The following is a 461,373-nucleotide window of genomic DNA, read 5'->3' as shown; positions in this document are numbered from 1 at the left end:
CGCGGCGGCTGCCGCCTGGGCGCTGGACGTGCCGCACGACCTGATCTGCGCCGGCTTGCGCACCTTCGGCGCGCCGGTGGGCGCCAAGGCCCACGCCCACGCTTAACCCATCATCAGTACGGGCCCGCCGGGAGCGGGCCGACATGGCGCACGGCGCGTCCGCGGACGCGGCGCCGGACCACACTAAGGATCGAAGGTTTATGGAAGTATCTCGCGTACGGGCCCTGCGCGGCCCCAACCTCTGGAGCCACCACACCTCGGTGGAGGCGATCGTCGCCTGCACCCCGGAAGAAGAATCGATCGGCGCGCTGCCCGGCTTCGAGGCGCGCCTGGGCGCGCTATTCCCGGAAATCTGGCCGCTGCAGCCGACCGGCCACGACGACACCATCCCGCTGGCGCAGGTGCTGGCGGTGGCGGCCCTCGCCCTGCAGGCGCAGGCCGGCTGCCCGGTCACCTTCAGCCGCAGCACCGCCACGCTGGAGCGCGGCATCTACCAGGTGGTGGTCGAGTACAGCGAGGAAGACGTGGGCCGGCTGGCGCTGGAACTGGCCGAGCAGCTGTGCAGCGCCGCCCGCAACGACCAGCCGTTCGACCTGGAAGGCGCGCTGGCGCGCCTGCGCGACCTGGACGAGGACGTGCGCCTGGGCCCGTCCACCGGCTCGATCGTGCACGCCGCGGTGGCGCGCAACATCCCGTTCCGCCGCCTGACCGAGGGCAGCCTGGTGCAGTTCGGCTGGGGTAGCCGCCAGCGCCGCATCCAGGCCGCCGAGATCGACGCCACCGGCGCCATCGCCGAATCGATCGCCCAGGACAAGGAATTGACCAAGAAGCTGCTGGACGCCGCCGGCGTGCCGGTGCCGCTGGGCCGCGTGGTGACCGACCCCGACGATGCCTGGGCCGCGGCACAGGAGATCGGCCTGCCGGTGGTGATCAAGCCGAAGGACGGCAACCAGGGCAAGGGCGTGACCGTCAACGTCACCACCTACGAGCAGCTGGCGGGCGGCTTCCATGCCGCCTCCGAATTCCGCGACGACATCATGGTCGAAAAATACCTGCCCGGCCACGACTACCGCCTGCTGGTGATCGGCAACAAGCTGGTGGCCGCCGCCCGCCGCGATCCGCCGCACGTGGTCGGCGACGGCGTGCACAGCGTGCGCCAGCTGGTCGACACCGTCAACCTCGACCCGCGCCGGGGCAGCGGCCACGCGACCTCGCTGACCAAGATCCGCTTCGACGACATCGCCCTGGCCAGCCTGGCCAAGCAGGGCTACGACGCCGAATCGGTGCCGCCGAAAGGCCAGCGCGTCACGCTGCGCAACAACGCCAACCTGTCCACCGGCGGCTCGGCCACCGACGTCACCGACGACGTGCACCCGGAAGTGGCGGCGCGCGCGGTGGCGGCGGCGCACATGGTCGGCCTGGACATCTGCGGCGTCGACCTGGTGTGCGACAGCGTGCTGAAACCGATCGAGGAACAGCATGGCGGCATCGTCGAGGTGAACGCCGCGCCCGGCCTGCGCATGCACATCTCGCCCTCGTTCGGCAAGGGCCGTGCGGTCGGCGAAGCCATCATGGACACGCTGTACGCGCCCGGCGACGACGGCCGCATCCCGGTGGTGGCCGTCACCGGCACCAACGGCAAGACCACCACGGTGCGCCTGATCGCGCACCTGCTGGCCGCCTCCGGCCTGCGCACCGGCATGACCAACACCGACGGCGTGTACATCGGCCACCGGCGCATCGACAGCGGCGACTGCAGCGGCCCGCGCAGCGCGCGCAGCGTGCTGATGCACCCGGACGTCGACGCCGCCGTGTTCGAGACCGCGCGCGGCGGCCTGCTGCGCGAAGGCCTGGCCTTCGACCGCTGCCAGGTGGCGGTGGTGACCAACATCGGCGCCGGCGACCACCTCGGCCTGAACTACATCACCACGCTGGAAGACCTGGCGGTACTGAAACGCGTGATCGTGCAGAACGTCGCCGACGGCGGCATGGCGGTGCTGAACGCGGCCGATCCGGTGGTGGCGGCGATGGCCGACAACACCCGCGGCGACGTCACCTACTTTGCCCAGGATGCCTCGCTGCCGCTGATGCAGCAGCACCGCGCCCAGGGCCGCCGCATCGTCTACGCCGAAAAAGGGCAGCTGGTGGCGGCGCAGGGCAAGTTCGAGGAACGCATCGATTTCGCGGACGTGCCGATCACGCGCGGCGGTGTGGTCGGCTTCCAGGTCGAGAACGTGCTGGCCTCGGTGGCCGCCGCCTGGGCGGTCGGCATCGCCTGGGACACGGTCCGCGCCGGCCTGCGCACTTTTGTGGGCGAGAGCGACAACGCGCCCGGCCGCTTCAACGTGTTCGACTATCGTGGCGCGACCGTGATCGCCGACTACGGCCACAACCCGGACGCCATCAGCGCCCTGGTCGACGCCGTGCAGGGCATGCCGGCGCGGCGCCGCTCGGTGGTGATCAGCGGCGCCGGCGACCGCCGCGACCAGGACATCCGCGAACAGACCGTCATCCTGGGCAAGGCCTTCGACGACGTGCTGCTGTACGAAGACCAGTGCCAGCGCGGCCGCGCCGAAGGCGAAGTCGTGGCACTGCTGCGCCAGGGCCTGGACGGCGCCCCGCGCACGACCCACGTCGAGGAAATCAAGGGCGAATTCGTCGCCATCGACCGCGCCCTGGCGCGCCTGCAGCCCGGGGACCTGTCGCTGATCCTGATCGACCAGGTCGACGAAGCGCTGGCGCACATCGCCGGGCGGGTGGCCGAGGCCTGAGCCCGCCCGTAGGGTGGATGGCATTCGCGTTCCGTTGACGCATGTCATCGGGTGGAGCCGTCCACCCTACGCCATCGCGCGCGCCGATCCCTTGCGATCCCCTACCATGGACGTCCACGACCACGCGGTGCGACCATGACCATCGACCAGGACCAACCATCCCGCCCCACCGGCGACCCGGCGCCCGAGATGCCGCTGCGCCGCCTGCTCTACCGCTTCCTGTTCTTCGACTGGCTGTTCCACGACGTCGGCGCCGCGCGCAACCTGTTCGAGCGCCACGCCGCGCATCAGCACAACCGCCGCATGAGCCGTTATCTGCCGGTCTACCTGCGGCGCTGGTCCTTCCTCACCGCCTTCGACTTCGGCCTCGGCCTGCTGTGCGAAAAGGTGCTGCAGGCGGGATTGCTGTCGGCCTGGTGGTTCACCTGGTCGTGCGTCACCTTCACCGGCATGGTGGTGATCACGGTGGCGTGGCTGATCCTGAACCACGCGCGCTTGTCTTGATACTCATCCTGACGCGCAGGCGCAGCTCCGGCCGTTCGACCGCCAGGTACAGCAGCGCGGCGGCCGCCAGCGACACCAGCGCATACACCGGCAAGGCGGCCAGCGGCGCCGCGCGCAACGCCTGCGGCAGCCATTCGTCCAGCCAGGCATATACCTGCTTGTGCGTCAGGTACAGGCTGAAGGCCAGCAGCGCCAGCGTGCGCACGCCCGGCAGCTGGCGCCGCCCGATCCGGGTCGCCGGGCTGAGCGCGCCGGCCAGCAGGCAGGCGCAGCCGAGCGCCACCAGCGGAAACAGGACCAGGGCGCCGATCGGGCCGAGCGCGTCGATGCGCATGCAACAGAACAGGACAAGGAAGCCGGCCGCCAGCAGACGGCGCGGATGGCGCAGCAGGCGCGTCCACCACGCCGGCCGGAAAGCGCGTACGCTCGCCAGCATCACGCCCAGCAGCAAACCGTCCAGGCGCGCATAGGTCGGATCGTAGAGCGACACGACATACGCGCCGATGGCGGCGGCGGTATCGCCGCCGGCGAGGTGCGGCGCCACCCGCCATTGCCACAGCGCCCCCCGCAGCAGCATGCCGCCCGCCACGATGGCGAGCGCCAGGGCGCCGACCAGGCGTCCGCTCGCCCGCTTGCGCGCCCGCCCCGCCAGCAACCACACCGCCAGCGGAAACAGCCAGTAGAAATGCTCCTCGACGCACAGCGACCACGCGTGCGAATAGGCGGTGCCGTGCTCCCAGTCGGGCGCCAGGTTGAGCATGAAGGTGACGAATTTCCACAGCGGCTGCAGGTTTCCGCCTTCGCGCCCCTGGCCCAGCAGCACGTACAGGATCAGCACCGCGTAGTAGGCCGGCAGGATGCGCAGCGCACGGTCGAGCAGGAAGCGGCCCCAGCGCGGCGCGCCGCCCTGCGCCACCGTGCGCAGCACCTGCCAGCCGATCAGGTAGCCGCTGAGCACGAAGAACAGGTCCACGCCCATCCAGCCGTGCTCGACCCAGGCCGGCAAGGCGACGCCGTGGCTGCCGAGGTGGTACAGCATCACCGTGACGATGGCCAGCGCGCGCAGCAGGTCGATGCCCGGCGCGCGCGGTTCGTGGTGGGCGACGTCCGGCGCGGCGGCGATCGGCGTGGTTTGGTACGACATCATGGTGAACGGGGAAGGAAAGCGCGCATTGTAGCGGCCCCATTGCGGGCGTCGCTGGCCAGGCGCCGACCGCCTGTGGACGGCAGTTACGTGTGTTCGGATGTTCTCCAGCATTGCCGCGTGTCGCCCGTTTTCTTGACATTCAGTAAATGCCAAAAACATAAGTACGCGACCATTTCCTGACACGACAAGGAGGTGGTATGACGTACTTGCACATCGACGATCAGGGTCCATCCAGGCATGCGCTGGGCGCGCGCCGCATCGAGCGCCGCATCGACTGCGTTACGGAAGAAAACATTCACGACGCTTTGCGGGCGCGGGGCATGGCGGCGGCGGCGCAGGCGCTGGACTTCCAATGCGGTCGACCTGGCCACGGCCATGCGGGTGCTGACGGCGCCCTGCAGGCGCCGCATGCCGGCGCCGGATGGTTCGCATGCGGCTACCCCGTCCCGCCCCGGCGACACCGACGAGACGCGAGTCGACATCTTGCCGGCGCATGCATGACGTTGTTTTTTTGTCCTTGTTGCCATGCACTTTGCGCCAGGGACGAAAAATCTTGGCATCGAACGACGAGCCATCCACCTTGCAGATGCATAAATCACGCAGTTTTCGATCGCTGCCTACGCATCCGATTTTATCGGTTTACTTTGTTTTGCCAAATTTTTAATCACTACAATTCACTATGGCCATTGCCTACTAACCCATGGATCAGGTGGATGGATGGTGAGCACGTACTAATGTTGCCGGTTTGAATTGACCGGCAACATCATGCAAACGACTCCACGGCATATTCCTTACTTGGACGGCTGGCGCGGCCTGGCGATCGCGGCCGTCCTGTTCGCGCACTTCCATCACACCCGCCAGAACTGGTGGATCGGCATCTTCGGCGTCCAGCTGTTCTTCGCCCTGTCCGGCTATCTGATGTGCCGGATCCTGTTCGTCCGCCAGGCCGCCCTGCCCACCTTTTTCGCGCGCCGTTTCATCCGCATCGCACCGACCTTCGTCCTGTTCGTGCTGTCGGCAACCGTGTACACGGCCTGCTTCCAGAGGCCTCGCTACGTACCGTCGATCTACGAACTGATATCGACGCTGACGTTTCTACGGACCTATTACCCACCCTGGAAAAGCATCTTCGACGCCGATTATCCGGTCGGCCACCTGTGGTCGCTGAATGTCGAGGAACACAGCTACGTGTTCCTGGCCATGATCGCCTGCGCCAGCCGCCGGCTCGGCAAGGCCTGGCTGACGGCCGCGCTACTGGGCGCATCGACCCTCGTCGCGCTATTGGTCAGCCATGACTACTTCTTCCATCGCCATGCCTGGGCGACACCGAGCGACGTCCGCACCGAGGCGGCGGCGCTGGGCATCCTCGCCTCGGCGACGGTCTGTTTCCTGCGCCATTGGCAGCCACGGCTGTTCGACCGGATGCCGGCCTGGATTCCGCTGGCGCTGGCGCCGCTGGCCTGGCTGTGCTTCTCGACGTACAGGGACATCGGCCTGCACCTGACGCTGGCGCCGCTCTGCCTCGCCTTTACGGTCAATTACCTGGACCGCGCGCCCGCCCTGCTGCACGCGCTCCTGTCCACGCGCGCGCTGCGCTGGCTGGGTACCTGCTCGTTCTCGCTGTACCTGTGGCAGCAACCGTTCCACCTGGCCTGGCTGAACTACGGGGTCGATCCCTCGACCGCGTTCTGCCTGGCTGTCGGCTTGGGAGTGGCATCGTTCTATTGTTTCGAACAGCCGACGCGCCGGCTGCTGGCGGCGGCATGGCGCCGGCACAGCCAGCGCATCGGCCGCAACGACGCCGCGTCTGCGGCCTTGAACCAGCCCGGCTGAGCGGCCGGCCTCACCGCCCGCCCGGCAGGCGTCGCATTTCGATGGCGGCGCGGCGCAAGCCGCTGCCGCGCTCTCCCCGCCGTGGTCGAACGCGGTAAAATGGCACCCCCGGACCGGCGCCTGCCCGGCCCCTTCACGACCTTGCCATGAACGTCCCACGCGAAATCAATGCCGCCGCGGCCAAAAGCCTCGCGACCGAAAAGCACACCCCGATGATGCAGCAATACCTGCGCATCAAGGCCGACTACCCGAGCATGCTGGTGTTCTACCGCATGGGCGACTTCTACGAGCTGTTCTTCGAGGACGCCGAAAAGGCGGCGCGCATCCTCGGCATCACGCTCACGGCGCGCGGCACGGCGGGCGGCCATCCGATCAAGATGGCGGGCGTGCCCTTCCACTCGCTCGACCCGTACCTTGCCAAGCTGGTCAAATTGGGCGAATCGTGCGCCATCTGCGAGCAGATCGGCGACCCGGCGCTGGCCAAGGGACCGGTCGAGCGCAAGGTGGTGCGCGTGGTCACGCCGGGCACGCTGACCGATGCCGACCTGCTGCCGGAAAAGGCCGAGCGCCCGCTGCTGGCGCTGTGCACGGTCGTGCAGCGCAAGACGGTCACCACCGGCCTGGCCTGGCTGTCGCTGGCCAGCGGCAAGCTGAAGCTGATGGAGTTCGCCGGCGATGCTCGCCTGGCCGCCGTGCGCCTGGTGCAGGAGCTGGAACGCATCGCGCCGGCCGAGGTGCTGCGCGCGGACAGCCTGGACATGGCGGACGAGCCGTCGTTCGGCCATACCCAGCGCGTGCCGGAATGGCATTTCGACGTGGTCGCCGGCCACAAGTCGCTGCTCGACCAGCTCGGCGTGGCGACGCTGTCCGGCTTCGGCGTGGATGGCCTGGGCGCCGCCTTCGGCGCGGCCGGCGCGCTGCTGCGCTATGCCCAGTCGACCCAGGGCAAGGGCCTGCAGCACGTCAAGAACGTGGCGCTGGAGTCGGAGAGCGAATTCATCGGCCTGGACGCCGCCACGCGCCGCAACCTGGAATTGACCGAAACCATCCGCGGGCACGAATCGCCGACGCTGTTTTCCCTGCTGGACGGCTGCCGCACCGCGATGGGGTCGCGCCTGCTGCGCCACTGGATCCACCATGCGCGCCGCGACCAGTCGGTGGCGCGCGCGCGCCATGAGGCGATTGCGGCGCTGATCCAGCGCGAAGCCACGGGCGACCTGTCCGCCACGCTGGCGCGGGTACCGGACATCGAGCGCATCACCACCCGCATCGCGCTGCTGTCGGCGCGCCCGCGCGACCTCTCGTGCCTGCGCGACGGCCTGACGCAATTGCCGGCGCTGCGCGAGGGGCTGGCGCGCTGCTTCATCCCAGGCGACTCGACCCTGCTGCGCGAGCTTCACGAAGCCATCGCCGAGCCGCAGGAATGCGTCGCCCTGCTGGTGCGCGCCATCGCCGAGGAGCCGGCCGCCATGGTGCGCGACGGCGGCGTGTTCGCGCGCGGCTTCGACGCCGAGCTGGACGAGCTGCGCGCGCTGTCCGAGAACGCCGGCCAGTTCCTGGTCGAGCTGGAGGCGCGCGAGCGCGCGCGTACCGGCATCGCCAATTTGCGCGTCGAGTACAACCGCGTGCACGGCTTCTATATCGAGGTCACCAACGGCCAGGCCGACAAGGTGCCGGACGATTACCGCCGCCGCCAGACGCTCAAGAACTGCGAGCGCTACATCACGCCGGAACTGAAGGCCTTCGAGGACAAGGCGCTGTCGGCGCAGGACCGCGCGCTGGCGCGCGAAAAGCTGCTGTACGACCTGCTGCTGGCCGAGCTGGCGCCGCACATCGTCTGCCTGCAGCGCATCGCCTCCGGCATCGCGCAGGCCGATGCGCTGGTGGCGCTGGCCGCGCATGCCCTGCGCAACAACTGGTGCGCACCGCAGCTGGTCGACGCACCCTGCCTGAGCATCGTCGAGGGCCGTCATCCGGTGGTGGAAAACCAGATCGAACGCTTCATCGCCAACGATTGCCGCCTGTCCGACGAGCGCCGCCTGCTCTTGATCACCGGGCCGAACATGGGCGGCAAGTCGACCTTCATGCGCCAGGTGGCCCTGATCACGCTGCTGGCCTACGTCGGCAGCTACGTGCCGGCCGCCAGCGCCAGCATCGGGCCGATCGACCGCATCTTCACCCGCATCGGCGCCTCGGACGACCTGGCCAACGGCCGCTCCACCTTCATGGTCGAGATGACCGAATCGGCCGCCATCCTCAACGGCGCCACCGCGCAGTCGCTGGTGCTGATGGACGAGGTCGGGCGCGGCACCTCGACCTTCGACGGCCTGGCGCTGGCCTGGGCGATCGCGCGCCACCTGATCGACACCAGCCGCAGCTTTACCTTGTTCGCGACCCACTACTTCGAGCTGACCCAGCTGCCCGAGACCCACGCCAGCGCGGTCAACGTGCACCTGTCGGCGGTCGAGCACAAGGACAACATCGTGTTCCTGCACGCGGTGCAGGAAGGCCCGGCCTCGCAGAGCTACGGCTTGCAGGTGGCGCAGCTGGCCGGCGTGCCGCCGGGCGTGATCCGCGCCGCGCGGCGCCACCTGGCGCGGCTGGAATCGCAGGCGCTGGGCGCCACGCCGCAGCTCGACTTGTTCGCGGCGCCAGCGCCCGCCGAGCCGGAAACCGATGCGCGCGCCGAGTCCAGCGCCGCCGGAGACGACGGCGCTGCGGACGAGACAGCGCCCGCACCCACGGCGGCGACGGTGGTTCCGGCCACCGCGCCCGTGCCTGCCGCCGCGCCCTCGCCTGCACTGCAGCTGCTTGACGGCATCGATCCCGACGCGCTGACCCCGCGCGAGGCGCTGGAACGGCTGTACGAGTTGAAGCGCCTGGCGGCGTCCGCCGCCTGATGCCGATGCCGCGGGTCCGTTCCGGCGCCATCCTGCAATCCCGGCGGCGCACGCTGCTGGGCGCCGTCCTGCTGGGCAGCGCCCTGCTGGCCGCCTGCGGCATTGCCGCCGGCGCACCCGCCAAGCGCAACGCCAGGGAAGCGGCAAAGGAAAAGGAAGTCCGCGAAAAGGAGGCACGCGAGAAGGAAGCGCGCGACGGTGGCTACCGCTTCGCCGTCATCGGCCACAGCTTCGTCGACGGCGACGAGGCGCGCCTGAAGCAATCGATCGCCGCCAGCGACGACAAGCCGACCGCGTTCGTGGTGGTGGCCGGCATCAAGGGCGCCGGCGAAGCCTGCAGCGACAAGCTGTACCAGCGCCGCCGCAACCTGATCGAGGAAGCGCCCAAGCCGATGGTGGTGCTGCCGGCCGGCAGCGACTGGACCGAGTGCCGCAACACGGCCGGCCGCACGAATGCGATCGAGCGCCTGAACCGGGTGCGCGAACTGTTCTTCCCGGAAGCGTCGACGCTGGGCACGCACAAGCTGGCGCTGACGCGCCAGTCGATGAGCCCGCGCTTTCGCAGCTATGCGGAAAATGCCCACTGGTCGGTGGGCAAGGTGCTGTACGCCACCGTTAACCTGCCGGCCAACAACAACCACTATCTCACCGATGCCGGGCGCAACAGCGAATACGAAGACCGGCTGGTAGCCAACCGCTTCTGGCTCAACCGCCTGTTCGCCATCGCGCGGCGCGACAAGCTGGAAGCGGTGGTGCTGTTCTCGGAAGGCGACCTGAAGGCGCTGTCGCAGCCGACCGGCCTGCGCGCGCTGCTGCGGCGCGCGGTGCCGCCCGGCCACGACGGCTTTGCCGAGACGCGGCGCCTGGTGCTGTCGCTGGCGCAGAAATTCCCGGGCAAGGTGCTGATGGTGGATGCCAACCGCCTGGAAAAAGGCGCGCATCCGGCGATCGAATGGCGCGACAACGTCGGGCACTTGTCGACCGGGCCGGGGGAACTGGAGGTGGATGTGGATCCGGCGGGGAAGACCCTGTTTGCGCTGGCGGTGCCGGAGAAGTGAGCGCCGTCGCCCCCGCGAAGGCGGGGGCCCATGCCGAGCATCAGAATTTGCTTTGCTGGCTGTACCGCGATGCTTCCGAGCAGGCGCTGTTGCTGGCGATGTATGGGTCCCCGCCTGCGCGGGGACGACGCTGCCGGCGCTTCACGGTGCCGGCACTTACGGTACGGGCGCTTCGGCTAGAACAGCGCCCCTTCGCACATCACTGCAACGGCTGGCTACGGAAATGGTCGCCCGGCTCGTTGTCCTCGATTTCCGGATGGCCGTGATCGTCGCCATGGTGGTGGCCATGCGCGCCGTGCACGTGGCCGTGGGCGATTTCTTCCTCGGTGGCCGCGCGCACGTCGAGCACTTCCAGCTCGAAGCGCAGCGCCATGCCGGCCAGCGGGTGGTTGCCGTCCAGCACGACCTTGTCGTCGGCGACTTCGGTGACGGTGAAGATGGTCGGCTCGTCGTCGCCGCCGTCGGCCACGCCTTCGAACTGCATGCCGACTTCGAGCGGCTCCGGCAGGCGGTTGCGCTCTTCGACTTTCAGCAGGGCCGGATCGTAGTCGCCGAACGCGTCTTCCGGCTCGATCTGGATGGTCGAGCTGTAGCCGACGTCCTTGCCGTCCAGTTCCTCTTCGATCTTCGGCAGCGTGTTCTCGTAGCCGCCGTGCAGGTACACCATCGGCTGGGCGCCGTCTTCGATCAGGTTGTTCTGGGCATCGGACAGTTTGTACTTGACCGAAACGACCGTGTTCTGGGCAATCTTCATTGCGTTTCCTTTCCTGGATAAGGTCTCGATTATAACCTTACTACCATTTTTCCCCGGCGCGGGCGTAGGTATAATGGCGCATGCAAAAATTACCGCTCCTCGGGAACCTCACTCCCGCCCAGTTCCTTCGCGATTACTGGCACAAGAAACCCCTCCTGATCCGTCAGGCGATCCCCGATTTCAAGCCGCTGCTGAAGTTCGAGAAGCTGGCCGAACTGGCGCGCCAGAACCACGTCGAGTCGCGCCTGATCACGCTGGCCGACGGCCAATGGGACATGCAGCACGGCCCGCTGGCCGAACTGCCGCCGCGCAACCAGCGCGAATGGACCATGCTGGTACAAGGCGTCAACCTGGTCGAGCCGAAGGCCGACGCGCTGCTGCGCCAGTTCCGCTTCGCGCCGGATGCGCGCCTGGACGATTTGATGGTCAGCTACGCCACCGACGGCGGCGGCGTCGGCCCGCACTTCGATTCCTACGACGTGTTCCTGCTGCAGGCGCACGGCAAGCGCCGCTGGCGCATCGGCGCGCAGCAGGACCTGAGCCTGGTCGAGGGCTTGCCGCTGAAGATCCTGGCCAATTTCGAGCCGGAACAGGAATTCGTGCTGGAGCCGGGCGACATGCTGTACCTGCCGCCGCACTACGCGCACGACGGCGTGGCCGAGGGCGAATGCATGACCTACTCGATCGGCTTCCGCTCGCCCTCGTTCCAGGAACTGGGCGAAGCCTTCCTGCAGTTCATGGCCGATTCGATCGACCTGCCCGGCCGCTATGCCGACCCCGGCCTGCAGCCGGCGAAAAACCCGGCCGAGATCCCGCGCGAGATGCTGACCACCGTCACCGAAGAGCTGAACAAGGTGCGCTGGGACGAGGAAGACGTCACCATCTTCCTGGGGGAACACCTGTCCGAGCCGAAGCACAACGTGTTCTTCACGCCGGTGGCGAAACCGCTGCCGGTCGGGCGCTTCATGGAACAGGCGGCCAGGCGCGGCCTGGCGCTGTCGCCCAAGACGCTGATGCTGTACCGCGGCAAGCACGTGTTCATCAACGGCGAATCGTTCGCCGTCGGGCGCGCCGACAAGCCGGTGCTGGACGCGCTGGCCAACGGGCGCGGCCTGGAAGGCGCCCTGCTCGACAAGGCGTCGGACGACGTGCTGGAAGCGCTGTATACCTGGTACCAGGACGGCTGGCTGGAACTGGCGTAAGCCGCATACGAAAAGCAAAAGGCAGGGAGGCGCGATGACGGACCCGGGCGAACCAGCCGGCACGGCGAAGATGGCGGGCATGGAAGGCATCGTCCACTTCGACAGCCGCGCCCGGTTCCAGCAGGCGCTGCGCGCGTTGCTGGAGCGCGCCCATGCCACGCTCGACCTGTTCGACCCGGACTTCGCCCTGTTCGAGCTGGGAAGCAGCGCAACCGATGCCTTGCTGCGCCGCTTCCTGCACGGCGGCAGCGTGCTGCGCCTGGCGCTGCATTCGACGGCGCACCTGGAGCGCCACGCGCCGCGCTTCCTGCGCCTGCTGCGCGACTACGACCACCTGTCCGCCTGCCGCCAGACCCCGCGCGACCTGCGCCAGCTGGCCGATTCCTTCGCCATCGCCGACAACCTGCATGTGGTGCGGCGCTTCCATGCTGCTCACCCGCGCGGCGTGCTGGCTTTCGATGCGCCTGGCGAGAGCGACTTGCCGCGTACACGTTTTGCCGCCATCTGGGAAGCATCGCGCTCCGCCTTGCCGCCGACCGTTACCGGCCTTTAGGCGCAGGGTGGGCGGCTATGCCGTCCACGCATCCAGCCCCTAGTCGCATCCAGGCGTCGCAAATTTGCTACGGAAGCGTGGACGGGAAACCTATCCACCCACTGGGTTTTTCAAATCGGGGTCAGAGCACAATTTTTGGCAATTTCTTGCGCGAAATCAAGAAAAACGTGAGAAAAGTTGTCGCCAGGATGGTTTTGATACGAGTCTAATAAGTGTTTTCACTTATGTCACATCTTGTAACAAATCGCCGGCTGGTCTTCTGATTAATCGTTACACCTTGACACGAGTTTTCTGTTGCGATTCAGTAAATTTGGCTATAATATCGGGTTAGGAAGGTTCCCGTTGTCCGTAGGCACTTTTTCCAAAGTTATGAAAGCTACGAGAATTCCTGACGAGCGATAATTACCGGTAATTATTCATCGCAACAGATGCACTTCTTTTGAATTAATTAAGGAAAAACCATGAAAAAATCTCTGCTGATCGTCTCCCTGCTGGCTGTTGCCCTGACCGCCTGCAGCAAAAAAGAAGAAACCACCACCGTGACCCCGGCCGCTGAAACCGCACCGGCAACCACCACGACCACCACCACCACCCCGGCTGACGCAACCGCGACCCCGGCTGTTCCGGCTGCCGACGCAACCGCAACCCCGGCAAACCCGGCTGCTGCTGACGCTGCCGCTTCAGCTGCTTCGGCTGCCGCTTCGGCTGCTTCGTCGGCTGCCGACGCTGCTGCTGCTGCCGCTGCTCCGGCCGCTTCGAAGTAATCAGCATTGCTTCATTAAAACCGGCCTTCGGGCCGGTTTTTTTTTCGCCTGCGTTTTCGCCAGCGCGCCTTCCGCCTCCCGGCAAGCGCCAAGTCGGCAGGCAATAAAAAACCGGCCTCGAAGGCCGGTTTCGTGTTGGCGACGGACGCCGCTTACTTCAGTTCGTCCGCCAGCAGTTGCAGGATCTTGGCGCCGGTCGGCGTGCCGTCCGGCTTGCCGTCATTGTTCTGCACGGTGACGTCGCTGCTGGTCGCGCCCTGCACGGTCGAGACCAGCACGCGGTAGCGCTGCGCTTCCTTGTTCTTGTCGTCCGAGCCGAACAGCTTGCTGAAGAAGCCGGCCTTGTTGACCGCATCCGGATCGACGTAGCGCACGAAATAGATGCCCTGCACGCGGTCGCGGTCTTCCACGGTGAAGCCGACGCGGTCCAGCGCCAGGCCGACGCGGCGCCAGGCGCGGTCGAAGCCTTCGTCGACGGTGACCTTGCCGCCGTCCAGCTTGGCGTGCTGCGGTTCCAGCGGCGCGTTGGCCACGATCGAGGCGGCTTGCTTGACCGGCGTGCCGTTCAGCTTGGCCACCAGGCGGCCCAGGAACTCGGCTTCCAGTTCCGGATCGTTCGGACGCGCGGTCCAGGTCGTCGTCTCGCGCTGGGCGCCGGTCACCACTTCCTCGGCGCCGCGGTGGCTGATGTAGATCTCGGTGGCGCCGTCCGGACGGCGTTCCAGGCGGGTGCGGAACTTGTCGCGCTCGCCGGTCGAGTAGGCCGAGTCGAACACGCGGCCGATGGTGCGGCGGATGAAATCCTGCGGGATCTTGGAACGGTTTTCGTTCCAGTTGGTTTCCATGACGCCGGTCTGGGCCGATTCGGTCTCCAGCGTGAAGCCGGCGTCGGTCCAGAACGATTCCAGTTGCGGCCACAGCTGTTCCGGCGTCTGCTTGACGACCAGCCAGCGCTGCTTGCCGGCACGCTCGATATGCACCGAATCGGTCGCGACCGGACCGATGGTGTCGCCGGACGCCGCGGCAGGCGCGCCGGCGGCGACGGGTGCAGCGCCGCCGTTGCGCTGCTGCTGGAAGCCGGACGCGGTGGCGACGCCGCGGCCGTCCGGCACGGCATAGCGGTTGTCCTTCTGCAGTTGGGTCAGGTCCGGCGGGACGTCCAGCGGGGCGGCCTTCTTGGTCGCCTTGTAGTCCACCTTGTCCGATTCGAATATCGTCGTGCACGCGGCCAGGCTGAATGCCATGGCGGTCAGCGCGATGGCGCGGGTCGCGCGTTGAGTCTTGAACTTGCGATTTGTCATATCGTTAAAGCAGTAGGTCAGGAGACCGTTCATCAAAGGACGCCGGATTCGCGCAGGGCAGCGCGGACGGTGTCGTGGTATTGCGCGGACAGCGGCGCCAGCGGCAGGCGCAGGCCTGCCGGCATCTTGCCCATTTCGGTCAGCGCCCACTTGACCGGAACCGGATTCGGTTCAATGAACAGCTTGGCATGCAGCGCCAGCACGCGGTTGTTGATCTCGATGGCACGGGCGGTGTCGCCGGCCATGGCCGCTTCGCACAGCTCGTGCATGGCGCGCGGCGCGACGTTGGCGGTCACCGAGATGTTGCCGGCGGCGCCACAGAACATCAGCGCCATCGCGGTCGGGTCGTCGCCCGAATACACGCCGAACGATTTGTCCACGCCGCGCAGCAGTTCGATGCCGCGGCCGACGTTGCCGGTCGCATCCTTGATGCCGACGATGTTGTCGACGGCGGCCAAGCGCACCACGGTCTCGTTGGCCATGTCGGCCACGGTCCGGCCCGGCACATTGTAGAGGATCACGGGGATGTCCACCGCTTCGGCGATCGCCTTGAAGTGGCGGTACATGCCTTCCTGGGTCGGACGGTTGTAGTACGGCACCACCTGCAGCGTAGCGTCGGCGCCGACGTCCTTGGCATGGCGGGTCAGCGCGATCGCTTCCGCGGTCGAGTTGCCGCCCGAACCGGCGATCACCGGAATGCGGCCGGCAACGTGCTCGACCGTCAGGCGGATCAGTTCGCAGTGTTCGTCCGGGCTGACGGTGGCCGATTCGCCGGTGGTGCCGACGATGACCAGGCCATCCGTCCCCTCGGCCACGTGCCAGTCGATCAGCTTGCGCAGGCTGTCCTTGTCCAGGCTGCCGTCCTCGAACATCGGCGTGACGATTGCTACTATGCTGCCCTTAATCATAATCAGTGGACCGTGCCGTTAATAAATAAAACTTGGATTGTAGCGGATACCCCGCCCTTATGGGTCATTCGCGCCCAGATAAATGGTCGAGCCGGGCACCGCCCAGGTCGAAGGCCGGACCCACCGCGCACAGGCGCTGCACGCGCGCCGGCTTCGGCGATTCCAGCGCGCCATCCTCGAACGCGACCACGCGCAGGCCCGAGCGGCCGGCCACGCCGATCAGCTCGCCGGGCATCAACAAAAAGTCCGGATTCGACGGCTTGCCGAAGGCCTCATTGCCGCGCGCAAAGGTTTCGTAGATCAAGACGCCGTTTGGCGCCAGCGACGCCGTGATCGGCGGCAGCAGCGGCCGGTACAGGTAATTCGTGACCACGATGCCGGACAGGCTGCGCGGCGCGAACGGCCAGGCGCTGCCGGGCGCTTCCAGGTCGTATTCGACGGTGGCGATGTCGTCGCCGTGTGCGCCGGCAGCGATCGCCGCCAGCGCGGCGGCATCGCGGTCGAGGGCGATGACGGTATGGCCCATCGCCGCCAGCAGGCGCGCATGTCGCCCTGCCCCGCAAGCCAGGTCGAGCACTTCGCCGGTGCGGATCAGCGGCGCCCAGCGCCGCACCCAGGCGGAAGGATTGTCGGCAACGGCATGATTCATGTGATGTTCCATCCCTGTGGTCGGCGCACGCGGCGCAGGTCGGCCGAGCGGCCGCTCAGCTCAGCTCAGCTCAGCTCAGCTCAGCAGAATGATCAGCGGCGTGACGATCCATTCCAGCAGTTGCTGGCCGACGCCCCACACGATCCCCAGCCAGACCTGCACGATCTTCAGCAGGATCAGCACCAGCAAGATGATGAAACCGTAGGGTTCCAGGCGCGCATACTGGTACGCCAGCTTGTGCGGCAAGACCGCGAACAATACGCGGCCGCCGTCCATCGACGGGATTGGCAGCAGGTTGAACGCCATCAGCCATAGGTTGGTCTTCACGCCGGCGCTGGCCACCAGGTTCGGGAACGACTCGTCCACGTGGAAATACTGCAGCAGGACCGCCAGCACCATCCACATCAGCGCCATCACGAAGTTGGCGGCCGGACCGGACAAGGCGACCCAGGCCATGTCGCGCTTCGGATTGCGCATCTGCCCATAGTTCATCGGCAAAGGCTTGGCATAGCCGAACACGAAGCCGACCGTCACGTACATGATCGCCGGGATCACCACCGTGCCGAGCGGATCGATATGGGCCAGCGGATTGAGCGTGGTGCGGCCAGCTGCGTGGGCGGTATTGTCGCCGAAATGCCGTGCGACGAAAGCCTGCGCGGCATCGTGCATCGTCAGCGCAAAGAGGACAGGCAGTGCGTAGACCGCCAGGTTGCGTATAAGTTCATCCATAACGCGGGATTCTAACAGAGCCCACGCACCGGGCATTATTCGGCCAATGGCCGCTAAGCAATTCGAGCGCCGTTTAAGCTGCGGTTAAGCCGGCGCATGGTCCTGCACTTTGCACGGCCGCCGCCGCAGCGGCGCCCGGTGCAGCGGCGCCCGCGGCTACAGGCCGAACACCGACGGATCGCCGCGGCCTTCGCGCAGCAGCACCGCTTCCGGACCGGTCAGGTCGACGACGGTGGTCGCCTCCAGCGTGCCGGCGCCGCCGTCGATGACCAGGTCGATCTGCTTGTCGAGGCGCTCGCGCACTTCTTCCGGATCGGACAGCATGTGGTCGTCGTCCGGCAATTGCAGCGTGGTGCCGATCAGCGGCTCGCCCAGTTCTTCCAGCAGGCCGAGCAGGATGGGGTTTTCCGGCACGCGGATGCCGATGGTCTTGCGCGACGGGTGCGACAGCCGGCGCGGCAATTCGCGCGTGGCTTCCAGGATCACGGTGTACGGGCCGGGCAAGACCGACTTCAGTTGGCGGTACTGCTGGTTGTCGACGCGCGCGTACTGGGCGATCTCGGACAGGTCGCGTACCAGCAACGTCAGGTGGTGCTTGTCGTCGACGCCGCGGATACGGCGCAGCTTCTCGACCGCGGCCTTGTCGTCGAGGCGGCATACCAGCGCATAGGCGGAATCGGTCGGCGCCGCCACGATGCCGCCCGACTGGATGATCTGGGCCGCCTGTCGCAGCAGGCGGACTTGCGGGTTGAGCGGATGGATTTCGAAATATTGGGTCATTGCCTCCCCTATGGGGATGAATGGAAAACCGTCAAGATAGGGGCGAGATGCCGAAAATTCAAGTGTCGTCGTCCCCGCGCAGGCGGGGGCCCATGCAACGGCTCCGACGATCGCTACGGTGAATCGTCAGTTGACGTTTTCAGAAAGGTAAGCTTGGGTCCCCGCCTGCGCGGGGACGACGCTCGGCTACAGACGAGCATGGTGTCGACCAGTACACGGAACGCTCAAAACCAGTCATGCCACACCGGCGTCACTCCCGCCGGCAGCGGCGCCAGCTTGTCGAATTCGACCCGCGCCTCGCCCGGCGCGTGGAAGTCGGTGCCGCGCGAGGCCAGGAAGCCGTAGCGGCGCGCCACTTCCGCGTAGGTGGCGTACTGGTCCGGCGTGTGGCTGCCGGTGACCACCTCGATGGCGTTGCCGCCGAGTTGCTTGAATTCGTCGAACAGCGCGCCCTCGGCGGTCTTCGAGAAGCGGTAGCGCCCCGGGTGGGCGATCACCGGGATGCCGCCGGCGCCGCGGATCCAGCCCATGGTATCGGCCAGCGTGGCCCAGCGGTGCGGCACGTAGCCGGGCCGGCCTTCGGTCAGGTAGCGCCGGAACACTTCGGAGGTGGTGCTGCAGGCGCCGATCTCGCACAGGTAGCGTGCGAAGTGGGTGCGCGACAGCAGGTCCGGGTTGGCGACGTACTTCAGCGCGCCCTCGTAGGCGCCGGGGATGCCGGCCTTTTCCAGCTGGGCCGCCATTTCGCGCCCGCGCTGGTCGCGCCCGTGCCGGGTCGCGGCCAGGCCGGCCACCAGGCGCGCCTCGTCCTCGTCCACCTGCAGGCCGACCACGTGGATGGTCTCATTGGCCCAGGTCACGGAGATCTCGACGCCGGCCACGAAGCGCATGCCCTGCTCCTGCGCGGCGCGGCGCGCGGCCTTGATGCCGCCGACCTCGTCGTGGTCGGTCAGCGCCCACACATCGACGCCGCCCTTGCGCGCGTAGGCGGCCACGGCAGGGGGCGCCAGCACGCCGTCGGAGATGTTGGAATGGCAGTGGAGATCGACTTTCAGCATGATGAAGACCGGCGGGAACAGGGGTGAACGGATGGGCGCGACGCCTTCATTGTACGCCCATCGGCGGGATCGCGAACGGCTTGGCGGATGGTCGAGCCGCCCTCCGCACGGGCGCCGCTCCCTCCAACCCTCAGGCCGCCTCCGCCGCCGAACGTCGTGGCTGCGCCAGGAATTCCTCGATCATGCGCGCCAGCAGTTGCGGCTGGTCGTGGTGCAGCATGTGGCCGGCATCCGGCATCATGCGCGGGGTGACGTCGGGCACCTGCGCCAGGCGGCGGTCGACCTCGGCGCGCGCGTGTTCCTTCGGCCCCATCCAGCGCCACATGTCGGTGTGCTCAGCCTCGACCCACAGTACCGGCGCGGTGATGCGGCGCCAGCACGCCATCACCTCTTCCGCCTGGTACAGCAGCGGACTGGTCATCTTGTGCGCGGGGTCGCCCAGGATTTCCCACGACCCTTGTGCATTCCGGGCCGCCCAGTGCTGCGCCAGGAAGGCGGCGCGCGCGGCCGGCAGGCGCGGATTGGTCTTCTGCAGGCGCGCCGCCACCTCTTCCAGGCTGGCATAGGCGCGCATCGGCGCCGGCGCCTTGACCTCCTCCAGCCACCTGGCGTAGCGCCCGGGCGCCTGCTCCGGCCTGGTGGCCGGCAAACCGAAACCTTCCAGGTTGACCAGGCGCGCCACGCGCTCCGGACGGATGCCGGCGTACACGCTGACGATGTTGCCGCCCATGCTGTGCCCGAGCAGGTTCACCGCTTCGCCGGGCGCACAATGGTCGAGGATGGCCTCCAGGTCGGCGAAGTAATCCGGAAACCAGTAGGTGTCGGCGCCGGCGCGCTCGCTCAGCCCGAAGCCGCGCCAGTCGGGCGCGATCACGTGCCACTCGCCCTGCAGCGCATCGACCACGAACTGGAACGAAGCCGACATGTCCATCCAGCCATGCGCCATGAACAGCTTGGGCGCGCCTTGCGGCCCCCAGTGGCGCAGGTGGATGCGCAGGCCGCGGATGGCCAGGAATTCGGAACGGGATGGCATCATGAGATTGCTCACAAAAAAGTACGGTCGTTCGGTTCGAAGCTTCATCTTACACAAAGCGGCGATACCGGTCCAGCATCCGGGCGGCTGCCCCCCTGCCCGCGCCGCGGCGCTTGCAATCCGCGTACGCGTCCCCATCTGCGGCGCTTGCCGGACGATGGCGGACGCAAGGGCGTAAAATAGCGGCTGCCTTTTCACCCCTGTCTTCAACCCTATTGCGAGCACATCCATGGCGATTTACCAGCTGGGCGAGCATGCGCCCGAGATCGATGCGTCGGCCTACGTCGCCGATTCCGCCACCCTGATCGGCAAGGTGACCGTCGAGGCCAACGCCTCGGTCTGGTCCGGGGTGACGATCCGCGGCGACAACGAGCGCATCACGATCGGCGCGGACAGCAACGTGCAGGAAGGCACGGTAATGCATACCGACATGGGCTACCCGCTGGTCATCGGCAAGGGCGTGACCATCGGTCACCAGGCCATGCTGCACGGCTGCACGGTGGGCGACGGCGCGCTGATCGGCATCCAGGCGGTGCTGCTGAACGGCGCCGTGATCGGCAAGGGTTGCCTGGTCGGCGCCGGCGCCCTGGTCACGGAAGGCAAGACGTTCCCGGACAACACGCTGATCCTGGGATCGCCGGCCAAAGCGGTACGTACATTGACGCAAGACGACCTGCTGCGGCTGCAGGCCAACGCCGCCGGCTATGTCGAGCGCGGCCGGCGCTTCAAGGCGGAACTCAAGAAAATCGGATAAAGAATGACGACTGATACCAGCAAGGACATCCTGCAAAAATTCATCTTCGACAACGGCGCCGTACGCGGCGAGCTGATCGAAATCTCCAATGCATGGCGCGAGATCCAGGCGCGCCACGACTACCCTGCCGCAGTCAAGGGCTTGCTGGGCGAGATGGTCGCCGCGGCCGCGCTGCTGTCGGCCAACCTGAAGTTCAACGGTTCCATCGTGATGCAGATCCACGGCGACGGTCCGGTGCGCCTGCTGGTGGTCGAGTGCGATGCCGAACTGCGCCTGCGCGCCACCGCCAAGCTGGCGCCGGATGCGAACGTGGCCGACGACGCCAGCCTGACCGACCTGCTCAACGTGGGCGGCCATGGCCGCTTCGTGATCACGCTCGATCCGCAGGACAAGGTGCCGGGCCAGCAGCCATACCAGGGCGTGGTGCCGCTGGATGGCGACGACATCGCGACCGTCATCGAGAACTACATGCTGCGCTCGGAACAGATGGAAACCAAGCTGTGGCTGGCGGCGGACGACAACGTGGCGCGCGGCCTGCTGCTGCAAAAGCTGCCGCGCAACAGCGCGATCGAGGGCCAGGTGGCCCAGGCCAGCGAGGAAGAAGACCTTGAGACCTGGACCCGCGCCGGCATGCTGGGCGCAACCCTCAAGCGCGAGGAGCTGTTGAACACCGACGTGCCGACCCTGCTGAACCGCCTGTTCTGGGAAGAGACGATCCGCGTGTTCGAGCCGCTGCACCCGGTGTTCCACTGCACCTGCTCGCGCGAAAAGGTCGGCAACATGCTCAAGATGCTGGGCCGCGACGAAGTCGAATCGGCGCTGGCCGACCTGGGCCAGCTGGGCATCAATTGCGACTTCTGCGGCAAGCACTACGCCTTCGACGCGGTCGACTGCGCGCAGCTGTTCGCCACCGATACCACCGCCGATGCGGTGGCGCCGGTGTCCGCCGTAAAACATTGATTAGAAGTAGCGTGGACGGGAGACCCGTCCACCCTACGATTCCAGCGACGATTCCACCGCCCAGCCATCGATTTCCCCTATCCGCATCATTGGAAATATGCGCAACGGGATGTCACAATTGGTGATAAGCTTATACCAATCGAGCAACACCAATTGATTGTCAACGTCTATCGAAAAAGGAAAACCAACATGAATATCGATATCGGCATCACCACCGAAGACCGCGCAAAAATCGCCGACGCCCTGTCGCACGTGCTGGCCGACAGCTACATGCTGTACCTGAAGACCCACAACTTCCACTGGAACGTGACCGGTCCGATGTTCCAGACCCTGCATACCATGTTCCAGGAGCAGTACACCGAACTGTGGACCGCGCTGGACGACATCGCCGAGCGCATCCGCGCACTGGGCCATTTCGCGCCGGGCACGTACAAGCGCTACGCCGAACTGTCGTCGATCAGGGAAGAAGCCGGCGTGCCGAATGCCCAGGAAATGATCCGCCAACTGGTCGACGGCCAGGAAGCCGTGATCCGCACGGTGCGCAGCGCCTTCCGCATCGCCGACGAAGCGAGCGACCAGCCGAGCGCCGGCATGCTGAGCGACCGCATGGAAATCCACGAAAAGAATGCGTGGATGCTGCGCTCCTTCTTGGAGAACGGCGCCGGCGGCGTCCAGGGCTGATACGGCGTTTCCGCGTAACACCCGTCGGCGGGCAATCGTCCGCCAACGCGTTGCCGGCGTCCCTGTTGTCGCACACGACGGCAGGACGCCGGCGCCGCTTCCGCCCTGCCGGCCCGCGCCGGCAGCCGCGCTCACGATGATGCGGCAAGCGCCTGCGCATCTTCGCCGGCCGGTATCCGCATCGGCGCGGCCGGGTCCATCACCGCGCGCCAGACGGCCTCGGCCACGTCGCGCGCATGCGTCACCGGCCCGCCGCCGCGCACGCCGGCAATCACCGCGTCCAGCAGCGGCGCATAGTCTTCTGGCATGTTCCCCTGCATGCGCCCGCGCGCATTCTCGCCGAAGCGTGTTCCGGGCGATCGTCCCGGCAGCACCAGGCGCGCGCGGATACCGAGCGGTGCCAGTTCCAGTGCCAGCGACTCCGTGAAGGCGTTCACGGCAGCCTTGCTGGCGGTGTACACCGACAGCAGCGGCAAGGGTTTCAAGGTCACGCTCGAGGTCACGTTGACGATCACGCCGGCGCGGCGCGCGCGCATGCCCGGCAGCACGGCCTGCGTCATGGCAATGGTGCCCAGCGTGTTGGCTTCCAGCACGGCACGCGCGGTGTCCATGGCGATGCCTTCCAGCGGATACAGCACGCCGATGCCGGCATTGTTCACCAGCGCGTCGAGCGGGCCGGCGGCTTCGATGGCGGCGCGGATGCCGGCGGCATCGGTCACGTCCAGCGCCAGCACGCGCAGGCGCTCGGATGGCGGCAGCACGGCGGGGTCCGGGTCGCGCATGGTGGCGACGACGCGCCAGCCGCGTTCCAGGAACAGGCGCGCGGTCTCCAGGCCGAAACCGGACGAGCATCCGGTAATCAAAACGGTTTGCATGAGGGACTCCCTGGTTTGGTAAAGGTGCCGCAACTATAGGCGAGCCGGCCTGGACGGACTACAATCGCCAGTCCGGAATTCATTTGCGAGCGTCCAGGAATGATCGATCCATTGGCCGAAGTGGTCGGCCTGCTGCAGCCGGGTGTGCGCTACACCAAGATCGTCGGCGGCGCCGGCCGCTGGGGCGTGCGCCGCGCCGAGACCGGGCAGCCATCGTATTGCGTGATACTCGACGGCGCCTGCCGCCTGGCGGTGGAAGGCGCCCCGCCCCTGGTGCTGCAAGCAGGCGACTTCGTTCTGGTTCCGGCGACCTACGACTTCGCCATGTCGAGCATGGAGCAGCCGGGCGTCGAGGCCTTCGGTATGGATCCGGTGATGCTGGGTCCCGGCGAATTCCGCCTGGGCGCTGCGGATGGCCTACCCGACGTGCGCTACATCATCGGCCATTGCGTGTTCGGCTCGCCGGACGCGGCGCTGCTGGTGTCATTGTTGCCACGCCTGGTGCACGTGCGCGACGCACCGAGACTGGCCACGCTGGTGCAGCTGGTCGATGACGAAGCGCGCGCCAGGCGGCCGGCGCGCGAGGTGGTGATGGCGCGCCTGCTGGAAGTGCTGCTGATCGAGGCACTGCGCTCGACGGCCGGCACGGCGGCCTCGTCCGGGCTGGTGCGCGGCCTGGCCGATGCCCGCCTGGCGGGCGCGCTGCGACGCCTGCACGAGGCGCCGGCGCGGGCCTGGACCGTGGCCGAGCTGGCGCAGGAAGCCGCGCTGTCGCGCTCGGCGTTCTTCGAGCGCTTCAGCCTCGCCGTCGGCATGGCGCCGATGCAATACCTGCTGACCTGGCGCATGGCGCTGGCCAAGGACCTGCTGCGACGCGGCGCCTGCGGCATCGCCGAGGTGGCCGAGCGGGTCGGCTACAGCTCCGCCAGCACCTTCAGCGTGGCCTTCGCGCGCCACGTGGGCGCGCCGCCGGCGCGCTATACGCGGCGCCAGGAGGCGCCCGGCGCCTAGCCGGCCGGACAAGCCTGGTGCGCCAGCGCCGCGCCGGCCTGCACGCCGGCGGCGAAATCGGCCGGCGCCACCTCGTCGCCGAAGCGTTCGCGCAATTGCTGTTCGGTGAGCGGCCGGTGGCGCGCGTCGGCGGCGGCGATCGCGTAGGCCATCGAGCGCGCCGGATCGCGCGCCACGACCTGGCCGGCATCGTAGGCGTTGGACAGCAGGCCGAGCGCGAAATGGTCGCACTGGTTGCCGGCCTGCTGCAAGTAGGTCAAGGCCTGCTGCTTCCATTGCTGGACTTGCGGGTCGTCGGCGCTGGCCGTCGGGTCGGCCGGCTTGCCGCCCGGCCCCTCCATGAAGAAATCGATCTGGGCGTCGCGGTTGCCGGCATCGGCGGCGCGCGCCAGGAAGCGCATGCGCTCCTGCAGCTGGACCGGCGACACCTTGGCGCACAGCGCGGCCACGCGCGCGCGTTCGCGCCTGAACGTCTCGCCCTGGGCCGGATCGGCGAATTCCGGCAGCGGCTCGGCCGCCGCCGCGCAGGCCGAGGCGGCCTGGTAAAGCTGGTAGGCGGCGCGCATGTCGCCGGTACGCGCGGCGGCGGCACGCTCGTCGATGTAGCGCGCCGCATCCTTGCCGCCGAAATCGACCGGGCGGCCGTTGCGGCCGTAGATCGGCATGGCGTCCGCCGTCACGAAGTCGGCGCGCGCCGGCGCCGGCGCGACGGCCGGCAGCATGGCGGGATCGAGCCAGCGCGCGCCGCCCTGCGCCGGCGCAGCCGCAGCCGCTGGCGCATCCGGTCGTACCGCGGCCGGCGCGCGCAGCCACGCCAGCGCCGCCGCCAGCACCAACGCGCCGGCGGCACTGCCGAAGACGATCGTGCGGGTCGCGGTCAACTCAATTCCACAGGTAGCAATAAGCCTGGCTGCGCTCCAGGTTGGCGCCCACCGAGCCGCTGCTGGCGATCGTCTTCACCCAGCCGTTCGGCGCCGAGGCGGTCGGCGTTTCGCCGCAATTATTGTGCACCCAGTGGATGCCGCTGCCGTCCGAGTACTTCTGGCCGCACACTTCGACGCGCGTGCCGGCCTTGAGCGCCGCCAGCGAGGCCGGCACCGAGGTCGCGTTCTTGACGTAGTCGGACGCATACACGTTGTCCATCGCCACCTGGTAGGACTTGCCGTCCTGGTCGGCCTTGATATACATCACGGTGTGCGAGACCTGGATGCCCTGGATGGTCTGGGTGGCGGCCTGGAACTTCGGCGCGGTGGTCACGCTGCCGGTGAGAAAAGCGCCCTTGTTGGTGGTGCAGGTGCTCTGCTCCGAAGCGAAAACAACCAGCGGGGACAGCAGGAACAGCGCGATCAATGCTTTTTTCATTTTCCGGTTACCTATCGTTGTCGTTGTGGTGGATGGGACGCCGGGTAAATCCCCCGCGGTCCGCCCGGCAGTATTCCAGCCGTGCGTGACCGGGCGATGACGCAGGGCATGTCGGCCGATGCAGCATCGCGTTTATGCAGAACAATTTACCCGAAACAACTTTACGACGTAACTGGTGCGCTGCGCAGGGAATCGATCATTGCGATCGAAACAATGTCGTATTTTTACCAACAAGGGATCGGCGCCGTGCAAACGGTCCGCCCCGGATGGGCAGGGTGGCAAACGGATCAGTGGCGGGTGGCGCCGTGCGCCGGCTGCGCCGGCAGGTACAGGTCGATGACCTTCATGATGGCCAGCGTGGTGTCCAGGCTCATCGCGCCCGCGCCCAGGGCCGCGGCCAGTTCGGCGCGCGGCAGGCCGGCGGCGGCGGCCAGGTGCGGCAGGCCGTCGGCGTGCGCGATGTCGGCCAGGGCCTGCGCCAGCGATTCGGCGTCGCCGCACTCGAAGGCGGCGGCCAGGTAGGCGGCGATGGCTTCCAGCGTGTCGAGCGCGCCTGGAGTCCCGGGGTTGTCGGTATGAGAGTGATGGTCGGCCATGGTCGGCGTCGGCGTGCAGGGAGGCGGCGGCTCAATCCTCGGGGATGAGCGCGGCTTTCTTGACGGGCTTGCCGCCCTTGGTCGTTTTCGGCGGCGGGGCCGGCGGCGGCACGGTCATCATCGTGGCCGGGTGTTCGTCCTTCCTCAGCACCTGCACGAAGATCTCGTTCTGCTTGATCATGCCGAGTTCGTAGCGCGCGCGCTCTTCCACCGCGCCCAGGCCCTCGCGCAGGTCGCGCACTTCCGAGTCGAGCTTGGCATTACGCGCGTGCAGCTGGTCGGTCTTGGCGCGGCTGGCGGCGAGCTGGCCTTCCAGGTCGGCGACGGCGAGCCAGCCGCCCTTGCCCAGCCACAGCGGGTACTGGATCAGCAACAGCAGGGCGAACAGGACAAGGGTGATGATGCGCATGGAGTGGAAACGAAATCGAGGGACGCGGCGCAGCACGCCACATGGCGGACACACCGCGTCCCAGTCGTACTGCGGGCTGCTTACTTCAGGTTGTAGAACGCTTCGCGGCCCGGGTAGCTGGCGATGTCGCCCAGGTCTTCCTCGATGCGCAGCAGCTGGTTGTACTTGGCCATGCGGTCCGAGCGCGACATCGAGCCGGTCTTGATCTGCAGGGCGTTCAGGCCCACGGCGATGTCGGCGATGGTCGAATCCTCGGTCTCGCCCGAACGGTGCGAGATCACGGCGGTGTAGCCGGCGCGCTTGGCCATCTCGATGGCGGCGAAGGTCTCGGTCAGGGTGCCGATCTGGTTGATCTTGATGAGGATCGAGTTGGCGATGCCCTTCTGGATGCCCTCTTTCAGGATCTTGGTGTTGGTGACGTACAAGTCGTCGCCGACCAGCTGCACCTGCTTGCCCAGGCGGTCGGTCAGGATCTTCCAGCCGTCCCAGTCGCCTTCGGCCATGGCGTCCTCGATCGAGATGATCGGGTACTTGTCGCACCAGGTCGCCAGGATGTTGGTGAAGTCCTCGGCCGACAGCTGCAGGCCGCCTTCGCCTTCCAGCACGTACTTGCCATCCTTGAAGAACTCGCTGGCGGCGCAGTCCAGGCCCAGGGCGATGTCCTGGCCCGGCACGTAGCCGGCCTGCTCGATCGCCTGCATGATCAGCTTGATCGCCTCTTCATGGTTGGCCACGCTCGGCGCGAAGCCGCCCTCGTCGCCGACCGCGGTGTTCAGGTTCTTGCTGTGCAGGATTTTTTTCAGGGTATGGAACACCTCGGCGCCGTAGCGGATCGCTTCCTTGAACGACGGTGCGCCGACCGGGATGATCATGAATTCCTGGATGTCCAGGTTGTTGTCGGCGTGGGCACCGCCGTTGATGACGTTCATCATCGGCACCGGCATCTGCATCGCGCCGGAACCGCCGAAGTAGCGGTACAGCGGCAGGCCGGCTTCCTCGGCGGCGGCCTTGGCCACGGCCATCGACACGGCCAGCATGGCGTTGGCGCCCAGGCGGCTCTTGTTCTCGGTGCCGTCCAGGTCGATCAGGGTGCGGTCCAGGAAGGCCTGCTCGTTGGCGTCCAGGCCCATGATGGCTTCGCTGATCTCGGTATTGATGTTTTCGCAGGCTTGCAGCACACCCTTGCCGAAATAGCGCTTGGGGTCGCCGTCGCGCAGTTCGATCGCTTCGCGCGAACCGGTGGATGCGCCCGACGGCACGGCGGCGCGGCCCATCACGCCCGACTCCAGCAGCACATCGCACTCGACGGTCGGATTGCCGCGCGAGTCGATGATTTCGCGGCCGATGATATCAACGATAGCACTCATGGTGTTTCAGTCTCCAGAAAGAGTAAGGAATCGATTCAGGCGCACCAAGCCGCACGGTACGCTCCCGTCGCCCCCGCGGAGGCGGGGGCCCATGCTGAGTTGCCGAAGTCGTTCCGTTGACAGTTGTTCGACGTGATCGACAGTGGAAACTCGGTATGGGTCCCCGCCTGCGCGGGGACGACGTGCATAGGTTCGTGGTTCTACGTTTCGTTATGCGAAGCCGGCTTCCATGAAGCCCGCCTTCTTGACGATACGGTCGATGTCGACCAGCGTCGTCAGCAGTTCCTTCATGCGTCCCAGCGGCACCGCATTCGGGCCGTCCGACAGCGCGCACGCCGGGTCGGGATGGGTTTCCATGAACAGGCCCGCCACGCCGGCCGCCACCGCGGCGCGCGCCAGTACCGGCACGTGCTCGCGCTGGCCGCCCGACGAGGTGCCCTGCCCGCCCGGCAGCTGCACCGAGTGGGTGGCGTCGAACACCACCGGGCAGTTCGATTCGCGCATGATGGCGAGCGAGCGCATGTCGGACACCAGGTTGTTGTAGCCGAACGAGGCGCCGCGTTCGCACGCCATGAAGCTGTCTTCCGGCAGGCCGGCGGCTTTTGCGGCCGCGCGTGCCTTGTCGATCACGTTCTTCATGTCGCCCGGCGCCAGGAACTGGCCCTTCTTGATGTTGACCGGCTTGCCCGAACGCGCGCAGGCGTTGATGAAGTCGGTCTGGCGGCACAGGAACGCGGGCGTCTGCAGCACGTCCACCACGCTCGCCACCTGCGGGATCATGGCCTCGTCGTGGACGTCGGTCAGCACCGGCACGCCGAGTTCGCGGCGCACGTCGGCCAGGATCTCCAGTCCCTTGTCCATGCCCGGACCGCGGAACGAGGTGCCGGACGAGCGGTTGGCCTTGTCGAACGAGGATTTGTAGATGAACGGGATGCCCAGCGCGCCGGTGATTTCCTTGAGCGTGCCGGCGGTGTCCATCGCCATCTGGCGCGATTCGATCACGCAGGTGCCGGCGATCAGGAAGATCGGGTGCTCGAGGCCGACGTCGAATCCGCAGAGCTTCATGCCGCGTCTCCTTGCAATGCAGGGGCATTGGCCGCCTGCGGGTTGGCGTTGGCGGCCTGGTGCGCCAGGGCCGCACGGATGAACGAACTGAACAGCGGATGACCGTTGCGCGGGGTCGACTTGAATTCCGGGTGGAATTGCACGCCGACGTACCACGGGTGCGCGTTGGCGCCGCTGCGCGGCAGTTCCATGATCTCGCACAGGTCTTCGTTCGGGGTGCGCGCCGACACGATCAAGCCGGCCGCTTCCACCTTCGGCAGGTAGTGATTGTTGGCTTCGTAGCGGTGGCGGTGGCGCTCGGTCACGACGTTGCCGTAGATGTCGGCGGCCAGCGTGCCCGGGTTCACCGCGCAGGTCTGGGCGCCCAGGCGCATGGTGCCGCCCAGGTCGGAGTTCACGTCGCGCTTCTCGACCTTGCCGTCGTGGTTCTGCCATTCGTTGATCAGGGCCACCACCGGCTGCTCGGTGTCCGGATCGAACTCGGTGGAATTGGCGTTCGGCAGGCCGGCCATGTGGCGCGCGTACTCGATCAGCGCGACCTGCATGCCCAGGCAGATGCCCAGGTACGGGATCCGGTTTTCGCGGGCATAGCGCGCCGCCATGATCTTGCCTTCCACGCCGCGCTTGCCGAAGCCGCCCGGCACCAGGATGGCATCGTACTTGGCCAGGTGGCCGCAGCCGGTCGATTCGATCTCTTCCGAGTCGATGTACTCGATGTTGACGCGGCTCTCGGTGTGGATGCCGGCGTGGCGCAGCGCCTCGGTCAGCGATTTGTAGGATTCGATCAGGTCGACGTACTTGCCGACCATGCCGATGGTGACTTCGTGCTGCGGGTGTTCCAGCGTGTGGATGAGTTTGGTCCACATCGACAGGTCGGCCGGCGGCGCTTCCAGGCCGAGCGCTTCCAAAATGATGTCGTCCAGGCCCTGGTCGCACAGCACCTGCGGCACCTTGTAGATGGTGTCCACGTCCCACACGGAGATCACGGCCTGCTCTTCGATGTTGGCGAACAGCGAGATCTTGGCGCGCTCGTCGTCCGGGATGCGGCGGTCGGCGCGGCACAGCAGCGCGTTCGGCGAAATGCCGATCTCGCGCAGTTTCTGCACCGAGTGCTGGGTCGGCTTGGTCTTGAGTTCGCCGGCCGACGAGATGTACGGCACCAGGGTCAGGTGGACGAAGGCGGCGCCCTTGCGGCCCGAACGCAGCGACAGCTGGCGCGCGGCTTCCAGGAACGGCAGCGATTCGATGTCGCCCACGGTGCCGCCGATCTCGACCAGCGCCACGTCCACGCCTTCGGCGCCGCGGCGGATGTAGTCCTGGATCTCGTTGGTGATGTGCGGGATCACCTGCACGGTCTTGCCGAGGTATTCGCCGCGGCGTTCCTTGCGGATCACCGATTCGTAGATCTGGCCGGTGGTGAAGTTGTTCACCTTCTTCATGCGGGTGCTGATGAAGCGCTCGTAGTGGCCGAGGTCGAGGTCGGTCTCGGCGCCGTCGTCGGTGACGAACACTTCGCCGTGCTGCGTGGGGCTCATGGTGCCCGGATCGACGTTGATGTACGGATCGAGCTTGAGCATGGTGACTTTGAGGCCGCGCGATTCGAGGATCGCGGCGAGGGAAGCGGCCGCGATCCCTTTACCCAGGGATGACACGACGCCGCCAGTGACGAATACGAATTTGGTCATTGTGCAGATAGTGCCGGACGGCACACGCGGGAAATGGCGATTATACCTTAATCCGTCAAATACTTCTTCAATACAACTTGGCAACAAGCGGCTGGAATAAGGGGCTGCGGCGAGCCCGTGGCGTAGAAGATGCAAACGGCATGGGCGGTTATTGCAAGAATTGCCAAACCGGTAAAGTCATGCATAAACTGTAACGATCACCAGCCGTCGTTCCCGCGGAGGCGGGAACCCATACCGAGCATCCGGAGTTGGCGTCTTCAAGGATTGGGGCTACTTCCAACGACTCGAATCATGTTGCGCGGTATGGGCCCCCGCCTGCGCGGGGACGACGAGTAACCAGCCTGTTACCCATATGACCGAACCTATCGACAGTGCTCTACCGGACCTCGCTTTTCCAGCCGAGGAAGAAGCCCATGCGCCCGAGCCGGCGGAACTCCTCGCGCTGCAGTTCTCCGGCAGCGGCGCCGAATACTTCCGCATCTGGATCGTCAACCTGATGCTCAGCGTCGCCACGCTCGGCATCTACTCGGCCTGGGCCAAGACGCGCCGGCTGCAGTATTTTTACCGGAACACCAGCCTGGCCGGCGCCAGCTTCGACTTCCGCGGCGATCCCAGGGCGATCCTGCGCGGCCGCATCCTGGCGCTGGTGCTGGTCGCGGCCTACCAGTACGCGTTCGGCTTTTCGGTCGCGGCCGGCGCGGTCACGGTCGGCCTGCTGCTGCTCGCCCTGCCCTTCCTGATGCGCTCGGCGCTGCGCTTCCGCCTGGCCAACACCTGGTACCGCGGCCTGCCGTTCGGCTTCGACGGCGGCATCGCCAAGGCCTACCTGGCCTACCTGGTGCCGGTGGCCATCTTCGTGCTGCCCGGCGCCCTGTTCGCGCTGACCAGGGATGCGCGCATCCTCGGCGCCTTTTCCCTGCTCTACCTGTTCTGGCCGCTGATGCACGGCGCCATGAAGCGCTACCAGCACGGCCGCCTGCTGTACGGCGACCTGCACGCCGGCTTCGCGCCGTCGGCGGCGAGCCTGGCCAAGCCCTACCTGTTCGCCTTCCTGTTCAACCTCGGCGCCCTCGTCGTCTTCGTGGCGGTGGTCGGCGTCACGGCGGTCGCCGGGCGCGGCGCCGCATCCGGCACCGCACCGGGCGCCAACCTGGCCAGCGGCATCGCGCTCATCCTCGGCACCCTGCTGCTGTACCTGTGCTTCCTGTTCAGCGGCCTCTACATCCTGGTGCGCATGAACAACCGGGCCTGGTCGGGCACGGCCTTTCCCGGCATCGCCATCGATTGCCGCATGCGCGTGCGCGGCTACCTGCGCCTGCAGGTGGTCAACGTGCTGCTGACCGTGTTTACGTTGGGGTTGTTCCGGCCGTTCGCCGCGGTGCGCACCTGGCGCTACCGGGTCGACCACGTGCGCATCGACGCGCCCGGCGGCTTCGAGCAGGCCAGCGTGCATGCCGGCCGCCGTCCGGCCTCCGCCGCCGGCGACGGCGCCGCCGACTTCCTGGGAGTGGACCTGTCATGGTGACGGCGAACGACATGGATCAGCAGTCGATCGAGGCCAGCTATTTCGACGGGCGCAGCGCGCGCCTGCAGCCGGCGCGGCTGCGCGTGCGCGGCGATGCCCTGGCCGTCGCCACGGCGGATGGCGAACGCAGCTATCCGCTGGCGCAATTGAAGCTGGCCGAACCGTTCGCCGCCGCCGCGGCCGTGCTGCGCTTCGGCGACGGCGCCGGCTGCGAAGTGCCGGCCGGCGCCGGCCGCGAGCGCCTGCTGGCCGCGCTCGGCTACCGCAAGAGCTGGGTGGTGCGCTGGCAGGAACGCTGGCCGGCGGCGCTGCTGTCGCTGGTGCTGCTGGGCGCGCTGCTGGCGGCCGCCTGGCTGCGCGGCATCCCGTTCGTGGCCGGGCGCATCGCCGCGCGCCTGCCGGTCTCGGTCGACGTTTCGCTCGGCAAGGCGGCGCTGGCCGGCCTGGAAGCGCAGCGCATCGTGGCGCCGTCGCGCCTGAGCGACGAGCGCATCGCCGAAGTGCAGGCGCTGCTGGCGCCGCTGGCGCCGGCGCAGCCGCGCATGCCGCTGCGCCTGCTGGTGCGTGCGTCGGACCGGCTGGGCGCCAACGCACTGGCCCTGCCGGACGGCACCATCATCGTCACCGACCGCCTGGTACGCCTGGTGCAGACCAGGGACAACCAATTCGACGCTACCTCGCGCGAACAGCTGAGCGCGGTGCTGGCGCACGAGATCGGCCACGTCGAGCGGCGCCACGCGGCGCGCGCCATGAGCGGCTCCTCGCTCACCGCCGCCCTGTCGGCCACGCTGTTCGGCGACTTCAGCGCGGTGGCCGCCGGCCTGCCGACGATCCTGTCGCACATGGAGTACTCGCGCGGCATGGAAAGCGAGGCCGACGATTACGCGGTCGCCGTCCTGCACCGCAACGGCATTCCGGTCCAGTCCTTCATCGACGTGCTGGCCGAACTCGGCGCGCAGCAGGCCGACGACGACAAGCTGCCGCGCTGGATGCATGTGTCGATGGGCTACCTGTCGACCCACCCCAAGACCTCGGAACGGATCGCGCGCCTGCGCGAAGCGTCCGGGCGCCTGGACGACGAGGGACAGGAAAGCCGGAACGGCGGCGACGGACGTTGAACGGCGCGCCGCCGTTGTTCGCGTTGCCGCGCATGCATCGACGCTTGTCGCGGCGTCATCGCCGGGGAGCGTGCGTGTTGGAATTTCACACCAACGGCGCATGAAAATCCGCAAAAGATCCTGAACAGTTACACGGATCGCATAACTGAACGTAGAATTTCCTGATATTTCCACAGGTAAACTATTTTCAAGGACAGCGATGGCACTCCCCGTTACTTCCCTTCCCCGGCGGCGGCTCGCCGCCATGAACATCGGCGCCCGCCTCGGCACCGGCTTCGCCCTGGTGCTGGCGATGACGATGGCGATCGCCGGCCTCGGCGTCTGGTACCTGCACACGATCGCCGCCGAAACCCAGGCGATGCTCGACGCGCCGCTGGCCAAGGAGCGCATGATCGTCGAATGGCGCATGCAGACCTTCGGCGCGGTGCGCCGCACCGCCGCCATCGTCAAGAGCACCGACCCGAGCCTGGCCGGCTTCTTCAAGGACGATGCCGCCGCCACGGTAGCGCGCACGACCGAACTGATGCAGAAGATCGAGCCGATGCTGGTCGACGAGCAGGAAAAGGCACAGTTCCGCACCATCGGCGACCTGCGCAAGGCCTATACGGCGGCCAAGGACAATGCGGTCAAGGCCAAGGTGAGCGGCGACAGCGCCGCCGCCGAGCGCCTGCTGCGCGAGGAATTCACGCCCGCCGCCAGGGCCTACGAGGACGGCGTCGGCAAGCTGGTCGAGATGCAGCACCAGCGCATGGGCCAGATCGCCGCCGGCATCGCCGCCGACACCATCGGCAGCGCGCGCAGCATCGCCGTGCTCAGCGCGGTGGCGCTGCTGGCCGGCGTGTTCTGCTCCTGGCGCCTGACGCGCGGCATCGTACGGCCGATCCGCGCGGCGGTGGAGCTGGCGCAGGCGGTGGCCGCCGGCGACCTCACGCGCCGCATCGATGCCGGCGCCGGCGGCGGCGAAACCGCCAACGGCGGCGACGAGACCGCCGCCCTGTTGCGCGCCCTGCGCTAGATGAACGACAGCCTGGTGCGCATCGTCGGCGACGTGCGCGGCGGCACCGGCGCCATCCACGGCGCCGCCAGCGAGATCGCCGCCGGCAACCTCGACCTGTCGGCGCGCACCGAGCAGCAGGCCGCCGCCATCGAACAGACCGCGGCCTCGATGGCACACCTGGCCGACACCGTGCGCCGCAACGCCGACAATGCGCGCCAGGCCAACGGCTTGTCGATCCAGGCATCCGAAGTGGCCGCGCAGGGCGGCGCCGTGGTCGACCGCGTGGTCGCCACCATGGGCGAGATCAATGCGTCCTCGCGCAAGATCGTCGACATCATCACGGTCATCGACGGCATCGCCTTCCAGACCAACATCCTGGCGCTGAACGCGGCGGTGGAAGCCGCGCGCGCCGGCGAACAGGGACGCGGCTTCGCCGTGGTGGCGGGCGAGGTGCGCACCCTGGCCCAGCGCTCGGCGGCGGCGGCGCGCGAAATCAAGGCGCTGATCGGCGACTCGGTCGACAAGGTCGGCAGCGGCACGCGCCTGGTGGACCAGGCCGGCGCCACCATGGGCCAGGTGGTGGAATCGATCCGGCGCGTCACCGCCATCATGGGCGACATCGCCAGCGCCAGCCAGGAACAGACCGGCGGCATCGAGCAGGTGCACGGGGCGATCGGCCAGATGGACGAGACCACGCAGCAGAATGCCGCGCTGGTCGAGCAGGCGGCCGCGGCGGCGGGCTCGCTGCAGGAACAGGCGGCGCGGCTGGCGGCGGCGGTCGATGTGTTCAAGCTGGATGCGACTGCAGCGCACGCCGCCGGCGCTGGCGCCGCACGTGCACCGCGCGCGCCGGCCGCAGCGCCGGTCCTAGCGGCACCGACGCCCAGGCCGGCGACGACCAGGCCGGTGCAGCCGACGCGCCAGCCTTCCGCGGCGCCCCCTGCCGCTAGCCGTCCCGCCGTGAAGGAAGCGATCGCGGCCGGCGAATGGGAAGAGTTCTGACGCGCTTTGCAGCACCTCTTTGCAGCACATCAAGCGGCCCGGGCGCGTCCCGGGCTTTTTTTCGCTTCCGTGTGCGCGCGAACGGAATCCGGGCATGCTCGGGTTATGCTGGCGCTTCCCTGAACAGGAGGCACACATGTCTTACGAGGAACGCGACGATTACGGTATGTACAAGAACAAGCACGGCAAGGGGCCGGGCCCGGAACTGATGGGCAGCACCACCCTGGTCGGCGACCACGTCCACAACCTGCAGGACGAGCACCTTGGCGTGATCAAGGAATTCATGATCGACATGCGCACCGGCACCATCGCCTACGCCGTGATGTCGTCCAGCCGCTTCCTCGGCCTGGGAGAAAAGCTGTTCGCGGTGCCGTGGCAGGCGCTGACGCTCGACCCCGAGCACAAGCGCTTCACCATGGACATCCCGAAGGAACGCATCGCCGCCGCGCCGGGCTTCGATACCGACCACTGGCCGGACATGGCCGACCAGCAGTGGTCGGGCGAGGTGCACGATTATTTCGGGACCAGGGCGGCGTGAGGGAGTGAAAAAGATGCCGCCGGCGATATTCGCCGGCACCGTCGTCCCCGCGCAGGCGGGGACCCATGCTGAGCTGTCGAAGTTACGAACGTCGGAGCATCTCCGTACTTTCGATATAACGAATTTTGATGCTATATATGGGTCCCCGCCTGCGCGGGGACGACGCATTTGGCTGCTCCGCATCCTTGAGCCTACTTCTTCGGCATCAAATCCAGCAGGATCGCCGTCTCCGCCTTGATCGCATTGGTCACGGTCGGCTTGAAGTCCGGCGCCCATTGGGGCGAGTGCGTGCCCGGCAGCGGCTGGCCCGCCTTCCTGGCCGCGTCCAGGCGCCCCGCGTCGACCGCGCCCACGTGCAGCAGGATCGCCTTCACGCCCGGCTGCTGGCCGTACTGCGAAAAGTCTTCCGAGGTCATCTTGGCCGGCATCTCCTTCACCCACTCCGGACCGACCGCGCCCTGCGCCGCCTTGGCCATGCGCTCGATCAGCGCCGGGTCGTTGTAGACCGAATCGGTGCCCGGCTCGACCTGCACCAGCGGCTCCTTCGGCGCGCCGGCGGCCAGCGCTTCGCCCCTGGCTTCGCGCGCGATGCTGGCCAGCACGCGCTTGCGCACTTCCGGCTTGAAGGTGCGCACCGACAGCGACAATTTCACCTGGTCGGGGATGATATTGGCTTGCGTGCCGCCGTGGATGCTGCCGATGGTGATCACGACCGGATCGAGCGGGTTGTTTTCGCGCGAAACCAGGGTCTGGATCGCCATCACCAGGCGCGCGGCGATCACGATCGGGTCGCGCGCCTCGTGCGGCACGGCGCCGTGGCCGCCCTGGCCGAACACGGTGATGTTGACCACGTCCGACGACGCGCGGAACGGGCCGGCGTGGTACAGGATCGTCCCGGACGGCATGGTCGCGTCGTCATGGAAGGACAGCGCGTAGTCCGGCTTCGGAAAGCGCGTGAACAGGCCATCCTTGAGCATCGCCTCGGCGCCGTGCACGGTTTCCTCGGACGGCTGGCCGATCAGCATCAGGGTGCCGCTCCAGGCCTTGCGGTTGTCGGCCATCAGCTTGGCGGTGCCGTACCAGGCCGACATGTGCAGGTCGTGGCCGCAGGCGTGCGCCACCGGCACGGTCTCGCCGGCGGCATTTTTGGTGGTGACCTTGCTGGCGAATGGCAGGCCGGTCTTTTCCTGGACCGGCAGCGCATCGAGCTCGGTACGCAGCATCACGGTCGGGCCGGGGCCGTTGCGCAGGATGGCGACGAAGCCGGTGCCGCCGATGCCGGTCGTCACGTCGTAGCCCAGCGCCCTGGCGCGCTCGACCAGCTTGGCCGCGGTCTGGTGCTCGTCGAAGCCGAGTTCGGGATGGCTGTGCAGGTCCTGGTACAAGGTCTCGATGGCCGGATAGTTGGCGTTCAGCTGCGCGGCGAACGGCGCCGGCAGCGGCGCAGCGTGGGCGGCGGCAGCGGCCAGGCCGGCCAGTAGCAGGGAGTTGCGGAAGATGCGGGATGGCTTCATCGGTAGGGTCATGGAAGATGGGAAGAGATACGCGTGCAGGGATGCTTTTTTCAGCCTAACAGATCGACTTGCGTGCAACAACGTCGACCGTGAGTCCCGACACGTCGTCCCCGCGCAGGCGCACTGCTGTCCAGGATAGTATTGCTGGCCTAAAGACCGTCGTCCCCGCCCTAGCCGGGCGCCTTGGCGGGGACCCATACATCGTTTCTATAATCGATCACTTGGAAACGCTACAGGATTTCACAAATAGCGATTTTTGATACTCAGCATGGGTCCCCGCCTGCGCGGGGACGACGTGTGGACTGTACCGAAGGGGGTAGCGTCTCAACAAAAATCCCTGCTGCGCGTATCCAGCGCCCCCAGCAGGTGCGACATGTCCACCAGCCGCTTGGCCACCAGGTGCCGCACTTGCCCTTCCCGCTGCCACACCCCGTACACCCCCAGCAGCGCCGCGTTCAGCACCTCGCGCCGCTGCCGCTCGACCAGCGACGCCCACACGATCACGTTGACGTTGCCGGTCTCGTCCTCGATGGTGAGGAACAGCACGCCCTTGGCGGTGCCGGGCCGCTGGCGCACGGTGACGATGCCGCAGGCGCGCGCCAGCTGGCCGTTCTGGAAATCCATCAGCACCCCGGCCGGCAGGAAGCGCTTTTCCAGCAGCTGGCGGCGCAGCAGCGCCAGCGGATGGCGGCCCAGCGTCAAGCCCTGGGCGCGGTAGTCGCCGACGATGTCCTGCCCTTCGCTCGGCGCCGCCAGCACCGGTGTTTCCTCGACCGGCTCGGTGGGACGCAGCAGGTCGCTGTCCGGCGCCGCGCCCGATGCCTGCCACAGCGCCTGGCGGCGGTGCCCGGCCAGTGCGCCGAGCGCGTTGGCAGCGGCCAGCACCTGCAGGTCGGCGCGCTCCAGGTGGCCGCGCCGCGCCAGGTCGGCCACGCTGGCGAACGGGCGGATCGCGCGCGCCAGCTCGATGCGCTCTGCCGCCTCGCGGTTCATCCCGCGCAGCAGGTGCAGGCCGAGGCGTACCGCCGGCTGCGGCCGGACGCGACCGGCGCCGCCGCCCTCCCCATGGCCGGCATCGTCATGCTCTTCCAGCGCCGACTCCCACCCGCTCACCATCACGTCTGCCGGGCGCACCTCGATGCCGTGGCGACGCGCATCCTGCACCAGCTGCGACGGGCTGTAAAATCCCATCGGCTGGCTGTTCAGCAGCGCGCACAGGAAGGCAGCCGGTTCGTGGCACTTGAGCCAGGAACTGGCATAGGCCAGCAGCGCGAAGCTGGCCGCATGCGACTCGGGAAAACCGTATTCGCCGAAGCCCTGGATCTGGCTGAAGATCTGCTCGGCGAAGGCGATGTCGTAGCCGCGCGCCAGCATGCCGCCGACGATGCGCTCGTGGTATTGCTGCAGCCCGCCCTTGCGCTTCCAGGCCGCCATCGCGCGCCGCAGCTGGTCGGCCTCGCCCGGCGTGAAGCCGGCCGCCAGGATCGCCACCTGCATCACCTGTTCCTGGAAGATCGGCACGCCCAGCGTGCGCGCCAGCGCCTTTTCCATGTCCGGGCTCGGGTAGACCACGCGCTCCTTGCCCTCGCGCCGCTTCAGGTACGGGTGCACCATGCCGCCCTGGATCGGCCCCGGGCGCACCACCGCCACCTCGATCACCAGGTCGTAGAAGCGGCGCGGCTTCATCCGCGGCAGCATGCTCATCTGCGCGCGCGACTCGATCTGGAACACGCCCACCGTGTCGGCCGCGCAGATCATGTCGTAGGTCGGCTTGTCGTCGTGCGGGATGTCCTGCATCTCGAACACGGCGCCGTGGCGCCGGCCGACCAGGTCGAAGCCGCGGCGCAGCATCGACAGCATGCCCAGCGCCAGCACGTCGACCTTCATCAGGCCGAGTTCTTCGAGGTCGTCCTTGTCCCACTGGATCACGCTGCGCTCCAGCATGGTGGCGTTCTCGATCGGTACCAGGCGCGACAACTGCCCGCGCGCCATCACGAAGCCGCCCGGATGCTGCGACAGGTGGCGCGGAAAACCGAGCAGGCGCTGCGCCAGCGACGCCCATTGCTGCGACAGCGGCGCGGCGGGATCGAGGCCGCTGTCGGCCAGCCGGTTCAGCAAGTCGGCCTTGCCGTCGAACCAGTGGTGCTGCTTGCACACCTTGTCGACGATGGCCAGGTCGACGCCCAGCGCGCGCCCGCTGTCGCGCAGCGCGCTTTTCGGACGGTAGCTGATCACCACCGCCGCCAGCGCCGCGCGCGTGCGCCCGTACTTGCGGTAGATGTACTGGATGATCTCTTCGCGGCGCTGGTGCTCGAAGTCGACGTCGATGTCGGGCGGCTCGTTGCGCTCCTTCGAGATGAAGCGCTCGAACAGCAGGCTGGCGCGCGCCGGATCGACCTCGGTGATGCCGAGGCAGTAGCACACCGCCGAATTGGCGGCCGAGCCGCGCCCCTGGCACAGGATGCCGAGCGAGCGCGCATGGCGCACGATGTCGTACACGGTGAGGAAGTAGTGCTCGTAGCGCATCTCGGCGATCAGGGACAATTCGTGCTCGATCTGCCCCTGCACCTGCGCCGGAATGCCGTCGCGGAAGCGCCGGTGCGCGCCGATATACGTTTCGCTGCGCAGGTAGCTGGCCGCCGAATGGCCGGGCGGGACCACCTCGTCCGGATACTCGTAGCGCAGTTCGTCCAGCGAAAAGCTGCACAGGGCGGCGATGCGCAGCGTCTCGCGCAAGGCGGCGCGCGGATAGATGTTGGCCAGGCGCACGCGCGAGCGCAGGTGCTGCTCGGCGTTCGGCGCCAATTGGTAACCGCATTCGGCCACCGGCTTGCCGATGCGGATCGCGCTCATCGTGTCCTGCAGCGGCTTGCGCGAGCGCACGTGCATCACGACGTGGCCGAGTGCGACGATCGGCAGGCCGTGCTGCCAGCCGACCTCCTCCACCGCCGCCCGGTGCGCGTCGTCGAAGGCGCGGTGCAGCAGGGTCAACCCGAGCCAGGCGCGCCCGGCGAACACGCGCGCCAGCCAGGCCGCCTGGGCGTGCAGGCGGTCGATGGCGGCGGCTTCGTGGCCGGGATACGCCGGCAGCAGGATCGCCAGGCAATCCGGCATGCCCGTCAAATGCGCCAGCGCCGGCGGCGGCGCTTCTAGGTCGGCCGGGTGCAGCAGGTAGCTGCCCTTTTCGCTGCGCGTGCGGCCCAGCGTGATCAGTTCGGATAGGTTGCCGTAGCCGTTGCGGTTTTGCGCCAGCAGAATCAGCGACAGCGCATGGTGGCCGGTCTCGTCGGCGAGGTGGAAATGGGCGCCGACGATCAGCGGCAGGCCGGCGCGCTTGGCCTCGCCGTGCGCGCGCACCACGCCGGCCAGCGAACACTCGTCGGTCAGCGCCAGCGCCTGGTAGCCCAGCTGCAGCGCGCGCGCCACCAGTTCTTCCGCATGCGAGACGCCCTGCAGGAACGAGAAGTTCGACAGGCAGAACAGCTCCGCATAGTCGGGCAGGCCCATGTGCAGGCCGGTGGACGAATCCAGCGAGGATGGCGGCGGTGAATGCATCGATCGGGGGCGCTGGGCGCTACAATAGGGTCGAACAGGAAATACTGTATAAAAACACAGTATAGCCGATGAACCCGATGGAACGTTGCGAAATACACATTACGAAACATGCCTATCCATGCCATGACCTGCTTCGGCGCCGGTGCCGGCGCCGGCAACCCGGTGCTGGTGATCGAGGACGGGCCGCTCGACCCGGCCGAACGCCAGGCGCTGGCGCGCGAACGCAATACCACCTGCGTGTTCATCGGCGGCGCTGCTGCGCGCGCCGGCATCGGTCGTCACGTCGACGCCGCGGGTGGCGTCGGTCGGCAGTCCCAAGCTGCTGGTCGAAGTGGCGGACGTGGACACGCTGTACGGCCTCGCGCCGGACCTGGACGCGATCGCGGCCTGGTGCTCCATCAAGGGCGTGCCGGCGGACGCGATTGCCTGATCCGTACCCGCCTGGAGGAAGGCGCGGTGCTGGTGGGTGGAACGGTGATGGAGAAACCGTAAAGTCGGACAAATTTGCCGTGGTGAGACGTACGGCAGTCTCTACCGATTGCAGCCGTATCGTGGATCGGCGCCGCATCCTTCCGGATGCGGCGCCGTTTTTCACCAGGCCGGCATTCCCGAAGAATGCCGCTTGCCGGCCCAGTTTACACGCTGAAGTCCCAGTCGGTCGCCGCGCGCTGGTGCCCCACCATCTCCACCGATTGCACCATGGCGGTGGCCACCGTTTCCAGGCTGGCGCCATGGGCCATCTGGCCGGTCCAGTAGGCCAGGCCGCCGCTGTCCGGCGCACGGTTGAACAGCGCCTGGTACAACAGGGCCACGTCGTGCCCGGCGTTGCCGTTGAAACTGTCGTTGGTGGCGGCCACGCGCTCGCTCGACCCGATCATGTCCAGCGCCATCGCGCCCCAGCTGGCGCCGCCCTGGTGCACGTCGGCCCAGTACGCGAAGCCGCCCAGGTCGGCCTGGCGGCCGAACATGGTCTGGTACATGCCCGCCAGCGTGGTCAGGTCGGGGGCGTTCTGCACCGTGACGCTGGCGTCGCTGAACTGCAGCTGCTCGACGTTGACCACGAGCGCCTTGGCGTCCGGCGCGGCCTTGCTGCTGACCACCAGGTAGCCGTTGTGCGATTCGACGTTGAAGTCGGCGCGGGCGCCGTCGAAGGTGGCGGCATCGGTGCCCTGGCCGCCGTGCAGCAGCGTGACGCCGGTGGCCGGCACCGCCGCCGCATGGGCCTGGCCCGCGGACGGGTCGGCAGCCGGGTTGGCAGATGAGGTGGCCGTGGCCTTCGGCAGGCCGAAGCTCAAGGTATCGTTGCCTGCGCCGGCGAACACCATGCCCGACCCGGTCGCCTCCACCGTGAAGTGCTGGGCCGCGGCGTCGCCGCTGAGCACCGGCGCGCCGCTCTGCGCCACCACGCTGGCGCTGCCGATGACGGCCGCGAAGTTCACCCCCTGCAGCGCCAGCGTGGTGCCGGCGGCGACGCCGCCGGCATCGATCACCAGCGCCACGTGCTGGCCGGCCGGCGCGCCGGCGCCGCTCAGCGTCAGCGTGCCGCTCGCCCCGGCCGTGCTGACCGGAGTCACGGTCTCGACCAGCAGCGAGCCTTCCGACGCCAGCGTGGCCAGGTAGGTCTTGCCGTTGCCGGTCAGGTGGCCCTGGTCGGCGGCGTCGTGGCCGGGGGTGGCGGCCATGATCGCGCTGATCAGGTGCTCCAGCCCGTTGGCGACCGCCACGTTGGCCCCGCTCGCATTCAAGCCGTAGCCCGGCGCCAGCTGCGCCACCAGCAGGCTGGCGCCGTTGCTGGTGGCCAGCGGGATGTCGGCCACGCCGGCCTGGCCGCTGCTCTCGGCGCGGTCGGCGGTGACGATCGGGACCTGCACCGCGGTGCCGCTGGCGCCGCCCGGCAGGGTGACGGCCTGCGTCGTCACCTGCACGCCGTCGACCAGCGTGCTTGGCGGCGTCGTGACCGCCGGCGCGTCGATGCGCAGCGTGAACACCGCGCTCGCCGCCGAGGCGTTGCCGGCTTCGTCCACCTGGGTGGCGCTGATCGCGTGCGTGCCGAGTGCCAGGCCGGTGGCGGCGATGCTCCACTTGCCGTCGGGGTCCGCGGTCGCGCTACCGAGCAGCTTGCCGCTGCCGGTATCGACCAGCTTCACCAGCGCGAACGGCTCGGCGCTGCCCTCGAACACCGGATTGGCGTTTTCGGTGATGCCGTCGCCCAGGGTGCCGGTGTCGCTGGACGCCTTGAGCGTGGGTGCGGCCGGCGCGCCCGGCGCCTTGCTGTCGATGGTCACTTCGAAGCCGGCGCCGGCGCCCGACACGTTGCCGGCGCCGTCGACCTGGCGCGCGCTGACGACGTGCTTGCCTTCGGCCAGCGTGGTGGAAGCGATGCTCCACTTGCCGTCGGCGCCGGCCTGCGCCGTGCCGAGCACGGTGAGGCCGTCGCTGTCGTACAGCGTCACCTGCGCCAGCGCCTCGGCGGTGCCGGTGAAGACCGGCTTGGTCACGCTGGTGATGCCGTCGCCGACGGTGCCGCTGTCGCTGGCGGCGTCCAGGCGCGGCGCCGCCACGCCTGCCGGGATCGTGCTGTCGATCGTCAATGACAGCGGTGCGCCGGCGGCGGAGACGTTGCCGGCGGCATCGGCCTGGCGCGCGCTGAGCGTATGGACGCCGTCGCCCAGCGTGCTGCTGGCGATGCGCCAGGTGCCGTGGGAATCGGCGATGGCGTTGCCCAGCACGGTGACGCCGTCGCTGTCGTATAGCGTGACGCTGTTGTACGGATCGGCCTTGCCGGTGATGAGCGGCGCATTGTTGGCGGTGATGCCGTCGCCGGCGGTGCCGCTGTCGCTGCCGGGATCGAGCACCGGCGCCGAGGGTGCGCCCGGCGCCCGGGTATCGACATGCAGCGGCGGCATGCTGGCTGCCGCACCGCCGTTGCCGGCGGCGTCGGCATAGGCGCCGGCGGCCACCGTGATGCCGGCCAAGCCGTCGTCGACGCCGGCGGCCGGGGTGAAGGTGGCCACGCGCACCAGGCCGCTGCCCGACAGCGCCGACAGGGTGCCGCCGCTGACGGCGAGGCTGCCGGCCTGGCCGTCCCAGGCGAACGACGCGCCCGGATCCTCGCTGAAGGTGAAGGTGATGGTCGCCGTCTCGCCCACCTTCAGCTGCGCCCGGTCGCTGGTGATGGCCACGCTCGGGGCGACGGTGTCGAGGATGTAGGCCTGGGTATGCACCGGGCCGCTGTTGCCGACGGCGTCGCTGACGCGCACCTTGATCTGGTTGGCGCCCTGCGCGAGCAAGACCGGCAGCGACCAGGCCTGGCCGTCGGCCGATGCCGTGATCCAGTGCTGGCCGCCGTCGACCGAGACCTCGACGAACTCGCCTTTTACCAATGGCGCGCCCAGGGTGCCGGACAGGTTCTGCGGCGCCACGCTGGTGACGAAGTCGGTGCTGGAGGCGCCGCCGTCGGCGGAAAACACCACGGTCGAGACGGCGGTGGTCGGGCCGTCGGTGACCACGGTGATGGTCAGCGCCTCCGATGCGGGGCCGACGTTGCCGGCCGCATCGGTCGCGATAGCGACGATGTCGTGGCTGCCGGCCGCCAGCGTGGTGCTGGTGATCGACCACAGGCCATAGGTAGCGACGGCGGAACCGATCTTGGTCTTGCCGTCGTACAGGTCGACGGTGGCGCCGATCTCGGCGCTGCCGTTGAAGGTCGGCGTGGTGTTGCCGGTGATGTTGTCGGTGTCCGACGTGCCGGTGTCGGAGGCGTCGTCCAGGTCGGGCACGGACGGCGCCGCCGGGGCCTGGGTGTCGTAGACCAGCGCGACCGAGCCGGCGCCGCCGGCATTGCCCGCGGCATCGGTATAGGCGCCGGCCTCGACCCGGATGCTGGCCACGCCGCCGTCGACGCCGTCCTGCGGCGTGAACACGGCGGTGCGCACCGCGCCGATGCTGCTCAGCTCACTCAGCGTGCCGCCCTCGACGCTGATGTCGTGCGCATTGAAGGTCTTGCCCGGGTCTTCGCTGAAGGTGAAGGTGATCAAGGGGGTGTCGCCCGCCTTCGGGTAGGCGATGCTGCTCTTGATCGTCAGCGTGGGTGCGACGCTGTCGATGACGAGGTTCAGCGCGCCGCTGGCGGCGCTGGCGTTGCCGGCGCTATCGACCGCGCTGGCGCTGATCGCGTGCGCGCCCTGCGCCAGGCGCGCGCTCGGGACGATCGACCATGCGCCGTCGACCGCGATGCCGCTGCCGATCACGCTGCCGTCGGCGTCGCGCAGGATCACGGTGGCGCCGGACTCGGCGCTGCCGCTGAAGGTCGGGCGCTCGTTGGCGGTGAGGTTGTCGCTGGCGGAGATGCCGGTATCGCTGCCGGCGGCCAGCAGCGGCGCGCTCGGCGCGGCCGGCGCCAGCGTGTCGAAGCTCAGCGCGGGCGAGACGCCGGCGCTGCCCGCATTGCCGGCCAGGTCTTGGTAGCTGCCGGCCGGCACCGTGATGCTGGCGCTGCCGCCGTTGGTGTCGGCGTCCGGCGTGAACACGGCGGTGCGCACCGGGCCGTCGCCCGCGAGGGCCGACAGCGTGCCGCCGCTGACGACCACGCTGCCGCCGTTGCCGTCCCAGTGGAAGGACATGCCCGGGTCTTCGCTGAAGGTGAAGGTGATGGTGGCGCTCTGGCCCGCCTTCAGGCGCGCGACGTCGCTGGCGATCGACAGGGTGGGCGCGACGGTGTCGAGCGTGACGTCCTGCAGGTAGACCGGGCCGGCATTGTCGACCGCGTTGGCCACGCGCACCGCGATGGTGCTGCTGCCGGCCGCCAGGGTGATGCCACCCAGCGACCAGGCGTCGCCGTCGGCGCTGGCGGTGGTCCAATGCACGCCGCCGTCGAGCGACACCTCGACGCGCTCGCCGTCGGCCAGGCCGGCGTCCAGCCGTCCGGCGATGGTTTGCGCCGCCGTGTTGGTAATGAAATCGGTGGCGGAGCCGCCGCTGTCGGCCGACAACGCCAGCGACTTGATGCCGGTGGTGGGCGCGTCGGTGACGACCTGGATCTTGAGGATGTCCGACGCCGCGCTGACGTTGCCGGCCAGGTCGGTCGCGCGCGCGACGATGCCGTGGCTGCCCGCCGCCAGTGCGCTGCTGGTGATGTGCCAGACGCCGTCCGCCACGACGCCGGACCCGACTGCACGGGCGCCGTCGTACAGGGTCACGGTGGCGCCGTTTTCCGCCAGCCCGCTGAAGCTCGGGGTGGTATTGCCGGTGATGTCGTCGCTGTGCGAGGTGCCGGTGTCGGAGGCGTCGTCCATGTCGGGCATGGACGGCGCCTCCGGCGCGACCGTGTCCAGCACGTAGGCATGCTTGTAGACGGCGCCGGCGTTGCCGGCGGCATCGATGACGCGCACCTGCAGCGTGTCGGCGCCGGCCAGGGTGACGTCCAGCGACCAGGCGCTGGCGCCGGCGGCGGTGGCGGTGGTCCAGGTGGTGCCGTTGTCGAGCGAGACCTCGACCCGTTCGTCGGCGCCCAGGCTGGCGCTCAGGGTGCCGCCGATGGTCTGGACGGCTTGCGCGGTCACCATGTCGGTGGCGGAGGCGCCGGTGTCTTGCGACAGCGCGGCCGCGTTCACCTTGGCCGCCGGGGCGGTCAGGTCGATGTTCACGGCGGCGCCGGCGGACGCCGCGCTGATGTTGCCGGCCAGGTCGGCCGCCTTGGCGGTGATGGTGTGCGCGCCCTCGGCCAGCGCCGTGGTCGCCACCGACCACTTGCCGTCGCCGGCGGCGACCGTCCTGCCGACCACGGTGGCGCCGTCGCTGTCGACCAGGACCACGGTGGCGCCGGCTTCGGCGCTGCCCTTGAATACCGGCGTGGCGACGTTGGTGATGCCGTCGCTGCTGGAAATGCCGCTGTCGCTGGCGGGGGCGAGGGCGAGCGACGGTGCCGCCGGGGCGGAGGTGTCCAGCGAATAAGCGTGCGTGAAGGCCGTGCTGCTGCCGCCGCTGTTGGTCACGCGGGCCTGGAAGGTATCGCTGCCGAACAGTGTCGTGCTCGCGCTCCAGTCGTTCCTGCCGACGGTGAAGTTGGCGTCGCTCCAGTGCAGGCCATTGTCATACGACACCTCGACTTTTTCGCCGCTGGCCAGGTTGGCGCTCAGGTAGCCGGCGACCGTCTGTGCCGCGCTGTTGGTGATGAAGTCGGTACTGTCGGGACCGGTGTCGGCGGACAATGCGGCGCTCGTTACCGTCGTGGTGGGAACGGCGCCGGGGACCACGATGTTTTCGACGATCACGTTGTCGAAGAACGGTGCGTCATTTGCCGTCGAGAACGTCAGCTTGAAGCCATAGATCTGATCGAAGTCGGCGTTGCCGCCAACGTTGAACTGCGAAAACGCGCCGCCGTTGAGCGAGGTCCCGGTGAGCGAAAACGAGACCGCGCTTCCCTTGGCGTTGCCGTCGATATCCAGCGCCTGGAGCTGGAAATCGGCGTTGACGTTATTCCGCAGCGAGAATTGGGTAAGGTCGAAATAGAAGCCCTTGGCGTTGGACCGGAAGACGACGTAGTCGATGTCGGTGGCAATGAAGCGAAGCGACGTGCCGTCGTCGGCGCCGTACCCCGTGCCGTTGTAGCCGCGTATGCCGAACGACGATGCGGAACTGGTCGATTTGGTTTCCACGTCCCAGCCGGTCGATGCGACGTCCGCTTGCGTCAGGATGACCGTCGACGGATCATAACCGCCTGCCTGTTGCTGGTAGTACGTGGCGGCGATCGTCGAGAAAGTCGTGGTGTTCGATGCGATCGTGAGCGTGTGCGCATAGCCCGGCCATGCCAGCGTTCCCGCCGCCGCCGCGCCGCTCGCATGCTGGAGGCGCCATGCGCCGCCGAGCGCCGCCGCACCGACCGCGCCGGCCGATGCCGCCACCGGCACGCCCAGCGCCCCTGCCAGTTCGGCCACGAAGGCCTCGCCTTCGGCGCCTTGCGCCACATGGCAGCCGTACAGCAGCACGCTGCCGTCCGCACGCAGCGACAGGCCGATCGCCGCCAGGGCGTCGCGCACGTCCTGGTCGGCCAGCGCGGCACGGTCCAGCGTGCGTGCGCCGAGCTGCAAGCGGCCCGGGCCGCCGTGGCACAGCAGGTGCAGCGCGCCATAGCCTTCGCCCGTCGCGGCCCAGCCCACCAGCTGGGCCAGACCGTCGTGCGTGCCGCCGAATTCGACGACTTCGTTGCCGGCCGGCGCACCGGCGAACAGCATCTGGCGGTCGTCCAGCGCGGCGTCGACCAGTACGGCAGCCTTGTTACCGCCATTGACGGCAGGGTCGGCCGCGCGCAGGCGAACCGCGGCGGTTCCTCCTTGCTGCAATGGAAACTGGAAGTTTGGCTGGGAGAAGGACATGGCGCGGTTCATCATCGTCGTTTCTTTGCGTTTTTTTTTCGTTGAATGGATGGCGGGTGTTCAGGGACGGTTGGGATAGATACCGGTGATGGCGATGCATGCGTTCATGCCCAGTCCCGGCGATTGGGTGGAGACCGGCTGCGTCGCCACCACCGGAGCGTTCGCGCCGACGCCGACCGTGCCGCCGGTAATGCCGACGTTGGGAATCTTGATTTCAGGCGATGGCGGGGTGCCGTTGACCGTGACCGTGGCCTTCAGCGTACCGGCATTCGTACCGGGCGCCGTCGTCGTGTACGGGCCGGTCACGGTGGCCGCATCCGGACCCACCGAGCTTGATACGCCGGCCAGATAGCCTTGCTGGTTCGGGCCGAGGGCCGCGACCGTGCCGCTCACGGTGCCCACCGCCGGGCTGACCGGGAGCGCTGCGCTGATCACCTGGCTGCCCGGCGTGGCCGGCACTGTGACGCTGCCACCGCCGGTGCCCGTGAACGTTGCGGGGTGGGCATGCGACGGCACCGGCGTTTGTTGCATTGTCAGCGTGAGGCTCTGCTGGCCGACCTGCTGGCCCAGGGTAACCGGGGTCATGTTCGGGCCTGTGCCGAGACCGACCGGAACGCGTCCGCGCAGGTCGGGGAGATTGAACTGCGAGCTGCCGTTGCCGCCGTAGCTGAAGGCGATCAGGGAAAATATCGCCTGATACTGCGTCACGGCCAAGCTGCGGCCATCGGCCGGGAGGTAGCCCTGCGGGCACCAGCTGAATGCCACCACGCACACTTCGCCAATCGTCGGGTCGGTGCCGCAGGCCTTGGCCATCAGGGGTGAGGCGGCCAGTGCCGCGACGAGGATGGCCGCGCGCTTTGCTCGCTGATGCTGTTTGTACATTGTTATCTCCAAGGGATGATGTGAAGGCGGATACGATCGCGTTAGAAACCAAGCCCGGCACTGCACCGTATGGAGAGTCCGCCTACATCTGCTTGCCGCAGAGACAGCTCAAGTTCTCCATAGTTCGTGATGCCAACGACTGCAGGTAACCTAAAGTATGACACCTTATATCCCTACGGAATCATTTTTGTTGCCACAAGCCAACACCATTCTGCACTCTGTTCATGCGCAGCACACCGAGGCCTGACCCGGCCGTTGGCCGACTGCAGCAGAGGCTAGTTGGGGGCCTCACAGCGGCAAGCCTCCACCGAAATCCGTTTGCGCGTCTGATTGCCGATATGACAATCAACCGGATCGATCTGGCATCCAGGCTCGAACGCAAATGGTGGTTCATCGGTATCACGGCCCTGCTGGCGTCATTGGTGACCCGCTATGCGATGGAACAGGCCGGGTTGAAGCCGGGCTGACGCATCCGACCGCCAAGGCGCGGCGCGATCGCATCAACGCATGTCAGGCGCCGGCCGCCTCCAACCCACGCGCGCGGCGCTGCGCACCTCGCCATCGGATTACCGCAAACGCTTGCGCGCGCATCCCGCGCCTGCCAACGACGCCGCCGTCGCTTTGCCGCCGCACCCTTTGTAAAGCGGCGTAAAACCCTGCAAAAGCGCGCCAAGGCCGCGTAACGAGGTACATACATTGACTAGACTCCGGCCCATCGACCACCACGGAGTCCGAATCATGAAGATGTCCAACCGTCCCCTGGCCGCCTACGCCGCCTCGCTGACCCTGCTGCTCGCGGGTTGCAGCAGCCACGACAGCAATACCGGCACCAGCACCGGCAGTACCGCCGCCAGCGCGCCGTCGATCACCGGCCAGCCGGCATCGACCGTCATCGCCAGCGGCAGCAACGCCGTGCTGTCGGTGGTCGCCAGCGGCACCGGCGCGACCTACCAGTGGTACAAGGACGGCGCCGCCATCGCCGACGCTACCGCCGCCAGCTACACCGCCATCGCGGCCGGCACCTATTACGTGGTGGTGACCGATGCCACCGGCTCGGTCAGCAGCGCCAACGCCACCGTCACCGTCACCGATGCACCGACGATCACCACCCAGCCGGCGTCGGCGACGATCCTGACCGGCACCAGCCAAACCCTGGGCGTGGAAGCCGGCGGCGCCGGCCTCGGCTACCAGTGGTACAAGGACGGCGCCGCGATTGCCGGCGCCACCCGCCCGAGCTACGATGCGGCCGCCGCCGGCGCCTACACGGTGGCCGTCACCAACAGCGCCGGCAGCGTCACCAGCAGCGCCGCCACGATCACGGTGAGCAGCACGCTGGCGGCGCCGGCCATCACTACCCAACCGGCCGCGCTGACGGTGAATGCCGGCTCCAGCGCCACGCTGAAGGTCGCCGCCAACGGTACTAGCATCGCCTACCAGTGGTACCGCAACGGCACCGCCATTGCCGGCGCCACCGGCCCCGCCTACACCATCCCCAGCGCCAGCAGCGCCAGCGCCGGCACCTATACCGTCACGGTCAAGAATACCGCCGGCAGCGTGACCAGTTCGGGCGCCGCGCTCGCCGTCAACGTGCTGGCCTCGGGCATCAACACGGCGGCGGTGGTGGCCGCCGCCAACGCCTTTCTCGCCACGCTCTCGAGCGACCAGAAGACGGTGGCGACTTCCAGCACGGCGTCCACCACCGTGCAGTTCGCCTACACGCTCGACAACGCCATCCAGTGGACCAACCTGCCGGGCGACCGCCATGGCCTGCGCCTGAACACCACCGCCCTCACCAGCGCCCAGCTGGCGGCCGCCAACGCCGTGATCGCCCAGGCGCTGAGCGCCACCGGCATCGAACTGGCGAACGAACTGCGCGCCGCCGACGAGGTGCTGGCGAATGCCCAGGCCAGCGGCGGCGGCACTGCACCCGGCGGCGGCGGCGGGACCCCGCCCACCGGCACCGACCCAGGCACCGGCGGTACGCCGCCCACCGGCACCGACCCGGGCACCGGCGGCACCCCGCCCAGCGGCACCGATCCGGGCGCGGGCGGCACGCCGCCCACCGGCGGCACCGGCGGCGCCGGCGGCTACGGCAGCGGCCAGTACTCGATCGCCTTCGTCGGCACGCCGTCGAAGACGACGCCCTGGATCCTGCAGCTGATCGGCCACCACCTGGCCTACAACATCACCTACAACACCGGCAAGGTCAGCGCCACGCCGACCTTCATCGGCGTCGAGCCGCCCAACTGGACGGTCGACGCCAGCGGCGCGGTCAGCGTCACCGCCAGCGCCGCCAGCGCCGGCGTGCAGCACGCGCCGATGGAAAAGCAGCGCAAGGCGGTGTACGACCTGGCCGAAGCGATCCAGTCGGACGGCACGGCATCCGCGGCGGCCAAGCTCTCGACCACCTTCACCGACGTGATCATGGGCGCCTCCGGCAACAGCGACGGCAACTTCAAGTCGCTGGCGTATCCGACCAGCGGCCGCGGGCTGCAGTACGGCGCCATGAACGCCGCCCAGCAATCCTATGTGCGCGCGGCCATCGCGGCCTGGGTGAATACGCAGGCGGCGGACGTGTCCAGCACCCTGCTGGGCGCCTACCTGGCCGACGACGCGCTGGCCGCGACGTATGTCGCCTACGGCGTCGGCCAGGGCGGCAAGGCCGACTTCGGCGCCTACCCGAACGCGGCCGCCGCGCCGCTGGATGCGCAGCACTCGTACATCCGCATCGACGGCCCGCGCGTGTGGATCGAGTTCGTGGTGCAGCAGGGCGTGGTGTACGGCACCGACATCCACTACCACACGCTGTGGCGCGACAAGACCGCGGACTACGGCGGCAGCTTCTGAGCGGCGCCGCATGATGTCCACAGCCTTTAGCAAAGCCAGCCGCGCGCTGCTGTTTCCGCTGTTCCTGCCGCTCGCCTTGTCCTTGCTGCTGGCCTGCGGCCTGTTCGCGGCGATGGCGGCGCAGGCGCACCCGTCGCCCTCGTCCGAAGTGCTGCTCGATGCGAACGCCGACGCCATCGATGCGCGGGTGACGCTGCCGCTGGACGAACTGAAGCTGGCCTTCCCGGCGCCGCTGGTGGATACCGCCGGCAGGCGCGCGCTGGCCGGCGACGCGCAAGTCGCAAGCTACCTGGCGGCCCACATCCGGCCGGTGGCGCCGGACGGACGCGCCTGGAGCGTGAAGGTGACGTCGCTGCGCTGGGAACTGCAGCGCGCGCCGGCCGACCTGGTGGCCACCGTACTGCTGCGTCCGCCTGCCGGCGCGCCGGCCGGCACGCTGGAGTTGGGCTTCGACGCCATCGCCCACCAGGTGCCGAACCACCTGACGCTGGTGGCGCTGCGGCGGCCCGGCGCGGAACCGGACGCCAGGCCGCACATGCTGGCTTCGCTGCACTACGGCCAGCGCAGCGTGGCGATCCATGACGTGGCGCCGCGCTGGTGGACCGGCTTCGGCGACCTGTTCAGGCTCGGCATGGCGCACATCGCCGAAGGCGCCGACCACCTGCTGTTCCTGCTGACGCTGCTGCTGCCGGCCGCGCTGCGCGCCCAGGGCAGCCGCTGGGGCGGCTTCGCCGGCACGCGCGCGATGGTGGGCCAGCTGCTCACCGTGGTCACCGCCTTCACCGCCGGCCATTCGCTGACGCTGATGCTGGGCGCCACCGGCCGGGTGGTGCTGCCGGCGCAGCCGGTGGAGGTGGCGATCGCGCTGTCGATCGTGGTGTCGGCGGCGCACGCCTGGCGGCCGATCTTCCCGCGCCGCGAAGGCTGGGTCGCCGGCGCCTTCGGCCTGGTGCACGGCCTCGCCTTTGCCGCCACCGTCCGCGAGCTGGGCCTGGACGGCGCGCGCCTGGCTGCAGGGATGTTGGCCTTCAACCTCGGCATCGAGACGGTGCAGGCGCTGCTGGTGCTGCTGGTGGCGCCACTGCTGGTGCTGCTGGCGCGCAGCGGGCGCTACCAGCAGGTACGCCAGGGCGCGGCGCTGGCGTCCGCCGCGCTGGCGCTGGTGTGGGTGGCCGAGCGTGCCGGCGCGATGGCGCTGCCCGGCTGAAGGCTTTACGGGAATTTACGCGTATTTACGCTTTCCGGCGTAGCCACCCTGTGCCCGTTCCATAGACTCCAGTGCTGTCCGCATCGACTTTCACGAGGCTTCCATGATCAAGCGTCTTCCTTCCCTGCTGCTCTGGAGCGCGCTGGCGCTCACCGCAGGCTGCGGCGGCAGCGGTTCGTCCGACAGCAGCTCCACCACCTCGACCACCAGCTCCGGCTCGGTGACCGCGCCCTCGATCGCCACCCAGCCGGTATCGGTCAGCGTCAGCGCCGGACAAGCGGCCAGCTTCAGCGTCAGCGCGTCCGGCGGCGGCACGCTGGCCTACCAGTGGCGCAAGGGCGGCACCGCGATCAGCGGCGCCACGGCCAGCACCTACACCATCTCGTCCACGGCCAGCGGCGATGCCGGCAGCTACGACGTCGTCGTCAGCAACAGCGCCGGCAGCGTCACCAGCAGCGCCGCCACCCTGACCGTGGCATCCGCGGCGAGCGCGCCGGCCATCGTCACCCAGCCGGTGTCGCAATTGGCCGCGGTCGGTGCCAGCGTCACCCTGAGCGTCGTCGCCAGCGGCAGCGGCACCCTCTCCTACCAGTGGCGCAAGGGCGGCACGGCGATTGCCGGCGCCACGTCCAGCAGCTACACCATCGCCAGCGTCGCCAGCACCGATGCCGGCAGCTACGACGTGGTGGTCACCAACGCCAACGGGTCGACCGCCAGCAGCGCGGTGACGCTGTCGGTGAGCACGACCACCGCTTCCTCGGCGCTGAGCACCGACGCCTACAACGCGGCCATGGCCTTCTACACCACACTGAGCTCGTCGCAGCAGTCGACCGTGCAGGTGGCCTGGAGCCTGGATGCGGCGCGCAAGTGGTCGAACCTGCCGGCGTCATTCGTGTCGCGCAACGGCATCAAATGGGGCAACCTGAGCACCGCCCAGCAGAGCGCCGCCAGCGCCCTGATCAAGACCTCGCTGGGCGACACCGGCAGCTCGCTGCAGTCCGGCCTGCAGGCGGCCGACGACTACCTGAACTCGATCGGCGGCGGCAGCAGCTACGGCGCCGGCAACTACTACCTCGCCTTCCTCGGTACCCCGACCTCGACCGGCTTCTGGATCCTGCAGATCACCGGCCACCACCTGACCTGGAACATCGCCTTCAACGGCAGCTACAAGTCGCCGACCCCGCTGTTCCTGGGCATCGAGCCGAAGGCATCGTTCACCATCAACGGCACGTCCTACGACCCGATGGCGGCGCAGCGCGTGGCGATGGCCAACCTGGGCGCGGCCCTGACCTCGTACTCGGCGGCCAAGCTGAGCGGCACCTACAGCGATCTGCTGTTCGGCGCCAACGGTTCCGGCGGCATCGACGGCACCTGCCCGCGCGCCTATGCCAGCGTGACCACGCACGGCATCGCCTACTCGGCACTGTCGTCGAGCCATCAGGCGCTGGTGCAGGCGGTGATCCGCGCCTACGTGGCCACCCAGGCCACCGAGTACGCCAACGACCTGCTCGGCGCCTACCTGGGCAGCGACGCCCTGGCCGCCACCTACGTGGCCTACGCCGGCAGCGGCACCGTCACCACCAACGGCGACTACTTCCGCATCGAGGGACCGCGCGTGTGGATCGAGTTCTCGGTGCAGCGCGGCGTCATCATCAGCAGCGACATCCACTACCACACCATCTGGCGCGACAAGGTCGGCGACTACGGTGGCAAGTGCGTCGGCTGAGGAAGGTGCGATGATGGCCTGGCTGCGCTTCCTGGGCACCGCCCTGCTGGCTTGCCGGCTGCTGCTGGCGGCGCCGGCGGCGGTGGCCCACCCGATGCCGGAAAGCCTGGTGTGGCTCGACACCACGCCGGGCGGCATGCGCCTGACCGCCCAGCTGCCGCTGAACCGGCTCGAATTCGCCTTTGGCAAGCCGCTGAGCGAGCGCCCGGCCGAGGTGCTGGCGCGCCACGGCGACCGCCTCGCGGCCTACCTGCTGCAGCACGTCGGCGTGCGCGGCGCCGGCGCCAGCTGGCAGGTGCTGCGTCCGGCGCTACGGGTGGTCGACCTGAACGGCGCGCCGGAACTGGAGGCGGTGTTCGACCTGCGCGCCGGCAGCGCCGATGCGCGCGCGCCCGAGCTGGTGTACGACGCGATCACGCACGAGGTGCGCACCCACCGCGTGCAGGTCTTCCTGCGCAACGACTGGCAAGGCGGCCGCGTCGGCGAGGCGCCGCTGCTGGTCGGGGAACTGAGCCACGGGCACAACACGCTGTTCGTGCCGCTGGACCGGGAACGCGCGGCCGGCGGTTTTACGAGCTTGTTCGAGGGCGGCATGCTGCACATCGCGGAAGGCACGGACCACCTGCTGTTCCTGCTGATGCTGCTGCTGGTGGCGCCGCTCACGGCGCAGGCGCGCCGCTGGCAGGCGCTGCGCACGCCGCGGGCGGCCCTCGCGCACACGGCGCTGGTGATCAGCGCCTTCACCGCCGGCCACACCGTCACCCTGGTGCTGGGCAGCCTGGGGCTGGTGCGGGTGCCTGCCGGGCCGGTCGAGATCGCGGTCGCGCTGACCATCGCCGTCGCCGGCATCCACGCCTGGCGCCCGCTGTTCGCGCGCGCCGAAGCCTGGATGGCGCTCGGCTTCGGCCTGGTGCACGGCCTGGCCTTTTCCGCCAGCCTGTCCGGCGCCGGCCTCACGCCGTGGCAGCATGCGCAGGCGCTGCTGGCCTTCAACCTCGGCATCGAGGCGATGCAGCTGCTGGTATTGTGCGCCGTGCTGCCGCCGCTGCTGATGATCGGCGCGGCGCGTCCGGCATGGCATGCGCATGTGCGCCGCACGCTGGCCGCCGTCGCCACCCTGATGGCCGGCGCCTGGGTGGCGCAGCGCAGCGGCCTGGCCGACCTGGGCGACGCGGCCTGGCTGGGCGACGGCGGCGCGGTGCCGGCCGTGCTGGTGTGCCTGCTGTGGCTGGGCGCACTGCTGTGCCTGGCAACGACGCCGCGCGCGCACGGGCGGCGCGGCTCGCTGCGCGCCTGAAGCCGCGCCGCTTTACGCTTGCCGGCGGAGCGCCTGCGCCGGCACCGGCCGGGCCAGCGCTTCCCGGCCGCCGAACATGGCCGGCATGGCGTAGTGCAGGCCGGCCGCCTGCCAGCGCCGCAGGAATTCCTCGATCACGTCCGGATGGCTGCCCAGGTGCAGGCGGACGTAGGGCACCGGCGCGCTCTGGTTGAACAGCGAGGCCGACACCAGCGTGCCGGTGGCGAAGAACAGCTCGTCGCGCAGGCGGTCGATGCCGCCCTCGCTGTCCTGGTACACCTTGGGGATCTCGATCAGCATGTACGAGGTCGACGGGCCGGTGCAGATGGCGGACGCCGGCCAGCCCATGCGCTCCATCAGGCGGGTGCGCACCAGCTCCTTCTGGCGCGTGTAGAACAGGCCGGTCTCGACGGTCCAGTCGGCCGCCTCGGGCGTGGCCAGCCAGGCGCACATCAGTTCGGCGTTGTGGGTGTTCGTGTGGTAGCGGTTGACCCACGATTCGCGGCCCAGCTTGCGCAGCAGCGCCGGCGACGTGGTGATGGCCGCCACGCCCATCGTGTTGCACGAGAACTGCTTGCCGAACGGGCGCGTGGCGACCCAGCGCTCGAACATGCCGGAGTCGACCAAGGCATTGTCGCCGCCGTTCTCGTCGAAGGCGTCGAGCAGCGCCTTCAGGTGGTTCACCACCGCCACGCGCGGGTCGTGCACGCAGTAATAGGCGTCGTCCAGCAGCAGGAAGCCGTCCTGGGCGGCGCCCAGGTCGAGCAGCCAGCGCGTGACCTCGACCGGCCACTGCATGCCGGTCGGATTGTGCTGCGGGTTAGTCACGGTCATGGCGATGTGGCGCGTGCCGTCCGCCAGCGTGGCGCGCACGATCGCGTCCCACGCGGCCAGGTCGGGCAGCCAGCCGTTGGCCGGCCCAAGCGGCAGGAACACCACCTCGAAGCCGACGTCCTTGAAGATGCCGCGGTAGTCCCACGACGGCGTCGGCACCAGCGCCACCGGGATGCTGCCGGGACGGCGTTCGCGCGCGTGGCGGATCGCCACCTTGGCCATGTCGTACATGGCCATGCGGGTGGTCATCGCCAGGCAGCCGACGTCGATCTCCAGGCCGGGCGCCGGCGTGCGCTGGCCCAGGTGGTGCTCGCTGACGATCAGGCGGCGCATGAAGTTGCGGTGGCGCTGGATGCCGTAGCCGGATTCGGAATAACCCATGTCGCCGCGCTCGAAGCGGAAGGCGTTGATGAATTCCAGGAAGCGCGGGCTGACGCCGTTCCAGTGTTCGCCCTTGACCGCATACAGCACCGGTCCGTGCGGCGCCCCGGCCTGCATGTACTCGTGGTACAGCACCTGCTCCGGCGAACATTGGCGCAGTTCCGCCGAATCGTTCTGCAGGTGGTCGGCGACGGCGGCGATGTGGCTTCGCAGGTGCGGGGTGTGGGCCGGGATGGCGGGACGTTCGAGTGCTGGATTCAGGTGCGTCATCGGGTGTCTCTCGATAGGAAGGTGCCGTTGAAACGATCGGATTGCTACGGTGAGGCCAGACTGAAATTGCCTCATCGCAAGAATATCAAATCATATCGCTTGAAAATTCACACTTTCCCACCGCCGCCCGTGCAGTTCAGACGCATGGCGACCACCGATCCGGCGCAGGCCGGCAATAGATGAGGAACGGAAACGAATCGTCCCGTGCCCTGACGTTGTCCGATAATCCAGCGCAGAGCACCGCTGTGCAATCGACCGCATCCATCCAACGAAAGGACGAACATGGGACGTTACCGACCGATCACGCGCCTGGGCCTCGGCGGCACCGGGCTGGGCGACATGTACCACACCACGAGCGAGGAAGCCGCCCAGGCGACCGTGGACGCCGCCTGGGAAGCGGGCATCCGCTACTTCGACACCGCGCCCCACTACGGCGCCGGCCTGTCCGAGCACCGTTTCGGCCAGGCGCTGCGGCGCCGTCCGCGCGACGAATACACGCTGTCGACCAAGGTCGGGCGCCTGCTGGCGCCGCATCCGGGCGGCGACATCGCGGCGCCGTTCGTCTCCTCGCTGCCGTTCAAGCGCGTGCTCGACTACACGGCCGACGGCGTACGCCGCGCGGTCGAGGACAGCCTGCAGCGCCTGGCGCTCGGCCACATCGACATCGCCTACGTGCACGACCTGTCGATCGAGGCGCTGGGCGACGGGTTCGAGCACCAGTTCCGCATCGCGGCCGGCCCCGGCGGCGCCTTCGAAGGCATGACGAAGCTGCGCGAGGAAGGCACGATCAAGGCCTGGGGCCTGGGCGTGAACACGATCGAACCCTGCCTGCGCGCGCTGCGCGGTTCCGACCCTGACATCTTCCTGCTGGCCGGGCGCTACACGCTGATGGAGACCACGCCGCTGCAGGAGCTGTTCCCGCTGTGCCTGGAACGCGGCGCGCACGTGGTGCTGGGCGGTCCGTTCAATTCCGGCTTCCTGGCCGGCGGCGAACACTACGACTACGCGCCGGCCAAGCCGGAACAGGTCGCCCGGCGCGAGCGCCTGCGCCAGGTGGCGGCGCGCCACGGCGTCGACCTGGCCGCGGCGGCGCTGCAGTTCGGCCTGGCGCATCCGGCGGTGGCGGCCACCATTCCGGGCGCCAGCAGCCCGCAGCACCTGCGCCGCAATGCCACGCTGATGGACGTCGTCATCCCGGCGGCGTTCTGGGGCGACCTGCGCGCCGACGGCTTGCTGGCGCCGGAGGCGCCGCTCCCGTCCGGCAAGACCGTCTGGTCGCATCGGGTGTGATCCGGCGCGCCGGTTGCGTGGGGCGTGTTCCGGATACCGATCCGCTGGGCACATGCGCTTGTTGTCAGCCGTCGATCCGTCGTCCCCGCGAAGGCGGGGACCTATACCAGGCAACAGAATTCGGCACGCCAGAAGCAACCCGAAACTTCATGAATATCGACTTTGGAAACTCAGCATGGTTCCGCGCCTGCGCGGGGACGACGGTAAAGGTTTCTGCAAATAGCGGCATGAACCAAAGTTATACGCCGTAATGTTGCAGTTATGAGACGCCACACTTGGTTGCCGAAGCGCTAATTGATTAGGATTCAATTTTCCTCCGGAGCCAAGCCGTGAAACCTACCCTGATCCGCCGCGCCGTCCTGCTGGCCCTGCACGGCGGCGCCGCCCTGCTGGCGACGCCCGCCATCCATGCCCAGACCGCGGCGCCGACCTCAGCGCCAACTGCAGCGCCATCCACCGACCAAGCCGCTTCGATCCAGAGCGTCAGCATCATCGGCTCGCGCCGCGTCGGCAACGCCTCTGCCACCGACACCCCGGTCCCGGTCGACACCATCCCGATGACCAAGGTGGCCGAGCAAGGCGGCCAGTTCGACCTGGCGCAGTCGCTGGCCAACATTTCGCCCTCGTTCAACTCGACGCGCCAGAGCGGCGCCGACGGCGCCGACCTGGTCGATTCGGCCGCGCTGCGCGGCCTCGGCTCGGACCAGACCCTGGTGCTGGTCAACGGCAAGCGCCGCCACACCACCGCGCTGGTCAATCTGTTCGGCGCGCGCAACCGCGGCAACACCGGCACCGACATGAACGCCCTGCCGCTGCTGGCGATCCGCAACGTGCAGGTACTGCGCGACGGCGCCGCCGCGCAATACGGCTCGGACGCCATCGCCGGCGTGATCAACGTCGAACTCAAGAAGAGCCTGGGCTGCGAATCGGTGCTCGGCACCGGCGAATACACGAAGGGCGACGGCAGCAACTGGCTGGCCTCGGCCTACTGCGGCGTGGCCGTCGGCGGCGGCGTGCTCGGCATCACCGGCGAATACCTGGACCGCGGCCGCTCCAACCGCGCCGAGGACGGCAACCCGCGCATCATCGGCGACACCAAGACCAAGAACAAAACGATTTACGCCAATGGCGAGTTGCCGCTCGGCGACGGCAAGCTGTACGTCACCGCCGGCGCCCAGACCCGCGACGCTTCCTCGGCCGCGTTCGCGCGCGGCGGCCTCGGTTCGGACGACATTCCCTCGCGCAACTCGGCCGCCATGTACCCGGGCGGCTTCGTCCCCTTCATCGACGGGGACATCGACGACCGCTACGCCACGGTCGGCTACCGCACCCGCCTGGGCGAATGGGCAGGCGATTTCTCGCAGACCTACGGCTACAACCGCATGCGCTACACCATCGCCAATACGCTGAACGCCTCGATCGCCAACCGCGACCTGTCGAACGGCGGGCGCGGCGTCAGCGCATCGCAGTTCGAGGCCGGCGGTTTCGCCTTCCGCCAGCTGACCAGCAACGCCGACTTCAGCCGCTTCTACGACGGCATCCTGGGCGGCCTGAACGCCGCCTTCGGCTTCGAGTACCGCGCCGAGAATTACCGCATCTTCGCCGGCGAGCCGGGTTCGTACATCGATGCCGACGGCGTCGGCTTCGGCGGCAACGCCGGCAGCCAGGGCTTCCCGGGCTTCCAGCCGGGCGACGCCGCCAACCGCAACCGCCACAGCGGCGCCGCCTACCTCGATTTCGAAGCCGATGTCGCACCGCGCACCAAGCTGCAGGCGGCGGTGCGCTACGAGCATTACTCCGACTTCGGCTCGACCACCACCGGCAAGCTGGCCGGCTCGTTCAAGGCCACTGATGACATCCTGCTGCGCGCCTCGGCCAGCACCGGTTTCCGCGCGCCGTCGCTGCAGCAGATGTATTTCTCGTCGACCTTCACCGACTTCGTCAGCGGCGTGCCGCTGGACGTGGTGCTGGCCCCGAACGGCGGCGCCGTCGCCAACGCCGCCGGCATTCCGAAGCTGAAGGAAGAAAAGTCGAAGAGCGCCACGCTGGGCGCGACCTGGACCCCGACCCCGGCGATCTCGGTGACGGCCGACCTGTACCACATCGACATCGACGGCCGCATCGTGCTGTCCGGCCGCTTCGACGCCGACAACTACCCGGCCCTGGGCGCCACGCTGCAGGCGCTGGGTGTGGGCCAGGCCCAGTTCTTCGTCAACTCGGTCGACACCCGCACCCAGGGCCTGGACCTGACCGCCTCGCACCGCGCCAGCATCGGCGGCGGCCGCCTGAACACCTTCCTGGCCATGAACTTCAGCAAGACGAAGGTGACCGGCGTGCACGCGCCGGCCTCGCTGGCCGGCTTCGAGGACGTCCTGCTGTCCGAGCGCGAGCGCCTGTTCATCGAGCAAGGCGGCCCGCGCCGCAAGGCCACGCTCGACTTCGACTACACGCTGGGCCGGCTGGAGACCGATTTCCGCATCGTGCATTACGGTCCGCAGACGCTGGGCACCTTCTCCGGTCCGCCGGTGCCGAACCAGTACTACCAGGCCAAGACCTCGGCCGACCTGGCCTTCACCTGGGCCTTCAGCGAGAAGACCAAGCTGACCGTGGGCGGCACCAACATCTTCAACGTGCACCCGACCGAGCAGAACGCGGACGAGACCGACAACGGCTTCAAGTACGAGAGCGTGCAGTTCGGCCTGAACGGCGCGGCCTGGTTCGCGCGCCTGTCTCACGCGTTTTGAAGCACGCGTTTTGAAGCACGCGTTTTGAAGCACGCGTTCTGAATGCACGCGTCTTAAAAACGCCGATTCGCGCATCCGGATGCGCGCTACCATGCCTTGCGCGCCCGGGGCATGGTCATCGGTCAAACGGATCGTCCGCACTTGCCGGTCGATTGCGGGTCCAATCCGGATGAGCAGACACGCTCCCTCGCGGATCCGAACCGATGAACATGCTCCTGCGCTACCTGGCGCGCTATTGGTACGTCAGCCTCGGGCACTACGGCATGCGCGCATGGGCCGCCAGCGTGCTGCGCTCGCTCAGGGTGCTGCGCTGGCCCGGCCGGCACCGCACCCTGTGCGGCTGTACCGTGTACCACCGCTACGTCGCCCGCGATGCCGATGCGGACGTGTTCCACCACCTGAGCCACCGCGATTACCTGTCGCGGCACTTCACCCCGGCCGAGCGCGTCGCCTGCATGCTGGACCACTACGGTTTCGAGAGCGCCGCCTTCGACGAAGATTACCAGCGCCAGGTGTACGGCGGCGGCCTGCGCCTGTGGCGCCATGCCGCCGGCGGGCACGAGTTTTCGATCTGGCTGAAGACCAACCAGCGCTATCTCGGCGAAGGCGACCTGAATCTGGTGATGCGGCTCGGGAATGAAACCCTGCACCGGATCGGCTTCAACTGGGTCGACGCGACGATCGCCGCCATGCATGCCGCCATCGTTCCCTTTATCGCGCGCAACCAGGGCCGCTGGCGCGACGAGCTCAGCGATGTGCTGTACGCCGCTTTCGAGGCCAGCTTTCCGAACAACGCGCCGGCCTATTTCTGTGTCGCCGCGATGGCGGGCCTGGCGGCGGCGGTGGGTGCGCGCCAATTATTGTGCGTCAAGAGCGACATGGCCTTGTCGCGCATGCTGCGCTCGAAGCAGGGTTATCCGGCCGCGTACGACAGTTTCTGGGATGCATTCGGCGGCACGCGCAGCGGCAAGGGTTGCCACGTGATTCCGCTTCCCTTCCAGTTCAAGGATCTCCAGCAACTGGCGAGCAAGCACCGCAAGCGCGCGGCTGCGCGGCGCGCGTGGTGGACGGAAATCGGCACTGCCGCGCATACCACGCTGCACGGACACCTGCGCAATGCGCCGCACGCAAACGTTCATGCCAAGGTATCGCAGGAGGACCGGCAATGAACTCCCCTGAGGACGCCGGCGTTTCCGACAGGGCTGCAGCAAACCCGCTTTCTCCGCAGCCCACAGGCGGCCCATCCCCCATCGCTGCGCGATCCATTGACCTGAAACCATTGTTATCGCTCGTGGTGCCCTTGTATAACGAGGAAGCGGCGATCGCGCAATTCTTCCGCCACGTGATTCCCGAACTCGAACGCATCCCGAACATCCGCTTCGAGATCCTGTGCGTCAACGACGGCAGCCGCGACCACACGCTGGAATGCCTGGTAGCGGCGTCGCAGGCCGACGAACGCGTGCGCGTGATCGACCTGACCCGCAACTTCGGCAAGGAGGCGGCGCTGACGGCCGCCATCTTCGAGGCGCGCGGCGACCTGGTCGTGCCCTTCGACGCCGATTTGCAGGACCCGCCGGACATGATCGGCAAGCTGGTCGAGAAATGGCGCGAAGGCTACGACGTGGTGCTGGCGCGGCGCGCCGACCGTGGCGCCGATTCGCTGCTAAAGAAGTGGACCGCGCTGTGCTTCTACCGTATCCACAACGACATGGCCGATGTGGCGATTCCGGAAAACGTCGGCGACTTCCGCCTGTTTACGCGCAGCGTCTGCGATGCCTTGAAGACCCTGCCGGAATCCTGCCGCTTCATGAAGGGCCTGTTCGCGTGGGTCGGCTACCGCACGGCGGTGGTCGACTACGCGCGCGCGCCGCGCAGCGCCGGCACCAGCAAGTTCTCGGGCTGGAAACTGTGGAACCTGGCGCTGGAAGGCATCACCAGCTTCAGCACGCTGCCGCTGCGCGTGTGGACCTATCTCGGCCTGTCGATCGCTTTCTTCGCATTGGGACGCGCCGCCTGGCTGGTGGTGCGCACGCTGCTGTACGGCGTCGACGTGCCCGGCTACGCGTCGCTGGCCACGGCGGTGCTGCTGCTGGGCGGCATCCAGCTGATCGGCATCGGCGTGCTGGGCGAGTACGTCGGCCGCATCTACCTCGAATCGAAGCAGCGGCCACTGTACCTGGTACGCCAGCGCTACGAAAGGACGGCGCCGCATGGCTGACCGCGCCGCGCTCGCGCGCTTCCTGCTGTACGTGACGGTCGGCGCGGCCGGCACCGCGCTGCACTACGCGCTGCTGGTGGCGCTGGTGTCGCTGCACTGGCTGGCGCCGGCGCCCGCCTCGGTGCTGGGCGCGCTGGCTGGGGCGACGCTCAACTTCGTGCTCAACGCGCGCTTTACCTTCCGGCGCCACGGCCACGACCACCTGGCCTGGCGCAGCGCCGTCCGTTTCTTCGCCACGGCGGCGCTGGCGGCGCTCGCCAACGGCGTGCTGATGGCGCTGCTGCTGCGGCATGGCGCGATCGACTACCGCATTGCGCAAGTGCTGGTCACCGCGCTGCTGCTGGGCCTGACCTTCGCCGTCAACGCAGCGTGGACCTTCGGTCCGCGCACGCCGTCATGAGCGCAGCCGACGCATCTGCCGACCCGTCCGCCGGTCCGTCCGCCGGTCCGTCTGCCGGTCCGTCTGCCGGTTCCCCGGCCGAGGCGTCCGGCGCCGATGCATCCGGCGCCGATGCGTCGGTCGATCCGGCGCAGGCCGGCGCCGCGTGCGCACGCGATGGGGCGGGCGCTGCGGCGCACGCGGGTGCACCCGCGCCGCCCGTTGCGCGCCTGTGGACCTGGACCGCGCTGCTCGGCCTTGCCGCCCTGCTGCTGCGCCTGCCGACCCTGTCCAGCCGCTCGCTGTGGCTGGACGAGACCTACAGCGCCTGGTTCGCCGCCGTGCCGCTGCGAGAACTGTGGACCGGCGTGCCGCTGTACGAAACCCATCCGCCCTTCTACTACACGCTGCTGAAAGGCTGGATCGCGCTGTTCGGCACCAGCGAGGCGGCAATGCGCAGCCTGTCGGTGCTGGCCGGCGTGCTGGCCGTGGTCCTGCTGCCCGCGTGCGCGCGCCTGGCGCGCCTGGGTACACGCGCCGAACGCGTGGCCCTGCTGGCGGCGCTGTTGCTGGCGCTGAACGCCAATGCCATCCTGTTCGCGCAGCAGGCGCGCCCATATGCGCTGCAGGCGCTGGCCGGGTCGCTGGCGGTGTTCTGTTCCGGCCTGCTGCTGGCGGCGCTGACGGGCCGGCACGGTTGGTCCGTCCCCACGCCTGGAAGCGAACCGGCAGCGGCCGGACAATGGCCGCACCCGTCCGGGGCACGGCAGCTGTGGCCGGCCGGCGCCGGCCTGGCCCTGGCCGCCGGCGCCACGCTGTGGCTGCACAACACCGGCGTGTTCGCCGTCTTCGCCATCTGGACCGGCATGGCGGCCGGGCTGCTGGCGGCGCCGGGCGTGCGCAGCCGGTCCGCAATGAAACGCGCCTTGCTGGCGCTGGCGCTGTCCGCCATCGGCGCCGTTCTGGTCTGGTCACCCTTCATCCCGATGCTGGTGCGGCAGAACGCCGCGATGGCAAAGCTGGCATTCTGGGTACGCTTCCAGCCGTCCAACGTGGTCGCCGCCTGGACCGTGATCAGCGGCGCCCGGGCGCTGCACTACCCTGCAGCGGCGCTGGTGCTGGCGGGTTTCCATTGGCTGTGGCGCCATGCGCGCCCGTTGTGCTGGCACCTTGCCTGCGTGCTGGCGCTGCCGGTGCTGGCGCTGGCCGCCTACAGCCAGTTCGTCAAGCCGGTGTTCCTGTCGCGCCTGTTCGAATGGCTGGCGCCGCTGGGCATGGTGCTGATGGCGCTCGGGGTGGCCAGCCTGCGGGCGCGCTGGCGGGCGGCGGCGCTGGCGCTGGTGCTGGGCTTGTCGGCCTGGTCGGTGATCGGCTTTTACCGCTCGCACACCGAGAACTGGCGCGAGATGCTGGCGCAGCTGGCGCGGGAAAGCCGGCCCGGCGACCTGGTCGTGGCGCTGCCGAACGAAGTGCAGATGCCGGTCACGTATTATCTGCCGCGCGACCTGGCGGCGCGCGTGGCCTACCTGCCGGCGCCGTTTCCGGCGCTGGGGCTGGCGCGGCGCTATGCCGGCAATTCGGGCGCGCCGGCCGTGGCGCCGGAAGATGCGCTGCGCCTGCGGGGGCTGTTGCAAGGGCGCCGGCGCGTGTGGCTGATCGAGCGGCGCGCCGATCTGTACGATCCGGATGGGTTGGTGAAACAGGAATTGCTGCGATCGTACAGGGTCGCCAGCAGCATCGACGGCAGCGGCGCCACGATCACTTTATACGTAGGGTGGACGGGTCTCCCGTCCACGCGGTGATCGACGCGGTCCGGTCCGTCGAGCACGCAATCAAAACCCGCCACGGCCACATCCGCGGCAAGTCGACGTGTGCGTATCACCGCGTGGACGGCGGACACGATGCGGCCATGCGTACATGCACGGTGCAGCCGTCCACCCTACGTCCGAGGTCATGGGTCGCCAGATGCGGAGGTATGCACCGCATTGACGTAATAAGCCACGGAAACGGCATTCGCGCGCCCTGCATCACACCGGGAACACCACCTTCGCTTCCAGCCCGCCCAGCCGCGCCGATGCGCCCAGCGCCAGCGTAGCGCCGTGGCGCTCGGCGATCGACTTGATGATCGCCAGCCCCAGTCCGCTGCCCGAAGCCTGGCTGCCGGCCACGCGATAAAAGCGGTCGAACACGCGCTCGCGTTCTTCGGGCGGGATGCCGGGGCCGCTGTCCTCCACCGTCACCGTCACGCCTCCTGATGCGGCCAGCACCGAGACGTCGACCGTGCCGCCGCTCGGCGTGTACTTGACGGCGTTGTCGACCAGGTTACGCAGCAGGATCGTCAGGGCGTCCGGCTGGCCGCGCACCGCGGCGGCGTCGGCGTGTTCCAGGCCGAGGTCGATGTCGCGCGCCTGGGCCACGCCGGCCAGGTCGGCCACCGCGCGCGCGGCCACGGCGGCCAGGTCGACCGGCTGCAGCGGCGCCGGATCGGCTTCCTGGCGCGCCAGCACCAGCAACTGCTCGACCAGGCGCGTGGCGCGCTCGATGCCGGCGGTCAGGCGCCCGACCGCGACCTGGCGCGCGTCCGCATCGGCGGCGCGTTCCAGGCTCTGCGCCTGCAACTTGAGGGCCGCCAGCGGCGTGCGCAGTTCGTGGGCGGCGTCGGCGACGAAGTTCTGCTGGGCGTCGAAGGCGGTGCGCACCCGTCCGAACAGCAGGTTCAGCTCGTGCACCAGCGGGCGCACCTCGTCCGGCAAACCCTGCTCCGACACCGGCGACAGATCGTCGGCCTGGCGCGCCGCCACCTGCCGGCGCACGCGCGCCACCGGATCGAGCGAATTGCTGACCACCCACCATACCACCAGCATCAGGATCGGCATCATCACCGCCACCGGCCCCAGCGTGCGCAGGGCCAGGTTGCCGGCCATGCTGCGCCGCACGGCCAGGTCCTGCGCCACCTGCACGGTTTGCGCCTCGGTCTGGATCGAGAAGATGCGGTAGGTGGTGCCGTTGGCGCGCACGTTGGAAAAACCGAGCACGGCGCGCTGCGGCAGGCGCGCGTGCGAGGCGCTGCGGAACACCTGCACGCCGTCCGGCGACCACACCTGCAGCACCAGGTCGTCGTTGCCGGCCACCGGCGTGTCGACGCTGTTGGCGGCTTCGCTGCTGGTGAGCGGCACGCGCGAACGCAGCGACAGCGCCATCTGCTGCATGTGATAGTCGAAGATCTGGTCGGCGTCATTGAGCGCGGTGCGGTAGGCGATGGTCGCCTGGGCGATGGCGGCGATGGTGATCGCCGCCAGCAGGTACCACAGCAGGCGCCCGCGCAGCGAGTGCGTGACGCGCGCCTTCATCGCCCCTCTCACGTTCATGCCTTGGGCACCATGTAGCCGACCCCACGCACGTTCTGGATCAGGTCGCTGCCCAGCTTCTTGCGCAGGCCGTGGATGTAAACTTCCACCGCGTTGCTACTGACCTCGTCGCGCCAGCTGTACAGCTTTTCCTCGAGCTGGGCGCGCGACAGCACCGCGCCGGGACGCGCCACCAGCGCTTCCAGCACCGCCCATTCGCGCGCCGACAGCACGGTCGGGGCGCCGTCGACCAGCACTTCGCGCGTGACCGGATTCACCGAGATGTTCTTGTATTCGAAGATGGGCTCGGCGCGCCCGGCGGCGCGCCGCAGCAGCGCGCGGATGCGCGCCAGCAGCTCGTCGAGTTCGTAGGGTTTGAGGACGTAGTCGTCGGCGCCGGCGTCCAGCCCGGCCACGCGCTGCGCCACCGAGTCGCGCGCGGTGGCGACCAGTACCGGCGTGCGGTCCTTTCGCGCGCGCATGGAGCGCAATACCTCGATGCCATCCTTGCGCGGCAGGCCGAGGTCGAGCAGCACCAGGTCGTAGTTCTGGTTCTGCATCAGGGCGGTATCGGCCATCTCGCCATCCTTCACCCAATCGACCGCGTAGTGCTCGGCCCGCAACAGGTCGAGCACCACTTCGCCGATCATCGTATCGTCTTCCACCAACAGCAGGCGCATGCACATTCTCCAATTTCACATCGATGCGGAGGGGAAGATAGCACGCCGCGGGCGCCGGGTCGGCGGGCGGGCGCACATTGGCTGTAGCGGCTATCAAATACCGTCGTTCCCGCGCAGGCGGGAACCCATACACCGCTTCTGAAGTCGTGCTCTTGAATGCGCCGGTGAGCTTTCACCAGGACGAATTCTGATGCTCAGCATGGGTCCCCGCCTGCGCGGGGACGACGCTGTTCAATGCCGTCTCACACTGCAGAGGGCTCATGCTGCAAGCCTTCCGCTCCCTCAGCCGATCCTGACAGGAATGAAGATCCGGTCCCCGCCGCGCTGGATCAGCAGCGCCACCGACTTGGACGACTTGTTGACCACGTCGCGCACCTGGTCTACCGAGTTGACCGTCTTGCCGTTCACCGCCAGCAGCACGTCGCCTTCCTGCACGCCGGCCGCCTCGGCCGCGCCGGCCGCGTCCTCGATCACCAGGCCGGACGGGATGCCCGACTGGCGCCGTTCCAGCGGCTCGAGCGGGCGCAGGGCCAGGCCCAGCTTGCCGCCACCGGCGTTGCTGGCCAGGCTGTCGCGGTCCGCCTGGTCCGGCTTGTCGTTGGCGTTGCCCAGGGTGGCACTCAGCTGCACGGTACGGCCGTCGCGCCACACGTCCATGGCGACCTTGTCGCCCGGCCGGGCCACTGCCAGCAGCGCCGGCAAATCGCCCGAACCGACGATCTGCTGGCCATTGACGCGGCGGATCACGTCGCCCGACTTCAGGCCGGCCTTGTCGGCCGCGCCGCCGCGCTCGACGTTCGACACCAGCGCGCCTTCCGGCGATTCCAGCTTGAACGAATCGGCAAAGCCCTGGTTCACTTCCTGCACCACCACGCCCAGCTTGGCATGCTGCACCTTGCCGGTGGCGACGATCTGGTCCTTGATGCGCACCGCGACGTCGATCGGGATGGCGAACGACAGGCCCTGGTAGCCGCCGGTCTGGCTGTAGATCTGCGAGTTGATGCCCACCACCTCGCCGCGCGTGTTGAACAGCGGACCGCCCGAGTTGCCGGGGTTGACGGCGACGTCGGTCTGGATGAACGGCACGTTATCGTTCGGCAGCGAGCGCCCTTTCGCGCTCACCACGCCGGCGGTCACGGTGCTGTCCAGGCCATACGGCGAGCCGATCGCCAGCACCCACTCGCCCACCTGCAGGTTGCGCGTGTTACCGACCGGGACCACCGGCAGGTTCTTGGCGTCGATCTTCAATACGGCGACGTCGGTCTTGGTATCCGAGCCCAGGACCTTGGCGCGGTATTCGCGCCGGTCCTGCAGCTTGACCGTGACTTCGGTCGCATCGCGCACCACGTGCGCGTTGGTAAGGATGACGCCGTCCGGGCTCACGATGAAGCCCGATCCGGCGCCGAAAACGAGATTGCGCCCACTGCCCTGGCCATGGCCCTGGCCGCCGCGCGGCTGCTGCGGCTGGAAGCGGCGGAAGAATTCGAAGAACGGGTCGTCCTGGCCGTCGCCGTCGTCGCCGTCCTGCATCTGCACGCGCGGATCGGCCTTGGCGTTGCCGACCACGCGGATGTTCACGACGGCCGGGCCGTTGTGCGAGACGATCTTGGTAAAGTCGGGCAGGCCGACGGCATTGGCGTTGCCGGCCACCGGCGCGGGCGTCGCCGCGACCGGCGTACCGTTGGCGGGCGCCGCGATGGCGGCGGCTTCGGCGGCGGCGGTGGCGTTGTTGTGGTTGACCGCGACCGCGCCCACCGCGCCGCCGATCGCGCCGGCCGCGCACAGGGCCAGGGTGAGACGTTTTGCGGTGATGGTAGTGGTACCTTCGTTGTGCATGGTCGTGCTCCTGGGATTGGGAAAGGTCTGTTTGCTGCTTGGGTTGGAAGCTAGTTTGAGCCTGCCGCCTTAGGTCATGCTTAAGCATTTATTAGACCAGGCTTAGCGGGATGAAGGCCGGACGTGAAAAGAGGCGCCGCAGCGCCTCTTCCCGACTACCTATGTTCCGCTATCGATCAAGCGGCGTTCTGCTGAGGCTGCTCCAGCACTTGCACGTTGTCGGTATTGCCCAGCGCGTCGGCGATCGCGATCTTGCGCGGCTTGTGGGCTTCCGGTACTTCGCGCACCAGTTCGATGGTCAGCATGCCGTTGTCGAAGCCGGCGCTGACGACCTTCACGTGGTTGGCCAGCTGGAAGCGCTGCTCGAAGTCGCGTGCGGCGATGCCGCGGTGCAGGAAGGTGCGCTGCACTTCATCCTTCTGCTTGCGGCCGGACACGTTCAGGGTGTCGCGCTCGGCGACGATCTCGATTTCGTTGCGGCTGAAGCCGGCAAGCGCCATCACGATACGGTATTTGTCTTCGCTGACCAGTTCGACGTTGTACGGCGGGTAGCTCGGCGCGGCTTCGGCGCGCTGCTCGAGCAGGTTCACCAGGCGGTCGAAGCCGATGGCGGAACGATACAGGGGGGTCAGGTCAAAAGTACGCATGGTCGATATCCTTTGTAAGTTCAAGCGATAAAAGTACGGACCTCACATCGAGCATCCGTTGGAACCAATCTAATGCCCATGACCGCCCTTTTCAAGCCATACGAAATATGGTTTTGAATATCAATTTTCGAATTTCGTTCGATCGCGTGGTTCGGCAAATTTCGCGTTGTCGACCATGCTACACTCGCCCGGTTTTGCCCTCATTCCTCCGTTTCCGGCAACGTTTCGATAGTCCATCCCAGCCAATGAACGCACATTTCCCGCAGCGCCGCTCCGGTTGCGCCACCCGCCGTCTTGCCGGTGCCTCCGCCCTGGCCTTGTCCCTGTCGCTGGCGCTGGCCCTGCCCGCCGGCGCCGCCCAGCCGGCCGCGCCCGTCATTCCTGCGCCGACCGCCCAGTCCTATCCCGGCACCATCGTGCTGAACGTCGATGCGACCAACCTGTCGCAGCAGATCTTCCAGATGCGCATGTCGATCCCGGTGAAGCCCGGTCCGCTGACGCTGCTGTATCCGCAATGGCTGCCGGCCAACCACGGTCCGAACGGCCCGATCACCCAGCTGGCCGGCCTGAAGTTCAGCGCCAACGGCAAGCCGGTCGAGTGGACGCGCGACCCGGTGCAGGTGTTCGCGTTCCACCTGACCGTGCCGGAAGGCGCGACCACGCTGGAAGCGCAGTACCAGTACCTGTCGCCGCTGGACGCCACGCAGGGCCGCAACACCATGACCGACGACATCCTCGGCGTGCAATGGGTGTCGACCACGCTGTACCCGGCCGGCTACGTGGCGCGCGGCGTGACGGTGCAGGCCAACCTCAAGCTGCCCGCCGGCTGGCACTACGCCACCGCGCTGGAAACCGCCGACCGCCAGGGCGACGATGTCCACTTCAAGCCGAGCGACCTGGAGACGCTGGTCGACTCGCCGCTGTTCGCCGGCCGCTACTACAAGCAGTTCGACCTCGACCCGGGCGCCAAGGTGCCGGTGCGCCTGAACGTGTTCGCCGACAGTCCGGAAAGCCTGGACGCCAAGCCGGAACAGATCGCCGCCCACCGCAAGCTGGTTCAACAAGCATATAAACTGTTTAACTCGCACCACTACGACCACTACGACTTCCTGTTCGCGCTGTCGGACGAATTCGGCGGCATCGGCCGCGAGCACCACCAGTCCAGCGAGAACGGCGTCAAGCCGGGCTACTTCACCGACTGGGCCAAGAGCGAGGCCGGGCGCGACCTGCTGCCGCACGAGTACACGCACTCGTGGGACGGCAAGTTCCGCCGCCCGGCCGGCCAGGACGTCCCCAACTTCAACACCCCGCTGCAGAACGAGCTGCTGTGGGTGTACGAGGGCCAGACCCAGTATTGGGGGAACGTGCTGGCGGCGCGCTCGGGCCTGGTGTCGATGGCCGGCGCGCGCGACGCGCTGGCCGCCACCGCGGCGCGCTACGACAGTGTCGCCGGCCGCAACTGGCGCGCGGTGCAGGACACGGTCAACGACCCGATCATGAACGCGCGCCGTCCGCTCGGCTGGGCCAACTGGCAGCGCAGCGAGGATTATTATTCGGAAGGCCAGCTGATCTGGCTGGACGTCGACACCCGCCTGCGCGAACTGTCCGGCGACAAGCGCTCGCTGAACGATTTCGCGCGCGCCTTCTACAGCGTGAACGACGGCAGCCACCTGCCCGCCTTCTACACCTTCGAGGACGTGGTGGCGACGCTGAACAAGGTCCAGCCCTACGACTGGGCCGCCTTCCTGCGCAACAAGCTCGACGGCCACGGCCCGGGCGCCCCGCTGGACGGCCTGGCGCGCGCCGGCTGGAAGCTGGTCTACACCGACACCCCGACCGACCTGGTCAAGGGCGCCGACGACCGCAACAAGGTCACCGACCTGAGCTACTCGCTCGGCTTCACGGTGGCCCAGGACGGCGCCATCCGCAACCTGATCTGGGACGGCGTGGCCTTCCGCGCCGGCCTGGCGGCCAACAGCAGCATCGTCGCCGTCAACGACCGCGTCTACAAGCCGGAACTGCTGAAGGCCGCGATCAAGGAAGCGAAGGACGGCAAGCCGATCCGGCTGCTGGTCAAGAAGGGCAACGTGCTGCGCACCGTCTCGCTCGACTACCGCGGCGGCCTGCGTTACCCGCGCCTGGAACGCATCCCGGGCACCAAGGACCGTCTGGAAGGCATCTATTCGGCGCTGAAGTAACGAGGGCGCAAGCGGCGGGCGCATCCCGTCCGCATGGGTTTTCCACGGACGGGCCACCGGGCGTTGCGCGTTGGCCCGTCTTGCATGGCGGCCGATTTTGCGCGGCGGCCCTCAAGAGCGCGCGCGCGCTGACGATAACGTGCCAGGGAGGAGACACGCATGGCATGGTTCGACAACTGGCGCGCCGCACGGCACCTGCGCGCATCGCCCTACCGCGCGGCGCTGGCGGCGCTGCCGCCCGGGCTGCAGGCATGCTGGCGCCATGACGCTCCGTATGCCTACCCCGGCATCCCCACCGGCGCCTGGTTCTTCGCCTGCGCGGCCGAAGGTTTATTGGATTTCTTCGACGCGGCGGCGCGCAGCAGCCGTCCCTGCATCCTGCCGTCGAAGGCCGCCGATTCGGTCTGGCGCATCTGGCTGCGCCACGATGCGGCCGGGCTGGAGCGCTTCTGCCGCGCGCATGTCGGCGCGGCGCCGGCGCACGCCATGCCTGCCGCACCCGGACCGGGGGCGCTGTCCGGCGCGCTGCTGGACACCCTCGAGGCATGCGCGCGCATCGCGGGAACGCCGCCGCCGTCGCCGCGCCTGCCCGCCGTGTTCGGCCTGGACGCCAGGCTCGGCATGCCGGGCGGGCATGGCTACTGGTCGTCGCTCGACGGCATCGCCTACGCCGCGCTCGACGCCCACGGCCGCGCCGCACCGCGCACCGATGCGCCGCCCGTGTGGCCGATCCCGGTCCTGTACCGCGCCGGCCTGGTCGACCGCCAGGCCATGGTGGCCTACGCGCAGCGCAGCCGGGCGCCGGACGACGACCGCGGCCGCAGCGGCGATGACGACAGCGACTGGCGCTCCGACAGGCGGGAGCGGGAACGGGAGCGCGAACGCGAACGCGAGTATGAACGCGAACGCGAGCACGAACGCCGCCAAGACGCCGCCCGCTCCCGGTCCGGCGACGAATGCCATCCGAACGGCAAGGATGCCGCCCAAGACGACAAGCTGCCTTGTTGCTGCGCCGCGAGCGAGGATGACGATCGCGACAAGGAGCGCGCCTGCGCAGCAGGCGACGACAGCGTCCGGGAAGACAGCGGGTGCGATGGCGGCGCCGACGACGACCGCGACGATTGAACGGATGGCACGCAGCGTCGCTGGCCAGGCGCGAGTCCGACCGAGCGATGGCTGGTTGACACGTAAGGTGGACGGCTACACCCGCACGCTCCGCATCCCCGCATCGCTTGCGCCGTCCACGCGTTCAAACCAAGGGCGCGCCGCCGAAGTCCACGCACGCAGGGATCACGCTCACAACGCCCCCTGCCCCAGCAACGCGCGCGTGCGCTTCAATGTCGACAACAAGGCGGCGCGGTACCCCTGCTCGCCATCCATCCACGCCTGCTCGGCGCGTTCCTCGGCGCCGCCCGGCGCCTTGCCGCGCAGGCCGAGGTAGCAATAGAAGCGCAGCTGCAGCGCGCCCTCGTCATCCTCGAACAGTTCGTTGACGATCACCCCTTCGCGCGGCCCGCTGGCCTGGAAGAACGAGACCTTGTGCTCCGGCTCGAAGGCGATGATCTCGCGCAGCTCGTCGCCGGCGATGGTGGCTTCGCGCACGATGTGGGTGGCGCTTTCCTGCACGACCTCGCAGCGGGTGCACACGTTGGGCGGCAGGAACTGGCGCGCGTCGCGCGCCTTGCGCACCAGGCCGGCCCAGGCCTGGGCACGGGTCAGCGGGGTCTCCCCTGCCGGATTGACGGGAACGGTGGCGGTCGAATAGATCATGATGTTCTCCTTGTTAAAGTTGGGTACGAGGCCGTTCTCAGGCCGCGACGGCGGCGTCGGCAGCCACAGCGGCGGCAACCACAGCGGCGGCGAACTCGCGGTACGAACGCAGCGGGCGTCCCAGCAGCGCCTGCAGGCGCTCGGCGTCGCCGGCCTGGGGCAGCATGCCGTCGCCCAGGAAGCGCTCGCTCATCAGGCGCATGTCGTAGGCCATCCAGCCCGGCATGAACTGGCGCAGGTTGCGCTCGAACCCGGCGCTGTCGTCGCCGCCGTAGGCGACCGGGCGGCCCAGCGCCTCCGACCAGATGGCGGCGACGGCGGCGCCGGTCAGCGTGTCCGGCCCGACCAGGTTGACGCGCTCGAGGCGCTGCGGGCGCGCATCGTCGCGGCGCTGGAGCAGTGCGATGGCGGCGATCTCGCCGATGTCGCGCGCATCGATCATCGCCAGGCCCTTGCTGCCGATCGGCATCGGGTACACGCCGTACTGGAGCACGACGTCCTTGACCGTCAGGTCGTTGTCCATGAAATACGCGGGGCGCAGGATGGTGGCCTGGAAGCCCATCGTGTCGAGCATGCGTTCGACCCCGAACTTGCCGGCGAAGTGCGGCACGTTCACGTACAGGTCGCTGTGGATCACCGACAGGTAGACCACGCGCTCGACGCCGGCCTCGCGCGCCAGGTTGAGCGCGACCAGCGCTTGCGTGAACTCGTCGGGCACGACCGCGTTCAGCAGGAACAGCGTGGAGACGCCGGAGAACGCGCTGCGCAAGGCATCGACGTCGAGCAAATCGCCCCGGACGACCTCGACGCCGTCGGCAAAGGCGGCCTTGGCCGGATCGCGCACCAGGGCGCGCACGGCGGCGCCGCGCTGGACGAGCTGGTCGACGACGTGGCGGCCGATGGTGCCGGTGGCACCGGTAACGAGGATGGTCATGGCGTTTACTCCTGGGTTGGTTGAAGAGATTCCATGGTAGCCATCCCGCATCCGGTCCGATAGACGCTAAAATTGGACACACCGTCTCGATTCTGGAACACTCATGGACTTGCCAGCCCTCGCCGATTTCATCCTCGTCGCCCGCCACGGCGGTTTCGGCCGCGCCGCGCGCGCCAGCGGCCGGCCCAAGGCGACGCTGTCGCGCCGGGTGGCGGACCTGGAGGCGGGTCTCGGCCTGCGCCTGGTCGAGCGCGGCGCACGCACGCTGCAGCTGACCCAGGAGGGCCGCGCGTTATACCAACGCAGCGCGCCGCTGCTCGGCGAACTGGACGAGGTGGCGGCGGCGCTGGCCGTGGGCGGCGAGCGGCCGCGCGGGCGCCTGCGCATCAGCGCCCCGCTGCTGTTCTCGCAGGTCGCCATGGGCAAGCTGGCGGCCGGCTTCGCGCTGGCCTACCCGGAGGTGCGGCTCGAGGTCACGACCGAGGACCGCGCCGTGGACATGGTCGAGGAAGGCATCGACCTGGTGATCCGGGTGAACCCGGCTGCGGACGAAAACCTGGTCGGGCGCATCTTCCTGCGCGACCGGCTGCTGGTGGTGGCGAGTCCGACCCTGGCGCGGCCGGCGGACGGCGCGGCGGTGCCGGCCGTGGTGCGCGGCGCGGCCGACCAGGACACGGCCTGGGAGATGAACACGTCAAGCGGCGCGGCGCGCATCGCGGTCGACCCGGTGCTGCGCCTGTCGTCGCTGGTGATGGTGCGCGATGCGGTGCGCGCGGGGGTGGGCGCCGCACGCCTGCCGCTGTCCTTGGTCAGCCACGACCTGGTGGCCGGCACGCTGGCGCACTGGGGCGACGTGGCCGGGCCGGAGACCGCGCTGTGGGCGCTGTACCCGTCGCGCCGCCTGCTGAGCGCGCGCGTGTCCGCTTTTCTCGATTACCTGAAGGCGGCCTTTCCGACCGGGCGCGCCGAGGAACTGGCGGCTTACGTCAGAGGATGAATGGCGACGCCAGCATGATCGCCTCCAGCTCGGCCGCGATGCGCTGCGCCAGCAGGTGGATGTGGTAGCCGTCGACGAAGCCGTGGTGCGCCTGCACCGAGAACGGCAATTGCAGGCAGTCCGGCCCACTGCGGAACCTGCCCCAGGCCAGCGACGGGATGTCCGGCGCGGCCAGCGACGCCATCGGATGCTGGATCGACGTGAAGTCGAGCCAGGGCATGCAGGTGATGAATACCTGCTCCCTGGCCTCGCGCGCGCTCATGCCGGCGTAGTTGTCGTTGAGTGCTTCCATGGCGCCGGCTGCGCGGCCCGCCGCCTGGCTGCGCGCCACGAACTCGCGCACGTCATCCGACCAGTCGAACTGGGCGAAATTCAGGTCGAAGTGCTGGTTTACGACGGTGTAGGACGGATGCAGGCGGTCGATCTCGATCACCTCGCGCTCGAGCACGCGGTAGCGGAAATTCTCGACCTGCAGGATGGCGCGCAGCACGGCGCACAGCAGCACGTGGAACGGACCCAGGCCCTGTTCCTTGCACCAGGGCCGGAACTCCGGCAAGTGCATGGTGAAGCACAGGTTGACCGCCGGGCTGTCCATGCGGTCGAACAGCGCGAAGCGGTCGCGCCGCCGTTCGAAGTTCTGCATGCTCGCGCTCCTGGAGGATGAAAGGGCTGGGATTGTCGCATACCGGCGGCGGCTTGCCCGGCGCTGTCATCTTGTCATGCCGCGCTGTTCGTGGGAGGATCGATACCTGTTTTCGATATCTGCTTATATCGCACGGGAACCGCATGCGCATCCGCCTGATCACCGAAGAAGATTGGCCGACCCTGAAAGCCATCCGCCTCGCCGCCCTGCTGGACGCGCCGACCGCCTTCGGCGTCAGCCACGCGTCCGCCGCGGCCCAGAGCGACGCCCAATGGCGCGAGCGCGCCGCCGCCGCCGGCCGCGGCGGCACGGCGTTCTGGCTGGCCTTCGACGATGTTGCCGGCAGCGCGGACGCGGCGCACGCCACGCAGGAACCGGCCGGCATGATCGGCGCCGGCGTCGATGGCGGCGGCCGCTACAACCTGATCGGCATGTGGCTGCGCCCCGAACGGCGCGGCTCGGGCGCCGCCGCGCGCCTGGTGGACGCGGTCAAGGCACGCGCCGTGGCGCTGGGCCACGCGCGCGTGGTGCTGGACGTGGCGCCGGAGAACGCGCGCGCCGCGCGCTTCTACGCCAACCAGGGCTTTACCTTCCTCGACGAATGGGAACCGCTGGCCAGCCATCCGCACATCCGGGTGCGCAAGATGGCATGGCTGGCGCCGGCCACGGCCTGAATCAGCGCGCTTCTTTCCGGGCGGCGGCGATCCAGCCGTCGACCTGCGCTTCCAGGATCGGCAGCGGCAGCGTGCCGTCGCCCAGCACCACCGCGTGGAAGGCGGCGTAGTCGAACTTCGGCCCTAGCGCCTGCTGCGCCTTCGCGCGCAGTTCCTGGATCTTCAATGCGCCGACCTTGTAGCTGAGCGCCTGGCCCGGCCACACCATGTAGCGCTCGACCTGGTTGGCGGCGCGCGCTTCGCTGTAGCCGAGCGTGTCCATCATGTAGGCCACCGCCTTCTCGCGCGGCCAGCCCTGCGCGTGCATGCCGGTGTCGACCACCAGGCGCACCGCGCGCAGCAGTTCGTGGTTCAAAAAGCCGTAATACGCGATCGGTTCCCCGTACAGGCCGAACTCCTTGCCCAGCGATTCGCAGTACAGCGCCCAGCCCTCGGTGTAGGCGGCGGCGCTCAGGTGTTCCGTATAAAACTTGCGGAAGTCCGGCAGCGGCAGTTCCTTCAATAGCGCGGCGTGCAGGTGGTGGCCGGGCACGCCCTCGTGCAGCAGCAGGCTGGACATGCCGTCGATGCCGTAATCCTTCGGGTCATTGACCACCGCCCAGAACACGCCCGGATGCGAGCCGTCGGCGGCGACCGGCGTGTAGTGGTCGGAGGCGGTGGCGCGCGTGAGTTCGGGTTCGAGCTGGATGTCCAGCTGCGCCTTGGGCAGCAGCGTGAAATAGGCCGGCAACTTGGCCTGCACGGTCGCGTAAAGTTGGCGGTAGCGCTCCAGCACCTGCTGCTCGCTGGTGAACGGCTTGAAGCGCGGCTGCGCCGCCACCCATTGCGGGAAGCGGTTCAGGGGGCCGTCGTAGCCGAGCCGCGGCGCCAGCGCCGCCATCTCGCCCTGGATGCGCGCCACTTCCTTCAGGCCGAGGTCGTGCACCTGCCGCGGTGCCAGGTCGAGGTTGGTGTTGTGCAGGATGCGCGCGCGGTACCAGGCCGCGCCGTTGGGCAAGTCGCCGTAGCCGGCGCCGGCGCGGCCGGCGGCCAGGTAATCGCGTTCGAGATAGGTGCACAGGCGGTCGAGCGCGGCCTGGATGGCGACGATGGCCTGGACGTAGCCCGCCGTCAGCGCGCGCCGGTCCTGCTCGGCGAAGCCGGCCGGCATGCGCGCGACCGGGCCGTAGAACACGCTCTCCTCGAACCTGGCGCTGCGCAGCTGGCGGAACTGCGCCAGCATTTTGCTGGTGATCGCCTTGGGCTGCACCACGCCGGTCCGCACGCCTTCCCGCATGTTGGCGATGGCCTGGTCGATCCAGGCCGGCAGCTGCTCCAGCCGGTGCAGGTAGGCGCGGTACTGCTCTGGCGTGCCCAGCGGCTGCGAGCCGGTGCCGCCGGCGTAGTTGGCCAGCGTGCTGGGGATATTGTCGAAGTGGTTCAGCGGCAGCAGGTGTTCCGGAAAGCGCTCGAAGTCCAGCTGGCGCGCGATCTCGAAGGCCAGGATGTCGTAGTTCAGCCGGGCCTTGGGCGCCAGGCGCGTGCGGTCGATGGCCTGCAGCTGGCGCAGCAGGCGCCGGTTGTCGGCCAGGTAGCGCTTGCGCACCTGCGGCGCGATCGCCATGCCGATTTGGTCGTCGTAGCGGCTGTCGCCGTTGGCGGTGGCGAACAGCAGCGGATCGAAGCGCGCGCGCAGGTCGTAGAAGCTTGCCGCCAGCCGGTCGACGCGGCGCTCGGCTGCTTGTGCATCCTGGTGCGCCCTGGCCGGCGCGGTTGCCGGTGCCTGCGCTTGGGCAAATGCAGGCGCGGGCAGAACGGCGGCGCCGGCGAATGCCGTGGCAGCGAGGATGGCGGCGGTCATCGGGCGAACTGAACGGTGCATGCTGGTCCTTGTGGTTAGAATTTCAAAAAGCATACAACAGCCGCGACGGCGCCGGAACGTTCGGTCCCCTGGCGGCCTTGCATTGGAGAGGACGATGACGAGCAAACGATCGATACACGACAGCATGCGCGGCCTGCGCGCGGCGGCCCTGCTGGCGCTGTGCGCATGTGTCTCCCCCGCCTTTGCGCTGGACTGCAAGAACGCCACCACCACGGTGGACATGAACCAGTGCGCGGCGAGCGAGCAGAAGCAGATGGAAGCGACGCTGAATCTCACCTACCAGCGCGTGCTCAAGGCGCAGCCGCCCAGGGTCAGGACCAAGCTGGTCGCGGCCCAGCGCATGTGGATCAAGTTCCGCGAAGCCGATTGCGACGCGGTGTTCGAGAAATACGCGGGCGGCACGATGCGCAACGTGGCGGTGCTCGGCTGCATGCAGCGGCGCGCCGGACAGCGCATCAAGGAGCTGGACGATTACGTGACGCCGTGAGTCATGCTTCGTCCCCGCGCAAATGGGTGATGCCGCCGTCTATGCCGCGTCCAGGTAGCGTGCGCTCCACGCCGCGATGATGGCGGCCACGTAGGCGGCGTCGTCGCGGCCGGTGACCAGGTGGTCGATCCCGTCCAGCGACACGAAGCTCTTCGGGTGCCGCGCCAGCTCGAAGATGCGCCCGGCGTTGGCCATGTCGACCGTGTCGTCCTGCGGCGCGTGCATCACCATCAGCGCGCGTTCCAGTTGCGCGATGCGCTCGTGCAGGCGGTGCCCGGAAGCGTCGTCGACGAATTGCTGGCGGATGTTGAAGTTGCGGCCCGCCAGGCGCACGCGCGCCTCCCCCAGTTGGGCGATGGTGTCGAGGTGCCCGGACAGCAGTTTGTCGACCACGTAGCGTGGATCGCTGGGTGCGGCGATCGTCACCACCGCTTTCGATTCGGGAATGCGGTGGGCGGCGGCCAGCACCGCCGCGCCGCCCAGGCTGTGGCCGACCAGCAGTGCCGGCGCGGCGAAGCGCTCGCGCAGGAAGCCGGCGGCGGCCACCAGGTCGTCCACGTTGGAGGAAAAATTGGTGTCGGCGAAATCGCCGGCGCTGGCGCCCAGGCCGGCGAAGTCGAAGCGCAGCATGGCCACGCCGCGTTCGGCCAGGCCCTGGGCAATGCGGGTGGCGGCCAATACGTCCTTGCTGCAGGTAAAACAGTGGGCGAACACGCCATAGGCGCGCGGCGTGCCGTCGGGTGCGTCCAGCTTGGCCGAGAGCTTGCCGTGCGGGCCCTGGAAATCCATGCGTTCGGTGAGCATTGCCATCCTTGCGATGTTGACGATTCTTGCAAAGGCGCTACTCTGCACCGGATCGATGGCGCGTGCAAGCCGGCGCCGCTTGCGCACCTGCGCCAAGTTGCATGCGTGTCTGGTCCGACCTCGGCGGGTAATCGACTCTTACATGGCTGCGGTCACTGCGCCGACTGCGGCGTCTTGCGGCGCGGTTCACACTGCACCGGTCCACATGAGGAAACCGCCATGATCCAGCATACCGACCGTCGCACTGAAAGCCGTGTCAACCAGCGCGGCATCGAATTCGACGACTGCACCGTCCGCCACGGCCTGATCGTGCAGCGCCAGGCCGGCACCATCGGCGCCGTCGAATACCTGAAAACCAGCGGCGTCGGTGCCGCCGTCATCACGCGCGTGCTGTCGGGCCAGTCGCTGCGCGATGAAGACCGGCAGATGCTGGCGCTGGACGACGAGGCGCTGGCCGTCTGAGCCTGCGCCGGCGCATCCGGCAAAAAAAATCCGCCGGGCGTGAGGCCGGCGGACAATCCCAAGAAATTGCAAAAGCAGGAAGAGACGGGCCATCATGGCACGGCACCGTGTCAACTTGATGACATGACCGGGCGCATCCGTGACCATCGTCAGCCGAACAGCCCGTGCAGGAACCAGCGCGGTTCGCTGTCCTCGGCGCCGATACGCTCCCGATAGACCCAGTACAAGGTGTGATCCTGCCCTTCGGCGATGAAATAGTCGCGCGTCTGCGGACTATCCCACCAGCCAGCCTCGATGCGCTCTGGGTTGGACGCCATGCGCAAGGGCGAACCGTAGAACGGCCGATGGTCGCGCATCAGCAGCGCGACCGGCTTGGCCAGCAGCCAGGTCGGACGCGGCAGACTCATCACGTCGGGCGGCAGGCCGGCCTCGGCGGCGCGGCCGTGGGCGCGCTCCTGCATCCTCTCGCGCAGGCGCCCGCCCGCCGCGCCGCCCGTCGCGCCAGCCGTACCAGCGCCCCCCGATCCCTGCCCGAGCGCGCGTACCGGTACCCACACGTTGGCATTCTCGGGCCGGTGATCGGCCTTGGGCAGGGGTTGCAGCACGTTGTCCGCGCCCAGGCGCGCCGCCAGCAGTTCCAGCATGCGCATCCGGTCCTGCTCAGTGCCGCCAGGCTCCGGGAACAGCGATTCGCTGGGCGGCGCCATCGGCTGCACCCGATCCGCTGCCAGGCACAGGCCGATCACCGGCGCGTCCAGCGCCAGCTTGGCCAGGCGCTCGCGCAGCAGGCGCACCAGGTGCTCGTCGCGCCAGGCCGGTTCCGCCAGCGCCACCTCGATGCAGGTCGGCGCGCGCGCGACTCGGCCGCGTTCGTGCTCCAGCTCGAGGGTGACGCGCTCCACCGCCAGCTGGTGCGCGCACAGCCAGCCGGTCAGTTGCAGCAGCAAGCGACGGGCGCCGGCCAGCAGCAGTTCGGCGTCCTCGATGCGGTCGAACAGTTCCAGGCGCGCCTGGAAGGTGGCGGGCGGCGCGATCCACTCGTGCAGTTCCGGCGCCAGGCCATAGGCGGCGTCGAGCAGGTCGAGCAGCGCGCCGCCGCAGCGCCGCTGCAGGCCGGGGCGCGGCAGGCGCCGCAGCTCGCCCAGCGTGGCGCAGCCGATGCCCTCGAACCAGGCGGCATGGGCGCGCGCCGGCGGCGCCAGCAGCACGTCCAGGCGGTCCAGGCGCCGCACCAGCGAGGCCATGCGCAGCGGCCGGCCGGCGCAGCCCCGCGCCAGCAGCCAGGCGCCGCGCGCGGTCGGCGCGCAGGCCAGCGAGGCGCTGAAGCCGAGCGCGCCCACGTTGGCGCGCACGCGCGCGCACAGCGCGTGGATGCCGCCGAACAGGCGCAGGCTGGCGCCGACATCCATCAGCAGCGTGGCTTCCTCGGCCTCGGCCACCTGCGGCGTGTATTGCAAGAGCGCCAGCGCCACCGCCTGGCGCGCCTCGGCCTCGCGCGCCGGCGCGCGCTCGTGCACCTGCGCGTCGGGCAGCAGCATGAGCACGCCGCCGCGGCGCATGCCGGGGCGCACGCCGGCGCCGAGCGCAGCGTCGGACGCCGCCAGCACGCGCTCCCGCTCGAGCACGACGCTGCCGGCGTCAGTGCACCAGCGTGGATTGAAGACCTCGAGCGGTAGCCGGGGCAGGTGCAGTCCGATCCAGAGGCGCATGGCGTCGCAGCAGGTGAGAGGTCAGGGGCAGGAACAGCGGCGCGTCACGCTGCGGTCCCCGGCGTTTGAGAAAAGCGACTTCGAGGCCGCCCGGCTGCGGGCGCAGCGCCAGCCGCAGCGGCGCCGGCGAGGCATCCTGGGCGGCGGCCAGCGGACGCATCAGGAAGAACAGGGTTTCTCCGGCCTGCGCGGCCAAGTGCAGGCGGCGCAGGCTGTCGCTGCGCGCATGGCCCTGCCAGAACAGCAGCGCGCCGCAACTGCCGCTGCGCAGCACCTGCTCGGCGGCCCACAGCGCATCGGCGCTGCGCTCGCTGCGCAGCCAGATCAGCTGCGCCGGCGCCACCCCCAGCGCAGCCAGCGCCAGCGCCTGGGGCGGATGCGGCGGCTGCAGCAGCACCACGCGGCGTGCGGCGACTTCCGCCAGCGCCGGCCGCAGCAGGCGCATTTCGCCGATGCCGGGCTGCTGCAGCAGCAGGTCGACCAGGCTGCCAGTAGGCCAGCCGCCGCCCGGCAATTGCGCCGACAGCGCCGCGTGGCCGGTATCGATGCAGCGCGTGCCGGAGCGCGCCAGTTGCGAGGCGCGCCAGAGCGACGGATGCAGAGATTCCGGTGCTACAGATGTTGAATCTGAGCTATTCATAGATGATGCGAAGAAATACTGTATAAACATACAGTACTATTCTCATCAGCTTTTGGCAAGGTTTATCTTTTGGAACCGTACGCCGGTCGAACCTGTCTTGGCCTGCATCAGCCGGACGTCGCTTGCTTGAAAGCGAAAGCCAGCTTGCGGATGGCGGAACGATCCACCTGCACGTCGAGTGGAACCGTTTCGTATTTCGCTTCATTGGCATGGCGCGCGATACGCACGCTGGCGCGGCCGATTTCCCTGTCCAGCGCATCGAACATCGACACCTGAAGGATGCCGTCGACGTCCGCATCCGATACCAGATACGCATCCAGGCTGTGGGGCTGGGCACCTTGTGCGTCCACGCTGTCCTGCACCCTGGTTATTTTCAAGCCGGCCATCGCCAGCGTCGGCTCGACGACGATCGCCCTGCCCGACTTCATCACGCCTTTTTCCATTCCCTTGATCAGGACACCGACGCCGCCCGCGATCGACTCGCCGGCGCGGCTGCCCTTCTGCTGCAGCGTATTGCCGATGCCGGTCGCCATGTCGAGCTTCTCGCCTGCCATCGCCGCGCCTTTTTCCTCGGCCGTCTTGGCGGAACATGCCGTTATTACAGCGCACACGAGACAAGCGGACAGTAGCACCGGCAGCGGACGTTTTTTGGAAAGCATCGGATGACCTCGAAAGTGGACAGGGAACCAGTGATCGGCAATATGATGCTGCGTGGCGCGGCACATGCAATTATTGCCGAGGAGATATATCTACAGTACAGTCATCTACACCGCTTCCGTTGATACGACGCAAAATGGAATTCACGAACATGACGGCCCGCCGTATCGGCCGCTGCACCATGACCGCTTCCAGGGACGCGCTGCACCTGTCCTGCCCACCGCCGCGCGCGTTTGCCGCCCTCTGGACGGCGCCCGTCTTTCTCTTCATTGCAGTAAGCACCGTCGCCAGCTTCGTGAAAACCGGGGAACTTTTCAGCACCGCGGCCATCCTGCCTTGCATCTTCCTGCTGGTGCTGTTCGTCTTTGCGTGTCTGCTCCTCTATCGCAACCTCTTGGTGGACGAACGGCTCGTCGTCACCAGGAATTCCACATCGGCCACCGACGCGACCTTGATCCTCCATTGCAGCGACATCCGGGCGCTGGACATCCTCGGCAATCCCGGCATGCTGAGCCAGGAAGCCAGGCTGAAGTCGCTGGGAATGGGAGGCCAGAAACTGCTGTTGAGAACCACCCAAGGCACATTCGCGTGGGGGATCGGGCTGGACGATGCCGCCGCGCGCCAGATCATCGCCAGCCTGGAAGCGTATTGCGGAAAACCCCTGCTGAAAACCTCCGGCGCCAGGCTGCCGTAGGCCGGTGCGAGCGGACGCAGGGAGCGGCGTCCACGGCGCCCCGGCACGGTTTCATCCGCCTCCTGCTGCAAAAAATGAAATAATGCAGCCATCCGTTTCCGCATCCCCGACCATGACGTTCACCGTTCCATCCCCCGCCGGAGTCCTTGCATGACCACCGCTATCCAGAAGATCGGCCTGGTCCTGTTCGTGATCGCCCTGCTGCACACCTTCTCCACCCACCAGTTCGAAAAACTGGCGCACCGCTACCCGCGCCATGCCGGCCTGTTCCACCTGCTGGGCGAGGTCGAGGTGGTGTTCGGCTTCTGGGCGGTCATCCTGATGCTGGCCATGGCGCTGCTCGGCGGCGGCGCCTCGGCCATCGAGTACGCCGAGTCGCGCCACTACACCGAGCCGCTGTTCGTGTTCGTGGTGATGGTGGTGGCGGCCTCGCGCCCGGTGCTGGAAGCGGCGCGCACGCTGCTGCGCACGCTGGCGCAGCTGATCCCGGTGCGCAACGAACTGGCCCAGGCCTGGCTCGGCCTGGCGCTGGTGCCGTTGTCCGGCTCCCTGATCACCGAGCCGGCGGCGATGACGCTGGCGGCGCTGATGCTGGCGCCCTCGGTGTTCCGCCCCGGCATGCCGGAAAAGTGGAAGTACGGCGCGCTGGGCGTGCTGTTCGTGAATGTCTCGATCGGCGGCACCCTGACCTCGTACGCCGCGCCGCCGGTGCTGATGGTGGCCGGCGCCTGGGGCTGGGACAGCGCCTACATGTTCGCCCACTTCGGCTGGCGCGCGGCGCTGGCGGTGCTTCTCAACGCCACCGTGATCGTCGCCCTGCTGCGGCCCCACCTGCGCCTGCTGGACACGTCGGTCGAAGGCGAATCGGCGGTACGCGTGCCACCCGTGGTGTCGCTGATCCACCTGGGTTTCCTGGCCGCGACCGTGCTGCTGGCGCACCATGCGGTGCTGTTCACCGGCGTGTTCCTGCTGTTCCTCGGCTTTACGCAGGCCTACGAGCGCTACCAGGACCGCCTGATCCTGCGCGAAGGCCTGCTGGTCGGCTTCTTCCTGGCCGGCCTGGTGGTGCTGGGCGGAATGCAGCAATGGTGGCTGCAGCCGGTCATCGCCGGCCTCGGCCCGCTCAAGCTGTTCTTCGGCACGATGGTCCTGACCGCGATCACCGACAATGCGGCGCTGACCTATCTCGGTTCCCTGATCACCGGCCTGGGCGAGCACGAAAAGATCATGCTGGTGGCCGGCGCCGTGACCGGCGGCGGCCTGACGGTGATCGCCAACGCCCCGAATCCGGCCGGCGCGGCGCTGCTGCGGCACGGCTTCGCCGACGAATCGATCGGCGCGCTCGGGCTGCTGCTGGGCGCCCTGGCACCCACCTGTGCGGCGGCCATCCTGTTCCTGCTGTAACGTAACCGGTCAATACACTGGACAAGGCACGAGCATGAACAACGACCTGCTGGTCAGCAAGACGGGCACCATCGAGCGCTGCTGCAAGCGCGCCCGCGACGAATACGAAAAGGACCCGACGACTTTTGTGGGCGACATCACGCGCCAGGACGCCGCCACCCTGAACGTGATCCGCGCCTGGGAAGCCGCGGTCGAGATGGGCGACTACGTGCTCGCCGAACTCGAGCTCGGCCCGGCGCGCGAGGAGCGCGAAGTCATCTCCCTGCTGGCCGAACACGGCTGGATCGAGGCGGCGCTGGCCGAGGACCTCAAGCGCACCGGCGAATTCTGCCGCGCCGAATGGGACCATCAGGCGGCGCCGCTGCCGGCCCTGGTCACCATCATCAAGCGCGGGCTGGACGAGTTCGACGCCTATGCGCGCGCGCTGCTGGGCGGCGTGGCGGCGCTGGGCGCGCCGGCCAATGATCCGCAGATGGGCGGCCCGTCCGGCGATCCGTCGATCTGACGCCTTCCTTCGCCGTCCGCCACCAGGCGCGCGCAGCCCAACCGGGCTGTCTCTGTTTGTGGTCTAACTGGTATGATGCGCGTTTCGACGGACCATGGCCGCGCCGCCCCGGCGGCAAGCGGCCTTCAACACGCTCCCAACACGGACACCACAAGAACATGAGCCAACCGAACAACCTGCCCTCCTTCTGGAGCCGGCTCTCCATCGCCTTTGGCGCTTTCTCGAAAAGCCTGGGCGACGCCGAATTCGCAGCGCGCATCCGCGACGACCAGGTCGGCCCGGCCATGGCGCCGGCACCTGCGCCGGCGCCCGCTCCGGCACCTACCCCCGCTCCGGCCCCTGCTCCGGTGACGCTGCGCGTGGCCACGCCCGACGCCGCCCTGCAGCTGCTCGGCCTGCTGCAGCGCGAAGCGCGCCTGATCGACTTCGCCAACGAAAACATCACGGTGTACGGCGACGCCGACATCGGCGCCGCCGCGCGCGTGGTGCACGAGGGTTGCGCGCGCGTGCTGCGCGAGCACTTCAGCATCGAACCGGTGCGCAGCGAACTCGAAGGCGCGCGCGTGACGCTGGCGGAAGGCTTCGACGCCGCCAGCGTGCGCCTGACCGGCAACGTGGTCGGCAAGGCACCCTTCACCGGCGTGCTGAACCACCGCGGCTGGCGCGCAGCGGACGTGCGCCTGCCCCAACTGACCGAAGGGCATGACGCCCGCATCATCGCCCCGGCGGAGGTGGAACTGTGAACAATACCGTCAACAACCCGCGCTACGCCATCGGCATCGACCTCGGCACCACCCACAGCGCCCTCTCCTACGTCGACCTGCAGGCCAGCGACGGCGAAAAGGCCGAGCAGCACGTGCTGCCGGTGCCGCAATTGTCGGCGCCCGGCACGGTCGAATCGCTGCCGCTGCTGCCCTCCTTCATGTACCTGCCGCACCCGGACGAACTGGCGCCGGGCGAACTGGCCCTGCCCTGGAGCGCCACCACCGTGGCGCCGGCACCCGCCGCCGTGATCGGCGAGATGGCGCGCAGCCGCGGCGCCGCCACCCCGATCCGCCTGGTGTCCTCGGCCAAGAGCTGGCTGTGCCACCCCGGCGTGGACCGCCGCGCCGCCATCCTGCCGCCGGACGCGCCGGACGAAGTGGCGTGCGTGTCGCCGCTCGCCGCGTCCACCCGCTACCTGGAACACCTGCGCCACGCCTGGAACGCCGCGCACCCGGAAGCGCCGTTCGAGCAGCAGGCCGTCACGGTGACGATTCCCGCCTCGTTCGACCCGGCCGCGCGCGAGCTGACGGCCGAGGCGGCGCGCTACGCCGGCTACGGCAATCCGGTGCTGCTGGAAGAGCCGCAGGCGGCCCTGTACAGCTGGATCCAGGGCAGCGGCGGCGCCTGGCGCAAGCAGGTCAAGGCCGGCGACATCGTGCTGGTGGTCGACGTCGGCGGCGGCACCAGCGACTTTTCGCTGATCGCCATCCTGGAACGCAACGGCAACCTGGAACCGCACCGCGTGGCGGTGGGCGACCACATCCTGCTGGGCGGCGACAACATGGATCTCGCCCTGGCGCATCTGGTCGCGCGCAAGCTGCAGGCGAACGGCACCCAGCTCGACGCCTGGCAGATGCGCGCCCTCACCTACGCCTGCCGCGGCGCCAAGGAGCACCTGCTGGCCGACGCCAACGCGGCCGCCTGGCCGATCGTGGTGCCGAGCCGCGGCTCCAAGCTGATCGGCGGCTCGATCCGCACCGAGCTGACCCGCGACGACGTGACCGCCTTCATCACCGACGGCTTCTTCCCGCGCGTGGAAGCCAGCGCCCGTCCGGCCACCCGCGCGCGCGCCGGCCTGACCCAACTGGGCCTGCCGTACGCGCAGGACGCCGCCGTCACGCGCCACCTGGCATCGTTCCTGGCGCGCCAGGCCGGTGCCACCGCCGACCTGGAAGGTTTCCAGGGCCGCATGGACGCCGAACACAGCTTCCTGCACCCGAGCGCGGTGCTGTTCAACGGCGGCGTGTTCAAGTCCGAGATCCTGTCCCAGCGCGTGATGGACACCATCAACGACTGGCTGTACATGGAAGGCGCGGAACCGGCGCGCATGCTGGAAGGCGCCGACCTCGACCTGGCGGTGGCGCGCGGCGCCGCCTACTACGGCTATGCGCGCCGCGGCGGCGGCGTGCGTATCCGCGGCGGCACGGCGCGTTCCTACTACGTCGGCGTGGAATCGTCCATGCCGGCCATCCCCGGCATGGAGCCGCCGATCCAGGCACTGTGCGTGGCGCCGTTCGGCATGGAAGAAGGCAGCGAACTCGAACTGCCGGGCCAGGAATTCGGCCTGGTGGTGGGCGAGCCGGTGCACTTCCGCTTCTTCGGTTCGACCACCCGGCGCCAGGACCGCATCGGCGAGGTGCTCGACTTCTGGGGCCCGGACGAGCTGCAGGAGCTGAACGAACTCCAGGCCGACCTGCCGGCCGAGGGACGCACGCCGGGCGACGTGGTGCAGGTCAGGCTGCATGCGCTGGCGACCGAATCCGGCACGCTGGAACTGGCGGCGGTAGCGCGCGAGGGCCAGCGCTGGAAGGTCGAGTTCGACGTGCGCAGCGCGCCGGACGGTCAGTGATCGGCGCATCGATCCTTTGAGCGGCCGCGCCGTGAGCCAACCCGCCTACCTGGTCGGCATCGACCTCGGCACCACCAACACGGTGCTGGCGTATGCCGCCATTGACGGCGGCCAGGTCGAGACCTTCGCGGTCGACCAGCTGGTGGCGCCCGGCGAGGTGGGCACGGCGCCGCTGCTGCCATCGGTGCGCTACCACCCGGCTGCAGGCGAGCTGGCGCCGGGGGCGCTGCAACTGCCGTGGGGCGCCGCCGGCATGGATGGCGCCGCGGCCGGCGCCTTGCCGAACGACGCGGCGGCGCCTGCCGCCGGCGGTAACGCGGCAGGCGCCGATGCGGCAACCCGCGGCGCGCCCTTCGCCGTCTTCGGCCGCCTGGCGCGCGTACTCGGCGCCGGCTCGCCCGGCCGGCTGGTGGCCTCCGCCAAGAGCTGGCTGTCGCATTCCGGCGTCGACCGCACGGCGCCGATCCTGCCCTGGGGGGCGCCGGACGACGTCCACAAGATTTCGCCGCTGGCCGCCAGCGCCAGCTACCTGGCCTACCTGCGCGCGGCCTGGAACCACCGCTTTCCCCAACACCCGCTGGAACGCCAGCGCATCGTACTCACGATCCCCGCTTCCTTCGACGAAGGCGCGCGCGCCTTGACGCTCGAAGCCGCACACCTGGCCGGCTTGAGTGCGGTGCGCCTGCTGGAAGAACCGCAGGCGGCCCTGTACGACTGGCTGTACCGCCACCGCGCCACGCTGGCGGACGACCTGGCCGGCGCGCGCCTGGTGCTGGTGGCCGACGTCGGCGGCGGCACCACCGACTTCAGCCTGGTGCGCGTCGAGGTCGAGAACGGCGAACCGAAGCTGACCCGCATCGGCGTGGGCAACCACCTGATCCTGGGCGGCGACAACATGGACCTGGCGCTGGCGCACCTGGCCGAAGCGCGCATGCGGCCGGACGGCGCCACGGTCCAGGGCGGCGAGCGCCTGTCGGCGGCGCGCCTGGCCCAGCTGACCGAACGCTGCCGCGCCGCCAAGGAGCAACTGCTGGCGCTGGACGCGCCCGGGCAGGTCACGGTGACGCTGCTGGGCGCCGGTTCGCGCCTGGTCGGCGCCAGCCGCAGCGCGCAGCTGACGCGCGAGGACATCCGCCAGATCGTGCTGGACGGCTTCTTCCCGCTCAACCCGCAGCAGGAAAGCGCCCGGCGCACGCGCACCGGCATCGTCGAGTTCGGCCTGCCCTATGCCGGCGATCCGGCCGTCACGCGCCACCTGGCCGCGTTCCTGCGCCAGCACGCGGGCGCGGCGCGCGCGGCGCTGGGCGCGCACGCGGCGGACGGCGGCGCCGGATCGGATGCGACGGCCGCCGCGCAATCGGCTGCCGCAGCGGACGTATCCGCGCCGGCATCCGATGCTGCGCCGGCATCCGCCCTGCCAGTCCCGGACACGCTGCTGCTCAACGGCGGCGTGTTCCGCGGCGCGGCGCTGGCCGCGCGCCTGGCCGACACCCTGTCCGGCTGGCGCGGCGCGCCGGTGCGGGTGCTGCACAACCTGGACCCGGACGTGGCGGTGGCGCGCGGCGCGGTCGCCTACTGGCTGGCGCAGTCGGGCTTCGCGCCCGCCATCGCGAGCGGTTCGGCGCGCAGCTATTACCTGCTGCTGGACGATGCGCCGAAAGACAGCGCCAAAGATGCCGGCAAGGATGGCGCCAAGGAGAACGGCAAGCGCCTGCGCGCGGTCTGCCTGCTGGCGCGCGGCGCCCGCGCCGGCGAAGAGTCGCTGCTGTCCGAGCGCAGCTTCGCGCTGCGCCTGGGGCGGCCGGTGCGCTTCCATCTGGTCTCGATGGTGGCCGATCCCGTGGGCGGCCCAGCGCGTCCCGGCGACCTGGTCGAACTCGACCCGCACGAAGTGGTGCGCCTGCCGGCGATCGCCACCGTGCTGCGCGCGTCCGGCGCGTCGCCCAGGGAGGCTGGCGGCGGCAAACGGGCTGACGACAAGGCCAACAACAAGGCGAACGGCAGCGCCGGCCGCGGCAGCGAGATTCCGGTACAGCTGGCCACCGCGCTGTCCGAAGTCGGCACGCTGGAAGTGTCCTGCGTGGCCGAGGATGGCAGCGGCCAGCGCTGGAAACTGGAATTTCAATTGCGCGCGCAGGAGCCGGATGCCGGCGACGGCGCCGCGCCCGACGATGCCGCCTTGCCCGCGCGCCTGGACGACGCCCTCAAGCACATCCACCGCATCTTCGGCGCCCGCAACCAGCAGGTCGAGACGCGCGAGGTGCGCCAGCTGCGCGCCACGCTGGAACACCTGCTGGGCGCGCGCGAACGCTGGGAGACGCCGCTGCTGCGGCGCCTGTTCGACGCGCTGCTGGAACGCGCCAAGGGCCGGCGCCGCTCGGCCGAGCACGAGCGCGCCTGGCTGAACCTGGCCGGCTGGTGCCTGCGCCCCGGCTTCGGCCACCCGCTCGACGCATGGCGCATCGAGCAGCTGTGGGTGCTGTTCGAGGCTGGCGTCCAGTATCACAAGGACAGCCAGGTGCGCGCCGAATGGTGGACGCTGTGGCGGCGCGTGGCCGGCGGCCTGTCCACCGAAGCGCAACTGCGCCTGCTGGACGATTTCGCCTTCAATTTGCAGGCCGATCCTGCCGAACGCGCGCGCCGCCCGGTGACGCTGGTCGACGGCAGCGAGGACGACATGCTGCGCCTGGGCGCCTCGCTGGAGCGCATCCCGTCAGCGTATAAAGCCGAGATCGGCGACTGGATGCTGGAACGGATCATGGCGGTGCCGGCTGCGCCCAAGCCGGACTCGAAGGCGGCCGCCACCTACGCGCGCTACCTGTGGGCGCTGGCGCGCGCCGGCGCACGCCAGTCCCTGCACGGCAGCGCGCACGAAGTGGCGCCGCCGCAAGCCGCCGCGCGCTGGCTGGAAGCGCTGTCGACGCTAGACTGGAAGAAGATCGAGCCGGCCGGCTTCGCCGCCGCCCACATCGCCCGTAGAACAGGCGACCGCTCGCGCGACATCGACGAGCCGCTGCGCGAAGACATCCTGCGCCGCCTGGCTGCCAGCGGCGCGCCCGCCGGCTGGACGGCGATGGTGCGCGAGGTGGTGGAACTCGACCAGGCCAGCGCCGTGCGCATGTTCGGCGAGGCGCTGCCGCCGGGGTTGAAGCTGCTGCGCTGAACAGCTTAGTCAGAATATAACCGCTCGAAGACTTCCTTAAATGCTGGCCACTGTTTTGGAATAGAAGTACTCTTCAATTCTTCATTGTATACCGCTAGCGCGATTTCAATAGCTGGAATTAGTTGCCGAGTTTTACGTAGCTTGGTTTGTTCAATCAAGTAACTTACGAGATCGATAGGCCTGTGCATTTGCATATCTTGCGGCATCAAAGCTGGATATGCAACGAAATCTTCGGAATGCACAGCATGAAGCAGCAGAAGAATGTATTCGCCTACCATTACCTGTGCGCCCAACGATCCTAAATTATTGAGATGCCTTAACTCCAAGCTAACGTTGTTAAGTAATTCATTATCGTTACGGCTTATCAGCAACGAAGGCTCATCACCTTGTCTGGCGAGCGCCACTGTGAGACGAGGATCTTTCATAATCAGTGCTCTCTAGCCCGGCTCAAGCCGGGCGTGGTTAAATTGAAATTATGGCGCAGGATGTGCTCCGTTGTCAGTCAATTTTTCCGCTGTAGCAAAACAGGCATACATTCGGTCATTGGCTTCTTTCTTGCACATGTCTAGTTCCCGGTAGAAATCCTCTCCTTTCCTTCCTTTGGCTTTAATGATTGCGTAGCAGACATTGATCTCTCGAATATTGATGTCCACGCAGATTTGATCCAACTCGGTTTTCGTTTTTCCGCTCGTCCCGCTATTTGGGCCTCGATCGTTATCTCGTGGCTCTTGACCTTGATTACATAGAATATGCCAATCACAGAGAATCTGCGGAGCAAAATATTGATGGCCGCTCTCAACCGGCTCAGGGGTTGTAGCTGGCAAGTATCCTGGAACATCAACAATAGGGATATTTGGATCAGGCACCGAATCCTCAGGGTCATTTGAGCACAGCCCTAGCTCTGCCATCTCCGCATAACAGTTCTCTGAATTGAGCATCCCACCTGAATGAGTGCTTTTTGGAGATAATCCTCTACTCCTCAACAGTAAGTTGCTGGTAACGCTGGCACGAAATGCGTTGTTGGTTCTGGCAACCAGTCCGGGGTGCATTTCTAAATAGCCTCCCCAAACAGCCGCAGCTTTTCCTAAAGAGTCAATGAAGCGCGATGCAGCCAATCCTTCAGGATCGGAATTACCGACGACTGGGACGAAACTTAGGAAACGCGAATCATTGTCTAGATCGAGAAGCGTTGCATCCGTATACTCTAGATCCATGCCAGCCGGAAGTGGGGAATCGATAGTAACACAGAGTTGGTTTTGCGGAACGGTGTTGTACAAGCATAGCTCCGCATAAGCGCTTGCGCCTACTACAATACGTAGCGGCACCTGAGAGATAAACGGTGCCTCGACAATATATCTTATCCCATTGGGCGTCCCATGAATCGGCCCACCAGAAGACGTTGACGGTTCATAAGGACTATCGCTCCCGGTGGAATCGGCATCTTGCAGATTGGTATGCGGAGCCGGAGAAACGGTAGAACTTACCTGCAGGGTTGTTTACAACAACTTCTCTGGCAGCACGAATAGTTTTTCTTCTCCCCACGCCGAGAAAAACATACTGACAAGCACAATACTTAAGACCGTACGCTTTGATGAAATTATTCTATCTTTTAAAAAACATTCTCCAATTATAATTTTACTCCTTGATAATTATTTCATTGAAAATCTAGAATTATGAATCAATGTTTTTCAAGAAAAATTAAAGAAAATATCCTTTCAATTTATTTCTCTTCGCTTCTTATAGAAACACTAAATTTATTGGTTCAATTGGATTTTCTTCAAGAAGTCCCCAAGAGCAAATTTGATACCGACCAGTTGAAATAAATTTTTTAGCCATATTCTAAATAATTTTTTAAAACTATTTTTGATTGTTAAAATCTAGAATTATTATGAATTTTCTATTATTAAGAATAATTTTACATGAAGAAAAACTCTTTTTATTAAAATTGTTGCGTGCGGCACGAAGACAATGCTATCCGCGCATCAAATATTCTCAATAATTAATATATAAAACAGTCACAACCACTACTGACCTATCTAATTCTTCCTGGATTATATAAAATTCCTTTTCTAAGATTTTTAGACAAAATAACAATTTTTGGCTGGTTACTCGAACGCACAATAGGGTGCAAATTGCCGGCTTTTTCGGTCCTACGATTCCACACGCCGTCATCGATTGCTGTCATCTCAAACCTACCTACATGCGCACCCGCATCCAGCAAGAATGTGAATTTTCCGGCATCATCCATCTCCTCGACAGCCATCGACAAGGAGCAGATAATGTCCAGCACCAACCCGTTCGAAGCCTACATCCCGCCCAAGGTCTGGTCGCCCGCCACGCCATCGGGCGGCGCCTTCGCCAGCATCAACCGCCCGATCGCCGGCGCCACCCACGAGCAGGAACTCCCGGTCGGCAAGCATCCGCTGCAGCTGTACTCGCTGGGCACGCCGAATGGCCAGAAGGTCACGATCCTGCTGGAGGAACTGCTGGATGCCGGCCACGCTGGCGCCGAATACGATGCCTGGCTCATCAAGATCAATGAGGGCGCCCAGTTCGGCAGCGGCTTCGTCGGCGTCAACCCGAACTCGAAGATTCCCGCCCTGCTCGACCGCAGCGGTAGCACGCCGGTGCGGGTGTTCGAATCCGGCTCGATCCTGGTCTACCTGGCCGAGAAGTTCGGCGCCTTTTTGCCCACCGACCCGGCGGCGCGCGCCGAAACCTTCAACTGGCTGATGTGGCAGATGGGATCGGCGCCCTTCGTCGGCGGCGGCTTCGGCCACTTCTATGCCTACGCGCCGGAAAAACTGGAATACCCGATCAACCGCTACGCCATGGAAACCAAGCGCCAGCTCGACGTGCTCGACCGCCTGCTGGCCGAGCGCCGCTTCGTGGCCGGCGACGAGTACAGCATCGCCGACATGGCGATCTGGCCGTGGTACGGTTGCCTGGTGCTGGGCGAGCTGTACGATGCCGGCGAATTCCTGGCGGTGCACCAGTACCAGCAGGTGCGGCGCTGGGCCGACGAGGTCGGCGCACGGCGCGGCGTGCAGCGCGGCCGCAAGGTCAACCGCGTGCGCGGCAAGCCGGAAGAGCAGGTGCTGGAGCGCCACGACGCCGCCGACCTGGACTGACCGCCAGGCTTGCACCTGCCGCCCCCGGCCGCGCGGCCGGGAGGCTTCCCCGCCGGCCGGCTGGCCGGCATGCCTTCGCTACAACCGCTGGCGCGGGCGCATCGGTTGCCCGCTCTCCTGAAGTATTTCCTGCTGTCTAAGGAACGCGCCTGCCTGCAGATAGAAGCTAGTATTTGTTCAATAAATACAGCATCCCACTTCAGGAGCCCGACAGCATGGATTCACAGCACGACAACCCCGACGACAAGAAAACCGCCGCGCGCCGCCGTTTCGTGGGCACGGTCGCCGCCGGCATCGCCGCGGCCCCTGCCCTGGCCCAGACCGGCGCACAGGGCGGCGCCGCGGCCACTGCCGGCGCGCGCCCGCTGACGCCGCCGCAATACCCGAAGCCGCCGTTCCAGCGCCAGCAGCAGGAATGGCCGGCCCTGGCCAGCAAGATGACGCCGCGTCCCGACCACGGCGAAACCACGTATAAAGGCAGCGGCCGCCTGACCGGACGGCGCGCGCTGATCACTGGCGGCGATTCCGGCATGGGCCGCGCGGCGGCGATCGCCTTTGCGCGCGAAGGCGCCGACGTGGCGATCGGCTACCTGCCGGCCGAGGAAGCCGATGCGCGCGAAGTCGTGGCCCTGATCCGCCAGGCCGGCCGCAAGGCGGTGACGGTGCCGGGCGACATCCGCGACGAAGCGTTCTGCAAGAAGATGGTGGCCGATGCCGCGCGCCAGTTGGGCGGCCTGGACATCCTGGTCAGCAACGCCGCGCGCCAGCAATCGATCGAATCGATCCTCGACCTGTCCACGGCGGAGATGGACTGGCACTTCAAGACCAATTTGTATGCGATGTTCTGGATCACCAAGGCAGCGATCCCGCTGATGCCGCCGGGCAGCAGCATCATCGTCACCGCCTCGGTGCAGGCCTACGATCCGTCGCCCAACCTGACCGCCTACTCGGCCACCAAGGGCGCGCAGGTGGCGTTCGTCAAGTCGCTGGCCAAGCAGCTGGCCGAGAAAGGGATCCGCGTAAATGCGGTGGCGCCGGGGCCGATATGGACGCCGTTGCAGGTGTGCGGCGGCCAGAGTCCGGGCGGCCTGGAAAAATTCGGCGCCGATTCGCCGATGAAGCGTCCCGGCCAGCCGGGCGAACTGGCGACGGCCTACGTGACGCTGGCGTCGGCCGAAGCGACGTACACCACCGGCCAGGTGTACGGCGTGGCCGGCGGCTCGGGCAATCCGTAACGTGATATGCGCCGCAGTGCAGGGTGGTTGTGGCCGGCCAGGTGCGGCTGGCCAGGTCAGCCCGGTCAGTGGCGCCGGCGCGGCAGTGACGCCACACAGCGCAGGCGCGCACCCAGCAATGCCGCGATGGCGGCTGCGCGCGAGCGGGTCGGGATCCGGTGACCGAGCGGGCCGGCATGGTTACAGCGTTGAAGAATCAACATCGTCGTTGCGCTCCGTTTTCGTTTGCATCTCATCCACGGAAAATATTGCCATCGATGGATGATACGGATGAGTCAGACGTGTACGCCATTGATTGATCTCAAATTTCCAGTATTTATTTCCGCCCCTGCGCGCACCAGCGTGGGGTTTTCCAACCACATCAATACCTGGAGAATGGCCATGAGCTATGCAGACCGCGACAAGTACGGCATGTACAAGGGCATCGACAGCGCCGGCCCCGGCCCGTCGCTGATGGGCGCCGACACGCTGCTCGGCGAGCGCGTCGTCAATGCCTACGAAGTGGAACTGGGCGAGATCAAGGAAATCATGCTCGACATGCAGACCGGCCAGGTCGCGTATGCGGTGCTCTCCTTTGGCGGCTTCCTGGGAGTGGGCGAAAAACTGTTCGCCGTGCCGTGGCAGGCGCTGCGCCTGGATACCGTGCAGAAGCGCTTCATCCTGAATGTCGACAAGGACCGCCTCAAGACCGCGCCCGGTTTCAACAAGGATGCCTGGCCCGACATGGCCGACATGCAGTGGGCCAACCAGGTCCACAGTTTCTACGGCACCGATCCGGGCCGTCCCGGCGCCGCCGGCCTGGACTCGGGCGCCGGCACGGCCGGCCTGGGCACGGGCAGCGGCGACAGTCTCGACCCGCGCGCCGGCAACCGGGGCGGCGATGACGACTTGAGCCGTATCCGCGGCAGCAATATCGGCTGAGGCAGCAGCCGCGCGCCGCGCCGGCCGCCCTTGTGCGCGGACGGCGTGGCCCATTCACGGGGCGGCGCCCTGTTCGCGCCGGCCTTGCGATCAAAACGCCGCTACGCAACCCGGTTCGGGACGGCATGGCCGCGACGCTGCGGTGTTGGTGTCGTTACTGCACAAAAGCGCTCGACTTCCTTGACGTTCATCAGTCCAATGACACGGCAACCGGCACGATGTCTGCCATAATTCTGGGAGACAACATTCCGATATCTTGAAACCCGAATGAAAAGTGCCCTGTTCGTCGACTTCGATAACATCTATTCCGGATTGCGCCAACTGGACCAGGCAACCGCCGACCGCTTCGCCAGCCGTCCCACGGAATGGATGGACTGGGTCATGAAATCGCTCGCCCTGCCGGAATTTGCGACCGAGGGAGCGCGGCGGCGCGTGCTGGTCAGGCGCTGCTACCTGAATCCGCAGGCTTACCAGCGTTTCCGGCCCTATTTCAACAAGGCCGGCTTCGAAATCATCGATTGCCCGGCCCTGACGACCGGCGGCAAGACCAGCACCGACATCCATATGGTGCTGGACATGATGGACCTTCTCCAGCACGAGGCGCATTACGACGAGTTCATCGTGTTTTCGGCCGATGCCGATTTCACGCCGGTGCTGCGCAAGCTGCGCCGTTGGGACCGGCGGACCACGGTCCTGGCGATCGGTTTTCCGTCGGCCGCCTACCGGGCTTCGGCCGACCTGGTGATCGACCAGGACGAGTTCGTGCGCAGCGCGCTGAACGTGCAGGAGGGCGGCGAAGCCGCATCCAAGCCGGAAAGGAAGACCACCGTGGCCGTCGCGTCCCAGCCCCTGGCTCCGGCAAGCGTGCCGGTGCATGACGCCGTGCCTTCCCTGCCGGTGCTCGACCAGATCATGGAACTCGTCAGGCAGGAGCTCGACACATCCAGGGAGCCGGTACCGTGCACGAAGATCGCTTCCGCCATTTCGCGCAACTTCAGTACGGTGGCGACCGATTGGAATGGCAAGGGCACGTTCCGCCGGTTCATGGAATCGCTTCAGTTAGAACCCCTGGTGCTCGACTGGAAATCCGCGGGCGGCTACATCGTGGACCCTGCGCGCCACCTGGCGGTCGGGAAGCCATGCGACCAGCAGGCACACGATGAATGGGGAAACGACGACCAGTTGTGGCTGGTCGCCAAGCAGATCCACGACGTAACCGGCGCGCCCTTGCTGAGTCCAGCGCGCTACCGCCACCTGTTCGAAGAAGTGGCGCTCGACGTCGGCAGCACGCCGTTTGCCTTCATCGACAGCGGCAAGCGGATACGCGACCGCTTCCGCCAGCTCGGCCGGCCGATCAGCCGCGCCGACATCACCTTCGTACTGCGTGGACTGCTGCTGCGCGGCCACCAGTTCGGCGAAGGAAACGACGCCCCCAAGGAGCTGGCCCGCACCTTCGCCAACAACGTCCGCTCGCTTTGCCTGCGCGAGCAGATCATGCTCGACCAAGCTACCGAATCGATCATCCGGCACTGGATCGAAGACATCGCATGAGCGCGCTCAGCGCAGCATCGACTCCCATACCTTCTGCAGCCGCTTGCTCGACACCGGCATCGGCGTGCGCAGCTCCTGCGCGAACAGCGACACGCGCAACTCTTCGAGCATCCAGCGGAAATCCGTCATGCGCGGGTCCAGCCCTTTCAATGGCTGGTTCTTGATGGTGCGCTGGAACTGGCTGGCAGCCGTCTGCCACTCCGCCATCAGCTGCGCGTCGCGCGCCGGATTGCCGCGCAGCTTTTCCAGGCGGATGTTCATCGCCTTCAGGTAACGCGGGAAGTGCGCCAGCTGGCTGTACTCGGTCTCGGCCACGAAGCGCTTGTGCACCAGTGCCTGCAATTGCGCCTGCATGTCGGCGGCCACCGCCGGCGCCAGGTTCTGCAGGCGCTTGGGCAGGCCGTGGAATTCGCCCAGGACCTGCCCGACCAGGCGCGCGATCTCGTTGATCAGCAGGCCGATGCGGCCCTTGCCCTCGTCGCGGCGCCTGTTGAACGACGCTGCATCGTGCGGCAGCGGGTCCTGCAGGCAGGCGATGTCGAGCGCCTTGTCGACGATCTGCGCGCGCAGTTCGTCGGGCGAGCCCACCGACATGAACTGCATGCCCATCTGCTGCAGGCCGGGCACGTTCTTCTCGGCGAATTTCAACTGGTCCTTGAACTGCAGCGCGAACAGGCGGCGCAGGCCGATGCGGTGGGTGCGCGCCGCCACGTTGGGGTCGTCGAACACTTCCAGGTCGCAGTGCGTGCCCTTGTCGACCAGCGCCGGGAAGCCGATCAGCGTCAGCTTGCCCTGGTTGATCTCCAGCAGTTCCGGCAACTCGCCGAAGGTCCAGGCGGTGATGTTGGTGTGCTGGGTGGCGGCCGCGTGCGTCGGCGCCGCCTGCGCCGCCGCTGGTGCCGCCGCGGGTGCGGGGCCGCCCTTGCCCGCCGCCGCATGCGGGACAGCGGATGGCGCGGCCTGCGATGCAGCCGCGCCGCCCTGCCCGCGTGCCGGCGCGCCGGGCTTGCCGCCGCCGAAGGCCGCCTGCAGCCGGCCCACGTTGGCAGGGCTCGCCCCGCCGCCGGCCGGCGTGGCTTCGGCCATGCGCTGGAAGCTCTGGCGCGCCTGGCCGCCCAGTTCCGCCTGCAGCGTCGCCAGGTTGCGGCCCATGTCGAGCTGGCGGCCATGCTCGTCGACCACCTTGAAGTTCATCGACAGGTGCGCCGGCAGCGTCTCCAGCTTGAAGTCCGTCGTCAGCACGCGCACGCCGGCCTGCGCCTGGATGTCGGCGATCAGCACGTCGATCAAATCGCCGCGGCCGAAGCTGACCGCGTCCTGGTTGCGCTCGAAGAAGCGCGCCGCGTACTCCGGCAGCGGCACGCAGTGGCGGCGCAGCTTTTGCGGCAGCGATTTCAACAGCAGCTGCACCTTTTCCTTCAGCATGCCCGGCACCAGCCAGCCGGCGCGCTCCTGCGGGATCTGGTTCAGCGCGAACAGCGGCACCGTCAAGGTCACGCCGTCGCGCGCGCTGCCCGGCTCGAAGTGGTACGACAAACCCATCTCGATGCCGGTGACGTTCATCGTCTTCGGGAACAGCTCGGTGGTGACGCCGGCCGCCTCGTGGCGCATCAGTTCCTCGCGCACCAGGTACAGCAATTTCGGGTTGTCGCGCGCCGCGTCCTTGTACCACTTCTCGAAGCCGGCGCCGTTGACGATATCCTGCGGCACCTGCTGGTCGTAGAAAGCGGCGATCAGCTGGTCATCCACCAGCACGTCCAGGCGGCGCGACTTGTGTTCGAGGTTCTCGATCTCGCGCACCAGCTTGTGGTTGTGGGCGAAGAACGGCGCGCGCGTGTCGTAGTCGCCCGCCACCAGCGCGTCGCGGATGAAGATCTCGCGCGCCTCCGCCGGGTTGTGCTGGGCGTAGTTGATGCGGCGCTGGGCGTACACCACGATGCCGTACAAAGTGGCGCGCTCGCTGGCGGTCACCTGGGCGCTGCGTTTTTCCCAGCGCGGCTCGCCCCAGGATTTCTTCAGCAGGTGGGCGCCGATCTTTTCGACCCACTCGGGCTGGATCTGGGCGACGCAGCGCGCGTACAGGCGCGTGGTCTCGACCAGTTCGGCCGCCATCACCCACTTGCCCGCCTTTTTGCCGAGCGTGGAGCCGGGCCAGATGTGGAACTTGATGCCGCGCGCGCCCAGGTAGACGCCCGCCTCGTCTTCGAGCTTGTAGCCGATGTTGCCGAGCAGGCCGGTCAGCAGCGCCAGGTGCACCTGGTCGTAGGTGGCGGCCAGCTCGTTCAGGCGCCAGCCCTGCTCCCTGACGATGGTGAGCAGCTGCGAATGCACGTCGCGCCATTCGCGCAGGCGCACCTGCGACAGGAAATTCTCGCGGCAGGTTTCCATCAGCTGGCGGTTGGTCTTCTTGTGCTCGATCGCCTGCTCGAACCAGCGCCAGATCTTCACGAAGCCGAGGAACTCGCTCTTCTCGTCGGCGAACTTCTTGTGCTTCTCGTCGGCCTGCTGCTGGTATTCCAGCGGCCGGTCGCGCGGATCCTGCACCGACAGCGCGGAAGCGATGATCAGCATCTCGGTGAGGCAGTTGTTGTCGACCGCCGCCAGGATCATGCGCCCGACGCGCGGGTCGAGCGGCAATTTCGCCAGCTTGCGGCCCAGCGGCGTCAGGTCGTTGGCGTCGTCGACGGCGCCGATCTCCTGCAGCAGCTGGTAGCCGTCGGCGATCGCCCGGCCCTGCGGCGGCTCGACGAAGGGAAAGGTCTCGACGTCGGCCAGGTGCAGCGACTTCATGCGCAGGATGACCGCCGCCAGCGACGAGCGCAGGATTTCCGGCTCGGTGAACTTGGGGCGCTGCAGGAAGTCGTTTTCCTCGTACAGGCGGATGCAGACGCCGTCGGCCACGCGGCCGCAGCGGCCGGCGCGCTGGTTGGCGGCCGACTGCGCGATCGGCTCGACCTGCAGCTGCTCGACCTTGTTGCGGAAGCTGTAGCGCTTTACCCGCGCCAGGCCGGCATCGACCACGTAGCGGATGCCCGGCACCGTCAGCGAAGTCTCGGCCACGTTGGTGGCCAGCACGATGCGGCGCGCGTTGGTGGTGCGGAACACGCGGTCCTGCTCTTCCACCGACAGGCGCGCGAACAGCGGCAGGATCTCGACGTGCGGTGGGTGGTGCTTCCTCAGCACCTCGGCGCAGTCGCGGATCTCGCGCTCGCCCGGCAGGAACACCAGCACATCGCCCTGCCCCAGGCGGCACAGTTCCTCGACGCCGTCGACCACGGCGTCCATCAGGTCGCGCTTGTCGCGCGCGGCCTGCGCCTTGGAGACGGCCTTGCCGCTGTCCGCCGCGCCGGCCGGCGCCGAATCGACGTCGCGCTCGACCGGGCGGTAGCGCACCTCGACCTTGTACAGGCGGCCCGAGACCTCGATGATCGGCACTTTCGTGTCCGGCGTGGCGAAGTGGCGCGCGAAGCGCTCGGCGTCGATGGTCGCCGAAGTGATGATGATCTTCAGGTCGGGACGGCGCGGCAGGATCTGCTTCAGATAGCCGAGCAGGAAGTCGATGTTCAGGCTGCGCTCGTGCGCCTCGTCGATGATGATGGTGTCGTAGGCGCGCAGCAGCGGATCGGTCTGCGTTTCCGCCAGCAGGATACCGTCGGTCATCAGCTTGACCCAGGCGCCCGGCTGCAGCGTGTCGTTGAAGCGCACCTTGTAGCCGACGTGCTCGCCAGCCGGCGTGCCCAGCTCCTGGGCGATGCGCTTGGCGGTGGACGAGGCGGCGATGCGGCGCGGCTGGGTGTGGCCGATCAAGCCCTTTTCGCCGCGCCCCAGTTCCAGGCAGATCTTCGGCAACTGCGTGGTCTTGCCCGAACCGGTCTCGCCGGAGACGATGATGACCTGGTGTTCGGTCAGCGCCTTGGCGATTTCCTGGCGCCGGCCGGAGACAGGCAGGTCTTCCGGAAACGTAATCGGCGGCAGCGGCGTGCGCAGCGGCGGCTTGCGTTCGCCGCGCGATTCGCGTGGTGCGCGCGGTTCGCGCACGCCGTCGCGTGCTTCGCGCCCTTCGCCCGGCTGGCGCTCCTGGCGCGGACGGCGTTCGCCGGCCGGACGCGCTTCTCGCGGCGCGCGGCCGGGCGCAGCGCCTTCGGCGCGGTGCGGGTGCTCGGGCACGGTCTGGAGGTCCGGCGTACGCGTCAGCGGCGCGCGCGCCTCGGCGGCGGACGGCGTCGGGGACGATGCGGGGGAAGCGGCATGCGCCGGGCTCGGCAGGGGCTTGTTACTCTGTTCGGACATTGATTTTTACAAGGTATTTGGTGCGCATATCGCGCAGCGAATTATAATGCGGCAAATGGAAAACCCTACCCAATTCGTCCAGTGGCTGCGCTCGGTCGCACCGTATATTCATGCGTTCGGCGGCAAGACCTTCGTCGTCGCCTTCCCCGGTGAACTCGTGGCCGCCGGCGCCCTGCCGGTGCTGGCGCAGGACCTGTCGCTGCTGGTCGGACTCGGTATCCGCGTGGTGCTGGTGCACGGCTCGCGTCCGCAGGTGGCCGAGCAGCTGGCGCTGCGCAACGTCGAGGGCCGCTTCCACAACGGCGTGCGCATCACCGACACCGCGGCCATGGAATGCGCCAAGGAAGCCGCCGGCGAACTGCGCCTGGACATCGAGGCCGCCTTCAGCCAGGGGTTACCGAACACGCCGATGTCGAATGCCGAGATCAGCATCGTCTCCGGCAACTTCGTGCTGGCGCGCCCGCTCGGCGTGATCGACGGCGTCGACCACGAACTGACCGGCGTCACCCGCCGCATCGCCGCCGACAAGATCCACCCGATCCTGCAGACCGAGGACAACATCGTGCTGCTGTCGCCGCTCGGCTTTTCGCCGACCGGCGAGGTGTTCAACCTCACCATGGAAGACGTGGCGGTATCGGCCGCCATTGCCCTGCGCGCCGACAAGCTGATCTTCATCACCGAGACGCCGCTGATGTCGGACATCGCCGGCGCCGAGATCCGCGAACTGTCGTCGCACCAGGCCGAAGCGGTGCTGCAGGCGCACTTCCTGCCGCCGGACGCCGCCTTCTACCTGCAGCACGCCATCAAGGCCTGCCACAGCGGCGTCGACCGGGTGCACGTGGTGCCATACGAGATGGACGGCTCCGCGCTGCTGGAGCTGTTCACCCACGACGGCGTCGGCACCATGATCAGCCACGAAAACCTGGAAAGCCTGCGCCAGGCCTCAATTGAGGACGTCGGCGGAATTATCAAGCTGATCGAGCCGCTGGAAGCCGACGGCACGCTGGTCAAGCGCGGCCGCGAGCTGATCGAGCGCGAGATCGAGCAGTTTTCCGTCATCGAGCACGACGGCGTGATCTTCGGCTGCGCCGCCCTGTATCCGTTCCCGGAATCGAAGATGGCGGAAATGGCCTGCCTGACCGTCAGCAGCGAGGCGCAGGCCCAGGGCGACGGCGAGCGCATCCTGAAGCACATGGAAAACCGCGCGCGCGCCGCCGGCATGACCAAGCTGTTCGTCCTGACCACGCGCACCTCGCACTGGTTCAAGAAGCGCGGCTTCATGCCGGCCACGGTGGACGACCTGCCGAAGGACCGGGCGCACATGTACAACTGGCAGCGCAGGTCGCAAATCCTGATCAAGACGCTGTAAGCCACCTCGTCGTCCCCGCGCAGGCGGGGACCCATACACAGGTAAAGATACAAGAGAAGCTGGCTTATCGCCGACGGCACCGGCTCCGGCACGTCAGCATGGGTCCCCGCCTGCGCGGGGACGACGGCAATATGTGCGCAGTATCCTTATCCAGATACCGCCCAGGTAGGTTTTCCCCGCCCCCTTTATAATCACGCTTTCAGATCCCAACCAGGAGCAAAACAATGGCCCGCACCGTCCACTGCATCAAACTGAACAAGGAAGCCGAAGGCCTCGACATGCTGCCGTACCCTGGCGAACTCGGCAAGCGCATCTATGAAAACGTGTCGAAGGAAGCCTGGCAGGGCTGGCTCAAGCACCAGACCATGCTGATCAACGAAAACCGCCTGAACATGGCCGATGCGCGCGCGCGCAAGTACCTGGCCGTGCAGATGGAAAAGCATTTCTTCGGCGAAGGCGCCGACCAGGCGCAAGGCTACGTGCCGCCGGCGGCCTGAAGCACGCGAGCGCCCGGTCCGGCATGCCGGACAGTGTCGTCACGACGCCATTCCCGCTGCCGCCGGAATGGCGTTGTCGTATCCGATCGTATCAAAAGGACATTGCAAACGGCGCCATCCGGCCTAGAATGCAGGCAGGATGAACGCGCGAGGAAGCTGCGATGAAACCTGCTCGACGCGGCGCAGCGGCCCGCCTGATCTTGTCGCTGGCGACGGGCGCCGTCCTGTCGGGATGCGCGGTCTACGCCCCGCCCTACGCGGCCTACGACCCGGCGCCGCTGGCCGCGTCCTACTATGCCTATTCCACGCCCTACCCCTACCATTCGCCCTACTACTACCCATACGGCTATGCGCGCCAGGGCTACGCCGGGCCGCCGCTGTCGCTCGACTTCGGCTACTACGGGTACCGCCATGGCGGCAACCACGGCTGGGGCGCGACTCCCGGCTGGCGCGGACACGGCTGGAACCGCGGCGGCGTCGGCGGCTACCGCGGCGGCGGGCGCGCGTTCGGCGGCGGCCGTGGCGGGTTCAGCGGAGGAAGAGGTGGATTCGGCGCTGGCCGCGGCGGCTTCCATGGCGGCGGACGCGGCCACCGTTGACGCCGCGCCGGCTCACATCTGCCGGCACTGGCGCAGTTCGCAGCGCGCCATGAACACCTTGCCGTCGTCGCACTGCATGCGGTAGACCTCGACCGGCCCCGGATCGGTGATCAGGCCGGCGCCCTGCCCGCCGCTGCACGCCTGCTTGCGCGCCATGGTTTCCACCGTGGCCGAGGACACGCCGGTGCGGAACGGGATCTTCTGGATCGGCGCGCCGCCGGCATCGGCCAGGCCGGACGGCGTGCTGCGCAGCGGCGCCGCCGGCGCCGGCATCCTGCCGTGGAGCGCCGAGCAGCCGGCCAGCAGCGCGGCGCACAGCAAGGCGGCGAACGGGGCGCGGGCAGCCCCGGGCAGGCATCGGATGGCACGGTGTGGCGTCGGCATGGGCGTCCTCGCAGGCGGATCAGTAGGTGGTCGTGGTCACGCCGCCGCCGGTGCCCAGCAGGCAGACGTCGGCGCCGCGGCGCGCGAACAGGCCGACGGCGATCACGCCGACGATCTGGTTGATCTCGGCTTCCAGCGCGGCCGGATCGGTAATGGACAGGCCGGCCACGTCCAGCAGGTGACCGCCGTTGTCGGTGACGAAAGGCGCGTCGCTGCCCGGTTTCAGGCGCAGGCGCGGCTGGCCGCCCAGTGCGACGAGCCTGCGCGCCACGGCGGCGCGCGCCATCGGCACCACCTCGACCGGCAGCGGGAACGTGCCCAGGGCCGGCACCAGCTTGGAACCGTCGGCGATGCACACGAAACGCCTTGCTACCGAAGCCACGATCTTCTCGCGCGTCAGCGCGGCGCCGCCGCCCTTGATCATGGCGCCGGACGCGTCGATCTCGTCGGCGCCGTCGACGTACACCGAGATCGACTCGACGTCGTTCAGGTCGTAGACGGCGATGCCGTGGCCGCGCAGGCGCGCGGCGGTCGCTTCCGACGACGCCACCGCGCCCTTGATGCGCGCCTTGATCTTGCCGAGTTCGTCGATGAAGTAATTGGCGGTCGAGCCGGTGCCGACGCCGATGATCTCGCCGTCGACCACGTAATCGATGGCGGTGCGGGCCACGGCCTGCTTGAGTTCGTCCTGAGTCATGATAGGGATAGCAGTGGAAAGAATCCCGCCATTCTAACGGATCGCCGCGTGCGCCCGGCCATCAGATCAGCCTCAGCATGGCCGCCTTGAGCACGCCGGCGGTCTTGTTGACCGCGCCCAGCTTGCGCAGCGCATTATCGATGTGGAAGAGCACGGTGCGCTCGGAGATGCGCAGGATACCGGCCGCCTCGGCCGCGGTCTTGCCATCGGCGGCCCAGCGCAGCACCTCGACCTCGCGTCCGGTCAGCCGGATCGAGGCCTGGCCGTCCGGCCGCGCAGCCAGCACCCGCTCCAGCGCAGCGTGCGCGGCCTGCGCCAGCCACGCCACCTGCGGCGCCTTGGCGCGGAACTCGTCGGGCGCGATGACGCCCTGCGGACGCGCCAGCGTCAGCAGGCTGGCGACGCCCTTGATGTCATGGGTGGGCTGGGCCCAGCCGAAGTGCAGTCCGTGGGCGCGCGCATCGGCCCACAGTGTTTCCGTGCCGGCGAACACTTCGTCGCTCCACAGCAAGGGGCTGACCGAGGTCATCGCATGCCGAGCGCGCAGTAGTCGAAGCCGAGTTCGGCGGCGGCCGGCGCCAGCACGGCAAGCAGGTCCGCTTCGCCATGCGCCTGCGCCAGGCGCGCCTGCCAATTCGTTTGCCAGGCCTGCCGATCCTGCTGCCGTTCCTGCCGCTCGTCGCCGTATCGATTCACCCGATCCTCACCATGCCAACCGCACCGTCGCCGCCATCGCCCCGCCGGCCCGTAAGAACTTACAGTTTCCGGCCGGGCGCCGTGGGGCTATGCTGCCATCGTCGCATCCAACGATGTCATGCATATTCAAGATCGATATTACAACATGAACTGCCGTTGGCCCCAGCGCTTGTCCCTGTTTGCCCTGATCCCCGTCCTCATCGCGAGCGCCGCCATGGGCACGGGCCGCGATGGCACGACGCCGGCAGCGGCCGGCGGCGCCTCGCACCTGCCGCTGCCGGCGCCATACGCGCAGCTGCACGACATACAGGCGCGCCCGATGAACCACCTGGATTTTTCCGTCTGGCTGCTGCACCGCGCGGCCGACGCCACCGTCGACGCCACCGCGCGCCGCCAGGCCATCCGGGCCGGCGAGCGGGCGGTTCGCCATCTGCGCCGCTGGCGCGCCTGCCTGCGCCAGGAGCAAGGCACCTTGCGCCTGCTGGCGAGCCTGGCCGCGCCATCCGCTGCGGATGCGCCGGCGCCCGTCCGCCCCGCCGCAGCGGGCGGCGCGCAGCTGGCGACGGCAGCGAAAAGCGGATCGAAGCAACCGGCTGGACGGGTTCAGCCGGGTTGAACGCGTGGCCGCGCCAGTTTGCGCGCCAGGCCGCGCGGCAGGCTGTCCACATCGCATGGATCGGCCAGGAAGCCGGCCAGCACCCGTTCATACAACGCCAGTGCGCCCGCGTAGCGGCGCTGGCGCATCGCTTCCGGCTTGCGCAGGTGCTTCAAGGCGAAGTAATCGGCCAGCAGATCGCCCTGCGCTTCCATGTTGTAGTCGGCCAGCGTGGCGCCTTCGCGCAGGTCGTAATGGTAGGTCAGGCCGATGCGGATGGCGCCGCGCAGCCGGACCGGGTAGCCGAGTTGGTGCTGCCAGACGTGCACCATCTCGTGCATGAACCAGTGCACCACGGCCGGCACGCCGGCGGTGTAGTCGGGCAGGAAGCAGGAGTGGTGAAAATAGATGCTGCCGTTGGGCGTCATGGCGCAGTTTTTCGGCTGCAGCCCGAACGGCAGGTAGCGCCGGTTGTGCACGCGCACCCGGGCAGGGTCGATGGCGCCGCCGAACAGCAGCGACGCCATCGCGATCTCGCGCGCCGTCAATAGCCGCGCCAATCGTTGCATATGCGCGATCAGGCCGGCTTGCGCAGCGCCGCGGCGGCCTTGGCCAGCTCGGTGATCAGGCCCCAGTCGCCGGCCTTGATGGCGTCGGCCGGGGTCAGCCAGGAGCCGCCCACGCAGGCGACATTCTTCAGTGCCAGGAATTCCGGCGCGGTCTCGATCGAGATGCCGCCGGTCGGGCAGAAGGTCACGTCCGGCAGCGGACCGGCGATCGACTTCAGCATGCCGACGCCGCCGGCCGGCACCGCCGGGAACAGTTTCAGCTGCTTGAAGCCGGCTTCGCGCGCCACCATCACTTCGGACGGCGTCATGCAGCCCGGCAGCAGCGGCAGGCCGCTGGTCTTGGCGGCGTCGATCAGCGCCGGGGTCAGGCCGGGCGACACGCCGAACACCGCGCCGGCGTCGCGCGCCGCGGCGAATTCTTCCGGCTGGGTCAGGGTACCGACGCCGACGATGGCGCCTTCGACCTGCGCCATGGCGCGGATCGCGCCCAGGCCGTGCCTGGTGCGCAGCGTGACTTCCAGCACGCGGATGCCGCCCGCGATCAGGGCTTGCGCCAAGGGCACGGCGTGCTCGGGGTCGTCGATCGCGATGACGGGGATCACGCTCGCCGAGCGCATGATGTCCAGCAGGTTCATGTCGGTACTCATATCGGTGCTCATCTCACTCATTTGGTGTCGTTGGTCTTGCGGAACAAAAAGTCCTCGTCCGAACCCGGCATGATCTCGCCGGTGTCGGTGCCTTCGTGCAGCGGCACCGTGGTCTGGCGCGGCGACGGCAGCGGGAAGGTGGCGGCGCCCTGCTCGGCTTCGCTGATGGTCTTGCGGAACACGTCGAACAGTTCGCGGCCCATGCCGATGTGGCTGGACGACAGGTCGGCGGTGGCCTGCTTGCGCGCATGCCACACGTCGGCCGGGACCAGCGCGTCCAGCGTGCCTTGCGTGGCGTCGAGGCGGATGATATCACCGTCGCGCACCAGGCCGAGCGGACCGCCGGCCAGGATTTCCGGCGAGACGTGGATCGCCGCCGGCACCTTGCCGGAGGCGCCCGACATGCGGCCGTCGGTCACCAGCGCCACGTGGCGGCCGGCATCCTGCAGGTTCGACAGCGCCGGGGTCAGCGCGTGCAGTTCCGGCATGCCGTTGGCGCGCGGACCCTGGAAGCGCAGCACCGCCACGAAGTCCTTGTTGAGCTGGCCGGCCTGGTAGGCGTGCATGAAGTCTTCCTGCGAATCGAAGGTCAGCGCCGGCGCCTCGACGATGTGGTGCTCCTTCTTGACCGCCGAGATCTTCATCACCGCGCGGCCCAGGTTGCCCTGCACCAGCGCCAGGCCGCCGTCCGGGCTGAACGGATTGTCGGCGGTGCGCAGCACGTTCTCGTCGCCGCTCTTTTCCGGCAGGTCGCGCCAGACCACGTTTTCGCCGTCCAAAAAGGCTTCCTTGCAGTGGGCGCGCAGGCCGCGTCCCAGGACGGTATTCACGTCGTCGTGCGCCAGGCCGGCGTCGAGCAGCGAGCGGATCACGAAGGTCGGGCCGCCGGCGGCCTGGAAGTGGTTCACGTCGGCGTCGCCGTTCGGGTACACGCGCGCCAGCAGCGGCACCACTTTCGACAGTTCGTCGAAGTCGTTCCAGTCGATCACGATGCCGGCCGCGCGCGCAATGGCGATCAGGTGCAGCGTGTGGTTGGTCGAGCCGCCGGTAGCGTGCAGCGCGGCGATGGCGTTGACGATGCTCTTTTCGTCGACGACGTGGCCGACCGGAATGTAGTGCTCGCCCTGCTGCGAGATTGCCACCGCCTGGCGCGCGGCGGCGCGCGTGAGCGCTTCGCGCAGCGGCGTGCCGGGGCTGACGAAGGCCGCGCCCGGCAGGTGCAGGCCCATCATTTCCATCAGCATCTGGTTGCTGTTGGCGGTGCCGTAGAAGGTGCAGGTGCCGGCGCCGTGGTAGGCACGCGCCTCCCCTTCCAGCAGTTCCTCGCGCGTGGCCTCGCCCTTGGCGTAGCGCTGGCGCACCGCCGCCTTTTCCTTGTTCGAGATACCGGTCGACATCGGGCCGCCCGGCACGAACACGGCCGGGATGTGGCCGAAGTGCAGCGCGCCGATCAAGAGGCCCGGCACGATCTTGTCGCAGATGCCGAGGTACAGGGCGGCGTCGAACATGTTGTGCGACAGCGCGATGGCGGTCGACATGGCGATGGTGTCGCGCGAGAACAGCGACAGTTCCATGCCCGGCTGGCCCTGCGTCACGCCGTCGCACATGGCCGGCACGCCGCCGGCGAACTGGGCCACGGCGCCGATCTGGCGCACGGCGTCCTTGATCACCTGCGGATAGGTCTCGAACGGCTGGTGCGCCGACAGCATGTCGTTGTACGACGAAACGATCGCCACCGACGGCACCTTTTGCTGGCGCAATTTGAGCTTGTCGTTGACCGGGAAGGCGGCGAAGCCGTGGGCCAGGTTGGTGCACGCCAGCACGCCGCGCTGTACGCCCTTGATGCGGGCGGCGTCGAGATGCGCGAGGTAGGCCTGGCGCGACGGCCGGCTGCGCTCGATGATGCGCTGGGTCACCTTCTCTACTACGGGATGCACCATGATCGTTCCTTGTAAATTAATTTCTGAAATTTTACTACGAAATGAGAGACAGCGCGCTCTTGCGCTCATAGAGGGGAAAGTGATTTCGCAATGCATGCAAACGCCTGCGTCCGCGGTAGGATGGGCAGGTCCCCTGCCCACGCGTCCAACCAGCTCCGACCCTGCCGCGCAGCCAGCCAGCGATTTGGACAATCACATCCATGTAGTGAATTTACGCCCGCTTCCTGTATGATTCGATCATCTGCATAAAATGACATCATACCGTCCGACATCATGCGCCAGCCACCCTTGAGCAGCACCGCCAGCTACCAGCAACTCCGCACCCACGCCGCCGACGCCGGCGCCTGGCAGATGCGCGAGCTCTTCGCACAAGACCCGCAACGCTTCGAGCGCCTGTCGTGCGAGGCCGCCGGGCTGTTCCTAGACTATTCAAAAAACCGGCTGGACGGGCGCACGCTTGAACTGCTGGCAGAGCTGGTACGAGAGCGCGGCGTCGAGCGCCTGCGCGACGCCATGTTCGCCGGCGAAAAGATCAACCTGACGGAACAGCGCGCCGTGCTGCACACCGCCCTGCGCGCGCCGCGCGAGCAGCAGATCACGGTCGACGGCCAGGACGTGAGCGGCGATGTGCACGCCGTGCTGGCGCGGGTAAAGGAATTCAGCGACGCGGTACGCAGCGGCGCCTGGCTCGGCCACACCGGCAAGCCGATCACGGACATCGTCAACATCGGCATCGGCGGCTCCGACCTGGGTCCGAAGATGGTATGCCTGGCGCTGCGCCAGTTCGCCCATCCGCGCCTGACCATGCACTTCGTATCGAACGTCGACGGCCACGACATGGACGCGGCGCTGTCGAAAGTGGACCCGGAAACCACGCTGTTCATCATCGCCTCCAAGACGTTTACGACGGCCGAGACCATGATGAACGCGCACACCGCGCGCGCCTGGTTCCTGCAAAACGGCTCCGAAGAAGCACTGGCAAAGCACTTCGTCGCCGTGTCGACCAACGTCGAGGCGATCGAGGCCTTCGGCATCGATCCGGCCAACATGTTCCCGTTCTGGGACTGGGTCGGCGGCCGGTATTCGGTGTGGTCGGCGATCGGCCTGCCGGTGGCGCTGTGCGTCGGCTACGGTTACTTTGCCGACTTCCTGGCCGGCGCCCATGCCATGGACGAGCACTTCCGCACGGCCCCGATCGAGCAGAACCTGCCGATGATCCTGGCCCTGGTCGGCTTCTGGAACCGCGAGTTCCTGGACGCCGGCTCGGTCTCGATCGCGCCCTACCACCAGGACCTGAACCGCTTCCCGGCCTACCTGCAGCAGCTCGACATGGAAAGCAACGGCAAGCGCGTCACGCGCGCCGGCGACCCGATCACCGACTACGCCACCGGCCCGGTGATCTGGGGCGACGTCGGCACCAACGGCCAGCACGCCTATTTCCAGCTGCTGCACCAGGGCACCGACGTGACGCCGATCGACTTCATCGCCGCGCTGCGTCCGGCGCACGAATTCCACAACCACCACGCGGCGCTGCTGGCCAACTGCTTCGCCCAGTCGGAAGCCTTCATGAAGGGCAAGACCATCGACGAGGTGCGCCAGGACCTGCAGGGCCTGGACGCGGCCGAGATCGAGCGCCTGGCGCCGCATAAAACCTTCCCGGGCAACCGTCCCAGCAACACCATCCTGATGGAGTACCTGACCCCGGCCACGCTGGGCGCCCTGATCGCGCTGTACGAGCACAAGGTATTCGTGCAGGGCGCGCTGTGGGACGTGAACAGCTTCGACCAGTGGGGCGTGGAACTGGGCAAGGTACTGGCCAGGAAGATCGAGGCCGAGCTGACCGGCGACGCCCGGCCGCAGCAGCACGACGGCTCGACCAACGGCCTGATCGCGCGCGCCAAGGCCGCGGTATAAGGAAGGAAGCGGACGCATGAAAACGGAAAAATTCACGGTCGTACACAACGAGGCGATGCAGGTCGGCGAATGCCCGCTCTGGCACCCGGTCGAGTCCGCGCTGTACTGGGTCGACATCGACGGCATGGCGGTGCACCGCCTGCATCCGGCCAGCGGCAAGCATTCGACCTGGGCCATGGCGACCGAACCATCGGCAATCGCGGTCGACCTGGACAACAACCTCACCGTCGCCACGCGCGCCGGTTTCGTCTACCTGAACACCAGCAGCGGCGACGTGCAGGACCTGGCGGCGGCGCCGTACGACACGGCCAGGGTGCGCTTCAACGACGGCCGCGTCGACCCGGCGGGGCGCTTCTGGGTCGGCACCATGTACGAACCGCGCGACGCGCAAAAGGCCGAGATGTACGTGCTGGAACGCGGCGCGCTGCGCCAGGCCTGGTCGGGCGGCATGACCAATTCCAACGGCCTGGCCTGGAGTCCGGACGGCGCCACCATGTACCACGCCGATACCACCAGCCACCGCATCGATTGCTACGACTTCGACGCCGCCGCCGGCACGGTATCGAACCAGCGCAACCTGGTCATGTTTTCCGACGACAAGAAGGCGGCCGACTACGGCGGGCGCCCGGACGGCGGCGCCGTGGACAGCGAGGGCAACTACTGGAGCGCGCTGTACGAGGGCGGGCGTTTGGTCAAGCTGTCCCCGGCCGGCCAACTGCTGCAAGAGATCGCGCTGCCCTTGCGCTGCCCGACCGCGCTCGCCTTCGGCGGGGCCGACCTACGCACGCTGTACGTGACCAGCGCCAGCAAGGGCCGCCCGGACGCCGAGCTGGAACAGTATCCGCACAGCGGCAAGGTGCTGGCATTCGCGGTGGACGTGCCGGGGATCGCGCAGACTGAATATCGTGACTAATAACTTACGACTCTGATACTGCATTGAAGTTCCAAGCAAATCATTGCGAACTTTTATTGCGGCAGTAAATTGAATGCCCGTGTATATCACGGGCATTTTTATTTTAGATAAGCAATTCCATAAACAGGTTTTTAAAGAAACTCTCAAAAACTCTCCCCACTTAATGTATTGCATCAGGAATACACATGTGCACCGTTTAGTTCGTTTACCGGCTTGGCGCACTATTGGCGCAAATTGAAAAGTCAGCGAAGGCAGTCCTCTACAGTAGCGACTCTCTCGCCAAACCGAAATGGCGTTTTCGCCTCTTTCAATTTTTGCCCATGACTTTTCGCGCCGCTCCCATTGCCGTAGCAAAAGAAGACAGTTGTATTCAAACGCCCGCCCTTCCCTATTTCAGGCAAGCCGCGGTCGACGCGAATAAGCACGATCGCATTTCGCCTTTCAAGACATCCGGTTCGCTGGGCTGGTTATTGACCCTCTTGTTCGTCGGCATCATGGTCACGGCCATTTCGTTTCTTGCCATGGCCAGGTACGCGCGCCGCGAAACCGTCAGCGGCCAGATCGTACCGAAAGCCGGCGCCATCCGCGTCAATCCGGCGATTGCCGGTATCGCGGAACGGGTATTGGTCAAGGAAGGCGAATTCGTGCGGGCCGGCCAGGCCATCGCGGTGATCGCCTCGCACCAGGCCTTGAAAAGCGGCCAGAACCTGGAGCGCGAACTGAAAAGCGTGCAGGACATGCAGCAACAGGCCTTGCAGCGCCAGACCCGCGCCCGCCTGCAGCAGATCGGCGAACAGGTGGAGGAACTGGCGCGCCGCCGCGACGGCCTGCTGGCCGACGTGGCCCGCTGCGCCGACCTCGAACGCCTGCTCGGGCGCAGGCTGGCGCTGCAGCGCGACACCTATGCCGCGCAGAAGAGCCTGGCGGACAAGGGCATGATCTCGGCCGCGGCGCTGCGCCAGCAGGAAGACGCGGTCCTCAACCTGCAGCAGCAGGGCGAACAGGCCCGGCGCGACCGGGCGCTGCAGCAAAACCAGATCGACCAGGTCGCCCATCAATTGCGCCGGCTGCATGCCGAGGCCGAACTGGCGCGCTCGGAAGCCGACAGCGCGCGCGGCGAATTGCTGGCGCACCAGCTGAATTCGGACGCCCAGCTGGCCGCCAGCGTGGCGGCGCCGGTGGCCGGCTATGTCACCGCGATCTCGGCGCACGAAGGCGCCAGCGTGACGGCCGACCAGACCATCGCCGTCATCGTGCCGGCCGCCGGCAAGGCCGACGAGGTGGCGCTGGAAGCCGAGCTGTGGGCGCCCTCGCGCGCCATCGGCTTCGTCAAGCCCGGCGCCAGGGTGCGCCTGATGTACGACGCCTTCCCCTTCCACACCTTCGGCGCCGCCGCCGGCACCGTGGTGGACGTCGCCGGCAGCCCGTTGCTGCCCAAGGAAATCCCCTTGCCGCTGGAGCCGCGCGAAGCACTGTTCCGGGTGCGGGTGGCGGTCCGGCACGGCAAACTCGACGCCTATGGCCAGCAATGGCCGCTGGCGCCGGGCATGCGCCTGAACGCCGACCTGGTGCTCGAAGAGCGCTCCCTGCTCGACCTGCTGTTCGAGCCGGTGCGCGTGGCCGGCAAGCGCTTCCTCGACTGACGGGTGGCCCATGGATCGACCGACGACTGCGCGGCTGCACCAGCCGCTGCGGTGGGCCGCGCTGCCGCCCGCCACCCGGGAACGCTTGGCGCGACTGGAAATCGCCCTGATGCGCTGCCTGCCGCTGCCGGACACCGGCTACGATGCGCTACGCCAGTTTGCGTTCGCCCCGACGCCGGCGATCGCGGTGCGGCCGGCCATCCGCGCCGCCGTGCTGGCGCGCGGGGAACAGACCCATGCCATGACCTCGGAACGCGCGGTGGTGGCGCGCTTCGCCGCCATGGCGGGCGAATTTGCAGAAGGATTTGCGGGCGTGTCGCTGTATGCGCTCGCCCGACGCGTGCGCAGCGCGCTGTTCGGCAGCCAGGAAACATTGCGCCGTGTCGACCTGACCATCACCTTCCTGCCCTGGCTGCGGCTGGCGCCGCCGGCGCCGGCCGATCCGTTGCACAGGCGCCTGGATGCCATGGCGAGCGGACACCCGGTGCTGGATGCGCTGAATGCCTACCTGGTCCTGCTGACGGCGCACCCTTTTACCGACGGTAACGGCAGGACCGCACGCATCGTCTTCAACCTGGTGTTGCGCCGGCATTATCCGGATGCGCATTACCTGCCCTTGACCGAATTGTGCCGGCCAGGCGCAGGCGATGTCGAAGAATTATTGGCGCGCGCGAATATCGGCGGCGATTACCTGCCGGTGCTCGATTACCTGGCCGAATTATTGTGCGCCTATTGCGCATTTCGCCTGCGGGGCGCTTCCGATCCGGTTTTCTCCGATCCGCTGGCGGAAATCGCGTCACTGCTGGACTCACGTCCAATCGGCGCGGAACCGGGCCGCCGATTCGATCTCAACAAGATCGCGCCATTTCCCGTGTCGATGCGCGAACTCCTGGCCCTTCCCGATCACGGTGTCAGGCACACGGCGGATAGCGGATTCGTCCGGTCGATCGCCGATTTCGCGCATGCCTTATCCGCTTTCGGCAGCGTCCAATTCGCCCTGACCACGCTGGATTCGCTGTGCGCCCGGCATCCCGAGCGCTCCATCACGTTTTTCGTGCAAGCCCACAGAAAGGAGGATCTGTTACTGCGATTCAGAGAATTGCGGCGTATGGCCGAGCCCATCCATAACGTCGAACTTGCCGTCTCCACGGGCGATCCCGCGCTGGACGCCAAGCTGCTCATCAACTTGTCCGGCTTTTATACCGAGCACCGCGCGGAACGCGATGCACTGCTTATCTTGAACGATTTTCCGATTCACATTTAAAAGGTTGATTGAAATGCGCACTATTCCTGATGACGTCCTGGACCTGATCGCCGGTGGCCGCAAGGTGTCGACTTGGAACTCCTGGACCACCAGCATCACCATCGTCGGCCATGCCGAGCCCGAGCCGTGGTATCCGGGCGACGCCGGCGGCGGCGCCTGGGGCGGCTACGGCAACGGCGACGGCAACAGCGACGCCGGCGGCGGCGGCGGTGTTGCCGGCGACTACGGGGTCGGACAGCATCATGCCAGCCCGGTGCCGGAATTCGCGCCGGCCAACGTCCACATCGACACCGTCCGCAACGTGGTGCTGGAAGCGGCGACCCAGATCAAGGCGCTGGCCAACCTCGACGGCAACGAACATGGCTGCATGATCGTCCGCACGGGCGAAGGTACGCTGAAGGTGGGTCCGATCAGCAGCGGCGACTTCGATAGCGTCACGACCGGCTACACGCTGCAGCCGGGCGACACCGTCGTCGCCTGGGTCCATGACCATCCATACGACTTCAGCATCGACCAGAGCCGGCCTTCCAGGCACGACATCGACAGCTACAGGGACATGCTGTCGCAACCCCGTGTCGATCCGAATGCGCTGATGTACATCGTCGACATGAAATCCGGCGATTCTTTCGAATACCACAAGGGTTCCCGCTTCGACAAACCCGGTGCCGACATTTCGAAAGACTTTTGATTGATGAAGAGAAGCCATGGAACAGCGCAATCGCTTTGAAGCGCCACATCTAAAAAAGGTGAATGAATGAAAACAAAAATGGGTCTGGGGATGATATGCGCGTTTCCTCTGCTGGCTTGCGCAAGCGTACCCGGCAACACGGTCACGGCCAGCGCCGGCGGACATCCCAAGTCCGCCGTGTCGTCGTCGGTGACGTACCGCGCCACCTGCCCGGAGGCAACCTATGCGCTGGAATCCGACGGGACGGCGAAAACCGTCGCTTTCCACGTCGAAGGCGATGTATCGGCGCCGGTGGAGTTGGCCAGGTCGCCATTGGGGCAGATTTTTCTGGACAAGAAACTGCATGGCAAGGTGACACTCGCCTGCGGCATGCCGGGTTTGTACCTGCAATTCAACGGCTACAAGGCCGGCGCCAACGGCCCGAAACCGGTGGGCTATATGGTGATCATCGAAAAGGGAGGCATCCTGAGTCACAACGAACCGCTGTATGAAACGAACGAAAACGAAATATTGCGCAACTCGATGGAGTGAATTCCGGTCTTGGTGAAATGCGCCTATCTACCCCCTGCGGGATGCCGACGGCTCCGCAGAGGGCTTTCACGTATCTGGAAAGGTCGATGAATGAAAACAAGAATGGGAATGGGGACGCTGTGCGCATTTCCCCTGCTGGCTTGCGCGGGCACATCGGGCGTATCAGGCCTATTGAGCGACACGGTCACGATCCACGCCGGTGGCCATCCACGGCTGGCCCCGGCGGCGTCCGTGACCTATCGGGCCAGTTGCAAGGAAGCCAGCTATTCCCTGGCATTCGACAGGAGCGCGAAAGCAGTCCGTTTCCAGGCCGAATCGGATACGGATACGCCGGCGCCGGTGGACCTGAGCACATCGCCCCTGGGACACGCCCTGCTGGGCAACAACCTGTACGGCAAGCTGGCGACTGCCTGCGGCCAGCCGGGCCTGTACCTGTTTTTCCTGGGATACAAGGTCACCCCCGGCGGCGCCAGGCCGGTCAGCTACACGGTGATCATCGACAAAGGAGGAAACCTGGACAGCGACGATGGCTTACACGATGAAAAGGAAGAGTACGTGTTGAACAAGCGGATGGAATGAGTCCGCCATGACGATGACTGGAAACGCCTATCATGCATGACTACCCTTTGCAGGACGAAGTCGCCGACTGCGGCCTGGTATGCCTGGCCGTCGCCTCGCAACAGCTCGGCGTCGGCGTCGACCTGGCCACGCTGCGGCGCCTGTATCCGATGTCCTCGCGCGGCCTGACCATGCGCGAGGTGCGCGACATCGCCACCCACATGGGCATGACCGGGCGCGCGGTGAGTTGCGAGATCGAGGAACTGGCGCAGCTGCGCACGCCGGCGATCCTGCATTGGGGTTTCCAGCATTTCGTCGTGCTGGTCAAGGCCGGCCGCTCGCGGCTGGTGGTGCACGATCCCGCGGTCGGCCGCATCACGCCGACCGCCAAGGAACTCTCGCAACAATTCACCGGCGCCGCGCTCGAACTGCGCGCCAGCCCGGAATTCAAGCGGCGCAGCGCGCCCAGCGAACTGGCGACCGCCTCCTGGTTCCGCTTCGGCCGCGACACCTGGTCGCCGCTGCTGCAAATCCTGCTGCTGTCGGTGCTGCTGCAAATTTACATGGTAGCGACGCCCTTCTTCATCCAGCTGGCGGTGGACGAGGCGGCGCTCAAGGGCGATGCCCAGCTCTTGAGCGTGCTGGCCTGGGGCTTCGGCCTGTTCTGTGCCTTCAATGCCTGCGCGTCCCTCCTGCGCGGGGTGCTGGTGGCGCGCCTGACCAGCGCGCTCGGCTGGGACATGACGACGCGCCTGTTCCGCCACATGGTGCGCCTGCCGCTGCCGTGGTTCCAGCGGCGCCGGCTGGCCGACGTGCTGTCGCGCTTCGACGCCATCGGCCCGGTGCGCGACCTGGTCTCGGGCACGCTGGTGTCGGCGGTGGTGGACGGCATCCTGGCCATCGTCACCCTCGCCATGATGGCCTTCGTGTCCCTGCCGCTGAGCCTGGTCACGCTGGGCGGGCTGCTGCTGTACGCGCTGACCCGGCTGGCGGCGCTGCCGCTGAACATGAAATTCGGCGGCGCGGCGATGATGGCCAGGATCGCCGAGAATGGCAAGCGCATCGAGACCGTGCGCGCGATCCAGACGCTGAAGGTGATGGGCGCGGAAAACGAGCGCGAACTGCACTGGTCGCAAAAGCTGGCCGACAGCCTGCGCCAGGACCAGCGCCTGACGCTGGCCAATCTCTCCTTTTCCACGATCCAGTCGCTGCTCGACGGCTTGCTGCGCATCGTGCTGACCTGGATGGGCGTGCGCGCCATCATCGACGGCCAAATGACGATCGGCGTGCTGTACGCCTTCCTCAGCTACCAGACCCAGTTTTCCGCCAAGGCGGCGCTGCTGGTGGACCAGTACATCAAATGGCGCACGACGAGCCTGTACAGCCACCGCCTGGCCGACATCGTGCTCACGCCCAAGGAAAAGGACATCGACGCGCCGCCGGCGTGCGCCGGCATCGAGATCGCCGGCGGCATCGAACTGCGCGGCCTGGCGTTCGCCTACGCGCCGCACGAGCGGCCGGTGTTTTCGAACCTGTCGCTGCGGGTCGCGCCGGGCGAGTTCGTCGCCATCGTCGGCCCGTCCGGCGCCGGCAAGTCGACCCTGCTGAAAGTGCTGTGCGGGCTGTATCCGGCCAGCGCCGGCGAGGTGCTGCTGGACGGCCAGCCGCTGGCGGCGTGGGGACCGAAGGCGGTGCGGCGCGGCCTGGGCGTGGTGATGCAGGACGACGAACTGCTGAGCGGCACGATCGCCGAGAACGTCGCCTTTTTCGACGAGGCGATCGACATGGAGTGGGTCTGGCACTGCCTGCGCACCGCCGCCCTGGCCGGCGACGTGATGGCGATGCCGCTGCGCGCCGAGACGCCGGTGGGCGACATGGGCGCGGCGCTGTCCGGCGGCCAGAAGCAGCGCCTGCTGCTGGCGCGCGCCCTGTACCGGCGCCCGCGCCTGCTGGTGCTGGACGAAGCCACCTCGCACGTGGATGCGGCTTGCGAGGGCGCGATCAATGCCGCGCTGAAGGCGCTCAAGATCACGCGCATCGTGGTGGCGCATCGCAGCGAGACCATTGCCGCGGCCGACCGGGTGATTCGGCTCGAGCATGGCCGGATCGCGTTCGGCAGCACCGCATCCAGGATGACCGAGGTTTGAAGCGGTTGCCTGAGCGCCACTGACACGAACCCCATGGCCGCCTTGGCTTCGTCTCGCCGTACCAGCAAGCGTCCTGTCTTCGACGACGCATCGGTGGGCCGCGCCCCTCGCCCCGAAACCCGTGTCGGTGGATCTCATGGCGACCCCGCTCACCTTCACCGTGATTACTTTCCCGACCCGCTTCCCATCTTCTTCTGCAAGTTGGAAAGCTGCGCGCTTAATTCCGCCATGCCGAGTTCCTGCACCGTCTTTTGCATGTCCGTGCTGTCACGCACCTTCTTTTTTCCGTCAGCCGACTGGTTCTTGCAAACGCCAAACCATATTTCCTTCGCCTTGCTCATGTCGGCCGACGCTCCCGCCTGCGCCAGCAACTCGCGTGTCTTCCGATACGGCGCCACCGGGTTCGATACGTAATAAGGCTGCGTGACAATGATCGGCACCAATGCGAGCACGTTTTCCGCGATCTGCGGATTACACGCCGGCATGCTCTGCCTTAGCGACAGGGTGGACGCAATCCATGGTGTCATTCCCATTTCGTCGACATCGTTGACATGGCGCCTGACGCTATCGGATGTCAGTAATGCGTCGACCACGTTCGGATAGCCGAGATAGGCGGCCAGCGCCAGCGGCGACCCCTTTCCCTTTTCCTTCGCCAGCAATCCCTTCGTCAAACCATTCGCAATATAGCGGCGTATCTCGTTGGCCGCCTCGGTTTCGGCCGCGACCATGTCGTCGGTCTTTCCTGTCGTTTCTGCCAGCGAATAGATACGGTTGCCAAGGGACGCAATTACGGCCGACGGATCGCGCGGCGACTCTGCTGCATTCACAGCCGCTGGAAATGAAAGGCATGCCGCCAAGGTCAAGGCCATCATGGACGCTGGTTTTTTTTGCTGGTTCATTGTTTCTTGAATTGGTTGAGCGGGACAGGCACGCATTGCGGCGATAACGCAAACCGGCCATTCCAGTCAGCATAGCAAATTGCCACCGAGAAAAACTCATGGATTGTCACGTTCGTGGCTCTTGGTTTGCATGGCCGCTGTGGAGCACGATACGTTTCGGGCTGTATTTTGTTGCTGTTAAAATATGAATCCGTCCTGTCAATACGGGGTTACTACCATGAGTATCATCGGTTGGATACGTGAAGGCGATGCCGCGGCATGCGGCGGTCACGTAGAACACGGACACCCGGCCTATACGAGCCATGGCAAGCCACTCGCCCATGACGGCAGTCCCATGAAATGCGGGAAGAACTGCGTGGTCAAGGCAGGGCCGCACCACTTTACATTGCCGGATGGCCTGCCGCAGGCGCTGCATGGCGACCAAACCAGCGGTGGCTGCCCGCTGATGTCGACCCTCAACGGTATTCATGGCATTGACGACCCATCCGGCGCACCGGTTACCACAGCTTATTTCCAGCCGGCGGCGGCTGCACCGGCTGCCCCCGGCCTCGCCGCCGCAGCGCAGGACGAAGCGCTGTGGGTACCCGGCCGCTACGACGACCGTTACGTGCTGTTGGGTGCCGGCAGCGGCGAACCGCTTGCCTACGTCGACTACGCCATCGAGCGCGAGGACGGCAGCGTCGAGCACGGCACTACCGACGCCGAAGGCCACACTCACCTGCTCAAGCAGACGCTGGAACGGGAACATGTGCGCATCTACCTGGAAGACAATGCATGAGCGCCGTACTGGACAGGAATGGCAGGCCGATGCGGCTGGTCGCGGCCATCAACACCACCCCGGTGACCGACGCCACCGCAAAAAGATTACCCGTTTGCAACCATGGCAACGACGTGGTCGACATTGCCGAATACATGGTCACGGAAATGAAACGCAATCCGTTCACCGAACAGGGCAAGAAGATGACAGAGGCGAATGCCTACGACATCGCCAAGGAAATGGATGAATGGAATGCCTTGCCATGGTATGCGAGGTTGGGCGGCCCGCCCGACTATACCGGTATTGCAATGGGCAAAAAGGCTGCGGCCTACACCATCTGGGCCGAGCGGGTCGGGCCGGGCCGGCCATGGGACCACAAGCCGATTCTGGCGGAGCGCCTGCGCAAACAGCAGATCTTCCGCAGGGGTTGGCAGCGCTATGGCAATGACGATTATTTCTACGATATCTGGTCCAACATCCATTACGGCTACGTCGGCGCCGCATGTGGTTTCAGCCTCGGTGAATTGTTGGGTGGCGCCGGACTGGCCCAGGCTGGCAGCGACATCGGACGCGACTTGGCGAAGCCCCGGTTCCCGCGGATTCAGCACCACCCTGAAAATGGCAACTGGGCCAATGCACTCGACGATGTTCCAGACCATATCTCCATCAAGCTGGGCGTCGCCTTGTACAAGCAGGCGAAGCCGGCCACGCTGACGGTGGCGATCCTGCTGAAGGCTATCGTCGGCGTGCCCACGCCCTGGGGCAGTGGCGATGACATCGCCAAGCGCACACATCAATGTTCTTAATAACAATCTTATCCATGCCAAAGAAATTGCTGGCGCTTGCCGGTGCAATCGCACTGATGTGGTTTGTCCTTGTCGCGAACGCCTATACGTCGCCAGTCGTGTTCCTGCATTATGCCGCCTCCGCTACCACGCCTGTCACCTATTTCTTCAATGAAGACAACGACATCGTAAAGCACCACCTGGACCCTGGTGAAAGCGTCGAGTTCCGTACCGCCCGCCGCCCTCGTCCCGGCTATGTGATCGATGTCAGCCTGCCTCTCGCGAGCCGCGATGGCGTGGAAATCAAACCGCCGTTCAGCCGCGTCGACGTCTATATCGGTGCAGACACGAAAATTACGCGGACTGTTACCAGGACCGATTTCCTGTCCCGCTTTGCCCGACCAGACGATGCGCAATAGCAGTGCCAGTACTGCTGAGCGGTAGCACAGCGGGCTCGTTAGGGCGCACGATAAGCAGCAATTCGATCGTTCCGCTAATTATTTGCTTAGAATACATGTATCTACGTTAATGAATAATTCGTTTCACTTTTGATCCGATCCGATAAAGGTATTTGACAGAGAAATCGAATGCAAAAGCTCGTCCAATCGATTCATGATCTGGTATTCAACGATGCGCAAAACAAGCGCATTCTGCGTATCTCCTTTCCCCACGACGACGGTCCGGATGTGCAATTGCTGCCCAATCAGCTCGACGCGATCGAATCCTTGTCGCGCGATTTCGAATACCGGGTCGAACTCCTGTCGGATAGCGCCACGCTGGCCCTGAAGGAAATGCAGGGCAAGCTGATGACCGTCGAACTGGTGCGCGGCGACGGCAGCGTGCGCTATTTCAGCGGCTACGTCTTCAGCTTCCGCCTGATCACCACCGATGGCGGCTTCGCGTTCTACGAAGCCCTGCTGGCGCCATGGCTGAAGTATCTCAGCCTGCGAAAAGACAATTACCTCTTCCACGGCAAGTCGCTGCGCGCGCAGACGGAAAGCATTTTCGCCGACTACTCCGTCCTGCCCGATTGGGATTGCCGCATCCAGGGCGACGACCCGCCGATGACGGATGCCTGCCAGTTCGACGAAACCGACCACAACTATTTGCACCGGCGCTGGGAGGCGGCCGGCTGGCACTACTGGTACGAACACACCGCGCTGGGACACAAGCTGGTGCTCTCCGACAGTTCGCGCTATGCCGATGCCATCGACGGCGCCGCCCAGGTACGCTTCCAGAGCCATGGCGGCGCGATCGAGGAAGATGGCATCGCCCAGTGGTCGCCGGTGCGCAGCATCGCGCTGTCCAATGTGGCCTTGAGCGCATTCAATTTCAAGCAGCCGATACCGGCACAGGTCGGCGTGTCGACGGTGAACCGGCAGGGAAGCGTACTCGGTGTGGAATCCTACGAATACACCGGCGCCTACGGCTTCAGCGGCCGCCAGGACGGCGACCGCCTCGCGCGGCTGCGCATCGAAGAGGCGGAAGCGGCCGCCAAGCATTTCGAGGGCAGCGGCAACAACCGCTTCGTGCAGCCGGGACGCTGGTTCGTCCTGCGTGACCATTTCCTCGACGACGCCGTGCAGTCGGACGACGAGGGCAAGAACGAATTCCTGGTGCTGGAAGTGCGCCACCTGGCGCGCAACAATTATTTGCAGAATAGCCAACCGGCGAATTACAGCAACACCATGCGCTGCATCCGCAGGCAGATTCCATGGCGTCCGGGACGCGGCTACAACAGCACCGACACGCGCATCCTGGCGCCCCAGACGGCCACCGTGGTGGGCCCGCAAGGACCGGACAGCATTCATACCGACGAGTACGGCCGCATCCGCGTCCAATTCCACTGGGACCGCGAGGGCGTCGAAGACGAGCGCAGCTCGGCCTGGCTGCGGGTAGCCAGTTCCTGGGCCGGCGGCGAGCTGGGCGCGGCGGCCGTGCCGCGCGTGGGCAGCGAAGTGATCGTACAGTGGCTGGGCGGCTCGCCCGACCGCCCCATCGTCACCGGCAGTGTCTTCAACGAACGCAACATGCCGCCCTGGCAGCAGCCGACCCAGCAAGCCCTGACGGGACTGCGCAGCCGCGAGCTGGCGCCCGATACCGGCAATGCGGCGGGCGGACGCAGCAACCACCTGATCCTGGACGACACCTACAACAAGATCCAGGCGCAGCTCAAGAGCGACCACCAGCACAGCCAGCTTTCGCTGGGCCATATCACGCGTGTGGAAGACAACAGCGGACGCAAGGACGAGCGCGGCGAGGGCTGGGAACTGGCCACCAACGCCTGGGGCGTGGCGCGCGCCGGCATGGGCATGCTCCTGACCACCGAGGCGCGCGATAATGCCGCCGGCCATACCAAGGACATGGGCGAGACGGTCGGCCGCCTGAACGCTGCGCGCGAGCGCCACGACCAGATGGCGGACCTGGCACGGCAGCACCTGGCGCAACAACAGGAGGTCGACCAGGCTGCGGCCGGTGTCGCGCTCGCCGCGCAGAACGAGGCCATCCGCGGCAGCGGCAAAGCCCAGGGAGAACTGGCCGAGCCCCAGCTGGTGCTGTCCAGCCCGGCCGGCATCGCCGCCAGCACGGCGCGCAGCACGCATCTGCAGAGCGACCGCCACACCGTCCTGACCACGGGAGAGCACCTGTCGATCTCGACCGGGAAAAGCCTGCTGGCCAGCCTGGCCGACAAGCTCAGTGTGTTCGTCCAGAAGGCGGGCATGAAGCTGTTCGCCGCCAAGGGCAAGGTAGAAATCCAGGCGCAGAGCGACGATATCGAGATCATCGCCGAACAGGTGCTCAAGCTGATCAGCACCAAGCAGAATATCGAAATCGCGGCGGACAAGGAAATCCTGCTGCATGCGGGCGGCAGCTTCATCCGCATCAGCGCCAAGGGCATCGAGCAGGGAACCGCCGGCAAATGGGTGGCCCACGCGGCCAGCCACGCCGCCACCGGTCCGCAAAACCTGGACGCCGCATTCGCCGCAATGCCGGCCGCCGAGACCGGTCCACACAGCCTGCGCTTCGCCTTCCCCGGCGCCGACGCCGCGGTGGGGGCACTGGGCATGGTCGGCAAGCCGTACCACATCCTCGACAAGCTCGGCAAGCAGGTTGCCGCCGGCGTAGTGGGCGAGGATGGCCGCCTGCCGCGCCTGGAATTTCCGGACCAGGACCAGCTCACGCTGCAACTCGGCCAGGACAGCTGGCGCAGCGTCCGCCTGGCGGCGAGCGAGCCGATGCCGGAGTTCGAGCGGCTGGACAACGACTTCTACCGCGAAGAGGACGAAGATGAGCCGGAATTCGAAGAAGACTTCGGCCCCTATGCTTCGCAACTGGATGGTCTCGATGCATCGCTGCACCTGAGCCCAAATCTACTTCGTAAACTCATTACCAATCCGGAGGGAGACGATTAAACCATGATCAAGAGCATTTTCAATACCGTCGTGCTGACGTCTTGCCTGGCACTAGCGGGTGGCGCCATTGCCGCCACACCAACCGCTAATACCAGCGTGTCATCCGAACAGCAAGGCATGCATCAATGGCAGGTCCTGGGTGGCAAACTTATTCTGATCACTGGTACGTACCAGGATATCCTGGCCTACAAGCGCAGCCTGACGTTCTACTTCGAAAGCAAGCCTGGCGAAGAATGGATGCATGCTCCAGTGCTCGACGGCGACAACAGGAATGCCTTGACCTGGTTCAGTATTTCCCAAGGCGAGCAGACCGTCGCGGATGCCGCCGTGGTGGCCGGCGCCAATGGTGTCGAGGTCGTGATTGCCGAAACCAAGCCGCGCGTCGTCGCGCCGATTTCGGTAACTTGGTACCGATTCACCCAAGCCGGAGACAACGATACGGACGGTCCAGCTTATTTCTTCAAGAAGACGTCCTCCAGGAATTATCCCGCCAATGCGAAACTAACGGTCGAGCAAGTATTGAAAAAGGAAGTCGCTACCAAAATAAAGAAATAGGATTTGTTCATGACGCGCGAATTCATCAGTGCCAAATATGATGCCGATACCCTAACTGTCGATTACGCCGGCGATGACGGAACGCATCTGCTGCGTACCGGCGGCACGATCGCATGGCGTTTCAATAATCCCGGTAATATCCGTCCGACGCCCAAGGGCAAGAAGTTGATCATGGGTGCCATCGGCATCGGCAAGACCAAAGGAAATGCCTCGTTCCTGATATTCAAGAGTTACGCCGAAGGCCGGCTGCAGAAAAAGCAGTTGCTACGTCGTGCCTATAACGACCGTACCATCTATACGATGTTGACAGGGATTCCTGATCCCGATATGCCGGGGACACTGATGAAAGGTTATGCACCGGCCATGGACAATAACGATCCGCTCGCTTATGCCAACGACATCAGCAAGCATACCGGCTTGCCGATCACGACCAGATTGAGCGATATTTCCGATGCAAAGATGGAAGAGGTGCTCGATGCCATGGAAAAGTGCGAAGGTTTCCATGGCAAGCAGAAAACGCGCCTCGAGCAGGAAATCCCGACCACGTTGCTCACCATCTCCGATGGCGCCATGCCCAAGCCGAACCTCCCGGCACAAATCAAGATCGGCGACAAGACCTACGAAAAGAAGACCGACTCCAGCGGCCAGCTGCCCAGGATCGCCCACACGCAGCCGGGCAAGAAGGTCGAAATCCATTTTCCCGACCTGAGCGGCGCATGGAAAAAGCAGTTCGAGTTCGTGATGGATGGCGTTTCCAGTGCGCATCTGCTACTGCATGACCTGGTCAGTTACGAAGCCCCCACCGCGCCGAAGAAGCCGCCGACCAGCGTCGCCAACCCGGCGCGCAAGCCGTTCGACCACGTGGTGGCGCGCAAGGAAACCCTTGGTATCCTGGCCGGACGTTTCCACACGACCGTGGCCGAGATCATGCAGGACAATCCCGCCATCAAGGATGCGGCCAAGATCTATATCGGTCAGGTGATCGGGATCTACGGGCCGCCATCCGGCAGGATGAAAACCGCTGCGCCACGGACGGCGCCGAAGCCCAAGCCTGCACAAGGCACAGCCGCGAAGACGCATGCAGTCCCACCACCCACGGCCGGCGCCGACCTGACACGCAGCAAGGAAGGAACGGGACAGCCACTGGCCATCGTGCCGGCCGACCAGAAGACGGCGCCGTGGATGCCGGTAGCGATCGAGGAAGCAAAGAAATGGGCCGGCAAGGACGAGAGTATCATCACCGTGACCGGCAATTTCCACAAACGCGTCGGCCTGGGGGGCAACATGAACACCACGCCATGGTGCGCATCGTTCGCCAATTATTGCCTGATGACGGCTGGCGCGCCATACGAGAAAAGCGCGTCGTCGCAATTCGCGACCTGGTCGAAGAAATTCAAGAAGATCGACAAGCCGGTGTATGGGGCCATCATGGTAATGCGCAACTATTTTCAGGAGACGGGCAAGGCGCATGGCACCGGGCACGTGACGTTTGTGTATGGCAAGACGACGCAAGGCGATATCGCAGGGCTCGGCGGCAACCAGAGCGACCGATTAAAATTGTCTCCATACAAACTCGGGGAAGTGTCTGCCAGGTTTAAACTTAATGGCAAAGTGTTGGAGCAAAAATTCCACGCTTTCTATATTCCAGTGACATATGAGGAATATGCCAAATCGCAACCGGAACCGGACATCGTCAATATTGCCGACGTCAACAAAAATTTTCTGAACATCGCCAACTCCGCCTCGAGTACAAACGAAAAAACACAATGACGAAACACTTCAAACCCATACTGATGCTGGCGGCGATGATCACCGGCGCCACTACAGCCCATGCAGGCTCTCCCGATGGACTAAGTATTGCCGCTGTCAGCAACGCATCAGGCACGCCCTATACTAAGGCGGTCAAGCAATTCGTTGTGGATCACAAAGCCGAAAAAGTCGCCGACTGCAATGAAACCATGCTGAATGTCGCCAATGTTTACTTCACGAACTTGCCGCCGCAACTGACCGGCGACTTGGCCATGGCCGCAGTAAGTGACAAGGCCAAGCGCAAGCGGCTCGGCAAGTTGTTGACGGGCTTTCGCGACGCGACGCTGAAGCATGGTTTCGATGGTGCGTTGGCATATGAGGTCAAAGGTCAGCAGTTACATCTGTATGGCATCTCTGGAGATACCGACGAAAAAATCCTCATGTCGAGACTGACGCTGGACGACGCCAAGGACCAGAAGAAATTCAATGTCGCCGTTTGCAAGGCTGTTGCCAGACTCGCCGTGCTGGCGGCGCCGTGACCTTCCCAGCATGATCTGGCCATCTGCTTAAAGACATTTTTTACAGACTCGTCTTCACAGGCAAAATCTTGACACACCAGTTTTCGTCTACTTGTGGGACCCGAATGGATTTCCAACACGTATTCCACATAACGCCGAGCAAACCGAGCCCGGTCATACGCTCATCCACCACTTTCTCTCGGAGCAATCGACCTGGGCTCGCCACATCCCGTTCGCCACGCTGGAACGCGCCATCGACCGCTCCCTGTGCTTCGGCGGTTACCTCGGCACGGCGCAGGTGGCGTTCGCGCGCGTGATTTCCGATGGCGCCAACTTCGCCAACCTGGTGGACGTGTTCGTCCTGCCCGCCCACCGCGGACGCGGCTACGGCAATGCCCTGGTCCAGGCCGTGATGGCGCATCCCGACTTGCAGGGCCTGCGGCGGTTCACGCTGGCCACCGGCGATGCGCATGGACTCTACGCCGGCTTCGGCTTCACGGCGCCGCTGAGGCCTACATCGCTGATGGAACACTACGACCCCGGCATCTACGATACGAGCATTGCCTGAACCCGACTTGACTGACGAGCACGATCCCAGTCCAGCGTCCCGCGACGAATGAATATGGCACCATATGCGCTTGGCATCCTTTCGCCGACTTCAAACGTAGTAAATTTTCTTGCGAATCCATTATTCGTGTAGTAAATTTACATCATCGACGATTTTCCCTCCTGGACACCATGGCTCTTTCCGATTTCGACCTCGTTTTCTTCGGCGGCAGCGGCGACCTGGCGATGCGCAAGCTGTTGCCCGCGATGTATGCGCGCGACGTGTGCAACGACTTGCCGCTTGAAGCGCGCATCATCTGCGTCGGCCGCGACCACATGTCGCAGGATGCGTTCATCGCCATGGTCGAGAGCAACGCCAAGCCGCACGTCAAGGAAAGCGTCGACGACCAGGCCTGGCGCACCTTCCTGCAGCGCATCACGTATGTTGCACTGGATGCCAGCGACAAGAAAGGCTTCGGTCCGCTGGTCGAGGCGCTGCGCGACGAATCGCTCACGCGCGTGTACTACCTGGCCACGCCGCCCTCGCTGTTCGCGCGCATCTGCGACAACCTGGCCGCCAACAAGCTGGTGACGCCGAATTCGCGCGTGGTGCTGGAAAAGCCGCTCGGGCGCGACCTGGAATCGGCCAAGCAGATCAATGCCGACGTCGGCAAGGTGTTCGCGGAATCGCAGATCTACCGTATCGACCACTACCTCGGCAAGGAAACCGTGCAGAACCTGCTGGCGCTGCGCTTCGGTAACATCCTGTTCGAGCCGCTGTGGCGCCGGGAATGGATTTCCGACGTGCAGATCACCATCGCCGAAAAGATCGGCGTCGGCAACCGCCTGGGTTACTACGACAACTCGGGCGCGCTGCGCGACATGCTGCAGAACCACCTGCTGCAACTGCTGTGCATCGTCGCCATGGAGCCGCCGGCCTCGATCGCGCCGGACGCCGTGCGCGACGCCAAGCTGCAGGTGCTGCGTTCGCTGAAGCGCTTCACGCCCACCACGCTGGCGCAGAACATCGTGCGCGGCCAGTACCGTTCCGGCTATGTCGACGGCCAGCCGGTGCCGGGCTACCGCGACGAGCCGGACGCGCCGAAACAGTCGAAGACCGAGACCTTCGTCGCCATGAAGGCCGAGGTGGATACCTGGCGCTGGGCCGGCGTGCCGTTCTACCTGCGCACCGGCAAGCGCATGGCCGACCGCCTGGCCGAGATCGTGGTGCGCTTCAAGACCATCCCGCACTCGATCTTCAACCAGCCGACTTCCAGCTTCCAGCCGAACAGCCTGGTGATCCGCCTGCAGCCGGACGAGGGCCTGTCGATGAACCTGATGGCCAAGACGCCGGGCGACAGCATGCGCCTGAAGCAGGCCGAGCTGGAACTCGATTTCCGCGAACAGTTCAAGGCGCCGCGCATGGAAGCCTACGAGCGCCTGCTGCTCGACGTGCTGCGCGGCCAATTGACCCTGTTCATGCGCGGCGACGAGCTGGAGGCCGCCTGGGAATGGGTCGAGCCGATCCTGGAACACTGGGAACAGGACGACAGCTCGCCGGTGCCGTACACCTCGGGCACCTGGGGACCGGCCGCGTCGTCCGCGCTGATCGGCCGCGATGGCTTGCAGTGGCGCGAAGAAGCGCTGCCGGAAGACTGACGGCGACGGAAGGAATCCGCCTTGCTCCTCGATTCGATCCGCACCCAGCTCGACTCGCTCTCGAAGTCCGAGCGCAAGGTCGCGCTGGCGGTGCTGGCCGCGCCCGGCGCCACGGTCAGCCGCAACATCACGGCGCTGGCCAAGAGCGCGCAGGTGTCCGAGCCGACCGTGGTGCGCTTTTGCCGCACGCTCGGCTACGACGGCTGGCACGAGTTCAAGCTGAAACTGGCGCAGGGCCTGGCGCTGGCCCTGCCCGGCAACAGCGAACAACCGTCCCAGGACGACCTGGCGGCCGACCTGGTGAATAAAATCTGCAGCCGCTCGATCAATACCCTGCTCGACCTGCGCAACAACCTGAAACCCGAGCTGATCCAGAAGGCGCTCGACATTTTGTCGCGCGCCAACAAGATCGAATTCTACGGCCAGGGCTCGTCCGGCTTCGTCGCCGCCGACGCCCAGCACAAATTCTTCCGCTCGGGCGTGCCGACCGTGTCGTACACCGACCCGGCCATCCACGCCATCGCCGCCGCCCTGCTGCGCGAAGGCGACGCATTGGTGGCGATCTCGCAGCGCGGCAACAACCCGGCCCTGGTGCGCTCGGCCAAGCTGGCCCGGCGCGGCGGCGCCGACGTGATCGTGCTGGCGCCCTCGGGCACGGCATTGGCCGACATGGCGACCTGCCTGATCCCGATCGACCTGGTGTTCGCCACCGACCCGTACACGCCGATCTCGGCGCGCCTGGCCTACCTGGTGGTGATCGACGTGCTGGCGGTCGGCCTGGCGCTGCAGCGCGGCCCGGAATTCCGCAAGAAGATGCAGAACGCGCAAAAGGCGCTGCAGGAATTCGACATGCAGTTCGATTCGTTCATTGGCTGAACAGCGCCGACGCCGCAAACGTTTGCTCATTGCGCAACACTTTTCTTGCCAAATGGCCACTCTATCTTTGCAGCCGGGCGGCGGCGCTGTACCATGAGGCGACCCAGCCGACATCGAGGACCGTTTCATGACCATTTCCAACATCTCCCGCGCGATCTGCTTCCTGACGTTCGCCGGCGCCTGCGCCCTGCCGGCGCATGCGGACAGCGTCGCCTCGTCGGCGTCCAGCGCGGGATCGGCTTCGTCGGCCAGCATTTCCGACTCGATCGGCGGCTCCAGCAACAGCTCCAACCGCGACAAGCGCGTGGCCGCCGGCCAGTACCGCGTGATCGACGTCGCGCGCGCGCCCGCCAAGGCGGACACCACGCGCATGACCCTGCGCGCTGCCGACGGCGGCGCCGGTTCCCAGGAGTTCTACCTGGACGTACCGGACCGCGCCCTGGCCCAGCGCGCCGTCAACGCGGGCGAGCTGGTGCAGGTCACCGAACGCGTATACGGCTACGAATTCGGCTATGCCGACACCCAGCGCCCGTTCTTCCTGGCGCTGCAGAACGACTGGTACCGCGAACTGGGGTCGCGCCAGGTCACCATCTGATCGCTGTCCGAGAATTCTTCCCGTGTTAAAGCGCCTGTTCACCGGCGCCCTGGCCGCGTTTTTCCTGCTCGCCGGCGCGCCGGCATGGGCCGGCCTGCCCACCTTCTGCGACCGCGCCGACCACATCACCGCCGCCGACCAGGACCGCGTGCTGCGCTTCGCCGCCGCGGTCAAGACGGAACTGGCGCGCTCCGGCGAACGGGTCGCCCTGATCGCCCGCTCGGGCACCGATCTGAGCCGCTTCGACCTGGTGTATTCGCACACCGGCATCGCCATCAAGGACGATGCCGACGCGCCCTGGAACGTGCGCCAGCTGTATTACGCCTGCGACGAATCGCGTCCGCGCCTGTTCGACCAGGGCATCGCCGGCTTCGCGCTGGGCGCCGACGCGCCGCTGCGCGGCCACGTGGCGCTGCTGTTCCTGCCCGGGGAGCAGGCCGCCGCGCTGGCGCGCGCCGCCGCCGACAAGCGCCTGGCGCTGGCGCTGCTGGCCGGCCGCTACAGCGCCAATGCCTACGTGTTCGGCACGCGCTACCAGAACTGCAACCAGTGGGTGGCGGAACTGCTGGCCAATGCCTGGGGCCATCTCGACGAGGGAGACGGCCTCGCCACGGCGCGCGCCGCTGCGCAGGCCTGGCTGCACGCGCAGGGCTACGGCGCCGCCACCGTCAGGATTCCCTCGCACCTGGCCCTGTTCGCCGGCCAGTTCGTGCCGCTGGTGCACCTGGACGACCACCCGCCCGACGATTTGTACGCGCTGGCATTGCACGTGAGCCTGCCGGCCACCATCGAGGACTTCGTGCGGCGCCAGGCGCCGGCGGCGCGCCGCGTGGAACTGTGCCACGACCAGGCCCACATCGTGGTGCGGCACGGCTGGGAGCCGCTCGGCGCCGGCTGCGAGGCGCGGCCGGGCGACGAGGTGATCGCACTGGATCCTTGACGCGCCAGCCGCGCGTCACGGCATCTCGTGCGCCGGCCGCGCGTCAGGGCATCTCGTGTGCCGGCCGCGCGTCAGGGCGTCTCGTCCGGCAGGCGCGTCGCCACTTCCGGCCCCAGCCGGTTGATCACGCTGTAGTTGATCGCCGTCCACCACTCGGAACCCTCGCCCGCCAGCGCATCCTCGGACGCCTGCAGCGCCGCGTGCTCGCTGCTCACCAGGTAGTCCTCGACATCGTTGAGCGAGGCGAACGACAGCACCGACACCGCGTCGATCTTGCTGCCTTCCGGGTCGTGCTGGGTCGAGCCGATGTTGTGCAGCTGGGCGTAGCGGCGTACCAGCGCGCGCGTGGCCGGGCTGGCCAGCACCAGCGCCGCATGCTCCTTTAGCAGCCGGCGCTGGAATGCCTCGCGCGACAGTTCCGGGCGGCGCACGTGGATCTTGACCAAGCTGATTGGGTCGCGGTGGCGCGCGCTCGGCACCAGGATGTACTCGCGCGTGATCTCGCGCGTGACCATGCGGAACGCCACCTGCTCGTCGGCCACGATGCGCCGGTCGAACTTGTCCTGCTTCAGCGTGCGCTCGATGTCGTCCCGTTCGGCATAGGCGATGTAGGCGAAGCCGTCCCAGCGCGGACGGCGGTAGGCCGGCACGCGCTTTTCCGGATCGGAAGGCAGCTTGCCGTCCTCGCCGATCATCGCGCGGTACGGCGGCGCGAAGAACGACGACGGTCCCGAGGCGATGCGGTGCACCTGGTCGTAGCGCACTACCAGCGCCGACGAGCTGCCCGGCTCGTCCCAGGCGAACTTCGGGCCGTGCACCTTGCGCCAGTATTCGTCCCAGTGTTCATAGGCCAGGTTCGGGTCGCCTTCCAGCGCCAGCGCGTGCGGGCGCCAGTTGGGGAAGTGGACCTCGTGCCCGTGCCTGCTCTTCGACGACCCGGCATCCTGCGGCCGTTCGCCGCGCGCGGTATCGTCGACGCGGCTGACGAAGGTCGGCGTGACGATCAGCGGCGCGTCGCCCGCCTCCCTGGTGGCGCCCAACGGCGGGCGGTGCTGGTTGTCGCTGCGGTCGAAATCGGTGGTCATGTCGCATCTCCTTGTACTTGATGATCAAAATCGGGGACGCCGGCTTGCACATGGCCGGCGGGGCATACGTCCACCCTACTTGGCGTTGGCTGCCAGCGTGGCGGCGACCGCGGCGGCCAGCAGCGCGATGCCCGCCGCCACGTAGCCGACCTGTCCCGCGCCCCAGCCCGACACCGCGGCGCCGCCGATGGCCGCACCCAGCGCGATGCCGCCGTTGGCCGCCGACACGTTGATGGTGCCGGCCAGCGCCTGCGCGCCGGACGCGGCCTTCATCACGCGGATCTGGCAGATCGGGTACAGCGCGGTATTCGCGATGCCCCACACCGCCAGCGCCAGCACGAAGCCGATGCCGGGGCCGGGGCGCACGTCGGCAAGCAGCATGACGGCCGCCATGCCCAGCGCCAGTACGATGCAGAACAGCGCCGTGGTGGCCAGCGGCTTGCGGTCGACCCACAGGCCGCCCAGCCAGTTGCCGACCAGGCCGACCGCGCCGAAGCCCATCAGCCACCAGCCCACCCGCGCCGGGGCGATGCCGGCCGCCTGTTCCAGCATGGCGGCCAGGTAGGTGTAGCCGGTGAACATGGCGGTGAACACCAGGACCGACAGCGCCACGTTGGCCAGGAAGAACGGGCTTTTCAAGATGCGCGCCTGGGCGCCCATGGCCACCGGCGTGCTGGCGCGCACGGTGGGCATGCTGGCGGCGACCAGCACCGCCACCACCAGCGACAAGGCCGCCAGCAGCGCGAAGGCGCCGCGCCAGCCGATGGCGTCGGCGGCCAGGGTACCGAGCGGGATACCGAACAGCATCGCGCCCGAGATGCCCAGGTAGACCGTGGAAACGGCGCGCCCGGCCCGGCCCGGTCCGGCGATCTGCGCGGCGGTCTCGCTGGCCGTGCCCCAGAATACCGGCAGCGCCAGCGCCGGCAGCAGGCGCGCCAGGGCCAGCACCCACAGGTTGGGCGCCAGCGCCGCCAGGGCGTTGGCGCCGGCGAACAGCACCAGGATGGCGACGAACAGGCGCTTGCGGTCGACGTTCGCCAGCCAGGCGGTCAGGAACGGGCCGCACAGCATGACCACGACCGCGAACAGGGTCACCAACTGGCCGGCGGCGGCGGCGGAAATGTGCAGGTCGCGCGCCAGCGCCGGCAACAGGCCGACGATCAGGAATTCGGTGGTGACGATGACGAACGCGGCCACGGCCAGGATGACGATCGGGAGGGTACCGGCGCTGCCAGCAGCGGCGGCGGCGGCGGTGTCACGGCGGGCGCCGGCACCCGTATCAACGGATTTCAAATGAGACATTGCTATTTATTCCATAAAGCAGTTCGCCTCATGGTATAAAAGAACAGGATTCTCATGTTGGATATAAATTCCACATTATTATGGAACAAAATTCCGAAAACCACCGGGCCATGACGCCGGCCGAACGCCTGAAAGGCCTGGAAACCTTCGTCGCCGTCGCCGAAGCCGGCAGCTTCACGGCCGCCGCCGAGCGCCTGAATCTGACCAATTCCGCGGTCGGCAAGGCCATCGCCCGGCTCGAAGGCCGCCTGCACAAGCAGCTGTTCGACCGCACCACGCGGCGCCTGGCCATGACCGACGCCGGCGAACTGTTTTACGCGGCCTGCGTGCGCGTGCTGGAAGAGCTGGAGACGGCGGAACGCGACCTGTCGAGCGAGCACATCGAACCGTCCGGGCGCCTGCGCGTGGACATGCCGGCGACCTTCGGGCGCCTGCACGCCATCCCGTCGTTGCTGGCCTTTGCGCGCGCGCACCCGCGCATCGCGCCGCAGGTATCGTTCACCGACCGCTTCGTCGACGTGGTCGAGGACGGGCTGGACGTGGTGGTGCGCATCGGCGGGCCGGATGCCTGGCCGGCGACGCTTGGCTACCGCTACCTGGGCAGCGAGGAACTGGTGTTCTGCGCGGCGCCGGACTACCTGGCGCGCCACGGCGAACCGGATTCGCTGGAGCGCTTGTTCGAGCACGACGCGGTGCTGTACGGCCGCGCGGACGGCAGCGCCAGCCCCTGGTTCGTCGGCGACGGACGCTCGCCGCCGGCGCGCCGCCACGTCGAGGGCCGCATCGTGCTGGGCCAGGCCGAGGCGCAGGTGGCGGCGGTGGAGGCCGGGCTGGGGATCGCGCAACTGGCGACCTGGCTGGTGGCGCCGCGCATCCGCGACGGCCGGCTGGTCAAGGTATTGCCGGCGCTGGCCACGCAGGGCCTGCCGCTGCACCTGGTGTGGCAGAAGCGCCGCCAGCAGGTGCCGAAGGTGCAGGCGCTGGTCGCGCATTTTGAGGAGACACTGCGGATACGGCCGGAGGAGTAGGCGCGGACAAGCCGCCGTCGTCCCCGCGCAGGCGGGGACCCATGCTGAGTTTCTGAAACCATTTCCTTCGATTAGTCTGTCAACAATTTCAGGCTGATGATTCCCGATGCTCGGTATGGGTCCCCGCCTCTGCGCACTGCTGTCCAAGATAATCGTTATCTCTGCTTTAACCCATAGCTCGTCGTTCCCGCGCAGGCGGGGGACCCATACTGAGCAACAGAATTCATTACCAGTGAAGCAACTGGGATATTTCAGAAATACCAACTGTGGATGCTCAATATGGGTCCCCGCCTCCGCGGGGACGACGGTTTTTAGGCCAGCAATACTATCTTGGACAGTAGTGCGCGGAGGCGTTGACCCATGCTGAGCATCAAAAATCGATCAGCTGCGTGGCCACGCGGCGTATTCGATCTTGGTAGCAATGTATGGGTCCCCGCCTGCGCGGGGAAGACGGAATCAGCCCGGCTTCGTCTCGCCGAGCAACGGTACCGGCCCCGCACTCTTGCCCGACAGGCGCTTCAACCGATCCAGCGCGCTCTCCGCGCCGTTGTCCGGCTGGTGCACCGAGGCGCGGATCGCCTGCAGTTCGGCCTGCTGGTCGAGCGGCTTCTGGCCGATGTCGGCGACGATGCGCATGCCGGCCGCCTCGTTGCTGACCGCCTGGGCGCGGCGCGTGAGCGCGTTCAGCGCGGTGGAGCTGCCCTGCATGCCGTGCAGGCCGGCCAGCTGGCTCTGGCGCTCGATACGCATTTCCTGGAGGTCCTTCTGGGCCTTGGCGGCGGCCAGCGACTGCATCGCCTTTTTCGCCTGGGCGTCGAAGTCGGCCAGCTGCTTGCCGAGCGCATCGACGATCTTCTGCAGCTCGTCCATGTAGGCGCGGGCGTCGGCCTCTTCCTGGACTTCCTGCGGCAGGCGCGCCTTGTTGGCTTCCAGCTCGTCGCAGAACATGGTCACCGTGGCTTCCGAGATGGTGCCGGCGGCCAGGCGCTCGGCCAGCTTGTCGGCGGCGCGCTCGTCGCTGGCGATCAGGTTCTGCAGGCTGACCACGTCGTTGTGCTCCTTGTCGAACGAGGCGCGCGCGGTCGCCAGCAGCCTGGCGGTTTCGCGCAGGGTCTCGACCAGGCGATCACGGTCGGCCTCGGTGGCGGTTTCGGGATCGAAGTTGGCGAGGGCTTCCGAAATCCGGTTGCCCAGGACGCCGAAGTGTTTCGACACCAGTCGTGCAGTCAGTCCCCATCCGCTTGCATTGCTCATTGCTGTTCCTTTCGTTGAAAAGTCTGCCGGCGCGCCGCCATGCCATCACTGGACGACGATGCGCTCCGGTTCCATCGGAATGCCGATCACGAAGTCGACGTGGATGCCGCGCCTGGAAGCGTCGCCATCGACGCTTTCGACGATCTCGGTCGTGATCAGCAGGTACTCGCGTGTGCCGTCCTGCAGGCGGCGCACGTACGGCATGAAATACAATTCCTGGCGCAGGCCGCGCACGCCCTGCGCGTCGTCGATGCGCGTCTCGCGGCCCTGGAACGGGGCGACGAAGGCGGCGCCGGGCGATCCGGCGTCGCGGCTGTAGTCGAGGCGGTCGGCGTCGCCGAAGGCGGCCGCCAGCGTGGCGTCGTCCAGGGTGTCCGCCAGCTGCTCGCGCCACAGGGTGTAGCCCTGGTCGCCCAGGCCGTAGCCGGCCTGGCCGGTGTAGGCATCCTGGTCTTCCGCGGTCTCCGGGATCACGCGCGCCAGCTGGGTGCAGTACAGCACTTCGGCCGGCCGGTCGCCGTCGCCTTCCAGCACCTGCAGGAAGCGCTCCTTGGCGTCGGCATCGCCGGTGGCCAGGTACAGGCGGTACAGCGCGGTGTCCGGCTGCAGGGTCAGCTGCGACAGCGCCAGGATGCGCGTGTCGCCGGGCTGCGGCATGGCGACGAGCGAGCCGGCGCCCTGCGCGCGCACGATCGGCGACACCTGCAGCTGCACCACGCTGCCGATGCGCGCGCCCAGCGGCACGCCGTCGTCGGCGCGCGCCTCTTTCTTCGTCACGCCCTTGTCGGCGGCGGCGGCGCGCACGTAGCTGAATACGTCTTTCCAGCCCATCTGTTCAATTCCTTTCGAACGAGTAATTCGGTTTATCCGGTTTGTCCGGGTTGCTGCCGTCGCGGCCGCCGCGCAAGCGTTTCCAGGCGAAGCGCAGCAGCCAGACGGCCAGCGCCAGCAAGACCAGGGTGGCGACCAGGTAGACGCCGAAGCCGAGGGCGCGGCTGCCCTTGCCGGCGCCGGCAGGAGGCGCTCCTGCGGCGGACGTTCCCGCGGCGGGCGCTCCCGCGGCAGGTGCCGCCGGCGGCGTGACCGAGTTCACGCCGCCGTTCCAGCCGCTGTCCGCCGGCGCGTTCCTGCCACCATCGCCCGAACCCGAACCCGCATTGCCGTAGCCGCCCGGCGCCGCCTGCCCGCCGCCGTTCGACTGCGCATGCGCGCGGCGCGCGGCATTGGCCAGCGCGGCGCCGGCAATGACCTCGCCGATGCCGATGCCGCCGCGGCGCGCAGCCGGCGGTTCCCCGGCGCCGTACGGCTGGCCGTAGCCCGGACCGTAGCCGCCGTAGGCACCGCCATTGCCGCCGCCGTAGCCCGGCGCCGGCTGCGCATCGCGCTGCGCCTGCCGCGCCCCGTCGCGCTCTTGCATGCGTTCGCGCATCTGCTCGCGCTCCTGCGCCTGGCGCTGCGCCTCGCGGCGCGCATCCAGCGTGCGCAGCGCGTTCGCTTCCGACGTGCTTTTATTCAGGCGTTGCGACAGCGCCGAATCCGAACGCTGCGGCGCCGCCGCGCCGTTGCCGAACGAACCGAAGCCGCCACCGGACCCGCCCGGACGTGCCGTATCGCTGCGCGACGGGCGTGCGGACGCCGGCGCCGGCTGGCGGCTGAACGAGCCGAAGCCGCCGCCTGACGGGCGCTGCGATGCAGAGCTGCTTGCCGGCGCCTGCGAACGCTGCGACGAAAAGCCGCTCTTGTACGACTGGCTCGCGGACGACTTGCCGGCGGACGAGCGCGCATCCTGCGCCTGGCCGAGAGGCATCGACAGCAGCAAGGTCGCGACGAACACAGCGTGCAGTGGCTTGAACATGGTCAGGGGCGCCGTCAAAAGTTAGAATAAGGATAACGATGGGCATGGTGACATGCACCGGTAAAATAATCAAAGGATTACCATGACGCGCCGCTATCTTGACATGAACCAGCACGATGCCTTGTACACCGTGGCGCGCAAGTTCCCGGGCGGAATCGATGCGCTGGCGCGTGCGCTCGACATGTCGCCCAACGTGCTGCGCAACAAGCTGTCGCCGTCGATCGCATCGCACTACCCTTCGTTCGAGGAAGTCTCGCTGATCGTCGAGCGCTGCCATGCGGCCGGCCTGCCCGACGCCCACCTGCCGCTGCACGCGCTGCTGGTGCGGCACGGCATGGCCGCCTTTACGGTACCGCAGCCGCAGCGCGCCCGCCAGGACGACCTGTCGCAGACCGTGTGCCGCGTGATGAGCGACGTCGGCGCGGTCGCGGAAGCGGTGTCGGGCGCGCTGGCGGATGGTAATGTCACCGAGGCGGAGGCCGACCTGATCGAGCGCAAGTTCCACGCCGCCCTGTCGGCGCTGGGCGCCTGGCGCGCACGCCTGCGCAGCGAGAACGACGCCGGCATCCAGCCGGCGCCGCTCGTGCATCCGCAGGTCTGACGGCGACGCACGGGCGCCGGGGCATCACCGGGAACCGGCGCGCCCGGCCACCCGCCCTTCCTCGACCGCGCCGGCGCGCAGCGAGCGCAGGAACAGGCCCAGGCCGCCGAAGGCCAGCACCAGGATGCAGATCAGTTCGAACGCCGTCATGGTGCGCAGGTTCAGGCTGACCGACGCGATCACGCCGAACACCAGCGCGCCGAACGAGCACAGCGCCACCAGCCAGCCCAGGTAGTTGCGGGCGTTATAGAAGATCATGGCGACGCCGATCACCAGCGGCACCAGGATGATGCCGCCGGTGACGCCGTAGCCGCCCACGCCAAACAGGCGCATGCCCAGCCCGAACGAGGAACTGACCACCACGCCGTTGAGCAGCAGGTAGAAGCCGCCGCACATCATCAGCAGTCCGAGGAAAAACTGTCCCGTGCCGCCGCCCGTTCCGCCCGCACCGTTCATGCGCGTCTCCGTCGAATGTTGAACACGCTTTACCATAATGGAAAAGTTGTCGGATTGCCAGCGACAGCAGCCGTGCCGTCCGGGCGTGTGGCGGATTCGCCAACACGCCGTGCGCCACTACCCGAAGGTTCGCGGCCGGCTGCAGGCAGCGCATTCAGGCGCCGCGCAGCGGCCGGAAAAAGGCGCGGATGTCCTCGGCCAGCAGTTGCGGTTCTTCCAGTGCGGCGAAATGGCCGCCGCTCGGCATCGGCGTCCAGCGCCGCACGTCGTAGCTGCGCTCGGGCCAGCTGCGCGGCGGCATCGGGATCTCGGCCGGGAACACCGCCACGCCCAGCGGCGGCTGCACCCGCTCCTGCGGCGCGAACGGCCTGGCCTGTTCCTCGACGTACATCTGGAACGACGGGCCGATCTGCTGGGTGAACCAGTACAGGCTGATGTCGGTCAGTAGCGTGTCGAAAGAAATCGACTTGTCGAAATCCTGGGTCCAGGCGTGCACCTTCTCGGCGATCCAGGCCGCCAGCCCGGCCGGCGAGTCGTTCAGGCCGCTGGCGGCGGTGGTGGGCTTGGTGGCGTGCATGCTGCGGTAGGCGCCCTCCTTTTCCTTCCAGTCCGACTGGCGCTTCTGGAAATCCTTTTCTTCCGGGGTCAATTCGGGCTGGCCTTCGCCCAGCGGCGGCTTGAACGAGGTCGGGATGTAATTCAGGTGCATGCCGACGATGCGCTCCGGGAAGCGCAGGCCGAGCCAGGACGTGACGCTGGCGCCGAGATCGCCGCCCTGGGCGCCGAAGCGGTCGTAGCCGAGCTGCGCCATCAGGTCGGCCCACAGCGCCGCGGTGGCGTAGGTGCCGACGCCCTTGCGGCGCGGCGCCGGCGAAAACGCATAACCAGGCAGCGACGGCACCACCACGTGGAAGGCATCGACCGGGTCGCCGCCGTGGGCGCCCGGATCGGCCAGGAGCGGCAGGATGCGCTCCATCTCGATGAAGGAACCGGGCCAGCCGTGCGTCAGCACCAGCGGCAGCGGCGCCGGGCCGGTACCTTGCCGGTGGACGAAATGGATGGCCTGGTCGCCGACCTGCGCCATGAACTGCGGCAGGCGGTTCAGCCGCGCTTCCTGGGCGCGCCAGTCGAAGCCGTCGGCCCAGTAGCGCAACAAGTCCTGCAGGAAGGCGGGCTCGATGCCCTGGCTCCAGCCCTGATCCTCGATGGCGGGCGCCGGGCGGGTGCGCAGCAGGCGTTCGCGCAGGTCGGCCAGGTCGGCGTCGGGGATGGCGATGCGGAATGGTTGGATGCTCATCTGGTGTCTCGCGATAGGGTCGATTCGTGATTCTAGTCCCGACACCGTTCCAGTCCGCGCACGTTGCCGCCAACAAAGAGAAACGCCCGCCAGCGTGAGCGCCGGCAAGCGCGCTGCCGTAAAATACGCGTTTTCGACAACGCTTCATCGCCGCCCATTTCATCATGCACATCAATCCCGAACGCAGCGCCCGCCCCGACTACGACCTGCTGGTACGCCAGGTCGCCAGCGTGCTGGAAGGCGAACGCGACCTGACCGCCAACGCTTCCCAATTCTCGGCCCTGGTGTACGACACCCTGTCCGACCTGAACTGGGCCGGTTTCTACCTGACCGTGCCCAGTAAAAAAGGCGAAGGCCAGGACCTGCTGGTCGGCCCGTTCCAGGGCAAGCCGGCCTGCGCGCGCATCCCGTTCGGGCGCGGCGTGTGCGGCGCCAGCGCGGTGCAGCGCCAGACCATCGTGGTGCCGGACGTGCATGCCTTCCCCGGCCACATCGCCTGCGATTCGGCCTCGGCGTCGGAAATCGTGATCCCGGTGATCAAGGACGGCAGGCTGGTCGGCGTGTTCGACATCGACAGCCCCGAGCCGGACCGTTTTTCCGAGGAAGACAAGGCCGGCCTGGAAGCGATGGTCGCGGCCTTCCTGGATGCCACCGACTGCTGACACGCGCCAGCCGGTACAATCAACGAACCGATCACCAACTTTTTTCGCACCATGAACCAACTCGAACAGCTCAAGCAATTCACCACCGTGGTGGCCGACACCGGCGACTTCCAGTCGATCAAGGCCTACGCGCCGCAGGATGCGACCACCAACCCGTCGCTGATCCTGAAGGCGGTGCAGAAGCCGGAATACCGCCCGCTGCTGGAAAAGGCGGTCGCCGATTCGCCCGACGGCTCGATCGAGGACGTGGTCGACCGCCTGTTGATCGCGTTCGGCGTCGAGATCCTGAAATTCGTGCCGGGCCGCGTCTCCACCGAGATCGACGCCGCCCTCTCGTTCGACACCGAGGCCACCGTCGCCAAGGGCCGCGAGCTGATCGCGCTGTACGAAGCGGCCGGCGTGTCGCGCGAGCGCGTGCTGATCAAGATCGCCTCGACCTGGGAAGGCATCCGCGCCGCCGAGATCCTGGAACAGGACGGCATCCACTGCAACCTGACCCTGCTGTTCTCGCTGGTGCAGGCGGTGGCGTGCGCCGAAGCCGGCGTGAAGCTGATCTCGCCGTTCGTCGGGCGCATCTTCGACTGGTACAAGAAATCCACCGGCACCGACTACCAGGGCGCCGACGATCCGGGCGTGCAGTCGGTCAAGCGCATCTACCAGTACTACCGCAAATTCGGCTTCGATACCGAAGTGATGGGCGCGAGCTTCCGCAATACCTCGCAGATCCTGGAACTGGCCGGCTGCGACCTGCTGACGATTTCCCCGGACCTGCTGCAGAAGCTGGCCGACACCGAAGGCGCGGTCGAGCGCAAGCTGAACGCGGACGGCGCCGACGGCCTCGAGAAGATCGCGGTCGACGAGAAAAGCTTCCGTTTCCTGCTGAACGAGGATGCGATGGCGACCGAGAAGCTGGCCGAGGGGATTCGCGCGTTCTGTGCGGATTCGGTCAAGCTGAAGAAGATGATCGAAGCGCTGCGCTGATCATTTTCATATCGTGGGGGCGTCGACGGTTGCAGGCACCGGTTGAACGCGTGGACGGCGGAGCCGCCTCGCCGGCCACGTCCACCCTACGTTCGTCTCCTACGCGAGCGCCGGCAGGCCCGGCCGAGCAGCGCGTTGCGGGCCGTCGAGGCGGAATGCGCTGACCAGCTGGTCGAGCGCCGCCGCCTGTTCCTGCAGGCCCTGGGCGGTGTGGGTGGCCTGCTGCACCAGGGTGGCGTTCTGCTGGGTCGCCGCATCCATCTGCGAGATCGCCTGGTTCACCTGCTCGATCCCCGCGCTCTGCTCGCGGCTCGCCAGGCTGATCTCGGCCATGATCGCGTGCATGCGCTGCACGCTCTGCAGCACGTCGTTCATGGTCGCGCCGGCTTCGGCCACCAGCAGGTTGCCGGCCTCGATCTGCTGCACCGAATCGCCGATCAGTTCCTTGATTTCCCGGGCCGCCGTGGCCGAGCGCTGGGCCAGGCTGCGCACTTCGCCCGCCACCACCGCGAAGCCGCGCCCCTGCTCGCCGGCGCGCGCCGCTTCCACCGCCGCGTTCAGCGCCAGGATGTTGGTCTGGAAGGCGATGCTGTCGATGACCAGGATGATGTCGACCACCTTGCGCGACGAGGCGTTGATCACGCCCATCGTGTCGACCACCCTGGCCACCACGCTGTTGCCCTTCTGGGCGATGCCGGCGGCGCTGTCGGCCAGCTGGTTGGCCTGGCTGGCGTGGTCGGCGTTCTGGCGCACGGTCGAGGTCAGCTGCTCCATCGAGGCCGCGGTCTGCTCCAGCGAACTGGCCTGCTGCTCGGTGCGGCTGGACAGGTCGAGGTTGCCGCCGGCGATCTCGTCCGAGGCAGTCGAGATGGTGCCGGTGGCGCCGCGCACGTCGCTGACGATGCGCGCCAGGTTGTCGCGCATCGACTTCATCGCGAACAGCAGGCTGCTGCGGTCGCCCGCGCGGGTCTGCACCTGCACCGACAGGTCGCCGGCCGCGATGCGCGTGACGATCTCGGTGGCGTAGTCCGGCTCGCCGCCCAGGCCGCGCATCAGCCAGCGCGTGATGAAGGCGGCGCCGGCCGCACCCAGCAGGATGCTGCCGCCCACCAGGCCGAAGATCCACACGCGCGAGGCGGCATAGCGCCGGTTGCCTTCGGCCGCCGCCGCGCGCCCGCCGTCGCCGTACATGCCGACGATCTTGTCGATGTGCGCGCGCAGCGCCACCACCAGCTTGTTCGACTCGCCGCGGATCAGCTGCCTGGCCAGCGCATCGTCGCCGGCGCGCGCGGCGGAGCGCAGCTTGCTGTCTTCGTCCATGTAGCGCCCCCACATCTCGAGCAGCTGGGCATACATGGCGCGCTCCTCGTCGTTCGCCATCAGGGCGACGTAGTCGTCCTGCATGCGGCGCAGGTCTTCCAGGTCCTTGGCGATGATGGCGTCGTACTTGTCCATGTCGGCGCGGTCGTTCGAGATGATGTACTGCAGTTCGCGCGTGCGGATGCGCGCCACCTGCGACTTGATGTCCTGGATCGCGCGCATGCCCGGCATCCAGCGCGCCGACAGCCTGGTCGCCGTTTCGTTGACCTCGCCCAGTTCACGGATGGCGACGGCGCCGATCAATGCGGTCAGGGCGATCACGGCGGCAAATGCCATGCCGAGCTTGGTGGCAAGCCGCATTCCGGAGAAAAGATTTCTCATGATGAGCACGCGTCCTTGGAAAATAAAGTAGCAATACTCAACGGAAACTAACAATTTTGATTATAGGTGCATCAATCTATCATTTCTATTAGGCAATAAAACAACGTTTGCGGAAGATGCGCATCAAAGCCGTCAAAACAGGTAGCAGGCTTGCAAAACATCAAAGATCGCGTCCAAGGATCAAATTCCAATGGCAATCGATGCTTTCCCTAAAGAAAATTTATTGGATTGGATACGATGATCTCTGTAAGCAAATACAAAGGCAATATCGTGCTGGCGGCTTCGCGCTTCGCCTGGAACGACGACCTCGACCGCATTTTCGACATCCTGTCGCAGCGCTTCGCGGACATCGGCGGCTTCAACGACAACGGTTTCCGGCCCCATCCGCAGGAGGTGGCGCTGCGCGCCGAGCTGGGCCGGGTGGCGACGCTGGCGCGGCTGCGCGACGCCCTGGCGGGACTGGATGCGGCGGCCGTGGTGCTGACCGACCTGGGCTTGCGCGGCCTGCCGCCGGCGCACCGCAACGCCGCCTTGTACGCCCTCACGCTGACGCTCGGCTATCCGACCTCGACCGACCAGCGCACCGGGCGGGTCGCCTGGGACGTCAAGGCGCGCCCGCTCGAGGAAGGCGGCCTGCGCTTCACCACGTTTTCCGAACGCGTCGGCAGCGCCGACATGCACACCGATTCCTCGTTCTACCCGATGCCGGAACAGCAGTTCATCCTGTACGTGGTGAATGCGGCGCGCTGCCTGGGCGGCCATTCGATCCTGGTCGACTGCGCCGACCTGCACCGCATCCTGCAGCGCAGCGCGGCGGGGCGGTCGGCGTTCGACCTGTTGTGCCGCACGCCGGTGCCGTTCCGGGTGCCGGCCGTGTACGCCGCCGGCGAAGACCGGATCGAGATCCACGTGGCCACCGTGTTCGAGCCGGCGCGCCGTCCGGGCGTGCCGTTCGCGATCCGCTGGCGCCACGACGCCATCAGGAAGGGGCTGGCGGCGCGGCCGGAGATGGACACGCCGGCGCTGCGCCAAGCGCTGGCGCTGGTGGACGAGGCCGCCGAGCACGGCGCCGCCCGCTTCAAGGAGCAGTTGCCGACCGATACCCTGCTGCTGGTCGACAACCACCACATGCTGCACGGCCGCACCACCTACGAGGACGAGGCGCGCCACCTGGTGCGCATCCGCATGTCCGACGTGCCGAATGCCGAACGCATCGGCCCGTCCGGCGTCAGCCGCGATTGATTGCCCGGCGCCGGTCCTGGCTTTATTCCTGCATCTCCCGCTCCAGCATCCGCACCAGGTCGGCGGCGCCGGCCTCGCGCGCCAGCGGCGCGCCCTGCCCGGCCCAGTGCGCCGCGAACACGTGCTTGTCCAGCGCCGCCGCCGCGGCATGCAGGCGCTTGGCCGCGTCGTACGCCAACGGGTAGGCGGCCGGCCGCACGCCGCCGCCATCGCCATGGACGATCAGGCGGTTGACGATGCCGCGCGCCGGCCTGCCGGACAGGGATGCGCTCAGGCGCGTCGTGGCGGCGCAGGCGCTTTTCAGGTTGTCGCGGTAGGCGGCGTTGGCCGCCGATTCCGGGCACAGGATGAAGGCGGTGCCGAGCTGCGCCGCCACTGCCCCCAGGTCGAGCGCCGCCTTGATGCCCTGGCCGTCCATGATGCCGCCGGCCGCGACGACCGGCAGCCGGGTGCGCTTGACCAGCATGCGCACCAGCACGGCGGTGCTGAGGCGCTCGTCGGGCGCGTCCGGATCGAACATGCCGCGGTGCCCGCCGGCCTCGATGCCCTGCGCCACGATCGCGTCGATGCCGGCGGCTTCGACCAGCGCCGCTTCGCGCGGGCTGGTGGCGCTGGCCATCGTATAGATGCCGGCCTGGCGCAGGGCGGCGATGCGCTCCGGCGTGGGCAGGCCGAAATGGAAGCTGGCCACCGCCGGACGCAGCGCCAGCAGCATCTCGAAGGAAGCGTCGTCGTCGTTGAAACTCCGGTAGATTTCGTCCAGCGCCGCCGGCGGGGTGGCTCCGACCTCCTTGAACAGCGGCGCCAGGTGCGCCAGCCAGGCGGCTTCGGTGGCGGCGTCGCGCGCTGCCGGCGCATGGCAAAAGAAGTTCACGTTGAAGGCGCGCCCGGTCAGGGCGCGCGTTTCCTCGATCAGCCTGCGCGATTGCGCGGCGTCGCCGGCGCCCAGGCCGAGCGAGCCGAGCCCGCCCGCCTCGGATACGGCGGCGGCCAGCCTGGGCGTCGACACGCCCGCCATCGGCGCCTGGATGATCGGATGCCGCATGCCGAGCCGGTCGAGAAATTGCCGGGATTGGTCCATCGGGTTCTCCTTTATTCGTTATCTCAGGCATTCCGCCGGCGCAAGCCGTCCATGTATGGATCGATCACGCAGCGCCCCACCTGCAGCAGGTCGAAGCCGTCGGGATCGAACATCCAGTTGCGGATCAGGCCATCGATCATGATCCACATCGCCAGCGCCGCCGTGGCCGGCTGCACGTGGGCATGGATCAGCCCCTCATCGACGGCCTTGCGCAGGCGCCGCTCGGAACGCGCCATCCAGTTGCTCATATTATGCTGGCGCCGCAGCCGGACGGCATCCATTTCGCCCACGAACTCGACTTTCAGCGTGGCGATCTCGAACACGCGGCGCGCCACCGGGTCCTCGACGGTACGGCGCAGCACGGCCAGCATGTAGTTGCGCAGGTCGTCCAGCGGATCGGCCGACTCGGCCTGGTCGAGCACCTTCTGTTCGGCTTCCAGCGGCAGGATCGCCCGGTCCATCATGGCGTTGAACAAGGCGCCCTTGTCGTCGAAATGCCAATAGATCGCACCGCGCGTCACACCCGCTTCGGTTGCGATATGCTGAAGCGTCGTCCTGGAGACGCCCTGCTCGACAAATAATTTCTCTGCAGCATCGAGGATGCTTTCACGGGTGGCGGCCGCCTCTTCCTTGGTTCTGCGGGCCATCGGCCGGTCTCTCCATTTTCATTGGTCTGGAACATTAAACATACACTCGTGATAGTATAGCTGTGTTTCTCCAAAGCCATCGATAAAACCGTGCGCGGCGCCAGAGTAGTGCCGCGGGACGGTTTTGTCCTTTTTTAAACTGAAGGGAATCGCGAAACCCGTTGCCAACGACTGCAGTGCCGGCGGCAGACGCCGTATCCGGAGACGACGCCGTTCCCTTGCGGCGTGCCGCGCACCATGCATCGTGCAGCAGGTTATCCAGAGATTCCACGTAGGAAGCACATTAATGCGCCCTGTCCACTCCCCTTCCTTGTCACTGTCCCGGATCGCCGCGTGTACCCTGACCGCCATCGCCCTGCTGTCGGCGTGCGGCAACAAGGACGCCGCTCCCGGCGCCGCCGGCGCGCCGGGCGGCAAGATGCCGCCGCCGCAGGTCGGCGTGATCACCACCAAATTCCAGCAGGTCGCGCTCGAGACCGAACTGCCGGCGCGCGTCGAGGCGATCCGCGTGGCCGAAGTGCGTGCCCGCGTCAACGGCGTGGTCCTCAAGCGCACCTTCACCGAAGGCAGCATCGTCAAGCAGGGCCAGTCGCTGTTCCAGATCGACCCGGACCCGTACCAGGCGCAGGTCAACGCTTCCCAGGCGGCGCTCGGCCGCGCCCAGGCCAACCTGACTTCGACCGCGGCCATCGTCAACCGTTACAAGCCGCTGGTCGAGGCCAACGCGGTCAGCCAGCAGGAATACACCAACGCCGTGGCGTCCCAGAAGCAGGCCGAGGCCGACGTCAGCTCGGCGCGCGCCCAGCTGAAGATCTCGCAGATCAACCTGGCCTTCGCCAACGTATACGCACCGATCTCCGGCCGCATCGGCCGCGCGCTGGTGACCGAGGGCGCGCTGGTGTCCGCCACCGAGGCGACCCAGCTGGCGCTGATCCAGCAGACCGATTCGGTCTACCTGAACATCACCCAGTCGGCGTCCGAACTGCAGCGCCTGCGCAAGAACGCCGGCGGCAAGGGCATCGACTCGGCGCTGCCGGTGACGGTGGTGATGGACGACGGCAGCGTCTTGCCGCGCAAGGGCAAGCTGCTGTTCTCGGACGTGACCGTCGACCAGACCAGTGGCCAGATCACGCTGCGCGCCCAGATCGCCAACCCGGACTCGGCGCTGCTGCCGGGCCAGTACGTGCGCGTGCGCCTGGCGCAGGCCGAGCTGCCCTCGGGCATCCTGGTGCCGCAGCAGGCCGTGACCCGCGGCGGCCAGACCGGCGACACCGTGATGGTGGTCGGCGCCGACAACAAGCCGGCCCAGCGCACCGTCAAGATCGCTTCCCAGGAAGGCGCCAGCTGGGTCATCACCGACGGCCTGAAGGAAGGCGAAAAAGTGATGGTGGACGGCTTCCAGAAGCTGCAGATGATGCCGCCTGGCACTCCGGTGCAGCCGGTGGCATGGACACCTGCAGCCAACCCGAACGCCCCGGCGGCGGCCGGCAACCCGGCGGCCCAGCCGAACGCGGCCGGCGCCGAGGCGAATGCCGCCGCCGCCGGCAAGCGCGTGCCGAACGCCGGTTCGCCGGCCGCCGGCGCCGCCGCCGGTCCCGGCAACACCCGCCAGTAAGACGTAAGAGGAACCATCTCAATGGCACGTTTTTTTATTGACCGCCCCATTTTCGCCTGGGTGATCGCGCTGTTCATCATGGTGCTTGGCGGCGTCGCCATCAAGTCCCTGCCGATCGCGCAGTACCCGACCGTGGCGCCGCCGTCGATCGTCGTCAGCGTCGCCTACCCCGGCGCCTCGGCCCAGACCCTGGAAGATTCCGTCATCTCCGTGATCGAACGCGAGATGAACGGCGCCCAGGGCATGATCTACATGGAGTCGACCAGCCAGGCCAACGGCACCGGCTCGATCACGATCTCGTTCGAGACCGGCACCGACCCCGACCTGGCCCAGGTCGACGTCCAGAACCGCCTGGCGCGCGCCACCCCGCGCCTGCCGGCGGCCGTGACCCAGCAGGGCGTGCGCGTCGACAAGGCGCGCTCCAACTTCCTGCTGTTCACCATCCTGTCCTCGGACGACCCCAACTGGGATCCGATCGCGCTCGGCGACTATGCGTCGCGCAACGTGCTGCCGGAAATCCAGCGCATCAAGGGCGTCGGCCAGGCCCAGCTGTTCGGTACCGAAAAGGCGATGCGCGTCTGGATCGATCCGGCCAAGCTGGTCGGCTTCAACCTGTCGCCGTCCGACGTCAACACCGCGATCAGCCAGCAGAACGCCCAGGTGGCCTCGGGCACCATCGGCGACCTGCCGCTGGCCGCCGGCCAGCAGATCACCGCGACCGTGGTCGTCACCGGCCAGTTGTCCAACGTCGAACAGTTCGGCAACATCGTGCTGCGCGCCAACCCGGACGGCTCCACCGTGCGCCTGAAGGACGTGGCCCGCATCGAGATCGGCGGCCAGGCCTACACCACTACCGCACGCCTGAACGGCAAGCCGTCGACCGGCGTCGGCGTGCAGCTGTCGCCGTCCGGCAACGCGCTGGAAACCGCGCAGCTGATCAAGGACCGCATGGCCCAGCTGCAGAAGTACTTCCCGCACGGGATGAAGTATGCGATCCCCTACGATTCGACCAAGTTCATCCAGATCTCGATCCACCAGGTGGTGGAAACCCTGATCGAGGCGGTGATCCTGGTGTTCATCGTGATGTACATCTTCCTGCAGAACATCCGCTACACCATCATCCCGACCATCGTGGTGCCGGTGGCGCTGCTGGGCTCCTTCGCCACCCTGCTGGCGCTGGGCTTCTCGATCAACGTGTTGACCATGTTCGGCATGGTGCTGGTGATCGGCATCGTGGTCGACGACGCCATCGTGGTGGTGGAAAACGTCGAGCGCATCATGTCCGAGGAAGGCTTGTCGCCCCTGGAAGCCACGCGCAAGGCGATGGGGCAGATCTCGGGCGCCATCATCGGCGTGACCGTGGTGCTGATGTCGGTGTTCGTGCCGCTGGCCTTCTTCGCCGGCGCGGTCGGCAACATCTACCGCCAGTTCTCGGCGGTGATGGTGTCCTCGATCGCCTTTTCCGCGTTCCTGGCGCTGTCCCTGACGCCGGCGCTGTGCGCGACCCTGCTCAAGCCGGTGGAAGCCGGCCACCACATGGACAAGCGCGGCTTCTTCGGCTGGTTCAACCGCACCTTCACCACCGGCGCCAAGCGCTACGAGGGCATCGTCGGCAAGCTCATGAAGCGCGCCGGCCGTTCGCTGGTCGTGTTCGTGCTGCTGGTCGGCGTGGTCGGCCTGATGTTCACGCGCCTGCCGAACTCGTTCCTGCCGAACGAGGACCAGGGCTACATCATCGCCAACATCCAGCTGCCGCCGGGCGCCACCGCGGAACGCACCGGCGTGGTCCTGAAGGCGATGGAAGACTACGTGATGAAGCAGCCGGAAGTGGCCGACATGGTCGCCGTGACCGGCTTCTCGTTCACCGGCCAGGGCCAGAACATGGGCCTGGCGTTCATCCCGCTGAAATCCTGGGACGAGCGCAAGGCCGCGGGTTCGGACGCGCAGGGCATGGCCAACCGCATCACCATGCACATGGGCGCGCTGCGCGACTCGTTCATCTTCGTGGTGAGCCCGCCGCCGATCCCGGAACTGGGACGCGGCACCGGCTTCTCGTTCCGCCTGCAGGACCGCGGCGGCAACGGCCACGCGGCCCTGCTGGCCGCGCGCAACCAGATGCTGGGCATGGCGATGCAGAGCAAGGTGCTGACCGGCATCCGTCCGGAAGGCCTGGAAGACGCGCCGCAGCTGAAGCTGAACATCGACCGCGACAAGGCGCAGGCGCTGGGCGTGACCTTCGCCGCGATCAATACCGCGCTGTCGACCTCGCTCGGCTCGGCCTACATCAACGACTTCCCCAACGCCGGCCGCCTGCAGCGCGTGGTGGTGCAGGCCGACGCCAAGGACCGCATGCAGCCGGAAGACCTGCTGCGCATCAACGCCATGAACGCCCAGGGCCGTCCGGTGCCGATGTCCGCGTTCGCCACCACCGAGTGGGTCACCGGTCCGATGCAGACCACCCGCTACAACGGCTATTCGGCGATGAGCATCACCGGCGACGCCGCCCCCGGCTACTCGACCGGCCAGGCGCTGGACGAGATGCAGCGCCTGGCGGCCCAGCTGCCGCCGGGCTTCGCCTACGAATGGACCGGCCAGTCGCGCGAGGAAATCCTGGCCGGCTCGACCGTGTTCATCCTGATCGGCTTCGCCCTGCTGGCGGTGTTCCTGGCCCTGGCCGCGCTGTATGAAAGCTGGTCGATCCCGGTGGCGGTGCTGCTGGTGGTGCCGCTCGGCGTGCTCGGCTCGCTGCTGGCGGCGTCCATGCGCGGGCTGTCGAACGACGTGTATTTCAAGGTCGGCCTGATCACCATCATCGGTCTGGCCGCGAAGAATGCGATCCTGATCGTCGAGTTCGCCAAGGACCTGCAGGCGCAGGGCAAGTCGCCGTTCGAGGCGGCGCTGGAAGCGGCGCACCTGCGCTTCCGCCCGATCATCATGACCTCGCTGGCCTTCATCCTCGGCGTGCTGCCGCTGGTCATCGCCAGCGGCGCCGGCGCGGCGTCGCAGCGCGCCATCGGCACCGGCGTGATGGGCGGCATGATCACCGCCACCGCCCTCGGCGTGTTCTTCGTGCCGGTGTTCTTCGTGGTGATCCGCAGCTTCTTCAAGGGCCGCAAGGCAGCGCCGCCGGAAACCGCGCGCAAGGACGACACCGCTACCGTAGTCAAGGAACAACTATGATCGCAACCATGAAACGTTTGAATCCCCTCGTGCTGGCCCTGGCCATGGTGGGCTGCCTCGGCGGCTGCGTGAACCTGGCGCCCAAGTACGAGCGCCCGGCCGCGCCGGTGGCCGCCGGTTTCCCGACGGTGGAAGGCACTGTCCATAGCGGCAACCCGGTGGCGCCGCAGGCGCCGGCCGACATCGCCTGGCAGCGCTTCTTCACCGACGCCCGCCTGCAGCAGCTGATCTCGATCGCGCTGGCCAACAACCGCGACCTGCGCATCTCGATCCTGAACATCGAGCAGGCGCGCGCCACGTACCAGATCCAGCGCGCCGAGCGCTTCCCGACGATCAACGCGGCGGTCACCGGCAATCGCCAGACCACCGGCAAGGACCAGCCGATTTCCAGCGTCTACCAGGCCGGCCTGTCGGTCTCGGCGTTCGAGCTGGACTTCTTCGGCCGCGTGCGCAACCTGACCGAATCGGCGCTGGCGCAATTCCTGGCCACCGAGGAAGCGCGCAAGACCACGCAGATCAGCCTGATCGCCCAGGTGGCCAACACGTATCTGACCTTCCTGGCCGACGATGAACTGCTGGCCCTGACGCAGCAGACCCTCAAGACGCGCGAGGAATCGCTGCGCCTCTCCCAGCTGCGCTTCGAGAACGGGGTGTCGTCCAAGCTCGACCTGGACCAGGCGCTGTCGCTGGTCGAGCAGGCCCGCACCACGCTGGCCGCGGCCCAGCGCCAGCGCGCCCAGGACCTGAACCTGATCACGCTGCTGATCGGCCAGCCGATCCCGGACAACCTGCCGCCGGGCGCCACGCTGGCCAGCACCAACCTGCCGGACCTGCCGCCGGGCATGCCGTCGGACCTGCTGGCGGTGCGTCCGGACATCCGCGCCGCCGAGCAGCAGCTGATTGCGGCCAACGCCAACATCGGCGCGGCGCGCGCCAATTTCTTCCCGCGCATCGCCCTGACCGGCACCGCCGGCACCGCCAGTAACGAGCTGTCCGGCCTGTTCAAGAGCGGCACCTTCGGCTGGACCTTCGCGCCGCAGGCGGTGCTGCCGCTGTTCGACTTCGGCCGCAACCGCGCCGCCCTGGAAAGCGCCCGCGCCGGCCGCGACATCTACGTGGCGCAGTACGAGCGCAGCATCCAGACCGCGTTCCGCGAAGTGGCGGACGCGCTGGCCGGCCAGGCCACCTACAGCGAGCAGCTGCGCGCCCAGCAGGCGGTGGCGCAAGCCGAGAACGACCGCTTCAACCTGTCCGACCTGCGCTACCGCAGCGGCACGTCCAGCTACCTGGACTTGCTGGACGCCCAGCGTTCGCTGTTCGCGGCGCAGCAGCAGTCGATCCAGGCCAACCTGGCGCGCCTGCAGAACCAGGTCACGCTGTACCGCGTGCTGGGCGGCGGCTGGAGCGAACCGGCGGCCGGCCGGGCTGCCGCCGGGGTGCCGGTGGCCGGCAATCCGGTGGCCGGCAATCCGGTGGCCGGCAATCCGGTGGCCGGCACTCCGGTAGCCACCGGCAACGCCACGGCGGCGCGCTGAGTGCCGTGGGCGCAGTAGCTGGCGCCTAGCGCCTGACGCCCGGCACGGCGGGCAGTACCGGCCGGGGCCGGGCCGCGTTTCGGCGACAGCGAAGCGCGGCCCGGCCCCGGCTTCTTTTTTGCCGCCTGCATCCGCTTGCAGCGCAAGCAGCGCGGGGCCGGACGGATCCGTCCGGCCCCGCCGGCTCAAGCGGTGGCGGTGCGGCAGTCCAGCAGTTCCAGCAGTGCATCGACCTGGACCGGCTTGTTCAGGTGATGGTCGATGCCGGCTTGCACCGACTTGTTGCGCGATTCGGCATCGCTCCAACCAGTCAGTGCCACGACCAGGGTGTCTTCGGGCAGCAGGCCACGCGTCCTGGCCGTGTCGGCGACTTCGTGTCCGGACATGTCCGGCAATCCGATATCCAGCAGGACGGCATCGTAACGGCCTTGCGCGAGCGCGTGCAGCGCCGCCCGGCCCGTGTGGGCCGTGTGCGCCTCGAAACCATGCAATGCCAGCAGTTCCTGCAAGGTGTCGGCGGCGTCGGCGTTGTCGTCGACGACCAGTATCCTGCCCGCCTGCCGCTGCACCGTCGTCGCCTGCCCTGCCGGCGCCACGGCGGGAGGCGCCGCGCCGGCCGGCAGGGTCAGTGCGAAGCGCGCACCCAGGCCGGGGCCGTCGCTGTGGGCGCTCAATCTGCCGCCGTGGCACTGGACCAGGTAATGCGTCAGCGCCAGGCCGATGCCGAGACCGCTGTTGCCGGCGGTACCGCTCGTGCCTTCCTGGGAAAACATCTCGAACAGCCTCGGCAGCATTTCCGGCGAAATGCCGCGCCCCGTGTCGGTGACGGTGATCGCGACCGTTCCCGCCGATTCCCGGACCACGCGCAGGTCGATGCGCCCGCCCGCGGTGAACTTGAAGGCGTTGTGCAACAGGTTCGAGATGCATTGCGCAAGGCGCGCGCCGTCGGCATGCAGCATCACCGGATGTGCCGGCAATGTCGCGACGAAGCGGTTGGACGACGCGTCGATGACCGGCTGCAAGGTCTCGATGGCGCTGTGGACCACGGCCAGCAGATCCACCGCCGTCATCTGCAGGGTCAGCTTGGCCGAATGGATGCGCGACACGTCGAGCAGGTCGTCCACCAGGCGCGTCAACTGGCGGCCCTGGCGCAGCACGATGCCGGCGGCGCGCGCGACCTGCTGGTCCTGTCCGGCCCGGACGGCGATCAATTGCGCGGCGGTCACGATCGGCGCCAAGGGATTGCGCAACTCGTGCGCCAGCATCGCGATGAAGACATCCTTTTGCCGGCTGGCCTCGCGCAGTTCCGCCTGTTGCGCGATCAGCGCCATTTCGCTCGCGCGCAGCTTGTCGCCGGCCGTGCGCAGCTGGCGCATGGCGGTGTTCATGCGGTCGATCACCAGGCAGTCGACGACCAGGATGACGGCGAAGAACACCAGCGCGATGATGTCGCTGCTGGCCATCGAGGCCGGGCCGACGGCGGGCCCCATGAAGAAGGCCCAGGCCGACACGGTGCTCAGCATGGCCACCAGCATGCCCGGACCGAGCCCCACCATGTAGGCGGTCAGCAGCACCGCCGGAAAGAACGACAGGAAGGGGAATCCGCGCGCCGGCAGCACGTCGACCAGCATGAAGCGGGCGGCCAGCGCCACGGCGAACAGGAACAGCGCGAACAGGTAGCGCGCCAGGAAGGACGCGCCGCCAGAGCGCCAGGCGCCGCCGGACAATTGAAATTGCATAATAAAAAGAAATGATAATTGCTGAGCAGACAGCAGTATGGGGCTTTTGGCGTGCGCACGGAATAGCGGATTTGCCTGAGCGGCATCGCATGCAGAACTCCGGCGCGCCGGCATGGTCTACCTGACTGGGCATGTCCGAAGCCACCCTCGAACGCCATGCGATCGTTTTTCCGTGCACACTGGAAGGTCATCCTCGCCATCGTCCTGTTGATCCTGCTGGCGACGGTCACCGTCAATCCGAGCGCAGCCGCGCCGATGGGCACGGACGCCCGGCTGGCACAGCGCCTGCGCGCGCACGCGACCGTCCTTGCCGCCGGGGCGGGCGCAAGCTACGTGGCGCACACGCTGCGCGCCGAGGGCTACCGGGTGCGCATCCCGGCGCACCCGGCCGGCGCCGCGCCCGTCGTGCAAGCGGCGCTGGCCAACCTGGCGCCCGGCGCCGCGCCGGCGCGCCTGTTCGTCATCGGCGCCCGCTACGCCCGCCCGCCCGCCGGCACGGCGCACGGCGGCGATGCCGATGACGCGGCAAGCGGCCGTGCCGGACGGACGGCTGCATCCGCCAGCGACGGCAGCGTGGCCGCCGTGCTCGAACTGGCGCGCCTGCTCCGGGGCCTGCATCCGCGCCGCGGCACCGAGGTACGGTTCGTGTTCTTCCCCGGGCCGGCGCCGGACCATGCGGCGCAGACCGCGCCGTGCCCGGCCCGGCATCCGGCGGGCGGCCCTGGCTGCCCGGCTTGCCCGGGATGCGCGCCAGACGGCGACGGCTTCGTCGCCTATGCCGGCACGCCGGCATCGATGCATCTGGTGCAGGAAGCGCTCGCCGGCTTTCGCAGCGGCGCCGACGGTCCGCTGCGCGGCCTGGCGGCGCCGGCCTACGTGCGCGGGCTGACCCTGTCCGACCGCCCTGTCCACGGTCATGCCGGCGCCGTGGCCGTCATGGTCACCGACACCGAATTCATGCGCTACCCCTACCACGACACCGTGGACCGCGAGAACGGCGAGGCGGCAACGGTGCCGGAGGACGAGTTCGACGATGCCGGCAGCGCGCGCGTGGTGGCGGCGCTGGCGCGTACCATCGCCGCGCTGGCGCAAAACCGGCGCGGCTGACACGTCGCCGCGTGCCGGCGGCGCCGCGCCCTCGGCTGGCTGGCGCGCATGGGCAGCCTGAGCTACGAGCTGTACCTGTCGCACATGCTGGTGGTGCTGGCGGCCGAGGCGCTGTACCGCGCGCTGCCGGGCAAGGTGCAGGCCTGGACCTTTGCCGTCTACCTGCTGGTGCTGTCGTGCTGTTACGCGCTGGCGCTGCTGCTGGAACGGGCGATGGCGGGCATCATGGCGACCATCCGGGTGCGCGCAAGGCGCGCTTGACCGCCGCCACGTAACGCTCGCTGACCGGCACGCCGGCGCCGCATGCCAGCTCGAGCAGCGCGCCCTCCCCGTTTGCCGCGCGCAGCCGGCGCGCCTGGCCGCGCCGTACCAGGACGCACCGGTGGACGCGCAGGAATTCGGCCGGATCGAGGTAGGCTTCCAGCGCCGCCAGCGTGCTCCGGTGCAGCAGCATGCGCTGCGCCAGGTGCAGCTCGACGTAGTTGCCGGCGCTGCGGATCCACTGCACCCGGTCCAGGCCGACGCGCTCGATGCTTCCCACCGAACGCACCGCCAGTTCGCGCCAGTAGCCGGGCTGCGGATCGGCAAAGGTGCGCAGGGCGCGCGCATGGGCGTCGCGCTGGCCGAGCAGCACGGCGGCGCGTTCCAGCGTCTGCCGCAGACGCGTCTCGCTGACCGGCTTGACCAGGTAGTCCAGTGCATGCACGTCGAACGCCTCCAGCGCATGGCCGCGGTCGGCCGTGACGAACACCACCAGCGGCGGCATGGCGCGCCGGCTCAGGTCGCGCGCCAGCACCAGGCCCGATTCGACCGGCATCTGGATGTCCAGCAGCAGGATGTCGACGCCGCCGGCATCGATACGGGTGCGCGCGGCGGCGGCGTCGGCGCATTCGCCGGCGACCGCCCAGCCCGGCAGCGCCGCCAGCGCCAGGCGCAGGTTGGCGCGCGCGTGCAGCTCGTCGTCGACGATCAGTACCTTGGGTGCGGCGCTCATGCGTCGGCCGTCCGCGGAATGCGCAACTCGGCCACGAAGGCGCCGGCCTCGCGCACGGTGGCCAGCGAGGCGGCGTCGCCATAGGCCAGGCGCAGGCGCGCGCGGATGCCGCGCAGGCCGATGCCCAGGCCGGCCGCCGGCGCCGCGCTCGCGTGGACGCGGTTGCTGACCCGCACCAGCAACTGCGCGCCGTCGCGAAAGAAACCGATCGCCACGTCGCTGGTACCGGCATGGCATTCGAGGTCGTGGCGCAATGCATTCTCCACCAGCGGCTGCAGCAGCATCGGCGGGCAGGCGATGTCGTCGTCGAGCAGCTCGCCGCCCTCGATGCGCACCGCCAGGCGCGCCCCGAAACGCAGGCGCTGCAGGTCGAGATAGTCCTGCACGAAGCGCAGTTCCCGGCGCAGGTCGATCCAATCGCGCTCGCTGCTGGCCAGCGCGTATGCCAGCAGGTCGCCCAAGCGTTCCAGGCCGTCGAGCGCCAGGCGCTTGTCGTCGGTGCGCACCATGGCGCCGATGGCGCTCAGCGTGTTGAACATGAAGTGCGGCTCCAGCTGGCCGCGCAGGGCCGCCAGGCGCTGGCGTTCCAGCGACAGGCGCGCCTGGGCCAGCTCGCCGTCCTGCCGGCGCTGACGGCGCCACAGCAGGATGGCGGCCACGGCGCCGAAGGCCATCGTCAGCAGGACGAACACCACGAACCATTCGAACTTGTCCGCCGCCCGCCAGTAAGCCCAGGCGTTCGCCGGCGTCGGCGCGCGGTCGAGCTTGATGCAGCGCCTGAGGGCGAGGCCCAGCATGGCGCTCGGCCAGCACAGCAGGATATACACGAGGTAACCGGCGCCGATGCGGCGCGGCGTGGCCAGCCAGGCCGGGCGGCCCTCGTACACCAGGTACAGCAGGTAGCTCTGCACCATCATCGCGGCGTAACCGCACCACCAGCCCAGCGTCATCCGCCAATAGCTGCGGGTGTCGCCGTAGTGGGCCGCGTCGCCGTAGGTGGTGATGCCGGCCAGCGCGCACAGCACGGCCCACAGCGCGAAGTTGAGCGCCAGGGCGCGCAGCCAGGACGGCACGGGTACGAGGGATGTCATCGCGCGCAGTATACCAGCGCCGTCCGGGCATCCATCCCGGCCGAGGCGGCGTTCGTCACTCACTCAAAAACATTTCCTGCAGATCGTTCAGGAAGCGCTGCCCCAGCTCGGTCGGGCGGATCACCTTGAAATCGCGGTACAGCAGGCCCTTGGCCTCGGCCGCGTTCAATGCTTGCTCGATGGCGTTGATCGACAGGCCCGTGCGCTGGCCGAACAGGTTCGGATCGAAGCCCTCGGTCAGGCGCAGCAGGTTGAGCATGAACTCGAAGCCCATCTCGTCGCGGCCGATCTCGCGCTCCTCGTGCACCGGGTTGCCCTTGATCGCCGCTTCCATGAACGAGGCCGGCTGCTTGAAGCGCGCCTGGCGCAACACGCGGTGCGGGAACGACAGCTTGGAATGGGCGCCGGCGCCGATGCCGAGGTAGTCGCCGAATTCCCAGTAGTTCAGGTTGTGGCGCGCGCGCCGGCCCGGGCGCGCGTAGGCCGATACTTCGTAGTGCTGGTAGCCGCCGCCGGCCATCGCGCCGGCGATCATGTCCTGGATGTCGGCGCTGTCGTCGTCGCTGGGCAGCTGCGGCGGGTACTTGGCGAACACCGTGTTCGGTTCCATCGTCAGGTGGTACAGCGACAGGTGCGGCGGCGCGAACGCCAGCGCGGTGTCGATGTCCTGGCGCGCCTGCGCCAGGGTCTGGCCCGGCAGCGCGTACATCAGGTCGAGGTTGAAATTGTCGAAGTTGGCGTGCGCGATCTCCACCGCGCGCAGCGCCTCGCGCTCGTCGTGGATGCGGCCCAGCGCCCGCAAGTGCTCGCCGTTGAAGCTCTGGATGCCGATCGACAGGCGGTTGACGCCGCTGGCGCGGAAGGACTTGAATTTTTCCGCCTCGAAGGTGCCGGGATTGGCTTCCATCGTGATCTCGGCATTCAGGTCCAGCGGCAGCAGCATGCGCACGTCGGCCAGCAGCCGGTCCAGGCCGGCGGCCGAGATCAGGCTGGGCGTGCCGCCGCCGATGAAGACGGTGTGGACCTTGCGGCCCCAGATCAGCGGCAGCGACTGCTCCAGGTCGGCGCGCAGCGCATCCAGGTAGGCCTGCTCCGGCACCGGGCCGCTGGATTCGTGCGAATTGAAGTCGCAGTACGGGCACTTGCGCACGCACCACGGCCAGTGGATGTACAGCGACAGCGGCGGCAGCGCCGTCAGGTTCAGCGAGCCGGGCTGCAGGTATTGCAGGGCCGCCGTGGCCGGCGAGCGCGGCGCGCCCGGCTCGGGAAGCGCCGGTTTGATGGGAATCATTTCAGCTTCTCGACCAGTGCGCGCAAGGCCTGGCCGCGGTGCGACAGCGCATTCTTCTCGCTCGGCGCCAGCTCGGCGGCGGTCTTGCCCAGCGCCGGCACCAGGAAGTATGGATCGTAGCCGAAGCCGCCCGCGCCGCGCGGCATGTCGATCATGCAGCCGCGCCAGACGCCGTCGGCGATCACCGGCTGCGGGTCGTCGGCGTGGCGCACGTACACCAGCACGCAATAGTAATAGGCCGATTTGTCGGCGTGGGCGGCCAGCTCGCGCACCATCTTTTCGTTGTTGCGCGCGTCCGACTTCGGCTCGCCGGCAAAGCGCGCCGACAGCACGCCGGGCGCGCCCTTGAAGGCGTCGATGCAGACGCCGGAATCGTCGGCCAGCGCCGGCAGGCCGGTCAGGCGCGCGGCGTGGCGCGCCTTGGCGAGCGCGTTCTCGACGAAGGTGCCGAACGGTTCTTCCGCTTCCGGCACGTCGAATTCCCCCTGCGGATGCAGTTCGAAGCCGATCGGCGCCAGCAGCTGGGCGAATTCCTTGAGCTTGCCGGCGTTGTTCGAGGCAAGGATGAGACGTTGGGTCATGGCGTGGACAGAATGGGGAAAGGCGTTATTCTAGCGCCGCCTGCAGTATGCCGCATGCCGCCTGCCGCGTTTTACTGCACCGGTATCACGATGCGCGCCTCGAAGCCCGGCGCCGCGTCGCGCAGCGCCAGCGCGCCGCCGTGCAGTTGGGCGATGGCGCCGACGATCGCCAGCCCGAGCCCGTTGCCCGGCAGGTGGCGGCTCTGGTCGACGCGGTAGAAGCGCCGTCCCAGCTTGTCCATCTCGGCCGCAGGCACGCCGGGACCGTAATCGCGCACGGCCAGCGATACGCCCGCTTCCCCCGTTTCGGCGCGGATGTCGACCCGGCCGCCGGCGCGCGCGTACTTGATCGCGTTGTCGATCAACCCGGCCAGCGCGCTGGCCAGCAGGTGGCGGTCGCCGCGCACCGGCACCGGGCCGGCGGCCAGGCAATGCAGCGCCACGCCCTGCTCGTCGGCGGCGGCTTCGTACAGCTCGGCCATGTCGGCGGCCAGCGCGGCCAGGTCGAGCTGCTCGAACGAGCCGGTGCGCACGCCGGCTTCCAGCGCGGCGATCTGCAGCAGCTTGTCGAACAGCGAGATCACGCCGTCGATGCCCTCGATCGCCAGGCGCGCGTCGAGCGCCAGCGCGTGCGGGTCGCCGCTCGCCTCGAGCGCGCGTTCGAGGCGCCCGCGCACCCGGCCGAGCGGCGTGCGCAGGTCGTGCGCGATCGAATTCGAGACGTGGCGCACGCCCTCCATCAGCGCCTCGATGCGGTCGAGCATGCGGTTGATGTCTTCGCCCAGGCGCGCGAACTCGTCGCGGCCCTGCACTTCGATGCGGCTGGACAGCTCGCCGCCGGCGATGCGCGCGCTGGTGCGGCGGATGTGGCCGATGCGGGCCTCCAGGATGCTGCGGAACAGCTGGGCGCCGAAAAAGGCCAGCAGCACCGACACCGCGGCCCCGGCCAGCAGCGCGCGCAGCACCACGGCGCGGACCGAATCCAGCTCTTCCAGGTCGCGCCCGACCAACAGTTGGCTGGCGTCGTCCAGGCGCACGGCGAGCAGGCGCACCGACACCGGCGCCGGCGTTCCGGCGCGCTGCATGCGGCTGGACGCCAGGCGGCCGGGCGCCGGCAGCGCCCCGCGCCAGCGCCCCAGGTTGCCGGACACCAGGCGCCCGGCGCCGTCGAACAGGCCGAGCATCTCGGTGTCGGTGTCGTCGCGGTCGTGCAGCTGCGTCTCGATCTCGCGCATCGCCGCCGGCCGGCCCTCGGCGCGCCAGGCGGCGCGGATGCGCGCCTGCGACGCGGCGATCTTGTTGTCGATCGAGCGCTCGAACACGCCCACGGTGCCGAAGTAGACGATGGCCGACAGCGCCGCCATCGACAGCGCCATCAGCAGGCCGTAGCCGACCGCCAGGCGCGCCGCGATCGAGCCGCGCAGGCTAAGCCGCGGCGCCATGCGACGATGCGGCCGACGACTGGGCGCTCAGCATGTAGCCGGCGCCGCGCACGGTGTGGATCAGGGCCGGGCTGAAATCCTTGTCGATCTTGCCGCGCAGGCGGCTGACCTGGACGTCGATGACGTTGGTCTGCGGGTCGAAGTGGTATTCCCACACGCCTTCCAGCAGCATGGTGCGGGTGACGATCTGGCCTTCGTGGCGCATCAGGTATTCCAGCAGGCGCATCTCGCGCGGCTGCAGCGCGATCGCGGTGGCGCCGCGGGTGGCGCGCATGGTGCGCAGGTCGAGCTGCAAATCGGCCACCTGCAGCACGCTGACCTCGCGCGACCAGGCCGCGCGCCGGCTCAGGTTTTCCACGCGCGCCAGCAGTTCCGAAAGTACGAACGGCTTGGTCAGATAGTCGTCGCTGCCGGAGCGCAGGCCGCGTACCCGCTCGTCGACGCTGTTCAGCGCGCTCAAGATCAGCACCGGCGTGGCGTCGCCGCGCGCGCGCAGGCGCTCGATCACGCCGATGCCGTCGACCTGGCCGGGCAGCATGCGGTCCAGCACCACGACGTCCCAGCGCCCTTCCTGCAGGCGGCGCAGGCCGTCCTCGCCGCTGGTTTCCGCCTGCACGGCATAGCCGGCGGCGCGCAGCGCATCGCACAGGTAGGCGCGGGTTTCATCGTCGTCTTCGATCACGAGGCAGTGCGGCATGGCGGCGTCCGGTGGGTTGACAGGCCAGTATAGCCGAGTGTGTTTCTTCAAGACATTACGGTTCGGTAAGCTTGCCGGGCCTGGATTACGGCTTGGTAATGATTACCCGATCGTAATGTTTACGCGCTCGCGGATCTCTATCATCCCGCTGCAACCGGCGCCTGCCGCGCGCCGCCGTCGAACCGGGAGTCCCACATGAACCAAGCCAATCACCCCTTCACGCATCGATCCACGCGCCGCCTGGGCGCCTGCCTGGCCTGCGGCCTGTGCCTGTGCTGCCTGCTGGCGGGCTGCGCCGAACCGCTCGGCAACGGCCTGGTCGACTGGGCGCACGGGGCGCGCCGCGCTCGCGTGCTGGCCGTGCTGGATGCGCAGGCCGGCGCCGCCGCGCTGCACGCCTGCGCGCCGTCCGCGCCGCCCGCCACTACCTACGTACGCGTGCGCTATCGCCTGGCGCGCCTGCACCGCAGCGCGGTGGCGCCGCTGCCCGCCGGGATGACGCTGGCGGCCGGCGACGAGGTCGAGCTGTGGCCCGAGGATTGCGATGCCTGCCAGGCGGCGCGCATCGAACGCGTGCTGCCGGCGCCGGCCGCCGGATCGCCGGCCGCCGGAAAGGAATAAGGCATGGATTTCGCTCCTCATTCCCGCCGCCTGCGCACCGGCGCGCTGGCGCTGGCCCTGGCCTGCGCCGCCATCGCCGGCCCGGCCGCGGCGCGCCCGCTGCGCCTGGCCGAGGCGCAAGCCATGGCCGAACAGCATAACCACGACCTGAAGCTGGCCGCCATCGGCGTCGACAGCGCGGCCGCCGCCGTCGCCAGCGCCGCCGCCGCGCCGAATCCGGTGCTGACCGTGCAGAGCATGAACATCAACCCGGCCGCCGGCGTCGGTGCCGGACCGCTGCACGCCAAGACCGTCGACAGCGCGCTGCGGGTCGACCAGCTGGTCGAACGCGGCGCCAAGCGCAGCTTGCGCACGGCCGCCGCCGGCCAACTGGCGCTGGCGGCGCGCGCCGACCTGGCCGATACCCGCCGCCAGCTGCGGCGCGACGTCGCCCAGGCCTACTACGACCTGCTGGCGGCGCAGGAACGCAGCGCCCTGAACCTCGACAGCGCCGCGCTGGCCGAACGCGCGCTGCGCGCCGCCGAGCAGCGCCAGCGCGCCGGCGACCTGGCCGGCAGCGACACCGCCCGCCTGCGCATCGACGCCCTGCGCGCGCGCAACGACGCCGACGATGCCGCCGCCGACCTCGACCAGGCCAGGCGCGCGCTGGCCCAGCTGCTCGGACTCGGCGCGGACGCCGACCTGAGCGCGGCCGATGCGTGGCCGGCGCCCGCGTCCGCGCCGGCTTCCGCTTTGTCTTCCAGCGCCGCCGTCTCCGGCGACGGTTCCGGCGGCGGCACGGCCGGCATCGCCGGCGCGGATGGGGGCAGCGGCGCCGTGTCCACAGCCACCGCATCGGCCACGGATGAACGCCGGGACAGCGCCGCCATCGAGCGCCGCGCCGATATCGCCGCCGCGCGCGCGCGCCTGCAGGCGGCGCGCTCCGCGCGCGACCTGGCGCTGGCCGGGCGCACGCGCGACGTCACCGTCGGCGTGCAGTTCGAGCATTACCCGGCCAGCAGCGCCAATCCGCAGGGCAGCGGCAACAGCATCGGCATCGCCGTGCAGGTGCCGCTGTTCGTGCGCTACGGGATGCAGGGAGAAATCCGCAGCGCCGAAGCCGCCCTCGACGCCGCCGGCGAGAACCTGGCCAAGACGCGCCAGGCGGCGCAAGCCGACGTGGCGCGCGCCCGTGCCCAGGCCGATGCCGGCGCGCGCCGCGTGGCGCGCTACGACCGGGACTTGCTGCCGGCCGCGCACAAGGCGGCCGATGGCGCCGAGTTCGCCTTCGCCCACGGCGCGCTCGGCGTGATGGACGTGCTGGACGTGCGCCGCGCCTGGCGCGCGGCCCAGCTGGACGCGCTGGCCGCGCGCGCCGACTACGCCAGGTCGCTGGCGGCGCTGGACGCCGCCCTGCATACCGAAACGAACGACTGAGCCTGCAACCCAGGCCGAACAACCGGGAGCCGAACCCATGAACATCCTGACCTACACCGCCGCATGCGGCCTGGCGCTGGCCACGGCCGGCGTGGCCTGCTACGCCCTGCTGCCCGAGCGCGTCGCCAGCGCCGCCACCGTCCCCGCCACCGTCCCCGCCACCTCAGCGGCCAAGGCGCCCGCCGCCGGGCCGGGCGCCGGCCTGCTGCGCTTCGCGCCGAACGACCCGCAGCTGTCCTTTTTGAAGATCGAAGCGGTCGGCGCCGGCGCGCTGCCGCTGGCCGACCCGGTGGCCGGGCGCATCGCCTACGACGAAGCGCGCACCAGCCGCGTCAGCTCGCCGGTGCCGGGGCGCGTGGTCGCCCAGCACGTCGAGGTCGGCGACAGCGTACGCGCCGGCGCCCCCGTGGTCGAACTCGATTCGCCCGACCTGGCCGCGGCCCAGGCCGACGAGCGCAAGGCCGCCGCCGACGAGGAGCGCAAGCGCCTGGCGCTGGGCCGCGCGCGCATGCTGCTGGACGCCGAAGTCCTGGCGCGCAAGGATTTCGAGAACGCCGACGCCGACTACCGGCAGGCCGACGCCGAGGCACGCCGCGCGCGCCAGCGCATCGCCAACCTGCACGCCGGCGGCAAGGTCGACGGCCGCTTCGTGCTGCGCGCGCCGCTGGCCGGCATCGTGGCCGACAAGCAGGTCAACCCGGGCCAGGAAGTGCGCCCCGACCAGTCGAATCCGCTGCTGGTGATCAGCGACCTGCGCCACGTGTGGGCGATCGCCGACGTGCCCGAGCGCCTGGCCGCCCGCCTCCAGCGCGGCCAGGCGGTCAGCGTCGAGACCGAGGCCTGGCCGGGCGAGCCGGTACGCGGCGCCATCGAACGCATCGGCGTCGCGGTCGATCCGGTCACGCGCCGCGTGCAGGTGCGCTGCGCGCTGGACAACCCGGACGGCCGCCTGAAACCCGACATGTTCGCGCGCATCGCCTTCATTTCAAGCGCCGACCGCGGCGCCGCGCTGGCGCTGCCCAACACCGCCCTGTTCACCGAAGGCGCCCAGACATGGGCCTACGTCGAAGTCGCGCCCGGCAGCTTCGAGAAGCGGCGCGTGCACGTGGCCATGGGCGGCGCCCGGGTGTCGTTCGTCGACGCCGGCCTGCGCCCGCGCGAGCGGGTGGTGGTCGAAGGCGCGCTGCTGCTGAACGCCGAGGGAGCCAACCATGCTGGCTAGGCTGCTCGACCTCGTGCTGGCCCAGCGCGTGCTGGTGCTGTTCCTGACCGGCTGCCTGGCGGCGCTCGGCTGGCATGCGCTGGACGACTTGCCGATCGAAGCCTTCCCCGACGTGCAGGACGTGCAGGTGCAGGTGGTGACGCAGCTGCCCGGCCAGGCCGCCGAGGAAGTCGAGCGCGTGGCCACGCTGCCGATCGAGCGCGAGCTGGGCGGCGTGCCGCGCCAGACCCAGCTGCGCTCGGTGAGCATCGGCGGCCTGTCGGTGGTGACGCTGACGTTCGCCGACGGCACCGACGATTACTTCGCGCGCCAGCAGGTGACGGAACGCCTGCAGAACGTGACCCTGCCGCCCGGCGTGCAGCCGTCGCTGGCGCCGCTCACCACCGCCGTGGGCGAGGTCTACCGCTACGTGCTGGATGCGTCCGGCGTGGCAACGCCGGGCATGGACGAGAACGAGGTGCGCGCGCTGCAGGACTGGGTCTTGCGCCCGGCCCTGCGCGCGCTGCCCGGCGTGGCCGACGTGGTCAGCTTCGGCGGCACCGTCAAGCAATACCAGGTGCAGGTCGACCCGCTGGCCCTGAACCGCTACGGCGTCACGCTCGACCAGGTGCGCCAGGCGCTGGCCAACGCCAGCGCCAACACCGGCGGCGGCCTGGTGCAGCGCGGCGACGAGGCGCTGGTGGTGCGCGGCATCGGCATCTTCGACGGCATCGACGACATCGGGCGCGCCGTGGTCAGCGCCAGCAACGGCCGCACCGTGCTGGTGGCGGACGTCGGCCGGGTCGCCATCGGCAACAGCCCGCGCTCGGGCGTGGTCGCCTTCAACCGCGAGAACAGCGTGGTCGAGGGCATCGTCCAGATGAGCAAGGGCGCCAACGCCGCCAAGGTGGTGGCGCAGGTGCGGCAAGCGCTCGACGGCATGGGCGCCAAGCTGCCGCCCGGCGTGCGCATCCGCACCATCTACGACCGCAGCGACCTGATCGGCCACACCGTGCGCACCGTGGCCGAGAACCTGACGGTGGGCGCGCTGCTGGTGATCGCCATCCTGGTCATCTTCCTGGGCAACTGGCGCGCCGCGCTGATCGTCGCGGCCGTGATCCCGCTGTCGCTGCTGTGCGCCTTCATCGTGCTGGACGCGCGCGGCATCCCGGCCAACCTGATCTCGCTCGGCGCGGTGGATTTCGGCATCATCATCGACAGCGCGGTGGTGCTGGTCGAGGCGCTGCTGGTGCGCCTGCACGCGGCCTCGCTCGACGCGCGGCCGCAGCCGGCCGAGGCCACCATCAAGCAGACCGTGCTCGCGCTCGGCCAGCCGATCCTGTTCGCCAAGGCCATCATCATCGTCGCCTTCATCCCGATCTACACCTTCCAGCGCGTGGAGGGCAAGATCTTCGCGCCGGTGGCGTTCACGCTCAGCTTCGCCATGCTGGGCGCGCTGCTGCTGACCCTGACGCTGATGCCGGCGCTGCTGGCCTGGGCGCAGCGCGCGCGTCCGCTGCGCGAGCGGCCCAACGCCTGGCTGCCGCGCCTGCAGGACGGCTACCGCCGCCTGCTGCTGCGCGCCGGCGCCCGCCGCGGCCTGGTGTTCGGGGTGTCGGCGGCGCTGCTGGCCGCCGCGCTGGCCTGCGCGCCGCTGCTGGGCAGCGAATTCCTGCCCAAGCTGGACGAAGGCAACCTGTGGCTGACGATCGAGCTGCCGACCTCCAGCTCGCTGGACAACACGCGCGCCATCGAAGCGCGCGTGCGCGCCATCCTGCAGGGCTACCCGGAAGTCGGCAACATCGTGTCGCACGTCGGCCGCCCGGACGACGGCACCGATCCCAAGGGCCCGAACAACATGGAGATCCTGGCCGACCTGCACCCGCGCGCCACCTGGCGCTACCCGGACAAGGAAGCGCTGGTGGCCGACATCGGGCGCCGCATCCACGCGCTGCCCGGCGTGCCGACCAATTTTTCCCAGGTCATCGAGGACAACGTCGAGGAAGCGCTGTCCGGTGTGAAGGGGGAGATCGCGGTCAAGCTCTACGGCCCCGATCTGGCGGTGCTGGAGCGCAAGGCCGGGCAGGTGGCGAATATCCTGCGCGCGATCCCCGGCGCCGCCGACGTCGAGGCGATCCGCATCGCCGGCCAGAGCGAGCTGGACATCCGCATCGACCGCGAGCGGGTGGCGCGCCTGGGCCTGAACGTGGCCGACGTCAACGCCGCCATCCAGGCGGCGCTGGGCGGCATCGCGGTCGGCCAGTTCTACGAGGGCGACCGCCGCTTCGACCTGACACTGCGCCTGGCCGACAAGCAGCGCAGCTCGCTCGACGCCATCGGCGCGCTGCAGGTCAGCCTGCCCGGGGGTAGCGCAAGCGGCGCCGGCAGCGTGCGTCTGGCCGACGTGGCGCGCATCGAGACGCGCCAGGGCGCGGCCCGCATCGCGCGCGAGAGCGGCCAGCGCAACGCCTCGGTCAAGGCCAACCTGCTGGGCCGCGACCAGGGCAGCTTCGTGGCCGAGGCCCGGCAAAAGGTGGCGCAGGAGGTAGCGCTGCCGCCCGGCTACACGATCGCCTGGGGCGGCCAGTTCGAGAACCAGCAGCGCGCCGTCGAGCGCCTGCGCGTGATCGTGCCGCTGACCGCCTTCTTGATCTTCGCCCTGCTGTTCGGCGCCTTCCGCTCGATGGCGCGCGCATTGCTGGTACTGGCGATCGTGCCGTTCACGCTGGTCGGCGCGGTGGCCGGCCTGGCGCTGGCCGGCCTGCACTTCTCGATCTCGGCGGCGGTCGGCCTGATCGCCGTGGCCGGCATCTCGGTGCAGAACGGCGTCATCCTGGTCGAGCAGATCGTCGAGCTGGGGCGCGCCGGCCGCCCGGCTTGGGACAGCGCCTTGGAGGGCGCGGTAGCGCGCCTGCGGCCGATCCTGATGACGGCGTTGATGGCCGGCCTCGGGCTGCTGCCCGCGGCGCTGTCGCACGGGGTCGGGTCCGAGACGCAGCGCCCGTTCGCGGTGGTGATCGTGGGCGGGATCGTGTCGGCGACGGTGTTTACCTTGTTGCTGCTGCCGCTGGCATGGCCGTGGTTCGCGGGCCGTGGCGCGCGCGGGACGGCCGCGGCCTGCGCCATTGAGAATGTGAACGCGGACGCGGTCCATTGAGCCTGCCCGTTCCGGTCCGGCAGAGGCTCGCGCTCCTGCCGGCCGCTGTCGCCCGGTCCGCGAGCGACGGTGCAGGAACCGGTCTTACAAACTTCCCAGGTTGTCCGTCAAATTGAAGAACAACCCGTCGCTGTGCCGGCGGATCGCCTGGATGGTCGGGATCGACTCCTGGGCGGCAACCTCCCTCTTCAGCGCCTGATCCGCTTGCCCGGACACTTCGCACAACAATTCATATTGCTTGCTGATCGCAGAGCGTTTCTTGGCGACGAAATCCGCCAATACCGGCGGCTGCAGCGGCACGCAGTCCAGTTCGAAGTTGCCATCGGCGCGCAGCAGCGCGCCGCAACTTTCCCAGAAGCCGTCGTAGTCGGCGAGCAGCTTGCCATCTTTCCTGAAACTGGCCAGCGCGTGATTGTCGTTGCCGACCAAATAGACCTTGCCGGCCCCGAGTTCATGCCCCAGGTTCCTCATCAGCTTCAACATGAGCCGCTTCGGATGCAGGCCGAAGAAATCCCTGCCCGCCTCGCGCATCAATGCCAGTCCATCATGGCGCGGCCCCTGCAGGCCGCCGATGGCGATGCACCATCGATCGAGCTTCAGGAACGAGAAAGAGCAGGAACAAATCAGCGCATCTTCCCGGAACAGGCGCAGCGCGAGATCGCCTTCACGGTCCATCTTCATGCCGCATTCGAGCGTCAAGCGGTAGCGCGCGGCCGATTTACCGGCGAATTCGGCCAGCAGCATGGGCGATGCGGCTGCCTTCAGGATGACCGGGTTCCAGCCGATCGACCTCGCAAAGCTGTAGTGCCCGATCAATTGGGAAACCCGCTGGGCGCAATCGAGCTTGTTGGTCAGGTAGCTTCGATAGATTTTCCGGAGCAGATAAGGATTATGCGCGACGAGCCTCGCATAAAACTCGTGTGAATTGAGAAAACCCATCCATTTCCTGGTCGGCTCGCGATAGGCGACCGACCTCGCTTTCAATTTCAGGAATTCCCTCGCCCTGGCGATGCCGGCATATTGGACGACGCCGCTGGCCGCGGTCACTTTCGGCGCTTCTTCTCGCTTCATTTTCATTCGATGATATTTACAAAAATAGAACCAACCCTCGCATGCCCTGGCGTGCAGCCGAAAGACATTCGTACCGATGCGTCGCTCGTGAATTAAACCATGTAAATACAGGCAATGGTAGAGCGATCGGTTCTCGTTTGGTGGAAGAGTGTCTCTTTTTTTGTATTTACAGGAAGAGCGGGTTCTGCATGTGGCAGCGCCGCGCAAAAAAAACCCGCGTGGCGGCACGCGGGCGGAACGGGAATGGAAAAACCGCGACCCGCAGCGCGGACGTGCGCCGCCGCAGCCTCAGAGCGCGGACGCCAGGCGCGCCATCACGCCGACCACGTGGTCGATCTGCGCGCGCGTATGCGCCGCGTTGAGCATGAAGCGCAGGCGCGCCTGCCCCACCGGCACCGCCGGGAACTGGATGGCGTCGACGTGCACGCCTTCGTCCCGCAGCGCGCGCGCGAAGTGCTGGCAGCGCGCCGCGTCGCCGATCAGCACCGGCACGATCGGGGTGCTGGTCGACACCATGTGGTAACCCAGCGGCGCCATGCGCTCGACGAAGTAGCGCTGGTTGTCCCACAGGCGCGCCCGCCGTTCCGGCTCTTCCTCCAGCAGGTCGAGCGCGGCCAGCAGCGCGTTGGCCTGGTCCGGCGGCGGTGGGCAGGTGAAGCCGTAGGCCGAGCTGGTCAGGCGCAGCACGTCGGCCATGTCGCGCTCCAGGGCGACGAAGCCGCCGATCGCACCGAGCGCCTTGCTCAGCGTCCCCATCTGCATGATGGCCGGGCTGTAGCAATTAAAATGTTCCGAGGTGCCGCCGCCGTTTTGTCCCAGGATGCCGGTGGCGTGGGCGTCGTCGATGTACAGGATGGCGCCGTAGCGTTCCGCCAGCGCGGTCAGCGCGGGCAGCGGCGCGATCGTGCCTTCCATGCTGAACACGCCGTCGCTGACGATGATCGGGCTGATGCCGTCGGCCGCCTTGAGCAGCGACTCCAGGTGGTCCATGTCGGCATGGCGGTAGACGTGGCGGTCGGCGCCCGACATCAGGATGCCTTCGCGGATGCTGATGTGGTTGTATTCGTCGGTGAAGTAAGCGTAGCGGCGGCGCTTTTTCGGACGGAAGCCGTGCAGGCGCGCCAGCATGCCGGCCTTGACCAGCGTGGACAGCACGCCGATGTTGGTCATGTAGCCGGTCACGAACAGCACCGCGTCGCTCTTGTGCTTGAGGGCGCCCAGGCGGCGCTCCAGCTCGCGGTACACCGGCAGGTCGCCGCCCAGCAGGCGCGACTCGCAGTTGCCGACGCCGTAGCGTTCCAGGCCGGCCTTGGCGGCGTCCACCAGGCGCGGGTGGTTGGCCAGCGCCAGGTAGTTGTTGGTGCTGAACGAGACGGCGGGTGCGCCGTTGACCCGGAACACCGGGTCCGGCAGGGTGTCGTGCACCGTGGATTCGTGGTGGATGGCGCTGGTGTGCAGCCAATCGGCGATGTCGGCGAGATCGTGCATGGTGTCGGTGGCGAGCGTGGCGTGGATGCGGGAGACAGGCGGCAGCCGGGTGGGTCGGCCGGCTGCGCTGCGATGCAGTATAGGCCAGCGCGGACCGCGTAAATATTACGGTTCCGTAATGTGGCCCGCATGCCGCGCGCGCCGCGCGTATGCTGCCGCGGCGCCGGCGCTATCATGGACGCGCCCGGCATTTTTCGACCCAAGGAATCATGGAAGCACAGGAACTCATCGACCAGGCCCGCGAGGCCCGCACCGAACGCCTCGACCGCAAGGTCGCCCTCACCGTGGCCCTGCTGGCCTCGTTCATGGGCGTGTGCAAGGTCAAGGACCACAACATCGTGCAGACCATGCAGCAGGCCCAGTCGGACAAGGTCGACCAGTGGGCCTTCTACCAGGCGCGCAACCTGCGCCAGGAGCAGGCCCACGTGGCGCTGCTGCAGCTGCGCCTGGCCGCGGCGGCGCGCCCGCCGGCCGAGCAGGCCGGCTACCAGGCCGCCATCGCCGAGCTGGAGCGATTGGAAGCCGACCAGGCCGCCAAGAAGGAGGCGCCGCGCAGGCAGGCCATGCAGGACGCGGCCACCTACGAGGCGCTCAACCGCCGCGACGACCAGTTCGACCTGAGCGACGCGGTGCTGGCGCTGGCGCTGTCGATGCTGGCCGTGACCACGCTGACGCGCCAGCAGTGGCTGTTCCGCGCGGCGCTGGTGCCGATCGTGGTCGGGGTGTTGTACGGGACGGTGGCGTTTTTCGGGTGGCGGATCCATCCGGCGTGGCTGGCCGAGTTGCTGTCCTGATCAAGGATGGCGCTACGGTTGCGTCGTCCCCGCGCAGGCGGGGACCCATGCAGAATGTACCGAAGCGGCAATGCCGGCATCTCGATTCCGGTTGCTCGGTATGGGTCCCCGCCTGCGCGGGGACGACGGGCGACGTTACAGCAGCAGCCCGAGCGCGCGCTTCTGCATGCCGACCAGTTCCAGGATGCCGCTCTCGGCCAGGTCCAGCAAACGGTTCATGCCGGCGCGATCGAAGGCCGCGCCCTCGGCCGTACCCTGGACCTCGATGAAGTGGCCGGACTCGGTCATGACCACGTTCATGTCGGTGTCGCAGCCGGAATCCTCGACGTAGTCCAGGTCCAGCACCGGCACGCCGCCGACCACGCCCACCGAGATCGCCGCCACGAAGTGGCGCACCGGCACCGCCGCCACCAGGCCGGCCGCCGCCAGGCGCGAAAAGGCGTCGTAGGCGGCCACCATGGCGCCGGTGATCGAGGCGGTGCGGGTGCCGCCGTCGGCCTGGATCACGTCGCAGTCGAGGTGCAGGGTACGCTCGCCGAAGGCGTGCAGGTCGAACGCGGCACGCAGCGAACGGCCGATCAGGCGCTGGATTTCCTGGGTGCGGCCGGACTGCTTGCCGCGCGCCGCCTCGCGGTCCATGCGCGTGTGGGTCGAGCGCGGCAGCATGCCGTATTCCGCGGTCAGCCAGCCCTGCCCCTTGCCCTTCAGGAAGCCGGGCACCTTGTCCTCGATGCTGGCGGTGCAGATCACCTTGGTGTCGCCGCATTCGATCAGCACCGAGCCTTCGGCGTGCTTGGTGTACTGGCGGGTGATGCGGATGGCGCGCAGCTGGTCGATGGCGCGGCCGCTGGGGCGGGTGGTGGTGCTCATGGGGTTCCTCGTGAATGTATGTGATGTGCTACTTCAGGATTTGCGACGACTTTTCGATCGCGTCGCGGATCTCGGCGATCGCCTTTTCGATGTCGTCCTCGTCGAACGGGTCGCCCTCGGCCGGCGCGGCGCCGTCCGCCGCCATCCCGGTGCCGACCGCGCCCTCCGGCAGCATCTGGGTGGAGACGACGCCGTCGTCGCCGACGCGGGCGGCGTCGTGCGCGCCCTGCCACTGGATCGCCAGCGCGGTGCAGTTGTCGGCGCGCGGCCCGGCGATCGAGGTGGCCATGGCGATCATGTCCGGCACCGCCTGCACGATGGTGTGGGTGGCCAGGCGGTGCACGATCTCGGTGTCGGGCAATACGCCCCACAGGCCGTCGGAGCACAGCAGCAGCACGTCGCCGGCCTCCAGGTGCGCCTGGCGCGACAGCTCGACGCGCGGCAGGCTGGACGAGCCGAGGCAGTTGTACAGCTTGTTGCGGTCCGGGTGCGAATTGCGTTCGGCCGGGTCGGCCAGGCCCTTGGCGATCAGGTGCTCGATGTGCGAATGGTCGCGCGTGCGCGCCAGCACCTGGCCACGCCGCAGCCAGTACAGGCGCGAGTCGCCGCAATGCGCCCACACCGCGCAGTTGTGCTGCACCAGGCAGGCGACGACGGTGGTGCGCGGCGTTTCCGGCAGCGCGCGCTCGCGCGCGTAGCGCAGGATATCCTGGTGCGCCTGCAGCAAGCCTTCTTCCAGGAAGCGCTCGGGTTTCCTGACGTAGGGCGTGGCCTGGGCGCGGAACAGCGCGGCCAGGCTCTGCAGGGCGATGGCGGCGGCGATCTCGCCGCGCTGGTGGCCGCCCATGCCGTCGGCCAGCACCAGCAGCAGCGCCTCGCGCGTGTAGCTGTAGCCCATGCGGTCCTGGTTGACCTTGCGGCCGCCGATATGGCTTTGCTGGTAGGCGGAAAATTGCATGGAGTCTCCGTTGGCGGAATGACGATCGGGAAGGATCAGGCGTCGCCGCGGCCGGCTCTACCTAGGCCGCCGAGGCGTCCGAGCAGGCCGCGCCAGCCGGATGCGGGCGCCGCCTGGGCATCGGCAGCAGCGGCATCGGCAGCAGCGGCAGCAGCGGCGGGCAGCGATCCGGCCGGCGCCTGCTGCAGCACCTTCTGCACCGCGAACACGCTCTGCGGGCGCGCCAGCGGATCGAGCGCCAGGCAGGCCGTCACCATCGCCACCAGCGCCGGCGAAAAGGCGCCGTCCAGTTTTGCGAACAACGGCGGCATGGCGTCGGCGTCGCGGCGCGCGTCGGCCGGCTGCGGCGGCGCGCCGGCCATGCAGGCGTACAGCGCGGCGCCGATGCTGTAGATGTCGGTCCACGGCCCGAGCGCGACGCCGCGCGCATACAGTTCCGGCGCCGCGAAGCCGGGCGTGTACATCGGCGCCAGCGAAGGCACGTCGGTGTTGATGGTCTGGCGCGCGGCGCCGAAGTCGAGCAGGATCGGCGTGCCGTCGGCGCGCAGGTAGATGTTGGCCGGCTTCAGGTCCAGGTGCAGCAGCTTGTTGGCGTGGACTTCGCGCAGGCCGGCACAGACGCCGTCGAACACGCGGCGCACGAAGGCTTCGCCGGGACGGCGTCCCCGCGCCAGCTGGCGCGCCACCACTTCCTGCAGCGCGTGGCCGGATTCGTAGGCCATTACCATGTAGACGGTGTCGTTGGCGCGGAAGAAATTCAGCACGCGCACCACGTTCGGATGCACGATGCGCGCCAGCGCCCGCCCCTCCTCGAAGAAGCACTTCAGTCCGATGCGGAAGACCGGCAGGTTGGCGCGCGACACCGCCGGCGCCAGTTCGCCCGGCTGGCGCAGCGCCAGCGCGCTGGGCAGGTATTCCTTGATCGCTACCGCGTTGCCGTCGCCGTCATATGCCAGATAAACAATACTGAACCCGCCGGACGCAATTTTCTTTACAATGCGATATCCGCCAATTTCCAGCCCATCCGGCAAGGGAGCGTTATTTTGTGCAGCCATGAGCGAGTAGTCCTTGCTAAACACGGCGATTGTGTGGATAAATCATCGCTTTGTAAAGAATAAAGGGAACCTCGACAACCCTCGCGGGCGACGCGGTGCCGTTCCGGGAGCGCCGCTGCTGCAAGGTGCGTACCGATGGGGCGGCAAGCGATGCATGGCGGGGCGTCGTGGTTCCATGCAACCGGGGACTCCATTGAGCATTTCTAGCATGACAGGGTATGCGGTAGCCACCAGCGAGGGCGCTGCCGGCACGTTGACGATCGAGATCAAGAGCGTCAATTCACGCTTCCTCGACCTGCAGTTCCGCATCAACGACGAGTTGCGCGCGCTGGAGCCCGACCTGCGTGCGGCGATCATGGCCGCCATCACGCGCGGCAAGGTCGAAGTCCGGCTGTCCTTCGGCCGCAAGGCGAGCACCGGCTCGCAGGTCCTGAACAACGACATGCTGGCCGACCTGGCGCGCCTGCAGAACGAAGTCACGCGCCACTTCGTGTCCGCGCCGACCATGACGGTGGCCGAGCTGCTGCGCTGGCCGGGCGTGATCGAGGAAGCGCAGATCGGCCAGGAGTCGCTGCAGGCCGACGTCGCCGCCCTCACCGTGAAAACCATCGCCGCCTTCGTCGACAGTCGCCGGCGCGAGGGCGCGGCGCTGGAAGCGATGCTGCAGTCGCGCATCGAATCGATGGAAGCGATCGTCAAGCGCATCACGCCCCTGATCCCGCAGGTGATCTCGCAATTCCAGCAAAAGGCGGTCGAACGCATGCAGGACGCGCTCGGCCTGGCCGGCCACGGCAACCCGAGCGTGCTGACGCGCCAGGAAGTGTTCGAGCGCATCCGCCAGGAAGTCACCCTGTACGGCATCCGCATCGACGTCTCGGAAGAACTGTCGCGCCTGTCCGCGCACCTGAACGAGACCCGCCACATCCTCAAGAAGGGCGGGCAAGTCGGCAAGCGCCTCGACTTCATGATGCAGGAACTCAACCGCGAAGCGAACACGCTGGGCGCCAAGGCGTCGGTCAAGGAACTGGCGGATGCGTCGATGGAGCTCAAGCTGCTGATCGAGCAGATGCGCGAGCAGGTGCAGAACCTGGAATAAGCGGCATACCGTTTCGTGCGGCCGGTGAAACCCGACCGCGCCGCCGTAGGGTGGACGGGGGCGCCTAGCTGGCTATGCCGTCCACCCTACGTTTTCATTCAACACGTAATAAAAGGAATCCTCATGCTCACCACCGCTTTCTCCGGCAGCCTGTTCATTGTCGCCGCCCCGTCCGGCGCCGGCAAATCGACGCTGGTCAACGCGCTGCTGGCGCAGGAACCGGGCATCAAGTTGTCGATCTCGACCACCACGCGCCAGCCGCGCCCGGGCGAGCAGGACGGCGTGCATTACCACTTCACCACCGCCGAGGACTTCACGGCGCGCGCCGACCGCGGCGAGTTCCTGGAATGGGCCGAGGTGCACGGCAATTTCTACGGCACCAGCCGCCTGACGGTCGAACAGGAAATGAAGAACGGCACCGACATCCTGCTGGAGATCGACTGGCAGGGCGCGCGCCAGGTCAAGAAGCAGTTTCCGCACGCGTCCGGCATCTTCATCCTGCCGCCGTCGATCGCGGCGCTGGAAGAGCGCCTGCACAAGCGCGGCACCGACGAGCCGCACATCATCACGCGCCGCTTGCTCGCCGCCGGCGGCGAGATCGCTCACGCGCCGGACTTCGAGTATGTTATCATCAATGAAGAGTTCAACGTCGCGTTGTCCGAGTTGCAGTCGATCGTCAAGGCGACACGTTCGCGCTTCGCCCAGCAAGCGGCCCGCAACACCTCGCTCTTTGCCCAGCTGGGAATCCACGCACTGCCGCAAACCTGATCCGCCGAATCCGATCCGCCGGCTTTCCGGACCCGGCGCCCGGCGCCCGCCGCATCCGGGCGGGCCCTGCCCGTTTCCCGTTGCGGCGGCCGTTCGTTTCCATATTGACCAAACTAGGAGTAGCACATGGCCCGCATCACCATCGAAGATTGCCTGAAGAACGTCCCCAACCGTTTCCAGCTGACCCTGGCCGCCACTTACCGCGCCCGTCAGTTGCTGCAAGGCCACACCCCGAAAGTCGAAGCCAAGGACAAGCCGACCGTCGTCGCCCTGCGCGAGATCGCCGCGGGCAAGGTCGGCCTGGAGATGCTGAAGAAGGTGCCTATGTAAATCATTGTGGGTCAGAGCACGGTTTTCACGCTTGTGCTCTGACCCCAACTGATTACGATCCGTCGTCCCCGCGCAGGCGGGGACCCATACCAAGCAACAGAATTCGCGATCTCGAAAGCACCTCGTGCAATCGGACAGACCGATTTCGGAAGCTCGGCATGGGTCCCCGGCTTCGCGGGGACGACGGTTTTGTGCATCCTTCGATCATGGTCGCAAGCGCCCTGCCGCCGTTCCGCCTGGATGACGATTTTTCCAGTCGATTGACCCTCCCCACGCACATCCCGACCCAACGGAATTGGGCCAGCCCGTTATTCTGTTATCCTGCTTCAAACAGCGGCTGATTTTCTTTACGTATGAACTTGTCCCCACCGGATTCCCTCCCCTTGAGTACCACCAACAAGGCGCCCCGGCCCGGCCGCACCGCCGGCAAGCCGCAGGAAGCCGAGACGCCTGCGCCCGGCGTCGCCTCGATCACGCACCTGGCCAACAAGCTGGCCGACTACCTCACGCCCGTCGAACTCAAGCGGGTCAAGGAAGCCTACCGCTTCTCGGACGAGATGCACCTGGGCCAGGTGCGCAAGTCGGGCGAGCCCTACATCTCGCACCCGATCGCGGTGGCCGAGATCTGCGCCGACTGGAAGCTCGATGCGCAGGCGATCATGGCCGCCCTGCTGCACGACGTGATCGAGGACCAGGACGTCAAGAAGGAAGAATTGCTGGAGCGCTTCGGCCCGCAGGTGGCCAACCTGGTGGACGGCCTGTCCAAGCTGGAAAAGATCGAATTCCAGAGCGTGGTCGAGGCGCAGGCGGAAAACTTCCGCAAGATGCTGCTGGCGATGGCGTCCGACGTGCGCGTCATCCTGATCAAGCTGGCCGACCGCCTGCACAACATGCGCACGCTGGGCGTGATGGCGCCGGCGAAGAAGCGCCGCATCGCCGGCGAGACCATGGAAGTCTACGTGCCGATCGCGCACCGGCTCGGCCTGAACGACATCTACCGCGAGCTGCAGGACCTGTCGTTCTCGCATTTGTACCCGCTGCGCTACAAGACGCTGTCCAAGGCGATCAAGGCGGCGCGCGGCAACCGGCGCGAGGTGGTCAGGAAGATCCTGGACGCGGTCAAGAACACGCTGGGCGGCGCCGGCATCCAGGCCGAGGTGTACGGGCGCGAAAAGACCCTGTTCGGCATCTATAAAAAGATGCGGAATAAACACCTGTCGTTCTCGCAGGTGCTGGACGTGTACGGCTTCCGCGTGGTGGTGGACACCGTGCCCAACTGTTACGTGGCGCTCGGCACCCTGCATTCGCTGTACAAGCCGATGCCGGGCAAGTTCAAGGACTACATCGCAATCCGCAAGATCAACGGCTACCAGTCGCTGCACACCACCCTGATCGGCCCCTACGGCACCCCGGTCGAATTCCAGATCCGCACCCAGGACATGCACCGCACCGCGGAAAGCGGCGTGGCGGCGCACTGGCTGTACAAGACCGGCGACCAGAACATGTCGGACCTGCAGCAGCGCACCCATGCCTGGCTGCAGTCGCTGCTCGACATCCAGCAGCAGACCGGCGACTCGGCCGAGTTCCTGGAACACGTCAAGGTCGATTTGTTCCCGGATTCGGTGTACGTGTTCACGCCGAAGTCGAAGATCATCGCGCTGCCGCGCGGCGCCACGCCGCTCGACTTCGCCTACAGCATCCACACCGGCATCGGCGACCACACGGTGTCGGTCAAGATCAACAACGAAGCGGCGTCGCTGCGCACCGAGCTGCACAACGGCGACATCGTCGAGATCGAGACCGATCCGGATTCGCGGCCGAGTCCGACCTGGCTGAGTTTCGTCCGTACCGGCAAGGCGCGCTCGGCGATCCGCCACTTCCTGCGCACCATTAACCTGAACGAGTCGGTGGAACTGGGCCAGGACCTGCTGGGCCAGGCGCTCGGCCAGCTCGGCATCAAGGCCGAACTGGCGCCCGGCGCGATCGAACGCCTGCTGGCCGAATCCTCGGCCAAGTCGATGGACGAGCTGTACGCCGACATCGGCATCGGCAAGCGCATGCCGGCGCTGGTGGCGCGCCACATCTTCGGCCTGCAGGGCGGCGACGTCGACAGCGTGCCGGCCCAGCCGAGCAGCGGCGGCGAACTCGATCCGGTCACCATCTACGGCAGCGAAGGCACTTCCGTGCAGCTGGCGCCGTGCTGCCTGCCGATCCCGGGCGACCAGATCCTCGGCCAGCTGCGGCGCGACCAGGGCCTGGTGGTACACACGTCCGACTGTGCGCAGGCCAAGCGCCTGCAGGCCAAGGAACCGGACCGCTGGATCGCGGTGCAGTGGGGCGGCGAACTGAACCGCCGCTTCGATTGCCGTATCCGCCTCTTGATCAACAACGAGAAGGGCATCCTGGCGCGCGTGGCGGCCGAGATCGGCGAGTCCGACGCCAACATCACGTATGTCGGCATGGACGAGGACGACGAGCACATGATGACCCAGCTGCGCTTCACCATCCAGGTGAAGGACCGGGTACACCTGGCGCACCTGATCCGCAACCTGCGCCGGGTGGCCGGCGTCAACCGGGTCGAGCGCGAACGCAGCTGAACGACGGCCGGCGACGATGGCGTTCCTCGCCCCGCCGGTCGATACCGACCATTCGATGACGTAGGGTAGACGGCGAAGCCGCCTCGCCGGCCACGTCCACCCTACCGATGTTCGTGCATCCGCAACGCCAGGATCGCATCGAACGCCGCGCACGCCCCGGCACACGCTTCGGCGACCTGCTCCGGCGTGCCCACGTGCCGGCGCAGCGCCCCCATGAATTCGCGCCAGCGCGGGCCGGGACCGGCGTCGCCGCCCTTCAGGTAGCGCAGCGGATGCGGTGCCAGCCGCTGCGCCAGGCGTTTATACAGCACCACGCCGCCCAGTTGCGATCCTTCGATCACGTAGCGCACGCCCCAGCGGTAGGCCGCACTCGCCTGTGCCGGCCACGAAACGGCGACGGCGTGCGGGTCGAATTCGGGCGTGCCCGGCATGCCGGGCTCGCCCAGGTCGGTGTCGATCAGCGCCAGGTGTCCGGCCAGGCCGGCATCCTGGACGGCGGCGTCGCCATCATCCCCTTCACCGCCGGCATCGGCCAGCCACGCCTGCAGCGGCAGCAGCCAGGCGCGCAACATGCGCAGGTGCAGCGCATAGTCGCGCAGGGACGCGTCGGGCGCGCCGATCGGCAGGCCGCTGTCGAGCTGCTGGTGGCGGCCGTCGGTGGCCGCGCGCAAGGCCGCGACCGGGTCAGGGGCCTGGGCGATGGGCGTCTCGTTGGAACGATTCATGGAAGACGGAATACAGGGAAAAATCCCATCTTACCAGCGCCAGCCGCATCGCACCGGGCGCGTCCGCCTGCGCGCGCGCCGCCATCCGGAGTGGGTTCAGTCGGCGATCGGCTCCGGGTACTCGACGGCGAGGATGTCCAGGTCGTCCGGGCCGAGCGGCGTCTGCAGCGTCACCACCTCGCCCTCGCGCGCCTTGGTCAATGCGCGCGCCACCGGCGACACCCAGCTGATCTTGCCCTGCAGCGGGTCCAGCTCGTCGATGCCGACGATGCGCACGACATGCTCCTCGCCGGCCTTGTTGACGTAGGTGACGGTGGCGCCGAAGAACACCTGGTCGTTGCCGTAGTGGACCGAGGGATCCACCACGAAGGCGGAATCCAGGCGCTTGGTGAGGAAGCGGATGCGCCGGTCGATCTCGCGCAGGCGGCGCTTGCCGTAGATGTAGTCGCCGTTCTCCGAGCGATCGCCGTTGGAGGCGGCCCAGTGCACCACGCGCACGACTTCCGGCCGGTCGACGTCGATCAGCTGCAGCAGTTCGTCCTTGATGGCCTGGTGGCCGGCGGGCGTGATGTAGTTCTTGGCGCCGGGCGGGATCGCCTGCGCCAGCGCCAGGGCGTCGTCATCGTCCTCGTTGTCGGACTCTTTTACAAATGCCTTGTTCATGACACCGATTGTAGACCCTTTTGCAAGCGATACGCGCGCCACTGCGAAGAGCGTCCTGCCAGAATAGGACGCACCAGGCCGGCATGACGGACTTGCAATTCCGTTTAGCCGGTCGCATCTGGCAGCAGTAGCCATCCGTCTCGACGAACGCGGCAGATCCGCACCATCCCGTATCATGCACCCATGACAAGAGCCGTCCAACGAAGCCGCCTGTTCACGCCGCTGGTGTACGCCACCGCGCTGCTGCTGCTGCTCGAAGAGTGGTGCTGGCGCGTCGGCGCGCGCCTGGCCGCGCGGCTGGCGCGCTGGCCGCTGCTGGCGGTGCTCGAATCGCGCGTGCGCACTTTGCCGCCGTATGCGGCGCTGTGCGCTTTCCTGCTGCCGGGATTGCTGCTGTTGCCGGTCAAGCTGCTGGCGCTGGTGGCCATCGCCAAGGGCCACGCGGTGTCCGGCATCGCCGCCATCGTCGCCGCCAAGATCGGCGGCGCCGCCGTGGTGGCGCGGCTGTACGCGCTGACCCTGCCGACCCTGCTGGCGGTGCGCTGGTTCGCGTACTGCCACGGCTGGTTCATGGCGCAGAAGGACCATTACATCGGGCGCCTGCGCGCCAGCCACACTTACCGGCGCGCCGGCCGGGCGCTGCGCAGCATGAAGTCGCGGCTGCGGCGGCGCTGGCATGGCAAGCAGCGCCCGGCGCCGCGGTTCGGCCACCGTCATGCCAGCCATACCTCGCGCGTGCTGCGCCGTCTCATCTTCCAGTGGCGCTCGTGGCGCCGTTGAGGATGGCGGGCGGCGTCCCCCCATAACCTGTGAATCCTGCCATGAGCACGTCTCCTTTCCCACTCGCTGCCGGCCGGGCGCATGCCGCAGTCCTGCCCGGCGGCGCATCCGGCGCCGCCGCAGCCGCCGTCCCCGCTGCGCCCTTCGGACGCGCGCCCGACAGCGAAATCTATCTGATCGATCCGGCCACGCTGCGCTTCGTCGACGCCAACGCGGCGGCGTGCCGCAACCTCGGCTACGACATGGCGCAGCTGGCCGGCATGACCCCGCACGACCTGATGCCGCCGGCCGACGCGGCGGCGCTGGCGGCGCTGCCCGCCCAGCTGGGAGAAGAAGCCGGCGCCCACGTCAACCTGCGCACGCGCCTGCGGCGCGCCGACGGCAGCAGCTACGCCATAAAATTGTGCTTCCTGCGCGCGCAGCGCGACGGCCGCGCGCTGCTGCTGGCGGTGGGCGACGACCTGTCGCGCGAACTGGCGGCCGGCGTGGAACTGGGGCAGTACCAGGCGCGCTTCGCGGCGGTGGTCAACCACACGCCGGGCCTGGTCTACCAGTTCGTCCAGCACGCCGACGGCAACGTCGCCTTCACCCAGCTGAGCGAAGGCTGCACCGCCCTGCTCGGCCTGTCGTGCGCCGAGCTGCACCGCGCGCCGGAACGCTTCCTGGCACTGATCCTCCCGGACGACCGCAAGAGCTACCTGGACACGATGCAGGCCTCGCGCGCCCGCTACGAAGGCTGGAACTGGGAAGGCCGGATCTGGATCGCCGCCTGGAACGACGTCAAGTGGATCGGCCTGCGCGCCACGCCCCAGCGCCTGGACGGCGACATGCAGTGGGACGGGATCATGACCAACATCACCGCCAGCAAGCAGGCGCAGGAAGAGACGCGCCATTCGCGCGCGCGGCTGGCCGAGCTGACCGCGCACATCGAGCAGGTGAAGGAGCAGGAACGCACCCGCATCGCGCGCGAGATCCATGATGACCTGGGCGGCAACATGACCGCCATCAAGATGGCGCTGGCGATGCTGGCAGCGCGCCTGCCGCCGGATCCGGGGCTCGCGGAAAAGGCCGACTATCTCGATTCCCTGGTCGACCGCACCATCGAGGCGATCCATCGCATCTCGCTCGACCTGCGTCCCAGCACGCTCGACCTGGGTATCGTCGCCGCGCTCGAATGGCAGGCGCGCGAATTCGAGAAGCAGCTCGGCATCGCCTGCGTGCTGCGCAGCACGGAAAAGGAGATCGCGCTCGACCAGGACCGTGCCAGCGCCCTGTTCCGTATTTTCCAGGAAACGCTGACCAATATCGCCAAGCATGCCCACGCCACCCGCGTGACGGTGACGCTGCGGCGCCAGCGCCAGCACCTGACGCTGAGCATCTGCGATAATGGCCGCGGCATCACGCCCGAAGACCGCCTGAAGCCGCACTCGTTCGGCCTGCGCGGCATGAGCGAACGCGCGCTTGCGCTGGGCGGCACCCTCGACCTGTCGGCGGCGCCCGGCGGCGGCACGATGGTGGCCGTCAAGATCAGGCTGTCCGACCCGGCCAAGAGCAACCCCGAACCCAGCAAGCATGAGTGAAAAAGCCAGCATCCGCGTCTTCATCGCCGACGACCACGCCATCGTGCGCGAAGGCTTGAAACAGATCCTCGCCGAGCAGCGCGACATCGCCGTCACCGGCGAAGCCGAGACCGGCCTGGACGCCGTCAAGCTGTTCCGCAAGTCGCGCTGCAACGTGCTGCTGCTGGACATCTCCCTGCCCGACCGCAACGGCATCGAGGTGCTGAAACAGATCAAGTCCGAAAAACCCGAGCTGGCCGTGCTGATGCTGTCGATGCACCGCGAGGACCAGTACGCGATCCGCTCGCTCAAGGCCGGCGCCGCCGGCTACCTCACCAAGCAGAGCGCGCCGCGCGAGCTGGTCAACGCGATCCGCCAGGTCGCCGCCGGCCAGCGCTACGTCAGCGCGCAGCTGGCGCAGGTGCTGGCCGCGCAGGTCGGCGCCGACCACGAACTGCCGGTGCACGACACCCTGTCCGACCGCGAATACCAGACCCTGACCATGATCGCTTCCGGCAAGACGGTGAGCGAGATCGCGAAAGAGCTGTCGCTGTCGGTCAAGACCATCAGCGAATACCGCTCGCGTCTGTTGGCCAAGATGAAGCTCAAGACCAGCGCCGAATTGACGCATTATGCGATCCGGAACCATCTGATCGACTGAAGGCAAGGCTGTGCCGGTCATCGCTCAGCCTCTTGGCCAGGCAACCAACCCGTCGTCCCCGCACAACCCGTCGTCCCCGCGCAGGCGGGGACCCATACTGAACGTCCAGAGTCGATTCCTTGAAACCATCGAGGTGCTTCCATGCCGACGTGTCCTGACGCTCGGCATGGGTCCCCGCCTGCGCGGGGACGACGGTTTTTAGGCCAGCAATACGATCTTGGACCGTAGGACGCCCTCGAGGGAACGACGGCTATCGGCATGCACTTTTCAATAGGCTGGCGCCACAAGCAGCAAAGTTCCTCCACATCGTCAAGAATGAACCGCTTTTAACCGGCTTTTCCTTGGATCAAATGTTGGCAGCAGGAACTACCATGGCACAAGAAAAATTCCATGCTGCAACAAAATGTCCAATACAAATAATCCTCAGAGCAGCGCCACCCAGCACCCGGTCGAGATCGCGCGCGAAGCTTTCCGCCGCCTCGCCACGCGGCGCATCGCGCCCACGCCCGACGCCTACCGCGACATCTACAATGAAATCGCCGGCGTAACGGCGGCGCCGCCACTGCCGCAGCAAACGCCGCCCCCGGCCCAGCCCGACCCGGGTGCCGAGCACGTGCTGTCGGGCTTTGCCGGACGCCTGGCCGACACGCCCGGCGAACTGGCCGAGTTCGGCACGCGCCTGCACCGCGCCGTCAAGCAGCGCGACTGGGACGGCTATGCGCGCACGCTGTCGCAACTGGCGGAAAAGCACCTGCGCCGCCATACGCACCCGGCCATGGCGCTCGGCGTCGAGGATGCGAGCTCGAAGCTGCTGCGCGACCTGCTCAGCCGCACGCTGACCTTCGCGGTGGCGTCCCTGCTGGCCGGCTCGCCGGCGCTGTCGGGCGAAGCCGAATCGCTGGGCGCGGCGGTCAAGCAGGCCCACGACGAGTCGTCGCTGCACGAGATCGGCACGCGCCTGAAGGAGCTGTGCTACCAGATCGAGCTCAAGAGCGGCGACACCGCCGAGCAGCAGCAATTGCTGCTGCGCCTCTTTAAACTGCTGCTGGAAAACGTCAGCGAGCTGCTCGACGACGACAGCTGGATGCGCGGCCAGATCGCCGCCGTGCAGGACCTGATCGCCGGCCCGCTCGACCCGCGCGCGCTGGAAGACGCCACGCGCAGCCTGAAGGACGTGATCTACAAGCAGGGCCACCTGAGGAGCGGCATCGCCGACGTGCGCCTGACGGTCAAGAACATGATGATGACCTTCATCGACCGGCTCGGCTCGGTGGCCGCGTCCACCGGCAGCTTCCATGAAAAGATCGGCGGCTTCTCGGAGCGCATCCGCCACGCCGCCAACATCGAGGAACTCAACGAATTGCTGGAACACGTGCTGAGCGAGACGCGCGTGGTGCAGGCCGAGGCGCTGGCCTCGCGCGACCGCATGCTGGCCGCGCACCAGGAAGTGCAGGACGCCGAACGCCGTATCCGCGACCTGGAAGCGCAGTTGCAGCAAATGAGCGAACTGGTGCGCGAAGACCAGCTGACGGGCAGCCTCAACCGGCGCGGCCTGGACGACGTGTTCGAGCGCGAGAGCGCGCGCGCCGACCGCCGCGGCACGCCGCTGTGCGTGGCCCTGCTCGACCTGGACAATTTCAAGAAGCTCAACGACACCTACGGCCACCTGGCTGGCGACAACGCGCTGCGCCACCTGGTGAAGGTGGTCAAGGAAACCCTGCGCTCGATGGATGTGATCGCCCGCTTCGGCGGCGAGGAATTCCTGATCCTGCTGCCGGAAACCGGGGTCGAGTCGGCCGCGGCGGCGATGGTGCGGGTGCAGCGCGAACTGACGCGCCACTTCTTCATGCACGACAACGAAAAGATGCTGATCACCTTTTCCTGCGGCGTCGCCCTGCGGCGCCAGGACGAGGAGCAGCCCAGCCTGCTGGCGCGCGCCGACCGCGCCATGTACCAGGCCAAGCAGAGCGGCAAGAACCGTGTGGTGGTGGCCGACTGAACGGCCGCCACGCCCATCTTTCATCTGACGAGGAGCCGCGAATGGCCATCCTGCATCCCACCAAGACCCTGCCCGCCCTGCTGCCGCGCTACGTGACCCGCTTCGCCTGCACCGGGTCCGCCTGCGAAGACAATTGCTGCTCGGGCTGGCTGGTCACGCTCGACAAGAAGACCTTCAATGCCTACCGCAAGACCAGCCATCCGGGGCTCGGCGCCACGCTCGACAAGCACGTCAAGCGCCACCGCGCCGGCGACGGCGACCAGAACTACGGCAAGATCGAACTCGATCCGGCTACCGGACAATGCCCGATCATGAGCGATGGCTTGTGCGGCGTGCAAAAGGGATTGGGCGAAAGCTACCTGTCGACCACCTGTTTTACCTACCCGCGCCAGACGCGCCAGTTCAGCGGCAAGTTCGAGCAGGCGCTGATGCTGTCCTGCCCCGAAGCAGCGCGCCAGGCGCTGCTGCAGCCGGACGCCTTCGACTTCATCGAATCGCGCATCACCGTCCGTCCCGATGTCGTGCAAGCCTCTACGGTGAGCTTCGGCCTGACCACGGAAGCGGTCAACGACGTGCGCATCTTCTGCCTGCAACTGATGCGTACCGGCGGCCTGGCACTGTGGGAACGGCTGGCCGTGCTCGGCGTGTTCTGCGAAAGCCTGACCGCTACCCTAGCGGCGTCGCAACATGCCGCGGTACCGGCGCTGATCGAACGCTTTACCGGCCTGGTGGCCGGCGGCGGCCTGGTCGATGCGCTGCACGGCCTGCAGCCCAACCACGAGGCGCAGGCGATGGTGTTTTCGACCATTTTGGCCGACCGTGGTTTCCAGACCACGACCAGCATGGAAACCGAGATCGTGCTGTCGGTCGGTAGCCGCCTCGGCGCCGATGACAATGGCGTGGTCGACGCCGGCACGCTGGTGGCATCCTACCGGCGCGGCCTGGATCGCCTGGAGCAGGCGTTGCAGGCGGCGCCGCACCTGCTCGAACATTACGTGCTCAACGAAATGTTCCTGACCTTGTTCCCGTTCGTCGACGGCAGCCCGTTCGAAGCTTACCTGCAGTTGGTGTCGCGCTTCGGCCTGTTGCGCCTGATGCTGGCGGCACAATGCAATAACGAGGGCGAGGTGCCCGGCGCCGAGTTGCTGGTCAGGACCGTACACATTTATTGCCGCCGCTTCCAGCACCAGACCATGTTCACGCGGCGTGTGAATGGCGCGCTGCATGCAAGCGGCTGGTCCAGTCTCGACAAGCTGTACGGCTTCCTGCGCAGCTGACGCTCTCGTCGCACCAGGCCGGGCGTGGCATGCGCTGGCCGAGTCGACCCGGGCAAATGCGACGCGCCCGGTGTTTTTGTGCTCGCCGCCGGCCTTTGGCATCGTCTTCGAATTTTTTCGCATTTTTTTATCGTCGGGCCCTAAACTTTTTCCGTAGGGCACCGTTACCAGCATCAACAGCGGTTTGAATGTCACGGAACAGCGTGACAGACCAACGTGAATCGAGTGGCACGTCGCCACGCCCCGCAAGACCCAGTCTGGAGAGACACCATGGCATCCGTAATCAATACCAACGTTGCATCCCTGAACGCCCAACGTAACCTGTCGGCTTCGCAATCCACGCTGAACACTTCGATCCAGCGCCTGTCCTCGGGCCTGCGCATCAACAGCGCCAAGGACGACGCCGCCGGCCTGGCGATCTCGGACCGCATGAGTTCGCAGATCAAGGGCATGACCCAGGCAAGCCGCAACGCCAACGACGGCGTGTCGATGTCGCAGACCGCCGAAGGCGCACTGTCCAGCTCGGGCGACATTCTGCAGCGCATGCGAGAACTGGCGGTGCAATCGTCGAACGCCAGCAACACCTCGAGCGACCGCCAGGCGCTGCAGACCGAAGTCACGCAGCTCGGCTCGGAACTGAACCGCATTGCCACCACCACCTCGTTCAACGGCCAGAACCTGCTGGACGGCACGATGGGTACCGCCAACTTCCAGGTCGGCGCCAACGCCGGCCAGCTGATCTCGGCCAACGGCGCGAACTTCCTGACCAATACCTACGGCGACAACCAGGTCACCAACGACACCGTGGCGGTCAAGGCCACCACCAACGCTGCCGCCTCGAAGATCACCATCAACGGTTCGCTCGGTTCGAAAGAAGTCACCACCACCGCCACCGATACCGCCAAGTCGCTGGCGCAGAGCATCAACCAGCAGACCTCGGGCACCGGCGTGAGCGCCACCGCCAAGACCGACGTCAACCTGGGCCTGGGCGCCGAATCGTACTCGTTCAGCATCAAGTCGGACAACGCTACCGCCGTCACCGTGTCGTTCTCGGTGGGCTCGGGTGGCGGCGTCGCATCCGACTTCGCTTCCGGCATCTCGGCGATCAACGCCCAGTCCGCCAACACCGGCGTGACCGCACAGTACGACGAAAAGACCAAGGGCATCAAGCTGACCAACGCCTCGGGCAACGACATCAACATCACCAACGGCGCCACCGCCAACACCAAGTTCGACGTCTCGTCGTTCAAGCTGGATGGCACCACCAACGGTACCTTCGATGCCAAGGCAGCGGCGGCAACCGCGGTGGGTAACGGCAGCGTCACGCTCGACTCCGACCAGAGCTTCTCGGTACTGGATGCCGGCTCCGGCTTCGGCGTGGGTGCGGCCTCGGGCGGTACCACCAACCAGGCGTCGACCCTGAAATCGGTGGCCTCGCTCGACGTGACCACCTTCGACGGCGCCCAGCTGGCGATCAAGATCGCCGACGCCGCCCTGTCGTCGGTCAACAAGCAGCGCGCGCAATACGGTGCACTGCAGTCGCGCTTCGAATCGGCGATCTCGAACCTGAGCACCTCGACCGAGAACTTGTCGGCATCGCGCAGCCGCATCGTCGACACCGACTTCGCGTCGGAAACCGCGAACATGACCCGCGGCCAGATCCTGCAGCAGGCCGGCACCTCGATGCTGGCCCAGGCGAACTCGCTGCCGAACGGCGTGCTGTCGCTGCTGCGCGGCTGATCCGGCGGCCGGTAGTCACCGGTACGTGATGTAAAGCGGTTCCCCGGCTGAAGCGATTCAGCCGGGGAATTTTTACTAGGAACTCATCATGAACATCCAACCGCTCGGCGCCTCCCTCGCGCCGAAACTGGAAGACCGTGGGACGCAAGCTGCGACTGCGTCGCCGGCCGGCCCGGCCGCCGCGGCCGGCAAGGTCTCGACCACCGCCACGGCCGCCGCCGCATCGGCCGCTATATCCGCCGCGCAGCCGGACCGCGACACCCTGGATGCCGCGGTAAAGAAGATCAACGATTCGATGGCGGCTTCCTCGCAGAGCCTGGAATTCTCGATCGACAAGGACAGCAAGGACATCGTGGTCAAGGTGATCGACCAGAACACCAGGGAAGTACTACGCCAGATGCCTTCGGCCGAGGCGCTGGAGATCGCCAAGTCGATCGACAAGATGCAGGGCCTGCTGATCCGGCAGACCGCCTGAAGCGCCGCCCGGCGGCCCCCTGCCCACGTCGTCCCCGCGCAGGCGGGGACCCACGCCAAGCGTCCGGAGTTGGTACTTTCGAGGATGCGAAGCGCTCTGGATGGATCGAATCCTGTTGCTTCGTATGGGTCCCCGCCTGCGCGGGGACGACGGTCATGCGGCTGTATCGCACAACGACACCCCCGCTTCCCCCACCCATTGATCCAGAATTGGCAGTAATTTCCTGCTCTCAAGTACGAATTGCTTCCGCCGTTAATCACTTACATTAGCAACTCACGGAAAGCGCGCGCTTTCCTTCAAGGAGAATACGGTGGGCATCAGTTCAGCAGGCATTGGATCGGGACTCGACGTCGACAGCCTCGTCACGAAGCTGATGGCGGCCGAGTCGGCGCCGCTCAACAACTACGACACCAAGAGCGCCGGCGTGCAGGCGCAGATCGCCGCGTACGGCAAGCTCAGCGGTGCAATCGGCACCTTCCAGGGCGCGCTATCCTCGCTCAGCTCCAGCTCGACCTTCCGCGCGCTGACGACCACTTCCAGCAACAGCGACGTGCTCAGCGCCACCACCTCGGACACGGCGGTGGCCGGCAACTACAAGATCAGCGTCAGCCAGCTGGCGCAGGCGCAGAGCCTGAACACCGGCGGCAAGGCCAGCACCACCGCCGCCATCGGCACCGGGGTGCCGACCACGCTGACCTTCCAGTTCGGCACCGTCACCGGCGGCAACTTCGGCCTGGCCGGCGGCGCGCTCGGCGCCGCGGTGGCCAGCGGCGGCGTGGCCAACGGTTCGCTCACCATCAACGGCACCGCGATCGCCACCGGCGCCGCCACCCGCAGCGCCAAGGACCTCGCCGCCGCCATCAATGCCCAGACCACCACCACCGGCGTGACCGCGGCGGCGGCGGCGACCAAGACCGCGTCCGACCTGTTCAGCGGCTTCGGCGGCGTCACCACGGCCAGCGGCGCCAGCTATTCGCTGAGCGTGGGCGGGGTCGAGCTGGCCGACCTGGCAGGCGGCGCCAGCCTGGACGCCGCCGGCATCGACAGCGCCCTCACCGGCACCAACCCGACCACCGAGGCGCTGGCCGATGCCGGCATCACCTTCAGCGGCAAGGCTTCCGACGGCACGCTGCAGTTCACCGCCGCCGACGGCTCCAACATCGCCGTCACCGAAACCGTCACCGGCAGCGTCACCGGCGGCCTGCACAACAGCGGCACGGCCAACGTCGGCTCCAACAGCGTGGTCACCTCGACCCTGTCGCTGAATTCCGGCACCGGCAGCCCGATCCAGGTCGGCGGCAGCAACCCGGCGCTGGCCGGCCTCACGGCCGGTTCCGGCGGCAGCTACCTGGGCGCCGGCTTCACCCAGGACGGCGCTCAGGCGATCGGCACCGTCAGCCTGCCATCCGGCAGCCAGAGCCTGGCCGGCATCCGCGACGCCATCAACAAGGCCAATATCGGTGTTACCGCCAGCATCGTCTCGGACGGCAGCGACAAGCCCTACCACCTGGTGCTGACCTCGACCAAGACCGGCGAGAGCTCGGCCATGAAGATCTCGGTGAGCGGCGTCGACGGCGCCGCCGGCGACACGGCGATTTCCGACCTGCTGTCGTACGACCCGGCCGGCGCGCAAAAGCTGAACCAGACCAGTGCCGCCCAGAGCACCAAGCTGAACGTCAACGGCATCGCCGTCACCAGCAACAGCACCAGCGTCACCGGCGCGGTCGACGGCGTGACCATCAACGTGGCCCAGACCGGCAGCTCGACGCTGGCGGTGACGCGCGACACCAAGTCGGTCACCGATGCCATCAACGGCTTCGTCAAGGCCTACAACACGCTCAACTCGACCATCGCCAGCCTGACCGGCTACAACGCCGACAGCAAGAAGGCCGGCGCGCTGCAGGGCGACGCCACCGTGCGCGGCATCCAGAGCCAGCTGCGCGCCCAGCTCGGCAAGGCGGTGCAGGGCCTGGGCGGCGGCCTGACCACGCTCGGCCAGATCGGCGTCACCTTCCAGAAGGACGGCAGCCTGGCGACCGACACGACCAAGCTGAACACGGCGATGACGAACAACTTCAGCGACATCGCCGGCCTGTTCGCCGCGGTCGGCCAGGCCACCGACGGCATGGTCTCGGTGGCCAGTTCGAGCGCCAAGACGCAGGCCGGCAACTACGCCGTCAACATCACGCAGATGGCGACCCAGGGCGCGCTCACCAGCCAGAACGCGCTCGCGTCCAGCACCACGATCGCGGCCAACACCACCTGGACCGTGACCCTGAACCAGACCGACCCGGCCACGTCGACCAAGGTACAGAATATCGCCATCCCGGCGGGCACCTACGACCCGAAGCAGCTGGCGTCGCTGCTGCGCTCGGCGATCAACGGCAATTCCACCTTTTCCGGCGCCGGCGACACCGTGGAAAGCTCGGTCGACGACAGCGGCCACCTGGTGCTGTCGTCGAGCAAGTACGGCATCGGTTCCAAGATCGACATCAGTGGCGTCACCGGCACCGCGGTCGCCGACCTGTTCGGCGGCGCCACGCCGGCGGTCGGCAAGGACATCGCCGGCACCATCGGCGGCGTGGCCGCCACCGGCAACGGCCAGACCCTGACCGGCGCCGCCGGCTCGGCAGTGGAGGGACTGGCGCTGAAGATCACCGGCGGCAGCGCGGGCGAGCGCGGCAGCGTCAACTTCTCGCAGGGCTACGCCTACCAGCTGAACAACCTGGCGACCAGCTTCATCGGCACCAGCGGCATGATCACCACCAAGACCACCGGCCTGAACAACACGGTCACCTCGATCCAGAAGGACCGCGACGCCTTCAGCAACCGCCTCACCGCGATCGAGGCGCGCTACCGCGCCCAGTTCACCGCGCTCGACACGATGCTGTCGTCGATGCAGAGCACGCAAAGCTACCTGACGCAGCAGCTCGCGGCCATCGCGGCCAATTCGAGCTGACAGCGGCGGCAGCGGACCACCCGGCAGCAACCAGCCAGTCACAAGACTTAATATCGGAGAACCAGATGTTTGGAACCATGAAACGCGGCGTCAACGCCTACGCCAACGTGGGCCTCGAAACCGGCATCACGTCGGCCTCGCCGCACACCCTGATCGTGATGCTGTACGACGGCGCGCTGGCGGCCCTGATGGCCGCCAAGGGCAACCTCGCCGCCGGCAACATCGCCGCCAAGGGCAGCGCCATCTCGAAGGCGATCACGATCATCGACAACGGCCTGCGCGCCTCGCTCGACCAGGACGCCGGCGGCGAGATCGCCGCCAACCTGGATGCGCTGTACGACTACATGAGCCGGCGCCTGCTGCAGGCCAACCTCAAGAACGACGTCGGCATGCTGGACGAGGTGCACCGCCTGCTGGGCGAACTGCGCGGCGCCTGGGTGCAGATCGGCGACAAGGCCGGCCAGCCGGCCGCCGCCGCGAGCGCCGCCTCGCCGATGCCGAAGGCGGCGACCCTGGCCAGCGCCTGACCCGCCAACGCCCAAACCACGCGTACCGCAACAACATCACGACTGGACAATCGATGAACGCACAAGACACCGTCTCCATGTACGAAGCCATGGTCGGCATCACCGACCAGATGCTGGCCGCCGCCACCATTGAGGATTGGGACCGCCTGGCCCAGCTCGAGATGCAATGCGCCGCCTGCGTGCGCCAGCTGAAGGCGGGCGGCGACGCCCAGCCGCTGGCCGGCCAGGACCGGGTGCGCAAGGTCGATGCGATCCGCCGCATGCTGGACGCCGACCGCAAGATCCGCGACCTGACCCAGCCGTGGATGACGAAGTTGTCGGCCATGATCAGCAACAAGAGCACCGAACGCCGCGTCGCGCGCGCCTACGGGATCTGATGTAAGCCATGCTGCCGCGCGACGCATCGCTTGCCCAGGTCGCGCGCACCGCGCCGCTGGGACCGCTGGTCCCGGTCGGCGACGCCCGCCTGCAGGCCTTCCAGCGCGCCTTCGCCGGCATGGTCGGCCAGTCGATGCAGGCCGAGGTCATGTCGACGCTTCCCGACGGCAGCCACATCGTGCGCGTCAACGACATGGCGGCGCGCATGCAGCTGCCGGCCGGCGCCCAGGCCGGCAGCCAGGTGCCGCTGACCCTGGTGTCCCTGAATCCGCGTCCCACCTTCCAGGTCGACACCGGCCGCGCCGCGCCCGCCTTTGCCGAAGCGGCGCCGCCGCCGGAAGGAACACCCTCGGCGGCGCCGGCCTACCTGGAGGGCAAGGAAGCGGCCGCGCTGATGCGCACCTCGGGCCTGCTGGCGCAGGCGAAGACCGTCGGCCAGCTCGGCAGCGGCGCCGCCAGCGACGCCAACACCTCGATCAGCCGCGCCGGCAAGCTGCTCGGCGACGTCATCGCGGCCGCCCAGAAGGCGGATGCGCCGGCCACCGCCGCCGTCGGCCGCACGCCGCTGCTGCCGGGCCCGATGCTCGAGCCGGCCGCCATCGCCGCGGCGCTCGAGGACGGCATGGGCAAGAGCGGCCTGTTCTACGAATCGCACGTGGCCGAATGGGCGCAGGGCGCGCGCGCGCTGGCCGAACTGAAGGCCGAGCCGCAGGCGCAGGGACGCATGTCCTCGCCGCTGGAGCCGGCCACCGCCCAGTTCATCAACCTGCAGCTGAACGCGCACGAACAGGCGCGCGTGGCCTGGCAGGGGCAGTTGTGGCCGGGCCAGGAACTGCGCTGGGAAATCGAGCGCGATCCGGGCGAGCGCGACGCATCCGGCGGCCAGGGACGTGCAGACGGCGGCGCCGATGGCGCGGGCGGCACCTGGCAGAGCAGCCTGCGCCTGCGCTTCGGCGAGCTGGGAGAAGTATCGGCGCGCGTGGTGCTGTCGGGCGACCAGCTGCACATCCGCCTGGATGCCGCCAGCGCGGACGCCGGCGCGCGCATGCAGGCCGGGCGCGCGCGCCTGGAAACGGCGCTGGATGCCGCCGGCGTGCCGCTGTCGACGCTGGCGATCCATGCCGCGCCATCCGCCGCCCCTGCCGCGCCGGACGGGGCCGCCGATACCGGTGCGGCACCGGATGCGGCGCCGGATGCAGCGACGGCATCCGCATGAGCGCCGACGACGAGCGGCAGGCGGTACGGCGCCAGCATGCCGTCGCGCTGGCCTACGGCAGCGGCGACGCCGCGCCCAAGGTGGTGGCCAAGGGACGCGGCCTCGTGGCCGAGCAGATCATCGGCCGCGCGCGCGACGCCGGCGTGTTCGTGCACGAATCGAAGGAGCTGGTGTCGCTGCTGATGGAGGTCGACCTGGACCGCCAGATCCCGCCCGGCCTGTACCGCGCCATTGCCGAACTGTTGGCATGGCTATATCATATTGAATCGGCGCACGCTGCCGGCCTGGCAACGCCGCCTGCACCGGACACGGCGCGGCTGCTGCCACCACAAGAACCTCCGGTTGGAACAGATGCAAGCAATCACTGACGCCGAATTGGCAAGCTGGCGCAACTACGAAGTCGGGTCGCGCCGGGAGATCGTCGCCCTGCTGTGCCAGATTTCCGAAAAACGCCAGCTGGTCCGGCTGATGATCCGCGGCGAAGGCGACGCCTGCGTCACCTCGCTGCTGGCGGTCGACGCAAACAGCGGCACCATCGTGCTGGACCGCTCGATCAGCCGCGAGCAGAACGCGCGCATCGTCGGCGCCGACAAGGTGGTGTGCGAGACCGCGCTCGACAAGATCCGCATCCTGTTCAACCTGCAAGGCTTGCGCGAGACCGATTTCGAAGGCGGCCTGGCCCTGGCCGCCGACCTGCCCCCCACCCTGATCCGCCTGCAACGGCGCGAGTTCTATCGCATGACGACTCCCGTAACGAACCCGGTGCGCGCCACCATCACCCTGCCGCCCGAACTGGGCGGCGCCAGCGTGTTCCCGCTGGCCGACATCAGCTGCGGCGGCGTCGCCATGCTGGACAACAAGCACCAGCTGAACGCCGCGATCGGCACCAGCTATCCCGGCTGCCGCATCGACCTGCCGGAAATCGGCCCGGTCACCACCACGCTGCTGGTGCGCAACGCGATCGAACTGACCCTGCTGAACGACAAGACGACCCGCCGCCTCGGTTGCCAGTTCCTCGACATCTCGCGCGCCAACCTGGCGGCGGTGCAGCGCTACATCACCAAGCTGGAGCGCGAGCGCAATGCCAGGCTGGCGGGGCATTAGGACCCGAAACCCGCAAATCGTCGTCCCCGCGCAGGCGGGGACCCATGCTGAATATCGAGATTCGCTACATCCGAAATGCCGCGGCCGTTTTGAAAGCCGTGATTTTGGTTGATCCGTATGGGTCCCCGCCTTCGCGGGGACGACGGCGCTACTCTGCCGGCAGTTTGAGCCGCTTGAGGTGGAAGTCGTACTCGTACAATTCCCCGTAGCGCCCCCACTCCACCGCGATCTCCAGCGTGCGCCGCGCGCGGTTTTCCTTCATGCCTTCTTCCAGCAGCTCGATGAACGGCTCTTCCGGCAGCGTGCCGCTCTCGCTGGCCGCCAGTGCGGCGCGGATGCGCGCCGCCAGCGGCACGTTGGCCAGCACCTGGCGCCCGAACAGTTCCTGGCGCCGCGCCTGCGCCGCCGCCGCGTAGTCGCGCCCCAGCGCGCTGAGGATGATGTCGCCGCTTTCCACCTGCGCCAGCCCCAGCAGCGACAACGCCTCGAAGGCGGGGAACAGTTCCTCGTCCGACAGCTCGGTTTCCTCGGCCAGGTGCGGCAGGTCGGCGCGGCCGTCGAACGGCGCCTCGGCCACGCGCTCCAGCACCGCCTCGATGCGGCTGACGTCGGTATCCGGCAGCGCATAATCCGGCACGGCGGCGGGCATGGCGGCGCCCGGCGCGGCGGCGGGCGCCTTGCGCATCGTCATCAGGCCATACACGTGATCGATCAGGCCGCGCACCCGCGGCGAATCGGCGTCGCGCGGACGCGGCAGGTCGATCTGCACCTCGCTGACGATGCGGCCCGGATCGCTCGACAGGATGATGATGCGGTCGGCCATCATGACCGCTTCCTCGATGTTGTGCGACACCACCACGATGCCGCGCGTCGGGATCTGCTTGCCGTCCCACAGTTGCAGGATGTCGTTGCGCAGGGTTTCGCCGGTGAGCACGTCGAGTGCGGAAAACGCCTCGTCCATCAGCAGCACGTCCGGGTTGGTCACCAGCGCGCGCGCGATGCCGACGCGCTGGCGCATGCCGCCCGACAGTTCGCGCGGCAGCGCGCCGCCGAAGCCGGCCAGGCCGATCAGTTCCAGCACGGCATCGGCGCGCCGTTCGCGCTCGGCCGGCGCCACTCCCTGCGCTTCCAGTCCCAGCTCGACGTTCTGCTGCACGGTCAGCCAGGGAAACAGCGCGAACGACTGGAACACCATCGCCACGCCCGGCGCCGGGCCGTCGATCGGCCGTCCGCGGTAGCGGGCGCCGCCCTCGGCCGGCACCAGGCCGGCGATGATGCGCAGCAGCGTCGACTTGCCCGAGCCCGACTTGCCGAGCAGCGCCACGATCTCGCCCTGGCGCAGCGTGAAATCGACGCCGTCGAGGATGCGGCGCGGGCGGCCGTCGGCGCTGTTGAAGGATTTGCCGACCGAGGCCAGGTGGATCAAGTTGTCTTGTGCGATCGTCATTTCATACTCCACGGTTGTCGGCCAATAAGTACAGCTTGCGCCAGAAGAAGCGGTTCAACAGCATCACGAAGATGCACATGACGCCGATGCCGAGCGCGATGCGGTGGAAGTCGCCGGCATCGGTCATCTGCTTGATGTAGCTGCCCAGGCCCTGCGCGGCCAGCGTGGTCTTGCCCCAGGTAACATATTCGGCCACGATGCTGGCGTTCCACGAGCCGCCGCTGGCGGTGATGGCGCCGGTCACGTAGGCCGGGAACACCGCCGGCAGGTACACGCGCTTCCACTTCAGCCAGCCCTTCAGGCCGAGGTTGTCGGCCGCCAGGCGCAGCTCGGTCGGGATGGTCGAGGCGCCGGCCACCACGTTGAACAGGATGTACCACTGGGTGCCGAACACCATCAACGGACTGAGCCAGATGTTCGGGTTCAGGCGCAGGCTCACCAGCAGGAACACCACCAGCGGGAACATCAGGTTGACCGGGAACGCGGCCAGGAACTGCGCCACCGCCTGCACGCCCTGCGCATAGCGCGGGCGCAGGCCGATCCACACCGCCACCGGCACCCAGAACAGCGAGGCCAGCGCGATCAAGAGCATCACGCGCGTCAGGGTCGCCAGGCCCAGCAGCAGCACGTGCCCGGCTTCGGCCCAGCCGACTTCGCTGTGCACGTACACCACCAGGCGCAGGGTCGCGGCGGCCACGGCGACCGCCAGCAGCACGTCCCACACGCGTGACAGCACCCGTGGCGACAGGCGCGGCGCGGCGCGCTGCAGCAGTCCCGGGCGCGCCGCCGGCGCGCGGCCGGCATTGCCGAACCAGCCCAGGGTGGCGCGCATGGCGCCCCAGAAGCGGTCGGCCAGGCGGCTCATCCAGCGGCTGCGGCGGCCCCAGTCGAGCAGCCAGGAGCGCTGCGCGGTTTCCCCCTGCGCCTCCTCGAAGCGGAAGCGGTCGGCCCAGGCCAGCAGCGGGCGGAAGAACAGCTGGTCGTACAGCAGGATGCCGGCAAACATGGCGACGATCGCCCACGCCACCGCGCGCCCGTCCTCGTGCTCGATGGCGACCGCGATGTAGGCGCCGATGCCGGGCAACTTGATGTCCTGGCCGGCCACCGAGATCGCCTCGGCCGCCACCAGGAAGAACCAGCCGCCGGACATCGACATCATCATGTTCCACAGCAGCGCCGGCATCGCGTACGGCAGTTCCAGGCGCCAGAAGCGCTGCCAGCCGGACAGGCAGAACACCCGCGCCGCCTCGCTCAGTTCGTCCGGCACGGTGCGCATCGACTGGTACAGGCTGAACGCCATGTTCCATGCCTGCGACGTGAAGATGGCGAAGATGGCGGCGCATTCCACGCCCAGCATGCTGCCCGGGAACAGCGCGATGAAGGGCGCGATGGCGATCGCCTGGAAGCCCAGGATCGGCACCGACTGCAGGATGTCGAGCAGCGGGATCAGGATCTTTTCGGCGGCGCGGTACTTGGCGGCGACGAAGGCGAACACGAAGCTGAACAGCAGCGAGCAGCCGAGCGCGGCGAACATGCGCAGGATGGTGCGCAGCAGGTAGTACGGCAGCCCGGCGATGTCGAGCGAGACCGTGGTCGCCTGGCCCAGCACGAACGGGCGCGCCATCTGCATGGCGCCGTAGGCACAGGCGGCCAGCACTGCCAGCACCAGCGGCAGCAGCATCCAGTCCCAGCGGTTGAAACGTCCGGGGCCGCCGATGGCGCCGACACCGCCGTCCTGGACGGCGCCGCGGCGCTTGTCGAAGAATTCAAACATGCACGATCCTCATCCGCGCGCAGGGCGCGCGGCCAGCAAGACCGCGCAGCCGTGCCGGCCGGCCGCGTGGTCGGTGATTCCGTCGTTATGGTGTGACGCGGCCGCGCGCAGGCGCCGCAGTGCAGCAATGCCGAGTGCCGCATGCGCCGAGCATACGCTGCATTGATTACGGCAGCGTTAACGCGCTGGCTGGCGATGCGGGCCGACAACACCATATGAAAACGGCGGCGGCTGCGCTGCGGACGTGCTTTGCGGGTGATACCGTTGCTGGAGATTGCATGCCGCGGCGGAGGCCGGGCGGCGGCATGAAGACGACCATCATCCTGGGCAGGATGACGGCAGGAGACGGGAAGCCTGCGTTATCTTGCCGAGAACGTGCCAGGATTGGACTGGCAACAACTATCGCTCGAACAAGTGCCCATTGATGGACCCAAAAAATAAAAACAGCGGCAGTGTAATTGGGTGCGCAAGCCAGCGTCAAGCTGAAAAATGCGCTTAGGAAATGACATCGGTTGTTTGTTTCCGCTGAATCGTGGCTGCCGCCATTTCCGGTTGCCCGGCGCTACCTGCGCGACCGCGAGAACATGGAGCGCGCCGAAGAATAGAACGGCGTGGGCGGCGCCACCGGCCACCCGGCTGCTCATCCACTGTTCGCAAACAGAACAGCCTTTCACCCCTATTGCATCGATTCCGCAGCGTTTTGCCGATCCTCGTCTGTCTCTGCCCTTACCCACGCTGGGCACGCTTGTTGCATTGTTATGGAGGCATCGACCGATGCTTCGCTTCAATGAACAATAACGAGGAGACAGCGATGAAGAAAACGCTCATGCTGGGTCTGCTTGCCAGCGCCGCCATCCGCCCCGCATCGGCGGTCGACATCAAGGCCGGCGACTGGACCGTCAACGTCGGCGGCAACGTCAACGCCTACTACACCGTGGTGCGCTGCAAGGGCGATGCCGACGGCGGCCTGGCGCTGGCCGGCCGCACGCTCGGCTGCGGCGGCGAGGACCACCGCACCACGGTCGGCAACGGCCTGCTGCCGAGCGGCCTGGTGACGTCCGCCAGCACCAGCCAGGGCGGCTACGACGTCAAGGCATTGATCGGCATCTACGTCGCCACCGCCACCGACAGCGCCATCGCCCAGAACAGCACGGTGGACGTGCGCCAGGCCTATTTCAGCGTCGGCAATGCCGGCATCGGCAGCGTCAAGCTGGGGCGCGACTACGGCATCTTCGGGTCGCACGCGATCCTGGGCGACATGACCCTGCTCGGCGCCGGCGCGCCGGTGCAGGCGACCCAGCGCGGCCGGGTCACGCTGGGCCACATCGGCGCCGGCTACGCCTACTTCGGCCATTACGGCCAGGTGGCCTATACCGCACCGGCGCTGCCCCATGGAATCGGACTCGACGTCGGCCTGATGAGTCCGGTGGCCGACACGCCGATCGTGGCGCCGCCGCGCTACTCGGCCAGGTCGACGCCGCAGGTGCAGGCGCAATTGACCGGCGCATACGGTCCGGTCAAGGGCTGGCTGGGCGTCAAGTCGCAGCACTTCGAAGCGGCCGGCACGACGGCCGGCAACCTGCGCATGAACGCCGTCGAACTGGGTGCCTCGATGGATGCCGGACAAGCCGGCTTCCTGGTCAACCTGCAGCGCGGCAATGGCCTGGGCCTGCTGTCGGACGCCGACCAGGGCGACGTCAGGTCGACCCATTATTTTCTTCAGGCGACCTACAAGACCAATGAACGGCTGAAGCTGGGCCTCAACTATGGCAAGAGCCGCAACGGCGCGTCCGGCACCGGCACCGGCGGCCTGAAATCGAACGCCAACCTGACGCTGGGCGCCTACTATGCCCTCAACACAGCGGTGACGCTGGTGGGCGAACTGGGGCGCACCGAATCGCGCGCCTTCGGCGGCGCATCGAGCCACATGGACGGCATCTCGCTCGGCGGTATCCTGTTTTTCTGAACCGGAAGCCCTCCGCCTGGCGAATCGCGGGTAGACATCCGGCCGGCGCGTCCTACCCTGACAGGGGCGCGCGGCCATCCGGCGCCCCCTCACTCCCATCCGCCAGCGAAGGCATTCATGACGACAACGGCAAACGACAACCTGAACGACTGGCTGCGCGACGCCCACGCAATGGAACAGCAGGCGGAAAAGATGCTGAGCGCCCAGGCGGACCGGCTGGAAAACTACCCGGACCTGCGCGTGTGCATCGTCCAGCACATCGACGAGACGCGCTGGCAGCAGAGCGTGCTCGACCAGTGCATGACCCGGCGCGGCATCAGCAGTTCGGTATTGAAGGACCTGGGCGGGAAGCTGGCGGCTTTCGGCCAGGCCGTGGACGGCATGACGGTCAGCGACGAGGTCGTCAAGGGCGCGATGGCGGGCTACGTGTTCGAGAACCTGGAAATCGCCACCTACACGTCGCTGATCGCGGCGGCGCAGGCGGTGGGCGACGCGGAAACGGCCTCGGGCTGCGCGCAGATCCTGGCGTAGGAACGAGCGATGGCAACCTGGCTGCTGGAGCGGCATTCTCTTTTGATTGGATCGTCGTCGGTATCTTTCCGTGTTCAGGCAATGATGATCAAAAACCAAGCTCAGGCATGCTGGCATCGCCGCCGAAATAACTGTCCATGACCTCTCCGTGCATCATGAAATTCAACATCCAAGTGAGCTCGCCATCCCTCGTCGGCATCATGTCATCGATGACATGTCCCAAATGACGCCGCTGCTCCAGCGTATGCGCAAGCGCCGGATCGCACTCCACGGAGACGAGAAGGAATTGAAAGTCATCCTGGAGTTCGAAGCTGACGACATCGCTCGCCCAAGGGAGTGTTTCAATCACCTGCTGCCCTACGGCCTTTACGAGCTCATCAGAAATCAAGCGATCATTCATGGCGGGATCACCTTGGCAGCCTCTGTCAGCAATGTAGATTATCGCCGTTACGGCAGCAAGGCCGCGCTGCCCGGCCTCATCGACGAAGCAGCGATCACACCTGCATGTTCATGATGTCGTGATACGCCGACACCAGCTTGTTCCTCACCTGCACGGTGGCCTGGAACGAGATGCTCGCCTTTTGCATCGAGATCATGGTGTCGGACAGGCTGACCGAATTGTCGCCGGCGGCGAAGCGGTGGCCCATGTCGTCGGCCTGCAATTGCGCATTGCTGACGTTGTCCAGCTGCGCCTTGAGCGCATCCGAAAAACTGACCTTGCTGCTCGCGCCGGCGGCGTCCGCGCCGTTCAATCCACCGACGCCGCCGAGGCTGCCCACGCCGCCCGCAGCGCCCGCGCCACCGGCCGCTGAAGGCGCCGCCGACTTGGCCGCCGCCGCTTTCAATTGCGCCATCATCGCTTCGATACGGCTGCTGTCGATGCCGCCAATGTTCATGTCCGCCTCCGTTCAAAATGCGTGTCGCGCTGCGTGGCGGGAATGCCGAGCACGTCGATTCAGGCTCCCAGAATACCAGCGCCCCATCAATTGTTGCCGGTGAGCAGCACCGTAAACCTCCCCTTATTCGCGCGTTTGAATGTTGCCGTACGGCTTCATAATGGCACCTGCTTATTCATCCCACCCTACCCTCCACCGCCATGGCAACAGCCGAACAGCTTCTCGACAGCGACATCGATACCCCGGTCCCGCCGCCGAAGTATTGGGAAACCCCGATGGGCCGCAAGGTCGTCATCGGCGGCGCCGTGGCGCTGGCCCTGGCGGTGATCGCCGCGCTGTGGCTGTGGAGCTCGGCGCCGGAATACAAGGTGCTGTTCTCGAACACCACCGACCGCGACGGCGGCGCCATCACCGCCTCGCTCGACCAGATGGGCGTGAAGTACAAGTTCTCGGACGGCGGCAGCGCGATCCTGGTGCCGGCCGACCAGGTCCACTCGGTGCGCCTGAAACTGGCGGCGCAGGGCTTGCCGCGCGCCGGCAACGTCGGCTTCGAGCTGCTGGAAAACCAGAAGCTGGGCACCTCGCAGTTCGTCGAGCAGGTGAATTACCAGCGCTCGCTGGAAGGCGAACTGGCCAATTCGATCCAGGCGCTGGCCGCCGTTAGCCAGGCGCGCGTGCACCTGGCGCTGCCCAAGCCCTCGGTGTTCGTGCGCGACCAGCAGAAGCCCACCGCCTCGGTGCTGCTCAACCTGCAACCGGGCCGCGCGCTGGACCAGGCGCAGGTCAGCGCCATCGTGCACCTGGTGGCGTCCAGCGTGCCGGAACTGACCCCGGCCAACGTCACCGTGGTCGACCAGAACGGCACCCTGCTGTCGGACACCAGCAACAAGGGCGGCAAGCAGCTCGACCCGAACCAATTGAAGTACGTCGAGGCGCTGCAGCAGAACATCGTCAAGCAGGTCGAGTCGATCATCACCCCGCTGGTCGGCCAGAACAACGTGCGCGCCGAAGCCACCGCCGACGTCGACTTCGCCCAGGTCGACACCGCCGCCGAACTGTACAAGCCGAATTCGCCGCCGGAGCCGCAGGCGATCCGCAGCCAGCAGACTTCGGAGTCGGCCGGCCCGGGCACGAACAACCCGTCCGGCATCCCGGGCGCGCTGTCGAACCAGCCGCCGGGCGTGGCCACGGCGCCGATCGAGGGCGGCGCCCCGGCCGCAGCGAACGCGCAGGCAAATACCGGCCCGACGCGCAAGGATTCGACCACCAACTACGAAGTCGACAAGACCCTGCGCTACGAGCAAAAGCCGATGGGCGGCATCAAGCGCCTGACCGTGGGCGTGGTGGTCAACTACCGCCGCAGCGTCGATCCGAAGACCGGCAAGATCGCCATCAAGCCGCTCACCGCCGCCGAAGTCGCCCAGATCAACGAACTGGTCAAGCAGGCCATGGGCTACAGCCAGGCGCGCGGCGACACGCTGAACGTGACCAACGCCCCGTTCGACGGCATCGACAAGCCGGCCGAGGAAGCGCTCGACTGGTGGAAGGACCCGAACAACCTGCCGCTGGCCAAGGACATCGCCAAGTACGTGTTCATCGCCATGGTGATCGCCTTCCTGTGGTACCGCATCCTGCGTCCGCTGATGAAGCCGGTCATGAAGCAGTTCGACAAGGCGGTCGAGATGCCGCCCGAGCCGGAACCGGAAGAGCCGGAGCCGGAACCGGAGCCGGACCTGGAAGCGGAAGCGGCGGCGCGCCAGGAAGTCGAGGAACAGAAGCAGGTGCAGGTCTACAAGAACAACCTGGAAATGGCCAAGAGCCTGGCCCAGCATGACCCACGCATCGTGGCCAACGTGATCAAGGAATGGTTGGGAGCGGAACAATGAGCGACAAGGACAAGGAAGCGGTCAACAAGGCGGCCATCCTGATGCTGGCCCTGGGCGAATCGGAAGCGGCCGAGGTCATGAAATACCTGGGCCCGCGCGAGGTGCTGAAGCTGGGCGCGGCGATGGCGCAGATGAAGGCGGTGCAGCACGAGGAGGTGCTGTCGGTGCTGTCGGACTTCCGCGAGCGGGTCGACCTGCAGTCGACCGTCGGCCTGGACTCGGACGAATACATCCGGCAAGTGCTGACCAAGGCGCTGGGCGACGACAAGGCCGCCGTGCTGCTGAACCGCATCCTGGGCGGCAAGGACGCTTCCGGCATCGAGAGCCTGAAGTGGATGGACGCGCAATCGGTGGCGGAACTGATCCGCAACGAGCACCCGCAGATCATCGCCACCATCCTGGTGCACCTGGAGCGCGACCAGGCCTGCGAGATCCTGGCGCACTTCACCGACCGCCTGCGCAACGACGCCATCCTGCGCATCGCCACGCTGGACGGCGTGCAGCCGGCCGCGCTGCGCGAGCTGAACGACGTGCTCACCAAGCTCCTCTCGGGCAACGAGCACATCAAGAAATCCTCGCTGGGCGGCGTGCGCACCGCGGCCGAGATCCTGAACTTCATGAGCGGCGAGCAGGAAACCTCGGTCATGGAAAACATCAAGAACTACGACAACGACATGGCGCAGAAGATCATGGACGAGATGTTCGTGTTCGACAACATCATCGACATCGACGACCGCGGCATCCAGCTGCTGCTGCGCGAGGTGCAGTCCGAGATGCTGATCATCGCCCTGAAGGGCGCCTCGCAGGACTTGCGCGAAAAGATTTTCAAGAACATGTCGCAGCGCGCCGCCGAGATGATGCGCGAAGACCTCGAATCGAAGGGGCCGGTGCGCCTGTCGGAGGTAGAATCGCAGCAGAAGCAGATCCTGCAGATCGTGCGCAGGCTGGCCGACGAGGGACAGATCGTCCTGGGCGGCAAGGGTGAGGATTCGTTCGTCTGATGGCTATCCCCAAGGAACTCCAGTCGGCCTACCAGCGCTGGGAAATGACCTCGTTCGGCGACGAGCGCCCCAGCACGCTGGCGCAGCGCGCCGCCGCGCGCGAGGCCGAGGCGCGCGACGCGCAGGCCGCCATGGCCGCGGCGCAGGCGGCGCGCGCCGCCAGCCTGGCGCCGCCGGCGCCGGCGGTGGTCCTGCCGACCATCGAGGAAATCGAGGCGATCCGCGAGGCGGCGCGCCAGGAAGGCTATGCCGAGGGCCATGCCGAAGGGGTGCAGGCCGGCCATGCCAGCGGCTACGAGGATGGCCTGGCGCAAGGCCGCGCCGAATCCGCGCGCGAGCTGACCCACCTGCAGGAACTGGCGACCCGCTTCGGCGACGCCGTCACCGCCGCCGACGAGGCGATCGCGGCGGACGTGCTGGAACTGGCCGTGCAGCTAGCGCGCGGCATGGTGCGCATCGCCTTCGAGGTGCGCCCCGAACTGATCATCCCGGTGGTGCGCGAGGCGGTCGACTACCTGCCGACGCTGCAGCAGCCGGCGCTCTTGACCCTGCATCCAGAAGACGCGCTCGTCGTCCAAAGCGGCATCGGCCAGGAACTGGAAAAGAGCGGCTGGCGCATCGTCGAGGACGAGACGCTGGCGCGCGGCGGCTGCCGCGTCGACACCGCCAGCAACCAGATCGACGCCCAGATCGCCTCGCGCTGGCAGCGCCTGGCGAACGCGCTGGGCAGCGACCTGGAATGGCTGGCATGAACGCCGGCGCCGGCAGTGCCGCCGACCCGCATACCGCGCGCTGGAAATCGGTGCTGAAGGATTGCGGCAACCTGCTCGAATTCGTCGAGCCGATGCAGGTCACCGGGCGCGTCACGCGCGTGGCCGGCCTGGTGATGGAATGCGTCGGCCTGAAGCTGGCGGTGGGCAGCGCCTGCACGATCCCGGTGGCGTCCGGCGCGCGCATCGATGCCGAAGTGGTCGGCTTCGAGGGTGAGCGCCTGTTCCTGATGCCGCAGAGCGATGTCGAGGGCGTGGTGCCCGGCTCGCGCGTGTTCCCGGTCGAACCCGGCGTGCCGAAACCCGGCAGCGTGGCGCACCCGCGCCGCCGCCCGGCCGACCGCGCGCGCCACCTGCCGGTGGGCTGGGGCCTGCTGGGCCGCGTGGTCGACGGCGCCGGCCGCCCGCTGGACGGCAAGGGGCCGCTCGCTACCACCGACATGGGACCGCTGAATGCGCGCCCGATCAACCCGCTCGACCGCGCGCCGATCTCGGAAACGCTGGACGTCGGCGTGCGCGCCATCAACGCCATGCTGACGGTCGGGCGCGGCCAGCGCCTGGGCCTGTTCGCCGGTACCGGCGTCGGCAAGTCGGTGCTGCTGGGGATGATCGCGCGCTACACCACCGCCGACGTGATCGTGGTCGGCCTGATCGGCGAGCGCGGCCGCGAAGTGAAGGAATTCATCGAGCAGATCCTGGGGCCGGAAGGCCTGGCGCGTTCGGCCGTGGTGGCGGCGCCAGCCGACAGCCCGCCGCTGATGCGCCTGCAGGGCGCCGCCTACGCCACCGCGATCGCCGAGCACTTCCGCGACCAGGGCAAGAGCGTCATGCTGATCATGGATTCGCTGACCCGCTACGCGATGGCGCAGCGCGAGATCGCGCTGGCCATCGGCGAACCGCCGGCCACCAAGGGCTATCCGCCCTCGGTGTTCGCCAAGTTGCCGGTGCTGGTGGAACGCGCCGGCAACGGCCACGTGGGCGGCGGCTCGATCACCGCCTTCTATACCGTGCTGTCCGAGGGCGACGACCAGCAAGACCCGATCGCCGACGCCGCGCGCGGCATCCTGGACGGCCACATCGTGCTGAACCGCCGCCTGGCCGAGGCCGGCCATTACCCGGCCATCGACATCGAGCAATCGATCTCGCGCGCCATGCACGTGATCGCCTCGCGCGACCACCAGATGGCGGCGCGTACACTGAAGCAGCTGTACTCGCGCTACGAGCGCGCGCGCGACCTGATCACGGTGGGCGCTTACGCCGCCGGCTCGGACCCGGTGCTGGACCGCGCCATCCAGCTGCACGAACGCATCGAAGCCTTTTTGTGCCAGGAAATCCACGACAACACCAACATGCTGCAGAGCTTGGGGGAATTGACCTCGCTGTTCGGCTGATCGGATCGAAGTTGCCGCAGGTATACTTTGATTCACCATGGCCAACCAATCCGCACTCGATACCCTGATCGACCTCGCCCAGCGCGAATCCGACGACCGCGCCAAGCGCCTGGGCGCCGCGCTGAAGGCGGTCGAGGACGCCGAACAGAAGCTGCAGATGCTGCTCGGCTACCGCGACGACTACGCCGGCAAGCTCGACGCCGCCCAGCAGAACGGCATCACGCCGTTCGCGTACCACAATTTCGTGGCCTTCCTGGGCAAGCTGGAAAACGCCCTGAACGGCCAGCGCGATGTGATCAAGCATGCCGAATACAAGGCCGAGATGGAAAGGAAGGCATGGCAGGAAAGCGAGCGCAAGCGCCTGTCCTACCGCACCCTGAGCGAGCGCGCCGCCGCCCAGGCGCTGGCGCTGGAAAGCAAGCGCGACCAGAAGATGATGGACGACCACGCGGCGCGCACGGCGCGGCGCCAGCGCTGAACGCCGCCGGATTCGACACCGATTAACCCCTTGCGTCCCTTTCACGATCGCGATCATGCAGACCATTAATCTCCCGCTTCCGTCCACCGCCGCCGCGAACGCCGGCCAGGCCGCGCGCAGCGCGTCGCCCTCCATGAACGGCGATGCCGGCCGGTTCGGCGCCATGCTGTCGAACGAGCTGGCGCAGCGCCAGGCGCCGGCGCCCTCTCCCGCGCCTGTTTCAGCACCCGCGCCGGCGCCGGTCAAGGCGGGACCGGGACAGACGCACGAGGCGTCGCCGTCGCAGGGCGCCGACGAAACGCAGGCATCGGCGCAGGCCAGCGCGGTCGACCAGGCCACGCCGGCGTCCGCGGAGCAGGCGCAAGCCGGCGGCAAACTCGTCGACGGCGACGCCGCCAAGGACGGGTCGCAGGCAGCCGATGCGAGCAAGAGCGATGAACCGGCGACGCAGGCGGCCGCCGATCCGGCGGCGGCGCTGCTGGCCCTGATGGCCAGCCTGCAGCAGCCGGCCCAGGACGGCGCCGCTTCCGCGACGAAAGGAAAGAACGCCGCCGCGCAAGCCTTCGATGCGCTCGGCGGCGGCAACGGCAAGACACGGCGCAGCGATACCCAGTTGGCGGCGCTGCAGGCGGCGATGAAATCGGTCGCCAAGGATGGCGCAGGAACCACCTCCGCTGCCGCAGCGGGCGCCGGCGCCACGGCCCTCGGCGCCGCCGGCCAGGATGCCGGCCTGGCCGGCGCCGCGCTGGCAGCCGATGGCGGCGTCGGCGCGGCTGCGGGCGCCGCCGCAGCCGGCGCATCCGCCACCGATCCGGGCGCGGCCCCGGCCGGCGGCGCGGTGCGCGCCGTGCTCAAGGCGCCGGCCGACAACGCCGACGCGCTGCTGCAGCAGATGCGCGACAGCGCGCAGGGCGCCGTCCAGCCGCAGGCCGCCGCACTGGCGGCCGTGGCCCAGGCCCAGCCGGCCGTGCTGGAAGCCGCCCAGGCCGCCGCCGCGGCGGGCGACCGCCTCAGCGCCCGCGTCGGCACCTCGCAATGGGACAACCAGGTCGGCCAGAAGATCGTCTACATGGTCGGCAGCGAGGAGCAGACCGCATCGCTGACCCTGAATCCGCCGGACCTCGGCCCGATGCAGGTGGTGCTGTCGGTCAGCAACGACCAGACCAGCGTGACCTTCTCCTCGAACCAGCTGGAAGTACGCCAGGCGCTGGAAAACGCCCTGCCGCGCCTGCGCGAGATGATGAGCGAGAGCGGCATCGCGCTGGGCAACGCCAGCGTCAACGCCGGCATGCCGGACGGACGCCAGGCGCAGGACGGGTCGGAGCGCGGCGGCGACGGGCGCGGGTCGGGACGCGACGACGGCATCGGTGCGGCGGGCGACGCCGGCGCGCGGCCGGTGGCGCGCACCGTCATGCTGGGCGATCGGGGCATGGTCGATACGTTCGCATGAACGATTTGATTGCGCCGGCGCATCGGGGAGTGGCGTGGACGGCATCTGCGTGACGTCGATGCAACCATCTGGATGGCGCCGTCCACCCTGCGTAGCGGTCATGCAACGCCCTGATCCGCGATGTGTTTCCACGATGTCATCGAACATACCGGGAAACAACGAGTTGACGCCCCTTCTCCCCTCTTTTCGATCGTTGCCGCTGCGCACTTTTTTCCGATAATGACATAATCACGGAATCAACCACCAGCGCCTCGCGGCGGACCGAAGCAACTTGAAAGCGAACCCAAACATGAAAGCCGATCCCAAAGCGGACGCAGCACCGGCAGCCGGCGGCAAGAGCAAGCTGATCATCATCATCCTCGCCGTGGTGATCCTGCTGGGCGCGGGCGGCGGTGCGGCCTGGTATTTCTTGCACGGCAACGCCGACGCCCATGCCGAGGAAGCCGAGGCGCCCAAGAAGGAAAAGAGCGCCAAGAAAAAGAAGAAGGACGAGCATCCGCCGGAATACCTGGCAATCGAGCCGTTCACCGTCAACCTGCAGCCGGAAAACGGCGACCAGTACCTGCAGGTGGCGTTCACGCTGGAAGTCGACGGCCCCGAACAGTCCGAGCTGATCAAGACCAACATGGCCAAGGTGCGCAGCCGCGTGCTGCTGCTGTTGTCGGGCAAGAAGGCGTCCGAGATCAGCAGCGTGGAAGGCAAGCAGCAGCTGGCCGGCGAGATCCTGGCCGCGGTCAAGGAACCGTTCGCCGCGCACGGCGACGAGCAGGAAGTGTCGGACGTCCTGTTTACTTCGTTTATCATCCAATAAAGCATCAACGCGCACCCGGTAGAGCACCATGGCCGATAATTTTCTTTCGCAGGAAGAAGTCGATGCCCTCCTGAAGGGCGTCAACGGCGACCAGGACGACGTCGCGGCGCCGGAAGACACCTCGGGCGTCCGCACCTACAACCTAGCGACGCAGGAGCGCATCGTGCGCGGCCGCATGCCGACGCTCGAGATCATCAACGAGCGCTTCGCCCGCTACCTGCGGGTCGGCCTGTTCAACTTCCTGCGCCGCAGCGCCGAAGTGTCGGTGGGCTCGGTGCGCGTCTCCAAGTACAGCGAATTCATCCGCAACCTGGTGGTGCCGACCAACCTCAACCTGATCCACATGAAGCCGCTGCGCGGCACCGCGCTGATGGTGTTCGACCCGGGCCTGGTGTTCCTGCTGGTGGACAACCTGTTCGGCGGCGACGGCCGCTTCCACACGCGCGTGGAAGGCCGCGACTTTACCCAGACCGAGCAGCGCATCATCATGCGCATCCTGGACATCGTGTTCGAGGCCTACGCCAAGTCGTGGGAACCGGTGTACCCGATCGAATTCGAGTACATCCGCTCGGAGATGAACACCCAGTTCGCCAACATCGCCACCCCGAATGAAGTCGTGGTATCGTCCACCTTCACCATCGAACTCGGTTCGGTGTCGGGCCAGATCCACTTCTGCATGCCGTACTCGATGATCGAGCCGATCCGCGACGCGCTGACGTCCAGCATCCAGGGCGAGGCGCTGGAAGTGGACAAGCGCTGGATCCGCCTGCTGACCCAGCAGATCCAGGTGGCCGAGGTGGAGCTGGTGGCGGTGCTGGGCCACGGCAAGGCGAATTTCGACGAAATCCTGAACATGAAGATCGGCGACGTGATCCCGATCTCGGTGCCGGAGAACATCCAGGCCACCGTGGACGGCGTGCCGGTGATGGATTGCAGCTACGGCGTGTTCAGCGGGCAGTACGCATTGAAGGTCGAAAAGTTGCTGGCCAACAGCGAAACCTTCAGCAAGTAAATCGGTAAAGCAATCAGCAGCAGACCAGGAGAGAAGCACATGTCCGACACCCAAGACGACCAAGCAAGCCTCGACGACGATTGGGGTGCGGCGATCGCCGAGCAGGCCGCCGCCGAAGCGGCCGCGCTGGCCAGCCAGGCGCAGGCGGCGCCCACGGCCGCCGTGTTCCAGGATTTCTCGAACAAGGGACCGCGTCCGGACACGCCCAACGACATCGACTTCATCCTCGACATCCCGGTGCAGCTGACGGTGGAACTGGGCCGCACCAAGATCGCCATCAAGAACCTGCTGCAGCTGGCGCAGGGTTCGGTGGTGGAGCTGGACGGCATGGCGGGCGAGCCGATGGACGTGCTGGTCAACGGCTGCCTGATCGCCCAGGGCGAGGTGGTGGTGGTGAACGACAAGTTCGGCATCCGCCTCACCGACATCATCACGCCGTCGGAACGCATCCGCAAACTCAACAAATGATGGCGCGCCTGCTGACCGTCCTGGCCGTGGCGTTGCCGCTGGCCGCCTGCGCGGCGCAGCCGGACGGACGGGCCGACGGCGCGGCGGGGATGCAGGCGCAGCAGGCGGTGGCCATGCCGGCGGCGGCGGATGCGCAGGCCGGCGGCGCCGTGTCCGCGGCAGGTGCGCCGGCTGCCGGCACGGCGCAAACCGTCCGCCCCGCGCCATCGGCGGCCACTGGACAGCCGGCCGGCGCCACGCACAATCCGGACCAGCGTACGCGAGGGGCAGCGCAGGCGGCCACGCCGGCGAGCTCGGCGGCCAACTCGCCCGCTACCGGTCGCACCGACGGTGGCGCCGGCGCGCTTGCCGCCGCCAACGGACAGGCCGGACGCGTCGGCAGCAGCCCGGCCGCCGGCGCCACGGCCACGAACACGGAACCGGCGCCGCTGGGCAGCACCCCGCTGCAGGACGCGCCGGCGAACCCGGGCGTGCTGTCCAGCGCACCGGGTTCCGCGGCCGCCGGCCCGGCCGATCGCGGCCCGGCCGATCGCGGCCCGGTCGCGCTGCCGCCACCGGTGCAGCCGATGCAATCCGGACCCGCCACCGGCAGCCTGCTGCAGACCCTGTTCGCCCTGGTCGCGGTGCTGGCCGTGCTCGCCGCGCTGGCCTGGTTCCTGAAGCGCTACGGTCCCAAGGCCGGCGGCGGCAACGCCAGCCTGCGCGTGGTCGGCTCGCTCAACCTGGGCGGGCGCGAACGCCTGATGGTGGTCGAAGTCGGCAACCAGTGGATCGTGGTGGGCGCCTCGCCCGGCCGCGTCAACGGCCTGGCCACCATGCCCAAGCCGGACGGTGCGCAGGCAAATACCGGCGCGAACGCCAACGCCAATGACGGCGCGGTGCTGGCGCCGCACACGCCGTCCGCCGCCAGCTTCGCCGACTGGCTGAAGCAGACCATCGACAAACGCAAATAAGCACTCTCGTAGAAGAAGCCAGTCCTCCGATGCGCAAACAGACCTTCCTGCTGGCGGCCGGCCTGCTGGCCCTGCCGCTGGCAGCGGCCGCGGCCCCCGCCATTCCCGCCTTTACCACCAGCCCGGCGCCCGGCGGCGGCACCGCCTACTCGCTGCCGGTGCAGACGCTGCTCTTGATGACGGCGCTGACCTTCATCCCGGCGGCGCTCTTGATGATGACCAGCTTCACCCGCATCATCATCGTGCTGTCGCTGCTGCGCCAGGCGATCGGCACCCAGACCGCGCCGCCCAACCAGGTCATGGTCGGGCTGGCGCTGTTCCTGACGCTGTTCGTGATGGGGCCGACCTTCGACCGCATCTACAACGAGGCCTACCTGCCGCTGCAGAACAACCAGGTCCAGATGGGCGACGCGATGGACAAGGCGGCGGCGCCGCTGAAAGGTTTCATGCTGAAGCAGACGCGCCAGTCCGACCTGGCGCTGTTCGTCAAGATCTCGCGCACGCCGGCGCTGCAGGGACCGGAAGAGGTGCCGCTGCGCGTGCTGATCCCGGCCTTCATCACCAGCGAACTGAAGACGGCGTTCCAGATCGGCTTCGCCATCTTCATCCCGTTCCTGATCATCGACATGGTGGTGGCCTCGGTGCTGATGTCGATGGGCATGATGATGATGTCGCCGGCGGTGATCTCGCTGCCGTTCAAGCTGATGCTGTTCGTGCTGGTCGACGGCTGGCAGTTGCTGCTGGGGTCGCTGTCCCAGAGTTTTTACTAAGGAAGCACATGACCCCGGAAAGCGTCATCGCGATGGGCCGCACGGCCCTGGAAGTCACTTTGATGGTGTCGGCGCCGCTGCTGCTGGTGGCGCTGATCATCGGCCTGATCGTCAGCATCTTCCAGGCCGCCACCCAGATCAACGAGCAGACCCTGTCGTTCATCCCGAAGCTGGTCGGCATCTTCGTGGCGCTGGTGCTGGCGGGGCCGTGGATGCTGGGGGTGATGACCGATTACATGCGCAGCGTGTTCGGCGGGATTCCGCAGTTGATCGGGTGATCTCGTTCACCACCACCGAGCTGTATGCCTGGATCGGCGGACTGCTGTGGCCGCTGACGCGCATCCTCGGCCTGCTGGCGGCGGCGCCGGTGTTCGGCAATACCGGCGTGCCGCAGCTGATCAAGCTGACGCTGGGCGTGCTGCTGGCCGCCATCGTCGCGCCCACCATCCCTTCGCCACCGGCGGTCGATCCGACATCCTGGGCCGGCCTCCTGATCCTGGGCCAGGAACTCTTGATCGGCAGCGCTATGGGCTTCGCCATGCGCCTGGTGTTCGCCGCCGTCGAGTTCGCCGGCGAGCTCGCCAGCTCGACCATGGGCCTGGGCTTCGCCACCTTCTTCGATCCCGGCTCGGCCGGCCGCACCTCGGCCATCAGCCAGTTCCTGGCGCTGGTCGCGACCATGGCCTTCCTGGCGCTCAACGCCCATCTGGTGCTGATCGAGGCGCTGGTCGAGAGCTTCTTCACCCTGCCGATCTCGGCCGCCCCGATGTCGCTGGCGGCGCCGCTGGAAATGGTGCGCTGGGGCGGGCGCATCTTCTCGGCCGGGCTGCAATTGTCGCTGCCGATCGTCGCCGCCCTGCTGGTCACCAACATCGCGCTGGCGATCCTGACGCGCGCGGCGCCGCAACTGAACCTGTTCGGTATCGGCTTCCCGATCACGCTGGGCGCCGGCTTCCTGGTCATCAGCCTGACGCTGCCCTACCTCGGCACGCCGCTGCAGAACCTGTTCAACCAGGGCATCGAAGCCAGCCGCCGCATTCCGCGCACCGGCGGCCAGCGCCCGCCGCCGGCCGCTCCCATCACCAACTCGCGTTAGGCCGCAGCAAAATCGGGGTCAGAGCACAATGACGAAAAAATTCGGGGTCAGAGCAGATTCTCGAGAATCTGCTCTGACCCCGAACCATTGAAACGAATGAATTGCCGCTCGATTCTGCTCTGACCCCGAATTAACGACGTCAGGAGATGTAATTGAACAGGGACAGGCCGGACATGGTCTTGAACGAGACCTGGGCCGCCTGCAGCGTGGTCTGCTGCTGCGAGAACAGCGAGATCGCCTTGACCATGTCGAGGTCCTGCAGGCCGCTCAGCGTGGTCTGGTACTGCACGTTGAGGTCGTCGCCGGTGCTGTCCAGGTTGTCGACTTCCTTCAGGCGCGCGCCCACCGAGGCCTGCACCGTGAGCACGTTGTCGAGCGCGTTCTTCATGTTGGCGCCGGCGCTGGCCAGGCCGTTGGCCAGGGCCGCCTTGCCGGTCGAGCCGTCGGCCGAGGTGCGCAGGGTCGAGATCAGGTTGGTCAGCGTGGTGAACACCGACTGCTTCTGGCTCGGCGCCACGGTAAAACTGTCGCCGTCGGCCGGCGCGCCCTTGACGTCGAACGAGACGCCGTCGAAGGCGATCGCGGTGCCTTCCTTGTACGGTTGGTTCGCCAGCACGGCGGTGGCCGGCGAGGTGCTGTTGTCGGACACGCTGTAGGTGGTGACGGCCGGCGTGCCGCTCACGCTGAAGGCGACCGCGTAATCGTGGCCGGTCAGCTTGCTGCTGTCGGTCACGGTGCCGGGAGCGATGATGCCGGAGCCGGTGTTGGCGGCGGCCGCGGTGGTGGTGAACTTGCCGTTGCCGGTCGGGATGGCGTCGAAGATCGCGCTGCCGTTCTCGCTGACCGACATCGAGCGCGAGGTGCCGACCTGCAGGTTGCGCTGGCCCTGGTCGCCCTGGTAGGTGGCGCCGGTCGGGGTCTGGACGTACGGCTGGGTGCCGGTCTTGTAGCCCGAATACAGGTAGCCGCCGGTGCCGTCCGAGGTATTGGCCAGGCCGATCAGGTCGGTCAGGCGGCCCTGCAGTTCGGTGGCAAGCGCCTCGCGGTCGCTGGCCGAATAGCCGCCGTTGCCGGCGGTGACGATCAGGCTCTGGATCGAGGTGATCTGGGCGCTGACGTCCTGCATCGACTGGTCGACCAGCGACAGCGAGGTCTTGGCATTGCTGCGGTTGGTGCCGAACTGGGTGTTCATCGACTGCGACTGGGTCAGCTCCAGCGCCTTGGCCGAGGCGATCGGGTCGTCCGCGGCCGACAGCATGCGCTTGTTGGTCGACAGCTGCATCTGGGTCTTGGCGATCTGGCTCTGCAGCGTGTTGATCTGGCTGGTGCCGGCTTCGAAGATGGCGTTGGTGCTGATGCGGATGGACATGGCCTGTTCCTTTCAGTGGCGACTCAATGGCCGATCGACAGCAGCGTGTCGAACAGGGTATCGGCGATCTGCATCACCTTGCCGGCGGCCTGGTAGGCCTGCTGGTACTTGAGCAGGTTGGCCGCCTCCTCGTCCAGGTTGACGCCGGAGACGTTGTTGGCGGCGGTCTGCGCCTGCGCCAACTGGGCGGCGCCGGCGTCGGCGTTGGCCTGCACCTCGCGCGTCTTGTTGCCGACGTCGCTGACCAGGCGCGCATACGCCGACTGGTAGCTGGCGCTGCCGTTGTCGAGGATCTTCTTCGATTGCAGCTGGCCGATCAGGCCGGCGTTGCGGGTGTCGCCGGTGCCGCTGTTGGGGGCGATGGTGTAGGTGTCGCCGTTGCCCGGCACGCCGCTCAGGGTGAAGCTCATGCCGCCCACCGTGTAGCTGGCGCCGTCCGAGAACGGCACCGCGGTGCCGGCCGCGTAGGCAGTGGTGACGCCGCCGGTGGTGGTGACCGACACCGACTGGCCCGCCGGGAAGCCCGACAGCGACTTGGTGCCGCCGTCGTAGCTGACGTTGACGGCGGAGGTCAGCGGCGCCGCCAGGTAGTTCTTGTCGACCGTGCCGGCGCTGATCTTGGCGGTGCCGGTATTGGTCAGCGGGACGCTGGTGGCGATCGGCGTGGCCGCCGCGATCTGCGACTGGTCGGTGAGCGCCACCTTGAAGTTGGCGGCGCCGTTGATGGTCGGGCGCACCAGGAAGTTGTCGCCGGCGTCGGCCTTGCCGCTGACCGCGAAATCGAGGCCGTCGATGGTCTGCGGCGTGGTCTGCGGGAACGGCGAGATGACCGTCTTCTTGTTGTCCGACAGGCGCGTCACGTTGTAGTTGGCGCCGTCGAAATCGACCTTGTAGTCGCTGGTGGTCAGCTGGGTAGCATCGCTGACGGTGGCCGTGATGGCGGTGGTGCTGGTGATGTTGTTGTTGACGTTCTTGGTGACGTCGGCCGGCGCCACGCTGAAGAAGTCGCCGCCCGGATTGCCGTTGGCGTCCAGGCCCAGGTGGTGCTGGTCGTTCAGGGTCTGGGCCAGGCCGATGGCGATGCGGCCCATCGCGTTCTGCGCCGTGTCGAGCGACTTGGTGCGGAATTCCAGCGCGCCGCCCAGTTCGCCGCCGGTGAGGGCATTGTCGGCGATCGGCGTCACCTTGTTGTTGGTGACGTAGCCGACCGTGACGCGGGTCTGGTCGGTCGGCGAGCCGGTCGCGGCCAGCTGGAACGATTGCGAGCCCACCACCAGCGGCTGGCCGCTGCCGATCGACACCGTCAGGCTGTTGTTGTCGCCGGCCACCACGGTGGCCTTGACCTGCTTGTTCAGGTCCATGATCAGCTGGTCGCGCTGGTCCAGCAGGTCGTTCGGCAGGTTCAGGCTGTCGCTCGAGGACAGCTTGCCGATCTGGTCGTTCAGGCTGGCGATCTGGCTGGCGTAGCTGTTGATGCTGTCCACGCTCGAGCTGATCTGGGTGTTGACGCCCTTGCGGATTTCTTCCAGGCGGCCGTTCATCGACTGGAAGCGCGACGCCAGCGTCTCGGCCGAGGACAGCATCGCCGCGCGCGAGGGCACGCCGGCGCTGTCGCCGGTCAGGTTCTGCACCGCGGAGAAAAAGTCCTGCAGCGCCGGCGACAGGCCGGAGGTGGTGTCGGCCAGCAGGTTGTCGACCTGCGACACTTGCGCCTGGTAGGCCTCCAGGCCGCTGGTCGCGGACTGGGCGGTGCGCACCTGCGCGTTCAGGAAATCGTCCGAGTAGCGCTTGACCTGGGCGATCTGCGTGCCGGTGCCGATGTAGCCGTTGGTGCCGCCCATCGCCGTCGACGTCGACTGCACCACGCCCTGGCGGCTGTAGCCGGCCACGTTGGCGTTGGTGATGTTGTGGCCGGTTGTCGAGAGCGCCGCCTGGGCCGCGAACAGGCCGGATTTGCCGATGCTGAGGAGGGACATGTGGGGCTACCTTGGTTTTTCTATGTCATTATCGGCAAGCCGCGCCGAAACTTGACCGCGCCGCGCCTGGCACCCGCACATCATGCCAGCGAATGCTTGATGATGCGCGACAGCTTGGCCGCGTACTGCGGGTCGGTGGCGTAGCCGGCGCGCTGCAGGCCGTGGGCGAAGGCGGTGGCGTCGCCGCCGTGGGCCAGCACCTTTTCGTAGCGCGGGTTGTTGCTGATGACGCTGGCGTAATCCTTGAACGCCTCCGCCGGGCTGTCGTAGGAACGGAACTTCTCGACCTTGGCGTGCGGCTTGCCGTTCACGTATTCGGTGGTGACGGCGGTGGCGACCTTGCCTTTCCAGCCCGGGCCGGCCTTGATGCCGAACAGGTTGTTGCTGGAGCTGCCGTCGCTGTTGCGGATCACGCGCTTGCCCCAGCCGGTTTCCAGCGCGGCCTGGCCCAGCATGAATTTGGCCGGCACGCCGGTGGCCGCCTCGGCCTGGGCGGCGCCGTCGGCCATCTTGTCCTGGAACTCGCGCACGTGGGCCGGCTTGGCGGCGTTCGCGCTGCTCGATGCGCTCGATGCGCCCGCCGCGCTGCCCGCGCCCTTGGCGACCGCGCTGGCGGCGCTGTCGGTGGACATCGTGTCGAGCGTGCGCAGCAGGCGCAGCGCGTCCAGGCTGCCGCTGGCGGCGCTGCCGGTGGTGGCGCCGCCGCCGGCAGCGCCGTCGGCGCCGATCGCCAGCGCCTGCTGGCTGAGTTCCTGCGCGGTCTGCTGGCCGGCCTGCTGCGCGCCCAGCTGGCGCACCAGCACGTCGGCCAGGCCGATGCCGCGCTTGGCCAGCTTCTGGCTCATCTGCTGGTCCAGCATGCTGGTGAAGGTCTTGGTGTCCTGGCTGTCCATCATGCCGTCCTGCGGCGTGGCGTCGCGCATGCTCTTCATCATCATGTTGATGAACATCGACTCGAACTGCGTGGCCGCGCCGCGCAGCGATTCGGCCGAGCCGGACTTGGCCGACTGCTTCAGGTCGCCGAGGCTGTTGGTATCGAGGGCGAACTTGCCGGACAGGTCTTGGGTCGAGGCGAGCATGGCGGATTCCTTGTCAGATGATTTCGAGTTCGGCGCGCAGCGAACCGGCCGCCTTGAGCGCCTGCAGGATCGCCAGCAAGTCCTGCGGGGTGGCGCCGATCGCGTTCATCGCCTTGACCACTTCGGCCAGCGAGGCGCCGCCGTTCAACATGATGACCTTGCCGCCATCCTTCTTGAGCGCCACCTGCGGGTTCTGGGTGACCACCGTGGCGCCGCGCGAGCCGGCCGGGGGCTGGCTGACCTGGGTGTCGGCGCCGACCGACACCGACAAATTGCCGTGCGAGATGGCGCAGGTGTCGAGCGTGACGGCGCGGTTCATCACGACGGAACCGGTGCGCGCATTCAGGATGATCCTGGCGGCGGCTTCGGCCGGCTTGACGTCCATGTTTTCCAGCACGCCCAGGAAGGCGACGCGCTGGTCGCTCGACGAGGGCACGCGCACGCGGATCACGCGGCCGTCGAGCGCGGTGGCGATGCCGGGGCCGAACTTGTCGTTGACCGCTTCCACCACGCGGCTGGCGGTGGCGAAGTCGGTGCTGTTCAGTTCCAGCTTGATCTGGTTGTCGGCGCCCAGCGTGGAAGCGACCGCGCGCTCCACCGTGGCGCCGGCCGAGATGCGCCCGACCGACAGCTGGTTCACCTGCACCGAGGCGCCGCCGCCCTGGGCGCCGGCGCCGCCGACCAGCACGTTGCCTTGCGCCATGGCATACACCTGGCCGTCGGCGCCCTGCAGCGGCGTCATCAGGAGCGTGCCGCCGCGCAGGCTTTTCGCATTGCCCATCGAGGACACCGTGATGTCGAGCGTCTGGCCCGGCTGGGCAAAGGCCGGCAGCGAAGTCGTGACCATCACCGCCGCCACGTTCTTCAATTGCAGCTGGGTGCCCTGCGGCAGGCTGACGCCCTTCTGCTGCAGCATCGCCGTGATCGACTGGACGGTGAACGGGGTCTGGGTGGTCTGGTCGCCGGTGCCGTCCAGGCCGACCACGATGCCGTAGCCGGACAACTGGTTCTGGCGCACGCCGCCGATGCTGGCCAGGTCCTTCAGGCGTTCGGCGTGGGCAGTGCCGGCCGCGAGCGGGGCCAGCAGGGCGGTGCAGAGGGCGATCAGTTTCAGGTTCGTGCGCATGATGGTCGTATCGTTCAGGTCAATTCGGGGTCAGAGCAGAATCATCGTTCGGAGTTAATTTGGGGTCAGAGCAAAATCTCGATTGTGCTCTGACCCCGAATTATCAAAACGGCAGCAGCGACTGGAAGAAACGCGACATCATCGCGGTCATTTCGGCGCGGTCGATCTGGCTGTTGGTGCGGTACTCGACGCGGGCGTCGGCGACCACGGTCGAGGACACGGTGTTGCCCGGCTGGATCGTGTCCGGGTTGACCATGCCCGAGAAGCGGATGAATTCGACGCCCTTGTTCATGGCGATCTGCTTCTCGCCGACCACGATCAGGTTCCCGTTCGGCAGCACCTCGGAGACGGTCACGCCGATCGTGCCGGTAAAGGCGTTGGAGGCGGTCTGGGTGTCGCCGTCGGCGAACTTGGAACTCGAGCTGGTGGCCAGGCTGGCGCCGATCTTGCCCTGCAGCGGGCCCGGCACCTTGAAGTCGACGCTGCCCGACTTGTTGCCGCTGCTGGCGCCGCTCTTGTTGGCCTGCGTCTTCTCGCTGATGCTGACGGTCAGCACGTCGCCGATGTGGCGCGCGCGGCGGTCCTCGAACATCGGACGGAAGGTATTCGCGTTGTAGATCGCGCCTTCGCTGGGCGCGCCGGCATCGGCCAGCATCGGCCGCACCGAGGTCGGCTGCTTGACGATCGACGACGGCGTGCTGGCGCAGCCGGCCAGCGCCAGCAGCGCCGCCAGCGCGGCCGCCATCGTGGCGCGCACCGCCATCACGGCGCCGATCCTTTCGGCCACCGTCCCCGTCGTCCCCGCGCAGGCGGGGACCCATACCGAGCGTGCAGTACCTGCACCGTCAACAATACGCATCGTATCCACCCTGTTTTTCACAATTGGGTCAGCTTCTGCAGCATCTGGTCGGACGTGGTGACAGCCTTGCTGTTGATCTCGTACGCGCGCTGCGTCTGGATCATGTTGACCATCTCCTCGACCACGTTGACGTTCGAGGTTTCGACGTAGCCCTGCAACAGCACGCCGGTGCCGTTGGTGCCCGGGGTGCTGGTGTTGGCGGTGCCCGAGGCGCCGGTCTCGACGTACAGGTTCTCGCCGCGCGATTCCAGGCCGGCCGGGTTGATGAAGTTGGACAGCTGGATCGAGCCGATCTGGGTCGGCGCCGCGGTGCCGGGGGTGGTCACGGACACCGTGCCGTCGCGCCCGACCGTCATCGACAGCGCATTGTTCGGCACCGTGATCGGCGGCTGCAGCACGTAGCCGCTGGAAGTGACCAGCTGGCCGTTGGAATCGGTCTGGAACGAGCCGTCGCGGGTGTAGGCTTGGGTGCCGTCCGGCAGCAGCACCTGGAAGAAACCGGAGCCGTTGACCATCACGTCCTTCGAGTTGCCGGTCTGCTGCGGGTTACCTTGCGTGTGGATGCGCTCGGTGGCGACGGTGCGGGTACCGCTGCCGATCTGCAGGCCGGACGGCAACTGCGTCTGTTGCGAGGACTGGGCGCCGGGCTGGCGCACGTTCTGGTACAGCAAATCCTCGAACACGGCGCGCGACTTCTTGAAGCCGTTGGTGCTGACGTTGGCGAGGTTGTTGGTGATGACGTCGAGGTTGGTCTGCTGCGCCTCGAGGCCGGTTTTTGCGATGAACAGGGAACGGATCATGGTGGTGGTCTCCAAGAGATGACGAACCCATGCCGTCACCCACCATGTAATTATGTCCCACCGGCAACTAAGTCAAAGCCAGGATCTGGGTGGCTTTCGCCGCGTTATTCTCGGCGTTCTTCATCAGGCTCATCTGTGTTTCGAAGGAACGCGCCAGCGAGATCATGTTCACCATGGCGTCCATGGCCGACACGTTGCTGCCCTCCAGCGCGCCGCCGGCCACGGTCACCGCCGGGTCGGCCTGGGCGCTGGTGCCGTCCTTCAGGCGGAACAGGCCGTCGTCGCCGCGCACCAGACCGGCCTCGTCCGGATTCACCAGTTTGATACGGCCGAGCACGGTCGGCGCGGCCGGCGTGGTGGTGGTGGACAGCGTGGACACGGTGCCGTCGCCGCCCACGGCGATGGTCACGTCCGGCGGAATCGTGATCGGCCCGTTCTCGCCGGCGACGGCCTGGCCGCTGGACGTCTGCAGGATGCCGTTGGGACCGACTTCGAGCGCGCCGTTGCGGGTGTACGACTCGGTGCCGTCCGCCATCTGCACGGCAATCCAGCCCTTGCCCTTGACCGCCACGTCGAGGTCGCGCCCGGTGACCTGCAGCGCGCCCGAGGAAAAATCGGCGCCGACCGTGTTGTCGACCACGAACGCGCGCGTCGGCAAGCCTTCGCCCTGGACCGGCACCGCCCGAAAACTGTCGAGCTGGGCGCGGAAACCCGTGGTGCTGACGTTGGCCAGATTGTTCGACGTGGTCGCCTGCTGCTCCAGGATATGCTTGGCGCCGCTGGCCGCCGTATAAATCAACCGATCCATGATGTCCTCGTGTCCTCGATCAAACCGGGGTCAGAGCCCGATTTTGAGCAATTACCCATTATCCATTTCCAAAAACCGGGCTCTGACCCCGGTTTGCGTTAGCGCAGGTTGACCAAGGTCTGCAGGACCGAATCCTGCGTCTTGATGGTCTGGGCATTGGCCTGGTACACGCGCTGGGCGGTAATCATGTTGACCAGTTCGGCGGTCAGGTCGACGTTCGAGCTTTCCGTGGCCGACGATTGCAGCACGCCCAGGCTGCCGCTGTTGGGGGTGCCGACGGTCGGGGTGCCGGAGGACGAGGTCTCGGCCCAGGCGTTGTTGCCGAGCGGCTCCAGGCCGTTCGGGTTGGTGAAGTTGGCCAGCACGATCTGGCCCAGCGGCTTGCTCTGGCCGTTGCTGTACTGGCCCAGGATGATGCCGTCGGCGCCGGCCGAGAAGCGCTGCAGGTGGCCGGCGGTGTAGCCGTCCTGGGTGGTCTTCTTTTCGCTGGTGTCGGCGCCGTACTGGGTGCTGCCGGTGAAGTTCAGCTTGATCGGCAGCGTTTCCTTGGAGCCGGTGGCCGGATAGATCGGGAAATTCACGGTCAGCGGCAGCGTCTGCGGCGACATCAGCGCGGCCGAGAGCGCGCCGTTCGAATCGAATTTCAGGGTGCCGACCGGGACCGCCGGCACGTTGACGGCGGCGGCGATGTCGGCATCGACCTGGTCCGGCGTGTAGCCGGCGGTGCTGCCGGCGCTGGCGGCCGCGGCCTTGATGGCGTCGATGGTGGCGCTGCTGGCGCCGGCCTTGGTGGCGGCGGCGACCACCGCGGCGGACGCCTTGCTGGCATAGTCGGACAGCGCACTGGCCACCGCGGTGGCGTCGGCCGGGGAAGCCTTGGTGGCGGCGCTCCAGGCGCTGCGCGCGGCCACGCTGTCGGCGTCCTGCTGCACCGCGGCCGAGGCGTTGGCGCCGGTCATCTCGGTGCCGTCGCTGCCGACGTAGACGTCCCATGTGCCGGCATCGGTCTTGACATAGTACATCGACATCACGTGCGCATTGCCGAGCGTGTCGTAGACGTTGACCGGGGTCTGCTTGTTGTAGGTGGTCGGGTCGTTGGCGTTGAACGGGTAGTTGGTGGGCGTGGCGGCGCGCGAATCCAGGTTGATCGAGGTGTCGACCTTGGTGGTGGCCACCGGCTTCAGGTCGTTGGTGTTGATCTGCAGCGGCGACGGCGCGCCGGCCAGGATCTGGTTGGTGGTGCCGACGCCGTAGCCGGTCAGGTTGGCGCCCTGCGCATTCACCAGGTAGCCGTTCTTGTCCAGCGAGAACTGGCCGTTGCGGCTGTACTGGGCCACGCCCGAGGCTTCGGTGCGGAAGAAGCCGGCGCCGTTGATGGCGATGTCGAGCGGGTTGTTCGAGGTCTCGATATTGCCCTGCGTGAACTGCTGGGCGATCGCCGCCACGCTCACGCCGATGCCGGCCGTGTTGCCGCCGGCGCCGTTCAGCGAGCGCGCGTAGACGTCGGCGAACTGCGTGGTCGAGCCCTTGAAGCCGACCGTGCTGGCGTTGGCGATGTTGTTACCGATGACGTCCAGCGATTTCGCCGCGCCGTTCAAGCCGCTCAGGCCCTGTTGGAAAGACATGTCGTGCTCCTGTGAATACGGTGTGTTCTGAAATGAAAAGGCTTACAGGACCTGCTTGACGTCGGCCAGCGTGACCGCGCCCTTGTTCGGCAGGTTCAACTTGACGCCGTTGCTGCCGTTGGTGGTGACGCTGGCGACGCTGTCGAAGGCCAGGCCTTTCGCATCGGTCAGTTTCTGGCCGCCCTGGGTCGCGGTCACGCTGAAGGTGTAGCTGCCGTCGGCCAGGGTCACCGCCTTGCCGCTGCTGTCGAGGTTGGTGGCGTCGGGCACGCCGTCCCAGGCCAGCGGCAGGATGCCGGCCTTTTGCGCGCCCAGGTCCATGGTCTGCACCACGTTGCCCTTGCTGTCGCTGATCGCCACCTGCACGCTGTCGGCGTCGCTGCCGAGTTCGACGCCGAGGATGCCCTTGCTGCTCGAGAGCGACACGTTGCTGCCCTCGACCAGCACGCCATGGCCGATCAGGCTGGTCGCCTGCACCGACTCCGAACTCTGGTAGCTGGCCTTGAGCGATTCCAGCGTGTCGTTCAGCTTGTTCACGCCGGTCACGGTCTGCAGCTGCGCCAGCTGGCTGGTCACTTGCGCGTTGTCGAGCGGGTTCAGCGGATCCTGGTTCTTCAGCTGCGTGACCAGCAGGGTCATGAACTTGTCGGTGTCGGCCTGCACGCTGTCGGTGCCGGTGCTGCTGGCCGACTTGGCGTTCATGGTCGACATCAGGTCGTTGATGTTCGCGGTCGAGGCGGTGGTGGAATTTACGGTGGACATGGGATGGCGTGGTGAGCGTTACGGTTTATTGGCCGATGGTGAGGGTCTTGAGCAGCATGGTCTTGGCCGCGTTCATGGTCTCGACGTTGGTCTGGTAGGAGCGCGAGGCCGACAGCATGTTGACCATTTCGTCGACCACGTTCACGTTCGGCATCGACACGTAGCCCTTGGCGTCGGCCAGCGGATTCTTGGGGTCGTACACCTGCTTCAGCGGCGACGGGTCCTCGACCACTTCGCGCACCTTGACCGCGGTGGAGCCGCCCTCGACGGGCACCGCCTCGAACACCACCTGCTTGGCGCGGTAGGCTTCGCCGCTGGCGCTGGTGGCGCTGTCGGCGTTGGCCAGGTTGCTGGCGGTGGTGTTCAGGCGCTGCGACTGGGCCGTCATGGCCGACCCGGCCACGTTGAAGACATTGAACAGGGACATGATCAGCTTCCTGACTGGATCGCGGTGATGAGGTCGCGGATCTGGTGGTTGAGCATCGTGATGCCGGCTTCGTAGCGCAGGCCGTTGTCGGCGAACTGGGTGCGTTCGGTATCCATCTCGACCGTATTGCCGTCCACCGCGCCCTGGGTGATCGTGCGGTACAGCACCGGGGTGCCGTCGGCCAGCGTCTTGCCGTCGGCGGCGGCGCCGGCGAAATGCTTGTCCGACGTGGCCGACATGGCGCCGCCGGCTTGGCCGCCGCTCGCCAGGGCGCCCTGCAGCGCGCTGGAAAAATCGATGTCGCGCGCCTTGTAGTTGGGCGTGTCGGCGTTGGCGATGTTCGAGGCCAGCAATTCCTGGCGCTGCGAACGCAGGCTCAGGGCCGCTTCGTTGAACCGCAGGTAGTCGTCGAGTTTGCCGATCATGTGAGGTCGAGCCCTATCTATGAATGGTGCGAAGGCGCGGCGACTGGCCGCTCTTGATTTCCGCACTGCAATTTCTGTTGTTGACAGCATGCATCTTACGATGTGGCCCAATCTTCCAATAGGGCAATAAAGCACCACAAAACCGGGCTATTCCAAGTTTCACTGTGGAATCAAAGCACCTAAGATGGTGCCTGTCATCCTTCCGTGCTCACGACATCGCCTGTCCATGAAACTTCTTTTTTCGATCGCCCTGGCGGCTGCGGCCCTGACGGGTTCGCTGGCAGCGGCGCAAACGCTGTCGGCGCAGCCGGCCGCCGGGCGCCAGAACGTGGCGCAATTGCGCACGCTGGCCGAACAGTTCCTGCAATCGCAAAGCGCCGGCCTGCCGGGCGAAGCCACGGTCAAGGTGGGCGCCATCGACGCCCGCACCGCCCTGGCCGCCTGCCCGGACCCGCAAGCCTTTTTGCAGCCGGGCGCGCGCGCCTGGGGCAAGACCACGGTCGGCATCCGCTGCACGGCGCCGTCCAGCTGGACCATCTTCGTGCAGGCGCAGGTCAGCGTGAAGGCCGAGTACGTGGCCGCGGCGCTGCCGCTGGCGCAGGGCCAGCCGATCGAGCAGGGCCAGCTGGTGCTGGTGCAGGGCGACATCGCGTCCATGCCGGCCGGCATCCTGACCGACATGGCGCAGGCGATCGGGCGCACGCCCACCGTCTCGCTGGCGGCCGGCACCCCGCTGCGCGTGGACACGCTGCGCAGCAAGCCCGTGGTACAGCAGGGCCAGGCGGTGCGCCTGGTCTCCAGCGGCAACGGGTTTTCGGTGTCGGCCGAAGGCAAGGCGATCGGCAACGCCGGCGAAGGCCAGGTGGTGCAGGTGCGCACCCCGGGCGGCTCGGTGATCAGCGGCACGGCCAAGGCCGGCGGGATGGTGGAGGTGGCGTTTTAGGTACGGTTTTCACACGGCGTTTTCTACGGCACAGGCAGGACGGGCCAAGTCGGGGTATCCTTGACGTCTCGAAAAACCCCCGGCTAAAGTTTTTGGTTGGCTGACCGTTACCCTTGGCAGATCCCGGGCTTTCTGCTCCGACCTGAGAAGGATGATGCTGTGAAAATCAACGATACACTCAAAGGCAACGCAGGCATTCCGGCCACTACCACGCCGGCCACGAATGCCAAGAGCGCCGACACCACGGCCGCGGCGGCGGCCACGAGTACTGCCGCCGCGACCGAGACCGTGCGCCTGTCCTCGCAGGGCCAGGCGCTGGCGTCGGCCGGCAGTACGAGCGCTGTGTTCGACACCAAGAAAGTCGAGCGCATCAAGGCGGCCATCGCGGATGGCCAGTTCCAGGTAAATTCGGAGAAGGTGGCGGACGGCCTGTTGGATACAGTGCGCGACCTGCTGCATTCCCGCAAACGATAGATCATTCATGGCCATTGCATCCCCCGGCGCAAGCTTGCGCGACGAACAGCAACTGATCGGTTCCATCGTGGCGCTGATGAAGCAGGAGCAGCAGCTCCTGGTCAGTGCGGATGCCGATGGCCTCGCCACCCTCACCCCGCAAAAACTCAGGCTGGCGCAGCAGGCGGCGGACTTGTCGCGCCTGCGTCACCAGGCACTGGGCGCGGCCGGCTTCGTGGCCTCGGAAAACGGCATGGAGCCGTGGCTGGCGGTGGGCGGCAGCGCCGATGCGCGTACCCAATGGGATCGCCTGCTGGAACTGACGCGCGAAGCCAAGGAACTCAATCGCGTCAACGGCATGCTGATCAACAAGCAGATGGCGCATACCACCGGGGTACTGAATGCCCTGCGCGGCGAGAGCGGCGGCGCGGGCGGCGTATACGGACCGGGCGGACAATCGTTCGGCAGCGGGCCGTCGCGGCGTTACGTGGTGGGTTGAGGCGCTTCCCGCGCCATGAACGCTTCCAGCTGCTCCGGCCACAACGGCCGGCTGAAGTAGAAACCCTGGATCTCGTCGCAGCCGTTTTCCTGCAAAAACGCCATCTGCTCGGCCGTCTCCACGCCCTCCGCCACCGCTTCCAGGTTCAGGCCGTGCGCCAGCGCGATGATGGCCCGGGTGATGGCGGCGTCGTTGGCATCGATCACCACGTCCTTGACGAACGAGCGGTCGATCTTCAGCACGTCGATCGGGAACTGCTTCAGGTAGCTCAGCGACGAATAGCCGGTGCCGAAATCGTCGATCGACAGCGCCACGCCGAGCGCCTTCAGCGAACGCAGCACGCCGGCCGCCACCTCGGTATCGCGCATCACCGTGCTTTCGGTGATCTCGATTTCCAGGTGGGCCGGGTGCAGGCCGCTGTCTTCCAGCGCCGCGCGCACGCGCTGCGCCAGGCCGGGGTGCTGGAACTGGCGCGCCGACAGGTTCACCGACACCCTTCCCAGCGGCAGCCCGGCGGCGTGCCAGGCGGCGGCGCGCGCGCAGGCGGTGCGCAGCACCCACAGGTCGAGTTCCTCGATCATGCCGGTTTCCTCGGCCAGCGGAATGAAGCGCGCCGGCGGCACCAGGCCCAGCACCGGATGGCGCCAGCGCACCAGCGCCTCCACGCCGACCATGCGTTTCATGCGGCCTTCTTCCAGGCCGATGCGCGGCTGGTACTGCAGCGCCAGCTGGCCGTGTTCGAGCGCGTGGCGCAGCATCGCTTCCATGTCGACGCGGTCGCGGATCGCCTGCTCCATGTCGGCGCTGTGGAAGCGCAGGTGCGCCGGCCCGGCGGCGCGCGCGCCGCCCATCGCCACCTGCGCCATCTGCAGCAGCCCGGCGGCGCCGCACGGCGCCTCCGGCAGCAGCGCCACGCCGATGCTGGCCGACAGGAACACGCGCTGCCCGCCCAGCACGAAGGGTTCGCGCATGGCGCCCAGCAGGCGCGCGCCGAGCGCGCCGGCGGCGTCCTGGCCGGAATGCTTCTGCACCACGATGAATTCGTTGCCGCCCTGGCGCGCCAGGGTGTCGCCGGATTCCAGCATTTGCGCCAGGCGCGTCACGCATTCGCGCAGCACCTCGTCGCCGCCGGCCCAGCCGTACCCGCTGTTGATCTTCCTGAATTCGTCCAGGTCCAGCACCAGCACCGCCAGCGTGCGCCGTTCCTGGCGCGCCGCATCGATGGCCTCGTCCAGCGTTTCCAGGATGCGGCGCCGGTTCGGCAGGCCGGTCAGGGCGTCGTAGGTCAGCTGCTCGAGCAGCGCGCGCTCCAGGCGGCTGCGCTCGGACAGGTCGCGCACGATCGCGATCTGCTGGCCGGCCGGGGTGGCGGCGCGGCGCACCTCGGCCGGGAACGGGTCCTGGCGCAGGCGCCGGCACTCGACCACGTCGCCCTGCCCGTCCGCCCCTGCGCCGGGCAGCAGCACGTCCAGCGCCAGGCCGGCGGCGCTGTCGCGCCCGATGCCGAACAGTTCCTCGGCGCGCGCGTTCATCATGGCGATGCGCCCGTCCGGCGCGGCCAGCAGGATCGCGTCCGGCGCGCATTCCATCAGGCTGCGGAAGTTGCTCTCGCTTTCCGCCAGCGAGCGCTCGGAACGCTTCAGGCGCAGGTAGGGCGCCTGCACCGCGGCCACGTGGATGGCGCGGTACAGGAACAGGTAGGCGATCACTTCGTACAGGTGGCCGACCATGCTGACCGCGTCGTCGCGCGCCATGCTGAAGACGAAGGCGACGCCGGCCAGGGCCATCACGGCCGCGGCCAGCGCCAGGTAGCGGTCGGTGCGGCGCCCGTGGCGCAGCGCGCGTCCCAGCGACAGCAGCGCGGCCACGCCGTTGATCGCGATCAGCAGGTACTCGCAGGCGGTCTTGAAGGCGGTGGGGCCGACGCCGGCGACGTGGGTGGCCGGCACCAGGCCGGGCGCGGCCAGCACCAGCCAGTAGCCGGCGCCGACCGCCGCCAGCGCCGCCAGCATCGCCAGCGCGTGCACGCTGCGCGCCACCATGCGCTCGCGCGGCACCAGCACCGCCGCCAGCAGGGTCAGCGCGCCCAGCAGGCGCGCCGCCAGCGAAAACACCACGCCCGACCCCGGCACCGCCGGGGCGATCAGGCCGGGCATGCCCGGCACCGACATCAGGTGGCCGAATTCGAGCAGGGCCACCGCCAGCGCCGCCGGCGACAGCAAGGCCACGCGCGCCGGGATGCGCCTGCCGGTGCCGTGCCCGCCGGTGGAAAACACCTGCGTGATGACCACCACCGCCAGCGTTTCCACCACGGTGTGCAGCGGCAGGTACCACTGCAGCCGCCACGGCAGCATGGCGCGGTGGCCGAGCACCAGCCAGGCCATGAAGGCGGCCAGGCCGGCGGCCAGCACGGCCAGGACGGCGCCGGAGACGCGCCGCGGCCCCGGCCCGGCCACGGTCCCGCCCCGCGCTCCGGTCATGGCCACGCTCATGGCTGCGCCCCCGCGCCGTGCGCCTGCAGCAGGCGTTCCAGCTGCGGCGCCGGCAAGGGCCGGCTGAACCAGTAGCCCTGCATCTGGCGGCAGCCGTGCTCGCCCAGGAAGGCTTGCTGGGCGGCGCTCTCGACGCCTTCGGCGATCACGTCCAGCTTCATGGTGCCGGCCAGCGCGATCACCGCCTGCACGATGGCGCCGCCGGCGCCGGCCTCGCCGGCCTCGCCGCCCCGCTCCACGCCCGCGCCGATGTCGGCCACGAACGAGCGGTCGATCTTGAGGCTGTGGATCGGCAGGCGGCGCAGGTTGGCCAGGCTGGAATAGCCGGTGCCGAAGTCGTCGATCGACAGGCGCACGCCCATCTGCGCCAGGCGCGCCATGGTCTCGGCGGCCTGCGCCGGATTTTCCATCAGCACGCTCTCGGTGATCTCCAGCGTCAGGCAGGACGGAGAACAGCCGCTTTCGCGCAGCAGGCGCGCCACCATGCCGGCCACGTCGTCCTCGCGGAACTGGCGCGCCGACATGTTCACGCCCATGCGCAGCGGCGCCAGGCCCATGCTTTCCAGGCGCGCCTGCTGGCGCAGCGCGGTGGCCAGCACCCATTCGCCGATCGGCACGATCAGGCCGGTCTCCTCGGCCAGCGGGATGAAGTCGGACGGCGCCACCATGTCGCCGCCGCGCGGCTGCCAGCGCAGCAGCGCTTCCAGGCCGACGATGCGGCCGCTGGCGATGTCGACCTGGGGCTGGTAGTGCAGCACGAATTCCTCGCGCAGCAGGCCGCGCTGCAGCCCGGTCTCCAGGCGCAGGTGCCGGTGCGCATGGGTGCCCATGGCGGCCGCGTAGAAGTGGAAATGGTTGCCGCCGCTGGCCTTGGCGCGGTACATGGCGCTGTCGGCCGCCTTCAGCAGCGACCCGCTGTCGGCGCCGTCGCGCGGGTACATGGCGATGCCGATGCTCCCGGTCGGGAACACTTCCTGGCCGGACAGGGTGAGCGGCTGGAACAGGTGGTCCAGCACCTTCTGCGCCACCCGCGCCGCGTCCTCGGGGCCGGCCAGCTCGGGCAGCACCACCACGAATTCGTCGCCGCCCTGGCGCGCCACGGTGTCGCTCTCGCGCAGGCTGCGGCCCAGGCGGCGCGCGATCTCGATGATGAGCCGGTCGCCGGCGTCGTGGCCGAGGCTGTCGTTGATGTGCTTGAAGCGGTCCAGGTCGATGAACATCACGCCGACCTCGGCCGCCCGGTCCCGGGCGGCGCCGTTGCGCTGGGCCTGGACGATGGCGTGCTCGAGGCGGTCCTGCAGCAGCGTACGGTTGGGCAGCCCGGTCAGGGCGTCGTGGTTGGCCAGGCGCAGCAGCGCTTCCTCGGCCTGCTTGCGGCGCGAGATGTCCTCGACCGCGGCGATCAGGCGCAGGCCGCCGGCGGCCTCGCGCATGGTCGAGCAGCTCAGCGCCACCCACACCGCCTGGCCGTCCTTGCGCACGTAGCGCGTCTCGCGCTGGAAGTCGCGCAGTTCGCCGGCCACCAGGCGCGCCACCTGGGCGCGGTCTTCGGCCAGGTCCTCGGGCCAGGTGATGTCGTCGAAGCGGCACTGCAGCAGCTCGGCCTCGCTGAAGCCGACGATGTGCGACAGCTTGCGGTTCACGCGCAGGAAGCGTCCGTCCGGCGACAGCAGCGCGATGCCGACCGCGGCTTGCGTGAAGGTCAGGCGGAAAAATTCCTCGCTTTCCTGGAGGCGCAATCGCGCCTCTGCCTGGTAGGTCACGTCCTGGCCGATCAGCAGCAGCAGGTGCTCGCCGGCCTGGCGCGTGCGGCGGATGTTGAACTCGAACCAGCGCACGCCGCCGGCCGGGCTGTCGAACGCGACCGGCACGCCGTCCTGCGCCGCGCCCGATGCCAGCGCCTCGGCGGCGCGCCGCTCCAGCAGCGGGCACGGCAGCAGTTGCGCCAGCGGCGGGTGCGCCGCGATGGCGTCGTCGGCCACGCCCAGCATCTGGCTCATGGCACGGTTCATCGAGCGCACCCGGCCGTCGGCGCCGACCACCGCCAGCCCGGCCGGCATGCCGTCGATGACTTGCTCCAGGTAATTCTGGTACTGCAGCACGCTGCGCTGGTTGGCGTGGGCATAGGTGTCGAGCGCCAGCCCCATGTCGAAGCAGACCATCTTGAGCACCGCGCCGTAGGCGCGCGACAGGCGCTGCGGATCGCCGACGATGCGGCGCGACAGCAGTTCCAGCATGCCGGCCAGGTACTTGCGGTAGCCGCCGATGTACCACTTCGGCTCCAACCCGATGCGCTGGTGGACCACGCCCACGCGCAGGCGGTTGCGGATGTAGTCGGCGCCGTAGTCGCCGGCGGTCAGGCTGCGGAAATAGTCGTGCTGGCTGCGCCGCAGGCGCTGCGCGGTGGCGTCGTCGCGCACCAGCTCGCGCAGTTCCGGGATCGCCAGCACGTGCTGGTAGAAGGTATCGGTGAACACGTCGCCGTCGCCGTCGACCAGCACGTGCACCTGGCGCAGCAGGGCGACGTCGTCCTCGTCCAGTTCGAGGAAGGCCTTGCGCGCGGCGATCTCACGGTCGTCCAGGCCGAGCTCGCGCGCGATCGCGGCGACCCGTTCGTCGTCGGCGGCATGCGGGTTATCCGGTTTGTGGTGCGTGTGCTTGTCCAAGAATCGTCACTTTATCGTCGTCGCCTTGCTGTGCGGGCTCGGGTGCAGGCAATCGGTCGATTCCGGAACGGCGCCGGCGCGGCAGGCGCCCGGCGCATCGCCGTGCGGCGGCAGCGGCGGCGCACGGCAGTGTGAACGAGAGGATTACTTTGCGAAACGTTTATTATCTTACAGCATCTTTACATGATATCAATTTGCCACAGCTTGTGTTCGGATTTCGCTATCGTGCGGCGGATTTGTTGTGGCATTGCAGCGCCAGCGCATTCCGCCAGCACATTCCATTGTGCCTTTGCAAAGCCAGCAATTCCGCCTTCCTCTACAAGAAAAGCTCCCTTCTTTTTCTTTGGAGCGAACATGGACTGGAAACGCATTCCGATGCTGGCGCTCGTGGGCGCGGCATGTGCCGGCGCGGCATCTGCGGTCGCGGCGTCCTCGGCGCCGGCGGCCGGCGTCACGGTGACGGTGACGCCGGAGCGCCCGAGCCTGGCCCGCAGCGACGCGGTGATGGTGACGGTCACCATCACCAACACCTCGAACGCCACCGCCTGGCTGCTGGCATGGCAGACCCCGTTCGGCGCGCCCGAGGCGCCGCTGTTCGAGATCACGCGCGACGGCCAGCAGGTGCCCTACCTCGGGCGCCAGGTCAAGCGCGCGGCGCCGCGGGCGGGCGACTTCATCGCGCTGGCGCCGGGCGCTTCGCGCAGCGCGCGGGTGGAACTGTCGGCGCTGTACCGCATGAACGTGACCGGCGCCTACAGCATCCGCTACCGCGGCGGCGCGCCGCTGTCGTACGCCGCGCCGGACGCGGCGCGGCTGCTGCCGCAGGCCGGCCGGGACGCGGCGTCAGCGCCGCCGGCCTCGGTATGGATCGACGGCCGCCTGCCGCGCGGCCTGGCGGAGCCCGGCGCAGCGCCGCCGGATGCGCAATCCAGGCCGGCCTCCGACGCGTCGTCGTCCCCGGCGCCGGACGCCGGCGCGCCCGGCAGCGCCGACGCCCTCTCCTACAGCCGCTGCTCGAACCCGCAGCAGGAAACCATCGCCCAGGCCGCACAGGCGGCGCTGGCGATGTCCACCGATGCCGAAGCCTATACGCGGCGCAGAGCGCTGGGACCGCGCTACACGACCTGGTTCGGCGCCGTCGACGCCGAGCGCGCCGCCATCGTGTCGCGCCATTTCATCGCCATCAAGGATGCCTTCGCCACCAAGCCGGTGACGGTCGACTGCGGCTGCAACGAGGATTACTACGCCTACGTTTACCCGAACCAGCCGTACAAGATCTACGTCTGCAACGCATTCTGGAGCGCGCCGCTCACCGGCACCGACTCCAAGGGCGGCACGCTGGTGCACGAAATGAGCCACTTCACGGTAGTGGCGGGCACCAACGACTGGGTCTACGGGCAGCAGGCGGCGCGGGCGCTGGCGGTCAGCAATCCGGAGCGCGCGATCGACAACGCCGATTCGCACGAATACTTCGGCGAAAACACACCGCCACAACCGTAGGGTGGATGTGGCCGGCGAGGCGGGTTCCCCGTCCACGCGTTCATGCGACGCCCGATTTGCCACAAATTCGGCGCCGGCCGAACGCGTGGACGGCGGCGCCGCCGCGGTGATTCAAGCGGCGGCGGTACAGCCGTCCACCCTACGGTCCGGGCGGCGCCGTATGGCTGAACACCACCGGCGCCGCCTCGATGGCGCGCGTGGCATCCAGCTGGCGCACGTCCGGCAGCGCGCCGCCCTCGTAGCGGATTTCGTAGGAATGCTGGCCCGGCTTGAAGTCGTACGCATCGGTGATGTCGATGGTGTGCGTGTGGGCCGAGTGCGGCGCCAGCTCGACGAAGTCGGCCGCCGTCATCGGTCCGCGCTTGACCCAGGGGCCGGTGTAGGCGACCTCGGCGCCGCCCGGGTGTTCGCGCAGGTCGAACAGGCGGCCGGTGAGCGCCTGGTCGGCGGCGACGCTGCGCGGCAGCCAGGCGCGGCGCTCGCTCAGGTTCTCGGCGCGGAAGGTGACCAGCACCTTGTCGTGTTTGGCATCGACGCTCAGGCTCGCGTGCACGTTCATCGTTTCGGCTCCATTCTCTGTTCCATGCGCGCCGCCGGTACCCGGCAAGATGCATAGCAGGGTGCATGGCAACAACAGACGCAGCAAAGCGGCGCGCGGCATGATCGGTCTTCGCATGATCGAAGCTCCTGTCGGGTTGGAACGATTGTGCACGGGGCGGCGGCAAATGCCAAGGTGCGCACGCGTGCGGGCGGCTATCTCATCCGCCGCCGGCCAGGATGGTGACCGCCACGCGCCGGTTGCGCGCCCTGCCCTCGGGCGTATCGTTGGGCGCCGCCGGCACGTTGGCGCCGCGTCCCACCGCCGCCAGGCGGCGCTCGGCCACGCCGTTCTCGATGAACAGCCGCACCACGCTGCTGGCGCGCACCGCCGACAGTTCCCAGTTCGACGGGAACAGCGGGTTGCGGATCGGCGTGTCGTCGGTATGCCCCTCGACCTCGATCGCGTGCGGATCGTCCCTGAGCAGCTGGGCCACCGCGCCCAGCGTCTCGCGCGCATTGCCGGCCAGGACCGCGGCGCCCTCGTCGAACAGCACGCTGGCATTGATCTCGACCGTCACCCCGCGCGCGTTCTGGGTCACGCGCACCTTGCCGCCGTTGACCAGCGGCGCCAGCGAAGCGTTCAATTTGCGCGCCAGCAGCGCCAGGCGCTCGCGGTCGCGCTTGGCGGCTTCGGCGCGGCGGTGGGCGATGATGTTCGACAGCGGCAGCGCCTCGACCTCGACCTGCGTGTTGGATTTAAGCGCCGCGCCGCGTCCGCCGAAAGCGTCGCCCAGCGCTTCCGACAGCACCGTGTACTTGCCGATGTTGACCACCGAAATCGCATACATCACCACGAAAAAGGCGAACAGCAGCGTGATGAAGTCGGCGTACGAGATCAGCCAGCGCTCGTGGTGTTCGGTGTCTTCCTGGAAGGGTTTGCGGCGCGCCATGGTGTCAACCGGTTCTCAATGCTGCGCCAGCAGGCAGGCGACCCGTTCCTCGATCACGCGGGTGTAGTCGCCGGTGGCGATGTCGTGGAACACGTCGACGAGGATCTCGTACTGGGCCACGCGCTCGGCGACGATGCCCTTGATCTTGTTACCGACCGGGTAGAAGAACAGGTTCGCCAGCCCCACGCCATACACCGTCGAGACGAAGGCGACCGCGATGCCGGCGCCCAGGCGCGACGGATCGCTCAGGTTTTCCATCACGTGGATCAGGCCCAGCACCGCGCCCAGGATACCGACCGTGGGCGCGTAGCCGGCCGCCGCTTCCCAGATGCGCGCGGCCTGGCGCTCGCGGAATTCATAGCCGTTGATCTCGGTTTCCAGCAGGCTGCGCAGCTTGTCGGGGTGGATGCCGTCCACCACCAGGCGCAAGCCCTTCTGGACGAAGGGGTCGGCCTTGGCCAGGTATTGTTCCAGCGACAGCAGGCCGTCGCGCCGCGCCGACAGGCTCCACAGGTGGATCTCGCGCGCCAGCTGGGCGCGCCGGTCCGGCGGCGGCACGAACACCCAGCGCAGCATGCGCAGGCCGCGCACGAAAGCTTGGCGCTTGGTCTGCAGCAGCACGGCGCCGAAGGTGCCGACCACCACGATCGCGAACGCGGCCGGCTGGACCAGCGAGGAAAACTTGCCGCCGTCGAGCGTGTGGCCGACGACGATGCCGGCCAGCGCCAGCGCCAGCCCGAGCAGGCTGGTCAGGTCCATGCGCGTTCCTTCAGCCAGGCGCGCAGGCGCGCCACCGCCTGCGTATGCAGCTGCGAGACGCGCGATTCGGACACGCCCATGACCGCGCCGATCTCCTTCAGGTTCAGCTCTTCCTCGTAATACAGGCCCATCAGCATCTTCTCGCGCGGCGGCAGGGCGTCGATGGCGTCGATGACGGACTGGCGGAAATCGGTGTCGAGCAGGCTTTTCAACGGATCGTCGTCGTCCACCGCATAGCGGTCGAGGAAGCCGTCGCTGCCCTCCTCGCCGTCGTGGAAATCCTCGTAGTACACCAGCTGGTGGCCGCCGGACTCGCCCAGCAGTTCCTGGTAGTCGGCCAGCGACAGCTTGAGCGATTTCGCCACTTCCGATTCGCTCGGCGGGCGGCCCAGCTGCTGCTGCAGGGCGTTCATCGCGGCTTCCACCTTGCGCATGTTCTGGCGCGTCGAGCGCGGCATCCAGTCGTTGTTGCGCAGTTCGTCGAGCATGGCGCCGCGGATGCGCAGCACCGCATAGGTCTCGAACTGGGCGCCCTGGTTTTCCTCGTAGCGGTTGATGGCGTCGAGCAAGCCCATCATGCCGGCCTGCACCAGGTCATCCACCTCGACCGACGGCGGCAGCTTCGCCTTCATGTGGTGGGCGAGACGCTTCACCAGCGGCATGTGCGCCGTCAGCAAAGAATTCTTGTCCGCTTTCCCTTTGGCCGTGTACATGGTGTCGCCCGGTTTTCCGCTCGCTGATCTGACTCGTTATGGATGAATTCACGCCGCCCGGCCGTGCTGCACGCCCCCGTGCGCAAAGCGTCCCGCCAGGCGCCGGAACGCCACAGAGGCGCCGGCCAGCGGGAAGGCGTCGACCACGGCGCGTCCCAGGCTCGCAGCGCGCTGCAGGTATTCGTCAGCCGGCACCGAGCCCATGGAACTCAGCGTTACTGCAAGGTAACGTGTTGCCGCAGATGACATATTATCGTATACCACCTTCGCCTCGGCCTCGGTAGCGCCGGTGACAAGGATACCGAACGGGCGCCGGCCCAGGTGTTGCGACAAGCGCTTGACCAGCGCATAAGCGTTGGTGATCGACATGGCGCTGGTCGACACCTGCACCACGATCTCGGAGGCGGCCATGGCCGGCACCGGAAAGCCGCCGTCGGGCGAGAATTCGCCGTCGACGATGACGATGCTGCCGGCAGCCTGCTTGACCAGCACGTCGAAGGTGTTGGCCAGACGGCGCGCATCGTCCGGGTGATACGCGGAGGCGACGGTATTCATGTTCACCACGGAAAACCCCTGCGGCGCCGGGTGGATCACCTGGTTCAGCGCGCATTCCTGGCGCGCCACCTGCAGCAGGCCGGGACCGCGATCGACACCCAGGCGGCGCGCCACGCCGTAGCCGCGCTCGCAGGCGTCGACGATCAGCACGTCGTTGCCGGACTGCGCCAGCGAGGCGCCCAGGTTGACCAGCATGGCGCCCTTGTCGTCCTCGAGTGTGGCGGAAAGAAAAGAAACGATGCGCGGCTTGGGGCCGGCCAGCATGCGGCGCAGGCCCTCGGCCTGGTCGAAGTCGAAACTAGCCAACGTATACCTCGCGCAGCGAACGGTCGTTGTTCAGGTTGCCCAGGCCGGCCATCATCAGCGGCAGGTCGGCATCGGAAAACTGGGCGGCGGCGTCGCGCTTGCCGCGGAAGGCGCGGTCGACCAGCATGGCGCGGTCGGCCAGATGCAGGTCTTCCGGCACGCGCTGGCCGTTCGAGATGTAGTGCAGGTTCAGCTTCTGGCGGATGATCACGTCCAGCACGTTGCCGATCGACGCCGCCTCGTCCATCTTGGTCATGATGCAGCCGGCCAGGCCGCTGCCCTGGTAGGCGCGCACCACTTCGTTGAGGGTCTCGTTGGTGGCGGTGGCGTTCAGGCACAGCAGGCGCTTGACGTCGGCGCCGCTGCCGGCCAGCATCGCCACCTGCTCGGTGACCATCTGGTCGCGCTGCGACATGCCGATGGTGTCGATCAGCACGGTGTGCTTGTTGCGCAGTTCCTTCAGGGCGATGCGCAGGTCGGCCTCGTCCTTCACCGAGTGCACCATCACGCCCAGGATCTTGCCGTAGATGCGCAGCTGCTCGTGGCCGCCGATACGGTAGGCGTCGGTGGTGATCAGGGCCAGCTTGTCGGCGCCGTGGCGCATCACGCAGCGCGCCGCCAGCTTGGCGGTGGTGGTGGTCTTGCCGACGCCGGTCGGGCCGACCAGCGCGAACACGCCGCCGCGGTCCAGGATCGCATCCTCGTCGGCCATCGTGACCAGGTTGCGCGCCAGCACGGTCTTGACCCAGCGCATCGACTCGGCCGCATCCTTACCGGCCGGCATCTTGTCGATCAGGTAGCGCGCCAGGCTGGCCGAAAAACCGGCCGCCAGCATCTCGCGCAGCACGCCTGCCTTGTGCGGCTCGCGCTGCTGGGTGCCGCTCCAGGACAATTCGGCCAGCTGCGACTCCATCATGCCGCGCATGGCGCGCAGTTCGCTCATCATGCCGTTCATCTCGGCGGCGGCGGCGTTGGCGGCCGATTCTTTCGCCTGGGCGATGGCGGCCGACATCATGGCGGTCATTGCGGCCATGTCGAAGGCCGGCGCTTCCGGTGCCGGCGCGCGGCGCTCGGCGTAGGTGTGCGGCGCCGGCGCCGCGGCCGGCAGGTCGTCCAGGCCGAGGAAAGCGTTCGACGGATTCAGCGGGTGACGCGCCGGCGCCGCGGCCGGGGCGTCGAAGGAACGCATCGCCGGGGCGGAGGACGTATCGAAGGAGCGCATGGCCGGGGCCGCCGGCGCTTCCTGGAACGCGCGCGGTGCCGGGGCGGCCGGCGCGGCCGGCACGTCGGCGTGCACGTTCAGTTGCGGACGCGGCGCATCCATCTCGGACGCCATCGACGGCGATGCCAGCGAAGCGACATCGTCGTTGTCCAGCGCCAGGATCTCGACCACGCCATCCACCGGGCGGTTCGACAGGATGACCGCGTCCGGGCCCAGGGCCTCGCGCACTTTGCGCAAGGCCTCGCGGGAAGTAGGCGCTGTAAATTTCTTCACGTTCATCATCGGTCTCCGCTCTGGGCAGGTAATCAGCTATCGGTCGCAATCGGTACTGCAGGGCGCATGCATGCCCCATTCATGAGTAAGATTATTGACGATGCTGTGCGGAAACAATCGAGGGAAAAGGCGGGGGAAATGGGCTTATTTCGTTACGGCAAGGATTTGCGAAAGAAATCTGCCGCTCATGCGTAAATGGGCGGCAAACGCCGCCCATCGGATGTGTACTGCCGGCCCGATCTTATACGCCGACCAGGCTGGTCACCCGGATCGTCTTGCTTTCCGGGATCTCCGAATGCGACAGCACCTTCAGTTGCGGCAAGGCGCGGCGCAGGAAACGCGACAGCAAGGTGCGCAGCGGTCCCGGCACCAGCAGCACGGGCGTCAGGCCCATCGCTTCCTGCTGCTGGGTGGCATTCGCCGCCTGCTGGACGATGGTATCGGCCAGTCCCGGCTCGATGCCGGTGCCGTCGCCGCCGGCGTTCAGGGCCTGCACCAGCAATCGCTCCAGGCGATTGTCCAGCGTCATCACCGAGAGTTCGTTGGTGCCCGGGAACAGTTGCTGGACGATGGCGCGCCCCAGCGCCACGCGCACCAGCGCGGTCAGGTCGTTCGGGTCGGCAGTACCGGCGTGTTCGGACAGCGTCTCGATGACGGTGCGCATGTCGCGGATGTGCACGCCCTCGGTCAGCAGGTTCTGCAGCACCTTCTGCAGCGTCGACAGCGACACCACCTTCGGCACCAGGTCCTCGACCAGCTTGGGCGATTCCTTGGCCAGGTGATCCAGCAGCGCCTGTACTTCCATGCGGCCCAGCAGTTCCGACGCGTGGGTCGTGATCAGGTGGTTCAGGTGGGTGGCGATCACGGTGCCGGCATCGACCACGGTGTAGCCCATGCTCTGCGCCTCTTCCTTCAGGCCGGCGTCGATCCAGATCGCCGGCAGGCCGAAGGCCGGATCGGTGGTCACCAGGCCCGGCAGCGTGCCGCTGGCCATGCCCGGGTTGATCGCCAGGAACTGGCCGTTCATCGCCTCGCCGCTGCCGACTTCCACGCCTTTCAGGGTAATGCGATAAGCCGCCGGCTTGAGTTCCAGGTTGTCGCGGATGTGCACCGGCGGCGCCAGGAAGCCGACTTCCTGCGCAAACTTCTTGCGGATGCCCTTGATGCGCTTCAGCAGTTCGCCGTTCTGCCCCTTGTCGACCAGCGGGATCAGGCGGTAGCCGACTTCCAGGCCGAGGGTATCGACCGGCATCACGTCTTGCCAGCTGGCTTCTTCCTGCTCGGCCGGCGCGGCGCCGCCGGCGGCGCCCGCGGCGCCGGCCGCGCCTGCCGCCCCGCCCTGCCCCGCGGCGGCGGCATTGCCCGCCAATTCTTCCGGCGGTGCGTTCTTGCGTTTCTTTTCGATCAGGTAGCCGGCGCCGAACAGCGTGCTGCCCAGCAGCAGGAACACCAGATTCGGCATGCCCGGGATCAGGCCCATGCCGCCGATGATGCCGCCGGTGATGTACAGCACCATCGGCTTGGCGAACAGCTGGCCGACCACCTGCGAGCCGACGTCCTTTTCGCTGGCCACGCGCGAGACCACCATACCGGCCGCGATCGAGATGATCAGCGAGGGAATCTGCGCCACCAGGCCGTCGCCGATGGCCAGCAGCGTGTAGTTGGTGACGGCATCGCCGAACGCCATGTCGTGCTGGACCATGCCGACGATCAGGCCGCCGATCACGTTGATGACGGTGACCAGGATGCCGGCGACGGCGTCGCCGTGCACATACTTCGAGGCGCCGTCCATGGCGCCGTAGAATTCCGCTTCCTGCCCGACTTCGGCGCGGCGCTTCTTGGCTTCCGCTTCGCCGATCAGGCCGGCGTTCAGGTCGGCGTCGATCGCCATCTGCTTGCCCGGCATCGCATCCAGCGCGAAGCGCGCGCCGACCTCGGCGATACGGCCCGCGCCCTTGGTGACGACGGTGAAGTTGATGATGGTGAGGATGATGAACACCACCAGGCCGACCGTGTAGTTGCCACCGATCAGGAAGTGGCCGAAGGCTTCGATCACCTTGCCGGCGGCGGCGCCGCCGGTGTGGCCATGGGTCAGCACCACGCGCGTGGAAGCCACGTTCAGCGCCAGGCGCAGCATGGTGGTCACCAGCAGCACCGCCGGAAAGGCCATGAAGTCGAGCGGCTTGACCGTGTACAGCGCGGTCAGCAGCACGATCACGGACAGCGCGATGTTAAAACTGAAGAACAGGTCGAGGGCGAATGCCGGCAGCGGCAGGATCATCATCGCCAGCAGCAGGATGATCAGGATCGGCGCCGCCAACTGGTTGCCGCCGCGGCTGGCCAGTCCATTCATCCATGCCGGCAGTTTGAAACCGTTCATTCGTGTCCCGTCGTTCAGTATTGGTCATCGGTGCGGACAAGCCGATGGCTTGCCCATAACCAACATTATTACTGATGCCTGACGGAAACCATTTGGCGAGGAGACGCGAAAAACCAGCCTATTTCCACCGCCGGCGCACGGCGGCGCCGCTTCATTACAACTCGTCTGCCCCCGTATCCGCCCCCGCCTGCGTACCCGGCGCCTTGTAGGCCGGGTCGAACGGGTCCATCTCCGGCGGCACCGGCAGCCTGGTCGGGCGATCCGGATACTGCTGGCGGCTGTCCTTGGCGTAGGCGCGCAGCTGGTAGACGTAGGCCAGCACTTCGGCCACCGCCGAGTACAGCCGTTCCGGGATCTCGTCGTCGATGTCGGTGTGCTTGTACAGCGCACGCGCCAGCGCCGGCGCTTCCAGCAGCGCCACCTTGTTCTCTTTTGCGATCTCGCGGATCTTCGCGGCCACCTCGTCGGTGCCCTTGGCGACCACGCGCGGCGCGCCGCGCTGGCCGTCGGCGTACTTCAGCGCCACCGCGAAGTGGGTCGGGTTGGTCACGACAACATCCGCGGTGGGCACGTTGGCCATCATGCGCTTGCGCGCCATCTCGCGCTGCAGCTGGCGGATCTTGCCCTTGATCTGCGGGTTGCCGTCCGATTCCTTGGATTCCTGGATGACTTCCTGGCGCGTCATCTTGAGTTTATCCGCGTAATGCCAGATCTGGTACGGCCCGTCCAGGATGGCGATGGCGCCCAGCGACCCGACCATGGTCAGGAAGGACTTGGCCAGGATGCTGGCCAGGTGCGGCGCGGCGGTGCCGAAGGGTTCCAGCGCCAGGCCGAGCACGGCGTCCTTCTGGCTCATCACCACGTACCAGGCCACGGCGCCCACCAGCAGCGTCTTGGCGACCGCCTTCAGCAGCTCGACCAGGGCGTTGGTCGACACCATGTTGCCCAGGCCGCGCATCGGATTGAGCTTGCCGAAGTTGGGCAGGAAGGACTTGGCGCTGAAGTTCCACCCGCCGATCACCAGCGGCGACGCCAGCATCACCAGCATGACCATGGCCGCCAGCGGCAGGCACGCCAGGATGACGCCGGCGACGTCGGCGGTGACGCGTTCCATCAGCAGCGCAGGGTTATGGATCTGCTCGCGGTCGAGCGACAGCCCGCCCTGCAGCACCGACGACAGCTTGGCGACCAGGCCGCCGCCCATCATCCACAGGCCGGCGCCGGCCGTCATCAGCACGGTGAAGGTGGCCACTTCGCGCGAGCGCGGGATGTCGCCGTTCTTGCGCGCCTGGTCGAGGCGCCGCTGTGACGCCGGTTCGGTCTTTTCTGCGTTGCTGGCTTCCGCCATCCTGTGCTCCAAGTTCAGGTCAGGATGGAATTATTCCCGATATTGCCGCACGGCTAGAACGAGAACAGCATCGGAAACCGGTGGTTAATTACCCACGGTGGCAGATTTCGTTAGAAAACGTGAGTTTGTCTGTAACCTTTTACGATAAACTCTTAACTTGCGGACAAGTGGAAAATTATTCACACTTTTCGTGGGAGTTGCCGGACTGGCAGGCCTATTGTGAACTGAAGCAACATTGCCTTGCTATAATGACGCAGCAAGGCACTATTGCTGAAGCCGTCCCCTAATCGAATTTATAAGGATTTGAATATGAAGAAAATTCTCGTTACCGGCGCCATCCTGAGCATGCTGTCGGCACAAGTGTTCGCACAAGAAGCCGCGACCGCAACCGCTGCGCAAACCGCTGACGCGGCTGCCGCTGGCCAGGCTGCCGGCGCTGCCGGTACCGGCGCAGCTGCCGGCACCACCGGTGGTTTCTTCGGCGGCACCGCCATCGCCGGCCTGTCGACCGGCGCTGCCGTGGCCATCGGCGTTGCCGTGGCTGCCGTCGCCGTCGCCGCTTCGGACAGCGACTCGACCACCAACCACTCGACCACCTCGCACCGTTAATCACGGGGAGCGCCCAGGCGCTCCGGCGATATGAATATGAAAACGGCCGCTTGCGCGGCCGTTTTTTTACGCCTGCGCGGCGACCCGCTCCAGGCAAGCCCGGCACAAGGCTTCCGCATCGGCCTGGGTCGAGGCTTCCGCATAGCAGCGCAGTTCCGGCGCATTGCCGGACGGACGCAGGTGGACGATGTCGCCGTTGGCGAAGGTCGCGCGCAAGCCGTCGGTGGTGTCGATGTTGGCGAGTTCGCCTGATTGCGGCGCCAGCAGGCCGGCGGCCAGCGCCCCATCCTGCGCCAGGCGTGCCACCAACTGGCGGCTCGATTCGGTGGCGAACTCCTGCAGGCGGTCGCTGGCGGTGAAGCGCGGCGGCAGCGCGCGCGTCACTTCGGACACGCGGCAACCGCGCTCGCGCGCCAGTCCCAGCACGGCGACGATGGGCAGCACCGCGTCGCGCGTCGGCAAGGCCTTCAGGGTCGCGCCGTTGCGGGCGATGTCGCTGCCGAGCAGGAAACCGCCGTTCGCTTCGTAGCCGGCCACCACGGCGCCCTGGCCGTGGGTTGCCGCAAGCTGCTCCATGCCGGCGATGACGTAGGGCGAGCCGATGCGCGTGCGCAGCACTTCCTTGAAACTGCCGCAACGTTCCACGGCAGTATTGCTGCTCACCGGCGTCACGACAAAATCGGCACCCAGGTACTGGCCGCACAGGATGCCGACGATGTCGCCGCGCAGCCATGTGCCGCGCTCGTCGCCGATCAGCGGGCGGTCGGCATCGCCGTCGGTCGACACGATGGCGTCGAAGCTGTGTTCCTGTGCCCACTGCGCGGCGCGTTCGATGTCCTCGGCGCGCACGGCTTCGGTATCGATCGGGACGAACTGGTCGGTGCGCCCCAGCGGCAGCACGCTGGCGCCGAGCGCTTCCAGGATCGTGTGCAGGATGTCGCGCGCCACGCTCGAATGCTCGTAGACGGCGATGCGCAGGCCGGCCAGCGCATCGGCGCCGAACACGTCCAGGTAGCGCTGCACGTAGGCGTTGGCCGGCTCGTCGCTGGCGGGCGGCAGCGGGGCCGCGGCGATCGCCGCCGGCAGCTGGACGCCGGCGTCGAGCATGGCCTGCTCGTCCGCCTTCGAGATTTCGCCGTCGGCACGGTAGAACTTGATGCCGTTGCGGTCGAATGGAATATGGCTGCCGGTCACCACGATGGCGGGCGCGCCCTGCACCGCGGCATAGTAGGCGATCGCGGGCGTCGGCAGCGCGCCGACGAACAGGACCCGCTTGCCGGCGTCGCGCACGGCCTGGGCGCAGGCGGCGGCGATGGCGGGGCTGCTCGGGCGCAGGTCGTGGCCGAGGACGACCGTATCGGCGGCGCCGGCAACGGCGCGCAGGAAGGCCTGGGCATAGGCGTAGCACACGTCGTCGCGCATGCTGGCGACGAGGCCGCGGGCGCCGCTGGTGCCGAACTGGACACCGGATTGGGTAACGATCTGGCGAAGATTGGTCATGGACATCGAAGTTTTCAGGTGAGGTTATTCGTAGGTTTCCGCATTCGCGAACAGGCTGCCTTCGGCATCCTTCCTGGCCAGTTGCGGCGCCTCCTGGATCGGCCAGGCCACGTTGAGCTGAGGATCATCCCAGCGCAGGCTGCGTTCGAACTCGGGGTACCAGTAATCGGTGGTTTTATAAAGGAACTCGGCCGATTCGCTCAGCACCACGAAGCCATGGGCGAAGCCCGGCGGCACCCACAACTGCTTGTGGTTGTCGGCGCTCAGGATCTCTCCGACCCAGCGCCCGAAGGTGGGCGACGTGCGGCGCATGTCGACGGCGACATCGAACACCTCCCCTTGCACCACGCGCACCAGCTTGCCCTGCGGATTTTGAATCTGGTAGTGCAGGCCGCGCAGCACGCCCTTGGCCGACTTGCTGTGATTGTCCTGCACGAACGCCACATCCAGGCCGGTCGCTTCGCGGAAATCGCGGGCATTGAAGCTTTCGAAGAAAAAGCCGCGTGCATCGCCGAACACCTTGGGCGACAGCACCAGCACCTCGGGAATGGCGGTAGGGGTAACGGTAAAAGGCATGTAGGTGCTTATTTCAACAGGTTCAACAGATAACGGCCATAGCCATTCTTCGACAAGGGCGATGCCAGCTTCTGCAACGCCGCACCATCGATCCACCCTTGCCGGTACGCGATCTCTTCGGGGCAGGATACCTGCAGGCCCTGGCGCTTCTGCAGCGTGGCGATGAAGCTCGCCGCCTCCAGCAGGCTGTCGTGGGTGCCGGTATCGAGCCAGGCAAACCCGCGCCCCATGATCTCGACGTTCAGTTCGCCGCGTTCCAGGTAGCACTGGTTGACGTCGGTGATCTCGAGCTCGCCGCGCGCGGAGGGCTTGATGTCGGCGGCGATGCCGCACACGTTGTTGTCATAGAAGTACAGTCCGGTCACGGCATACGGCGACTTCGGCGCCGCCGGCTTTTCCTCGATGCTGACCGCGCGCTGCCGGGCGTCGAACTCCACCACGCCATAGCGCTCCGGATCGTGCACGTGGTAGGCGAACACGGTCGCGCCATCGCTGCGCTCGTTGGCGCTCTGCAGCTGCTTGACCAGGTCGTGGCCATAGAAAATGTTGTCGCCCAATACCAGCGCGCTGGGGTCGTTGCCGATGAAGTCGCGCCCGATGATGAAGGCCTGCGCCAGCCCGTCCGGCGTCGGCTGCACCGCGTACTGGATGTTCATGCCCCACTGGCTGCCGTCGCCGAGCAGTTCGGCGAAACGCGGCGTGTCCTGCGGCGTGCTGATGACGAGCACGTCGCGGATGCCGCTCAGCATCAGCGTGCTGAGCGGGTAATAGATCATCGGCTTGTCGTACACCGGCATCAACTGCTTGCTGACTGCCTGCGTCACCGGATACAGCCGGGTGCCGGAACCACCGGCCAGGATGATGCCCTTGCGTTTGGAATCGGCCATCGTCGTCTTTCTAGAAAATTTGCTGCAGGACCTGGCGCACACCCTCCTGCCAGGAAGGAAGCCGCAAGCCGAAGGTATCGCGGAAGCGGCCGGTGTCCAGGCGCGAATTCGCGGGCCGCTTGGCCGGGGTCGGATATTGCGCAGTGCTCAGGGGCGCGACGGCATCCGGACCTGCCTTCAAGGGCTTGCCTGCCGCCTGCGCTTCGGCCAGCACGAAGCGCGCATACTCGCACCAGGACGTCTCGCCCGCCGCGGTCACGTGGTAGGTCCCGTACGGAAAACCGTCCGCGCCTTCGCGCACGTGCTGGCGCACCAGATGCGCGGTGAGGTCGGCCAGCAACGCGGCCGAGGTCGGCGCGCCGAACTGGTCGGCGACCACGCTCAGCTGCTCGCGTTCGCCTGCCAGGCGCAGCATGGTCTTGGCAAAATTGCCGCCGTGTGCGCCCACGACCCAGCTGGTACGCAGGATCAGGTGGCGCGGATTGACCGCCGCCAGGGCCTGCTCGCCGGCGTACTTGGTGCTGCCGTAGACGCTCTGCGGACCGGGGCGGTCGTCTTCCGTGTAGCTGCCGTCCTTGGCGCCGTCGAAGACGTAGTCGGTCGAGTAGTGAACGACCAGCGCGCCCAGGCGCGCGGCTTCCTCGCCCAGGATGCCCGGCGCCCGCGCATTCACCGCGAACGCGGTGTCGCGCTCGGCTTCGGCCTTGTCGACGGCCGTGTAGGCGGCCGGATTGACGATCACGTCCGGCGCCACCCGGCGCACCAGCGCGCGGATGGCATCGGCATCGCCCAGGTCGCAATCGGCCTGGTCGATGGCCACCACTTCACCCAGCACGGACAAGGCGCGGCACAGCTCGAAGCCGACTTGCCCGTTTTTTCCGGTCACGAGGATTTTCACGATTCAGGCTCCGTATTGCTTGCCGACCCACTCGCGGTAGGCGCCGCTGGTCACGTTGTGCGCCCAGGCCTGATTATCCAGGTACCAGCGCACGGTCTTGCGGATGCCGGTCTCGAAGGTCTCGGCCGGCTTCCAGCCGAGTTCGCGCTCCAGCCTGGTGGCGTCGATGGCGTAGCGGCGGTCGTGGCCGGGACGGTCGGTGACGAAGGTGATCTGCGTCCTGTACGACTGGCCGTCCGCGCGTGGGCTGAGGTCGTCCAGGATGTCGCACAGCGTGCCGACGACTTCCAGGTTGGCCTTTTCGTTCCAGCCGCCGACGTTGTAGACCTCGCCGACCGTGCCCGCTTCCAGCACGCGGCGGATCGCGGAACAATGGTCCTTGACGTACAGCCAGTCGCGGATCTGCTGGCCGTCGCCGTAGATCGGCAGCGGCTTGCCGCCCAGCGCATTCTGGATGCACAGCGGGATCAGCTTTTCCGGGAAGTGATACGGACCGTAATTGTTGGAGCAATTGGTCGTCAATACCGGCAAGCCATAGGTGTGGTGGTAAGCGCGCACCAGGTGGTCGCTGGCCGCCTTGCTGGCCGAATACGGGCTGTTGGGCTCGTAGCGGTTGGTCTCGCGGAAAGCCGGATCGTCCTTGCCCAGCGAACCGTAGACTTCGTCGGTGGAGACGTGCAGGAAGCGGAACGCCGCCTTGTCCTGTTCGGGCAGGCCGTTCCAGTACTCGCGCACCGCTTCCAGCAGGTGGAAGGTGCCGACGATGTTGGTCTGGATGAACTCGCCCGGCCCATGGATGCTGCGGTCCACATGGCTCTCGGCGGCGAAATTGACCACCGCGCGCGGCTTGTGCTGCTCGAGCAGCCGGCGGACCAGGCCGACGTCGCCGATGTCGCCCTTGACGAAGATGTGCTTCGGCTGGTCGCGCAGGCCGGCCAGGTTTTCCATGTTGCCGGCATAGGTCAGCTTGTCCAGGTTGACCATGGATTCGTCGCTGGCCGTGAACCAGTCGAGCACAAAATTACTACCAATAAAGCCGGCGCCACCGGTCGTCAAGATCATGTGTGTTCGCTCCAAGTCGCTGCCGAAAACCGCGCATGCATCGTCCCGCAGGATTTTTCACGTAGGCATCGGTTTTACAAAACAGCAATTCTAATATAAAAACTGAAATTTTCTGTTGAAATGCGCTGTCGTGCCGGCGCCGGTGCGACGCCGGCTGATCACTCAATAGCTGCCGCTCCAGGCCACGCTGACCGATTTCGGGCCCGGCGCCACGGCAAAGCTGGACCGGTTATTGTCGCGTTGCGCCTGCCACAGCCAGCCGCCGACCGCATAGCCGAGCACGCCGCCGGCGACCACGTCCGATACCCAGTGCTGGCGTCCAGCCGTGCGCCCGAGGGAGGTGGCGGCAGCCAGGCCGTACAGCCAGGGCGCATCGTACTCCTGCGCAAACGGCGTGACGGCCGCGAACGCCACGGTGCTGTGGTTCGAAGGGAACGATGCATCCGAGCGGTCCGCCGCCCTGCCCCACTGGCCGCGCTCCTCGCGCGGGCGCGCACGTCCGGCCAGGTGCTTGGCGCCGACCGACAGCGCGGCCGCGCCGGCCACCGATTCCAGAGAAATGAGGCCGATGTTCTGCGCCCGCGCATCGCCGAACGCCACCGCGCCGGCGGCGGCGCCGGCCAGCACCACCGGCATCGCCTTGCCGACGTTGTCCCAGGCGCGCGCCGCGCTGGAATCCGCATGCTTCTTCATGAAGCGGTCGACCGGCTTGTCGAGCAAGGCGCCGCCCAGGATCGCACCACCGCCGAGAATGGTGCCCTTGGCCCATTCCGGCAGGGTCGGCGTGGTGGACGCGGACTGCTCCACGCGCATGCGGAAGGCCGGCCACGGGTTCGTCAGGGGCCGCACCGGCGGATTCACGGCGGGCAGGTTCTGCTCGTCGCGGCGTTCGGCGAAGTTGCCGAGTCCGTCGTACAGCGTCAGGTCGCGCCGCGGCTGCTCCATCAGGTCGTACAGGTCGCCGGGGCTGGCCACCATCTGGCCGACGTCGCGCGTCCAGGGCGACAAGGCCAGGCCGGCGTTGGCCTGGGAATCCATCGGCAGCATGATGTTGAGCGGCACCGACAGGAACACGCCCTTGTCGTTGTAGGGATCGGTCGGCGAACCCGGGTTGGTGATGTCCTTGCCGCTGGTCTTGGTGTACCAGGCGCCGATTTCCACACCCGAGGCGAAACGGCGCTTGAATTCCATGCGCACGCCATTGTCCTTGGCCAGGAAACGGCCGGCGCGCGCGGTTGCGGTGATGTCGTAGGGAAGCTTGTAGTGCAATGCGCCGAGCGCGGTGACGGTGCTGTAGTCGCGCTTGTCGAACCAGCCCTTGAAACCGCGCTGCTGCAGGGCGTCCACGGTGAGGTCGGCGGCCCAGCGGCTGTCCTTCGGCAGGTACAGCACCTGGCCGCCGGCGCCGCGGTACATTTCCTCGTAAAAGCCGGCCGAGGCGCGCGCATACAGGCGTTCGTCGAGCATCACGTACTTGTTGACCAGCAGGCGGTTCAGCTTGAAGCGGCTGCCGCGCTTGTACTCGGCGATGTCGGTGCGCACGTGGGGCAGCAGGCTATTCGAGGGCTGGGTGACCCCAGATACGTTCTCGAACAGATCCAGTTTGAAATCGCTGTTCAAGTACATGCCTTGAGCCAAGCGCCTATCGTAATTGATGGCCGTCCAGAGTTCGTAACGCAATGCGCCACTCGGATCGTTGAAGAAGAACGACACTTTAGGTACTGCTTTAAAACGATTGGCCTCCCGGTCTTCTGAGCTAACCTGCACCAGATTGCCTCCCTCGCCCATTTGTAGTCCGAGTTTGCCGTCACCTTGCAGGGCAGCGAGCATGCCATGTTGTTCATTACTTGTGCGGTCGACAGGTGTCGAGTAACCCACTGAAACAGTCTGCAAGAAAGCTTCCCGATTGGCCAAACCTGTCAAGTAGTCAGTGAGTAATTGCAGGTCAATAAACCGGTAAGTTACCACTGGCTGTTCCAAGCGCGTATAAGTCACTTGGATCGACCGCGTGCCCTCAGGTGCAAACGCAAGAGCAGTACGGGTGGCTCGGCCGACAGCGCGCCCCGTATTTGAAATTCGGTTGTTTGTCAAGTTTAGCTTGAGAACATTCCCTTCGAGTTCAACACGCACGTTCTTGAAATCTTGCTTGACGAGGGCCGCCACTAAAGCGGCGCCGTAACGTGGGTCATCCTGCCAGCTAGCTGCCGAAACGCGGGCAGGTGCATCTTTTGCCTGGAAGGGGCCAGGTTCCACAATTTTCGGGACAAATTCTCTTTGCGAAAAAGGGATCGTCAAGTAGGCATTTGCACTGAAGTGTTCACGGTGCCGCGCCACCTGCGCACCCAACCAACCCCAGCGATACTCAATACCGACTGCAGGCCCGCCTTCACGTTGCGCAGCCCCAGTTTGATTTGCGAGAAAATCCTTCTTGTAATCATTCGCATCGTATTCTGCAACCACTGCCCAGCGTGGGGAAGAAAAAGGCGCCCAGCGTGCACCTGCGAACAGACCATTTGGACGATTTTTGCCGTAGCCGATGCTGGCTTCCAGATTATGAGCTTGGCCAAAGCTTTTGGAAACGACAACATATTGTCCTTTAAACAAGCCGGTCCCTAACAAATCAGTTGCCCCAATGGAAACCGCAGGGAAAAAGTCAGTTTCATCTCGCAATCTGAGCTTGACATCCGCGACCTTGTCCTTGTAGCGTCCGTAACCCTTTCCATATTCGGCATCGGTTGTATCGAAAGCCGAAATGCCAGTGATGGAAACGTAACGCCCAGTAAACTGTAGGAATGGTAGTAGTGTAACGGTCGCCCAAGCGCTGCCATAGGGCGTATCGTAGCTGTAGCCAGTCGTAAGCGTGCCGTCGTACTCGGTCCACGCACTTGGCATGTTGACGTACCCAGATTGCCCTTGAGTAGTTGGCGTAGCGGCAAAGGCATGTGCAGCGCTAAGGATGAGACAACCACAGCAAGAATATTTTGTGTATCGCTTTGTTGCTTTTAGCACATCTAACCAGTTAGTAGAGGCATCGGAACGGATTGCTCGACATCGTCTTAGCGCTGACAGCGAACCCGTGAAAGATCATAAGTTTATCATTCGCAACTACGATCGGCCAAGTATTTAATTCGTCGACAATGCCGCTCGACGCCGCTAATTTCGTCAACTATTGCCCATTTTCATCTAAAACATTAAATCTATAACGACCAATAAATATTTAATTTTTAGCAATTTTTCAAATTAGGCGAGTACTAAATTGTTTCCAAATACATATTCGTTGTGGTATTTTTTCTTTTTGTGAAAGATTGCAATTGCGTAATGTGTCTTAGATTTATACAATGTAATTTTCCACGATTTTATGCAAACTCTTCCGTGAGAGCAAGTCAATGAATAAGATTGCCTTCCAGAGAAATCGTAAGATTGGTCATTCATACAACGAACCTGATGCCCTTCAAAGCGATGGGGACATACGATCATTTCGTTGGTTAATGCCTATTTCGGACACTCATACACCAGCTATCATTTCAAATGAAACCGATTGAATCAATATTCCTTTCTAAAACCAAATGGTTTTGCAGCCGTCGTGTTGAAAAAGCCTTACTGATTTGCACAGATATCATTTCAATGGCATCGGCATTTATCATCGCTGTCATGTTTGCTGCGCCATTTCATGGTGACCCAATATTTTCAAATGCGGCGTGGGGACCTGCGCTGAATTCCGGGCCACTTCAAATTTATCTACTATTGGTAGTTTTGATGGTAGCTTTTTTCTGGGGCTCGGGACACTATTCCAAACGGAAACCGTTTGCAAATGAAATAAAGGATGTACTAAAGATCACGCTGACAATTGCTGCACTCGACGTAGTTTTTCTTTTTCTCTCAAAATTGCAATTTTCACGTGCTAGCGTACTATTGAACTGGGCCACGGCGCCTGTAGTATTAGTCGTAATGCGTTGGATAATAAAACGAGCATTGATCGCAAGCGGTGGCTGGATTCGGCCCATGGTCATCATCGGTTGGGGAGAAAATGCTATAGAAACTGCATTGGCATTTAAGGACGAGCCACTGATGGGCTTGCGGTTGGCAGCGTTTCTTGTTCCTGTAGGAAAGGGAAAACTAAATCACGACATCAACGACAAGTACGGAAACCCGATTCCTTGTATTTCGCTAGGAACCAATCCAGTTCAGACTTTAAAACAACTTGGCAACCCACATGTAGTTTTTGCTCTAGAACAAGGTGGAGTTGAAGCATATCAAGACACTATTCAGCAGCTCGGGCGACACAACAACGATGTACAGCTCGTGCCAGCATTGCGCGGTCTTCCTTTGTACGGTATGGAAGCAAACCACTTTTTTGCTCATGAAGTGTTAATTCTTACAATGCGCAATAACCTTGCGCGCCGTCTCCCTCGTCTTATTAAACGTTGCTTTGATCTGGTAGTGTCGGCATCAGTACTATTATTGGGCTCTCCACTTTTCTTGTTCATTGCCTTTAAGGTAAGTCAATCTGGTCGTCCTATATTCTTTGGCCATACACGTGTCGGACAGCATAATCTTTCTTTTAAATGTTATAAGTTCCGTACCATGGCTCCAAATGCTGACAAGTTACTAGCCGACCTCTTGGCTAATAGCGCTGAAGCACGCGAGGAGTGGAAACGCGACTTTAAGCTCAAAAACGATCCGCGAATTACGTCAATAGGTCAGTTCTTGCGCAAAACTAGTCTTGACGAAATTCCACAATTGTGGAACGTCCTCAAAGGCGATATGAGTCTGGTAGGTCCGCGCCCCGTCGTTACTGCGGAACTGGAACGTTACGGCAACCAAGTAGACTATTATTTGGAAGCCAAACCGGGCGTCACCGGACTTTGGCAAATCAGTGGCCGAAACGATGTCAGTTACGATACACGTGTTTACTTAGACGCATGGTATGTAAAAAATTGGTCCTTATTCAACGATATCGTCATTCTACTCCGAACAATAAAAGTAATTTTCAGAAAAGACGGAGCATATTAAACGGCTCATACCTGCTTTCTCGGCCTTTTCAAATAATCTGGCGATTGAGACGCTAAGCTCGAATATTTTGCATGTCGGTTTCCAACTGAAGACCGACATGCCCTTTGTTGATATAATCCGGCAAACAATCGTATCATTCAGATCCATCCCGCAAGCGCAGTTGCAGCAAGAACAATTCTATCGCTCAGTTTGCGTCGTCCATGTACCAGCATGAACCAAGCGATCAGAATCTGACGTACTTGAGAACGTGGAGAATGGTATGTGTTTGCAAATTTCGTTAATTTTTCAGATTTATAGTTGAGTTGGGCCACGATATTAAGAGCGAAATTAACTTGACCACGGTACCAACCATTTTTAATCAGGTCGAGACGTTTTCCTATCGCTTTAATATTTCCTCGAGAGCCGATTTCGTTGCCACTATGTTGGCGATAACACATGTAAGGCATTTCATCAAAATACCATTTCAGACCCGACGTACGTGCTAACAGATACACGAGCCAATCGTGGTAATGCATTGCATCCGCTAACGATACGTGCTTGCGACAGAAATCTTGCAGAAATAGGAACAGCGATCGGGTAATCACAAATGTACAACCCTGGCCGCCACCTTCGAATAGAAAATCAGCGTGCCGAACAACACCACATTGCTTTATTATCTTGCGGTTACCATTGGGCCAAAATGATTCAACCGAACAAGAGTATCCAGCAGCATTCTGCTTTTGAAGGGCACGAACTGCTGTAATGAGTTTGTTAGAAAGCCATACATCGTCCTGATCGGCGAATGCTATATAATCATAGCGACTTGCATCTGCACAGCGATATAGACGACGAAAATTCCCTCCTGCCGATCCACTTGGCGAATCCCACACGATCAATTCAACTCGCGCATCCTCCTTCCACTCGAAGTCGATAAGGTCACGAGTGCCATCTTTGGATTGATCGTCACCGATCAAGACATGTACCTCGACATCTTCTTGCGACAGGATCGAATTTAATTGCTCTTTTAGCCATGGTCCCGCGTTATAAGTTGCAAGCAATATTAATACTTTGGGCATATCTACAGGCACAGAAATTTCTCTTTTTTCTTTTTCAACTAGTTTCAATTTTATCTCAATATCAATTACTAAATCGCGAAAAAAGCGTCCAGTATTTATCTGCGGTCTTATCCCACGAAAATGTTGCTGAGCGTTGCAACCCTTTCGTTATAAGTTCCTTTCGCTTTGCTTCATCTTCTGACACCTCTATTAGACCTGCCGCAATCGATGTTAAATCATGTGGGTCAACTAACACGGCAGCATTTCCGGCAACTTCAGGCATAGAAGATAAGTTCGAGGTCACTACAGGTACTCCGGAGGCCATTGCCTCTAGAATAGGTAGGCCGAAACCCTCGTAAAGAGAAACAAACGCAAGAGCGTGGGCACTTCGATAGAGCGTCGGCAATTCTTTATCGGAAACAAATCCGAAGTAGTGAATATGCTCTTCCAATTTCAATTGTTTAGCCAATTGCTGCAGGTCGGCACTAGGGTTACCTGTCAACGCCAAGACATAGCCTTGTGCCGCCAGCTTGCTCATTCCGAATGATTTGATCAAACCTTCCACATTCTTATAAGAACGTCGATTACCCGCATAAAGGATATAAGGAAATGGGAGACCCATTGACGGCCCCTCATGATTGAACGCCGGACTTACGGCGTTTGAAATCATGGTGACTTTTTCTTCAGGCAATCCACTCCACTGCAGCAATTCATGGCGGGTAAAATCGGAAACAGTCACAATGTGTGCAACACGCGATAGAAGTGCCTTAATAAAGGCATTATAGTAAGTCCTTTTTGCCCTACCATAATAATGTAAGTGTGTTAAGTCATGTACTGTCAAAACAGTCGGAACGCTAACGCGGCAAACTGGCGGCATGAATCCAGGCGACCAGAACAGATTGGCATGCATCCTCCGAAGAGTGAGCCAGAGATCCAATGGTGTAAAAGGACCTGCATTCGCACGTCCGTCTCTTACGGCCGTGAGTTGCCAGTCAGGCGGCGCCCTAGTAATGACTTCACTAGCGACCCGTCCAATCCCCGTCGGCCCTAGCCAGCTATAATCAATTGCGATTTTTCTCATGTCTGTCTCAGTGTCGAATTCCGATTTTTCGTGACATGTACCCTATTGCTGCGCTCATGACGTATCCCAGGATTTGCGAATCGGTGATACGCGTCACTACTCCATTGATCTTCGATGCTTCAAAAACAGCAATGTACTCATCAACTACTGAACTACCCGAATACGATATCGCTTTAAGGTAGCACTGATCCTGTAATTGTTCATATTCCGACACACTCGCGTTGAGTATTTCCAATATTTTTTCCTCAATCGAAAATATTCTCTTATCCAAACTTGGTTCGATTAGGTTAAATCCTTCGATCTCTGAAATAAAACCATAACTCAATGCCTCGTTTGAATATTCAATTGTGGTGAGTGAGGGTACGCCGCAAGCCGATGCTTCTATTAGACTCGTTCCAGAACCGATAAACAAAAAAGCGTCATCCAAGACCTCTTGGAATCTTGAATAACTCATCGTACCGTGTAGGTGAACATATTTTTCGAGGTTCTTCTCAATAATCGTTTCTTGAAGTTCACCGAAGTTTTCACCATCACCATAGATATCCCATTCTAAATGGTGCCCTATTTCGGTCAAATTTTTTATTATATCCAAAACAGTAAAGTTGTAAGTTTTATAAGGAGAAATACGTCCAATGGAAACTATTTTCCTGCGTAATAATGGCCCACGTCGTATGAATTTATATTTTTCGACATCGACGAAAAGACGGACGATTGGAGAATCATCCAAATTGGTCATTAACCTGCTGGCATGGTAGTCACGACCTGCAGTATTCCCAAAAATTACCGATTGTGCCGGAATGTTCTTCCTAATCGCGTTTTGAACGATTTTGCGATGGTATTGCCAAGGTTTAGCAGGGGCACAAAATATTTCTGTTTGATAAGCCCCCAGCACAGTTTTTGTTTTATAGCCCGCGCGTTTTAAAAGCCAAGATCCAAATACGAAAGCTTGATTAATTGTAAAGTACGCTACGTCAGGTTGTGAACCGAAAAAATCTCGCAGGTGTTTTCTCGTAAAAGGAAATGCGTCCCGGATGAACTTTATTTGACAATATGGTTGCAAACTTTCTAAAAACTCTTGGTTTACTTTCCTTTGAAGAAGCATAAGTGTCACCGAAACGCCCCGTTGAGCGAGTTGCGGGATCAGGCGGACAAGAAGCGTTTCAACTCCACCAATGTCAAGATGCAGGTTAACGATCAATAGGTGCATTTGAATATCTTTCTTGTCTACAGAAATATAAAACGGCAAATACAGTTAGCAGAAAGTAGATCACGTATGTAAGTAAATACGATGCAAACGGGGCTGCGTGTATATTATTTGCTATAAAGCCAGTACTGATTCCACCAAACAGAGCTGCCTGCAAAAATTCGGCAAGTATGCATAACTTGACCAAGCCTCTTGCCGCCAAAATCATCGTCCCGACGTATGAAAGCATACGAAAGGTATCTCCGGATATCTGCCAGAACACAAAATCGGACACGGTTTGAAATTCTGGTGTAAACAGCAGATGAACTAAAGTATTACGTGTCGTACTGACGAAGATACCAATCAAACCCATCAGTGCAAGAATGAACCCGTACGCCTTCCATACTTGACGCCATTGCAACGGTTGAGCAGCTTGACTAGAAAAACGAGGAAAAAAGACAACTGAAAGCATCAACATTGGCAGTTGAGTATAAGCTTCAGACAGTCTTACCGTGGCTTGCCAGATCCCGAGATCAGAGGAACCTTGATGGACTATTATCAGTGATCGTACATACATATATACCAGCGGAATTGTAGCGCCGGCTACAATTGATAGCAAACCAAAACTTAGTAAGAAACGAACCTTTCTCGAGAATTCGAGAATCGGAAAATAGCTGGCATATGCTCGCTCTTTAACAGCTCGAGCTGTCAAGCAAAAAGACAGTGCCTGTGCAATCTGGATCCATACTAGACCGCAAAGAGAACCACGTGCACCGAACAGGAAACTAAGAATGAGAAAACCAAAAATTCCGATAATACTTCCAAGCAATAAAGATCTTGAATACATTCCGGTTTTTTGATTACCATTTATTATCCCCTGTGCAACCGCAGACAATGATATGGGCGCAATCGATGCGATTACACTGAAAAAAATAATGGAAGAATATGGACTTTCATCGAGAACGCGATTTTCGATTTCTTTCTTGAAGAAGAGGAAAACTAGCAGAAGTAGTACAGCTGTACAGGCAGCCAGAATATGCGCTGCTTTTATCCACTGTTGACGCTCTTCTTGATGTATTTCAGGAGCAGCATAAATTTTTGTCAATCCAGTAGCAACGCCGCCCCCAGCTAGCAAGGTTACTATCGAAATCAAACTGCTTATTTGTCCGCTGAGTCCGAATTTTTGAACTCCAAGATAATAGGCGCAAATTTTTACGGCTATTAATCCGGTTAGTAATTTGCAGAGAAGAGCAGCCCCCATTGAGAATGTGGACTTTACCGTATTCATATTCTCTTTCTTTTTCGATCGAAGCAGCTTATAAGGTGCTCCGACCAGGCGTATTCCGCCATTCTTTCGCATGATGAAAACTGCACAGACTTGGCATTCGCAATTCGCATCCTATCCAAGGTAAGCAGACAGATAGGAATTGGCGAATTGTTAGCCAGCTCGAGGAATACTTCTCACGGCCTCCAAGACGGCATTGCAAACCGAATCACATTGCTCATCGGTGAGTTCGTAGAAAAGAGGTAATCGCAATAAGCAGTCAGAAAATCGATCACTGTTGGGCAACAGGCGCCCATCATGTTTTTCCAAAAAATAGGGGCTACTATGCAACGAGAGGTAATGAAATACCGCGTGAATTTCCTTAGCTTTCAGCGCCCTAATGAGTGCAGTACGTTGTTCGAGGTTCTTACAGACAAGGTAGAACATATGTCCGTTATTGGTAGCCCATTCTGGGATGCCAGGCAGTTCGATTCCGAATTCCGCAACCTTGTCGACAAAATGATCATGGTATCGCTGCCAAATAGCTTTTCTTCTGCTCTGGATAACGTCCATATTTTCCAATTGTGCGTATAAGTATGCCGATATGATATCTGACGGAAGAAAAGAGGAACCGACTTCCACCCATCCATATTTGTCGACTTCGCCCCGGAAGAAAGAACTGCGATTTGTCCCTTTTTCCCTAATAATTTCCGCACGTTCGATAAATTTCTTGTCGTTGATTACAAGCAGGCCGCCTTCGCCAGCGATTACATTCTTCGTTTCATGGAAAGAAAATGTGCTCAAGCAACCAAGACTTCCAAGCGGTCGATCCATATAATACGAATCGATCGCTTGTGCAGCATCCTCGATCAAAGCAACACCGTGAAGTCGACACAAATCGAGAATCGGCGCCATGTTGCAAGCGACACCGGCGTAATGCACAACAACCACAGCCTTGGTATTTGGAGAAATGAGTTTTGCTATCTCTTCAGGATCCACATTGGGATTGTGTCGTTCACTATCTGCAAAAACCAGTTTTGCACCTCGCAATGCAAACGCATTTGCAGTCGAAACAAACGTGAACGCCGGGACTATTACTTCGTCGCCTTCATTGATATTCAACAGCAGAGCACACATTTCCAGAGCATCAGTGCATGATGTGGTCATCAAGGTTTTAGCAAAACCGTATCTGGCTTCAAAATATTCATGGCATTTTTTAGTGAAAATACCATCGCCTGAAATTTTTCCTGATGCTACTGCTTGAGCAATATAAACGAGTTCACGTCCATGCAAATACGGTTTATTAAATGGAATCATTGTTTTCTTCCTGCATTTTTTCTTCGAATTTTAAAAGGTCTCTGCTTCGATCCCGCAACCGACGTGCCGGATTACCCAGATAAATACCCCAAGCCTCCGTACTTTTATTGACCAGAGCGAGTGCACCTACAGAACATCCTTCTGCAACTGTAACACCAGGAAATATCACGGAACCCGCTCCGATAATCACATGGCGCCCGAGGTGAACAGCGGCTTTATATTCATTCTTGTACTCTTTAGGAACGGTCGGGTTAGTCATAGTTTTTCCAGAATAATCATCGGACTGCGAGAACACTTGCACAAAATATGCAAGTCCCGAAAAATCTCCCATGGTAATTCCTAACTCACCGCCAGCTACTAGGCAATGCGGTGCGATATGGACATGCCTCCCTATACTAACTTTCCCAGAAATAATACAAAAGTCGTCGATGCGCGAGTTGTCTCCAATCTCGATCAGCTCAGGAGCGTATATCGCGGCCTTATCACTGACCTTTACATTACGACCCACTGCTTTAAAGCCGATCAGTTTAAGATCTTCTTCGCTTAAATAAGCCATAAACTACCTATCAATTCAAAATTGCAACTATAAGAAGATTCTGCAAGACTATTGAATAATTTTTCCGTCAAGATAAGATCAAGAGCTGCTCGAAAATCAGTTCGACAATGCCGAACGACTAAACCTGAAGTATGGCAGAGCTTTATCAAGCAGAAAGATTAGTAATACAATTACCAATGCGTTTGCTAGATATTTACCTGCGAGGATTGGCCCATCACGCACTATACGTATCGAAATATTTGCTAGGCAATAGAAATAGATAACATTGAAAAAGTATTTTCCGCTTTTCGCAGCACGCAATCCGCGCAAAAACAGACCATATCCAAAAAAATAGAGAAAATACCACCATCCAAAATAAATGTATGATGCAAATATGCCATTGAAGGCTCCAAGCGGCTGCATATATGAGTAACGAGCAAGACAAATGGCATCCTTTCCTTCGTTAAGTATGCGCGGTATTACGAAGCTTGAAAAATCCCAAAAAAAGTCTATGGCATCGCAAGTCGAGTCTCCGAAGGCCGAATTTGCTAAGTCGAGCAGGGATGTCTGAGAGAATACCGATTCGTACACGACAGGTGAAAACAAATAAAACAACTGCTCTTCGAATGACACTGATAGAAAATCGACATCCGAACGATACAGAAAGACAATCATTGCACAAACCATCAATCCAGCGAAACTTAATAGCATTTTCAGCAGAACTGTTTTCGTAAATTTTTGGTTCGTTATATACCAAGCCGCAAATATTAAGATCGAAACGAAATTGAAAATTCGTGTACCGTGTAGTACATTGATGGAAATCAATAAAAAACAAATTACGGCAAGTTTGCGATTTTTAGCCAACAGGGAAAAGGCAAAAAGAAGAACAAATGTTTCCGATAGAAACATCGAAAAAGACCATACCCCCCCAACCATTAGATCACTGTCAAATGCGTAATTTTGGTAAACCCCGTCTCTAGCTAATAGAGCTTTAACCAACACATATATGGGTGCAAGCAAGCCTATGGTGATCGTCAAAGTTTTATTGATATCACGCGGGAGCTGATACTCGATCTTTTTTGGCGCAAGGCCGAACCCGAAAAAAAAGGGAATGATCGCCATCAGCCATATAGTGGAATACGTTATGAACGCAGAGGTATCCTTTAGAGAAAATATCTCTACTCCACCGCCTGTCACATCATAAAAATATTTCAGCAGTACTGGTCCGGCATACCCTAAATAGATAGCGATGACGATCCAGATCTGTGGAATATTTCCGTCCCGCTTGATATAAGTTTTCATCAAAACGATACTCAATTCATACGTTTAGGCCATGTGTACTCGTTGTAAGATCAAGTCATACCTTTGGTACTGAACTGCTGGCAGCGATCATGAAAATCAGAATTTCAAATTTGCAGACAACTCTGCCAGTTGTGCTTCTCCACCTGGACGCATTTTCAGGCGACGCTTTGCTTCAGATGTAAACACAAAAAATGCGGTTGCAAAAAATGCGACAGCTATGCAGACGAGAACGATGATTAATCGCTTCGGCTTAGCTTTTTTCTCTGGTTCTATAGCAGTATCCAGGACTTGGATAATTGCTGGATCCTTTGCTTCATCAAGCCGCGCCGCTTCATACTGTTTAGCGAGCAATTCATAAAGCATCTGATAATATTTTACATCGCGAAGAACCTTGATATTTTCAAGGCCAGACTGGTTTCCTGGCATACCGGTCTCTTCCTGTCTGCTACCCCTACCATTTTCCAATTTTGAGAGCTCAGCCTGCAAGCTGCTCAATTCGCTCTGAGCACGGCGATAGGCGGGGTTGTTTTCAGTGACAACAGTACCCATCGAATTCAATTGTATTTGTTTTGCAGATATCTGTGCCCTCAAACGCCCAACTGTCTCTACAATTGCTCGACTATCGGCGTCGACACTGATTACGCCGCGAGTATCCATTGAGCGCTTCAACGTAACTTCAGCGCCTGCAAGCCTGTCTTTTGATTGCTCCAGTTGGCGTTCAAAGAAAAGACGTCGCTGCGAAGCCTCAGTAAGCGCAAGTTCTTTTGATAGTTTTATAAGCTCTTCAACGTAAGCGTTGGCAATCCTTGCAACCACTTTCTGATCTTTATCTTCTACATCGATAGTGATCAAACCATCCTTGCCAGCAATGATGTTGGTATTTTTTTCCAAAATCTGCCGTGTCTTTTCTTGCGTATCGGCGTCGTACGATTTTTTTAAGTTGAAAGTTTTGATCAGCTTGTCTGCAATTGTGCGGCTCTTTAACATGCCGACGTAGAGATCATTCGGAGTCTTGACGCCCGCTGCTCCAGCAGCCAATCCCGCGACACCGCCAAGCTGGGAAAGCAGCGCTGCCGCGCTAGACTGTGATTGCTGTGGAGGCAAAAGCTTTGTCGTAGCTTGGTATACGTTTGGTAATGCAAAACTAATTGCGGTAGCAATAAGGCCAACAATAAGTGGTACACCGATGAGTTGCCGCTTCTTCTTGGCTAAAATAATCATAATTTCAAGAAGATCGAAATTATCTTTGCTTTGCTCACACATTGGTTCTGCAATTTTTTCCGGCTGATTCATGCTATGTACCGTTTATATAACTGTCACCGAGGCTTTTCGATAACGCTCTGTTCGGCCTGACGGCCACGAACTATCTAATCGCGCAACGTCTTGATAGCTGCAGCCCCGAGCCCTAAATTGGCTAAGATCTGTGTCCAATCCCGTGCGCCTTTTGTAAACGCACTCCAAAAAGTCGTCTTATCCAGTTTCTCAGGCACAACGATGGTGTCTCCTGGCATGACTTCCAAACCACCTATTTTCCCGAAGAACCAACCTTGAGAATCTGATGACACGACAGTCCCATCCACACGCAATACGAATACATTGTCAATATCTGCATCCACGGTTGTGCCGGCCAGCTTGAGGTAGTCCTTGACACGGCTGTTCGCACGCCAGAGCGGTGACGCTTCGACATTGACGGCGCCAAATACATGCACGAACGCCGGTTTTGACGGAACCACCAGACGGTCGCCGTTTTGCAGAGTCACTTGTGGAAGGTTTGCAAACGAACGCTCTTTGGGTTCCAAGGCGAAAGCAATTCGTCCGGTTGGCTTGAGATTACGAAAACGTGTGATACGCTCCTCGGCTAAGCGGCGTTCTGCCTCAAGTTGTGCTGCTGCCGCAGCTGCATCTGCAGAAGCCATAGCCCGAATATTCGCCAATTGCGTCGACTGCTCAGTACGAATCTGTGCATCGAGTCTGTCTGCTGCGCGCTGCAGATTCGCCTGCTGTTCTCTGCGAACTTCTTCGCGGTAGAAACCTGTTCCGAACAGGTAGGCGCTGGCCGTTGGTCCACCCGCCTTGGCCATCAACGTCTGCAGAGTATCGCCGGCCGTCATTTGATAGACGCCCGGCACATTTACTTCGCCTTCAATGCGAACAAAAACTTGTCGTTTTTCCATTGGCACTGCTACGTCGTCTTGCGAGAAGATCGTGACAGTATCCCCTGGTTGCAATTGCACATTGTCAGGTCCGTTTGGATTTGTAAATACTTTGCCGAGGTTAAATGGAATGAGTTTAACGCTGAGATCCGTACGATTCACACGTTCGATGACGGCATAATCCCAGTTGATCTGGTCGATTAGGCCGCCGATGCTTGCAGCGATCGATTCAGCCTGTAACCTTGTATCCCGCTCATTTTCACTAAGACTAACGCGATCAATGGAATTACGGCCTACGTCGCGGGCGCTAAGAACTTTAATACCGGCTTCAGCAACGACATCATTCTGCCGCCGCGTCGACTTCCGGCTGATCAGGTATTCCCGATTCGGAATCAGATCGCTCACCCGCATGCCGTCCTTGAACGGTGCGCGCACTGACTGGTCCACATTACCGCGCAGTACCACGGCATTGGCAAACGCCGGCGTGATCGACGTGATGTTCAGCACGTCCCCGTTTTTCAGCGCGCGCTTGAGGCCCTGCCCTTCGAGCGCGAATTCCTCGACGCTGCGCGGATGATTCCGGCTCGGGTCGACGCGCTCCAGGAACGCCCGGCGCGGATCCGCCACCACCGGCAGGCCGCCGGCAACGTCGAGCAGCGATTCGATGGTATCGCTGCGGCTCCTCAATTCGTAGACGGCCGGCGCATTGACCTTGCCGGTCAGCGCCACGAAGCCGCCAGCCGACGGGATGTAGATGGTATCGCCATCCTGCAGCTTGATGTCCGCCGACTTGTCGCCCTTGGCGATGAACGAATACAGGTCCAGCTCGGCCGCCACCTTGCCGTTGCGCTTGACCTGCACGTGGCGCATGCTGCCGTTGGCGTTCGGTCCGCCGCTGGCGAACAGCGCGGTCACCAGCGTCGACAGGCTGGACACGGTATAGGTGCCGGGACGATTGGCCTGGCCGACCACGTACACGGTAATCGCGCGCAGCTGGCCGAAGGTGACGTTCACCGTCACACCCTTGTACAGGCGGCCGACCGCTGCGCGGATCACGTTCTGGGCATCGCCCGCCTTCACGCCGGCCAGCGGCACGTTGCCGATGGTCGGGATCGAGATCGTGCCGTTGCGGTCGATGGTGGCGCGGTAATCGATGTCGACGGTACCCCAGCCGCGGATCATCAATTCGTCGCCCGGTCCGAGCGGATATTCCGACGGGATCGGCGCGTTTGAAATCGGCGCGAAGGTCGACGGCGTATTGGCAAAGAATTCCGAGCCGAAGATCGGCAACATCTTGCCAGTACTTTCGGCGACGAATTTCTGGAATTCGCTGGGCTCCTGCTCGAATTGGTTATCGCGATCGTTATAGCCGCGGTTGTTCCAGTCGCGGTTCTGCATGCCATTGTTCGGTCGCCCTTGCGCGTCGCGGCTACCGGCCTGGCCGCGCTGCCGGCCATCACCGTAGTTGCCGTACGCGCCGTTGTTGTTACGCACCGACGCTGCACCCAGCTCGCTCACCTGGCCGTTGGTGATGACCATCTTGCGCGGCAGACCGGCGGGCGTCGTCGCATCGCCCATGTTCGCGTTGTTCGATGTATTCGACGTGCTCGACGAATTCGACGGATCCTGGTTGAACAGGTCCGACCTGTTGTTCATGTCCTGGGCGGAAGCAGCAATGGCGGCGGTGGCCAAAGTTACAGCCGTAAAACTCTTGGTGAACTTTAACATTGGTGTTGGGGATGAAGCGCGGAACGGGTGGAGTAACTCGTCATTTTACCCGAGCGTAATAAGAGCAGGAAACATTTTGTTGTCTTGAAAGCTATGCAAAGGGTACGAGTGGGGAGACATTTGGTAGATCTACCACAGCGACATACCGGACTTGCATCACCTTGGCAGACGCATCAAGACGGCCTTGGTTGCTGCTGGGTCTATCGCCTTGCTGGCATAACCGGAGGTGATTTTTGGAGAGAAAGAGAACGTTAATTCTGCTTGTGGCCGATGCGTTTCGCCGGCGATCGATCCAGGCCTGTTTAACAATCGGGAAACATGGCATTGGCGCCAGGGGGCCTGCAGGACGGGAATCGATGTTGGCGGTTGCAGCTTTCAATCGAGGACAGAGACGGCGAAGGTAGCGGTTTGCGGTTTGCAGATGGCGGTTGGACGCGTGGACGGCGGAGCCGTCCACCCTACGCGGTTGTTGCCAGCCTGGCATCAAGGGAACAACGTATAGCCGGAACGGCTCAGAACGTGCCTTGCAAGCCGAGGCCCAGCGAGTTCTGGTAGTAGTTGTAGTCGATCAGGCTCTGCCCATAGCCCGTGAAATACTGCGCATAGCCTTTCACGTGGCCGGCAATCGGAAACGCCCAGCTCAGCTGCACCGCGCCGCGCTCGGTCGAGAAGTTACGCCGCACCAGCGCGGAATATTCATGGCCGTTGTCGCGATAGGTCACGTTCAGGTCGCCGCGGCCCATGTAGTCGACGATGTCGCGGTTGTCGTCGTCCGGCGCCGATTCGTTGACGCGCTTCCAGACGCGCCCCATCACGGTCCAGCCGCCGCGCTCCAGGCCCAGTTGCGCGTAGACCCGGTTCCAGCTGCGCGACAGCGTGCTGGCCTGGCCGTTGGACTGGTGCACCACGCCCAGGTTGATGAAGCTGGCGTGGAAGCCCAGCACGTTGAAGTCGAGCGGCGCCACTGCCATCAGTTCGGGCTGATAGTTGGTTTCGCGGAACGGGCTAGATGCCTTGTGGTTGCCGGCCTGCCAGAAGCTGTTCTGGGTGTAGCCGAACCACAGGGACACCGGTTTGTTGAACGCATCTTCGACCAGCTTGACCTTGAAGCCGAGCTGGAACGCGATCTCGGAATGCGACAGGTCGGTGGCCAGGTCGGTGATGTCGTGGAACGGACGGTACGGTTCGCTGTTCGGATGCGCGGTGCGCGTGACCATCACATAGTTGTTGCGGTGAGGACGCACGTTGAAGATGCCGCGCTTGTGGGCCTGGTCCAGCTCCCAGTGATCGGCCAGGCTGTAGCCACGCGTTTTTTCCGGCGACAGATCGAGGGCGGCGTCGACCCCGGCGTCGAGCGGCACGGCGGGCGCATCCGCGCGGGCCGGCGCAGCGGCGGCGACGCTCGCGCCCGGGACGGCGGCGGCCGGCGTCGGCCGGGCTTGCGGCGCGGCGCCGGCCAGGCGGTCATAGCAGGCCAAACGCAGGTCGGCATCGGCGATGCGGGTGCATTCGGACAAGGGGGCGCCGCCTTGTTGGGCGAAGGCGGGATTCAATACCAGGAGAGGCAGTAAGGGAAGTAGGCGGAAATGTGGCACTGGCATAACGTGGTCGTGGTTGATCAGAGTCTTGTCAAGCCATTATAAAGTATTGACAGGAGACAAAACCCTGAAGTGTCGCGGAAAACGGTTTTCCGCGGCGCACGCCAGCGCGGTTGCCTCGAGACTCAGTCCGGCACCAGCAGGTCGAGTTGCGACTGCTCCAGGAAACACCACTCGCCTTCGCCCAGGCCGAGCGCGTCGATCGTCAGCCCGCCGATCTGCGAACGGTGCAGCGCCGCGCAATGGTTGCCGGCTGCGGCCAGCATGCGTTTTACCTGGTGATACTTGCCCTGCTCCAGCACGATCTCCAGCTGGTGCTCCCCGCGCTGCACGCACGAGACCGCCTTCAACGGCGCCGGTTCGTCGTGCAGTTGCACGCCGGCCAGCAGTTCGTCGACCAGCGCCTGGGTCACCGGGTCCTGCGTGGTGGCCTGGTACACCTTCGGCACGTGGCGCTTGGGCGAAGACTGGGCGTGGATGAAGGGGCCGTCGTCCGACATCAGCAGCAGGCCGGTGGTGTCGTGGTCGAGGCGGCCGACCGGCTGGACTTCGCGCCACGTAAATTGTTCCGGCAACAAAGTCAGCACGCCGGGATGATGGCTCGGCTTGCGCGAGCATTCGTAGTTGGCCGGCTTGTACAACGCGATGTAGACGCGCTCGCGGTAGATCCATTCCTCGTCGAACACGGTCAGCACCAGGCCGTCCGTCTCCACCAGCGCCTTGTAGTTGTCGTGGACTTCGCCACCGATGGCCACGTCGCCGTCTTCGATCAGCGCGCGGCAATACTTGCGCGTGCCGAAGCCTTGCGATTGCAGCACGCGGTCCAGGGATAATTTGCTCATGGGCGAGACTTTAACAGAATTGACCCGCCCGGAATATCCATGCAGCAGCAAACGATTGCGCAATCGAAAATGTAAAACAACTCGGCTGTTTCCACTCGCAACAAGAACTCGTTTGACACACGTCAAACGTCCCCTAAGACCGGTTGATACACTGAAACCTCATTAGGAATCGCCCTACAAAGCCTTCATGTAGGACTACGAATTACTTTCTTGTAGGACTAAACCTGCAAAATCAACACAAAGAAGAGGTCATCAATGCAGATCGAAAAACACCAACACTGCGGCACGCCGCTCTTTTGCAGCGTCACGGGGCGCGACGCCAGCATGGCCCACGAACATTCCGCGCTGTTTCCGGCGCGCCTGGCGCTGGTGCGCTGGATGCGCGGCGGCGAGACGCCGCATGTGCACACGCCCACCCACCAGTTGCCGCGCGCCGCCTGGTTTGCGCAGGCCCAGCGCAATTTCCAGGCCTGGCTCGACGCCGGCGGCTTTCACCAGCACGATGAAGAGCATGCGAGCGGTAGCGACTGAGCGAGCGCTGGCAGCCGGGCGATCCGGCGGCCCCGCAATCCGGATCGAGGACGCCGGCCACAAATGAAAACGACGGCTTGCACCGTCGTTTTCTCCCCTGATGGGGGCCCTACCTCGAGGAATGATTCTCTCGAAACCGCACCCGTGCGGATTGTGTCGCGCTCGAAGGGGCGGGAGCAGGCTGAATCTCGTGCCGACTTGGCGAACGCGCTACACCCTCAGCATAGCGCATTCGCACAAAGTTTCAAGGTATCTTGATTGTCAACGCAGGGCGGGCACGGCGCCGCGGTAGATCGAGTGGACCGCGCCGGCGCCGACCGAGGCGCCGAATTTCTTCAGTACGCGTTCCGGCAAGCCTTCGTGGGCGGTATAGTCGATGATGTCTTCGGCCTTGACGACGTCGCGCGCCACCGTGTCCACGGTGCCGAAGCCGTCGGCCAGTCCCATCTCGACGGCCTTGGCGCCGGTCCAGTACAGGCCAGAAAAGATTTCCGCGTTTTCCTTCAATCGCTTGCCGCGGCCGGCGCGCACCACGGCGATGAACTGCTCGTGGATTTCGTTGAGCATGGACAGCGCATGCTGCTTCTGCTTGTCCGATTGCGGGCTGAACGGATCGAGGAAGCCCTTGTTTTCACCGGCCGTCAGCAGGCGCCGTTCGACGCCCAGCTTGTCCATCAGGCCGGTGAAGCCGAAGCCATCCATCAGCACGCCCACCGAACCGACGATGCTGGCTTTATTGACGTAGATCTTGTCCGCCGCCGAGGCGATGTAATAGCCGCCGGAGGCGCAGATCTCGTCGACCACCACGTACATCGGCTTGTTCGGATACATTTTTTTCAGGCGCCCGATCTCGTCGACGATGATGCCGGCCTGTACCGGGCTGCCGCCGGGACTGTTGATGCGCAGCACCACCGCCGCCGAGCCCTGGTCGGAAAAGGCCTTGTTCAGCGACGGGATCACCGTGTCGGCGGCGCCGCTGCCTTCGGTGTCGATGGCGCCGTCGATCTCGATCAGCGCGGTATGGCGCCCCAGCGACTCGATATCCGAGCCGCCGAAATTGAAGTCGAAATAGGCCCACAGTGCGAAGAAGGCGAGCAGGAGGAAGGACAGCTTGAAGAAGATGCTCCAGCGCCGCGCCGCGCGCTGCTCGCGCACGGTGGCGAACACGAGGCGCTCGAGCGTGTCGCGCTCCCAGTTGCCGTAGCCGGCCGGCACTGCGCCGCGCTGGTCGTTGGGGTTGTCGTTGCTGGTGTGTTCGCTCATAAATACCTGATGTCAGTGTGCCGGCGCCTGGATGTGCTGGTCCGGCAGCCAGTAGACGGCGCCGCCCTCCTCGCGCAGCGCAATCGGGCGCAACCGCCCGCCGCGGCAGGGACCACCGGTGCAGGCGCCGCTTTCCGGCGCATAGGTGGCGCCGTGGGTCGCGCACATCAGGTACGTCTTGCCCGATTCGAAGAATTCGCCCTCGAACCAGTCCAGCTCGACCGGCGCGTGGGCGCAGCGGTCCAGGTAGGCGTAGGCCGTGCCGCCGTGGCGCACCACGAAGCCGGTGGCCTTGCCGCCGAATGCCAGCACCGGAAAGCGCACGCCCTTGCCGCCGTCGAGCAGGTCGCTGGACGCGCATACCATGATGCCGCCGGCGCCGCTCATGCGTTCCCGATCAGCCACCCGTGCAGCTCGGGCACGTTTTTGGCGGTAAATACCGGATGGCAGGCGTGCAATTGCTGGACCGGATGGGCGCCATACTCGACGCCGATGCCCGAGGCGCCCGCGTTGTTAGCCATAAGCAAGTCATGGGTCGTGTCGCCGATCATAACGGTACGCCGCATGTCCTGGCCGAGTTCCCTTGTCAATTCTTGCAACATTGCCGGGTGTGGCTTGGAAAATGTCTCGTCCGCACAACGGGTGGCGTCGAAGGTCGACAGCAGCCTGGCCGCGTCCAGAGAGCGGTTCAAGCCGACCCGGCTCTTGCCGGTCGCCACCGCCAGGAAATAGCCCTGCTGCGAGAGGTCTTCCAGCATCTCGCGCACGCCCTTGAACAGCACCAGTTCATGGTCCTTGGTCAGGTAATGGTAGCGATAGCGCTCCACCATGCGCGGGAACAGGGCCGGTTCGATGTCCGGCATGACGGCGTGCATGGCTTCCGACAGGCCCAGGCCGATCACGTGGGCGGCCGCGGCGTCGCTGGGCACGGCCAGGCCGAGGTCGCGCGCCGCGGATTGTATACATTTGACGATGGTGGCGGTGCTGTCCATCAGCGTGCCGTCCCAATCGAAGACCAGCAGATCGAATTGCTTTCTTGGCATGTCATGCGGCGCTTGTGGCGCCGTCTCCTCGTTGCGCCTCGGGGGCGCTCAGTTATGGGCTCGTCGTCTGTCGTGCAGAATCTAGTTGCCGGAACGGCCGGCCGGCTCCCCCAAGCTTACCAAGAAACGCTCGCATTCCGGCGGCAGCGGCGCCGTCAAGGTCATCGGCTGGCCGCTGTCCGGGTGGCGGAACGTGATCCGGTAGGCGTGCAGGAACATGCGGCGCAGCGCGCCGCGCGTCTCGTTCGCCTTCTGCAGCTGCTTGTTGAGGGCGAAGTCGCCGTACTTCTCGTCGCCCAGGATCGGGAAGCCGGATGCCGACAGGTGCACGCGGATCTGGTGGGTGCGGCCGGTTTTCAATTCCGCTTCCAGCAGGGCGAAGCCGTTCCAGCGGCGCACCAGGTTGAACACGGTATGCGACTCCATGCCGCCGGCCTGCACCACCACGCGCCGTTCGCCGTCCGGCGTGCTGTACTTGTGCAGCGGCAGCTTGACGTGCTGGCGCGGATTGCGCCACTCGCCCGCTACCATGGTGAGATAGCGCTTGTCGGTGTCGCCGTCGCGCATCTGCTCGTGCAGGTTGGTCAAGGCCGAACGCTTCTTGGCCAGCAGCAGCAGGCCCGAGGTCTCGCGGTCGAGGCGGTGCACCAGTTCCAGGAACTTGGCGTCCGGCCGCGCCGCGCGCAACTGCTCGATCACGCCGTAGGACACGCCCGAGCCGCCGTGCACGGCCACGCCGGCCGGCTTGTCGATCACCAGCAGGTGGGCGTCCTCGTGGACGATGTGGAATTCGGCGCCCGGCACCGGCGCGCTGCCGGCGCTGCGCTCGGCCATGCGCACCGGCGGGATGCGCACCACGTCGCCGCTGGCGAGGCGGTACAGCTGGTCGATGCGGCCCTTGTTCACGCGCACTTCGCCGGAACGCAGGATGCGGTAGACGTGGCTCTTCGGCACGCCCTTGCAGATGCGCAGCAGGAAATTATCGATGCGCTGGCCGGCTTCTTCTTCGCCGATGGTGACGAACTGGACCGCTGCGGCGGGGCGGCCATCTGCCTGCGATGAAGGGGGAACGACGTCGTGTTGCGGGGCCATTCTCTCTGTCTTCCCAGAAATTCTCTCTAAGTCCTTCATTTTGAATATATAATCGACAGGCGGCGGTCAAACCTCTGCGGTGTAAGAATTAAAACGATATTTTACACAGGGGCGTCTCCATCGGTCCCGCCTATATGCAAATTCGATGGAAAACAATGGCGTTTTGAAAAGCCCCGCGCGAGCATTGCAGTTCGCCATGCAACGCGCAACGGGCCGGACCGAACGCCGCTAGCGGTACGCACACGTTCGTGCGCGCCAGGGTCGCACCGTAGTTGCGATCGGGCCGCATACGGACTTGCAGGATTGGATTGTTTGGAATTTTAAGGATAAGTACCGGCAAGACGGCTTCCGGGCCGGCTCGCCGGGTAATGGCGTCGATAACGCTTGCCGTTTCCGCCCGACCCGATGCAGGCTGCATCCCAATGGCTCGAGGAGACCGAAAAACCGTCGCGAACGGCGGCAGTCCTGGCAGGTAAGCACCGCTTGCATCCGGCCATGTGGTCCGGCCCACGATGCAGGCCCATGCGCCCGGTTGGACGCACTACGTGACAGATTTTCAAGCTTCGTGTACGGACCAAGGCTGGTTGATCGCCTGGTCCGAAGTCATCGATTGCATGCCGGCACCGGCCTGGCTTCGCCGCACTGCCGCCAAGGCCCCCTGGCGCCGCCCCGATCGGGCCGCCCGGGTCTTGCGAGCGGCCGTGCGCACGGCAATGACGTTCGATGCCATTTGCGCCCTGTGGCCGGCAATGCCGCGCCACGCCCTGGGCATACCACCGCCAACACTCCCCTCCCCGCGTACCTCCCTGTACTTGTAACGGCCCCAGGGTCGCGGAGTCTATAAAAATGAAACGCATGTTGTTTAACGCTACGCAGCAAGAGGAACTGCGCGTAGCGATCGTCGATGGCCAGAAACTGATCGACATCGATATCGAGACCGCCGGTCGCGAACAGCGCAAGTCGAATATCTACAAGGGCGTCATCACCCGCATCGAACCCTCCCTCGAAGCCTGCTTCGTCAGCTACGGCGAAGACCGCCACGGCTTTTTGCCCTTCAAGGAAGTCGCCCGCTCGTATTTCCGCGAAGGCGTCGACGTGCGCAACTGCTCCATCAAGGAAGCGCTGCGCGAAGGCCAGGAAATCATGGTGCAGGTCGAGAAGGAAGAGCGCGGCAACAAGGGCGCGGCCCTGACCTCGTTCATCTCGCTGGCCGGCCGCTACCTGGTGCTGATGCCGAACAATCCGCGCGGCGGCGGCGTCTCGCGCCGGGTCGAAGGCGAAGAGCGCCAGGAACTGCGCGAGACCATGGACAAGCTCGACCTGCCGCAGGGCATGTCGGTGATCGCCCGCACCGCCGGCATCGGCCGCAACGTCGAAGAGCTGCAGTGGGACCTGAACTACCTGATGCAGCTGTGGCGCGCGATCGAAGGCGCCGGCAAGTCGGCCCCGGGCGCGTTCCTGATCTACCAGGAATCCTCGCTGGTCATCCGCGCCATCCGCGACTACTACCAGCCGGACATCGGCGAGATCCTGATCGACACCGACGAGATCTACGAGCAGGCGCACCAGTTCATGAGCCACGTGATGCCCGACATGGTGCACCGCGTAAAGCGCTACAGCGACGACGTGCCGCTGTTCTCGCGCTTCCAGATCGAACACCAGATCGAGACCGCCTACGCGCGCACCGTGCCGCTGCCGTCCGGCGGCGCCATCGTCATCGACCACACCGAAGCGCTGGTCTCCATCGACGTCAACTCGGCGCGCGCCACGCGCGGCTCGGACATCGAGACCACCGCCTTCAACACCAACCTGGAAGCCGCCGACGAAGTGGCGCGCCAGTTGCGCCTGCGCGACCTGGGCGGCCTGATCGTGATCGACTTCATCGACATGGAAGTGGCCAAGAACCAGCGCGAAGTCGAACAGCGCCTGAAGGATGCGCTGCACCACGACCGCGCCCGCGTCCAGATGGGCAAGATCTCGCGCTTCGGCCTGATGGAACTGTCGCGCCAGCGCCTGCGTCCGTCGCTGTCGGAAGGCTCGCACGTGACCTGCCCGCGCTGCTCGGGCACCGGCCACATCCGCGATACCGAATCGTCCGCCCTGCAGGTGCTGCGCATCATCCAGGAAGAGGCGATGAAGGAGAACTCGGCGACCATCCACGTGCAGGTGCCGGTCGACGTGGCTGCCTTCCTGCTGAACGAAAAGCGCGGCGAGATCCTCAAGATCGAGAACCGCCACCGGATCACCGTCATCCTGATCCCGAACAAGCACCTGGAAACCCCGCATTACAAGCTCGAGCGCATCAAGCACGACGACCCGCGCCTGGAAGACGCCGGCGCCAGCTACACGCTGGCGGAGTCGGCCGAGACCGACATGGCCTACGCCAAGCGCCAGAAGGAAGAAGCCAAGCCGCGCCAGGAAGCCGTCGTGAAAACCATTACCCCGGCCCAGCCGGCGCCGATGGTCGAGCGCCAGCCCAAGCCGGAACCGGTGGCCCCGGCCGCCCAGGCGCCGGCAGCGCCGCCGCCACCGCCGCCGGCCCCGGTCGAGGAAGGCTTCTTCGCCAAGCTGCGCAACTTCTTCTTCGGCCGTCCGGCACCGATCGCTCCGCCGCCTGCCCCGGCCGCGGCGCCGGTCAAGCCAGCCGAGCCGGCGCCGGCGGCGGCAGCCGCCGCGGAACGCAACAGCCGCGGTCCGCGCGCGCGCAACGGCCGCAATCCGAACGGCGCCGGTCCGAACAAGGGACGCGAACGCGACGAGCGCGACCCGACCGCCAAGGCCGCGCCGGGCGAGGAAGGCGCCAGGACCTTCGACGCCGAAGGCAAGCCGGCCCGTCCGCCGCGTCCGCCGCGCGAGCAACGCGAACCGCGCCCGCCGCGTGAACAGCGCGAGCCGCGTGAGCAGGCCGAGGCAGTGGGCCAAAGCCAGGTGCCGGGCCAGGTACAGGGCCAGATCCCGGCGGCGCGTGCCGAGCGCGCTGAACGCCCCGAACGCGCCGAGCGTCCGGAACGTGGCGAGCGCCCGGAACGCGCACCGCGCCAGCCGCGCGAGCGTACCGAGCGCGTCGAACGCGTGGAACGCAGCCCGGCGATGGAAGCCCGGCCGGACGAGGTGAACTTCGTCCAGGCCACCACCGCGACCACCGTCACCGTGGCGTCGACCGGTCCCAACGGCGAACAGGAAATCGTCCGGGAAGAAATCGTCAAGTCGGTGACCTCGATCGGCCCGAACGACGACATGGAACTGGACGCCAACGGCGAACCGCGCCGCCGCCGCCGCCGTGGTGGCCGCAACCGCAACCGCCGCGACCGCGACCAGGTCGACGGCATGGACGGCGAATCGGGCGACCTGGACGGCGCGGTGCCGGCCTTTACCCCGGTAGCCGACGAGGAAGCCGCCAAGGTGCAGGCCGAAGCCCGCGCCGCCGCCAGGGCGCGCGCCGAGAAGCCGGCCAAGGTGCCGGCGACCGGTCCGTGGCCATTCCCGACCGCCGCGTCGGTCAAGGCCGCCGCCGTGAAGGCGCATGCCGAGCAGGCTGCAGCGGAACAGGCCGCGGCCGAGAAGGCTGCCGCTGCCCAGGCTGCGGCGCAGGCCGCTTTGCAGCCTGCTTCCCAGCCTTCCCTGCAGGCCGAGACGGCGCAGCATGCCGCGCAGCCTGAGGGCGCAGTGCAGGCGCCGGCAGCCGACGTGGCGCCGGCCGCCGCAGCACCGGCCGCGGTACCGGCCGCCAAGGGCGCATGGCCGTTCCCGACCTCGCAGTCGGTGGCCGAGGCGACGGCGCGCGCCGCCGCCGCCGCCCAGGCCGCCGAGCCGGCGCCGGTCGCCGCAGCCGCTCCGGCTGCCGCGGCGGTGCCTGCACAGGCTGCCGCCGTCAGCCAGGAACCGGCTGCCGTACCGGGCCAGGAGTATGCCGTCGATCCGGCGCCGGCCGCCGCCGCGCCGATTCCGGCGCCGGAACAGGTGGCCGACGCTGCCTTGACCGCGACGCCGGTTGCACCGGTCGCGCCGGTTGCGCAGGCAATGGCAGCAGCCCCGGCTGCAGCGGTGCCGGCCGACATGCCGGCCGTGCCAGTGGCCGCCCCGGCAGCCGCCGCGCCCGCAGACCTGGACGACATGCTGTCCAAGGCCGGCCTGACCCTGGCGTCGACCGATCCGGAAAAGCTGCGCGCGGCCCAGGAAGCCGCCGCCAGCGTGCCGGTGCCGGTACGCACCGGCCGCACCCGCAAGCCGGCCCCGCCGCCGGTCGACGAGCCGCTGGTCCAGGTGGATACCCGCCAGTGACCGGTGGCGCCGGACGCGTCCCGCGCGGATGCGTCCGGCACTGGCAGGCGCCGTGACAACGAAAAAGGGAAGCTGGTTCAGCTTCCCTTTTTCGTTGTCTCGACTAATTGAAAATACCGACTTCGGAAACCCGGTATGGGTCCCTGCCTGCACGCAGTGTTGTCCGAGATAATATTGCTGACCTAAAAACCGTCGTCCCCGCGCAGGCGCAGTGCTGTCCAAGATAGTATTGCTGGCCTAAAGACCGTCGTTCCAGGCATTGCCTGAAACGACTCCCCGCGAAGGCGGGGACCCATGCTGAGTGCCAAAAGTTGGTATTTTTGAAGCATTCTGGTTGCTTCTGGGTACCAAACTCTCTTGCTCAGTATGGAGGGGATAATGCCAGTGGCATTATCCCCGCCTTCGCGGGGAGTCGTTCTCGGCAGTGCCGGGAACGACGAATTATTGGCTAAGAATGATTTTTACATTACTGCTAGCAACAAAACCCGTTTAAGGCAGAGATAACGATTATCTTGGACAGCAGTGCTTGCATGGGGAGTCGTTTCCGGCAATGCCGGCAACGGCATGCCCACGTCAGTGGAGTCCCTCGAACACCAGCGAGCGGTGCGTGCCGATGCCCGCCAGTGCGCCGTCGCCGATCGCCAGCGACACGCTCGCCATCGCACGCGCCGCGTCGCCACAGGCGAACACGCCGGGCACCGAGGTCTGCTTGATGTCGTCGGTGCGGATCACGTCGCCCAGCGGCCCCGGCGCGAAGGCGCAGCCCAGCGCTTCGGCCAGGCCGCCCTGCACGCGGATGCGCGAGGCCACGAACAATCCATCCAGCTCGACGGTGCGCCCGTCGCGCAGGCGCACGCCGGCCCCGGGGCCGACGACCTCGGCCACCGCTTCGCGCTCGATCGCCACGCCGCGCTGTTCCAGCTGGCGCAGCTGGTCCGCGTCCGGCTCGAAACTGCCGTTGGTGAACAGCGTGGTCTCGCCCCACTCCGGAAGCAGGAGCGCCTGGTGCATCGACACTTCGCCGGCGCCGAGCACGCCCAGCGCGCCCCGGTCGAATTCGTAGCCGTGGCAGTACGGGCACGGTACCACCGAATCGCCCCAGCGCTCGCGTAGTCCGGGCACGTCGGGCAGGCTGTCGCTGACGCCGGTGGCCAGGATCAGGCGGCGCGCCCGCAGCGCGCCGCCATCGCCGGTGCGCACCGTGAAACCGCCTTCCTCCGCGGCGGCGTCGACGGCCAGGCCCTCGCGCCAGGTCACATCCGGGTAAGCGAGCAGCTGCGCCCGGGCGTCGGCGTGGATGGCGTCCGGCGCCCGCCCATCGTGGCCCAGCACGCCATGCGAGACGGCAGCGAAGCGGTTGCGGCGCTGGCCGCCGTCGATCACCAGCACCTTGCGCCGCGCGCGCACCAGTTGCAGTGCCGCGGCCATGCCGGCATAGCTGCCGCCGGCGACAATCACGTCATACATCGTGTTCTCCTTGAATGACATCGTGGGTGGTGACCGGCGCATGGGTTGCGTGCGGATCGGTGCATGCCGGCCGCGCCAGCAGGCGCCGGTGGAAATCGCGGCTCAGCGCAGCCAGCGTGACGTCGCCGAGCCGGGCCAGCAGCACCGCCTCGGCCTCGCGGCAAGCCTGGTCCATGGCGGCGTTCACCGCTTCCTCGACCAGGCAGCCGGGCGCCTCGGTGCGGTTGCCGATGGCCAGGACGGCGGGCGAACCCAGCGCCGTATGGATGTCGCGCAGGGTCACCCGTTCCAGGTCGCAGGATAGGCGCCAGCCGCCGCCATGTCCCTTTTCGGAGCGCACCAGGTCCCGTTCGCGCAGGCCGGCCAGGATGCGCCGGACGACGACCGGATTGGTCTGCATCATCGCGGCCAGCGCCTCGGACGTCATCGGTGCGGTGCTCTCCGCCATGTGCAGCAGGACGTGCAGGACGCCCGAAAGTCGGCTATCTCGTTTCATGTAACTTATCGTATTACATGAAAATATTAAATGCAAGTTCATTGCAATAATGTTCTAGGCAGGCAACCAGGACGTTGCCGCGCAGCATCGCCCAACGGGGCGCCGCCTGCGCCATATGCGGCCTGGTGCTATCCTAGCGACATGGCTGAAAAAATCATTTTGCTGGGCGACGCCAGGTCGCCTTCGCTGCCCGTGCCCGGCACGCTGGAAGCGCCGACCGGACTGCTGTCCGACGCCCTGGCGCGCCCGCTGCACGACCTGCGCATCTCGGTGACCGATCGTTGCAATTTCCGCTGCGTGTATTGCATGCCGAAGGAAGTGTTCGACAAGGACTACGCCTACCTGCCCCATTCCGCGCTGCTGAGCTTCGAGGAAATCACGCGGGTGGCGGCGCTGTTCATCGCCCACGGCGTCGAGAAGATCCGCCTTACCGGCGGCGAGCCGCTGCTGCGCAAGAACATCGAGGGCCTGGTCGCCGGCCTGCGCGCGCTGCGCACGCCCTCCGGCCGTCCGCTCGACCTCACGCTCACCACCAACGGTTCGCTGCTGGCGCGCAAGGCGCGCGCTTTGAAGGACGCCGGCCTGGACCGCGTGACGGTGTCGCTCGACGCCATCGACGACACCACGTTCCGGCGCATGAACGACGTCGACTTCTCGGTCGAGGACGTGCTGGGCGGGATCGCCGCCGCGCACGACGCCGGCCTGGGTCCGATCAAGGTCAACATGGTGGTCAAGCGCGGCATGAACGACGACCAGATCCTGCCGATGGCGCGTCACTTCAAGAATACGCCATATATCCTGCGTTTCATCGAGTACATGGACGTGGGCGCCTCGAACGGCTGGAACATGGACGAGGTAGTGCCATCGGGCGAAGTGGTGCGGCGCATCTCGGCCGAGATGCCGCTCGAACCGGTGGACCCCAATTACACCGGCGAGACCGCGGCGCGCTGGCGGTACGCCGACGGCGGCGGCGAGGTCGGCATGATCTCCAGCGTCACCCAGGCCTTTTGCCAGGATTGCTCGCGCATCCGCCTGTCGACCGAGGGCAAGCTGTTCACCTGCCTGTTCGCCACCCGCGGTCACGACCTGCGCGCGCTGCTGCGCGAAGGCCGCAGCGATGCCGAGATGTCCAGCGCCATCGCCCACATGTGGCGCAAGCGCGCCGACCGCTATTCGGAAACCCGCACCATCAACACGGCAGGCCTGGCGCGGGGCACGCGGCGCATCGAAATGTCGTATATCGGCGGTTGATGCGATGAGCGGTACGAACTCGATCACCGGCAGGGATGCCATCAGCGGCCTGGTCCTGGCCGGCGGGCGCGGCACCCGCATGGGCAACGTGGACAAGGGCCTGCAGCCGTTCGGCGGCGCCACCATGGCGGCGCAGGTAGCGGCGCGCCTGGCGCCGCAGGTGGCAGCGATCGCCATCAGCGCCAACCGCAACCTGGATGCCTACGCCGGCTTCGGCGTGCCGGTGTGGCCGGACGACACGCCCGGCTTTCCCGGCCCGCTGGCCGGCCTGGCGACCGGCCTGCGCCGCTGCGAGACCGACTACCTGCTGAGCGCACCGTGCGACTCGCCCTTCCTGCCGGCAGACCTGGCCGCGCGCCTGCAGCGCGGCCTGGTGGAAGCCGGCGCCGACGCGGCGGTGGCGGTGACCGAGGAAGACGGACGGCGCCGCGTCCATCCGGTGTTTTGCCTGGCGAAGCGCGGCCTGGCGCCGCTGGTTGACGCCTACCTGGCAGAGGGCGGACGGCGCATGGACGGCTGGCATGCACGGGCCAGGGTGGCCGAGGTGCTGTTCGAGGACGGCGGCGCCTTCCGCAACATCAATACGCTGGACGAATTGCGCGCGCTCGACCATGGCGCGTCCGGCAAGCCGCGCCTGGACGAGGTGGCGCGCTGCGTCGACGGCTACGATCCGGAGGCGCTGCCGGTGCGCGACGCCCAGCGCATCATCGGCGAATTCGTCGCGCCGGTGCGCGCCGTCGAGCAGGTGGCGCTGCGCGCCGCGCTCGGACGCGTGCTGGCCCGCGACATCGTCTCGCCGATCAACGTGCCGGCCCACGACAACTCGGCGATGGACGGCTACGCGCTGCGCGGCGCCGACCTGCTGCCCGCTGCGCCGCTGCGCCTGGCCGTGGCCGGCATCGCCTACGCCGGGCGTCCGTTCGAAGGCGCCGTGCAGCCGGGCCAATGCGTGCGCATCATGACCGGCGCCGTGATGCCGGCCGGCTGCGACAGCGTGGTGCCGCAGGAATGCGTCAGCGTCGAAGAGGCTGCGCACGGCAAAAACGTGCTGCTCGCGCCCGGCGCGATCCGCGCCGGCGACAACCGCCGCCTGGCCGGCGAGGACCTGGCCGTGGGCGGCGTGGCGCTGGCGAAAGGCCGCGTGGTGCGTCCGTCCGACCTCGGCCTGATGGCGTCGCTCGGCGTGGCCGAAGTGCCGGTGCAGCGGCGCCTGCGGGTCGCCTTCTTTTCCACCGGCGACGAACTGCGCTCGATCGGCCAGGCGCTGGAAGAAGGCTGCGTCTACGACAGCAACCGCTACACCATCTACGGCATGCTGCAGCGCCTCGGCTGCGACGTCATCGACATGGGCGTGGTACGCGACGATCCGCAGGCGCTGGAATCCGCGCTGCGCGACGCCTGCGAGAACGCCGACGCCATCATCACCTCGGGCGGCGTCTCGGTCGGGGCCGCCGACTACACACGCGACATCATGGCGCGCCTGGGCGACGTGGCGTTCTGGAAGCTCGCCATGCGTCCGGGACGGCCGCTGGCGTTCGGCCGCATCGCCTCCAACGGCCGCAGCGCCTTTCTGTTCGGGCTGCCGGGCAATCCGGTGGCGGTGATGGTCTCGTTCTACTTCTTCGCGCGCGCGGCGCTGCTGCGCATGATGGGCGCCGACGCCCCGTTGCCGCTGCTGCGTGCGCGTTCGCTCGACACGATCCGCAAGAAGCCCGGCCGCACCGAGTTCCAGCGCGCCGTGCTGGCGCGCGGCGCCGACGGCCAGGCCGAGGTGCGCATCACCGGGGCGCAGGGCTCCGGCATCCTGCGCTCGATGTCGGAAGCGAACTGCATGGTGGTGCTGCATGACGAGCAGGGCAACGTGCAGGCGGGCGAGATGGTGGATGTGGTGGTGTTCGAGGGGTTGGTCTGATACGGCGGTGCCGGTTGGCGTGGGGCGTTTCCGACGATGGCGATTGACGCGTGGACGGCGGCCCCGTCCACGCGTTCAACCGGCGTTACCGATCCCCATCATCCAGATCCCCCTTGCCCAACATGAGCTGCGCCGCTTCGCTGGGCAGCGCTTCCACCGATTTCAATTTGCGCGCCATCTGGCGGCTGCGCACCTCGGCATTCTCGATGTTCTTGGCGGCGCGTTCCAGGGTCAGCTTGGTGGCGGCCAGCACGTCGCCGAACTTGGCGAACTCGGTCTTCACCGCACCCAGCACCTGCCACACTTCGGACGAGCGCTTTTCCAGCGCCAGCGTGCGAAAGCCCATCTGCAGGCTGTTCAGCAGCGCCGCCAGCGTGGACGGGCCGGCGATGGTCACGCGCTGGGTGCGCTGCAGCTCATCGGCCAGGCCGGGGCGGCGCATCACTTCGGCGTACAGGCCCTCGGTCGGCAGGAACAGGATCGCGAAGTCGGTGGTCTGCGGCGGCGCCACGTATTTTTCGCAGATGGTCCTGGCCTCGCCGCGCACCGCGCGTTCCAGTTCGGCGCCGGCGCGCGCCACGCCATCCGCATCGGCGCGGTCGCTGGCTTCCACCAGGCGCTCGTACTGCTCCTTGGGAAACTTGGCGTCGATCGGCAGCCACAGCGGCGGGCCGCCGTCGACCACGCCCGGCAGCTTGATCGCGAATTCGACGCGCGCGTTGGAGCCGCGCACGGTCTCGATGTTCTTGCCGTACTGGTCGACCGTCAGCACCTGTTCCAGCAGCATTTCCAGCTGCACTTCTCCCCAGGTGCCGCGCGTCTTGACGTTGGTGAGCACGCGTTTCAGGTCGCCCACGCCAAGCGCCAGCTGCTGCATCTCGCCCAGGCCCTGGTGCACCTTTTCCAGCCGGTCCGACACGTGGCGGAACGATTCGGTCAGGCGCGTCTCCAGCGTGGCGTGCAGCTTTTCGTCGACCGTCTGGCGCATCTCTTCCAGCCGGCGCGCATTGTCGTTCTGCAGGTCGCGGATCTTGGTTTCCAGCGTGGCGCGCACTTCCAGCATGCGCTGGGCGTTCGATTCGGTGAGGTTGGCCAGCGCGCCGTTCAGGGTGTCGGCAAAGCGCTTCAGCGTGCGCGCCTGTTCCTCGCGTCCGCCGGCGGCGTGCAGCTGGATCTGCTGGCGCATGCCTTCCAGCTGCTGGGCGACGGCGGCGTGCTGTTGCGCCAGGTGCGCCGCCATCTCCTGGCGCGTGGCCTGGGCGCTGGCCTGCAGTTCGGTACGCAGCTCGCGTTCCAGTCGTTCCAGCGCGCGCGCCTGCTGCTCGCCGTCGCCGCCGCTGCCGCGCATGCGCAGGAACATCAGGCACTGCAGGGCGAGGACCGCCAGCAGCGCCAGCGCGATCAGGATGAATTCGAGGAGGGACATGGTGTCAATGTGGCCCGCGCGGCGGGCAGGTGGGCCTTGGGGGCGGCGTGGTCGGGGCGGTCAGGGCCGGGCGTCGGGCTTGTTGCGCATCCAGTCGGCGGTCTGGAAGAAGGCCTGCATCAGGCGCAGGCGCAGTTCGTCGTCGTAGCCGAGATCCTCGAGTGCCAGCGCCATCGCACGCAGCCACTGGTCGCGCTCCTTGCTGGTGATGGCGAACGGCAGGTGGCGCGCACGCAGCATCGGGTGGCCGTACTTCTCGATGAAGAGGTTCGGGCCGCCCATCCAGCCGGACAGGAACATGAACAGCTTGTCACGCGAGCCGTCGTTGGGGACCGGGTGCATGGCGTGGATGCCGGCGAAATCGGATTCCAGCTGCATGATGTCGTAGAAGCGGTCGACCAGCTCGCGCAGGCGCGTTTCGCCGCCGATGATTTCGTACAGGGTGCGGGTTTCCTCGGGCGCGTCCTGGACGTCCTGGGTATTCTGGGTATTCGACATCCGGCAATCATAGCGCAGATGCCGTGTCGCGTGGACGGGTTTCCCGTCCACGCGGCGATCGCCATCCGCGTCAGGCTTCGCGCAGCGTCTGCAACGGCGGCTGGCGCAGTACGTTGCGCAGGCCCAGCCAGCCGCCCGCCAATGCGCACACGGCGCCGATCACCAGCCCCGCCAGCCATACCTGCGGCTCGAAATGCCACGGGAATTTGAACTGGTACTCGGCCAGCGCCCAGCCCAGCGCTGCCGCGCCGCTCGCCGCCAGCAGGCCGGACAGGCCACCCACCAGCAGGAACTCGATGCGCTGCGCCTGCGCCAGCTGGCCGCGGGTGGCGCCCAGCGCGCGCAGCAGGCCGGCTTCGCGGGTGCGCTCGGCCTGCGACCCCATCAGCGCCGCGTACAGCACCAGCACGCCCGAGGCCAGCGTGAACAGGAACAGGAACTCGACCGCGACCACCACCTGGTCGAGCACGTCCTGCAGCTGGCGGATGATGCCGCTGACGTCGATCACGGTCAGGTTCGGGAACTGGCGCGTGAGCGTGTTGGCCAGGCCGACGCCGCCGGCCGGCAGGTGGAAGGCCGTCATCACCGTCTGCGGCGCGTCGCGCATCGCTGCCGGATTGATGATGACGAAGAAGTTGGCGCGCATCGAACCCCATTCCAGCTTGCGCAGGCTGGTGACTTTCGCTTCCACCAGCAGCCCGCCCATGTCGAAGCGCAGGGTATCGCCCAGTTTGAGGCGCAGGGTTTCGGCGATGCCCTGCTCCACCGAAGCCTCGGCCACGCCGGGCGCGTCGCGGTACCAGCGTCCCGCGACGATCTCGTTCGCGGCCGGCAGGTCGGGCACGCTGGACAGGTTGAATTCGCGGTCGGACAAGGCGCGCGCGCGTTCGCCGGTGTAGGTCGAGGCGGTGACCGCGTTGCCGTTCACCGCCACCAGGCGCCCGCGGATCATCGGGTACAACGGCAGCTCGCGCACGCCGGCGGCGCGGATCTGCTGCGCCACGCGATCGCGCTGGTCGGGCTGGATGTTGATGATGAAGCGGTTCGGCGCGTCGGCCGGGGTGGCCACGCGCCAGGCCTGCATCAGGTCGCCGCGCACCACGGTCAGCACCAAGAGCGCCATCAGGCCGAGCGAGAGCGAGACGATCTGCACCACGGTGGCGCCGGGGCGGCGCTGCAGCGAGGTGACGGCGAAGCGCCAGCCCTGGTGCGGGAACAGGTTGCGCAGGCGGCGCAAGGCCAGCAGCGCCAGCCAGCCGACCAGCGCGAACAGTGCGAAGCCGCCCAGGAAGCCGCCGGCGGTCATCAGCGCCAGGCGCGCGTCGCCGGCCTGCCACAGCAGCAGCGCGACGAACACCGCGGTGCCCAGGCCGTAGGTGGCCAGCGCCAGCGGCTGCGGCGCGGCCTGCTCGCGCCGCAGCACGCGGTTGTGCGGCACGTTGCGCAGCTGGAGCACCGGCGGCAGGGCGAAGCCGACCAGCAGCAGCATGCCGGTGGCGATGCCCTGCAGCGCCGGCAGCGGCGACACCGGCGGCAAATCGACCGGCATCAGGCGCCCGATCAGCTCCAGCAGCACGAAGTGGGCGCCGAAGCCGACCAGCACGCCCAGCACGCTGCCGGCCAGGCCGACCAGCGCGAACTCGATCAGGAACATCGCGCCGACCTGGTTCTGGGTCATGCCCAGGCAGCGCAGCATGGCGCAGGCGTCCAGGTGGCGCCCCATGAAGCGGCGCGCCGCCATGGCGACGGCCACCGCCGCCAGCATCGCCGACAGCAGGCTGACCAGCGCCAGGAAGCGCTCGGCGCGGTCCAGCGTGGAGCGCATCTCGGGACGGCCGTTTTCCAGCGTCTCGATGCGCACGCCCTTGACGTTGTCGGCGGCGATGCGCGCGCGCAGCCAGGCTTCGTAGCCGGCGATGGCGCCCAGGTCGTTGGGCGTGCGCCCCGCCACCTGCATGCGGTAGGTCACGCGCGCATAGTTGTCGACCAGGCCGGTGGCCTTCAGGTCGGCCATGGCCAGCATTACGCGCGGCGCGAAATTCGAGAACGAGGCGCCGCGGTCCGGCTCCGAGGCGATCAGGCGCGCGACCTTGAAGGTCTTGTCGCCCAGCTGGATGCTGCTGCCGACCCCGATGCGCAGCGGCGGCAGCAAATTGACGTCGACCCATACCGTGCCCGGCGCCGGGATGCCGTCGGCGGCGTCGCCCAGCGCCTCGCTGGCATCCTGCGCGCTGGTGGTGGTGCGCAGGCGTCCGCGCAGCGGATAGCCCGGCGACACCGCCTTGACCGATGCCAGCAGCGCCTGCGAATCGTCGCCCTGCCCGGCCTGCGCCATGCTGGGGAAGGTAACGGTGTCGGCCAGCACCAGGCCACGCCGCTGCGCTTCCTGGCGCCAGGCCGGCGCCACCGGCTGGTCGGCATTGACCAGCAGGTCGGCGCCGAGCAGCTGGTTGGCGTCGCGGTTCAGGCCATTCCTCATGCGGTCGACGAAGAAGCCGACCGCCGTCAGGGCCGACACCGCCACCACCAGCGCCACCAGCAGGAAGCGCAGTTCGCCGGCGCGCCAGTCGCGCGCGGTCATGCGCAGGGATTGCATCAGCATGGACATGGTCCTTGTCAAGGATAGGGATTCAGACGGGCGCGAAAAACGCCTCGACCTCGTCGAGGAAGGCGCGCTTGCTGTCCGCGTCCAGGAAGGCGGCCTCGAAGCTGTTGACGGCCAGCTGGCGCGCGTGGCGTTCGTCCAGCGGCAGCGCCTCGAAGGCGGCCAGGTAATTGGCGTTGACGTAGCCGCCGAAATAGGCCGGATCGTCGGAATTCACGGTCGCCGCCAGGCCGGCGTCGAGCAGGCGGCGCAGGTTGTGGCTGCCCATCACGTCGAACACGCGCAGCTTGATGTTCGACAGCGGGCACACCGTCAGCGCCATCCGCTCGCGCGCCAGGCGCTGCACCAGCTGCGGGTCGTCCAGGCAGCGCACGCCGTGGTCGATGCGCTCCACGTGCAGCACGTCGAGGGCGCTGTCGATGTAGGCCGGCGGCCCCTCCTCGCCCGCGTGCGCCACCAGGTGCAGGCCGAGTTCGCGGGCGCGCTCGAACACGCGCGCGAATTTTTCCGGCGGGTGGCCGACCTCGGACGAGTCGAGGCCGACGCCGATGAGCTTGTCGCGATGCGGCAGCGCTTGTTCCAGCGTGGCGAGCGCGTCCTCTTCCGGCAGGTGGCGCAGGAAGCACATGATCAGGCTGGCGCTGATCGGCCCTTCCTGGCAAGCACGCCAGATGCCGTTGATGGCCGTCCCGAACGGCACGCCGCGCGCGGTATGGGTCTGCGGGTCGAAGAAGATCTCGGCATGGCGCACGTTGTCGGCGGCGGCGCGGCGCAGGTAGGCCGCGGTCATGTCGTAGAAGTCCTGCTCGGTCAGCAAGACGCTGGCGCCGGCGTAATAAATATCCAGGAACGATTGCAGGTCGGTGAAGTCGTACGCTTGGCGCAACGCTTCGACCGAGGGGTAGGCAAGCGAAATTCCGTTTCTTTGTGCCAGCTCAAAAATCAGTTCGGGCTCGAGCGAGCCCTCGATATGGATGTGCAATTCTGCCTTCGGCATCGCCTGCAACCGGCGGCGCAGCTGTTCATTCAGCATGGTGATCTCCACGATGGGTCGGGGTTTGGGGCGTCAAGCGCAGAGTGTAGCGCATGCGCGCCGGCAGCTCATTTCACTCTGGAATTTTTGTAAAAAGCGCTCCCGGTACACGTGCGACGCCGCCCGGCAAGATGGTGCACACTCTCCTTACCTTTCGATAAAAAAGATGCTGTGCGGCGCGGCCAGAAGCCCCTGCTCAAACCGGCATCGGCGTGCTGTACGACAGCGCTTCGGCCTCTTCGACGTTTCGTCAAAATGGTCATTTCCTTATTCGATTCAAGAACTTGGCAGCAATGTGTACAACACGCGTCACTGTTTTGACTTCGAGAACTATTAGGCACATAATAAATTTCATTAGCGAAATACGGCGCCCGCAGCCGGCGCCGGCAATCCGGTGAAAGTCCTTGAGAAAACGTTGCAATCGAACTCATCCTGAGTAAGAGCACGTGCCGGCGCGGCCACCGCGCCGCGGGCAGATCGCAGGTCATGTAACAACCGGATGAGAGCAGGAACACCGCCCGCCGTTTCGCGCCAGGCAACTGGCGCCGGACCATGGATGGGCGCCCCCGGCAGGTTCAGGACGGGGCTTGGGTGGCCTTTCTTCAGTGGCCACCGAACAGTGATCGGTGTCAGACCATTTGAGGACATTCACATGACCATTTTCGACAACTACGCAGCCCGCTACGAGCGTACCCGGGAAGAGGAATATTCTCTGTCGGAGTATCTGCAACTCTGCAAGAAGGATCCCCTGACCTACGCCAGCGCTCCCGAGCGCATGCTGGCCGCCATCGGCGAACCCACCCTGGTCGATACCCGCCTCGACCCGCGCCTGTCGCGCATCTTCGCCAACAAGGTCATCAAGATTTATCCGGCATTCCGCGAGTTCTACGGCATGGAGGAAGTGATCGAGCAGGTGGTTTCCTATTTCCGCCATGCGGCCCAAGGCCTGGAAGAACGCAAGCAGATCCTTTACCTGCTGGGCCCGGTGGGCGGCGGCAAATCCTCGATCGCCGAAAAGCTCAAGTCGCTGATGGAACAGGTGCCGTTCTATGCGATCAAGGGTTCCCCGGTGAACGAGTCGCCGCTCGGCCTGTTCAGCGAAACCGAGGATGGCGCCATCCTCGAGGAAGACTACGGCGTGCCGCGCCGCTACCTGCGCAACGTACCGAGCCCGTGGGCGGTGAAGCGCCTGCACGAGTTCGGCGGCGACATCAACAAATTCCGCGTGGTCAAGCGCTATCCGTCGATCCTGAAGCAGGTGGCAATCGCCAAGACCGAGCCGGGCGACGAAAACAACCAGGACATTTCCTCGCTGGTCGGCAAGGTCGACATCCGCAAGCTCGAGGATTATTCGCAGGACGATCCGGACGCCTACAGCTATTCCGGCGGGCTGTGCCTGGCCAACCAGGGCCTGATGGAATTCGTCGAGATGTTCAAGGCCCCGATCAAGGTGCTGCATCCGCTCCTGACCGCGACCCAGGAAGGCAACTACAAGGGCACCGAGGGCTTCGGCGCGATCCCGTTCGAAGGCATCGTGCTGGCGCACTCGAACGAATCGGAGTGGAAGACCTTCCGCAACAACCGCAACAACGAGGCCTTCCTCGACCGCATCTACATCGTCAAGGTGCCGTACTGCCTGCGCGTGTCGGACGAGATCAAGATCTACGACAAGCTGTTGCGCAATTCGTCGCTGGACAAGGCGCCGTGCGCGCCCGGCACGCTGCGCATGATGGCGCAGTTCGCGATCCTGTCGCGCCTGAAGGACCCGGAAAACTCCAGCATCTATTCGAAGATGCTGGTGTACGACGGCGAGAACCTGAAGGACACCGATCCCAAGGCCAAGTCGCTGCACGAATACGTCGACTATGCCGGCGTGGACGAAGGCATGAACGGCCTGTCGACGCGCTTCGCCTTCAAGATCCTGTCCAAGGTGTTCAACTTCGACAATACCGAGGTGGCGGCCAATCCGGTGCACCTGCTGTACGTGCTGGAACAGCAGATCGAGCGCGAACAGTTCCCGGGCGAGACCGAGCAGCGCTACTTCTCGTACATCAAGGAGCACCTGGCGCAGCGCTACGTCGACTTCATCGGCAAGGAAATCCAGACCGCCTACCTGGAAAGCTATTCGGAGTATGGCCAGAACATCTTCGACCGCTACGTGACCTTCGCCGACTTCTGGATCCAGGACCAGGAATTCCGCGATCCGGACACCGGCGAGAGCTTCGACCGCGAATCGCTGAACGCCGAGCTGGAAAAGATCGAGAAGCCGGCCGGCATCTCGAACCCGAAGGATTTCCGCAACGAGATCGTCAACTTCGGCCTGCGCGCGCGCGCCACCAACGGCGGCAAGAATCCGGCCTGGACCAGCTACGAAAAGTTCCGCACCGTGATCGAGAAGAAGATGTTCTCGAACACCGAGGAATTGCTGCCGGTGATCTCGTTCAACGCCAAGGCCAGCGCCGAGGATGCGACCAAGCACGCCGACTTCGTGGCGCGCATGGTGGAAAAGGGGTATACGCCGAAGCAGGTGCGCCTGCTGTGCGAATGGTACCTGCGGGTGCGCAAGTCCTCGTGAGCGGCGTGCCGCGGACGGCATGTTCGATGGCACGGCCGTGGCGTTGCGCGGCCGCCGCCAGCATGGCGGCGCGATACGGTGTAGGCTAGCCTCATCGAAGTCCGGTATGCCAACCACGTAACGGCGCGGCGCGTTAAGTTAAGATCGGGGGCTCGTCCCACCGCGCATTTCAGCAGGAGGTCTGTTTTGACTTACCTCATCGACCGACGCTTGCAAGGCAAGAACAAGTCTGCGATCAACCGCGAACGCTTCTTGCGACGCTACAAGGCGCAGATCAAGGATGCGGTCGGCCGCGCGATCAAGGGTCGCTCGATCACCGACATCGAGAATGGCGAAAAGGTCTCGATCCCCGTCAAGGACGTGAACGAGCCGCGCTTCGGGCATGCCCATGGCGGCGTCTGGGAGACCGTCAATCCCGGCAACACCGAATACCAGAAGGGCGACCAGTTCAACCGCCCGCGCAGCGGCGGCGGCGGCGCCGGACGCGGCAAGGCCGGCAACAGCGAGCAGACCACCGAGGACGACTTCATCTTCGAACTGAGCCGCGAAGAATTCATGAATTATTTCTTCGAGGATCTCGAGCTGCCGAACATGATCAAGACGCAGCTGACCCAGGTCGTCGAATTCAAGAACCAGCGCGCCGGCTACAACATTTCCGGCACACCGTCCAACATCCACGTGCTGCGTTCGCTGCGCGGCGCGCTCGGCCGCCGCATCGCGGTCGGCGGTCCCTCGCGCAAGCAGCTCACCACGCTGGAGCACGCATTGCGCGACCTGCGCGAAGAAGGCGCAGAGGACGACGACCCGCGCGTACTCGACCTGAAGCACCAAATCCACCACATCCACACGCGCCTGCTGGCGATTCCCTTCATCGACCCGATCGACCTGCGCTACAGCAACCGCATCAAGGTGCCCAAGCCGTCGACCGCGGCCGTGATGTTCTGCATCATGGACGTGTCCGGTTCGATGGACGAAAGCCGCAAGGACACCGCCAAGCGCTTTTTCATTCTGCTGTACCTGTTCCTCAAGCGGGTGTACGAAAAGATCGAGGTGGTCTTCATCCGCCACCACACGGCCGCCGCCGAAGTCGACGAGAACGAATTCTTCCATTCACGCGAATCGGGCGGCACGGTGGTGTCCTCGGCGCTGCACATGCTGAACAAGATCATCGGCGAGCGCTACAGCAGCGGCGACTGGAACAGCTACGTCGCGCAAGCGTCGGACGGCGACAACTGGGACAACGATTCGGTGCTGTGCAAGCAATTGCTGAACAACGCCATCATGCCGCGCGTCCAGTACTACACCTATGTCGAGATCACCGACGGCCCGCCGCAGAACTTGTGGGAGCAATATACCGAGGTGGCGTCCACGCATGCGAACTTTGCCATGCAGAAGATCGTGACGCCCTCCGATATCTATCCGGTGTTCCGCGAACTGTTCAAGAAGCAGCCCAAGTAGACGAGGCACGCCCATGCCAAGAGATCCCGCCAACCCGCGCGCCCTGCCCGAGCAGTCGGAATGGACCTTCGACCTGATCGAGCAGGCGCACGAGGAAATCCGCCGCGTGGCCAGGAAGTTCGGCCTGGACACCTACCCCAACCAGCTCGAGATCATCACCGCCGAGCAGATGATGGATGCCTACACCTCGGTGGGCATGCCGGTGTCGTACAACCACTGGTCGTTCGGCAAGCATTTCCTCAGCACCGAGAAAAGCTACAAGCGCGGCCAGATGGGCCTGGCGTACGAGATCGTCATCAACTCGAACCCGTGCATCGCCTACCTGATGGAGGAAAACAGCCTGACCATGCAGGCGCTGGTGATCGCGCATGCGGCCTACGGCCACAATTCCTTTTTCAAGGGCAATTACCTGTTCCGCACCTGGACCGATGCCGACGCCATCGTCGACTACATGGTCTTCGCCAAGAACTACATCGCCGAGTGCGAGCAGCGCCACGGCATCGACGCGGTCGAGGAATTGCTCGATTCCTGCCACGCGCTGCAGAACTACGGCGTCGACCGCTACAAGCGGCCGGCCAAGCTGTCGGTAGCGCAGGAATCGGCGCGCCAGAAGGAGCGCGAGGAATACATCCAAACGCAGGTCAACGAACTCTGGCGCACGCTGCCGCGCCGCGAGGAAGTGCAGAAGGATGCGCCGCCGCCGCGCTTTCCGGTCGAACCCGAGGAAAACCTGCTGTACTTCATCGAGAAGTACGCGCCGCTGCTGGAACCGTGGCAGCGCGAACTGGTGCGCATCACGCGCAAGATTTCCCAGTACTTCTATCCGCAGCGCCAGACCCAGGTGATGAACGAGGGCTGGGCCACGTTCTGGCACTACACGATTTTGCAGGAGCTGCACAAGGAAGGCATCGTCGGCGACGGCTTCATGCTGGAGTTCCTGCAGAGCCATACCAACGTGGTGTACCAGCCACCGGCCAACAGCCCGTACTACAGCGGCATCAATCCGTATGCGCTGGGCTTTGCCATGATGACGGACATCAAGCGTATCTGCGAGAATCCGACGGCCGAAGACCGCAGCTGGTTTCCGGACATCGCCGGCAGCGACTGGCGCGCCACCCTTGATTTCGCCATGCGCAACTTCAAGGACGAGAGCTTCATCGCGCAATACCTGTCTCCCAAGCTGATCCGCGACTTCCACTTCTTTGCCGTGCTGGACGACGACCGCAGCGACAAGCTGACGATTTCGGCCATCCACGACGAAGCCGGCTACCGCTACGTGCGCCAACAGCTGGCCGAGCAGTACAACCTGGGCAACCGCGAGCCGAACATTCAGGTCTGGCAAGTCAACACCCGCGACGACCGCGCCCTGACGCTGCGCCATACGCAGTTCCAGCGCCGCCCCCTGAACCAGCAGGCGCACGAAGTGCTCAAGCACGTTGCACGACTGTGGGGCTTCGACGTGCGCCTGGAAACGGTGGACCCGTCCGGACGCGTGGTCAGCAGCCTGGAATGCCGCCGCGAGAAGCGCGCCCGTTATTGACGCCTTCCGCCTGCGCCGTTCCGGTGCAGGCAACATTGTCTTGGCAATGCCCTGACTGTCCTGCACAATCTCCCATCCACATGATGTAGTCGAACTACCTTTCGACGGCACTGCTGAGCCATATCAAGGAGCAGTGCGTATATAAGTGCTGGTCATGGATTTCCCCGGCTGGTGCTCGTCAACAGTACACACCCCCGGGGCAAACTTGGCTATAGTTAGCAGAAAGTTCACATGCGTTACATGTCTCATTTGCATGGGAATGGAATTTGCATGTAAAGTGCGGGAAACTACGTATGCACCGCAATGACTCACTCGACCAGAAAGGACCCCTGCCGACCATCCAACGACCCTTTATAAGCGCCTCCAGGGTGTTCGCAAACTCGTCTAACTGATGAGTTCGTTTGCTTGTTTTTACAGGCAGATAGCCCCTCTTAGAAGGCTTAAAAATGTATGTGCAAAAAAGAATTCGTAGGTATAATTCTTCGATGTCCCGGATGCGGCCCTGAGTTTTTGTCGTGTTTAGTGGGTTTAGTAGCAACAAAAAAGAGATGGTATTGGAGAAATATGGCATGAATTTTTCGCATGAGAAGAACCCCGGGAAGAATCTCACAGGCATAGCCATCGTCATCGTGTTGCACGTTCTGGTGGCATGGGCGATTGTGAATGGCCTTGGCACCCGGATCGTGAGCAAGGTGACTGAAGCTGTGGAGACGAAGCTGATCGAAGAAGTGAAGCCGCCGCCGCCTCCGGAAACCCCGCCGCCGCCGCCGCCGCCGGAAATGAAGGCGCCACCGCCGCCGTTCATCCCGCCGGTCGAGGTGCAGGTGCAGCAGCCGCCGCCGCCGCAAAACACGATCGCCGCCGCGACCACCACGCCGCCGCCGACCACCAACCTGGCACCGCCGGCACCGCCTGCTCCGCCGGCACCGCCTGCCCAGCAGGCAGCGCCGAAGGGTCCGGCAGCTACCGCGGCAGTCGTGGACTTCAACACCTGCGCACGTCCGGAATACCCGAAATCGTCGCTGCGTAACGAAGAAACCGGTACCACCACCCTTCAGTTCCTGATCGGCGTGGACGGTCGCGTGCTGGATGCCAAGCTGCAGAAGTCGAGTGGCTTCCGCGACCTGGACCGCGCCGCGCAAGCAGCGCTGAGCAAATGCCGCTTCAAGCCGGGCACGGTGGATGGTCAGCCGCAACAGTCCTGGGCACCGGTGCAGTACGTCTGGACGCTTGAATAAAAACCGAGACGGCACTCGTCTCAACCTGTAATTCGTTGTTAATAGTTCAGCGAACTGTTTATTTTAAATTTTTGGAGGAAGCATGTTTAAGAATACCCGTTTGTCCGCTGCGCTGGCGGCTGTCCTGTTCTCGGTAACGGCGGCATCGGCTGTGGTCTCGGCACCGGCCTTTGCACAAGATACCAATGCAGGCGCCACCGCTCCGGCGGCAAGCGCACCGGCCGACACCGCCGCTCCGGCAGCAGCCCCGGCCACCGACGCCGCCGCGCCGGCAGGTGCAGCCCCGGCTGCCGGTCCGGCAGGTACCAAGGAAGAAGTCAAGAACCCGTACGGCATCGGCGCCATGTGGGCCGAAGGCGACTTCGTCAACAAGGGCACCATCATCATCCTGTCGCTGATGTCGATCGGTTCCTGGTACATCATCATCACCAAGCTGCTGGACCAGGCCAAGGTGATGCGCCAGTCGAAGGAAACCACCCAGAAATTCTGGAAGGCACCGTCGATCGCCGCCGGCTCGGCACAACTGAAGGATGGCTCGCCGTTCCGTTTCATCGCTGAAACCGGCACCAAGGCAACCCAGCACCACGACGGCGCCCTGCTCGAGCAGATCGACCTGTCGACCTGGGTGACCATGCAGATCCAGCGCGCCGTGGACAAAGTCCAGTCGCGCCTGCAGGATGGCCTGTCGTTCCTGGCAACCGTCGGCTCGACCTCGCCGTTCGTCGGCCTGTTCGGTACCGTCTGGGGTATCTACAACGCACTGACCGCCATCGGCATGTCGGGTAATGCATCGATCGACAAGGTCGCCGGTCCGGTGGGTGAAGCGCTGATCATGACCGCCTTCGGTCTGTTCGTCGCCGTTCCGGCCGTTCTGGGCTACAACTGGCTGGTCCGCCGCAACAAGGCAGCCATGGAAGACATCCGTTCGTTCAGCGCCGACGTGCACTCGGTCCTGATCTCGGGCGCCATGTCGACCTCGGACGCCGCTCGTGCCGCTGCGGGCACCAAGAAAGTGGGATAAATCATGGGAATGAGTGTCGGCTCCGATTCCGGAGATGAAGATGCCGTCCTGTCAGAGATCAACACGACGCCGCTCGTCGACATCATGTTGGTTCTCCTGATCATCTTCCTGATCACCAGCCCGGTGGTTTTGAAGCTGCAAAAGGTTAATCTGCCAGTGGAAACAAACCAGGTCACCAAGACCAAGCCGGAAGACATTAACATCACGGTCAATGCCGAAGGCGAGATGTACTGGAACCAGAAGCGCATCAGCAATACCGATGAGCTGTTCAAGTTTTTTGCAGAACAATCGGTAAAAGTGCCTCAACCAGCGGTGAAGGTGCGCGGTGACCAGGCAACCCGTTACGAGTCGATCGGCCGGGTGATCTACACTGCACAACGTGCTGGGGTGCAAAAAGTCGGTTTCGTGATCGAACCGCCGGACAAGGGCTGATCGTCCTGCCGCTCGGGAAGGCCAACCCGCCAGCCGTATCGCGGGATGGCTTCCTGATGGCGCCGGGCTCGTCCCGGCGCTTCTGCTTCCCCAACATTTGAAAAGGAAACACCATGGGTATGAACGTAGGTTCAGGCTCCGCCAAGGGAGCCGATCCGGAACCGATGATCGAGATGAACATGACGCCGTTGATTGACGTCCTGCTCGTTCTGATCATCATGATGATCATCACGATTCCGAGGCAAAACCACTCCGTCAATTTGAACATGCCGGTGGGCAAGCCGCCACCGAAGGTGGAAGAGCCGCAAGTGGTCACGATCGACGTGGACTTCGACGGCACCATCCTCTGGAATGGTCAGGCGATTCCCGATCGCGCGACCCTGGAAGCCAAGATGAACGAAACCGCCGCGATGGCCAACCAGCCGGAAGTGCACCTGCGTCCGAACAAGCTGGTCGAGTACAAAGTGGTGGCCGGCGTCATGGCGACGGCACAGCGTCTGGGCGTCACCAAGATTGGTATGGTCGGTAACGAACAGTTCCAATAAAACGCTTTGGCTATAATGAACACGGCAGGGTTTCCCTGCCGTGTCTATTTTGAAGAAAGAAATTCGATAATGTCCAAGTTCCGCCTCGCACATCTCGGCCTCGCACTGGCCGCTCTCGGATTCACCGCCGCCGTACCGGTGGTCGGACTGGCCCCGGCCTACGCGGCCGAAACCCTCCGCGCCGAAATCGGCAAACCGCTGCAGCAAGCCCAGCAACAGATGAAAGCGGGCAAGAACAAGGAAGCGCTGGCGACCCTGCGTCAACTTGACAGCGTCGGCGGCAAGAATGCCAACGAAACCTACCTGATCGAGCGCACCCGCGCCGGTGCCGCTTCGGCCGCAGGCGATTACGCCGCCGCCGCCAAGTCGTTCGAATACCTGATCGATTCGGGCAAGCTGTCGGCTTCCGACAAGGCGAATTTCTCGAAAGGCCTGGTCGGCATCTACATGCGCGCCGGCGACCTGAACAAGGCCAACGCCGCCATCCTGGCCCAACTGAAAGAGCGCAACGATCCGGAACTGCGCGCTTACCTGCTGCAGAACTATTACAAGCAAGGCAACGTCGCCGCGCTGGAAACCGAACTGCGCAATGCCGAAAAGGCCGGCCGCCTGACCGAAGACGAACTCGGCATGCTGGCCAACATCCAGCTGAAGAAGGGTGACAAGGTCGGCTACGTCGGCACCATCGAAAAACTGGCCGCCAATTATCCGAAGGCACGCTACTGGGAAGACCTGCTGAACCGCGTGCAGGGCAACCCGGGGTTCTCGAGCCGCCTGACGGTCGACGTGTGGCGCCTGAAACTGGCCAACAACCTCATGAAGAAGCCGAGCGAATTCATGGAAATGGGCCAGCTGGTGTTGCAGGCCAAGGCCCCGGCCGAAGCCGTCAAGGTGGTCGACAAGGGCTACAAGGCGGGCGCACTCGGCACCGGTCCGGAAGCCGAACGCCACAAGCGCCTGAAGGACCTGGCCGAGAAGAACCTGAGCGAGCAGAACAAGGACCTCGCCGCCACCGAAGCCGAATTCACCAAGGTGGGCGACAACGACAGCCTGGTGGCCCTCGGCTACAGCCTGGTGCAGGCCGGCCAGGCCGACAAGGGCCTGAAGATGATGGAAACCGCTATCAAGTCGGGCAAGCTGAAGTATCCGGAAGACGCCAAGCTGCACCTGGGCGAAGCCTACGCCGTGGCCGGCAAGAAGGCGCAAGCCATCAGCACGCTCAAGACCGTGGGCGGCAAGGATGGCGCCGCCGAACTGGCGCGCTACTTCATCATGGCCATCAACCATCCGATGTCGTGATCGCTCTGCTGCCGGCGGCGTGGCCGCCGGCAGCGAGTACGCGCCTCCGCCCGGCCGGTCCGGGCGAACCGAAGCGCCGCCTGCCCCGTGCAGGCGGCGCTTCTTGTTTTGCGCCTGCCGGTCGTGCGGGCATCCCTTCCCCATGGTCATTGCGCTGTGCAACATGCCAGTTGCCGTATAATCCTGTATTTCGCACCGGAGCACGAATCATCCAATGAAGGTATTTCGCGGACTTCCCAACGACAGGGCGCGCGCGCCCTGCGCGCTCACGATCGGCAACTTCGATGGCGTCCATCGCGGACACCAGGCCCTGTTGGCCCATGTGACCGCCAGCGCGCGCCGTCTCGGACTGGAAGCCGCCGTGATGACGTTCGAACCGCATCCGCGCGAATACTTCGCCCAGCGCGCCAACGATTTGTCCAGGGCGCCGGCGCGCATCGCCAACTTGCGCGACAAGCTGGAATCGCTGTCGAACGCCGGGGTCGACCGCGTCATCGTCGAGCATTTCAACGAACACTTCGCCGCCATGTCGCCCGACGATTTCACGCAGCGCGTGCTGGTGGAGGGCCTGCACGTGAAATGGCTGATGGTCGGCGACGATTTCTGCTACGGCGCCCGGCGCGCCGGCAACGTGGCGCTGCTGGCGGAAGCCGGCAAGCGCCATGGCTTCGAAGTGTACAGCCTGCCGGCGGTGCTGCACGACGCCACCCGCATCTCGTCCTCGGCCGTACGCGCCGCACTGGCGCAGGGGGACTTCAACGCCACCCGCGCCCTGCTCGGCCACGATTATTCGATGTCCGGCCACGTGATCCACGGCGCCAAGCTCGGCCGCACCCTCGGCTTCCCGACCCTGAACCTGCGCGTGGTGCACCGTCCCGCATTGGCCGGCATCTTCGTGGTGCAGGTGCACGGCCTGGCCGATGGGCCGCTGCCGGCGGTGGCCAGCCTGGGCGTGCGCCCGACCGTGGAAGATGCCGGCCGCATGCTGCTCGAAGTCCATGTGTTCGACTGGAACCAGTCCTGCTACGGCAAGCTGGTGCGCGTGGAATTCCTGGCCAAGCTGCGCGACGAAGAAAAGTATGTCGACCTGCCGACCCTCACCGCCGCCATCGAACGCGATGCCCGGCAGGCGCGCGCCTGGTTCGCCCGGCGCGCGGGCGGCGGCGCCGTGACCGCCACCGACCGAATTTGACCGCAAGCCCGAGCACGCTTGCGCCCCAAGCGGGCGAGGCGGCGCCGGGTTTGCCTACCACGCATTTGCACACGAACCACTGGCGCGGCCGTCCGCCCACGAACAACAGCAGTCCATCCTAGAAGAAATCCATGTCCGATACCAAACCAGGCCAACAGCAAGGCCAGAAACCGCAGAACGCCGGCAAGCAAGGCGCCAAGAAGCCGGAAAGCAAATACCCTGTCAACATGACCGATACCGCGTTCCCGATGCGCGGCGACCTTGCCAAGCGCGAGCCGGGCTGGGTCAAGCAATGGCAGGACAAGAAGATTTACGAACGCGTGCGCAAGGCGGCCGCCGGCCGCCCGAAGTTCATCCTGCACGACGGTCCGCCCTATGCCAACGGCGACATCCACCTGGGCCACGCCGTCAACAAGATCCTGAAAGACATGGTGGTCAAGTCGCGCACCATGGCCGGCTTCGACGCGCCCTATGTGCCGGGCTGGGACTGCCACGGCATGCCGATCGAGATCCAGATCGAAAAACAGTTCGGCAAGAACCTGCCGACCGCCGAGGTACTGCAAAAGGCGCGCGCCTATGCACTAGAACAGATCGACCGCCAGCGCGCCGGCTTCATCCGCCTGGGCGTGCTGGGCGAGTGGGACAACCCATACATGACCATGGCCTACGGTAACGAGGCCGACGAATTGCGCGCCCTGGGCACGCTGCTGGAAAAGGGGTATGTGTACCGCGGCCTGAAACCGGTGAACTGGTGCTTCGATTGCGGCTCGGCGCTGGCCGAGGCTGAAGTGGAATACCAGGACAAGCGCGACCCGGCGATCGACGTCGGCTTCCCGTTCGCCGAACCCGACAAGCTGGCCCGGGCGTTCGGCCTGGCGCAGCTGCCCGAAGGCGACGGCTTCATCGTGATCTGGACCACCACGCCCTGGACGATCCCGTCCAACCAGGCGCTCAACGTGCATCCGGAAGTGACCTATGCGCTGGTCAGGACCGAGCGCGAAGGCAAGCCTCTGCTGCTGCTGGTCGCCAAGGACCTGGCCGCGAACGTGCTGGAGCGCTACAAGCTGGAAGGCGACATCGTCGCCACCACCGAAGGCGCCAAGCTGGAAGGCATCCGCTTTAAGCACCCGCTGCACGCCGCCGATCCGTTCTACGACCGCACTTCGCCGGTCTATCCGGCCGACTATGTGACCACCGACAGCGGCACCGGCGTGGTGCACTCGGCGCCCGCCTACGGCCTGGAAGACTTCCAGTCGTGCAAGGCGCACGGCATGAACGACAACGACATCCTGACGCCGGTGCTGGGCGACGGCCGTTTCGCCGGCACCCTGCCGCTGTTCGGCGGCATGACCATCTGGGAAGCGTCCAAGCCGATCTGCGATGCCTTGCGCGCGGCCGGCGCCCTGTTCGAATTCAAGATGTTCGAGCACAGCTACATGCATTGCTGGCGTCACAAGACCCCGATCGTCTACCGCGCCACCAACCAGTGGTTCGCCGGCATGGACACGACGCCGGCGGACGGTGGCCCGACCCTGCGCGAGACCGCGCTGGCCGGCATCGAGGAAACCGAATTCTTCCCGGACTGGGGCCAGGCGCGCCTGCAAGGCATGATCGCCAACCGTCCGGACTGGACCCTGTCCCGCCAGCGCCAGTGGGGCGTGCCGATGGCCTTCTTCATCCACAAGGAGACCGGCCAGCTGCATCCGCGCACCCCGGAACTGCTGGAGCAGGTGGCGCAATTGATCGAGCAAGGCGGCATCGACGCCTGGCACCGGCTCGACGCGCGCGACCTGCTGGGCGACGACGCCGACCTCTACGAAAAGAACCGCGACACGCTCGACGTGTGGTTCGATTCCGGCACCACCCACCAGACCGTGCTGCGCGGCTCGCACAAGGAACAACTGGGGTTCCCGGCCGACCTGTACCTGGAAGGCTCGGACCAGCACCGCGGCTGGTTCCATTCGTCGCTGCTGACCTCGTCGATGCTGAACGGCCGTCCGCCCTATAAAGCGCTGCTGACGCACGGCTTCACCGTCGACGAACACGGCAAGAAGATGTCGAAGTCGCTGGGCAACACGCTGGCGCCGCAAAAAATCTCGGACACGCTCGGCGCCGACATCCTGCGCCTGTGGGTGGCCTCGACCGACTACACCGGCGAACTGTCGATCAGCGAAGAGATCCTCAAGCGCGTGACGGAATCGTACCGCCGCATCCGCAACACGCTGCGCTTCCTGCTGGCCAACACCTCGGACTTCGATCCGGCGGCCAACGCCGTGCCGGTCGAACGGATGCTGGAGATCGACCGCTGGGCGCTGGCCGAGACCGCGCGCCTGCAGGACGACGTCGCCGCGCACTTCGAGCGCTACGAATTCCACCCGGTGGTGGCGCGCCTGCAGAACTTCTGCTCGGAAGACCTGGGCGGCTTCTACCTCGACATCCTGAAGGACCGCCTGTACACCACCGGCGTCGATTCGCCCGCACGCCGCTCGGCCCAGACCGCGCTGTGGCACATCGCGCACAGCCTGCTGCGCGTGATGGCGCCGATCCTGACGTTCACCGCCGAGGAAGCCTGGGCCGTGTTCGCCGGCACGAAGACCTTTGCCGACAGCGACGAGACCATCTTCACCCAGACGCTGTGGGCCTTCCCGGCGATCGCCGACGGCGCCGCGCTGCTGGACAAGTATGCGCTGCTGCGCGCGGTACGCGCCGACGTCACCAAGCAGCTGGAAGAAGTGCGCGCGGCGGGCGCCATCGGTTCCTCGCTGCAGGCCGAGCTGGCGATCAAGGCCGCCGGCGACAAATACCGCACGCTGGCGAGCCTGGACGACGACTTGAAATTCGTGTTCATCACCTCGGCGGCGGCGGTCGACGAAGTGCAGGACGCGGCCCAGGAAGCGGTGGCGGTGACGCCGTCGGCGGCGGACAAGTGCGAGCGCTGCTGGCACTACCGCCGCGACGTCGGCCATGACCCGGCCCACCCGGGCCTGTGCGGCCGCTGCACCAGCAACCTGTTCGGCAGCGGGGAACAGCGCCGCTACGCCTGATGCAGCCCTGGCGCCGGCCACGCCGCGATGCGGACGCGGCCGGCGCCTTTCCTTCGTCTCCCACCACCACCGTCATGGCCACCAAAAAAAAATCGACATTTTCCGCCGTCTCGCGTCCCAGCCTGGCCCCGTGGCTCGGCATCGCCTTTCTCGTGATCCTGCTCGACCAGATCACCAAGATCATGATCACGCGCCTGTTCACCCTGGGCGAGGAAAAGCCGGTCACCGGCTTCTTCAACCTGGTGCTGGCGTATAACCGCGGCGCGGCGTTCAGCTTCCTGTCCGACCAGGGCGGCTGGCAGCGTTATTTTTTCACCGCCATCGCGGTGGCCGCGGTCGGCTTCATCCTCTACCTGCTGCGCAAGAACGCCGGCCAGCGCATGTTTTGCTGGGCGCTGGCGCTGATCATGGGCGGCGCGCTGGGCAACCTGATCGACCGCCTCGCCTACGGGCACGTGATCGACTTCCTCGATTTCCACCTGGCCGGCGTCGGCCATTTCCCGGCCTTTAATATCGCCGACAGCGCGATCTGCATCGGCGCCTTCCTGTTCATCGTCGACGAACTGCGCCGCGTGAACAAAAACTGAAGCGGAGAATCGAATGAGCATGGACCTGAAGGGCAAGAAGATCGTCCTCGGCCTGTCCGGCGGCGTGGCCTGCTACAAGGCCGCCGAACTGTGCCGCGCGCTGGCCAAGGCCGGCGCCACGGTGCAGGTGGCGATGACCGAAGCTGCGACGCACTTCATCGGCACGGTGACGATGCAGGCGCTGTCCGGACGCGCCGTCTATACCGACCAGTGGGATGGCCGCGTTGCGAACAACATGGCGCACATCGACCTGACGCGCGACGCCGATGCGATCCTGGTGGCGCCCTGCTCGGCCGACTTCCTGTTCAAGCTGGCGCACGGCGCCACCGACGACCTGCTGTCGACGCTGTGCCTGGCGCGCCCGCACCACGTGCCGCTGCTGGTGGCGCCGGCCATGAACGTCGAGATGTGGGAAAAGCCGCCGACCCGGCGCAACGTGGCGCAATTGCGCGAAGACGGCATCCGCATCCTGGGCCCGGCCGCCGGCTCCCAGGCCTGCGGCGAGACCGGCATGGGCCGCATGCTGGAACCGCACGAATTGCTGGAAGAACTGGTGGCCTCGTTCCAGGCCAAGGTGTTGTACGGCAAGCGCGTGCTGATCACCGCCGGCCCCACCTACGAAGCGATCGACCCGGTGCGCGGCATCACCAACCTGTCGTCCGGCAAGATGGGCTATGCGATCGCGCGCGCCGCACGCGAGGCCGGCGCCGAGGTGACGCTGGTGTCCGGTCCCACCGCGCTGGCCACCCCGCACGGCGTGCGCCGCATCGACGTGCAGAGCGCGCAGCAGATGCTGCAGGCGGTGCAGGCGGTGCTCAACGACGCGCCGGCCCAGCACGTATTCGTGGCGGTGGCCGCCGTGGCCGACTGGCGCGTCGAGAACGCCAGCGCGCACAAGATCAAGAAGGATGGCAGCGCCATGCCGGAACTGAAGTTCGCGCCGAATCCGGACATCCTGGCGCAAGTCGCCGCCACCACCTCGCTGAGCGGCTGGCCGTATTGCGTCGGCTTCGCCGCCGAATCCGAGAACCTGATCGAATACGGCGCCGCCAAGCGCGAGAAGAAAGGCATTCCTTTGCTCGTAGGCAACATCGGACCGCAGACCTTCGGTCAGGATGAGAACGCGATCGTGCTGTTCGACGAAAGCGGGCACACGGTCCTGCCGCGCGCGTCCAAGCTGGAGCTGGCGCGCCAGCTGGTCTCCGAAATCGCCAAGCGCCTGGAACGGCGCTCGCTGCTGGACTGACTCACGCCCTGCCGCATCACCGCTATCCACCGTATCAACCGAACCCCTGCCTCACCGAAGCCGCAATGAACACCATCGACCTGAAAATCCTCGACCCGCGCATGAAGGACTTCCTGCCGGCCTACGCCACCGCCGGCAGCGCCGGCCTCGACCTGCGCGCCTGCCTCGATGCGCCGCTGACGCTCGCACCCGGCCAGACCGTGCTGGTGCCGACCGGCCTGGCGATCCATCTCGCCGATCCGGGCTATGCCGCCATGATCCTGCCGCGTAGCGGGCTCGGCCATAAGAACGGCATCGTGCTGGGTAATCTGGTAGGCTTGATCGACTCCGACTACCAGGGTCAGCTGATGGTGTCGACCTGGAACCGCGGACAATCCGCCTTCACCCTGCAGCCGATGGACCGTCTGGCGCAGCTGGTGGTGGTGCCCGTGCTGCAGGTGGGTTTCAACGTCGTGGAGGACTTTGCATCGAGCGACCGTGGCGCCGCGGGATTCGGCAGCACCGGCCAACAATGACAACATGAGGAGCACATGACCCGTATCCGCCGCCCGCGCCCAGCCGCCGTCACGCCTGCGCTGGGATTCACCCTCGCCCTGCTGCTGTCGGCCTGCGCCACGCAGGCGCCGCGTCCGATCCAGGCGCCGCCCGTGGCGCCGCCGCGCGCCGCGGAACCGGGTCCGGCGCCGCTGTCGCCGCAGATCGCCGCCGCCGCCGACACCCTGAGCCGGATGGCGGACCTACAGGACCGGCTGTACAAGGTGGCTGCGCCGCTCCTCATCCAGAACGCCGAGCTGTGCAAGGGCCAGGCGCGCAACCTGCTGGGCTTCACCGCCAAGAACCGCTGGTCCTACCCGGGCGACTACAACGAGGCGGCTCACGTCGCCTTCGGCATGGAAGAGCGCCTGCAGGTGACCGGCGTGCTGGCCGGCAGCGGCGCCGCGCGCGTCGGCCTGCAGACCGGCGACGTGCTGCTGGCCGCCGGCGGCAAGCCGTTGCCCACCGGGCAGAACGCGCTGTCGCAGGCCGGCGGCATCTTCAGCCGCATCATCGCCACCCAGGCCACGCTGCCGATGACGATCGCGCGCCGCGACAGCGAGCGCCAGCTGGCGATTCCCGCCACGCGCGCCTGCGCCTTCGCCATTGAGCTGGGCAATGCCGACATCGTCAACGCCTATGCCGACGGCAGCCGCGTGCTGGTCACGCGCGGCATGCTGAATTTCACGCGCGACGACGACGAGCTGGCCTTCGTGCTGGCCAAGACGATGGCGCACAACATGCTCGGCCACCCGGGCCTCCAGCGCAACAAGGAGACGCTGGCCAGCATCGTCGACAACCTGCGCAGCGTAACGCCGGATACCTCGATGCTGATCGGCAGCGGCGGCATCAAGGCCATGCCGGCCGACGCCGACGCCGCCGCCGACCGCCTCGGCATCTACCTGGCGGCGCGCGCCGGCTACGACGTCGCCGACGCCCCGGCCTTCTGGCGCCGCCTGGCCGAAGCGGCGCCGCCCACGGTGCTCAACGGCTACGGCGCCAACCACCCGGCCCTGCCGGCGCGCCTGGCGGCGGTGGACAAGGCACTGGGAGAAATCCGCAGCAAGCGTTCCGGGAAGAAGACGCTGGTGCCGTAGACCCGATGGTAGAACTACGGCCTTCCGCGTCGTCCCCGCTCAGGCGGGGACCCATGCTGAGTGATCGAAGTCGATCCTTCAAAAATGACCTGGCGTTTCAAAAGTAGCCGTTTCTGTCATTTCGGTATGGGTCCCCGCCTTCGCGGGGACGACGCTTCAAGGCCTGTGGCATCAGGCAGTGCCCGAGATGCCCGCTTGCGTACCTGTACTGCTCTTTCTATTTCCCCGCACCAGTCCCCGCATTGTGCGTATCATGTCCCTCCCGCCGCCGCCCCGATGAATTCGACGGCAACAACCGGGAAGCGCCGCCCCGCCGCGCCAGTGACAATATGCCCCTTGATCCGGGGAGAAAAACCATGAGCACCGCCAACCTGCTGCGCCTGATCCTGCTTGCCGCCATCTGGGGCGGTTCCTTCCTGTTCATGCGCATCGGCGCGCCGGTGCTGGGGCCGGCGCTGCTGATCGAACTGCGCGTGCTGTTCGCGGCGCTGTTCCTGGCCGCGGTCGGCCTGGTATTGAAGCGCGCGCTGCACCTGCGCGCGCACTGGAAGCATTACGTTATCCTCGGCTTCTTCAATTCCGCCCTGCCCTTCTTGCTGTTCGCCTTCGCCGCGCGCACCCTGCCGGCCTCGCTGCTGTCGGTGCTGAACGCCACCGCGCCGATGTGGGGCGCGCTGCTGGGCGCCGCTTGGTCGCGCCAGGCGATCGGGGCCAGGAGCGCCATCGGCCTGGTGCTGGGCACGCTGGGGGTGGCGCTGCTGGTCGGCTTCGACCACGCCTTCGCCCGCCCCGGCGCCGCCATCGCGGTGGGCGTGGCGCTGCTGGCCGCCTTCAGCTACAGCGTGGCCAGCCTGTACGCGCGCTCGGCGCCGAGCGTCGAGCCGTTCGCCAATGCGCACGGCACCATGTGGACCTCGGCGCTGATGGTGCTGCCGGCCCTGATGGTGTTTGCGCCGGCAGGCGCGCCGACACCCGGCGTGATGGCGGCGGTGCTGGCGCTGGGCGTGCTGTGCAGCGGCGTCGCCTACATCCTGTATTTCCGCCTGATCGAGGAAGTCGGCGCCACCTCGGCATTGACGGTCACCTTCCTGAATCCGCTGTTCGGCATCCTGTGGGGCGTGCTGTTCCTGGGCGAGGCGATCGGCTGGTACACGGCCGTGGGCGCCGCCGTGGTGCTGGCGGGCATCGCGCTGGTGACCGGTTTCGCGCCGCGCTGGCTGACGCGCCTGCGGCCGCACGGCAGCCGCGGCGCCGGACTGCCTGCGCAGCGGCAAACGACCGAATGAGCCTGCACCGTCTCGACATCGCGCTGCCGCCCGGCTACCGGCGTCAGGATGCCATCGCCTTCCACGGCCGCGACCGCGAAGCGCTGGCGGAACGCGTCTCCGAGGACCGCCTGCGCAAGGGCGTGCTGCTGGACGGCGCGCCGGTGCTGCTGGACATCGCGTTCGAGGACGGCTGGGCGCGCTGCAGCGTGGACGTCGCGAACGGCCTTGCCGACGCGGACGGCGCGCCGCCGGCGCGAGCGCAGGCGGCGCTGCTGAACACGCTCGGCCTGCGCATCGACCCGGCGCCGTTCGCATGCGCGGTGCAGGACGACCCGCTGTTCGGCCCGCTGGTGCGGCGCGTCGGCAGCCTGCGCGTGATCCAGTCCGCCACCGTGTTCGAAGCGCTCACCTGGGCCATCATGGGCCAGCAGATCAACGTCGCCTTCGCGATCGCGCTGCGCCGCAGTTTCATCCTGCTCGCCGGGCGCCGCCATCCGGATGGCTTGTGGTGTTATCCGGAAGCGGCCGACGTGGCCCGTCTCGATGTAGAACAACTGACCCCGCACAAATTCTCGCGCGCAAAGGCGGAAACCCTGCTGCGCCTGGCGCGGCTCGCGGCGGACGGCGCCGTCTCCCTGGACCGCGATGCCGACCTCGGCGGCATCAGCGCGCGCCTGCTGGCGGTGAAAGGCATCGGTCCCTGGACGGTGAATTACGCATTGCTGCGCGGTTACGGCTATCCCGATTGTTCGCTGCACGGCGACGTGGCCGTGCGCAGCGCCATCGGCCGCCTGCTGGACATGCCCGAGCGGCCCAGCATGGCCGAGGCCGAGGCCTTCCTGCAGAATTATCGTCCGCACCGCACCATGGCAGCCGCTTACCTGTGGGCCAGCCTGGGCTAGCACATGCCCATGTATGACGTGATTCCAAACGAGCGATTATCATAGTGCTAGCAGAGCCGCCATTCAGGCCGGCTCGCCTCGAAAGGACAGCATGACATTACGACCATGGATCGGCGCGCTGCTGCTCGGCTGCGCCGGTGCCGCCTGGGCCCAGACTACTGCCCGGCAACCCGCCGACGACCAGACCGCCACGCTCGCGCAAGACGATCACGGTGCCTACCTGTCGATCGGCTTCGGCGACGGCCGCATGCACGGCCAGAACGACACCGGCACGCGCTGGATGCAGCACCGCACCTTCGAAGTGCGCGCCGGCCGCCGCGAACCGGAGCTGCTCGGTGGCGGCCGCATCGATTTCATCCACTACAACGAAGGCCATCCGGACAACAACCACCGCGACGGCTTCGCCGTGCAATGGCTGGCCGTGCGCCCGCTCGGCCGCAACGTCAGCGGCGAATTCGGCGCCGGCCCCTACCTGAGCATGAACACCACGATCGCCGACGGCCGCCAGCAGGACGATTCGCACCTGGGCCTGTTGCTCAGCGCCACGCTGCGCTTTCCGCTCGACAGCGGCTGGGCCAACCTGCCCGACGGCACCCACCTGCGCGTGGGCGTGAACCAGGTGATGATGCACGATGCGCACAACTCCACCGCCGTACTGGTCGGCATCGGCCGCCAGTTCGGCGAAACGCGCGCCGAGCCGGATACCGAACCGGCCACCGGCCCCTGGTGGGTCGGCGGCTCGATCGGCCGCTCGATCACCAACCTGTCGAATACCGACAGCGCCAATGCCGGCGTGCTGGAAGCGCGCAAGTACCTGGACGAGCGCATGGACCACTGGGCGGTGTCGGGCAAGGCCATCTATGAAGGCAACGACGGCACCCGCGTCGACCGGCGCGGCCTGGCCGGACAGCTCTGGTACGTGCAGCAGGTGACGCCGCGCCTGTCGATGAGCGCCGGCCTCGGCCCCTACGTCGCCTGGAACAAGTACGACGCCGACCGTACCCGCGCCAACGTCCTGATCAGCTTCCAGGCGGAGCGCGCGCTGTCGCGCCGGACGCGCGCATTCGTCAACTTCAACCGCGTCAAGACCTTCCGCCAGACCAACGACCGCGACCTGTTCCAGCTCGGTATCCTGAAGCGCTTCTGACAGGCGCCTCCAGAAACCTGCCGCGCGTTGGCGTGCCGGCTCAATTCCAGCGCGGCATGCCGTCGAACTGCTGGGCGCCCTCGCCCGCGAAACGGATCAGTTCCGACAGCGGCACCGTAGCCAGGTTGTCGCGGCCGTAACGGCCGCCCAGCGCGCTGGGAATCCTGAGGCAGTACTTGCGGCCTGCCGCCAACGGTCCCAGCGTGGATTCGGCCAGGCGCACTTCCTCGGGCATGTACCACTCGTTGAGGAATGCCTGGTTGTATGACAGGGCGTCCAGGGCAGCGCGGTCGTCGGCGACCGGCTCGCAGCGGAGGTCTGGCGGCGACAACAGCCAGTAGGTGTCGGCGTCGTCGCGGATGATCAGGTTGCCGAAGGCGTTTTCGCCCAGCACTTCCACGGCGTTCAGGCCGACCCAGCCCCAGGCTGCATTGATCTCGTCCACGGGAATCATCGCATCATGCTCCATCGGATAATTGGCACGATGGTTGGACAGCGGGCATCGGGAACTGTCGCGTCGGCTTGAACGACATTTGCGCTGGATCGCAGGCGGCGCCGGCATGGCCCCTCCCGCGTCCGCAGATCAGCGCGCCGCCAGGCGCTTTTTCAGGCGCATCGGCGTGTTCTTGATGTTGTAGAACAATCCCGCCGCCGCGCGCAGCGCGTACATCGAGGCCGGCACCGGCCGGTCGTGGGCCGGCGGACCGAAATTGCCCTTCATGAAATCGTAGATGCCCAGCATGGCCGCCTTGCTGTGGCCTTCCAGTCCGTACTGGTGGAAGCGGCTGGCATCGAACCACGCCTTGTCCATCAGCCGCAGCCACAGCAGGCTGCGGTATTTCGGCGGCGTATTGGCATAATAAAAAAGCAGTTCGTTACGCTGCAGCAGGTAGCTCAGGTAGGACGGGAACTCTTCCAGCTTCTTCCTGTTTTCATGCAGGACGGTTGCCGTGAACACGCAACGGCTGGACCATCCCCTGGCGGCCAGCCTGACGCCGATCTCGTTGTCGTCGTAATACGCGAACAGGCGGTCGTCGAGCAAGCCGACTTCCTTCAGGGCGGACACGCGGAACAGCACGGCGGTGCCGTCAACCCAGGTTTCCAGCGGATGTTCTTCCTGAAAACGCCGCGCTTCCTCGATGTCGAGGATGCGCCGCGAGCAGCGCTTGTCCCACTCGTGGGTATTGACGCAGCGGGCAACGGTACCGTCGTCGATGTCGCGCAGGATCGGCGACACCACGCCGCAGCGCGGGTGCTGCTGGATTTCCGCCACCAGTTCGCGCAAGGTGCCGGGCGTGACCTTGGCGTCGTTGTTCAGCAGCCAGATGAAATCGTAGCCTTCCTCGATCGCCATCTTGATGGCGACATTGTGTCCGCCGGTGAAGCCCAGGTTGTTCGGCAGGCACTTGAGCACCACATCGGTCGACGCCAGCGCGGCGGACAAGGCCGCCGCTTCATCGTTGCGCGATCCATTGTCGATGACCAGCGTGGTGACGTCGGCGGGCGTGCTTGCGCGCTGGTCCTTCAACGATTCCAGGCAGGTCAGGGTCTTTTGCAGGCCATTCCAGTTCAGGATGCTGATCAGCACCCTGGGACGTTGCGCGCCGGCCACGGTGGCGGCGGAGGGGGAATGGTCGGATGTTGGAACGCTCATGGGCGGACTACCTTAGAAAGAGGACGCGATGTACGTCAAACGCAATATGGTCTGAATCCTGCACGGTGACGCGCGGGCAGGCGACAAGGGACGCTTGAACGAACAAGATCCCACGGCACGTGCGACGCTTGGGCAACGTACCATCACGACATTGTCGGCCACTTATTGAGATATCTCAATAAAATATTCTTAATGGATGGCAACTATAGCAGATCGCGCTTTCCGGATTGCCGATCGCGCGCGGATGAGGAGACTTGGGGCAGGATTTGACGTGCTTGCCGCTGAGGCGACAAACGGGCGGCACAAACTACAATGGCGCACCTGTCGTTCGAACAGGATGCGCCATCGCCGAGGAATTTGGTTGCGGGGACAGGATTTGAACCTGTGACCTTCGGGTTATGAGCCCGACGAGCTGCCAGACTGCTCCACCCCGCGTCTGATGGTTCGTATTATACGCGGCTTTGGCGGTTCAGGCAATCCCGCCCGCCGCCACCGCGACGGAGCGGCTGCCGCCGCCGGAATGCGGCGCGGCACAGCCGCTGCAAACCGGTGTAAAGTAGGGGCAACATCAATTCCTGCGTTTCCTATGAAATTCTGCTCCGAGTGCGCCCATCCGGTCACGGTCGCCATCCCGGAAGGGGACAACCGCCCGCGCTACGTGTGCACTAGCTGCGGCACCATCCATTACCAGAACCCGAAACTGGTCATCGGTTCGATTCCAGTATGGGAACGCGACGGCGAGCTCAAGGTACTGCTGTGCAAGCGCGCGATCGAGCCGCGCCACGGCTACTGGACCCTGCCGGCCGGCTTCATGGAAAACGAAGAGACCACGGGCGAAGCCGCCGCCCGGGAAACCGAGGAAGAAGCCGGCGCCAACGTCGCCCTCGGCCCCTTGTTCACCCTGCTGAATGTGGCGCACGTGCACCAGGTCCACCTGTTCTACCTGGCCGAACTGCTCGACCTCGATTACGCGCCGGGCATCGAAAGCCTGGACGTGCAGCTGTTCGCCGAGCACGAAATTCCCTGGGACGACCTGGCCTTCCCGACCATCCGCACCACGCTCGAACTGTTCTTCGCCGACCGCGCGCGCATCCGCGCGGGCGGCGCCTACGGCTTCCACTGCAGCGACATCACGCGTCCGATGCGCGCGCCGGTGCAACCGGACTGAGGCCGGAGCGACCATGATCCCCTGGCTGGAAGCGAATACGCCGTTTCCCGACGTGTCCGAGGCGCTGACGACCGACGCGCCCGGCCTGCTGGCGGCCGGCGCCGACCTGTCGCCGTGGCGCCTGCTGCAGGCCTACCGCAACGGCATCTTCCCCTGGTTTTCCGAAGGCCAGCCGATCCTGTGGTGGAGCACCGATCCGCGCATGGTGCTGCATACCGACGCCTTCAAGCTGAGCGACAGCCTCAGGAAGACGCTGCGCAAGGTCGAGCGTTCGCGCTTGGGCAGTGGACCTTGGGACGTGCGCTTCGACAGCGCTTTCGAGCAGGTGATGCGCGCCTGCGCCGCCCCGCGCAAGGACGGGCCCGGCACCTGGATCTCGGAAGACATCATCGACGGCTACACCGGCCTGTTCGCGCTCGGCCATGCGCACTCGTCCGAGGTGTGGCTGGACGGCGAACTGGTCGGCGGCGCCTATGGCGTGTGCATCGGCCGCATGTTTTACGGCGAATCGATGTTCGCGCGCGTGTCGGACGCCTCCAAGGTGGCGCTGGCCTACCTGGTCGCCTTCTTGCGCACCCAGGGCGTGGCGATGCTCGACTGCCAGCAGGAGACCGGCCACCTGGCCTCGCTGGGCGCCGTGCCGATCCCGCGCCGCCAGTTTCTCGAGCACGTGCGCCAGGCGGTGCAGGCGCCGCCGATCGAGCGCTGGGAAGTCGTGCCTCCATTGACCGCCTGAGGGCACGCAGCGCCTTCTTTGGCTACAATGGTGTCAAACGTCGTCTCGAGAGCATTGCATGACGCACCTAAATGACCTGCCATTTTCCACGCTGCAGTTCTACACCACGGCGCCCTACCCGTGCAGTTACCTGGACGCGCGCCAGGCGCGTTCGCAGGTCGCCACGCCGTCCCATCTGATCAATGCGGACGTGTATTCCGAACTGGTGCGCAACGGCTTTCGCCGCAGCGGCATCTTCACCTACCGCCCGTACTGCGACGGCTGCCGCGCCTGCATCCCGGTGCGGGTGGGCGTGCAGGCCTTTGCGCCCAACCGCAGCCAGCGGCGCGCCTGGAAGCACCACGCCGGCCTGGCCGCCACGGTGGCCAACCTGTCGTTCTCGGACGAGCACTACGCGCTGTACCTGCGCTACCAGACCACGCGCCACGTCGGCGGCGGCATGGACCAGGACAGCCGCGACCAGTACGCCCAGTTCCTGCTGCAAAGCCGGGTCAACACGCGCCTGGTGGAATTCCGCGAGCCGGACGGCGTGCTGCGCATGGTGTCGATCATCGACGTGCTGACCGACGGCTTGTCCTCGGTATATACGTTCTTCGATCCCGACCTGGAAGGCGCCTCGTTCGGCACCTACAACGTGCTGTGGCAGATCGAGCAGGCGCGCGAGCTGGGCCTGCCCTACGTGTATCTCGGCTACTGGATCGAGCAGAGCCCGAAGATGGCCTACAAAATCAATTTCCGGCCGCTGGAAGCGCGCATCGACGGCGTCTGGGGCGTACTGGAGCGCTGAGCGCGCATGCCGGCCGGCGCCGACCGCCGTACCGGCCCTCCTACTGCCGAGCCAGGCTAGCACCCCTTGTCAACCTTACAGGTTAAAATGGGGCGACTCGATGATGAAGAGTCCATCCTTGCTGGCAAGCCACGGCGCAGAACCCTGCCCGGATACCTGCGCCGGGATGGGCTCTCGAACAACATGCCCGACAAATTCCTGTACACGCTTGCCCGCCCGCTGCTGTTTTCCCTCGATCCGGAAACGGCGCACAACCTGACGCTGCCGGCGCTGCGGCGCGCCGCTGCCTTGGGCGTCACCGGCGTCATCGGAAAGCCGGCGCCCGATCCGCGCACCGTCATGGGCATTACCTTTCCGAACCCGGTCGGCCTGGCCGCCGGCCTGGACAAGGACGGCGCCTATATCGACGGCCTGGCGGCGCTCGGCTTCGGCTCGATCGAGATCGGCACCGTGACGCCGCGCGCCCAGCCCGGCAATCCGCGCCCGCGCATGTTCCGCCTGCCGGCCGCACAAGGCATCATCAACCGCATGGGCTTCAACAACGGCGGCGTCGATGCCTTCGTCGCCAACGTGCAGGCTTCGCGCTTCTACCGCGAACGGCGCGGCGTGCTGGGCCTGAACATCGGCAAGAACGCCGACACGCCGATCGAGCGCGCCGCCGACGACTACCTGGAATGCCTGCGCAAGGTCTATCCTTACGCCAGCTACGTCACCGTCAACATCTCGTCGCCGAATACCAAGAACCTGCGCCAGCTGCAGGGCGCGTCGGAACTGGACGGCCTGCTGTCGCAGCTGAAGCAGGAGCAGGCGCGCCTGGCCGACCAGCACGGCCGCTACGTGCCGCTGGCGCTGAAGATCGCCCCGGACATCGACGGCGACCAGATCCGCGACATCGGCGCGGCGCTGCTGCGCCACAAGATCGACGGCGTGATCGCCACCAACACGACGCTCACCCGGCGCGACGTCGAAGGCATGCGCCACGCCAACCAGCAGGGCGGCCTGTCGGGCGCGCCGGTGTTCGACCTGTCCAACATCGTGATCCGCGCCTTGAAGAAGGAAGTCGGCGACGCCGTGCCGATCATCGGCGTGGGCGGCATCCTGCGCGGCCAGGACGCCAGGGCCAAGATCGCGGCCGGCGCCCAGCTGGTGCAGCTGTACAGCGGCCTGATCTACCGCGGCCCGGCGCTGGTACGCGAATGCGCGGATGCGCTGCGCGCGCAGGCAGGCAAGAAACCCTGAATTTCGCGTTACCTCATATCACCGGCTCGGTGTGCCGGCGCGCCGAACCCACCATTGCCGGTCGCCGCGTGGACGGCGCAACCGCGTAGTCGATTCGTGCGCCGGCGGTCGGGCCGCCTCGCCGGCCACGTCCACCCTGCCTGAATGGCGACGAAAGGAACTCCCATGAAAAAGCACCAGCTCGGCAAGACCGACCTGACCGTCTCGCGCGTGTGCCTCGGCACCATGACCTTCGGCGAGCAGAACACCGAAGCCGACGCCCACAGCCAGCTCGACTACGCGCTCGAACGCGGCATCAACTTCATCGATACCGCAGAGATGTACCCGGTGCCGCCCCAGGCCGGCACGCAAGGCACGACCGAGCGCTTCGTCGGCACGTGGCTGCACAAGCGCGGCAAGCGCGACGACATCGTGCTGGCCACCAAGGCCGCCGGCCCGAATCCGAACCAGACCTGGATCCGCGGCGGCCGCCAGAACCTGGACGCCGTCAACATCCGCGCCGCGCTGGAAGACAGCCTACGCCGCCTGCAGACCGACTACGTCGACCTCTACCAGTTGCACTGGCCGAGCCGCAACGTGCCGATCTTCGGCGCCAACAGCTTCGACCCCGCCAAGGAACGCGCCGCCGTGCCGATCGAGGACACCCTGGCGGTGCTGGACGAGCTGGTCAAGGAAGGCAAGATCCGCCACGTCGGCGTGTCCAACGAGAGCCCGTGGGGCGTGTGCGAGTACGTCAAGCAGTCCGAAACGAAGGGCTTGCCGCGCATCGCCACCATCCAGAATTTATATAACCTGAGCGCGCGCGCGTTCGAGACCACGCTGCTGGACGAGGTCTGCTACCGCGAGGGCGTCAGCCTGCTGGCCTACAGCCCGCTCGCCTTCGGCCAATTGTCCGCCAAGTACATCGACGACCCGAAGGCGCACGGCCGCCTCACGATCTATCCGCCGACCTGGAGCCCGCGTTACCTGCGCCCGGCGGTGCTGGACGCCACCCGCGAATACGCGGCGCTGGCGCGCGCCAACGGTTTGACGCCTGCGCAGATGGCGCTGGCCTGGTGTTATTCGCGCTGGTTCGTGGCCTCGACCATCATCGGGGCGACCAGCCTGGCGCAGTTGAAGGAAAACATCGATGCGGAGCAGGTGACGCTGCCGGACGCCGTGGTGGCGGGGATCGATGCGATTCATGCGCGGTATACGAATCCAGGCCAATAAATCGACGCGATAACTTCGAGCGATAACCTCAAACCGTCGTCCCCGCGCAGGCGGGGATCCATGCTGAGTAATCGAAGTCGCTATGCAAGCATCTCGACTTTGTCACCGCCAGCTTGGGTCCCCGCCTGCGCGGGGACGACGTACATGAGCTGACGATTATTGGTACGTCATCCTGACGATCTGCCCACCCTACTCCGCCACCGGACGTAGCGCCTTCTCGATATCCGCCTTGGTAAACCCCTGCGCGAAGCGCTCGATGAAATCATACGCATACGCGCGCAGGTAGGCGCCGCGGCGCACCGCCAGGCGCGTCACGTTGGGCGCGAACAGGTGCGAGGACTCGATCGCGCGCAGGCCGCGGTCGCGTCCGTGGTCGAAGGCCATCGAGGCCACGATGCCGACGCCCATCCCGAGCGACACATACTGCTTGATGACGTCCGAATCCATCGCCGTCAGCACGATGTCCGGGCTGACATTGGCGGCGGCGAAGGCGGCGTCGATGTGGCTGCGGCCGGTGAAGCCGACGTCGTAGGTGATCAAGGGATACTCGGCCAGATCGGCCAGCTTGATCGGCGATTGCCCCAGCAGCGGATGGCCGTCCGGCACCACCACCAGGTGGCTCCATCGATAGCACGGGAACGACACCAGGTCGGGGAAGGCACTCAGTCCCTCGGTGGCGATGCCGATGTCGGCGCGGCCGGACAGCACCCATTCGGCGATGTGTTCCGGCGCGCTCTGCTGCAGGGCGATGCGCACGCCCGGGAACGCCGTGCGGAAGGCTTGCACCACCTGCGGCAGTGCGTAGCGCGCCTGGGTGTGGGTGACCGCCACGCGCAGTGTGCCGCTGTCCTGGCCGGCGTATTCGCTGCTGGCCTGCTGCAGGTTCTCGGCCTCGACCAGCAGGCGCTCGATGATTTTCAATATGCCCTTGCCGGGATCGGTCAGGCCGGTCAGGCGCTTGCCGTTGCGCTCGAAGATGACCACGCCGAGTTCGTCCTCGAGTTCGCGGATCTGGCGCGACACGCCCGGCTGCGAGGTGAACAACGCGTTGGCGACATCAGTCAGGTTGAAATTGCGGCGCGCCGCTTCGCGCACCGAACGCAGTTGCTGGAAATTCATATGCCGCCGCCTTGCTCGACGAGATGTTGCGCATCGCCCTGCCCGCCCACGAACACGTGCATCCGCTTGGGCCGCACCAGCAGCGTCTCTCCTTCCTTCAAGCCGAGTTCGCGGTAGCGTTCGTTCGGAATCACGGCCTCGACGATGTCGGCGTTGTCGGCGCGTTCCAGGTCGAGCTGGGCCAGCGGGCCGATCGCGTGGGCGCGGCGCAGCTTGACCACCACGCCCTCCCCGCCCGGCGCGTAGCGCTCGACCTCGAGATCGTGCGGTCGCACGTAGGCGATGCCCTCGCCGTTCTGCACGCCGGCAAACTGCGGTGTGTGAAAAGTGGCGTCGCCGCTGGCCAGCACGCCGTCGTGCACGCGCCCGTGGAACAGGTTGACGTTGCCGAGGAAGCCGTACACGAAGGGCGAGGCCGGCTGGTTGTACACCTGGTCCGGCGTGCCGAGCTGCTCGACCCGGCCCTTGTTCATCAGGACCACCTGGTCGGCCACTTCGAGCGCCTCTTCCTGGTCGTGGGTGACGAAGATCGAGGTCACGTGCAGTTCGTCGTGCAGCTGGCGCAGCCAGCGCCGCAGTTCCTTGCGTACCTTGGCGTCGAGCGCGCCGAACGGCTCGTCCAGCAGCAGCACGCGCGGCTCCACGGCGAGGGCGCGCGCCAGGGCGATGCGCTGGCGCTGGCCGCCGGACAGCTGCGGTGGATAGCGGTCGGCGATCCAGTCCAGCTGCACCAGCTCCAGCAGGCGTTTCACCTTGTCGCGGATCTGCGCTTCGCTCGGGCGCTCGGAACGCTTCTTGACGCGCAGGCCGAAGGCGACGTTCTCGAACACGGTCATGTGCTTGAACAGCGCATAGTGCTGGAACACGAAGCCGACCTGGCGCTCGCGCACGTGGCGCGCGGAAGCATCGTCGCCGTCGAGCAGCACGCGGCCGGAATCCGGGAATTCCAGGCCGGCGATGCAGCGCAGCAGCGTGGTCTTGCCGCAGCCGGAGGGACCGAGCAGCGCGGTCAGCTCGCCGTCGGCGAATTGCAGCGAGACGTCGTCCAGGGCCGTGAACTGGCCGAACTGCTTGCGGATGTGTTGGACTTCGATCGTCATTCAATGCTCCGTGGTGGTGGCCGGCACGCCGGCGTCGGTGGTGCGCAGCGACTGGTGCAGGCGCCATTCGATGAAGGTCTTGATGGCCAGCGTGACCAGCGCCAGCAGCGCCAGCAGCGAGGCGATCGCGAACGCGGCCGTGAAGTTGTATTCGTTGTAGAGGATCTCGACCTGCAGCGGCATGGTGTTGGTCTCGCCGCGGATGTGGCCGGACACCACCGACACGGCGCCGAACTCGCCCATGGCGCGCGCGTTACACAGGATCACGCCGTACAGCAGGCCCCACTTGATGTTGGGGAGCGTCACGCGGAAGAAGGTGGACCAGCCGGACGCGCCCAGCACCAGCGCCGCCTCTTCCTCTTCGCTGCCCTGCGCCTGCATCAGCGGGATCAGTTCGCGCGCCACGAACGGGAAAGTGACGAAGATGGTGGCCAGCACGATGCCCGGCACCGCGAACAGGATCTTGATGTCGTGGTCCATCAGCCACGGTCCGAACCAGCCCTGCGAGCCGAACAGCAGCACGTAGATCAGGCCGGCGATCACCGGCGACACCGAAAACGGCAAATCGATCAGCGTCAGCAGCACGCTTTTTCCCGGAAAGTCGAACTTGGCGATGGCCCAGGCCGCGGCCACGCCGAACACCAGGTTCAGCGGGACGGCGATGCCGGCCGCGATGAAGGTCAGCTTGATCGCCGCCAGCGCATCGTCGTCCAGCACCGCCGCCTTGTAGGCGTCCCAGCCGTGCTTCAGCGCTTCCACGAACACGGCCAGCAGCGGAATGAACAGGAACAGCGTCAGGAACAGCAGCGCCACCGCGATCAGGGTATAGCGCACCCAGCGCGGCTCCAGGGTATTGGTGGCCTTGCGCGGACCCGGGGCCGCAACCGCGGGCGGCGGCGCGGACGGCTTGCCGGCGCGCGGCGTGCCCGCCTTGTGGTCGAGAACGGCGCTCATTTATTTCCCCGCGCGCTTGCGCGCCCAGGCCTGCAGCAGGTTGATGGTCAGGAGCAGGAGAAAGGAGACCACCAGCATCACCACCGCGATCGCGGTGGCGCCGGCATAGTCGTACTGCTCCAGCTTGGTGATGATGAACAGCGGCGTAATCTCGGACACCATCGGCATGTTGCCGGCGATGAAGATGACCGAACCGTATTCGCCGGTGGCGCGCGCGAACGCCAGCGCGAAGCCGGTCAGCAGCGCCGGCACGATGCCCGGCAGGATCACGCGGATGAAGGTCTGCCACGGGCTGGCGCCCAGGCTGGCGGCGGCCTCTTCCAGCTCGCGCTCGGCATCTTCCAGCACCGGCTGCACCGTGCGTACCACGAAGGGCAAGCCGATGAAGGTCAGGGCCACCACCACGCCCAGCGGCGTGAAGGCGACCTTGATGCCGGCCTTTTCAAGGTATTGGCCGATCCAGCCGTTAGCCGAGTACAGGGCGGTCAGCGTGATGCCGGCCACTGCGGTGGGCAGCGCGAACGGCAGGTCGACCAGGGCGTCGACGAAACGCTTGCCGGGAAAGGAATAACGCACCAGCACCCAGGCCACGATGCCGCCGAACACGACGTTGATCGCCGCCGCCAGCAGCGCCGCGCCGAAGCTCAACCGGTAGGACGCCATCACCCGCTCCGAGGTGACCGCGCTCCAGAACGCATCCCAGCTCATGGTAAAGGTTTTCAGGAACACGGCCGACAGCGGGATCAGCACCAGCAGCGCCAGGTAGAAGATCGTGAACCCGAGCGAAAGCCCGAAGCCGGGAATGACCCGGTTCGCGCTGCTGCGGGATTGCACCAGAGTATTCATGAAATGCGCCTTATTACAATTTCTTCTATAAGAGGGCAATAATCTCACCCATTATTCATATTGCAAACGAAGCATTACTTATTTGTATAGAACATCTTTGTCTTTACCGAAACGCAAACGAATGAAGCGCCCGCAGGCGCCTCGTTTCGAGCCGGACAATCGTTCAATACAGCAGCTTGACCGCGACCAACGCCAGCGTCGCCGCCAGCAAGCCGCGCAGCAGGCGTTCCGGCACCGAGCGCGCGAACCAGGAACCGATGGTGATGCCGGGCAGCGAGCCGACCAGCAGGGTCAGCAGCAGCCACCAGTTGATCGAGCCCAGCCACCAGTGGCCGACGGCGGCGATCGCCGTCAGCGGCACCGCGTAGGCGATGTCGGTGCCGGCCACCTCGGCCGGCGTCAGGCGCGGGTACAGCATCACCAGCAGGGTGGCGCCGATGGCGCCGGCGCCGATCGAGGAGATCGTGACCAGGGTGCCCAGCACGGCGCCGGAGGCGATGGTGGCGGCAGCCAGCGCGCGGCCGTGCAATTGCCGCCCGGGGCTGGCGTTGACCCAGGCCAGCATCTTGCTGCGGAACAGGATCGCGACCACGGTCAGCAGCACCGACACGGCGATCGAATAGCGGATGACCTGGCCAATGGCCTTGTCGAGCGGACCGAAGTGCTGCAGCGCGAGGGTGGCCAGCAGCGCCGCCGGCAAGGCGCCCATGCACAGGCGGCGCACGATGAACCACTGCACGGTGCCGCGCGAACGGTGGGTGACGGTGCCGGCGCTCTTGGTGATCGATGCGAATGCGAGGTCGGTGCCGACCGCCACCGACGGCGTGACGCCGAACAGCAAGGTCAGCAGCGGCGTCATCAGCGAGCCGCCGCCGACGCCGGTCATGCCGACCAGCAGGCCGACGGCGAAACCCGACAAGATATACGTAATGGACATGCTTTACCCCCAGATTGGCGCCAAGGGTAAAGTGCCTCAACCGTAAAACAAACGACAGCTTCCTTATTTGCTTATGCGGGGAGCGTTATTGCGCCCATGCCGCATACGCAAAATCCGCATACCGCATTACTTGTTCGGCTGCGGGGTGACGCGCAGGTACGGACGCGCGGCGGTGAAGCCTTTTGGATATTTCTGCTGCAACTGCTCCGGATCCTGCACGGTCAGCGGGATGATGACATCGTCGCCATCCTTCCAGTTGCCCGGCGTGGCCACCGTATAGCCATCGGTCAGTTGCAGGGCGTCGATCACGCGCAGCACTTCGTCGAAGTTGCGGCCGGTGCTCATCGGGTAGGTGATGGTCAGGCGGATCTTCTTGGCCGGATCGATGACGAACAGCGAGCGCACGGTGGCGGTGGCCGACTGGTTCGGGTGGATCATGTCGTACAGGTTCGAGACCTTCTTGTCGGCGTCGGCGATGATCGGGAAGCCGACCACGGTCTGCTGGGTGTCCTCGATGTCCTTGATCCACTTGGCGTGCTGCTCGGCCGGATCGACCGACAGCGCGATCGCCTTCACGTTGCGCTTGTCGAATTCCGGCTTGAGTTTCGCGGTCAGGCCCAGTTCGGTGGTGCACACCGGCGTGAAGTCGGCCGGATGCGAGAACAGCACCACCCAGGAATCGCCCGCCCACTCGTGGAAGCGGATGCGGCCGATGGTGGAATCCTGCTCGAAATCGGGTGCGGTATCGCCCAGGCGTAAGGTCATGGTCATTCTCCTTGAGAGTCGGTTTGCGAAGTTTCTTCAGAAAAAGCGGTTGTACAGGACGACGATCCAGGTGGCCACGGCCATCGCGATCGCCAGCGCCACCGCCGCGCTGCCCAGGTCCTTGGCGGCCTTGGACAACGGGTGGCGTTCGAGCGAGACGCGGTCGACCACGGCTTCGATGGCGGCATTGATCAGCTCCACCAGCAGCACCAGGCCAAGCACCGCGATCAGGGCCAGCTTCTGGAAGGCCGAAATCCTGAGGAACAAGGCCACCAATGTCGCCGGCAGCACCACCATCAATTCCTGGCGAAACGCGTGCTCGTGGCGCCAGGCATGCTTGAAACCATCGATCGAATAGCGGATGGCGGATGCGATGCGGTTGAAGCCGCCTTTGCTCTTGAACTCACTGCCGGGTTGATTCATCTTGGTCGCGCATTGTCATGCGGGCTGCTGTACAGGATCTTCATTATGCCCACAGTGCTTGGCCATTATGCAACACGATTCTGGGCGAGGTACCGATTTTTTTCACATTATGGTATAAACTAAGGGAATATACCGCACTGCACCAACCACATCATGAAAATGGAAACCCTCGAGCCGGCGAAAACTTCCATCCAGGTGATCGAGCGCATGACGGCCCTGCTCGATGCGCTGGCGAGCTATCCCGACCCCGTGAGCCTGAAGGAATTGTCCAAGGTATCCGGCCTGCATCCGTCGACCGCGCACCGGATCTTGAACGACATGGTGGTGACGCGCTTCGTCGACCGCGTCGAGCCGGGCACCTATCGCCTGGGCATGCGCCTGCTGGAACTGGGCAACGTGGTAAAAAGCCGGCTGTCGGTGCGCGAAGCGGCGGTCGACCTGATGCGCCTGCTGCATAACAAGACCAAGCAGACCGTCAACCTGTCGGTACGGCAAGGCGACGAGATCGTCTACATCGACCGCGCCTTTTCCGAGCGCTCGGGCATGCAGGTGGTGCGCGCCATCGGCGGCCGCGGCCCGCTGCACCTGACCTCGACCGGCAAGCTGTTCCTGTCGGTGGACGAGGCCAAGGCGATCCGCGCCTACGCCACCCGCACCGGCCTTGCCGGCCACAACAAGAATTCGATCACCGACCTGACGCGCCTGGAGCGCGAACTGTCGCTGGTGCGTTCGCGCGGCTACGCGCGCGACAACGAGGAACTGGAACTGGGCGTGCGCTGCATGGCGGCCGGCATCCACGACGACAGCGGCAAGCTGGTGGCCGGCCTGTCGATCTCGGCGCCGGCGGACCGGCTGCAGGAAGAATGGCTGGAAGACCTGGTGAACACGGCGATGCAGATCTCGGCCACGCTGGGGCACCGGGTAATGCCGGCGGTGTGAGGAAAAATTTCCCCAGCGCTGGTCGAGCGATCAACCCTGGCTTCGCATCCTCGTCGTCCCCGCGCAGGTGCACTACCGTCCAAGATAGTATTGCTGGCCTAAAGACCGTCGTTCCAGGCACTGCCTGAAACGACTCCCCGCGAAGGCGGGGACCATACATCATCACATGATTCGGCAAGCTGGAACCTCTCCAGCCATGTCAAATAGAGAGTACTGACGAATCAGCATGGGTCCCCGCCTGCGCGGGGACGACGCCACCAAGCTAACGCTGAGAAAGATAACGAGGATCGGCAACGGTCATTCCGTTCCTGTTGCCTCGCCTCTGCGGCTTATTGCACCAGCGGCGCCGCCCCGACACCCACGCCCGCCCCTGCCGATACCGTTACCGGCACCCCGGCGGCCGCCGCTGCCGGGATGACCGGCGGCTTGATGGCTTCCAGCCAGCGCCGCATGCGGCCGGCGTCGGCGGTGCGCGACTGCTTGCCTTTCGAGTCGAGGAACACCATCACCACGTTGCGGCCCTGGATCATGGCCTGCATCACCAGGCAGCGCCCGGCTTCGTTGATGAATCCGGTCTTTTGCAAGCCGATGTTCCAGTCCGGCATGGCCACCAGGTAATTGGTGTTCGAATAGCGCAGCGCACGGCCGCCGGCTTCGACCACGTAGTTCGGGTCGGTCGTGTACTGGCGCAGCAGCGGTTCGTGGTGCGCCATCGATACCAGCTTGGCCAGGTCGCGCGCGCTCGACACGTTCTGGCTCGACAGCCCGCTCGAATCCACGTAATGGGTATTGTTCATGCTCAGTTCGCGCGCCTTGGCGTTCATCGCCGCGACGAAGGCATTGATACCGCCCGGATAATTCCTGCCCAGCGCGGCGGCGGCGCGGTTTTCCGAGCTCATCAAGGCGATGTGCAGCAGGTCTCCGCGCGTCATGCGGGTGCCGACCTGCAGGCGCGAACTGGTGAACTTGTGGTGGTCGACATCGTCTTCCGTGACGGTCAGGATTTCGTCCAGGTTCTGGTGCGCCTGCACCACCACGAAGCCCGTCATCAGCTTGGTGATCGAGGCGATCGGCAGCGCCACGCTGGAATTTTTTTCGAACAGGACTTCCGAACTGTCCTGGTCCAGCACATAGGCGACGCTGGAACGCAGGGCGAGCGGATCGTGGGTGAGGTTCAGGCCGGCCAGGTCGCCCGCGCTCAGGATCGCGAGGGCCGGCGCCGCGCGACGTACTTGCTCGTAGACGACCTTGCGCTTGCCGCGCACCTTGATCACGCGGCGCACCAGGCGCTGGCGGTTGTCGGAGGCGACCAGTTTCGCCGGCTCGTGCTTCTTGACCTTGATCCGCTTGACCACCGCTGTCCGGCCCTTTGATTTGGCCTCGGCGGCAACGGGTTCGAACACCAGCATCATCGAAATGGCGGCGGTCAATGCGAGCTTGAGCATCTTGATTCCTTGAACGCGAACGGGATGCGATCCAGCAAAACGGGACGGCATGGACGACTGTACCACCCGCTCCCGATTTTTTCTACAGCGCAATATGTAAAGCGTTGTAGATTTCTCTTGGTATTTCAACAGCTTGCGAGCGCCGCGGCTGCCGTCCGCGCCGGTTCTTCGCGGTAGGCGGCAACTCGAGTATAGCGCCGAACCGGCGAGGCTATTCGACGAAACGGACGAAGGATGACAAGGGTTCGCGTTCGGTCAGCAGCGTGTTCTCGACCTTGCCGGGGTCGGCGTGGCCGAGCGCCATGCCGCACACCACCATCTCGTTGGCAGGCAAGGCCAGCTGCGCGGCGATGATGCGGTGGAACTGGGTGAAGGCGGCCTGCGGGCAGGTATCCAGACCGCGCCCGCGCGCCGCCACCATGATGTTTTGCAAGAACATGCCATAGTCGAGCCAGGAGCCCTGCTCCAGCACGCGGTCGATGGTGAACACCAGCCCCACCGGCGCATCGAAGAAGCGGTAGTTGCGCCCGTGCTGGGCCGCCATCCCGGCCTTGTCATCGCGGGTCAAGCCGAGCAGCGCATACAGGTCCCAGCCGACCTTGCGGCGCCGGTCGATGAACGGCGATATCCATGCGCGCGGATAGTAGGCGTATTCCTCGACGTGCTCGGCAGCCCGCTGCGGGTCGGCGTAGGCGGCCAGGATCGCCGCGCTCAGGCGCGCCTTGGCATCGCCCTGCAGCACGTACACCTTCCACGGCTGGGTGTTGGTGCCGGACGGGGCGCGTGCCGCCACCTCCAGGATGGCTTCCAGGTCCGCGCGCGCCACCGGCGTCGGCAGGTAGGCGCGGATCGAGCGGCGCGACGTGATGGCCGCATCCACGGCTTGCTGTTGCTGGTTGTCGATCATGGGTTCTCCGTGAACGTTTTCATGCTTTCCTGACGACGAAAGCCACGCCCAGCACCGCCAGCGCCATCCCCAGCAGGCCGGCCGGGCTCAGCGATTCGCCGAAGACCAGCCAGGCCATCAGCGCCGTGGTCGGCGGCGTCAGGTACAGCAGGCTGGTGACCTTGGTAGCGTCGTTGCGGCTGATCAGCCTGAACAACAGGAAGATCGCGCCGATCGACAGCGCCAGGATCGCCCACAGCAGCGCCCCGACGAATTGCGGCGTCCAGCGCACGGCATCCAGGCCGGGGCCGAACCCTTCGCTGGCGACCGCGAACGGCAGCAGCGCCAGCGCGCTCGCGGCGTACTGGATCACGGCGCCGGTGCGCGGGTCGAACCGGGGGCAGAAGCGCTTCTGGTACAGCGTGCCGGCGGTGATCGACAGCAGCGCCAGCACGCACAGCGCCACCGCGGCCGGCGCCAGGGCGCTCAGGCTGATCCTGGCGGCCACCACCAGCGCCACCCCGCCCAGTCCGAGCAGCAGGCCGATCCACTGGCGCGGCGTGACGCGCTCGCCCACCAGCGGCGCCGCGAAGGCGGTCAGGATCGGCTGCATGCCGACGATCAGCGCCGACAGCCCGGCCGGCATGCCGATCTTGATGGCGCTCCAGACGCCGCCCAGGTAGCCGGCCTGCAGCAGCAGCCCGGCGATCGCCACGTGCCCCACGCGTCCATGCGGCCAGGCGGCGCGCGTGGCCAGCACCACCGGCAGCAGGACCAGGATGGCGCCCAGGCAGCGCAGGATCAGGAAGCTCAAGGGCGGCGCATACGGCAAGCCGTACTTGGCGGCGATGAACCCGGTACTCCACAGGAACACGAAGAACAGCGGCACCGGCGCCAGCCAATGCGATTGCGGCCGCAAAGGACGCGGTGCAGCGGACCGGGACGGGGCGGCGGAACTGTCGGGCATCATGAAAGAGAGAAGTCGGAAAACGCGCCGCACCATGCAAAATCGGCACGAAAAACCAGAACGGCAAGTCTAGCATGGGCACGGCATTGCGGCGGTGCGACGGCTTTTCCCACGACATGCCGGCTGCCCTGTTGTATCTGAACAAATCAAAAATCGGAAAAACGATTGCTTATATTGATATATTTCAAGATATCGTTACCTTATTGTGCGACGCATCAAAACTGCTTGACGCATAATCCAAAAACAGTAAAAATGACTTTTGTTGCGACGCACAATCGTCTCAAAAAATATTCCAGCTGCACCAGTCCAAGGCAACACATCCTCGAGGTCACGCTTCTTCGGAGTGACGTGTCCTTTAAACGTTCCAATCAACGTTCCATTTCTGGAGAATTACATGTTTGCATTCCCTGAGCAGTTTTCGAACGCGACCAAAGCCAACCTCGAATCCCAATTCGCCCTGTTCTCGGCCCTGACGTCGAAGACGTTCGAGGGTGTCGAAAAGCTGGTCGAGCTGAACATCAGCACCACCAAGGCCGCCCTCGAAAACTCGTCGGCAACCGCACGCCAGCTGCTGGCCGCCAAGGATGCCCAGGAATTCCTGTCGCTGTCGGCAGCCCAGGCCCAGCCGAGCGCCGAAAAGGCCCTGTCGTACGGCCGCCAGGTGGCCTCGATCGCCGCCGACACCGGCGCCGAGTTCTCGAAAGCCGCGGAAAGCCAGATCGCCGAAGTCAACCGCAAGGTGATCTCGCTGGTCGACGAAGTGACCCGCAACGCCCCGGCCGGTTCGGAAACCTACGTGTCGGCCATCAAGACCGCCATCAGCAACGCCAACGCCGGCTACGAGCAGTTCAGCAAGACCGCCAAGCAAGCGCGTGAAGCCGTGGAAAACAACGTGAACGCGGCCGTGTCGCAATTCACCCAGGCCGCCGGCAAGGCCGGCGTGGCTGCCGCTGCCTGAGTCGTCGCCTGACTGCGCCGGCAACGCCTCGTTGCCGGCTGCCGGATGGTAAAACGGCCCGGACCGCTCACGCGTTCCGGGCCGTTGTATTTGGTCGTCGATCACTCGCCCAGATAGGCCGCCTGCACCCGCGGATCGTCCAGCATCGCGCGGGCGTCGCCGCTCATCGTGATCAGCCCCGATTCCATCACATAGGCGCGGTGCGCCGCCTGCAGCGCCAGGCGCGCATTCTGCTCCACCAGCAGCACCGTGATGCCGCGCTGCGACACGTCGCGGATCACCTCGAAGATCTTTTCCACCATGATCGGCGCCAAGCCCATCGACGGCTCGTCCAGCAGCAGCAGCGTCGGATGGCACATCAGTGCGCGCGCCATCGCCAGCATCTGCTGCTCGCCGCCCGACAGCGTGCCGGCCAGCTGCGCGGAGCGCTCTTTCAGGCGCGGAAACACGGCGTACCACCCATCGATATCCGCCTCGATGCCGGCCTTGTCGTTGCGCGTATAGGCGCCCATCAACAGGTTTTCGTGGATCGTCATGCGCGTGAACACGCCGCGCCCTTCCGGCACCATGGCCAGCTTCTGCTGCACCAGCTTGAACGACTTGTTGCTGGCGAGCGGCTGCCCCTGGTAGCTGATCGTGCCCGCCACCTTGCAAGGCGGCAGCGTGCCGGTAATGGCCTTCAGCGTGGTCGTCTTGCCGGCGCCGTTGGCGCCGATCAGGGTGACCAATTCGCCGCGGTTGACTTCCAGGTCGATGCCTTTCACCGCCTTGATGCCGCCGTAGGCCACCTGCAGGCCGTCGATTTTCAGGATGTTGTCGCTCATCAGTGCGCGCCTCCCAGGTAGGCCTCGATCACGGCCTGGTTCTTCTGGATCTCGGCCGGCAGCCCCTCCGCGATCAATTTCCCATATTCGAGCACCGAAATGCGGTCGCACAAGCCCATCATCAGCTTCACGTCGTGCTCGATCAGCAGCACCGTACGGCCCTCGTTGCGGATCTTCACCAGCAGTTCGCGCAGCGCCAGTTTTTCGGTGGCATTCATGCCGGCCGCCGGTTCGTCCAGCGCCAGCAGCTTCGGCTCGGTCGCCAGTGCGCGCGCGATCTCCAGCCGGCGCTGGTCGCCATAGGACAGGAAGCGCGCGGTGCGGTTGGCAAACTGGCCGATACCGACGAAATCGAGCAATTCCTGCGCGCGCGCGCGGATCGCCGCTTCTTCCACACGCGCGGCGCGATGGCGGAAGATGGCGCCGAACACGCCTTGCCGGGTGCGCACGTGGCGCCCGACCATCACGTTTTCCAGCGCCGTCATCTCGCCGAACAGGCGGATGTTCTGGAAGGTGCGCGCGATGCCGGCCCTGGCCACCGCGTGCGGTGCCGACGGTGAGTATGGCTTGCCGTCCAGTTCGAAGCTGCCGGTGTCCGGCTGGTACAGCCCGGTGATCACGTTGAAGAAGGTGGTCTTGCCGGCGCCGTTGGGACCGATCAGGCCATAGACTTGGCCTTTGGCGATCTTGATGCCGACGTCGGTCAGCGCCTGCAGGCCGCCGAAGCGTTTATTTACGCCGGAAATGTTGAGGAGGATGTCGTTCATGGTGTGATCCCTGGCGCGCTCAGGCTGGCGCGCCCTCTTCCTTTTCTTCCATGTCGGTAGCGGCGACCGGACGGTCTTCCTTCACCGGCGACGGCCACAAGCCGGCCGGCCGGTTCAGCATGATCAAGACCATGGCCAGGCCGTACAGCAGCTGGCGCAGCACCTCGGCCTCGATCAGCACCTTGCCGAACAGCGCCTGCTGTGCCGGTTCGACCACGTGGCGCAGCACTTCGGGCAGCGCCGCCAGCAGCACGCCGCCCAGCACCACGCCCGGGATGTGACCGATGCCGCCCAGCACCACCATCGCCAGTACCGAAATCGACTCGGTCAGCGAGAACGATTCCGGAGAAACGAAACCCTGGAAGGCGGCGAACATGGCGCCGGCCACGCCGCCGAACGACGCGCCCATCGAGAACGCCAGCAATTTGACGTTGCGGGTATTGATGCCCATCGCCTTTGCCGCGATCTCGTCTTCGCGGATCGCCACCCAGGCGCGGCCCAGGCGCGAATGCTGCAGGCGCCCGGTCATGAAGATGGTGACGATGCACAGCGCCAGGAACAGGAAGTAGTACGCGTTGACCGATGGCATCCCGAAGCCGCCGACGAACACGGTGGCGCGCGAACCGGCCTCGCCCGCCAGCGACACGCCGAAGATGCGGATCGGATCGATCAGGTTGATGCCCTGCGGACCGTTGGTGAAATTGATCGGATCGTTCAGGTTGTTCATGAAGATGCGGATGATCTCGCCGAAGCCGAGCGTCACGATGGCCAGGTAGTCGCCGCGCAGCTTCAGCGTCGGCGCGCCCAGCAGCGCGCCGAACAGCGCCGCCGTGAGTCCCGCCAGCGGCACGATCGCCCACACCGACAGATGGATGCCATTGGTGCGCACTTCCTCGCCGAACAGGCGCACCACGGTGTCGCTGACTTCCGGGTGGTAATTGATCAGCGACTCCAGCAGCGCCGCGAACTGCGGCGAGGCCAGCAGGCCGGTGAGATAGGCCCCGACCGCGAAGAAGGCGATGTAGCCCAGGTCGAGCAGGCCGGCAAAGCCGACCACGATGTTCAAGCCCAGCGCCAGCATGATGTACAGCAGCGCCATGTCGAGGATGCGCACCCAGGAATTGCCGAACTGGGCCGCCACGAACGGGAACGCCAGCATGACCGCCAGCAGCAGCGCCATGTTGGCATAGGCCTGGCGCGGCTTGTGCGCGGTGTCGAAGGTGATGAGAGCCATAGTCGTTCCTTTCGCTCAGGCGCGGTCGGCCACGCGTTCGCCCATGATGCCGGACGGACGCACGGTCAGGACCAGGATCAGCACCACGAAGGCGAAGATGTCCTGGTAATGGCTGCCGAGGAAGCCGCCGGTCAGGTCGCCGATGTAGCCGGCGCCCAGGCTTTCGATGATGCCGAGGACGATACCGCCGATCATGGCGCCGTAGATATTGCCGATGCCGCCGAGCACCGCGGCCGAGAATGCCTTCATGCCCGGCACCGTGCCCATGGCGAACTGGATCGAGGCATAGTTGGCGCCCCACATCACGCCGGCCACCGCCGCCAGCGCCGCGCCGATGGCGAAGGTGGCGACGATCACGCGATTCGAATCGACCCCCATCAACCCGGCCACGCGCGGATTTTCGGCGACGGCGCGCATGGCGCGTCCCATGCGCGTCTTTTCAACCAGGAACACCAGGGCCAGCATGGCCAGCGCCGCCAGCACCAGCAGCAGCACCTGCGTCTGCGAAATGACGGCGCCGCCGACCAGGATCGGTTCCGACGACAGCAGTTGCGGGAACGGCAGCGGGCTGCGGCCCCAGATCATCATGGCGAAGGTCTGCAGCAGGATCGACACGCCGATCGCCGTGATCAACGGCGCCAGGCGCGGCGCGTTGCGCAGGCGGCGGTAGGCGACGCGCTCGATCAGCACGTTGACCAGCATCGCCACCGGGATCGCGCCGACGATGGCGATGGCCAGCTGCACGCCGTCGGGCAGGCCGGGAAAGGTGCTGTCGAGCAGTTTCAGGATCGACAGGCCGACCATGGCGCCGATCATCAGCACGTCGCCGTGGGCGAAGTTGATCAGGTTGAGCACGCCGTACACCATTGTGTAGCCGAGCGCCACCAGCGCATACATACTGCCCAGCACCAGACCATTGAGGATCTGTTGGACAAAAGTTTCCATGCTTACCGCCCCTTCCCATTAACAAAAACGGCACCCGGACGATGCCGAGGTGCCGCTCTTGTCTGACGTAATATTGTTCGTCGCCCGCAAGGCAACCTGTCACGCGCCAATGCTGCAGTACCTGTGCCTGCAACGCCGGCGCCTATTCCGAGCGCCATCATCATAGCGATGTTTTAGAAAAACTAACATCGGAAATTGGCGCGTAGATAAATATTGTTTCGCCGGGAGTGACTGGCGGAGAATGGATGCGCCGGCATGAAGCAAGCGCATCATTCGACGCCCCGGCAACTGGCGTCGGTGCACCTGGACGATGCGCGGGCATACGCGGCGTACATGATGCCTAATGACGCCAGCACGTCGTCCCCGGCCTTGCCGGGGACGACGTATCGTTGTTGAGGATACCTTCGCAGCCGATATGAACCATGCAGCTTCAGGCAGCCGCCTTGTTTCCATCCAGCCCCTTCGGCAGCGGGAAGGTCACGTTCTCCTCGACACCCTCGAGCGCCCGCACGCTGGCCGCGCCCAGTGCCTTGAGCCGGTCGATCACCGCCTGCACCAGCACTTCCGGCGCCGATGCCCCGGCGGTCACGCCGATGCGCTTCTTGCCCTCGATCCAGGCCGGGTCGATGCGCTCGGCGTTGTCGACCATGTAGGCAGGCGTGCCCATCTTGTCGGCCACTTCGCGCAGGCGGTTCGAGTTGGAGCTGTTCGGGCTCCCGACCACGATCACCACCTCGACCTGCGGCGCCATGAACTTCACGGCTTCCTGGCGGTTGGTGGTGGCGTAGCAGATGTCGCCCTTCTTCGGCTCGATGATGTTCGGAAAACGCTCCTTCAGCGCGGCGATGATTTCCAGGGTGTCGTCCACCGACAGCGTGGTCTGCGACACGTAGGCCAGCGAATCCGGATTGGCGACCTGCAGCGCGCGCACGTCCTCGACCGTCTCGACCAGGTGCATGCCCTCTTCGGCCTGGCCCATGGTGCCCTCGACTTCCGGGTGGCCGGCATGGCCGATCATGATGATCTCGGCGCCCTGCTTGCGCATCTTGCCGACTTCGACGTGGACCTTGGTGACCAGCGGGCAGGTGGCGTCGAACACCTTCAGGCCGCGCGACTCGGCTTCCTCGCGCACCGCCTTGGAGACGCCGTGCGCCGAGAACACCAGCGTGTTGCCGGGGGGACGTCATCGAGGTCTTCGATGAAGATCGCGCCCTTGCCGCGCAAATCGTTGACGACGTAGGCGTTGTGCACGATCTCGTGGCGCACGTAGATCGGCGCGCCGAACTGCTGCAGGGCACGCTCGACGATCTCGATCGCGCGGTCGACGCCGGCGCAAAAGCCGCGCGGCTGGGCCAACAGAATCTCGTTTTCCATAAATAAATGGTATGTGTCGGTGACAGTGTCTTATAACACGGAAATCAATTGCACTTCGAACGTCAACGGCTGGCCGGCCAGCGGGTGGTTGAAGTCGAAGACGGCGGCATCGTCGCGCAGTTCGCGCAGCACGCCGGCAAAGCGGCCACCGCCGGGCGCGGCGAAGTCGACCAGGTCGCCGACCTGGTAATTGGCGTCCAGTTCCGAATTCTCGTCCAGCGTCTTTTTCGATACGGCTTGGATCAACTCCGGATTACGTTCACCGAACCCTTCTGCCGGACTCAGCTCAAACCTGGCTTGCGCACCTTCTTCCAGGCCCAACAGCCGCTGTTCGAGGAAGGGCGCGAGCTGGCCCTGGCCCAGCATCAGCGTGGCCGGCGTACCGCCGAAGGTCGTGACGATATCGGTGCCGTCGGCGCTGGAGAGGCGGTAATGCAGGGTCAGGTAAGCCGATTCGGTGACGACGGGAAGCGTGTTGGAAGACATTGCAATGGTCGGATGGCGGGCAAACCGCTATTGTAAGCCAGAGCCGCCCTTCCCGTCCCTCATCGATCCTTATCGCTTTTCTTTTCGCGGCCTTCTTTTCTGGGATCTTGCACAAGGTGGACGGGAGCATATGGGAATCAACGATTGGGTGGAGCAGGAACGGCCGCGCGAGCGGCTGGTGCGCGACGGGGCGGCGGCATTGTCCAACCCGGAACTGCTGGCGCTGCTGCTGCGGGTCGGCGTGCCGGGCAAGAACGCGGTGGAACTGGGACGCGACGTGCTGCAGCACTTCGGTTCGCTCCACGGCCTGTTCGGCGCCACGCTGCAGGATTTTTCACAGGTGCACGGGCTCGGCATGGCCAAGTATGCGCAGTTGCAAGCCGTGATGGAACTGGCGCGGCGCGCCATCGGCGAGCAGTTGCAGGCCGGCGCCAGCCTGTCCTCGCCGGACATGGTCAAGCGCTACCTGCAGGTCAAGCTGGGTGGCCAGCCTCACGAATCCTTCGTGGTATTGTTCGTGGACGTCAAGAATCGCCTCATCGTCGACAAGGAATTGTTTCGGGGCACACTCACGCATACCAGCGTGTACCCGCGCGAGGTGGTCAAGGCGGCGCTGGCCTGCAATGCCGCCAGCGTCATGCTCGCGCACAACCATCCGTCCGGCGTCGCCGAGCCGAGCGACGCCGACCTGCGCCTGACGCGCTCGCTGTCGCAGGCGCTGGCGCTGGTCGACATCCGCGTGCTCGACCACTTCGTGGTGGCGGGGCCGGTGGTGCATTCGTTTGCCGAAAACGGCCAGTTGTAGCGGCGCAGCCCGGATGCGGTAGCGTACCTGTCCGTCCGGCATCCATCAGGAGGCATCGAAGCGGTAGCAGCCGACATCGAACGCCATGCTGCCGGGGCTGCCGAAGCGGCGCGCCAGGCGCACGTGCTGCCGGTGCAGCAGCGCCGCCTGCGGGTAGGCTGCATGAAAGCTGCGCTGCCAGCCCGGTCCGGCCTCATCATGCGTCACCAGCAGCACCATACCGCTCGGGGGCGGCCCCGTCCCTGGCGCCGCATCGAGCAGCACGGTGCGCAATTCGGGGCGCGCAAAGCGCAGGTTGCCGGCGGACAGCAGGCTTTCGGTGACGACGACCTGCGCCGCCGGGCAGGCCCGGCGCAGTGCGTCCGCCAGGCGCTCGTAAGGGTGATGCGGCACCACCACCATGCCGAACGCCGGCGTCAGCCAGGTGCGCGCCGGCAGCAAGGCCAGGAACAGCAATCCCGCCGCCACAGCGGCGCGGCGGATGGCGGCGCACGCCCGCGCGCTGCGCAGCGCCGGCAGCAGCACGAACGCAGCCAGCGGCAGCGGGAACAGCAGGGGCATCATCCAGCGTTCCTTGATGGTGCCGACCTGCCCGGTGAAGGCGAGCGCGGCCAGCATCAGCGCGACGCTGCCATACAGGCACAGGAAGAAACGCGCCTCCGCGGTGTGCGCCTGCCATTCGACAGGCCGGTGCAAGCGCCAGTGGACGATTGCAAGCACGCAGGCCGGCAGCGCCGCGAAGGTCAGTGTCGCCGTCGCCAGGTCGGCAAGGCCGCCGAGCACGCGGTCCAGGTAGGCGACCCCTTCGTTACCGGCCTGCATCTTGCGCAGGGTCCCGCCGAACGCCAGGTCCGGGTGCGCCAGCATCCAGGCGGCGTGCGGCGACACCACCAGCAAGGCGGCCGGCAGCGCCCCCCAGGTGCGGCGGTTCCACAGCACGCGGCGCTGCTCCGGCACCAGCAGGCTGGCGCAGACGAGTCCGGCCAGCAGGATGCCGAAGTTGTACTTGGCCTGCAGGCCGAGCCCGCACAGCAACCCGAACCAGGCATACCGTGCCAGCGTCGGCTTGCCGAGCAGGCCGACATACGCTGCCAGCACAGCGCATGCGAGCGTCAGCAGCAGCAGGGAATGGGTCTGGATACGCAAGGTTTCCCAGCCGATCTGCGGGAACAGCGCCAGCATGGCTGCCGCCGCCAGCGCCGCGTCGCGTCCCACCAGCGGCCGCGACGCCCGGTACAGCGCCACATAGGCCGTGGCCAGCAGGATCGCCTTGGGCAGGATCAGCCCGAAACGGTCTATGCCGGTGACCGAGAACACCAGCCACTGCAGCCAGGCGTACAAGGGCGGCTGGGTGCCGTAGCCGAGCCGCAGTTGTTGCGTCAGGTAGACGATCTCGGCTTCGTCGCGGTCGAGCGCGCCTGGCATGCCGGCGCGGACCAGCAGGTAGGCAGAGAAATACGCCAGCAGGACCGCCAGCCAGCGCAGTGCGCTGGCGGTCTGCGTGCCTGGCCGCACCTCATAGCCACGGCGCTCGCCGGCGCGTGGCACGATGGAAACAAACGTCGGGTTTTCGCTGGACATGCGCCGGCCCATGGAGCGATGCGATCAGTCCCTACACTGACGCCTGGCTGCCGCATGCCTTTGAAGGGACGCAAGGCCGACGCCGATGCTCTCTGCATGACCGGTAATCGTGGCGCCCTTCCCACGACATGCATGATCGCTCCATCCTTTTCCGACGTATTTCGTCGACAAGAAGATCGCCCGCATCACGTCGAATGGCGCCGATCCGGCATCGCCGCGTCGGTCGATCACGAACCGAATAGACGTGTGTAAACAGCAGCTTACAAAAGAACCATCGGTCCCGCGCAGTGAGCACATCTGCAGCAGATTGCGAAATCTTACGATTGTTAAATTCATTGAATAATTTAAGAAACAATTTTTTTCTGCAAGTTGTTGATTACGCGACGGTTTTCACGCTATACTCTCGTTTTTCCAATTGTGGAAGTTTACTCAAGGAGTGCGCTATGGCACGTGTTTGCCAAGTTACTGGCAAGGGCCCGATGGTTGGCAACAACGTCTCCCACGCCAACAACAAAACCAAACGTCGTTTCCTGCCGAACCTGCAGAATCGTCGTATCTTCGTTGAATCCGAAAACCGCTGGGTCTCCCTGCGTATTTCCAACGCCGGCCTGCGCGTCATCGACAAGCTCGGCATTGAAGCTGTGCTGGCCGACATGCGCGCCCGCGGCGAGAAAATCTAACTAGGGAGCTATCATGGCAAAAACTGGCCGCGACAAGATCAAACTGGAATCGACCGCAGGTACCGGTCACTTCTACACCACGACCAAGAACAAGCGCACCATGCCGGCGAAGATGGAAATCACCAAATTCGACCCGAAAGCGCGCAAGCACGTGATCTACAAAGAAACCAAGATCAAGTAATCTTGTTCTTTCGTAGTCGAAAGCCGCCCACGACAGTGCGCGGCTTTTTTTATTGGCTTTTCCCACAGTTCCGCGCTCACCATTGATACGCATCAGCCGGTAGCGCTATATCGTCTCCTTATCAGCAGGTGTGTCTATAGTCGGACCGACGCCGGCCCTGGAGAGTACGATGAAGACGCTGCGCCTGCTTGTGCTGCTGCCCTGCCTGCTGGCGGCCTGCGCCACACCCTACCGCCCGCCGGTGGTGGTGCATGACAGCACGCCCTTCCCCGGCCTGGCCGCCCTCACCGCCGGCGGCGGCGCCCGCCCCGTCGACCTGATCCTGGTGCACGGCATGTGTACCCACGATGCCGCCTGGGTCGACCGCAACGTCGAACGGATCGCCGGCGCCGTCACGGCACAGGCGCCAGGCGCCGCGCTGCAATCGGCCAGGAGGGCGGCCGCCGACAATGCCGCCGTCGAGTTGCTCGACAGCACGCGCCGCGTCGGCGCCGGGACGGTGCGCTTCCATGGCATCTTGTGGTCGCCGCTGACGGCGCCGCTCAAGCGCCAGCTGGCCTACGACAATACCGGCGGCCCGACCGATTGCGCCGGCGATACCGTATGCCGGCCGGTGCGGGCGTGCCTGAACGGGGTCGTGAAGGACAAGCTGCTGAACGATTGCCTGGCCGACGTCCTGATCTACGAAGGCAACAGTCGCGACACCATCCGCGACACCATGGCCGGCATCGTGGCGCAGGTGATCGATGCCGATCCGGACAGCGACGCCCCGCTGGTGGTGGTGGCGGAAAGCCTGGGCAGCAAGATGCTGTTCGACGCGCTGGCCAGCATGCTCGAATCGAACCAGCCGCGCCTGCAGGCGCTGGGACGACGCGCCGCACGCCGCCTGGCCCTGATCTTCATGGCGGGCAACCAGTTGCCGATCCTGGCGCTGGCCGAGCAGGACGTGGTGGCGCGCGCCATGCCGGAACAGGATACGCTGCAGCGCTTCCTGGACCTGCGCCGGCGCCAGGCCGGCCTGCCCGGCGAACGTTCCGGCGACTTGCGGCGGCTGAGCGTCGTCGCCGTGACGGACCCGAACGATTTATTGTCTTATCGATTGTTACCGGCGCGTTATGCCGCGTCCGATGTGGCGGTGGCCGACGTGCTGGTGTCCAACGACACGACCTGGTTCGGCCTGATCGAACATCCGGTCACCGCCCACCTCGGCTATCTCGCCAATCCGGACGTGGGCGCCCTCATCGCCTGCGGCTGGCCGCGCGCCGCGGTGTGCCGCTGAATCGGCTCAGCCCGCATCCGGGAAATGCAGCGGTGTGATGGCTTCCGAGACGAACTGCTCGGGCGTGAGCGGGCGGCAGCGGCGCGGCTCGGCCAGCACGCGCGCGATCACGTGCTGCGGCACGCCCTTGTACGCCATGTAGCGCCGGGCCTGGTCGGCATCGCGCACCGCCAGGATGTTCAAGCCGCGCGCGACCGCATTCGAGGTCGGTACATCGTTCCTCCGCTGGCGATCGCTCATTGCTGCCTCCCGCAGTCTCCGGCACGGCCCATCGGAAACGCTCGGCCGGATAGCCGACGAACAATGGCGCCATGGTTTCAGGCGCCAATATACACCGCACGCGGCCTGCGATCCACCAACCTTCCCGCGGGGTTGACCGGTGCGTCTATGCTGCCGCGCATGAGGCCGCTGCCGCATTGCCCGGCGCCGCGCCAATGAAAAACGCCCCTGGGCAGGGGCGTTTCGGTACTGCATCGACGTGGACGGCGCCGCGCACCGCCCGGGCATCCGGTCAGGCGTAGCTGCGCAGGCGCAGCGAGAACTCCTGCAGCGCCTTGATGCCCGAGGCTTCGGCGCGTGCGCACCAGTCCTGCAGCTGGTGCAGCAGCTGGTCGCGGGTCGAGTGCGAACGTTCCCAGATCGCGCCCAGTTCCACGCGCATCTGGTGCATGGTTTCCAGCGCCTTGCTGTGCTGGAACAGCTCGGTCAGCTGGGCTTGCTGCGGCGCGGCCAGCTTGGCCGGTTCGCGCTGCATCAGCTTGCGCGAGCTCTTGAGGAAGCGCGCTTCCAGCTCGGCCTTGTGCTTCAGGTGCTCGACTTCCTCGCGGAACGCCGCCTTCACCGACTTGGCGTACTTGGCCATCACGTCGTAGCGGTTGGCGATCACCGCCTGCAGCGTGTCGAAGTCGGCTTCCAGCTTGTTCTTGGCCAGCTTCGGCTTCGGCGCCACTTTTTTCACCTTCGCCAGGCCGATCATTTCCATGGTGCGGATGTAAGCCCAGCCGATGTCGAACTCGTACCACTTGTTGGACAGCTTGGCCGAGGTGGCGAAGGTGTGGTGGTTGTTGTGCAATTCCTCGCCGCCGATCAGGATGCCCCAAGGCATCAGGTTGGTCGCGGCATCGTTGCAGTCGTAGTTGCGGTAGCCCCAGAAGTGGCCCAGGCCGTTGATGATGCCGGCCGCGGTGATCGGGATCCACAGCATCTGCACTGCCCAGATCGTGATGCCGATCACGCCGAACAGCATGACGTTCAGCGGCAGCAGCATCGACACGCCCAGCCAGCTGTACTTGGTGTACAGCTTGTTCTCGATCCAGTCGTTCGGGCAACCGTGGCCATACTTTTCCAGGGTTTCCTTGTTCTTGGTCTCGGTGCGGTACAGTTCCGCACCTTCCAGCAGCACCTTCTTGATGCCGTAGGTGACCGGGCTGTGCGGATCGTCGACGGTTTCGCACTTGGCGTGGTGCTTGCGGTGCACCGCTGCCCATTCCTTGGTCACCTGGCCGGTGGTCAGCCACAGCCAGAAACGGAAGAAATGGCTGGCGATCGGGTGCAGTTCCAGCGCGCGGTGGGCCTGGTGGCGGTGCAGGTAGATGGTGACGCCGGCGATCGTGATGTGGGTCACGACCAGCGTGTACACGACCACCTGCCAGACCGACAAGTCCAGCAGGCCGCCATCCAAGAAGGACAGCACGGCGTGGAAGATGTTGCTCAGGAAATTCATTAATGCTCCAAAGGGGAAAGCTTCGAGGAGTGCCGTCGGGCCAGGGAGGGGGATCGGAGGCGGGCTGTCAAGACAGGGCGTGACAGATCCCGCATTTTACGCGCAACCAGTGTTAAGTGGCACTCTCGAGGAAAATCAATTCGCCGGGGGCGATAAATTCGGATCCGATTGCGTGATCCGCGCCACAACCGAGGCTATATGGGAGTCGAGCAGGCGAGTATCAACCGATGGATACCCGAGTTTGATGGTGCCGGCTTGTACCAGCGCATAGATTCGCTTGTTGATTTCGGCCGCCACGCCGCCCTGCCCGTTTTCCGGATCGGCGATCCAGAAGCCGACGTCGAGTTCGTAGCCGTCGTTGCCGAAACGCGACAGCGAGCAGCCGGGCGCCGGCTCGTCCAGCACGCGCGCCACCCCGGCCGCCTGCGCCGCCAGCAGCGGCATCACCACGTCCAGGTCGGAGCCGTAGGCCACCGTCACCTTGGTCGTCGCGCGCACGCGGCGCGTGGTCAGCGACTGGTTCAGCACCGGCCCGGAAATCAGCATTTCGTTCGGCAGCACGGTTTCCACGCCGTCCAGCCCCTGCAGCACCGTGTAGCGGGTATTGATCTGGGTGACCTTGCCGGTGAAATTGCTCACCGAAATCATGTCGCCGATCGACAGGCTGCGCTCGATCAAAATGATGAAACCGGAGACGTAGTTGCTGGCGATGCGCTGCATGCCCAGGCCGAGGCCGACGCCGAGCGCGCCGCCGAATACCGACAACACCGTCAGATCGATGCCGACCAGGTTCAGGCTGAGCAGCACCGCGCCGATGATCAGGAAAGCGCGGCTGACGCGCGCCAGCGCCACGCGCAGCGAACTGTGCAGCGCATTCACCCCCATCAGCCGTTCTTCCAGGGCAGCGCCGGCCCACAGCGCCAGCATCAGCAGCACGACCACCGAGACGATCGCCTGCAGCACGTCGGCCAGCGTCACGTACTTCTTGGGCGCGATCGGAATCCGGTAGCTGTCGAGGAAATCGAAGATGTCCGGCCACATGCCGGTGATGTACAGCGCCACCGCCACCCACACCACGGCCGCGAAGATCTTCTCGAAGGTGACGAAGGCTTCGCCCAGCTGCCCGCGCCGGCCGAACACCCGCCGCAGCAGGTAGAACACCAGGCGGATCACGGCCAGCGACAGGAACAGCGGCATCGCCACTTTCACGATATTCGTATGAAAGTGGTTCTTTTCCAGCAGATAGCGCGACGCGGCCAGCAGCCCGACCACCAGCAGCGGCGCCATTACGCGTGTGAAACTTTCCACGCCGGTATGGCGGACGCCACCCTGCACCTCGGCATTGCCGCGCTGGCGCCGGTACCACCAGCCCTGCACCAGGCGCGCCGCCAGCCAGCCGACCAGCATGCAGGCGGCGACCGCCGCCAGCTGCCATGGCATGCCGGGGCGGCTCATGTCGTCAATCAAGTCTCCGATCAGGCTGGTCAGCGGCATCGTTTATTTCAATGTCTGGATGAAGAAACGGCCGCGCGACGGGCGGCCGCGATCGCCTGTCAGGCGGCGGCGTCGGCGTCGGCGGCGTCGCCGCTTTCGACCGCGGGTTCATCGGCCTTGGCGGTGCCGGCCTGGGCGGATTTGCGCTCGAACACCGCGGCGAAGAAGCCATCGGTGCCATGCTTGTGCGGCAGCATCTTGAGCGTGTCGCCCATCTCCAGTGCGATGCGCTGCTCGGCCAGCACCTTGTGCATCGGCACCAGGTCGAAGTCCGGATGCGTCGCCAGGAACTGTTCGACGATGCCGTCGTTTTCCTCGTTCAGCAGGCTGCAGGTGGCGTACACCAGGCGCCCGCCGAACTTCACCAGGCGCGCCGCGCCGTCCAGGATCGACGCCTGCTTTTGCGTCATCTCGGCGATGCCTTCCGGCTGCTGGCGCCATTTCACGTCCGGATTGCGGCGCAGCGTGCCCATGCCCGAGCACGGCGCATCGACCAGCACGCGGTCGATCTTGCCAGCCAGACGTTTTACCTTGGCATCACGCTCGTGCGCGATCACCACCGGATGCACGTTCGACAGCCCGCTCCTCGCCATGCGCGGCTTCAGCTTGGTCAAGCGCTTTTCCGACACGTCGAAGGCATACAGGCGGCCGGTGTTGCGCATGAGAGCGCCGATCGCCAGCGTCTTGCCGCCGGCGCCGGCGCAAAAGTCGACCACCATCTCGCCGCGGCGCGCGCCCAGCAGTTGGGCCAGCACCTGGCTGCCCTCGTCCTGGACTTCGATCGCGCCTTCCTTGAATAGCGGCAGGTTCTGCAGCGCCGGCTTTTTCTGGATGCGCAGGCCGAGCGCCGAGTATGGCGTCGGTTCGGCCACGATCGGCGCGGTGGCCAGCTCGGCGATCACCTTGTCGCGGTCGGCCTTGAGCGAGTTCACGCGCAGGTCGAGCGGCGCCGGGGTGTTCAGTACCGCGGCCAACTGTTGCGTCTCTTCCTCGCCATATTGGGCCACGAACTTGTCGTACAGCCAGTCCGGCAGGTTGGCCAGCTTTTTCGGCGGCAGCAGCGAACGGTCGATGTCCTTGATGCGTGCCAGGAACGCGGTTTCGTCGTCCGACAAACCGCCCAACGAATCGACGCCGATGGCTTCCGCCATGCCGAGCAGGGTCAGGCGGCGCATGGTGGCGCCGGCGCCGGCGAAATCGGTGAAGAAGGTCTTGTTGCGCAGCACGGCATATACGCACTCGGCGATGGCGCCGCGTTCGCGTCCGCCCAGGCGCGGATGGTCCTTGAAGTAGCGCGACAGGGTGACGTCGGCAGGCGCGGTAAAGCGCAGGATCTCGCGCAATACCTCTTCCGCATTGCCGAGAATCGCGGGTGGCAATCTCATGGTGTTCCTTGGATTCTTGAATGGATTAGTGTCGGATGGGCGCGCTCAAGCGCCGGCGGTCTCGAGGATGCGGACCGCGCCGCCTTCGATGCGCAGCCGGTCTTCGACGAACAGGCGCACCGCTTGCGGATAAATGATGTGTTCGTGTTCCAGCAGGCGCTGCGCCAGGCTGTCCTCGGTATCGCCGGGCAGCACCGGGATGCGCGCCTGCAGCACCGCCGGACCGTGGTCCAGCTCGGCGGTGACGAAGTGCACGGTGGCGCCGTGTTCGGACACGCCCGCGGCCAGCGCCTGGCGATGCGTGGCCAGGCCCGGGAACAGCGGCAGCAGCGACGGGTGGATGTTCAGCATGCGCCCGGCATAGTGCTCGACGAAAGGCGCCGTCAGGATGCGCATGAAGCCGGCCAGCACCACCAGGTCCGGTGCGTAACCGTCGACGGCCTGGCGCAGCGCCGCATCGAAGGCGTCGCGCGTGGCAAATTCTTTGCTGGGCACCACCGCGGTCGGAATGCCATGCGCCCGGGCGAATGCCAGCCCCTTGGCGTCGGCCTTATTGCTGATCACGGCGGCGACGCGCGCCGGCCAGCGCCCGGCTTCGAGCGCTCGCACGATGGCTTCCATGTTGCTGCCGCGGCCAGAAATAAGGATCACGATATTTTTCATAAGCGGGCATTGTAACCCGAGGGGCGGGGGTGGACCAATGGAAAGGGACGGGAGAAAGGCGGTCGGGCATGCCGGCAATCGCGCTTGCCGGTTTGCCGGGACCACTTCCAGACGTCGTCCCCGCGCAGGTGGGGACGACGATGCATGTCACTCGAACGGTCGCGCGCCCACCCAGCCCACCGATTGCGGCGACTGCGGTTCCTCGAACGAGTAAAACACCCGGAACGGCACCTTTTTCTCCGCCCAGAACTCGGCCGCGTCGCGGAACACGTCGAGCAGCGTCTCGCGCGCTTCCTTGTCGAATTTCTGGGTATTCGGCAGTTGGTCGAGCACGGCGATGAACCCGGGCTGGGGGCCGGCGCCGGCGATGACGTCGGTGAGGCAATTACGCAACGCATCGAAATTCTTGCTGCAGGGCTTGGAGAAATAAAACTGTTCGCCGATGCGGGCGCAGACTTGCTGCTTGGTCAGGGCATTCGAGCACATGGCGTAGAGAAAATGATGGCCCAATCGCACCGCTTCCTTCTGCAGCTCCGTGATACGGTAGGCGCGGATGGCTTGCACAAGATTCTGCGGTACTCTCATCAACAAACTCATTTTTTCCTCATAGGAGCCTCGAAACCTGCTGCGACGGTTTTTCGAGTGTCCTCAAATCACCCGGTCTGGTCAGCCGGCGCCAGCGCGTGTTTGTTGTGGAAGCGTCGGGCTTGTTCGCTTTCTCCTGGTCTCGTTTCCACGCGCCAATAAAACCCTGCATCTCCTAAGGGTAACGTTTTGTGATAGTCGAATCAACCCGAATATGGCCGAGCCGGGCATATTTATAAAAAAATTCGGCTTTTTTACCTGGTTTATACCTTTTTGACCGTATTTTCCCTTAAAACGTCGTCATCACATGCATACTGCCTGTTACATTTTGTTGCCACGTGGATTGACCGTACGTGCCGGACTGGCGCTACCATGCAGTGGTGGCAGTCGCCTTTTCAACCAATACCGTGTCGATCCCCGGATCACAGAAAGAGGTAGGAACATGAACTTCAATGCCAAACTGATTCTTGCAGCAGTGGGCGTGTGCGCCCTGCCGCTGGCGTCTGCTCAAGCCGACAATTTCGAGGACTACGGCCGCGTCACCCGCGTCCAGCCGCGCATCGAGCAAGTGCGCACCCCGCGTCAGGAATGCCGCACCGAATATGTCCAGAACCAGGTCCAGCCGCAGCGCAGCCAGGGCGGTTCCGTGATCGGCGGTATCGCCGGCGCCCTGCTGGGCAGCCAGGTCGGCGGCGGCAACGGCAAGGTCGCGGCAGCCGCGGCCGGTGCGATCGCCGGCGCCGTGGTCGGCGACCGCGTCGACAACGACGGCCGCAACTATGCGCCGCAGACCCAGGAACAGGCCGTGCGCCAGTGCCGTACCGTCGATTCGGTCGAGCAGCGCACCAATGGCTACGACGTCACCTACGACTACCGCGGGCGTTCGTACACCACCGTGATGGGCCGCGATCCGGGCAACCGCATCCGCCTGCGCGTGTCGGTCGAGCCGGATCAGTACCAGTAATCTCTTCCGGCGCGGGGAACTGCCCCCTTCTCCGCGCCGTCGGCTTTTTTGCATGGCCTGCCCCCTCCCAGACATGCCTGCAACGCTTCTGTAGTGCCCTTGCACTACAGAAGCACCTGCATCGATAATAGGACGTTCCCTCCAGGCTGTCCTATGCTCATCAAACGCAAATCCATCGAACAGGCCGAATCCTCGCGCCGTCCCGCGCGCAAGCCCAAGTTCGCCCCTGTCACCCTGTCCGAACAGGACGGCGTGCGCTATCTCCACTTCGGTACCGAATGGGTACAAGGTGCCATGCGCATCCGCAAGCCGGATTGGCCCGAACTCGAATATGCCCAGCAGATGATGGCCTGGATGCTGTTCATCGATCAGCCGCGCGCCATCGCCCAGCTCGGCCTGGGCGCCGCCACGCTGACCAAGGCCTGCTACCGCCATTTCCCCGAAGCCAGCGTGACCGCGGTCGAACTGAACCCGGCCGTCACCGCGATCTGCGCCTCGATGTTCAAGCTGCCGCCCGAGGACGAACGATTGCGCGTGCTGGAAATGGATGCGCTCGATTTCGTGCTGGACGACGCCAACCACGGCCGCTTCGACGTCCTGCAGTGCGATTTATATGACGCCACCGCGCGCGGCCCGGTGCTGGACACGCCCGAGTTTTATCGAGCGTGCGAAGCCTGCCTGGCGGACGGCGGCATCATGACCGTCAATTTGTTCGGCGACCACCCCAGCTTCGCCAAGAACATCAAGGCGATGCGCTTCGCCTTCGACCAGGTGATCTGCCTGCCCGAAGTCCACGACGGCAACGTGGTCGCACTGTGCTTCAAGGACAGGCCGGACCTCGATCCGGCGCGCCTGGCCGCACGCGCCGCCGCCATCGCCGCCGCCACCAAGCTGCCGGCCAAGGCCTGGCTCAAGGGCTTGCAGGCGGGGTTGCAGGCCGGCTAGCCCTCCACCACCGTCGAGCGTTCTCATGAACACCACCGCCACCGCCACCGCGCCCAAAGCCAAGCCGAAAACGCTCGACCTGCAAACCCTGTTTTCCTGGCTGCTGGCCGACGGCATCGTCGACAAGTCGACGGTGAAGCCGCATTTCGCCCAGGCGCAGGGCATCCTCAAGGCGGCGGCCGGCTCGATGCACCCGCTGACGGCCATCGCCCAGTGCAAGATCGTCTCCGGCAAGGCGCCCCATAAACTGCTGACGCTGGACCTGCTGAGCGAATGGTGCGCCGCCAAGATCGGCCTGCCCTTCCTGCGCATCGATCCATTGAAGATCGACTTCACCAAGGTGGCCGACGTGATGTCGGCCAGCTACGCCGCGCGCTTCAACATCCTGCCGGTGGAACTGGGGCCGGGCACGCTGCTGGTAGCCAGTGCCGACCCCTTCCACACCGAATGGCAGGACGAGATCGCGCGCATCTCGCGCCGCCGCATCGACTTGGTGATCGCCAATCCGCTCGACATCGCGCAATACATCTCGCAGTTCTTCAGCCTGGCGAAGTCGATCCGCGATGCCAACAAGTCGAACGGCCAGGACCTGGCGCTGCGCAACAACTTCGAGCAACTGGTCGAACTGGGCAAGCTGAACAAGCAGGTCGACGCCAACGACCAGCACATCGTCAATATCGTCGACTGGCTGTGGAGCTACGCCTTCGAGCAGCGCGCCTCGGACATCCACCTGGAACCGAAGCGCGACGCCGGCGCCATCCGCTTCCGCATCGACGGCGTGCTGCACCAGGTCTACCAGGTGCCGGCCGTGGTGATGCTGGCGATGACGGCGCGCATCAAGCTGCTGGGACGGATGGACGTGATCGAAAAACGCCGCCCGCAGGACGGCCGCATCAAGACCCGGACAAACACGGGACAGGAGGTCGAGCTGCGCCTGTCGACCATGCCGACCGCCTTCGGCGAAAAGCTGGTGATGCGCATCTTCGACCCGGAAGTGGTGGTCAAGACCCTGCCCGAACTCGGTTTTCCGCCGGAGGATGCGCAGCGCTGGGATGCGCTCACCAAGCGCCCGCACGGTATCATCCTGGTCACCGGCCCGACCGGCTCCGGCAAGACCACGACCCTGTACACCACGCTGAAAGCGCTCGCCACCAGCGAAGTCAACGTGTGCACGGTCGAAGACCCGATCGAGATGGTGGAAGCGGCGTTTAACCAGATGCAGGTGCAGCCGGGCATCGACCTGTCGTTCGCCGACGGCGTGCGCGCGCTGATGCGCCAGGACCCGGACATCATCATGGTCGGCGAGATCCGCGACCTGGAAACCGCCGAGATGGCGATCCAGGCGGCGCTGACCGGCCACCTGGTGCTGTCGACGCTGCACACCAACGACGCGCCCTCGGCGGTGATGCGCCTGCTGGAACTGGGCGTGCCGCACTACCTGCTGGAAGCGACGCTGATCGGCATCATGGCCCAGCGCCTGGTGCGCACGCTGTGCCCGCACTGCAAGTCGCCGGACGGCGAACTCAACGACGACGTCTGGAACAGCATCGGCGGTGCTTGGAAGATCCCGAAGCCGGCGACCGTGTACCGTCCGATCGGCTGCCCGGAATGCCGCCAGACCGGCTACCGCGGCCGCACCGGCCTGTACGAACTGGCCACCGTTACCGAGGCGTTCACGCGCCTGATCCAGGAAGACACCGACCTCGCCGCCCTGCGCCGCCAGAGCATGGCCGACGGCATGAAGCCGCTGCGCCTTGCCGGCGCCTTCAAGGTGATCGAGGGCGTGACCACGGCCGAGGAAGTATTGAAGACCACGACATCGCACTAGCTGCCGTGATTTTTCACGTCGCCTCTAGCGCAAGTCAAAACGGCCAGCTATAATGCATGCCTTCTTCGGGTCGTTAGCTCAGCTGGTAGAGCAGCGGACTTTTAATCCGTTGGTCGCAGGTTCGAATCCCGCACGGCCTACCAAAGAATTCTGCAGTAGATGAAAACGCCAGGCATTCGCTTGGCGTTTTTGTTTTTGCAACCCTCCAGCTGGCGTCGCACAAGCGGCCGGGCCGCGGTGCAGCGGATTGAGGCGGCAGCAGCGCCAGGCACGGGCATGCCATGGCAAACCCGCCGTCGCTTGAAAAAGCACTTGGCAAGCGCCGCCGAACCGCTATAATGCCGCCTTCTTCGGGTCGTTAGCTCAGCTGGTAGAGCAGCGGACTTTTAATCCGTTGGTCGCAGGTTCGAATCCCGCACGGCCTACCAAAGAATTCAGGCGCCAGCACCGTCGCCGTAAACGAAAAACGCCAGGCATCGCTGCCTGGCGTTTTTTATTGCATGCCGCCTACACTGCCCAGCCGGCATATTGCTTCCGACCAGGCTGCGCACCGCGATCGTGATGCAACGTTCAGCCGCGCTTCCTTCTCAAGCCGAACAATGCCAGACCCGCCGCTGCGAACAGCATTGTGCTGCTCGGCTCGGGCACATCGACCTGTTCCAGTGCGGTCAAATCGGACGAAAACATCATGAAGCCGTCGTCGTTCGTGCGCAGAAAAGAACTATTGATATGCGCATACGAAAACGAAGCGAGACTCAGCGATGCTGGAATGGAGGCATTGTCGAAAACGTTGCCCCTAAAGTTGTACAGACTGATATATGCCGATTTGTAGAACACATCTCCGTATGCTGAACGTTTCATGTCAAAAGTATCCGGTGCATATGCATAAGTGCCGACAGCCGGAGCACTATTGGTAACGAAGGTCGCGCCCAACCAGTTCAAGGAAAGCATCGATTCGAATGCCAGCCCCGTCATGGTGTCGTAGTAGCTGATGAAATCGGTTGCTCCGGAATCATAAGACAGATCCTCCGACCCTGCCGTTTGCTGCGGTTGGAAACGGCTCAACGGGACGTCGGTGTCGTATTGGAAGAAGCCGGTGATGATGTCGCCGATCGCTACGGGTTTTTCGGCGAAATCGCTGCGATCGACGTTGTAGAAATTGCCGGTCACGATGTCTTTCTCACGAATCGAAGAAACCTTCGCCTTGTACGCGTATTTGACAACGGATGCATTGGCACCTGCACTCAAACTTAAAGCCAGACCTGTAGCCAGAATTGAAACAACGGCTTTCATGAACTCTCTCTATTATTATAAAAGATGCAATAATACAACAATAATTCTAGAAAGAAAATTCTTTTTGATAATCTTTTTATCCATTCGGTATTGCGGATGGCAGCCTTGGAACCAGCCCTTGCCCCTCGACTTCCAGTAAAATCGCTTGATTGTTGCCAAATTTCACTAAACGCTTGGCCAATGGCGTGCGAGCCGCTATAATGCCGTCCGTCGGGTCGTTAGCTCAGCTGGTAGAGCAGCGGACTTTTAATCCGTTGGTCGCAGGTTCGAATCCCGCACGGCCTACCAAGAATTTGGTATCAAGCACTTGACCGCAACGCCAACCTCCGGGTTGGCGTTGTCGTTTCCAGCCTCCCATGCCCCAAACCCTCCTCGCCCCCGCCCACCACGAGCTGCTCATCAAGAAGAGCCGCTTCATCGCCTGCGTGCAACCGATGCCGGACCGCGCCGGCGCGCAGCAGGTGGTTGCGGGCCTGCGCGCCCGGCATCCGGGTGCCGCGCATGTGTGCTGGGCGCTGCTGGCCGGCGGCCACTCGGCCGCGGTCGACGACGGTGAGCCGAGCGGCACCGCCGGGCGGCCGATGCTGGACGTGCTGCGCCACCAGGACCTGGACGGCGTGCTGGCCACCGTGGTGCGCTACTTCGGCGGCGTCAAGCTGGGCGCGGGCGGACTGGTGCGCGCCTACACCGACAGCGTAGCGCAGGCGCTGCTGGCCGCGCACAAGGTCGCCATCGTGCGCCAGCGGCGGCTGCGCTGCAGCGCGCCCTACCCGCTCGAAGGCTTGCTGCGGCGCGAACTGGACCTGGCCGGTGCGGTGCTGGAACAGGTGGATCACCTGGACGTTGTCGGCTTCGTGTTTTCGCTTCCCGAGGACAGGGCCCCTGCGCTGGTGGCGCGCCTGAACGAGGCCGGCAACGGCCGCATCGCCTGGCGCAACGAGGCGGACGACCCGGACGACGGGCACGGCGGCTGAGCCGGCGCCCCATCATCCGGCGTAATACCCGACATCACGACTCAAAAGCGGACGCAGCCTGCATGAACGGCTATAGTGGCCGACCTTTCCCGCACGCGCGCCCGCGCGTGCCTCCTCACACGAAGAACATCCATGATCAAGAAAAGCCTGGCTCCGCTGGCCCTCGGCGGTTTCGGTATCGGCATGACGGAATTCGTCATGATGGGCATCCTGCCCGACATCGCGCGCGACCTGCACGCCACCATTCCGCAGGCGGGCTACCTGATCTCGGCCTATGCGGTCGGCGTGGTGGTCGGTGCGCCGACGCTGGTCGGCATGCTGGGACACCGTCCGCCGCGCAGCGTGCTGATCTGGTTCATGCTGCTGTTCGCGGTGTTCAATGCGCTGTCGGCGTTCGCGCCGAATTTCCAGACCGTGCTGCTGTGCCGCTTCCTGGCCGGCTTGCCGCACGGCGCCTTCTTCGGCGTCGGCGCCGTGGTGGCGACGCGCCTGGCGGACAAGGGCAAGGAAGCGGCGGCGCTGGCCAGCATGTTTTCCGGGCTGACGCTGGCCAACGTGGTCGGCGTGCCGGCCGGCACCTGGCTCGGTCATAACATGAGCTGGCGCATCGTGTTCCTGATCGTGGCCGCCATCGGCCTGGCCGCCGCCGTCATGCTGCACAAGCTGGTGCCGTGGTTCGCCGGGACGCCGGGCGCCGGCTTGCGCAACGACTTGCGCATCTTCCGCAACCCGAAGCTGTGGCTGGCACTGGGCATCACCTCGATCGGCACCGGCGGCCTGTTCGCCTGGCTGAGCTACATCGCGCCGCTGCTGACCGACGTGTCCGGCTTCCACGCCAACATGATCCCGATGATCATGATCGTGGTCGGCGTCGGCATGACCTTCGGCGTGAACCTGGGCGGCAGGCTGGCCGACCGGGTGGCGCCGCTGCGCGCCATCATCATCCTGCTGGTCACGATGGCGGTGCTGCTGGGCCTGACCGCCGTGCTGGCGCGTTCGCAGGCGGCGATGGTGGTGCTGGCGTTCGCAGTCGGCGCCAATGCGCTGGCACTGGGGCCGTCGATCCAGATCCTGCTGATCGAAGAGTCGCGCGAAGCCGAGATGCTGGGCTCGTCGCTGGGGCAGTCGGGGTTCAATATCGGCAATGCCACCGGGGCGTTCCTGGGCGGGATTCCGCTGACGCTGGGGTTTTCGTACACCTCGCCGCAGTGGGTGGCGGTGGGATTGGCGCTGTGCGGGCTGGGGTTGGCGCTGGCGATGGTGGCGCATGGGCGCCGCAGCGATGCAGGTGTGCTGGCTTGATAGGATCTTGCCGTGTCAGCTTGGGTCCCCACCTGCGCGGGGACGACGGTTTCTCTGCTATCGGTAATTACTTCACGCAGCAATGAACATCACTAGGGACAGTACAGGCATGCGTGCACAAGAATCGATTTTCAAACCAGCGTCGCCTGCTCCATCGATTCGCTGATGACGGCGGCTTCCTCGATGATGACCTGCAGCGTGGCTTCGTCCACCAGGTAGTCCAGCACGCTTTCACTGTGTTCCGGCAGCGGCGCCGGGGCCGTGCCCAGGGGCGACGGCACGGTGGCGTACATGTTGGCCATCAGCAGCGTGTCGAGCAGCGAGGCCGGCGGCATCTGCAGCCAGCCGCCGCGCAGCTGGAACACGACGTCGGCCACCGGCTCGGGCAGCGCCAGCTTGCGCGCCACCTCGCGCGTGACCACGTCTTCGCACAGTTCCGCCCATTTTTCCGGGTCTTCGTCGAGCAGGCCGGGAAAGCCGTCGGCGCGCGACAACAGGTAGAAGCCGCCGACCTCGTGCACGATGCCGGCGAACAACGCGGTGTCCGGGTTGACGAAGGTGACGCGGCGCGCGAACACGCTGGCCAGGGCGGCCACCTGCACCGTGTGCTCCCACAATTGTTCGCACTTGGCGCGCAGATTGGGATCGGCGATGCGGCTGCCGAACTGGCGCACGATCAGGCTCGTCACCAGCATCTGCAGGTTGCGGTAGCCGACGCGGGTGACGGCGGCGCGCACGTTGGTAATCGGGTGGCCGCCGGGATTGAAGGCGGACGTGTTGGCCAGCGCCACGGTGCGCGCCGCCAGCTGCGGTTCGCCCAGCACCAGGCGGATCGCTTCCTCCAGGTGGCAATCCGGATCGTTCAGCGCCTGCTGCAGGCGCAGCACGGCGTTCACGCTGGTCGGGAAGGAAATCTCACCGCGCGCCGCCTGGGCGGCGATGGTTCCGAAGGTTTCGAGTTTGTTCACGGCGGCGATTATACCGCGTCGTTCGTATCCTCAGAGCAATTCCGATCAGGCTTTTGCAACCTGTGGTAGATCAGCAATAAAAACCTGGGACGCCGGGTGGGCACCACGCACTCGGCCGTTTCCAGCCAGGCGCGCGGTGCCGTCACGACCAGTTACTTGACCTGGATCGCGTTCTTGACGTTGGCGACGCCGTCGACGCCCTGGGCCACCTTCAGCGCACGCTCCGCCTCGTCCTTGCTGTTGACGAAGCCGCTCAGCATCACGACGCCCTTCTCGGTCTCGACATGGATGCCCAGCGATTCCAGCTTCGGCTCCTTGAGCAGGCCGGCCTTGACCTTGGTGGTCAGCGCGGTGTCGGTGGCCGCCACGCGCGCCTTGGCGGCAACGGGGCCGGCGGCAGCCTGGCGGGTGGCGTCGCCGGCGCGGTCCACCGTGGTTTCGGTTTTCTGGGCAACGGTCGACGCCACCTGCCTGGTCTTTTCGACGGCGGTCTGCGCCACCTCTTTCGTCTTGTCGACAGCCGTCGCCGCCGCGGCCCTGGTCTTGTCGGCGGCGTTGCCGGCGGCGGCCTCGGTACGGTCGGCCACGGCGGCGGCGTTCTCGCGCAGCGGCGACGGTTTGGTGTCGATCAGGCAGCCGGTCTTGGCGTCGGTGCCGGCCTGCGCGCACTTGTCGACCGCGGCGGCCTTGGCCGGATCGCGCGTGTCGGTGCCGCTCACCAGGCCGCCGGATGCGGTGGCGCCGGCGCCGCTGGCGCCGCTGGCAGCGGCAGTGCGGTCGGCCTTGGCGTCGGCCACCGCGGCGGCGCGCACCGACTTGGCGTTGTTCATGCAGGCGTCCTTGTCGGCGCCGCTCTTGTCGTCGCAGCGCTCCTTGGCCAGCGCATATTCGTCGTCGGCCAGCATGGTGCGCGCGCGTTCGCGGCGCGCCGGCGTGTTGATGTACTTGGCCAGGGCGTTCGACTCGGCGCGGGTGCGCACGACCTTGGCTTCGGCCATGCAGATCTCGTTGTCGTTGCCCTTGAGCGCATCGCATTTCGCGACGGCTTGCTGGTAGTCGGCGGTCGACTTCTGGGTCGCCTCGCGGTAGGCGGTGGCGTCGTGGTTCAGGGCCGCGGTAGGCGCTGCGAAGCTGGCGCCCGCAGCAGTTGCCAGGAGGGTCGCAATCAGCGTTTTCATGGTCGATGCCCTTGTATCGGTTATTGTGATACTGGCATTAAACGCCGGACCCTGGCGCAGCTCTGTGCGTCACCGTACACTTGCCCGAAAAACCATTTCGATGCCTGGCGCAACGCAAGCGCTTGCTGCGCACTGGCGCATCAAAAGACCCTCGCGCCATAGCGGCATGGCATCGTCGAACGGCTGCGCGGCGGCGCCGAAGCGGCTGCCGTCGCGCGCCAGGCGCACCCAGGCGCGGGTATCGTGGCCGTTGCGCGCCGGCGGCTGGTCGTGGCGCAGCCGTTCCAGCCAGGCGTGCACGCGCGCATAGTCGCCGGGGTGGCTGCGCCGGGTCCAGGCCAGCGCCACCAGGTCGGCATAGCCTTCTTCGCGGCGCGTCTGGCGCAGCGCCCTGGCGGCCGCCAGCAGCGCGGGGTCGATCGCGCCTCCGTCGCCCGCTTCGTCGCCGGCCTCGACGAAGCCGGCCGGCAGCGCATGCCAGGCGCCCTGGGCATAGCGCCAGCAATGGCCGAGCTCGTGCGCCGCCATCGCTTCGATGAGTTCACCCTGCCGTTCCGGCGCCACGCCGGTCAGTTGCGCTTCGGCGCCGGGATTGCCGCGCAACGACAGCACCAGCTTGCAGCGCCGTGCGGCGAAACCCATCGCCATCGGCACGTCGTTCGGGCCGGCCTGCGGCTGCACCACGATGTCGATCGGCAGCGCCAGGCTGTGCGCGTAGGCCAGCACCGGGTAGGCTGCGTCCAGCCAGCGTCGTTCGAGCGGGGTGAGGTCGGCGGCGCTTGCCGCCGGGGTGGCTGCCGTAGCGGCTGCGTGGAACAGCGCGGCGAACAGGAATTTGTGCATCGACGGGGTCCCCGGCCATCGTTGAAATGCCTATTGGCAATTCTAGATCGCGTCGGACCCCATCCGCACCGCACCAGGCAGGAAACATTTCCTGCGTGTGCAAAAGATCAAAGCTGCCGATACCGCGATGCGACAGCTTGCGCGGCTAGCGCAGCGCTAGCGCCGCCGGCCGCCGCGCGGCCGCGCCCGCCCCGTCCAGCTTGAAGATACTGACCAGGTGCGTCAGGCTGCCGGCTTCGTGCTGCAGCGCCGCGGCGGCCGAGCCGGCCTGCTCCACCAGGGCCGCATCCTGGCGCGTGGCCTCGTCCATCTGGCCGATGGCGCGGTTGACCTGTTCGATGCCGGCGCTCTGCTCCTGGCTGGCGTGGCTGATCTCGGCCATGATGTCGGTCACGCGGCGCACGCTGGTGACGATCTCTTCCATCGTGCTGCCGGCCTGGTCGACCAGGCGGGCGCCGTCGTCGACCTTGGCCACCGAGTCGCCGATCAGCGCCTTGATTTCCCGCGCCGCCGCCGCCGAGCGCTGGGCCAGGTTGCGCACTTCGCCCGCCACCACCGCGAAGCCGCGGCCCTGTTCGCCGGCGCGCGCCGCCTCCACTGCGGCATTCAGCGCCAGGATGTTGGTCTGGAAGGCGATGCCGTCGATCGTGCCGATGATCTCGGCGATCTGCTTGGACGAATCGTTGATCGAGGCCATGGTCTGCACCACCTGCGCCACCACCGCGCCGCCGCGCTGGGCCACGTTCGAGGCCGATTCGGCCAGCGTGTTGGCCTGGCGCGCATTGTCGGCGTTCTGGCGCACGGTGCCGGTCAGCTGCTCCATCGACGACGCGGTCTGCTCCAGGGTATCGGCCTGGCGTTCGCTGCGCGCGGACAGGTTGCCGCTGCCTTCGGCGATCTCGGTCGAGGCGTTGGCGATGGTGAGCGTGCCGGCGCGCACCTGGCTGACGATGTTGACCAGGCTGTCGCGCATGCCCTTCATGGCGAACAGCAGGCTGGATTCGTCGCCGGCGTGGGTGGCGATCGGCACCGACAGGTCGCCGGCGGCGATGGCGCCGGCGATGCGTGCGGCGTAGTCCGGCTGGCCGCCGAGCTGGCGCAGCAGGCCGCGGCTGATGGTCCAGGCGGCGGCGATGCCGGCGCCGACTGCCAACGCCAGCAGCACCAGCATCCAGGCGAAGAAGCTGCCGGTCAACGCGCGCGCATCGTGGGCGCCTTCGTTGTTGAGTTTTTCCTCGAGGTCGATCAGCGCGTTGACGCTGGCCAGCCAGGCGACGAAGGCCGGCGCGGCCTGCTTGTCGAGCAGCGCGGCGGCCTCCGGAATCTTGTCGGCCTGGCGCAGCGCGATCACCTGGGCGATCAGCGGCTGGGTGCGCGCCTCGACTTCCTTGATCTTGACGAGGGCCTGCTTTTCCTCGGGCAGGATGTCGGCGCGCCCGGTTAACAGCGCATCCAGCGGCGCCGCCGATTTCTGGTAGTTCTGGTCGAGCGTGCGGATCAGGTCGATATGCGGCCGGGCGGCCTCGACGCTGGTGGACAGCACCACGTCGCGCACCGCGATCGCGCGGTCGTGCACGCTGCCACGGAAGTTGATCGCGTAGCGTTGCTTGACGCTATTGACATCGTTGATGTGGGTCAGGATCTCGTCGATGCGGCCGACGCGGTGGATGGCGAGGCCGGCCAGCACGGCCATGCATGCGAGGACGCAGCCGAAACCGAGTGCAAGCCGGCGGCCAATGGAAAGTCCAGTGGTGGTCATTGTGTAGTCGATGAAGTGGGATCCGGAGTCGGCGATCCGGGCGCATTTACCCACTTGATTTCCAAGGGGCAACTTCAACGACTATAGCATAAGCCAACACTGCATGTTTTACGGCAACACGGTTGGTGTTGCCGTATCACATCACCTCAAGGTCCACTTGCGTGGCGCCACCCTGGCGGCAGTCACGAATGTCGGGCGGATATCGTTCGGCACCGCCTTCATCTTGTCGAGCGCCTTCTGCACGTCGGGGCGAATCACCACGTAGCGCTGCATCAGCGCCTGGGCGCGCGCATAGTCGCCGGTGGCCTCGATGGTCAGGAACTCGCGGTCGAGGTCGGCCACGGCACCCTTGATCTTGCCGTAGTCGACCGAGAAGGTGCCGTCGCCGTGCGACACGAAGCCGCCCTTGTCGAGCAGGTAGTTCACCTGGATCGCCATGCCGCGCGCGTGCGAATCGGTCAGGCCGAAGTGCAGCGTGCGGAAGGCCGAGGCCAGGAATGTCACGTACAGCTTGCGCTCGGCGGCGGCGCCCTGCCCCAGCGAATTCTTGAGTTGTCCTTTGTCCATCATGTAGGCCAGCGCCCACAACCCGGTGACATCGGCCTTGGCTTCCTCGATGGTCGAATAGGCATCCTTCAAATCCTGGCGCGGGGTCGACGGCTTGCCGTCCTTGCCGGTGGTGGCGTGCGGGCCGAGGCCGTGCATGATCTCGTGGGCCAGGATGTGGGTGAAGAAAGCGTCGAAGTCGAGCTCCTTTTGCTCGTCCGCGCGCAGTACCAGCTTCGAGATCGGGCTCAAGGTGGCCTCGAACTTGGCTTCCTGGACGTTCTTGAGCATCACGCGCTTGGAACCGCGCTGGCGGATGATGCGCTCGTCGTTGGGCAGGTTGTAGGCCGCGGTCTGCACGCCCATGTTGCCGTCGCCGGCGCCGTACACCTGGTTGACCACCACCATCGGCGCGATCGCGCCCACCTTCGGATTGCGGTATTTCGCCTCCAGCGGCAGGTTGTTTTCCAGCTCCTGCAGGTGCTGGCCGAAGAAGTCCAGCTTGGCGGTTTCCTTCTGGTCGCGCACGTTCACGTAGGCCTCGAACGCAGCCTTGTAGCCGAACAGCTCGTCGTTGTAGGTCTCGTACGGGCCGATGGTGACGTCGACCGGGGAATCGAGGTCCATCCAGGCGAAGTCGGACGCCAGGTAATCGTTGGAAAGGAAGGCGTCGGCGCGCAGGTTCAGGAATTTCTTGAGCGAGGCGTTGCCGGTGGCGGCGGCGGCTTCCTTCAGCAGCTTCGACAGTTGCTGCAGTTCGGTACGGTACTCGTCGGCATACTTGACGATCTTGAACTGGGCGGCGCCCTTGCCGCCCTTATTGTCACGGATCGTCGTGAAGAACCACTGTGCCTGTTCCTTGTCCCTGGCCGGCAGCGCATTCATCCAGGTTTCCAGCGCCTGCTTGCTCGCGCCTTCCGGGTAGAAATCGGCGCCCGCCGGCTTCTCGGCCGGGATGCGGATGCCGGCATATTCGGCCGGCATGAACGAGCGGTTGCCGTCGAGGATCGACCATGGCCCCTTGTTCAGCCAGAAGTACTCGCGCCGCGCCTTGCCCAGCGGCGTGGTGTCCTTCAGCAGCGCCGTCCACAGCGCCGGGTTGCCGGACCAGCGCTGGCGCAGCTGCAGCGTGTCGACGATGCGCGCCGCTTCGATCAGCTTGGCGATGGCGACGCGGTCGCCGCTGGAGAGGTTGCTGGTGTCTGCGGTCAGGTCGACCGGCGCGAAGCGTTTGGCCATTGCGTTCAGGGCGTCGACCGAAGGCGGCGCGCCGGCTGCGGTGGATGGCGCGGGTGCCGCTGGCACCTGGGCAAAGGCGGTGGCGGCCGTGCCGACGGCGGCGGCCAGCAGCAGGGGAACGAAGCGCTTCTTCATGGGATGCCTTGGACGGGGGTTACGATCGGGGGATTGTAATCCGGTTCAGGCGGGGGATGCGATATTGCTGGGGAGCCGGGCGGGCAGCTTGGCGAGAGATGCGATATTGCTTGGGGGCCAAGCAGGCAGCTTGGCGCGGGAATCACACCTTGCGCCACCAGCAGCACCGTCGTCCCCGCGCAGGCGGGGACCCATGCTGAGTAACCAACCCCGCCTTTCTCAAGACTGTCGTTTACTTTGATGTATCGACTTATGATACCTAGCATGGGTCCCCGCCTTCGCGGGGACGACGTGCGTCTGTCGGCGGTGAACGGGAAGCTTGATTACCCGCTTGATTGCCGCTTAATTCCCCGCCCTGGCAATCGTCGCTTCCGGCTTGCCCTGCGACCAGCCGCCGCCCAGTGCGCGCGCCACCGACACGGCGGCGACCAGGCGCTGGGTGCGGATCTGGATCGCGGCGCGGTCGGCCGCCAGCGTGCTGCGCTGGGCGTCGGTAACGTCCAGGTAAGTGGACACGCCGCGGTCGTAGCGCGCCTGCGCCACCAGCAGCGCGCGCGCCGCGGCCTGCTGGGCTTGCGCCTGCACGTCGCCCTGCTGCTGGCGCTGGCGCACGTCGGACAGCGCATCCTCGACTTCGCGCAGTGCGGTCAGCAAGCGCACTTCGTGGTTCGCCACCGCCTCGTCGTAGCGGGCGCGCGCCAGATTCAGGTTGGCGCGGTTGCGGCCGGCGTCGAACACCGGCAGCGACAGCGCCAGCGGTCCGAACGAGAACTGGCGCGCGCTGCCCTGCGCCAGGTCGCGCAGGCTTTCCGACGCATAGCCGTAGTTGCCGGTCAGGGACAGCGCCGGATAGAACGCGCCCTCGGCCACGCCGACCTGGGCGTTGAACGATTTCAGGATCGCCACGCTGGAGGCCAGGTCCGGGCGCTGGCCCAGCAGGCTGGCCGGCAGGCCGACCGGGATCGTGGGCGGCAGCGGCAGCGTGGCGGCGATGTTGGCGTTGGCGGCGGTGGTGGCTTCGGCGTTCGCCATGGCGCTGCTGGTGTTGCCGGCGTCGCCGTTGGCGGCCACCGCGCTGCCCTGCGCCGCGGCGGCGCCCGCATCCGCCTGCGCCAGCAGCGGCACGCTCGGCGACGCGCCCACCAGCACCGCCAGCGCGTGCTCCAGCGCGTCGCGCTGGCGCTGCACCTCGTGCAGGTCGGCTTCGGCGTTGGCGCGTTCGATGCGCGTGCGCGAGACGTCCAGCTCGTTCGACAGGCCGGCGTTGAAGCGCGCCTCGATCAGTTCCTGCGATTCGCGCCGGGTGGCCAGCGCGTTGCGCAGGATCGCCATCTCGGCGTCCAGGCCGCGCAGCTGCCAGTAGCCGGACGCCACCTGGCCGGACAGCATCAGCAGCACGCCGTCGCGGTCGTCCTGGGCCGCCAGCGCCTGGGCATCGGAGGCTTCGACCACGCGCCGCACGCGCCCCCACAGGTCCAGCTCATAGGAGAAATTGGCGCCGATCGAATAGTTGTTGCCCTCGATTGCGCGGTGGCCCAGCGCCAGGCCGGTCGAGGTCTCGGCCGAGGTGCGCTGGTTCGATACGCCGGCCGACACGCTCAGCGACGGCAACTGGCCGGCGCGCGTGACGCCCAGTTGCGCCTGCGCCTGCAGCAGGCGCTGGGCGGCGGCGCGCACGTTGGGATTGTCGTGCAGGGCGCGGCGCTCGAGTCCGTCGAGGGTGGCGTCGTTGAACACGGTCCACCAGTCGGCCGGCAGGCGCGCATTGTCCTGCTGCGCGGCCTCGGCGTGGCGGTAGGCCGGCGTGACGGCGGCTTGCGGGGCCGTGAAATTCGGGCCGACGGTGCCGCAGGCGGACAGCAATGCGGCAGTGGCGGCGGCGATGGCGGTGTGGATGGCTGGCTTGAACATCGTATTTTTCATTGGAAGAGTTTCCTGTTCCGTCGTTACCGTGGCCGTGGAAGCTCGGCATGGGGGGAACAGTGCAATGCACTGTTCCCGCCTGCGCGGGGACGACGTATGGTGTGCGTAGGTCGCGTGACTATGTGGCGATCAGTGCCCGCCCCCGCCCGCGCCGCCCGGCGACTTGACCTTGTCGGCGAACCACAGCGGCACGATGGCGCCGATCAGGATCACGCCGACGATCCAGAAGCCGTCGTTGTAGGCCATCACGAACGATTCGCGCCGCACGATGCGGTCGACCGCGGCGATCGCCTGGTTGGCCGCGGTGGCCGGGTCGATGCCGTTGCCGATGAAGGCTTGCGTCAAGGCGTCCAGGCGGCTTTGCGTGGCGGACGCCGCCAGCGACACCGATTCGCCCAGGCGCGCCGAATGGAAGTGCTCGCGGTTGGTCAGCGAGGTCGCCAGCAGCGCGATGCCGACCGAGCCGCCCAGGTTGCGCGTCATGTTGAACAGGCTGGAGGCCGACGGCATGTCCTTCGGCTGCACGCCGTTCATGGCGAAGTTCGACAGCGTCAGCATCACGAACGGCTGGCCGATGGCGCGGATCACCTGCGACACCATCAGCTGGTCGTAGCCGGTGCTGGCGTCCATGTAGGCGTTCATCAGGCACGAGCCGCCGAACAGCAGCAGGCCGAACATGCACAGCAGGCGGTTGTCGACGCGCTGCGACAGCGGCGCCACGAACGGCATCACGAACAGCTGCGGCAGGCCCATCCAGGCGATCACCTCGCCGATCTGCATCGGCGAATAACCGGCGATCTGGCCCAGGAACAGGGGCAGCAGGTACGACGAGCCGTACAGGCCCATGCCGATCACCGCCGACAGCATGGTCGCCACCAGGAAGTTGCGTTGCCCGTACAGGCGCAGGTTGACGAACGGGTTCTGGCGCCAGAAGCCGATCACGATCCAGCCCAGGATGCCGACCAGCGCCAGCGAAGCGAAGGTGATGATGAAGCTGGAATCGAACCAGTCCTTCGAGTTGCCCTCTTCCAGGAAGATGGTCAGGCTGGCCAGTCCCACCGCCATGAAGGCGATGCCGAGCCAGTCGGCCTTGAGCAGTTCGCGCACGTTCATCGGCTCGCGGTCGATGCCCCAGTACATGCCGGCGATCAGCAGCACGCCCGGCACCCAGTTGATGTAGAAGATCGACGGCCAGCCGTACAGCTCGGTGAGGTAGCCTCCCAGGGTCGGGCCCATCGCCGGCGCCAGCGTGGCGGTGAGGCCGAACATGGCCATGCCGACCGCGCGCTTGGCCGGGGGCAGGCGCGTCATCACCAGCGTCATCGCCATCGGGATCAGGGCGCCGCCGGTGAAACCCTGCAGCATGCGGAAGGCGATCATGCTCTGCAGGTTCCAGGCGGCGCCGCACAGGGTCGAGAACACCAGGAACAGCGCGGTGGTGCCCATCAGGTAGCGGCGCTGGCCGAAGGCGCGCACGAACAGCGCGGTCATCGGGATCACCACGATCTCGGCGCACAGGTAGGCGGTCGAGATCCAGGAACCCTCTTCCTGGGTGGCCGACAGGCTGCCCAGGATGTCGCGCAGCGAGGAGTTGGTGATCTGGATGTCGAGCACCGCCATGAAGGCGCCCAGCATGCCGGCCATCACCGCGATCCAGGTGCGGGCGTCGATGCGCGCGCCGTTGGCCGGGGCGCCCGGCGGGCCGTGCTGGACCGCCGGCTTGGTGGAACTGCTCATGCTCGGTCCTTAGCGGGCGGCGGCGGCAGTAGTGGCCGCGGTCGTCGTGGTGGTGGTGGTGGTCGTGGTGGTGCCGGCCGCGGTGCGGGCCGGCTGCGCCTGCCGCGGCTTGTCCTGGCGCAGGTCGATCTCGACCACGGTCGACATGCCCGGCACCAGGCGGCCCGAATACTTCTGCAGGTCTTCCGGACGGAAGGTGATCTTGACCGGCACGCGCTGGACGATCTTGGTGAAGTTGCCGGTGGCGTTATCCGCCGGCAGCAGCGCGAACTGGTTGCCCGAGGCCGGCGCGAAGCTGTCCACGCGGCCGACCAGCTCGTGGTCCGGCAGCGCGTCGACCTCGATCTTGACCGCCTGGCCCGGCGTCAAGCCCGGCAATTGCGTTTCCTTGAAGTTGGCGGTGATCCAGACGTCGTCCTGCACGATGGCAGCCAGCTGCTGGCCCGGCTGGATGCGCGCGCCGACTTCCACGCTGCGCTTGCCGATGCGGCCGGCGACCGGCGCCACGATGCGGTTGTAGCCGAACTGCTGCTGGGCATCCTTGAGCTGCGCCTGCAGCACCTGCACCTGCGCCTTGAGCACGTCGCGCGCCGAGGTGGCGGCGGCGATCTGCGCCTTGGCGGCGCTGGCGTTGTCGCGCCGCGCGGTGACGTCGGCGGTGGCGCCGGCGCGCGCGGCGGTGGCGGCATCCACTTCGGCCTTCGAGACCGCCTTCATCTGGGTGTTGTACAGCTGGCCGAAGCGCTCGGCGTCCTGGCGCGCGCGCACCAGGTTGGCCTGCGCCTGCACCACCTGGGCGCCGGCGGCGGACGCTTGCGCCCTGGCCTGCTCGATGGCGGCGTCGCCCTGCACGATCTGCTGCTGCACGCTGGTGATCTGCGCCTTGATCTGCTCGACCTTGACGCCCTGGTCGGCCGGGTCCAGCTCGGCCAGCACCTGGCCGGCCTGCACCATCTGGTTGTCGTCGAACAGCACCTTGGTGACCACGCCCGGGATGCGCGCCGACACCGGGTGCACGTGCCCGCTGACGTAGGCGTTCTCGGTATCGACGAAGTTATGGCTGCGGTACCACATGCGGCCGCCGGCGCCCAGCGCAGCGACGGCGATCAGGCCGACCACGATCAGCACGCGCTTCGGCGGTCCCTTGCTCCCGTTGGCGGGGGCAGGTGCGGCGCCCGCGGGCGCTCCCACGCCGGGCGCGCCTGCTTGCGGTGCAGGCGACGGTTTCTGCGCGACCGGGGTTTGCGAATCTGACATGAAGCGGCTCCGAAGAAAGGAAAATGAAATGAACTCATTCCATTATTCGCCAAAGCCTGTGCGAAGTCAAGAAATGAAACGGTTGCATTTCATTTTGAAGTGCACTAGAGTGTGGCCATGGAAAAATCAATGCAAGACGCCGCCGACTGCCCCGGCGGCAAGGCGGCCGGGCGCCCCAAGGCCTGCGAAGTCGAGGCGCGCATGCATGAACTGCTGCACACCGCCGGCATGCTGTTCCTGAAGAACGGCTACACCAAGACCAGCCTGGAATCGATCGCACGCGCCGCCCACGTCGCGGTGCGCACCATCTACGTGAAGTTCGGCGGCAAGACCGGCCTGCTGCACGCGGTGCTGGCCGCCAAGCGCGACCGCTTTTTCGGCGGCCAGCAGATGGATGCCGATACCCGTCCCCTGAAGGAGGTCGTGGACGAGTTCGCGCACCGGATGCACGACCTGCTGGTGTCGCAGGAAGTGATCGACATGCAGCGCGTCGTGCTGTCCGAGGCGCCGTCGAATCCGGAACTGGCGGAAGCGTTCTGGAACGGCGGCCCGCGCCAGACGCGCGAGATGCTGCTGCGCTTCTTCAGCCGTCCCGACATCCGCGCCCAACTGCGCCCGGACGTGCCGGTCGATTTGCTGCCGGGCTACCTGATGACCTGCATCGCCGGCGAGCAAATGATGAGCTTCATGCGTCCGCAAGAGGCCATACCTGCGGAGACGGCGCGGCGCGAACTGGAACGGCGGCTCGATCTGTTCTACCGGAGTGTGTTACCGTGTTGAAACGGTTCATGCCCGAACTGTTTCTTTATGTACGGTATCGTACCGAGCATTTTCCGCTGAGCGGAGTATGCTGGCGTCTTTCGGTGAACTGTCATCAAAAATAAGATATCGAGCACGGTTGGTGCAAGAAGGGGATTTGAATGAGCAATGCCGCACGTTATGAATGGCGCGACCAGCAAGCCGCCCTGCAGGAGCGCGTGAAGGGTTTCCTGCTGAATCCGGGCGCCGAACAGATGGAAGCCGTGGTTGCCGAGATGCGCGCCTATGCGCAGGCGGCCCAGGCTGGCCAGATCGACATTCCGCAGAGCTGGACCAGTTACTGACCGGATCACCGGCTTCGGCCGGTGTCGACCGACATGCCGCCCCTTCGCCGGGCGGCATCTTTTTTGCCCGCGTTTTTCGTGCCGCCGGCGCCGCGCACGCCATGCGCCTCGTTCACCTCGTTCGCCTAGCTCGCCCTCTTCCCGCATTTCACGCCGCGGCAGCGCATCTCGCGCCGCCCAGCGCCGTTTCGTCGCATGGCCGCATGCCGCCCGCGGCGTCCCGCTAGAGTGCCTCCAACCCAACCAGACTGGAGCACGCCATGCCTCTCACGATCCGCACCCTCCTGCCGGCCCTGGCCGCCTGCGCCGTTTCCGTTTCCCAGGCCGCCGACCTGACCATCCGCGTCGACAACGTCCAATCCGGCGACGGCCAGGTGATGGTCGCCCTGTACGACGGCGCCGGCTACCTGAAGCAGCCGCTGCGCACCGTGCACGCCCCCGCCGCCAAGGGCGCCACGACCCTGGTGATCCAGGACCTGGCGCCCGGCGCCTACGCCATCGCGGCCTACCACGACCGCAACGCCAACGACAAGCTGGACGCCAACCCGATGGGCATGCCGCTCGAACCCTACGCCTTCGGCAACGACGCCGAGGGCCGCATGGGTCCGCCCGCCTTCGACGCCGCCAGCGTCACGGTGCCGGCCGCCGGCCTGGCCGCCAGCGTCACCCTGCGTTGAAGCCGGAGGCGCCGCCATGCAACGCCGCCAGTTCCTGCAAGCCGGATGCGCCCTGGGCCTGGGCGCCCTCCTGCTTCCCGGCGCCGCCCGCGCCGACGCCGACACCTTCCGCCGCTTCCACGCCGCGCTGGAGCACGACCCCAGCCTGGCCATCTACGCCGACCTGGAAGGCGAGCAGCAGGGGCCGGCCGTGGTGGAAGGCCGCCTGCCGCCCGACCTGCGCGGCGTGTTCTACCGCAACGGGCCGGGACGCTTCGAACGCGACGGCGAGCGCTACCACCACTGGTTCGACGGCGACGGTTTCGCGCAGCGCTGGCAAATCGGCGCAGGCCGCGTCACGCACCGCGGCCGCTTCGTCGAGACCCGCAAGTTCGTCGAGGAATCCGCCGCCGGACGCTTCCTGTATCCGGCCTTCGGCACCGGCATCCTGCGCAAGCCGTTCCGCGACAACGATACCCTGAACGCCGCCAACACCAACCTGCTGCCGTTCGGCGGGCGCGTGTACGCGTTGTGGGAAGGCGGTTCCGCCACCGAGGTCGATCCGGACACGCTGGCCACGCGCGGCCTGAAAACCTGGCGCGACGACCTGCAGTCGATGCCGTTCTCGGCGCACCCGAAGATCGGCGCCGACGGCAGCCTGTGGAACTTCGGCGCCCAGCCCGGCAGCGACAAGCTTGCCCTCTACCGTATCGGCGCCGACGGCAACGTGCTGCAGGCCGGCATGGTCGAGGTGCCGCAACTGGCGCTGCTGCACGACTTCGCCGTCAGCGAGCGCCACCTGGTGTTCGTGGTGCCGCCCTACGACATCGCCGACGACCCCGGGCTGAGCATGGCCGAGCGCCATGTCTGGGCCGGTAGCGGAGCGGCCGCGCGGCCGACGCGGGTGGTGGTGGTGGCCAAGGACAGCTTGCGCGTGCGCCGCGTCTTCGAGCTGCCGCCGCGCATGGTGTTCCACTTCGGGAATGCCTGGGACGAGGCCGACGGCGCCGTCACCCACGTCGACCTGGTACTGCACGACGGCGACCAGCTGGCCGCCAACGGCGGCATCATGCGCGGCGAGCGCCAGCCGAACCAACCGGGCGGCCACCGCGCCATGCGCGTGACGCTCGACTACGCCAGCGGCCGGGCGCGCACCGTGCGCCTGCTGGACGGCGCCGAGTTCCCGCGCGTGATGCCGCAGGTGGTCGGGCGGCGCCACCGCCGCCTGGCCCTGCTCGCCAGCGACCGCCGCAACGCCGGGCGCATCCTGGACACGGTGCACGTGGTCGACGTCGACGGCGGCCACAGCGACAGCTGGCGCTTCGGTCCCGGCTGGCGCGCCGAGGAACACGTGCTGGTGCCACGCGCCGGCGCGCGGTCGGAGCTGGACGGCTATCTCGTCGGAGTAGCGCAGGATACCCGCGCCGGCACCAGCGTGCTGACGGTGTTCGACGCGGCGCGCGTGCATGCCGGGCCGCTGGCGCTGGCGCGCTTGCCCTATCGCACACCGCATTGTTTTCATGGTAATTTCTTGCTAGCGTGAAAATTATGGACAAGCATTCGAATGCGCACTGACACCAGCATGCCGGCTCCCCCAGGACTGTCCCGCTCCCATCCGCTGGAGGTGATCGCCCCGTTCCGCCGCTGGCCGCCTTCGGCGGTGCGCAACCTCGTGTACACGGCGCTGTGGAATTCGCTGATCGGCCTGGCGATCGCTCTGTTTCTGCCGGCATTCACACGCATTAGCTTGCCGTTCGCGCCGCTGCTGGCACGCGCGGTGCTGACCTCGAACGTGGTGGGCTTCATGGTCCACACCGCGCTGATCCTGCTGCGGCGGCTGGCGCCGTCCGCCGGGCGCCGCTCGCTGCCGCTGCGCGCTTGCGAAATCCTCGTGATGGCGGTATGCGCCGTGCTCGGCATCGCCCTGAGCGATGCGCTGGTACTGGGCGCCGACCCGTTCGCCGCGCTGCTGCAGAGCAGCACGCTGGCGCCGCTGCTGCCGTTCGGCGTCGGCATCGCACTCTTGATGATCGCCGTGCTGGCCGCCGGCGAGCGGCGCCTGGCGCGCGAGACGCTGGCGGCCCAGCAGCAGGAACGCATCGCCGAAGCCGGCCGCCTGCTGGCCGAGGCGCGCCTGCGCGCGCTGCAGGCGCAGATCGAACCGCACTTCCTGTACAACACGCTGGCCAACGTGGTCAGCCTGATCGGCCCGGCGCCGCAGCAGGCGCGCCACATGCTGGAACGCCTGATCGATTTCCTGCGCGCCAGCCTGGCGGCCAGCCGCGCCCAGCAGGCCAGCGTGGGCGCCGAGCTCGACCTGGCCGGTGCCTACCTCGACGTGCTGGCGGTGCGCCTGAGCGCGCGCCTGCGCCACCGCATCGAGGTAGACGCAGCCTGCCGCGCGCTGCCGCTGGCGCCGATGCTGGTGCAGCCGCTGGTGGAAAACGCGGTCATGCACGGCATCGAGCCGAAGGTGGCGGGCGGCGAGATCGTCGTGCGCGCCACGCTCGACCGCGATGCGGCCGGCGGCGCCCTGCTGCGCATCGAGGTCGCCGACGACGGCGCCGGCCTGCACGCCACCGCGACGCATGCGGTGCCGCGCCGCGGCGGCGGCGTCGGCCTGGCCAACCTGCGCGAGCGCCTGCACAGCCTGTACGGCGACGCGGCGCGGCTGCAACTGCTGGAAAACGCCGCCGGCGGCGTCACCTCGCGCTTGCTGCTGCCGCTCGTCGAACCACCCAACCCACTGCCCGAGGTAAGGCCATCGACCCCATCCGCGCCCTGATCGCCGACGACGAACCGCACCTGCTCGATTACCTGGCCGAGCAACTGGCGCTGGCCTGGCCCGGCCTGCGCATCGCCGCGCGCGCCGGCAACGGCATCGAGGCGCTGCGCCTGATCGACGAGCTGGCGCCGGACGTCGTGTTCCTGGACATCCAGATGCCCGGCCTGAACGGCATCGACCTGGCCGCGCGCCTGTTCGCCGATGTGCATGCCGGCGCGCCGGCGCCGCGCGTGGTGTTCACCACCGCGCACGACCACTACGCGCTGCAGGCGTTCGAGCACGCCGCCTTCGACTACCTGCTCAAGCCGATCCGGCTGGAACGGCTGCAGCGCACGGTGGCGCGCTTGCAGGAGGCGCTGGCGGCGCCGGGGCAATCTCCTGCGCTGGCCGCGCCGGGGCAATCTTCCTCGCCGGCCGCGCCGGAGCAAGCAGCCACCTTGTCCGCCGCCGGCGCGCAATCCGTACAGCCGGCCGCAGCGGTGCCCGCGGCACTCGATGCCGGCACGCTGGCCGCCCTGCTGCGCCAGCTCGGCGTCGGCTTGCCGGCCACCCTGCAGGCCGCCCCTGTGCCGGTGCCGGGTACGCCGCCCGCATCCGCTCCCGAGCCGCTGCACTGGATCCGCGCCGCCCAGGGCAACGAGACACGCCTGATCGCGGTCGACGAAGTCATCTATTTCCAGAGCAACGACAAATACACCAGCGTATTCACGGTCGACGGCGAACACCTGATCCGCACGCCGCTGCGCCAGCTGCGCGACCAGCTCGACGCCCGCCAGTTCTGGCAGATCCACCGCGGCGCCATCGTCGCCGCGCGCCACGTGGCCGGCACCCGTACCGACTTCCGCGGGCGCCTGCTGGTGCGGCTCAAGGGACGGCCGGAAGAGCTGGTGGTGAGCCGCAACTACGCCGACCTGTTCCGCCAGATGTGAACCGCGGCAGCAGCGGCGCATGCGGCCGTTGCACGTAAACACTGGTCTGGCCAGTTTCACCAATTTGGCAACAATTTTTGAAAAACAATTGAATTGGCCGGACCAATTTCGATAGCGCCGTGCTAAGCTTTCGGCTCCTGCTGGTCCAGACGCCGGCAGGAAACCGATGCCTTCACCGCCCCGGCAACGCTCCGGGACGACGGCATCGCGCAGCGCCATCGCAACACGGCCGCCTCCGGCCGGCTCACTTTTTCATATCGCAGGCAGGCAGGAGCCGGCGCGGCATGCGCACGTCCGGCGCCATGGCGCGTGCGCGTGAAAAACCGGCCCGGCGGTAGCGCGCGAAGGCGGGCATCCCATAACGACTTTGAGACGACAATGAAAACCATAACGATTCTGGAGACCCTGGTCGCGGCAACCCTCGTCGCCGGCCAGGCACACGCGGCGCCCCTGGCGCTGGACGGCGCCACCATCATCACCGCCACCTACAACGGCAAGGCGGACAACGTCCTCGGCCTCGATCACAACTTCGCGGCGGAAGCCGGCAGCAACGTCAGCCACCTGGACCCGAGCGGCAGCGGCGTCGAATTCCTCAGCGGCGACTACCTGTTCGGCTTCGATTTCTCGGACACCGGCCTGCTGACCGTCTACAACAACATGGCGATCCCGGCCGGCGCCGACTACCGCTTCACCTTCGATTTCGGCGCCACCCTGGCGGCGCCGATCGGCAGCTTCACGCTGGTCGACGGCAGCGCAGTAAATGGTACAAGCGCAGGCGTGCCGGGCCTGTCGGTGCTGGACGGCCACCGCATCGGCGTCGACCTGAGCCGGGTCACCTGGAACGCCGACTTCGGCGCGTTCACGGCGCAGATCGGCGCGGCGGCGGCAACAGACGTGCCCGAACCGGGCAGCGCGGCGCTGATGCTGCTGGGCGCGGCGGGCCTCGCCGCCGGCCGCCGCCAACGCGCCAAGAACGCCAAGCACGCCTGATCCCGCCGTCTTCCAGGAGAACCCAATATGAGACAACTGCATCTCAAGGCCTCGCTACGCGCGGCCGCCCTGCTGTCGGCCTGCCTCGGCAGCTTCGCCACCACCGGCGCCGTCCACGGCGCCAGCGTGGATGCGGCGCGCGCCACGGCCCCGCTCGACGGCTGGGCCAGCCAGGGCGGCGGCACCGTCGCCGGCGCCAACGCCGTCACCGAACAGATCTACACCGTCGCCAATCGCGCCCAGCTGCTGGCGGCGATCGCCAACGGCGGCGTCGCGCCGAAGATCATCAAGCTGGTCGGCACCGTCGACATGACCGAAGGTAAACCGTATACCAGCACCGCCGACCAGTCGGCGCGCGGCGCCATCCGCCTCAAGAGCAACACCACGCTGATCGGCGACGGCGCCAATGCCGGCCTGGTCAACGGCCACATGATCCTGTCCGGCGTGTCGCAGGTCATCGTCCGAAACCTGAAAATCGTGAATCCGTGCGACGTCGAGCCGGTGTTCGACCCGGCGGACGGCGCCACCGGCAACTGGAACGCGGCCTACGACGCGATCGCCATTACCGGTTCCGACCATATCTGGATCGACCACAATTCCTTCACCGACGCCCCGGTCACCGACAACTACCTGCCGGTCGAGAACGGCCATGTGAAACAGTGCCACGACGGCGCGGTCGACGTCACCAACGCGTCCGACTACGTCACGCTGTCGTACAACGTGTTCGGCGAACACGACAAGAACAACCTGATCGGCTCCAGCAGCAGCGCCACCGCCGACGAAGGCAAGCTGCGCGTCACCTTCAGCAACAACGTGTTCCGCGACGTGCAGTCGCGCGCGCCGCGCGTGCGCTTCGGCCAGGTCCACCTGTTCAACAATTACTACGCCGGCAGCAAGTCGGCCGCGGTCTACAAGAACAGCTACAGCGTCGGCCCCGGCACGGGCGCCAAGGTGCTGTCGAACGCCAACGTGTTCGAGATCGCCGGCGCCGCCAGTTGCGACGCCATCGTCAAGAACCCCGGCGACGCCACCGCCGGCGCCTTCAAGGACAGCGGCTCGCTGCTGAACGGCGCCGCGCTGGGCGTATGTTCGCTGCCGTCCACCGCATCCTGGACACCGCCCTATGCCTTCACGGCGCGTCCCGCGGCGCTGGTGAAAGCCAACGCGCTGGCCCAGGCCGGCGGCGGCAAGCTGACCACCGCGATCACCGGCACCGGCAAGATCGTGGTCGACACCGGCCCGGTGCTGAACTGCCCGCAAGATGGGACAACGAGCGGCCTGTACTTCTGCGACGACTTCCAGAACGGCGGCACAAGTAAATGGAACCTGCTGCCGGTGTCAGGTCCGAACGGCGCCTTCGGTGTGGTGGCGGAGGCCGCCGGCAGCGATAGCAAAGTTCTGCAATACACCGCCGCCAGCACAGGCGGCGTGCTGGCCCTGGTGAAGCCGGACGCTTTTACCGGCGTGCCGTCCGGCGACTACTACCTCGAGGCGCGCATCCGCCCGATGACCAACAGCACCACCGGCAACAAGCAGCTGTACATAATCGCGCGCTATGTCGACCAGAACAACTGGTACGGCGCCGGCCTGAACGTGCAGAGCAGCACCACCAGCACGCAGGTCGAAATCGCCAAGATGCTGGCCGGCTCGCTCAGCCGCCCGAAGCAGGTGAAATCGCCGATCGCCATGGACGCCCAGTTCTACACGGTGCGCTTCGAGATGATCGGCAGCACCTTGAGTGTCTACCTGGACGGCAAGAACCTGGGGTCGGTGACGGACACGTCGTTCGCGCAGCGCGGCCTGATCGGCCTGTACACGGCGAATAAATCGTTCCAGATCGACGACGTGCGCGTGGGCGACCCACGCCAGAAGCCGGTGCAGCTGACGCTCGATCCATCCATCGTCAGCTACAGCGCCGAAGCCGGCGACGCCCCGACCACCATCGCCGTCACCGCCGCCGCGTCCGACGGCAGCGCCGACAGTTTCACGGTCACGTCCAGCAACCCGAACGTGGTCAGCGCCACGGCCAGCGGCAACACGGTGACCCTGACGCCGCTCGCCAACGGCAGCGCCAGCATCGTCTTCGCCAGCGGTTCCGACCCGACGCTGACGCGCACCATCGCCGCTACCGTGAATGCACAGTTCGTGCAGCCGACCCAGACCTATCCGCTGCAGGGCGTCAGCGCGCCGGCGGCGCAGGCGGGTTCGGTCAACGTCGACAGCGCCCTGAAGCTCACCTTCGACAACCCGCCGGCGCTGGGCGCCAGCGGCAGCATCCGCATCTTCCGCAAGGCCGACGACGCCCTGGTCGACGTGATCAAGCCCACGGGCGAGAGCGACGCCATCGGCTATGCCGGCCAGGCGCTGGTGCGGCGCGTGAACACCACGCCGGTCCGCATCGACGGCAACACCGCCACCATCGCCCTGCACAGCAACAAGCTGGCCTACGGCACCGAGTACTACGTGGCGATTGCCGACGGCGTGTTCACGGGTGCCAAGCTGGGCGGCCTGCCCTTCGTCGGCATCGGCAAGCTGGGCGGCTGGTCGTTCACCACCAAGGCGAGCGCGCCGACCGGCACGACGCTGACCGTGGACGACGACGGCGACGCCGACTTCCGCACCGTGCAGGGCGCATTGAATCATGCGATGCAGAAGGTCGCCAAGGCCACGCCGGTGACGGTCAACGTCAGGAACGGCGCCTACGACGAGCTGCTGTACCTGAACGGCAAGGACAATGTCACCATCAAGGGAGAAAGCCGCGACGGCGTGGTGATCCGCTACACCAACAACGAAAGCCTGAACTCGGGCACCGGTTCCAGCCAGTCGCCGGCGATTGCCGGCTCCCCGGCCGGCGGACGCGCGATCATGCTGGTGGAGGCGGCCGACATGCTCGTGCTCGACAACCTGAGCATGAGGAACACGACCGTCCGTTCGGCGGCGATCTCGGGCCAGGCGGAAACGGTGTACTTCAACAGCGATACGCGCATGGTCGCCAAGAACGCCAGCTTCTACAGCGAGCAGGACACGCTGAACTTGAAGGGCTGGGCCTGGTTCTACAACACGCTGGTGGCCGGCAACGTCGACTTCATCTGGGGCAGCAGCCATGCGGCGCTGTTCGAGAACAGCGAAATCCGCAGCGTGGGCGACAGCGCCAGCGCGACCAGCGGCGGCTACGTGCTACAGGCGCGCGTGCCGGTGGCGAGCGATCCCGGCTACGTGTTCCTGAACGACAAGCTGACCCACGGCGCCGGCCCCGGCCCCAACCACGGCGACGTGCCGGCCGGTGCCACCTACCTGGCGCGCAGCCCGGGCGGCACCGCGACGTGGGACAACGTGGTCTTCATCAACAACAAGATGGACAGCCACATCGCCGCGGCGGGCTGGGCGGGATTGGGCGTGAACGGGCAGCCGGCGCCGAACCCGGTCGTCGCCAACGCGGATGCCGGCTGGCGCGAGTACGGCAGCACCGACCTGTCCGGCGCCCCGCTGAACCTGGGCGCGCGCGTGGGCGGCTATACCCTCACCGACGCCGAAGCGGCGCGCTTCTCGACTCGGGCAAAGGTGTTTGCGGGCTACGGCAATGGCGCGGGGTGGAATCCGCAGCCGTAAGCTGAATGGCTGAAGTTCGAACGCCCCGCATGCGTGATGCCTGCGGGGCGTTTTTCGTTTTTACCTCAGCATAGTGGTCAAATATTTCTTTCGCCACCTCAAGAACGTTGTCCCCGCGGAGGCGGGGACCCATACATAGCCACCAGCGTCGAACAGTCAGCGCTGCGGCTTCGTTATATGCACCATGGGTCCCCGCCTTCGCGGGGACGACGGTGGTTTTGCGACTGCTTTCTTGACCTTGCACTTACCTCTGCAAGCTCAAGCCACCCCACCCCTGCGCACCGCATTCCTGCCCAGCGCCGCCAGGTCGAGATCGGCATCGCCCTGCGCCACCGCCTCCTGCAGCACCGCCTGCAGCGCCTCCCCGAACGCCAGCGGCAGCCCCTGCTCGCGTCCCGCCTCCACCGCCAGCCGCACGTCCTTCTGCCCCAGCGACAGCTTGAATCCTGCCGGGCTGTATCTCTCCTCGGCGATCATGCCGCCATAGCCCTTGTACACCGGCGCGCCGGCGAACAGGGTAGTCGTGATCAGCTCGATGAAGCCGGCCGCCGGAATGCCGTGCGCACCGGCCAGCGCGGCGCCCTCTCCCATCGCCTCGATGGCGCAGGCCAGGGTCAGGTTGCAGGCCAGCTTGACCGCGTTCGCCTGTTCCGGCGCCTGGCCGAAGCGCCAGGTCTTCTGGCCCATCAGGTCGAGCAGCGGCTGCACGCGCTGGACCAGTTCGTCCGCGCCGCCGGCCAGGATGTTCAGCTTGCCGGCGGCAGCCACGTCGACCCGGCCCAGCACCGGCGCGGCCACGTAGCCGATACCGTGCTCCCTATGCAGCGCCGCCATCTCGCGCGCGAACGCGACCGAGACGGTGGCCATGTTGACGTGGATGCTGCCGGGCGCCATGGCGTCCAGCACGCCGCCGTCGACCAGCACCGCGCGCGTGGCGGCGTCGTCGGCGAGCATGCTGAACACCACGTCGGCAATGCCGCACTCGGCGGGCGTGGCGGCCGCCCTGGCGCCCTGCGCGGCCAGGGCCTGGACCGGCGCCGGGCTGCGGTTCCAGACGTGCACGGGCCGGCCGGACTTCAGCAGGTTGGCGGCCATGTGCTGGCCCATGGCGCCGAGGCCGAGGAAGGCGATGTTCATGTTGACTCCTTTGAAAGTGGTATTAGACCAGCGCGGCCGTCAATACGGGCGCACGAATACCGCGCCACCGATGCGCGCTTCGCGCTAAGCTGGCTGTTCAACGCCCGAAAGGACCCCGCATGGCGCAGTTCTTCATCGCCCGGCCGATCTTCGCGATCGTCCTGGCCATCCTCATCATGCTGGGCGGCGGACTGTCGATCGCCACGCTGCCGGTCGAGCAGTTCCCGCCGGTGGCGCCGCCCTCGGTGCAGATCAACGCCAGCTATGCCGGCGCTTCCGCGTCCACCATGCAGAACACCGTGGTGCAGGTGATCGAGCAGCAGATGAGCGGCATCGACAAGCTGATGTACCTGGCCTCGACCAGCGACGACAGCGGCCGCTCCACCACGACGCTGACCTTCGAGACCGGCGCCGATCCGGACATCGCCCAGGTGCAGGTGCAGAACAAGCTGCAGCTGGCCATGCCGCAGCTGCCGGCCCAGGTGCAGCAGGCCGGCGTGCGCGTGACCAAGTCGAGTTCCTCGTTCCTGATGGTGATCGGCTTCATCTCGCTAGATCACAGCATGACCAAGTACGACATCGCCAACTTCCTGGTGTCGAAGGTGCAGGACCCGATCAGCCGCGTCAACGGCGTGGGCGACCTGAACGTGTACGGCACCCAGTACGCGATGCGGGTCTGGCTCGACCTGTCGAAACTGAACTCGTTCGCGCTCAACCCGACGGACGTCACCAGCGCGCTGACGGCGCAGAACGTGCAGGTCTCGGCCGGCCAGCTGGGCGGGTTGCCGGCCGCCGGCAATCCGCAACTGGCCGCCACCGTCACCGAATCGACGCTGCTGCGCACCGCCGAGGACTTCGGCGCGGTGGTGCTCAAGGCCCAGCAGAACGGCGCCCTGGTGCGGCTGCGCGACGTGGCGCGCATCGAGCGCGGCGCCGAGAACTTCATCGTCGACAACAAGTACAACGGCGTGCCCTCGTCCGGCCTGGGCATCCAGCTGGCGCCGGGCGCCAACGCACTGGACACGGCGAAGCTGATCCGCGCGCGCATCGCCGAACTCGAGCCGATCTTCCCGCGCGGCCTGAAGGCGGTGTACCCGAACGACGTCACGCCCTTCATCCAGGTCTCGATCGAGGAAGTGATCAAGACGCTGGTCGAAGGCATCGTGCTGGTGGTGCTGGTGATGTACCTGTTCATGCAGAACATCCGCGCCACCCTGATCCCGTCGATCACGGTGCCGGTGGTCCTGCTCGGCACCTTCGGCCTGATGGCGGCGCTCGGCTTCACCATCAACACGCTGTCGATGTTCGGCCTGGTGCTGGCGATCGGCCTGCTGGTGGACGACGCCATCGTCGTGGTCGAGAACGTCGAGCGCATCATGCGCGAGGAAAAGCTGGAGGCGAAGGAAGCGACCAGCAAGGCCATGGGCCAGATCGGCAGCGCGCTGATCGGCGTGGCGATGGTGCTGTGCGCGGTGTTCGTCCCGGTGGCCTTTTCGCCCGGCACCGTGGGCGCGATCTACCGCCAGTTCGCGCTGACCATCGTGGCCTCGATGCTGCTGTCGGTGTTCGTGGCGCTGTCGCTTACGCCGGCGCTGTGCGCCACCATGCTGCGCCACTCGGACGAGCACACGCACGGCTTCTTCGGCTGGTTCAACCGCGCCTTCGAGCGCACGCGCGACCAGTACGTGAAACGTACCGAGCAGGTCTCGAAGCGCTGGATCGTCTGGATGCTGGTGTACGCCGGCATCGTCGCCGCGGTGGCGCTGCTGTTCCTGCGCCTGCCGACTTCCTTTTTGCCCGACGAGGACCAGGGCTACCTGTTCGTGCAGGTGCAGGCGCCGCCCGGCGCCACCCAGAACCGCACCGGCCAGGTGCTCGACCAGATCAGCCAGTACCTGCTGCGCGAGGAATCCGGCATGGTCACGGCCGCCTTCACCGTCAACGGCAACAACAACGCCGGCCGCAGCCAGAGCCAGGGCCAGATCTTCGTGCGCCTGAAGGAGTGGGACGAGCGCAAGGACGACGCGCTCTCCGTGGAGGCGCTCTCGGGCCGCATCAAGAAGCGCTTCGGCAGCAGCAACGTGGCCGTCATCTTCCCCACCAGCCCACCGCCGATCCGCGGCCTGGGCAACGCCGCCGGCTTCGATTTCCAGCTGATGGACCGCGGCGGCCTCGGCCACGACGCGCTGGCGCAGGCGCGCGACCAGCTGCTGGCCAGGGCGCGCTCGCATCCGGCGCTGGCGCAGGTGCGCTACAACGGCGTGGCCGACAGCCCCGGCTTCAAGGTCGACGTCGACCGCGACAAGGCCGGCGCACTGGGCGTGAATCCGTCCGACATCGACCAGGCCTTTTCGATCGCCTGGGGCTCGCGCTACGTCAACAACTTCCTCGACATGGACAACCGCATCAAGCGCGTCTACGTGCAGGCCGACGCGCCGTTCCGCATGGACGAGGACGACCTCGCCAAGCTGTACGTGAGGAGCGGCAGCGGCTCCATGGTGCCGCTGACGGCGGTATCGACCAGCCGCTGGACCAGCGGCCCCTCGCAGCTGCAGCGCTACAACGGCGTGGAATCGATGAACCTGCAGGGCCAGGGCGCGCCTGGGCGCAGCTCGGGCGACGCCATGGCGGCGATGGAAGAGCTGGCGCGCGCCCTGCCCAAGGGCATCGGCTTCGAATGGACCGGCACCTCCTACCAGCAGCAGCAGGCCGGCAACCAGGCGCCGCTGCTGTACGCGCTGTCGATCCTGGTGGTGTTCCTGAGCCTGGCGGCGCTGTACGAAAGCTGGTCGATCCCGATCGCCGTGATCCTGGTGGTGCCGCTGGGCGTGCTGGGCGCGGTGCTGGCGACCATGACGCGCGGCCTGACCAACGACGTGTATTTCCAGGTGGGCCTGCTGGTGACGATCGGCCTGTCGGCCAAGAACGCGATCCTGGTGGCGGAATTCGCGCACACGCGCCAGGGCGAGGGCTTATCGGCCCAGGACGCCGCCACCGAGGCCGCCCACATGCGCCTGCGCCCGATCCTGATGACCTCCCTCGCCTTCATCCTCGGCGTGCTGCCGCTGGCCCTGGCGCGCGGCGCCGGCGCCGCCAGCCAGCACGCGATCGGCACCGGCGTGATCGGCGGGATGCTGGCGGCCACGTTCGTGGCGACCTTGATGATTCCGATGTTTTACGTGGTGGTGGACAAGGTGTTCGGACGGCACGGCAAGCACAAGGAGAAGGGCAAGCCGGGACAGGACAAGGCGGCGCCACGCAAGGTGGTACTGCAGAAGACAGCGCCTGAGGATACCGTATCCGACAAGCCAACGCTAGCCGATGAACATTAGCGCAGCCTCTATGATATGACACTTAAAAACCGTCGTCCCCGCGCAGGCGCACTAGTGTCCGGAATATTGCTTTCATAAAGGCTATATAAATAGAATCGTCGTTCCCGCGAAGGCGGGAATCCATGCTGAGCATGCTAACTTGATCGATCAAAGGCCCCTAGTTAGTAACAAATTATCGACTTCGATTAGTTGGTATGGGTCCCCGCCTTCGCGGGGACGACGGTTTTTCCCTATGACGGGTCTATTTAAAGCCGCAAAAATTATTCCGGACACTAGTGCGCGCAGGCGGGGACCCATACATGGCAAGTTACGCCGTGAAGTCAGCATAGAGATCGCGCCACCGAAGGTTCGTTTTTTCGATCAAGCGTACCTTCCACGCGCGGTTCCATTTTTTGATTTGCTTCTCCCGTAATCCGGCTTCCATGATGTCGCCATGAATCTCATACCAGACCAAGCGGTGTACGTTGTACTGCTTCGTGAAGCCGGCGACGACGCCTTCGCGATGCTGCCAGACGCGCCTGACCAGATTGGTGGTGGAACCGATGTACAAGGTGCCATAGGGCGCGCTGGCCAATATGTAGACGTAGCTGTACTTTTCCATGTCGGACAGGCGAGATCATTCGAATCGCTATATTCCTGTTGCATGGCTGTTCCCAGTATGCATTCACTCAAAAATTGGGGCTTGTACTAGGCATGTGCAGCATGGGTCCCCGCCTGCGCGGGGACGACGGTATCTCGGTCAACAATAAAAAAACCGGGACGCTCGGCCCCGGTTTTCGCTACGACAACTGCCCCTCAGTTCAACGCTTGCGCGGCGGCGGCAAGTCGGTGCAGACGCCTTCGTAGGCTTCCGCCGCCATGCCGATCGATTCGCCCAGCGTCGGGTGCGGGTGGATGGTCTTGCCGATGTCGACGCCGTCCGCCCCCATCTCGATCGCCAGCGCCACTTCGCCGATCATGTCGCCGGCATTGGTGCCGACGATGGTGCCGCCGATGATGCGGTGGGTCTCGGCGTCGAACAGCAGCTTGGTGAAGCCTTCTTCGCGGCCGTTGGCCACGGCGCGGCCGGAGGCGGCCCACGGGAAGTGGCCCTTCTCGACCTTCACGCCCTTGGCCTTGGCTTCCTCTTCGGTCAGGCCGACCCACGCCACTTCCGGATCGGTGTAGGCCACCGACGGAATCACCTTGGCGTCGAAGAACGCCTTTTCGCCGTGCGCCGCCTCGGCCGCCACGTGGGCTTCGTGCACCGCCTTGTGGGCCAGCATCGGCTGGCCGACCAGGTCGCCGATGGCGAAGATGTGCGGCACGTTGGTGCGCATCTGGCCGTCCACGCCGATGAAGCCACGGTCGGTCACTGCCACGCCGGCGGCTTCCGCGCCGATCTTCTTGCCGTTCGGGCTGCGGCCGACGGCCACCAGCACCAGGTCGTAGGTTTGCGGTTCCGGCGCCGGCTTGCCCGCCTCGGCCGACTCGAACGTGACCTTGATCCCTTCCGGCAGCGCTTCCACGCCGACGGTCTTGGTCTTCAACATGATGTTGTCGAAGCGCGCGGCGTTGTACTTCTGCCAGACCTTGACGGCCTCGCGGTCGGCGCCCTGCATCAGGCCATCCATCATCTCGACCACGTCGATGCGCGCACCCAGCGTCGAGTACACGGTCGCCATTTCCAGGCCGATGATGCCGCCGCCGATGACCAGCATGCGCTTCGGTACCTGGCGCAGTTCCAGCGCGCCGGTCGAATCGACGATGCGCGGGTCTTCCGGCACGAACGGCAGGTTCACCACCGAGGAACCGGCGGCGATGATCGCCTTCTGGAAGGCGACGACCTTCTTGGCGCCGTCCGCGCCGGTGACCTCGATGTGGTTCGGGCTGAGGAATTTACCCACGCCCTGCACCACGTTGACCTTGCGCGCCTTGGCCATGCCGGCCAGGCCACCGGTCATCTTCTTGATGACGCCGTCCTTGTAGGCGCGCAGCTTGTCGATGTCGATGTCCGGCTTGGCGAAGCTGACGCCATGGTCGCCCATGTGCGCGGTCTCGTCGATGATCGCCGCCACGTGCAGCAGCGCCTTGGACGGGATGCAGCCCACGTTCAGGCACACGCCGCCCAGGGTCGCGTACTTCTCGACCAGCACGGTGTTCATGCCGAGGTCGGCGGCGCGGAACGCGGCCGAGTAGCCGCCCGGACCCGCGCCCAGCACCATCATTTCGCATTCGACGTCGACCTGGCCGCTGTAGCTGGCTGCATTCGGTGCCGGTACCGCGCCGACCGGTGCGGCATCGGCCTTGTGCGCCGGCGCGTACGAGTCGGTCGGGCCGGCGGCCGCGGTCGGGGCCACGGCCTGCGCGCCGATCTGCGCGGCCGGCTTGTCCGACGGTGCGCCCGCAGCGGCGGCAGGAGCGGCAGCGGCAGGCGCCGCAGCGCCGGCGCCGGCTTCCTCCAGCGTCAGCACCAGCGAACCTTCGCTGATCTTGTCGCCGACCTTGATCTTGAGTTCCTGCACGACGCCGGCGTGGGTCGACGGGATCTCCATGCTGGCCTTGTCCGATTCGACGGTGATCAGGGACTGGTCGACCTTGATGGTGTCGCCCGGCTTGACCATCAGCTCGATGACTTCGACTTCCTTGAAATCGCCGATGTTCGGGACTTTGACTTCAACTGTGCTCATATGCTCGGCTCCTTACAGCAGCGTCTTGCGCAGGTCGGCCAGCACGTCGGCCAGGTAGGCCGCGAAGCGGGCGGCGCCGGCGCCGTCGATCACGCGGTGGTCGTACGACAGCGACAGCGGCAGCATCAGGCGCGGCTGGAAGGCTTCGCCGTCCCACACCGGCTTCATCGCCGACTTGGACAGGCCCAGGATCGCCACTTCCGGCGCGTTGATGATCGGCGTGAACGCGGTGCCGCCGATGCCGCCCAGCGACGAGATGGTGAAGGTCGCGCCCTGCATGTTGGCCGGGGACAGCTTGCCGTCGCGCGCCTGCGCCGACAGTTCGGTCATCTCGGTGGCGATCTGCGAGACCGACTTCTTGTCGGCATCCTTGATCACCGGGACCACCAGGCCGTTCGGCGTGTCGGCCGCGAAGCCGATGTTGTAGTACTGCTTGAGGATCAGGTTGGCGCCCGCCTCGTCCAGCGACGAATTAAATGCCGGGAATTTTTTGAGCGCGGCGACCGAGGCCTTGATCACGAACGCCAGCATGGTCAGCTTGTTGGTCGACTTGGCCTTGGCGTAGGCGGCGTTGGAATCGACGCGGAATTTCTCCAGGTCGGTCACGTCGGCTTCTTCGAAGTGCGTGACGTGCGGGATCATGACCCAGTTGCGGTGCAGGTTCGGACCGCTGATCTTCTTGATGCGCGGCAGCGGCTGCAGTTCGGTCGGGCCGAACTTGCTGAAGTCGAGCGACGGCCACGGCAGCAGGCTCAGGCCGCCGATGCCGGCGCCGCCCGCGGCCGGCGCAGCCGTCGGGCCGGCGGCCAGCGCGCCCTTGACGAAGGCTTGCACGTCCTGCTGGGTGATGCGGCTCTTCGGACCGGAACCCTTGACCTTGCCCAGGTCGACGCCGAGTTCACGCGCGAACTTGCGTACCGACGGCGAGGCGTGCGCGCTGGCGAAGCTCGGGGCCGGGCCGGCTGCTGCTGCTGCGGCCGGAGCCGGTGCAGCGGCCGGTGCGGCCGGTGCGGCAGGTGCTGCCGCCGGCGCCGCAGCCGCCGGGGTGGGTGCGGCGGCCGGGGCGGCTTGCGCCGGAGCGGCCGCAGGCGCGGCGTCGGCTGCCGGCGCGGCGGCGCCGGCGGCTTCCTCGAGCGTCAGCACCAGCGAACCTTCGGCGACCTTGTCGCCGACGTTGACCTTGATTTCCTTGACCACGCCGGCATGGCTGGAGGGGATCTCCATGCTGGCCTTGTCCGATTCCACGGTGATCAGCGACTGGTCGACCTTGATGGTGTCGCCCGGCTTGATCATCAGTTCGATGACTTCCACTTCCTTGAAGTCGCCGATGTCGGGGACTTTGACTTCCACAATGCTCATAATGTGTTGGCTCCGTATTTTTGTCATTGGCTCATCGTCGCCCCCGCGCAGGCGGGGGCCCATACCGACTTCGAAAAATCAGCATGGGTCCCCGCCTTCGCGGGGACGACGGTGTCAGCGCGCACCGTGTTGATCGGTGCGCGCTCGAGCATTACTGGGTCACAGGATTCGGCTTGTTCGGATCGATGCCGTACTTGGCGATCGCGTCGGCCACGATCGAGGCCGGGATCTTGCCTTCCTCGGCCAGCGACTTCAGCGCGGCGACCGTGATGTAGTAACGGTTCACCTCGAAGAATTCGCGCAGCTTGACGCGCGAGTCCGAACGGCCGAAGCCGTCGGTGCCCAGCACCTTATACGTGCGGCCGCTCGGGATGTAGGCGCGGATCTGCTCGGCGAACATGCGCATGTAGTCGGTGGTGGCGACGATCGGGCCTTGGGTGTCCTTCAGCAGCTCGGTGACGTACGGCAGGCGCGGCGCGTCGTTCGGGTGCACCAGGTTCCAGCGCTCGGCGTCCTGGCCGTCGCGCGCCAGCAGCGTCAGCGACGGGCACGACCAGATGTCGGCGGCCACGTTCCAGTCGTTCTTCAGCAGCTCGGCGGCGAACACGGACTCGCGCAGGATGGTGCCGGAACCCATCAGCTGGACGCGGTGCTGCGCCGCGGCGTCGCCCTGCTGCAGCAGGTACATGCCCTTCAGGATGCCCTCTTCCTGGCCCGCCTTCAGGCCCGGCTGCTCATAGTTCTCGTTCATGATGGTGATGTAGTAGAACACATCCTCCTGCTGTTCCACCATGCGGTGCAGGCCGTTCTGGATGATCACCGCCACTTCGTGCGCATAGGTCGGGTCGTACGGAATGCAGTTCGGGATGGTCGCCGCCATGATGTGGCTGTGGCCGTCCTCGTGCTGCAGGCCTTCGCCGTTGAGCGTGGTGCGTCCCGCGGTGCCGCCCATCAGGAAGCCGCGCGCACGGATGTCGCCCGCCAGCCAGACCAGGTCGCCGACGCGCTGCATGCCGAACATCGAGTAGAAGGTGTAGAACGGGATCATCACGCGGTTGTTCGACGAGTAGGACGTCGCCGCGGCGATCCACGAGCACATGCCGCCCGCTTCGTTGATGCCTTCCTGGAGGATCTGGCCGGCCTTGTCTTCGCGGTAGTACATCACCTGGTCCTTGTCGACCGGCTCGTACAACTGGCCCTGCTGGTTGAAGATGCCGATCTGGCGGAACAGGCCTTCCATGCCGAAGGTACGCGATTCGTCGACCAGGATCGGGACGATGCGCTGGCCCAGGCTCTGGTCCTTCAGCAGCGCGGTGATCACGCGCACGTAGGCTTGCGTGGTCGAGATCTCGCGGCCGGCGGCGGTCGGGTCCAGCACGCCCTTGAAGGTCGACAGGGCCGGCACGGTCAGCTTCTCGTCGGCCTGTTCGCGGCGCGACGGCAGGTAGCCGCCGAGGGCCTGGCGGCGCTCGTGCAGGTACTTCATCTCGGGCGAATCGTCGGCCGGCTTGAAGAACGGGATGTCGGCCAGCTTGTCGTCGGGGATCGGGATGGCGAAGCGGTCGCGCATCTCGCGGATCGCCTCGTCGTCCAGCTTCTTGGTCTGGTGCGCGGTGTTGCGCGCCTCGCCCGACTTGCCCATGCCGAAGCCCTTGACGGTCTTCACCAGCAGCACGGTCGGGGTGCCCTTGTTCTCTTGCGCGTTCTTGAACGCGGCATAGATCTTGTGCGGGTCGTGGCCGCCGCGGGTCAGGCGCCAGATGTCGCCGTCGGTCATGTTGGCCACCATCTTCAGCAGCTCGGGGTGCTTGCCGAAGAAGTGCTTGCGCACGTAGGCGCCGTCCTTGGCCTTGTAGTTCTGGTATTCACCGTCGACGGTTTCCATCATCACACGCTGCAGGATGCCGTCCTTGTCCTTGGCCAGCAGGTCGTCCCAACCCGGGCCCCAGATGACTTTCACCACGTTCCAGCCGGCGCCGCGGAAGTCGGCTTCCAGTTCCTGGATGATCTTGCCGTTGCCGCGCACCGGACCGTCCAGGCGCTGCAGGTTGCAGTTGACGACCATGACCAGGTTGTCCAGCTTTTCGCGCGCGGCCATGCCGATCGCGCCCATCGATTCCGGCTCGTCCATCTCGCCGTCGCCGCAGAAGACCCAGACCTTGCGGCCGTCGGTGTCGGCGATGCCGCGCGCGTTCAGGTACTTCAGGAAGCGCGCCTGGTAGATCGCCATCAGCGGGCCCAGGCCCATCGAGACGGTCGGGAACTGCCAGAAGTTCGGCATCAGCTTCGGGTGCGGGTACGACGACAGGCCCTTGCCGTCGACTTCCTGGCGGAAGTTCGTCAGTTGCTCTTCCGAGATGCGGCCTTCCAGGAAGGCGCGCGCGTAGATGCCCGGCGAGGAGTGGCCCTGGATGTACAGCAGGTCGCCGCCGTGGTTTTCGCTCGGCGCTTTCCAGAAGTGGTTGAAGCCGATGCCCAGCATGTTGGCCAGCGAGGCGAACGAGGAGATGTGGCCGCCCAGGTCGCCGTCGACACGGTTGGCCTTGACCACCATCGCCATCGCGTTCCAGCGCATCCACGAACGCAGGCGCTCTTCGTATTCCAGGTTGCCCGGGCAGTGCGCTTCGAGGTGCGCGGGAATGGTGTTCACATAGGCGGTGTTGCTGGAGAACGGCACGTGGGCGCCGCGGCGGCGCGCCAGGTCGACCAGGCGTTCCAGCAGGTAGTGCGCGCGATCGGTACCTTCGAATTCGATCACCGCTTCGAGCGCGTCGAGCCATTCCTTGGTCTCGAGCGAATCCGGGTCATTGGCGGCCTGGGCCGTCAACTGGTCGAGTTGAGCTGACATTGCTACGTCTCCTTGATGTTTGTGCACCGCCCGACCCGGTTAGTATTCCCTGGAAGTTTGGTAGCGAAAAGACTATCCCTGAAATAAAGCCTGACGATTTTACCAGTGCCTCGGCGGTTTTTCAAAATATGATATCTGATTTCATAATATGGAAAAATCGTATTTCCACCGCATAAATACTGATTTTCGACAAGAAATACAGCATGTTCATGCTGCTGTTGTGCGCTGCAGCATAACGATTATTGCCGACCCGACCACAGCCATGAATATGACAACGAACCGTGCATGGCGGCGCGCGTTACCGGGCGGGCGCCCATCGCCGGGCGGGCGCTTATAATCCTGCTTTTGTCCAGAGAGCCGCCGCCCATGCCTGCCCACACCATCGACGGAGTACAACTTTCCAAACAGCTGCGCGCCGATATCGCCGCGCGCGCCGCCGCCCTGAGCGCCGCCGGCCACCGGCCCGGCCTGGCCGTGATCATCGTCGGCGACGACCCGGCCAGCCACGTCTACGTGCGCAACAAGGTCAAGGCCTGCGCCGACGCCGGCTTTCACTCGGTGCTGGAAAAGTACGAGGCCGACTTCGCGGAAAGCGCGCTGCTGGAGCGCATCGCCGCGCTGAACGCCGACCCGGCGATCCACGGCATCCTGGTGCAGATGCCGCTGCCGAAACACATCGACCCGGCCAAGGTGATCGAGGCGATCGCCGCCAGCAAGGACGTCGACGGCTACTCGGTGCTGTCGGCCGGCGAACTGATGACCGGCCTGGACGGTTTCCGGCCATGCACCCCGTACGGCTGCATGAAGCTGATCGAGACCACCGGTGTCGACTTGCGCGGCAAGCACGCGGTGGTGATCGGCCGCAGCAACACGGTCGGCAAGCCGATGGCGCTGCTGCTCTTGCAAGCCAATGCGACCGTGACCATATGCCATAGCGGCACCGCCGACCTGGGCTACCACACGCGCCAGGCCGACATCGTGGTGGCCGCCGTCGGCCGCCGCAACACGCTGACCGGGGATATGGTGAAACCGGGGGCGATCGTGATCGACGTCGGCATCAACCGCGACGACGAAGGCAAGCTGTGCGGCGATGTCGATTTCGACAGCGTCAGGGACGTGGCGTCCCACATCACCCCGGTGCCGGGCGGCGTGGGGCCGATGACCATCACGATGCTGCTGATGAACACGCTGGAAGCGGCCGAGCGCGGCGCCAAACGCGCTTGAGGGTTCACCGGCGCGCGGTGATTCGATTGACTAAAAGGATAGAGCAATGACGACGAACGACACCAGCAATCCCCTCCTCGATTTTTCGGACTTGCCGAAATTCGACCTGATCCGCCCCGAGCACGTCACGCCGGCGATCGAGCAGCTGATCGCCGATGCGCGCGCCGTGGTGACGCAACTGGAAGCGCCGGGCGACGGCGTCACCTGGGACAGCTTCGTGGTCCCGCTCGAGGAAAGCACCGAGCGCCTGGGCCGCGCCTGGGGCGTGGTGAACCACCTGAACCACGTGATGGACACGCCGGAACTGCGTGCCGTCTACAACGAGAACCAGCCGAAGATCACCGAGTTCTTCACGGAGCTGGGCCAGAACGAGGCGCTGTTCGACAAGTACAAGCAGTTGCGCGCCGGCGCCGAATTCGATGCCCTGAGCGGCGCCCGCAAGCGCATCGTCGAGAACGCGCTGCGCGACTTCCGCCTGGGCGGGGCCGAGCTGCCGGAAAAACAGAAGGAGCGCTTCGCCGAGATCCAGGAACAGCAGGCCATGCTGTCGACGCGCTTTTCGGAAAACGTGCTCGACGCCACCAACGACTACAAGCTGCTGGTCGAGGATGAAGCCGAGCTGGCCGGCCTGCCGGACGACGCCAAGGCCGCCGCGCGCGCCGCGGCAGAACGCGACAGCAAGCAGGGCTGGCAGTTCAGCCTGCACTTCCCGTCGTATTTCCCGATCCTGCAGTTCGCCGACAGCCGCGCGCTGCGCGAGACCATCTACCGCGCCAACGCCACCAAGGCGTCCGAGATGGGCGTGGTGTTCTCGGAGCTGGAAAAGTGGGACAACACCGGCAACATCGCGCAACTCCTGAAGCTGCGCGACGAGGAAGCCAAGCTGCTCGACTACCGCAGCTTCGCCGAAGTGTCGCTGGCACCGAAGATGGCGGAAAGCCCGGAACACGTGATCGAGTTCCTGGAAGACCTGGCGCGCCGCGCGCGTCCGTACGCCGAAAAGGACCTGGCCGAACTGCGCGCCTTTGCCAAGGACGAACTCGGCATCGAGGACATGCAGGCCTGGGACGTGGCCTATGCCTCGGAAAAGCTGCGCGAGCAGCGCTACGCTTTCTCGGCCCAGGAAGTGAAGCAATACTTCCCCGAACCGAAGGTGGTAGCCGGCCTGTTCGGCGTGATCTCGAAACTGTTCGGCGTGACCATCGCTCCGGACCAGGCGCCGGTGTGGCATCCGGACGTGCGCTTCTTCCGTATCGAGCGCGCCACGCACGACGGCGCCACCCAGCTGGTCGGCCAGTTCTACCTCGACCTGTACGCGCGCCAGGGCAAGGGGCAAGGCGCCTGGATGGACGACGCGCGCGGCCGCCGCCTGGCCACCGGCGGCATCGTGCAGACCCCGATCGCCTATTTGACCTGCAACTTCACGCCGCCGGCCGAGGTCGACGGCAAGCTGCAACCCTCGCTGTTCACGCACGACGAAGTCACCACGCTGTTCCACGAGTTCGGCCACGGCCTGCACCACATGCTGACCGAAGTCGACGAGCTGTCGGTATCCGGCATCTCGGGCGTGGAATGGGATGCGGTCGAACTGCCCTCGCAGTTCATGGAAAACTTTTGCTGGGAGTGGGACGTCCTGCAGGACATGACCGGCCACGTCAAGACGGGCGAACCGTTGCCGCGCGCGCTGTACGACAAGATGCTGGCGGCGAAGAACTTCCAGTCCGGCATGCAGACGCTGCGCCAGGTCGAGTTCTCGCTGATCGACATGCACCTGCACTACGACTTCGACCCGAGCAGCCAGCAGACCGTGCAGGAACTGGTGGACGACGTGCGCAGCAAGTTCTCGGTGATGGTGCCGCCGTCGTTCAACCGCTTCCAGCACTCGTTCGGCCACATTTTTGCGGGCGGCTACGCGGCGGGGTACTATAGCTACAAGTGGGCGGAAGTGCTGTCGGCGGACGCCTATGCGGCCTTCGAGGAAGCGGTGGAGGCCGGCGGCGGCTCGCTCCTGGACGAGACCGGTCAACGCTTCCACCGCGAGATCCTGTCGGTGGGCGGCTCGCGCCCGGCGCTGGAATCCTTCAAGGCCTTCCGCGGCCGCGAACCGTCGATCGACGCGCTGCTGCGGCATAACGGGATGCAGGCTTGAACAAGGAATGCAGGCATCAACAAGGACGCACGCACAGGCACCGTCGTCCCCGCGCAGGCGGGGACCCATACATCGCATCGGGATTCGTTTCATCGGACACCATGTAGCGTTTCGATGGACGTGACCTGGGAAACGCAGCATGGGTTCCCGCCTGCGCGGGAACGACGGTTCACGGTACCGGCTGTCATCCGGCATCCCTATCCGCTCCTGCAGGCAGTACGCGGGAGCATGCTCAGCGAGAGGTGGACATGAGGACAGCACGTGATCGCATCCACAACCGTCCACGGGCCTTGCTCGCATGCCTGGCCCTGCTGTCGGTCGCCGCCGGCGCCTCCGCCCAGGTCTACAAATGGCGGGACGAACGCGGCGTCACCCACTACGGCGACAAGCCGCCCGCATCGTCCAGACAACACGCCGAGGTACTCAAGGTGACCGCTCCCGCTCCCAACGCGCCTGCCGCCCTGCCCTACGAACTGGCGCGCGCGGTGCAGGCCAGCCCGGTGCTGCTGTACACCACCGCGCGCTGCGACGCCTGCGACCAGGGCCGCACGCTGCTGCGCGAGCGCGGCATCCCGTTCCAGGAACGCACCGTCGACAGCGCCGAAGACCAGCAGCAGCTGCGCCTGCTCGGCGGCGGCAACGAGATGCCGCTGCTGGCGGTCGGCAGCCGCAAGCTGACCGGCTTCCAGGCCGCGGCCTGGCATGAAGCCTTGAGCGCAGCCGCCTACCCGCGCCAGAAGATGCTGCCGCCGGGCTACCAGTTCGCCGCCCCGGTGCCTGCCGGCGGCGCGCCCATGGCGCCGGCCACGCCGCCGGTACGCGCCCGCATCAAAATGGCGCCCGACGCCGCCGCGGCCGCGGCGGCGCAGACCGCGGCGCAGCAGCCGCGCTCGCCCCCGCCGGCGGCCGGCAACGCGCCGCCGGATTTCCAGTTCTGACCCTGTGTCCATCACCATGTGCCACCAACCAGCGCCGACATGACCCGCATCGATTTCCATACCAATATCCCGGACAAGCTCGGCTACGCATGCCGCCTGGCGCGCAAGGCCTATGCCGCGCGCGCCAAGGTGGTGGTGCTGGCCGACAGCGCGGCCCAGGCCAGCGAGCTGAACGACGCATTGTGGACCCTGTCCGGCACCGATTTCATTCCGCACGTGCTGGCCGGCGATCCGCTGGCGCCGGAAACGCCGGTGATCGTCACTGCCGACGAGGGCGCCGAACTGCCGCATCGCGACATGCTGATCAACCTGACGCGCCGCACGCCGGCCGGCTTCGACCGCTTCGCGCGCGTGTTCGAGATCATTTCCACCGACGAGGAAGACGCCGCCGCCGGGCGCGCGCGCTACGTCGCGTACAAGCGCCAGTCGTATCCGCTGACCCACTTCGTGGCGGGGCAGTCATGAGCGAGCCGGCCGCCTTCGACGAGAGCAGCATCCCGGTGCTGACCGAGGTGATGGAGCCGGAAGCGGACCGACCCGCGCCGGACGCGGCGGCGCCCGCAGCCGCGCCGCCGGCCGCACCGCCTGCCACGCCACATGCCACGCCCACCGAACCGTCCGGCGACGAGGCCTGGCAAGCGCTGGAAGAACGCCTGGTGGCGCGCGTGCTGGACCGCCTGCAGGACCGCATCGAACTGACGCTGGAAGACCAGGTGCGCGGCAATCTGGCGCCGCTGCTCGACCACGTGGTGGCGCGCCTGGCGTCCGAACTGCGCGCCGGCCTGCAGCAGACCGTCGAACAGGTGGTGGCGCGCGCCGTGGCGCAGGAACTGGCGCACCTGAAGTCGCGCAGCCATTGACCGCGCCGTAGCCGGGCTTCCTCGCGCCTGGTTGCACCCGCACCGGCACGGCGCATCCGCCCTGCCGGCGCGCCAAACCGGCGCCTTTCGATCCTTCCTGCGCACTGCTGCGGGGCACGTTGTCCATCCTGCCCGGACGTGCCCTGCCGATGCTTTGCGAAGCCGCCGATTTGCTGTACCTTTGCCAAGCGTAAATGCATCGCATTGCATCGCAGCGCGCCATGCGCACGCGTTTCACCCGCTGCCGTTCATTCCCTTGGAGAGATACATGCAGGTCACCACCAGATTCCTTCCTCTCGCCGCCCTCGGCCTCGCCTTTGCCGGCGCCGGCGCCGCGCAGGCCCAGCAGGTCGTCAAGATCGGCCACGTGGCGCCGATCTCCGGCCCCAGCGCCCACCTCGGCAAGGACAACGAGAACGCCGCGCGCATGGCGATCGACGAGCTCAACGCCAAGGGGTTCGTGCTGAACGGCCAGAAGGTCACGCTGCAGCTGGTGTCGGAAGACGACGGCGCCGATCCCAAGCAGGGCACGGCGGTGGCGCAGAAACTGGTCGACGCCAGGGTCAACGGCGTGATCGGCCACCTGAACTCGGGCACCACGGTGCCGGCCTCGAAGATCTACAACGACGCCGGCATCGTGCAGATCTCGCCGGCCACCACGGCGCCGGTGTACACGCGCCAGCGCTTTCCGGGCGCCTTCCGCGTGGTGGCCAGCGACGCCAAGCTCGGCGGCACCCTGAGCAAGTACGCGATCGGCACGCTGGGCGCCAAGAACATCGCCGTGATCGACGACCGCACCACCTACGGCCAGGGCGTGGCCGACGAATTCCTCAAGGGCGCCAAGGGACCGGGCGTGCGCATGGTCGGACGCGAATTCACCAGCGCCACCACCACCGACTACACCGCCATCCTGACCTCGATCAAGGCGAAAAAGCCGGACCTGATCTTCTTCGGCGGCATGGATTCGGTGGCCGGCCCGATGCTCAAGCAATTGAAAGCGCTCGGCATCGAGGCGCGTTTCATGGGCGGCGACGGCATGTGTACCGAATCGCTGGCGCGCCTGGCCGGGACCGGCATCGGCGAAGGCAAGGTCGTGTGCGCCGAAGCCGGCGGGGTCAAGGGACCGCAGGAAAAGGTGATGGACGACTTCCGCGCCCGCTACAAGAAGAAGTACAACATGGACGTGCAGCTGTACGCGCCCTACGTGTACGACGCGGTGATGGTGATGGCGACCGCGATGCAGAACGCCAAGTCGGCCGATCCGGCCAAGTACCTGCCCGAACTCAAGAAGATCAAGTACGAAGGCGTGACCGGCACCATCCAGTTCGACCCGAGCGGCGACATCAAGGATGGCGCGCTGACCCTGTTCACCTACAAGGGCGGCAAGCGGACCAAGATGGACGTGGTGCGCTGAGCGCGGCGCCGGCTGCCGGCTGCCAAGTAACAACGCCACCGCATGCGGTGGCGTTCTCGTTCATGCACGAAGCGGCCGCGGCATCGCGGCCGGCTTCACTTCTGCGACAGTACCCATTTCACCAGCGAGCGCGCCTCTTCCTCGTTGACCTGCGGGTTGGCCGGCATCGGTACCGGCCCCCAGACGCCCGCGCCGCCCTTCATGACCTTTTGCACCAGCTTGTCCTCGGCGCCCTTCTGGCCCGCGTACTTGGCCGCGACATCCTTGTAGGCGGGACCGACCAGCTTGTTGGCGACGGCGTGGCACGCCATGCAGTTCTTGGCCTTGGCCAGGTCGGCCTGCGCAAAGGCGCTGCCCGAAGCCATCGCCGCCATCGCCGTCAACACCATCAGGGACCGTTTCATTGCGTTTTCTCCAAATAGACTAAAACCGTTCTTATACAGCCGAGATTCTAGCCTGTTTCCCGTGCAAGAGTGACATCGACATACCTGGTTACGGCTGATACAGATTGTCGTGGACTGGACGATACACTTTTGTTTCTGCATGGAATTATGGTTCTGATCTGGGGTAAGATGGCCGGGAAAGGAACCGCCATGCCCCTGATCATCCTGATCGCCCTTCTCGTCGCCCTGCGTGCCCTGGAAGTCTGGAAGTTCGCCGACCTGTCCTGGTGGTGGATCGTCGCCCTGATGGCGGTCGCCTTCATCTGGTTCGAATTCATCGAAAAGATGCTCGGCCTGGACAAAAAGAAGGCGCACAACGCCGACAACCAGCGCCGCAAGGACCGCGTCAAGCACAGCTTCGCCAAGCGTAAATGAGCACTTGACTGCGCACCATCAAACCGGGGTCAGAGCCCGACTTTAAACAATTGTTTCCACCCCATTTTTTCGGTAATTCGGGGTCAGAGCAGAATCGCCGGCCAATGCTGCAATTGTGCTCTGACCCCGAATCGCTTTCTGACCCCGAATCGCTTTGCTCCCAATCGTCGATTGTGCTCTGACCCCGAACCAGGTTTGGCGTTGTGATATCTTCCATGAATCAATGGTTTAGATTTCACACGTTGTCCATATCGAGCATGAACCTGGAATTACGACAGCTGCGCTACTTCGTGACCGTGGCCGAGGAATTGCATTTCGGCCGGGCCGCGGCGCGCCTGCACATGACGCAGCCGCCCTTGTCGCAGGCGATCGCAGGATTGGAAGCGGCATTGGGCGCGCCGCTGTTCGTGCGTGACCGCCGCAGCGTGGCACTGGCGCCGGCCGGCGCGGCGCTGCTGCCCGAGGCGCGGCGCATGCTGAGCGAAGCGGCCGCTCTGCCCGAACTGGCGCGCCGCGCCGCCGCCGGCGAAGCGGGACGGCTGGCGCTCGCCTTCGTCACCTCGGCCGACTACAGCGTGCTGCCCGCGTTCCTGCGGCGCCACGGCGAACGCTATCCGGCCGTGCACCTGACGCTACGCGAGGCGACGTCGGACGTGCAGGTCGAGGAACTGCTGCGCGGGCGCATCGATGCCGGTTTGCTGATCCCGCCGCTGCCGGACAAGGCCCGGCAAGACCTCGACTACATGAAGGTGCTCGACGAGCCCCTGATCCTGTGCGCCCCGACCGGCTCCGGCTTGCCGGTCGGGGCGACGCCGATCCGCCTGCAGGATATACCGCACCTACCCCTGATCATTTTCCCGCGCGAGATTTCGCCAGCCCTGCACGATGCCATCCTGTCCTGCTTCGGCGCGGCCGGCGTCACGCCCGTCATCGGCCAGCAGGCGATCCAGATGCAGACCATCGTCAGCCTGGTCTCGGCCGGCATGGGGTTGGCACTTGTGCCACAATCGGTCTCCAACCTGATGCGTCCCGGCGTAGAATACCGTGCCCTGGCCGACCCGACGCCGCTGGTCGAGACCGGTATCGCCTGGCGCCGCGACAATGGTTCCCCTGTGCTGAAAGGCTTCCTGGACTTGTTGCGCGACTCACTGTAGGTTTATTTTAGGAAGATCACTATGCTGGTTCACCCGCAGCCGAATCCGATCGCGTTCAGCATCGGCCCCGTGGACATCCACTGGTACGGCATCATGTACGTGCTCGCGTTCGCCCTGTTCATCCTCCTGGGCCGGGTGCGCATCAAGCACCAGCCGCACATCGTCGCGCAGGGCTGGAAGAACGAGGACCTGGACGACATGCTGTTCTACGGCATGCTGGGCGTGGTGATCGGCGGGCGCCTGGGAGAAGTGCTGTTCTACAAGCCGGACTACTATTTTTCGCACCCGCTCGAGATCTTCATGACCTGGCACGGCGGCATGTCGTACCACGGCGGTTTCATCGGCGTATTGATCGCGATGGCGCTGTGGGCGCGCAAGCGCGGCCGCAACCTGCTCGACGTCTACGATTTCATCGCGCCGATGGTGCCGATCGGCTACGCCTGCGGACGCCTGGGCAATTTCATCAATGCGGAACTGCCGGGCCGCGCCGCCGATCCCTCGCTGCCCTGGGCCATGCTGTGGCCGGGCGTGCAGGGTCCGGTCCATCCGTCGCCGTTGTACCAGATGCTGGTCGACGGCCTGCTGGTATTCGCCATCATGTGGCTGTTCGCGCGCAAGCCGCGCCCGCGCCTGGCGGTGGGCGCCCTGTACACGCTGCTGTACGGCTGCGCCCGCTTCTTCACCGAATGGTTCCGCGTACCGGATTGGGAAACCCACGTGTTCGGCCTGCCGATCACGTCGGGACAGGTGCTGTCGCTGCCGATGATCGTGGCCGGGCTGATCATGCTGGGCTGGGCGTATTCTGATGGGAACAAGCGCGCCGTGCCGGCTTGACGGCGCAAGTACGACGCTACTTTCGTAGGGTGGACGGGAAGCCCGCCCACCCTACACGCCGGCCAATGCCAGGATGCACTCCCATTCGCCCCGCGTCACCGGCGACACCGACAGCCGGCTCCCCTTTTGCAGCAGCACCATGTCTTGCAGCTGCGGCACGGTGCGCAACTCGGTCAGCGGCAGATAGCGTCCCTGCGCCACCGCGCGCACGTCGACCGAAATCCAGCGCGGCGCCTCGGGCGTGGCCTTCGGATCGGCATATTTTCGATCCGTCTCGAACTGGGACGCGTCCGGATACGGCGCCCCCACCACTTCGGCAATGCCGGCAATACCGGGCACGGCGCAGCTGGAATGATAGAACAGCACGCCGTCGCCCGGCTGCATCTGGTCGCGCATGAAATTGCGCGCCTGGTAGTTGCGCACGCCAAACCAGGACACCGTCTTGCCGGGCGCAGCCAGCACGTCGTCGAACGCGACTTCGTCGGGCTCGGATTTCATCAACCAGTAGCGCATGGTAGAAATAAAAGCAGGCATGAAAAAGCGGTTGCGCACTGTCGTGTCGCAACCGCTCTGGAATAAAGCCCCGCCTGTGCCGTTTTTGCCGGCATCCCGAACCTGAACGGCTCAAGGTGGTCGCAGTCAGCTCAATTTCGGGTTCGTCAAGCAAGTGACGATCACGCCCATCAAGAATGTTCCACAACCTATGCGTAAGAATGGTTCAAGGAATATATGACAAATCTCGAACACCGCAGGGTAGACCTCAGTTTACTACGATGAACTGCCATGTCAAACGTTTTTAGCTTCGAAGCACGCGCGAGTGTTAGGCAGGCCGCATAGCGGCGTCCGCCTGCCGGTTACGGCGTTTCCTTTGCATCAAGCACATTGTCCAGCACCACGTGCATGGCTTCCAGCTTGGTCTTGATTTCCAACATCGTCATGTCGGACAGGGGACCCTGCGGCGACTTCACCGACAGGAATTCGGCGGCCACCGACAGCGCCGCCATGACGGCGATGCGGTCGGTACCCTTGACCTTGCCGGTATCGCGCAAGGCGCACATCTTGCCGTCGAGGTAAGCCACCGCTTCGCGCAGCGTCTTCTGTTCCCCTTCGCGGCAGGCCAGGCGGTACGGTTGCCCCATGATGAGCACGTCGAGGTAGATCATTGCGCGGCCTCGCTGTCGTCGGGGGTGGCGGGAGGCGTGGGTTCGAGCTGCGCGAGCAGCGCTTCGACGCGGCGTTGGGCTTCGAGGAGCCGGTGATTGAAATCGACGTTTTCGGCGCTGAGCAAGGCGTTGGCCTGGCGCAGCAGGTAATTTTCGCCGCGCAGCGACTGGGCCAGCTGGGCCAACCGGTCGATTTTATCGGAAAGTTCTTGGAATTCGGAAATCATTCATCACTATAGGGCCGAGTTGATTTTTTCGTCAACAGGATCACGATTGATGCCGTCGACGCCGGCAGTGGCGATCGTGCGGAAAATGCGGGATTCTCCCATTGCATTCCGCCTTATCATTACAATAAGTAAAGGCCTGAGAACATCATATTCCTTCACAGATATGTGATAGATCAATATCTATTTATCTAGTTACCTGATCGTGCGCACGATTTGTCGAATGAATGCTAAGCTCCCACGATTGTGCGTTCGCCAAGTGGCGCGGCAAAGCCGTAGATGGCAGTCGAATACTCGCTATACACCCGCCCAATTGGTAAACGGTATTGCGTGAACTCAAATATTGGATTGGGGTTACGTGAAAAAAGTCCGTTGCAACGCCAACATAGCAGCTTGAAAACCCGAATTATCGTCCCTATAATTAGCACTCGTCACTGAGGAGTGCTAATCCCTCCTCGAACCGGCAACAACGACACTGCGCCGGTCAAACCACGACAGTCAATCATCAATCAAAGGAGTTTTGCATGAACCTTCGCCCACTGCACGATCGCGTGATCGTCAAGCGTCTCGACCAGGAAACCAAGACCGCGTCCGGCCTGATCATCCCCGATGCAGCAGCCGAGAAACCGGACCAGGGCGAGATCCTCGCCGTGGGCAACGGCAAAGTGCAGGACAACGGCCAGGTGCGCGCGCTGGAAGTGAAAGTCGGCGACCGCGTTCTGTTCGGCAAGTACTCAGGCCAGTCGGTCAAGGTCAACGGCGAAGAACTGCTGGTCATGCGCGAAGAAGACATCATGGCCGTCGTGGCCCTGTGATCTTCCCAACAAACCTATCCTTTGAATTCGGAGAAATAAAACATGGCAGCTAAAGATGTAGTGTTCGGCGACGTAGCGCGCGCCAAGATGGTCGAAGGCGTCAACATCCTGGCCAACGCGGTCAAGGTCACCCTGGGCCCGAAAGGCCGCAACGTCGTGCTCGAGCGCTCGTTCGGCGCCCCGACCGTCACCAAGGACGGCGTCTCGGTCGCCAAAGAGATCGAACTGAAAGACAAGCTCATGAATATGGGCGCGCAGATGGTCAAGGAAGTCGCTTCCAAGACCAGCGATAACGCCGGCGACGGCACCACCACCGCGACCGTGCTGGCGCAAGCCATCGTGCGCGAAGGCATGAAGTTCGTTGCCGCCGGCATGAACCCGATGGACCTGAAGCGTGGCATCGACAAGGCCGTCGCCGCCACCGTCGAAGAGCTGAAGAACATCGCCAAGCCGACCACCACCTCGAAAGAGATCGCGCAAGTCGGCACCATCTCGGCCAACTCGGATTCGTCCGTGGGCGAGCGCATCGCCGAGGCGATGGAAAAGGTCGGCAAGGAAGGTGTCATCACCGTCGAAGACGGCAAGTCGCTGAACGACGAGCTGGACATCGTGGAAGGCATGCAGTTCGACCGCGGCTACCTGTCGCCGTACTTCATCAACAACCCGGACAAGCAAGTCGCCGTGCACGAAAGCCCGTTCGTCCTGCTGTGCGACAAGAAGATCTCGAACATCCGTGACCTGCTGCCGGTGCTGGAGCAAGTCGCCAAGGCCGGCCGTCCGCTGGTCATCATCGCCGAAGACATCGACGGCGAAGCGCTGGCGACCCTGGTGGTCAACAACATCCGCGGCATCCTCAAGACCGTCGCCGTCAAGGCACCGGGCTTCGGCGACCGCCGCAAGGCCATGCTGGAAGACATCGCCATCCTGACCGGCGGCCAGGTGATCGCCGAAGAAGTCGGCCTGACCCTGGAAAAGGTCACGCTGAACGAACTGGGCCAGGCCAAGCGCATCGAAGTCGGCAAGGAAAACACCATCATCATCGACGGTGCCGGCCAGGCCGAAGGCATCGAAGGCCGCGTCAAGCAGATCCGCATCCAGATCGAAGAAGCGACCTCGGACTACGACCGCGAGAAGCTGCAGGAACGCGTGGCCAAGCTGGCCGGCGGCGTTGCCGTGATCCGCGTCGGTGCCGCCACCGAAGTCGAGATGAAAGAGAAGAAGGCACGCGTGGAAGACGCGCTGCACGCCACCCGCGCTGCCGTGGAAGAAGGCATCGTCCCGGGCGGCGGCGTGGCCCTGCTGCGCGCCCGCGCCGCGATCCAGGTCAAGGGCGACAACCCCGACCAGGACGCCGGCATCAAGATCGTGCTGCGCGCGATGGAAGAGCCGCTGCGCATGATCGTCCAGAACGCCGGCGATGAGCCGTCGGTCGTGGTCTCGGGCGTGCTGGCCGGCACCGGTAACTACGGTTACAACGCCTCGAACGGCACCTACGGCGACATGGTCGAAATGGGCGTGCTGGATCCGGCCAAGGTGACCCGCTCGGCACTGCAGAACGCCGCGTCGATCGCCGGCCTGATGCTGACCACCGACGCGATGGTCTCCGAGATCGTCGAAGACAAGCCGGCCGGCGGCGGCATGGGCGGTATGGGTGGCATGGGCGGCATGGGCGGCATGGACGGCATGATGTAATCGGCCTGCCGTAACACGCTGCGAAAACCCTGCAAGGTGTGAGCCTTGCAGGGTTTTTTTATTGCTTGTCGACCATGGCGCCAAACGCGCCCCGGATTTCCCGCGTCCGCTTCATAATCGGGTGCCCACCCCATCTGCCGACGGAGACCCTGCCATGACCCAAGTGAAACTCGACGAACTCGAAAACGCCATGACCATCGTGGACGAAGCGCACGGCGAAGCCAAGGCCTGGATCGAACGCGACACCGGCATGATCCAGTTCCGCGACGACGAGTACCTGGACGACGAGGCGCCCCTGCCGGGCGGCGGCGAGGAAGACGACGGCACGGACGACGGCCGCTACGTGGCCATCCCCGGCCTGCGCACGCTCGGCCTGGGCGCCGCCCTGCCCCGGCGCTTCGCCGAAAAGCACATGCCGGGCGACCGCGAGAACGTGGAAGACCTGCTGCGCGAAGCCGACCCCGAGGCCGGCTTCGTGAAACTGCTTGAAGCGCGCGGCGCCGCCGGCGAATGGAAGCGCTTCCACGACGACGAGACCCGCAGCGCCCTGCAGCGCTGGTGCGATGACCAGGGTTTGCACGTGGCTGGCTGACGCCGGGTTTGCCATCCAGCCTCGGTCGTTGCCTGGAACTAAGCGCGCAATCGTACAGACCGTGATCGCACCGCCCTCTAAGGTTCAGGTTTTCCGACAAGGGGGTCACATGATCAAGGTCACCGGCTACGCCGCCAAGCATTCGTTCAGCCGTCTCAAGAAATACGAGTTCGAGCGCGAGGAAGCCACTGCGCACGAGGTGGAAATCGACGTCCTGTACTGCGGCGTGTGCCACTCGGACATCCATCAGGTGAAGAACGAATGGTCGAACACGGTATACCCGTGCGTGCCGGGCCACGAGATCGTGGGACGCGTTACCAAGGTCGGGCCGGCGGTGCGCAGGCATGCCGTGGGCGACCTGGTCGGCGTCGGCTGCATGATCGACAGCTGCGGCGCCTGCGAGCCGTGCCGCTGCGGCGACCAGAACTATTGCGCCAGCCCGAACAGCTGGCTGGCCACCTACAACGGCCCGATGCAGCCGAAAGCGAAGGCCGGCGGCGAGAACATCTACGGCCGCGACAACACCTTCGGCGGCTACTCGAACCTGCTGGTAGTCAAGGAAGACTTCGTGCTGAAGATCCCCGCCAAGCTGAAACCCGAGGAAGCGGCGCCGATCCTGTGTGCGGGCGTGACTACCTACTCGCCGATGAAGCATTGGAACGTGAAGGCCGGCGACAAGGTCGGCATCATCGGCATGGGCGGCCTGGGCCACATGGCGGCCAAGCTGGCCAAGGCGATGGGGGCCGAGGTGACGGTGTTCACCACCACCAGGGAAAAGATCGAGGAAGCGCAAAGACTGGGCGTCGACGCCGTGATGGAAGACGACAAGAAGGCGCTGGAACGGCTGGCGACGCACTTCAGCTTCATGCTGTCGACTATTCCCGAGAAACACGACCTGAACCCGTTCCTGGAGCTGTTGCAGCGCGACGGCGTGCTGTGCGTGGTCGGCGCGCTGGAACCGCTGGCGCCGGTCGACAACCAGCCGGTGGCCTTCAAGCGCCGCTCGGTAGCCGGCTCGCTGATCGGCAACCTGGCCGAGACCCAGGAAGTGCTGGATTTCTGTGCCGAGCACGGCATTGCGCCGGATATCGAGCTCATCCGCATGCAGGACATCAACGACGCCTACAAGAAGGTCGAAAACGGCGACGTGCGCTTCCGCTACGTGATCGACATGGCTTCGCTCAAGGAAGAGATCGACGAGGCGGCCTGATCCCCGGCCGCACCGGGCGCCGGCATGGTTGCCCGCGGGTCGGGAAGTGGTTTACCATCGCCTTCAACCAACGTAAAACCATGCCGCCCCTACATCACGCCCTCTTCTCGCGCCGGTCGCCGGCAACGCCGTTCCTGCTGACCATCGTGCTCGCCTGCGGCCTGGCCGGCTGCAAACGCGAGCAGCCGCCGGCGCCCGCCAAGCCGGCTGCCAGCGCGCCGGCAGTGCCAAGCGTCCCCGCGCGCACGCGCGACCAGGCCATGGCCTCGTTGATGGCGCTGCCCGAGGTCAAGGCGTGGTCGGAGCAGATCGAAAAGGGTTCGCACGGCCAATCGCACGGCGCCGTGATCGAGGACGACCCGGCGCCGCGCCTGCTCGGCGGCAAGCCCTACTACCAGCTCAGCTTCGTGGAAAACCGCCCGAAGGACATCCACCGCCGCGCTAGTTTCCTGGTGGCGAGACAAGGCGACGAGATCCTGGTGGAGGATGCGCAGACGGATACGGTGCAGTCGCTGTCGGAGTGGCGCAGGAATATCCGGAATGTGGAGTTGAAGGCGCACTGATGCGAGTCAGCGCACACGTGCCGGCGCCGCTGATGGCGTTGCAGGTCTAAAAACCGTCGCCCCCGCGAAGGCGGGGGCCCATGCTGAGTGTCCGTAGTTGGTATTTCTGAAATATTTCAGTTGCCTCAATGGTAATGAATTCTGTTGCTCAATATGGGGTAAAGAATGCCAGTGGCATTCTTTACCCTGCGCGGGGACGACGAGCTATGGGTTAAAGCAGAGATAACGATTATCTTGGACAGTAGTGCGCCTTCGCGGGGAGTCGTTTCAGGCAATGCCTGGAACGACGGGCTGATGGCTGGGGGAGTGATGCAGCGTTGTATTCAATAATGAAACATCGCTGGTTCAGCCATCCAGGTGCGAAATCAACGCGCGCCGCTGCTCCAGCTCCCCTTCCCCGGACCCTTCGACGCCGGCGCGCGCATGGTGCACGTCCACCGATACCCCGACCGCCAGGATGTCGATCAGCAGCAGCTGCAGGATGCGCGAGATCATCGACAGGAAATGCGTGCTGTCCTCGGCGTGATCCACCGCCAGGCACACCGTGGCGCGGCGCGCCAGCGGCGACTGGCTGCTGGTGATGGCGATGACGTCGGCGCCGGCGGCGCGCGCCGCGTCCACCGCCGCCAGCAGTTCCGGCAAGCGGCCCGAGTTCGAGATCGCCACCACCACGTCGCCCGGCCCGAGCAGCTCGGCGGCCAGCGCGAACAGGTGCGAGTCGCCGTACAGCGCGCTCGGGATGCGGAAGCGGAAGAACTTGTGCTGGCCGTCCAGCGCCACCACGCGCGCATTGCCCATCGCGTAGAACTCGACCCGGCGCGCGCGGCTCACCAGCGCGATGGCGCGGTCGATCGCCTGCACGTCGAGCTGGTCGCGGAATTTCAGGATGGCGGACACCGTGTTGTCGATCACCTTGGCCGATAGGTCGTGGGTGCTGTCGCTGGTGCGCACCTGGCTGTGGCGCACCGGGATCGAGCCGGTCAGGCTGCTGGCGAATTTCAGCTTGAAATCGGCCAGGCCGAGGAAGCCGAGCGAGCGGCAGAAGCGGATCACGGTCGGCTGGCTGACGTCGGCCAGGCGCGCGATGTCCGCGATCGGCTCGTTGAGCACCAGGCGCGGCTGCTCCAGCACCAGGCACGCCACGCGCTGCTCGGCAGGCGTCAGTTCGCGCTGCAGGTTCTGCACCCGGTCCATCATGGTGTTGGCGCCGCTGCGCCCGCGCAGGTGTTCCGAGAGGATGGTGGCCACGCCGTCGAAGGCCACGTGCGCCGTGGTGATCACGTAGGTCGGGATGTCTGCGATGTAGCTGGAGAAGCGCCCTTTGGCCTCGAAGCGCGCGCGGAAGGCCGAATCGCGGAACCATTCGCCCATGCGCGGCACGATGCCGCCGCCGATGAAAATGCCGCCGAAGGAACCCAGCGTCACCGCCAGGTTGGCGGCGGCGCCGCCCAGCATCCCGCAGAAGCAGTCCAGCACTTCCAGGCACAGCGCGTCGCCTTCTTCCAGCGCACCGGCGATGATGGCGGCCGAGTCGCGCGCGGGCGCGTGCACGCCGTTGCGCGCCGCCAGCGCGCGGTGGATGATTTCCATGCCGGGGCCGGAAATCAGGCGCTCGTTGGAGACGTGGTCCCAGGTTTCCCAGGCCAGCTTCAGCACCGCGAACTCGCGCTCGTCGCTGGGCGCGAAGTTCATGTGACCGCCTTCGCTGCCGAGGGTGACGAAGCCGTCCAGGGTCGGGATCACGCCCGACACGCCCAGGCCGGTGCCCGGCCCGAGCACGCCGATCACCGCGTTCGGCGCGGCCGCGCCCGGCCCGACCTGCATCAGGTCGTCCTCCTTGAGGCCGGGAATCGCCATCGCCAGCGCGGTGAAGTCGTTGACGATCAAGAGCGTGTCCAGGCCCAGGTCGCGCCGCACGGCATCGGTCGAGAATTCCCAGGGCCGGTTGGTCATGCGCACGAAATCGCCGCTGACCGGATTGGCCAGCGCCAGCGCCGCGTGATGCAGGCGCACGTCGGCATGCTCGCGCAGATAAAAACGCAGCAGCGGGACGATGCCGGCGAAGTCGTCGCATTTCAAGACCCGCACCGAGCGGTAGGTGCCGGGCGCGGTCTGCAGCGCGAAGCGCGCGTGCGTGGCGCCGATGTCGGCCAGCAGGCGCGGGCCGTCGGCGAACGCGGTGCGGGAATTGTCCGGCTGTTCCAGCATCGGCTTACACCCCGGCGGCCAGCGTGCCGAACCAGGCACCGTACGGCGGCAGCGTGACCTTGCCGTCCACGACGTCGCCGGCCATGCCGTGCCCGGACAGCGGCGCCGCGCCCGCGGCCTGCGGCCAGTCGAACGCCAGGGCCTCGTTCGTCACGTTGAACACGGCCAGCAGCGGCGCGTGGCCGGGCAGCTCGCGCCGCAGCGCCAGCGCCTGTTCCGGCACGTCGTAGAAGGCGATGTCGCCGCGCGTCAGCTGCGGCAGCGTGCGGCGCCAATGGATGATGCTGCGCTCGAAGTTCAGCATCGAGTGCGGATCGCGGTCCTGCGCGTCGACGGCCAGGGGCACGTGGGCGGCATCCACCGGCAGCCACGGCGTGCCGCCGGTGAAGCCGGCGTTGGGCGCCGCGGCCGTCCACGGCATCGGCGTGCGGCAGCCGTCGCGGCCCTTGAACTCGGGCCAGAAGGTGATGCCGTACGGGTCCTGCAGCAGCTCGAACGGCACGTCGGCTTCGGTCAGGCCCAGTTCGTCGCCCTGGTACAGGCACGGCGTTCCCTTCAGCGACAGTTGCATCGCCAGCACCAGCTTGGCCAGCGCGGCGCGCGTGGCCGGCGTGTCGCCCGGCTTGGACCAGCGCGTGGCGACGCGGATGGCATCGTGGTTGCCGACCGACCAGGACGCCCAGCCATCCTTGACGCGCGCGGTGAATTCCTCGACCTGGCGGCGTACGTGGGCGCTCGAGAATTCCGGCGTCAGCAAATTGAAGCTGTAGGCCATGTGCAGCTTGTCGCCGCCCTCGGTGTATTCGGCCATCTGCGCCAGGGCGTCGTCCGAGCTGACTTCGCCGATCGACACTGCACCGAATTCGTCCAGCAGCGCGCGCACCTTTTGCAAGAAGGCGATGTTTTCCGGCTGGGTCTTGTCGTGGATGTGGGCCTGCATCCCGTACGGGTTGACGTCGGTGACGGTCGAGGTGTCGCGCACCAGCGCCGGCGGATTGCTGCGCAATTCACGGTCGTGGAAGTGGAACACGCAGGCGTCCATGCGCACGCCGTCGACGCCGCGCTCGAGCCAGAAGCGCAAGGCATCCAGGTGCGCCTGCTGCACCGCCGGGTTATGGAAGTTCAGCTGCGGCTGGCTGACCAGGAAGTTGTGCATGTAGTACTGCTTGCGGCGCGTGTCCCATTGCCAGGCCGAGCCGCCGAACACCGACAGCCAGTTGTTGGGCGGGTTGCCGTCCGCGAGGGGATCGGACCACACGTACCAGTCGGACTTCGGATTGTCGCGGCTGGCGCGGCTCTCGACGAACCACGGGTGGGCGTCGGCGGTATGCGCCATCACCTGGTCGATCATGATTTTCAGGCCGAGTTCGTGCGCGCGCGCGATCAGGCGGTCGAAGTCGGCCAGGGTGCCGAACAGCGGGTCGACGTCGCAGTAGTCGGCGATGTCGTAGCCGAAGTCCTTCATGGGCGAGGTGAAGAACGGCGACAGCCAGACGATGTCCACGCCCAGGCCGGCGATGTAGTCGAGTTTTTGGGTGATGCCGGTCAGGTCGCCGACGCCGTCGCCGTTGGTATCGAGGTAGCTGCGCGGATACACCTGGTAGATGATGGCTTCCTGCCACCAGGGCGCGCCGGCATGCGTATTGGATGATGTCATGATCGTAGGAGATTGGTAATTTTTACGCAATATACAGGATCGCTGGATAACTGACAATCGCGGAAAATTGAAGATTTTATGCAAACTCCCTTGAAAATCATCGACTTATATTCTCGACAGCCGATCCATATGTGACACCGCAGTAGTCAAACTACAGATTCAATGTTAGCCTGTCATGCTTGCTGAACAAGTTCTTGTTGCCAAGGCTATTGCCAACCAACATGGGCTTGCATAGCATCGCTGCATTCGCCGCCCGGACGGCGACCACCACAGGAGACCCCCGATGACCCGGAACCCGCCATCGGCAACCGGCACTGGCCGCATGCCCCGCCAGATCCCGTACATCATCGCCAACGAAGGCTGCGAGCGCTTCAGCTTCTACGGCATGCGCAACATCCTCACACCCTTCCTGATCTCGTCGCTGCTGCTGCTCCTGCCGGAAGCCGAGCGCGCCGGCGACGCCAAGCACGTGTTCCACACCTTCGTCATCGGCGTGTATTTCTTTCCGCTGCTGGGCGGCTGGCTGGCCGACCGCTTCTTCGGCAAGTACCATACCGTGCTCTGGCTCAGCCTGGTGTACTGCGCCGGCCACGCCTGCCTGGCCGCCTTCGAAAACGATGTACGTGGTTTCTATGCCGGCCTGTTCCTGATCGCGCTCGGCTCGGGCGGCATCAAGCCGCTGGTGTCTTCCTTCGTCGGCGACCAGTTCGACCACACCAACAAGCACAAGGCGAAGCTGGTGTTCGACGCCTTTTACTGGATCATCAACTTCGGCTCCTTCTTCGCCTCGCTGCTGATGCCGGTATTCCTGCGCGACTACGGCGCCTCGGTGGCGTTCGGCATCCCGGGCATCCTGATGTTCGTCGCCACGCTGGTGTTCTGGAGCGGCCGCAAGGGCTACGTGCACGTGGCGCCCGGCGCCGCCGACCCGCATTCCTTCCTGCGCGTGGCGCGCAGCGCCCTGCTGGCGCGCCGGCCGGGACAGGGACGGCCGGGATTGAGCGTGGCTGCGCTGGGCGCGGCCGGCGCCGTGGCGGCGCTGGCGATGGCGCCGACCTGGGGCTTCGTGATCGCCGCCTGCACGGCGCTGGTGCTGCTGCTCGCCTTCGGCGGCATCGGCGTGGCCATGCAGCTGGAACGCGCGCGTGGCCTGCATCCGGACAGCGCCGTGGACGGCGTGCGCGGCGTGCTGCGCGTGCTGGTGGTGTTCGCGCTGGTGACGCCGTTCTGGTCGCTGTTCGACCAGAAGGCCTCCACCTGGATCGTGCAGGCCAACGGCATGCTGCGTCCGACGCTGTCCCTGTTCGGCAGTGAAATCCGCTTCGAGCCGGCCCAGATGCAGGCGCTCAATCCGCTGCTGGTGATGCTCCTGATCCCGTTCAACAACATCGCCGTGTTCCCGCTGTTGCGGCGCCTGGGCTGGGAGCCGACCGCGCTGCGCCGCATGACCGCGGGCATCGCCCTGTCGGCGCTGTCGTGGGTGGCGATCGGCACCATCCAGGTGGTAATGGACGGCGGCACGCCGCTGTCGATGGCCTGGCAGGTCCTGCCCTACGCCCTGCTGACCATGGGCGAGGTGCTGGTCTCGGCCACCGGGCTGGAATTCGCCTACAGCCAGGCGCCGGCCTCGATGAAGGGCGCGATCATGGCGTTCTGGTCGCTGGCGGTGACGGTCGGCAGCCTGTGGGTCTTGATCGTGAACGCCAGCGTCAAGAACGAAACCGTGCTCGGCCACATCGCCGGCACCGGGCTTGGCGTGATGGCCTTCCAGATGTATTTTTTTGCCGCCTTCGCCTTCCTGGCCGCCCTCGCCTTCGGCTGGTATGCAAGGCGCTACCGCGTCGTCGACTACTACCGTTCGTAAGCTTTTCTCCGCGCGGCGCCAGGCGGAGGCGCCGCGTCAACGATGTAAACCGTTTCCGCAGATTGCACACATCCATGATCCGATTCCCTCGCGGCGCCGCCGGCGCCATCACTTTCTCCCTGCTGGCCGGCGGCGGCGCCCATGCCGCCATCAATCCGGAAGCCTGCGACAGCAAGGCTTTCCAGATCGTCCAGCACCCGGCCGCGGCCGGCTTCGACGCGCGCGCCGTCTGGCTCGACAGCCGCCTGGCCACCTGGCCCGGCGCGGGCGCCGACGGCGTGTTCAAGCTGTACCACTCGCCGATCGGGGCCATCGCCGCGCCCGCCGGCGGCAAGGTCGAAGGCGCCGCCGGCGCCGTCGTGCTGCAGCCGTTCAAGGGGACGCTGCCGGCTGCCGCTGCCACCCGCTTCAAGTACTTGGCCGCCGGTCCGCTGCTGCAGGTGGGCGATGCCGACGTGCCCGCGCTGGGCGCCCTGCACCGCGAGCAGCTGGTGCTGGTGCAGGAAGACGCCCGCGGCATCGTCGTCGCCGCCACCCGCCTGCAGGCGGCCGGCGCGCTCGACGATTTATATGGCGCCGCCGCCGGGCTGGACCGGCTGGGCGTGAGCGTCGACGGCAAGCGCACCGGCTTCACGCTGTGGGCGCCGACCGCGCAGCAGGCCGCCGTATGCGTCTACGACAGCGGCAGGTCGGTGGTGCGCGCGGTGTACCAGATGGGCTTCGATGCGAAGACTGGCGCCTGGAGCGCGGCGCTGCCGGGCGACCTGTCCGGCAAGTACTACCGGTACGCGGTCGACGTGCCGGTGGACGGCGCCGGCATCGTGCGCAACCTGGTCACCGACCCGTATTCGATCAGCCTGACCACCGACTCGAAACGCAGCTATATCGGCCGCCTGGACGCGCCGCGCCTGAAGCCGCAGGGCTGGGACGCGTCCGCCGCCCCGCGCACGGTGAAGAACCAGACCGACATGGTGGTGTACGAGCTGCACGTGCGCGATTTTTCCATCAACGACGCCAGCGTGCCCTACGAGCACCGCGGCAGGTACGCCGCCTTCACGGACCTGCGCTCGAACGGCATGAAGCACCTGGCGGCGCTGGCGAAGAATGGCCTCACCGACATCCACCTGCTGCCGGTGTACGACCTGGGCAGCGTGCCGGAAACCGGCTGCGCCGTGCCGAGTCCGGGCGGCGCGCCGGACGGCACCGCCCAGCAGGCACTGGTGAAGAAGACCGCGCAGACCGACTGCTTCAACTGGGGCTACGACCCCTACCACTACAACGCGCCGGAAGGCAGCTACGCCAGCGACCCGGCCAACGGCGCCACCCGCGTGCTCGAATTCCGCCAGATGGTCGACAGTCTGCACGGCGTGGGCCTGCGGGTGGGCATGGACGTGGTGTTCAACCACACCTTCATCGCCGGCCAGAACGAGAAGTCGGTGCTGGACCGCATCGTGCCGGGCTACTACCACCGCCTGGACGCCAAGGGCGCGATCGAGCAGTCGACCTGCTGCGACAACACCGCCACCGAGAACCTCATGATGGGCAAGCTGATGATCGATTCGGTCACCCTGTGGGCGACCCAGTACAAGATCGATTCGTTCCGCTTCGACCTGATGGGCCACCAGCCGCGCGCGGTGATGGAGCGCCTGCAGCGGCAGGTGAACGCCGCCGCCGGCCGCAACGTGCAGCTGATCGGCGAAGGCTGGAACTTCGGCGAAGTGGCCGACGGCGCGCGCTTCGTGCAGGCCTCGCAGCTGTCGCTGAATGGCAGCGGCATCGGCACCTTCAACGACCGCACCCGCGACGCGGTACGCGGCGGCGCGGCCGGCGAATCCGGCGCCGGACTGTTCCGCCAGGGCTGGATCAACGGCCTGGTCTACGACCCGAATGCGCAAGCCGCCAAGGCCAGCCCTGCCGACCTGCTGAAAGCCGCCGACCTGGTGCGCGCCGGCCTGGCCGGTTCGATCCGCTCGTATCCGCTGCAGACGGCGGACGACCGCATCAGGACATTGGAGGCGATCGACTACAACGGCCAGCCGGCCGGCTACGCGGCGGAACCGGGAGAGACCGTCAACTACGTCGAAAACCACGACAACCAGACACTGTACGACGTGAACGTATTGAAACTGCCGGTGGCGACTTCCAGCCAGGAGCGCGCACGGGTGCAGGTGCTGGGCATGGCGGTGGACGCCTTCAGCCAGGGCGTGGCCTACTACCACGCCGGCATCGACGTGCTGCGCTCGAAGTCGATGGACCGCAACAGCTTCAATTCCGGCGACTGGTTCAACCGCCTCGACTGGACTTACCGCGACAATTACTTCGGTACCGGCCTGCCGCCGGAACAGGACAACGGCAAGGATTACGCGCTGTTGAAACCGCTGCTGGCCAACCCCGCGCTGAAGCCGCAGCCGGCCGACATCGCCTTCGCGCGCGACGCCTTCCGCGACCTGCTGGCGGTGCGCGCCAGCTCGACCCTGTTCCGCCTGCCCACCAGCGACGAGGTCAAGCGCCGCCTGCGCTTCTTCAACACCGGCAGCGCGCAGGTGCCGACCGTGGCGGCGGCGCACCTGGACGGGCGCGGCTACGACGGCGCCGGCTTCGCCGGCATCAGCTACTTCATCAACGTCGACAAGGTCGGCCACCGCGTGACCGACCCGCAGGCGGTGGGCAAGCGCCTGCGCCTGCACCCGGTGTTCATGGCGCCCGGCGCGGCCGACAAGCGCGCCACCCAGGCGACTTTCGACAGCGCCAGCGGCGCCTTCGAGATCCCGCCGCGCACGGCGGTGGTGTTCGTGGAAGACTGATTCGTCCCGAAGTGGGTATCTTCGACCATCTGGGTAACGCTTCAGTGAGTGAATTCTGTTGCTCGGCATGGGGTAAAGAATGCCAGTGGCATTCTTTACCCTGCGCGGGGACGACGGGCCATCAATGTGGAAACGATAGGGCTCCTATAGCAACCCCTCCTTGAAATGAGAATTATTCTCATCTAGAATGCGCTTTCACGTCGGGCGTTGCGCCGGCATTCCACCGTCGACGAGGGAGGACAATCCATGCAGGTTTCCGCACATGACTTCGAACAATTGCTGCGCGAGCACCGGGTGCTGTTGGACGCCTACCGCGACGTCCAGGCCCGCTGCGGCGAACGCTTGCTGGCGCAGGCGCGCGCCATCGCCCGCCTGGAGGCGCAAACCATGCGCCTGCGCGCCCAGGCGATCCGGCGCCAGACCGAACTGGCATGGGAACGCGAGGACCGCGCCGAACGCGAACGCGCGATTCCGGACCTGTCCAAGCGCGTCGCACTGGCGCGCCAGGTGACGCTGCTGCAGGCCCGCATCCACCAGCTGATGCGTGCGCCAGGCGCAGCCCATGCTCCTGCACGCACTGCCGTCGTGCCGTGGCCGCGCGTATCCGCCGGCGCCGAAGCGCCGGATACGCTGGAAACCAGCCTGGCCGCGGCCGACCTGGTGATCTGCCAGACCGGGTGCATGAGCCACGGCGCCTATTGGCGTGTGCAGGACCATTGCCAGCGCACCGGAAAAACCTGCGTGCTGGTCGAACGCCCGGATGCGCTGCGCGTGGTGCGCATTCATGGCGCTATCGAAGACGGCGCTCCCGCCTGCGTCACCGCCCCGCACACGGTATGACCTGCCCGCATTGCACCCATTTACTTTTGGAAATTATGCTTACCTTAAGCAAATAAACGGTTTTTATTGTTTATGTCGATTCGGTCGACTTATTACAATTTGTAACAGAAAAACGACAGCATCCTCTTTCTCTGACCCATGCCTGTTTCATAGTGAAAACTGAATTTTATTCAGTCCACATACCTTATAAAAAAATTTATTCAAGAAAGATTATCTCAACAGTTATTGCATTCCTTGCTAGATTGAAAGAGTTCGGTCGTTAATAAAAATACGTGGTTTTTCACAGACTAACTTTTTCACTTCAAGGCAAGAGAGATGACACTGTCCACCCCTACCGTTTACCTGTCCGGCGCGCGCGCCCGGCTGAAGCAACTCGCCCTCGGCACCGGCGCCGCCTTGTCGCTGCTGGGTGCGGTGCCCGCCATGGCCGGCGTGGTGAATTTCGAGAGCGTCGATCCGACGTTCTATGTCGACGGCGAGACGCTGTCGGAAGCCGGCTACGCGCTGCAGGTAGTGGACACGCACGGCACCGGCGCCCTGGCCGGCCTGCTGGTCAACGGCCTGGACCCGACCACCTGCTCGCTGGGCGGCTGCCCGACCGACAACCAGAGCCACTACTATGCCGGCCTGGCCGACGGCGCCCTGCGCATCACGCGCAACGGCGGCGAAGCCTTCAGCCTGGCGAGTTTCGATTACGCTTTCGTGGCGCCGATCGGCGGCCAGATCAACACCCCGTATGGCCAGCTGGTACTGACCGGCACCGTGCGCGACCTCGGCACCACGATCAGCTACGCCATCAATTTCCCCGGCACCGACAGCGCCGGCAATCCGGTGTTCAGCAGCGCCCTGCCGAGCGCGGCCTTCGCCAGCAGCGTGTTCACCAGCCTGACGATCCGCGCCTGCCTGTTCGACGGCAACGGCGGCTGCACCTACCCGCAGGACATCAGCGACCCGGCCTACAACCAGGCCCAGTTCGCCCTCGACAACATCAACCTGGCCGAAGTGCCGGAACCGGGCAGCCTGGCGCTGCTCGCCCTCGGCATGGGGGCGCTCACGCTGCGCCGCCGCAAGTCCGCCGTGTCGTCCAACCGCGCCTACCAGGCTTGACCAGCGAGGAAACCGAATCATGAAACTGCGTCCCATTACCGCCGCCGTCCTGTTCGCGCTGAGCGTCGCCACCGCCGGCGCGTCCGCCGACGACGAAGTCCGCCGCTCCTACATCATCCAGCTGGTCGACAAGCCGGTCGCCACCTATGCCGGCGACGTCGCCGGCCTGGCCGCAACGAAACCGGCCACCGGCCAGCGTCTGAACGTCGACGCCGCCGCGGTCCAGAACTACATCGGCTACCTGGCCGGCAAGCAGGCCAGCGTGGCCGCCACCGTCAACAAGGCGCAAATCACCAACGAATACAAGGTCGTGCTGAACGGCTTCTCGGCCCTGCTGACCGACGACGAAGTGCGCGCGCTGAAGAAGAACCCCGAAGTCGCCAACATCACGGCCGACTCCATCATGCAGCTCGACACCAGCTACACCCCGACCTTCCTCGGCCTGGACAAGTCCGGCGGCCTGTGGGAACAGGTCGGCGGCCAGGACAGCGCCGGCGAAGGCATGATCATCGGTATCGTCGACGGCGGCATCTGGCCGGAGCACGACAGCTTTGCCGACCGCGTCGACGAGAACGGCAACCCGAGCCGCAACGGCAGCAAGCTGGCCTACACCGCGCCGCCGTCCACCTGGAAGGGCATCTGCCAGACCGGCGAAGGCTTCCAGGCCAGCGACTGCAACAACAAGCTGATCGGCGCGCGCTACTTCAAGCAGGCGTCGCAGAACCTGCACTGGACCGAGTTCCTGTCGCCGCGCGACTCGATCGCCGGCGCCGAGGGCCATGGCGGCCACGGCGACCACACCGCCAGCACCGCCGGCGGCAACGCCCACGTGACGGCCTACGCGAGCGGCCTGAGCCTGGGCAAGATCAGCGGCATGGCGCCGCGCGCGCGCATCGCCGCCTATAAAGTCTGCTGGACCGACGCCACCACCGCCGCCAACGGCTGCGCCACCTCGAACAGCGTGGCCGCGATCGAGCAGGCGGTGAAGGACGGCGTCAACGTCATCAACTTCTCGATCGGCCCGAACGCCGGCGGCGGCGCCTTCAACGAAGCGACCGAGGTCGCCTTCCTGGGCGCGGCCTCGGCCGGCGTATTCGTGGCGGCATCGGCCGGCAACTCGGGCCCGGCGACCGCGCCGGTGGCGCACATCAGCCCGTGGCTGACCACGGTCGCCAACTCGACCCACAACCGCCAGTACGTGGGCGACGTCACGCTCGGCAACGGCACGGTCCTGACCGGCGCCTCGGGCAACGCCAACACCCCATCGTCGCCGCTGATCCTGGCCAAGGACGCCGGCATGAGCGGCGTCGACCCGGCCAACGTCAGCCTGAACCAGTGCTTCGGCTCGGTCGACGGCGTGGCCAACCTGCTCGATCCGGCCAAGGTCAGCGGCAAGATCCTGGTCTGCGACCGCGGCAACAACGTGCTGGTCAACAAGAGCGCCAACGCGAAGAACGCCGGCGCGGCCGGCGTCGTCATCGCCAACGTGGCCGGCGGCGCCACCACCATCCTGAACCAGGCGCACACCGTCTCGACCGTGCACATCCGGCGCGAGGACGGCGACCGGCTCAAGGCCTACATCGCCGCCACCCCGGGCGCCAGCGCGGCGCTGGGCAACCTGCACGGCGTGATCGACCCGACCGTCACCGCCCCGATCGTCAACAGCAGCTCGTCGCGCGGTCCGAACGTGGCCAACGCCAACATCATGAAGCCGGACCTGAGCGCGCCGGGTACCGACATCCTGGCCGCCGTCAGCGCCGACCTGACGCGCGCGCAGCGCGCCGCGATCGTCGCCGGCGGCGAGGCGCCGTCCAAGGACTTCGCCTTCTACACCGGCACCTCGATGGCCTCGCCGCACGTGGCCGGCGTCGCCGCGCTGCTCAAGCAGCGCCACCCGGACTGGAGCCCGGCGATGATCAAGTCGGCCCTGATGACCACCACCACCGACACCTTCAGCGACGGCCTGAACGGCTCGGTGAGCTGGGACAGCAGCGCCAGGACCACCGGCACGCTGCCGTGGGGCCAGGGCGCCGGCCACATCGCCCCGACCGCGGCCGCCGATCCGGGCCTGGTGTACGACGCCAGCGAAGTCGACTACATCCGCTTCCTGTGCGGCCTGAGCCTGAACGTCTACAGCGCCGCCACCTGCTCGACCTACGGCACCATCCAGCCGTACGACCTGAACCTGGCCTCGCTGACCGCCGCCAACGTACTGGGCGTCTTGACCATGAACCGCACGGTCACCAACGTCGGCGCCAGCACCGCCACCTACAACGCCAGCGCCACGCTGCCGGGCTTCACGGTCGCCGTGACGCCGGCCAGCCTGACGCTGGCGCCGGGCGCGTCGGGCAAGTTCGCGGTCAAGCTGACCCGCACCAGCGCCGCCTACAACACCTGGATGTACGGCAAGCTGGTGTGGACCGACGGCAGCCACGTCGTGCGCAGCCCGCTGAACGCGCGCGCCGCCATGCTGGCCGCCCCCACCACGGTGACCAGCGAAGCGACCACCGGCAGCAAGGTGATCACCATCGGCGCCGGCTTCAGCGGCGCGCTGGCGGTCACCAAGTCCGGCCTGCTGGCGCCGACCGAGTTCAACGGCACGGTGGTCAAGGCCCCGAGCACCGCCAACACGGTCTGCACCGGCGGCGGCGGCACCGGCGTCAACGTGCACACGGTCACGGTCCCGGCCGGCGCCACCATCGCCCGCTTCGCGCTGTACGACAGCGACACCAGCGGCAACGGCGCCTCGGACCTGGACCTGGTGGTGGCGCGCGGCACCACGGTGGTCGGCACCAGCGGCAGCGACACCAGCAACGAAATGGTCACGCTGACCAATCCGGCGGCCGGCGACTACAAGGTGTGCGTGGTCGGCTACGCGCCGGCCGGCGGCAGCGCCACCTACAAGCTGTCGACCTGGGTGCTGAGCCCGACCTCGACCGGCGGCAACTTCAAGGCCGCGGCAGCGGGCGCGGTGGCGGTCGGCGGCACCGCGCCGGTGGCCCTGTCCTGGTCGGGCCTGGCGGTCGGCAAGCGCTACCTGGGCAGCGTCAGCTACCAGAACGCCGGCGCCGCGGTCGGCTCGACCATCGTCGAAATCGACACCACCGATCCGATCCCGCTGTTCCAGAACTCGGGCATCAAGCAGGTGAACGCCGAGTAAGGTCCTTGCGCCGCCCGCGGGCGGCCGATACCTGACATGCAAAAAGGCCGCGGGCAGGATGCCGCGGCCTTTTTCATCGGTGTCCGGCAAGCGCGGCGCCGCAGCGCCGGCGCCGCGTCAGCGCCGGGTGGCCAGCGCCACGATGGCGGCGCCGGCGGCGACGATCAACGCATCCTCGATCAAGCCGCTGCGGGTCTGGCCGATACGCGCCATGGCCTGCTTGCGCACGGCCAGCGTGGCGTAGGCCAGCGGCACGGCGGTCGCTACCGCCACTGCCGCACCGGCCTGCTCTTCGCCGCGCGGCGCCAATGCCGCACCGGCAATCCCGGCGCTGGCCACGCGCGCCGCCAGTCCCAGGAACACGGTGCGGTCGGGCGCACTCTTCATCTTGTCGCCGAAGAGTTCGCCGACGCCCATGGCGAGCGCGCCGTACTTGAACAGCGGACGGTCCAGCAGGGCCAGACGCCCGGGCGTATGGCGGCCGGCCAGGCGCGCCGCCGACAGGGTGGCCATCGGGGTCATCGAACGCGCGCTGGCGACGGCGCCGATCAACATGGAGGAAAGCAGGCTGCAAATTTTCATCGTGACGAACTCCTGTGCAAGTGAACGTGTGTCCAGCCGCGTGAAGCGCGCTGGGCTGTCGATCAGATGGTAGCAAAAAGTCATCGAACGACCGTTTCAATTGCCGTGATGGCAAGATCGTCACTTTGCCACGGCAGCGGCGATCCTCCGGAACAGCCGGTTGATCCGGATCGCGCCTGCCTCGTCGTCGTAGGCGCCGGCAGTCATGACGACCACCAGGTCCAGGTCCGGCACGATGAACAGACGCTGGCCGCCATTGCCGAACGCGGCCGCCCAGCGATGTGGTGCGCCTGCCGCCACGGTATCGCCGAGCCACCACTGGTAGCCGTAGCGGCGCCCGTCGCCGACGTCGGCCTGCGGCACGAGCGACGCCTCGATCCACGCGCGCGGCACGATCTGGCGGCCGTGCCACTGCCCATGCTGCAGGACCAGCTGCCCGATCCTGGCGAGGTCGCGCGGCCGCATGCGCAGGCCGGAAAACGCCAGCGGGCGACCGCGCGCGTCGCGCAGCCATTCCCAATCGACGATGCCGAGCGGCGCGAACAGCTTTTCGCGCGCATAGTCCGGCAGCGCCATGCCGGTGCGTTGCGCCAGCGCTGCGGCCAGCACGGCGGTGCCGCCGCCGTTGTAGCGGAAACGCGTGCCGGCCGGCGCGGCCATGCGCCGTCCGAACACGTAACGCGCCTGCGAACTGCGCCAGTACAGCGCCAGCTCGTCGTTGCGCCAGTCGTAGGCGCCCGCTTCGTCCCAGGCCAGGCCGCTGGTCATGCTCAAGAGGTGGCGGACGGTGATCGCGGCGCGCCCCGCCGTCTCCAGGTCCGCCAGTTCCGGAAACAGATCGAGCACGCGCGTGTCGAGCGGCGGCGCCTTGCCCTCGGCCTCGGCGATGCCCCACAGCAGGCCGGTGATGGACTTGCTGATCGAGCGCAGGTCGTGGCGGGTGGCGGGACCGAAATCGACTTCATGGGCGAACAGCGAATACACCGAGCGGTCCTTGCCGCTGCGGTAGCGTTCCACTACCGGCACGCCGTGGCGTTCGACGAGCAGGCCGTGCAGGTCCGGGTTGCCGGCAGCGACGTCGTCGAGCACGCGGCACAGCTGCTGCGCATCGAAGCCTTGCGCCGCCAGCGCGGCGGCATCGCAACCCGCCGGCGATGGCGGCGGCGCAGCGGCGGCGACGCAACCTGCGCTGGCGCCGACGAGCGCCGCGACTGCCAGTGCCGCGACGCCGCGCATGTCAGCTGTCCAGGTGCGAAATCAGCATCCGCCTGCGCTCCGAATCGGCGCCCTCCAGCGCCGCCTCGCCCTGCGGCCCGAGCGAGACGCCGACCGCCATGATGTCGATGAGGAGCAGCTGCAGGATGCGCGAGATCATCGACAGGAAGGTGGTCGAGTCCTCGCTGTGGTCGACTGCCAGGCAGATGCTGGCTTTTCTCGCCAGCGCCGACTTGCTGCTGGTGATGGCGATGACGTCGGCGCCGGCCGCGCGCGCGGTGTCCACGGCGGACAGCAATTCCGGCAGCTGGCCGGCGGTCGAAATCGCGATCACCACGTCGCCCGGCCCCAGCAGCTCGGCGGCCAGCGCGAACAGGTGCGAGTCGCCGTAGGACGAGGTCGGGATGCGGAAGCGGAAGAATTTGTGCTGGCCATCCAGCGCCACCACGCGCGAATTGCCCATCGCGTAGAACTCGACGCGCTTGGCGCGGCGCAGCAGTTCGATGGCCCGGTCGATCGAATTCACGTCGAGCTGGTCGCGGAATTTCAGGATCGCCGAGACGGTGTTGTCGATGACCTTGGCCGACAGGTCGTGGGTGCTGTCGGTCATGCGCACCTGGCTGTGGCGCACGGGGATGGTGCCGGTCAGGCTGCCGGCGAATTTCAATTTGAAATCGGCCAGGCCGGAAAAGCCGAGCGAGCGGCAGAAGCGGATCACGGTCGGCTGGCTGACGTCGGCCAGCTTGGCGATTTCGGCGATCGGCTCGGACAGCACCTTGCGCGGATGGTCGATCACCAGCGCCGCCACGCGCTGCTCGGCCGGCGACAATTCGTGCTGCAGGTTCTGCACCTTTTCCATCAGCGTGTTGGCGCCGCTGCGGTTGCGCAGGTGCTCGGACAGGATGCTCGACACGCCGTACAGCGCCGGCGTCGGCATCATGATCACGTAGGTCGGGATCTGCGCCAGGTAGTCGGTAAAGCGGCCCTTGGCTTCGAAGCGCGCGCGGAACGGCGAGGTTTCGAACCACTGCGCCATGCGCGGCACGATGCCGCCGCCGATGAAGATGCCGCCGAACGCGCCCAGCGTCACCGCCAGGTTGGCGGCGGCGCCGCCCAGCATGCCGGCGAAGCATTCCAGCACTTCCAGGCACAGCGCATCGCCCTGCTCCAGCGCGCAGCTGGCGATCTCGGCGGCGTTGCGCGCCGGCGCATCCGAAACGCCATTCCTCTCGGCCAGCGCGCGATAGATGATTTCCATGCCGGGGCCGGAGATCAGGCGCTCGTTGGAAACGTGGCTGAATTCGCGCCAGGCGTACTGCAGGATCGCGAACTCGCGCTCGTCCGCCGGCGCGAAATTCATGTGGCCGCCCTCGCTGCCGAGGGTGACGAAGCCGTCCACGGTCGGGATCACGCCGGACACGCCCAGGCCGGTGCCCGGCCCCAGCACGCCGGCCACCGCGTTCGACTGCGGCTTGCCGCCGCCGATCTGCAGCAGGTCGTCCGGCTTGAAGCCCGGCAGCGCCATCGCCAGCGCGGTGAAGTCGTTGACGATCAACAGCGTGTTCAGGCCGAGCGCGCGGCGCACCTCGTCGGTCGAGAACTGCCAGTCGCGGTTGGTCATGCGGATGAAGTCGCCGCTGATCGGATTGGCCAGCGCGAACGCGGCGTGGCTGATGCGGCCGGCGCCGGCCTGCGCCAGGTAGGCGTTCAGCAGCGGGACGATGCCGGGATAGTCGTCGCACAGCAGCACGGCCACGTTGCGCAGCACGCCGGGCGCGCTTTCCAGGGCAAAGCGCGCATGGGTCGCGCCGATGTCGGCCAGCAGGCGCGGCCCGTCGCTGTAGGCGGCGCGGGGTTGCTTCGGTTCGGTGTCAGGCAAGGTCATGGTGTCTCTTGGGTGTTTCTCTTATTGCACCAAGGATACCATTGATTGAAATGCACCAAAAAGGAAATGGGTGGTCATTCCCTGAAGCGCACCATGCTCCGTCGTCCCCGCGGAGGCGGGGACCCATGCCGAGCATCCGAAGTCGGTATTTCGAAGCATTCGAATTGTTTCTGGTGTACCGAATTCTGTTGCTCACTATGGGTCCCCGCCTGCGCGGGGACGACGCATGAGGGCCAACGCAAAGGGCGAGATGTATCGTGTCTACACGCCACGGCGTACTGGCTACCTGCCCGCCCCCAGCCCCTTCAGCAGCGCCGCATGGAAGACCGCCGGATCCTGCATCTGCGGCGCGTGTCCCATGCCGTCCAGCTCGACCAGCGTCGCCTTGGGGATCGCGCTGGCGGCGCGCTTGCCCAGTTCGGCGTAGTTGCCCAGCTTGGCGCGCACCTCGGCCGGGGCGGCGTCCTTGCCGATGGCGGTGGTGTCCTTGGTGCCGATCAGCAGCAGCACCGGCATTCTCAAGAGCGGCAACTCGTACACCACCGGCTGGGTGTAGATCATGTCGTACAGCAGCGCCGAGTTCCAGGCCACGAGGCGCTTGCCGGGGCCGCGGTTCATCCCGGCCAGCATCTGCACCCATGGCTCGTATTCCGGCTTCCACTGGTTGACGTAATAGGTCGATTTTTCGTAGGCGCGGATCTTGTCGGCATTGGTCGCCAGCTCGCGCTCGAACCACTTGTCCACGCCCAGCGAGGGCACGCCGAGCGCTTTCCAGTCTTCCAGGCCGATCGGGTTGGCCAGCACCAGCTGCTCGGTCTGCTCCGGATACAGCAGGCCGTAGCGCACCGCCAGCATGCCGCCGGTCGAGTGGCCCATGACGGTGGCCTGCTTGACGCCGATCGATTCCAGCAAGCCGCGCGTGTTGGCGGCCAGCTGCTGGAAGCTGTACTGGTAATGCTCCGGCTTGCTCGACTTGCAGAAGCCGACCTGGTCCGGCGCCACCACGCGGTAGCCGGCTTCCTTGAGGGCGTCGATGCTGGCCTTCCAGGTGGCGGCGCAAAAGTTCTTGCCGTGCAGGAGGACGACGGTGCGGCCGTTCGGCCGGTCCGGCTTGACGTCCATGTAGGCCATGTGCAGCGCCACGCCCTGCGACGTGAAGCGGTACTGCTGCACCGGGTAGGGGTAGTCGAAGCCTTCCAGTTCGGGGCCGTAAACCGCCTCGACGCTAGCAGTAGCGGGAGCGGCGGCGGCAGGTGCGGCGGCGGACGCCAGCAAGGGGAAGATGGACAGGCAGGCCGTCATGGCGGCCCGGCAGGGGTGAAGCGCGGGCATCGGTTTCTCCGGATGGTGGATGCGATGCCCGCAGTCTAGCCGAGACGGGAGCGGGATGCGGCGCGCTTGACCGGCGGCACCATGCGCGCCGCCGGGCGCATCAATCCTGCGCGATCAGCGCCACCGGCGCCTGCGCGTCGAACTGCACCTTGCCGCCCTTGACCACCGCGCTCTTGCCGGTGTACCAGTCGCGCACGGTCTGGCCGTCCATGAACACGCCGGCCACGGAAATGCTTGCCGGTGCGCCCGGCGGCAGGTCGAGCGCCACCACCACGCGGTCGGTCACGCCGTCGTTCGCATAGGTGCGCTTGAAGGTGTACGGACTGGCCGCGATCATCTGGTGCACGCCGGCGCCCACCGCCGGGTGCGCGTGGCGGAAGCGGCCCAGGCGCGCCCAGTGCTCGCGCACGTCCGCCGCGCCGTGCAGGCCGACGCGCGTGTTGGCCTTCAACTGGTCCCAGTTCATGAACGAGCGCAGGTTGGCGTCGCCCTCGGCGCCGTCGATCTTCAGCACGCGCGCGCTTTCGTCGCCGTAGTAGACCTGGGCCTGGCCCGGCGCCAGCAGCAGCTTGTTGGCGGCTTCCAGCGGACGCTGGCGCAACGCGTCGAACGGGTTGCCGTCGTCGTGCGAATCCAGGTAGTTGAGTACCGAGACACCTTTCAAAGGGCCGGTCAGCATGTTGGAGTACCCGGCGAACAGCTTTTCGTAGCCGCCGCGCGCATCGCCCGCCATGCTGAAATTGATCATGCTGTCGAAGCCGTTGGCGAAATAATCGACCTTGGTGCCGTCGTCGTAGGCGAACTTGCGGCCATCGTTGATGGAGTAGCCGTACACCTCGGACGTCATGAAGAACGGGCGGTCGCCGATCTGCTTGACGGCGGCCTGGCCGGCCTCGCCCTTCTTCCACGCCTCGTAGGCGGCGCCGGCCACTTGCTTGAGGTCTTTCCACACGCCCGGTTCGGTGTGCTTGACGGTGTCGGCGCGGAAGCCGTCGAAGCCGTACTTGCGCACCCAGTCGGCGTGCCACTTCATCAGGTAGTAGCGCGGCGCGCGCGGGTAGCCGGTGCGCTGGAAGAACGCGTCCAGCTCCTTCACTTCGCGCTCGTACCTGCCTTCGCGCTTCCACTTGGCGACCAGGGTCGGCGGCAGCTCCACCCTGGCATTGCTGTCGGTGCGGATGTCCGGCAGGTTCTTCACCAGCGTGCATTCGACCGTGGTGCGCATGGTCTTGAAGCCGCACACCGGCCCGGTGCGCACCCAGGACGCCGGCCAGGCCGGGTCTTGCGCGGTGACCGGGCCGGTATGGTTCATCACCACGTCCAGCAGCACGCGGATGCCGTGCGCGTGCGCGGTGTCGACCAGCTCGCGCATGTCCTGCTCGCTGCCGAGGTTGGCGTCGAGCGCGGTGAAGTCGCTGGCCCAGTAGCCGTGGAAACCGTAGGACTTGCCGGTGCCCTCGTCGGTGGAACCGTGGATGTTTTCCACCGGCGGGGTGATCCAGATCGCATCCACGCCCAGGTCCGTGAAATACCCTTCCTTGATTTTGGCCGTGACGCCGGCCAGGTCGCCGCCCATGAAGCCGCGCGCGGTCGCCGCATCGGCCTTGCGCCCGTAGGCCAGGTCGTTGGCCGGATTGGCGTTGTTGAAGCGGTCGGTCAGCAGGAAGTACACGGTCGCGTTCTCCCAGGTAAACGGTTTACCTTGTTGCGCCGGCGCCGGCACCGGGGTCGCCGGGGCCGAAGCCGCGGGGGCCGGCGCCTGCGCCGCGGCGGCGCCGAAGGCAAGCATCAGGGAGACGGCGAGTGCGTGGTATTTCATTCAAGGTCCTGTGGTGGATGAAGATGGATCAGGTGACGACGCTCGGCTGCTGGCGGCCGGTGCGCGCCTTGAGTGCCGACAGCTGCTCGGCGATGGCGATCAGCGGGGCCAGCGCGGCCTGCGTGTCCAGGCCGTGGCGCGCCGGGTCGGCTTCGTAGCGCTCCAGGTAGATGCGCACGGTGGCGCCCTCGGTGCCGGTGCCGGACAGGCGCAGCACGACGCGCGAGCCGTCGGTCATGACGATGCGCACGCCCTGGCGCGTGGCGACCGAATTGTCGACCGGGTCGGTGTAGACGAAATCGTCCGCCAGCTGCACGGTGTAGCCGCCCAGGTCCTGGCCCGGCAGCTCGGCCAGCTTGCCGCGCAGCGCCCCCATCATCTGGTCGGCGGCCTCGGCGTCGACGGCTTCGTAGTCGTGGCGCGAGTAATAATTGCGGCCGAAGCGCGCCCAGTGCTCCTCCACCAGCTGGTTGACCGACTTGCCGGTCGCGGCCAGCAGGTTCAGCCAGAACAGCACGGCCCACAGGCCATCTTTTTCGCGGATGTGGTCGGAGCCGGTGCCGTAGCTTTCCTCGCCGCACAGGGTCGCCATGCCGGCGTCGAGCAGGTTACCGAAGTACTTCCAGCCGGTCGGCGTCTCGTAGCAGGGAATGCCCAGCGCCGCGGCCACGCGGTCGGCCGCCTGCGAGGTCGGCATCGAGCGCGCGATGCCGGTCAGGCCGGCGCGGTAACCCGGCGCCAGCGTGGCGTTGGCGGCGATGATGGCCAGGCTGTCCGACGGCGACACCGCCAGCCTGCGGCCGACGATCATGTTGCGGTCGCCGTCGCCGTCCGAGGCGGCGCCGAAGTCGGGCGCATCGGCGCCGTCCATCAGCGCCACCAGTTCGGCGGCGTTGACCGGGTTCGGGTCCGGGTGGTGGCCGCCGAAGTCCTCGCGCGGCTCGCCGTTGATCACGGTGCCGGCCGGCGCGCCCAGCATGCCTTCGATGATGGCCTTGGCGTACGGGCCGGAGACCGCGCTCATGCCGTCGAAGCGCATGCGGAAACCTTTCGAAAACAGCGCGCGGATGGCGTCGAAGTCGAACAGGCGCTCCATCAGTTCGGCGTAGTCGGCCACCGGGTCGATCACCTCGACCTGCATGTCTTCCAGCTGCGTCGTGCCGATGCGGTCGAGGTCGACCGGGCCGGCGTCGCTGATGCGGTAGGCGTTGACGGTGAGCGTGTGCGCGAAGATCGCCTCGGTGATCTTTTCCGGCGCCGGGCCGCCGTTCTCGATGTTGTACTTGATGCCGAAGTCGCCGTCCGGGCCGCCCGGGTTGTGGCTGGCCGACAGCACGATGCCGCCGTTGGCGCCGTGCTTGCGGATCACGCAGCTGACCGCCGGCGTGGACAGGATGCCGCCGCGGCCGACCAGCACTTTCGCCACCTTGTGGGCGGCAGCCATGCGCAGGATGGTCTGCACCGCCTCGCGGTTGAAGAAGCGGCCGTCGCCGCCCAGCACCAGGGTGCGGCCGCTGCAATCGCCCAGCGTCAGGAAGATCGCCTCGACGAAGTTCTCGAGATAGCCGGGCTGCTGGAACTCGGTCACCTTCTTGCGCAGCCCCGACGTGCCGGGACGCTGCCCGGCGAATGGCGTGGTTGCGATGGTTTGTATCGTCATGATGTGGCGCTCCTGGTGCTGGGGTTTGTTGTCAAACCATTACAATACGCCAGGCGCGCGATTCGCGTCGCAAGCGAGAGCCGCCTGCCGGAATTATTTCGCCCCGGCCTGCTTGGCGTTGTCGGTGACGAAGGTGGTCAGCACGGCCGCCAGCAGCATGCACGCGCCGCCCAGCACCAGCGTGCGCACGGTGTGGCCCTCGAACAGGTGCTTGGTCAGGAAGCCGAGCAGCAGGCCGCTGACGATCTGCGGGATCACCACGAAGAAGTTGAACAGGCCCATGTAGTAGCCCATGCGGCTGGCCGGCAGCGCGCCCGCCAGGATCGCGTACGGCATGGTCAGGATGCTGGCCCAGGCGATGCCGACGCCGATCATCGGCACCATCAGCATGTGCTTGTCGGTGATGAAGAACAGGCTGGCCAGGCTGAGGCCGCCGATCGCCAGGCACACGGTGTGGCAGGTCTTGCGGCTGGTGGCGCGCGCCAGCACCGGCAGGATGAAGGCGGCCAGCGCCGACACGCCGCTGTACACCGCGAACATGATGCCGACCCAGTTGCCGGCTTCCTGGTAGGCGGCCGATTGCGCGTCGACGGTGTGGTAGACGTTGTCCGCCACCGCCGAGCCGGTGTAGATCCACAGCGAGAACAGCGCGATCCAGGTGAAGAACTGCACGAAGGCCAGCTGCACCATGGTCTTCGGCATGTGGGCGAAGCCGCCGACGATCTCGCGCAGCGCCACGCCGAAATTGCGCGCATGCCGGCGCTGCGCCTGGAAGCGCGCCATGTCCGGCGGCGGCAATTCGTCGGCGCTGAACACGGTCCAGCTCACGGCCAGCAGGAACACCAGGCCGCCGATGTAGAACGAATAGCGCACCGAATCGGGAATCGCACCGTCCACCGGCACGTTGGAGACGCCCATCACGTCGGAAAAGAACATCGGCAGCAGCGAGGCGATCACCGCGCCGCAGCCGATGAAGAAGGTCTGCATGGCGAAGCCGGCGGTCTGCTGCGAGGCGTCCAGCTTGTCGCCGACGAAGGCGCGGAACGGCTCCATCGAGACGTTGATGGCGGCGTCCATCATCCACAGCAGCAGCACCGCCATCCACACGGCACTGGAGTTGGGCATCAGGAACAGGGCGATGGCGGCCAGCACCGCGCCCAGGAAGAAGAATGGACGGCGCCGGCCCCAGGTCGGGTGCCAGGTGTTGTCGCTCAGGTAGCCGATGATCGGCTGCACCAGCAGGCCGGTGACCGGCGCGGCCAGCCAGAAGGTCGGCAGGTCGTCGGGGGAAGCGCCGAGGGTGGCGAAGATGCGGCTGGTGTTGGCGTTCTGCAGCGCGAAGCCGAACTGGATGCCGAAGAAGCCGAAGCTCATGTTCCACAGCTGCCAGAACGACAGGCGCGGCTTGAGCGTGTTTGTTTGCATGTCCATCCATGTCTCCTATGCACGTCCAGACTGGTGCCAGACTACCTAATGTAGCAAAGTAACATGGGGGTGGGTGAGTGTCAATCTACACAACACTCTGAATCGCCCTCACATCTGGTCAGCCAATGTAGTCAAACAACAGTAAATGCCGTCGTCCCCGCGCAGGCGGGGACCCATACTGAGCAACAGAATTCATTACCATTGAAGCAACTGGAATATTTCAGAAATACCAACTGTGGATGCTCAGCATGGGGTGAAGAATGCCAGTGGCATTCTTCACCCTTCGCGTGGAGTCGTTTCAGGCAGTGCCTGAAACGGCGGCGCATCACCCCTTGCGATGGGGCTTCTTGTCGGCGAACTTGCGCTTGGCCGGCTTCTTTTCCGGCGGCGCCTCGCCGTCGCGGGTGATGGCCAGCTGCTGGCCGGCGACCCAGACCTTCTTCAGGTGGTCGACCAGGTCGTTGGGCAGGTCGGCCGGCATGTCCAGCGTGCTGAAGTCGTCGTAGATCTCGATGCGGCCGATTTCCTTGGACGCGATGCCACCCTCGTTGGCGATGGCGCCGACGATGTTGCCCGGCTTGACGCCGTGCGCGTGGCCGACCTCGATGCGGTAGGTGGCCATGCCGGCTTCCGGCGCGCGCGCCACGCGTTCCTTCTTGAAGCCGCCGCGTCCTTCGTCCGGTCGGGCCTGGCCGAAGCCTTCCCTGCCCTCGCGCGGCGCGCGCGGTGCACGCTCGTCGCCGAAGCTTTCGCGTGCGGCACGCACCGGACGCTCGGCGCGGCCTTCGCTACCCTCGCGCTCGCGCCATTCGGCGGCGGGCTTCGGCTCGCGGTCCGGCTTTTCGATCAGCAGCGGCTCCTCGCCGCGGTACAGCTTGGCCAGCGCGGCGGCGATGTCGATCGCCGGCACGTTCTGCTCGCGCTCGTAGTCTTCGATCAGCGAACGGAACACGTCCAGGCCGCCGGCGGCCAGGGCCTCGCCGATCTGCTCCTTGAAGCGCGCGATGCGCACCTCGTTGACCGCCTTGATGGTCGGCAGCGTCAGTTGCGACACCGGCTGGCGCGTGGCGCGCTCGATCGCCTTGAGCATGCCGCGTTCGCGCGGGGTGATGAACAGGATCGCATCGCCGCTGCGGCCGGCGCGGCCGGTGCGGCCGATGCGGTGGGTGTAGCTTTCCGGGTCGGACGGCACGTCGTAGTTGATCACGTGGCTGATGCGTTCGACGTCCAGGCCGCGCGCGGCGACGTCGGTGGCGACCAGGATGTCGATCTTGCCGTTCTTGAGCTGGTCGATGGTGCGCTCGCGCTGTTGCTGGGCCATGTCGCCGTTGATGGCGGCGGCCGCGAAGCCGCGCGCCTGCAGCTTGGCCGCCAGTTCCTCGGTACCCAGCTTGGTGCGCGCGAAGATGATCATGCCGTCGAAGGGCTCGGCTTCCAGGATGCGGGTCAGCGCTTCCAGCTTCTGCAGGCCGGCCACCAGCCAGTAGCGCTGGGTGATGTTCTCGGCGGTGCCGGTCTTGGCGGCCACCGTGACTTCCTGCGGATCGCGCAGGTAGGTCTTGGCGATGCGCTTGATGGCCGGCGGCATGGTGGCCGAGAACAGCGTGGTCTGGCGGCTTTCCGGAGTCTGCTGCAGGATCTGCTCGACGTCGTCGATGAAGCCCATGCGCAGCATTTCGTCGGCCTCGTCGAGGATCAGCGTCTTCAGCTGCGACAGGTCGAGCGAACCCTTTTCGATGTGGTCGATCACGCGGCCCGGGGTGCCCACCACCACGTGCACGCCGCGGCGCAGCGCCGACAGTTGCGGGCCATAGCTCTGGCCGCCGTAGATCGGCAGCACGTGGAAACCCTTGATGTGCGCGGCGTAGCTCTGGAACGCCTCGGCCACCTGGATCGCCAGCTCGCGCGTCGGCGCCAGCACCAGCGCCTGCGGCGCGGTCAGCTTGGTATCGATCTGCGCCAGCACCGGCAGGGCGAAGGCGGCGGTCTTGCCGGTGCCGGTCTGCGCCTGCCCCAGCACGTCGCGGCCTTCCATCAGCAGCGGGATGGTGGCGGCCTGGATGGGCGATGGCGTTTCGTAGCCGACGTCCTTCAACGCCTTGAGGATGGGCGCGGGAATGTTCAGGTCGGCAAACGTCTGGAGCGGAGTGTCAAGCATGGAGGATAATTTCTTAGAAAATCGGAAGCAAAGCGGTAGTTTACTCGGTCGCGCGTTCGCAGCCGTGATTATTTGTGATAAAACGGCGCGCGCTCCTTCCGCACGCGTCGGGCGTTACCGTTTGGCCGCCGCGATCGCCGCGATGAATTCCCGGTGCGACGGCATCACGCCGACGCATTTGCCGACCACGTTCTCGATCCTACCGAGGAAATCGGCCAGCTCGCGCTCATCGAGCAGGCCGGCCAGCGGATGCGCCGCGCCGGCGCGGATCCCCTGCCCGTGCAGCACCTGCTGCCAGCCGATTTCGGTAAACAATTCGTTGTTTTCCCGCACCACCCGGCCATGGCTGCGGTACAGGTCCAGCTTGCGGCGCAGCGAATCTGGAATATCCATCGTGCGGCAATGGTCCCAGAACGGCGTGTCGGCGCGCTCGGTGGCGTGGTAGTGCAGGATCAGGAAGTCGCGGATGCGCTCGACCTCGAAGTCGCTCTGGCGGTTGAATTCGTCGATGTCGGCCTGGTCGAAGCCGCCGTCCGGGAACAATGCCATCAGGCGCGACAGCGTCGCCTGCACCAGGTGGATCGAGGTCGATTCCAGCGGCTCCAGGAAGCCGGACGCCAGCCCGAGCGCCACCACGTTCCTGTTCCACACCTTGTTGCGCTTGCCGGCCGTGAAGCGCAACATGCGCGGCTCGGCCAGCGGCGCGCCGTCCAGGTTATTCATCAGGATCGACGCCGCCTCGTCGTCGCTCATGAAGCGGCTGGCATACACGTGGCCGTTGCCGGTGCGGTGCTGCAAGCCGATGCGCCATTGCCAGCCGGCCGGGCGCGCGGTCGCGCGCGTGTACGGCAAAAGATCATTCGACAGTTCGCACGGCACCGCCCAGGCGCGGTCGCACGGCAGCCAGTGGCTCCAGTCCTCGAAGCCGGTCTGCAGGGTCTGCTCGATCAGCAGTCCGCGGAAGCCCGAGCAGTCGAGGAACAAATCGCCTTCGATGCGCTCGCCGTTCTGCATCACCAGCGCCTCGATAAAACCGTCGCCCGCGCGCTGGCGCACCTCGACCACCTTGCCCTCGGTGCGCAGCACGCCGTGCGCCTCGGCGTAGCGGCGCAGGTAGCGCGCGTACAGGCCGGCATCGAGGTGGAAGGCGTACACGATATCGGCCAGCGGCGAATTCGCCACCTCGTTCGACGGGCGCATGAACTTGCCGGCGCGCGCCGCCATGCGGTTGATCGAGTAATGCTCCAGGTCCGGCGCCCGGCCGGCCTGGTGCGCGCGCAGCCAGTACTGGAAAAAGTCGAGCGTGCCCAGGTCTTGCCCGAAGCGGCCGAAGCCGTGCATGTAGCGCTCGCCTACCCTATTCCAGTCCTCGAACTCGATACCGAGCTTGAAGGTCGCCCTGGTCTCGCGCACGAACTCGTCCTCGTTGATGCCGAGGGCGTTGTTGAACAGGCGGATCATCGGGATCGTCGATTCGCCCACGCCGACGGTGGAAATCTCGTCCGACTCGACCAGGCGGATGGCGTAGCGGTTCTTCAGCAGGCGCGAGAGGGAAGCGGCGGCCATCCAGCCGGCGGTGCCGCCGCCGACGATGACGATGTTGTGCAAGGGGGTCTGGTGGGTCATGGTGGCGCCAGCATACAGAAATGCCCGGATGTGAAAAAGCCCCTTGCCGGCGGGCCGGGCAAGGGGCGCTGGTCGGCACGGGGGAAACCGTGCCGGCGCGGATGGCTTACAGCTTGTAGTTCAGGCCGACCATCACCGAGCGGCCGAAGCGGCGGTCTTCGATGACGTTGTCCTTGGTCTGGCGGTAGCGGATGAAGTGCGAGTCGTTCACGTTGTTCATCTGCACCAGCAGCGACAGGCCTTTGGCCGGACCGTCCTGGATCTCGTAGCCGAACTGCAGGTCGACCACTTTCTCGCCCTGGATGTAGGTCAGCTCGCGGTCGCCGGTGTTAGTGGCGACTTCGCCGATGAAGTCCGAACGATAGCGCTCGGCCGCACGCGCCGAGAAGCCGTTCTTCTCGTAGTACACGGTCAGGCTGGCCACGCGCTTGGACAGGCCCGGCAGGTCCATCGTGCCCGAGCCGCCGTTGGCGGTGTTCGGCAGCGAGACCGCGCTGCTGTTCTGCGAACCGTTGACCACCACGCCGAAACCGTCGAGGTAGCGGGTCACCAGGTTCAGCGGCAGCGATGCCGCCAGTTCCACGCCCTTCAGGTTGCCGCCCGAGCCGTTCACCGGCGAGGTATAGATACCGATGTTGGTCGGCGCCTGGAACGAGGTCGGCAGCAGGCGCGGCGTGAAGTCATAGGTCTGGCCGGCGTTCACGATGTAGGTGTCGAGCTTCTTGTAGAACACCGCTGCGCTGACGTAGGCCTTGCTGTCCCAGTATTTCTCGTACGAGACGTCGATCGCCTTGGCGCGGAACGGCTTCAGTTTCGGGTTGCCGCCGCTGCCGCTGAACTGCTGGCGGGTGGTGTCGTAGCCGAAGCTGCTCGAGGCGCGCATGTCGTTCAGGGTCGGACGGGCCATGATCTTCGACAGCGAGAAACGCAGCGATTGCTGGCTGCCCAGGTCGCCGATCAGGTTCAGGCTCGGCAGGAAGTCGTTGTAGCTGGTGCCGTCCTTGAAGGAACCGGTCGGACGGCTGGTATCGCCGCTGCCGCCGTTGGTGTCGACCGAGTACGCGGTCGAATCCTGCTTGGTGTGCACCAGTTGCGCGCCCAGCGCGCCGCGCACCGGGATCGCGCCCAGTTGCGAATCGATGCCCAGCTTGGCGAAGGCGGTGGAGACGTCTTCGCTGACGATCCAGTCCTTGTTGAAGATGTCCGGGTGCTGCTTGCCGCGCAGGGTGTAGACGTCGTTCAGGCTGGCGACCGGGTCGAAGGTGATCACGTTGATGCCGGTATCGCCGGCCATGCCCGAACCGCTGCCGCTCGGGTACGGGGCGCTGGCGAACGGGCTGGTGGTGCCCTTGATCGACGCCAGGTTCTCGGTGTACTCGCGGGTCTTGGAACGATTCGACTTGTTCACGCCGGCGCTCAGCTTGCTGAAGAACCAGCCGTCCGGCAGGTCGCGCGAGACGTCGAAGCGCACCGCGTTCAGCTTGTCGTACACGTGCGGGAACTTGACGTAGCCGGCCTGGATGTCGGCGCCGCCCCAGCCCTGCGGGTCGGTCAGGCGCACGGTGTTCGGGTCGGCATAGTTCAGCTGCGTGGTGAAGTTGCGGCTGCCGGCGGTGAAGCCGACGGTGTCGAAGCTGGTGCCGCTGCCGTAGGTCTCGATGTTGATGCCCGAGCGCTCGGCCGAGTTGAACGACAGGTCGAGGCTGGCGGTCCAGTCCTGGTCCAGCTTGAGCTTGTTGTTCCAGCCGATCGACTTGGTGGTGTCGCTCCAGGCTTCGACGTCGTTGCGCAGCACGGCGCGCACGTTGTTGAAGCTGCCCGAGGTGACGTTGTTGCCCGACAGGGTCGCGTTGATCAGCTGGCCCGGCTGGTCGTAGGCATTGCTGGTGGTGTCGTTCAGCGGCATCTGGATGCCGCGGTTGCGGGTGTTGCGGTCGTACTTCGAGTAGAACAAGTCGACGGTGCTGCTGAAGGTCTTGCTCGGACGGTACTGGACCACGCCCATGAAGCCGTTGCGCTCCTGCGAATAGGTCTCGGTGAACGCATTGAAGCCGTTGTACGGCACGTTCACGGTGCGGCCCTGGTAGGTGGTGGTGCCGTTGCCCCACGATTCGAAGCGGCTGGTGTCGCCGCCCACGCCCTGCAGGCGCGCGAAGCCGAAGGCGATGCCGACCTGGCGGTCGGCGAACTGGTCGATGTACGAGAAGGTGAAGCGGTTGCCGTGGCCTTTCTTGTCCATGCCCAGGCCGCTCTTCTCGCGGCGGTAGTTGACCGCCATGGTGCGCTTGCTGAAGTCCAGCGGACGCACGGTCTGCAGGTCGACGGTGCCCGACAGGCCCTGGCCGACCAGGTTGGCGTCCGGGGTCTTGTAGATGACCACGCCGGACAGCAGCTCGCCCGGGTACTGGTCGAATTCGATGCTGCGGCTGTCGCCGGTCGACACCTGCTCGCGGCCGTTCAGCAGGCCGGTCGAGAAGTCCGGGGACATGCCGCGGATCGAGATCACCGATGCATTGCCGTGGATGTCGCGCTGGGCGGTCAGGCCCGGCAGGCGCGAGATCGATTCGGCGATCGACTGGTCCGGCAGCTTGCCGATGTCTTCGGCGGAAATCGCCTCGACGATGGAATCGTTGTTCTTCTTGACGGAAATCGCAGCTTCGATACCGCGGCGGATGCCCGTCACCTTGACGGTGGTGACGCCGGAATTGGTGGCGCCGGTGGCGGCGGCAGCTTCGGTGTTGGCGGTGGTGCCGGCAGACGTGTTGTCCTGCGCGTAGGCGGCCTGGCCTGCCAGGGCCATGAAGACGGCGCAGCCTGCTGCGACCGGGCTCAGGGCGAAAGCGCGGCTACCCGAGCGCTGGTTTGCGAAAAGGTTCATTTGTCCCCTCAAATCGTTCATTAGTATATTTTTCCCGCAAACACCAGCCGTAAAGCCAACAACACGGGAGCCAAAAAAAAGCAGACGTCCTTACGTTCTGTCAAGAATTCTGTACTAAAACTAGATGCACTGTCAACGGGAGTTGATCCCGACTACGTCAATGTAGGGTTTTTACGCATTTAGTGCAGAATGCACACGCTCTTCGTTGTATTCGAGCTACAAAACATGTGCAGACGTGATGTAGTCGTACTACAAAAGGCTTTCCTCGCACCAACTTAGCGCATATTTGCACCGATATAGTGCAAATTTACGTAGTAGATTTACGCGATGACGTTTCAATTGCTGAGCTGCGACTTGCTTTCTACAAGAATGACGGTGTAATAAAACTAGAAGCAGAAGTCCGGGCGCCAATTGCCGGCTCCCCTGCGCTGTAGTATTCTCAAGGCAATAAACCAGGCATACCACGTTTTCGCCCGGGAACCCTGCCCCTGTTCCCATGTAGTTACGCTACGTCGGCGTTGAAAACATGCCTCCGATAACCACCACAGAGACACCATGAACAAGACCATCGCAAGCCTTCTGGTCGGCAGCGCCTTCCTGGCCGCCGGCGCCCACGCCGGCGTCCCCACCGGCGCCGCGCAGGACCGTACGCCATCCCAGCCCACCGCCGCCAAAGCACCCGCGGCCAACGCCGCCATCCGCCACATGGACCCGCCGTTCTGGTGGACCGGCATGGAACACAAGGGCTTGCAGCTCATGGTCAACGGCCCCGCCATCGCCGGCCTGGCGCCGGCGATCGACTACCCCGGCGTACGCATCGCCGCGGTGACCCGCGTCGCCAGCCAGAACTACCTGTTCATCGACCTGGCGATCGATGCCGATGCCAAGCCCGGCAGCTTCGATATCGTCTTCAGCGCACCGGATGGCCGCAGCGTCTCCTACCCTTACCGCCTGCTGGCGCGCGAGCAGGGTTCGGCCGAACGCAAGGGCTTCGATACCAAGGATGCGATCTACCAGGTGATGCCGGACCGCTTCGCCAACGGCGATCCGACCAACGACAGCGTGGACGGCCTGGCCGACCGCCTCGACCGCAAACTCGGCCACGGCCGCCACGGGGGCGACATCCAGGGCATGATCGACCACCTCGACTACATCGAAGCGATGGGCTTCACCCAGCTGTGGCCGACGCCGCTGGTCGAGAACGACATGAAGTCGGCGTCCTACCACGGCTACGCCGCCACCGACCACTACCGGATCGACCCGCGCTACGGCAGCAACGACGACTACCGGCGCCTGTCGGCGGAGGCGAAGAAGCACGGCATCGGCCTGATCCAGGACGTGGTGCTGTCGCACATCGGCCTGAACCACTGGTGGATGAAGGACTTGCCGACGCCGGACTGGATCAACCACCCGAAACAGTTCGTGCAGACCATGCACCACCGCACCGCGGTGCAGGACCCGTACGCATCGAAGGAAGACGCGAGCAACTTCACCACCGGCTGGTTCGGCCGCGGCATGCCGGACCTGAACCAGACCAATCCGCTGGTGGCCAACTACCTGATCCAGAACCACATCTGGTGGATCGAGTACGCCGGATTGTCCGGCCTGCGCATCGACACCTTCGGCTATTCCGACGGCGCCTTCTTGACCGAATACACGCGGCGCCTGATGGCCGAATACCCGCACCTGAACATGGTGGGCGAGGAATGGAGCAAGCTGCCGGCGGTGGTCTCGCACTGGCAGCGCGGCAAGGTGAATTTCGACGGCTACGTCAGCTCGATGCCGAGCCTGATGGATTTTCCCTTGGCCGAGGCGATGCGCACCGCCCTCGCCGATAAGGAAAGCAAGAACATCTTCAACGACGTCTACGAAACCGTATCGCTGGATTACCTGTACCCGGACCCGCAGCGCCTGGTGCTGTTCGAGGGCAACCACGACATGGCGCGCATCTACAGCGTGGTCGGCGAAGACTTCGCCCGCTACAAGATGGACATCGCCTTCGTGATGACGATGCCGCGCATCCCGCACTTCTATACCGGCGACGAACTCCTGATGACCAGCGCCACCAAGGAGCGCGACGACAACAGCTACCGCCACGATTTCCCGGGCGGCTGGGCCGGCGACCGCGTCAACGCCTTTACGGGCGCCGGCTTGACGGCACGCCAGAAGGAAGCGCAGGACTTCGTGAAAAAGCTGGTCAACTGGCGCAAGCACAATCCGGTCATCCATGACGGCAAGCTGATGCATTACGGGCCGCAGGACAACACGTACGTCTACTTCCGCTACGACCCCAAACCGGGCGGCAGGAAGGTGATGGTCGCCTTCAATGCGAATGCCGGGGAAACCGTGCTGGATGCCGGGCGCTTCCGCGAGATGCTGGCCGGCGTGGCTTCGGGCGTGGATGTCCTGAGCGGCAAGACGATCGGCTTGCAGGACCGGATCCGCCTGCCGGGCAAGTCGGTGCTCGTCGTCGAGATCTGATGCGATGAAACCTACCCTGATCGCTACCCTGCTGTGCGCCGCGCTGCTGCCGCAGGCGCCGGGCGCCGTCGCAGCGTCCGCCGCCGCCGAAGCGGCGCCGCTGCGCCACGACATCTACGTGCGCGGCGCCTTCAATGGCTGGGGCACCGACAACGTACTCGCCTACCAGGGCAAGGGCGTGTACCAGGCCGACATCCTGGTCAGCCCGGGCTACCACGCCTTTAAAATCGGCAGCAAGGACTGGGCCGCCGAATGGGTCGCCGATCCGGCCGCCAGCGTGCGCGTGGAACCGGGCAAGTCCTACCCGCTGGCCACCGAGGCCGGGCCGGAAGACTACCTGTTCACGCGCGCCACCGCGACCTTCCGCTTCCGCGTCGACGTCGGCGACCCGGCCCGGCCGGTACTGGCCGTGACGCGTATCGACACGCCGCCGCAAACCGCCGCCGCCGACCCGCACGCGGGCGCCGCCGCGCAAGCCACCCTCGCCTTTCCGACCTGGGACGGCAAGCAGGAACGCGCGCGCTTTTCGGTGCGCGACCCGCGCGCGCCGCTGCGCACCTACGTGCATTCGACCACGATGCAGCTGCGCGACCCCGGTCCGCAATCCGTCACGTACACCGAGGACCCCGCGCTGCCGACGCTCCGCAGCGGCAACCTGGCCTTCGATGCCCTGTTCGCGCTGGCCGCGCACGAGATGAAGCAGGACGCGGTCAGCGAAATCCGCGACGGCAACTACAACGGCAACGCGGCGATTCCCTGCGACTGCTTCGAGACCGGCGAAAAATGGCATTACGTGTGGACGCGCGACCTGTCGTACGCGGCCGACCTCGGCCTGGCCATGCTCGATCCGCAGCGCGTGCGCAATTCGCTCGTATTCAAGCTGTCCGGCTGGCGTCCCGGCATCGCGCTGGCGCCGCAGGTGCGCGGGGAGAAGGGTGCCACGCCCGCGGCGCTGCAGATCGTGCAGGACACCGGCAGCGGCGGCAGCTGGCCGGTCAGCACCGATCGCATCACCTGGGCCTTCGCCGCCGAGGAAGTGCTGAAAAGCCTGCCGCCGGCCGAGCGCCGCGCGTTCGCGGCGACCGCCTTTGCCGCCCTGTCGAACACCATCGAGAACGACCGCGTGGCCGCCTTCGATGCCGCGGCCGGCCTGTACACCGGCGAGGAATCCTTCCTCGACTGGCGCGACCAGAGCTACGCTGCCTGGATCCCGGACGACCTGGCCTCGATGGCCAGTTCGATGGCGCTGTCGACCAACGTCGGCCACTATAAAGCCCTGACGCTTGCCGCGATGCTGGCGCGCGAACAGGGAGACGAGACGCGCGCGGCCCGCTACGACGGCTGGGCGCGCGACCTGAAACGCGCCATCAACGCGCGCCTGTGGCTGGACGACGCCGGCATGTACAGCAGCCTCACCGCCGCCCATTTCGACGGCGCGCCGCTGCACAAGTTCGACTGGCTGGGACAGGCGCTGGCGATCGTCACCGGCGTGGCAGACCCGGCGCGTACGCGCAGCATCCTGGCGCACTATCCGCACGGGCCGATGGGCGCGCCGGTGATCTGGCCGCAGCAGCAGGACGTACCTGTCTACCACAACCGCGCCATGTGGCCGTTCGTCACGGCCTACGGCCTGCGCGCCGCGATCGCGGGCGGCAACGCCGCCGTGGCCGACGCCGCGTATGATTCACTGGTACGCGGCGCCGCGCTCAACCTGTCGAACATGGAAAACCTGGAATGGCTGTCCGGCCAGCCGGTGCTGCTCGACGAAGACAAGCCGTCGCTGATCGGGCCGGTGATCAATTCGCGCCGCCAACTGTGGTCGGTCGGCGCCTATCTCGGCATGGTGGTGCGCGACGTGTTCGGCGTGTCGACGACCGCCGAGGGCATCGCGTTGCAACCCTTCGTCACCGCGCGCCTGCGCGCGCGCATGCTGCAAGGAGAGAGTGCCACGCTGGCCGGACTGCGCCTGCAGGGCCGCACGCTGAACCTGACGCTGCGCCTGCCGCCGGCATCCGCCGGCCAGGATGCCGGCGGCCATTACGCGGTCGAGCGCATCCTGGTGAACGGCAAGCCGGCCGGCGCGCGCCTGCGCTGGGACCAGCTGGGGCGCGAGAACGCCATCGAGATCGTGCTCGGCAAGCTGATGGCCGGCGAACAGGCGATCCATCGCGTGAATGCCGATCCCTACCGGGAAACGCCGGCCGTGTTCGGCCCGCGCGAACCGGTGATCACCGCCCTGGCGCGCGGCGCCGGCGGCGTGTCCGTGACGTTTGCAGCGGGCGCCGGAAAAACGGCGGGGGCCAGTGGCGCCGCCGATGCGCCGGGCGCCACTGCGCCGGACACCGCTGCGCAAGCCTCCGGTATGCCGGCCACCGGTGCGCCGGCCGCCGGGTCGCCGGCCGCCGGGTCGCCGGCCGCCGTCACCTACAACGTCTACCGCGACGGCAAGCTGGCCGCCGCCGGCCTGGCCGCGGGCACCTGGATCGACCGCGCCCCGTCCGCCCGCGCCTGCTACGCGGTCGAGGCGCAGTACACCGCGTCCGGCAACCGCAGCCACCACAGCCGCCCACGCTGCGCCGGCGCCGAGGCCGTGATCGCGGCCGGCGATGCCCGCGTCAGCGTCAACGGCAGGAGCGGCGTGGCGCTGGCGCCGCCGAACGCCCGCTTCGCCGAAGCGCACCTGGCCGGCTGGGGCAAGCCCGAAGACCGCCTGGCGGTGCGCGACGTGCGCGCGCCGCAGGACGGCGAGTACGCGCTGCAGGTGCGCTACCATAACGGCGCCAACCAGGTGAACCTGGGCATCAGCGGCGGCGTGAAGTGGCTGGCAGTGAAGGACGAATCGGGTGCGGTCGTGGCGCAGGGTGTGGTGCAGCTGCCGCACGCGCGTATCGACAAGGCGAACACGCCGGCGGTGTACTCGACGCCCGTGACGGCGCGCCTGCGCGGCGGGCACGCCTACCGCCTGGAACTGAGCGACTTCTACAACATGAGCTATTTGCAGAGCAACGCCAGCTTCAGCGCGGCCGGCGGCGTGGAGGGGCCGTCGAACCGCTTCGATATCTACGGGGTGCGGCTGCTGCGGGTGCGTTGAAGACCTTGCCGCGTCGTCCCCGCGCAGGCGGGGACCCATACAGAGCAACAGGATTCGGTATATCGGAATTAACCCGAATCTTCCGGGGATACCGACTTCGGATGTTCAGCATGGGTCCCCGCCTGCGCGGGGAGTCGTTTCAGGCAGTGCCTGAAACGACGGTCTTTAGGCCGGCAATATTAGCTTGGACAGTAGTGCGCCTGCGCAGGGAGTCGTTTCAGGCAATGCCTGGAACAACGATTTTTCGCCTCACGCCAGGAGCGCGCGCGGCACGGAACGCACGGCATGACGCGCTTCCGCCGCCGCGGCACCTGCGCTGGCGCCGGCATCGTCCGCCAGCCGGAACACCCCCACCGCATCGGCCAGCTCCATCGCCTGCTGCTGCAGCGCGTCGGCGGCGGCCGCGGCCTGTTCCACCAGCGCCGAGTTCTGCTGCACCACGGTGTCCATCTGGCTCATGGTGTCGTTGATCTGGATGATGCCTTCGCTCTGCTGCACGGTGGTGCCGCTGATCTCGCCGATGGTCGCCGCCACGCGCTGCACGCTGGCCACCACGTCCTGCATGGTGCTGCCGGCTTCTCCCACTAGGCGCGTGCCCGCCTGCACCCGCTCGACCGAGTCGCCGATCAAGCCCTTGATTTCACGCGCCGCCGCGGCCGAGCGCTGCGCCAGGTTGCGCACTTCCGACGCCACCACCGCGAAGCCGCGTCCCTGCTCGCCGGCGCGCGCCGCCTCCACCGCCGCGTTCAGGGCCAGGATGTTGGTCTGGAAGGCGATGCCGTCGATGACGCCGATGATGTCGACGATGCGGCGCGAGGAGGCGTCGATTTCGCCCATGGTGCTGACCACCTGCGCCACCGCATCGCCGCCGCGCGCGGCCGCGCCGCTGGCTTCGTCGGCCATGCGGCGCGCCTGCTCGGCGCTGTCGCGGCTCCTGCGCACCATCGAGGTCAATTCTTCCATCGAGGCCGCGGTTTCCTCGACCGAGCTGGCCTGCTCCTCGGTGCGCGCGGCCAGGTCCTGGTTGCCCTGCGCGATCTCGCCGGTGGCCACCGCGATGGTGTCGGTGCCGCTGCGCACGCGCGCCACGATGCCGGCCAGGCTGTCCTGCATGTTCTTCAGCGAAGCCAGCAGCATGCCCACCTCGTCGGCGCGGTCGACCGCGATCGGGTGGCTCAGGTCGCCGGCCGCGACGGTGCCGGCGATCGCCACCGCCTGCCCGATCGGTCGCGTGATGCTGCGCGCCAGCCACACGGTGAGCGGGCCGGCCACCGCCAGCACGCCCAGCAGGGTGGCGATGGCGCGCACGCGTTCGGCCTGTTCGCTGGCGGCGCGCTCCTGCTGCATGGCGGCGATCGACGCCTGCGCATGCTGCTGGATCAGCGCCACGATGGCGTCGATCTGCGCGGTGGGCGCGCGGTCCAGTCCCTTGACTTCGCGGTCTAGCAGTTTATAGGCGTCGGGGGCGGCGGGGTCGTGGAGCTTCAGCGCCGCCAGGTAGCGTTCGCCGAGCGCGCGCAACGAGGACTGGGCCTGGGCCACCGAGGCGGCCGGCACGCCGGCGGCGACCATCTGGTCGCGCAGTCGGTCGAGATCGGCCAGGGTGGCGGCGCCGCTGGCCTTGAAGGCTTGCGTGTATTTCTCCAGCTCGGCCGGGTCGCCGCCGCGCACCAGGATGTTCTTCCATTCCTGCACCTGCACCTTGAATTCGACCTGCGCATTGCGTGCGGTATCGGCGGCGCGCGCCAGCGCATCGATGCGGCCGAGGGCGGCGCCGGCGCGTGCATTGGCCTGCGCCAGCGATTGCCAGGCATTGAAGCTGAGCACGAGCATGGCGGCCAGGAACAGGCCGCCCAACAGGCCCAGGCGGGCCGAGATCTTCAGGTTGACGAGCTTCATGCGGAGGATTTGACGAATTTATTTTGAGAAATAAATGATGACGGCTGAAAACAATAAAATCACGCTAAAAATCGTTAATGATTGCGGTTTGTTTGTTTACAGCAACAACCTGCTGCCGTTTCGGCGCGTGCCGGCAACACCTGCGCATGGCGCAGCCTTCGTTCAATATCGTTCAATATTTATCCAACATGGATCGAATACAGGTTGGCGCCGGCAAAATCCGGCGGCAGGTGCAGGAAGCGTTCGAAGCGCATGCCCAGCTTGCGCAGCAGGCAGTTGGAAGCGATGTTGTTGGGAGAAGTGATCGCCAGCACGCGGCGCAGGCCCAGGCCGGGGGCGTACTCCAGCACCGCCTTGCCGGCCTCGAAGGCATAGCCCTGGGCGCGCCAGGCCGGCAGGAAGGCGTAGCCGAGGTCGACGCCGTCCAGGCTGTCGCGCTTGATCAGGCCGCACATCCCGATCGGCACGCCGCTGCCGGCCAATTCGACCACGTACAGCGAATGGCCGCGCGCCTCCTGCATCGCGATCGGCCCGGCCAGCAGCGCCTGGTGCGCCTGCTCCAGCGTGCGCACGCCGCGGTCGCCGATGTTGTCGATGAAGGCCGGGTCGTTCAGCAGCGCCAGGTAAAAGGCGCCGTCGCCGGGGTCGGCGGTGCGCAGGGTCAGGCGCGCGCTGGCCAGGATCTGCATGGATGCCCGGTCAGGCCTGGTTGGCGCGGCCGAGCCGGAAATCGACGCCGTCCGGCCGTCCCGGCAGGCGCAGGCGCGCGCGCGCCGGCGGCGCCTCGCTGACGACCCGGCCGCGCCGCATCACCAGGCGGCGCGCCGCGCGCAGGCGGATCGCCTCGACCGGGTCGCCGGCATCGAGCAGCACCAGGTCGGCGTGGCAGCCCGGCGCGATGCCGTAGCCTTGCAGGCCGAGGATGCGCGCCGGGGTCTCGGTGATGGCGCGGAAGCAGGCGCGCATGGCGTCCTGCCCGGTCATCTGCGCCACGTGCAGGCCCATGTGCGCCACTTCCAGCATGTCGCCGGAGCCGAGGCCGTACCATGGGTCCATCACGCAATCGTGGCCGAAGGCGACCGGCACCCCGGCCGCCAGCAGTTCCGGCACGCGCGTCATGCCGCGCCGCTTCGGGTAGGTGTCGTGACGGCCCTGCAGGGTAATGTTAATCAAGGGATTCGCGATCGCCGCCACGCCCGATTCGGCGATCAGCGGGAGCAGCTTGCTGACGTAATAATTGTCCATCGAATGCATCGAGGTCAGGTGCGAGCCGGCCACCCTGCCCTGCAGTCCCAGGCGCAGCGTTTCCGCCGCCAGCGTCTCGATGTGGCGCGACAGCGGATCGTCGCTCTCGTCGCAATGCATGTCGACCATCAGGCCGCGTTCGGCCGCGAACTCGCACAGCAGGCGCACCGATTCGGCGCCTTGCGCCATGGTGCGCTCGAAGTGCGGGATGCCGCCGACCACGTCCACGCCGAGCGCGATGGCGCGCTTCAGGTTGTCGAAGGCGCCCGCGCTGCGCAGCAGGCCGTCCTGCGGAAACGCGACCAGCTGCAGGTCGAGGTATGGCGCCACCCGGCGCTTCACTTCCAGCAGCGCCTCGACCGCCAGCAGGCGCGCGTCGCAGATATCGACGTGGGTGCGGATCGCCAGCAGGCCGCGCGCCACCGCCCAGTCGCAGTACTGCATGGCGCGCCCGATCAGCGCTTCCTGCGCCAGTTGCGGCTTGAGCTCGCCCCACAGCGCGATCCCTTCCAGCAGCGTGCCGGACGCATTCACGCGCGGCAGGCCGTAGCTGAGCGTGGCGTCCATGTGGAAATGGGCGTCCACGAAGGGCGCGCTGACCAGGTCGCCGCCGGCATCGATCTCCTGGCCGGCGTGCAGCGGCAGGCCCGGGCCGACCTCGGCGATGCGTTCGCCGGCGATGGCGATGTCGACCCGGCGCCCATCGGCCAGGCTGGCGTTGCGGATGACCACATCCATGAAGGCTCCTTTGTGACTGGTTCGACGGCAGATTACCATGCCGCGGAGATGACACGATGTCAACCGCTTACCCATGCCGCAAACCGATGCTGCGCCGCAAGATTTCCTTATAAAAACACCACAGAATGTGCTTTGCAACCCTGTCGAATCACTTTACACTAGGCTTATTGCAGTGCGTCATAAAGGAACTTTGACCAAGCGCAGCGCGCCGTTGCCGATGCACGCATCCATCCCAAGGCGAAAACCACTTCAGTTGTGGGTTCCGCGCAACGAACGTCCGCTTCTCCGGTGCTTGCCGCCCGCGCCGCGTGCTCACGGTTCCATCCGAACGGAATAACTTGAATGACAAGGAATCCAGAATGACATCCCTCTCCGAGCAATTCTCCGCCGTACGCCAGTCCCAGCTGGAAACCCAGCTCGATGTATTCCACAAGCTGACCAGCCGCGCCATCGACAGCGCCGAGCAGCTGATCGCCCTCAACCTGAAAACCTCGCGCGCCTCGGTGGAGCAGGCGGCGGGCACGATGCAGCAACTGCTGCATGCCAGCGATCCGCGCGACCTGTTCGCCATCGGCGCGCGCGTGCAGGGTCCGTGGCAGCACCTGTTCGCGTATTCGCGCGAACTGATGAGCATTGCGACCGGCGTGCGCACGGTGGCCTGGCATACCGTGTCGACGCCGGCGATGCCCGCCCCGCTGCTGCAGATGCCGGCGCCGTTCGCCAACCTGATGGAACAGGTGGCGATCGCCACCGCCGACAGCGCCACGGTACACGGCGAGATCGCCGCCGCCGCGGCCGATACCGGCGCAGCGCTGGCCGAATCGGCGCTGGATGCGAGCGTCCAGGCGGTGCCGGACGCTTCCCTGCGCGCGGCGGCGCAGGCGGCCGACGATGCCGTCGAAGGCGCGGCGCAAACCAGCGCCGATGCCGCCACGCAGCAAGGCGCGGCCACCGAACTGGGGGTGGAGACGGCCGGCGAGGCGGCCGCCGCCGCCGTGCCCGAGGCGCATGTCCAGCCGGATGTGCAGCCCGATGCACAGCCCGACCTGCAGCCCGACGCACAACCCGACTCCCGCCCCGTCGAACCGCAACCGGACGTGACCCCGGGCGCCGACGAATCGAACGTGGAAACGCCGGGCGAGGCGACCATCGACGCGCCGCAGGAAACGGTAGCGCAGCCGGGCGGCGACGCGGTCGTCGAGCAGCCGGGCGGCGACGCGGTGGAACTGCCGCTCGATCCGGCCGGCGCAATTGGTGCAGCCGGGACGCCGCTGGTCCAGGCCGCGGCCGTCATCGACGCCGTCGCCGAGGTGCCGACCGCCAAGGCCAAGCCGTTGGCCAAGGCGGTCAGCAAGGCCGTCGCCAAGTCGCTCGGCGCCGAGCATCCGCTGGCCTCGGCCGTGCCGCTGCAAGCCGATGGCCACGTCGAGCTGCCGATCGTGACGCCGAGCGACGTCGCGCCGCCGGTGCAGCAGAGCCAGGGCCCGGCGCCCGAGGAACGGCGCCGCAGCTCGCGCAAGAAATAAGCGTCCGCAGCCGCCTTGTCCCGCTGGCGGCCGAGGCGGCTGCAAGCAGGACGCAAAGGGTGTACATTAGCGCACCGTACACACGCATGGAACGCGCGGTTGCGGCGGCATATCGCAGACAATGGCGGGCTCAGGCCCGCTTTCTTTTTTGGCTTCGACGACAGGGATATCGATGGGTTTGGCAAGGCTGATCGGCGGCTTCGTGCGCCGCAACTGGCGCGCATACGGGCCGTCGGCGGTGATGCTGTTCGGCGTGGCGCTGTGCTCGGTGCTGGTGCCGCGCAAGGTGGGCGCCATGATCGACGGCCTGGCGGCGCACCGCCTCGCCGGCCACGACCTGACCATTCAACTGCTGGAACTGCTCGGCCTCGGCCTGGCGATCTACGTCCTGCGCGTGGCCTGGCGCCTGCGCCTGTACTCGGCCGCCTACCGCCTCGGCGTGGAACTGCGCACCCGCCTGTACGCCCGCCTGTCGGCGCAGGGACCGGCGTTCTACCAGCGCCAGCGCACCGGCGACCTGATGGCGCTGGCCACCAACGACATCGACGCCATCGAGCAGGCCGCCGGCGAGGCGATCCTGGCCGGCTTCGACGGCAGCCTGACCCTGGTCATGGTGCTGGGCGTCATGTTCCTCGGCGTCGACTGGCGCCTGACCACGATCGCCCTGCTGCCCTTCCCGCTGATGGCGCTGGCGTTCTGGCGCATCTCCAGCCACATCCACACCGCCTCGCACGATTCGCTGCAGCGCTTCTCGGCGCTGAACGACCACGTGCAGGAATCGCTGTCCGGCGTGCGCACGCTGCGCGCGCTCGGCCTGGAAGGCCGCAGCTCGGCCCAGTTTTCCGCACTGGCCGCGCGCGCGGCGGACGCCAGCCTGCGCGCGCAGAAATGGGAAGCCGCCTACGAGCCGGCGGTCGGCCTGACGCTCACCGCCGCCACCGGCCTGACGCTCGGCCTGGGCGGTTACCTGGTGTGGCAGGGCCAGCTGACCATCGGCTCGCTGACCAGCTTCACCATGTACCTGGGCCAGCTGATCTGGCCGATGTTCGCGGCCGGCTGGGTGCTGTCGCTGATCGAGCGCGGGCGCGCGGCGCTGGCGCGCCTGCAGCCGCTGCTGGAAGCGCCGCTGACGGTGGACGACCACGGCCGCGTCGAACAGCTGCAGCGCGGCGCGCTGGTGCTGCAGGACGTCGGCTTCGCCTATGGCGGCGAGGATGGCGCGCCGGTTGCGCACCGGGCGCTGGACGGCGTCTCGCTGCGCCTGGAACCGGGCCAGACCCTGGGCCTGGTCGGCGCCACCGGCGCCGGCAAGTCGACCCTGCTGCGCGTGCTGCTGCGCCAGGCCACGCCGCAGCAGGGAAGCGTTGCCTGGGGCGGCCATGCGCTCGACCGGTACACGCTGGCGACGCTGCGCGGTGCCATCAGCTGGGTGCCGCAGGAATCCTTTTTGTTCTCGGCCTCGATCGCCGAGAACATCGCCCTGGCACGTCCCGGCGCATCGCGCGCGGAGATCGAGCAGGCGGCGCGCATGGCGGCGATCCACGACGACATCCTGCGCTTCCCGCAAGGCTACGACACGCCGGTCGGCGAAAAGGGCATCACCCTGTCCGGCGGCCAGCGCCAGCGCGTGGCGATCGCGCGCTCGCTGCTGGCCGACAGTTCGCTGCTGCTGCTGGACGACGCCCTGTCGGCGGTCGACACCGGCACCGAGACGCGCATCCTGGAACATCTCGACGAACTGCGCCGCACCCGGCCCGAACTGTCGGCGATCATCGCCAGCCACCGCCTGTCGGCCGTGGTGAAGGCCGACCTGATCGTGGTGCTGCGCGACGGCCGCATCGTCGAACGCGGCACCCACGAGGCCCTGCTGGCCAGGGACGGCTGGTATGCCAGCCAGTGGCGCTATCAACAACTGGAGGCCAGCCTCGATGCCATCTGATCCGACAATCAAGACCACCAAAACGCCCACGAGCGACAGGACGCAGGTGCGCCAGGCACTCGGCCTGCTGCGCCGCGCGGCCGAGCCCGACCGCGCCCACCTGGGCTGGGCCACGTTGTGGCTGGTGCTGGCCGCCGGCCTGGAAGTACTGGGGCCGCTGCTGGGCAAGAAGCTGATCGACGAACACCTGCTGCCGCACCGGCTGGACTGGCCGCGCATGGCGCTGCTGCTGGGCGGCGTGCTGGCGTTCGGCTGGGCCGCATCCTGGCTGCGCTTCTTGCAGCTGGTGCGATTGTCCGGCCTGGCGATGCGCTCGGTGCAGCGCCTGCGCGAATGGGTGTACGACCACGTGCTGCGCCTGCCGATGGCCTTTTTCGACCGCGCCATCACCGGCCAGCTGGTCAGCCGCGTCACCAACGACACCGAGGCCGTCAAGACCCTGTACATCCAGGTGCTGTTCGTGATCCTGGACAGCAGCATCGTGCTGGTCGGCACCTCGATCGCGATGGCCTGGCTCGACTGGCGCCTGATGCTGATCGTGCTGGCGCTGGTGCCGGCGGTGGTCGGCATCGTCTGGCTGTACCAGCGCCTGTCGGCGCCGGCCGTCACGCGCGCGCGCGCGCTGCGCAGCGACATCAACGGCCAGATGGCGGAATCGATCGGCGGCATGAGCGTGCTGCAGGCGAACAATGCCCAGCAGCGCTTCGGCGCACGCTTTGCCGGCACCAACGAGCAGCACTACACTGCGCGCGTGGCCGAGCTGCGCGCCAACGCCTTCTTGCTGCGCCCGGCGCTGGACTTCCTCAACGTGGTGCTGCTGGCGGTGGTGATCTTCAGCTTCGGCCAGCGCAGCATGAACGCGGTCGAGGTGGGCGTGCTGTACGCCTTCATCAGCTATATCGCGCGCGTGGTCGAGCCGCTCATCCAGATCACCATGCAGTTCAGCGGCCTGCAGCAGGCAGTGGTGGCGACCGCGCGCGTGTCCAGCCTGCTCGACGAGATCGGCGCGCCCGAGCACGGCCGCCGCAAGGTCGACGATACTGCCGGCGGCGGCCGCCCGGCCGACGGCCCGGCCAACATCGTCCCGGGCGCGCCGGCGGTGCGCGTGCGCGACCTCAGTTTCGCCTACGTCGAAGGGCAGACCGTGCTGCACCACCTGTCGCTCGAGATCCCGCAGGGCGCCTTCTTCGGCATCGTCGGCCACACCGGCAGCGGCAAGTCGACCCTGCTGTCGCTGCTGCTGCGCTACTACCCGGCGGCGCACGGCAGCATCGAGATCCACGGCGAGCCGCTGGCGGCGATCGGCAACGAACGCTTCCGCAGCGAGGTCGGACTGGTGCCGCAGGACCCGTTCCTGCTGGCGGCGTCGGCGCGCGAGAATATCGACATGGGACGCGGCCTGCCGCCAGCGGCGATCGAGGCGGCGGCGCGCGCGGCGCATGCCCACGATTTCATCTCCACCCTGGAGCAGGGCTACGACACGCCGCTGGGCGAAGGCGGTTCGCGCCTGTCGTCCGGCCAGAAGCAGCTGATCGCGATCGCGCGCGCGCTGGCCGGCCGCCCGCGCATCCTGCTGCTGGACGAAGCCACCTCGCGCATCGACAGCCAGACCGAGCAGATCGTGCAGCAGGCGCTGACGGAACTGCGCGGCAAGGTCACCATCATCGCCATCGCGCACCGCCTGTCGACCATCCGCGACGCCGACCGCATCGTCGTGCTGAACCACGGCCGCATCAGCGAAGCCGGCGACCACGAGGCGCTGATGCGTATCGAAGGCGGGCTGTACCAGCGGCTGTACCTGCTGCAGCAGATGACGGCGTGAAGTGGAAACGAACTTGACGCCACGTTGCAATGGAAAATCGCCTGTTCAATTTCTGTTATTTCAGCAAAAAGATGCATGCCCGGCAGTCATGCAAGAAACGGGTGTATCTTTTTTGCATAAAATCCGGAAAAACCGAACTTTCTTGATAGCAACGGACCTATAATTCCTCCCACGTCCCATGTCCGGGACATCCGTTACCCTGGGAGCGACCTTTGGCAGGCCTGAACCGCACGTTGCAGCGTCGACGTAGCCGTAAGCCGCTGCATGCTGTAATCCATGCCGCGGCGCGTGGGCTATTGCCATTGCTGTCAGCCTGCGCCGGCGCCCATGCCGGCGCCGCCACGCCCGAGCCGCTGGCCGCGCGCCTAGCGCAGATCCAGGAAGTCACCCGCATCGATCCGCAGCGCGCGCTGCCGCTGCTGGCCCAGCTGGCGCCGGCGCTGGCCGCTGCGCCGCCGGGCGCGCGCGCCGATTTCCTCAGCCTGTCCTGCATCACCGAACAGCGCCTCGGCCACGACGAGCGCGCGCTGCCGCTGTGCGAGCAGGCGCTGGCGCTGGCGCGCCAATCGCGCGACCCGGATGCCACCGCCCAGGCCCTGCTGGCCAAGGCGTATGCCCTGTTCGGCATGAACGAGATGGCGCGCGCGCACAAGCTGGTATGGGAAGCCGAAAAGCTGGCGGCCTCCAGCCAGGACCTGGGCCTGCGCGTGCGCGTGCTGATCTCGTCGGGCGAATCGTTCGCCGAAGAGGGCAATTTTCCGAACGCGGTGGCCAGGATGCAGGCGGCCGCCACGCTGGCGCGCCAGAGCGGCAGCCCGCTGCAGGCGGTGATCGCCCTGAATTCGCTGGCCTACCTGTACAACCAGATGCGCGATCACGCCAAGGCCTACGAAGTGCTGGACGAGGCCTACGTCGCCGCGGCCAGGCTGGACTCGCCCAGCCGGATGGCGATCCTGAAGACCACCGAATACGGGGTGGCGGTCGATTCCGGCCAGCTCCAGCGCGCCCTGGCCGCCATGCAGGCCACGCTGGCGCTGGCGCGCCGCATCGACGCCGGCCCGCTGACCGCCGCCACCCTGCTGAACCTGTCGGACTGCTACCTGAAGCTGCACGACTACCGCAACGCCCTGCCCTATGCCCAGCAGGCGCTGGAACAGGCGCAGCGCCTGCGCAACGACAAGCTGCTGGCCGGCGCCCGCATCAACGTCGGCCAGGTCTACCTGGCGATGGGACGCCTGGGCGAGGGCAAGCGGCGCATGGAAGAAGGCGTGGCGTGGTACGAGAAATCCGGCCACAAGCCGGACCTGCAAGCCATCCTGGCGGAATACGGCGACGCCCTCGAACGCGCCGGCGACGACACCGCCGCGCTGGCCGCCTACCACCGCGAACGCGCGCTGTCGAACGAACTGTTCGAGAAACGGCGCCAGAAGGCGATGATGGAGCTGCAGGAGCAGTACGAGGCCGACAAGCGCCAGCGCCAGATCCAGTCGCTGCGCCAGGAAAACCAGGTCAAGTCGGCCGAGCTCGACAACCGCCGCCTGCAGCAGCGCATCTGGTGGCTGCTGGCGCTGGTGTTCGCGCTGGCCGCGGCCATCGTCACCATCCTGTACCGCAAGGTGCGCCATACCAACGCCCAGCTGGAAGAAAAGAACCTCGAACTCGAACAGCAGAGCGCGCGCGACCCCTTGACCGGCTTGTACAACCGGCGCCACTTCCAGCAGTTCATGCGCGGCTACACGCCCGCGGAACGGCGCGGCAACGGCGCAGAAGACATGGTCGGCGCCCTGTTCCTGCTCGACGTCGACCACTTCAAGCACATCAACGACACCTGGGGCCACTGCGCCGGCGACGCCGTGCTGCGCACCATCGCCGACGCGCTGCGCGAGATCCTGCGCGAGACCGACATGATCGTGCGCTGGGGCGGCGAGGAATTCCTTGCCTTCCTGCCGGCGGTGCCGCGCGCCAGCCTGGACGAGGTGGCGCGGCGCCTGCTGGCCGGCATCCCGGCGCGCCGCGTGGATTACCAGGGCGTGCCGTTGTCGGTGAACGTTTCGATCGGCTTCGCGCCCTTCCCGCTGGCGCCGGACGGCAAGGACATGTCGTGGGAACGCGCCGTGAACATCGTCGACATGGCGCTGTACCTGGCCAAGGGCCACGGCCGCAACCGCGCCTACGGCGTGCGCGGGCTGAAGGATGGCGGCGGTGCGGCGCTGGACGGTATCGAGCAGGATATCGAGCGCGCCTGGCGCAGCGGACAGGTCGAGCTGTCGATCGTGCAGGGGGCGTGCCGCAGTTACGAGCCGTGTCCTGACCGTATTCCAAGTCTTTAGTTAGCTTTAAAAAAAGCAACTTTCAGAAGCCGTATGGCAATCATGTCGGCGGATTCTGAACTGGTACGTTCGTACTCATAGAGTTTGCCAATTCTCAATTTTGACTTGTCGCAGAATGTCAAAATTCGCGCTTATTCCAGTAGGAAACAATGGGAGAAAGCGGTGCAGAGCGATAATGAACTAGGCAGTTTCATGCTGTCCGAAAAGTATCTGAACGCGAAGAATCGTCCTATCCAACTCACTCTTTTCCATCAAAGACAACAAACCGATAATATTCTTCTTCCTCAACTCGTCGTCGGAACCGAGTCTGTTTGTGGTGGGCTGAACTATCAGGTCAATTGCATTGCCACCTCCCCTAACTTGCCTTTGAAAGAATTCATTGGCTTGCCTGCGACTCTCAAGTTCGTGAACGACCGTGGACAGTTGCGTAATATCAGCGGCCTGATTACAGAAGCAAATTCGGGAGAGTGCGACGGCGGCATTGCCAGCTACCGGATAGTCATTCGTGATGCCATGGCCATCATGGAGCAACGTGTTAATACTCGCATTTTCAGGAGAATGAGCTGGCCACAAGTCGTCGCCAGCGTATTGAAGGAATGGGTACAAATCAACACCGCATTAGCCGGCATTTTCGACTACGAATTTGTTCCTGGCTTTCGTTGGGAGAAGTACCCCGAGCGCGAACAAACGATACAGTTCAACGAGTCCGACACCGCATTCGTGCGACGGCTATTGGCACGTTCCGGTATCGCTTCGTTCATTCGACCTGGCCGTAATCGTGTATGGTCGCGGGAACCCCGGGATACAGAAGCGATGGCCGCACATACTCTCGTAATGTTCGAGGATCAGCGCGCTCTGGCACAGAACGCGGCTGGTATTGTCCGCTATCACCGTGACGACGCTACGGAACAGCGCGACTCCATCACGCGGTGGGGCGCTGAACGCAAGCTTCAGGCAGGCAGCACCAGCATTTTTAGTTGGGACTACAAACAGCCTGGGAGCATACCCAGGATGTCCGTCGATGTACCGTCCAAGAGCAATCAAGGCGAAACCGGTAATCAACTGGCTAGCGGACTACAAGAATTTATCGTTGAATCTCCTCATGTCGCTGCAGACAATCAGGAATTGTATCGCCTGGGCGTAGTACGTGTGCAGCGTAAGGAATTCGACACGAAGTGTTTTACCGGCGAGGGAACCATACGTGACTTCTGCGCGGGCCAATACTTCACGATCACGGATCATCCGGAGATCGATCGCCATCCTCCAGCGGAACGTGATTTCGTCATCATGTCGGTCGCAGTCAAGGCGCGCAACAATCTGCCGAAAAGCCTGGAAGAACGAGCCCAGAGGCTGTTCGCATGGAATGGTTGGCATGGGAGTCGCTTCAGCATCGCCGATCTCGCAGACGATGCGACCTCGACGCCGTTCCAAATGCGGTTCGAAGCGATACGAAGAACGATTCCAATTGTGCCCGCATTCGATCCGCGTACTGACCTGCATGACCCTGGCTTGCAGATTGCCGTTGTGGTCGGAAATGAAAACGATGTCGTGCATTGCGATGAATTAGGTCGTGTAAAGATTCGATTTCCGGCAACACGTTTGGCGGACTACCAGCACACAGGGGGTGCGGGGGCCTCGGATACGGGGTCCGATTCCGCCTGGGTCCGAGTGGCAACGACTTGGGCTGGCAGCGGCGCATCGGATTGTGGCACGCTAACGCTTCCCAGAGTGGGAACCGAAGTCCTGGTGGCTTTTCTCGGCGGAGATTCCGACAAGCCGATCATTATATGCCAGCTTTTTAATGCAAACGCGCTCCCTCCCCCTCTCAGCAAGCGCGCCGGCTTGCCATTGACTCGTTTTCTGTCGGGAATACGCAGCGAAGAGATCCAAGGATCGCGTGCAAACATGCTTCTTTTCGATGACACGCCGCGCGAAATCAGCGCTCAGCTCGCAAGCGACGATGGCTTCTCGCAACTGAATCTGGGTTGGTTGACGCATCCACGAGGAGAACGCCGCCAGCCGCGCGGCGAAGGCGTAGAACTACGCAGTGACAAATCGGTAGCAATCCGTGGCGGTAAAGGCATATTGATTACCGCGAATGGTAGTGACAAGGCCGAGGGAAATCAACTGGACCGGTCTGAACTGATTGGCTTGGTAGAAGGCCTGCATGATATCGCTGACCAGCTCGCAAAGCTCGCGGAAACCCATGCGCACGATGCTGCCGATGATTCTCAACTGAAGCAACTGGTGGAAAAACTCAGGCACTTGGACGCTGGAACGAATACTGCGGAGGCAAACGGCAGTTCGGGCGGCGCTCCCATCGTCGCGGTCAGCGGCCCGGCGGGAATCATCGTGGCAAGCAACGAGAACCTGGCGCTCGGAGCCGAAAAAAATGCCGATCTCATTACAGCTGCAGACACGCACCTTGTCGCCGGAGGAAAAACCTCGATACGTGCAGCTCAAGGCATCAGCGTTTTCAGCAACGACAGCGGCATGAAACACATTGCGGCGCGTGGCAACATACAAACTGAAGCGCAGGATGGGACCATTGAAATACTGGCAAAGAAGGTGATGGAACTGATCAGCACCACCGACTGGATAAACATCAAGGCCAGGAAAGGAATCTGTTTTTATGGCGGTGGCAGCGAATTGAGGATCAGCGCTGATGGAATCGTCGGCAAGACGGCCGGCAAAAATCACTTTTATGCCGCGGATCACCAGACATTCGCAAAACAGGCCGCGCAAACGCAATTTCCTGACGAATTGCCGCACCACGATATTTGCATCCCATGCATGCTCGCGGCAGCGCGCGCGCACAGCCCATTGGTGGAGGCGGAATGAACAATCCTCGTTCGGACGTGTCCGTATATCTCTTGATCGACAACGGGTTGCTGCAAGAGGTCGCGAAAAGCTACGCCGAAACTCATCTCCAGTGCCGTCCAGTATGGCTGGAGCCAATCTACCCAGAAACAGCAATGAGCGTTAGTCCATTTCTAATCGATATCGAAACCGCTTATGAAACAGGTGGACTGGATACGGTCATGGGCTATTTGAATGCTGTGACGCCTGCATTGCATGTTTCGCTTATCGAAACCAGGCTGGATCTTCAACATATTGCCCAACATCTGCGCAGATTTATTTGTATCCTAGACCCCGAAGGAAAGCAATTCACGTTGCGATATGCCGATTGCGCTGTACTTGAAGCGCTCGCCTCGGTGCTCGATTCCACGCAGTGGGCGACCATGCACGGCCCCATCACACGCTGGCATGTTCATGACCGAATAGGGAATCTCGTTCAACTGCCGCCAGTTGCGTGTGTAGCAGACGGACCAACGCCTCTGTGCTTGGCTCATGACCAGCTGACGGCGCTTGACGAGGAAAGCGAACCTGATCACTGCATCGCCAAAGTGAAAATGATGCGCCATGGTGGGGTTTTACCAGGTAACGCTGCAGAACAACATATATGGGCTAAAACTGCATACCAAGTTTGGCGCGCAGCGGAAAACTCAAATGCGTTGATTTTGATGTTTCTGACCGAGGCAGCGCTTTTGACAAAAGGTATGATCTTACAAAAGAATGAAATAAAAAAGTTTTTTGAAATGAATGAGGTAGGTGAATTTCGAAAAAAATTACAACCATTTATAGCAGACCATACTCACTGATCAAATCAATTTTTCATAAAAAACTTAAATTACAACCAAGTATCACGGAAACGTTTTTTAAGGATTGAAATACCATGAAGATTATTATTCCAAATTTTTTACGATGGTACCCCATTCTATCGCTTACGCTAACGATCGCGTTTCTTGGAATTTGTACAATTTTATATGAATACTTCAAAGTAGAAGATAATACTGTAGTTTCGTTAAGCGCCATTCACCACTTAGGAGAAGAGTATAGAGTCAACAATTTTTATATCGATAAACGTATCAGCGGCGAAATTATGGAAGGTGGAGAAGGAGGAGGATTAATATGCTGTATAACAATTCCTAAAATATGGACTCCAAATTTGATGGTTGAAATAAGGTGGGAAGTAAACCGCATTATTCAAACATCCGACTTTATAAAAAAGGCCGAAATGGAGGGAATATATCGTGCACGAGTCCCTATTGAAAGTTACACTGAAGCTGATCATCTCTGGGTTCATTTCTTCCCACACGGCCGTGTACGAGTTGTTGTAAGCCGATTCGGACCTCATGCAGAACTACATCCGATCGAATGGGATGACATGCAGGCCACTAGAAAAGCAACCACAGGATCAATTTCTAAAGAACTATTTACCCCTGAGGAAATTGCCGAGTTCAGGCACGAAGACTCATTAAATAGAAAGAAATATGGAGACTGGCGATGAAACGTTCCGACATAGTTGTTTCCCTAACAAAAATCGCTCCAACAAATGGAATAACACAAGTTATTCCACAACATAGCATCGATTTTAAAAAATGTGAAATAAATATTAATATTGGATTGTTTTTTGATGGAACAAACAACAATCGAGAAAATGATTTCCCAAAACTAGCACATAGCAATATTGCGCGATTATACAGAGCATATAGACAAGACAATTTAATGGGCTATATTCCCATTTACATCCCAGGCGTGGGAACCAGATTTAAGGAAATTGGCGAAGATGGGGAGAGCACACTGGGCGGCACATCTGCATTCGGATGTGAAGGACGCGTTATATTTGGCCTTTTGTCAATTTTTAATGCTTTAAATTTTTGCTCTTTTAAAAATAATATTTTTGACGAAAAAACCATTCTTGCGTTATGTCGAAACAGTATCGACTCAGCTGACAATGAAGATCGAGAAATCCTCTCAAAATTCGGAACACGTGACGGCTTGCTACAAACACGTTTCGCTAACGACAGCATACGTGTTAAATTCCTAAAAAAGCAAGCGACTTTTTTGGCGGAAAAACTTAAGGAAGGAAAGCCACGCGCGGTCGAATGTTTTCTTGACGTATTTGGCTTTTCAAGAGGGGCCGCGGAAGCACGAGTATTCTGCCATTGGCTAGACGAGTTGCTAGTAGATGGTCGTTTGGCTGGTGTATCTATACGATTTCGCTTTGTTGGAATTATCGATACTGTCGCCTCTGCAGGGTTTTGGTCCGGTGCCGTGGCAATAGCTAAAAACTCAACCGGCGGTCACGGCGCTTGGGCAAGTGCAAAAGCGCTGCAATTACCTGTTTCTGTCCAAAACTGCGTGCATATGGTAGCCATACATGAACTCCGCCGAAATTTTCCTTTAGATGAAATCGGCGTTAATGGCAAGCTACAATCTGGATGGATTCAGCACGCTTATCCAGGTGCGCACAGTGATGTCGGTGGCGGTTATCGGCCAAATGAACTCGGCATTTCCTTAGGAAGCGATTCTTTGAAATTATCTCAAATACCGTTGAACCACATGTTGGACTGTGCAATTGCGGCTGGCGCGCCAATGAAAAGACCTGTACCTTCGCCTGGCGGATATGATCCATTTGCCATCCATCCTGATTTGGCAAAAGCATATGATAGTTTCATCTCTCAAGCCACGTTGGCACCCCGACCGATATATGAATGGCTCCAACAATATCTTAATTGGCGGTGGCAGATACGCGACCATTTTCACACCTCCAATCAAGTTAAGGGAGCGACTCAGGAAGAGAGAGAAGTTCTCATTGCTTTCAACAACAGAATGATCGCGGATGCTGCTGCCATGACCAGATCTGCCAAGATGAACCTTGGCCAACGTACGTTTTCAATCCTAAAAGGGAATTTGCTTACTGGGGCGAGAAGAGATCTTGTGACGACAACCTTATTGGAACCAGAAGCTCGAGAAGTTCTTGCACTCGCGCAGCGCGCCAAGCCGACACCACTTCCTTTTGCTGAATTGTTTGACAAATACGTACATGATTCACTTGCCGGATTCAACCATCCATCGTTGGAACTTACAGGCTATTGGCGTTATCGTAGAGTGTTCTTAGGAAATGATGATCACACCATCGCATCGAACCAAGAAGTTGAAACAACGCGCAATACCGCCTGATGCGTTGTGGCGAGGCTATATGAGAGATCAAAAAGGACGCGGCGTTATTCGCCTAGGGGATAAGACCACTCACGGTGGAGAAGTCATTTCGGCAGCTCAGGATTTTAAGGTGCTCGGCAAGCAAGTCGCTTTGGATGGAGATTCGACATATTGTCCGCGATGCAAAGGCAATTTTGCCATCCATCCACATGGTAGCACTCGTAAGCATCATGGGAAGCAGGTCGCGTATGACCAGGACATTACCGACTGCGGTGCCAAGTTGATTTCATCGATCTAACTCAATTACGAGCACATCATGCCAGCTTCGTTCTGCTAGCTTAAGGGCACCTCGAAAAACCGTAGCGAGCGGCAGCAGTTTCAGCTGAGAAGGACAGCCGTACAGGGGTACGACGAGCATCGCAAGCTGAAAGTGCAACGCGCAACAGGTTTTTCGAGGTGCCTTGTAGAGCGAGCCGGCAGGATTGCTCGAATGTAAAATGTGCGCCGCATGGCGGCTTCGCCTACTCAGTTGCCGACGCCGGACAGCGTATCGCGCCGCAGGCGCAGGCGCGTGTGCGGGCTGCGGATGCCGGCGCACATGCCCCACGCGGCGGCCCAGCGCAGGGCGCGGTCGGTCTCGGGCCCGAACGGGCGCGCGGCCGAGGCGCGCTTGAGCGCGGCGGACATACGCTGCATGGCGTAAAGCTTTTTCGGTGAAATCAGCTTCATCATGTCATAACGATAACAATGAAGAAGCTGGGCGACGGTGCTCCAGCTAACGGATGGCGCCATGCCGCACGCCTGCGCGGCCGTTACCGGCCGCCGCGCGGCGCCATGACCCGGCAGCCGGCCGGGACGATGCGCACCTGGCGCCATCCGGCGTTTCAGTACATCCCTTCACGCTCGGCCTGGGCCTTGACCGCCAGGCACTCGCGGTAGTGGCTGTCGCCCATGGCCAGGCACAGACTCATCCTGTCGGCGGCGGACGCGTAATCGCCGTGCGCCAGGTCGCCCCTGGCCTCGGCCAGCAGGGTGGCGGCGCTGCGTCCCGACGTCGAGCGCGCCGCACCGCCGCCAGCTTGCCGCGCCGGCACGGCCAGCGGATGGGCATCGCCGGCGTCGCTGCCGCTGCTGCCGCGCGCACCGCCGTTGCCGCCGCCGCGCTCGTCCTGGCGCGCCTGGATGCGTTCCTTGAGTTCGCGGGTCCGGCCGTCTTCTCCCCAGCGGCGCACGAAGGCCTGCAAGCGGGTACGCGCCTTGTCAGGGCTGCCCGCCGCCAGCGCCGCCTCGACCGCGCTGCTGGTATCGCTCCAGGCCTTGTTGCGCTGGCGCCGCCTGGTGCAGGCGGCGGCTTCCTCGTCGAGCGAGCGCTGCAGGCGCGCCAACTGTTCCGGCGTGGCGCGGCTGCTGCGCAGCGCGGCCAGTTCGGCTTGCGCGGCGCTGCCCTTGCAATCCCTGGCCAGCGCGATGGCGTGGTCGATGCGTTGCTCGGTCTTGCGCGCCGACGGCTTGGCCCACAGCCACATGCCCCACAGGATGGCCAGCGCCAGCAGCCACCAGCGCAGGCGCACCGGCCGGCGCTGCGGCGCGGCCGGCTTTGCCGGGATAGCCGGGCGCGGCACTTCCTGCCGCGCTGCGCCTGCGCCCTTGGACGGCCTGTCGTGGGCAGCGTCCATGCCGGCCGCCGGGCGCGCGCCGCCGCTGCGGCCGAAGCGGTGCGCGTCCGGCGTAGGCGCGGCCGGGGCCGCATGCGCACCAGCAGCAGCACCCTCCTCCGGTCGCACCGCGTCACCGGGCGCGGATGCGGCATTCGCGGCGCCGGCCTGCTGCGCAGCGGATGCCGGCGGCGCAGATAGCCCGGACGGTACAGGCGACAGGGATTCGGACGGCGCATCCGACCAGCCCGACGGCGCCGCCGCCGCGCTGGCCGCGGCCCCCGCGGCGGCAGCGATGGCGGCTTCGCGTTTCGGCCGCTCTTCCTGCATTCCGGCCGTGGCTGTGGCCGGCCGCTGCGCTGGCCGGCCGCCTGGTTCTTGCGCGTGTGCGCCTGTTTCCTGCGCCGTCCCGCAATACGGGCAGAAGTTGACCGGACGCGGCATCGGGCGCGCGCAGGCCGCGTTGACGCAGCGGTAAATGACGTGGTCTTGCACGGTGCTCCTTGTCGCGCTTATTCCGGATCGGGGATCTGGTCGTCCGGATCGGGAATCGCGTTGTCGAGCGCCTCCGCCAGTTCCGGCAATTCGCCGATCGTCTTCCATTTGTCCTGGCGCGGATTCCACGCCATGTTCCAGATGCGCGTGCCGCGCCCGGCCTCGCCGCGCATCAGCTGCTGGACGACTTCGTCGAAGGCGTACGGGCCGCGCTGGGCGCCGTCGACGAACAGCTTGTAGCGCGCGCCGATCGGGGTGGCGCCGACCACGAACGCCGCCGCGCCGGCGCCGCCCTCGATGGAAGCCGTGCCCGGCGCGGCCGCGGCGCCGGTCGCGCCGAGCACGAAGGCGGACGATCCGTTGCCCGGCCGCTTGGCCAGCATGTCGGCAGTGCCGGGCGCCGCTGCGCCGGGCGCAGATACACCGGCCACCGCTGTGCCGCCGCCCGCGCCGCCCTGCGCGCGCCGCTCCAGCACCTGCGCCGCGGCGCCGTCGCTGGCCAGCAGCTCCGGCCGCATCACGCGCTTGTCGGCGGGCCGCTCGACCTCCCACTGGTACGCGTCGCCGGCGGAATCGGGGACCGTCTCCGTCCACTGGCCCAGCTGCGCCAGCGCGGCGTCGATCTGCGCCGGCGACAGCGCCGGGTCGAGCGCGACCGCGCGCCGGAACCACTGATCGTACAGGCGGCGCGCGGTGACGTTGGGCAGCGACGGCGACGGCAGCTGGGCGCCGGTCTCGTCGACTTCCAGCTTGGGTTCGTACACGCGCAGCTGGTAGTGGCGCATCAGCGCGGCCAGCAGCGCCAGCTGGTGCGCGCCCATGCCGGCCAGGCGCGTGCGCACGGCGGCGATCACCTGTTCGCGGTAGTAGGGCGGCAAGCCGTTCGATCGGATCGCGTATTCGTTGCCGATCTGCAGCCATTCGCCGGAGCCCGGCTCGACCTCGAACAGGTACTGGCCGCGCGGCTGGAAGCCGGCTTCGCGGTCGCCGGCGTCCGGCTTGCGCCGCACCACGCCCAGCGCGATCGCCTGCAGGAACCATTCGTAGTCGTCGGCCAGGCGGTTCAACTCGTCCATCGATGGCGAGATCGGGTGGCGGAACCGGGTGGCGTCGAAGTGCAGGTGGGTCGGGATTTTCGGGTTCTCGATCTGGTACGAGGCGCGCCAGGTCGGCAGGCCGCGCAGCACCGTCATCGGGTAGCCGGACAGTTCGATGTAGCACACCGCCCTGCCCGCCTCGCCGGTATTCACGATCGACACCAGGTCGCCGTGGAAGAAACCGCTCGGCACGGCGGCGCGGATCTCGGCTTCCATGCGGCGCCAGGCCACCGGATCGCCGACGCCGATGAAGCACTTGAACTGGTCGGCGGCGGGCGTGAACTCGGCCGAGAAGCGCGCGTTAATCCAGGGCATGGCGCTCCTGATCCATTCGCTGAACACGCGGTGGCGTTCCTGCGGCGACATCGCGCCCAGGCGTTCCAGCAGCGGATCGGCCGGCGCTTCGCCCTCGGCGCGCTGGCTGGACAGTTGCGTCTGGGCGCGGCGGAACAGTTTCAGCAGCAGGTCGGCGCGCAGGCGCTCGTCGCCCAGTTGCGGGAACAGGCGGCGCGAGCCACCGAATTCCTGCAGCACTTCCTCGCTCCAGCGGCCGGCGTCCGGCCCCAGGCGCACCGGTTCCGGCGCCATCTCGCCGGCCAGCTTGATGTAGGTGGCGTGTTCGTGACGGGCGTCGGCGCGCAGCTGGCCGATGCGCTGGTCGACGGCGCCCAGCATCGCCAGCACCGCGCGCCGCCCTTCCTGGAATTCGCCGGCCAGGCCGCTCCATTGCGGCTGGCCGTGCTCGTCGGGCGCCTGCGGGTCGCCCAGCCAGGCCGACATTACGCGCATCACCTCGATCGCCTGGCTTGATGCCACCGCCAGCAGGTGGAAGCGCAGATAGTCGGCGATGTCGCGTTTCAAATGGTTCATCACCTCGCGCGCCTGGGCATCCTTGCCGAACAGGCGCCCGGCCGCCTGGGTCAGGTTGTTCAGCGATTCCTCGACCTGGCGCGTGCGCAGCGCGTCGCGGATGTCGCGGTAGCGCTTGCCGTTGCGCTGGGCGTGGCCGAGGTCGCGCTGCGCCAGACGCGCCTTGACCTGTTCCAGCAGCGACAGCACGAATTCCAGCCCGCCCTGCTTGCGGTCGTCGAGCAGCGCGTACAGGCGCGCGCGCACCTGCGCCTGCAGGTCGGCGCGCAGCTGCGTGGTATGGCGCTTGATACGGTCTTCGCTGGTCTCGGCGGTGGCGCCGGCCTCGCGGATGGCGTCGCGCTCCAGGTCGGGCAGCAGCTCGACGATCTTTTCGCGCCACAATTTGAGGTCGTAGGACGCCATGATGCGATCGACCTCGAGCTGTACCTTGCTCTCGACCCGTTCCAGCAGCGAGCGCCCGTCCTTGTCCATCAACAGCATGTCGGTCAGCGCGTATTCCTGGAACGGCGTGACGTCCACCGTGCCCTTGCGGAAGTCCGGAAAGTCCGAGAACGGATGCTCGCTCAAGCCCATCTGCTCGCGCATGAAATTGTCGCGTTCGGCGTCGCCAGCGCGGCGCACGGCGCCGCCGCTGCCATCGCCGGCGGCCAGGCCGAAGAAATCCTTGACCATCAGCGCCGCCAGCTCGTAGGCGCGGATATCGTCGCGCAGGCTTTGCTGGGTGTCGAGCACGGCCTGGCCGAAGGCCGAATACACCTTCGAATACGACAGGCGCATGTCGCCGAAGCGCCCTTCCGGCACGCGCGGGTTGTACGGCCCCAGCTTGTGCTGCTGCTGGTTGACCGCCACCGAGCGCTTGCGGTTGGCGAAGTCGGCCGAGGCGAAGTCCTCGAACAGGGTGTCGGCCACCATCTGGTAGACGTCCTTGACGTCCTGGGTCGCCTTGTTGGCCAGGTTGGCGGTGTCGACGAAATACACGTCGTCGAAGGGCGCGCCGCGGCCGACCACGCTGTCCGGGTCCATCCAGCTGACGCGCGCGTTCATGTCGCGCATCGTGGTTTCCAGTTCCATCATGGTGGCGTAGGCATTGGCCTCGGTGCGCTCCTTGTTGGCCTTGGCGTAACCGGAGGGCATGAACATCACCAGGTCGACCTGGCTATCGGCCACTTCCTGGCGCGCGATGGCCTTGGCGATCCAGCCCAGGTCGATCGCGCTGCCGGCGCCGGTGCCGCCGGCATTGGAGGCGATCACGACGATGCGGAATTTCGAGGTATCGACCTGCAGGCCGAGGCGCTGGTAGTTTTCCTTGCGCTCGTTGCCGGCGTTACTGCTCAGGAAGTTCAGCGCGCCCTTGATGCGCCCGCGCAGCTTCGGATACTTGTCGAACAGGTACAGGCGCGCCAGCGCGCGGATCTGGCCGGCGCCCTTCGATGGGTCGATGCCGAGCGAGCGCAGCTTCTTCGGGCGCAGCGGCATCCAGTTTTCGATGAGCGGGAAACGCGCCAGGCTGTCGTCGGACTCGTGGTACTGCGGCAGGTCGAGCGGTTCGACCAGGCGCTCCTCGTCGGCCAGCTTCACCAGCTCGTACCAGGGGTCGGTGCGCTGCGACTTGCCCTCGTCGATGACGGCGTTGTTGTCGAGGTCGAAGTGCAGGAAGCGCGCCACCGGGAAGTCGGCGATCGATTCGACGCGCGTCGGATGGCGGCGGTTCCACACTGCTGACAGGATGCGGCGGCGGATGCGCATCATGACTTCCATGCCGGTGCCGCCGGCACCGATGAACAGCGTCGGGCGCAGGTCGACCTTCAGCTCGGTGCGGCCGGCGCCGTTGCTGCCTGCGTCGCGGCCGGCGCCGCCCTGGTCCAGGGTCGCGGGATCGGGAAAATCTGCCATGGGATTCCTTTGGATTGACATCAGCGGCGGCCGACGAACAGCGCCGCCACCAGCGTCACCAGGCCGACCACCAGCAGCGGCCCGGTGATGGCCAGCGTCAGGTACCTGGCGGCGTTGACGATCGCCAGCACCGCCGCCAGCGACAGGAAGCCGAGGCCGACGAACAGCAGCCAGCCGGCGCTGCCGGCCGCCGAGGGCGACACGCGCCGCACCACCATGTGCTGCACGTAGGCGTTGCGCACGAAAAAGTAAATCACCAGCATGACCAGGAATACCGCACCGGCGATCGCCAGGTCGCGCCCGGAGGTGTCGCGCAGCGGCGCGGCCGATGTGTTGGTCATGCCGCCGGGCGCGATCTCGACCGGCTGGCGGGCGCTGTCCGGGGTCGTCTTCGGCATCGCCTCGTCCGGGGTCTGGCCGGGGAGCTTGAAGCCGGGGTCGGCGGCGCCGGAGGATGGCGAGGTGGCGGGCGTGGTGGGCTGGTTCTGCATGGGGTTCGTCCCTGATTTGCTGTACTTGGTAGAGGTTTTTACGGTGTTGTCAGTGTCGTTACTTCCGAATCTGCTTGCACATGTTTGGCATCGCGAGTTCCGATAATTTGCATGGGTCCCCGCCTGCGCGGGGAGTCGGTTTCGGCGTTTGCATGGCGGCG

The 461,373-nt window shown here is 66.1% G+C and carries 382 protein-coding genes, 4 tRNA genes, 1 other RNA gene and 2 pseudogenes (1 of these 389 running past the window's edge); 201 read left to right on the top strand and 188 right to left on the bottom strand.

Annotated elements, in window-relative coordinates; genetic code table 11:
- The 3 genes from HH212_RS14545 to HH212_RS14535 all read left to right on the top strand — a co-directional run.
- Positions 1–106, top strand: the final stretch of a protein-coding gene (locus tag HH212_RS14545) for a cyanophycin synthetase (RefSeq protein ID WP_170203130.1). 2,081 nt of this gene lie to the left of the window's left edge; 106 of the gene's 2,187 nt are visible here — the last part of the coding sequence; the start codon falls outside the window, past its left edge; it ends in the stop codon at positions 104–106.
- A 94-nt stretch (positions 107–200) separates the two neighbouring features.
- Positions 201–2,771 (top strand): cyanophycin synthetase, encoded by a 2,571-nt coding sequence (cphA, locus tag HH212_RS14540; protein WP_170203129.1) that lies wholly within the window; start codon positions 201–203, stop codon positions 2,769–2,771.
- Positions 2,772–2,906: 135 nt separating this feature from the next.
- Positions 2,907–3,275: a hypothetical protein gene (locus HH212_RS14535; RefSeq protein ID WP_170203128.1), complete on the top strand. Its 369-nt coding sequence runs from the start codon at positions 2,907–2,909 to the stop codon at positions 3,273–3,275.
- On the opposite strand, the gene HH212_RS14530 is transcribed toward HH212_RS14535, so the two are convergent.
- Positions 3,232–4,422, bottom strand: coding sequence for an acyltransferase family protein (locus tag HH212_RS14530; protein ID WP_170203127.1), 1,191 nt, complete (start codon positions 4,420–4,422; stop codon positions 3,232–3,234). The two genes, HH212_RS14535 and HH212_RS14530, sit on opposite strands and share 44 nt — an antisense overlap.
- An 83-nt stretch (positions 4,423–4,505) precedes the next feature.
- Positions 4,506–4,832 carry a hypothetical protein gene (locus HH212_RS14525; protein WP_170203126.1) on the bottom strand — a complete coding sequence of 109 codons (327 nt, stop codon included), beginning with the start codon at positions 4,830–4,832 and terminating at the stop codon, positions 4,506–4,508.
- Between the two features lie 355 nt (positions 4,833–5,187).
- Here HH212_RS14525 and HH212_RS14520 point away from each other — a divergent pair, with 355 nt between their 5' ends.
- The 3 genes from HH212_RS14520 (at position 5,188) to HH212_RS14510 (ending at position 10,213) form a co-directional block, all read left to right on the top strand.
- Positions 5,188–6,255, top strand: a complete 1,068-nt coding sequence (locus HH212_RS14520; RefSeq protein WP_170203125.1) for an acyltransferase family protein — start codon at positions 5,188–5,190, stop codon at positions 6,253–6,255.
- Between the two features lie 146 nt (positions 6,256–6,401).
- The gene (gene mutS, locus HH212_RS14515) at positions 6,402–9,155 is read left to right on the top strand and encodes a DNA mismatch repair protein MutS (protein ID WP_229217284.1); all 2,754 of its coding nucleotides are present in this window, start codon (positions 6,402–6,404) and stop codon (positions 9,153–9,155) included.
- 5 nt (positions 9,156–9,160) lie between these two features.
- Positions 9,161–10,213, top strand: coding sequence for a hypothetical protein (locus HH212_RS14510; RefSeq protein WP_170203124.1), 1,053 nt, complete (start codon positions 9,161–9,163; stop codon positions 10,211–10,213).
- Positions 10,214–10,412: 199 nt separating this feature from the next.
- On the opposite strand, the gene HH212_RS14505 is transcribed toward HH212_RS14510, so the two are convergent.
- On the bottom strand, positions 10,413–10,967 hold the full coding sequence (locus tag HH212_RS14505; RefSeq protein WP_170203123.1) for an FKBP-type peptidyl-prolyl cis-trans isomerase: 555 nt from the start codon (positions 10,965–10,967) through the stop codon (positions 10,413–10,415).
- An 80-nt stretch (positions 10,968–11,047) separates the two neighbouring features.
- On the opposite strand from HH212_RS14505, the gene HH212_RS14500 reads away from it, so the two are divergent.
- The 3 genes from HH212_RS14500 to HH212_RS14490 all read left to right on the top strand — a co-directional run bounded on the left by HH212_RS14500 (position 11,048) and on the right by HH212_RS14490 (position 13,486).
- On the top strand, positions 11,048–12,169 hold the full coding sequence (locus tag HH212_RS14500) for a cupin domain-containing protein (RefSeq protein WP_170203122.1): 1,122 nt from the start codon (positions 11,048–11,050) through the stop codon (positions 12,167–12,169).
- Between the two features lie 34 nt (positions 12,170–12,203).
- The gene (locus HH212_RS14495) at positions 12,204–12,722 is read left to right on the top strand and encodes a DUF7931 domain-containing protein (RefSeq protein WP_229217283.1); all 519 of its coding nucleotides are present in this window, start codon (positions 12,204–12,206) and stop codon (positions 12,720–12,722) included.
- Between the two features lie 461 nt (positions 12,723–13,183).
- A complete protein-coding gene (locus tag HH212_RS14490) occupies positions 13,184–13,486 on the top strand; it encodes a hypothetical protein (protein ID WP_170203121.1) in 303 nt (100 codons plus the stop codon).
- A 152-nt stretch (positions 13,487–13,638) separates the two neighbouring features.
- Here HH212_RS14490 and bamC read toward each other — a convergent pair whose 3' ends face one another.
- The 7 genes from bamC to HH212_RS14455 form a co-directional block, all read right to left on the bottom strand.
- Positions 13,639–14,730 (bottom strand): NlpB/DapX family lipoprotein, encoded by a 1,092-nt coding sequence (gene bamC, locus HH212_RS14485; protein WP_170203120.1) that lies wholly within the window; start codon positions 14,728–14,730, stop codon positions 13,639–13,641.
- Between the two features lie 89 nt (positions 14,731–14,819).
- Positions 14,820–15,695: a 4-hydroxy-tetrahydrodipicolinate synthase gene (gene dapA / locus HH212_RS14480; protein ID WP_170203119.1), complete on the bottom strand. Its 876-nt coding sequence runs from the start codon at positions 15,693–15,695 to the stop codon at positions 14,820–14,822.
- 64 nt (positions 15,696–15,759) lie between these two features.
- Positions 15,760–16,344 carry a methyltransferase domain-containing protein gene (locus HH212_RS14475; protein ID WP_170203118.1) on the bottom strand — a complete coding sequence of 195 codons (585 nt, stop codon included), beginning with the start codon at positions 16,342–16,344 and terminating at the stop codon, positions 15,760–15,762.
- 75 nt (positions 16,345–16,419) lie between these two features.
- A complete protein-coding gene (locus HH212_RS14470) occupies positions 16,420–17,073 on the bottom strand; it encodes a site-2 protease family protein (RefSeq protein ID WP_170203117.1) in 654 nt (217 codons plus the stop codon).
- A 156-nt stretch (positions 17,074–17,229) separates the two neighbouring features.
- Complete coding sequence (locus tag HH212_RS14465) at positions 17,230–17,853, bottom strand: L-threonylcarbamoyladenylate synthase (RefSeq protein ID WP_170203116.1); 624 nt, start codon at positions 17,851–17,853, stop codon at positions 17,230–17,232.
- Between the two features lie 224 nt (positions 17,854–18,077).
- Complete coding sequence (locus tag HH212_RS14460) at positions 18,078–18,911, bottom strand: 3',5'-nucleoside bisphosphate phosphatase (protein WP_170203115.1); 834 nt, start codon at positions 18,909–18,911, stop codon at positions 18,078–18,080.
- Between the two features lie 130 nt (positions 18,912–19,041).
- A complete protein-coding gene (locus HH212_RS14455) occupies positions 19,042–19,947 on the bottom strand; it encodes an alpha/beta fold hydrolase (RefSeq protein WP_170203114.1) in 906 nt (301 codons plus the stop codon).
- 226 nt (positions 19,948–20,173) lie between these two features.
- On the opposite strand from HH212_RS14455, the gene HH212_RS14450 reads away from it, so the two are divergent.
- The 3 genes from HH212_RS14450 (at position 20,174) to HH212_RS14440 (ending at position 22,339) form a co-directional block, all read left to right on the top strand.
- Positions 20,174–20,698, top strand: coding sequence for a gamma carbonic anhydrase family protein (locus tag HH212_RS14450; RefSeq protein WP_170203113.1), 525 nt, complete (start codon positions 20,174–20,176; stop codon positions 20,696–20,698).
- A gap of 3 nt (positions 20,699–20,701) precedes the next feature.
- Entirely contained in the window at positions 20,702–21,658 is a 957-nt protein-coding gene (hslO, locus tag HH212_RS14445; RefSeq protein WP_170203112.1) for an Hsp33 family molecular chaperone HslO, read from the top strand.
- 189 nt (positions 21,659–21,847) lie between these two features.
- Positions 21,848–22,339: a Dps family protein gene (locus HH212_RS14440; protein WP_170203111.1), complete on the top strand. Its 492-nt coding sequence runs from the start codon at positions 21,848–21,850 to the stop codon at positions 22,337–22,339.
- A 131-nt stretch (positions 22,340–22,470) separates the two neighbouring features.
- On the opposite strand, the gene HH212_RS14435 is transcribed toward HH212_RS14440, so the two are convergent.
- Positions 22,471–23,214: an SDR family oxidoreductase gene (locus tag HH212_RS14435; protein WP_170203110.1), complete on the bottom strand. Its 744-nt coding sequence runs from the start codon at positions 23,212–23,214 to the stop codon at positions 22,471–22,473.
- 99 nt (positions 23,215–23,313) lie between these two features.
- Here HH212_RS14435 and HH212_RS14430 point away from each other — a divergent pair, with 99 nt between their 5' ends.
- The gene (locus HH212_RS14430) at positions 23,314–24,225 is read left to right on the top strand and encodes an AraC family transcriptional regulator (RefSeq protein ID WP_170203109.1); all 912 of its coding nucleotides are present in this window, start codon (positions 23,314–23,316) and stop codon (positions 24,223–24,225) included.
- Here the strand turns inward: HH212_RS14430 and HH212_RS14425 are convergent.
- The 7 genes from HH212_RS14425 to pyrG form a co-directional block, all read right to left on the bottom strand.
- Positions 24,222–25,106 carry a hypothetical protein gene (locus HH212_RS14425; RefSeq protein WP_170203108.1) on the bottom strand — a complete coding sequence of 295 codons (885 nt, stop codon included), beginning with the start codon at positions 25,104–25,106 and terminating at the stop codon, positions 24,222–24,224. The two genes, HH212_RS14430 and HH212_RS14425, sit on opposite strands and share 4 nt — an antisense overlap.
- Position 25,107: 1 nt before the next feature.
- The gene (locus tag HH212_RS14420) at positions 25,108–25,587 is read right to left on the bottom strand and encodes a hypothetical protein (protein WP_170203107.1); all 480 of its coding nucleotides are present in this window, start codon (positions 25,585–25,587) and stop codon (positions 25,108–25,110) included.
- Between the two features lie 287 nt (positions 25,588–25,874).
- A complete protein-coding gene (locus tag HH212_RS14415; protein WP_170203106.1) occupies positions 25,875–26,183 on the bottom strand; it encodes a hypothetical protein in 309 nt (102 codons plus the stop codon).
- A 31-nt stretch (positions 26,184–26,214) separates the two neighbouring features.
- Complete coding sequence (ftsB, locus tag HH212_RS14410) at positions 26,215–26,592, bottom strand: cell division protein FtsB (RefSeq protein WP_170203105.1); 378 nt, start codon at positions 26,590–26,592, stop codon at positions 26,215–26,217.
- 80 nt (positions 26,593–26,672) lie between these two features.
- A complete protein-coding gene (gene eno, locus HH212_RS14405) occupies positions 26,673–27,959 on the bottom strand; it encodes a phosphopyruvate hydratase (RefSeq protein ID WP_170203104.1) in 1,287 nt (428 codons plus the stop codon).
- A gap of 210 nt (positions 27,960–28,169) precedes the next feature.
- Positions 28,170–29,024 carry a 3-deoxy-8-phosphooctulonate synthase gene (kdsA, locus tag HH212_RS14400; protein ID WP_170203103.1) on the bottom strand — a complete coding sequence of 285 codons (855 nt, stop codon included), beginning with the start codon at positions 29,022–29,024 and terminating at the stop codon, positions 28,170–28,172.
- Complete coding sequence (gene pyrG / locus HH212_RS14395) at positions 29,021–30,709, bottom strand: CTP synthase (protein ID WP_170203102.1); 1,689 nt, start codon at positions 30,707–30,709, stop codon at positions 29,021–29,023. The genes kdsA and pyrG overlap by 4 nt, the downstream gene beginning before the upstream one ends.
- Positions 30,710–31,061: 352 nt before the next feature.
- Here pyrG and HH212_RS14390 point away from each other — a divergent pair, with 352 nt between their 5' ends.
- The 4 genes and pseudogenes from HH212_RS14390 to HH212_RS14375 all read left to right on the top strand — a co-directional run bounded on the left by HH212_RS14390 (position 31,062) and on the right by HH212_RS14375 (position 35,889).
- The gene (locus HH212_RS14390) at positions 31,062–32,234 is read left to right on the top strand and encodes a YjgN family protein (protein WP_170203101.1); all 1,173 of its coding nucleotides are present in this window, start codon (positions 31,062–31,064) and stop codon (positions 32,232–32,234) included.
- Positions 32,235–32,245: 11 nt separating this feature from the next.
- Positions 32,246–33,352, top strand: coding sequence for a M48 family metallopeptidase (locus tag HH212_RS14385; RefSeq protein WP_170203100.1), 1,107 nt, complete (start codon positions 32,246–32,248; stop codon positions 33,350–33,352).
- Positions 33,353–33,596: 244 nt separating this feature from the next.
- Positions 33,597–35,351: pseudogene (locus HH212_RS27880) on the top strand (methyl-accepting chemotaxis protein).
- A gap of 136 nt (positions 35,352–35,487) precedes the next feature.
- Positions 35,488–35,889, top strand: a complete 402-nt coding sequence (locus HH212_RS14375; RefSeq protein ID WP_170203099.1) for a PRC-barrel domain-containing protein — start codon at positions 35,488–35,490, stop codon at positions 35,887–35,889.
- A gap of 191 nt (positions 35,890–36,080) precedes the next feature.
- Here HH212_RS14375 and HH212_RS14370 read toward each other — a convergent pair whose 3' ends face one another.
- Positions 36,081–37,403 carry an amidohydrolase gene (locus HH212_RS14370; RefSeq protein ID WP_170203098.1) on the bottom strand — a complete coding sequence of 441 codons (1,323 nt, stop codon included), beginning with the start codon at positions 37,401–37,403 and terminating at the stop codon, positions 36,081–36,083.
- Between the two features lie 324 nt (positions 37,404–37,727).
- Positions 37,728–40,958, bottom strand: a complete 3,231-nt coding sequence (locus HH212_RS14365) for an error-prone DNA polymerase (RefSeq protein ID WP_308633208.1) — start codon at positions 40,956–40,958, stop codon at positions 37,728–37,730.
- A gap of 108 nt (positions 40,959–41,066) precedes the next feature.
- Between HH212_RS14365 and HH212_RS14360 the strand changes: the two genes are divergently transcribed.
- Complete coding sequence (locus HH212_RS14360) at positions 41,067–41,450, top strand: hypothetical protein (protein ID WP_229217282.1); 384 nt, start codon at positions 41,067–41,069, stop codon at positions 41,448–41,450.
- Between the two features lie 143 nt (positions 41,451–41,593).
- On the opposite strand, the gene HH212_RS14355 is transcribed toward HH212_RS14360, so the two are convergent.
- Positions 41,594–48,331, bottom strand: a complete 6,738-nt coding sequence (locus tag HH212_RS14355; RefSeq protein ID WP_170203097.1) for an Ig-like domain-containing protein — start codon at positions 48,329–48,331, stop codon at positions 41,594–41,596.
- A 60-nt stretch (positions 48,332–48,391) separates the two neighbouring features.
- Entirely contained in the window at positions 48,392–49,213 is an 822-nt protein-coding gene (locus HH212_RS14350; protein ID WP_170203096.1) for a phage tail protein, read from the bottom strand.
- Between the two features lie 338 nt (positions 49,214–49,551).
- On the opposite strand from HH212_RS14350, the gene HH212_RS27620 reads away from it, so the two are divergent.
- From HH212_RS27620 to HH212_RS14330, 5 genes are all read left to right on the top strand, one after another.
- The gene (locus HH212_RS27620) at positions 49,552–49,680 is read left to right on the top strand and encodes a hypothetical protein (RefSeq protein ID WP_255486815.1); all 129 of its coding nucleotides are present in this window, start codon (positions 49,552–49,554) and stop codon (positions 49,678–49,680) included.
- A gap of 271 nt (positions 49,681–49,951) precedes the next feature.
- The gene (locus HH212_RS14345; protein ID WP_170203095.1) at positions 49,952–52,060 is read left to right on the top strand and encodes a DUF3500 domain-containing protein; all 2,109 of its coding nucleotides are present in this window, start codon (positions 49,952–49,954) and stop codon (positions 52,058–52,060) included.
- 10 nt (positions 52,061–52,070) lie between these two features.
- On the top strand, positions 52,071–53,267 hold the full coding sequence (locus HH212_RS14340) for a HupE/UreJ family protein (protein WP_170203094.1): 1,197 nt from the start codon (positions 52,071–52,073) through the stop codon (positions 53,265–53,267).
- Between the two features lie 103 nt (positions 53,268–53,370).
- A complete protein-coding gene (locus HH212_RS14335) occupies positions 53,371–54,993 on the top strand; it encodes a DUF3500 domain-containing protein (RefSeq protein ID WP_170203093.1) in 1,623 nt (540 codons plus the stop codon).
- A gap of 10 nt (positions 54,994–55,003) precedes the next feature.
- Positions 55,004–56,290, top strand: coding sequence for a HupE/UreJ family protein (locus HH212_RS14330; RefSeq protein WP_229217281.1), 1,287 nt, complete (start codon positions 55,004–55,006; stop codon positions 56,288–56,290).
- A gap of 12 nt (positions 56,291–56,302) precedes the next feature.
- Here the strand turns inward: HH212_RS14330 and HH212_RS14325 are convergent, their stop codons facing one another.
- Positions 56,303–57,775 (bottom strand): pyridoxal phosphate-dependent aminotransferase, encoded by a 1,473-nt coding sequence (locus HH212_RS14325; RefSeq protein ID WP_170203092.1) that lies wholly within the window; start codon positions 57,773–57,775, stop codon positions 56,303–56,305.
- Between the two features lie 282 nt (positions 57,776–58,057).
- Here HH212_RS14325 and HH212_RS14320 point away from each other — a divergent pair, with 282 nt between their 5' ends.
- From HH212_RS14320 to HH212_RS27730, 6 genes are all read left to right on the top strand, one after another.
- Positions 58,058–59,065 carry an aldo/keto reductase gene (locus HH212_RS14320; RefSeq protein ID WP_170203091.1) on the top strand — a complete coding sequence of 336 codons (1,008 nt, stop codon included), beginning with the start codon at positions 58,058–58,060 and terminating at the stop codon, positions 59,063–59,065.
- 329 nt (positions 59,066–59,394) lie between these two features.
- Positions 59,395–61,809 (top strand): TonB-dependent receptor plug domain-containing protein, encoded by a 2,415-nt coding sequence (locus HH212_RS14315; protein WP_255486814.1) that lies wholly within the window; start codon positions 59,395–59,397, stop codon positions 61,807–61,809.
- Between the two features lie 203 nt (positions 61,810–62,012).
- A complete protein-coding gene (locus HH212_RS14310; protein ID WP_170203090.1) occupies positions 62,013–62,978 on the top strand; it encodes a DUF535 family protein in 966 nt (321 codons plus the stop codon).
- 110 nt (positions 62,979–63,088) lie between these two features.
- Positions 63,089–64,027, top strand: a complete 939-nt coding sequence (locus HH212_RS14305; protein ID WP_308633207.1) for a glycosyltransferase family 2 protein — start codon at positions 63,089–63,091, stop codon at positions 64,025–64,027.
- Positions 64,020–64,427 carry a GtrA family protein gene (locus tag HH212_RS14300; protein WP_170203088.1) on the top strand — a complete coding sequence of 136 codons (408 nt, stop codon included), beginning with the start codon at positions 64,020–64,022 and terminating at the stop codon, positions 64,425–64,427. The genes HH212_RS14305 and HH212_RS14300 overlap by 8 nt, the downstream gene beginning before the upstream one ends.
- Positions 64,424–66,208, top strand: coding sequence for a glycosyltransferase family protein (locus HH212_RS27730; protein ID WP_170203087.1), 1,785 nt, complete (start codon positions 64,424–64,426; stop codon positions 66,206–66,208). The genes HH212_RS14300 and HH212_RS27730 overlap by 4 nt, the downstream gene beginning before the upstream one ends.
- Before the next feature lie 225 nt (positions 66,209–66,433).
- Here HH212_RS27730 and HH212_RS14290 read toward each other — a convergent pair whose 3' ends face one another.
- The 4 genes from HH212_RS14290 to HH212_RS14275 all read right to left on the bottom strand — a co-directional run bounded on the left by HH212_RS14290 (position 66,434) and on the right by HH212_RS14275 (position 70,916).
- The gene (locus HH212_RS14290; RefSeq protein WP_370663875.1) at positions 66,434–67,774 is read right to left on the bottom strand and encodes an ATP-binding protein; all 1,341 of its coding nucleotides are present in this window, start codon (positions 67,772–67,774) and stop codon (positions 66,434–66,436) included.
- Positions 67,771–68,433 carry a response regulator gene (locus HH212_RS14285; RefSeq protein WP_170203086.1) on the bottom strand — a complete coding sequence of 221 codons (663 nt, stop codon included), beginning with the start codon at positions 68,431–68,433 and terminating at the stop codon, positions 67,771–67,773. Before HH212_RS14285 ends, HH212_RS14290 begins: the two co-directional genes overlap by 4 nt.
- Positions 68,434–68,715: 282 nt before the next feature.
- Positions 68,716–70,269 carry a Do family serine endopeptidase gene (locus HH212_RS14280; protein WP_170203085.1) on the bottom strand — a complete coding sequence of 518 codons (1,554 nt, stop codon included), beginning with the start codon at positions 70,267–70,269 and terminating at the stop codon, positions 68,716–68,718.
- A gap of 176 nt (positions 70,270–70,445) precedes the next feature.
- The gene (locus tag HH212_RS14275; protein WP_170203084.1) at positions 70,446–70,916 is read right to left on the bottom strand and encodes an Hsp20 family protein; all 471 of its coding nucleotides are present in this window, start codon (positions 70,914–70,916) and stop codon (positions 70,446–70,448) included.
- 245 nt (positions 70,917–71,161) lie between these two features.
- Between HH212_RS14275 and HH212_RS14270 the strand changes: the two genes are divergently transcribed.
- Both HH212_RS14270 and HH212_RS14265 read left to right on the top strand, forming a co-directional pair.
- The gene (locus HH212_RS14270) at positions 71,162–73,114 is read left to right on the top strand and encodes a M61 family metallopeptidase (protein ID WP_170203083.1); all 1,953 of its coding nucleotides are present in this window, start codon (positions 71,162–71,164) and stop codon (positions 73,112–73,114) included.
- Positions 73,115–73,273: 159 nt separating this feature from the next.
- A complete protein-coding gene (locus tag HH212_RS14265; protein WP_170203082.1) occupies positions 73,274–74,239 on the top strand; it encodes a hypothetical protein in 966 nt (321 codons plus the stop codon).
- 171 nt (positions 74,240–74,410) lie between these two features.
- Here the strand turns inward: HH212_RS14265 and HH212_RS14260 are convergent, their stop codons facing one another.
- Positions 74,411–74,884: an AtaL-like protein gene (locus tag HH212_RS14260; protein ID WP_170203081.1), complete on the bottom strand. Its 474-nt coding sequence runs from the start codon at positions 74,882–74,884 to the stop codon at positions 74,411–74,413.
- Positions 74,885–74,921: 37 nt separating this feature from the next.
- Positions 74,922–75,818 (bottom strand): NmrA/HSCARG family protein, encoded by an 897-nt coding sequence (locus tag HH212_RS14255; RefSeq protein WP_170203080.1) that lies wholly within the window; start codon positions 75,816–75,818, stop codon positions 74,922–74,924.
- 103 nt (positions 75,819–75,921) lie between these two features.
- Here HH212_RS14255 and HH212_RS14250 point away from each other — a divergent pair, with 103 nt between their 5' ends.
- Positions 75,922–76,815, top strand: a complete 894-nt coding sequence (locus tag HH212_RS14250) for a LysR family transcriptional regulator (RefSeq protein WP_170203079.1) — start codon at positions 75,922–75,924, stop codon at positions 76,813–76,815.
- Here the strand turns inward: HH212_RS14250 and HH212_RS14245 are convergent.
- Positions 76,805–77,458, bottom strand: coding sequence for a CatA-like O-acetyltransferase (locus tag HH212_RS14245; protein WP_170203078.1), 654 nt, complete (start codon positions 77,456–77,458; stop codon positions 76,805–76,807). The genes HH212_RS14250 and HH212_RS14245 overlap by 11 nt on opposite strands.
- 143 nt (positions 77,459–77,601) lie before the next feature.
- Here HH212_RS14245 and HH212_RS14240 point away from each other — a divergent pair, with 143 nt between their 5' ends.
- Positions 77,602–78,132: a GNAT family N-acetyltransferase gene (locus HH212_RS14240; protein WP_170203077.1), complete on the top strand. Its 531-nt coding sequence runs from the start codon at positions 77,602–77,604 to the stop codon at positions 78,130–78,132.
- Position 78,133: 1 nt separating this feature from the next.
- Here HH212_RS14240 and HH212_RS14235 read toward each other — a convergent pair whose 3' ends face one another.
- Positions 78,134–79,993 carry a DUF885 domain-containing protein gene (locus HH212_RS14235; protein ID WP_170203076.1) on the bottom strand — a complete coding sequence of 620 codons (1,860 nt, stop codon included), beginning with the start codon at positions 79,991–79,993 and terminating at the stop codon, positions 78,134–78,136.
- Between the two features lie 94 nt (positions 79,994–80,087).
- Between HH212_RS14235 and HH212_RS14230 the strand changes: the two genes are divergently transcribed.
- Positions 80,088–80,480, top strand: a complete 393-nt coding sequence (locus HH212_RS14230) for a lysozyme inhibitor LprI family protein (protein WP_170203075.1) — start codon at positions 80,088–80,090, stop codon at positions 80,478–80,480.
- Positions 80,481–80,519: 39 nt separating this feature from the next.
- On the opposite strand, the gene HH212_RS14225 is transcribed toward HH212_RS14230, so the two are convergent.
- Positions 80,520–81,284, bottom strand: a complete 765-nt coding sequence (locus HH212_RS14225) for an alpha/beta hydrolase family protein (RefSeq protein WP_170203074.1) — start codon at positions 81,282–81,284, stop codon at positions 80,520–80,522.
- Positions 81,285–81,503: 219 nt separating this feature from the next.
- Between HH212_RS14225 and HH212_RS14220 the strand changes: the two genes are divergently transcribed.
- The gene (locus HH212_RS14220; protein ID WP_170203073.1) at positions 81,504–81,746 is read left to right on the top strand and encodes a hypothetical protein; all 243 of its coding nucleotides are present in this window, start codon (positions 81,504–81,506) and stop codon (positions 81,744–81,746) included.
- A gap of 149 nt (positions 81,747–81,895) precedes the next feature.
- On the opposite strand, the gene HH212_RS14215 is transcribed toward HH212_RS14220, so the two are convergent.
- The 3 genes from HH212_RS14215 to HH212_RS14205 all read right to left on the bottom strand — a co-directional run bounded on the left by HH212_RS14215 (position 81,896) and on the right by HH212_RS14205 (position 84,754).
- On the bottom strand, positions 81,896–83,455 hold the full coding sequence (locus HH212_RS14215) for a Y-family DNA polymerase (protein WP_170203072.1): 1,560 nt from the start codon (positions 83,453–83,455) through the stop codon (positions 81,896–81,898).
- A complete protein-coding gene (imuA, locus tag HH212_RS14210) occupies positions 83,385–84,095 on the bottom strand; it encodes a translesion DNA synthesis-associated protein ImuA (RefSeq protein WP_170203071.1) in 711 nt (236 codons plus the stop codon). The genes HH212_RS14215 and imuA overlap by 71 nt, the downstream gene beginning before the upstream one ends.
- A gap of 107 nt (positions 84,096–84,202) precedes the next feature.
- On the bottom strand, positions 84,203–84,754 hold the full coding sequence (locus HH212_RS14205; RefSeq protein ID WP_170203070.1) for a hypothetical protein: 552 nt from the start codon (positions 84,752–84,754) through the stop codon (positions 84,203–84,205).
- Between the two features lie 134 nt (positions 84,755–84,888).
- Here HH212_RS14205 and HH212_RS14200 point away from each other — a divergent pair, with 134 nt between their 5' ends.
- The 6 genes from HH212_RS14200 to HH212_RS14175 all read left to right on the top strand — a co-directional run bounded on the left by HH212_RS14200 (position 84,889) and on the right by HH212_RS14175 (position 93,132).
- Positions 84,889–85,446 carry a hypothetical protein gene (locus HH212_RS14200; protein WP_170203069.1) on the top strand — a complete coding sequence of 186 codons (558 nt, stop codon included), beginning with the start codon at positions 84,889–84,891 and terminating at the stop codon, positions 85,444–85,446.
- A gap of 150 nt (positions 85,447–85,596) precedes the next feature.
- The gene (locus HH212_RS14195) at positions 85,597–86,850 is read left to right on the top strand and encodes a putative Na+/H+ antiporter (RefSeq protein ID WP_170203068.1); all 1,254 of its coding nucleotides are present in this window, start codon (positions 85,597–85,599) and stop codon (positions 86,848–86,850) included.
- A 34-nt stretch (positions 86,851–86,884) separates the two neighbouring features.
- On the top strand, positions 86,885–87,355 hold the full coding sequence (gene hepT / locus HH212_RS14190) for a type VII toxin-antitoxin system HepT family RNase toxin (RefSeq protein ID WP_229217280.1): 471 nt from the start codon (positions 86,885–86,887) through the stop codon (positions 87,353–87,355).
- Positions 87,356–87,513: 158 nt separating this feature from the next.
- Complete coding sequence (locus HH212_RS14185; RefSeq protein WP_170203067.1) at positions 87,514–88,098, top strand: DUF2760 domain-containing protein; 585 nt, start codon at positions 87,514–87,516, stop codon at positions 88,096–88,098.
- Positions 88,095–89,969: an Hsp70 family protein gene (locus HH212_RS14180; protein WP_170203066.1), complete on the top strand. Its 1,875-nt coding sequence runs from the start codon at positions 88,095–88,097 to the stop codon at positions 89,967–89,969. The genes HH212_RS14185 and HH212_RS14180 overlap by 4 nt, the downstream gene beginning before the upstream one ends.
- A gap of 31 nt (positions 89,970–90,000) precedes the next feature.
- Positions 90,001–93,132, top strand: a complete 3,132-nt coding sequence (locus tag HH212_RS14175) for an Hsp70 family protein (RefSeq protein WP_170203065.1) — start codon at positions 90,001–90,003, stop codon at positions 93,130–93,132.
- A 5-nt stretch (positions 93,133–93,137) separates the two neighbouring features.
- Here HH212_RS14175 and HH212_RS14170 read toward each other — a convergent pair whose 3' ends face one another.
- The 3 genes from HH212_RS14170 to HH212_RS14160 form a co-directional block, all read right to left on the bottom strand.
- Positions 93,138–93,557, bottom strand: a complete 420-nt coding sequence (locus tag HH212_RS14170) for a hypothetical protein (protein WP_170203064.1) — start codon at positions 93,555–93,557, stop codon at positions 93,138–93,140.
- A 48-nt stretch (positions 93,558–93,605) separates the two neighbouring features.
- A complete protein-coding gene (locus HH212_RS14165; protein ID WP_170203063.1) occupies positions 93,606–94,409 on the bottom strand; it encodes a hypothetical protein in 804 nt (267 codons plus the stop codon).
- A gap of 755 nt (positions 94,410–95,164) precedes the next feature.
- Entirely contained in the window at positions 95,165–95,422 is a 258-nt protein-coding gene (locus HH212_RS14160) for a hypothetical protein (protein WP_170203062.1), read from the bottom strand.
- Here HH212_RS14160 and yghU point away from each other — a divergent pair.
- The 4 genes from yghU to HH212_RS14140 all read left to right on the top strand — a co-directional run bounded on the left by yghU (position 95,412) and on the right by HH212_RS14140 (position 99,970).
- Positions 95,412–96,263, top strand: a complete 852-nt coding sequence (gene yghU, locus HH212_RS14155; RefSeq protein ID WP_170203061.1) for a glutathione-dependent disulfide-bond oxidoreductase — start codon at positions 95,412–95,414, stop codon at positions 96,261–96,263. The two genes, HH212_RS14160 and yghU, sit on opposite strands and share 11 nt — an antisense overlap.
- Positions 96,264–96,478: 215 nt before the next feature.
- Complete coding sequence (locus HH212_RS14150) at positions 96,479–97,498, top strand: SDR family oxidoreductase (RefSeq protein WP_170203060.1); 1,020 nt, start codon at positions 96,479–96,481, stop codon at positions 97,496–97,498.
- A gap of 381 nt (positions 97,499–97,879) precedes the next feature.
- The gene (locus HH212_RS14145; protein WP_170203059.1) at positions 97,880–98,419 is read left to right on the top strand and encodes a PRC-barrel domain-containing protein; all 540 of its coding nucleotides are present in this window, start codon (positions 97,880–97,882) and stop codon (positions 98,417–98,419) included.
- A gap of 267 nt (positions 98,420–98,686) precedes the next feature.
- Positions 98,687–99,970, top strand: coding sequence for an NYN domain-containing protein (locus tag HH212_RS14140; RefSeq protein ID WP_170203058.1), 1,284 nt, complete (start codon positions 98,687–98,689; stop codon positions 99,968–99,970).
- A 6-nt stretch (positions 99,971–99,976) separates the two neighbouring features.
- Here the strand turns inward: HH212_RS14140 and hrpA are convergent, their stop codons facing one another.
- Positions 99,977–104,260 carry an ATP-dependent RNA helicase HrpA gene (hrpA, locus tag HH212_RS14135; RefSeq protein WP_170203057.1) on the bottom strand — a complete coding sequence of 1,428 codons (4,284 nt, stop codon included), beginning with the start codon at positions 104,258–104,260 and terminating at the stop codon, positions 99,977–99,979.
- A 55-nt stretch (positions 104,261–104,315) separates the two neighbouring features.
- Between hrpA and argA the strand changes: the two genes are divergently transcribed.
- The 3 genes from argA (at position 104,316) to HH212_RS14120 (ending at position 106,725) form a co-directional block, all read left to right on the top strand.
- Entirely contained in the window at positions 104,316–105,629 is a 1,314-nt protein-coding gene (gene argA, locus HH212_RS14130) for an amino-acid N-acetyltransferase (RefSeq protein WP_170203056.1), read from the top strand.
- Positions 105,630–105,853: 224 nt separating this feature from the next.
- Positions 105,854–106,126 (top strand): oxidative damage protection protein, encoded by a 273-nt coding sequence (locus HH212_RS14125; protein ID WP_170203055.1) that lies wholly within the window; start codon positions 105,854–105,856, stop codon positions 106,124–106,126.
- 161 nt (positions 106,127–106,287) lie between these two features.
- A complete protein-coding gene (locus HH212_RS14120; RefSeq protein WP_170203054.1) occupies positions 106,288–106,725 on the top strand; it encodes a hypothetical protein in 438 nt (145 codons plus the stop codon).
- A gap of 12 nt (positions 106,726–106,737) precedes the next feature.
- Here HH212_RS14120 and HH212_RS14115 read toward each other — a convergent pair whose 3' ends face one another.
- The 4 genes from HH212_RS14115 to HH212_RS14100 form a co-directional block, all read right to left on the bottom strand.
- Entirely contained in the window at positions 106,738–107,109 is a 372-nt protein-coding gene (locus tag HH212_RS14115; RefSeq protein WP_170203053.1) for a hypothetical protein, read from the bottom strand.
- A 19-nt stretch (positions 107,110–107,128) separates the two neighbouring features.
- Positions 107,129–107,806, bottom strand: a complete 678-nt coding sequence (rpiA, locus tag HH212_RS14110) for a ribose-5-phosphate isomerase RpiA (protein ID WP_170203052.1) — start codon at positions 107,804–107,806, stop codon at positions 107,129–107,131.
- Between the two features lie 61 nt (positions 107,807–107,867).
- On the bottom strand, positions 107,868–108,335 hold the full coding sequence (locus HH212_RS14105; protein WP_170203051.1) for a LuxR C-terminal-related transcriptional regulator: 468 nt from the start codon (positions 108,333–108,335) through the stop codon (positions 107,868–107,870).
- Positions 108,332–108,502, bottom strand: a complete 171-nt coding sequence (locus tag HH212_RS14100) for a hypothetical protein (protein ID WP_170203050.1) — start codon at positions 108,500–108,502, stop codon at positions 108,332–108,334. The genes HH212_RS14105 and HH212_RS14100 overlap by 4 nt, the downstream gene beginning before the upstream one ends.
- 169 nt (positions 108,503–108,671) lie before the next feature.
- Between HH212_RS14100 and HH212_RS14095 the strand changes: the two genes are divergently transcribed.
- On the top strand, positions 108,672–109,118 hold the full coding sequence (locus HH212_RS14095; RefSeq protein ID WP_170203049.1) for a hypothetical protein: 447 nt from the start codon (positions 108,672–108,674) through the stop codon (positions 109,116–109,118).
- Here HH212_RS14095 and HH212_RS14090 read toward each other — a convergent pair.
- Genes HH212_RS14090 through edd form a run of 3 tightly spaced genes read right to left on the bottom strand, consistent with a single transcriptional unit; the run spans position 109,106 to position 112,256 of the window.
- Positions 109,106–109,666, bottom strand: a complete 561-nt coding sequence (locus tag HH212_RS14090) for a Rhs element Vgr protein (RefSeq protein ID WP_211172342.1) — start codon at positions 109,664–109,666, stop codon at positions 109,106–109,108. The genes HH212_RS14095 and HH212_RS14090 overlap by 13 nt on opposite strands.
- Positions 109,667–109,674: 8 nt before the next feature.
- Complete coding sequence (gene eda, locus HH212_RS14085; RefSeq protein WP_170205439.1) at positions 109,675–110,301, bottom strand: bifunctional 4-hydroxy-2-oxoglutarate aldolase/2-dehydro-3-deoxy-phosphogluconate aldolase; 627 nt, start codon at positions 110,299–110,301, stop codon at positions 109,675–109,677.
- A 29-nt stretch (positions 110,302–110,330) separates the two neighbouring features.
- Positions 110,331–112,256, bottom strand: a complete 1,926-nt coding sequence (gene edd / locus HH212_RS14080; RefSeq protein WP_170205440.1) for a phosphogluconate dehydratase — start codon at positions 112,254–112,256, stop codon at positions 110,331–110,333.
- 270 nt (positions 112,257–112,526) lie between these two features.
- Between edd and pgi the strand changes: the two genes are divergently transcribed.
- The 8 genes from pgi (at position 112,527) to HH212_RS14040 (ending at position 121,911) form a co-directional block, all read left to right on the top strand.
- Positions 112,527–114,167: a glucose-6-phosphate isomerase gene (pgi, locus tag HH212_RS14075; protein WP_170203048.1), complete on the top strand. Its 1,641-nt coding sequence runs from the start codon at positions 112,527–112,529 to the stop codon at positions 114,165–114,167.
- 16 nt (positions 114,168–114,183) lie between these two features.
- Positions 114,184–115,080 (top strand): SMP-30/gluconolactonase/LRE family protein, encoded by an 897-nt coding sequence (locus tag HH212_RS14070; RefSeq protein ID WP_229217279.1) that lies wholly within the window; start codon positions 114,184–114,186, stop codon positions 115,078–115,080.
- A 470-nt stretch (positions 115,081–115,550) separates the two neighbouring features.
- The gene (locus HH212_RS14065; RefSeq protein WP_170203047.1) at positions 115,551–116,723 is read left to right on the top strand and encodes an HlyD family secretion protein; all 1,173 of its coding nucleotides are present in this window, start codon (positions 115,551–115,553) and stop codon (positions 116,721–116,723) included.
- 10 nt (positions 116,724–116,733) lie between these two features.
- Positions 116,734–117,987, top strand: a complete 1,254-nt coding sequence (locus tag HH212_RS14060) for a Fic family protein (RefSeq protein ID WP_170203046.1) — start codon at positions 116,734–116,736, stop codon at positions 117,985–117,987.
- A 13-nt stretch (positions 117,988–118,000) separates the two neighbouring features.
- Positions 118,001–118,675, top strand: coding sequence for a hypothetical protein (locus HH212_RS14055; protein WP_170203045.1), 675 nt, complete (start codon positions 118,001–118,003; stop codon positions 118,673–118,675).
- A 66-nt stretch (positions 118,676–118,741) separates the two neighbouring features.
- The gene (locus HH212_RS14050; RefSeq protein ID WP_170203044.1) at positions 118,742–119,206 is read left to right on the top strand and encodes a hypothetical protein; all 465 of its coding nucleotides are present in this window, start codon (positions 118,742–118,744) and stop codon (positions 119,204–119,206) included.
- Between the two features lie 90 nt (positions 119,207–119,296).
- Positions 119,297–119,785: a hypothetical protein gene (locus HH212_RS14045; protein ID WP_170203043.1), complete on the top strand. Its 489-nt coding sequence runs from the start codon at positions 119,297–119,299 to the stop codon at positions 119,783–119,785.
- A 32-nt stretch (positions 119,786–119,817) separates the two neighbouring features.
- Positions 119,818–121,911, top strand: coding sequence for a peptidase domain-containing ABC transporter (locus HH212_RS14040; RefSeq protein ID WP_170203042.1), 2,094 nt, complete (start codon positions 119,818–119,820; stop codon positions 121,909–121,911).
- 164 nt (positions 121,912–122,075) lie between these two features.
- Here HH212_RS14040 and HH212_RS14035 read toward each other — a convergent pair whose 3' ends face one another.
- Complete coding sequence (locus HH212_RS14035) at positions 122,076–122,810, bottom strand: hypothetical protein (protein WP_229217278.1); 735 nt, start codon at positions 122,808–122,810, stop codon at positions 122,076–122,078.
- Positions 122,811–122,994: 184 nt separating this feature from the next.
- On the opposite strand from HH212_RS14035, the gene HH212_RS14030 reads away from it, so the two are divergent.
- The 12 genes from HH212_RS14030 to HH212_RS13975 all read left to right on the top strand — a co-directional run bounded on the left by HH212_RS14030 (position 122,995) and on the right by HH212_RS13975 (position 135,203).
- Positions 122,995–123,588, top strand: coding sequence for a PAAR domain-containing protein (locus HH212_RS14030; RefSeq protein WP_308633206.1), 594 nt, complete (start codon positions 122,995–122,997; stop codon positions 123,586–123,588).
- Positions 123,585–124,373, top strand: a complete 789-nt coding sequence (locus tag HH212_RS14025; RefSeq protein ID WP_170203040.1) for a polymorphic toxin type 44 domain-containing protein — start codon at positions 123,585–123,587, stop codon at positions 124,371–124,373. Before HH212_RS14030 ends, HH212_RS14025 begins: the two co-directional genes overlap by 4 nt.
- A 14-nt stretch (positions 124,374–124,387) precedes the next feature.
- The gene (locus tag HH212_RS14020) at positions 124,388–124,771 is read left to right on the top strand and encodes a hypothetical protein (protein WP_229217277.1); all 384 of its coding nucleotides are present in this window, start codon (positions 124,388–124,390) and stop codon (positions 124,769–124,771) included.
- 168 nt (positions 124,772–124,939) lie between these two features.
- Complete coding sequence (locus HH212_RS14015) at positions 124,940–127,765, top strand: type VI secretion system Vgr family protein (protein ID WP_170203039.1); 2,826 nt, start codon at positions 124,940–124,942, stop codon at positions 127,763–127,765.
- Between the two features lie 3 nt (positions 127,766–127,768).
- A complete protein-coding gene (locus tag HH212_RS14010; RefSeq protein WP_170203038.1) occupies positions 127,769–128,320 on the top strand; it encodes a hypothetical protein in 552 nt (183 codons plus the stop codon).
- 927 nt (positions 128,321–129,247) lie between these two features.
- Entirely contained in the window at positions 129,248–130,090 is an 843-nt protein-coding gene (locus HH212_RS27830; protein WP_441295195.1) for a TIGR02594 family protein, read from the top strand.
- The gene (locus HH212_RS14000; RefSeq protein WP_170203036.1) at positions 130,087–130,608 is read left to right on the top strand and encodes a hypothetical protein; all 522 of its coding nucleotides are present in this window, start codon (positions 130,087–130,089) and stop codon (positions 130,606–130,608) included. Before HH212_RS27830 ends, HH212_RS14000 begins: the two co-directional genes overlap by 4 nt.
- Before the next feature lie 121 nt (positions 130,609–130,729).
- A complete protein-coding gene (locus HH212_RS13995; RefSeq protein WP_170205435.1) occupies positions 130,730–131,155 on the top strand; it encodes a GNAT family N-acetyltransferase in 426 nt (141 codons plus the stop codon).
- Between the two features lie 170 nt (positions 131,156–131,325).
- Positions 131,326–132,792, top strand: a complete 1,467-nt coding sequence (gene zwf / locus HH212_RS13990; protein WP_170203035.1) for a glucose-6-phosphate dehydrogenase — start codon at positions 131,326–131,328, stop codon at positions 132,790–132,792.
- Positions 132,793–132,813: 21 nt separating this feature from the next.
- Complete coding sequence (locus HH212_RS13985; RefSeq protein WP_170203034.1) at positions 132,814–133,668, top strand: SIS domain-containing protein; 855 nt, start codon at positions 132,814–132,816, stop codon at positions 133,666–133,668.
- 127 nt (positions 133,669–133,795) lie between these two features.
- Positions 133,796–134,263, top strand: coding sequence for a hypothetical protein (locus HH212_RS13980; RefSeq protein WP_170203033.1), 468 nt, complete (start codon positions 133,796–133,798; stop codon positions 134,261–134,263).
- A 22-nt stretch (positions 134,264–134,285) separates the two neighbouring features.
- On the top strand, positions 134,286–135,203 hold the full coding sequence (locus HH212_RS13975) for a DUF2145 domain-containing protein (protein WP_229217276.1): 918 nt from the start codon (positions 134,286–134,288) through the stop codon (positions 135,201–135,203).
- Between the two features lie 71 nt (positions 135,204–135,274).
- On the opposite strand, the gene HH212_RS13970 is transcribed toward HH212_RS13975, so the two are convergent.
- Positions 135,275–136,288, bottom strand: a complete 1,014-nt coding sequence (locus HH212_RS13970) for an EthD domain-containing protein (protein WP_170203031.1) — start codon at positions 136,286–136,288, stop codon at positions 135,275–135,277.
- Positions 136,289–136,363: 75 nt separating this feature from the next.
- Complete coding sequence (locus tag HH212_RS13965) at positions 136,364–137,500, bottom strand: MFS transporter (RefSeq protein WP_229217742.1); 1,137 nt, start codon at positions 137,498–137,500, stop codon at positions 136,364–136,366.
- Between the two features lie 170 nt (positions 137,501–137,670).
- Here HH212_RS13965 and HH212_RS13960 point away from each other — a divergent pair, with 170 nt between their 5' ends.
- On the top strand, positions 137,671–138,618 hold the full coding sequence (locus tag HH212_RS13960; protein WP_229217275.1) for a LysR family transcriptional regulator: 948 nt from the start codon (positions 137,671–137,673) through the stop codon (positions 138,616–138,618).
- A gap of 456 nt (positions 138,619–139,074) precedes the next feature.
- Here HH212_RS13960 and HH212_RS13955 read toward each other — a convergent pair whose 3' ends face one another.
- The 3 genes from HH212_RS13955 to HH212_RS13945 are packed head-to-tail and all read right to left on the bottom strand — an operon-like array spanning position 139,075 to position 141,727.
- The gene (locus tag HH212_RS13955; protein WP_170203029.1) at positions 139,075–139,872 is read right to left on the bottom strand and encodes a hypothetical protein; all 798 of its coding nucleotides are present in this window, start codon (positions 139,870–139,872) and stop codon (positions 139,075–139,077) included.
- A 45-nt stretch (positions 139,873–139,917) separates the two neighbouring features.
- Complete coding sequence (locus HH212_RS13950) at positions 139,918–140,703, bottom strand: DUF2491 family protein (protein WP_170203028.1); 786 nt, start codon at positions 140,701–140,703, stop codon at positions 139,918–139,920.
- A 4-nt stretch (positions 140,704–140,707) separates the two neighbouring features.
- Complete coding sequence (locus tag HH212_RS13945) at positions 140,708–141,727, bottom strand: hypothetical protein (protein WP_170203027.1); 1,020 nt, start codon at positions 141,725–141,727, stop codon at positions 140,708–140,710.
- An 82-nt stretch (positions 141,728–141,809) separates the two neighbouring features.
- On the opposite strand from HH212_RS13945, the gene HH212_RS13940 reads away from it, so the two are divergent.
- A complete protein-coding gene (locus tag HH212_RS13940; RefSeq protein ID WP_170203026.1) occupies positions 141,810–142,328 on the top strand; it encodes a phage regulatory CII family protein in 519 nt (172 codons plus the stop codon).
- Positions 142,329–142,352: 24 nt separating this feature from the next.
- Here HH212_RS13940 and HH212_RS13935 read toward each other — a convergent pair whose 3' ends face one another.
- Both HH212_RS13935 and HH212_RS13930 read right to left on the bottom strand, forming a co-directional pair.
- Positions 142,353–142,784, bottom strand: a complete 432-nt coding sequence (locus HH212_RS13935; RefSeq protein ID WP_170203025.1) for a hypothetical protein — start codon at positions 142,782–142,784, stop codon at positions 142,353–142,355.
- Positions 142,785–142,938: 154 nt separating this feature from the next.
- Entirely contained in the window at positions 142,939–144,081 is a 1,143-nt protein-coding gene (locus tag HH212_RS13930; protein WP_170203024.1) for an epoxide hydrolase family protein, read from the bottom strand.
- A 164-nt stretch (positions 144,082–144,245) separates the two neighbouring features.
- Between HH212_RS13930 and msrC the strand changes: the two genes are divergently transcribed.
- Both msrC and tal read left to right on the top strand, forming a co-directional pair.
- Positions 144,246–144,743 carry a free L-methionine (R)-S-oxide reductase MsrC gene (msrC, locus tag HH212_RS13925; protein ID WP_170203023.1) on the top strand — a complete coding sequence of 166 codons (498 nt, stop codon included), beginning with the start codon at positions 144,246–144,248 and terminating at the stop codon, positions 144,741–144,743.
- A gap of 51 nt (positions 144,744–144,794) precedes the next feature.
- On the top strand, positions 144,795–145,724 hold the full coding sequence (gene tal / locus HH212_RS13920) for a transaldolase (RefSeq protein WP_170203022.1): 930 nt from the start codon (positions 144,795–144,797) through the stop codon (positions 145,722–145,724).
- A 99-nt stretch (positions 145,725–145,823) separates the two neighbouring features.
- On the opposite strand, the gene HH212_RS27725 is transcribed toward tal, so the two are convergent.
- On the bottom strand, positions 145,824–147,404 hold the full coding sequence (locus tag HH212_RS27725) for a methyl-accepting chemotaxis protein (RefSeq protein WP_170203021.1): 1,581 nt from the start codon (positions 147,402–147,404) through the stop codon (positions 145,824–145,826).
- 258 nt (positions 147,405–147,662) lie between these two features.
- Between HH212_RS27725 and HH212_RS13910 the strand changes: the two genes are divergently transcribed.
- Positions 147,663–148,667 carry a TauD/TfdA family dioxygenase gene (locus HH212_RS13910; protein WP_170203020.1) on the top strand — a complete coding sequence of 335 codons (1,005 nt, stop codon included), beginning with the start codon at positions 147,663–147,665 and terminating at the stop codon, positions 148,665–148,667.
- Between the two features lie 22 nt (positions 148,668–148,689).
- Here the strand turns inward: HH212_RS13910 and HH212_RS13905 are convergent, their stop codons facing one another.
- Both HH212_RS13905 and HH212_RS13900 read right to left on the bottom strand, forming a co-directional pair.
- A complete protein-coding gene (locus HH212_RS13905) occupies positions 148,690–149,748 on the bottom strand; it encodes an NAD(P)H-dependent flavin oxidoreductase (protein WP_170203019.1) in 1,059 nt (352 codons plus the stop codon).
- A 23-nt stretch (positions 149,749–149,771) separates the two neighbouring features.
- The gene (locus HH212_RS13900) at positions 149,772–150,395 is read right to left on the bottom strand and encodes a TetR family transcriptional regulator (protein ID WP_170203018.1); all 624 of its coding nucleotides are present in this window, start codon (positions 150,393–150,395) and stop codon (positions 149,772–149,774) included.
- A gap of 286 nt (positions 150,396–150,681) precedes the next feature.
- Here HH212_RS13900 and HH212_RS13895 point away from each other — a divergent pair, with 286 nt between their 5' ends.
- From HH212_RS13895 to HH212_RS13885, 3 genes are read left to right on the top strand one after another with little or no spacing between them, the layout of a single operon-like run.
- Complete coding sequence (locus HH212_RS13895; RefSeq protein ID WP_170203017.1) at positions 150,682–152,010, top strand: efflux RND transporter periplasmic adaptor subunit; 1,329 nt, start codon at positions 150,682–150,684, stop codon at positions 152,008–152,010.
- A 21-nt stretch (positions 152,011–152,031) separates the two neighbouring features.
- On the top strand, positions 152,032–155,190 hold the full coding sequence (locus tag HH212_RS13890; protein ID WP_170203016.1) for an efflux RND transporter permease subunit: 3,159 nt from the start codon (positions 152,032–152,034) through the stop codon (positions 155,188–155,190).
- Positions 155,191–155,198: 8 nt separating this feature from the next.
- On the top strand, positions 155,199–156,725 hold the full coding sequence (locus HH212_RS13885) for an efflux transporter outer membrane subunit (RefSeq protein ID WP_170203015.1): 1,527 nt from the start codon (positions 155,199–155,201) through the stop codon (positions 156,723–156,725).
- Positions 156,726–156,910: 185 nt separating this feature from the next.
- Here the strand turns inward: HH212_RS13885 and HH212_RS13880 are convergent, their stop codons facing one another.
- Positions 156,911–158,464, bottom strand: coding sequence for an ATP-binding response regulator (locus tag HH212_RS13880; protein ID WP_170203014.1), 1,554 nt, complete (start codon positions 158,462–158,464; stop codon positions 156,911–156,913).
- Positions 158,465–158,620: 156 nt separating this feature from the next.
- Between HH212_RS13880 and HH212_RS13875 the strand changes: the two genes are divergently transcribed.
- Together HH212_RS13875 and HH212_RS13870 are read left to right on the top strand one after the other, a co-directional pair.
- The gene (locus HH212_RS13875) at positions 158,621–159,571 is read left to right on the top strand and encodes a zinc-binding metallopeptidase family protein (RefSeq protein ID WP_170203013.1); all 951 of its coding nucleotides are present in this window, start codon (positions 158,621–158,623) and stop codon (positions 159,569–159,571) included.
- Between the two features lie 48 nt (positions 159,572–159,619).
- The gene (locus HH212_RS13870) at positions 159,620–159,832 is read left to right on the top strand and encodes a hypothetical protein (RefSeq protein ID WP_170203012.1); all 213 of its coding nucleotides are present in this window, start codon (positions 159,620–159,622) and stop codon (positions 159,830–159,832) included.
- On the opposite strand, the gene HH212_RS13865 is transcribed toward HH212_RS13870, so the two are convergent.
- The 6 genes from HH212_RS13865 to HH212_RS13840 all read right to left on the bottom strand — a co-directional run bounded on the left by HH212_RS13865 (position 159,795) and on the right by HH212_RS13840 (position 165,667).
- Positions 159,795–160,565 carry a LytR/AlgR family response regulator transcription factor gene (locus HH212_RS13865; protein WP_170203011.1) on the bottom strand — a complete coding sequence of 257 codons (771 nt, stop codon included), beginning with the start codon at positions 160,563–160,565 and terminating at the stop codon, positions 159,795–159,797. The genes HH212_RS13870 and HH212_RS13865 overlap by 38 nt on opposite strands.
- Positions 160,562–161,656, bottom strand: coding sequence for a sensor histidine kinase (locus HH212_RS13860; RefSeq protein ID WP_170203010.1), 1,095 nt, complete (start codon positions 161,654–161,656; stop codon positions 160,562–160,564). Before HH212_RS13860 ends, HH212_RS13865 begins: the two co-directional genes overlap by 4 nt.
- Before the next feature lie 55 nt (positions 161,657–161,711).
- Positions 161,712–162,947, bottom strand: coding sequence for a radical SAM family heme chaperone HemW (gene hemW, locus HH212_RS13855; RefSeq protein WP_170203009.1), 1,236 nt, complete (start codon positions 162,945–162,947; stop codon positions 161,712–161,714).
- Positions 162,944–163,528 carry an RdgB/HAM1 family non-canonical purine NTP pyrophosphatase gene (rdgB, locus tag HH212_RS13850; protein ID WP_170203008.1) on the bottom strand — a complete coding sequence of 195 codons (585 nt, stop codon included), beginning with the start codon at positions 163,526–163,528 and terminating at the stop codon, positions 162,944–162,946. The genes hemW and rdgB overlap by 4 nt, the downstream gene beginning before the upstream one ends.
- A gap of 71 nt (positions 163,529–163,599) precedes the next feature.
- Positions 163,600–164,970 carry a sensor histidine kinase gene (locus tag HH212_RS13845; RefSeq protein WP_170203007.1) on the bottom strand — a complete coding sequence of 457 codons (1,371 nt, stop codon included), beginning with the start codon at positions 164,968–164,970 and terminating at the stop codon, positions 163,600–163,602.
- Positions 164,954–165,667, bottom strand: coding sequence for a response regulator transcription factor (locus HH212_RS13840; protein WP_170203006.1), 714 nt, complete (start codon positions 165,665–165,667; stop codon positions 164,954–164,956). The genes HH212_RS13845 and HH212_RS13840 overlap by 17 nt, the downstream gene beginning before the upstream one ends.
- Before the next feature lie 195 nt (positions 165,668–165,862).
- Between HH212_RS13840 and HH212_RS13835 the strand changes: the two genes are divergently transcribed.
- The 4 genes from HH212_RS13835 to HH212_RS13820 are packed head-to-tail and all read left to right on the top strand — an operon-like array spanning position 165,863 to position 172,062.
- Positions 165,863–166,288, top strand: coding sequence for a hypothetical protein (locus tag HH212_RS13835; RefSeq protein WP_170203005.1), 426 nt, complete (start codon positions 165,863–165,865; stop codon positions 166,286–166,288).
- Between the two features lie 3 nt (positions 166,289–166,291).
- A complete protein-coding gene (locus HH212_RS13830) occupies positions 166,292–167,704 on the top strand; it encodes a TolC family protein (protein WP_170203004.1) in 1,413 nt (470 codons plus the stop codon).
- 37 nt (positions 167,705–167,741) lie between these two features.
- Positions 167,742–168,926 carry an efflux RND transporter periplasmic adaptor subunit gene (locus HH212_RS13825; RefSeq protein WP_170203003.1) on the top strand — a complete coding sequence of 395 codons (1,185 nt, stop codon included), beginning with the start codon at positions 167,742–167,744 and terminating at the stop codon, positions 168,924–168,926.
- Positions 168,916–172,062 (top strand): efflux RND transporter permease subunit, encoded by a 3,147-nt coding sequence (locus HH212_RS13820; protein WP_170203002.1) that lies wholly within the window; start codon positions 168,916–168,918, stop codon positions 172,060–172,062. The genes HH212_RS13825 and HH212_RS13820 overlap by 11 nt, the downstream gene beginning before the upstream one ends.
- 84 nt (positions 172,063–172,146) lie before the next feature.
- On the opposite strand, the gene HH212_RS13815 is transcribed toward HH212_RS13820, so the two are convergent.
- Positions 172,147–173,133 carry a DUF535 family protein gene (locus HH212_RS13815; RefSeq protein WP_170203001.1) on the bottom strand — a complete coding sequence of 329 codons (987 nt, stop codon included), beginning with the start codon at positions 173,131–173,133 and terminating at the stop codon, positions 172,147–172,149.
- A 288-nt stretch (positions 173,134–173,421) separates the two neighbouring features.
- Positions 173,422–174,621: an aminotransferase class I/II-fold pyridoxal phosphate-dependent enzyme gene (locus tag HH212_RS13810; protein WP_170203000.1), complete on the bottom strand. Its 1,200-nt coding sequence runs from the start codon at positions 174,619–174,621 to the stop codon at positions 173,422–173,424.
- Positions 174,622–174,830: 209 nt separating this feature from the next.
- On the opposite strand from HH212_RS13810, the gene HH212_RS13805 reads away from it, so the two are divergent.
- Complete coding sequence (locus HH212_RS13805; protein WP_170202999.1) at positions 174,831–175,415, top strand: DUF4337 domain-containing protein; 585 nt, start codon at positions 174,831–174,833, stop codon at positions 175,413–175,415.
- Positions 175,416–175,550: 135 nt separating this feature from the next.
- On the opposite strand, the gene rph is transcribed toward HH212_RS13805, so the two are convergent.
- Genes rph through HH212_RS13790 form a run of 3 tightly spaced genes read right to left on the bottom strand, consistent with a single transcriptional unit; the run spans position 175,551 to position 178,298 of the window.
- Complete coding sequence (gene rph, locus HH212_RS13800; RefSeq protein ID WP_170202998.1) at positions 175,551–176,285, bottom strand: ribonuclease PH; 735 nt, start codon at positions 176,283–176,285, stop codon at positions 175,551–175,553.
- Between the two features lie 28 nt (positions 176,286–176,313).
- Positions 176,314–177,243: a PP2C family protein-serine/threonine phosphatase gene (locus HH212_RS13795; RefSeq protein WP_170202997.1), complete on the bottom strand. Its 930-nt coding sequence runs from the start codon at positions 177,241–177,243 to the stop codon at positions 176,314–176,316.
- Between the two features lie 35 nt (positions 177,244–177,278).
- Positions 177,279–178,298: a serine/threonine-protein kinase gene (locus tag HH212_RS13790; protein WP_170202996.1), complete on the bottom strand. Its 1,020-nt coding sequence runs from the start codon at positions 178,296–178,298 to the stop codon at positions 177,279–177,281.
- Between the two features lie 208 nt (positions 178,299–178,506).
- On the opposite strand from HH212_RS13790, the gene HH212_RS13785 reads away from it, so the two are divergent.
- The 4 genes from HH212_RS13785 (at position 178,507) to HH212_RS13770 (ending at position 183,089) form a co-directional block, all read left to right on the top strand.
- The gene (locus HH212_RS13785; protein ID WP_170202995.1) at positions 178,507–179,394 is read left to right on the top strand and encodes a YicC/YloC family endoribonuclease; all 888 of its coding nucleotides are present in this window, start codon (positions 178,507–178,509) and stop codon (positions 179,392–179,394) included.
- A gap of 123 nt (positions 179,395–179,517) precedes the next feature.
- Positions 179,518–180,162, top strand: coding sequence for a guanylate kinase (gene gmk / locus HH212_RS13780; RefSeq protein WP_170202994.1), 645 nt, complete (start codon positions 179,518–179,520; stop codon positions 180,160–180,162).
- Between the two features lie 126 nt (positions 180,163–180,288).
- Positions 180,289–180,492: a DNA-directed RNA polymerase subunit omega gene (rpoZ, locus tag HH212_RS13775; protein ID WP_005665923.1), complete on the top strand. Its 204-nt coding sequence runs from the start codon at positions 180,289–180,291 to the stop codon at positions 180,490–180,492.
- Positions 180,493–180,845: 353 nt separating this feature from the next.
- Complete coding sequence (locus HH212_RS13770; RefSeq protein WP_170202993.1) at positions 180,846–183,089, top strand: RelA/SpoT family protein; 2,244 nt, start codon at positions 180,846–180,848, stop codon at positions 183,087–183,089.
- A 101-nt stretch (positions 183,090–183,190) separates the two neighbouring features.
- Here HH212_RS13770 and HH212_RS13765 read toward each other — a convergent pair whose 3' ends face one another.
- Together HH212_RS13765 and greB are read right to left on the bottom strand one after the other, a co-directional pair.
- Positions 183,191–183,814: a biliverdin-producing heme oxygenase gene (locus HH212_RS13765; RefSeq protein WP_170202992.1), complete on the bottom strand. Its 624-nt coding sequence runs from the start codon at positions 183,812–183,814 to the stop codon at positions 183,191–183,193.
- 96 nt (positions 183,815–183,910) lie between these two features.
- On the bottom strand, positions 183,911–184,477 hold the full coding sequence (gene greB / locus HH212_RS13760) for a transcription elongation factor GreB (protein WP_170202991.1): 567 nt from the start codon (positions 184,475–184,477) through the stop codon (positions 183,911–183,913).
- 183 nt (positions 184,478–184,660) lie between these two features.
- On the opposite strand from greB, the gene HH212_RS13755 reads away from it, so the two are divergent.
- The 13 genes from HH212_RS13755 to HH212_RS13695 all read left to right on the top strand — a co-directional run bounded on the left by HH212_RS13755 (position 184,661) and on the right by HH212_RS13695 (position 199,152).
- On the top strand, positions 184,661–185,257 hold the full coding sequence (locus HH212_RS13755) for a hypothetical protein (protein ID WP_170202990.1): 597 nt from the start codon (positions 184,661–184,663) through the stop codon (positions 185,255–185,257).
- A gap of 41 nt (positions 185,258–185,298) precedes the next feature.
- Entirely contained in the window at positions 185,299–186,837 is a 1,539-nt protein-coding gene (locus HH212_RS13750) for a sensor histidine kinase (RefSeq protein ID WP_170202989.1), read from the top strand.
- The gene (locus HH212_RS13745) at positions 186,830–187,477 is read left to right on the top strand and encodes a response regulator (protein WP_170202988.1); all 648 of its coding nucleotides are present in this window, start codon (positions 186,830–186,832) and stop codon (positions 187,475–187,477) included. Before HH212_RS13750 ends, HH212_RS13745 begins: the two co-directional genes overlap by 8 nt.
- A 403-nt stretch (positions 187,478–187,880) precedes the next feature.
- On the top strand, positions 187,881–189,476 hold the full coding sequence (locus tag HH212_RS13740) for a GGDEF domain-containing protein (RefSeq protein WP_170202987.1): 1,596 nt from the start codon (positions 187,881–187,883) through the stop codon (positions 189,474–189,476).
- A gap of 41 nt (positions 189,477–189,517) precedes the next feature.
- Positions 189,518–190,753 (top strand): flagellin lysine-N-methylase, encoded by a 1,236-nt coding sequence (gene fliB / locus HH212_RS13735; protein WP_170202986.1) that lies wholly within the window; start codon positions 189,518–189,520, stop codon positions 190,751–190,753.
- A 270-nt stretch (positions 190,754–191,023) separates the two neighbouring features.
- Entirely contained in the window at positions 191,024–192,493 is a 1,470-nt protein-coding gene (locus tag HH212_RS13730) for a flagellin N-terminal helical domain-containing protein (RefSeq protein WP_170202985.1), read from the top strand.
- Positions 192,494–192,581: 88 nt separating this feature from the next.
- Positions 192,582–192,968, top strand: coding sequence for a flagellar protein FlaG (locus HH212_RS13725; protein ID WP_170202984.1), 387 nt, complete (start codon positions 192,582–192,584; stop codon positions 192,966–192,968).
- Between the two features lie 310 nt (positions 192,969–193,278).
- Entirely contained in the window at positions 193,279–195,927 is a 2,649-nt protein-coding gene (gene fliD, locus HH212_RS13720; RefSeq protein ID WP_170202983.1) for a flagellar filament capping protein FliD, read from the top strand.
- 65 nt (positions 195,928–195,992) lie between these two features.
- Entirely contained in the window at positions 195,993–196,454 is a 462-nt protein-coding gene (gene fliS / locus HH212_RS13715) for a flagellar export chaperone FliS (protein WP_170202982.1), read from the top strand.
- Between the two features lie 53 nt (positions 196,455–196,507).
- On the top strand, positions 196,508–196,831 hold the full coding sequence (locus tag HH212_RS13710) for a flagellar protein FliT (protein WP_229217274.1): 324 nt from the start codon (positions 196,508–196,510) through the stop codon (positions 196,829–196,831).
- 8 nt (positions 196,832–196,839) lie between these two features.
- Positions 196,840–198,048, top strand: a complete 1,209-nt coding sequence (fliK, locus tag HH212_RS13705) for a flagellar hook-length control protein FliK (RefSeq protein ID WP_170202981.1) — start codon at positions 196,840–196,842, stop codon at positions 198,046–198,048.
- Positions 198,045–198,416 (top strand): EscU/YscU/HrcU family type III secretion system export apparatus switch protein, encoded by a 372-nt coding sequence (locus tag HH212_RS13700; RefSeq protein WP_170202980.1) that lies wholly within the window; start codon positions 198,045–198,047, stop codon positions 198,414–198,416. Before fliK ends, HH212_RS13700 begins: the two co-directional genes overlap by 4 nt.
- A complete protein-coding gene (locus HH212_RS13695; protein ID WP_170202979.1) occupies positions 198,400–199,152 on the top strand; it encodes a flagellar brake protein in 753 nt (250 codons plus the stop codon). Before HH212_RS13700 ends, HH212_RS13695 begins: the two co-directional genes overlap by 17 nt.
- Positions 199,153–199,300: 148 nt before the next feature.
- On the opposite strand, the gene HH212_RS13690 is transcribed toward HH212_RS13695, so the two are convergent.
- Together HH212_RS13690 and HH212_RS13685 are read right to left on the bottom strand one after the other, a co-directional pair.
- Positions 199,301–200,599: an ABC transporter ATP-binding protein gene (locus HH212_RS13690; protein WP_170202978.1), complete on the bottom strand. Its 1,299-nt coding sequence runs from the start codon at positions 200,597–200,599 to the stop codon at positions 199,301–199,303.
- A gap of 1 nt (position 200,600) precedes the next feature.
- Positions 200,601–202,280 carry an ABC transporter permease gene (locus HH212_RS13685; RefSeq protein WP_229217741.1) on the bottom strand — a complete coding sequence of 560 codons (1,680 nt, stop codon included), beginning with the start codon at positions 202,278–202,280 and terminating at the stop codon, positions 200,601–200,603.
- Between the two features lie 904 nt (positions 202,281–203,184).
- Between HH212_RS13685 and HH212_RS13680 the strand changes: the two genes are divergently transcribed.
- Positions 203,185–204,339 (top strand): porin family protein, encoded by a 1,155-nt coding sequence (locus tag HH212_RS13680; RefSeq protein WP_170202976.1) that lies wholly within the window; start codon positions 203,185–203,187, stop codon positions 204,337–204,339.
- Positions 204,340–204,456: 117 nt separating this feature from the next.
- Positions 204,457–204,870: a ferritin-like domain-containing protein gene (locus HH212_RS13675; protein WP_170202975.1), complete on the top strand. Its 414-nt coding sequence runs from the start codon at positions 204,457–204,459 to the stop codon at positions 204,868–204,870.
- Between the two features lie 88 nt (positions 204,871–204,958).
- Here HH212_RS13675 and HH212_RS13670 read toward each other — a convergent pair whose 3' ends face one another.
- Together HH212_RS13670 and fliE are read right to left on the bottom strand one after the other, a co-directional pair.
- Positions 204,959–205,270 (bottom strand): hypothetical protein, encoded by a 312-nt coding sequence (locus tag HH212_RS13670; RefSeq protein ID WP_170202974.1) that lies wholly within the window; start codon positions 205,268–205,270, stop codon positions 204,959–204,961.
- Between the two features lie 94 nt (positions 205,271–205,364).
- Positions 205,365–205,766 (bottom strand): flagellar hook-basal body complex protein FliE, encoded by a 402-nt coding sequence (fliE, locus tag HH212_RS13665; RefSeq protein WP_170202973.1) that lies wholly within the window; start codon positions 205,764–205,766, stop codon positions 205,365–205,367.
- A gap of 200 nt (positions 205,767–205,966) precedes the next feature.
- Here fliE and fliF point away from each other — a divergent pair, with 200 nt between their 5' ends.
- The 13 genes from fliF (at position 205,967) to fliR (ending at position 217,852) form a co-directional block, all read left to right on the top strand.
- Entirely contained in the window at positions 205,967–207,652 is a 1,686-nt protein-coding gene (fliF, locus tag HH212_RS13660) for a flagellar basal-body MS-ring/collar protein FliF (RefSeq protein WP_170202972.1), read from the top strand.
- Positions 207,649–208,653 carry a flagellar motor switch protein FliG gene (gene fliG / locus HH212_RS13655; protein ID WP_170202971.1) on the top strand — a complete coding sequence of 335 codons (1,005 nt, stop codon included), beginning with the start codon at positions 207,649–207,651 and terminating at the stop codon, positions 208,651–208,653. Before fliF ends, fliG begins: the two co-directional genes overlap by 4 nt.
- On the top strand, positions 208,653–209,405 hold the full coding sequence (locus HH212_RS13650; protein WP_170202970.1) for a flagellar assembly protein FliH: 753 nt from the start codon (positions 208,653–208,655) through the stop codon (positions 209,403–209,405). The genes fliG and HH212_RS13650 overlap by 1 nt, the downstream gene beginning before the upstream one ends.
- Positions 209,393–210,814, top strand: a complete 1,422-nt coding sequence (gene fliI, locus HH212_RS13645) for a flagellar protein export ATPase FliI (RefSeq protein WP_370663874.1) — start codon at positions 209,393–209,395, stop codon at positions 210,812–210,814. Before HH212_RS13650 ends, fliI begins: the two co-directional genes overlap by 13 nt.
- A 37-nt stretch (positions 210,815–210,851) precedes the next feature.
- A complete protein-coding gene (fliJ, locus tag HH212_RS13640; RefSeq protein WP_170202968.1) occupies positions 210,852–211,292 on the top strand; it encodes a flagellar export protein FliJ in 441 nt (146 codons plus the stop codon).
- 55 nt (positions 211,293–211,347) lie between these two features.
- Complete coding sequence (locus tag HH212_RS13635; RefSeq protein ID WP_170202967.1) at positions 211,348–212,742, top strand: flagellar hook-length control protein FliK; 1,395 nt, start codon at positions 211,348–211,350, stop codon at positions 212,740–212,742.
- 289 nt (positions 212,743–213,031) lie between these two features.
- Complete coding sequence (fliL, locus tag HH212_RS13630) at positions 213,032–213,553, top strand: flagellar basal body-associated protein FliL (protein WP_170202966.1); 522 nt, start codon at positions 213,032–213,034, stop codon at positions 213,551–213,553.
- Between the two features lie 28 nt (positions 213,554–213,581).
- A complete protein-coding gene (fliM, locus tag HH212_RS13625; RefSeq protein ID WP_170202965.1) occupies positions 213,582–214,565 on the top strand; it encodes a flagellar motor switch protein FliM in 984 nt (327 codons plus the stop codon).
- Between the two features lie 39 nt (positions 214,566–214,604).
- Entirely contained in the window at positions 214,605–215,033 is a 429-nt protein-coding gene (gene fliN / locus HH212_RS13620) for a flagellar motor switch protein FliN (protein WP_170202964.1), read from the top strand.
- A complete protein-coding gene (gene fliO / locus HH212_RS27365; protein ID WP_229217273.1) occupies positions 215,030–215,986 on the top strand; it encodes a flagellar biosynthetic protein FliO in 957 nt (318 codons plus the stop codon). Before fliN ends, fliO begins: the two co-directional genes overlap by 4 nt.
- Positions 215,987–216,015: 29 nt before the next feature.
- A complete protein-coding gene (gene fliP / locus HH212_RS13610) occupies positions 216,016–216,756 on the top strand; it encodes a flagellar type III secretion system pore protein FliP (RefSeq protein WP_170202963.1) in 741 nt (246 codons plus the stop codon).
- An 8-nt stretch (positions 216,757–216,764) separates the two neighbouring features.
- Positions 216,765–217,034 carry a flagellar biosynthesis protein FliQ gene (gene fliQ, locus HH212_RS13605; protein ID WP_170202962.1) on the top strand — a complete coding sequence of 90 codons (270 nt, stop codon included), beginning with the start codon at positions 216,765–216,767 and terminating at the stop codon, positions 217,032–217,034.
- Positions 217,031–217,852: a flagellar biosynthetic protein FliR gene (gene fliR, locus HH212_RS13600; RefSeq protein ID WP_170202961.1), complete on the top strand. Its 822-nt coding sequence runs from the start codon at positions 217,031–217,033 to the stop codon at positions 217,850–217,852. The genes fliQ and fliR overlap by 4 nt, the downstream gene beginning before the upstream one ends.
- 139 nt (positions 217,853–217,991) lie before the next feature.
- Here the strand turns inward: fliR and flgL are convergent, their stop codons facing one another.
- From flgL to flgB, 11 genes are all read right to left on the bottom strand, one after another.
- Complete coding sequence (gene flgL / locus HH212_RS13595; protein WP_170202960.1) at positions 217,992–219,221, bottom strand: flagellar hook-associated protein FlgL; 1,230 nt, start codon at positions 219,219–219,221, stop codon at positions 217,992–217,994.
- A 23-nt stretch (positions 219,222–219,244) separates the two neighbouring features.
- Positions 219,245–221,197: a flagellar hook-associated protein FlgK gene (gene flgK / locus HH212_RS13590; protein ID WP_170202959.1), complete on the bottom strand. Its 1,953-nt coding sequence runs from the start codon at positions 221,195–221,197 to the stop codon at positions 219,245–219,247.
- Between the two features lie 80 nt (positions 221,198–221,277).
- Positions 221,278–222,276: a flagellar assembly peptidoglycan hydrolase FlgJ gene (gene flgJ, locus HH212_RS13585; protein WP_170202958.1), complete on the bottom strand. Its 999-nt coding sequence runs from the start codon at positions 222,274–222,276 to the stop codon at positions 221,278–221,280.
- A 13-nt stretch (positions 222,277–222,289) separates the two neighbouring features.
- Positions 222,290–223,402, bottom strand: coding sequence for a flagellar basal body P-ring protein FlgI (locus tag HH212_RS13580; RefSeq protein WP_170202957.1), 1,113 nt, complete (start codon positions 223,400–223,402; stop codon positions 222,290–222,292).
- Positions 223,403–223,505: 103 nt separating this feature from the next.
- Positions 223,506–224,147, bottom strand: a complete 642-nt coding sequence (locus tag HH212_RS13575; protein ID WP_170205431.1) for a flagellar basal body L-ring protein FlgH — start codon at positions 224,145–224,147, stop codon at positions 223,506–223,508.
- A 131-nt stretch (positions 224,148–224,278) separates the two neighbouring features.
- Positions 224,279–225,061, bottom strand: coding sequence for a flagellar basal-body rod protein FlgG (gene flgG / locus HH212_RS13570; protein ID WP_170202956.1), 783 nt, complete (start codon positions 225,059–225,061; stop codon positions 224,279–224,281).
- A 67-nt stretch (positions 225,062–225,128) separates the two neighbouring features.
- Positions 225,129–225,869, bottom strand: a complete 741-nt coding sequence (flgF, locus tag HH212_RS13565) for a flagellar basal-body rod protein FlgF (protein WP_170202955.1) — start codon at positions 225,867–225,869, stop codon at positions 225,129–225,131.
- Positions 225,870–225,967: 98 nt separating this feature from the next.
- On the bottom strand, positions 225,968–227,494 hold the full coding sequence (locus HH212_RS13560; RefSeq protein WP_170202954.1) for a flagellar hook protein FlgE: 1,527 nt from the start codon (positions 227,492–227,494) through the stop codon (positions 225,968–225,970).
- A gap of 42 nt (positions 227,495–227,536) precedes the next feature.
- Positions 227,537–228,256 carry a flagellar hook assembly protein FlgD gene (locus HH212_RS13555; RefSeq protein ID WP_170202953.1) on the bottom strand — a complete coding sequence of 240 codons (720 nt, stop codon included), beginning with the start codon at positions 228,254–228,256 and terminating at the stop codon, positions 227,537–227,539.
- Between the two features lie 25 nt (positions 228,257–228,281).
- A complete protein-coding gene (gene flgC / locus HH212_RS13550; protein ID WP_170202952.1) occupies positions 228,282–228,683 on the bottom strand; it encodes a flagellar basal body rod protein FlgC in 402 nt (133 codons plus the stop codon).
- A 2-nt stretch (positions 228,684–228,685) separates the two neighbouring features.
- Positions 228,686–229,108 (bottom strand): flagellar basal body rod protein FlgB, encoded by a 423-nt coding sequence (gene flgB / locus HH212_RS13545; protein ID WP_170202951.1) that lies wholly within the window; start codon positions 229,106–229,108, stop codon positions 228,686–228,688.
- Positions 229,109–229,334: 226 nt separating this feature from the next.
- Here flgB and flgA point away from each other — a divergent pair, with 226 nt between their 5' ends.
- The 3 genes from flgA to HH212_RS13530 all read left to right on the top strand — a co-directional run bounded on the left by flgA (position 229,335) and on the right by HH212_RS13530 (position 231,003).
- A complete protein-coding gene (gene flgA, locus HH212_RS13540; RefSeq protein ID WP_170202950.1) occupies positions 229,335–230,051 on the top strand; it encodes a flagellar basal body P-ring formation chaperone FlgA in 717 nt (238 codons plus the stop codon).
- 159 nt (positions 230,052–230,210) lie between these two features.
- Positions 230,211–230,525, top strand: coding sequence for a flagellar biosynthesis anti-sigma factor FlgM (gene flgM, locus HH212_RS13535; RefSeq protein ID WP_170202949.1), 315 nt, complete (start codon positions 230,211–230,213; stop codon positions 230,523–230,525).
- Positions 230,526–230,532: 7 nt separating this feature from the next.
- On the top strand, positions 230,533–231,003 hold the full coding sequence (locus HH212_RS13530; RefSeq protein WP_170202948.1) for a flagella synthesis protein FlgN: 471 nt from the start codon (positions 230,533–230,535) through the stop codon (positions 231,001–231,003).
- Here the strand turns inward: HH212_RS13530 and HH212_RS13525 are convergent.
- The 3 genes from HH212_RS13525 to HH212_RS13515 form a co-directional block, all read right to left on the bottom strand.
- Positions 230,988–233,483, bottom strand: coding sequence for a bifunctional diguanylate cyclase/phosphodiesterase (locus tag HH212_RS13525; protein WP_170202947.1), 2,496 nt, complete (start codon positions 233,481–233,483; stop codon positions 230,988–230,990). The genes HH212_RS13530 and HH212_RS13525 overlap by 16 nt on opposite strands.
- Before the next feature lie 8 nt (positions 233,484–233,491).
- Positions 233,492–236,161 carry an EAL domain-containing protein gene (locus HH212_RS13520; RefSeq protein WP_170202946.1) on the bottom strand — a complete coding sequence of 890 codons (2,670 nt, stop codon included), beginning with the start codon at positions 236,159–236,161 and terminating at the stop codon, positions 233,492–233,494.
- Positions 236,162–236,340: 179 nt separating this feature from the next.
- Complete coding sequence (locus HH212_RS13515) at positions 236,341–236,517, bottom strand: hypothetical protein (RefSeq protein ID WP_170202945.1); 177 nt, start codon at positions 236,515–236,517, stop codon at positions 236,341–236,343.
- On the opposite strand from HH212_RS13515, the gene HH212_RS13510 reads away from it, so the two are divergent.
- A complete protein-coding gene (locus HH212_RS13510) occupies positions 236,516–237,661 on the top strand; it encodes a M35 family metalloendopeptidase (RefSeq protein WP_229217272.1) in 1,146 nt (381 codons plus the stop codon). The genes HH212_RS13515 and HH212_RS13510 overlap by 2 nt on opposite strands.
- Positions 237,662–237,800: 139 nt before the next feature.
- On the opposite strand, the gene HH212_RS13505 is transcribed toward HH212_RS13510, so the two are convergent.
- From HH212_RS13505 to flhB, 8 genes are all read right to left on the bottom strand, one after another.
- The gene (locus HH212_RS13505; protein WP_170202944.1) at positions 237,801–238,220 is read right to left on the bottom strand and encodes a hypothetical protein; all 420 of its coding nucleotides are present in this window, start codon (positions 238,218–238,220) and stop codon (positions 237,801–237,803) included.
- 199 nt (positions 238,221–238,419) lie between these two features.
- Positions 238,420–239,151: a flagellar motor protein MotD gene (gene motD, locus HH212_RS13500; protein WP_170202943.1), complete on the bottom strand. Its 732-nt coding sequence runs from the start codon at positions 239,149–239,151 to the stop codon at positions 238,420–238,422.
- Positions 239,152–239,166: 15 nt separating this feature from the next.
- Positions 239,167–239,910, bottom strand: a complete 744-nt coding sequence (locus HH212_RS13495; protein ID WP_170202942.1) for a flagellar motor protein — start codon at positions 239,908–239,910, stop codon at positions 239,167–239,169.
- Positions 239,901–240,623 carry an RNA polymerase sigma factor FliA gene (locus tag HH212_RS13490; protein ID WP_170202941.1) on the bottom strand — a complete coding sequence of 241 codons (723 nt, stop codon included), beginning with the start codon at positions 240,621–240,623 and terminating at the stop codon, positions 239,901–239,903. Before HH212_RS13490 ends, HH212_RS13495 begins: the two co-directional genes overlap by 10 nt.
- Before the next feature lie 48 nt (positions 240,624–240,671).
- Complete coding sequence (locus HH212_RS13485) at positions 240,672–241,484, bottom strand: MinD/ParA family ATP-binding protein (protein ID WP_170202940.1); 813 nt, start codon at positions 241,482–241,484, stop codon at positions 240,672–240,674.
- Complete coding sequence (flhF, locus tag HH212_RS13480; RefSeq protein WP_170205429.1) at positions 241,477–242,985, bottom strand: flagellar biosynthesis GTPase FlhF; 1,509 nt, start codon at positions 242,983–242,985, stop codon at positions 241,477–241,479. The genes HH212_RS13485 and flhF overlap by 8 nt, the downstream gene beginning before the upstream one ends.
- A 235-nt stretch (positions 242,986–243,220) precedes the next feature.
- The gene (gene flhA / locus HH212_RS13475; RefSeq protein ID WP_170202939.1) at positions 243,221–245,359 is read right to left on the bottom strand and encodes a flagellar biosynthesis protein FlhA; all 2,139 of its coding nucleotides are present in this window, start codon (positions 245,357–245,359) and stop codon (positions 243,221–243,223) included.
- A 154-nt stretch (positions 245,360–245,513) separates the two neighbouring features.
- Positions 245,514–246,707, bottom strand: a complete 1,194-nt coding sequence (flhB, locus tag HH212_RS13470) for a flagellar biosynthesis protein FlhB (RefSeq protein ID WP_170202938.1) — start codon at positions 246,705–246,707, stop codon at positions 245,514–245,516.
- Positions 246,708–247,016: 309 nt separating this feature from the next.
- Between flhB and HH212_RS13465 the strand changes: the two genes are divergently transcribed.
- Positions 247,017–247,316, top strand: coding sequence for a hypothetical protein (locus tag HH212_RS13465; RefSeq protein WP_170202937.1), 300 nt, complete (start codon positions 247,017–247,019; stop codon positions 247,314–247,316).
- A gap of 66 nt (positions 247,317–247,382) precedes the next feature.
- Here the strand turns inward: HH212_RS13465 and HH212_RS13460 are convergent, their stop codons facing one another.
- From HH212_RS13460 to HH212_RS13435, 6 genes are all read right to left on the bottom strand, one after another.
- Positions 247,383–248,816, bottom strand: a complete 1,434-nt coding sequence (locus HH212_RS13460; RefSeq protein ID WP_211172341.1) for a phosphomannomutase — start codon at positions 248,814–248,816, stop codon at positions 247,383–247,385.
- A gap of 24 nt (positions 248,817–248,840) precedes the next feature.
- The gene (gene rfbC / locus HH212_RS13455; protein ID WP_170202935.1) at positions 248,841–249,392 is read right to left on the bottom strand and encodes a dTDP-4-dehydrorhamnose 3,5-epimerase; all 552 of its coding nucleotides are present in this window, start codon (positions 249,390–249,392) and stop codon (positions 248,841–248,843) included.
- Positions 249,393–249,400: 8 nt separating this feature from the next.
- Positions 249,401–250,279: a glucose-1-phosphate thymidylyltransferase RfbA gene (rfbA, locus tag HH212_RS13450; protein ID WP_170202934.1), complete on the bottom strand. Its 879-nt coding sequence runs from the start codon at positions 250,277–250,279 to the stop codon at positions 249,401–249,403.
- A gap of 10 nt (positions 250,280–250,289) precedes the next feature.
- A complete protein-coding gene (gene rfbD / locus HH212_RS13445) occupies positions 250,290–251,180 on the bottom strand; it encodes a dTDP-4-dehydrorhamnose reductase (RefSeq protein ID WP_211172521.1) in 891 nt (296 codons plus the stop codon).
- On the bottom strand, positions 251,181–252,239 hold the full coding sequence (gene rfbB, locus HH212_RS13440; RefSeq protein ID WP_170202932.1) for a dTDP-glucose 4,6-dehydratase: 1,059 nt from the start codon (positions 252,237–252,239) through the stop codon (positions 251,181–251,183). It abuts the gene before it with no gap.
- A gap of 162 nt (positions 252,240–252,401) precedes the next feature.
- Positions 252,402–255,248, bottom strand: a complete 2,847-nt coding sequence (locus HH212_RS13435; protein WP_255486806.1) for a YjbH domain-containing protein — start codon at positions 255,246–255,248, stop codon at positions 252,402–252,404.
- Positions 255,249–255,767: 519 nt separating this feature from the next.
- On the opposite strand from HH212_RS13435, the gene wbaP reads away from it, so the two are divergent.
- Positions 255,768–257,252 (top strand): undecaprenyl-phosphate galactose phosphotransferase WbaP, encoded by a 1,485-nt coding sequence (gene wbaP, locus HH212_RS13430; RefSeq protein ID WP_170202930.1) that lies wholly within the window; start codon positions 255,768–255,770, stop codon positions 257,250–257,252.
- Positions 257,253–257,389: 137 nt separating this feature from the next.
- On the opposite strand, the gene HH212_RS13425 is transcribed toward wbaP, so the two are convergent.
- The 11 genes from HH212_RS13425 to HH212_RS13375 form a co-directional block, all read right to left on the bottom strand.
- Entirely contained in the window at positions 257,390–258,355 is a 966-nt protein-coding gene (locus HH212_RS13425; protein ID WP_170202929.1) for a glycosyltransferase, read from the bottom strand.
- Between the two features lie 13 nt (positions 258,356–258,368).
- Positions 258,369–259,367, bottom strand: a complete 999-nt coding sequence (locus HH212_RS13420) for a glycosyltransferase family 4 protein (RefSeq protein ID WP_170202928.1) — start codon at positions 259,365–259,367, stop codon at positions 258,369–258,371.
- 7 nt (positions 259,368–259,374) lie between these two features.
- Positions 259,375–260,574 (bottom strand): glycosyltransferase family 4 protein, encoded by a 1,200-nt coding sequence (locus HH212_RS13415; protein ID WP_170202927.1) that lies wholly within the window; start codon positions 260,572–260,574, stop codon positions 259,375–259,377.
- The gene (locus HH212_RS13410) at positions 260,555–261,910 is read right to left on the bottom strand and encodes an oligosaccharide flippase family protein (RefSeq protein ID WP_170202926.1); all 1,356 of its coding nucleotides are present in this window, start codon (positions 261,908–261,910) and stop codon (positions 260,555–260,557) included. The genes HH212_RS13415 and HH212_RS13410 overlap by 20 nt, the downstream gene beginning before the upstream one ends.
- Before the next feature lie 78 nt (positions 261,911–261,988).
- Positions 261,989–263,131, bottom strand: a complete 1,143-nt coding sequence (gene rffA, locus HH212_RS13405; protein WP_170202925.1) for a dTDP-4-amino-4,6-dideoxygalactose transaminase — start codon at positions 263,129–263,131, stop codon at positions 261,989–261,991.
- A complete protein-coding gene (locus tag HH212_RS13400) occupies positions 263,118–263,687 on the bottom strand; it encodes an acyltransferase (protein WP_170202924.1) in 570 nt (189 codons plus the stop codon). Before HH212_RS13400 ends, rffA begins: the two co-directional genes overlap by 14 nt.
- 96 nt (positions 263,688–263,783) lie before the next feature.
- Entirely contained in the window at positions 263,784–264,968 is a 1,185-nt protein-coding gene (locus tag HH212_RS13395) for a hypothetical protein (RefSeq protein WP_170202923.1), read from the bottom strand.
- A 96-nt stretch (positions 264,969–265,064) separates the two neighbouring features.
- The gene (locus HH212_RS13390; protein WP_229217271.1) at positions 265,065–266,261 is read right to left on the bottom strand and encodes a GumC family protein; all 1,197 of its coding nucleotides are present in this window, start codon (positions 266,259–266,261) and stop codon (positions 265,065–265,067) included.
- Between the two features lie 74 nt (positions 266,262–266,335).
- Positions 266,336–268,849 (bottom strand): polysaccharide biosynthesis/export family protein, encoded by a 2,514-nt coding sequence (locus HH212_RS13385; RefSeq protein ID WP_229217270.1) that lies wholly within the window; start codon positions 268,847–268,849, stop codon positions 266,336–266,338.
- 512 nt (positions 268,850–269,361) lie between these two features.
- Positions 269,362–270,366, bottom strand: coding sequence for a phospholipase A (locus HH212_RS13380; RefSeq protein ID WP_229217269.1), 1,005 nt, complete (start codon positions 270,364–270,366; stop codon positions 269,362–269,364).
- Between the two features lie 206 nt (positions 270,367–270,572).
- Positions 270,573–271,289, bottom strand: coding sequence for a pseudouridine synthase (locus HH212_RS13375; RefSeq protein ID WP_170202921.1), 717 nt, complete (start codon positions 271,287–271,289; stop codon positions 270,573–270,575).
- A 255-nt stretch (positions 271,290–271,544) separates the two neighbouring features.
- On the opposite strand from HH212_RS13375, the gene HH212_RS13370 reads away from it, so the two are divergent.
- A complete protein-coding gene (locus tag HH212_RS13370; RefSeq protein WP_170202920.1) occupies positions 271,545–271,820 on the top strand; it encodes a hypothetical protein in 276 nt (91 codons plus the stop codon).
- 261 nt (positions 271,821–272,081) lie between these two features.
- On the opposite strand, the gene HH212_RS13365 is transcribed toward HH212_RS13370, so the two are convergent.
- From HH212_RS13365 to HH212_RS13350, 4 genes are all read right to left on the bottom strand, one after another.
- On the bottom strand, positions 272,082–273,083 hold the full coding sequence (locus HH212_RS13365) for a S49 family peptidase (RefSeq protein WP_170202919.1): 1,002 nt from the start codon (positions 273,081–273,083) through the stop codon (positions 272,082–272,084).
- Between the two features lie 12 nt (positions 273,084–273,095).
- Positions 273,096–273,470, bottom strand: coding sequence for a Rieske (2Fe-2S) protein (locus HH212_RS13360; protein ID WP_170202918.1), 375 nt, complete (start codon positions 273,468–273,470; stop codon positions 273,096–273,098).
- Positions 273,467–274,126, bottom strand: coding sequence for an HAD-IIIA family hydrolase (locus tag HH212_RS13355; RefSeq protein WP_170202917.1), 660 nt, complete (start codon positions 274,124–274,126; stop codon positions 273,467–273,469). Before HH212_RS13355 ends, HH212_RS13360 begins: the two co-directional genes overlap by 4 nt.
- Before the next feature lie 81 nt (positions 274,127–274,207).
- The gene (locus tag HH212_RS13350) at positions 274,208–275,218 is read right to left on the bottom strand and encodes an RluA family pseudouridine synthase (protein ID WP_229217268.1); all 1,011 of its coding nucleotides are present in this window, start codon (positions 275,216–275,218) and stop codon (positions 274,208–274,210) included.
- Positions 275,219–276,064: 846 nt separating this feature from the next.
- Here HH212_RS13350 and HH212_RS13345 point away from each other — a divergent pair.
- On the top strand, positions 276,065–279,499 hold the full coding sequence (locus tag HH212_RS13345) for an Rne/Rng family ribonuclease (RefSeq protein WP_170202915.1): 3,435 nt from the start codon (positions 276,065–276,067) through the stop codon (positions 279,497–279,499).
- Positions 279,500–280,072: 573 nt separating this feature from the next.
- Here HH212_RS13345 and HH212_RS13340 read toward each other — a convergent pair.
- Complete coding sequence (locus tag HH212_RS13340) at positions 280,073–280,966, bottom strand: NAD(P)/FAD-dependent oxidoreductase (RefSeq protein WP_170202914.1); 894 nt, start codon at positions 280,964–280,966, stop codon at positions 280,073–280,075.
- Positions 280,959–281,462 (bottom strand): Rrf2 family transcriptional regulator, encoded by a 504-nt coding sequence (locus tag HH212_RS13335; protein ID WP_170202913.1) that lies wholly within the window; start codon positions 281,460–281,462, stop codon positions 280,959–280,961. Before HH212_RS13335 ends, HH212_RS13340 begins: the two co-directional genes overlap by 8 nt.
- Positions 281,463–281,603: 141 nt before the next feature.
- Here HH212_RS13335 and moaA point away from each other — a divergent pair, with 141 nt between their 5' ends.
- Positions 281,604–282,713 carry a GTP 3',8-cyclase MoaA gene (gene moaA / locus HH212_RS13330; RefSeq protein WP_170202912.1) on the top strand — a complete coding sequence of 370 codons (1,110 nt, stop codon included), beginning with the start codon at positions 281,604–281,606 and terminating at the stop codon, positions 282,711–282,713.
- A gap of 4 nt (positions 282,714–282,717) precedes the next feature.
- Positions 282,718–284,625, top strand: coding sequence for a molybdopterin molybdotransferase MoeA (moeA, locus tag HH212_RS13325; RefSeq protein ID WP_170202911.1), 1,908 nt, complete (start codon positions 282,718–282,720; stop codon positions 284,623–284,625).
- A gap of 85 nt (positions 284,626–284,710) precedes the next feature.
- Here moeA and HH212_RS13320 read toward each other — a convergent pair whose 3' ends face one another.
- The 4 genes from HH212_RS13320 to HH212_RS13305 form a co-directional block, all read right to left on the bottom strand.
- Positions 284,711–286,051: a DNA recombination protein RmuC gene (locus HH212_RS13320; RefSeq protein ID WP_170202910.1), complete on the bottom strand. Its 1,341-nt coding sequence runs from the start codon at positions 286,049–286,051 to the stop codon at positions 284,711–284,713.
- A gap of 60 nt (positions 286,052–286,111) precedes the next feature.
- On the bottom strand, positions 286,112–286,549 hold the full coding sequence (locus HH212_RS13315) for a group II truncated hemoglobin (protein WP_170202909.1): 438 nt from the start codon (positions 286,547–286,549) through the stop codon (positions 286,112–286,114).
- 70 nt (positions 286,550–286,619) lie between these two features.
- The gene (locus tag HH212_RS13310) at positions 286,620–289,151 is read right to left on the bottom strand and encodes an ABC transporter permease (protein ID WP_170202908.1); all 2,532 of its coding nucleotides are present in this window, start codon (positions 289,149–289,151) and stop codon (positions 286,620–286,622) included.
- A gap of 28 nt (positions 289,152–289,179) precedes the next feature.
- Entirely contained in the window at positions 289,180–290,187 is a 1,008-nt protein-coding gene (locus HH212_RS13305; protein ID WP_170202907.1) for an adenosine deaminase, read from the bottom strand.
- A gap of 652 nt (positions 290,188–290,839) precedes the next feature.
- Between HH212_RS13305 and HH212_RS13300 the strand changes: the two genes are divergently transcribed.
- From HH212_RS13300 to HH212_RS13220, 17 genes are all read left to right on the top strand, one after another.
- Positions 290,840–292,762: a PrkA family serine protein kinase gene (locus HH212_RS13300; protein ID WP_170202906.1), complete on the top strand. Its 1,923-nt coding sequence runs from the start codon at positions 290,840–290,842 to the stop codon at positions 292,760–292,762.
- 186 nt (positions 292,763–292,948) lie between these two features.
- Positions 292,949–294,220: a YeaH/YhbH family protein gene (locus HH212_RS13295; protein WP_170202905.1), complete on the top strand. Its 1,272-nt coding sequence runs from the start codon at positions 292,949–292,951 to the stop codon at positions 294,218–294,220.
- A gap of 13 nt (positions 294,221–294,233) precedes the next feature.
- Complete coding sequence (locus HH212_RS13290) at positions 294,234–295,760, top strand: SpoVR family protein (protein WP_170202904.1); 1,527 nt, start codon at positions 294,234–294,236, stop codon at positions 295,758–295,760.
- A 569-nt stretch (positions 295,761–296,329) separates the two neighbouring features.
- Positions 296,330–296,998 carry an energy transducer TonB gene (locus HH212_RS13285; protein WP_170205426.1) on the top strand — a complete coding sequence of 223 codons (669 nt, stop codon included), beginning with the start codon at positions 296,330–296,332 and terminating at the stop codon, positions 296,996–296,998.
- Positions 296,999–297,080: 82 nt separating this feature from the next.
- Positions 297,081–298,019, top strand: a complete 939-nt coding sequence (locus tag HH212_RS13280) for a MotA/TolQ/ExbB proton channel family protein (protein ID WP_229217702.1) — start codon at positions 297,081–297,083, stop codon at positions 298,017–298,019.
- A 3-nt stretch (positions 298,020–298,022) separates the two neighbouring features.
- The gene (locus HH212_RS13275) at positions 298,023–298,451 is read left to right on the top strand and encodes an ExbD/TolR family protein (protein ID WP_170202903.1); all 429 of its coding nucleotides are present in this window, start codon (positions 298,023–298,025) and stop codon (positions 298,449–298,451) included.
- A gap of 113 nt (positions 298,452–298,564) precedes the next feature.
- Complete coding sequence (locus HH212_RS13270) at positions 298,565–298,996, top strand: ExbD/TolR family protein (RefSeq protein WP_211172491.1); 432 nt, start codon at positions 298,565–298,567, stop codon at positions 298,994–298,996.
- Between the two features lie 69 nt (positions 298,997–299,065).
- Positions 299,066–300,295, top strand: coding sequence for a tetratricopeptide repeat protein (locus HH212_RS13265; RefSeq protein WP_170202902.1), 1,230 nt, complete (start codon positions 299,066–299,068; stop codon positions 300,293–300,295).
- Positions 300,296–300,509: 214 nt separating this feature from the next.
- Positions 300,510–301,487 (top strand): bifunctional riboflavin kinase/FAD synthetase, encoded by a 978-nt coding sequence (locus HH212_RS13260; RefSeq protein WP_170202901.1) that lies wholly within the window; start codon positions 300,510–300,512, stop codon positions 301,485–301,487.
- A 131-nt stretch (positions 301,488–301,618) separates the two neighbouring features.
- Positions 301,619–304,531, top strand: coding sequence for an isoleucine--tRNA ligase (gene ileS / locus HH212_RS13255; protein ID WP_170202900.1), 2,913 nt, complete (start codon positions 301,619–301,621; stop codon positions 304,529–304,531).
- Between the two features lie 74 nt (positions 304,532–304,605).
- Entirely contained in the window at positions 304,606–305,118 is a 513-nt protein-coding gene (gene lspA, locus HH212_RS13250; RefSeq protein WP_170205423.1) for a signal peptidase II, read from the top strand.
- Between the two features lie 19 nt (positions 305,119–305,137).
- The gene (gene coaBC / locus HH212_RS13245) at positions 305,138–306,364 is read left to right on the top strand and encodes a bifunctional phosphopantothenoylcysteine decarboxylase/phosphopantothenate--cysteine ligase CoaBC (RefSeq protein ID WP_170205422.1); all 1,227 of its coding nucleotides are present in this window, start codon (positions 305,138–305,140) and stop codon (positions 306,362–306,364) included.
- A 65-nt stretch (positions 306,365–306,429) separates the two neighbouring features.
- Positions 306,430–306,879: a dUTP diphosphatase gene (dut, locus tag HH212_RS13240; RefSeq protein WP_170202899.1), complete on the top strand. Its 450-nt coding sequence runs from the start codon at positions 306,430–306,432 to the stop codon at positions 306,877–306,879.
- Between the two features lie 15 nt (positions 306,880–306,894).
- A complete protein-coding gene (locus HH212_RS13235; RefSeq protein WP_170202898.1) occupies positions 306,895–307,995 on the top strand; it encodes a M48 family metallopeptidase in 1,101 nt (366 codons plus the stop codon).
- A 356-nt stretch (positions 307,996–308,351) separates the two neighbouring features.
- Positions 308,352–309,281 (top strand): DMT family transporter, encoded by a 930-nt coding sequence (locus tag HH212_RS13230; RefSeq protein WP_170202897.1) that lies wholly within the window; start codon positions 308,352–308,354, stop codon positions 309,279–309,281.
- Entirely contained in the window at positions 309,278–310,165 is an 888-nt protein-coding gene (locus HH212_RS13225) for a DNA-3-methyladenine glycosylase 2 (RefSeq protein ID WP_170202896.1), read from the top strand. The genes HH212_RS13230 and HH212_RS13225 overlap by 4 nt, the downstream gene beginning before the upstream one ends.
- A 91-nt stretch (positions 310,166–310,256) precedes the next feature.
- Entirely contained in the window at positions 310,257–311,312 is a 1,056-nt protein-coding gene (locus tag HH212_RS13220) for a hypothetical protein (RefSeq protein ID WP_170202895.1), read from the top strand.
- A gap of 40 nt (positions 311,313–311,352) precedes the next feature.
- Here the strand turns inward: HH212_RS13220 and HH212_RS13215 are convergent, their stop codons facing one another.
- The 3 genes from HH212_RS13215 to HH212_RS13205 form a co-directional block, all read right to left on the bottom strand.
- Complete coding sequence (locus HH212_RS13215; RefSeq protein ID WP_170202894.1) at positions 311,353–311,766, bottom strand: T6SS immunity protein Tdi1 domain-containing protein; 414 nt, start codon at positions 311,764–311,766, stop codon at positions 311,353–311,355.
- 129 nt (positions 311,767–311,895) lie between these two features.
- Positions 311,896–312,966 (bottom strand): glycosyltransferase family 2 protein, encoded by a 1,071-nt coding sequence (locus HH212_RS13210; protein ID WP_170202893.1) that lies wholly within the window; start codon positions 312,964–312,966, stop codon positions 311,896–311,898.
- 358 nt (positions 312,967–313,324) lie between these two features.
- Positions 313,325–313,401: transfer RNA gene (locus tag HH212_RS13205), tRNA-Met, on the bottom strand.
- 151 nt (positions 313,402–313,552) lie between these two features.
- On the opposite strand from HH212_RS13205, the gene HH212_RS13200 reads away from it, so the two are divergent.
- From HH212_RS13200 to HH212_RS13180, 5 genes are all read left to right on the top strand, one after another.
- A complete protein-coding gene (locus HH212_RS13200; RefSeq protein ID WP_170202892.1) occupies positions 313,553–314,134 on the top strand; it encodes an NUDIX hydrolase in 582 nt (193 codons plus the stop codon).
- A gap of 13 nt (positions 314,135–314,147) precedes the next feature.
- Positions 314,148–314,870, top strand: a complete 723-nt coding sequence (gene aat / locus HH212_RS13195) for a leucyl/phenylalanyl-tRNA--protein transferase (RefSeq protein ID WP_170202891.1) — start codon at positions 314,148–314,150, stop codon at positions 314,868–314,870.
- 58 nt (positions 314,871–314,928) lie between these two features.
- Positions 314,929–315,657: an arginyltransferase gene (locus tag HH212_RS13190; protein WP_170202890.1), complete on the top strand. Its 729-nt coding sequence runs from the start codon at positions 314,929–314,931 to the stop codon at positions 315,655–315,657.
- Between the two features lie 183 nt (positions 315,658–315,840).
- Positions 315,841–316,896, top strand: a complete 1,056-nt coding sequence (locus HH212_RS13185; protein WP_170202889.1) for a quinone-dependent dihydroorotate dehydrogenase — start codon at positions 315,841–315,843, stop codon at positions 316,894–316,896.
- Between the two features lie 165 nt (positions 316,897–317,061).
- Positions 317,062–318,108, top strand: a complete 1,047-nt coding sequence (locus HH212_RS13180; protein ID WP_170202888.1) for an aldo/keto reductase — start codon at positions 317,062–317,064, stop codon at positions 318,106–318,108.
- Positions 318,109–318,297: 189 nt separating this feature from the next.
- Here HH212_RS13180 and HH212_RS13175 read toward each other — a convergent pair whose 3' ends face one another.
- The 7 genes from HH212_RS13175 to HH212_RS13145 form a co-directional block, all read right to left on the bottom strand.
- Positions 318,298–319,227: a CysB family HTH-type transcriptional regulator gene (locus tag HH212_RS13175; protein ID WP_170202887.1), complete on the bottom strand. Its 930-nt coding sequence runs from the start codon at positions 319,225–319,227 to the stop codon at positions 318,298–318,300.
- On the bottom strand, positions 319,224–320,327 hold the full coding sequence (locus HH212_RS13170) for a sulfate/molybdate ABC transporter ATP-binding protein (RefSeq protein ID WP_170202886.1): 1,104 nt from the start codon (positions 320,325–320,327) through the stop codon (positions 319,224–319,226). Before HH212_RS13170 ends, HH212_RS13175 begins: the two co-directional genes overlap by 4 nt.
- Positions 320,328–321,281, bottom strand: coding sequence for a sulfate ABC transporter permease subunit CysW (cysW, locus tag HH212_RS13165; RefSeq protein WP_170202885.1), 954 nt, complete (start codon positions 321,279–321,281; stop codon positions 320,328–320,330).
- A complete protein-coding gene (gene cysT / locus HH212_RS13160) occupies positions 321,282–322,127 on the bottom strand; it encodes a sulfate ABC transporter permease subunit CysT (protein WP_170202884.1) in 846 nt (281 codons plus the stop codon). It abuts the gene before it with no gap.
- 163 nt (positions 322,128–322,290) lie between these two features.
- Positions 322,291–323,064, bottom strand: coding sequence for a sulfite exporter TauE/SafE family protein (locus HH212_RS13155; protein WP_170202883.1), 774 nt, complete (start codon positions 323,062–323,064; stop codon positions 322,291–322,293).
- 126 nt (positions 323,065–323,190) lie between these two features.
- Entirely contained in the window at positions 323,191–323,829 is a 639-nt protein-coding gene (locus tag HH212_RS13150) for a peroxiredoxin (protein WP_170202882.1), read from the bottom strand.
- A 36-nt stretch (positions 323,830–323,865) separates the two neighbouring features.
- Entirely contained in the window at positions 323,866–324,252 is a 387-nt protein-coding gene (locus HH212_RS13145; RefSeq protein ID WP_170202881.1) for a diacylglycerol kinase, read from the bottom strand.
- 153 nt (positions 324,253–324,405) lie between these two features.
- On the opposite strand from HH212_RS13145, the gene HH212_RS13140 reads away from it, so the two are divergent.
- On the top strand, positions 324,406–325,191 hold the full coding sequence (locus HH212_RS13140) for an IclR family transcriptional regulator (RefSeq protein ID WP_170202880.1): 786 nt from the start codon (positions 324,406–324,408) through the stop codon (positions 325,189–325,191).
- A 329-nt stretch (positions 325,192–325,520) separates the two neighbouring features.
- Here the strand turns inward: HH212_RS13140 and pbpG are convergent, their stop codons facing one another.
- From pbpG to HH212_RS13125, 3 genes are all read right to left on the bottom strand, one after another.
- Positions 325,521–326,636, bottom strand: a complete 1,116-nt coding sequence (gene pbpG / locus HH212_RS13135; protein ID WP_170202879.1) for a D-alanyl-D-alanine endopeptidase — start codon at positions 326,634–326,636, stop codon at positions 325,521–325,523.
- Positions 326,637–326,847: 211 nt separating this feature from the next.
- Positions 326,848–327,543 carry a nitroreductase gene (locus HH212_RS13130; protein WP_170202878.1) on the bottom strand — a complete coding sequence of 232 codons (696 nt, stop codon included), beginning with the start codon at positions 327,541–327,543 and terminating at the stop codon, positions 326,848–326,850.
- A gap of 19 nt (positions 327,544–327,562) precedes the next feature.
- On the bottom strand, positions 327,563–328,492 hold the full coding sequence (locus tag HH212_RS13125; RefSeq protein WP_502572567.1) for a DMT family transporter: 930 nt from the start codon (positions 328,490–328,492) through the stop codon (positions 327,563–327,565).
- 391 nt (positions 328,493–328,883) lie between these two features.
- On the opposite strand from HH212_RS13125, the gene phaP reads away from it, so the two are divergent.
- Positions 328,884–329,447 carry a TIGR01841 family phasin gene (gene phaP, locus HH212_RS13120; RefSeq protein WP_170202877.1) on the top strand — a complete coding sequence of 188 codons (564 nt, stop codon included), beginning with the start codon at positions 328,884–328,886 and terminating at the stop codon, positions 329,445–329,447.
- 101 nt (positions 329,448–329,548) lie between these two features.
- Here phaP and HH212_RS13115 read toward each other — a convergent pair whose 3' ends face one another.
- The 6 genes and pseudogenes from HH212_RS13115 to HH212_RS13090 form a co-directional block, all read right to left on the bottom strand.
- Positions 329,549–330,271 (bottom strand): ABC transporter ATP-binding protein, encoded by a 723-nt coding sequence (locus HH212_RS13115; RefSeq protein ID WP_170202876.1) that lies wholly within the window; start codon positions 330,269–330,271, stop codon positions 329,549–329,551.
- Positions 330,271–331,038 (bottom strand): ABC transporter ATP-binding protein, encoded by a 768-nt coding sequence (locus HH212_RS13110; protein WP_170202875.1) that lies wholly within the window; start codon positions 331,036–331,038, stop codon positions 330,271–330,273. Before HH212_RS13110 ends, HH212_RS13115 begins: the two co-directional genes overlap by 1 nt.
- Positions 331,039–331,057: 19 nt before the next feature.
- Complete coding sequence (locus HH212_RS13105; RefSeq protein WP_170202874.1) at positions 331,058–332,272, bottom strand: ABC transporter permease subunit; 1,215 nt, start codon at positions 332,270–332,272, stop codon at positions 331,058–331,060.
- A gap of 15 nt (positions 332,273–332,287) precedes the next feature.
- Positions 332,288–333,217 (bottom strand): branched-chain amino acid ABC transporter permease, encoded by a 930-nt coding sequence (locus tag HH212_RS13100; protein ID WP_170202873.1) that lies wholly within the window; start codon positions 333,215–333,217, stop codon positions 332,288–332,290.
- Positions 333,218–333,647: 430 nt separating this feature from the next.
- Positions 333,648–334,591: pseudogene (ispH, locus tag HH212_RS13095) on the bottom strand (4-hydroxy-3-methylbut-2-enyl diphosphate reductase).
- A 30-nt stretch (positions 334,592–334,621) separates the two neighbouring features.
- Positions 334,622–335,077, bottom strand: a complete 456-nt coding sequence (locus HH212_RS13090) for an FKBP-type peptidyl-prolyl cis-trans isomerase (RefSeq protein WP_170202872.1) — start codon at positions 335,075–335,077, stop codon at positions 334,622–334,624.
- 130 nt (positions 335,078–335,207) lie between these two features.
- Between HH212_RS13090 and radC the strand changes: the two genes are divergently transcribed.
- Entirely contained in the window at positions 335,208–335,882 is a 675-nt protein-coding gene (radC, locus tag HH212_RS13085) for a RadC family protein (RefSeq protein WP_170202871.1), read from the top strand.
- A 45-nt stretch (positions 335,883–335,927) separates the two neighbouring features.
- On the opposite strand, the gene HH212_RS13080 is transcribed toward radC, so the two are convergent.
- On the bottom strand, positions 335,928–337,463 hold the full coding sequence (locus HH212_RS13080) for an ArnT family glycosyltransferase (RefSeq protein WP_170202870.1): 1,536 nt from the start codon (positions 337,461–337,463) through the stop codon (positions 335,928–335,930).
- Between the two features lie 443 nt (positions 337,464–337,906).
- Between HH212_RS13080 and rpmB the strand changes: the two genes are divergently transcribed.
- The 3 genes from rpmB to HH212_RS13065 all read left to right on the top strand — a co-directional run bounded on the left by rpmB (position 337,907) and on the right by HH212_RS13065 (position 339,603).
- Positions 337,907–338,143 (top strand): 50S ribosomal protein L28, encoded by a 237-nt coding sequence (gene rpmB / locus HH212_RS13075; RefSeq protein ID WP_170202869.1) that lies wholly within the window; start codon positions 337,907–337,909, stop codon positions 338,141–338,143.
- Positions 338,144–338,156: 13 nt separating this feature from the next.
- Positions 338,157–338,324: a 50S ribosomal protein L33 gene (rpmG, locus tag HH212_RS13070; RefSeq protein WP_005665735.1), complete on the top strand. Its 168-nt coding sequence runs from the start codon at positions 338,157–338,159 to the stop codon at positions 338,322–338,324.
- 169 nt (positions 338,325–338,493) lie between these two features.
- A complete protein-coding gene (locus HH212_RS13065) occupies positions 338,494–339,603 on the top strand; it encodes a hypothetical protein (RefSeq protein WP_170202868.1) in 1,110 nt (369 codons plus the stop codon).
- 6 nt (positions 339,604–339,609) lie between these two features.
- Here HH212_RS13065 and HH212_RS13060 read toward each other — a convergent pair whose 3' ends face one another.
- The 6 genes from HH212_RS13060 to HH212_RS13035 all read right to left on the bottom strand — a co-directional run bounded on the left by HH212_RS13060 (position 339,610) and on the right by HH212_RS13035 (position 345,465).
- Positions 339,610–339,843 (bottom strand): hypothetical protein, encoded by a 234-nt coding sequence (locus HH212_RS13060; protein WP_170202867.1) that lies wholly within the window; start codon positions 339,841–339,843, stop codon positions 339,610–339,612.
- Between the two features lie 271 nt (positions 339,844–340,114).
- The gene (locus HH212_RS13055) at positions 340,115–341,326 is read right to left on the bottom strand and encodes a DesA family fatty acid desaturase (protein ID WP_170202866.1); all 1,212 of its coding nucleotides are present in this window, start codon (positions 341,324–341,326) and stop codon (positions 340,115–340,117) included.
- 135 nt (positions 341,327–341,461) lie between these two features.
- A complete protein-coding gene (locus tag HH212_RS13050) occupies positions 341,462–342,820 on the bottom strand; it encodes a mechanosensitive ion channel family protein (RefSeq protein ID WP_170202865.1) in 1,359 nt (452 codons plus the stop codon).
- Between the two features lie 59 nt (positions 342,821–342,879).
- Positions 342,880–344,205, bottom strand: a complete 1,326-nt coding sequence (locus HH212_RS13045; RefSeq protein WP_170202864.1) for an RsmB/NOP family class I SAM-dependent RNA methyltransferase — start codon at positions 344,203–344,205, stop codon at positions 342,880–342,882.
- Between the two features lie 45 nt (positions 344,206–344,250).
- Positions 344,251–344,868, bottom strand: a complete 618-nt coding sequence (gene purN, locus HH212_RS13040) for a phosphoribosylglycinamide formyltransferase (protein WP_170202863.1) — start codon at positions 344,866–344,868, stop codon at positions 344,251–344,253.
- A 147-nt stretch (positions 344,869–345,015) separates the two neighbouring features.
- Positions 345,016–345,465 carry a barstar family protein gene (locus HH212_RS13035; protein ID WP_170202862.1) on the bottom strand — a complete coding sequence of 150 codons (450 nt, stop codon included), beginning with the start codon at positions 345,463–345,465 and terminating at the stop codon, positions 345,016–345,018.
- A 430-nt stretch (positions 345,466–345,895) separates the two neighbouring features.
- Here HH212_RS13035 and HH212_RS13030 point away from each other — a divergent pair, with 430 nt between their 5' ends.
- The 5 genes from HH212_RS13030 (at position 345,896) to HH212_RS13010 (ending at position 349,618) form a co-directional block, all read left to right on the top strand.
- Positions 345,896–346,417 carry a glycine zipper 2TM domain-containing protein gene (locus HH212_RS13030; protein ID WP_170202861.1) on the top strand — a complete coding sequence of 174 codons (522 nt, stop codon included), beginning with the start codon at positions 345,896–345,898 and terminating at the stop codon, positions 346,415–346,417.
- 153 nt (positions 346,418–346,570) lie between these two features.
- Positions 346,571–347,362: a fused MFS/spermidine synthase gene (locus HH212_RS13025; protein ID WP_170202860.1), complete on the top strand. Its 792-nt coding sequence runs from the start codon at positions 346,571–346,573 to the stop codon at positions 347,360–347,362.
- A 25-nt stretch (positions 347,363–347,387) separates the two neighbouring features.
- Positions 347,388–349,190: a type IV pilus assembly ATPase TfpB gene (gene tfpB / locus HH212_RS13020; RefSeq protein ID WP_170202859.1), complete on the top strand. Its 1,803-nt coding sequence runs from the start codon at positions 347,388–347,390 to the stop codon at positions 349,188–349,190.
- A gap of 67 nt (positions 349,191–349,257) precedes the next feature.
- Positions 349,258–349,333: transfer RNA gene (locus HH212_RS13015), tRNA-Lys, on the top strand.
- 209 nt (positions 349,334–349,542) lie between these two features.
- A tRNA-Lys gene (locus HH212_RS13010) sits at positions 349,543–349,618 on the top strand.
- Between the two features lie 142 nt (positions 349,619–349,760).
- On the opposite strand, the gene HH212_RS13005 is transcribed toward HH212_RS13010, so the two are convergent.
- Positions 349,761–350,483 carry a PEP-CTERM sorting domain-containing protein gene (locus tag HH212_RS13005; RefSeq protein ID WP_170202858.1) on the bottom strand — a complete coding sequence of 241 codons (723 nt, stop codon included), beginning with the start codon at positions 350,481–350,483 and terminating at the stop codon, positions 349,761–349,763.
- A gap of 212 nt (positions 350,484–350,695) precedes the next feature.
- On the opposite strand from HH212_RS13005, the gene HH212_RS13000 reads away from it, so the two are divergent.
- The 3 genes from HH212_RS13000 to HH212_RS12990 all read left to right on the top strand — a co-directional run bounded on the left by HH212_RS13000 (position 350,696) and on the right by HH212_RS12990 (position 352,759).
- A tRNA-Lys gene (locus HH212_RS13000) sits at positions 350,696–350,771 on the top strand.
- Between the two features lie 68 nt (positions 350,772–350,839).
- Positions 350,840–351,457, top strand: a complete 618-nt coding sequence (locus tag HH212_RS12995) for an IMPACT family protein (RefSeq protein WP_170202857.1) — start codon at positions 350,840–350,842, stop codon at positions 351,455–351,457.
- A gap of 132 nt (positions 351,458–351,589) precedes the next feature.
- Complete coding sequence (locus tag HH212_RS12990; protein WP_170202856.1) at positions 351,590–352,759, top strand: MFS transporter; 1,170 nt, start codon at positions 351,590–351,592, stop codon at positions 352,757–352,759.
- 131 nt (positions 352,760–352,890) lie between these two features.
- Here the strand turns inward: HH212_RS12990 and HH212_RS12985 are convergent, their stop codons facing one another.
- The 8 genes from HH212_RS12985 to HH212_RS12950 form a co-directional block, all read right to left on the bottom strand.
- Positions 352,891–353,727 carry an HDOD domain-containing protein gene (locus HH212_RS12985; RefSeq protein ID WP_170202855.1) on the bottom strand — a complete coding sequence of 279 codons (837 nt, stop codon included), beginning with the start codon at positions 353,725–353,727 and terminating at the stop codon, positions 352,891–352,893.
- A 152-nt stretch (positions 353,728–353,879) separates the two neighbouring features.
- Positions 353,880–354,905, bottom strand: coding sequence for a BON domain-containing protein (locus HH212_RS27720; RefSeq protein ID WP_170202854.1), 1,026 nt, complete (start codon positions 354,903–354,905; stop codon positions 353,880–353,882).
- A gap of 69 nt (positions 354,906–354,974) precedes the next feature.
- Entirely contained in the window at positions 354,975–355,748 is a 774-nt protein-coding gene (locus tag HH212_RS12975) for a hypothetical protein (RefSeq protein ID WP_229217701.1), read from the bottom strand.
- A 145-nt stretch (positions 355,749–355,893) separates the two neighbouring features.
- Positions 355,894–357,507, bottom strand: a complete 1,614-nt coding sequence (locus HH212_RS27715) for a methyl-accepting chemotaxis protein (RefSeq protein WP_170202853.1) — start codon at positions 357,505–357,507, stop codon at positions 355,894–355,896.
- 141 nt (positions 357,508–357,648) lie between these two features.
- Positions 357,649–359,427 carry a DUF8614 domain-containing protein gene (locus HH212_RS12965; protein WP_170202852.1) on the bottom strand — a complete coding sequence of 593 codons (1,779 nt, stop codon included), beginning with the start codon at positions 359,425–359,427 and terminating at the stop codon, positions 357,649–357,651.
- 342 nt (positions 359,428–359,769) lie between these two features.
- On the bottom strand, positions 359,770–361,338 hold the full coding sequence (locus tag HH212_RS12960; RefSeq protein ID WP_170205420.1) for a TolC family protein: 1,569 nt from the start codon (positions 361,336–361,338) through the stop codon (positions 359,770–359,772).
- A 141-nt stretch (positions 361,339–361,479) separates the two neighbouring features.
- The gene (locus tag HH212_RS12955) at positions 361,480–363,087 is read right to left on the bottom strand and encodes a DHA2 family efflux MFS transporter permease subunit (protein WP_170202851.1); all 1,608 of its coding nucleotides are present in this window, start codon (positions 363,085–363,087) and stop codon (positions 361,480–361,482) included.
- 9 nt (positions 363,088–363,096) lie between these two features.
- Positions 363,097–364,344 (bottom strand): HlyD family secretion protein, encoded by a 1,248-nt coding sequence (locus HH212_RS12950; protein WP_170202850.1) that lies wholly within the window; start codon positions 364,342–364,344, stop codon positions 363,097–363,099.
- Positions 364,345–364,473: 129 nt separating this feature from the next.
- Here HH212_RS12950 and HH212_RS12945 point away from each other — a divergent pair, with 129 nt between their 5' ends.
- The 8 genes from HH212_RS12945 (at position 364,474) to HH212_RS12910 (ending at position 374,416) form a co-directional block, all read left to right on the top strand.
- The gene (locus HH212_RS12945; protein WP_170202849.1) at positions 364,474–365,124 is read left to right on the top strand and encodes a TetR/AcrR family transcriptional regulator; all 651 of its coding nucleotides are present in this window, start codon (positions 364,474–364,476) and stop codon (positions 365,122–365,124) included.
- 140 nt (positions 365,125–365,264) lie between these two features.
- Complete coding sequence (locus HH212_RS12940) at positions 365,265–365,447, top strand: hypothetical protein (protein ID WP_169433513.1); 183 nt, start codon at positions 365,265–365,267, stop codon at positions 365,445–365,447.
- 260 nt (positions 365,448–365,707) lie between these two features.
- Positions 365,708–366,124 carry a DUF2141 domain-containing protein gene (locus tag HH212_RS12935; protein ID WP_170202848.1) on the top strand — a complete coding sequence of 139 codons (417 nt, stop codon included), beginning with the start codon at positions 365,708–365,710 and terminating at the stop codon, positions 366,122–366,124.
- Positions 366,125–366,140: 16 nt separating this feature from the next.
- Positions 366,141–367,646 (top strand): carotenoid oxygenase family protein, encoded by a 1,506-nt coding sequence (locus HH212_RS12930; protein WP_170202847.1) that lies wholly within the window; start codon positions 366,141–366,143, stop codon positions 367,644–367,646.
- A 21-nt stretch (positions 367,647–367,667) separates the two neighbouring features.
- Positions 367,668–368,888 carry a sensor histidine kinase gene (locus HH212_RS12925; protein WP_170202846.1) on the top strand — a complete coding sequence of 407 codons (1,221 nt, stop codon included), beginning with the start codon at positions 367,668–367,670 and terminating at the stop codon, positions 368,886–368,888.
- Entirely contained in the window at positions 368,867–369,817 is a 951-nt protein-coding gene (locus HH212_RS12920) for a LytTR family transcriptional regulator DNA-binding domain-containing protein (RefSeq protein ID WP_370663934.1), read from the top strand. Before HH212_RS12925 ends, HH212_RS12920 begins: the two co-directional genes overlap by 22 nt.
- Before the next feature lie 378 nt (positions 369,818–370,195).
- The gene (locus HH212_RS12915; RefSeq protein WP_170202845.1) at positions 370,196–370,807 is read left to right on the top strand and encodes a PEP-CTERM sorting domain-containing protein; all 612 of its coding nucleotides are present in this window, start codon (positions 370,196–370,198) and stop codon (positions 370,805–370,807) included.
- 27 nt (positions 370,808–370,834) lie between these two features.
- Entirely contained in the window at positions 370,835–374,416 is a 3,582-nt protein-coding gene (locus HH212_RS12910) for a pectinesterase family protein (protein ID WP_170202844.1), read from the top strand.
- A gap of 258 nt (positions 374,417–374,674) precedes the next feature.
- Here the strand turns inward: HH212_RS12910 and HH212_RS12905 are convergent, their stop codons facing one another.
- Positions 374,675–375,553 carry an NAD(P)-dependent oxidoreductase gene (locus tag HH212_RS12905; protein WP_170202843.1) on the bottom strand — a complete coding sequence of 293 codons (879 nt, stop codon included), beginning with the start codon at positions 375,551–375,553 and terminating at the stop codon, positions 374,675–374,677.
- 119 nt (positions 375,554–375,672) lie between these two features.
- On the opposite strand from HH212_RS12905, the gene HH212_RS12900 reads away from it, so the two are divergent.
- On the top strand, positions 375,673–378,885 hold the full coding sequence (locus tag HH212_RS12900; RefSeq protein WP_170202842.1) for an efflux RND transporter permease subunit: 3,213 nt from the start codon (positions 375,673–375,675) through the stop codon (positions 378,883–378,885).
- Positions 378,886–379,192: 307 nt separating this feature from the next.
- Here the strand turns inward: HH212_RS12900 and HH212_RS12895 are convergent, their stop codons facing one another.
- The 4 genes from HH212_RS12895 to aceE all read right to left on the bottom strand — a co-directional run bounded on the left by HH212_RS12895 (position 379,193) and on the right by aceE (position 385,761).
- Positions 379,193–379,486, bottom strand: a complete 294-nt coding sequence (locus tag HH212_RS12895) for a GIY-YIG nuclease family protein (RefSeq protein WP_170202841.1) — start codon at positions 379,484–379,486, stop codon at positions 379,193–379,195.
- A gap of 199 nt (positions 379,487–379,685) precedes the next feature.
- Positions 379,686–381,554 (bottom strand): dihydrolipoyl dehydrogenase, encoded by a 1,869-nt coding sequence (lpdA, locus tag HH212_RS12890; RefSeq protein ID WP_170202840.1) that lies wholly within the window; start codon positions 381,552–381,554, stop codon positions 379,686–379,688.
- A 12-nt stretch (positions 381,555–381,566) separates the two neighbouring features.
- Positions 381,567–382,913: a dihydrolipoyllysine-residue acetyltransferase gene (gene aceF / locus HH212_RS12885; RefSeq protein WP_170202839.1), complete on the bottom strand. Its 1,347-nt coding sequence runs from the start codon at positions 382,911–382,913 to the stop codon at positions 381,567–381,569.
- Between the two features lie 151 nt (positions 382,914–383,064).
- The gene (aceE, locus tag HH212_RS12880; protein ID WP_170202838.1) at positions 383,065–385,761 is read right to left on the bottom strand and encodes a pyruvate dehydrogenase (acetyl-transferring), homodimeric type; all 2,697 of its coding nucleotides are present in this window, start codon (positions 385,759–385,761) and stop codon (positions 383,065–383,067) included.
- Between the two features lie 366 nt (positions 385,762–386,127).
- On the opposite strand from aceE, the gene folD reads away from it, so the two are divergent.
- The 6 genes from folD to HH212_RS12850 all read left to right on the top strand — a co-directional run bounded on the left by folD (position 386,128) and on the right by HH212_RS12850 (position 392,346).
- The gene (gene folD / locus HH212_RS12875) at positions 386,128–386,985 is read left to right on the top strand and encodes a bifunctional methylenetetrahydrofolate dehydrogenase/methenyltetrahydrofolate cyclohydrolase FolD (protein WP_170202837.1); all 858 of its coding nucleotides are present in this window, start codon (positions 386,128–386,130) and stop codon (positions 386,983–386,985) included.
- 46 nt (positions 386,986–387,031) lie between these two features.
- Positions 387,032–389,134 carry a M3 family metallopeptidase gene (locus tag HH212_RS12870; RefSeq protein ID WP_170202836.1) on the top strand — a complete coding sequence of 701 codons (2,103 nt, stop codon included), beginning with the start codon at positions 387,032–387,034 and terminating at the stop codon, positions 389,132–389,134.
- Between the two features lie 248 nt (positions 389,135–389,382).
- On the top strand, positions 389,383–390,072 hold the full coding sequence (locus HH212_RS12865; RefSeq protein ID WP_170202835.1) for a glutaredoxin family protein: 690 nt from the start codon (positions 389,383–389,385) through the stop codon (positions 390,070–390,072).
- A 39-nt stretch (positions 390,073–390,111) separates the two neighbouring features.
- On the top strand, positions 390,112–390,537 hold the full coding sequence (locus HH212_RS12860) for a DNA polymerase III subunit chi (RefSeq protein WP_170202834.1): 426 nt from the start codon (positions 390,112–390,114) through the stop codon (positions 390,535–390,537).
- On the top strand, positions 390,534–390,932 hold the full coding sequence (locus HH212_RS12855; RefSeq protein WP_170202833.1) for a DUF2486 family protein: 399 nt from the start codon (positions 390,534–390,536) through the stop codon (positions 390,930–390,932). Before HH212_RS12860 ends, HH212_RS12855 begins: the two co-directional genes overlap by 4 nt.
- Before the next feature lie 268 nt (positions 390,933–391,200).
- The gene (locus tag HH212_RS12850; protein WP_170202832.1) at positions 391,201–392,346 is read left to right on the top strand and encodes a branched-chain amino acid ABC transporter substrate-binding protein; all 1,146 of its coding nucleotides are present in this window, start codon (positions 391,201–391,203) and stop codon (positions 392,344–392,346) included.
- A gap of 95 nt (positions 392,347–392,441) precedes the next feature.
- Here the strand turns inward: HH212_RS12850 and HH212_RS12845 are convergent, their stop codons facing one another.
- Positions 392,442–392,750 carry a c-type cytochrome gene (locus HH212_RS12845; protein ID WP_170202831.1) on the bottom strand — a complete coding sequence of 103 codons (309 nt, stop codon included), beginning with the start codon at positions 392,748–392,750 and terminating at the stop codon, positions 392,442–392,444.
- A 189-nt stretch (positions 392,751–392,939) separates the two neighbouring features.
- On the opposite strand from HH212_RS12845, the gene HH212_RS12840 reads away from it, so the two are divergent.
- From HH212_RS12840 to lgt, 3 genes are all read left to right on the top strand, one after another.
- Entirely contained in the window at positions 392,940–393,164 is a 225-nt protein-coding gene (locus HH212_RS12840; RefSeq protein WP_170202830.1) for a TIGR04438 family Trp-rich protein, read from the top strand.
- Positions 393,165–393,421: 257 nt separating this feature from the next.
- Positions 393,422–394,318, top strand: a complete 897-nt coding sequence (locus HH212_RS12835; protein WP_170202829.1) for a LysR family transcriptional regulator — start codon at positions 393,422–393,424, stop codon at positions 394,316–394,318.
- Between the two features lie 21 nt (positions 394,319–394,339).
- Entirely contained in the window at positions 394,340–395,152 is an 813-nt protein-coding gene (gene lgt, locus HH212_RS12830; RefSeq protein WP_170202828.1) for a prolipoprotein diacylglyceryl transferase, read from the top strand.
- Between the two features lie 51 nt (positions 395,153–395,203).
- On the opposite strand, the gene HH212_RS12825 is transcribed toward lgt, so the two are convergent.
- The 4 genes from HH212_RS12825 to HH212_RS12810 all read right to left on the bottom strand — a co-directional run bounded on the left by HH212_RS12825 (position 395,204) and on the right by HH212_RS12810 (position 396,542).
- On the bottom strand, positions 395,204–395,665 hold the full coding sequence (locus HH212_RS12825) for an EVE domain-containing protein (protein ID WP_170205418.1): 462 nt from the start codon (positions 395,663–395,665) through the stop codon (positions 395,204–395,206).
- A 63-nt stretch (positions 395,666–395,728) separates the two neighbouring features.
- Positions 395,729–395,910, bottom strand: a non-coding RNA gene (gene ssrS, locus HH212_RS12820) — 6S RNA.
- A gap of 96 nt (positions 395,911–396,006) precedes the next feature.
- Positions 396,007–396,315 carry a cell division protein ZapA gene (locus HH212_RS12815; RefSeq protein ID WP_170202827.1) on the bottom strand — a complete coding sequence of 103 codons (309 nt, stop codon included), beginning with the start codon at positions 396,313–396,315 and terminating at the stop codon, positions 396,007–396,009.
- On the bottom strand, positions 396,312–396,542 hold the full coding sequence (locus tag HH212_RS12810) for a hypothetical protein (protein ID WP_170202826.1): 231 nt from the start codon (positions 396,540–396,542) through the stop codon (positions 396,312–396,314). The genes HH212_RS12815 and HH212_RS12810 overlap by 4 nt, the downstream gene beginning before the upstream one ends.
- A gap of 521 nt (positions 396,543–397,063) precedes the next feature.
- Between HH212_RS12810 and groES the strand changes: the two genes are divergently transcribed.
- The 5 genes from groES (at position 397,064) to HH212_RS12785 (ending at position 401,411) form a co-directional block, all read left to right on the top strand.
- Positions 397,064–397,354 carry a co-chaperone GroES gene (gene groES, locus HH212_RS12805; protein WP_170202825.1) on the top strand — a complete coding sequence of 97 codons (291 nt, stop codon included), beginning with the start codon at positions 397,064–397,066 and terminating at the stop codon, positions 397,352–397,354.
- Between the two features lie 42 nt (positions 397,355–397,396).
- Entirely contained in the window at positions 397,397–399,046 is a 1,650-nt protein-coding gene (gene groL / locus HH212_RS12800) for a chaperonin GroEL (RefSeq protein WP_170202824.1), read from the top strand.
- Between the two features lie 154 nt (positions 399,047–399,200).
- Positions 399,201–399,638 carry a hypothetical protein gene (locus HH212_RS12795; RefSeq protein ID WP_170202823.1) on the top strand — a complete coding sequence of 146 codons (438 nt, stop codon included), beginning with the start codon at positions 399,201–399,203 and terminating at the stop codon, positions 399,636–399,638.
- A 109-nt stretch (positions 399,639–399,747) separates the two neighbouring features.
- Positions 399,748–400,848 carry an NAD(P)-dependent alcohol dehydrogenase gene (locus HH212_RS12790; RefSeq protein WP_170202822.1) on the top strand — a complete coding sequence of 367 codons (1,101 nt, stop codon included), beginning with the start codon at positions 399,748–399,750 and terminating at the stop codon, positions 400,846–400,848.
- Between the two features lie 80 nt (positions 400,849–400,928).
- The gene (locus HH212_RS12785; RefSeq protein WP_170202821.1) at positions 400,929–401,411 is read left to right on the top strand and encodes a hypothetical protein; all 483 of its coding nucleotides are present in this window, start codon (positions 400,929–400,931) and stop codon (positions 401,409–401,411) included.
- A 345-nt stretch (positions 401,412–401,756) separates the two neighbouring features.
- On the opposite strand, the gene glk is transcribed toward HH212_RS12785, so the two are convergent.
- Both glk and HH212_RS12775 read right to left on the bottom strand, forming a co-directional pair.
- Entirely contained in the window at positions 401,757–403,619 is a 1,863-nt protein-coding gene (glk, locus tag HH212_RS12780) for a glucokinase (protein ID WP_170202820.1), read from the bottom strand.
- Between the two features lie 4 nt (positions 403,620–403,623).
- Complete coding sequence (locus HH212_RS12775) at positions 403,624–405,276, bottom strand: alpha-amylase family glycosyl hydrolase (protein WP_170202819.1); 1,653 nt, start codon at positions 405,274–405,276, stop codon at positions 403,624–403,626.
- A gap of 322 nt (positions 405,277–405,598) precedes the next feature.
- On the opposite strand from HH212_RS12775, the gene HH212_RS12770 reads away from it, so the two are divergent.
- The 5 genes from HH212_RS12770 (at position 405,599) to HH212_RS27710 (ending at position 415,051) form a co-directional block, all read left to right on the top strand.
- Complete coding sequence (locus HH212_RS12770; protein WP_170202818.1) at positions 405,599–407,140, top strand: POT-type proton-dependent oligopeptide transporter; 1,542 nt, start codon at positions 405,599–405,601, stop codon at positions 407,138–407,140.
- A 74-nt stretch (positions 407,141–407,214) separates the two neighbouring features.
- Positions 407,215–409,944: an alpha-1,6-glucosidase domain-containing protein gene (locus HH212_RS12765; protein ID WP_170202817.1), complete on the top strand. Its 2,730-nt coding sequence runs from the start codon at positions 407,215–407,217 to the stop codon at positions 409,942–409,944.
- 246 nt (positions 409,945–410,190) lie between these two features.
- Positions 410,191–410,784, top strand: coding sequence for a DUF2325 domain-containing protein (locus HH212_RS12760; RefSeq protein ID WP_170202816.1), 594 nt, complete (start codon positions 410,191–410,193; stop codon positions 410,782–410,784).
- 315 nt (positions 410,785–411,099) lie between these two features.
- Positions 411,100–411,891, top strand: coding sequence for an NF038120 family PEP-CTERM protein (locus tag HH212_RS12755; RefSeq protein ID WP_170202815.1), 792 nt, complete (start codon positions 411,100–411,102; stop codon positions 411,889–411,891).
- A 19-nt stretch (positions 411,892–411,910) separates the two neighbouring features.
- On the top strand, positions 411,911–415,051 hold the full coding sequence (locus HH212_RS27710; protein WP_170202814.1) for a S8 family peptidase: 3,141 nt from the start codon (positions 411,911–411,913) through the stop codon (positions 415,049–415,051).
- 117 nt (positions 415,052–415,168) lie between these two features.
- Here the strand turns inward: HH212_RS27710 and HH212_RS12745 are convergent, their stop codons facing one another.
- From HH212_RS12745 to HH212_RS12700, 10 genes are all read right to left on the bottom strand, one after another.
- Positions 415,169–415,633 carry a hypothetical protein gene (locus HH212_RS12745; protein ID WP_170202813.1) on the bottom strand — a complete coding sequence of 155 codons (465 nt, stop codon included), beginning with the start codon at positions 415,631–415,633 and terminating at the stop codon, positions 415,169–415,171.
- Between the two features lie 120 nt (positions 415,634–415,753).
- Positions 415,754–416,869: a serine hydrolase domain-containing protein gene (locus tag HH212_RS12740; protein ID WP_170202812.1), complete on the bottom strand. Its 1,116-nt coding sequence runs from the start codon at positions 416,867–416,869 to the stop codon at positions 415,754–415,756.
- 1 nt (position 416,870) lies between these two features.
- Positions 416,871–418,733 carry a glucokinase gene (locus tag HH212_RS12735; RefSeq protein WP_170202811.1) on the bottom strand — a complete coding sequence of 621 codons (1,863 nt, stop codon included), beginning with the start codon at positions 418,731–418,733 and terminating at the stop codon, positions 416,871–416,873.
- 282 nt (positions 418,734–419,015) lie between these two features.
- Complete coding sequence (locus HH212_RS12730; protein WP_211172490.1) at positions 419,016–420,065, bottom strand: alpha/beta fold hydrolase; 1,050 nt, start codon at positions 420,063–420,065, stop codon at positions 419,016–419,018.
- 100 nt (positions 420,066–420,165) lie between these two features.
- Positions 420,166–421,884: an alpha-amylase family glycosyl hydrolase gene (locus HH212_RS12725; RefSeq protein ID WP_170202810.1), complete on the bottom strand. Its 1,719-nt coding sequence runs from the start codon at positions 421,882–421,884 to the stop codon at positions 420,166–420,168.
- A 28-nt stretch (positions 421,885–421,912) separates the two neighbouring features.
- Positions 421,913–423,544: an alpha-D-glucose phosphate-specific phosphoglucomutase gene (locus HH212_RS12720; RefSeq protein WP_170202809.1), complete on the bottom strand. Its 1,632-nt coding sequence runs from the start codon at positions 423,542–423,544 to the stop codon at positions 421,913–421,915.
- A 93-nt stretch (positions 423,545–423,637) separates the two neighbouring features.
- Positions 423,638–424,975 (bottom strand): MFS transporter, encoded by a 1,338-nt coding sequence (locus tag HH212_RS12715; RefSeq protein ID WP_170202808.1) that lies wholly within the window; start codon positions 424,973–424,975, stop codon positions 423,638–423,640.
- 319 nt (positions 424,976–425,294) lie between these two features.
- Entirely contained in the window at positions 425,295–427,127 is a 1,833-nt protein-coding gene (locus HH212_RS12710) for a DEAD/DEAH box helicase (RefSeq protein WP_170202807.1), read from the bottom strand.
- A 114-nt stretch (positions 427,128–427,241) separates the two neighbouring features.
- On the bottom strand, positions 427,242–428,753 hold the full coding sequence (locus HH212_RS12705) for a tryptophan halogenase family protein (protein ID WP_170202806.1): 1,512 nt from the start codon (positions 428,751–428,753) through the stop codon (positions 427,242–427,244).
- A 106-nt stretch (positions 428,754–428,859) separates the two neighbouring features.
- On the bottom strand, positions 428,860–431,631 hold the full coding sequence (locus HH212_RS12700) for a TonB-dependent receptor (protein ID WP_170202805.1): 2,772 nt from the start codon (positions 431,629–431,631) through the stop codon (positions 428,860–428,862).
- 555 nt (positions 431,632–432,186) lie between these two features.
- Here HH212_RS12700 and HH212_RS12695 point away from each other — a divergent pair.
- Both HH212_RS12695 and HH212_RS12690 read left to right on the top strand, forming a co-directional pair.
- A complete protein-coding gene (locus tag HH212_RS12695) occupies positions 432,187–434,112 on the top strand; it encodes a glycoside hydrolase family 13 protein (protein WP_170202804.1) in 1,926 nt (641 codons plus the stop codon).
- A gap of 4 nt (positions 434,113–434,116) precedes the next feature.
- Positions 434,117–437,203 (top strand): esterase, encoded by a 3,087-nt coding sequence (locus tag HH212_RS12690; protein WP_211172489.1) that lies wholly within the window; start codon positions 434,117–434,119, stop codon positions 437,201–437,203.
- A gap of 249 nt (positions 437,204–437,452) precedes the next feature.
- Here HH212_RS12690 and HH212_RS12685 read toward each other — a convergent pair whose 3' ends face one another.
- The 3 genes from HH212_RS12685 to HH212_RS12675 all read right to left on the bottom strand — a co-directional run bounded on the left by HH212_RS12685 (position 437,453) and on the right by HH212_RS12675 (position 441,085).
- The gene (locus tag HH212_RS12685; protein WP_170202803.1) at positions 437,453–439,102 is read right to left on the bottom strand and encodes a methyl-accepting chemotaxis protein; all 1,650 of its coding nucleotides are present in this window, start codon (positions 439,100–439,102) and stop codon (positions 437,453–437,455) included.
- Positions 439,103–439,281: 179 nt separating this feature from the next.
- Positions 439,282–439,791: a GNAT family N-acetyltransferase gene (locus HH212_RS12680; protein ID WP_170202802.1), complete on the bottom strand. Its 510-nt coding sequence runs from the start codon at positions 439,789–439,791 to the stop codon at positions 439,282–439,284.
- Between the two features lie 10 nt (positions 439,792–439,801).
- The gene (locus HH212_RS12675; protein WP_170202801.1) at positions 439,802–441,085 is read right to left on the bottom strand and encodes an amidohydrolase family protein; all 1,284 of its coding nucleotides are present in this window, start codon (positions 441,083–441,085) and stop codon (positions 439,802–439,804) included.
- 359 nt (positions 441,086–441,444) lie between these two features.
- Between HH212_RS12675 and HH212_RS12670 the strand changes: the two genes are divergently transcribed.
- The 9 genes from HH212_RS12670 to HH212_RS12630 all read left to right on the top strand — a co-directional run bounded on the left by HH212_RS12670 (position 441,445) and on the right by HH212_RS12630 (position 455,006).
- Complete coding sequence (locus HH212_RS12670; protein WP_170202800.1) at positions 441,445–442,611, top strand: phasin family protein; 1,167 nt, start codon at positions 441,445–441,447, stop codon at positions 442,609–442,611.
- A 172-nt stretch (positions 442,612–442,783) separates the two neighbouring features.
- Complete coding sequence (locus HH212_RS12665; protein ID WP_170202799.1) at positions 442,784–444,550, top strand: ABC transporter ATP-binding protein; 1,767 nt, start codon at positions 442,784–442,786, stop codon at positions 444,548–444,550.
- Positions 444,540–446,372 (top strand): ABC transporter ATP-binding protein, encoded by a 1,833-nt coding sequence (locus tag HH212_RS12660; protein ID WP_170202798.1) that lies wholly within the window; start codon positions 444,540–444,542, stop codon positions 446,370–446,372. Before HH212_RS12665 ends, HH212_RS12660 begins: the two co-directional genes overlap by 11 nt.
- Before the next feature lie 296 nt (positions 446,373–446,668).
- Positions 446,669–448,702 (top strand): tetratricopeptide repeat-containing diguanylate cyclase, encoded by a 2,034-nt coding sequence (locus HH212_RS12655; RefSeq protein WP_229217700.1) that lies wholly within the window; start codon positions 446,669–446,671, stop codon positions 448,700–448,702.
- 162 nt (positions 448,703–448,864) lie between these two features.
- Complete coding sequence (locus HH212_RS12650; RefSeq protein WP_170202797.1) at positions 448,865–451,543, top strand: type VI secretion system Vgr family protein; 2,679 nt, start codon at positions 448,865–448,867, stop codon at positions 451,541–451,543.
- Positions 451,540–452,364, top strand: coding sequence for a DUF4123 domain-containing protein (locus HH212_RS12645; RefSeq protein ID WP_170202796.1), 825 nt, complete (start codon positions 451,540–451,542; stop codon positions 452,362–452,364). The genes HH212_RS12650 and HH212_RS12645 overlap by 4 nt, the downstream gene beginning before the upstream one ends.
- A gap of 74 nt (positions 452,365–452,438) precedes the next feature.
- Positions 452,439–453,053 carry a DUF3304 domain-containing protein gene (locus HH212_RS12640; RefSeq protein ID WP_170202795.1) on the top strand — a complete coding sequence of 205 codons (615 nt, stop codon included), beginning with the start codon at positions 452,439–452,441 and terminating at the stop codon, positions 453,051–453,053.
- Entirely contained in the window at positions 453,050–454,729 is a 1,680-nt protein-coding gene (locus HH212_RS12635; RefSeq protein WP_170202794.1) for a T6SS phospholipase effector Tle1-like catalytic domain-containing protein, read from the top strand. Before HH212_RS12640 ends, HH212_RS12635 begins: the two co-directional genes overlap by 4 nt.
- Positions 454,671–455,006, top strand: a complete 336-nt coding sequence (locus HH212_RS12630; protein ID WP_370663925.1) for a PAAR domain-containing protein — start codon at positions 454,671–454,673, stop codon at positions 455,004–455,006. Before HH212_RS12635 ends, HH212_RS12630 begins: the two co-directional genes overlap by 59 nt.
- Positions 455,007–455,233: 227 nt before the next feature.
- Here the strand turns inward: HH212_RS12630 and HH212_RS12625 are convergent, their stop codons facing one another.
- The 4 genes from HH212_RS12625 to HH212_RS12610 form a co-directional block, all read right to left on the bottom strand.
- Entirely contained in the window at positions 455,234–455,404 is a 171-nt protein-coding gene (locus tag HH212_RS12625) for a hypothetical protein (protein ID WP_170202792.1), read from the bottom strand.
- Between the two features lie 188 nt (positions 455,405–455,592).
- The gene (locus tag HH212_RS12620) at positions 455,593–456,858 is read right to left on the bottom strand and encodes a hypothetical protein (RefSeq protein WP_170202791.1); all 1,266 of its coding nucleotides are present in this window, start codon (positions 456,856–456,858) and stop codon (positions 455,593–455,595) included.
- Between the two features lie 17 nt (positions 456,859–456,875).
- Positions 456,876–460,721 (bottom strand): tubulin-like doman-containing protein, encoded by a 3,846-nt coding sequence (locus tag HH212_RS12615; RefSeq protein WP_229217699.1) that lies wholly within the window; start codon positions 460,719–460,721, stop codon positions 456,876–456,878.
- Positions 460,722–460,741: 20 nt separating this feature from the next.
- Positions 460,742–461,212 carry a hypothetical protein gene (locus tag HH212_RS12610; RefSeq protein WP_170202790.1) on the bottom strand — a complete coding sequence of 157 codons (471 nt, stop codon included), beginning with the start codon at positions 461,210–461,212 and terminating at the stop codon, positions 460,742–460,744.
- Positions 461,213–461,373 lie beyond the last annotated feature (161 nt).

The organism is Massilia forsythiae, assembly GCF_012849555.1.
Classification (GTDB): domain Bacteria; phylum Pseudomonadota; class Gammaproteobacteria; order Burkholderiales; family Burkholderiaceae_D; genus Telluria; species Telluria forsythiae.
The sequence above is the reverse complement of the archived record's forward strand: the minus strand, read 5'-3'. Positions and strand labels throughout refer to the sequence as shown.

Excerpts from the sequence above, each read along its gene's own strand:
- HH212_RS12855 (WP_170202833.1), top strand. The coding sequence starts at position 390,534 with ATGAGCGAGCCGGCCGCCTTCGACGAGAGCAGCATCCCGGTGCTGACC.
- HH212_RS12785 (WP_170202821.1), top strand. The coding sequence starts at position 400,929 with ATGCCGCCCCTACATCACGCCCTCTTCTCGCGCCGGTCGCCGGCAACG.
- moaA (WP_170202912.1), top strand. The coding sequence starts at position 281,604 with ATGGCTGAAAAAATCATTTTGCTGGGCGACGCCAGGTCGCCTTCGCTG.
- rpiA (WP_170203052.1), bottom strand. The coding sequence starts at position 107,806 with ATGACTCAGGACGAACTCAAGCAGGCCGTGGCCCGCACCGCCATCGAT.
- HH212_RS14390 (WP_170203101.1), top strand. The coding sequence starts at position 31,062 with ATGACCGAACCTATCGACAGTGCTCTACCGGACCTCGCTTTTCCAGCC.
- fliO (WP_229217273.1), top strand. The coding sequence starts at position 215,030 with ATGATGGCGCGCCTGCTGACCGTCCTGGCCGTGGCGTTGCCGCTGGCC.
- HH212_RS13495 (WP_170202942.1), bottom strand. The coding sequence starts at position 239,910 with ATGGACCTGACCAGCCTGCTCGGGCTGGCGCTGGCGCTGGCCGGCATC.
- HH212_RS12845 (WP_170202831.1), bottom strand. The coding sequence starts at position 392,750 with ATGAAACGGTCCCTGATGGTGTTGACGGCGATGGCGGCGATGGCTTCG.
- HH212_RS13025 (WP_170202860.1), top strand. The coding sequence starts at position 346,571 with ATGCTCATCAAACGCAAATCCATCGAACAGGCCGAATCCTCGCGCCGT.
- HH212_RS13105 (WP_170202874.1), bottom strand. The coding sequence starts at position 332,272 with ATGGCTCTCATCACCTTCGACACCGCGCACAAGCCGCGCCAGGCCTAT.
- radC (WP_170202871.1), top strand. The coding sequence starts at position 335,208 with ATGGGAATCAACGATTGGGTGGAGCAGGAACGGCCGCGCGAGCGGCTG.
- HH212_RS13125 (WP_502572567.1), bottom strand. The coding sequence starts at position 328,492 with ATGATGCCCGACAGTTCCGCCGCCCCGTCCCGGTCCGCTGCACCGCGT.
- HH212_RS14230 (WP_170203075.1), top strand. The coding sequence starts at position 80,088 with ATGACGAGCAAACGATCGATACACGACAGCATGCGCGGCCTGCGCGCG.
- HH212_RS13080 (WP_170202870.1), bottom strand. The coding sequence starts at position 337,463 with ATGTCCAGCGAAAACCCGACGTTTGTTTCCATCGTGCCACGCGCCGGC.
- HH212_RS12835 (WP_170202829.1), top strand. The coding sequence starts at position 393,422 with ATGAACCTGGAATTACGACAGCTGCGCTACTTCGTGACCGTGGCCGAG.
- HH212_RS13685 (WP_229217741.1), bottom strand. The coding sequence starts at position 202,280 with ATGCTGCTGCCGCTGGTGCTGGCAGTGCTGGCCGCCTGTGCCTACGGC.
- HH212_RS13390 (WP_229217271.1), bottom strand. The coding sequence starts at position 266,261 with ATGAATCAGCCGGAAAAAATTGCAGAACCAATGTGTGAGCAAAGCAAA.
- HH212_RS13345 (WP_170202915.1), top strand. The coding sequence starts at position 276,065 with ATGAAACGCATGTTGTTTAACGCTACGCAGCAAGAGGAACTGCGCGTA.
- fliN (WP_170202964.1), top strand. The coding sequence starts at position 214,605 with ATGTCCGACACCCAAGACGACCAAGCAAGCCTCGACGACGATTGGGGT.
- HH212_RS13110 (WP_170202875.1), bottom strand. The coding sequence starts at position 331,038 with ATGAACGACATCCTCCTCAACATTTCCGGCGTAAATAAACGCTTCGGC.
- HH212_RS14245 (WP_170203078.1), bottom strand. The coding sequence starts at position 77,458 with ATGCAGAACTTCGAACGGCGGCGCGACCGCTTCGCGCTGTTCGACCGC.
- HH212_RS14055 (WP_170203045.1), top strand. The coding sequence starts at position 118,001 with ATGCGCACTATTCCTGATGACGTCCTGGACCTGATCGCCGGTGGCCGC.
- HH212_RS14535 (WP_170203128.1), top strand. The coding sequence starts at position 2,907 with ATGACCATCGACCAGGACCAACCATCCCGCCCCACCGGCGACCCGGCG.
- HH212_RS12670 (WP_170202800.1), top strand. The coding sequence starts at position 441,445 with ATGACATCCCTCTCCGAGCAATTCTCCGCCGTACGCCAGTCCCAGCTG.
- rpoZ (WP_005665923.1), top strand. The coding sequence starts at position 180,289 with ATGGCCCGCATCACCATCGAAGATTGCCTGAAGAACGTCCCCAACCGT.
- HH212_RS13795 (WP_170202997.1), bottom strand. The coding sequence starts at position 177,243 with ATGCAATTTTCCGCCTACCAGCAAAGCCATATCGGCGGCCGCAAGGTC.
- HH212_RS13030 (WP_170202861.1), top strand. The coding sequence starts at position 345,896 with ATGAACTTCAATGCCAAACTGATTCTTGCAGCAGTGGGCGTGTGCGCC.
- HH212_RS12715 (WP_170202808.1), bottom strand. The coding sequence starts at position 424,975 with ATGGACATGCAAACAAACACGCTCAAGCCGCGCCTGTCGTTCTGGCAG.
- HH212_RS14240 (WP_170203077.1), top strand. The coding sequence starts at position 77,602 with ATGCGCATCCGCCTGATCACCGAAGAAGATTGGCCGACCCTGAAAGCC.
- HH212_RS13945 (WP_170203027.1), bottom strand. The coding sequence starts at position 141,727 with ATGTTCAAGCCACTGCACGCTGTGTTCGTCGCGACCTTGCTGCTGTCG.
- HH212_RS12790 (WP_170202822.1), top strand. The coding sequence starts at position 399,748 with ATGATCAAGGTCACCGGCTACGCCGCCAAGCATTCGTTCAGCCGTCTC.
- fliF (WP_170202972.1), top strand. The coding sequence starts at position 205,967 with ATGGCAACAGCCGAACAGCTTCTCGACAGCGACATCGATACCCCGGTC.
- rpmB (WP_170202869.1), top strand. The coding sequence starts at position 337,907 with ATGGCACGTGTTTGCCAAGTTACTGGCAAGGGCCCGATGGTTGGCAAC.
- HH212_RS13820 (WP_170203002.1), top strand. The coding sequence starts at position 168,916 with ATGCTGGCTAGGCTGCTCGACCTCGTGCTGGCCCAGCGCGTGCTGGTG.
- HH212_RS12965 (WP_170202852.1), bottom strand. The coding sequence starts at position 359,427 with ATGAAGAAGCGCTTCGTTCCCCTGCTGCTGGCCGCCGCCGTCGGCACG.
- HH212_RS13460 (WP_211172341.1), bottom strand. The coding sequence starts at position 248,816 with ATGACCAATCTTCGCCAGATCGTTACCCAATCCGGTGTCCAGTTCGGC.
- HH212_RS13305 (WP_170202907.1), bottom strand. The coding sequence starts at position 290,187 with ATGCTGAATGAACAGCTGCGCCGCCGGTTGCAGGCGATGCCGAAGGCA.
- HH212_RS14150 (WP_170203060.1), top strand. The coding sequence starts at position 96,479 with ATGGATTCACAGCACGACAACCCCGACGACAAGAAAACCGCCGCGCGC.
- HH212_RS12635 (WP_170202794.1), top strand. The coding sequence starts at position 453,050 with ATGAAACGTTCCGACATAGTTGTTTCCCTAACAAAAATCGCTCCAACA.
- HH212_RS14170 (WP_170203064.1), bottom strand. The coding sequence starts at position 93,557 with ATGAAAGATCCTCGTCTCACAGTGGCGCTCGCCAGACAAGGTGATGAG.
- HH212_RS27710 (WP_170202814.1), top strand. The coding sequence starts at position 411,911 with ATGAAACTGCGTCCCATTACCGCCGCCGTCCTGTTCGCGCTGAGCGTC.
- HH212_RS13770 (WP_170202993.1), top strand. The coding sequence starts at position 180,846 with ATGAACTTGTCCCCACCGGATTCCCTCCCCTTGAGTACCACCAACAAG.
- tal (WP_170203022.1), top strand. The coding sequence starts at position 144,795 with ATGAACCAACTCGAACAGCTCAAGCAATTCACCACCGTGGTGGCCGAC.
- HH212_RS14220 (WP_170203073.1), top strand. The coding sequence starts at position 81,504 with ATGATCCAGCATACCGACCGTCGCACTGAAAGCCGTGTCAACCAGCGC.
- HH212_RS13315 (WP_170202909.1), bottom strand. The coding sequence starts at position 286,549 with ATGTCGAATACCCAGAATACCCAGGACGTCCAGGACGCGCCCGAGGAA.
- HH212_RS14040 (WP_170203042.1), top strand. The coding sequence starts at position 119,818 with ATGCATGACTACCCTTTGCAGGACGAAGTCGCCGACTGCGGCCTGGTA.
- ftsB (WP_170203105.1), bottom strand. The coding sequence starts at position 26,592 with ATGCGCATCATCACCCTTGTCCTGTTCGCCCTGCTGTTGCTGATCCAG.
- HH212_RS12950 (WP_170202850.1), bottom strand. The coding sequence starts at position 364,344 with ATGTCAGATTCGCAAACCCCGGTCGCGCAGAAACCGTCGCCTGCACCG.
- HH212_RS13905 (WP_170203019.1), bottom strand. The coding sequence starts at position 149,748 with ATGGACCAATCCCGGCAATTTCTCGACCGGCTCGGCATGCGGCATCCG.
- rfbA (WP_170202934.1), bottom strand. The coding sequence starts at position 250,279 with ATGGCCGATTCCAAACGCAAGGGCATCATCCTGGCCGGTGGTTCCGGC.
- HH212_RS12615 (WP_229217699.1), bottom strand. The coding sequence starts at position 460,721 with ATGGCAGATTTTCCCGATCCCGCGACCCTGGACCAGGGCGGCGCCGGC.
- HH212_RS13175 (WP_170202887.1), bottom strand. The coding sequence starts at position 319,227 with ATGAATTTCCAGCAACTGCGTTCGGTGCGCGAAGCGGCGCGCCGCAAT.
- HH212_RS12860 (WP_170202834.1), top strand. The coding sequence starts at position 390,112 with ATGACCCGCATCGATTTCCATACCAATATCCCGGACAAGCTCGGCTAC.
- HH212_RS14030 (WP_308633206.1), top strand. The coding sequence starts at position 122,995 with ATGAATCCGTCCTGTCAATACGGGGTTACTACCATGAGTATCATCGGT.
- HH212_RS14495 (WP_229217283.1), top strand. The coding sequence starts at position 12,204 with ATGACGGACCCGGGCGAACCAGCCGGCACGGCGAAGATGGCGGGCATG.
- HH212_RS14320 (WP_170203091.1), top strand. The coding sequence starts at position 58,058 with ATGGGACGTTACCGACCGATCACGCGCCTGGGCCTCGGCGGCACCGGG.
- HH212_RS12740 (WP_170202812.1), bottom strand. The coding sequence starts at position 416,869 with ATGCGCGGCGTCGCGGCACTGGCAGTCGCGGCGCTCGTCGGCGCCAGC.
- HH212_RS13680 (WP_170202976.1), top strand. The coding sequence starts at position 203,185 with ATGAAGAAAACGCTCATGCTGGGTCTGCTTGCCAGCGCCGCCATCCGC.
- HH212_RS14015 (WP_170203039.1), top strand. The coding sequence starts at position 124,940 with ATGCAAAAGCTCGTCCAATCGATTCATGATCTGGTATTCAACGATGCG.
- HH212_RS13750 (WP_170202989.1), top strand. The coding sequence starts at position 185,299 with ATGAGCACGTCTCCTTTCCCACTCGCTGCCGGCCGGGCGCATGCCGCA.
- HH212_RS14145 (WP_170203059.1), top strand. The coding sequence starts at position 97,880 with ATGAGCTATGCAGACCGCGACAAGTACGGCATGTACAAGGGCATCGAC.
- flgG (WP_170202956.1), bottom strand. The coding sequence starts at position 225,061 with ATGATCCGTTCCCTGTTCATCGCAAAAACCGGCCTCGAGGCGCAGCAG.
- HH212_RS13410 (WP_170202926.1), bottom strand. The coding sequence starts at position 261,910 with ATGCGAAAGAATGGCGGAATACGCCTGGTCGGAGCACCTTATAAGCTG.
- HH212_RS13935 (WP_170203025.1), bottom strand. The coding sequence starts at position 142,784 with ATGAACGGTGCGGGCGGAACGGGCGGCGGCACGGGACAGTTTTTCCTC.
- HH212_RS12900 (WP_170202842.1), top strand. The coding sequence starts at position 375,673 with ATGGCGCAGTTCTTCATCGCCCGGCCGATCTTCGCGATCGTCCTGGCC.
- HH212_RS14225 (WP_170203074.1), bottom strand. The coding sequence starts at position 81,284 with ATGCTCACCGAACGCATGGATTTCCAGGGCCCGCACGGCAAGCTCTCG.
- HH212_RS12665 (WP_170202799.1), top strand. The coding sequence starts at position 442,784 with ATGGGTTTGGCAAGGCTGATCGGCGGCTTCGTGCGCCGCAACTGGCGC.
- HH212_RS14185 (WP_170203067.1), top strand. The coding sequence starts at position 87,514 with ATGAGCCAACCGAACAACCTGCCCTCCTTCTGGAGCCGGCTCTCCATC.
- coaBC (WP_170205422.1), top strand. The coding sequence starts at position 305,138 with ATGGACCTGAAGGGCAAGAAGATCGTCCTCGGCCTGTCCGGCGGCGTG.
- HH212_RS14275 (WP_170203084.1), bottom strand. The coding sequence starts at position 70,916 with ATGCGTACTTTTGACCTGACCCCCCTGTATCGTTCCGCCATCGGCTTC.
- HH212_RS13505 (WP_170202944.1), bottom strand. The coding sequence starts at position 238,220 with ATGAACGTGCACGCGAGCCTGAGCGTCGATGCCAAACACGACAAGGTG.
- HH212_RS14460 (WP_170203115.1), bottom strand. The coding sequence starts at position 18,911 with ATGCTGAAAGTCGATCTCCACTGCCATTCCAACATCTCCGACGGCGTG.
- HH212_RS13675 (WP_170202975.1), top strand. The coding sequence starts at position 204,457 with ATGACGACAACGGCAAACGACAACCTGAACGACTGGCTGCGCGACGCC.
- HH212_RS12795 (WP_170202823.1), top strand. The coding sequence starts at position 399,201 with ATGACCCAAGTGAAACTCGACGAACTCGAAAACGCCATGACCATCGTG.
- HH212_RS27715 (WP_170202853.1), bottom strand. The coding sequence starts at position 357,507 with ATGACCACCACTGGACTTTCCATTGGCCGCCGGCTTGCACTCGGTTTC.
- HH212_RS14270 (WP_170203083.1), top strand. The coding sequence starts at position 71,162 with ATGAACGCACATTTCCCGCAGCGCCGCTCCGGTTGCGCCACCCGCCGT.
- HH212_RS12630 (WP_370663925.1), top strand. The coding sequence starts at position 454,671 with ATGATGATCACACCATCGCATCGAACCAAGAAGTTGAAACAACGCGCA.
- HH212_RS12730 (WP_211172490.1), bottom strand. The coding sequence starts at position 420,065 with ATGCCCGCGCTTCACCCCTGCCGGGCCGCCATGACGGCCTGCCTGTCC.
- fliM (WP_170202965.1), top strand. The coding sequence starts at position 213,582 with ATGGCCGATAATTTTCTTTCGCAGGAAGAAGTCGATGCCCTCCTGAAG.
- HH212_RS14025 (WP_170203040.1), top strand. The coding sequence starts at position 123,585 with ATGAGCGCCGTACTGGACAGGAATGGCAGGCCGATGCGGCTGGTCGCG.
- flhA (WP_170202939.1), bottom strand. The coding sequence starts at position 245,359 with ATGAACGGTTTCAAACTGCCGGCATGGATGAATGGACTGGCCAGCCGC.
- HH212_RS14140 (WP_170203058.1), top strand. The coding sequence starts at position 98,687 with ATGAAAAGTGCCCTGTTCGTCGACTTCGATAACATCTATTCCGGATTG.
- HH212_RS12760 (WP_170202816.1), top strand. The coding sequence starts at position 410,191 with ATGCAGGTTTCCGCACATGACTTCGAACAATTGCTGCGCGAGCACCGG.
- HH212_RS13580 (WP_170202957.1), bottom strand. The coding sequence starts at position 223,402 with ATGCGCACGAACCTGAAACTGATCGCCCTCTGCACCGCCCTGCTGGCC.
- greB (WP_170202991.1), bottom strand. The coding sequence starts at position 184,477 with ATGAACAAGGCATTTGTAAAAGAGTCCGACAACGAGGACGATGACGAC.
- HH212_RS14470 (WP_170203117.1), bottom strand. The coding sequence starts at position 17,073 with ATGGATGAACTTATACGCAACCTGGCGGTCTACGCACTGCCTGTCCTC.
- HH212_RS14430 (WP_170203109.1), top strand. The coding sequence starts at position 23,314 with ATGATCGATCCATTGGCCGAAGTGGTCGGCCTGCTGCAGCCGGGTGTG.
- HH212_RS13860 (WP_170203010.1), bottom strand. The coding sequence starts at position 161,656 with ATGACATCCCTCGTACCCGTGCCGTCCTGGCTGCGCGCCCTGGCGCTC.
- HH212_RS13895 (WP_170203017.1), top strand. The coding sequence starts at position 150,682 with ATGCGCCCTGTCCACTCCCCTTCCTTGTCACTGTCCCGGATCGCCGCG.
- eno (WP_170203104.1), bottom strand. The coding sequence starts at position 27,959 with ATGAGTGCTATCGTTGATATCATCGGCCGCGAAATCATCGACTCGCGC.
- HH212_RS14300 (WP_170203088.1), top strand. The coding sequence starts at position 64,020 with ATGGCTGACCGCGCCGCGCTCGCGCGCTTCCTGCTGTACGTGACGGTC.
- HH212_RS14035 (WP_229217278.1), bottom strand. The coding sequence starts at position 122,810 with ATGAACCAGCAAAAAAAACCAGCGTCCATGATGGCCTTGACCTTGGCG.
- HH212_RS13140 (WP_170202880.1), top strand. The coding sequence starts at position 324,406 with ATGAAAATGGAAACCCTCGAGCCGGCGAAAACTTCCATCCAGGTGATC.
- HH212_RS13955 (WP_170203029.1), bottom strand. The coding sequence starts at position 139,872 with ATGAGCAATGCAAGCGGATGGGGACTGACTGCACGACTGGTGTCGAAA.
- HH212_RS14120 (WP_170203054.1), top strand. The coding sequence starts at position 106,288 with ATGAAACCTGCTCGACGCGGCGCAGCGGCCCGCCTGATCTTGTCGCTG.
- HH212_RS13180 (WP_170202888.1), top strand. The coding sequence starts at position 317,062 with ATGAAAAAGCACCAGCTCGGCAAGACCGACCTGACCGTCTCGCGCGTG.
- HH212_RS12710 (WP_170202807.1), bottom strand. The coding sequence starts at position 427,127 with ATGCTTGACACTCCGCTCCAGACGTTTGCCGACCTGAACATTCCCGCG.
- HH212_RS14105 (WP_170203051.1), bottom strand. The coding sequence starts at position 108,335 with ATGACCTCGGTCAGCCCCTTGCTGTGGAGCGACGAAGTGTTCGCCGGC.
- flgA (WP_170202950.1), top strand. The coding sequence starts at position 229,335 with ATGAAACTTCTTTTTTCGATCGCCCTGGCGGCTGCGGCCCTGACGGGT.
- HH212_RS12910 (WP_170202844.1), top strand. The coding sequence starts at position 370,835 with ATGAGACAACTGCATCTCAAGGCCTCGCTACGCGCGGCCGCCCTGCTG.
- HH212_RS27730 (WP_170203087.1), top strand. The coding sequence starts at position 64,424 with ATGAGCGCAGCCGACGCATCTGCCGACCCGTCCGCCGGTCCGTCCGCC.
- HH212_RS14335 (WP_170203093.1), top strand. The coding sequence starts at position 53,371 with ATGATCAAGCGTCTTCCTTCCCTGCTGCTCTGGAGCGCGCTGGCGCTC.
- HH212_RS14500 (WP_170203122.1), top strand. The coding sequence starts at position 11,048 with ATGCAAAAATTACCGCTCCTCGGGAACCTCACTCCCGCCCAGTTCCTT.
- HH212_RS14455 (WP_170203114.1), bottom strand. The coding sequence starts at position 19,947 with ATGATGCCATCCCGTTCCGAATTCCTGGCCATCCGCGGCCTGCGCATC.
- folD (WP_170202837.1), top strand. The coding sequence starts at position 386,128 with ATGCCTGCCCACACCATCGACGGAGTACAACTTTCCAAACAGCTGCGC.
- HH212_RS14325 (WP_170203092.1), bottom strand. The coding sequence starts at position 57,775 with ATGACGCACCTGAATCCAGCACTCGAACGTCCCGCCATCCCGGCCCAC.
- HH212_RS13690 (WP_170202978.1), bottom strand. The coding sequence starts at position 200,599 with ATGACGATCGCACAAGACAACTTGATCCACCTGGCCTCGGTCGGCAAA.
- HH212_RS13745 (WP_170202988.1), top strand. The coding sequence starts at position 186,830 with ATGAGTGAAAAAGCCAGCATCCGCGTCTTCATCGCCGACGACCACGCC.
- kdsA (WP_170203103.1), bottom strand. The coding sequence starts at position 29,024 with ATGAAGCTCTGCGGATTCGACGTCGGCCTCGAGCACCCGATCTTCCTG.
- hslO (WP_170203112.1), top strand. The coding sequence starts at position 20,702 with ATGACGACTGATACCAGCAAGGACATCCTGCAAAAATTCATCTTCGAC.
- flhF (WP_170205429.1), bottom strand. The coding sequence starts at position 242,985 with ATGAACGTGAAGAAATTTACAGCGCCTACTTCCCGCGAGGCCTTGCGC.
- HH212_RS13385 (WP_229217270.1), bottom strand. The coding sequence starts at position 268,849 with ATGTTAAAGTTCACCAAGAGTTTTACGGCTGTAACTTTGGCCACCGCC.
- HH212_RS12640 (WP_170202795.1), top strand. The coding sequence starts at position 452,439 with ATGAAGATTATTATTCCAAATTTTTTACGATGGTACCCCATTCTATCG.
- HH212_RS13230 (WP_170202897.1), top strand. The coding sequence starts at position 308,352 with ATGAGCACCGCCAACCTGCTGCGCCTGATCCTGCTTGCCGCCATCTGG.
- HH212_RS12975 (WP_229217701.1), bottom strand. The coding sequence starts at position 355,748 with ATGCACAAATTCCTGTTCGCCGCGCTGTTCCACGCAGCCGCTACGGCA.
- HH212_RS12925 (WP_170202846.1), top strand. The coding sequence starts at position 367,668 with ATGCGCACTGACACCAGCATGCCGGCTCCCCCAGGACTGTCCCGCTCC.
- lspA (WP_170205423.1), top strand. The coding sequence starts at position 304,606 with ATGGCCACCAAAAAAAAATCGACATTTTCCGCCGTCTCGCGTCCCAGC.
- HH212_RS12895 (WP_170202841.1), bottom strand. The coding sequence starts at position 379,486 with ATGGAAAAGTACAGCTACGTCTACATATTGGCCAGCGCGCCCTATGGC.
- HH212_RS14465 (WP_170203116.1), bottom strand. The coding sequence starts at position 17,853 with ATGACCCAATATTTCGAAATCCATCCGCTCAACCCGCAAGTCCGCCTG.
- HH212_RS14060 (WP_170203046.1), top strand. The coding sequence starts at position 116,734 with ATGGATCGACCGACGACTGCGCGGCTGCACCAGCCGCTGCGGTGGGCC.
- HH212_RS13360 (WP_170202918.1), bottom strand. The coding sequence starts at position 273,470 with ATGAGCGGCGCCGGCGGCATCATGGTATGCGCGTCCAGCGACCTGCTC.
- HH212_RS12995 (WP_170202857.1), top strand. The coding sequence starts at position 350,840 with ATGCCCCAAACCCTCCTCGCCCCCGCCCACCACGAGCTGCTCATCAAG.
- HH212_RS12960 (WP_170205420.1), bottom strand. The coding sequence starts at position 361,338 with ATGTTCAAGCCAGCCATCCACACCGCCATCGCCGCCGCCACTGCCGCA.
- HH212_RS14420 (WP_170203107.1), bottom strand. The coding sequence starts at position 25,587 with ATGAAAAAAGCATTGATCGCGCTGTTCCTGCTGTCCCCGCTGGTTGTT.
- HH212_RS13335 (WP_170202913.1), bottom strand. The coding sequence starts at position 281,462 with ATGAAACGAGATAGCCGACTTTCGGGCGTCCTGCACGTCCTGCTGCAC.
- fliB (WP_170202986.1), top strand. The coding sequence starts at position 189,518 with ATGGCCATCCTGCATCCCACCAAGACCCTGCCCGCCCTGCTGCCGCGC.
- HH212_RS13755 (WP_170202990.1), top strand. The coding sequence starts at position 184,661 with ATGACAAGAGCCGTCCAACGAAGCCGCCTGTTCACGCCGCTGGTGTAC.
- HH212_RS13225 (WP_170202896.1), top strand. The coding sequence starts at position 309,278 with ATGAGCCTGCACCGTCTCGACATCGCGCTGCCGCCCGGCTACCGGCGT.
- HH212_RS13890 (WP_170203016.1), top strand. The coding sequence starts at position 152,032 with ATGGCACGTTTTTTTATTGACCGCCCCATTTTCGCCTGGGTGATCGCG.
- HH212_RS13340 (WP_170202914.1), bottom strand. The coding sequence starts at position 280,966 with ATGTATGACGTGATTGTCGCCGGCGGCAGCTATGCCGGCATGGCCGCG.
- flhB (WP_170202938.1), bottom strand. The coding sequence starts at position 246,707 with ATGGCGGAAGCCAGCAACGCAGAAAAGACCGAACCGGCGTCACAGCGG.
- HH212_RS13420 (WP_170202928.1), bottom strand. The coding sequence starts at position 259,367 with ATGAGAAAAATCGCAATTGATTATAGCTGGCTAGGGCCGACGGGGATT.
- HH212_RS13515 (WP_170202945.1), bottom strand. The coding sequence starts at position 236,517 with ATGTTCGCTCCAAAGAAAAAGAAGGGAGCTTTTCTTGTAGAGGAAGGC.
- HH212_RS14525 (WP_170203126.1), bottom strand. The coding sequence starts at position 4,832 with ATGCGGCGCCTGCAGGGCGCCGTCAGCACCCGCATGGCCGTGGCCAGG.
- HH212_RS14360 (WP_229217282.1), top strand. The coding sequence starts at position 41,067 with ATGCCTATCCATGCCATGACCTGCTTCGGCGCCGGTGCCGGCGCCGGC.
- HH212_RS13300 (WP_170202906.1), top strand. The coding sequence starts at position 290,840 with ATGACCATTTTCGACAACTACGCAGCCCGCTACGAGCGTACCCGGGAA.
- HH212_RS14510 (WP_170203124.1), top strand. The coding sequence starts at position 9,161 with ATGCCGCGGGTCCGTTCCGGCGCCATCCTGCAATCCCGGCGGCGCACG.
- HH212_RS14520 (WP_170203125.1), top strand. The coding sequence starts at position 5,188 with ATGCAAACGACTCCACGGCATATTCCTTACTTGGACGGCTGGCGCGGC.
- HH212_RS13725 (WP_170202984.1), top strand. The coding sequence starts at position 192,582 with ATGAACATCCAACCGCTCGGCGCCTCCCTCGCGCCGAAACTGGAAGAC.
- moeA (WP_170202911.1), top strand. The coding sequence starts at position 282,718 with ATGAGCGGTACGAACTCGATCACCGGCAGGGATGCCATCAGCGGCCTG.
- HH212_RS13865 (WP_170203011.1), bottom strand. The coding sequence starts at position 160,565 with ATGAGCGCCGCACCCAAGGTACTGATCGTCGACGACGAGCTGCACGCG.
- HH212_RS14385 (WP_170203100.1), top strand. The coding sequence starts at position 32,246 with ATGGATCAGCAGTCGATCGAGGCCAGCTATTTCGACGGGCGCAGCGCG.
- HH212_RS14440 (WP_170203111.1), top strand. The coding sequence starts at position 21,848 with ATGAATATCGATATCGGCATCACCACCGAAGACCGCGCAAAAATCGCC.
- mutS (WP_229217284.1), top strand. The coding sequence starts at position 6,402 with ATGAACGTCCCACGCGAAATCAATGCCGCCGCGGCCAAAAGCCTCGCG.
- pyrG (WP_170203102.1), bottom strand. The coding sequence starts at position 30,709 with ATGACCAAATTCGTATTCGTCACTGGCGGCGTCGTGTCATCCCTGGGT.
- HH212_RS13910 (WP_170203020.1), top strand. The coding sequence starts at position 147,663 with ATGATCTCTGTAAGCAAATACAAAGGCAATATCGTGCTGGCGGCTTCG.
- argA (WP_170203056.1), top strand. The coding sequence starts at position 104,316 with ATGGAAAACCCTACCCAATTCGTCCAGTGGCTGCGCTCGGTCGCACCG.
- HH212_RS13835 (WP_170203005.1), top strand. The coding sequence starts at position 165,863 with ATGAACCAAGCCAATCACCCCTTCACGCATCGATCCACGCGCCGCCTG.
- purN (WP_170202863.1), bottom strand. The coding sequence starts at position 344,868 with ATGAAAAATATCGTGATCCTTATTTCTGGCCGCGGCAGCAACATGGAA.
- HH212_RS27725 (WP_170203021.1), bottom strand. The coding sequence starts at position 147,404 with ATGCGGCTTGCCACCAAGCTCGGCATGGCATTTGCCGCCGTGATCGCC.
- HH212_RS13790 (WP_170202996.1), bottom strand. The coding sequence starts at position 178,298 with ATGGCTGCACAAAATAACGCTCCCTTGCCGGATGGGCTGGAAATTGGC.
- HH212_RS12810 (WP_170202826.1), bottom strand. The coding sequence starts at position 396,542 with ATGATTTCCGAATTCCAAGAACTTTCCGATAAAATCGACCGGTTGGCC.
- bamC (WP_170203120.1), bottom strand. The coding sequence starts at position 14,730 with ATGGCATTCAGCCTGGCCGCGTGCACGACGATATTCGAATCGGACAAG.
- HH212_RS14350 (WP_170203096.1), bottom strand. The coding sequence starts at position 49,213 with ATGTACAAACAGCATCAGCGAGCAAAGCGCGCGGCCATCCTCGTCGCG.
- HH212_RS14045 (WP_170203043.1), top strand. The coding sequence starts at position 119,297 with ATGAAAACAAGAATGGGAATGGGGACGCTGTGCGCATTTCCCCTGCTG.
- HH212_RS14255 (WP_170203080.1), bottom strand. The coding sequence starts at position 75,818 with ATGACCATCCTCGTTACCGGTGCCACCGGCACCATCGGCCGCCACGTC.
- HH212_RS13130 (WP_170202878.1), bottom strand. The coding sequence starts at position 327,543 with ATGATCGACAACCAGCAACAGCAAGCCGTGGATGCGGCCATCACGTCG.
- HH212_RS13265 (WP_170202902.1), top strand. The coding sequence starts at position 299,066 with ATGTCCAAGTTCCGCCTCGCACATCTCGGCCTCGCACTGGCCGCTCTC.
- HH212_RS13045 (WP_170202864.1), bottom strand. The coding sequence starts at position 344,205 with ATGAGATTGCCACCCGCGATTCTCGGCAATGCGGAAGAGGTATTGCGC.
- lpdA (WP_170202840.1), bottom strand. The coding sequence starts at position 381,554 with ATGAGCACAGTTGAAGTCAAAGTCCCGAACATCGGCGATTTCAAGGAA.
- groL (WP_170202824.1), top strand. The coding sequence starts at position 397,397 with ATGGCAGCTAAAGATGTAGTGTTCGGCGACGTAGCGCGCGCCAAGATG.
- HH212_RS13670 (WP_170202974.1), bottom strand. The coding sequence starts at position 205,270 with ATGAATGATCGCTTGATTTCTGATGAGCTCGTAAAGGCCGTAGGGCAG.
- HH212_RS12940 (WP_169433513.1), top strand. The coding sequence starts at position 365,265 with ATGAGCAATGCCGCACGTTATGAATGGCGCGACCAGCAAGCCGCCCTG.
- rdgB (WP_170203008.1), bottom strand. The coding sequence starts at position 163,528 with ATGACCCAACGTCTCATCCTTGCCTCGAACAACGCCGGCAAGCTCAAG.
- HH212_RS14490 (WP_170203121.1), top strand. The coding sequence starts at position 13,184 with ATGAAAAAATCTCTGCTGATCGTCTCCCTGCTGGCTGTTGCCCTGACC.
- HH212_RS14290 (WP_370663875.1), bottom strand. The coding sequence starts at position 67,774 with ATGAACGTGAGAGGGGCGATGAAGGCGCGCGTCACGCACTCGCTGCGC.
- HH212_RS12915 (WP_170202845.1), top strand. The coding sequence starts at position 370,196 with ATGAAAACCATAACGATTCTGGAGACCCTGGTCGCGGCAACCCTCGTC.
- aceF (WP_170202839.1), bottom strand. The coding sequence starts at position 382,913 with ATGAGCATTGTGGAAGTCAAAGTCCCCGACATCGGCGACTTCAAGGAA.
- HH212_RS12870 (WP_170202836.1), top strand. The coding sequence starts at position 387,032 with ATGACGACGAACGACACCAGCAATCCCCTCCTCGATTTTTCGGACTTG.
- HH212_RS13150 (WP_170202882.1), bottom strand. The coding sequence starts at position 323,829 with ATGACCTTACGCCTGGGCGATACCGCACCCGATTTCGAGCAGGATTCC.
- HH212_RS14415 (WP_170203106.1), bottom strand. The coding sequence starts at position 26,183 with ATGGCCGACCATCACTCTCATACCGACAACCCCGGGACTCCAGGCGCG.
- flgJ (WP_170202958.1), bottom strand. The coding sequence starts at position 222,276 with ATGCTCGCCTCGACCCAAGACCTGTCCGGCAAGTTCGCCCTCGATACC.
- HH212_RS12770 (WP_170202818.1), top strand. The coding sequence starts at position 405,599 with ATGCCCCGCCAGATCCCGTACATCATCGCCAACGAAGGCTGCGAGCGC.
- HH212_RS14235 (WP_170203076.1), bottom strand. The coding sequence starts at position 79,993 with ATGCACCGTTCAGTTCGCCCGATGACCGCCGCCATCCTCGCTGCCACG.
- HH212_RS13830 (WP_170203004.1), top strand. The coding sequence starts at position 166,292 with ATGGATTTCGCTCCTCATTCCCGCCGCCTGCGCACCGGCGCGCTGGCG.
- HH212_RS14505 (WP_170203123.1), bottom strand. The coding sequence starts at position 10,967 with ATGAAGATTGCCCAGAACACGGTCGTTTCGGTCAAGTACAAACTGTCC.
- HH212_RS13220 (WP_170202895.1), top strand. The coding sequence starts at position 310,257 with ATGACATTACGACCATGGATCGGCGCGCTGCTGCTCGGCTGCGCCGGT.
- HH212_RS13870 (WP_170203012.1), top strand. The coding sequence starts at position 159,620 with ATGGGCAGCCTGAGCTACGAGCTGTACCTGTCGCACATGCTGGTGGTG.
- HH212_RS13055 (WP_170202866.1), bottom strand. The coding sequence starts at position 341,326 with ATGAATTTCCTGAGCAACATCTTCCACGCCGTGCTGTCCTTCTTGGAT.
- HH212_RS14125 (WP_170203055.1), top strand. The coding sequence starts at position 105,854 with ATGGCCCGCACCGTCCACTGCATCAAACTGAACAAGGAAGCCGAAGGC.
- HH212_RS12745 (WP_170202813.1), bottom strand. The coding sequence starts at position 415,633 with ATGAAAATTTGCAGCCTGCTTTCCTCCATGTTGATCGGCGCCGTCGCC.
- HH212_RS13930 (WP_170203024.1), bottom strand. The coding sequence starts at position 144,081 with ATGAGCATCCAACCATTCCGCATCGCCATCCCCGACGCCGACCTGGCC.
- HH212_RS13290 (WP_170202904.1), top strand. The coding sequence starts at position 294,234 with ATGCCAAGAGATCCCGCCAACCCGCGCGCCCTGCCCGAGCAGTCGGAA.
- HH212_RS12735 (WP_170202811.1), bottom strand. The coding sequence starts at position 418,733 with ATGACCTTGCCTGACACCGAACCGAAGCAACCCCGCGCCGCCTACAGC.
- HH212_RS13845 (WP_170203007.1), bottom strand. The coding sequence starts at position 164,970 with ATGGCGCCGCGGCTTAGCCTGCGCGGCTCGATCGCGGCGCGCCTGGCG.
- HH212_RS14250 (WP_170203079.1), top strand. The coding sequence starts at position 75,922 with ATGGACTTGCCAGCCCTCGCCGATTTCATCCTCGTCGCCCGCCACGGC.
- HH212_RS12610 (WP_170202790.1), bottom strand. The coding sequence starts at position 461,212 with ATGCAGAACCAGCCCACCACGCCCGCCACCTCGCCATCCTCCGGCGCC.
- HH212_RS14070 (WP_229217279.1), top strand. The coding sequence starts at position 114,184 with ATGAAAACGGAAAAATTCACGGTCGTACACAACGAGGCGATGCAGGTC.
- HH212_RS13355 (WP_170202917.1), bottom strand. The coding sequence starts at position 274,126 with ATGCCAAGAAAGCAATTCGATCTGCTGGTCTTCGATTGGGACGGCACG.
- HH212_RS12700 (WP_170202805.1), bottom strand. The coding sequence starts at position 431,631 with ATGAACCTTTTCGCAAACCAGCGCTCGGGTAGCCGCGCTTTCGCCCTG.
- HH212_RS13940 (WP_170203026.1), top strand. The coding sequence starts at position 141,810 with ATGACGCGCCGCTATCTTGACATGAACCAGCACGATGCCTTGTACACC.
- zwf (WP_170203035.1), top strand. The coding sequence starts at position 131,326 with ATGGCTCTTTCCGATTTCGACCTCGTTTTCTTCGGCGGCAGCGGCGAC.
- HH212_RS13260 (WP_170202901.1), top strand. The coding sequence starts at position 300,510 with ATGAAGGTATTTCGCGGACTTCCCAACGACAGGGCGCGCGCGCCCTGC.
- HH212_RS13365 (WP_170202919.1), bottom strand. The coding sequence starts at position 273,083 with ATGAGCGAACACACCAGCAACGACAACCCCAACGACCAGCGCGGCGCA.
- HH212_RS13510 (WP_229217272.1), top strand. The coding sequence starts at position 236,516 with ATGGACTGGAAACGCATTCCGATGCTGGCGCTCGTGGGCGCGGCATGT.
- aat (WP_170202891.1), top strand. The coding sequence starts at position 314,148 with ATGATCCCCTGGCTGGAAGCGAATACGCCGTTTCCCGACGTGTCCGAG.
- HH212_RS13695 (WP_170202979.1), top strand. The coding sequence starts at position 198,400 with ATGCAAGCAATCACTGACGCCGAATTGGCAAGCTGGCGCAACTACGAA.
- tfpB (WP_170202859.1), top strand. The coding sequence starts at position 347,388 with ATGAACACCACCGCCACCGCCACCGCGCCCAAAGCCAAGCCGAAAACG.
- HH212_RS12850 (WP_170202832.1), top strand. The coding sequence starts at position 391,201 with ATGCAGGTCACCACCAGATTCCTTCCTCTCGCCGCCCTCGGCCTCGCC.
- HH212_RS14010 (WP_170203038.1), top strand. The coding sequence starts at position 127,769 with ATGATCAAGAGCATTTTCAATACCGTCGTGCTGACGTCTTGCCTGGCA.
- HH212_RS14340 (WP_170203094.1), top strand. The coding sequence starts at position 52,071 with ATGATGTCCACAGCCTTTAGCAAAGCCAGCCGCGCGCTGCTGTTTCCG.
- pbpG (WP_170202879.1), bottom strand. The coding sequence starts at position 326,636 with ATGCTCAAGCTCGCATTGACCGCCGCCATTTCGATGATGCTGGTGTTC.
- HH212_RS14020 (WP_229217277.1), top strand. The coding sequence starts at position 124,388 with ATGCCAAAGAAATTGCTGGCGCTTGCCGGTGCAATCGCACTGATGTGG.
- HH212_RS13875 (WP_170203013.1), top strand. The coding sequence starts at position 158,621 with ATGCGATCGTTTTTCCGTGCACACTGGAAGGTCATCCTCGCCATCGTC.
- hepT (WP_229217280.1), top strand. The coding sequence starts at position 86,885 with ATGAACAACGACCTGCTGGTCAGCAAGACGGGCACCATCGAGCGCTGC.
- HH212_RS12705 (WP_170202806.1), bottom strand. The coding sequence starts at position 428,753 with ATGACCCACCAGACCCCCTTGCACAACATCGTCATCGTCGGCGGCGGC.
- HH212_RS13185 (WP_170202889.1), top strand. The coding sequence starts at position 315,841 with ATGCCCGACAAATTCCTGTACACGCTTGCCCGCCCGCTGCTGTTTTCC.
- HH212_RS12680 (WP_170202802.1), bottom strand. The coding sequence starts at position 439,791 with ATGCAGATCCTGGCCAGCGCGCGCCTGACCCTGCGCACCGCCGACCCC.
- HH212_RS13035 (WP_170202862.1), bottom strand. The coding sequence starts at position 345,465 with ATGAGTTTGTTGATGAGAGTACCGCAGAATCTTGTGCAAGCCATCCGC.
- dut (WP_170202899.1), top strand. The coding sequence starts at position 306,430 with ATGAACACCATCGACCTGAAAATCCTCGACCCGCGCATGAAGGACTTC.
- glk (WP_170202820.1), bottom strand. The coding sequence starts at position 403,619 with ATGCTGGAACAGCCGGACAATTCCCGCACCGCGTTCGCCGACGGCCCG.
- HH212_RS12660 (WP_170202798.1), top strand. The coding sequence starts at position 444,540 with ATGCCATCTGATCCGACAATCAAGACCACCAAAACGCCCACGAGCGAC.
- rfbB (WP_170202932.1), bottom strand. The coding sequence starts at position 252,239 with ATGATCTTGACGACCGGTGGCGCCGGCTTTATTGGTAGTAATTTTGTG.
- HH212_RS13885 (WP_170203015.1), top strand. The coding sequence starts at position 155,199 with ATGAAACGTTTGAATCCCCTCGTGCTGGCCCTGGCCATGGTGGGCTGC.
- HH212_RS13285 (WP_170205426.1), top strand. The coding sequence starts at position 296,330 with ATGAATTTTTCGCATGAGAAGAACCCCGGGAAGAATCTCACAGGCATA.
- HH212_RS13960 (WP_229217275.1), top strand. The coding sequence starts at position 137,671 with ATGGAACAAAATTCCGAAAACCACCGGGCCATGACGCCGGCCGAACGC.
- HH212_RS12675 (WP_170202801.1), bottom strand. The coding sequence starts at position 441,085 with ATGGATGTGGTCATCCGCAACGCCAGCCTGGCCGATGGGCGCCGGGTC.
- HH212_RS13005 (WP_170202858.1), bottom strand. The coding sequence starts at position 350,483 with ATGAAAGCCGTTGTTTCAATTCTGGCTACAGGTCTGGCTTTAAGTTTG.
- HH212_RS12955 (WP_170202851.1), bottom strand. The coding sequence starts at position 363,087 with ATGAGCAGTTCCACCAAGCCGGCGGTCCAGCACGGCCCGCCGGGCGCC.
- HH212_RS13090 (WP_170202872.1), bottom strand. The coding sequence starts at position 335,077 with ATGTCTTCCAACACGCTTCCCGTCGTCACCGAATCGGCTTACCTGACC.
- HH212_RS12720 (WP_170202809.1), bottom strand. The coding sequence starts at position 423,544 with ATGACGATACAAACCATCGCAACCACGCCATTCGCCGGGCAGCGTCCC.
- HH212_RS12825 (WP_170205418.1), bottom strand. The coding sequence starts at position 395,665 with ATGCGCTACTGGTTGATGAAATCCGAGCCCGACGAAGTCGCGTTCGAC.
- HH212_RS12645 (WP_170202796.1), top strand. The coding sequence starts at position 451,540 with ATGAACAATCCTCGTTCGGACGTGTCCGTATATCTCTTGATCGACAAC.
- HH212_RS14375 (WP_170203099.1), top strand. The coding sequence starts at position 35,488 with ATGTCTTACGAGGAACGCGACGATTACGGTATGTACAAGAACAAGCAC.
- cphA (WP_170203129.1), top strand. The coding sequence starts at position 201 with ATGGAAGTATCTCGCGTACGGGCCCTGCGCGGCCCCAACCTCTGGAGC.
- groES (WP_170202825.1), top strand. The coding sequence starts at position 397,064 with ATGAACCTTCGCCCACTGCACGATCGCGTGATCGTCAAGCGTCTCGAC.
- HH212_RS12775 (WP_170202819.1), bottom strand. The coding sequence starts at position 405,276 with ATGACATCATCCAATACGCATGCCGGCGCGCCCTGGTGGCAGGAAGCC.
- HH212_RS12695 (WP_170202804.1), top strand. The coding sequence starts at position 432,187 with ATGAACAAGACCATCGCAAGCCTTCTGGTCGGCAGCGCCTTCCTGGCC.
- HH212_RS13900 (WP_170203018.1), bottom strand. The coding sequence starts at position 150,395 with ATGGCCCGCAGAACCAAGGAAGAGGCGGCCGCCACCCGTGAAAGCATC.
- aceE (WP_170202838.1), bottom strand. The coding sequence starts at position 385,761 with ATGTCAGCTCAACTCGACCAGTTGACGGCCCAGGCCGCCAATGACCCG.
- HH212_RS13310 (WP_170202908.1), bottom strand. The coding sequence starts at position 289,151 with ATGCTGATGCAATCCCTGCGCATGACCGCGCGCGACTGGCGCGCCGGC.
- HH212_RS13145 (WP_170202881.1), bottom strand. The coding sequence starts at position 324,252 with ATGAATCAACCCGGCAGTGAGTTCAAGAGCAAAGGCGGCTTCAACCGC.
- HH212_RS14050 (WP_170203044.1), top strand. The coding sequence starts at position 118,742 with ATGAAAACAAAAATGGGTCTGGGGATGATATGCGCGTTTCCTCTGCTG.
- HH212_RS14435 (WP_170203110.1), bottom strand. The coding sequence starts at position 23,214 with ATGCAAACCGTTTTGATTACCGGATGCTCGTCCGGTTTCGGCCTGGAG.
- HH212_RS14310 (WP_170203090.1), top strand. The coding sequence starts at position 62,013 with ATGAACATGCTCCTGCGCTACCTGGCGCGCTATTGGTACGTCAGCCTC.
- fliP (WP_170202963.1), top strand. The coding sequence starts at position 216,016 with ATGCGCAAACAGACCTTCCTGCTGGCGGCCGGCCTGCTGGCCCTGCCG.
- msrC (WP_170203023.1), top strand. The coding sequence starts at position 144,246 with ATGCACATCAATCCCGAACGCAGCGCCCGCCCCGACTACGACCTGCTG.
- HH212_RS13575 (WP_170205431.1), bottom strand. The coding sequence starts at position 224,147 with ATGGCGGCCGCGCTGGCGGCGCTGCTGGCGCTGGCCGGCTGCGCCAGC.
- flgB (WP_170202951.1), bottom strand. The coding sequence starts at position 229,108 with ATGATCGGCAAACTCGACGACTACCTGCGGTTCAACGAAGCGGCCCTG.
- HH212_RS14370 (WP_170203098.1), bottom strand. The coding sequence starts at position 37,403 with ATGAAGCCATCCCGCATCTTCCGCAACTCCCTGCTACTGGCCGGCCTG.
- HH212_RS12725 (WP_170202810.1), bottom strand. The coding sequence starts at position 421,884 with ATGAAATACCACGCACTCGCCGTCTCCCTGATGCTTGCCTTCGGCGCC.
- wbaP (WP_170202930.1), top strand. The coding sequence starts at position 255,768 with ATGAAACCGATTGAATCAATATTCCTTTCTAAAACCAAATGGTTTTGC.
- HH212_RS13375 (WP_170202921.1), bottom strand. The coding sequence starts at position 271,289 with ATGAGCAAATTATCCCTGGACCGCGTGCTGCAATCGCAAGGCTTCGGC.
- motD (WP_170202943.1), bottom strand. The coding sequence starts at position 239,151 with ATGGCGCGCCGCAAACCCTTCCAGGAAGACACCGAACACCACGAGCGC.
- fliG (WP_170202971.1), top strand. The coding sequence starts at position 207,649 with ATGAGCGACAAGGACAAGGAAGCGGTCAACAAGGCGGCCATCCTGATG.
- HH212_RS12625 (WP_170202792.1), bottom strand. The coding sequence starts at position 455,404 with ATGCAGCGTATGTCCGCCGCGCTCAAGCGCGCCTCGGCCGCGCGCCCG.
- hemW (WP_170203009.1), bottom strand. The coding sequence starts at position 162,947 with ATGATTCCCATCAAACCGGCGCTTCCCGAGCCGGGCGCGCCGCGCTCG.
- HH212_RS14330 (WP_229217281.1), top strand. The coding sequence starts at position 55,004 with ATGATGGCCTGGCTGCGCTTCCTGGGCACCGCCCTGCTGGCTTGCCGG.
- flgF (WP_170202955.1), bottom strand. The coding sequence starts at position 225,869 with ATGGATCGGTTGATTTATACGGCGGCCAGCGGCGCCAAGCATATCCTG.
- HH212_RS12865 (WP_170202835.1), top strand. The coding sequence starts at position 389,383 with ATGAGGACAGCACGTGATCGCATCCACAACCGTCCACGGGCCTTGCTC.
- HH212_RS13525 (WP_170202947.1), bottom strand. The coding sequence starts at position 233,483 with ATGACCGGAGCGCGGGGCGGGACCGTGGCCGGGCCGGGGCCGCGGCGC.
- HH212_RS13740 (WP_170202987.1), top strand. The coding sequence starts at position 187,881 with ATGTCCAATACAAATAATCCTCAGAGCAGCGCCACCCAGCACCCGGTC.
- imuA (WP_170203071.1), bottom strand. The coding sequence starts at position 84,095 with ATGAATAGCTCAGATTCAACATCTGTAGCACCGGAATCTCTGCATCCG.
- HH212_RS14345 (WP_170203095.1), top strand. The coding sequence starts at position 49,952 with ATGAAGATGTCCAACCGTCCCCTGGCCGCCTACGCCGCCTCGCTGACC.
- cysW (WP_170202885.1), bottom strand. The coding sequence starts at position 321,281 with ATGAGCGCCGTTCTCGACCACAAGGCGGGCACGCCGCGCGCCGGCAAG.
- fliL (WP_170202966.1), top strand. The coding sequence starts at position 213,032 with ATGAAAGCCGATCCCAAAGCGGACGCAGCACCGGCAGCCGGCGGCAAG.
- HH212_RS13530 (WP_170202948.1), top strand. The coding sequence starts at position 230,533 with ATGGCCATTGCATCCCCCGGCGCAAGCTTGCGCGACGAACAGCAACTG.
- flgC (WP_170202952.1), bottom strand. The coding sequence starts at position 228,683 with ATGTCCCTGTTCAATGTCTTCAACGTGGCCGGGTCGGCCATGACGGCC.
- HH212_RS13060 (WP_170202867.1), bottom strand. The coding sequence starts at position 339,843 with ATGAGCGATCGCCAGCGGAGGAACGATGTACCGACCTCGAATGCGGTC.
- flgL (WP_170202960.1), bottom strand. The coding sequence starts at position 219,221 with ATGTCCATCCGCATCAGCACCAACGCCATCTTCGAAGCCGGCACCAGC.
- rffA (WP_170202925.1), bottom strand. The coding sequence starts at position 263,131 with ATGATTCCATTTAATAAACCGTATTTGCATGGACGTGAACTCGTTTAT.
- HH212_RS13415 (WP_170202927.1), bottom strand. The coding sequence starts at position 260,574 with ATGCACCTATTGATCGTTAACCTGCATCTTGACATTGGTGGAGTTGAA.
- HH212_RS27620 (WP_255486815.1), top strand. The coding sequence starts at position 49,552 with ATGACAATCAACCGGATCGATCTGGCATCCAGGCTCGAACGCAAATGG.
- HH212_RS13170 (WP_170202886.1), bottom strand. The coding sequence starts at position 320,327 with ATGACGATCGAAGTCCAACACATCCGCAAGCAGTTCGGCCAGTTCACG.
- HH212_RS14115 (WP_170203053.1), bottom strand. The coding sequence starts at position 107,109 with ATGCCGACGCCACACCGTGCCATCCGATGCCTGCCCGGGGCTGCCCGC.
- HH212_RS14450 (WP_170203113.1), top strand. The coding sequence starts at position 20,174 with ATGGCGATTTACCAGCTGGGCGAGCATGCGCCCGAGATCGATGCGTCG.
- HH212_RS12935 (WP_170202848.1), top strand. The coding sequence starts at position 365,708 with ATGCCTCTCACGATCCGCACCCTCCTGCCGGCCCTGGCCGCCTGCGCC.
- HH212_RS14205 (WP_170203070.1), bottom strand. The coding sequence starts at position 84,754 with ATGCTTTCCAAAAAACGTCCGCTGCCGGTGCTACTGTCCGCTTGTCTC.
- rph (WP_170202998.1), bottom strand. The coding sequence starts at position 176,285 with ATGAGCACCACCACCCGCCCCAGCGGCCGCGCCATCGACCAGCTGCGC.
- HH212_RS13650 (WP_170202970.1), top strand. The coding sequence starts at position 208,653 with ATGGCTATCCCCAAGGAACTCCAGTCGGCCTACCAGCGCTGGGAAATG.
- HH212_RS13555 (WP_170202953.1), bottom strand. The coding sequence starts at position 228,256 with ATGTCCACCGTAAATTCCACCACCGCCTCGACCGCGAACATCAACGAC.
- HH212_RS13395 (WP_170202923.1), bottom strand. The coding sequence starts at position 264,968 with ATGAAAACTTATATCAAGCGGGACGGAAATATTCCACAGATCTGGATC.
- HH212_RS13840 (WP_170203006.1), bottom strand. The coding sequence starts at position 165,667 with ATGCCGCACTGCCTCGTGATCGAAGACGACGATGAAACCCGCGCCTAC.
- HH212_RS13980 (WP_170203033.1), top strand. The coding sequence starts at position 133,796 with ATGACCATTTCCAACATCTCCCGCGCGATCTGCTTCCTGACGTTCGCC.
- fliK (WP_170202981.1), top strand. The coding sequence starts at position 196,840 with ATGCTGCCGCGCGACGCATCGCTTGCCCAGGTCGCGCGCACCGCGCCG.
- HH212_RS13190 (WP_170202890.1), top strand. The coding sequence starts at position 314,929 with ATGACGCACCTAAATGACCTGCCATTTTCCACGCTGCAGTTCTACACC.
- lgt (WP_170202828.1), top strand. The coding sequence starts at position 394,340 with ATGCTGGTTCACCCGCAGCCGAATCCGATCGCGTTCAGCATCGGCCCC.
- HH212_RS13270 (WP_211172491.1), top strand. The coding sequence starts at position 298,565 with ATGGGTATGAACGTAGGTTCAGGCTCCGCCAAGGGAGCCGATCCGGAA.
- HH212_RS27830 (WP_441295195.1), top strand. The coding sequence starts at position 129,248 with ATGCAGGACAATCCCGCCATCAAGGATGCGGCCAAGATCTATATCGGT.
- HH212_RS13490 (WP_170202941.1), bottom strand. The coding sequence starts at position 240,623 with ATGTACACGGCCAAAGGGAAAGCGGACAAGAATTCTTTGCTGACGGCG.
- HH212_RS13765 (WP_170202992.1), bottom strand. The coding sequence starts at position 183,814 with ATGAATCGTTCCAACGAGACGCCCATCGCCCAGGCCCCTGACCCGGTC.
- rfbC (WP_170202935.1), bottom strand. The coding sequence starts at position 249,392 with ATGCCTTTTACCGTTACCCCTACCGCCATTCCCGAGGTGCTGGTGCTG.
- HH212_RS13275 (WP_170202903.1), top strand. The coding sequence starts at position 298,023 with ATGGGAATGAGTGTCGGCTCCGATTCCGGAGATGAAGATGCCGTCCTG.
- HH212_RS13400 (WP_170202924.1), bottom strand. The coding sequence starts at position 263,687 with ATGGCTTATTTAAGCGAAGAAGATCTTAAACTGATCGGCTTTAAAGCA.
- HH212_RS13370 (WP_170202920.1), top strand. The coding sequence starts at position 271,545 with ATGCAGATCGAAAAACACCAACACTGCGGCACGCCGCTCTTTTGCAGC.
- ileS (WP_170202900.1), top strand. The coding sequence starts at position 301,619 with ATGTCCGATACCAAACCAGGCCAACAGCAAGGCCAGAAACCGCAGAAC.
- fliS (WP_170202982.1), top strand. The coding sequence starts at position 195,993 with ATGTTTGGAACCATGAAACGCGGCGTCAACGCCTACGCCAACGTGGGC.
- HH212_RS13710 (WP_229217274.1), top strand. The coding sequence starts at position 196,508 with ATGAACGCACAAGACACCGTCTCCATGTACGAAGCCATGGTCGGCATC.
- HH212_RS13350 (WP_229217268.1), bottom strand. The coding sequence starts at position 275,218 with ATGGCCCCGCAACACGACGTCGTTCCCCCTTCATCGCAGGCAGATGGC.
- HH212_RS13465 (WP_170202937.1), top strand. The coding sequence starts at position 247,017 with ATGAAGAAAATTCTCGTTACCGGCGCCATCCTGAGCATGCTGTCGGCA.
- HH212_RS13785 (WP_170202995.1), top strand. The coding sequence starts at position 178,507 with ATGACAGGGTATGCGGTAGCCACCAGCGAGGGCGCTGCCGGCACGTTG.
- gmk (WP_170202994.1), top strand. The coding sequence starts at position 179,518 with ATGCTCACCACCGCTTTCTCCGGCAGCCTGTTCATTGTCGCCGCCCCG.
- HH212_RS12945 (WP_170202849.1), top strand. The coding sequence starts at position 364,474 with ATGCAAGACGCCGCCGACTGCCCCGGCGGCAAGGCGGCCGGGCGCCCC.
- HH212_RS13560 (WP_170202954.1), bottom strand. The coding sequence starts at position 227,494 with ATGTCTTTCCAACAGGGCCTGAGCGGCTTGAACGGCGCGGCGAAATCG.
- fliQ (WP_170202962.1), top strand. The coding sequence starts at position 216,765 with ATGACCCCGGAAAGCGTCATCGCGATGGGCCGCACGGCCCTGGAAGTC.
- HH212_RS12685 (WP_170202803.1), bottom strand. The coding sequence starts at position 439,102 with ATGAAGCTCGTCAACCTGAAGATCTCGGCCCGCCTGGGCCTGTTGGGC.
- HH212_RS13280 (WP_229217702.1), top strand. The coding sequence starts at position 297,081 with ATGTTTAAGAATACCCGTTTGTCCGCTGCGCTGGCGGCTGTCCTGTTC.
- HH212_RS14260 (WP_170203081.1), bottom strand. The coding sequence starts at position 74,884 with ATGATCTATTCGACCGCCACCGTTCCCGTCAATCCGGCAGGGGAGACC.
- HH212_RS13235 (WP_170202898.1), top strand. The coding sequence starts at position 306,895 with ATGACCCGTATCCGCCGCCCGCGCCCAGCCGCCGTCACGCCTGCGCTG.
- HH212_RS14285 (WP_170203086.1), bottom strand. The coding sequence starts at position 68,433 with ATGCGCCTGCTGTTGGTGGAAGACGATACGATGATCGGCGAAGTGGTG.
- HH212_RS14090 (WP_211172342.1), bottom strand. The coding sequence starts at position 109,666 with ATGCAACGATTGGCGCGGCTATTGACGGCGCGCGAGATCGCGATGGCG.
- HH212_RS14475 (WP_170203118.1), bottom strand. The coding sequence starts at position 16,344 with ATGAATCATGCCGTTGCCGACAATCCTTCCGCCTGGGTGCGGCGCTGG.
- HH212_RS13805 (WP_170202999.1), top strand. The coding sequence starts at position 174,831 with ATGGAAGCACAGGAACTCATCGACCAGGCCCGCGAGGCCCGCACCGAA.
- HH212_RS12815 (WP_170202827.1), bottom strand. The coding sequence starts at position 396,315 with ATGATCTACCTCGACGTGCTCATCATGGGGCAACCGTACCGCCTGGCC.
- HH212_RS13700 (WP_170202980.1), top strand. The coding sequence starts at position 198,045 with ATGAGCGCCGACGACGAGCGGCAGGCGGTACGGCGCCAGCATGCCGTC.
- HH212_RS12990 (WP_170202856.1), top strand. The coding sequence starts at position 351,590 with ATGATCAAGAAAAGCCTGGCTCCGCTGGCCCTCGGCGGTTTCGGTATC.
- HH212_RS13200 (WP_170202892.1), top strand. The coding sequence starts at position 313,553 with ATGAAATTCTGCTCCGAGTGCGCCCATCCGGTCACGGTCGCCATCCCG.
- fliE (WP_170202973.1), bottom strand. The coding sequence starts at position 205,766 with ATGAACATTGGCGGCATCGACAGCAGCCGTATCGAAGCGATGATGGCG.
- HH212_RS14200 (WP_170203069.1), top strand. The coding sequence starts at position 84,889 with ATGGAATTCACGAACATGACGGCCCGCCGTATCGGCCGCTGCACCATG.
- HH212_RS12690 (WP_211172489.1), top strand. The coding sequence starts at position 434,117 with ATGAAACCTACCCTGATCGCTACCCTGCTGTGCGCCGCGCTGCTGCCG.
- HH212_RS12840 (WP_170202830.1), top strand. The coding sequence starts at position 392,940 with ATGCCCCTGATCATCCTGATCGCCCTTCTCGTCGCCCTGCGTGCCCTG.
- pgi (WP_170203048.1), top strand. The coding sequence starts at position 112,527 with ATGCGCCAGCCACCCTTGAGCAGCACCGCCAGCTACCAGCAACTCCGC.
- HH212_RS12755 (WP_170202815.1), top strand. The coding sequence starts at position 411,100 with ATGACACTGTCCACCCCTACCGTTTACCTGTCCGGCGCGCGCGCCCGG.
- HH212_RS14355 (WP_170203097.1), bottom strand. The coding sequence starts at position 48,331 with ATGTCCTTCTCCCAGCCAAACTTCCAGTTTCCATTGCAGCAAGGAGGA.
- HH212_RS14000 (WP_170203036.1), top strand. The coding sequence starts at position 130,087 with ATGACGAAACACTTCAAACCCATACTGATGCTGGCGGCGATGATCACC.
- HH212_RS13970 (WP_170203031.1), bottom strand. The coding sequence starts at position 136,288 with ATGACCACCGATTTCGACCGCAGCGACAACCAGCACCGCCCGCCGTTG.
- HH212_RS13155 (WP_170202883.1), bottom strand. The coding sequence starts at position 323,064 with ATGTCCATTACGTATATCTTGTCGGGTTTCGCCGTCGGCCTGCTGGTC.
- HH212_RS12905 (WP_170202843.1), bottom strand. The coding sequence starts at position 375,553 with ATGAACATCGCCTTCCTCGGCCTCGGCGCCATGGGCCAGCACATGGCC.
- HH212_RS14365 (WP_308633208.1), bottom strand. The coding sequence starts at position 40,958 with ATGCATTCACCGCCGCCATCCTCGCTGGATTCGTCCACCGGCCTGCAC.
- HH212_RS13050 (WP_170202865.1), bottom strand. The coding sequence starts at position 342,820 with ATGCCGCTGACCAGCCTGATCGGAGACTTGATTGACGACATGAGCCGC.
- HH212_RS14530 (WP_170203127.1), bottom strand. The coding sequence starts at position 4,422 with ATGATGTCGTACCAAACCACGCCGATCGCCGCCGCGCCGGACGTCGCC.
- HH212_RS13320 (WP_170202910.1), bottom strand. The coding sequence starts at position 286,051 with ATGTCCCTCCTCGAATTCATCCTGATCGCGCTGGCGCTGCTGGCGGTC.
- fliJ (WP_170202968.1), top strand. The coding sequence starts at position 210,852 with ATGGCCAACCAATCCGCACTCGATACCCTGATCGACCTCGCCCAGCGC.
- flgK (WP_170202959.1), bottom strand. The coding sequence starts at position 221,197 with ATGTCCCTCCTCAGCATCGGCAAATCCGGCCTGTTCGCGGCCCAGGCG.
- HH212_RS13065 (WP_170202868.1), top strand. The coding sequence starts at position 338,494 with ATGAAGACGCTGCGCCTGCTTGTGCTGCTGCCCTGCCTGCTGGCGGCC.
- HH212_RS13730 (WP_170202985.1), top strand. The coding sequence starts at position 191,024 with ATGGCATCCGTAATCAATACCAACGTTGCATCCCTGAACGCCCAACGT.
- dapA (WP_170203119.1), bottom strand. The coding sequence starts at position 15,695 with ATGATTAAGGGCAGCATAGTAGCAATCGTCACGCCGATGTTCGAGGAC.
- eda (WP_170205439.1), bottom strand. The coding sequence starts at position 110,301 with ATGAACCTGCTGGACATCATGCGCTCGGCGAGCGTGATCCCCGTCATC.
- HH212_RS13810 (WP_170203000.1), bottom strand. The coding sequence starts at position 174,621 with ATGCACGATCTCGCCGACATCGCCGATTGGCTGCACACCAGCGCCATC.
- fliI (WP_370663874.1), top strand. The coding sequence starts at position 209,393 with ATGGCTGGCATGAACGCCGGCGCCGGCAGTGCCGCCGACCCGCATACC.
- HH212_RS13950 (WP_170203028.1), bottom strand. The coding sequence starts at position 140,703 with ATGGGCTGGAAAGACGTATTCAGCTACGTGCGCGCCGCCGCCGCCGAC.
- HH212_RS14265 (WP_170203082.1), top strand. The coding sequence starts at position 73,274 with ATGGCATGGTTCGACAACTGGCGCGCCGCACGGCACCTGCGCGCATCG.
- HH212_RS13215 (WP_170202894.1), bottom strand. The coding sequence starts at position 311,766 with ATGATTCCCGTGGACGAGATCAATGCAGCCTGGGGCTGGGTCGGCCTG.
- HH212_RS13815 (WP_170203001.1), bottom strand. The coding sequence starts at position 173,133 with ATGAAGCGAGAAGAAGCGCCGAAAGTGACCGCGGCCAGCGGCGTCGTC.
- HH212_RS27720 (WP_170202854.1), bottom strand. The coding sequence starts at position 354,905 with ATGAAAACGCTGATTGCGACCCTCCTGGCAACTGCTGCGGGCGCCAGC.
- HH212_RS13825 (WP_170203003.1), top strand. The coding sequence starts at position 167,742 with ATGAACATCCTGACCTACACCGCCGCATGCGGCCTGGCGCTGGCCACG.
- HH212_RS12765 (WP_170202817.1), top strand. The coding sequence starts at position 407,215 with ATGATCCGATTCCCTCGCGGCGCCGCCGGCGCCATCACTTTCTCCCTG.
- yghU (WP_170203061.1), top strand. The coding sequence starts at position 95,412 with ATGTCCAGCACCAACCCGTTCGAAGCCTACATCCCGCCCAAGGTCTGG.
- phaP (WP_170202877.1), top strand. The coding sequence starts at position 328,884 with ATGTTTGCATTCCCTGAGCAGTTTTCGAACGCGACCAAAGCCAACCTC.
- HH212_RS14195 (WP_170203068.1), top strand. The coding sequence starts at position 85,597 with ATGACCACCGCTATCCAGAAGATCGGCCTGGTCCTGTTCGTGATCGCC.
- cysT (WP_170202884.1), bottom strand. The coding sequence starts at position 322,127 with ATGAATACTCTGGTGCAATCCCGCAGCAGCGCGAACCGGGTCATTCCC.
- HH212_RS14280 (WP_170203085.1), bottom strand. The coding sequence starts at position 70,269 with ATGCACAACGAAGGTACCACTACCATCACCGCAAAACGTCTCACCCTG.
- rpmG (WP_005665735.1), top strand. The coding sequence starts at position 338,157 with ATGGCAAAAACTGGCCGCGACAAGATCAAACTGGAATCGACCGCAGGT.
- hrpA (WP_170203057.1), bottom strand. The coding sequence starts at position 104,260 with ATGTCCGAACAGAGTAACAAGCCCCTGCCGAGCCCGGCGCATGCCGCT.
- HH212_RS12930 (WP_170202847.1), top strand. The coding sequence starts at position 366,141 with ATGCAACGCCGCCAGTTCCTGCAAGCCGGATGCGCCCTGGGCCTGGGC.
- HH212_RS13115 (WP_170202876.1), bottom strand. The coding sequence starts at position 330,271 with ATGAGCGACAACATCCTGAAAATCGACGGCCTGCAGGTGGCCTACGGC.
- HH212_RS14215 (WP_170203072.1), bottom strand. The coding sequence starts at position 83,455 with ATGCGCCTCTGGATCGGACTGCACCTGCCCCGGCTACCGCTCGAGGTC.
- HH212_RS13635 (WP_170202967.1), top strand. The coding sequence starts at position 211,348 with ATGCAGACCATTAATCTCCCGCTTCCGTCCACCGCCGCCGCGAACGCC.
- HH212_RS13100 (WP_170202873.1), bottom strand. The coding sequence starts at position 333,217 with ATGGAAACTTTTGTCCAACAGATCCTCAATGGTCTGGTGCTGGGCAGT.
- HH212_RS13880 (WP_170203014.1), bottom strand. The coding sequence starts at position 158,464 with ATGCAATTTCAATTGTCCGGCGGCGCCTGGCGCTCTGGCGGCGCGTCC.
- HH212_RS13210 (WP_170202893.1), bottom strand. The coding sequence starts at position 312,966 with ATGAGCGTTCCAACATCCGACCATTCCCCCTCCGCCGCCACCGTGGCC.